The sequence below is a fragment of the Acidimicrobiia bacterium genome (assembly GCA_041394025.1).
Taxonomy (GTDB): Bacteria; Actinomycetota; Acidimicrobiia; order IMCC26256; family JAOSJL01; genus JAOSJL01.
This window is the reverse complement of the sequence record JAWKJA010000002.1, coordinates 863,014-1,324,386: the sequence shown is the minus strand read 5'-3', so window position 1 is coordinate 1,324,386 and position 461,373 is coordinate 863,014. Positions and strand designations below refer to the sequence as shown.

Annotated in this window: 415 protein-coding genes, 9 tRNA genes and 3 pseudogenes (2 of these 427 cut by a window edge); 290 read left to right on the top strand and 137 right to left on the bottom strand. The window is 69.2% G+C overall.

What is annotated here, in order from left to right; translation table 11 throughout:
* Together R3A49_06125 and R3A49_06120 are read right to left on the bottom strand one after the other, a co-directional pair.
* Positions 1–292: the start of a carboxyl transferase domain-containing protein gene (locus tag R3A49_06125; GenBank protein ID MEZ5170306.1), read on the bottom strand. The gene continues 1,307 nt to the left of window position 1, outside the view; only the first 292 of its 1,599 coding nucleotides appear in the window; it begins with the start codon at positions 290–292; the stop codon falls past the left edge of the window.
* Entirely contained in the window at positions 289–1,011 is a 723-nt protein-coding gene (locus R3A49_06120; GenBank protein ID MEZ5170305.1) for a TetR/AcrR family transcriptional regulator, read from the bottom strand. Before R3A49_06120 ends, R3A49_06125 begins: the two co-directional genes overlap by 4 nt.
* Positions 1,012–1,094: 83 nt before the next feature.
* On the opposite strand from R3A49_06120, the gene R3A49_06115 reads away from it, so the two are divergent.
* The 10 genes from R3A49_06115 to R3A49_06070 all read left to right on the top strand — a co-directional run bounded on the left by R3A49_06115 (position 1,095) and on the right by R3A49_06070 (position 10,745).
* Positions 1,095–2,270: an acyl-CoA dehydrogenase family protein gene (locus R3A49_06115; GenBank protein ID MEZ5170304.1), complete on the top strand. Its 1,176-nt coding sequence runs from the start codon at positions 1,095–1,097 to the stop codon at positions 2,268–2,270.
* Positions 2,271–2,450: 180 nt separating this feature from the next.
* Positions 2,451–2,648, top strand: coding sequence for a hypothetical protein (locus R3A49_06110; GenBank protein MEZ5170303.1), 198 nt, complete (start codon positions 2,451–2,453; stop codon positions 2,646–2,648).
* Positions 2,649–2,707: 59 nt separating this feature from the next.
* The gene (locus R3A49_06105) at positions 2,708–4,894 is read left to right on the top strand and encodes a beta-ketoacyl synthase N-terminal-like domain-containing protein (protein MEZ5170302.1); all 2,187 of its coding nucleotides are present in this window, start codon (positions 2,708–2,710) and stop codon (positions 4,892–4,894) included.
* Between the two features lie 58 nt (positions 4,895–4,952).
* A complete protein-coding gene (locus R3A49_06100; protein MEZ5170301.1) occupies positions 4,953–5,174 on the top strand; it encodes a phosphopantetheine-binding protein in 222 nt (73 codons plus the stop codon).
* A 77-nt stretch (positions 5,175–5,251) separates the two neighbouring features.
* Positions 5,252–5,746: a hypothetical protein gene (locus R3A49_06095; GenBank protein MEZ5170300.1), complete on the top strand. Its 495-nt coding sequence runs from the start codon at positions 5,252–5,254 to the stop codon at positions 5,744–5,746.
* A complete protein-coding gene (locus R3A49_06090; GenBank protein ID MEZ5170299.1) occupies positions 5,743–6,249 on the top strand; it encodes a GNAT family N-acetyltransferase in 507 nt (168 codons plus the stop codon). Before R3A49_06095 ends, R3A49_06090 begins: the two co-directional genes overlap by 4 nt.
* A 56-nt stretch (positions 6,250–6,305) precedes the next feature.
* Positions 6,306–7,427, top strand: coding sequence for an ABC transporter ATP-binding protein (locus tag R3A49_06085; protein MEZ5170298.1), 1,122 nt, complete (start codon positions 6,306–6,308; stop codon positions 7,425–7,427).
* Positions 7,424–8,380, top strand: a complete 957-nt coding sequence (locus tag R3A49_06080) for a sugar ABC transporter permease (GenBank protein ID MEZ5170297.1) — start codon at positions 7,424–7,426, stop codon at positions 8,378–8,380. Before R3A49_06085 ends, R3A49_06080 begins: the two co-directional genes overlap by 4 nt.
* Positions 8,370–9,272, top strand: a complete 903-nt coding sequence (locus R3A49_06075; GenBank protein MEZ5170296.1) for a carbohydrate ABC transporter permease — start codon at positions 8,370–8,372, stop codon at positions 9,270–9,272. The genes R3A49_06080 and R3A49_06075 overlap by 11 nt, the downstream gene beginning before the upstream one ends.
* Before the next feature lie 75 nt (positions 9,273–9,347).
* Positions 9,348–10,745 carry an ABC transporter substrate-binding protein gene (locus R3A49_06070; protein MEZ5170295.1) on the top strand — a complete coding sequence of 466 codons (1,398 nt, stop codon included), beginning with the start codon at positions 9,348–9,350 and terminating at the stop codon, positions 10,743–10,745.
* A 125-nt stretch (positions 10,746–10,870) separates the two neighbouring features.
* On the opposite strand, the gene R3A49_06065 is transcribed toward R3A49_06070, so the two are convergent.
* Complete coding sequence (locus R3A49_06065; GenBank protein MEZ5170294.1) at positions 10,871–12,064, bottom strand: family 1 glycosylhydrolase; 1,194 nt, start codon at positions 12,062–12,064, stop codon at positions 10,871–10,873.
* Positions 12,065–12,134: 70 nt separating this feature from the next.
* On the opposite strand from R3A49_06065, the gene R3A49_06060 reads away from it, so the two are divergent.
* A complete protein-coding gene (locus tag R3A49_06060) occupies positions 12,135–13,529 on the top strand; it encodes an alpha-glucosidase/alpha-galactosidase (protein MEZ5170293.1) in 1,395 nt (464 codons plus the stop codon).
* Positions 13,530–13,553: 24 nt separating this feature from the next.
* Here the strand turns inward: R3A49_06060 and R3A49_06055 are convergent, their stop codons facing one another.
* From R3A49_06055 to trkA, 6 genes are all read right to left on the bottom strand, one after another.
* Complete coding sequence (locus R3A49_06055; protein ID MEZ5170292.1) at positions 13,554–14,402, bottom strand: ERCC4 domain-containing protein; 849 nt, start codon at positions 14,400–14,402, stop codon at positions 13,554–13,556.
* A gap of 113 nt (positions 14,403–14,515) precedes the next feature.
* Positions 14,516–16,165: an N-6 DNA methylase gene (locus R3A49_06050; protein MEZ5170291.1), complete on the bottom strand. Its 1,650-nt coding sequence runs from the start codon at positions 16,163–16,165 to the stop codon at positions 14,516–14,518.
* Positions 16,107–16,763 (bottom strand): restriction endonuclease, encoded by a 657-nt coding sequence (locus tag R3A49_06045; GenBank protein MEZ5170290.1) that lies wholly within the window; start codon positions 16,761–16,763, stop codon positions 16,107–16,109. Before R3A49_06045 ends, R3A49_06050 begins: the two co-directional genes overlap by 59 nt.
* Positions 16,764–16,952: 189 nt before the next feature.
* Positions 16,953–17,026, bottom strand: a tRNA-Lys gene (locus tag R3A49_06040).
* A gap of 62 nt (positions 17,027–17,088) precedes the next feature.
* On the bottom strand, positions 17,089–18,612 hold the full coding sequence (locus R3A49_06035) for a TrkH family potassium uptake protein (GenBank protein MEZ5170289.1): 1,524 nt from the start codon (positions 18,610–18,612) through the stop codon (positions 17,089–17,091).
* 4 nt (positions 18,613–18,616) lie between these two features.
* Entirely contained in the window at positions 18,617–20,035 is a 1,419-nt protein-coding gene (gene trkA / locus R3A49_06030; protein ID MEZ5170288.1) for a Trk system potassium transporter TrkA, read from the bottom strand.
* A gap of 45 nt (positions 20,036–20,080) precedes the next feature.
* On the opposite strand from trkA, the gene R3A49_06025 reads away from it, so the two are divergent.
* Entirely contained in the window at positions 20,081–21,007 is a 927-nt protein-coding gene (locus R3A49_06025; GenBank protein ID MEZ5170287.1) for a TIGR01777 family oxidoreductase, read from the top strand.
* Between the two features lie 93 nt (positions 21,008–21,100).
* Here the strand turns inward: R3A49_06025 and R3A49_06020 are convergent.
* Together R3A49_06020 and R3A49_06015 are read right to left on the bottom strand one after the other, a co-directional pair.
* A tRNA-His gene (locus R3A49_06020) sits at positions 21,101–21,174 on the bottom strand.
* 92 nt (positions 21,175–21,266) lie between these two features.
* Positions 21,267–21,339, bottom strand: a tRNA-Arg gene (locus R3A49_06015).
* Between the two features lie 167 nt (positions 21,340–21,506).
* On the opposite strand from R3A49_06015, the gene R3A49_06010 reads away from it, so the two are divergent.
* Positions 21,507–22,502 carry an NADP-dependent oxidoreductase gene (locus R3A49_06010; GenBank protein MEZ5170286.1) on the top strand — a complete coding sequence of 332 codons (996 nt, stop codon included), beginning with the start codon at positions 21,507–21,509 and terminating at the stop codon, positions 22,500–22,502.
* 13 nt (positions 22,503–22,515) lie between these two features.
* On the opposite strand, the gene R3A49_06005 is transcribed toward R3A49_06010, so the two are convergent.
* The 3 genes from R3A49_06005 to R3A49_05995 all read right to left on the bottom strand — a co-directional run bounded on the left by R3A49_06005 (position 22,516) and on the right by R3A49_05995 (position 23,298).
* Positions 22,516–23,034, bottom strand: coding sequence for an O-acetyl-ADP-ribose deacetylase (locus R3A49_06005; protein MEZ5170285.1), 519 nt, complete (start codon positions 23,032–23,034; stop codon positions 22,516–22,518).
* Between the two features lie 73 nt (positions 23,035–23,107).
* Positions 23,108–23,178 (bottom strand) — tRNA-Gly (locus R3A49_06000).
* A 43-nt stretch (positions 23,179–23,221) separates the two neighbouring features.
* Positions 23,222–23,298 (bottom strand) — tRNA-Pro (locus R3A49_05995).
* Between the two features lie 126 nt (positions 23,299–23,424).
* On the opposite strand from R3A49_05995, the gene tig reads away from it, so the two are divergent.
* The 23 genes from tig (at position 23,425) to R3A49_05880 (ending at position 49,928) form a co-directional block, all read left to right on the top strand.
* Positions 23,425–24,834 (top strand): trigger factor, encoded by a 1,410-nt coding sequence (gene tig, locus R3A49_05990; GenBank protein ID MEZ5170284.1) that lies wholly within the window; start codon positions 23,425–23,427, stop codon positions 24,832–24,834.
* On the top strand, positions 24,831–25,460 hold the full coding sequence (gene clpP, locus R3A49_05985; GenBank protein MEZ5170283.1) for an ATP-dependent Clp endopeptidase proteolytic subunit ClpP: 630 nt from the start codon (positions 24,831–24,833) through the stop codon (positions 25,458–25,460). The genes tig and clpP overlap by 4 nt, the downstream gene beginning before the upstream one ends.
* Positions 25,461–25,499: 39 nt before the next feature.
* Positions 25,500–26,750: an ATP-dependent Clp protease ATP-binding subunit ClpX gene (gene clpX, locus R3A49_05980; protein MEZ5170282.1), complete on the top strand. Its 1,251-nt coding sequence runs from the start codon at positions 25,500–25,502 to the stop codon at positions 26,748–26,750.
* 51 nt (positions 26,751–26,801) lie between these two features.
* The gene (locus R3A49_05975; GenBank protein MEZ5170281.1) at positions 26,802–27,266 is read left to right on the top strand and encodes a VOC family protein; all 465 of its coding nucleotides are present in this window, start codon (positions 26,802–26,804) and stop codon (positions 27,264–27,266) included.
* Entirely contained in the window at positions 27,263–27,679 is a 417-nt protein-coding gene (locus R3A49_05970) for a cupin domain-containing protein (GenBank protein MEZ5170280.1), read from the top strand. The genes R3A49_05975 and R3A49_05970 overlap by 4 nt, the downstream gene beginning before the upstream one ends.
* Positions 27,680–27,747: 68 nt before the next feature.
* A complete protein-coding gene (locus tag R3A49_05965; protein ID MEZ5170279.1) occupies positions 27,748–30,453 on the top strand; it encodes a valine--tRNA ligase in 2,706 nt (901 codons plus the stop codon).
* A 4-nt stretch (positions 30,454–30,457) separates the two neighbouring features.
* Positions 30,458–31,756 (top strand): folylpolyglutamate synthase/dihydrofolate synthase family protein, encoded by a 1,299-nt coding sequence (locus R3A49_05960; protein ID MEZ5170278.1) that lies wholly within the window; start codon positions 30,458–30,460, stop codon positions 31,754–31,756.
* 90 nt (positions 31,757–31,846) lie between these two features.
* Positions 31,847–32,284, top strand: a complete 438-nt coding sequence (ndk, locus tag R3A49_05955) for a nucleoside-diphosphate kinase (protein ID MEZ5170277.1) — start codon at positions 31,847–31,849, stop codon at positions 32,282–32,284.
* A gap of 204 nt (positions 32,285–32,488) precedes the next feature.
* Complete coding sequence (locus R3A49_05950; protein MEZ5170276.1) at positions 32,489–33,526, top strand: rod shape-determining protein; 1,038 nt, start codon at positions 32,489–32,491, stop codon at positions 33,524–33,526.
* A gap of 24 nt (positions 33,527–33,550) precedes the next feature.
* Positions 33,551–34,378 (top strand): rod shape-determining protein MreC, encoded by an 828-nt coding sequence (mreC, locus tag R3A49_05945; GenBank protein ID MEZ5170275.1) that lies wholly within the window; start codon positions 33,551–33,553, stop codon positions 34,376–34,378.
* A 13-nt stretch (positions 34,379–34,391) separates the two neighbouring features.
* Positions 34,392–34,901, top strand: a complete 510-nt coding sequence (gene mreD, locus R3A49_05940; GenBank protein MEZ5170274.1) for a rod shape-determining protein MreD — start codon at positions 34,392–34,394, stop codon at positions 34,899–34,901.
* A gap of 108 nt (positions 34,902–35,009) precedes the next feature.
* Positions 35,010–37,007, top strand: a complete 1,998-nt coding sequence (gene mrdA, locus R3A49_05935; protein ID MEZ5170273.1) for a penicillin-binding protein 2 — start codon at positions 35,010–35,012, stop codon at positions 37,005–37,007.
* A complete protein-coding gene (rodA, locus tag R3A49_05930) occupies positions 37,004–38,161 on the top strand; it encodes a rod shape-determining protein RodA (GenBank protein MEZ5170272.1) in 1,158 nt (385 codons plus the stop codon). The genes mrdA and rodA overlap by 4 nt, the downstream gene beginning before the upstream one ends.
* Before the next feature lie 84 nt (positions 38,162–38,245).
* Positions 38,246–40,243 (top strand): TIGR03960 family B12-binding radical SAM protein, encoded by a 1,998-nt coding sequence (locus R3A49_05925; protein MEZ5170271.1) that lies wholly within the window; start codon positions 38,246–38,248, stop codon positions 40,241–40,243.
* Positions 40,240–40,959, top strand: coding sequence for a TIGR03936 family radical SAM-associated protein (locus R3A49_05920; protein ID MEZ5170270.1), 720 nt, complete (start codon positions 40,240–40,242; stop codon positions 40,957–40,959). Before R3A49_05925 ends, R3A49_05920 begins: the two co-directional genes overlap by 4 nt.
* 12 nt (positions 40,960–40,971) lie before the next feature.
* Positions 40,972–42,807: an Rne/Rng family ribonuclease gene (locus tag R3A49_05915; GenBank protein MEZ5170269.1), complete on the top strand. Its 1,836-nt coding sequence runs from the start codon at positions 40,972–40,974 to the stop codon at positions 42,805–42,807.
* Between the two features lie 113 nt (positions 42,808–42,920).
* The gene (gene rplU / locus R3A49_05910) at positions 42,921–43,424 is read left to right on the top strand and encodes a 50S ribosomal protein L21 (GenBank protein ID MEZ5170268.1); all 504 of its coding nucleotides are present in this window, start codon (positions 42,921–42,923) and stop codon (positions 43,422–43,424) included.
* Positions 43,424–43,684: a 50S ribosomal protein L27 gene (gene rpmA / locus R3A49_05905; GenBank protein MEZ5170267.1), complete on the top strand. Its 261-nt coding sequence runs from the start codon at positions 43,424–43,426 to the stop codon at positions 43,682–43,684. The genes rplU and rpmA overlap by 1 nt, the downstream gene beginning before the upstream one ends.
* Positions 43,685–43,768: 84 nt before the next feature.
* Positions 43,769–45,061: a GTPase ObgE gene (obgE, locus tag R3A49_05900; protein MEZ5170266.1), complete on the top strand. Its 1,293-nt coding sequence runs from the start codon at positions 43,769–43,771 to the stop codon at positions 45,059–45,061.
* A complete protein-coding gene (gene proB / locus R3A49_05895) occupies positions 45,058–46,146 on the top strand; it encodes a glutamate 5-kinase (GenBank protein MEZ5170265.1) in 1,089 nt (362 codons plus the stop codon). The genes obgE and proB overlap by 4 nt, the downstream gene beginning before the upstream one ends.
* A gap of 104 nt (positions 46,147–46,250) precedes the next feature.
* Positions 46,251–47,522, top strand: a complete 1,272-nt coding sequence (locus tag R3A49_05890; GenBank protein MEZ5170264.1) for a glutamate-5-semialdehyde dehydrogenase — start codon at positions 46,251–46,253, stop codon at positions 47,520–47,522.
* Positions 47,523–47,550: 28 nt separating this feature from the next.
* Positions 47,551–48,450, top strand: a complete 900-nt coding sequence (locus R3A49_05885; GenBank protein ID MEZ5170263.1) for a MoxR family ATPase — start codon at positions 47,551–47,553, stop codon at positions 48,448–48,450.
* Positions 48,447–49,928 carry a VWA domain-containing protein gene (locus tag R3A49_05880; GenBank protein MEZ5170262.1) on the top strand — a complete coding sequence of 494 codons (1,482 nt, stop codon included), beginning with the start codon at positions 48,447–48,449 and terminating at the stop codon, positions 49,926–49,928. The genes R3A49_05885 and R3A49_05880 overlap by 4 nt, the downstream gene beginning before the upstream one ends.
* A 10-nt stretch (positions 49,929–49,938) precedes the next feature.
* Here R3A49_05880 and R3A49_05875 read toward each other — a convergent pair whose 3' ends face one another.
* Entirely contained in the window at positions 49,939–50,664 is a 726-nt protein-coding gene (locus tag R3A49_05875) for a hypothetical protein (GenBank protein MEZ5170261.1), read from the bottom strand.
* A gap of 71 nt (positions 50,665–50,735) precedes the next feature.
* Here R3A49_05875 and nadD point away from each other — a divergent pair, with 71 nt between their 5' ends.
* Genes nadD through rsfS form a run of 3 tightly spaced genes read left to right on the top strand, consistent with a single transcriptional unit; the run spans position 50,736 to position 53,070 of the window.
* Entirely contained in the window at positions 50,736–51,329 is a 594-nt protein-coding gene (gene nadD / locus R3A49_05870) for a nicotinate-nucleotide adenylyltransferase (protein ID MEZ5170260.1), read from the top strand.
* Complete coding sequence (locus R3A49_05865) at positions 51,322–52,629, top strand: LytR C-terminal domain-containing protein (protein MEZ5170259.1); 1,308 nt, start codon at positions 51,322–51,324, stop codon at positions 52,627–52,629. The genes nadD and R3A49_05865 overlap by 8 nt, the downstream gene beginning before the upstream one ends.
* Positions 52,630–52,659: 30 nt before the next feature.
* Positions 52,660–53,070, top strand: a complete 411-nt coding sequence (gene rsfS, locus R3A49_05860; protein MEZ5170258.1) for a ribosome silencing factor — start codon at positions 52,660–52,662, stop codon at positions 53,068–53,070.
* A 6-nt stretch (positions 53,071–53,076) separates the two neighbouring features.
* Here the strand turns inward: rsfS and R3A49_05855 are convergent, their stop codons facing one another.
* From R3A49_05855 to R3A49_05845, 3 genes are all read right to left on the bottom strand, one after another.
* Positions 53,077–53,574 carry a hypothetical protein gene (locus R3A49_05855; protein ID MEZ5170257.1) on the bottom strand — a complete coding sequence of 166 codons (498 nt, stop codon included), beginning with the start codon at positions 53,572–53,574 and terminating at the stop codon, positions 53,077–53,079.
* On the bottom strand, positions 53,574–54,269 hold the full coding sequence (locus tag R3A49_05850; GenBank protein ID MEZ5170256.1) for a hypothetical protein: 696 nt from the start codon (positions 54,267–54,269) through the stop codon (positions 53,574–53,576). The genes R3A49_05855 and R3A49_05850 overlap by 1 nt, the downstream gene beginning before the upstream one ends.
* A gap of 78 nt (positions 54,270–54,347) precedes the next feature.
* Positions 54,348–54,420: transfer RNA gene (locus tag R3A49_05845), tRNA-Ala, on the bottom strand.
* Between the two features lie 72 nt (positions 54,421–54,492).
* Between R3A49_05845 and R3A49_05840 the strand changes: the two genes are divergently transcribed.
* The 5 genes from R3A49_05840 (at position 54,493) to R3A49_05820 (ending at position 62,058) form a co-directional block, all read left to right on the top strand.
* Complete coding sequence (locus R3A49_05840) at positions 54,493–57,462, top strand: class I tRNA ligase family protein (protein MEZ5170255.1); 2,970 nt, start codon at positions 54,493–54,495, stop codon at positions 57,460–57,462.
* A gap of 246 nt (positions 57,463–57,708) precedes the next feature.
* Positions 57,709–58,515, top strand: a complete 807-nt coding sequence (locus tag R3A49_05835) for a ComEA family DNA-binding protein (GenBank protein MEZ5170254.1) — start codon at positions 57,709–57,711, stop codon at positions 58,513–58,515.
* Positions 58,512–60,098: a ComEC/Rec2 family competence protein gene (locus tag R3A49_05830; protein MEZ5170253.1), complete on the top strand. Its 1,587-nt coding sequence runs from the start codon at positions 58,512–58,514 to the stop codon at positions 60,096–60,098. The genes R3A49_05835 and R3A49_05830 overlap by 4 nt, the downstream gene beginning before the upstream one ends.
* An 11-nt stretch (positions 60,099–60,109) precedes the next feature.
* Entirely contained in the window at positions 60,110–61,006 is an 897-nt protein-coding gene (gene folP / locus R3A49_05825; protein ID MEZ5170252.1) for a dihydropteroate synthase, read from the top strand.
* Positions 61,003–62,058 carry a hypothetical protein gene (locus R3A49_05820; GenBank protein ID MEZ5170251.1) on the top strand — a complete coding sequence of 352 codons (1,056 nt, stop codon included), beginning with the start codon at positions 61,003–61,005 and terminating at the stop codon, positions 62,056–62,058. The genes folP and R3A49_05820 overlap by 4 nt, the downstream gene beginning before the upstream one ends.
* A 23-nt stretch (positions 62,059–62,081) precedes the next feature.
* Here the strand turns inward: R3A49_05820 and rpsT are convergent, their stop codons facing one another.
* Positions 62,082–62,324, bottom strand: a complete 243-nt coding sequence (gene rpsT / locus R3A49_05815; protein ID MEZ5170250.1) for a 30S ribosomal protein S20 — start codon at positions 62,322–62,324, stop codon at positions 62,082–62,084.
* A gap of 157 nt (positions 62,325–62,481) precedes the next feature.
* Here rpsT and lepA point away from each other — a divergent pair, with 157 nt between their 5' ends.
* Positions 62,482–64,266, top strand: coding sequence for a translation elongation factor 4 (lepA, locus tag R3A49_05810; protein MEZ5170249.1), 1,785 nt, complete (start codon positions 62,482–62,484; stop codon positions 64,264–64,266).
* A 36-nt stretch (positions 64,267–64,302) separates the two neighbouring features.
* On the opposite strand, the gene R3A49_05805 is transcribed toward lepA, so the two are convergent.
* Positions 64,303–65,463 carry an acyl-CoA dehydrogenase family protein gene (locus R3A49_05805; protein MEZ5170248.1) on the bottom strand — a complete coding sequence of 387 codons (1,161 nt, stop codon included), beginning with the start codon at positions 65,461–65,463 and terminating at the stop codon, positions 64,303–64,305.
* Between the two features lie 74 nt (positions 65,464–65,537).
* Between R3A49_05805 and hemW the strand changes: the two genes are divergently transcribed.
* The 20 genes from hemW to ppdK all read left to right on the top strand — a co-directional run bounded on the left by hemW (position 65,538) and on the right by ppdK (position 86,861).
* Positions 65,538–66,659 (top strand): radical SAM family heme chaperone HemW, encoded by a 1,122-nt coding sequence (gene hemW, locus R3A49_05800; GenBank protein MEZ5170247.1) that lies wholly within the window; start codon positions 65,538–65,540, stop codon positions 66,657–66,659.
* Between the two features lie 105 nt (positions 66,660–66,764).
* Entirely contained in the window at positions 66,765–67,859 is a 1,095-nt protein-coding gene (gene hrcA, locus R3A49_05795) for a heat-inducible transcriptional repressor HrcA (protein ID MEZ5170246.1), read from the top strand.
* A 7-nt stretch (positions 67,860–67,866) separates the two neighbouring features.
* A complete protein-coding gene (gene dnaJ, locus R3A49_05790) occupies positions 67,867–68,982 on the top strand; it encodes a molecular chaperone DnaJ (GenBank protein ID MEZ5170245.1) in 1,116 nt (371 codons plus the stop codon).
* A 34-nt stretch (positions 68,983–69,016) separates the two neighbouring features.
* Complete coding sequence (locus tag R3A49_05785; GenBank protein MEZ5170244.1) at positions 69,017–69,763, top strand: RsmE family RNA methyltransferase; 747 nt, start codon at positions 69,017–69,019, stop codon at positions 69,761–69,763.
* A 208-nt stretch (positions 69,764–69,971) separates the two neighbouring features.
* Positions 69,972–70,463 carry a transcriptional regulator gene (locus tag R3A49_05780; protein ID MEZ5170243.1) on the top strand — a complete coding sequence of 164 codons (492 nt, stop codon included), beginning with the start codon at positions 69,972–69,974 and terminating at the stop codon, positions 70,461–70,463.
* Between the two features lie 144 nt (positions 70,464–70,607).
* Complete coding sequence (locus tag R3A49_05775) at positions 70,608–71,558, top strand: PhoH family protein (GenBank protein ID MEZ5170242.1); 951 nt, start codon at positions 70,608–70,610, stop codon at positions 71,556–71,558.
* Complete coding sequence (gene ybeY / locus R3A49_05770; GenBank protein MEZ5170241.1) at positions 71,551–72,093, top strand: rRNA maturation RNase YbeY; 543 nt, start codon at positions 71,551–71,553, stop codon at positions 72,091–72,093. Before R3A49_05775 ends, ybeY begins: the two co-directional genes overlap by 8 nt.
* 73 nt (positions 72,094–72,166) lie before the next feature.
* A complete protein-coding gene (locus R3A49_05765) occupies positions 72,167–73,546 on the top strand; it encodes a hemolysin family protein (protein MEZ5170240.1) in 1,380 nt (459 codons plus the stop codon).
* Positions 73,539–74,444, top strand: coding sequence for a GTPase Era (era, locus tag R3A49_05760; GenBank protein ID MEZ5170239.1), 906 nt, complete (start codon positions 73,539–73,541; stop codon positions 74,442–74,444). Before R3A49_05765 ends, era begins: the two co-directional genes overlap by 8 nt.
* Positions 74,445–74,706: 262 nt before the next feature.
* Positions 74,707–75,885, top strand: coding sequence for a cytochrome c oxidase subunit II (gene coxB / locus R3A49_05755; GenBank protein MEZ5170238.1), 1,179 nt, complete (start codon positions 74,707–74,709; stop codon positions 75,883–75,885).
* 49 nt (positions 75,886–75,934) lie between these two features.
* On the top strand, positions 75,935–77,965 hold the full coding sequence (gene ctaD, locus R3A49_05750) for a cytochrome c oxidase subunit I (protein MEZ5170237.1): 2,031 nt from the start codon (positions 75,935–75,937) through the stop codon (positions 77,963–77,965).
* A gap of 2 nt (positions 77,966–77,967) precedes the next feature.
* Complete coding sequence (locus R3A49_05745) at positions 77,968–78,576, top strand: heme-copper oxidase subunit III (protein ID MEZ5170236.1); 609 nt, start codon at positions 77,968–77,970, stop codon at positions 78,574–78,576.
* Positions 78,577–78,590: 14 nt separating this feature from the next.
* Positions 78,591–78,980, top strand: a complete 390-nt coding sequence (locus R3A49_05740) for a cytochrome C oxidase subunit IV family protein (GenBank protein ID MEZ5170235.1) — start codon at positions 78,591–78,593, stop codon at positions 78,978–78,980.
* Positions 78,981–78,996: 16 nt separating this feature from the next.
* Positions 78,997–79,863: a cytochrome c oxidase assembly protein gene (locus R3A49_05735; GenBank protein MEZ5170234.1), complete on the top strand. Its 867-nt coding sequence runs from the start codon at positions 78,997–78,999 to the stop codon at positions 79,861–79,863.
* A gap of 61 nt (positions 79,864–79,924) precedes the next feature.
* Complete coding sequence (locus R3A49_05730) at positions 79,925–80,683, top strand: hypothetical protein (GenBank protein MEZ5170233.1); 759 nt, start codon at positions 79,925–79,927, stop codon at positions 80,681–80,683.
* Between the two features lie 49 nt (positions 80,684–80,732).
* Positions 80,733–81,464, top strand: coding sequence for a polyprenyl diphosphate synthase (gene uppS, locus R3A49_05725; GenBank protein MEZ5170232.1), 732 nt, complete (start codon positions 80,733–80,735; stop codon positions 81,462–81,464).
* A 201-nt stretch (positions 81,465–81,665) separates the two neighbouring features.
* The gene (gene recO / locus R3A49_05720) at positions 81,666–82,391 is read left to right on the top strand and encodes a DNA repair protein RecO (protein ID MEZ5170231.1); all 726 of its coding nucleotides are present in this window, start codon (positions 81,666–81,668) and stop codon (positions 82,389–82,391) included.
* Between the two features lie 57 nt (positions 82,392–82,448).
* Complete coding sequence (locus tag R3A49_05715) at positions 82,449–83,741, top strand: glycine--tRNA ligase (protein MEZ5170230.1); 1,293 nt, start codon at positions 82,449–82,451, stop codon at positions 83,739–83,741.
* 20 nt (positions 83,742–83,761) lie between these two features.
* A complete protein-coding gene (locus R3A49_05710; protein MEZ5170229.1) occupies positions 83,762–84,127 on the top strand; it encodes a tRNA-binding protein in 366 nt (121 codons plus the stop codon).
* A 94-nt stretch (positions 84,128–84,221) separates the two neighbouring features.
* Complete coding sequence (gene ppdK, locus R3A49_05705) at positions 84,222–86,861, top strand: pyruvate, phosphate dikinase (protein MEZ5170228.1); 2,640 nt, start codon at positions 84,222–84,224, stop codon at positions 86,859–86,861.
* A gap of 20 nt (positions 86,862–86,881) precedes the next feature.
* Here the strand turns inward: ppdK and R3A49_05700 are convergent, their stop codons facing one another.
* Positions 86,882–90,250: an AAA family ATPase gene (locus R3A49_05700; GenBank protein ID MEZ5170227.1), complete on the bottom strand. Its 3,369-nt coding sequence runs from the start codon at positions 90,248–90,250 to the stop codon at positions 86,882–86,884.
* A 194-nt stretch (positions 90,251–90,444) separates the two neighbouring features.
* Here R3A49_05700 and R3A49_05695 point away from each other — a divergent pair, with 194 nt between their 5' ends.
* The 5 genes from R3A49_05695 to rpoD all read left to right on the top strand — a co-directional run bounded on the left by R3A49_05695 (position 90,445) and on the right by rpoD (position 100,465).
* Positions 90,445–95,067 (top strand): PKD domain-containing protein, encoded by a 4,623-nt coding sequence (locus R3A49_05695; GenBank protein ID MEZ5170226.1) that lies wholly within the window; start codon positions 90,445–90,447, stop codon positions 95,065–95,067.
* Between the two features lie 106 nt (positions 95,068–95,173).
* The gene (locus R3A49_05690; GenBank protein ID MEZ5170225.1) at positions 95,174–95,722 is read left to right on the top strand and encodes a CAP domain-containing protein; all 549 of its coding nucleotides are present in this window, start codon (positions 95,174–95,176) and stop codon (positions 95,720–95,722) included.
* 61 nt (positions 95,723–95,783) lie between these two features.
* The gene (locus R3A49_05685; protein MEZ5170224.1) at positions 95,784–96,908 is read left to right on the top strand and encodes an HD domain-containing protein; all 1,125 of its coding nucleotides are present in this window, start codon (positions 95,784–95,786) and stop codon (positions 96,906–96,908) included.
* A 52-nt stretch (positions 96,909–96,960) separates the two neighbouring features.
* A complete protein-coding gene (gene dnaG / locus R3A49_05680) occupies positions 96,961–98,979 on the top strand; it encodes a DNA primase (GenBank protein MEZ5170223.1) in 2,019 nt (672 codons plus the stop codon).
* 16 nt (positions 98,980–98,995) lie between these two features.
* Positions 98,996–100,465, top strand: a complete 1,470-nt coding sequence (rpoD, locus tag R3A49_05675) for an RNA polymerase sigma factor RpoD (protein ID MEZ5170222.1) — start codon at positions 98,996–98,998, stop codon at positions 100,463–100,465.
* Here the strand turns inward: rpoD and R3A49_05670 are convergent.
* Positions 100,462–100,701 carry a hypothetical protein gene (locus R3A49_05670; GenBank protein MEZ5170221.1) on the bottom strand — a complete coding sequence of 80 codons (240 nt, stop codon included), beginning with the start codon at positions 100,699–100,701 and terminating at the stop codon, positions 100,462–100,464. The genes rpoD and R3A49_05670 overlap by 4 nt on opposite strands.
* 107 nt (positions 100,702–100,808) lie before the next feature.
* Between R3A49_05670 and R3A49_05665 the strand changes: the two genes are divergently transcribed.
* From R3A49_05665 to R3A49_05650, 4 genes are all read left to right on the top strand, one after another.
* Positions 100,809–100,881, top strand: a tRNA-Asn gene (locus R3A49_05665).
* Positions 100,882–101,007: 126 nt separating this feature from the next.
* Positions 101,008–101,083, top strand: a tRNA-Ile gene (locus R3A49_05660).
* 12 nt (positions 101,084–101,095) lie between these two features.
* Entirely contained in the window at positions 101,096–102,238 is a 1,143-nt protein-coding gene (locus R3A49_05655) for a glutamate--cysteine ligase (protein ID MEZ5170220.1), read from the top strand.
* The gene (locus R3A49_05650; protein MEZ5170219.1) at positions 102,235–103,449 is read left to right on the top strand and encodes an amidohydrolase; all 1,215 of its coding nucleotides are present in this window, start codon (positions 102,235–102,237) and stop codon (positions 103,447–103,449) included. The genes R3A49_05655 and R3A49_05650 overlap by 4 nt, the downstream gene beginning before the upstream one ends.
* Positions 103,450–103,458: 9 nt before the next feature.
* Here the strand turns inward: R3A49_05650 and R3A49_05645 are convergent, their stop codons facing one another.
* Positions 103,459–104,502, bottom strand: a complete 1,044-nt coding sequence (locus R3A49_05645; protein MEZ5170218.1) for a patatin-like phospholipase family protein — start codon at positions 104,500–104,502, stop codon at positions 103,459–103,461.
* 40 nt (positions 104,503–104,542) lie between these two features.
* A complete protein-coding gene (locus tag R3A49_05640; protein MEZ5170217.1) occupies positions 104,543–108,097 on the bottom strand; it encodes an adenylate/guanylate cyclase domain-containing protein in 3,555 nt (1,184 codons plus the stop codon).
* Between the two features lie 87 nt (positions 108,098–108,184).
* Here R3A49_05640 and R3A49_05635 point away from each other — a divergent pair, with 87 nt between their 5' ends.
* From R3A49_05635 to R3A49_05615, 5 genes are read left to right on the top strand one after another with little or no spacing between them, the layout of a single operon-like run.
* Complete coding sequence (locus R3A49_05635) at positions 108,185–108,475, top strand: 4a-hydroxytetrahydrobiopterin dehydratase (protein MEZ5170216.1); 291 nt, start codon at positions 108,185–108,187, stop codon at positions 108,473–108,475.
* Between the two features lies 1 nt (position 108,476).
* The gene (locus R3A49_05630) at positions 108,477–108,941 is read left to right on the top strand and encodes a hypothetical protein (protein MEZ5170215.1); all 465 of its coding nucleotides are present in this window, start codon (positions 108,477–108,479) and stop codon (positions 108,939–108,941) included.
* Complete coding sequence (locus R3A49_05625; protein MEZ5170214.1) at positions 108,860–109,528, top strand: NTP transferase domain-containing protein; 669 nt, start codon at positions 108,860–108,862, stop codon at positions 109,526–109,528. Before R3A49_05630 ends, R3A49_05625 begins: the two co-directional genes overlap by 82 nt.
* Positions 109,529–109,538: 10 nt before the next feature.
* Positions 109,539–110,393, top strand: coding sequence for a formate dehydrogenase accessory sulfurtransferase FdhD (gene fdhD, locus R3A49_05620; protein ID MEZ5170213.1), 855 nt, complete (start codon positions 109,539–109,541; stop codon positions 110,391–110,393).
* Complete coding sequence (locus tag R3A49_05615) at positions 110,386–112,656, top strand: FdhF/YdeP family oxidoreductase (GenBank protein ID MEZ5170212.1); 2,271 nt, start codon at positions 110,386–110,388, stop codon at positions 112,654–112,656. The genes fdhD and R3A49_05615 overlap by 8 nt, the downstream gene beginning before the upstream one ends.
* Here the strand turns inward: R3A49_05615 and R3A49_05610 are convergent.
* The 3 genes from R3A49_05610 to R3A49_05600 are packed head-to-tail and all read right to left on the bottom strand — an operon-like array spanning position 112,632 to position 115,974.
* Positions 112,632–114,245, bottom strand: a complete 1,614-nt coding sequence (locus R3A49_05610; protein MEZ5170211.1) for a methylmalonyl-CoA mutase family protein — start codon at positions 114,243–114,245, stop codon at positions 112,632–112,634. The two genes, R3A49_05615 and R3A49_05610, sit on opposite strands and share 25 nt — an antisense overlap.
* 49 nt (positions 114,246–114,294) lie before the next feature.
* Complete coding sequence (menC, locus tag R3A49_05605) at positions 114,295–115,416, bottom strand: o-succinylbenzoate synthase (GenBank protein MEZ5170210.1); 1,122 nt, start codon at positions 115,414–115,416, stop codon at positions 114,295–114,297.
* A gap of 3 nt (positions 115,417–115,419) precedes the next feature.
* Positions 115,420–115,974: a hypothetical protein gene (locus R3A49_05600; protein ID MEZ5170209.1), complete on the bottom strand. Its 555-nt coding sequence runs from the start codon at positions 115,972–115,974 to the stop codon at positions 115,420–115,422.
* 84 nt (positions 115,975–116,058) lie between these two features.
* On the opposite strand from R3A49_05600, the gene R3A49_05595 reads away from it, so the two are divergent.
* Positions 116,059–116,559 (top strand): thermonuclease family protein, encoded by a 501-nt coding sequence (locus R3A49_05595; protein MEZ5170208.1) that lies wholly within the window; start codon positions 116,059–116,061, stop codon positions 116,557–116,559.
* A 9-nt stretch (positions 116,560–116,568) separates the two neighbouring features.
* On the opposite strand, the gene R3A49_05590 is transcribed toward R3A49_05595, so the two are convergent.
* Both R3A49_05590 and R3A49_05585 read right to left on the bottom strand, forming a co-directional pair.
* Positions 116,569–116,874: a sigma factor-like helix-turn-helix DNA-binding protein gene (locus tag R3A49_05590; protein MEZ5170207.1), complete on the bottom strand. Its 306-nt coding sequence runs from the start codon at positions 116,872–116,874 to the stop codon at positions 116,569–116,571.
* Between the two features lie 55 nt (positions 116,875–116,929).
* Positions 116,930–118,948 carry an ATP-dependent DNA helicase UvrD2 gene (locus tag R3A49_05585; protein ID MEZ5170206.1) on the bottom strand — a complete coding sequence of 673 codons (2,019 nt, stop codon included), beginning with the start codon at positions 118,946–118,948 and terminating at the stop codon, positions 116,930–116,932.
* Positions 118,949–119,419: 471 nt separating this feature from the next.
* On the opposite strand from R3A49_05585, the gene R3A49_05580 reads away from it, so the two are divergent.
* The 3 genes from R3A49_05580 to R3A49_05570 are packed head-to-tail and all read left to right on the top strand — an operon-like array spanning position 119,420 to position 121,150.
* Positions 119,420–119,749, top strand: coding sequence for a metallopeptidase family protein (locus R3A49_05580; GenBank protein MEZ5170205.1), 330 nt, complete (start codon positions 119,420–119,422; stop codon positions 119,747–119,749).
* A gap of 10 nt (positions 119,750–119,759) precedes the next feature.
* Positions 119,760–120,416, top strand: a complete 657-nt coding sequence (locus R3A49_05575) for a PH domain-containing protein (GenBank protein ID MEZ5170204.1) — start codon at positions 119,760–119,762, stop codon at positions 120,414–120,416.
* Between the two features lie 17 nt (positions 120,417–120,433).
* Entirely contained in the window at positions 120,434–121,150 is a 717-nt protein-coding gene (locus R3A49_05570) for a helical backbone metal receptor (GenBank protein ID MEZ5170203.1), read from the top strand.
* A gap of 7 nt (positions 121,151–121,157) precedes the next feature.
* On the opposite strand, the gene galK is transcribed toward R3A49_05570, so the two are convergent.
* Positions 121,158–122,288 carry a galactokinase gene (gene galK / locus R3A49_05565; GenBank protein ID MEZ5170202.1) on the bottom strand — a complete coding sequence of 377 codons (1,131 nt, stop codon included), beginning with the start codon at positions 122,286–122,288 and terminating at the stop codon, positions 121,158–121,160.
* A gap of 97 nt (positions 122,289–122,385) precedes the next feature.
* Here galK and R3A49_05560 point away from each other — a divergent pair, with 97 nt between their 5' ends.
* Genes R3A49_05560 through R3A49_05550 form a run of 3 tightly spaced genes read left to right on the top strand, consistent with a single transcriptional unit; the run spans position 122,386 to position 126,910 of the window.
* Positions 122,386–123,252, top strand: coding sequence for a DUF6159 family protein (locus R3A49_05560; protein ID MEZ5170201.1), 867 nt, complete (start codon positions 122,386–122,388; stop codon positions 123,250–123,252).
* Between the two features lie 12 nt (positions 123,253–123,264).
* Positions 123,265–124,101: a PAC2 family protein gene (locus tag R3A49_05555; GenBank protein ID MEZ5170200.1), complete on the top strand. Its 837-nt coding sequence runs from the start codon at positions 123,265–123,267 to the stop codon at positions 124,099–124,101.
* A 31-nt stretch (positions 124,102–124,132) separates the two neighbouring features.
* A complete protein-coding gene (locus tag R3A49_05550; GenBank protein ID MEZ5170199.1) occupies positions 124,133–126,910 on the top strand; it encodes a PAS domain S-box protein in 2,778 nt (925 codons plus the stop codon).
* Here R3A49_05550 and R3A49_05545 read toward each other — a convergent pair.
* A complete protein-coding gene (locus R3A49_05545) occupies positions 126,907–127,605 on the bottom strand; it encodes a response regulator transcription factor (protein MEZ5170198.1) in 699 nt (232 codons plus the stop codon). The genes R3A49_05550 and R3A49_05545 overlap by 4 nt on opposite strands.
* A 118-nt stretch (positions 127,606–127,723) precedes the next feature.
* Between R3A49_05545 and R3A49_05540 the strand changes: the two genes are divergently transcribed.
* Positions 127,724–128,095: a hypothetical protein gene (locus R3A49_05540; protein MEZ5170197.1), complete on the top strand. Its 372-nt coding sequence runs from the start codon at positions 127,724–127,726 to the stop codon at positions 128,093–128,095.
* Positions 128,092–129,240: a D-alanine--D-alanine ligase family protein gene (locus R3A49_05535; GenBank protein ID MEZ5170196.1), complete on the top strand. Its 1,149-nt coding sequence runs from the start codon at positions 128,092–128,094 to the stop codon at positions 129,238–129,240. Before R3A49_05540 ends, R3A49_05535 begins: the two co-directional genes overlap by 4 nt.
* Positions 129,241–129,250: 10 nt before the next feature.
* On the opposite strand, the gene R3A49_05530 is transcribed toward R3A49_05535, so the two are convergent.
* Together R3A49_05530 and R3A49_05525 are read right to left on the bottom strand one after the other, a co-directional pair.
* The gene (locus R3A49_05530) at positions 129,251–129,487 is read right to left on the bottom strand and encodes an Lrp/AsnC ligand binding domain-containing protein (protein ID MEZ5170195.1); all 237 of its coding nucleotides are present in this window, start codon (positions 129,485–129,487) and stop codon (positions 129,251–129,253) included.
* 17 nt (positions 129,488–129,504) lie between these two features.
* A complete protein-coding gene (locus tag R3A49_05525) occupies positions 129,505–131,325 on the bottom strand; it encodes a phosphoenolpyruvate carboxykinase (GTP) (GenBank protein ID MEZ5170194.1) in 1,821 nt (606 codons plus the stop codon).
* A 251-nt stretch (positions 131,326–131,576) separates the two neighbouring features.
* On the opposite strand from R3A49_05525, the gene R3A49_05520 reads away from it, so the two are divergent.
* Complete coding sequence (locus tag R3A49_05520) at positions 131,577–133,436, top strand: serine hydrolase domain-containing protein (protein ID MEZ5170193.1); 1,860 nt, start codon at positions 131,577–131,579, stop codon at positions 133,434–133,436.
* Here R3A49_05520 and R3A49_05515 read toward each other — a convergent pair.
* The 5 genes from R3A49_05515 to rpmB all read right to left on the bottom strand — a co-directional run bounded on the left by R3A49_05515 (position 133,386) and on the right by rpmB (position 138,094).
* Complete coding sequence (locus R3A49_05515) at positions 133,386–134,771, bottom strand: LPXTG cell wall anchor domain-containing protein (protein MEZ5170192.1); 1,386 nt, start codon at positions 134,769–134,771, stop codon at positions 133,386–133,388. The two genes, R3A49_05520 and R3A49_05515, sit on opposite strands and share 51 nt — an antisense overlap.
* Before the next feature lie 4 nt (positions 134,772–134,775).
* The gene (locus R3A49_05510; GenBank protein ID MEZ5170191.1) at positions 134,776–136,125 is read right to left on the bottom strand and encodes an LPXTG cell wall anchor domain-containing protein; all 1,350 of its coding nucleotides are present in this window, start codon (positions 136,123–136,125) and stop codon (positions 134,776–134,778) included.
* 1 nt (position 136,126) lies between these two features.
* A complete protein-coding gene (locus R3A49_05505; GenBank protein ID MEZ5170190.1) occupies positions 136,127–137,509 on the bottom strand; it encodes an LPXTG cell wall anchor domain-containing protein in 1,383 nt (460 codons plus the stop codon).
* Between the two features lie 159 nt (positions 137,510–137,668).
* Positions 137,669–137,893 carry a cold-shock protein gene (locus tag R3A49_05500; protein MEZ5170189.1) on the bottom strand — a complete coding sequence of 75 codons (225 nt, stop codon included), beginning with the start codon at positions 137,891–137,893 and terminating at the stop codon, positions 137,669–137,671.
* A 12-nt stretch (positions 137,894–137,905) separates the two neighbouring features.
* The gene (gene rpmB, locus R3A49_05495; GenBank protein MEZ5170188.1) at positions 137,906–138,094 is read right to left on the bottom strand and encodes a 50S ribosomal protein L28; all 189 of its coding nucleotides are present in this window, start codon (positions 138,092–138,094) and stop codon (positions 137,906–137,908) included.
* Positions 138,095–138,123: 29 nt separating this feature from the next.
* Between rpmB and R3A49_05490 the strand changes: the two genes are divergently transcribed.
* The 23 genes from R3A49_05490 (at position 138,124) to R3A49_05380 (ending at position 157,215) form a co-directional block, all read left to right on the top strand.
* Positions 138,124–139,767 (top strand): DAK2 domain-containing protein, encoded by a 1,644-nt coding sequence (locus R3A49_05490; protein MEZ5170187.1) that lies wholly within the window; start codon positions 138,124–138,126, stop codon positions 139,765–139,767.
* A gap of 20 nt (positions 139,768–139,787) precedes the next feature.
* Positions 139,788–141,905 (top strand): ATP-dependent DNA helicase RecG, encoded by a 2,118-nt coding sequence (gene recG / locus R3A49_05485; protein ID MEZ5170186.1) that lies wholly within the window; start codon positions 139,788–139,790, stop codon positions 141,903–141,905.
* A gap of 2 nt (positions 141,906–141,907) precedes the next feature.
* Positions 141,908–142,468 carry a 16S rRNA (guanine(966)-N(2))-methyltransferase RsmD gene (rsmD, locus tag R3A49_05480; GenBank protein MEZ5170185.1) on the top strand — a complete coding sequence of 187 codons (561 nt, stop codon included), beginning with the start codon at positions 141,908–141,910 and terminating at the stop codon, positions 142,466–142,468.
* A 29-nt stretch (positions 142,469–142,497) separates the two neighbouring features.
* A complete protein-coding gene (gene coaD, locus R3A49_05475; GenBank protein MEZ5170184.1) occupies positions 142,498–142,983 on the top strand; it encodes a pantetheine-phosphate adenylyltransferase in 486 nt (161 codons plus the stop codon).
* A complete protein-coding gene (locus tag R3A49_05470) occupies positions 142,980–143,519 on the top strand; it encodes a hypothetical protein (protein ID MEZ5170183.1) in 540 nt (179 codons plus the stop codon). Before coaD ends, R3A49_05470 begins: the two co-directional genes overlap by 4 nt.
* Positions 143,520–143,564: 45 nt before the next feature.
* On the top strand, positions 143,565–144,056 hold the full coding sequence (locus R3A49_05465; GenBank protein MEZ5170182.1) for a YceD family protein: 492 nt from the start codon (positions 143,565–143,567) through the stop codon (positions 144,054–144,056).
* 31 nt (positions 144,057–144,087) lie between these two features.
* Entirely contained in the window at positions 144,088–144,267 is a 180-nt protein-coding gene (gene rpmF / locus R3A49_05460; protein ID MEZ5170181.1) for a 50S ribosomal protein L32, read from the top strand.
* Between the two features lie 12 nt (positions 144,268–144,279).
* Positions 144,280–145,284 carry a phosphate acyltransferase PlsX gene (plsX, locus tag R3A49_05455; GenBank protein MEZ5170180.1) on the top strand — a complete coding sequence of 335 codons (1,005 nt, stop codon included), beginning with the start codon at positions 144,280–144,282 and terminating at the stop codon, positions 145,282–145,284.
* Entirely contained in the window at positions 145,274–145,567 is a 294-nt protein-coding gene (locus R3A49_05450; protein ID MEZ5170179.1) for an acyl carrier protein, read from the top strand. The genes plsX and R3A49_05450 overlap by 11 nt, the downstream gene beginning before the upstream one ends.
* Positions 145,564–146,343 (top strand): ribonuclease III, encoded by a 780-nt coding sequence (rnc, locus tag R3A49_05445; GenBank protein MEZ5170178.1) that lies wholly within the window; start codon positions 145,564–145,566, stop codon positions 146,341–146,343. The genes R3A49_05450 and rnc overlap by 4 nt, the downstream gene beginning before the upstream one ends.
* Positions 146,336–147,172, top strand: coding sequence for a bifunctional DNA-formamidopyrimidine glycosylase/DNA-(apurinic or apyrimidinic site) lyase (gene mutM, locus R3A49_05440; protein ID MEZ5170177.1), 837 nt, complete (start codon positions 146,336–146,338; stop codon positions 147,170–147,172). Before rnc ends, mutM begins: the two co-directional genes overlap by 8 nt.
* Positions 147,169–147,450: an acylphosphatase gene (locus R3A49_05435; GenBank protein ID MEZ5170176.1), complete on the top strand. Its 282-nt coding sequence runs from the start codon at positions 147,169–147,171 to the stop codon at positions 147,448–147,450. The genes mutM and R3A49_05435 overlap by 4 nt, the downstream gene beginning before the upstream one ends.
* Before the next feature lie 79 nt (positions 147,451–147,529).
* A complete protein-coding gene (locus tag R3A49_05430; GenBank protein MEZ5170175.1) occupies positions 147,530–150,535 on the top strand; it encodes an AAA family ATPase in 3,006 nt (1,001 codons plus the stop codon).
* A complete protein-coding gene (locus R3A49_05425) occupies positions 150,535–151,569 on the top strand; it encodes a mechanosensitive ion channel family protein (protein MEZ5170174.1) in 1,035 nt (344 codons plus the stop codon). Before R3A49_05430 ends, R3A49_05425 begins: the two co-directional genes overlap by 1 nt.
* 18 nt (positions 151,570–151,587) lie before the next feature.
* The gene (gene ftsY, locus R3A49_05420) at positions 151,588–152,652 is read left to right on the top strand and encodes a signal recognition particle-docking protein FtsY (protein MEZ5170173.1); all 1,065 of its coding nucleotides are present in this window, start codon (positions 151,588–151,590) and stop codon (positions 152,650–152,652) included.
* Positions 152,653–152,662: 10 nt separating this feature from the next.
* Positions 152,663–153,985: a signal recognition particle protein gene (gene ffh, locus R3A49_05415; protein MEZ5170172.1), complete on the top strand. Its 1,323-nt coding sequence runs from the start codon at positions 152,663–152,665 to the stop codon at positions 153,983–153,985.
* A gap of 106 nt (positions 153,986–154,091) precedes the next feature.
* Complete coding sequence (rpsP, locus tag R3A49_05410) at positions 154,092–154,541, top strand: 30S ribosomal protein S16 (GenBank protein MEZ5170171.1); 450 nt, start codon at positions 154,092–154,094, stop codon at positions 154,539–154,541.
* A 7-nt stretch (positions 154,542–154,548) separates the two neighbouring features.
* Positions 154,549–154,869, top strand: coding sequence for a KH domain-containing protein (locus tag R3A49_05405; protein MEZ5170170.1), 321 nt, complete (start codon positions 154,549–154,551; stop codon positions 154,867–154,869).
* Positions 154,870–154,880: 11 nt separating this feature from the next.
* Positions 154,881–155,363, top strand: a complete 483-nt coding sequence (rimM, locus tag R3A49_05400) for a ribosome maturation factor RimM (protein ID MEZ5170169.1) — start codon at positions 154,881–154,883, stop codon at positions 155,361–155,363.
* Complete coding sequence (gene trmD / locus R3A49_05395) at positions 155,363–156,097, top strand: tRNA (guanosine(37)-N1)-methyltransferase TrmD (protein MEZ5170168.1); 735 nt, start codon at positions 155,363–155,365, stop codon at positions 156,095–156,097. Before rimM ends, trmD begins: the two co-directional genes overlap by 1 nt.
* Positions 156,098–156,160: 63 nt before the next feature.
* Positions 156,161–156,505 (top strand): 50S ribosomal protein L19, encoded by a 345-nt coding sequence (gene rplS / locus R3A49_05390; protein MEZ5170167.1) that lies wholly within the window; start codon positions 156,161–156,163, stop codon positions 156,503–156,505.
* 55 nt (positions 156,506–156,560) lie between these two features.
* The gene (locus tag R3A49_05385) at positions 156,561–156,854 is read left to right on the top strand and encodes a DUF2469 domain-containing protein (protein ID MEZ5170166.1); all 294 of its coding nucleotides are present in this window, start codon (positions 156,561–156,563) and stop codon (positions 156,852–156,854) included.
* A gap of 1 nt (position 156,855) precedes the next feature.
* The gene (locus R3A49_05380) at positions 156,856–157,215 is read left to right on the top strand and encodes a YraN family protein (GenBank protein ID MEZ5170165.1); all 360 of its coding nucleotides are present in this window, start codon (positions 156,856–156,858) and stop codon (positions 157,213–157,215) included.
* Between the two features lie 156 nt (positions 157,216–157,371).
* Here the strand turns inward: R3A49_05380 and dprA are convergent, their stop codons facing one another.
* Together dprA and R3A49_05370 are read right to left on the bottom strand one after the other, a co-directional pair.
* Entirely contained in the window at positions 157,372–158,484 is a 1,113-nt protein-coding gene (gene dprA, locus R3A49_05375) for a DNA-processing protein DprA (GenBank protein MEZ5170164.1), read from the bottom strand.
* Positions 158,481–159,998: a YifB family Mg chelatase-like AAA ATPase gene (locus R3A49_05370; GenBank protein ID MEZ5170163.1), complete on the bottom strand. Its 1,518-nt coding sequence runs from the start codon at positions 159,996–159,998 to the stop codon at positions 158,481–158,483. Before R3A49_05370 ends, dprA begins: the two co-directional genes overlap by 4 nt.
* A gap of 125 nt (positions 159,999–160,123) precedes the next feature.
* Here R3A49_05370 and R3A49_05365 point away from each other — a divergent pair, with 125 nt between their 5' ends.
* From R3A49_05365 to R3A49_05295, 15 genes are all read left to right on the top strand, one after another.
* Positions 160,124–161,038 carry a tyrosine-type recombinase/integrase gene (locus R3A49_05365; protein ID MEZ5170162.1) on the top strand — a complete coding sequence of 305 codons (915 nt, stop codon included), beginning with the start codon at positions 160,124–160,126 and terminating at the stop codon, positions 161,036–161,038.
* Positions 161,031–161,831, top strand: coding sequence for an RNA polymerase sigma factor WhiG (whiG, locus tag R3A49_05360; GenBank protein ID MEZ5170161.1), 801 nt, complete (start codon positions 161,031–161,033; stop codon positions 161,829–161,831). The genes R3A49_05365 and whiG overlap by 8 nt, the downstream gene beginning before the upstream one ends.
* A 222-nt stretch (positions 161,832–162,053) precedes the next feature.
* The gene (locus R3A49_05355; protein MEZ5170160.1) at positions 162,054–163,670 is read left to right on the top strand and encodes a peptidoglycan DD-metalloendopeptidase family protein; all 1,617 of its coding nucleotides are present in this window, start codon (positions 162,054–162,056) and stop codon (positions 163,668–163,670) included.
* The gene (locus R3A49_05350; GenBank protein ID MEZ5170159.1) at positions 163,667–164,776 is read left to right on the top strand and encodes a PQQ-binding-like beta-propeller repeat protein; all 1,110 of its coding nucleotides are present in this window, start codon (positions 163,667–163,669) and stop codon (positions 164,774–164,776) included. Before R3A49_05355 ends, R3A49_05350 begins: the two co-directional genes overlap by 4 nt.
* A gap of 110 nt (positions 164,777–164,886) precedes the next feature.
* Positions 164,887–165,813 carry a 30S ribosomal protein S2 gene (rpsB, locus tag R3A49_05345; protein ID MEZ5170158.1) on the top strand — a complete coding sequence of 309 codons (927 nt, stop codon included), beginning with the start codon at positions 164,887–164,889 and terminating at the stop codon, positions 165,811–165,813.
* 2 nt (positions 165,814–165,815) lie between these two features.
* The gene (gene tsf / locus R3A49_05340) at positions 165,816–166,658 is read left to right on the top strand and encodes a translation elongation factor Ts (protein ID MEZ5170157.1); all 843 of its coding nucleotides are present in this window, start codon (positions 165,816–165,818) and stop codon (positions 166,656–166,658) included.
* A complete protein-coding gene (gene pyrH, locus R3A49_05335; protein MEZ5170156.1) occupies positions 166,655–167,410 on the top strand; it encodes a UMP kinase in 756 nt (251 codons plus the stop codon). The genes tsf and pyrH overlap by 4 nt, the downstream gene beginning before the upstream one ends.
* The gene (frr, locus tag R3A49_05330; GenBank protein MEZ5170155.1) at positions 167,407–167,988 is read left to right on the top strand and encodes a ribosome recycling factor; all 582 of its coding nucleotides are present in this window, start codon (positions 167,407–167,409) and stop codon (positions 167,986–167,988) included. The genes pyrH and frr overlap by 4 nt, the downstream gene beginning before the upstream one ends.
* 66 nt (positions 167,989–168,054) lie before the next feature.
* Positions 168,055–169,488, top strand: coding sequence for a phosphatidate cytidylyltransferase (locus R3A49_05325; protein ID MEZ5170154.1), 1,434 nt, complete (start codon positions 168,055–168,057; stop codon positions 169,486–169,488).
* Between the two features lie 6 nt (positions 169,489–169,494).
* Complete coding sequence (gene dxr / locus R3A49_05320; protein ID MEZ5170153.1) at positions 169,495–170,637, top strand: 1-deoxy-D-xylulose-5-phosphate reductoisomerase; 1,143 nt, start codon at positions 169,495–169,497, stop codon at positions 170,635–170,637.
* On the top strand, positions 170,634–171,863 hold the full coding sequence (locus R3A49_05315) for a M50 family metallopeptidase (GenBank protein ID MEZ5170152.1): 1,230 nt from the start codon (positions 170,634–170,636) through the stop codon (positions 171,861–171,863). The genes dxr and R3A49_05315 overlap by 4 nt, the downstream gene beginning before the upstream one ends.
* Complete coding sequence (gene ispG / locus R3A49_05310) at positions 171,863–173,071, top strand: flavodoxin-dependent (E)-4-hydroxy-3-methylbut-2-enyl-diphosphate synthase (protein MEZ5170151.1); 1,209 nt, start codon at positions 171,863–171,865, stop codon at positions 173,069–173,071. The genes R3A49_05315 and ispG overlap by 1 nt, the downstream gene beginning before the upstream one ends.
* A gap of 86 nt (positions 173,072–173,157) precedes the next feature.
* On the top strand, positions 173,158–174,306 hold the full coding sequence (locus R3A49_05305; protein MEZ5170150.1) for a radical SAM protein: 1,149 nt from the start codon (positions 173,158–173,160) through the stop codon (positions 174,304–174,306).
* A gap of 2 nt (positions 174,307–174,308) precedes the next feature.
* The gene (locus R3A49_05300) at positions 174,309–175,334 is read left to right on the top strand and encodes a radical SAM protein (protein MEZ5170149.1); all 1,026 of its coding nucleotides are present in this window, start codon (positions 174,309–174,311) and stop codon (positions 175,332–175,334) included.
* A 188-nt stretch (positions 175,335–175,522) separates the two neighbouring features.
* A complete protein-coding gene (locus R3A49_05295) occupies positions 175,523–175,747 on the top strand; it encodes a hypothetical protein (GenBank protein ID MEZ5170148.1) in 225 nt (74 codons plus the stop codon).
* Between the two features lie 113 nt (positions 175,748–175,860).
* Here the strand turns inward: R3A49_05295 and R3A49_05290 are convergent, their stop codons facing one another.
* Positions 175,861–176,523, bottom strand: a complete 663-nt coding sequence (locus R3A49_05290; protein ID MEZ5170147.1) for a phosphoadenylyl-sulfate reductase — start codon at positions 176,521–176,523, stop codon at positions 175,861–175,863.
* Entirely contained in the window at positions 176,520–178,304 is a 1,785-nt protein-coding gene (locus tag R3A49_05285) for a nitrite/sulfite reductase (GenBank protein MEZ5170146.1), read from the bottom strand. Before R3A49_05285 ends, R3A49_05290 begins: the two co-directional genes overlap by 4 nt.
* Positions 178,305–178,537: 233 nt before the next feature.
* On the opposite strand from R3A49_05285, the gene R3A49_05280 reads away from it, so the two are divergent.
* Both R3A49_05280 and R3A49_05275 read left to right on the top strand, forming a co-directional pair.
* Complete coding sequence (locus tag R3A49_05280; protein MEZ5170145.1) at positions 178,538–180,277, top strand: proline--tRNA ligase; 1,740 nt, start codon at positions 178,538–178,540, stop codon at positions 180,275–180,277.
* Positions 180,278–180,280: 3 nt separating this feature from the next.
* Complete coding sequence (locus tag R3A49_05275; GenBank protein MEZ5170144.1) at positions 180,281–181,351, top strand: ATP-dependent DNA ligase; 1,071 nt, start codon at positions 180,281–180,283, stop codon at positions 181,349–181,351.
* Here R3A49_05275 and ligD read toward each other — a convergent pair.
* A complete protein-coding gene (ligD, locus tag R3A49_05270) occupies positions 181,348–182,367 on the bottom strand; it encodes a non-homologous end-joining DNA ligase (GenBank protein MEZ5170143.1) in 1,020 nt (339 codons plus the stop codon). The two genes, R3A49_05275 and ligD, sit on opposite strands and share 4 nt — an antisense overlap.
* 176 nt (positions 182,368–182,543) lie before the next feature.
* Here ligD and rimP point away from each other — a divergent pair, with 176 nt between their 5' ends.
* The 19 genes from rimP to bioB all read left to right on the top strand — a co-directional run bounded on the left by rimP (position 182,544) and on the right by bioB (position 203,824).
* Positions 182,544–183,050 (top strand): ribosome maturation factor RimP, encoded by a 507-nt coding sequence (gene rimP / locus R3A49_05265; GenBank protein MEZ5170142.1) that lies wholly within the window; start codon positions 182,544–182,546, stop codon positions 183,048–183,050.
* The gene (gene nusA / locus R3A49_05260; GenBank protein ID MEZ5170141.1) at positions 183,047–184,159 is read left to right on the top strand and encodes a transcription termination factor NusA; all 1,113 of its coding nucleotides are present in this window, start codon (positions 183,047–183,049) and stop codon (positions 184,157–184,159) included. Before rimP ends, nusA begins: the two co-directional genes overlap by 4 nt.
* A 5-nt stretch (positions 184,160–184,164) precedes the next feature.
* Positions 184,165–186,822, top strand: a complete 2,658-nt coding sequence (gene infB, locus R3A49_05255; protein MEZ5170140.1) for a translation initiation factor IF-2 — start codon at positions 184,165–184,167, stop codon at positions 186,820–186,822.
* Positions 186,823–186,843: 21 nt separating this feature from the next.
* Entirely contained in the window at positions 186,844–187,209 is a 366-nt protein-coding gene (rbfA, locus tag R3A49_05250; protein MEZ5170139.1) for a 30S ribosome-binding factor RbfA, read from the top strand.
* Positions 187,206–188,192 (top strand): bifunctional oligoribonuclease/PAP phosphatase NrnA, encoded by a 987-nt coding sequence (locus tag R3A49_05245; protein ID MEZ5170138.1) that lies wholly within the window; start codon positions 187,206–187,208, stop codon positions 188,190–188,192. The genes rbfA and R3A49_05245 overlap by 4 nt, the downstream gene beginning before the upstream one ends.
* Positions 188,193–188,201: 9 nt before the next feature.
* Positions 188,202–189,077 (top strand): tRNA pseudouridine(55) synthase TruB, encoded by an 876-nt coding sequence (gene truB, locus R3A49_05240; GenBank protein ID MEZ5170137.1) that lies wholly within the window; start codon positions 188,202–188,204, stop codon positions 189,075–189,077.
* Positions 189,078–189,083: 6 nt separating this feature from the next.
* Positions 189,084–190,085 carry a bifunctional riboflavin kinase/FAD synthetase gene (locus R3A49_05235; protein ID MEZ5170136.1) on the top strand — a complete coding sequence of 334 codons (1,002 nt, stop codon included), beginning with the start codon at positions 189,084–189,086 and terminating at the stop codon, positions 190,083–190,085.
* A 69-nt stretch (positions 190,086–190,154) separates the two neighbouring features.
* Positions 190,155–190,403, top strand: a complete 249-nt coding sequence (gene rpsO / locus R3A49_05230) for a 30S ribosomal protein S15 (protein MEZ5170135.1) — start codon at positions 190,155–190,157, stop codon at positions 190,401–190,403.
* A gap of 146 nt (positions 190,404–190,549) precedes the next feature.
* Complete coding sequence (locus R3A49_05225) at positions 190,550–193,027, top strand: polyribonucleotide nucleotidyltransferase (protein ID MEZ5170134.1); 2,478 nt, start codon at positions 190,550–190,552, stop codon at positions 193,025–193,027.
* Complete coding sequence (locus R3A49_05220; GenBank protein ID MEZ5170133.1) at positions 193,024–194,289, top strand: pitrilysin family protein; 1,266 nt, start codon at positions 193,024–193,026, stop codon at positions 194,287–194,289. Before R3A49_05225 ends, R3A49_05220 begins: the two co-directional genes overlap by 4 nt.
* Before the next feature lie 65 nt (positions 194,290–194,354).
* On the top strand, positions 194,355–195,143 hold the full coding sequence (gene dapB / locus R3A49_05215) for a 4-hydroxy-tetrahydrodipicolinate reductase (GenBank protein ID MEZ5170132.1): 789 nt from the start codon (positions 194,355–194,357) through the stop codon (positions 195,141–195,143).
* Between the two features lie 46 nt (positions 195,144–195,189).
* A complete protein-coding gene (locus R3A49_05210) occupies positions 195,190–195,975 on the top strand; it encodes an ABC transporter ATP-binding protein (GenBank protein MEZ5170131.1) in 786 nt (261 codons plus the stop codon).
* Positions 195,963–196,784, top strand: coding sequence for an ABC transporter ATP-binding protein (locus tag R3A49_05205; protein ID MEZ5170130.1), 822 nt, complete (start codon positions 195,963–195,965; stop codon positions 196,782–196,784). The genes R3A49_05210 and R3A49_05205 overlap by 13 nt, the downstream gene beginning before the upstream one ends.
* 11 nt (positions 196,785–196,795) lie before the next feature.
* The gene (locus tag R3A49_05200; protein MEZ5170129.1) at positions 196,796–198,613 is read left to right on the top strand and encodes an AMP-binding protein; all 1,818 of its coding nucleotides are present in this window, start codon (positions 196,796–196,798) and stop codon (positions 198,611–198,613) included.
* On the top strand, positions 198,610–199,509 hold the full coding sequence (locus R3A49_05195) for a branched-chain amino acid ABC transporter permease (GenBank protein ID MEZ5170128.1): 900 nt from the start codon (positions 198,610–198,612) through the stop codon (positions 199,507–199,509). Before R3A49_05200 ends, R3A49_05195 begins: the two co-directional genes overlap by 4 nt.
* On the top strand, positions 199,506–200,624 hold the full coding sequence (locus R3A49_05190; GenBank protein ID MEZ5170127.1) for a branched-chain amino acid ABC transporter permease: 1,119 nt from the start codon (positions 199,506–199,508) through the stop codon (positions 200,622–200,624). The genes R3A49_05195 and R3A49_05190 overlap by 4 nt, the downstream gene beginning before the upstream one ends.
* Before the next feature lie 91 nt (positions 200,625–200,715).
* Complete coding sequence (locus R3A49_05185) at positions 200,716–202,002, top strand: ABC transporter substrate-binding protein (GenBank protein MEZ5170126.1); 1,287 nt, start codon at positions 200,716–200,718, stop codon at positions 202,000–202,002.
* Positions 202,003–202,135: 133 nt separating this feature from the next.
* Positions 202,136–202,747, top strand: coding sequence for a TetR/AcrR family transcriptional regulator (locus tag R3A49_05180; protein ID MEZ5170125.1), 612 nt, complete (start codon positions 202,136–202,138; stop codon positions 202,745–202,747).
* Between the two features lie 48 nt (positions 202,748–202,795).
* Positions 202,796–203,824 (top strand): biotin synthase BioB, encoded by a 1,029-nt coding sequence (gene bioB, locus R3A49_05175; GenBank protein MEZ5170124.1) that lies wholly within the window; start codon positions 202,796–202,798, stop codon positions 203,822–203,824.
* 162 nt (positions 203,825–203,986) lie between these two features.
* Here the strand turns inward: bioB and R3A49_05170 are convergent, their stop codons facing one another.
* From R3A49_05170 to bioA, 3 genes are read right to left on the bottom strand one after another with little or no spacing between them, the layout of a single operon-like run.
* Positions 203,987–204,643 (bottom strand): dethiobiotin synthase, encoded by a 657-nt coding sequence (locus tag R3A49_05170; protein MEZ5170123.1) that lies wholly within the window; start codon positions 204,641–204,643, stop codon positions 203,987–203,989.
* Positions 204,630–205,757 (bottom strand): 8-amino-7-oxononanoate synthase, encoded by a 1,128-nt coding sequence (locus R3A49_05165; protein MEZ5170122.1) that lies wholly within the window; start codon positions 205,755–205,757, stop codon positions 204,630–204,632. Before R3A49_05165 ends, R3A49_05170 begins: the two co-directional genes overlap by 14 nt.
* Entirely contained in the window at positions 205,754–207,067 is a 1,314-nt protein-coding gene (bioA, locus tag R3A49_05160; protein ID MEZ5170121.1) for an adenosylmethionine--8-amino-7-oxononanoate transaminase, read from the bottom strand. The genes R3A49_05165 and bioA overlap by 4 nt, the downstream gene beginning before the upstream one ends.
* Positions 207,068–207,143: 76 nt before the next feature.
* Here bioA and R3A49_05155 point away from each other — a divergent pair, with 76 nt between their 5' ends.
* From R3A49_05155 to R3A49_05140, 4 genes are all read left to right on the top strand, one after another.
* A complete protein-coding gene (locus tag R3A49_05155) occupies positions 207,144–207,755 on the top strand; it encodes a TetR/AcrR family transcriptional regulator (protein ID MEZ5170120.1) in 612 nt (203 codons plus the stop codon).
* A gap of 11 nt (positions 207,756–207,766) precedes the next feature.
* A complete protein-coding gene (locus tag R3A49_05150; protein MEZ5170119.1) occupies positions 207,767–208,891 on the top strand; it encodes a ferritin-like domain-containing protein in 1,125 nt (374 codons plus the stop codon).
* 57 nt (positions 208,892–208,948) lie between these two features.
* Positions 208,949–210,631: a ribonuclease J gene (locus R3A49_05145; GenBank protein MEZ5170118.1), complete on the top strand. Its 1,683-nt coding sequence runs from the start codon at positions 208,949–208,951 to the stop codon at positions 210,629–210,631.
* Between the two features lie 64 nt (positions 210,632–210,695).
* Positions 210,696–211,415, top strand: coding sequence for an SDR family NAD(P)-dependent oxidoreductase (locus R3A49_05140; protein MEZ5170117.1), 720 nt, complete (start codon positions 210,696–210,698; stop codon positions 211,413–211,415).
* Positions 211,416–211,421: 6 nt separating this feature from the next.
* Here R3A49_05140 and R3A49_05135 read toward each other — a convergent pair whose 3' ends face one another.
* Positions 211,422–212,078 carry a hemolysin III family protein gene (locus tag R3A49_05135; protein MEZ5170116.1) on the bottom strand — a complete coding sequence of 219 codons (657 nt, stop codon included), beginning with the start codon at positions 212,076–212,078 and terminating at the stop codon, positions 211,422–211,424.
* 93 nt (positions 212,079–212,171) lie between these two features.
* On the opposite strand from R3A49_05135, the gene R3A49_05130 reads away from it, so the two are divergent.
* Genes R3A49_05130 through R3A49_05115 form a run of 4 tightly spaced genes read left to right on the top strand, consistent with a single transcriptional unit; the run spans position 212,172 to position 215,620 of the window.
* Positions 212,172–214,493 carry a DNA translocase FtsK gene (locus R3A49_05130; protein ID MEZ5170115.1) on the top strand — a complete coding sequence of 774 codons (2,322 nt, stop codon included), beginning with the start codon at positions 212,172–212,174 and terminating at the stop codon, positions 214,491–214,493.
* 57 nt (positions 214,494–214,550) lie between these two features.
* Positions 214,551–214,814, top strand: a complete 264-nt coding sequence (locus R3A49_05125; protein ID MEZ5170114.1) for a type II toxin-antitoxin system prevent-host-death family antitoxin — start codon at positions 214,551–214,553, stop codon at positions 214,812–214,814.
* A gap of 1 nt (position 214,815) precedes the next feature.
* Entirely contained in the window at positions 214,816–215,208 is a 393-nt protein-coding gene (locus tag R3A49_05120; GenBank protein MEZ5170113.1) for a type II toxin-antitoxin system VapC family toxin, read from the top strand.
* Between the two features lie 10 nt (positions 215,209–215,218).
* Positions 215,219–215,620, top strand: a complete 402-nt coding sequence (locus tag R3A49_05115) for a secondary thiamine-phosphate synthase enzyme YjbQ (protein ID MEZ5170112.1) — start codon at positions 215,219–215,221, stop codon at positions 215,618–215,620.
* A 172-nt stretch (positions 215,621–215,792) separates the two neighbouring features.
* Here R3A49_05115 and R3A49_05110 read toward each other — a convergent pair whose 3' ends face one another.
* Complete coding sequence (locus R3A49_05110; GenBank protein ID MEZ5170111.1) at positions 215,793–216,215, bottom strand: hypothetical protein; 423 nt, start codon at positions 216,213–216,215, stop codon at positions 215,793–215,795.
* Between the two features lie 95 nt (positions 216,216–216,310).
* Between R3A49_05110 and rimO the strand changes: the two genes are divergently transcribed.
* From rimO to thpR, 4 genes are read left to right on the top strand one after another with little or no spacing between them, the layout of a single operon-like run.
* The gene (gene rimO / locus R3A49_05105) at positions 216,311–217,660 is read left to right on the top strand and encodes a 30S ribosomal protein S12 methylthiotransferase RimO (GenBank protein MEZ5170110.1); all 1,350 of its coding nucleotides are present in this window, start codon (positions 216,311–216,313) and stop codon (positions 217,658–217,660) included.
* Positions 217,657–218,226 carry a CDP-alcohol phosphatidyltransferase family protein gene (locus tag R3A49_05100; GenBank protein ID MEZ5170109.1) on the top strand — a complete coding sequence of 190 codons (570 nt, stop codon included), beginning with the start codon at positions 217,657–217,659 and terminating at the stop codon, positions 218,224–218,226. The genes rimO and R3A49_05100 overlap by 4 nt, the downstream gene beginning before the upstream one ends.
* Positions 218,227–218,244: 18 nt before the next feature.
* Positions 218,245–219,477 (top strand): competence/damage-inducible protein A, encoded by a 1,233-nt coding sequence (locus R3A49_05095; GenBank protein MEZ5170108.1) that lies wholly within the window; start codon positions 218,245–218,247, stop codon positions 219,475–219,477.
* A complete protein-coding gene (gene thpR, locus R3A49_05090) occupies positions 219,474–220,031 on the top strand; it encodes an RNA 2',3'-cyclic phosphodiesterase (protein ID MEZ5170107.1) in 558 nt (185 codons plus the stop codon). The genes R3A49_05095 and thpR overlap by 4 nt, the downstream gene beginning before the upstream one ends.
* Before the next feature lie 28 nt (positions 220,032–220,059).
* Here thpR and R3A49_05085 read toward each other — a convergent pair whose 3' ends face one another.
* On the bottom strand, positions 220,060–220,863 hold the full coding sequence (locus tag R3A49_05085; protein MEZ5170106.1) for a L,D-transpeptidase family protein: 804 nt from the start codon (positions 220,861–220,863) through the stop codon (positions 220,060–220,062).
* A 393-nt stretch (positions 220,864–221,256) separates the two neighbouring features.
* Between R3A49_05085 and recA the strand changes: the two are divergent.
* A pseudogene (gene recA, locus R3A49_05080) lies at positions 221,257–223,077 on the top strand (recombinase RecA).
* Positions 223,063–224,706: an LAGLIDADG family homing endonuclease gene (locus R3A49_05075; GenBank protein MEZ5170105.1), complete on the top strand. Its 1,644-nt coding sequence runs from the start codon at positions 223,063–223,065 to the stop codon at positions 224,704–224,706. The pseudogene recA and the gene R3A49_05075 overlap by 15 nt, the downstream one beginning before the upstream one ends.
* Before the next feature lie 3 nt (positions 224,707–224,709).
* Here the strand turns inward: R3A49_05075 and R3A49_05070 are convergent, their stop codons facing one another.
* On the bottom strand, positions 224,710–225,441 hold the full coding sequence (locus tag R3A49_05070; protein MEZ5170104.1) for a sulfite exporter TauE/SafE family protein: 732 nt from the start codon (positions 225,439–225,441) through the stop codon (positions 224,710–224,712).
* A 221-nt stretch (positions 225,442–225,662) separates the two neighbouring features.
* Between R3A49_05070 and R3A49_05065 the strand changes: the two genes are divergently transcribed.
* The 8 genes from R3A49_05065 (at position 225,663) to dapE (ending at position 234,143) form a co-directional block, all read left to right on the top strand.
* Positions 225,663–226,448, top strand: a complete 786-nt coding sequence (locus R3A49_05065) for a hypothetical protein (GenBank protein MEZ5170103.1) — start codon at positions 225,663–225,665, stop codon at positions 226,446–226,448.
* 38 nt (positions 226,449–226,486) lie between these two features.
* A complete protein-coding gene (miaB, locus tag R3A49_05060) occupies positions 226,487–227,872 on the top strand; it encodes a tRNA (N6-isopentenyl adenosine(37)-C2)-methylthiotransferase MiaB (protein ID MEZ5170102.1) in 1,386 nt (461 codons plus the stop codon).
* Positions 227,869–228,795 carry a tRNA (adenosine(37)-N6)-dimethylallyltransferase MiaA gene (miaA, locus tag R3A49_05055; GenBank protein MEZ5170101.1) on the top strand — a complete coding sequence of 309 codons (927 nt, stop codon included), beginning with the start codon at positions 227,869–227,871 and terminating at the stop codon, positions 228,793–228,795. The genes miaB and miaA overlap by 4 nt, the downstream gene beginning before the upstream one ends.
* Positions 228,792–229,643, top strand: coding sequence for a diaminopimelate epimerase (gene dapF / locus R3A49_05050; GenBank protein ID MEZ5170100.1), 852 nt, complete (start codon positions 228,792–228,794; stop codon positions 229,641–229,643). Before miaA ends, dapF begins: the two co-directional genes overlap by 4 nt.
* Positions 229,640–230,947: a GTPase HflX gene (gene hflX / locus R3A49_05045; GenBank protein ID MEZ5170099.1), complete on the top strand. Its 1,308-nt coding sequence runs from the start codon at positions 229,640–229,642 to the stop codon at positions 230,945–230,947. The genes dapF and hflX overlap by 4 nt, the downstream gene beginning before the upstream one ends.
* A 44-nt stretch (positions 230,948–230,991) precedes the next feature.
* Positions 230,992–232,128 (top strand): succinyldiaminopimelate transaminase, encoded by a 1,137-nt coding sequence (dapC, locus tag R3A49_05040; protein MEZ5170098.1) that lies wholly within the window; start codon positions 230,992–230,994, stop codon positions 232,126–232,128.
* A 75-nt stretch (positions 232,129–232,203) separates the two neighbouring features.
* Complete coding sequence (locus R3A49_05035; GenBank protein ID MEZ5170097.1) at positions 232,204–233,031, top strand: 2,3,4,5-tetrahydropyridine-2,6-dicarboxylate N-succinyltransferase; 828 nt, start codon at positions 232,204–232,206, stop codon at positions 233,029–233,031.
* Positions 233,028–234,143, top strand: a complete 1,116-nt coding sequence (gene dapE / locus R3A49_05030; GenBank protein ID MEZ5170096.1) for a succinyl-diaminopimelate desuccinylase — start codon at positions 233,028–233,030, stop codon at positions 234,141–234,143. The genes R3A49_05035 and dapE overlap by 4 nt, the downstream gene beginning before the upstream one ends.
* Positions 234,144–234,152: 9 nt before the next feature.
* On the opposite strand, the gene R3A49_05025 is transcribed toward dapE, so the two are convergent.
* The 3 genes from R3A49_05025 to lexA form a co-directional block, all read right to left on the bottom strand.
* Complete coding sequence (locus R3A49_05025; GenBank protein ID MEZ5170095.1) at positions 234,153–235,175, bottom strand: hypothetical protein; 1,023 nt, start codon at positions 235,173–235,175, stop codon at positions 234,153–234,155.
* Positions 235,172–237,901, bottom strand: coding sequence for an HAD-IC family P-type ATPase (locus R3A49_05020; protein ID MEZ5170094.1), 2,730 nt, complete (start codon positions 237,899–237,901; stop codon positions 235,172–235,174). Before R3A49_05020 ends, R3A49_05025 begins: the two co-directional genes overlap by 4 nt.
* 66 nt (positions 237,902–237,967) lie before the next feature.
* Positions 237,968–238,606, bottom strand: a complete 639-nt coding sequence (gene lexA / locus R3A49_05015; GenBank protein MEZ5170093.1) for a transcriptional repressor LexA — start codon at positions 238,604–238,606, stop codon at positions 237,968–237,970.
* A 313-nt stretch (positions 238,607–238,919) separates the two neighbouring features.
* Between lexA and R3A49_05010 the strand changes: the two genes are divergently transcribed.
* The 5 genes from R3A49_05010 (at position 238,920) to R3A49_04990 (ending at position 247,418) form a co-directional block, all read left to right on the top strand.
* Positions 238,920–239,372 carry a LysM domain-containing protein gene (locus R3A49_05010; protein ID MEZ5170092.1) on the top strand — a complete coding sequence of 151 codons (453 nt, stop codon included), beginning with the start codon at positions 238,920–238,922 and terminating at the stop codon, positions 239,370–239,372.
* 119 nt (positions 239,373–239,491) lie between these two features.
* A complete protein-coding gene (nrdR, locus tag R3A49_05005; protein MEZ5170091.1) occupies positions 239,492–239,968 on the top strand; it encodes a transcriptional regulator NrdR in 477 nt (158 codons plus the stop codon).
* A 5-nt stretch (positions 239,969–239,973) separates the two neighbouring features.
* Positions 239,974–240,303: a hypothetical protein gene (locus R3A49_05000; GenBank protein ID MEZ5170090.1), complete on the top strand. Its 330-nt coding sequence runs from the start codon at positions 239,974–239,976 to the stop codon at positions 240,301–240,303.
* A 191-nt stretch (positions 240,304–240,494) separates the two neighbouring features.
* Positions 240,495–246,992 carry an LAGLIDADG family homing endonuclease gene (locus R3A49_04995; protein MEZ5170089.1) on the top strand — a complete coding sequence of 2,166 codons (6,498 nt, stop codon included), beginning with the start codon at positions 240,495–240,497 and terminating at the stop codon, positions 246,990–246,992.
* The gene (locus tag R3A49_04990) at positions 246,993–247,418 is read left to right on the top strand and encodes a hypothetical protein (GenBank protein ID MEZ5170088.1); all 426 of its coding nucleotides are present in this window, start codon (positions 246,993–246,995) and stop codon (positions 247,416–247,418) included.
* Between the two features lie 21 nt (positions 247,419–247,439).
* Here R3A49_04990 and R3A49_04985 read toward each other — a convergent pair whose 3' ends face one another.
* Complete coding sequence (locus tag R3A49_04985) at positions 247,440–249,875, bottom strand: FtsX-like permease family protein (protein ID MEZ5170087.1); 2,436 nt, start codon at positions 249,873–249,875, stop codon at positions 247,440–247,442.
* 3 nt (positions 249,876–249,878) lie between these two features.
* Positions 249,879–250,622, bottom strand: a complete 744-nt coding sequence (locus R3A49_04980) for an ABC transporter ATP-binding protein (GenBank protein MEZ5170086.1) — start codon at positions 250,620–250,622, stop codon at positions 249,879–249,881.
* A 111-nt stretch (positions 250,623–250,733) separates the two neighbouring features.
* Here R3A49_04980 and R3A49_04975 point away from each other — a divergent pair, with 111 nt between their 5' ends.
* From R3A49_04975 to R3A49_04965, 3 genes are all read left to right on the top strand, one after another.
* The gene (locus R3A49_04975) at positions 250,734–251,519 is read left to right on the top strand and encodes a crotonase/enoyl-CoA hydratase family protein (GenBank protein MEZ5170085.1); all 786 of its coding nucleotides are present in this window, start codon (positions 250,734–250,736) and stop codon (positions 251,517–251,519) included.
* Positions 251,520–251,664: 145 nt separating this feature from the next.
* A complete protein-coding gene (locus R3A49_04970) occupies positions 251,665–252,900 on the top strand; it encodes a DNA recombination protein RmuC (GenBank protein ID MEZ5170084.1) in 1,236 nt (411 codons plus the stop codon).
* A 58-nt stretch (positions 252,901–252,958) separates the two neighbouring features.
* Positions 252,959–253,393, top strand: a complete 435-nt coding sequence (locus tag R3A49_04965; GenBank protein MEZ5170083.1) for a hypothetical protein — start codon at positions 252,959–252,961, stop codon at positions 253,391–253,393.
* A 63-nt stretch (positions 253,394–253,456) separates the two neighbouring features.
* On the opposite strand, the gene msrB is transcribed toward R3A49_04965, so the two are convergent.
* The gene (gene msrB / locus R3A49_04960; protein ID MEZ5170082.1) at positions 253,457–253,864 is read right to left on the bottom strand and encodes a peptide-methionine (R)-S-oxide reductase MsrB; all 408 of its coding nucleotides are present in this window, start codon (positions 253,862–253,864) and stop codon (positions 253,457–253,459) included.
* Between the two features lie 199 nt (positions 253,865–254,063).
* On the opposite strand from msrB, the gene R3A49_04955 reads away from it, so the two are divergent.
* Positions 254,064–255,137 carry a hypothetical protein gene (locus R3A49_04955; GenBank protein MEZ5170081.1) on the top strand — a complete coding sequence of 358 codons (1,074 nt, stop codon included), beginning with the start codon at positions 254,064–254,066 and terminating at the stop codon, positions 255,135–255,137.
* 3 nt (positions 255,138–255,140) lie between these two features.
* Here the strand turns inward: R3A49_04955 and R3A49_04950 are convergent, their stop codons facing one another.
* Together R3A49_04950 and R3A49_04945 are read right to left on the bottom strand one after the other, a co-directional pair.
* Positions 255,141–255,290 carry a hypothetical protein gene (locus R3A49_04950; GenBank protein ID MEZ5170080.1) on the bottom strand — a complete coding sequence of 50 codons (150 nt, stop codon included), beginning with the start codon at positions 255,288–255,290 and terminating at the stop codon, positions 255,141–255,143.
* 27 nt (positions 255,291–255,317) lie between these two features.
* Positions 255,318–255,851, bottom strand: a complete 534-nt coding sequence (locus R3A49_04945; GenBank protein ID MEZ5170079.1) for a hypothetical protein — start codon at positions 255,849–255,851, stop codon at positions 255,318–255,320.
* 30 nt (positions 255,852–255,881) lie between these two features.
* Here R3A49_04945 and R3A49_04940 point away from each other — a divergent pair, with 30 nt between their 5' ends.
* Genes R3A49_04940 through R3A49_04930 form a run of 3 tightly spaced genes read left to right on the top strand, consistent with a single transcriptional unit; the run spans position 255,882 to position 259,851 of the window.
* Positions 255,882–257,720, top strand: a complete 1,839-nt coding sequence (locus tag R3A49_04940; protein MEZ5170078.1) for a M3 family oligoendopeptidase — start codon at positions 255,882–255,884, stop codon at positions 257,718–257,720.
* Positions 257,721–257,722: 2 nt separating this feature from the next.
* Positions 257,723–258,604 carry an alpha/beta hydrolase gene (locus tag R3A49_04935; GenBank protein ID MEZ5170077.1) on the top strand — a complete coding sequence of 294 codons (882 nt, stop codon included), beginning with the start codon at positions 257,723–257,725 and terminating at the stop codon, positions 258,602–258,604.
* 50 nt (positions 258,605–258,654) lie between these two features.
* Positions 258,655–259,851, top strand: a complete 1,197-nt coding sequence (locus R3A49_04930) for a lipase family protein (GenBank protein MEZ5170076.1) — start codon at positions 258,655–258,657, stop codon at positions 259,849–259,851.
* Positions 259,852–259,862: 11 nt separating this feature from the next.
* Here the strand turns inward: R3A49_04930 and R3A49_04925 are convergent, their stop codons facing one another.
* The 6 genes from R3A49_04925 to R3A49_04900 all read right to left on the bottom strand — a co-directional run bounded on the left by R3A49_04925 (position 259,863) and on the right by R3A49_04900 (position 267,227).
* Positions 259,863–260,921, bottom strand: a complete 1,059-nt coding sequence (locus R3A49_04925; GenBank protein MEZ5170075.1) for an ATP-binding cassette domain-containing protein — start codon at positions 260,919–260,921, stop codon at positions 259,863–259,865.
* Positions 260,921–261,985 carry an ABC transporter ATP-binding protein gene (locus R3A49_04920; GenBank protein MEZ5170074.1) on the bottom strand — a complete coding sequence of 355 codons (1,065 nt, stop codon included), beginning with the start codon at positions 261,983–261,985 and terminating at the stop codon, positions 260,921–260,923. Before R3A49_04920 ends, R3A49_04925 begins: the two co-directional genes overlap by 1 nt.
* Positions 261,986–261,987: 2 nt before the next feature.
* On the bottom strand, positions 261,988–262,944 hold the full coding sequence (locus R3A49_04915; GenBank protein ID MEZ5170073.1) for an ABC transporter permease: 957 nt from the start codon (positions 262,942–262,944) through the stop codon (positions 261,988–261,990).
* A gap of 6 nt (positions 262,945–262,950) precedes the next feature.
* On the bottom strand, positions 262,951–263,886 hold the full coding sequence (locus tag R3A49_04910) for an ABC transporter permease (GenBank protein ID MEZ5170072.1): 936 nt from the start codon (positions 263,884–263,886) through the stop codon (positions 262,951–262,953).
* Between the two features lie 37 nt (positions 263,887–263,923).
* Positions 263,924–265,558 (bottom strand): ABC transporter substrate-binding protein, encoded by a 1,635-nt coding sequence (locus tag R3A49_04905; protein ID MEZ5170071.1) that lies wholly within the window; start codon positions 265,556–265,558, stop codon positions 263,924–263,926.
* Positions 265,559–265,673: 115 nt separating this feature from the next.
* Positions 265,674–267,227, bottom strand: coding sequence for an ABC transporter substrate-binding protein (locus R3A49_04900; protein ID MEZ5170070.1), 1,554 nt, complete (start codon positions 267,225–267,227; stop codon positions 265,674–265,676).
* Between the two features lie 157 nt (positions 267,228–267,384).
* Between R3A49_04900 and arfB the strand changes: the two genes are divergently transcribed.
* Positions 267,385–267,798, top strand: coding sequence for an alternative ribosome rescue aminoacyl-tRNA hydrolase ArfB (gene arfB, locus R3A49_04895; GenBank protein MEZ5170069.1), 414 nt, complete (start codon positions 267,385–267,387; stop codon positions 267,796–267,798).
* Here arfB and R3A49_04890 read toward each other — a convergent pair.
* Both R3A49_04890 and R3A49_04885 read right to left on the bottom strand, forming a co-directional pair.
* Entirely contained in the window at positions 267,768–269,051 is a 1,284-nt protein-coding gene (locus R3A49_04890) for an alpha/beta hydrolase (GenBank protein MEZ5170068.1), read from the bottom strand. The two genes, arfB and R3A49_04890, sit on opposite strands and share 31 nt — an antisense overlap.
* Before the next feature lie 24 nt (positions 269,052–269,075).
* Positions 269,076–270,242 carry an alpha/beta hydrolase gene (locus R3A49_04885; GenBank protein ID MEZ5170067.1) on the bottom strand — a complete coding sequence of 389 codons (1,167 nt, stop codon included), beginning with the start codon at positions 270,240–270,242 and terminating at the stop codon, positions 269,076–269,078.
* A 148-nt stretch (positions 270,243–270,390) separates the two neighbouring features.
* Between R3A49_04885 and R3A49_04880 the strand changes: the two genes are divergently transcribed.
* The 5 genes from R3A49_04880 (at position 270,391) to R3A49_04860 (ending at position 276,122) form a co-directional block, all read left to right on the top strand.
* Entirely contained in the window at positions 270,391–271,671 is a 1,281-nt protein-coding gene (locus R3A49_04880) for an ABC transporter substrate-binding protein (GenBank protein MEZ5170066.1), read from the top strand.
* Positions 271,672–271,736: 65 nt separating this feature from the next.
* Positions 271,737–273,722 (top strand): ABC transporter permease, encoded by a 1,986-nt coding sequence (locus R3A49_04875; GenBank protein MEZ5170065.1) that lies wholly within the window; start codon positions 271,737–271,739, stop codon positions 273,720–273,722.
* Positions 273,719–274,477, top strand: a complete 759-nt coding sequence (locus tag R3A49_04870; protein MEZ5170064.1) for an ABC transporter ATP-binding protein — start codon at positions 273,719–273,721, stop codon at positions 274,475–274,477. The genes R3A49_04875 and R3A49_04870 overlap by 4 nt, the downstream gene beginning before the upstream one ends.
* Entirely contained in the window at positions 274,474–275,220 is a 747-nt protein-coding gene (locus R3A49_04865) for an ABC transporter ATP-binding protein (protein ID MEZ5170063.1), read from the top strand. Before R3A49_04870 ends, R3A49_04865 begins: the two co-directional genes overlap by 4 nt.
* A complete protein-coding gene (locus R3A49_04860; GenBank protein MEZ5170062.1) occupies positions 275,217–276,122 on the top strand; it encodes an SDR family NAD(P)-dependent oxidoreductase in 906 nt (301 codons plus the stop codon). Before R3A49_04865 ends, R3A49_04860 begins: the two co-directional genes overlap by 4 nt.
* Positions 276,123–276,151: 29 nt before the next feature.
* Here R3A49_04860 and R3A49_04855 read toward each other — a convergent pair whose 3' ends face one another.
* The 3 genes from R3A49_04855 to R3A49_04845 form a co-directional block, all read right to left on the bottom strand.
* On the bottom strand, positions 276,152–277,765 hold the full coding sequence (locus R3A49_04855) for a class I adenylate-forming enzyme family protein (GenBank protein MEZ5170061.1): 1,614 nt from the start codon (positions 277,763–277,765) through the stop codon (positions 276,152–276,154).
* A 35-nt stretch (positions 277,766–277,800) separates the two neighbouring features.
* Complete coding sequence (locus R3A49_04850; protein MEZ5170060.1) at positions 277,801–279,336, bottom strand: aldehyde dehydrogenase family protein; 1,536 nt, start codon at positions 279,334–279,336, stop codon at positions 277,801–277,803.
* 70 nt (positions 279,337–279,406) lie between these two features.
* Positions 279,407–280,621, bottom strand: coding sequence for an acyl-CoA dehydrogenase family protein (locus R3A49_04845; GenBank protein MEZ5170059.1), 1,215 nt, complete (start codon positions 280,619–280,621; stop codon positions 279,407–279,409).
* Positions 280,622–280,695: 74 nt separating this feature from the next.
* Here R3A49_04845 and R3A49_04840 point away from each other — a divergent pair, with 74 nt between their 5' ends.
* Positions 280,696–281,700, top strand: a complete 1,005-nt coding sequence (locus R3A49_04840) for a TIGR03617 family F420-dependent LLM class oxidoreductase (GenBank protein MEZ5170058.1) — start codon at positions 280,696–280,698, stop codon at positions 281,698–281,700.
* 9 nt (positions 281,701–281,709) lie between these two features.
* On the opposite strand, the gene R3A49_04835 is transcribed toward R3A49_04840, so the two are convergent.
* The 3 genes from R3A49_04835 to R3A49_04825 form a co-directional block, all read right to left on the bottom strand.
* On the bottom strand, positions 281,710–282,303 hold the full coding sequence (locus R3A49_04835) for a MarR family transcriptional regulator (protein MEZ5170057.1): 594 nt from the start codon (positions 282,301–282,303) through the stop codon (positions 281,710–281,712).
* A gap of 100 nt (positions 282,304–282,403) precedes the next feature.
* Positions 282,404–283,174, bottom strand: coding sequence for an ABC transporter ATP-binding protein (locus R3A49_04830; protein MEZ5170056.1), 771 nt, complete (start codon positions 283,172–283,174; stop codon positions 282,404–282,406).
* Positions 283,171–283,965: an ABC transporter ATP-binding protein gene (locus R3A49_04825; protein MEZ5170055.1), complete on the bottom strand. Its 795-nt coding sequence runs from the start codon at positions 283,963–283,965 to the stop codon at positions 283,171–283,173. The genes R3A49_04830 and R3A49_04825 overlap by 4 nt, the downstream gene beginning before the upstream one ends.
* An 86-nt stretch (positions 283,966–284,051) precedes the next feature.
* Here R3A49_04825 and R3A49_04820 point away from each other — a divergent pair, with 86 nt between their 5' ends.
* Together R3A49_04820 and R3A49_04815 are read left to right on the top strand one after the other, a co-directional pair.
* Positions 284,052–285,809 (top strand): nitric oxide reductase activation protein, encoded by a 1,758-nt coding sequence (locus tag R3A49_04820; protein ID MEZ5170054.1) that lies wholly within the window; start codon positions 284,052–284,054, stop codon positions 285,807–285,809.
* The gene (locus tag R3A49_04815; protein MEZ5170053.1) at positions 285,794–288,436 is read left to right on the top strand and encodes a PEP-utilizing enzyme; all 2,643 of its coding nucleotides are present in this window, start codon (positions 285,794–285,796) and stop codon (positions 288,434–288,436) included. Before R3A49_04820 ends, R3A49_04815 begins: the two co-directional genes overlap by 16 nt.
* On the opposite strand, the gene R3A49_04810 is transcribed toward R3A49_04815, so the two are convergent.
* The gene (locus R3A49_04810) at positions 288,418–289,953 is read right to left on the bottom strand and encodes an AMP-binding protein (GenBank protein ID MEZ5170052.1); all 1,536 of its coding nucleotides are present in this window, start codon (positions 289,951–289,953) and stop codon (positions 288,418–288,420) included. The genes R3A49_04815 and R3A49_04810 overlap by 19 nt on opposite strands.
* 79 nt (positions 289,954–290,032) lie before the next feature.
* Here R3A49_04810 and R3A49_04805 point away from each other — a divergent pair, with 79 nt between their 5' ends.
* From R3A49_04805 to R3A49_04795, 3 genes are read left to right on the top strand one after another with little or no spacing between them, the layout of a single operon-like run.
* Positions 290,033–291,169 (top strand): nitronate monooxygenase family protein, encoded by a 1,137-nt coding sequence (locus R3A49_04805; GenBank protein ID MEZ5170051.1) that lies wholly within the window; start codon positions 290,033–290,035, stop codon positions 291,167–291,169.
* A gap of 27 nt (positions 291,170–291,196) precedes the next feature.
* Positions 291,197–293,914 carry an NAD-dependent epimerase/dehydratase family protein gene (locus tag R3A49_04800; GenBank protein ID MEZ5170050.1) on the top strand — a complete coding sequence of 906 codons (2,718 nt, stop codon included), beginning with the start codon at positions 291,197–291,199 and terminating at the stop codon, positions 293,912–293,914.
* Between the two features lies 1 nt (position 293,915).
* Entirely contained in the window at positions 293,916–294,704 is a 789-nt protein-coding gene (locus R3A49_04795; protein MEZ5170049.1) for a CbbQ/NirQ/NorQ/GpvN family protein, read from the top strand.
* 4 nt (positions 294,705–294,708) lie between these two features.
* On the opposite strand, the gene R3A49_04790 is transcribed toward R3A49_04795, so the two are convergent.
* Positions 294,709–295,638 carry a 3-keto-5-aminohexanoate cleavage protein gene (locus R3A49_04790; GenBank protein MEZ5170048.1) on the bottom strand — a complete coding sequence of 310 codons (930 nt, stop codon included), beginning with the start codon at positions 295,636–295,638 and terminating at the stop codon, positions 294,709–294,711.
* A gap of 7 nt (positions 295,639–295,645) precedes the next feature.
* Complete coding sequence (locus tag R3A49_04785; GenBank protein MEZ5170047.1) at positions 295,646–296,890, bottom strand: ABC transporter substrate-binding protein; 1,245 nt, start codon at positions 296,888–296,890, stop codon at positions 295,646–295,648.
* 105 nt (positions 296,891–296,995) lie between these two features.
* Here R3A49_04785 and R3A49_04780 point away from each other — a divergent pair, with 105 nt between their 5' ends.
* Together R3A49_04780 and R3A49_04775 are read left to right on the top strand one after the other, a co-directional pair.
* A complete protein-coding gene (locus R3A49_04780) occupies positions 296,996–298,303 on the top strand; it encodes an FAD-dependent oxidoreductase (GenBank protein ID MEZ5170046.1) in 1,308 nt (435 codons plus the stop codon).
* A 25-nt stretch (positions 298,304–298,328) separates the two neighbouring features.
* The gene (locus R3A49_04775; GenBank protein MEZ5170045.1) at positions 298,329–299,297 is read left to right on the top strand and encodes a hypothetical protein; all 969 of its coding nucleotides are present in this window, start codon (positions 298,329–298,331) and stop codon (positions 299,295–299,297) included.
* Between the two features lie 15 nt (positions 299,298–299,312).
* On the opposite strand, the gene R3A49_04770 is transcribed toward R3A49_04775, so the two are convergent.
* The 4 genes from R3A49_04770 to R3A49_04755 all read right to left on the bottom strand — a co-directional run bounded on the left by R3A49_04770 (position 299,313) and on the right by R3A49_04755 (position 305,225).
* Positions 299,313–300,026, bottom strand: a complete 714-nt coding sequence (locus R3A49_04770) for an ABC transporter ATP-binding protein (GenBank protein MEZ5170044.1) — start codon at positions 300,024–300,026, stop codon at positions 299,313–299,315.
* Positions 300,023–302,719 (bottom strand): branched-chain amino acid ABC transporter permease/ATP-binding protein, encoded by a 2,697-nt coding sequence (locus R3A49_04765; GenBank protein MEZ5170043.1) that lies wholly within the window; start codon positions 302,717–302,719, stop codon positions 300,023–300,025. The genes R3A49_04770 and R3A49_04765 overlap by 4 nt, the downstream gene beginning before the upstream one ends.
* 75 nt (positions 302,720–302,794) lie before the next feature.
* Entirely contained in the window at positions 302,795–304,033 is a 1,239-nt protein-coding gene (locus R3A49_04760) for an ABC transporter substrate-binding protein (GenBank protein MEZ5170042.1), read from the bottom strand.
* Between the two features lie 73 nt (positions 304,034–304,106).
* Positions 304,107–305,225 carry a spirocyclase AveC family protein gene (locus tag R3A49_04755; protein MEZ5170041.1) on the bottom strand — a complete coding sequence of 373 codons (1,119 nt, stop codon included), beginning with the start codon at positions 305,223–305,225 and terminating at the stop codon, positions 304,107–304,109.
* Between the two features lie 112 nt (positions 305,226–305,337).
* Between R3A49_04755 and R3A49_04750 the strand changes: the two genes are divergently transcribed.
* From R3A49_04750 to R3A49_04735, 4 genes are read left to right on the top strand one after another with little or no spacing between them, the layout of a single operon-like run.
* On the top strand, positions 305,338–306,132 hold the full coding sequence (locus tag R3A49_04750) for an SDR family oxidoreductase (GenBank protein MEZ5170040.1): 795 nt from the start codon (positions 305,338–305,340) through the stop codon (positions 306,130–306,132).
* Positions 306,129–307,451, top strand: coding sequence for an FAD-dependent oxidoreductase (locus R3A49_04745; GenBank protein MEZ5170039.1), 1,323 nt, complete (start codon positions 306,129–306,131; stop codon positions 307,449–307,451). The genes R3A49_04750 and R3A49_04745 overlap by 4 nt, the downstream gene beginning before the upstream one ends.
* A gap of 29 nt (positions 307,452–307,480) precedes the next feature.
* Entirely contained in the window at positions 307,481–308,812 is a 1,332-nt protein-coding gene (locus tag R3A49_04740; protein MEZ5170038.1) for an NAD(P)/FAD-dependent oxidoreductase, read from the top strand.
* A gap of 34 nt (positions 308,813–308,846) precedes the next feature.
* Positions 308,847–309,995 carry a hypothetical protein gene (locus R3A49_04735; protein MEZ5170037.1) on the top strand — a complete coding sequence of 383 codons (1,149 nt, stop codon included), beginning with the start codon at positions 308,847–308,849 and terminating at the stop codon, positions 309,993–309,995.
* A 12-nt stretch (positions 309,996–310,007) separates the two neighbouring features.
* Here the strand turns inward: R3A49_04735 and R3A49_04730 are convergent, their stop codons facing one another.
* Positions 310,008–311,189 (bottom strand): cytochrome P450, encoded by a 1,182-nt coding sequence (locus tag R3A49_04730; protein ID MEZ5170036.1) that lies wholly within the window; start codon positions 311,187–311,189, stop codon positions 310,008–310,010.
* Between the two features lie 92 nt (positions 311,190–311,281).
* Here R3A49_04730 and R3A49_04725 point away from each other — a divergent pair, with 92 nt between their 5' ends.
* The 5 genes from R3A49_04725 to R3A49_04705 are packed head-to-tail and all read left to right on the top strand — an operon-like array spanning position 311,282 to position 317,184.
* Complete coding sequence (locus R3A49_04725) at positions 311,282–312,505, top strand: MaoC family dehydratase N-terminal domain-containing protein (protein MEZ5170035.1); 1,224 nt, start codon at positions 311,282–311,284, stop codon at positions 312,503–312,505.
* Positions 312,506–312,520: 15 nt separating this feature from the next.
* Entirely contained in the window at positions 312,521–313,576 is a 1,056-nt protein-coding gene (locus R3A49_04720) for an LLM class F420-dependent oxidoreductase (GenBank protein ID MEZ5170034.1), read from the top strand.
* Positions 313,577–313,589: 13 nt separating this feature from the next.
* Entirely contained in the window at positions 313,590–314,462 is an 873-nt protein-coding gene (locus tag R3A49_04715; protein MEZ5170033.1) for a hypothetical protein, read from the top strand.
* Between the two features lie 8 nt (positions 314,463–314,470).
* Positions 314,471–315,622 (top strand): cytochrome P450, encoded by a 1,152-nt coding sequence (locus R3A49_04710; protein MEZ5170032.1) that lies wholly within the window; start codon positions 314,471–314,473, stop codon positions 315,620–315,622.
* Between the two features lie 20 nt (positions 315,623–315,642).
* Positions 315,643–317,184: a sulfatase-like hydrolase/transferase gene (locus R3A49_04705; protein MEZ5170031.1), complete on the top strand. Its 1,542-nt coding sequence runs from the start codon at positions 315,643–315,645 to the stop codon at positions 317,182–317,184.
* 12 nt (positions 317,185–317,196) lie between these two features.
* Here R3A49_04705 and R3A49_04700 read toward each other — a convergent pair whose 3' ends face one another.
* Complete coding sequence (locus R3A49_04700) at positions 317,197–317,613, bottom strand: hypothetical protein (GenBank protein MEZ5170030.1); 417 nt, start codon at positions 317,611–317,613, stop codon at positions 317,197–317,199.
* A gap of 96 nt (positions 317,614–317,709) precedes the next feature.
* Here R3A49_04700 and R3A49_04695 point away from each other — a divergent pair, with 96 nt between their 5' ends.
* The 9 genes from R3A49_04695 (at position 317,710) to R3A49_04655 (ending at position 327,168) form a co-directional block, all read left to right on the top strand.
* Positions 317,710–318,549, top strand: coding sequence for an amidohydrolase family protein (locus tag R3A49_04695; protein MEZ5170029.1), 840 nt, complete (start codon positions 317,710–317,712; stop codon positions 318,547–318,549).
* Positions 318,546–319,709, top strand: coding sequence for an acyl-CoA dehydrogenase family protein (locus R3A49_04690; protein ID MEZ5170028.1), 1,164 nt, complete (start codon positions 318,546–318,548; stop codon positions 319,707–319,709). Before R3A49_04695 ends, R3A49_04690 begins: the two co-directional genes overlap by 4 nt.
* A 1-nt stretch (position 319,710) precedes the next feature.
* On the top strand, positions 319,711–320,712 hold the full coding sequence (locus R3A49_04685) for an acyl-CoA dehydrogenase family protein (GenBank protein MEZ5170027.1): 1,002 nt from the start codon (positions 319,711–319,713) through the stop codon (positions 320,710–320,712).
* Complete coding sequence (locus R3A49_04680) at positions 320,709–321,905, top strand: CaiB/BaiF CoA-transferase family protein (GenBank protein ID MEZ5170026.1); 1,197 nt, start codon at positions 320,709–320,711, stop codon at positions 321,903–321,905. The genes R3A49_04685 and R3A49_04680 overlap by 4 nt, the downstream gene beginning before the upstream one ends.
* A gap of 84 nt (positions 321,906–321,989) precedes the next feature.
* Positions 321,990–323,180, top strand: a complete 1,191-nt coding sequence (locus R3A49_04675) for a cytochrome P450 (GenBank protein MEZ5170025.1) — start codon at positions 321,990–321,992, stop codon at positions 323,178–323,180.
* The gene (locus R3A49_04670; protein ID MEZ5170024.1) at positions 323,177–324,292 is read left to right on the top strand and encodes an amidohydrolase family protein; all 1,116 of its coding nucleotides are present in this window, start codon (positions 323,177–323,179) and stop codon (positions 324,290–324,292) included. Before R3A49_04675 ends, R3A49_04670 begins: the two co-directional genes overlap by 4 nt.
* The gene (locus R3A49_04665; protein MEZ5170023.1) at positions 324,289–324,963 is read left to right on the top strand and encodes a TetR/AcrR family transcriptional regulator; all 675 of its coding nucleotides are present in this window, start codon (positions 324,289–324,291) and stop codon (positions 324,961–324,963) included. Before R3A49_04670 ends, R3A49_04665 begins: the two co-directional genes overlap by 4 nt.
* Positions 324,956–325,717: a glucose 1-dehydrogenase gene (locus R3A49_04660; GenBank protein MEZ5170022.1), complete on the top strand. Its 762-nt coding sequence runs from the start codon at positions 324,956–324,958 to the stop codon at positions 325,715–325,717. Before R3A49_04665 ends, R3A49_04660 begins: the two co-directional genes overlap by 8 nt.
* Positions 325,714–327,168: an aldehyde dehydrogenase family protein gene (locus R3A49_04655; protein MEZ5170021.1), complete on the top strand. Its 1,455-nt coding sequence runs from the start codon at positions 325,714–325,716 to the stop codon at positions 327,166–327,168. The genes R3A49_04660 and R3A49_04655 overlap by 4 nt, the downstream gene beginning before the upstream one ends.
* 61 nt (positions 327,169–327,229) lie before the next feature.
* On the opposite strand, the gene R3A49_04650 is transcribed toward R3A49_04655, so the two are convergent.
* On the bottom strand, positions 327,230–327,442 hold the full coding sequence (locus R3A49_04650; GenBank protein ID MEZ5170020.1) for a dodecin family protein: 213 nt from the start codon (positions 327,440–327,442) through the stop codon (positions 327,230–327,232).
* Positions 327,443–327,532: 90 nt separating this feature from the next.
* Positions 327,533–328,672, bottom strand: coding sequence for an amidohydrolase family protein (locus R3A49_04645; protein MEZ5170019.1), 1,140 nt, complete (start codon positions 328,670–328,672; stop codon positions 327,533–327,535).
* A 96-nt stretch (positions 328,673–328,768) separates the two neighbouring features.
* On the opposite strand from R3A49_04645, the gene R3A49_04640 reads away from it, so the two are divergent.
* Both R3A49_04640 and R3A49_04635 read left to right on the top strand, forming a co-directional pair.
* Positions 328,769–329,338 (top strand): TetR family transcriptional regulator, encoded by a 570-nt coding sequence (locus tag R3A49_04640; protein ID MEZ5170018.1) that lies wholly within the window; start codon positions 328,769–328,771, stop codon positions 329,336–329,338.
* Positions 329,335–329,805 carry an SRPBCC family protein gene (locus R3A49_04635; protein MEZ5170017.1) on the top strand — a complete coding sequence of 157 codons (471 nt, stop codon included), beginning with the start codon at positions 329,335–329,337 and terminating at the stop codon, positions 329,803–329,805. The genes R3A49_04640 and R3A49_04635 overlap by 4 nt, the downstream gene beginning before the upstream one ends.
* 15 nt (positions 329,806–329,820) lie before the next feature.
* Here the strand turns inward: R3A49_04635 and R3A49_04630 are convergent, their stop codons facing one another.
* Genes R3A49_04630 through R3A49_04620 form a run of 3 tightly spaced genes read right to left on the bottom strand, consistent with a single transcriptional unit; the run spans position 329,821 to position 333,253 of the window.
* Positions 329,821–331,041, bottom strand: a complete 1,221-nt coding sequence (locus R3A49_04630) for an adenosylhomocysteinase (protein ID MEZ5170016.1) — start codon at positions 331,039–331,041, stop codon at positions 329,821–329,823.
* Entirely contained in the window at positions 331,038–332,309 is a 1,272-nt protein-coding gene (locus tag R3A49_04625) for an adenosylhomocysteinase (protein ID MEZ5170015.1), read from the bottom strand. Before R3A49_04625 ends, R3A49_04630 begins: the two co-directional genes overlap by 4 nt.
* Positions 332,306–333,253, bottom strand: a complete 948-nt coding sequence (locus R3A49_04620) for a nucleoside hydrolase (protein MEZ5170014.1) — start codon at positions 333,251–333,253, stop codon at positions 332,306–332,308. The genes R3A49_04625 and R3A49_04620 overlap by 4 nt, the downstream gene beginning before the upstream one ends.
* Before the next feature lie 52 nt (positions 333,254–333,305).
* On the opposite strand from R3A49_04620, the gene R3A49_04615 reads away from it, so the two are divergent.
* On the top strand, positions 333,306–333,836 hold the full coding sequence (locus R3A49_04615) for a nucleoside deaminase (protein ID MEZ5170013.1): 531 nt from the start codon (positions 333,306–333,308) through the stop codon (positions 333,834–333,836).
* Positions 333,837–333,861: 25 nt separating this feature from the next.
* Here the strand turns inward: R3A49_04615 and R3A49_04610 are convergent, their stop codons facing one another.
* Positions 333,862–334,833: a transketolase C-terminal domain-containing protein gene (locus R3A49_04610; GenBank protein ID MEZ5170012.1), complete on the bottom strand. Its 972-nt coding sequence runs from the start codon at positions 334,831–334,833 to the stop codon at positions 333,862–333,864.
* Between the two features lie 2 nt (positions 334,834–334,835).
* Entirely contained in the window at positions 334,836–335,768 is a 933-nt protein-coding gene (locus R3A49_04605) for a thiamine pyrophosphate-dependent dehydrogenase E1 component subunit alpha (GenBank protein MEZ5170011.1), read from the bottom strand.
* A gap of 95 nt (positions 335,769–335,863) precedes the next feature.
* Between R3A49_04605 and R3A49_04600 the strand changes: the two genes are divergently transcribed.
* From R3A49_04600 to R3A49_04565, 8 genes are all read left to right on the top strand, one after another.
* Entirely contained in the window at positions 335,864–336,661 is a 798-nt protein-coding gene (locus R3A49_04600; GenBank protein MEZ5170010.1) for an SDR family oxidoreductase, read from the top strand.
* Positions 336,661–337,566: an alpha/beta hydrolase gene (locus R3A49_04595; protein MEZ5170009.1), complete on the top strand. Its 906-nt coding sequence runs from the start codon at positions 336,661–336,663 to the stop codon at positions 337,564–337,566. The genes R3A49_04600 and R3A49_04595 overlap by 1 nt, the downstream gene beginning before the upstream one ends.
* Positions 337,563–338,042: a nucleoside deaminase gene (locus R3A49_04590; protein MEZ5170008.1), complete on the top strand. Its 480-nt coding sequence runs from the start codon at positions 337,563–337,565 to the stop codon at positions 338,040–338,042. The genes R3A49_04595 and R3A49_04590 overlap by 4 nt, the downstream gene beginning before the upstream one ends.
* 6 nt (positions 338,043–338,048) lie before the next feature.
* Positions 338,049–338,675 (top strand): uracil phosphoribosyltransferase, encoded by a 627-nt coding sequence (upp, locus tag R3A49_04585; protein MEZ5170007.1) that lies wholly within the window; start codon positions 338,049–338,051, stop codon positions 338,673–338,675.
* A 69-nt stretch (positions 338,676–338,744) separates the two neighbouring features.
* On the top strand, positions 338,745–339,521 hold the full coding sequence (locus tag R3A49_04580) for an SDR family oxidoreductase (protein ID MEZ5170006.1): 777 nt from the start codon (positions 338,745–338,747) through the stop codon (positions 339,519–339,521).
* Between the two features lie 61 nt (positions 339,522–339,582).
* Positions 339,583–339,834 (top strand): antitoxin, encoded by a 252-nt coding sequence (locus R3A49_04575; protein MEZ5170005.1) that lies wholly within the window; start codon positions 339,583–339,585, stop codon positions 339,832–339,834.
* Positions 339,821–340,129, top strand: coding sequence for a type II toxin-antitoxin system PemK/MazF family toxin (locus R3A49_04570; GenBank protein ID MEZ5170004.1), 309 nt, complete (start codon positions 339,821–339,823; stop codon positions 340,127–340,129). Before R3A49_04575 ends, R3A49_04570 begins: the two co-directional genes overlap by 14 nt.
* 91 nt (positions 340,130–340,220) lie before the next feature.
* On the top strand, positions 340,221–340,991 hold the full coding sequence (locus R3A49_04565; protein ID MEZ5170003.1) for an SDR family NAD(P)-dependent oxidoreductase: 771 nt from the start codon (positions 340,221–340,223) through the stop codon (positions 340,989–340,991).
* 18 nt (positions 340,992–341,009) lie between these two features.
* On the opposite strand, the gene R3A49_04560 is transcribed toward R3A49_04565, so the two are convergent.
* Both R3A49_04560 and R3A49_04555 read right to left on the bottom strand, forming a co-directional pair.
* Positions 341,010–342,014, bottom strand: coding sequence for a nucleoside hydrolase (locus tag R3A49_04560; protein ID MEZ5170002.1), 1,005 nt, complete (start codon positions 342,012–342,014; stop codon positions 341,010–341,012).
* A 20-nt stretch (positions 342,015–342,034) separates the two neighbouring features.
* The gene (locus R3A49_04555; protein ID MEZ5170001.1) at positions 342,035–343,105 is read right to left on the bottom strand and encodes an acyl-CoA dehydrogenase family protein; all 1,071 of its coding nucleotides are present in this window, start codon (positions 343,103–343,105) and stop codon (positions 342,035–342,037) included.
* A 124-nt stretch (positions 343,106–343,229) separates the two neighbouring features.
* Between R3A49_04555 and R3A49_04550 the strand changes: the two genes are divergently transcribed.
* Together R3A49_04550 and R3A49_04545 are read left to right on the top strand one after the other, a co-directional pair.
* Positions 343,230–344,024 carry an enoyl-CoA hydratase-related protein gene (locus tag R3A49_04550; protein MEZ5170000.1) on the top strand — a complete coding sequence of 265 codons (795 nt, stop codon included), beginning with the start codon at positions 343,230–343,232 and terminating at the stop codon, positions 344,022–344,024.
* A 31-nt stretch (positions 344,025–344,055) separates the two neighbouring features.
* Positions 344,056–344,271, top strand: coding sequence for a ferredoxin (locus tag R3A49_04545; GenBank protein ID MEZ5169999.1), 216 nt, complete (start codon positions 344,056–344,058; stop codon positions 344,269–344,271).
* Between the two features lie 3 nt (positions 344,272–344,274).
* Here R3A49_04545 and R3A49_04540 read toward each other — a convergent pair whose 3' ends face one another.
* A complete protein-coding gene (locus R3A49_04540) occupies positions 344,275–345,474 on the bottom strand; it encodes a cytochrome P450 (protein ID MEZ5169998.1) in 1,200 nt (399 codons plus the stop codon).
* 100 nt (positions 345,475–345,574) lie between these two features.
* Here R3A49_04540 and R3A49_04535 point away from each other — a divergent pair, with 100 nt between their 5' ends.
* Positions 345,575–346,372: an SDR family oxidoreductase gene (locus R3A49_04535; protein ID MEZ5169997.1), complete on the top strand. Its 798-nt coding sequence runs from the start codon at positions 345,575–345,577 to the stop codon at positions 346,370–346,372.
* A gap of 17 nt (positions 346,373–346,389) precedes the next feature.
* Here R3A49_04535 and R3A49_04530 read toward each other — a convergent pair whose 3' ends face one another.
* Together R3A49_04530 and R3A49_04525 are read right to left on the bottom strand one after the other, a co-directional pair.
* Positions 346,390–347,622 carry a hypothetical protein gene (locus R3A49_04530; protein MEZ5169996.1) on the bottom strand — a complete coding sequence of 411 codons (1,233 nt, stop codon included), beginning with the start codon at positions 347,620–347,622 and terminating at the stop codon, positions 346,390–346,392.
* A gap of 42 nt (positions 347,623–347,664) precedes the next feature.
* Positions 347,665–348,435, bottom strand: coding sequence for an enoyl-CoA hydratase/isomerase family protein (locus tag R3A49_04525; GenBank protein MEZ5169995.1), 771 nt, complete (start codon positions 348,433–348,435; stop codon positions 347,665–347,667).
* Positions 348,436–348,511: 76 nt separating this feature from the next.
* On the opposite strand from R3A49_04525, the gene R3A49_04520 reads away from it, so the two are divergent.
* From R3A49_04520 to R3A49_04510, 3 genes are read left to right on the top strand one after another with little or no spacing between them, the layout of a single operon-like run.
* The gene (locus R3A49_04520) at positions 348,512–349,279 is read left to right on the top strand and encodes an SDR family oxidoreductase (protein MEZ5169994.1); all 768 of its coding nucleotides are present in this window, start codon (positions 348,512–348,514) and stop codon (positions 349,277–349,279) included.
* Positions 349,280–349,304: 25 nt separating this feature from the next.
* Positions 349,305–351,935, top strand: a complete 2,631-nt coding sequence (locus tag R3A49_04515) for an NAD-dependent epimerase/dehydratase family protein (protein MEZ5169993.1) — start codon at positions 349,305–349,307, stop codon at positions 351,933–351,935.
* 8 nt (positions 351,936–351,943) lie between these two features.
* Positions 351,944–353,080 (top strand): ABC transporter substrate-binding protein, encoded by a 1,137-nt coding sequence (locus R3A49_04510; GenBank protein ID MEZ5169992.1) that lies wholly within the window; start codon positions 351,944–351,946, stop codon positions 353,078–353,080.
* On the opposite strand, the gene R3A49_04505 is transcribed toward R3A49_04510, so the two are convergent.
* Complete coding sequence (locus R3A49_04505; GenBank protein MEZ5169991.1) at positions 353,068–353,826, bottom strand: enoyl-CoA hydratase/isomerase family protein; 759 nt, start codon at positions 353,824–353,826, stop codon at positions 353,068–353,070. The two genes, R3A49_04510 and R3A49_04505, sit on opposite strands and share 13 nt — an antisense overlap.
* Before the next feature lie 78 nt (positions 353,827–353,904).
* On the opposite strand from R3A49_04505, the gene R3A49_04500 reads away from it, so the two are divergent.
* The gene (locus tag R3A49_04500; GenBank protein MEZ5169990.1) at positions 353,905–354,360 is read left to right on the top strand and encodes a pyridoxamine 5'-phosphate oxidase family protein; all 456 of its coding nucleotides are present in this window, start codon (positions 353,905–353,907) and stop codon (positions 354,358–354,360) included.
* Positions 354,361–354,384: 24 nt separating this feature from the next.
* Here R3A49_04500 and R3A49_04495 read toward each other — a convergent pair whose 3' ends face one another.
* From R3A49_04495 to R3A49_04485, 3 genes are read right to left on the bottom strand one after another with little or no spacing between them, the layout of a single operon-like run.
* Entirely contained in the window at positions 354,385–355,206 is an 822-nt protein-coding gene (locus R3A49_04495) for an enoyl-CoA hydratase-related protein (GenBank protein MEZ5169989.1), read from the bottom strand.
* A gap of 2 nt (positions 355,207–355,208) precedes the next feature.
* Positions 355,209–356,357 (bottom strand): acyl-CoA dehydrogenase family protein, encoded by a 1,149-nt coding sequence (locus R3A49_04490; protein MEZ5169988.1) that lies wholly within the window; start codon positions 356,355–356,357, stop codon positions 355,209–355,211.
* Positions 356,354–357,559, bottom strand: a complete 1,206-nt coding sequence (locus R3A49_04485) for an acyl-CoA dehydrogenase family protein (protein ID MEZ5169987.1) — start codon at positions 357,557–357,559, stop codon at positions 356,354–356,356. Before R3A49_04485 ends, R3A49_04490 begins: the two co-directional genes overlap by 4 nt.
* 131 nt (positions 357,560–357,690) lie before the next feature.
* Here R3A49_04485 and R3A49_04480 point away from each other — a divergent pair, with 131 nt between their 5' ends.
* From R3A49_04480 to R3A49_04470, 3 genes are read left to right on the top strand one after another with little or no spacing between them, the layout of a single operon-like run.
* Complete coding sequence (locus R3A49_04480) at positions 357,691–358,809, top strand: amidohydrolase family protein (protein ID MEZ5169986.1); 1,119 nt, start codon at positions 357,691–357,693, stop codon at positions 358,807–358,809.
* Positions 358,810–358,819: 10 nt separating this feature from the next.
* Complete coding sequence (locus tag R3A49_04475) at positions 358,820–360,172, top strand: FAD-dependent oxidoreductase (GenBank protein MEZ5169985.1); 1,353 nt, start codon at positions 358,820–358,822, stop codon at positions 360,170–360,172.
* The gene (locus R3A49_04470; GenBank protein MEZ5169984.1) at positions 360,172–360,654 is read left to right on the top strand and encodes a DUF2243 domain-containing protein; all 483 of its coding nucleotides are present in this window, start codon (positions 360,172–360,174) and stop codon (positions 360,652–360,654) included. The genes R3A49_04475 and R3A49_04470 overlap by 1 nt, the downstream gene beginning before the upstream one ends.
* A 3-nt stretch (positions 360,655–360,657) precedes the next feature.
* On the opposite strand, the gene ade is transcribed toward R3A49_04470, so the two are convergent.
* Together ade and R3A49_04460 are read right to left on the bottom strand one after the other, a co-directional pair.
* Complete coding sequence (gene ade / locus R3A49_04465) at positions 360,658–362,388, bottom strand: adenine deaminase (protein ID MEZ5169983.1); 1,731 nt, start codon at positions 362,386–362,388, stop codon at positions 360,658–360,660.
* Positions 362,389–362,409: 21 nt separating this feature from the next.
* Complete coding sequence (locus tag R3A49_04460; GenBank protein ID MEZ5169982.1) at positions 362,410–362,841, bottom strand: OB-fold domain-containing protein; 432 nt, start codon at positions 362,839–362,841, stop codon at positions 362,410–362,412.
* Between the two features lie 72 nt (positions 362,842–362,913).
* On the opposite strand from R3A49_04460, the gene R3A49_04455 reads away from it, so the two are divergent.
* Complete coding sequence (locus tag R3A49_04455) at positions 362,914–364,140, top strand: MaoC family dehydratase N-terminal domain-containing protein (GenBank protein MEZ5169981.1); 1,227 nt, start codon at positions 362,914–362,916, stop codon at positions 364,138–364,140.
* A gap of 112 nt (positions 364,141–364,252) precedes the next feature.
* Here the strand turns inward: R3A49_04455 and R3A49_04450 are convergent, their stop codons facing one another.
* Positions 364,253–365,416 carry a thiolase family protein gene (locus tag R3A49_04450; GenBank protein ID MEZ5169980.1) on the bottom strand — a complete coding sequence of 388 codons (1,164 nt, stop codon included), beginning with the start codon at positions 365,414–365,416 and terminating at the stop codon, positions 364,253–364,255.
* An 89-nt stretch (positions 365,417–365,505) separates the two neighbouring features.
* Here R3A49_04450 and R3A49_04445 point away from each other — a divergent pair, with 89 nt between their 5' ends.
* From R3A49_04445 to R3A49_04415, 7 genes are all read left to right on the top strand, one after another.
* A complete protein-coding gene (locus R3A49_04445; protein MEZ5169979.1) occupies positions 365,506–366,492 on the top strand; it encodes an NAD-dependent epimerase/dehydratase family protein in 987 nt (328 codons plus the stop codon).
* A complete protein-coding gene (locus R3A49_04440) occupies positions 366,489–367,658 on the top strand; it encodes a cytochrome P450 (GenBank protein ID MEZ5169978.1) in 1,170 nt (389 codons plus the stop codon). Before R3A49_04445 ends, R3A49_04440 begins: the two co-directional genes overlap by 4 nt.
* The gene (locus R3A49_04435; GenBank protein ID MEZ5169977.1) at positions 367,655–368,938 is read left to right on the top strand and encodes a hypothetical protein; all 1,284 of its coding nucleotides are present in this window, start codon (positions 367,655–367,657) and stop codon (positions 368,936–368,938) included. The genes R3A49_04440 and R3A49_04435 overlap by 4 nt, the downstream gene beginning before the upstream one ends.
* A 112-nt stretch (positions 368,939–369,050) precedes the next feature.
* Positions 369,051–370,178, top strand: coding sequence for an amidohydrolase family protein (locus R3A49_04430; protein ID MEZ5169976.1), 1,128 nt, complete (start codon positions 369,051–369,053; stop codon positions 370,176–370,178).
* A 22-nt stretch (positions 370,179–370,200) separates the two neighbouring features.
* Positions 370,201–372,132: a hypothetical protein gene (locus R3A49_04425; GenBank protein ID MEZ5169975.1), complete on the top strand. Its 1,932-nt coding sequence runs from the start codon at positions 370,201–370,203 to the stop codon at positions 372,130–372,132.
* On the top strand, positions 372,129–374,051 hold the full coding sequence (locus tag R3A49_04420) for a hypothetical protein (protein ID MEZ5169974.1): 1,923 nt from the start codon (positions 372,129–372,131) through the stop codon (positions 374,049–374,051). The genes R3A49_04425 and R3A49_04420 overlap by 4 nt, the downstream gene beginning before the upstream one ends.
* Complete coding sequence (locus tag R3A49_04415; protein ID MEZ5169973.1) at positions 373,978–375,105, top strand: phosphotransferase; 1,128 nt, start codon at positions 373,978–373,980, stop codon at positions 375,103–375,105. The genes R3A49_04420 and R3A49_04415 overlap by 74 nt, the downstream gene beginning before the upstream one ends.
* Here R3A49_04415 and R3A49_04410 read toward each other — a convergent pair.
* Positions 375,102–376,340, bottom strand: coding sequence for an acyl-CoA dehydrogenase family protein (locus R3A49_04410; GenBank protein ID MEZ5169972.1), 1,239 nt, complete (start codon positions 376,338–376,340; stop codon positions 375,102–375,104). The two genes, R3A49_04415 and R3A49_04410, sit on opposite strands and share 4 nt — an antisense overlap.
* Before the next feature lie 98 nt (positions 376,341–376,438).
* Between R3A49_04410 and R3A49_04405 the strand changes: the two genes are divergently transcribed.
* The 8 genes from R3A49_04405 to R3A49_04370 all read left to right on the top strand — a co-directional run bounded on the left by R3A49_04405 (position 376,439) and on the right by R3A49_04370 (position 386,975).
* A complete protein-coding gene (locus tag R3A49_04405) occupies positions 376,439–377,590 on the top strand; it encodes an acyl-CoA dehydrogenase family protein (protein ID MEZ5169971.1) in 1,152 nt (383 codons plus the stop codon).
* 48 nt (positions 377,591–377,638) lie between these two features.
* Positions 377,639–379,078 (top strand): aldehyde dehydrogenase family protein, encoded by a 1,440-nt coding sequence (locus R3A49_04400; GenBank protein ID MEZ5169970.1) that lies wholly within the window; start codon positions 377,639–377,641, stop codon positions 379,076–379,078.
* Positions 379,075–379,824, top strand: coding sequence for a glucose 1-dehydrogenase (locus R3A49_04395; GenBank protein ID MEZ5169969.1), 750 nt, complete (start codon positions 379,075–379,077; stop codon positions 379,822–379,824). Before R3A49_04400 ends, R3A49_04395 begins: the two co-directional genes overlap by 4 nt.
* A gap of 49 nt (positions 379,825–379,873) precedes the next feature.
* Entirely contained in the window at positions 379,874–381,346 is a 1,473-nt protein-coding gene (locus R3A49_04390) for a hypothetical protein (GenBank protein ID MEZ5169968.1), read from the top strand.
* On the top strand, positions 381,343–382,893 hold the full coding sequence (locus tag R3A49_04385; GenBank protein ID MEZ5169967.1) for a hypothetical protein: 1,551 nt from the start codon (positions 381,343–381,345) through the stop codon (positions 382,891–382,893). The genes R3A49_04390 and R3A49_04385 overlap by 4 nt, the downstream gene beginning before the upstream one ends.
* A gap of 81 nt (positions 382,894–382,974) precedes the next feature.
* Entirely contained in the window at positions 382,975–384,237 is a 1,263-nt protein-coding gene (locus R3A49_04380; GenBank protein ID MEZ5169966.1) for an ABC transporter substrate-binding protein, read from the top strand.
* 122 nt (positions 384,238–384,359) lie between these two features.
* Positions 384,360–386,333 carry an ABC transporter permease gene (locus R3A49_04375; GenBank protein MEZ5169965.1) on the top strand — a complete coding sequence of 658 codons (1,974 nt, stop codon included), beginning with the start codon at positions 384,360–384,362 and terminating at the stop codon, positions 386,331–386,333.
* Between the two features lie 18 nt (positions 386,334–386,351).
* Positions 386,352–386,975, top strand: a complete 624-nt coding sequence (locus R3A49_04370) for an HAD family phosphatase (GenBank protein ID MEZ5169964.1) — start codon at positions 386,352–386,354, stop codon at positions 386,973–386,975.
* On the opposite strand, the gene R3A49_04365 is transcribed toward R3A49_04370, so the two are convergent.
* Genes R3A49_04365 through R3A49_04345 form a run of 5 tightly spaced genes read right to left on the bottom strand, consistent with a single transcriptional unit; the run spans position 386,972 to position 391,909 of the window.
* On the bottom strand, positions 386,972–388,180 hold the full coding sequence (locus R3A49_04365) for a thiolase family protein (protein MEZ5169963.1): 1,209 nt from the start codon (positions 388,178–388,180) through the stop codon (positions 386,972–386,974). The genes R3A49_04370 and R3A49_04365 overlap by 4 nt on opposite strands.
* Before the next feature lie 45 nt (positions 388,181–388,225).
* Positions 388,226–388,633 carry an OB-fold domain-containing protein gene (locus R3A49_04360; protein MEZ5169962.1) on the bottom strand — a complete coding sequence of 136 codons (408 nt, stop codon included), beginning with the start codon at positions 388,631–388,633 and terminating at the stop codon, positions 388,226–388,228.
* A 49-nt stretch (positions 388,634–388,682) separates the two neighbouring features.
* Positions 388,683–389,645: a hypothetical protein gene (locus R3A49_04355; protein MEZ5169961.1), complete on the bottom strand. Its 963-nt coding sequence runs from the start codon at positions 389,643–389,645 to the stop codon at positions 388,683–388,685.
* 7 nt (positions 389,646–389,652) lie between these two features.
* The gene (locus R3A49_04350) at positions 389,653–390,408 is read right to left on the bottom strand and encodes a GntR family transcriptional regulator (GenBank protein ID MEZ5169960.1); all 756 of its coding nucleotides are present in this window, start codon (positions 390,406–390,408) and stop codon (positions 389,653–389,655) included.
* Between the two features lie 22 nt (positions 390,409–390,430).
* Entirely contained in the window at positions 390,431–391,909 is a 1,479-nt protein-coding gene (locus R3A49_04345) for an AMP-binding protein (GenBank protein ID MEZ5169959.1), read from the bottom strand.
* A 155-nt stretch (positions 391,910–392,064) separates the two neighbouring features.
* Here R3A49_04345 and R3A49_04340 point away from each other — a divergent pair, with 155 nt between their 5' ends.
* Positions 392,065–392,985, top strand: coding sequence for a spirocyclase AveC family protein (locus tag R3A49_04340; protein MEZ5169958.1), 921 nt, complete (start codon positions 392,065–392,067; stop codon positions 392,983–392,985).
* A 288-nt stretch (positions 392,986–393,273) separates the two neighbouring features.
* Positions 393,274–395,187 (top strand): hypothetical protein, encoded by a 1,914-nt coding sequence (locus R3A49_04335; GenBank protein ID MEZ5169957.1) that lies wholly within the window; start codon positions 393,274–393,276, stop codon positions 395,185–395,187.
* Here R3A49_04335 and R3A49_04330 read toward each other — a convergent pair.
* Genes R3A49_04330 through R3A49_04315 form a run of 4 tightly spaced genes read right to left on the bottom strand, consistent with a single transcriptional unit; the run spans position 395,171 to position 397,263 of the window.
* Complete coding sequence (locus tag R3A49_04330) at positions 395,171–395,785, bottom strand: hypothetical protein (protein MEZ5169956.1); 615 nt, start codon at positions 395,783–395,785, stop codon at positions 395,171–395,173. The two genes, R3A49_04335 and R3A49_04330, sit on opposite strands and share 17 nt — an antisense overlap.
* 16 nt (positions 395,786–395,801) lie before the next feature.
* Entirely contained in the window at positions 395,802–396,173 is a 372-nt protein-coding gene (locus tag R3A49_04325; protein MEZ5169955.1) for a hypothetical protein, read from the bottom strand.
* On the bottom strand, positions 396,170–396,784 hold the full coding sequence (locus tag R3A49_04320; GenBank protein ID MEZ5169954.1) for a methylated-DNA--[protein]-cysteine S-methyltransferase: 615 nt from the start codon (positions 396,782–396,784) through the stop codon (positions 396,170–396,172). Before R3A49_04320 ends, R3A49_04325 begins: the two co-directional genes overlap by 4 nt.
* Complete coding sequence (locus R3A49_04315) at positions 396,781–397,263, bottom strand: sigma-70 family RNA polymerase sigma factor (protein ID MEZ5169953.1); 483 nt, start codon at positions 397,261–397,263, stop codon at positions 396,781–396,783. The genes R3A49_04320 and R3A49_04315 overlap by 4 nt, the downstream gene beginning before the upstream one ends.
* A 607-nt stretch (positions 397,264–397,870) precedes the next feature.
* On the opposite strand from R3A49_04315, the gene R3A49_04310 reads away from it, so the two are divergent.
* Together R3A49_04310 and R3A49_04305 are read left to right on the top strand one after the other, a co-directional pair.
* Positions 397,871–399,187: an AMP-binding protein gene (locus tag R3A49_04310; protein MEZ5169952.1), complete on the top strand. Its 1,317-nt coding sequence runs from the start codon at positions 397,871–397,873 to the stop codon at positions 399,185–399,187.
* A gap of 8 nt (positions 399,188–399,195) precedes the next feature.
* A complete protein-coding gene (locus R3A49_04305) occupies positions 399,196–400,359 on the top strand; it encodes an acyl-CoA dehydrogenase family protein (GenBank protein MEZ5169951.1) in 1,164 nt (387 codons plus the stop codon).
* 31 nt (positions 400,360–400,390) lie between these two features.
* Here R3A49_04305 and R3A49_04300 read toward each other — a convergent pair whose 3' ends face one another.
* From R3A49_04300 to R3A49_04280, 5 genes are all read right to left on the bottom strand, one after another.
* Positions 400,391–401,866, bottom strand: coding sequence for an aldehyde dehydrogenase family protein (locus R3A49_04300; GenBank protein ID MEZ5169950.1), 1,476 nt, complete (start codon positions 401,864–401,866; stop codon positions 400,391–400,393).
* A gap of 152 nt (positions 401,867–402,018) precedes the next feature.
* Positions 402,019–404,085, bottom strand: coding sequence for a hydantoinase/oxoprolinase family protein (locus R3A49_04295; GenBank protein MEZ5169949.1), 2,067 nt, complete (start codon positions 404,083–404,085; stop codon positions 402,019–402,021).
* 22 nt (positions 404,086–404,107) lie between these two features.
* Complete coding sequence (locus R3A49_04290) at positions 404,108–405,955, bottom strand: hydantoinase B/oxoprolinase family protein (protein MEZ5169948.1); 1,848 nt, start codon at positions 405,953–405,955, stop codon at positions 404,108–404,110.
* A gap of 96 nt (positions 405,956–406,051) precedes the next feature.
* Positions 406,052–407,227: a thiolase domain-containing protein gene (locus R3A49_04285; protein ID MEZ5169947.1), complete on the bottom strand. Its 1,176-nt coding sequence runs from the start codon at positions 407,225–407,227 to the stop codon at positions 406,052–406,054.
* 2 nt (positions 407,228–407,229) lie between these two features.
* Positions 407,230–408,675, bottom strand: a complete 1,446-nt coding sequence (locus R3A49_04280) for an OB-fold domain-containing protein (GenBank protein MEZ5169946.1) — start codon at positions 408,673–408,675, stop codon at positions 407,230–407,232.
* A 124-nt stretch (positions 408,676–408,799) separates the two neighbouring features.
* Between R3A49_04280 and R3A49_04275 the strand changes: the two genes are divergently transcribed.
* Complete coding sequence (locus tag R3A49_04275; GenBank protein MEZ5169945.1) at positions 408,800–411,151, top strand: EAL domain-containing protein; 2,352 nt, start codon at positions 408,800–408,802, stop codon at positions 411,149–411,151.
* 57 nt (positions 411,152–411,208) lie between these two features.
* Here R3A49_04275 and R3A49_04270 read toward each other — a convergent pair whose 3' ends face one another.
* From R3A49_04270 to R3A49_04250, 5 genes are read right to left on the bottom strand one after another with little or no spacing between them, the layout of a single operon-like run.
* Entirely contained in the window at positions 411,209–412,414 is a 1,206-nt protein-coding gene (locus R3A49_04270) for a hypothetical protein (GenBank protein ID MEZ5169944.1), read from the bottom strand.
* Between the two features lie 46 nt (positions 412,415–412,460).
* A complete protein-coding gene (locus R3A49_04265; protein MEZ5169943.1) occupies positions 412,461–414,440 on the bottom strand; it encodes a PQQ-binding-like beta-propeller repeat protein in 1,980 nt (659 codons plus the stop codon).
* Between the two features lie 43 nt (positions 414,441–414,483).
* Positions 414,484–415,488: a hypothetical protein gene (locus R3A49_04260; protein MEZ5169942.1), complete on the bottom strand. Its 1,005-nt coding sequence runs from the start codon at positions 415,486–415,488 to the stop codon at positions 414,484–414,486.
* Between the two features lie 4 nt (positions 415,489–415,492).
* A complete protein-coding gene (locus R3A49_04255; GenBank protein ID MEZ5169941.1) occupies positions 415,493–416,317 on the bottom strand; it encodes an ABC transporter permease subunit in 825 nt (274 codons plus the stop codon).
* Positions 416,314–417,255 (bottom strand): ABC transporter ATP-binding protein, encoded by a 942-nt coding sequence (locus tag R3A49_04250; GenBank protein MEZ5169940.1) that lies wholly within the window; start codon positions 417,253–417,255, stop codon positions 416,314–416,316. Before R3A49_04250 ends, R3A49_04255 begins: the two co-directional genes overlap by 4 nt.
* Before the next feature lie 126 nt (positions 417,256–417,381).
* Between R3A49_04250 and R3A49_04245 the strand changes: the two genes are divergently transcribed.
* Positions 417,382–417,456 (top strand) — tRNA-Cys (locus tag R3A49_04245).
* Positions 417,457–417,478: 22 nt separating this feature from the next.
* On the opposite strand, the gene R3A49_04240 is transcribed toward R3A49_04245, so the two are convergent.
* On the bottom strand, positions 417,479–418,480 hold the full coding sequence (locus R3A49_04240) for a magnesium transporter (GenBank protein MEZ5169939.1): 1,002 nt from the start codon (positions 418,478–418,480) through the stop codon (positions 417,479–417,481).
* Between the two features lie 216 nt (positions 418,481–418,696).
* Between R3A49_04240 and R3A49_04235 the strand changes: the two are divergent.
* Positions 418,697–418,876: pseudogene (locus R3A49_04235) on the top strand (ATPase).
* Between the two features lie 151 nt (positions 418,877–419,027).
* Positions 419,028–419,642: a hypothetical protein gene (locus tag R3A49_04230; protein MEZ5169938.1), complete on the top strand. Its 615-nt coding sequence runs from the start codon at positions 419,028–419,030 to the stop codon at positions 419,640–419,642.
* Here the strand turns inward: R3A49_04230 and R3A49_04225 are convergent.
* Positions 419,630–419,896, bottom strand: a complete 267-nt coding sequence (locus R3A49_04225; GenBank protein ID MEZ5169937.1) for a helix-turn-helix domain-containing protein — start codon at positions 419,894–419,896, stop codon at positions 419,630–419,632. The genes R3A49_04230 and R3A49_04225 overlap by 13 nt on opposite strands.
* A 243-nt stretch (positions 419,897–420,139) precedes the next feature.
* Between R3A49_04225 and R3A49_04220 the strand changes: the two genes are divergently transcribed.
* From R3A49_04220 to R3A49_04180, 9 genes are all read left to right on the top strand, one after another.
* On the top strand, positions 420,140–420,745 hold the full coding sequence (locus R3A49_04220) for an RcpC/CpaB family pilus assembly protein (GenBank protein ID MEZ5169936.1): 606 nt from the start codon (positions 420,140–420,142) through the stop codon (positions 420,743–420,745).
* The gene (locus R3A49_04215; GenBank protein MEZ5169935.1) at positions 420,742–421,968 is read left to right on the top strand and encodes a hypothetical protein; all 1,227 of its coding nucleotides are present in this window, start codon (positions 420,742–420,744) and stop codon (positions 421,966–421,968) included. The genes R3A49_04220 and R3A49_04215 overlap by 4 nt, the downstream gene beginning before the upstream one ends.
* Positions 421,965–423,251 (top strand): ATPase, T2SS/T4P/T4SS family, encoded by a 1,287-nt coding sequence (locus R3A49_04210; GenBank protein MEZ5169934.1) that lies wholly within the window; start codon positions 421,965–421,967, stop codon positions 423,249–423,251. Before R3A49_04215 ends, R3A49_04210 begins: the two co-directional genes overlap by 4 nt.
* Positions 423,248–424,141 carry a hypothetical protein gene (locus R3A49_04205; protein ID MEZ5169933.1) on the top strand — a complete coding sequence of 298 codons (894 nt, stop codon included), beginning with the start codon at positions 423,248–423,250 and terminating at the stop codon, positions 424,139–424,141. The genes R3A49_04210 and R3A49_04205 overlap by 4 nt, the downstream gene beginning before the upstream one ends.
* Positions 424,141–425,082 (top strand): type II secretion system F family protein, encoded by a 942-nt coding sequence (locus tag R3A49_04200; GenBank protein MEZ5169932.1) that lies wholly within the window; start codon positions 424,141–424,143, stop codon positions 425,080–425,082. Before R3A49_04205 ends, R3A49_04200 begins: the two co-directional genes overlap by 1 nt.
* An 82-nt stretch (positions 425,083–425,164) precedes the next feature.
* Complete coding sequence (locus tag R3A49_04195; GenBank protein ID MEZ5169931.1) at positions 425,165–425,431, top strand: hypothetical protein; 267 nt, start codon at positions 425,165–425,167, stop codon at positions 425,429–425,431.
* Between the two features lie 8 nt (positions 425,432–425,439).
* Entirely contained in the window at positions 425,440–425,901 is a 462-nt protein-coding gene (locus R3A49_04190; protein ID MEZ5169930.1) for a hypothetical protein, read from the top strand.
* Positions 425,898–426,353, top strand: coding sequence for a hypothetical protein (locus R3A49_04185; GenBank protein ID MEZ5169929.1), 456 nt, complete (start codon positions 425,898–425,900; stop codon positions 426,351–426,353). The genes R3A49_04190 and R3A49_04185 overlap by 4 nt, the downstream gene beginning before the upstream one ends.
* A 1-nt stretch (position 426,354) precedes the next feature.
* Positions 426,355–426,798: a pilus assembly protein TadG-related protein gene (locus tag R3A49_04180; GenBank protein MEZ5169928.1), complete on the top strand. Its 444-nt coding sequence runs from the start codon at positions 426,355–426,357 to the stop codon at positions 426,796–426,798.
* On the opposite strand, the gene R3A49_04175 is transcribed toward R3A49_04180, so the two are convergent.
* The 4 genes from R3A49_04175 to R3A49_04160 all read right to left on the bottom strand — a co-directional run bounded on the left by R3A49_04175 (position 426,795) and on the right by R3A49_04160 (position 430,405).
* On the bottom strand, positions 426,795–427,145 hold the full coding sequence (locus tag R3A49_04175; GenBank protein ID MEZ5169927.1) for an HNH endonuclease signature motif containing protein: 351 nt from the start codon (positions 427,143–427,145) through the stop codon (positions 426,795–426,797). The genes R3A49_04180 and R3A49_04175 overlap by 4 nt on opposite strands.
* Positions 427,146–427,299: 154 nt before the next feature.
* Positions 427,300–428,442: an acyl-CoA dehydrogenase family protein gene (locus R3A49_04170; GenBank protein ID MEZ5169926.1), complete on the bottom strand. Its 1,143-nt coding sequence runs from the start codon at positions 428,440–428,442 to the stop codon at positions 427,300–427,302.
* Positions 428,439–429,584 carry an acetyl-CoA acetyltransferase gene (locus R3A49_04165; GenBank protein ID MEZ5169925.1) on the bottom strand — a complete coding sequence of 382 codons (1,146 nt, stop codon included), beginning with the start codon at positions 429,582–429,584 and terminating at the stop codon, positions 428,439–428,441. The genes R3A49_04170 and R3A49_04165 overlap by 4 nt, the downstream gene beginning before the upstream one ends.
* A complete protein-coding gene (locus R3A49_04160; protein MEZ5169924.1) occupies positions 429,581–430,405 on the bottom strand; it encodes an enoyl-CoA hydratase/isomerase family protein in 825 nt (274 codons plus the stop codon). The genes R3A49_04165 and R3A49_04160 overlap by 4 nt, the downstream gene beginning before the upstream one ends.
* 174 nt (positions 430,406–430,579) lie before the next feature.
* Here R3A49_04160 and R3A49_04155 point away from each other — a divergent pair, with 174 nt between their 5' ends.
* The 4 genes from R3A49_04155 (at position 430,580) to R3A49_04140 (ending at position 433,662) form a co-directional block, all read left to right on the top strand.
* A complete protein-coding gene (locus tag R3A49_04155) occupies positions 430,580–431,083 on the top strand; it encodes a MaoC family dehydratase N-terminal domain-containing protein (GenBank protein ID MEZ5169923.1) in 504 nt (167 codons plus the stop codon).
* A gap of 76 nt (positions 431,084–431,159) precedes the next feature.
* Positions 431,160–432,347, top strand: coding sequence for an acyl-CoA dehydrogenase family protein (locus R3A49_04150; protein MEZ5169922.1), 1,188 nt, complete (start codon positions 431,160–431,162; stop codon positions 432,345–432,347).
* A gap of 34 nt (positions 432,348–432,381) precedes the next feature.
* On the top strand, positions 432,382–433,161 hold the full coding sequence (locus R3A49_04145; protein MEZ5169921.1) for an SDR family oxidoreductase: 780 nt from the start codon (positions 432,382–432,384) through the stop codon (positions 433,159–433,161).
* Positions 433,162–433,245: 84 nt separating this feature from the next.
* Positions 433,246–433,662 carry a universal stress protein gene (locus R3A49_04140; protein MEZ5169920.1) on the top strand — a complete coding sequence of 139 codons (417 nt, stop codon included), beginning with the start codon at positions 433,246–433,248 and terminating at the stop codon, positions 433,660–433,662.
* 44 nt (positions 433,663–433,706) lie between these two features.
* Here R3A49_04140 and R3A49_04135 read toward each other — a convergent pair whose 3' ends face one another.
* Positions 433,707–434,465: an SDR family oxidoreductase gene (locus R3A49_04135; protein ID MEZ5169919.1), complete on the bottom strand. Its 759-nt coding sequence runs from the start codon at positions 434,463–434,465 to the stop codon at positions 433,707–433,709.
* Positions 434,466–434,636: 171 nt separating this feature from the next.
* On the opposite strand from R3A49_04135, the gene R3A49_04130 reads away from it, so the two are divergent.
* Genes R3A49_04130 through R3A49_04085 form a run of 10 tightly spaced genes read left to right on the top strand, consistent with a single transcriptional unit; the run spans position 434,637 to position 443,691 of the window.
* Positions 434,637–435,395: an enoyl-CoA hydratase family protein gene (locus tag R3A49_04130; GenBank protein MEZ5169918.1), complete on the top strand. Its 759-nt coding sequence runs from the start codon at positions 434,637–434,639 to the stop codon at positions 435,393–435,395.
* A 16-nt stretch (positions 435,396–435,411) separates the two neighbouring features.
* Positions 435,412–436,263: a CoA-transferase gene (locus R3A49_04125; GenBank protein MEZ5169917.1), complete on the top strand. Its 852-nt coding sequence runs from the start codon at positions 435,412–435,414 to the stop codon at positions 436,261–436,263.
* Complete coding sequence (locus R3A49_04120; protein ID MEZ5169916.1) at positions 436,256–437,050, top strand: CoA-transferase; 795 nt, start codon at positions 436,256–436,258, stop codon at positions 437,048–437,050. Before R3A49_04125 ends, R3A49_04120 begins: the two co-directional genes overlap by 8 nt.
* Complete coding sequence (locus tag R3A49_04115; protein ID MEZ5169915.1) at positions 437,047–438,108, top strand: nitronate monooxygenase family protein; 1,062 nt, start codon at positions 437,047–437,049, stop codon at positions 438,106–438,108. The genes R3A49_04120 and R3A49_04115 overlap by 4 nt, the downstream gene beginning before the upstream one ends.
* 4 nt (positions 438,109–438,112) lie before the next feature.
* On the top strand, positions 438,113–439,252 hold the full coding sequence (locus R3A49_04110) for an acyl-CoA dehydrogenase family protein (protein ID MEZ5169914.1): 1,140 nt from the start codon (positions 438,113–438,115) through the stop codon (positions 439,250–439,252).
* Between the two features lie 17 nt (positions 439,253–439,269).
* A complete protein-coding gene (locus tag R3A49_04105; GenBank protein MEZ5169913.1) occupies positions 439,270–440,382 on the top strand; it encodes an acyl-CoA dehydrogenase family protein in 1,113 nt (370 codons plus the stop codon).
* On the top strand, positions 440,379–441,566 hold the full coding sequence (locus R3A49_04100; protein MEZ5169912.1) for an acetyl-CoA C-acetyltransferase: 1,188 nt from the start codon (positions 440,379–440,381) through the stop codon (positions 441,564–441,566). Before R3A49_04105 ends, R3A49_04100 begins: the two co-directional genes overlap by 4 nt.
* A 5-nt stretch (positions 441,567–441,571) precedes the next feature.
* Entirely contained in the window at positions 441,572–442,033 is a 462-nt protein-coding gene (locus R3A49_04095) for an OB-fold domain-containing protein (protein ID MEZ5169911.1), read from the top strand.
* On the top strand, positions 442,030–443,253 hold the full coding sequence (locus R3A49_04090) for a lipid-transfer protein (GenBank protein ID MEZ5169910.1): 1,224 nt from the start codon (positions 442,030–442,032) through the stop codon (positions 443,251–443,253). The genes R3A49_04095 and R3A49_04090 overlap by 4 nt, the downstream gene beginning before the upstream one ends.
* A gap of 60 nt (positions 443,254–443,313) precedes the next feature.
* A complete protein-coding gene (locus R3A49_04085) occupies positions 443,314–443,691 on the top strand; it encodes a nuclear transport factor 2 family protein (GenBank protein MEZ5169909.1) in 378 nt (125 codons plus the stop codon).
* Here the strand turns inward: R3A49_04085 and R3A49_04080 are convergent.
* The 5 genes from R3A49_04080 to R3A49_04060 all read right to left on the bottom strand — a co-directional run bounded on the left by R3A49_04080 (position 443,688) and on the right by R3A49_04060 (position 450,167).
* Positions 443,688–444,530 (bottom strand): LLM class F420-dependent oxidoreductase, encoded by an 843-nt coding sequence (locus R3A49_04080; GenBank protein ID MEZ5169908.1) that lies wholly within the window; start codon positions 444,528–444,530, stop codon positions 443,688–443,690. The genes R3A49_04085 and R3A49_04080 overlap by 4 nt on opposite strands.
* 40 nt (positions 444,531–444,570) lie before the next feature.
* Positions 444,571–445,797, bottom strand: coding sequence for a CoA transferase (locus tag R3A49_04075; GenBank protein MEZ5169907.1), 1,227 nt, complete (start codon positions 445,795–445,797; stop codon positions 444,571–444,573).
* On the bottom strand, positions 445,784–446,965 hold the full coding sequence (locus tag R3A49_04070) for a CoA transferase (GenBank protein MEZ5169906.1): 1,182 nt from the start codon (positions 446,963–446,965) through the stop codon (positions 445,784–445,786). The genes R3A49_04075 and R3A49_04070 overlap by 14 nt, the downstream gene beginning before the upstream one ends.
* 28 nt (positions 446,966–446,993) lie before the next feature.
* Positions 446,994–449,354 (bottom strand): CoA transferase, encoded by a 2,361-nt coding sequence (locus tag R3A49_04065; protein MEZ5169905.1) that lies wholly within the window; start codon positions 449,352–449,354, stop codon positions 446,994–446,996.
* A gap of 75 nt (positions 449,355–449,429) precedes the next feature.
* Complete coding sequence (locus tag R3A49_04060) at positions 449,430–450,167, bottom strand: MerR family transcriptional regulator (GenBank protein ID MEZ5169904.1); 738 nt, start codon at positions 450,165–450,167, stop codon at positions 449,430–449,432.
* Positions 450,168–450,401: 234 nt separating this feature from the next.
* Between R3A49_04060 and R3A49_04055 the strand changes: the two genes are divergently transcribed.
* Entirely contained in the window at positions 450,402–450,548 is a 147-nt protein-coding gene (locus R3A49_04055; protein ID MEZ5169903.1) for a hypothetical protein, read from the top strand.
* 247 nt (positions 450,549–450,795) lie between these two features.
* On the opposite strand, the gene R3A49_04050 is transcribed toward R3A49_04055, so the two are convergent.
* The 5 genes and pseudogenes from R3A49_04050 to R3A49_04030 all read right to left on the bottom strand — a co-directional run bounded on the left by R3A49_04050 (position 450,796) and on the right by R3A49_04030 (position 455,855).
* Entirely contained in the window at positions 450,796–451,230 is a 435-nt protein-coding gene (locus R3A49_04050; protein ID MEZ5169902.1) for an OB-fold domain-containing protein, read from the bottom strand.
* A gap of 16 nt (positions 451,231–451,246) precedes the next feature.
* A pseudogene (locus R3A49_04045) lies at positions 451,247–452,406 on the bottom strand (lipid-transfer protein).
* A 32-nt stretch (positions 452,407–452,438) separates the two neighbouring features.
* Positions 452,439–453,266, bottom strand: coding sequence for an enoyl-CoA hydratase-related protein (locus tag R3A49_04040; GenBank protein MEZ5169901.1), 828 nt, complete (start codon positions 453,264–453,266; stop codon positions 452,439–452,441).
* A 55-nt stretch (positions 453,267–453,321) separates the two neighbouring features.
* Entirely contained in the window at positions 453,322–455,526 is a 2,205-nt protein-coding gene (locus R3A49_04035; protein ID MEZ5169900.1) for an acetate--CoA ligase family protein, read from the bottom strand.
* A gap of 23 nt (positions 455,527–455,549) precedes the next feature.
* Positions 455,550–455,855, bottom strand: a complete 306-nt coding sequence (locus R3A49_04030; GenBank protein ID MEZ5169899.1) for a DUF2516 family protein — start codon at positions 455,853–455,855, stop codon at positions 455,550–455,552.
* Positions 455,856–455,962: 107 nt separating this feature from the next.
* Here R3A49_04030 and R3A49_04025 point away from each other — a divergent pair, with 107 nt between their 5' ends.
* The 7 genes from R3A49_04025 to R3A49_03995 form a co-directional block, all read left to right on the top strand.
* Positions 455,963–457,222 carry an FAD-dependent oxidoreductase gene (locus R3A49_04025; GenBank protein MEZ5169898.1) on the top strand — a complete coding sequence of 420 codons (1,260 nt, stop codon included), beginning with the start codon at positions 455,963–455,965 and terminating at the stop codon, positions 457,220–457,222.
* Positions 457,219–457,902 (top strand): enoyl-CoA hydratase/isomerase family protein, encoded by a 684-nt coding sequence (locus R3A49_04020; GenBank protein ID MEZ5169897.1) that lies wholly within the window; start codon positions 457,219–457,221, stop codon positions 457,900–457,902. Before R3A49_04025 ends, R3A49_04020 begins: the two co-directional genes overlap by 4 nt.
* A 31-nt stretch (positions 457,903–457,933) precedes the next feature.
* Positions 457,934–459,073, top strand: coding sequence for a glycosyltransferase family 4 protein (locus R3A49_04015; GenBank protein MEZ5169896.1), 1,140 nt, complete (start codon positions 457,934–457,936; stop codon positions 459,071–459,073).
* A 4-nt stretch (positions 459,074–459,077) separates the two neighbouring features.
* Entirely contained in the window at positions 459,078–459,530 is a 453-nt protein-coding gene (locus tag R3A49_04010) for a hypothetical protein (protein MEZ5169895.1), read from the top strand.
* The gene (locus R3A49_04005) at positions 459,511–459,948 is read left to right on the top strand and encodes an SRPBCC family protein (GenBank protein ID MEZ5169894.1); all 438 of its coding nucleotides are present in this window, start codon (positions 459,511–459,513) and stop codon (positions 459,946–459,948) included. The genes R3A49_04010 and R3A49_04005 overlap by 20 nt, the downstream gene beginning before the upstream one ends.
* A gap of 72 nt (positions 459,949–460,020) precedes the next feature.
* On the top strand, positions 460,021–461,193 hold the full coding sequence (locus tag R3A49_04000) for an ArsA family ATPase (GenBank protein MEZ5169893.1): 1,173 nt from the start codon (positions 460,021–460,023) through the stop codon (positions 461,191–461,193).
* Positions 461,186–461,373, top strand: the 5' portion of a protein-coding gene (locus tag R3A49_03995; protein ID MEZ5169892.1) for a hypothetical protein. The gene runs 286 nt beyond the window's last position; only the first 188 of its 474 coding nucleotides appear in the window; the start codon lies at positions 461,186–461,188; its stop codon lies beyond the right edge, outside the window. The genes R3A49_04000 and R3A49_03995 overlap by 8 nt, the downstream gene beginning before the upstream one ends.

Sequence of the window (461,373 nt, the reverse complement as noted above, 5' to 3'; positions counted from 1 at the left end):
CCGACACCTGGCCGACCCCGGTGACGACGGCTGCGCCCACCGCGAACTCCGTTCCTGCCCCGGCGGTGACCGACAGCTCGAGGAAGGGTGTGTCGCTGTCGAGCAGCAGTTCGATGCGCTCGCGTGCCAGAAGGCGGCCACGGTCGTGATGGCGTTGCACGTACTTCTCGCCGCCACCGGCGACTGCCTCGGCCACCAGCTGTTCGTAGCGGTGGATGTGCTCCAGCATCGCCGCCCGGTTGGCGACGTGGGTGTCGCTGGTGGTGTCGAGGTCGGAGCGCAGGAAGCTCATTCTCCGGCCCCGTCGTCGGTGACGCTCGTTGCGTCGAGGCCGTCGGCGACGGTGGCCAGCCGACGGAGCTCGGCGGCGAGCGAGGGGAGGGCACCGCCGTCGCTGCGTGCCGCGTGGGGGACGACGACCGGTTCGTCGATGCCCCGGCACAACACCGACATCAGCTGCTCGGCGGTCACATCGGGATCGACGACATCGGCCCCCTCCCGGCCGGAGAGCGCCGACCACGTGATGTGCTCGATGCTCCCGTACACGAGGTCGCGTACGAGCTCGGCGGGTAGGTCGCGCCGGAACTCGCCCTGCTCGACTCCGGAACGGAATGCGGTGGTGAGCAGGCTCGTGTAGCGACGGTTGAGATCGGCGACCTCCGAGGTGTGGTAGTCGTCGAATGCGCGGGCCTCGCTGATGATGAGACGGCACATGCGGGTGTCGTGGACCATGGCGCGCAGTTGGTGGCGGATCAGGAAGCGCACCTGCTCGCGTGGCGAGGCGATGTCGGCAACGCCGGCGCGCGCGGAGTCGATGAGCGGCTCGTAGAAGGAGCGGATCACCCGGTTGAGGAGGTCGCGTTTGCCCGGGAAGTGGCGGTACACCGCCCCCTCGACGACGCCCACCTGCTCGGCGATCCCCGCCACCGAGGTGGCGTCGTAGCCCTGCTCGGCGAACAGGTGTCGTGCAGCGTCGAGGATCTGGGACGCCGTGGGGTGAGGAACACTCACGCCGGCATCAGATGAGGCCGACGATCCTGCTACGGTCTGGGACACATCCGTGAGGATACCTCACTCGCCGAAGGAGCCGCATCATGGCCGGCACCAGCCGCTTCGCCCTCACCGACGAGCAGTCCGCCCTCCTCGACGAGGCCGACCGCTTCGCGCGCGCCGAGCTCTACCCGCTCGCCGAGCGCATGGACAACGACGAGTGGTGGCCCACGGGCATCTTCGAGCGGCTCGGGAAGCAGGGCTTCCTGGGGGCCACGATCCCGGAGCGCTACGGCGGAGCGGGGATGGGGATGCTCGAGTCGGGCCTGGTGCTCCAGGCGTTCTCGCGCTGGAACCATGCGTTCGGGCTGAGCTGGGTCGCGCACGACAACCTGTGCGCCAACAACATCGCGGCCAACGCGAGCGAGCAGGTCAAGGAGAAGTACCTTCCCGGCCTGTGCTCCGGCGAGCTCGTCGGCTGTCTCGGCCTGACCGAGCCGGGCGCCGGATCCGATGCCCTGGGCTCGATGCGTACGCGAGCGGTGCGCGACGGCGACACCTTCGTGATCAACGGCTCGAAGCTGTTCATCACGAACGGACCCGTGGCCGACATCTGTCTCCTCTACGCCAAGACGCAACCCGATTCGGGGTCGAAGGGCATCACGGCGTTCGTCGTCGAGGCCGACACCCCGGGCTTCACGGTGGCCCAGAAGCTCGAGAAGATGGGCTTTCGGGGCAGCCAGACCGCGGAGCTCGTGTTCGACGACATGGTCGTCCCGGTGGAGAACGTGGTCGGCACCGTCGACCAGGGGCACCGGGTGGTGATGAGCGGCCTCGATCTGGAGCGCGCCATGATCGCCCCCATCAACGTCGGAATCGCCGAACGTGCCCTCGAGCTGTCGGTGGACTACGCCGGATCGCGCGAGCAGTTCGGCCAGCCCATCGGCAGTTTCCAGATGGTGCAGTCGCGCCTGGCCGACATGTACGTCTGGGTCGAGACCATGAAGACGTTCTGCTGGCAGGTGCTCGCCGAGTGCGACGGCATCGGTCCCACCGACGCAGGCCACGGCGAGATCCACGCCCGCACGGCGGCGTCGGTGATGTACTGCGCCGACATGTGCAACAAGGTGCTCGACAACGCGGTGCAGGTGCACGGTGGCAACGGTTACATCTGGGAGACCGAGGTGAACCGGCTGTTCCGGGCCACGAAGCTGCTCGAGATCGGCGCCGGCACCACCGAGGTGCGCAAGGGGATCATCGCCGGGGAGCTGCTCGCCTGAGGTGGGCCGTGGGACCGTGGCCCGAACCCGTACAGCACGGCCTTTCCGCATAATCCGGACAGAACCTCTCTATGAGCGTCAAAGGGTTGACAGCGCGTGGTGTGGTGTCTAGAGTCCGAATCCGTCCAACACGCAAAGCAGCGTCGGAACCGTACGGTTGACGGCGCGGGGGGTCACGACGTGACACAGGGAACGAAGACCACCGAGGGCAGGTTCTCGACCGGTACCGGCGACGATCAGGCTCTGACCCGGCGTCGACGCTTCAGGAACCGCGCCACGCTCGCCGCCGCCACCGTCGGTATCGCGGTGCTCGCCTCGGGCTGCGAGCTCTACTGCACCGACGAGTTCAACGGCGTGTGGCAGTGCAAGATCCTCTGAGAAGGGAAGTCCCTGATTTCCCCGGAGGCGTCGGCGGCTTCCACGAATAGCGCGCCCTGATGACGCGACGCGTCGCGCCTTTGGCCGTGCTCGGATACGGGGCCGTCACGCCCGTCGGTCCGACGGCCGACGCGTCATGGTCGGCCCTCGCTGAGGGACGCACAGCGGTTTCATGGGATGGCGACCGGCACGTGGCGCGTGTTCCTCCACTCGACGCCGACGCACGGTCCCCCGGCGCCATCGAGTCGCGCGTCGTTGCCATGGCCTGCCGCTCGGTCGGTGAGGCCTTCGTGGACGCCGCAGCGCGTACCCGACCCCGTAGCGGGGCAGCGTCGTGGGTGGACGATTTCCGCCGAGCGGCGGTCGTGGTCGGAACCAGCGCGGGAGTCCGCACCGAGTGGGACCTCACCGGAGGCGACGTCTTCGACCCGCAGCTGTCCATCGAGGGCGTCGACCTGTTCCACGGCATCGCCACCTCGATCGGCGCGGCCTTCGACATCGAGGGGCCGTGTCTCACCGTGAACACTGCGTGCTCGTCGGGAGCCACGGCGACGTCGGTCGCCGCGTCGCTCATCCGGTCGGGTCAGGTCCCGGCCGCCATCGTCTGCGGCGCCGAGGAGTACACGCCCTTTTCGGCGTGGGGATTCGAGATGCTCGGTGCCTACGCGTCGGAGCCCACCGCGCCCTTCGACGCGTCGGACGGTCTCACTCTGGGAGAAGGAGCAGGCGCCCTGATCCTCGCTCCCGTCTCCGCTCTACCCGACCAGGCACGAGGTCGCGGCTTCCTCGTCGGCGACGCCCTCACGAGCGACGCCCACCATCCGACGGCGCCCGAGCCCACAGGTGCCGGTGTCGAACGCGCCATCCGGCAGGCACTGAGTGCATCGGGCGTCTCCGACTCCGACATCGGCTACGTGAACGTCCACGGAACCGGCACGGCGCTGAACGATGCGGCCGAGTTCGACCTGTTGAGCCGAGTGCTCCCGTCGGGAGCTCTCGCATCGGGGATCAAAGGTGCGACAGGCCACGGTCTCGGCGCAGCGGGTGCGCTCGAGCTGATCGTCACCCTGCGCGCACTCGGCGACGGGGTCGCGCCGCCGACAGCCACGGCGCGACCACACGAGCGTCAGCGCGACGACCTGCTCGTCGGTCACGGCCGACTCGTGCTCGACGGGGAGTCGAAGCTGCCTCCTGACCGTGTCGCCGGTGTCACCATCAACCAGGCGTTCGGTGGCCACGACTCAGCGCTGGTGTGTCTGGGTCCCGAGGCGGATGTCGATCGCCGGTCGGCGAGTGCCGAACCCGAGGAGCGCGTCTCGGTCGCGGGTGCGTCAGCATCCGTCAGTGTGGCCCACGACCTTCTCCCCGGCGCTCTCCTCGAAGCGTGGCCCCCGATCGTGGGCGTGGGCGACGTTGACGAGAACCCCCTCGTGCCGCCCCACGAGTGGATCCGGCTCGACCAGTTGAGTCGCCGGGTCCTGACGGCGGTGTCGGGATCCCTGGAGGCGGCGGACGCCCTCGACGGGACCGAGATCTCTCCGGCGGCGACGGGATGGGGTCTGGCGATAGCCACGGAGAAGGGTCCCGTCGATTCCTACGAGAAGCTCCACAGGGCGATCACGCGGGGACGTACACCGAACCCGGCGATCTTCCCGAGGCTCGTCGTCACGGCGGCCGCGGGAACCGCTGCCCAGGCCTGCGGCCTGACGGGCCCGCTGCTCACGTTCACGGCCGGGCGCAACGGTGCGATCGGGGCGCTCGAGTACGCCCGCCACCTCGTGGCCACCGGCGTGGTCGACGGCATGGTCGTTGCCGGAGCCGACATGGATGCCGGGTACCTCCACGACGACCCGGCGAAGCCCGACGCACGACGTTTCCCTGATGTCGGCTTCCACGGCGTCGCTGCGGTCGTTCTCACGAACGATGCCCGCAGCGACGGCCCGCTCCTGAAGCGGATTGCGATGCGCAGCTGTTTCGACCGCGACGGCTGGAAACCCACCTCGGACCCCACGCCCTACGAAGGGATCGCCGGGGCCCTGGAGCCGGCAACGGCCGCCACCGTGTACACACACGAATGGCAGGAGACGGCGTTCGACACCGTCCCGGTTCCGTCCGCGTACGGGGCAATGGCTCCCCTGATTCCCGTCATGGCGAGCTACTCCGCCGGCGGTTCCGAGGACGTCGTGTGCCTCTCGGCCGACGAGCTCGGATCGGTCGCCGGCTACCGACTCGGAAAGCGTGAGTGACACCCGTGGAAGCACCGACACAAAGAGCGGCCCGGTAGGCGAAGACAGGAGCATTCGAATGAGCACACTCGAACAGAGCGTCGGACTTCTGTCGATGCTGACGGGGATCGAAGACCTGAAGCCCGCGACACCCCTGGGCGAGATCGACTCCCTCACCGTCGTGGAGTGGATGTTCGCGATCGAAGACGAACTCGGCCTCGACGTCGACATGGAGAGAGCCGACAGCCTCGGCCCCGACGACACGGTGGAGTCGGCCGTCCGGGCGATCGTGGTGTCGTGACAGAAAGCGAATCCGACCCGGTCGACCTCCGAGGACGTGTCGCCCATCTGCGACCCGCCTGCGAGGATGATCGCGAGTTGGCCCGCACGCTCACATCCGACCCGGTGGTCGCTCGTCAGTGGCGCTACCAGCCACGAACCCCATCGCGTCAGGACGCGTACGACATCATGATCGGTGCGACCGACGCTGCGTTCGTCGTCTGTTCCAACAGAGGTGACCGCGACGTGGGAATCGTCAACTTCCTCGGCCTCAACCTGGCAGACCGTCGGGTGTTCTACGCCGTCGCCCACCTACCCGAGGTCCGCAATGCGGGATGGCCGATGGAGGGAACGGGGCTCGCCATCAACTGGGCCTTTCGAACGTGGCCCGTCAACAAGGTCCAGGGCGTCGTCGAGCGTGCGACGCACGCCGGCAAGGCGGCACGCGGAGCTGGGCGCCTGTTCGAGGTGGAGGCCGAGGTGCCGTCGATGGTCTATTCCGACGGCACCTGGGACGACCTGCTTCTCGTGGCGACCACTCGCGAGCATTGGCAGGCGTGGAAGGACGGCGTTGGGCGACCGGGGGATCCATGACAGCCGACGTGCAGATCGGGCCGGCCGCCGAGCACCACTACGAGGGAATCCACGACATCGTCCTGGAGGACGACGTCTTCCCGTTCTCCTTCTGCCGGCGGCGGGTCCCGAGCGACGCCGAGTTCCTCACGCTCCTCTGGACCGGATGCCTCGCTCTCTACGTCGCGACGCTCGGTGACGACGACATGCCGGTGGGTTTCGGCCGACTCACGTCCTCGTACAACTACGAACTCGTCGGCGAGCCGTTCGTCGCCGTGTCTCAGGCGGAGCGTGGCAAGGGGATCGGTGGGGCGCTGCTCGACGAGCTCACACGGGTCGCCTCGGATCTCCTCGAACTCCGGACGCTCATCGGCAAGGTTCCCGAGGCGCACGCCCCGCGCGACGTGTCGGGAATCTGGAGAAGGCGCGGCCAGCTCAGGAACGAGGTCTACGTCTCGGGGGAACCGACCGACCTCGTGATCTTTTCCGCACACCTGCGAGGGGAGCCGGGCGAGGGAGACTGAGGCACGTACCGCTCGCTCGAACGTATGCTCGCCCCTCCGGAGGAGCAGGGGGACTCGTGGGCAGCGTGGTACTGGAGGAGGTCACCAAGCGTTTCGGTGACACGGTCGCCGTCGACGACCTCAGCCTCGAGATCCACGACCGGGAGTTCCTTGTCCTCGTCGGCCCGTCCGGCTGCGGGAAGTCGACGGCGCTGCGCATGATCGCGGGTCTCGACGACCCGACCGACGGCATCGTGCGCATCGACGACCGAATCGTCAACCACGTCGAGCCCAAGGACCGCGACGTGGCCATGGTGTTCCAGGACTACGCGCTGTACCCGCACATGACCGTGCGGAGGAACATCGAATTCCCGTTGCGAACGAAATCGATGGAACGCGAGGAGCGCCGGCGGGTCGCCGAGGAGGCCGCCGGAACCCTCGGCCTGACCGACCACCTCGATCGCCGGCCCGCACAGCTCTCGGGTGGGCAGCGCCAGCGCGTGGCCCTCGCCCGTGCCATCGTGCGCCGGCCCGAGGCTTTCCTGATGGACGAGCCCCTCTCCAACCTCGACGCCAAGCTCCGTGTCGCGACGCGTACCGAGCTCGTGGATCTCCAGCGCCGGCTCGGCATCACGGTCGTCTACGTCACCCACGACCAGGTCGAGGCGATGACGATGGGGGAGCGGATCGCGATTCTCAACGACGGGGCACTCGAACAGGTCGGGCCTCCCGCCGAGATCTACCGTCGCCCGGCGAGTGTGTTCGTGGCCCGGTTCATCGGCAGTCCGCCGATGAACACGGCGACGGGGTCGGTGCGTGGTGAGCCCGGGGCGCTCCGTGTCGCGCTCGCCGGTGGAGACGTCGCGTTGTCGCCGACCCAATCCCAGATCCTGACCTCCTCCGGTTCATCCGAGATCGTGGTGGGCATCCGCCCGGAGCACGTGACCGTCGTCGAACCGCCGGACCACGATGAGCACGATGAGGGCGCGCGAAGCAGCGTTCAGGGGTCGGTCCTGAGCGTGGAGGTCCTCGGCTACGAGCGGCACGTGATCTGCCGACTCGACGACAGAGGCACGATGATCGCGCGGATCTCGATGGACGGACCGGAGCCCGCGATTCGCTCCACGGTTCGGCTCGGGCTCGACACCGAGAAGCTCCACTTCTTCGACCCGGCGACGGGCGAACGGATCGACCTGTGAGCGGGCGAGCGGAGCCGACATCCGCGACCCCCGCAGAGGTCCGGTCCTGGATGGAGCGGGCCCGACGTCGGCGCCGGATGCGCCAGAGCGGGCTCGCGCTGCTGATGCTCTCCCCGTCACTCCTCATCTTCGCCGTCTTCGTCTTCTACCCGTTCTTCCGGAACTTCCAGCTCGCCTTCTACCGGACTCCACCATTCCCCGGGTTGCCCAAGCAGTGGGCCGGCCTCGACCAGATCACCGACGTCCTCGGATCCGAGGCGTTCCGCAACAGCGTCTGGGTGACCGTGAAGTTCGCCGTCCTCACGGTCCCGACGGGGATCGCCCTCGGTCTCGTCCTGGCCGTTCTCGCCCACCAGAAACTGCGGGGGATCACCGTGTACCGGACGATCTTCTCGTCGACCGTGGCGACGTCGGTCGCCGTGGCATCGGTGGTGTTCCTGACGCTTCTCAACCCGCAGATCGGCCTCGTCAACTACTACCTCGGCCGCGAGGGCGCGCAGAGCCTGCTTCAGGACCCCACCTGGGCGCTTCCGATGGTGGCGCTCGTCACGATCTGGCAGAACCTCGGGTTCACGTTCATCCTCATGAGCGCCGCCCTCCAGGCGATCCCCGACGAGATGCTGGAGGCTGCCGAGGTGGACGGCGCCGGGCCCACACGGCGCTTCTTCCGCGTCACCGTCCCGCTGTTGTCTCCCACGATCTTCTTCGCCTTCGTCGTCGGCACGATCTCCGCGTGGCAGGCCTTCGGCCAGATCGACCTGCTGACCCAGGGCGGTCCCGGCGGGAGCCAGGGAGCGACGAACACGCTCACATACTTCGTCTACACCGAGTTCTTCGAGCGCCAGAACGAAGGCACCGCGGCTGTGCTCTCCATCGCGCTGTTCTTCATCGTGCTGGGGCTCACGTTGCTCCAACTCCGTTACTTCGAACGTCGGGTGCACTATGAGCGCTGACGCCGGCACCTTCCAAGGCGTGGAGCCCGTCCTCGACGAGGACCGCGAACGAAGGATCCGCGCAACTCGCCACCGCTATCGCGCCGGTGTCGTTCTCCGCTACACCCTCCTGACCGCGATCGCGGCGGTCGTGCTGTTCCCGGTCTACATGACCTTCGTCAACTCGCTGCTCCCCGCCGACGTCATCGTGGCCAAGCCACCCACGCTGTGGCCCGAGGTCCGCGAGTGGAACCACTACGCGACCGCCTGGACAGACGGAGACCTCGGCCTGTACCTGCGCACGAGCCTCATCGTCACCGCGGTCATCACGGTCGGGCAGGTCGCCACGTCTGTCTTGGCGGCGTACGCCTTCACCTTCCTCGACTTCCCGTTTCGCCGCACGATCTTCGTCGTCTTCCTGGCGACGCTCATGGTGCCGTTCGAGGTCACGATCATCACGAACTTCAACACGATCTCCGAGCTCGATTGGCTCAACTCGTACCAGGGGCTGGCCGTGCCGTTCCTCGCCACGGGCTTCGGCGCGTTCCTGCTCCGGCAGTCGTTCCTGACACTTCCCCGCAGCCTGGAGGAGGCGGCCCGCCTCGACGGCTACGGCCACTGGCGCTTCCTCGCGCGCGTCGTCGTTCCGCTCAGCCGGCCGGCCATCGGGGCCCTCGCCGTGTTCTCGTTCCTCCTGGCCTGGAACCAGTACCTGTGGCCGCTGCTCGTGGCCGACGACGAGCAGTACCGCACGGTCCAGGTGGGCCTCAAGCAGCTCTCGCAGTCCAACCTGGCGGAGTTCCCGATCACGTTCGCCGGCACGATCCTGGCCGCACTTCCGCTCCTGATCCTGCTCCTCGTGTTCTCCAAGCAGCTCGTGCGTGGCCTCACGGCGGGGGCTGTCAAGGGCTGAGCTCCGCGCCGTCCAGGGTCCCGGCATCAGGCGTCGTAGAGTCCGCAGGGCATCGACAACCCCGGAGGTTTGGTCATGATCCGTCGAGTCGTTCTCCTCGGCCTCGTCGCCGTCCTGGGCGCAGCAGCGTGCTCGGGCGGGAGCGACTCGGGCACCGGCGACAGCGCCGGTGGTCCCGACCCCTCCGAGTGCGGTCTCGAGGCGTTCGAGTCGGCCGACAAGCCTGTCGGCATCACCTTCTGGCACAACTTCACCGACTCCAACGAGGAGGCGCTGGAGGCGATGACCGACGAGTTCAACACGTCGCAGGGCGACGTCACCGTCGATCTCGTGGCGTTCCCCGGGTACGAGGACATCTTCACGAAGTGGCGGGCCGGTATCGGGGGAGGCGACCTGCCGACGATGGCGGTCATGGAGGAGACGACGCTCCAGTCGATGATCGACAGCCGGAGCGCCGTGCCGGTCCAGGCGTGTGTCGACGCCGACGACTACTCACTCGACGACTTTCTGCCGCAGGCCGTCGGGTACTACACCGTCGACGACGTCCTCTACTCCATGCCCTGGCCCGTGTCGAACCCCGTGCTCTTCTACAACAAGACGCTGTTCGAGGACGCCGGCCTCGATCCCGAGGTCCCGCCGGCCACGCTCGAGGAGGTGCGCGAGGTCTCAAAGCAGATCGTCGACTCGGGTGTCGCACCGCACGGCATCACGATTCCCACGAGGGACTTCATCAACGAGTTCTGGTACGCCAAGGGCGGCCAGGAGTACGTGAACAACGGAAACGGCCGGGAAGGCCGGGCGACGGCTGCCCAGCTCGACAACGAGTTCGGCCTCGAGCTCTGGACCTGGTGGAACGACATGGTCGAGTCGGAGCTGGCCCTCCCGACACCCGCACAGGGCGAGAACATCGACCACCTGCTCGCCGTCGGCAACCGCGAAGCCGGCATGACGATCGACGGGTCCGCGGCACTCGGGCCCGCCCTCGACGTCCTCAGCTCGGGGGAGTTCGGGGGTGTCGAGCTGGCGGCGGCCGTGCTTCCGGGGGTCGAGGAGGGCGGCGGCGTCCCCGTCGGTGACGGTTCGATCTGGGTCTCCCAGGCGGCAACGCCCGAACAACGGGGCGCGGCGTGGCAGTTCGTGAAGTACCTGTCCGAGCCGGCGCAGCAGGTGACATTGCACCTCGCCGGCGGATACGTGCCGACACGGCTCTCCGCCATCGACGATCCCGCGGTCCAGGCCCGGTGGGAGGAGGAGCCGGCGTTCCGCTTCGCCGTGGAGCAGCTCGTCGACAGCGAGACCACCCTGGCGACCGTCGGCTCGGTGATCGGCGACTACCAGGGTGTGCGCAACGCCGTCACGAAGGCGCTGGAGGGCATGCTGACCGGCGACCTCACGCCCGAGGAGGCGCTCGCCCAGGCCCAGGAGGAGGCCGACACCGCCATCCAGGAGTACAACACCCGCATCGGCGAATAGCCCCACCCTCGCTCAGGCGGGGACCCGAGACGAGGACAAGCAGTGCGGGTATCCCGCGCTGCCCGAGTCGAGGTAGTGGAACCAGGGCCCGGCGCCGAAGGCGCCAAGAGCGGGAGAAGACTGACTCACGTGGGGAGCTCGCTCGAGCTTGCGATCGATCCCAGCCAGCGTGCACTCGGTTTGGGCGTGCGCTCCTGCGTCGACCGGTCGACCCCGACCAGCCCGAACTTCGGGCCGTAGCCGTAGGCCCACTCGAAGTTGTCGAGAAGGCTCCAGTACGTGTAGCCGCCGACGTCGATGCCGTCGTCGAGGCAGGACAGGACGCCCTCCAGCGCGCGCGTGACGTAGTCGATGCGCCGCTCGTCGTTCTCGTGAGCGATCCCGTTCTCGGTGACGAGCAACGGAACCTGCCCGGCGGCGTCCCAGGCGCGCCGGATCGTCGCCTCGAGTGCCTCGGGCCAGAACTCGTAGCCCATGTGCTCGATCACCTCGACGCCGTCCTCGGGCCCGAGCAGACCGTGGGGCCCGAATCGGGCGCGGCTGTACGTCTGCACGCCGAGGAAGTCGTCGTCGCGCACGGCGTCGAGGTAGGGATCCTCCATCTGCCGTCGGGCCTCCTCGCACTGTGCGATGGCGCTGTCGTCGTCACCCGGTACGGCCTGGTAGTCGGACATGGACAGTGTGAGGCCCACGGGGAAGTCACCGGGGCCGGCCTTGATGGCGTCGCCGGCGAGGCGGTGGGCGCGCCGGAAGACCTCGCCGACGCGTTCCGACTCGGCGACGTCGGTGTGGCCCGGTGGGAACACGCCCAGCGCGTAGCCGACGAACGCCACGATGTTGGGCTCGTTGATCGTGCACGCCCGGCCGATCAGGTCACCGAGCGACGCCGTGGCACGCTCGCAGAACCGCGCGAACGCGTCGGCTGTCGTGGGCTCGGCCCAGCCGCCCCTGGCTGACAGCCAGAGCGGGTTGGTGAAGTGGTGGAAGGTGACGACGGGCTCGACCCCCCGTTCGAGGCAGGCAGCGCACACCCGTCGGTAGTGGTCGAGCGCGACCGCCGAGAACTCCCCCTCGGCGGGCTCGATCCTGCTCCACTCGATCGAGAAGCGGTAGGAGTCGAATCCGAGGTCCGCGAGGAGGGCGATGTCGTCGTCGAAGCGGTTCCACTGGTCGCAGGCGTCGCCGCTCGGCTCGACGCACGGCGAGCCGGCGGCGTGCTCCCACTCCCACCAGTCGTTGTTCGTGTTGCCACCCTCGACCTGGTGCGCGGCCGTGGCCGTACCCCACCGGAAGCCCTCGGGGAACCGTCGCTTCGCCATGGTGCGCCGCAGCGTACAGGCGAACCGCCGCGCCGGACGGCCTCGTCGGGTGTCCGGATAGCCTGCGATCGTGACCGACACGGACCTGCGCCCGATGCCCCGGCCCGTCGTCGTCACGTTCCTGGGCGCCGGGTCCATGTTCTGTCCCGAGCTGTGTCGCGACGTCATGCGGATCCCCGGGAACGTCGGCGGCGAGTTCCGCCTCGTCGACATCGACCCCGTGCGGCTCGAGCTCATGCACCACCTCATCGAGAAGCTGGCCGCGGAGCTCGGGGCGGCGGGGTGGACCGTGTCGAGCACCGTCGACCGACGGGAGGTCCTCGTCGGCACCGACTACGCCGTTTGCTGCGTCGAGGTGTCGGGCCTCGACTGCGTCGGCTACGACAACGACATCCCCTCGGAGTACGGCGTCGACCAGTGCATCGGCGACACCATCGGCCCCGGCGGTCTCTTCAAGGGATTGCGCACCATCCCGGTCTTCCTCGACATCCTGCGCGACACGGCCGAGCTGTGCCCGCAGGCGATCATGCTCAACTACACCAACCCGATGAGCATGATGTGCCTCGCCGCGGCCCGGGCCGTTCCCGAGGTGCCGGTCGTGGGGCTGTGCCATTCCGTGCAGGCCACCCAGGCGATCCTCTCCGCCCGCCTCGGTGTCGCCCACACGGAACTCGCCTGGGCGTGCGCCGGGGTGAACCACCTCGCCTGGTTCACGGATCTCCGCCTCGACGGCGTCGACCAGTACCCGCGTCTGAAGGCCCAGGCTCGCGCCGAGCTCTACGGCGACCCGGCCGGGTCCGACAACGCCTGGCCCGACGACGTCGGGACCGACCGTGTGCGCAAGGACATGATGCTCCACTACGGAGCGTTCATCACCGAGAGCTCCGGGCACCTCTCGGAGTACGTGCCCCACTACCGCCACAGCGACGAGGGCCGGGCCTATCTCGGCGACGGCTACGACGGGGAGTCCCGGTTCTACGCCACCAACTGGCCGGTGTGGCGGGCCGAGGCCGACGAGAAGCGGCGCAGCCTGCTCGACGACGAGGACGAGTTCGACCGCTCCCGGGGCTGGGAGTACGCGTCGTGGATCATCGAGGCCCGCGAGAAGGACGAGCCGTTCCGGATCCACGGCAACGTCCCGAACGCCGCCCCCGACGGCTCGGGCCGGCTCATCACGAACCTGCCGGCCGATGCCTGTGTCGAGGTCGCCTGCATGGTCGACCGCCAAGGGGTCCGCCCGACGCGCTTCGGTGCGCTACCGCCGCAGATGGCACATGTGTGCGCATCGACCATCGGTGTCCACGACCTGGGTGCCACCGCAGCCATCGAGCGCTCCAAGGAAGCCGCGCTGCACGCGTTGCTCCTCGACCCTCTGTGCCGCTCGGTCCTCACGCCCCACGAGACGGAGCAGATGGCCGACGACCTCTTCGCCGCCGAGGCCGACTATCTCCCCGGCTTCAGTTGAGCTGGGTGCCCCACGGCCCCGGACCTACGTTTCGCGCCAGATCCGGGGGGCAGTCGGACCCTCGGGCTCATCGAGGTGGTGGGCGAGGGCGGCTCCCAGGAAGCGGAACGTCCACTCCTCGGCGAGCGGGCGGGTCTCGCAGAAGACGATCGGCACGGTGGGGTAGCGGACCTGGAGCTGCGCGAGGAGATCGGCGAGCCAGCCGCCTCTGACGTGTTCGTTCTTGAACAGGCTGGAGTAGCGTTCCTCGACCACGACGGCCGCTCGCGAATGGGTCGCCAGATCGGCCAGCTGATACGCGAACCCGCCGTCGGTGAGTCCTTTCGAGATGTCCGCCATGCTCTTGCGCTCGACCAGCGCGACGACCTCATCGTCGTGGAGGACGCCGTAGTCACCGACCGGGAGCTTGCCCCGCTCCGCGGCAACCCGTTGCTTGGCGAACTTGTACGGATACCGCTCCCGGGTGTCGACGATGATGGTGAAGTTCGGCAGGTTCGAGGCACGCCGACCCGGAACCCTCACCGACGGGCGGGCCTTCCGGGTGGTCTTCGCACTCTGCCAGAAGATGGCCTCCCGGCCACCCTTCAACCGGGTGAACACGAGCTGGCTCCGGTGTTCCTTGCCACGGTCGAGCACCAGGTCGATGGCGACGCCCTTGCGCACGCATGATCGCACACCGACGTCTTCGAGGATCTCGAGGCTGTCGTGCCACTCGCCCTCTGCCGCCCGGTGGCAGTAGACCTTCGACGTCCGCGGCCACGTCTCCCGGGCCTTCAGCACCAACCCGTGCGGGCCGATCGGGAGCCGGACCAGGAACGGCAACGACGAGTCGAGATCCGGGTTCTTGGCGACGAGAAAGCGGCGTTCCGGCACACCGACAGTATCGACGATCGCGGCAGGCCAGAGTGGCCGGTCGCCGAGGCCCCCAAACGAGATGCCCTCCCGCCGCTGATCCCCTCTGGATCAGGTCGCGTTCATGACGGAGGTCAGATGGTCGTGGTGGTGTCGCGTGCGGTGAAGTCGGTGTCGTCGAAAAGTGACGGCGTCGCCTCGGCCCCGTCCCACTGCTGCAGGAGCTGGCGGACTGTCTGAGCGACTGTCGTGGCATCGCCGTTTGTACCGACCGTCTTGAGCGTGGCCTGTGCGTCCACTTCGATGTCGGCACGGTCGTGGCGTAGAACGGCAGCGAGGTCGATTCGCTGTAGCAGCTTCTTCGTGACGGGTCGCTTGGCATCGACGAAGAGCAACGACGTGAGCAGGAGAGTTGCGGACTCGGACCTCAGCGCGCTGAGAAGAACGGCCGCCTCGGCCGCCGAGTCGCACGGAAGGAAGTACGAGGTGTCGTCGAGTAAGACAGGCCGACTGTCACAGGGACCCACGAGTTGGAACCTCGGGACCTTGTGGAGGCCCGACACTGCGACCTTCCAAGGTGCGAAGGTGTAGGGGCCGATACCGAAGAGGGAGAACATTGCGCGGTTCCGGTAGATCGATGACCTGCGGCCAGCGAAACGTGCGGTGTGGCGCTGCAGGTATGCCCAGAGCCTCGGCGCTGCATAGCGGAGGCCTTTCGTGTCATCGGCCAATGTTCGTTGGGTCACGATGACCCGGCGTGCTGGGCTGCGACCAGCGTTGACGTCCGAACCCTTGAGGAGTGGATACACCCAGTCGTCTTCGACCTCGACTGTCTCGCCGAGTGCGTTGTGGAGCTTGCCCCCGTCGGCGGGGTGGAGTTCCATGACAGCGGCCACGTCGTGCTTGACACCTTGCCGCCACTCGACAGGCGAGGACCCGTCGAATTGCCGCGACGCCGTGTGAGCATCGACGTCGGCAACGAGAGCGCCGTTCACCAAGCCCATTGTGACCACTGGAGAGTTCGCAGCGAGTGAGTCAAAAACCTGGCACCGGTAATTGTGGCTCCTTCCGTCGAGCCGAACCGCGAAGAAACATGCGTCGACCGCCACGCCAAAGTGCTTTCTTGCGTCGATACGCCACAGGAACGACTCAGCCAGGTGCAGCTCCAGGTGAGCTACCAGCGTGAGGACTCGACGCGCGACGGAGGTCTTACACAAGAGTGCGACAGTCGGCTCCGCTCCACGCAACTCTGTCAGTAGTCGCATCCAGATATACTCGGCGACATCGAAGTTCGACTCTCCGGTGAGTGCATCGATACCCCGTACCGAGCGCACGTTCGTACGTTCGGGTATCTGGTTCGAGTCCATGGCGCCGAGGTCTGACAACGTGACCCACGGCGGATTCCCCAGGACGAGCAGTGGACCGTCCGTCTCCCACTGGAGCGTGTTCAGATCGTGGCGGAAGATATCGCCGACCTCGACTCGCCACGTCGTTCCCGTGAGGTCGAACCCTCCGAGGAGGCGGCGGGCAATATCGGCACGCGTGGGCTGTATCTCGACTCCGAGCATCTCCAAGGGCGCCTCGAGGACGGAGGCCGCAGCGAGCAGGAAGGACCCTTCACCGCACGTTGGTTCCAGCACTCGGCGTGTTCCAGGCTGAATCCCCGCCACTACCCGAGTGCACTCGACTGCGAGTTCCCGAGGCGTCTGAAAGTCGCCGAGCTCCTTACGAGACAAGGTCCTCGACACCGTTGTCCTCTCCTGCGTTCGTGATCGCGTGGCCATACTGGAGCCGCCACTGAAGCGCGTTGCTGATCGTGAGGTAACCCTGTGTCGGGGGGTCGTTGAGAACTCGTTCGGCCAGTACGGTCCGACCGGTCTCGTCAACCGGCAGATTCCGGTCCTCCATGAATGCGAGGAGGTCGTCGAGGTTCCCGTCGCGGTCAAGGATCTCGAGGATTCCTCTGGTCGTCTGATAGTCGCCGGTCCTCGATCGATCGATGAACAGTGCGTGGCGCACATCGATCGCCGCGGATTGGGTTTCGTGCGTGTCCGTCTTCTCGTACACGAAAACGAGGAGGTCGTAGCCCAGGCCGAAGATCTTCTGTGCCGCGTCGCGAAACGGACACGACGACTGCGGCTGTTTGATGAATGTCGCCTTCAGATCGACTTCGAGCTCTGGGAAGTCGATTCCACGAGCTGGGTTCCCCGGCTCGTACGCGTACCGCTCTGCGAGGAATTCATTGAAGCTCGCCTCGACCCAGGTCCCCAAGGCTTTGCCGTCCGTCGTTCCATAGAGCTCCGGGATCGGCCTGGAACGAAGTGACTCGGCGAATTCGGTGGCAGCGTTCTTCAAGCGGTTCACATCGAGCGTGCTCGCCATGCCTCCACCGTAACGCCGCGGTGCGACAGCCAACATGGATTCCCAAGGTGTAGCGAACCTGTCTTGGTGGCGAAGGCCCTGGTGGCGCCTCGACGAAACACGTCGAGTCCGACGGTCGCAAGGGGTTCAGGCCTGCAACAACGGTCGGCAGGTGGGCAGGATCGTGGGCCCGAACGGGGTAGATCCGAGTACGCCCCCGGGGACTCGAACCCCGAACCTGCGGATTAAGAGTCCGTTGCTCTGGCCAATTGAGCTAGGGGCGCAGGTGCGGCGCTCGCGCGCCGCCGGGTGATCGTAGCCGTCGCCATCCGTACCGTCCCGATCGTCAGCGCCGCGCGGACCGTCGGACTCGGTTCTGTGCGTCCCACCGCGCCCTCCAGCGCGGGAACGCGGCGACAGCCAGCAGGACCGGATAGATCTCCAGGCGTCCGAGGAGCATCGTGGCAGCTGCCGCCATGTCCGCGCCGGTGTCGACGTTCGTGTAGTTGCCCGACCCGAGCTCGCCCAGGGCGGGCCCGACGTTCCCGATCGAGCTGACGGCGGCCGAGAGCGCGGTGACGAGATCGACCTCGAAAGCCGCGATGGTGACCGTGGCGACGAGGATCGTTCCCAGGAACATCACGAAGAAGCCCATGATCCGGTTGACGACCCGCTCCTCGAGGATGCTCCGGCCGACGCGCACGGGCCGGACGAGCTCGGGATGCAGTGCCCGCAGGAGCTCGCGGCGGGCGAAGCGCATGATTCCGAGGACGCGGATGACCTTGAAGCCTCCGGCGGTGGAGCCGGCCATCGCGCCCATGGCCATCATGATCAACAGGAGCGTCTGGGGTGCCACCGCCCACTGGGTGAAGTCGATGAGCCCGTAGCCCGTCGTACTCGAGATCGAGACGACGGTGAAGAGCGTCTCGCGTACGGCGCCGTGGCCGACACCGACCTCGACGCGGTTCACGATCAGGATGATGGCCGTGCCGACGAGGACGATTCCCAGGTACGTCCCTGCCTCCATCGACCGGAACAGCCGGATCGACCGACCACGCAGGACCCGGTAGTACATCGGGAAGCTGGCACCGGCCGCGAACATGCTGACGACGGCTGCCCACTCCAGGTACGTCGATCCGAAATGGGCGAACGAGTCGTCATAGGTCGAGAAGCCACCGGTGGAGATCGTCGTGAACGCGTGGTTGACGGCGTCGAAGACGCTCATCCCCCCGATCACGTACGCCCCGATGATCGCGAGCGTGAACCCCACGTAGATCGCCCAGAGGCGTTGAGCCGTGAACCGCACACGGGGGGTGAGGCGCTCGTCGGACGGGCCCGGAGCCTCCGCCGCGAGGAGATCCATGCCACCGACCCCCAGAACGGGCAGGACGGCGACCACGAGGACGATGACACCCATGCCGCCGAGCCACTGAGTCGTCGACCGCCAGAAGAGCACGCCGTGGGCGGTTCCCTCGATCGGATCGAGGACCGTGGCTCCCGTGGTGGTGAAGCCCGAGACCGACTCGAACACACCGTCGGCGAAGGAGTCGAAGGTCCCCGTCACGACGTAGAGGACGGCCGACACCAGCGTGAGCGCCACCCAGCTGAAGGCGACGGCGGCGAACACGCTGCTCGTGTCGATCCGCTCGGGAACCACCGAGACCCGGTTGAAGAGGAAACCGATCGCGAGACTCCCGACACCGCACGCCAGGATCTCGAGCGCCTGCGTGGCGCTGTCGGAGATGTCGATGGCGGCGCTCACGACCATGCCGAGACCACCGATGATCAACGCGAGGCCGACGATGTGAAGAACCACCGACTCGACGCGGCCCGAGCGCGTGACCGGCTGGTTCTGTGAGGTCCCGGCCATCGGCTCAGCCGAACATCGGCGCGACGTCTTGGATCTTGTCGGGCATCCCGAAGATGATCACGTGGTCCCGGCTACGGAGGGCTGTGCGCCCGCGAGCGATCTGCCCCTTGCCGTCGCGCACGACACCCCCGATGACGACGCCTTCCTTGGGCAGCCGCAGTTCGGCGATGAGGGCTCCGTCGACGGTACTTCCCTCCTGCACCTCGAGCTCCACGACCTCGGCGTCACCCTCGAGTGCGGTCGAGACGGCGACGCCGCCACGTACGAAGCGCATCACGGCGTTCGCACTCGCTGTTCGAGGTGAGAGGGCAACGTCGATGCCGACCTGCTTGAGAAGCGGGAGGAGTTCGAGGCGGTGCGCGACCGCGATCGTCTCGACGGCTCCCGCCGACTTGGCGAAGATGCACGCGAGCACGTTGGCGTCGTCTTCGCCGGTGAGGGCGATAACGGCGTCGGCAGACGCGACACCCTCCTGGTGGAGAAGCTCGTCGTCTGTGATCTCCCCGCGCACAACGAGCGCCCGGGGTACGTCGCGGGCGAGTTGCTCGACACGGTCGGCATCGCGATCGACGATCACGACCCTGGCGTTGCGCTTCGTGACGTGCTCCGCCACGGCCTGGCCTATACGACCGCCGCCCAGCACCATGATGCGTTTGGGGGTGGCGCGGTCGAGCCCGAGCTCACCGAGGATCTCGCGCCGCGCCTTCGTTCGGCAGACGATGCGCACGTAGTCGTCGGCCTCGATCCGGTGGTCACCCCGCGGGATGATGGTCGTGTCTCCGCGCACGATGGCGCCGAAGAGGAAGTCCCAGTTCGGTTCGTGCTCCGCGGCGATCTCCGCCAGCGACTTGCCGACGAGAGGAGCATGGTCGGGAATCCGGGCGCCGATCACGACGAGGTCGCCGCCGGCCATCTTGGCCACCTCGGCGGTCCCGGGGAATTCCAGGAGATCGAAGATCTGCTCGGCGGTCTCTGCGTCGGGGTCGACCACGAGGTCGATGCCCATGTCCTCGCGCACCTGCTTGCTGGTCGCGGCGCGCAGCTCCGCGTTCTCGATCCGGGCCACGGCTGTCTCGACGCCGAGCAGCTTGCCGAGCTTGCAGGCGAGCATGTTGGTCTCGTCGATGTTCGTGACGGCCACGATCAGGTCGCACCGGTCGATCCGTGCGTCCTTCAGGACCGAGGGGCTCGCACCCCCGCCGCGCACCCCGAGGACGTCGACACGGCGTGTGAGCTGCTCGAGACGGTCGGCATCCTGTTCCACCATGGCCACGTCGTGGCCCTCGCGGCTCAGTCGCTCGGCCAGGTACGATCCGACCTCGCCGGCGCCGATGACAACGATGTGCACCGCGCCATTCTGGTCGCACGACAGGTGTGACACGCTCATCCCGTCGGCTTCGCTCGTCGTCGGGGTCTGCCGCACCGTGGTGTGGCCCGTCACGCCGTCAGAGACGTGAAGGAGGAGCACATGGAGGTCGCTGTCACCGGGTCCACCGGGCTGATCGGCTCGGCTCTCGTGTCATCGCTCCTCGAGGCGGGGCACCGGGTGCTTCGCGTGGTACGTCCCGACACGGGCCACTCCGCCGACCGTGACACCGACACCGTGCCGTGGGACGTCGAGTCGGGTGTCATCGACGCGGGAGCGCTCGAAGGGCTCGACGCCGTGGTGCACCTCGTGGGAGCACCGATCGGCGACAAGCGGTGGACACCGAAACGCAAGGCGTTGCTCCTCCGGAGCCGGACGGAGAGCACCCGGCTGCTGGCACGCGCGCTCGCATCGCTCGGCGACCCGCCCGCCACGCTGATCTCCGGATCGGCCATCGGGGTCTACGGAGCCCACAGGGGCGACGACGAGCTCACCGAGGAGTCCGACACCCGCGACGACGACTTCCTGGCAGCGCTCTGCGCGCGATGGGAGGAGTCGGCGGAGCCCGCGCGCGAGGCGGGGATCCGGGTCGCTCACCTGCGGACGGGCCTCGTCATGGCCCGACACGGGGGAGTCCTGGCGCGCCAGCTCCTGCCGTTCAAACTCGGAGTGGGCGGTCGGGTCGGTCCGGGCGACCAGTGGCTGTCGTGGATCTCGTTGCCCGACCAGGTGGCGGCGATCCGCCACATCCTCGTGTCCGACGGGATCTCGGGGGCTGTCAACGCAACAGCACCCCGGCCCGTGCGCCAGAAGGACTTCGCCGCGACACTCGGGGCGGTGCTGAGGCGTCCGACGTTCCTGCCGACGCCGCTGTGGCCCCTCCGCCTCGTTCTCACGTCCGAGATGGTCGACTCGACCCTGCTGGCCGGCCAGCGTGTGGTTCCGGCGCGACTCGAGGACGCGGGCTTCTCGTTCACCCACCCGGACCTGGAGTCGGCGCTGCGCGCGGTCCTCGACCGCCCGGCGTAGCCAACCCCGCCGGATGGTGCGTTCCTCGTCATACGGCGACGACAACTGCACCAACCCGGGAGGACGTCAGGAGGGCGTCAGAGCATTTCTCGGGGTGACCGAGGGGATTCGAACCCCCGACCTCCTGGATCACAACCAGGCGCTCTAACCAACTGAGCTACGGCCACCATGTTTTCTTGGGCGCTGTCTGTGTGGGCTGTCTTGTGTGCGCTGTCGCATCGGTGACGTCATGGCGCAGACATCACGGCACCGACACGGGCGCGCCCGGGAGGATTCGAACCCCCGACCATCGGATTAGAAGTCCGACGCTCTGTCCCCTGAGCTACGGGCGCTCGTAACCATCCAGGGCGCCCGAGCAGTGTACCGGGCCGGGTGCGGCTGCCTCGCCGCGTCGTACCGCGGCATCCACCGCCGCTTGCGCCCGGCGGCGGCGACTGTTGACATGGCAGCGGCGCCGACCACCGGCCGCCGTGACGGACGCACGACCGATGGAGACCCGATGACCGAGAGGAACCGTCGCATCGTTCTCCGTCAGCGACCGCACGGCCCGGTCACCCGTGAGTGCTTCGACACCGAGGAGTTGCCTGTTCCCGAGCCGGGTGAGGGTGAGGCGCTCGTGAAGGTCGAGTTGCTGTCGGTGGATCCCACGATCCGCGGGTGGATGGCCATGGACACCTATCTGCCCGCCATCGCGATCGGCGACGTCATCCGAAGCAGCGGCCTCGGTGAGGTCGTCGCCTCGAACAACGACAGGTACCCGGTCGGTTCCACCGTGGCGGGCCTCACCGGGTGGCAGGAGTACGCCGTGCTCGCCGACGACCTGACCCAGGTCATCCCCGACGAGATCGATGCCGAGGCGGCCATGAGCGTCTACGGCATCACCGGCGTCACGGCATACTTCGGCCTGCTCGACGTCGGGCGTCCCGAGCCGGGGGAGACCGTCCTGGTCTCGGGCGCGGCCGGCGCCACCGGCTCGGTGGCGGGCCAGATCGCCCGCATCAAGGGCTGCCGGGTCGTCGGGATCGCCGGGAGCGACGAGAAGTGCGCCTGGCTCACCGGCGAGTTGGGCTTCGACGCTGCGGTCAACTACAGGACGGACGACGTCGCGGCCCGCATCGGTGAGACCTGCCCCGACGGGGTCGACGTCTTCTTCGACAACGTCGGGGGCGAGATACTCGACGCTGCCCTGGGACACCTGGCGATGCACGGCCGGGTCGTGATGTGTGGATCGATCTCCACCTACAACGACGAGGAGCCGCCGCCGGGGCCCCGCAACCTGCCGGTTCTCATCTCGAGGCGGGGGCGGATGGAGGGCTTCATCGTGCTCGACTACCTCGACCGCTACGTCCACGCCGCGATCGAGCTCGGGGGGTGGGTCGAGGCGGGCGAGCTGCGCTACGCCGTCGACGTGCTCGATGGCCTCGACAGCGCCCCCGACGGGCTCGAGCGCCTGTTCACGGGCGCCAACACCGGCAAGGTCCTCGTGCGGCTGTAGAGCAGCGTCGACGTCAAGCCTCGGAGTTCTCGAGGGCCGTTCGGTAGGCCTGCACCGTGAGATCGTCGAAGCACACGAAGCGGATGTGACGGACCGAGGTGTCGCTCGAGCGCACGGTCCCGACAGCCACGGAGGCGGCGGCGGGCACCGGGTAGCCGTACACGCCGGTGGAGATCGCCGGGAAGGCGAGCGTCGTGGCGCCCACCTCCTCGGCGCGGGCGAGCGACGCCCGGTAGCAGGACGCCAGCAGGTCGGGCTCTCCCCGGTCGCCGCCGTGCCACACCGGCCCGACGGTGTGGATGATCCAGCGGGCCGTCAGCCCGAAGCCGGGCGTGACGACGGCGTGGCCCGTCGCACAGCCTCCGAGGGTCCGGCAGTGCTCGATGAGCTCGGGCCCGGCCGCGCGGTGGATGGCTCCGTCGACGCCGCCGCCTCCCAGCAACGACGAGTTGGCGGCGTTGACCACGGCATCGACGCGCTCGGCGACGATGTCACCCCGGACGACATCGAGATCAGGAGCTCGGATGCGCATGCCGTTGCCTCAGAGCCGGGACGATCCACGTCGGGGAGCACTGTGTCGACGACCCGGTGTGGAGTGCCTGTCGAGCGGGTGACGGGGATCGAACCCGCGTCATCAGATTGGAAGTCTGAGGCTCTGCCATTGAGCTACACCCGCGAGGTCGCCACGGTAGCCGCAGCCGGGAGGGCCATTGCCGTGCTGGTCGGGGAGGGGGGATTTGAACCCCCGACCTCCTGCTCCCAAAGCAGGCGCGCTGCCAACCTGCGCCACTCCCCGTACCCGGGACGAGGGTAAGTGGCGCAGGTACCCTGCGCCACCCGAGACGAGGCAGGGACGAGCCCGCGCCGACCGTGGCAGCGTTCCCGGAAGCGCGGCAGGCCGTCGGTAGACTCACCCGTTCACATGCACACCTCCGTCGAGCCGTTCGAAGAGAACAAGGTCAAGCTCAGCGTCACCGTCCCCGCTGACGACTTCGAGACGGCGGTCGACGCGGCGTTCCGGAAGCTGGCCCGCGAGGTGAAGATCCCCGGGTTCCGCCCGGGCAGGGCCCCCCGCAAGCTCCTCGAGGCGCAGTTCGGCCCCGACGCCGCCCGTGAGCAGGCGCTGCGCGACGCCATCCCCGGGTACTACGCCGATGCCGTCACCTCCGAGGACATCGACGTGATCGCCCAGCCCGAGATCGAGATCACGGCCGGCGAGGACGACGGCGACGTGGAGTTCTCGGCGGTCGTCGAGGTGCGCCCCACCGTCACGGTGTCGGGCTACGACGAGCTCCGCGTCGAGATGGAGTCGCCCGAGCCCGACGACGAGGCCGTCGACGCCCAGGTCGATCAGCTACGTGAACGTTTCGCCGGCCTCGAGGAGTCGACGACCCCCCTCATCGACGGCGACTTCGCCAGTGTCGACATCCAGGGGTCGCTCGACGGCGAGCCGATCGACGACCTCTCCGCCACCGACTACCTCTACGAGGTCGGCTCCGGTCGTGTCGTCCCCGAGCTCGACGACGAGCTGCGCGGTGAGAAGCCGGGCTCGGTTCTCGAGTTCACCGCCGAGCTTCCCGAAACGGCCGCCGAGCACGCAGGGGAGACCGTGAGCTTCCGGGTGCTCGTGAAGGAGACGCAGCGCAAGAACCTCCCGGCCGCCGACGACGAGTTCGCCTCCGAGGCCGGCGAGTTCGACACGATCGAGGAGCTGCGCGACGACATCCGTGAGCGCATCGGTGTCTACGCCGTCATGCAGGCGCAGATGGCACTGCGCGACAAGGTGCTCGAGGCGCTGGCCGAGCTCGTCGACATCGAGCCGCCCGAGGCGCTCGTCGACGAGGAGGTGCAGCGACGTCTGCACGATCTCGCCCACCGTCTCGAGCCGCAGGGCGTGTCCCTCGAGCAGTACCTCGCTGTGACGGGACAGGAGCCGAAGGAGTTCCTCGAGGGCGCGCGTGAGGGCGCGGGGCGGGCGGTGCTCGCCGACCTGGGCCTCCGGTCCGTGGTGGAACAGGAGCAGATCGAACCGACGGACGAGGAGATCGACGCCGAGATCGAGCGCCTGGCGAACCAGATGGACGAGAAGCCCGAAGCCCTGCGGAAGGATCTCGACAAGAGGGGGGTACTGGGGGCGGTACGCTCTGAGGTGGCACGGGGCAAGGCCCTGCAGTTCCTGGTCGAGAACACCGAGGTGGTGGATCCCGACGGGAACCCGCTCGACCTCACCGTTCCCGAGCCCGACGAATCCGCAGACGACGAATCCGTAGACGACGAATCCGAAGACGACACCAGTTCCGGCGGGAACGGCCAGGAGGACACGACAGCGTGAACGAGCCCACCCTCAACTACCTCGTGCCGACCGTGGTGGAGCAGACCAGCCGCGGCGAGCGTGCTTTCGACATCTACTCCCGGCTCCTGAAGGAACGGATCATCTTCCTCGGTACGCCGATCGACGACGCCGTCGCCAACCTCATGATCGCCCAGCTCCTCCACCTCGAGAGCGAGGACCCCGACAAGGACATTTCGATCTACGTCAACTCGCCCGGCGGCGAGATCACGGGCCTGTTCGCCATCTACGACACGATGCAGTACATCAAGCCCAAGGTGCAGACGATCTGCGTCGGACAGGCCGCCTCCGCTGCGGCGGTGCTCCTCGGCGCCGGCGAGAAGGGCAAGCGGTTCTGCCTGCCCCACGCCCGGGTCCTCATCCACCAGCCCCACGGCGGGACCCAGGGCCAGGTGGCCGACATCGAGATCCAGGCCAAGGAGATGATCCGGATGCGCAAGAGTCTCGACGAGCTCCTGGCCTCCCACACGGGCCAGTCCATCGAGAAGATCTCCACCGACACGGACCGCGACTACATCATGAGCGCGGAAGAGGCCAGGGAATACGGCATCATTGACGAGGTGATCAGTGCCCGCGAGCTCTCCGCCGTCACGGCGGCGGCGAACTAGAGCCCGCAACAGGACCGACGACACGGCGAGGAGGGGACCGTGGCGAAGTTCGGTGACGGCGGCGACCTGCTGAAGTGCTCTTTCTGCGGGAAGAGCCAGAAGCAGGTCAAGAAGCTGATCGCGGGCCCGGGTGTCTACATCTGCGACGAGTGCATCGACCTCTGCAACGAGATCATCGAAGAGGAGCTGAGCCAGACCGACGAGGTCAGCTTCGACGAGCTCCCCAAGCCGAGTGAGATCTACGACTATCTCAACGGCTACGTCATCGGACAGGAGACGGCAAAGAAGATCCTCTCGGTCGCCGTCTACAACCACTACAAGCGTGTGCAGGTCGGCGCGTACGGCGACCCCGACGTCGAGCTCCAGAAGTCGAACATCCTCCTCATCGGCCCCACGGGTTGCGGCAAGACGCTCCTGGCCCAGACCCTCGCCCGGATGCTCAAGGTGCCGTTCGCCATCGCCGACGCCACGGCGCTCACCGAGGCCGGCTACGTCGGTGAGGACGTCGAGAACATCCTCCTCAAGCTGATCCAGGCCGCCGACTACGACGTCAAGAAGGCCGAGACGGGGATCATCTACATCGACGAGATCGACAAGATCGCCCGCAAGGCCGAAAACCCGTCGATCACCCGCGACGTGTCGGGCGAGGGCGTCCAGCAGGCACTCCTCAAGATCCTCGAGGGCACCACGGCCTCGGTCCCACCACAGGGCGGCCGTAAGCACCCGCACCAGGAGTTCATCCAGATCGACACGACCAACGTGTTGTTCATCTGCGGCGGAGCGTTCGCCGGGCTCGACAAGATCATCGAGAGCCGAATCGGGAACCAGGGCGTCGGGTTCGGCGCCGACCTCCGGCGAAACGACGACCGCGAGATCGGCCACGTCCTCAACGATGCGCTCCCCGAGGACCTGCTGAAGTTCGGCCTCATCCCCGAGTTCGTCGGGCGTCTTCCCGTCATGAGCTCGGTCGACAATCTCGACCAGGAGGCACTCGTTCGCATCCTGCGCGAGCCCAAGAACGCGCTCTCCAAGCAGTACGAGAAGTTCTTCCACTTCGACGATGTCGAGCTCGAGTTCACCGACGGTGCCATGGAGGCGGTGGCCGACCTCGCGCTCGAGCGGGGTACCGGTGCCCGGGGCCTGCGGGCCATCCTCGAAGGTGTGCTGCTCGAGGTCATGTACGACCTGCCGAGCCGTTCCGACGTGAGCCGGTGTGTCGTCGACGAGGATGTCGTGCGCGGCAACGTGGCCCCGACGCTCGAAGAGGGTGAGCGGCGACAGAGCGCCTGATCTCCCCAACGCACCGCGCGATACTTCGGGTCCCGAGCCCGGAGGTTGACCATGTCGGACGTCCCCACGCCGGCCCGACTCACGTCCGTCACGCCCTACCTGGCGGTCGACGGTGCGCAGAAGGCGATCGAGTGGTACCGCGACGTGTTCGGTGCCACCGTCGAGTACGAGCCCTTCGTGATGCCCACCGGTCAGGTCGGCCACGCGGAGCTCCGCTTCGGCGATGCCATCGTGATGATCGCCGACGAGTTCGCCGAGATGGACGTGCTCGGACCATCGAGCCTCGGCGGAACATCCGTTCAGCTCGTCCTCTACGTCGACGACGTCGACGCGGTGTTCGCCGACGCCGTGGCCAAGGGCGCCACGTCTGAACGCGAGCCGGAGAACCAGTTCCACGGGTCCCGCCAGGGCACACTGCTGGACCCCTTCGGCCACCGGTGGTCGGTGTCGACACTCATCGAGGATCTCACCGGTGAGGAGATGCACGATCGGATGCCATCGGAGATGCACGAGTGAGCCGCCCGCAACCAGGCGACGACGCCTTCGACCTGGCGTCGACGTTCGTTCACCTGGGTACGGGCTCCCTCGCGACGCCTGTTCCCGACTTCGAGTGGACTCCCGAGTTCCTCGCGTCGTACGCCGACCGGTTCGCCGGCGACGGACCCGAGGGACGGCTCGTGTGCATCACACCGCAGGGCTCCACCTGGGACAGCTGGGAACGTCACCCGGCCGGGGAGGAGGTCGTCGTGCAGCTCACGGGCAGATCCACTCTCATCCAGGAGGTGGACGGCGAGGTGCACACCGTCGACCTCGAGCCGGGACACGCCATGGTCAATCCGACAGGTGTGTGGCACACGGCCGACGTCCACGAACCGGGGCTCGCCCTGTTCATCACTCCCGGCCTCGGAACCGAGCACCGTCCCCGCTGACCGACGTCGCCGACGCGGACGGAATCCGGCTGAAGGCACCCGGACCCGTCCCCGTACACTGAGCGGCCATGCCGGAACCCGCCGACGCTCCCGAGACACCTGCCGCGCTCGGCGCCACGGGTCCCGAGGTCGACTTCCCCAAGGCCTACCGGCCCGACAGGGCCCAGGAACGCTGGTACGACGTGTGGGAGGCCGCGGGAGCCTTCGCCCCCGAGGTCAACCCCGACGGTGACCCGTTCTGCATCGTCATCCCGCCGCCGAACGTCACCGGGTCGCTCCACATGGGCCACGCGTTCGAGCACTCCCTCATCGACGCCACGATCCGCCGAAAGCGCATGCAGGGGTTCGCCGCCCTGTGGGTGCCGGGTACGGACCACGCCGGGATCGCCACCCAGAACGTCGTCGAGCGTGAGCTGGTCGCGGAGGGCACCGACCGTCACGAGCTCGGTCGCGAGGCGTTCGAGCAGCGGGTGTGGGACTGGAAGGCCCGTTCGGGCGGGCGCATCACCGAGCAGATGCGCACGATGGGTCTCTCGTGCGACTGGGCCCGCGAGCGGTTCACGCTCGACGACGGCCTGTCCCGGGCCGTCCGGGTCGTGTTCGTGCGCCTCTACGAGGAGGGTCTCGTCTACCGGGCCAACCGCATCATCAACTGGTGCCCGCGGTGCCACACGGCGCTGTCCGACATCGAGGTCGAGCACCGCGACGTCGCCGGGGAGCTCGTCACGATCTCCTACCCCTTCACCGACGGCAGCGGGTCCGTTCAGGTCGCCACCACACGGGCGGAGACGATGCTCGGCGACACGGCCGTCGCCGTGAACCCCGACGACGACCGCTACACCGACGCCGTCGGGCGAACCCTCATGCTCCCCCTCGTCGGGCGGGAGATCCCCGTCGTGGCCGACGACGCCGTCGACCCGAGCTTCGGAACGGGTGCCGTGAAGGTCACGCCGGCCCACGATCCCAACGACTTCGAGATCGCACAGCGGCACGATCTTCCGGCCGTGACCATCTTCACCCGCGAGGCCGTCGTCAACAGCGACGGCGGTGACTTCGAGGGCCAGGACCGCTTCGAGGCGCGCTCGGCCGTCAAGGAGGCGCTGCGCGATGCCGGCGAACTGATCAGCGTCGAGGAGTACGACCACTCCGTGGGTCACTGCTACCGCTGCCACAACGTCGTGGAACCGCGTCTGTCGCTCCAGTGGTTCGTGAAGGTCGGGCCGCTCGCCGCACCCGCGCTCGACGCGGTACGCGACCACCGCACGCAGTTCATCCCGACGCGTTGGGAGAAGCTCTACGTCGACTGGATGGAGAATCTCCGCGACTGGTGTGTATCCCGCCAGATCTGGTGGGGCCACCGGATCCCCGCGTGGTACTGCAACGACTGCTCCGAGGTCATCGTCACCACGGAGGACCCGGCCTCGTGCCCGTCGTGTGCGGGGCGCGACCTCCACCAGGACGACGACGTGCTCGACACGTGGTTCTCCTCGGCCCTCTGGCCCTTCACGACACTCGGCTGGCCGGAGCAGACCGACGACCTCGAACGCTTCTACCCGAACGCCATGCTCCACACGGGCTTCGACATCATCTACTTCTGGGTGGCACGGATGATGCAGATGGGCCTGCACTTCGCGGGCGACGTCCCGTTCCGGCACGTGGCCATCCACGGGCTCGTGCGCGACGCCGAGGGTCGCAAGATGTCCAAGTCGACGGGAAACGCCGTGGACCCCCTCGAATTGGCCGACCGCTTCGGTGTCGACGCGCTCCGGTTCGCCCTCGTACGCGCCGGCAGCCCCGGCCAGGACGTCCCGCTCGCAGAGGAGTGGGTCGAAGGTGCGCGCAACTTCGTGAACAAGCTCTGGAACGCCTCGCGTTTCCTGTCGATGAACCTCGACGGTCGTCCCCTCGCCGAACTCGCAACCGACGACGCGTCGGAACTCCTCGACGGAGCGTCGGTCCCCGAGCGCTGGATCATCTCGCGGCTCGAGCAGACGGTTGCCCGCGTCAACGAGAGCTTCGAGCGCTACGACTTCGCCGACGGCGTGCGCGAGCTCCAGCACTTCACCCGCGACGAGTTCTGCGACTGGTTCATCGAGCTGTCGAAGGTGCCTCTCGCCGACGCGCAACAGCGCGAGCGCACACAGAGAATCCTGGGCACCGGCCTGAGTGCCGTCCTCCGTCTGCTGCATCCCGTGGTTCCCTTCGTCACCGAGGAGCTCTGGCACCGGCTCGGAGGAGACGGCACTGTGATCACGGCATCGTTTCCCGCCGAGGGGATCGGCGTGGTCGACCCCGACGCCGACACGGCCATGGGAGTCGTCATCGAAGTCGTCTCGGCGGTGCGGCGCTTCCGCTCGGAGCACAACGTGTCGCCGGCGAAGCGCTTCACGGCGTTCGTCCACCCCGCCGGTCCCGCCGAGGCCGGCGCGATCCGGGCCCTGAAGCCCGCGGTGGAGGCCCTGGGCGGCCTCGGGGAACTCGTGATCGACGTCGAGGAACGTCCCGCCCGCACGGGGGAGCAGCGCATCGTCGCCGACGGTGCCGACGTCGTCATCCCCTTCGAGGGGCTCATCGACCTCGAGGCAGCACGGTCCCAGCTCGACCGGCAGATGGAAAAGCTCGACAAGGAGAAGAGCCAGGTCGAGAAGAAGCTGGCCAACGAGTCGTTCGTCGAGCGTGCACCGGCCGATGTCGTGGCCGCGCAGCGGGCGCGCCTCGTCGAGGTCACGGAGTCGCTCGACGCACTTCGTGCACAGCGGGCCTCTCTGGGTTGACGCGATGAACCCGTCCGAGGCGCGGGCGTGGCTCGACGACCATGTCGACCTCGAGCGCGGAGCCGGCGACCCACCGCCACCGCCGACTCTCGACCGAATGCGCGCGGTCACGGAACTTCTCGGCAGCCCGCAGGTCGAGTATCCGAGCGTGCACGTCACCGGTACGAACGGGAAGACCTCCACGGCGCGGATGATCTCGTCGCTCCTCAACGGGCTCGACGTGTCGACGGGTACCTACACCAGTCCGCATCTCGAGCGCCTCAACGAGCGGATCTCGCACAACGGTGAACCGATCTCCGACCACGACCTGGCCGACACCCTGAGCCGCGTCGCGCTGGTGGAGGAGTTCGTCGAGGAGCGGCCGACGTTCTTCGAGATCATCACCGCGGGCGCTCTGAGTTGGTTTGCGGACGTCGCCGTGGAGTCAGCGGTCGTCGAGGTCGGCCTGGGTGGGACGTGGGACGCCACCAACGTCGTCGACGGAACGGTGGCTGTCGTGACCAACATCAGCGTCGACCACGTCGAGTACCTCGGGAGCAGCCGCGAAGGAATCGCCGACGACAAGGCGGGGATCATCGCTCCGGGTTCCACCCTCGTGCTGGGTGAGACCGATCCCGACCTCGTGGGCCGGTTCCTCGACCGCGGTGCCGCCCGGGTGCTGCGGCGGGGGGTGGACTTCGGCGTGACGTCCAACTCCCTGGCCCACGGTGGACGCCTGCTGTCATTGTCGACACCCGAAGACGCATACACAGACATCCTGTTACCGCTCCACGGTGCCCATCAGGCCGACAACGCCGCTCTGGCCCTGGCGGCCACCGAGGCGTTCACGGGCGCCCCGCTACCGGCGGACGTGGTCGAGAACGCGTTCGCTGCGACGTCGGCGCCGGGCAGGCTGGAGGTGGTCGGTCACCAACCGCTCGTCGTGCTCGACGGAGCTCACAACGTCGCGGGGGCGCGCGCGATGCTCGCCGCCATCTCCGAGGAGTTCGCGCCGGGGCCACGCACGCTTCTCGTAGGGTTGCTGCGCGAGAAGGACGCGCGAGAGATGCTCGACGCGCTCGACGCCGGCTCGGCCGAGCAGATCGTATGTGCACGCCCACCCAGCCCACGTGCGATGGAACCATCCGAGCTCGCGGATGCCGCGCTCTCACTCGGCGTCGACGCCGACCGCATGGCCATCGTCGACGCGCCCCGTGAGGCACTCGAGGTCGCTCGCGGGGCAACCGTGCCCGGTGGTCAGCTGCTCGTCACGGGGTCGCTGTACCTCGTCGGTGCCGTCCGCTCCTCGTTGCCACTGCTTTGATGCGTCCGTGGAGCGCGCTATACGAGCCTCAGGGACGCCTCTCGACGACGGTGTGCCGCGGTCGCCGCCCTCCCGGTACGCTGCCGCGCCATGCCTGAGAACCAGACACCCGCCGGTGGACGCACGCTCGTCCTCTGCAAGCCCGACGCCGTCGAACGCGGCCTGGCCGGAACGATCATCGCCCGCCTGGAGGCGCGGGGTCTGGCGATCGCCGCCATGGAGCTGCGCCGCATCGACGCAGAGCTCGCGGGACGCCACTACGCCGAGCACGAGGGGAAGCCGTTCTTCGGTGAGCTCGTCGGGTTCATCACGCGGTCGCCCCTCGTGGCGATGGTGGTGGAGGGCGGGCCCGACACCTGGCAGACGGTCCGTACGATGATGGGCGCGACCAACCCGCGCGAGGCCGCGCCCGGCACGATTCGCGGCGACTTCGCGCTCGAGACGGGCGAGAATCTCGTGCACGGCTCCGACTCCGCGGAATCGGCAGAGCGTGAGATCGCTCTGTTCTTCCCTGCCCTGGCGGGCTGAGGCGACCGACGACACAACGGGGGGTGGGTTCGGCTGGACCCCATCGGGCACACCCCGTAGCCTCTGGAGCTTGTGAGCGCATCCCTTCGGGGTGGACCGACGCGCGAGCTGCCGTAGAACCCGTTCCCACCCGTTTCCGAGGACTCCGGCCCTCCCGAGCGAAACCGTCCGACTCCCCCGCCGACAGACCCGAGGAACCGACCTGTGAGCGAGCCCTGGTACTCCACGATCGTCGGCCGTGACATGGCCGTCGACCTCGGAACCGCCAACACCCTCGTCTACGTCCGCGGCCGCGGCATCGTCCTGAACGAGCCATCGGTCGTGGCCGTCGACGCGCGTGACGGTCGGGCGCTCGCCGTCGGATCCGAGGCCAAGCAGATGATCGGGCGCACACCGGGCCACATCACCGCCACGAGGCCCCTGCGCGACGGCGTCATTGCCGACTTCGACATCTGCGAGAAGATGCTCCGCTACTTCATCGAGCGCGTGCACAACCGGCGGTGGGCGAAACCGCGGATGGTCATCTGTGTCCCGTCGGGGATCACCGGTGTCGAGCAGCGCGCGGTGCAGGAGGCGGCGGAGTACGCAGGAGCGCGCAAGCCGGCGTTCATCATCGAGGAGCCGATGGCCGCGGCCATCGGCGCCGGGCTCCCCGTCCACGAGCCGGCCGGGAACATGATCGTCGACATCGGGGGCGGCACGACAGAGGTCGCCGTCATCTCACTCGGCGGGATCGTCGCGAGCGAGTCGATCCGTATCGGGGGCGACGAGCTCGACGAGGCGATCATCTCGTTCGTCAAGCGCGAGTACTCCCTGGCGCTCGGCGAGCGGACGGCCGAGGAGATCAAGGTCGAGATGGGGAGCGCCTACCCGCTCGAGAAGGAGCTCTACGCCGAGATCCGTGGGCGCGACCTCGTCACCGGGCTCCCGAAGACCATCGTGGTGTCGACCGCAGAGATCCGGGAGGCGGTCGAGGAGCCCGTCGCCCAGATCGTCGACGCCGTCAAGGTCACGCTCGACAAGACCCCTCCCGAGCTCGCCGCCGACATCATGGAGAAGGGCATCGTCATCACGGGCGGAGGAAGCCTGCTGCTCGGCCTCGACGCCCGGCTCGCCTCGGAGACGGGCATGTCGATCATCCTGGCCCACTCGCCGCTCGACTCGGTCGTGATCGGGTCGGGGCAGTGCCTCGAGGAGTTCGACGCTCTCAAGCAGGTCCTGATCTCGTCGCAGTCGGCGTAACCGTCCCGGGAAGGCGCCGGGCACGTGGCCGTTGCTCAGGGAGGACCGGGGAGTCGACGCTACCTCCTGGCCCTCGTGGTCCTGAGCGCCGTCACCCTCATCACGCTCGACCAGCGCGGCCAGGGCTCGGGCGTCTTCGACTCGGCGCGGCGCCTCGCTCTCGACCTGGCCTCCCCGGTCCAGTCCGCGGTCGACGACGTGGCGAGCCCCGTGAGCGACTGGGCGGAGGGTGTCTTCGATTCGGGTGACATCACCCGCGAGCGTGACCAGCTGCGCGCCGAGGTGGAGGAGCTCGAAGCACTCCTGGCGCGAGCGGAGGGAGCTCTCAACGAGAACCAGGAGCTGCGCCGTCAGCTCGAGCTTCCGTTCGCGGGCGACCTCGACGGGGTCACAGCGGAGGTGATCGCGCGAGCACCCAACAGCTTCGAGCAGACGATCACGCTCAACAAGGGGACCTCGGCGGGAATCGCCGAGGGCATGCCCGTCGTGGCGGGAGAGGGTCTCGTGGGCCGCGTCGTCCTGGCGTCGCGCAACTCCAGCAAGGTTCTGCTCATCACCGACGAGTCGTCGGGGGTGAGCGTCCGGATCGGCGAACAGACCGGGTCGGCCACGGGTCAGACCGGTCGCGGGACGCTGCGTGTCGACTTCGTCGATCCCGAGGCCGATGTGGGGGAGGGCGAGATCGCCGTCACACTCGGCGAGATGAGCCGCTTTCCACCGGGTATCCCCGTCGGGTCCGTGTCGGAGGCGGCGCAACAGCCCGGGGAGGTCCAACAGAACATCCGGCTCGAGCCGATCGTCGACCTGGCCGAGGTCGAGGTGGCCACGGTCCTGATCTGGCCGGCGCCGTGAGGCGCGGACGCTGATGGCCCGCCAACTCCGACTCGTCGTACTCCTCGTGGTGACGGTCCTTCTCCAGGTGGCGGTCTTCCCGCGCTTCGCCGTCGTGGACGCCGCACCCTGGGTGGCGCTCGTCGCGACCGCCGCCCTCGGCTACCGGTCGGGCCCCGAGAGCGGCCTCCTCTTCGGCTTCGCGGCCGGCCTGGCGGTCGACCTGTTCCTGGAGACACCGCTCGGCCTGTCGGCGCTGGCCTACTCGATCACCGGCTACGTGGTCGGCCTCGTCGAGTCGGGCCTCATCCGGGCGTCGGTGTGGATCACACCCCTCATCGGCGGGATGGCCGGTCTCCTCGGTGGTGCCATCTACGTGACGGTCGGCATACTGGCCGGCCAGGACCAGCTGATGACCGCACGGTCACTCACGATCGTGTTCGTGTCGGCGCTCTACGACGCCGTCCTCTCACCGCTCGTGTTCCCGTTCGCCACGTGGGCCGACTCCGATCCGACCCACGCCGGCACCTGGAGGGCCCGGTGATCTGCCCTCGGCCGGGAACTCCCGGCGTGGCGCCGACGCTCTCCCTGTGTCGGCCCCAGCCCCGACCCCGACCTCCGCGGGCATCACTGCGACCATGGTTCGACGCGCATGAGTGAAGGCAACAGGTTCCGCCTGTCCCTGATCGGGATCCTCGTCGTCGCCCTCTTCAGCGCGCTCTTCGTGCGGCTGTGGTTCCTCCAGGTCGGCTCGGGGGAGGAGGCGGCCACCGTCGCGGAGACGAACCGGACGGAGGTCGTCCAGACCGAGGCCCCCCGAGGGCGGATCCTCGACCGGAACGGCACGCCGCTCGTCACGAACCGTGAGGCGTCGGCCATCGTGATGGACCCCGGCATCTCCGCCGCGGACCGGGAGCTCAGCATCTCCCGTCTGGCGGAGCTCCTCCGCGTGGAGCGGGAGTCGATCGAGGAACGCTTCGACGACGAGCGCAACTCCCCGCTCCAGCCCATCGCGGTTGCCATCGACGTGCCGGCGGGAACGGTGGACAAGGACGCCCTCCTGTACATCCGCGAGCACAGTGAGGACTTCCCCGGCGTCGACGCCGTGCAACTCCCGATCCGTGAGTACCCCGAAGGCTACGCCGCCGCACACGTCCTCGGTTACGTCGGTGAGATCAACGAGGACGAGCTCGAGCTGCGAGCCGGCTCGGGCGACGAGTACGAGCTCGGCGAAAACATCGGCAAGGCCGGCGTGGAGCTCACCTTCGAGCCTGATCTGCGCGGCACGCCGCGACGCGAGACCCTGGAGGTCGACGCCGACCGCAACGTGGTCGACACACTCGACCTTCGTGAGGGTGAGCCGGGCAAGGACGTCGAGCTCACGATCGACCTCGACATCCAGCGTGCGGCCGAGGCGGCGCTCTCACAGGGCCTCGACGCCGCCGCCGAGCGCCAGGACACCAACGAGGTACTCAGCTTCCAGACCTTCAACGCCGAGGCCGGATCCGTGGTGGTCCTCGACGCACGCGACGGTTCCGTCGTGGCGATGGCGTCGTACCCGTCGTACAACCCGGCCGAGTTCGTGGGTGGCATCGACCCGGAGCGCTTCGAGTTCTACAACGCGGAGGAGAGCGCGTTCCCGCTCACGAACCGGGCCATCCAGGGCCAGTACGCGACGGGCTCGACGTTCAAGCTGATCTCGGGCCTGGCCGCCCTGGAAACCGGTGTCCGGACCCCCGAGACGACGATCGCCGACGGCGGTGTCTACGTGATCGGTGACCGGTCGTTCCGCAACGCCGGCGGTCGGGAGGGCGCCGAGAACGCATACGGGGCTGTGAACCTCACGCGCGCGTTCACCGTGTCGAGCGACGTGTACTTCTACCAGATCGGCGGGGAGCTCCGGAGCAGGCCCGAGCCCGAGAACACGGCCATCCAGACCGAGGCACGACGCTTCGGGTTCGAGGAGGCTTCCGGCATCGCGCTCCCCGACGAGCAGGTCGGACGCGTTCCCGACCCGGAGTGGAAGAGGCAGTTCGCCGAGGAGACCGGTGTCGAGGACTGTGACGAGCCCAAGGACCAGGAGGAGCAGGACCGCTGCACATGGTTCCCGGGTGACAACGTCAACCTGTCGGTCGGCCAGGGCGACTTCCTCGCCACACCGCTCCAACTGGCCAACGCGTACGCCACCTTCGTGAACGGGGGAACCCTCTACCAGCCGAAGCTCGTCTCCGAGATCCTGGAGCCCGACGGCAGCGTCAGCCGCGTGAGCGAGAGCACCGTGATCCGCACCAACGAGATCATGCCGGCCTGGAAGGAAGCCATCGTCTCGGGGATGATCGGCGTGGTCAACAGCGGCGAGGGAACGGCGAACGGCGTCTTCGACGGGTTCCCCGACAAGGAGAACGTCGGCGGGAAGACGGGAACCGCCGAGGTCGCCGGCAAGCAGGACACGTCGCTGTTCGTCGGTGTCTGGCCGGCCGTGGCGCCCGAGGGGCAGCCGCAGTACGTGGTGGCCGCCGTGATCGAGGAGGCCGGCTTCGGCTCCGACGTGGCGGCCCCGATCGTGCGCTCGGTCATGGACGCCCTGGCCGGGGTCGCGCCCGACGAGGACGGGCCGGCCGTCGGTGCTCAGCCGGGTGCCGTCGAATGACGGCGACCGCCACTCCGACACCGGCTCTGCAATCGCGCCGTCGCGACCGACTCGAGGCCTCGCCGCTGCGTCATCTCGATCTCGTTTTCGTGGGAGCCACGATCGCGATCGCAGCTCTCGGACTGCTCATGGTCTACAGCGCCACGCGCAACTCACTCGAGGTCGAGGGAGGGGACCCGTACCACTTCCTGAAGCGTCAGGCCCTTTTCGTCGGCCTCGGGTGCGGGGCGATGGCCACCGTGCTGGCGGTCGACTACCGCAGGATGCGCGACTACGCGCCGTTGTTCTATGGGGTGGCTGTCGGGGGCCTCCTCGCCGTACTGTCGCCGTTGGGCTCCAACTCGCGTGGGTCCCAGGCCTGGATTCAGCTCGGCTCGTTCCAGCTCCAGCCGGCGGAGTTCGCCAAGTTCTTCCTGATCGTCGCTCTCGCCGCGTACCTGCACCAGCACCGGGGTGATCTCGACGCGTGGCGCCTCGCCGTGGCGGTCGGCCTGGCGGCCGTCCCGATCGGTCTCGTTCTGCTCCAACCGGACATCGGAACGGCGATGGTCCTCGGGGTCATCGTCCTCGGGATGCTCACGGCCGCGGGGGTGAAGGCGCGCCACCTCTTCGTCCTGCTCGCGCTCGGAGCCACGCTGGTGTTCATCGCCTCGCGGGCGGGTGTCATCCAGGACTACCAGGTCGACCGTCTCACCGGTTTCCTCAACCAGGGCGATGCCACGGAGAACACCTACAACGTCGACCAGTCGAAGACGGCGATCGGGGCCGGCGGGATCGCCGGTCAAGGACTCTTCGAGGGGACGCAGACCAAGCTCGACTTCGTACCCGAGCAGCACACCGACTTCATCTTCACGGTCGTCGCCGAGGAACTCGGCTTCGTCGGTGGTGCGACCCTCCTGGCCCTGTTCGCGGTACTCGTGTGGCGGATGTGGCGCGCCGCCCAGCTCTCGCGCGACCTCTTCGGCCAGTTGTGTTGTATCGGTGTCCTTTCGATGTTCGCGTTCCAGATCTTCCAGAGCGTCGGGATGACCATGGGAATCATGCCGGTCACGGGTATCCCGCTGCCCTTCATGAGCCACGGCGGGTCGTCGACCATCGTGGCGTTCGCCCTCGTCGGGCTCGTGGCCAACGTGCACATGCGCCGTTTCTCCTGACCCGTCCCGCCGTCTCTGCCGTCCGATACGGCATCGCCACGGTCTTTCGCGGGTGTCGGGTGGCGGGCGGTAGGCTGAGGACACATGGAGAACCTCTGGCCGCGGATCGAACCGCTCCTGGCCAGGGTCCAGAAGCCCGCTCGCTACATCGGAATGGAGCAGGGCAGCCTCACCCCGGCGCACCGCCCGCTCGACGTTTCCTGGCTGCTCGTCTATCCCGACACCTACGAAGTGGGCCTGCCCAACCAGGGGCTCCAGATCCTCTACGAGATCCTGAACGAACGCGACGACGCCTCCGCCGAGCGCTCCTACGCGCCGTGGACCGACATGGCGGCCCTGATGCGGGCCGAGGGCGTGCCGTTCTTCTCGGTCGACCAGCACATCGCCGCCGTCGGCTTCGACATCGTCGCCTTCAACGTGTCGGCGGAGCTCGTCTACACGAACCTCCTCGAGTGCCTCGACCTGTCCGGCATACCCGTGCGGGCGTCGCAGCGCCGTCCCGAGGACCCGCTCGTCATGGCCGGCGGCCACTGCACGTTCAATCCCGAGCCGTTGGCCGACTTCGTCGATGTGTTCGTGATCGGCGACGGCGAGGAGGCGGTGGGGGAGGTCACCGAGGTCGTGGGAGCGTGGAAGCGCGGCGGTCGGGCGGACCGCGGGGCTGTGCTGCGCGATCTCGCCACGATTCCGGGCGTCTACGCGCCGTCGATGTACGACGTCGAGTACGACGGTGCGGCGATCGCAGGCGTGAGCCCCCGCTTTCCCGAGATCCCCGAGCTCGTCGAGAAGCGCACGATCGCCGACCTCGCCGACTGGCCGTACCCACGCAACCAGTTGGTGCCGCTCATCGAGGTGGTGCACGACCGCCTCAACGTCGAGGTCTTCCGCGGGTGCACCCGAGGGTGCCGCTTCTGCCAGGCCGGGATGATCACGCGACCCGTGCGGGAACGCCCGGCCGACCAGGTGCGCACGATGGTGGAGGACGGCCTGCGCCGCACGGGCTACGACGAGGTGGCGCTCACCTCGCTCTCCAGTGCCGACTTCTCCGGCATCGACGGGCTCGTCGCCGACCTCGTCGACAACCAGGAGGGGTGCGGGAACGTCGGGCTGTCGCTGCCGTCACTGCGGGTCGACGCCTTCACCGTCGGGATCGCGAGCCAGATCCAGAAGGTCCGTCGTACCGGGCTCACCTTCGCCCCCGAGGGGGGGAGTTGGCGGATCCGCCAGGTCATCAACAAGCTCGTCTCGGACGACGATCTCTACGCAGCGGTCGACGGGGCCTACTCGCAGGGGTGGCGACGCGTGAAGCTGTACTTCCTCACGGGGCTGCCCACCGAGATGGACGACGACACACTCGGGATCGCCGAGCTTGCGCGCAACGTCGTCGAGACCGGTCGTACACACACGAAGCAGGCGTCCTGCACCGTGTCACTCGGCGGGTTCGTCCCGAAAGCCCAGACGCCGTTCCAGTGGTTCGGCCAGAACGGTGTCGACGAGCTTCGCCGCAAGATCGACCTCGTGCGCGGCGAGTTGCGGGGCACGAACGCCAAGGTCCGGTGGCACGACCCGGAGGCGAGTTTCGCCGAGGGTCTCGCGTCGCGGGGCGACCGGCGTCTCGGCCCCGTGATCGAGCGAGTGTGGCGCTCCGGGGGGACGTTCCAGGAGTGGAGCGAGCACTTCTCGCTCGGCCCGTGGCTCGACGCCATGGCAGCGGAAGGGCTCGACCCCGACTGGTATGTCACCCGACACCGTGGCGAGGACGAGATCCAGCCGTGGGACCACATCCACGCAGGGCTGCACCGCGACTTCCTCTGGCAGGACTGGCAGGCGGCACTGGCCGCCCACGGGGCGCCCGACTGCCGGTGGACCCCGTGCTACGACTGCGGTGCCTGCACCGAGTACGGGCTGGAGCACGTCGTGGCGTCACCCGTCCCGCCGGCGGGTGGCAGTCAGGGGACCGGACAGGACCTCGATGGCGTTCCGGTCGCGTTCGGCCCGACGATCGCAGCGGCGGTGCAGGTCCCCGCGGCGGAGCTCGTGGCGGCCGACGTCGGGGCGGCAGAGGTCGGGGCAACGTCGTGAGGGGCGGCGTCGGGCAGCCCGTACGCTTCCGCTTCACCAAGCGCGGAAAGGTGCGCTTCATCTCCCATCGCGACGTGGCACGGGCGTTCGACCGGGCGGTACGCGTCGGGCGGCTTCCTGTGGCGTTCACCGAGGGTTTCTCGCCGCGGCCGAAGATGAGCTTCGGCCTGGCACTGCCGGTCGGTGCCGAGAGCGACGCGGAGTACCTCGACGTGGCATTTGCCGAGACCGTCGAGCCGGGAGAGGTCGGAGAGTCCCTGTCGGCGGCCTTGCCCGAGGGCATGGAGATCACGGGGGCGGAGACCCTGGTCGAACACGCGCCGGCGCTCCAGGAGAGCATCACGCGTGTCGACTATGCGCTCGAGGTCGTCGACGCCGACTGGAGCAGCGTGACGCCCGCAGAGCTCAGGAATGCGGCGGAGCGCTTCCTGGCGCGCGACTTCGTGTCCGTCGTACGCGTTCGAAAGGGTAAGGAACGTGAGGCCGACCTGCGGGCAGGGGTGCTGGACCTCGACGTTGCCGGCAATGTCCTCGCCATGGCACTGGCCACCGGGAGCTCCGGGCCCCGACCCGGCGAGGTCACCGACGAGCTCGGCCCCGGCTGGCAGGCTGGTCGGGTGCGAAGAACGAGACAGTGGATCGAGCGTGACGGCTCGCGGCTGGAGCCGCTGGAGGCCGACACGCGCCCGCACGCCGAGGCGGCGTGCGCATCATGAGAGAAGGATCGAATGTCCGACGACACAACGAGCGGGGGCCGCGCGGCTCCCGACACCGCCGATCAGGCCGACGCACGTCGGTCCGACGACAGTGAGACAACGCGCGACTGGAGTGACCCGGCCGCCGACCGCGGGCTGACCGCCGACGACGTCACGGCACAGGCGGCCGACGACGCGGGGCTGTCGATCAAGCCCAAGATCGGTGACACGCGGCCGGCCCCGCCACCTCCTCCCGGCCCACGCCGGCCGAAGGGTGGCGACAGCAGCGGAGACGGCAAGGACTCCGGTCGGGCCGCCGACGGCGGTGGCGACAACCGCAGCGGCAGCGGAGGCGGCAACGATGGTGGCTCGTCGCGCAGCCGGCGCCGGCGACGGGGCGGTCGCGGCCGTGGGCGTGGGGGCCAGAAGGGCCAGAGCCAGGAGAAGCAGAACGGTGGTGGCCGCGGCCCGGCGAAGGACTCGGCGCGAGGCGGTGGGCGGGTCGTCACCGCAGATCTGGGTGTCGACCACGACAGCGACCTCGACGACCTCGAGGATCTCGACGACGCGGTCCTGAGGCGGCGAAAGGGGCGTACCCGCAAGGGCCGTCCGGCGGGACGCTACTTCCTCTGCGTGCACGTCGGCGACGACGGCACGACCCACATCGCCGTGCAGGAGGGCCGCAACCTCGTCGAGCACTACGTGTCCCGCCCCGAGGACGCCGCCATGTCCATCGACGGCAACATCTACCTCGGCCGCGTGCAGAACGTCCTGCCGGGCATGGAGGCGGCCTTCGTCGACTTCGGCACGCCCAAGAACGGCGTCATCTACCGCTCCGACGTCGACGATCAGGGGAAGGGCCGGAACACCAAGATCGAGAAGCTCCTCAAGAACGGCCAGACGGTTCTCGTCCAGGCCGTCAAGAACCCGATCGGTCACAAGGGAGCGCGGCTCACCCAGGACGTCAGCCTCGCCGGCCGCTTCGTCGTGATGGTCCCCGGCCAACGCGACACCTACGGCATCTCCAAGCGTCTGCCCGACGAGGAACGCAAGCGGCTTCGACGCGTGCTCGACAAGGTCCGACCCGATGACGCCGGGCTGATCGTACGAACCGCGGCCGAAGGTGCCAGTCCCGACGAGCTGCGTCGCGACGTGGAGCGGCTCCGGGCCCAGTGGGCCGAGATCCAGAAGCTCGCCAAGGGGGCCAAGCCGCCCCGGTTGGTCTACCAGGAGCCGTCGCTGGCGCTACGGATCATCCGTGAGGAGTTCACCCGCGAATACCGGGGTGTCGTGATCGACGACCGCGAGCTCTACGAGCAGGTGCGCGACTACGTGGCCGCCATCACGCCCGAGCTGGCCGACCGTGTCGAGTACTACGACGACGAGAGCCTTCCGGTGTTCGAACGGCACCACGTGCACGAACAGCTCCACAAGGCACTCGACCGCAAGGTCTGGCTGCCGTCGGGGGGCTCGCTGATCATCGAACGGACCGAGGCCCTCACGGTCATCGACGTCAACACCGGCAAGAACGTCGGGAAGAAGAACCTCGAGCAGACGGTGTTCGAGAACAACCTCGAGGCGGCCGATGAGGTCGCGCGCCAGCTCCGCCTTCGCGACATCGGCGGGATCATCGTGATCGACTTCATCGACATGGAGAGCACGTCGAACCGTCAGAAGGTGCAGGAGCGCCTCGACGAGGCCCTGGCGCGCGACAAGACCCGGACCCAGGCCTTCCCGATCAGCGACCTGGGCCTCGTCGAGATGACCCGGAAGCGCATCTCCGAGGGCCTGGTCGAGTCGTTCTCCCACACCTGCGAGGTGTGTGAGGGCCGGGGCTTCATCGTCGACGACGAGGTGCTCGACGGCTGACCCGGTGGGACGGCCGGGGAACGAGTCGGGGAAGGAAAGCCCCGGCTGGGGCCACCGACGAGCGGCGGGGTAACCTGTCGGGTCCCATTGGTTCCACTCGAGGTCCCACGCGCGTGTACGCAGTCATCCGAACCGGCGGAAAGCAGTTCCGGGTCGAGAAGGGCCAGACGCTGGAGGTCGAGCGCGTCGTGGGCGACGAGCTCGAGCTCACACCGCTGATGGTCGTCGACGGCGACTCCGTGCGGGCGAAGCCCGCTGACCTCGAGGGCACCACGGTGAGAGCGCGGGTGGTCGGCGACACGCGCGGCCCGAAGATCACGGGCTTCACCTACAAGAACAAGAGCAACCAGCGGAGGCGGTGGGGCCACCGCCAGGATCTCTCCGTGATCGAGATCACCTCGATCGACGTGCCCGGTGGAGCGACGTCCCCGGCGAAGAAGCCCGCAGCGAAGAAGTCCCCGGCGAAGAAGCCCGCAGCGAAGAAGTCCCCGGCGAAGAAGCCCGCAGCGAAGAAGCCCGCAGCGAAGAAGCCCGCAGTGAAGAAGTCGCCGGTGAAGAAGTCCCCGGCCAAGAAGGCGACAGCGAAGAAGGCCCCGGACACGAAGGAGAACGACTGATGTCGAAGAAGAAGGGTGCCTCGTCGTCCCGCAACGGTCGCGACTCCGCAGCCCAGCGGCTGGGTGTGAAGGTCTTCAGCGGAACGCAGGTCCGGGCGGGAGCGATCCTCGTGCGCCAGCGCGGTACGAAGTTCCACCCCGGCGAGAACGTCGGCAAGGGCAGGGACGACACCCTCTTCGCCACGAGCGACGGCACCGTGTCGTTCGGCTCACGTCGCGGGCGCCAGCTCATCGACGTGGTGGAGACGCCGGGGTCCTGACCCGTCCTGCCCGCCCGGCTCCACGCGGCCCGGCGGTGAGATTCAGGACGGTCGGCTGCCGGGTGCTTTCGTATCCTTGACCCCGTGGGACGCTCCGACAGAGATCGCAGTCGGGTAGGCCGCGGGCAGTTCGTCGACCGCGCGCAGCTCAACGTGCGCGCCGGCGATGGTGGCGCCGGGTCGGTGTCCTTCCGCCGTGAGGCGCACACCCCCCGTGGGGGCCCCGACGGGGGCGACGGTGGCCGCGGCGGGGACGTCGTGCTCGTGGCCGACCGCAACGTGGCATCGCTGCTCGCCTTTCGCGATCACCCCCACCGGCGTGCGGCCTCGGGGAGCCACGGGGGCGGCACGAAGCGTCGGGGTGCTTCGGGTGACGACCTCGAGGTTCGGGTGCCTCCGGGAACCACGGTGCGCGACCGTAACGGTGCGCTGCTCGCCGACCTCGTGGGCCACGGTGACCGCTACGTCGCCGCCCGTGGGGGACAGGGAGGAGCCGGCAACGCGCGCTTTCTCACGAACGCCCGACGGGCCCCCGGTTTCGCCGAACAGGGGGAGTACGGCGAGGAGATCTGGCTCGAGCTGGAGCTGCGCCTTCTGGCCGACGCGGCCCTGGTCGGCTTTCCCAACGCCGGCAAGTCCACGCTGATCTCGCGTGTGAGTGCCGCGCGGCCCCGGATCGCCGACTACCCGTTCACGACGCTCGAGCCGCACCTCGGGGTCGTCCGGTTCCACGAGCACGAATTCGTCCTGGCCGACATCCCCGGGATCGTCGAGGGGGCCGCCGAGGGACGGGGCCTCGGTCACGAATTCCTCCGCCACACCGAGCGGGCCCGTGTCCTCGTCCTCGTCCTCGACCTCGCCGAGGTGGGGGGTGTCGACCCGGAGCACCAGGAGACGGTCCTGCTCGACGAGTTGCGCCGCTACCGCCCCGAGCTCCTGGAACGTCCCCGGATCGTCGTCGGCAACAAGAGCGACGTCGCGGCGTTCGGTCTCGAGGAGGGTCCCGACCGGTTCCGTGTCTCGGCGGTCACCGGTGAGGGCCTCGACCCGTTTCTCGGAGCCCTGGCCGAGGCCGTCGAGGCCGCGCGCCTCCTCGAGCCCGAACGTGCGGCGTTCGTGGTGCACCGGCCCACCGAGGAGGGGTTCTCCGTGGTCCGTGACGACGACGGTACGTTGCGGGTCACCGGACGGCAGGCAGAACGGGTGGTCGCCATGGCTGATCTCACGAACGCCGAGGCGATCGACTACGTGCAGGGCCGTTTCCGCCGCATGGGTGTCGAGCGCGCCCTGGAACGTGCCGGAGTGTCGGAGGGTGACACGGTGCGCGTCGGCGACATCGAGCTCGAGTACAGCACCGCGCCCGGAGGGCCCGTATGAGCACGGTCGTCGTGAAGGTCGGGACGTCGTCGATCACCGACGAACGCGGGGAGCTCGATGCTGCCGCGATGGTCAAGCTGTGCGCCGACCTCGCGGCCGCACGGCGCGATGGTCACCGGGTGGTTCTCGTCACCTCGGGGGCGATCGCGGCGGGGCTTCCCGCTCTCGGGATGGCCGAGCGGCCCACCGACGTGGCGGCACTCCAGGCCGTCGCCGCGGTCGGCCAGCCGCGGCTGATGGAGCGGGTGAGTGCACTGCTCGGGTCCTCGGGGGTGGTCGCGGGCCAGGTGCTGCTCACCCCGTTCGACTTCGGGCACCGAACGCAGTACCTGCACGCCCGGTCGACGCTCGCCCGGCTTCTCGACCTCGGGGTCCTCCCGGTCGTCAACGAGAACGACACCGTGGCCGTCGACGAGATCCGCTACGGCGACAACGACCGCCTGGCGGCCCTCGTGGCCCACCTCGTGGATGCCGATGCCCTGATCCTGCTCACCGACACGCCGGGGCTGTTCACCGCCGACCCCCGCATCGACGCGGAAGCCTCGCTCATCGAGGAGATCGTGGAGGTCGACGACGCCCTGGAGGCGGCGGCGGGGGGGGCCGGCACCGACCGCGGGAGTGGGGGGATGGCGAGCAAGTTGGCAGCCGCGAAGATCGCGTCGTGGTCCGGCGTCCAGGTCGTGATCACCGCGGCGCACGCCGACGACGCTGTCAGCGGTGTTCTCGACGGCCGTCCGTCGGGCACCGTCGTGCGACCGCACGACCGGAAGCTCCCGAGCCGGAAGTTGTGGATCGCCTTCGCCCGTGGCGCCGAGGGCCGGATCACCGTCGACGACGGCGCTCGCTCCGCCCTCGTGAACGACGGTCGTTCGCTCCTCCCTGCCGGTGTTCTGTCCGTGGAGGGCACGTTCGGCAACGGCGACGCCGTGGAGATCGTCGGTTCCGACGGTCAGGTCTTTGCCAAGGGTCTCGTGCGCTATCCGGTCCGCGAGTTGGAACGCATTGCCGGGCGACGAACCGACGACCTCGACGAGGGGGACCCGCAGGAGGTCGTGCACCGCGACGACCTCGTCGTTCTCCCCTGACGACTTCTCCTGATGGTTCTCCTGGCGGCCGGTGTGCGTGCGACGGGACGGCCGACGGCCCGATACCGGGGGGCCCTGCACACGGGGCGAAGTAGGCTTGTGTGATGCCCGTGCGCTCCGCCACCCTTCCCGATGCCGTCGTCGATCTCGGCCGTCGTGCACGCGAGGCCTCACGGGCTCTGGCCGTCGCCTCGACCGACACGAAGAACAACGCCCTCCTCGTCGCCGCGGAGCTCCTGGGCGAGCGGGCACCCGAGATCCTCGAGGCCAACGCCGGAGACCTCGACACTGCCCGGTCCGAGGGTGTGGGCGGCACGCCGCTCGACCGGCTCCGGCTCGACGAAGAGCGCCTCGAGTCGATGGCGGCGGGGCTCCGCACCGTCGCGGGTCTCGAAGACCCTGTCGGGGAGATCGTCGGCGGGACCCGGCGGGCCAACGGCGTCGTCATCGAGAAGGTGCGGGTTCCCCTCGGGGTCCTCGCCATCATCTATGAGAACCGGCCCAATGTCACGAGCGACGCCGCCGGCCTGTGCCTCAAGTCGGGCAACGCTTCCCTGCTGCGGGGTTCGTCCACGGCCCTGCGGTCCAACACGGCCGTGGCGGCCGTGTTGCGCGCCGCGGCCCGAAAGGCCGGGCTGCCGGAGGACTCCGTGCTCCTCGTCGAGGACACCTCGCACGAGACGGCGGCGGCGGTCATGCAGCTCGAGGGCTACGTCGACTGCCTGATCCCCCGTGGCGGGCCGGCGCTCCTCGCCAGCATCGCGGAGCACGCCACCGTGCCCGTGATCGTCGACGGCGACGGCAACTGCCAGGTCTACGTCGACAAGGACGCCGATCTCGACACGGCCACTCGGATCGTGGTGAACGCGAAGACCCAGCGCCCGAGTGTGTGCAACGCCGCCGAGTCCCTCATCGTTCACGCCGACATCGCGGGTGAGTTCCTTCCCCGGGTCGCATCCGCGCTCGTCGATGAAGGTGTCACGCTCGTCGGTGACGACGCAGCGCGCGCCATCGTGTCCGGGATGGGCTCGGCCACCGATGCCGACTTCAGCAGGGAGTTCCTCGCTCTCGAGATGTCCGTCGGTGTCGTCGCATCACTCGACGCAGCCATCGACCACGTCAATCGCCACAGCTCCGGGCACACCGAAGCCATCGTCACGACCGAGCTCGCCGCGGCCCGACAGTTCGCCGAGCGCGTCGACGCCGCGGCGATCGTGGTCAACGCGTCCACCCGGTTCACCGACGGTGAGTTCTTCGGTTTCGGAGCGGAGATCGGGATCTCGACCCAGAAGCTCCACGCCCGCGGCCCGATGGGCCTCCGCGAGCTCACCACCACCAAGTACCTGCTCTGGGGTGACGGACAGGTCCGGGAGTGACGGAACAGGCGACCATGAGCGAGCAGCGATGACGGCCTTCGAGTCCGTCGACGACGTCGTGGAACGCCTGCGCGACGCCGACTACCTCGCCGAGTCGGGCATCGCCGGCGTCGTCTTTCTCGCCGAGAAGCTCGGAAAGCCGGTGCTCGTCGAGGGTCCCGCCGGCGTCGGCAAGACCGAGCTCGCCAAGGCCGTGGCCACGGTGTCGGGATCGCGGCTCATCCGCCTCCAGTGCTACGAGGGCCTCGACGAGTCGAAGGCGCTCTACGAGTGGAACTACAAGAAGCAGCTCCTGCGGATTCAGGCCGACCGCGAGCACGAGGCGAGTTGGGCCGAGGTCGAGTCCGACATCTTCTCGGAGCAGTTCCTCCTCACCCGCCCACTTCTCGAGGCGATCCGCTCCGAGGAGCCCGTGGTTCTGCTGATCGACGAGGTCGACCGCGTCGAGGTGGAGACCGAGGCGCTTCTCCTCGAGGTGCTCTCCGATTTCCAGGTCTCGATCCCCGAACTCGGCACGATCAAGGGCACCCAGCGCCCGGCGGTGTTCCTCACCTCCAACAACACCCGGGAGCTGTCCGAGGCCCTGAAGCGCCGGTGTCTCTACCTGCACGTCGACTACCCCGACCTCGACCGGGAACGCGAGATCGTACGCGTACGCGTCCCCGAGATCGACGAAGACCTCGCGCGGCAGGTGGCCGCTGTCGTGCGGTCGGTGCGCGCGCTCGACCTCAAGAAGGCGCCGTCGATCTCCGAGACGATCGACTGGGCCCGCACGCTCCTGTTCCTGGGTCGCCACGAGATCGACGCCGGCGTGCTCGAGGAGACGCTGCACGTGCTGCTCAAGTACCAGTCCGACATCGCCAAGGCGCGCAGCGAGCTCGGGGCCGACGCCAAGAACCCACTGGGCGCGGGCGGAACGGTCGGTTGAGCCTGCGCTCGTACCGTTTCCCGGGCCTGAACGCGTCGGGCGCGACGCTGCACGACGACGCCGCCATGCTCGACGTCCTCCAGGGCTTCGTGCACGAGCTCCGCGCGGCGGGTCTCCCCGTCTCGATGACGGAGAACCTCGATGCGATGGAGGCGGTGCGCCACATCGGCCTCGAAGACCGCGAGGCGCTTCGCGCCGTCCTGGCCGCAACGCTCATCAAGCACCACAGGCACCGGCCGGCCTTCGACACCGTGTTCGACGTCTACTTCTCGCTGCTGGGCTCGTCGCCCGCCGAGGCTGACGACGACGGTGAGCGGTCAGCCGCCGGTGGCGCACCGGGTGGCGGGGGAGCGGGCGACCAGCTCTCCGACGACGAGCTACGCGATCTGATCGTGGCGGCGCTCGGCGGGATGGACCGCGACGAGCTGCGTGCCCTCGCCGCCGACGCCGTGGGGCGGTTCGCCGGTATGGAGCCCGGTCGTCCCGTCGGCGGCACCTACTACCTGTACCGAACGCTGCGGCAGCTCGACGTCGACGATCTGCTCGAGCGTCTCGTGTCGGCCGAGCAGGACGACGCCGACGTCGAGGACGCCGACCCACTGGCCGAGCGTCTGGCCCGCGAGGAGTCGGAGCGTCGCGTCGGGGTTCTTCGTGAGCTGGTGGAGGAGGAGATCCGTCGCCGCCTCGTCGCCGACCGCGGTCCGGAGGCGATGGCGCGAACGCTGCGCAAGCCACTTCCCGAGGACGCCGAGTTCATGCACGCCTCGCGCGTGGAGATGCTGGCCCTGCAGCGGGCCATCTACCCGTTGACCCGCGCTCTGGCCGCGCGGCTGGCGCAGCGGCGGAAGCGGCGTAACCGGGGTCACCTCGACTTCCGCTCCACCGTTCGTCACTCACTGTCGTACGGCGGCGTACCGGCCGAGCCGAAGTTCCGGAATCCCCGCCCGTCGAAGCCCGAGATCATGGTGGTGGCCGACATCTCGGGCTCGGTGGCCAGCTTCGCCCGCTTCACGCTCCAGTTCGTGCACGCCATGGCGAGTCAGTTCTCGCGTGTTCGCTCCTGGGTGTTCATCGACGGGATCGACGAGGTCACCCGCTTCTTCGAGGAGTCCGACGACGTCGCCGACGCCGTCCAGAGGGTCAACACCGAGGCCGATGTCGTGTGGGTCGACGGTCACTCCGACTACGGGCACGCCCTCGAGGTCTTCCACGAGCGCCACGCCCGCGAGGTCACCCCGAAGACCTCCGTACTCGTGCTCGGCGACGCGCGCAACAACTACCACGCCACACAGGCCTGGGTCCTCGAGGATCTCCGCAAGCGCGGACGTCACGTCTACTGGCTCAATCCCGAGCCCCGCGGCTACTGGGACAGCGGAGACTCCGTCGTCGGGGAGTACGCGCCGCACTGCGACGGGGTCTACGAGTGCCGCAACCTGCGCCAGCTCGAACGGTTCGTCACCGCCGTGATCGACACGTGACGTGCCCGACCTACCGAGAGTCGTGGTGACCCCACACGGCGTCGGCCATCCGGCTCATGATCCGGACCATGGCGCACTCGCGGGGGTAGAAAGGGTGGTCGGGTCGCCCGACGAGGACCTCGGCGCCGTGCTCGGGCAACAGCCCCCGGGCGATGGTGCCCCCGGCGAGGGTCCCGTCACCGTGGTCGACGCCGGGGTCGCCCGTGCTCTCGCCGTCGGCGGCGTCGCTGCCGTCCGCTTCGCCACCTTCGTTGCCGGTTGCAGGGCGCGCGCCGGGGATGCCCGACAGCGCCGGTGCCGGGCCCGAGGTCGCCACCACGGCATCGGCGGTCACGACCATCGCCCACTCGGCCACGAAGCGCCGCCGGATGCCGTGGGCGAGGCTGCGCTGGAGCTCGGAGACGTTGTGGGCCTCGAGCAGTGCCGAGATCGTGCGGAGTGTCTCCGCTCCGGGATCCCGGGGATCGGCAACGAGCCGGGCCGCCTCCACGGTGACCCCGTCGACCTCCTCGACCTCGCGCACGACCATCCGGAGGTGGTCGGCCGACCCCAAGCGCACCGTGAGCTGGTCGACCGCAGACGCCGAGCGGTGATCGAGAACCGTCACGTCGACGATGTCGCCGCGCAGGGCACCGATGCGCGAGGCCACGAGCCCGAGGCCACCCGGGCGGTCGGGAAGCCGAACCTGGAGGAGCACGTACACGGACTCGTCGGAGCCCGACGACTCGATGGGCACGTCGTGATGGTAGAGGACCGTCGCGGGCCCCACCGGTGTATCGAGGCTATGGCGGGGGTGGAGATGGTGACGTGACCCGACTCGGTGTCTTCGGGGGAACCTTCGACCCCGTCCACAACGGCCACATCGCCGCGGCACTCGACGCCGGCCACGCGCTCGAACTCGACTCCGTCGTCATGATTCCGGCGGGTGAGCCCTGGCAGAAGGCCGGGACGGTGGAAGCGCCCGCTGCGGAACGCCTGGCGATGGTCGAAACGGCCGTGGCGGGCATCGACGGCCTCGAGGTCAGCGACGTCGAGATACGACGCTCCGGGCCGAGCTACACCGTCGAGACACTCGAGCTGCTCTCGGCGCCCGACCGTGAGCTCTTTCTGCTCCTCGGAACCGACGCTCTCCGCACCCTCCACACGTGGCACCGTGCGGAGTCCCTCTGGGACCTGGCGACGGTCGTGGCGTTCGAGAGGAGCACCGACGCCGACGTCGGCACCGGCGTCCCCCAGAACCTGGCCGGACGCGTGGAAACCGTCGACGTCGCCCGCCTCGACATCAGCTCCCACGGTATCCGCGAGCGCCTGGCCGCAGGCCGGCCCGTGGGCGGGCTCCTTCCGCCGGCTGTGGTACGCCAGATCGCGCAGCGACACCTCTACACTGCGCGCGATGGTTGAGGGCTCGGGAACCACGCTCACGGAGCGGCCGATCACACCTCCTCTGCCACGCGTGGGCGACGACGATCCGGTCATCGTCGATGTCGATCCCCTCTACGACGGCCCGGAACCCGCCGCCGCTCCCCTTCCGCGACGAAGCAGGCGGCAACTCCGGCGTCGCCGGCGCCGTGTCCGGGTCGCGCTGCTCGTACTCCTCGTCGTGGTGCTGCTCGCCGCCACGACGGTGGCCGTGAGCCGCCTCACGGACCGGTCCGGCACGCCGCCGGACGCACCGGCTGCTTCCGAGCCCGCGGCGGTCGAGGAGACCACGACGCATCTCATCGGCTCCGTGGATCCCGACGGGACAGCGTCGCTGCTGGTCCTCGTGGGTGAGAACGCCGACGGGGGCCCGTCGCTGCTGCTCGTCCCCGTCGGAACGCAGGTGGAGGTCCCCTCGCTCGGGCCGCGGCCGCTGCGGGAGGTGCCGGTCGAGGTCGGTGAGCCGGGCGGTCTCCTCCCCCTGAGTGTGTCGAACGCCCTGGGCGTCCGCAGCGGTGACGCCACCATGGTGCCGACTCTCGACCTGTCGGCCACCCTCGCGGCCGTTCCGGCGGTCGACGTCCGGCTGCGCGAGCCCGTGACGATCGACACCGACGACGGCCGCGTGTCGTTCCCCGCCGGCAACCAGACGATCAGCGGCCAGGACGCCGGTCGACTGCTCCTCCTCCCCGGCGAAGGCAGCGAACTGGACGATCTCGTCACCGCCCAGGCCGTCCTCGAGGGACTCCTCGCCGCGATGTCCGCCGACACCGGCGTGGCCGATGGCGTCCTGGCGGGTGCACCGGGCCTCGAGCCCCTCGTAGAGGCGGCAGCGGGCGGCGTGCACGTCGAGACACTCCCGGTGGAGCCCGTCGGAAGCGGCGACGACGAGCGCTTCCGCCTGCGCGACGACGACATCCCCGCCACCCTCGACAGCCTGTTCCCCGGCGCCGTCATGGCTCCCGACGGGTCCCGCCCCCGCGTCGAGCTCCGCAATGGCGCCGGCCTCGTGGGAGTCACCGCCGGTGTCGCCGAGGCGCTCATGCCCCTGGGCGTCGAGGTCACGCTGACGGGCAACATCCCGGGTTTCGGGATCGAGAAGACGAGCGTCGCGTACCATCGCGACGAGAACCGCGAGGCCGCGCAGGAGATCGCCGGGATTCTCGGGGGAGCGCCCGTCGGGAAGGCCGACCCCGAGCTCGGCTCGGTCGACGTCACAGTTGTGATCGGTGCCGACATCGCACCCACCGACCCTGGCGCCGCACCGGCGCCCGCGACCTGAGGAGGCGACCTGGCGACCCACGACGATGACGTGCTCCGGCGGGTCGCAGGTGTCGTCGGCGCGGCCGGCGACAAGGGTGGTGTCGACACCGTCGCCCTCGACGTGGGCGACATCCTGGGGATCGCCGAGTACTTCGTGATTACGACGGGCACCAACAGCCGCCAGATCCGCACGATCGTCGACGCCGTCGAGGAGAACATGTCGAGCACCCGGCCCGATGCCACGCCACGGGTGGAGGGTCTCGAGGAGTCCGAGTGGGTCCTCGTCGATTTCGGCGACATCGTCGTCCACGTGTTCGATCCCGGGTCGCGCGACCTCTACGACCTCGAGAGGCTCTGGGCCGACGCCCCCGTCGTGGACACGGGCGCGGGTGCAGGCGGGGTGGGGGAAGACGGGGTCGAGGAAGACGCGGATGTCGCCGCCACCCGAGCGCGGCTATGAGGGCGGCTACTCCGCCGCCGTCGTCTCCGTGGTGCCCGCCTCGCTCTCACCGGATGCCGGCGGTGGTGAGCCGCACGTACCCTGCGTGGGGCTCGTGCCCTCGCTGTCGGGGACGCAGATCGGCCCGGTCTCACCCGCTGGGAGTTGCGTCGCGGTGCCTGGCGTGAGGTCGAAGTCACCCGAATCGCGGGCGGCATCGACGGCCGCCGACTCGTCGTTGTAGCGCCCGGGGTTCGACCCTGCGGAGCGGCCGGCGACGAGGCCCGCCACGGCGGCCACGACCACGATGACCGTGGCGATCGTGATGCGCTGGGCCTGCGAGGTGCCCTTCGCCACGTCGAAGACCGAGCGTGGCTGCTTGGAGTCGGGCTTCGTGCCTTTTCGGGTCTTCGGGCCGGAGGTCCCGGCCTTCTGACTCTGCTTCGCCTGCGCCTTCGTGGCGGCCCCGGGCTTCCCCGTGGGACCGCCGGCGGAGCGACGCTTCCTCGACTTCTTCTTCGCCATCAGGAGCCGTTCCCGGTCGTGGTCGATGTCGTCGTGTCGCCCGAGGTCGTGGTCGTCGTGGTCGTGTCGGGGTAAGCCGACTCTGTCGGGCACGGCCCGGAGGTGACCCACGAGATCTCGGCACCGTCGGCCACCTCGCTGCTCGGCCCGTCCTTGTCGAGGAGCGTCAGGTCGATGCAGGCACTCGTGAAGCCGATCTCCACCTGCACGAAGCCGTTATCGTCGACCTCGTCGCCCGGCTCGTCCTCGGACTTCGTGGGGACTCCGGTGTCGTCCTTGATCTCGTGGACCTGCACCGCCAGGTCGGCGCCGTCGGTGAAGTCGTCGGACGCCTCCATCAGGACGTCGTCGTAGCCGATGTTGTCCTCGGCGAGGGCGAGCTCCTCCTTCTCGGTGTCGTCGGCGTCGTCGCCCTTGTCCTCGCGTTCCTTGATGAAGTCGTCACGGGTCTGGAGGAGAAAGTCGCCGAACTCGACGGCCTGGGCCACGACAGCGGCCTCCAGGACCTGCTGGTCCTCGGCCGAGCGGGTCTCGGTGGACGCCGTCGTGCGGCCGAGGAGGTAGGTGCCCACGACGACCACCACGACGATGATCGCCGTGATGCCGACCAGGTGCCGTCCCCGGATCCTCCTCGGCTCGACGATGGCGCCGCTGCCGGGCGTCTCCTCGTGCGCGGTCGTGTCGTTGGTGCTCATGGTGGGAAACCGTCGTGACCGCCCGGTTTCGGTGGCGGCTCGTGGGGGGTGTGTGGGGCGTTGTCGTCGGGAGGGCAGTGGAGCTGATGGGACTTGAACCCACGACCTCCTGCATGCCATGCAGGCGCTCTTCCGGCTGAGCTACAGCCCCGGGGCGCACAACGATAGCAGCGCCCCGATTTCATTCCCGGCCCGGGGCCGTATGGCGCGTACGCTCCCCGGCGTGACGTCAACGCCCGGCGAACCGGCTCCGCCCACGCCGTCCCACCGCTACGACGCAGCCCTCGCCGGTGCCATCGAGAAGCGGTGGCAGCACCGCTGGGACGAGGAGCACACCTTCCACGCCCCCAACCCGTCCGGGCCGCTGTCCGACGGCTTCGACGCGCTGGCCGGTGTCGACAAGCTGTACGTCCTCGACATGTTCCCCTACCCGAGTGGCGCCGGCCTCCACGTCGGCCACCCCCTCGGCTACATCGGAACCGACGTCTACGCCCGGTTCCAGCGCATGCGGGGCCGCAACGTCCTCCACGCCATGGGCTACGACGCCTTCGGGCTACCCGCCGAGCAGTACGCCGTGCAGACGGGCCGCCATCCGCGCGTCACCACCGAGGAGAACATCGCCACGATGCGCCGGCAGCTGCGGCGCCTCGGCCTCGGTCACGATGAACGACGCAGCGTCGCCACAACGGACCCCGACTACTACCGCTGGACCCAGTGGATCTTCTGCCGGATCTTCGACTCCTACTACGACCGCGACGCCGAGCGGGCGCGGCCGATCACCGAGCTCGTGGAGGACCTCGAGTCGGGGGAGCGCCGGCCGGACCCTGACGCGTACCCCGAGGGGGTCGACCCGAGCACGCCCTGGAACGAGCTCGACGACACCACCCGTCGAGCGGTGATCGACGCCCACCGGCTGGCCTACCTCGACGAGCAACCCGTCAACTGGTGCCCGGCGCTCGGGACCGTCCTCGCCAACGAGGAGGTCACGCCCGAGGGCCGCTCCGAGCGCGGCGACCACCCCGTGCACCGTCGGCCGCTGCGCCAGTGGATGCTGCGCATCACGGCGTACGCCGAGCGGCTGTTGGCCGACCTCGATCTCCTCGACTGGGCCGACTCCGTGAAGCTGATGCAGCGGAACTGGATCGGCCGCAGCACCGGCGCCGAGGTCCGTTTCGGGATCGAGGGCCACACCGACGTCGATCTCACGGTCTTCACGACACGCCCCGACACTCTCTTCGGCGCGACGTACATGGTCGTGGCGCCGGAGCACCCGGTTCTCGACCACATCGTCCCGGGTGAGTGGCCCGGGGGCGACGAGTGGGCCGCACCGGTCCCGGTGGCGTGGCGTGGCCTCTTCGGCACCGACGTCGAGCCCACTGAGGCCGTGCGGCGCTACCGCGACTTCGCCGGGTCCAAGTCCGAGCTCGAGCGCCAGAGTGAGGGCCGTGAGAAGACGGGCGTGTTCACCGGCGCCTTCGCCGTGAACCCGGTGAACGGCCAACACATCCCGGTGTTCGTCGCCGACTACGTGCTCATGGGCTACGGCACCGGAGCCATCATGGCCGTCCCGGCCCACGACGAGCGCGACTTCGAGTTCGCCGACGCCTTCGAGCTCCCCAAGGCCTGCGTCATCGGGCCCCCCGACTCCTGGTTCGAGGAACGCGGGCTCCCACCCGGCGCCGACATCTCGGAGTGGCCCGAGGCCTACACGGGCGACGGTGTCGGCGTGAACTCCGCCAACGACGACGTCTCTCTCGACGGGCTCGGCGTGGAGGCCGCCAAGGAGGCCATCACGACGTGGCTCGTCGCGCAGGGATCCGGGAGGTCGGCGGTCACCTACAAGCTGCGCGACTGGTTGTTCAGCCGGCAGCGCTACTGGGGTGAGCCGTTCCCGATCGTCTACGACGCCGACGGCGCACCCCACACGGTGCCCGAGACCATGCTGCCCGTCGAACTGCCCGAGATCCACGACTTCGAGCCGCGCATCGTGGCCGACGACGAGGACACGCTTCCCGAGCCACCGCTCGCGCGTGCCGAGGAGTGGGCGGCCGTGGAGCTCGATCTCGGTGACGGGAGGCAGAGCTACCGGCGGGAGCTCAACACGATGCCGCAGTGGGCGGGGTCGTGCTGGTACTACCTGCGCTACCTCGATCCCACCGACTCCGAGGCGGCCGTCGCGCCCGACATCGAGGCGTACTGGATGCAGGGCGACCGTGCCTCGGGTGGCGTCGACCTCTACGTCGGCGGCGTCGAGCACGCCGTCCTGCATCTCCTCTACGCGCGGTTCTGGCACAAGGTGCTGTACGACCTCGGGCACGTCTCGACACCGGAACCGTTCGCCCGGCTGTTCAACCAGGGCTACATCCTGGCCGCCGCCTATCGCGACGAACGTGGCGTCTACGTCGACGCGGCCGACGTCGAGGTGCACGGCGACGGCACCGACGGCGAGACCTACAGCTACGAGGGCCGTCCGGTCACGCGTGAGTTCGGGAAGATGGGCAAGAGTCTGCGCAACGCCGTGGCTCCCGACGACATCTACGCCGAGTACGGCGCCGACACGCTCCGCCTCTACGAGATGTCGACGGGACCTCTCGACGCCAGCCGCCCCTGGCAGACCTCCGACATCATCGGCGTCCACCGGTTCCTCCAGCGGCTGTGGCGAAACGTCGTCGACGAGGACACCGGGGAGACGATCGTCACCGACGAGCCGGCGGATCCCGATCTCCGCGCCGTGCTGCACCGGACCATCGACGCCGTGACGACCGACATGGAGAACCTCGAGTTCAACACGGCCATCGCGCGCCTCTTCGAGCTCAACAACGCGCTGGCACGGGTCGTCGGCACCACCGGCTCCTCGCCGTCTGAGGTCGTGAGCCCGCTGGTGCTCATGGTCGCGCCGCTGGCACCCCACATCGCCGAGGAGCTGTGGGAGCGCACCGGGCGCGCCGGGTCGCTGGCCCGCGAGCCGTTTCCGGAGGCCGATCCGGCACTCCTGGTCGTGGAGAAGATCGAGGTGCCGGTGCAGGTGAACGGCAAGGTCAGGGCGAAGCTGTTCGTGCCGGCCGGGATCGACGACGACGAGCTCGAAGCCGCCGCGCGCGCCGACGAACGAATCGGCGCACACCTCGCCGATGTGACGGTCCGGCGCGTCGTCGTCGTGCCCGGCAGGCTCGTGAACTTCGTCGTCGGTTGAGCGGTCGCGGGTGAGCCCCCGTCTGAGTCCCGTCGAGCGCGCCCTCCACGCCCACGTCCCCGGCGCCGACGCGGCCTGGGGCACCACGAGGCCTACCGGCAGATCCACCTCGAGGTCGAGGCCCGGCAGCTCTCCGGTCGCTGAGGCCCCGCGGCCCTTCCCGCAGGTCCCGTGCGCTGGTAGCGTGCGCGGCGTACGGGTACTTCCCTCCGTCTTCCTCCCGCCCACCGCGCGCAGGAGGAGACCATGCCCGAGAGCAATGACCACGACGATCCGTCGCGGCGACATCCGGCCCCGCCGACCGACGGATTCGGACCGTCGGCGTTCGTTCCCACGATCGGCGACAGGCTGCGCGACCTCGGGGCCGATCCCCGTGCCGCCATTGCCGTACTCGTCGCCGCCGCGCTCGTGGCCGGCTTCCTCTGGTACCGCTCGGGAACCGGCGGGCCCGACGAGACGGCACTCGGCGTCGGGCAACCGTCGTCGACCGGAGCCGCCGGGGCGGTCGGCACGGCCGAACCCGCGTCGACGACCGACGACACCGGCGGCGACGGTCGTGACGGCGCGGTACCGGTCGATCCGGACGCCGACATCGTGGTTCATGTCGCCGGTGCCGTCGCCAGCCCCGGGGTGGTCCGGGTCCCCCCGGGTTCGCGGGTCGGTGACGCCGTCGACTCCGCGGGCGGCGGTCTGGCCGACGCCGATCTCGATCGGCTCAACCTGGCAGCCGTCCTGGAGGACGGTCAGCGGATCCTGGTGGCGCGCCGTGGCGACCCTCCCGACCCGGTGGCGGCATCCGGAGTCAGTGGCGGGGTGGGCGACACGCCGGGTGCCGGCGGTGACGGTGACGCGGACCCCGACGCACCGGTCAACCTGAACGAGGCGGATGCCGACGACCTCGAGGAGCTGCCGGGAATCGGGCCGGTGCTGGCCGAGGCGATCATCGACGAGCGGGAGTCCCGTGGGGGCTTCCGCTCGGTCAACGAGCTGCGGGATGTACGCGGGATCGGCGAGAAGCGTTTCGAGGACCTCCGCGACCGCGTCACGGTGTGAGCACCGCACCCGGAGATGAAGCGGAGGCGGCGCACGGTCGGGTCGGCAACAGCTCACTCGCCGGTACCGGGTCGGACCACCAAGGCTTCGAGCTCTATCCGGTTCTCCTGGCCGTGGGGGTGGCGGGCGGCGCCTACGTCGGTGACCGGCTCGGGGCCGGGTCCGGTGGATACGCCCTCGTGGGTGCCGGAGTGGTGGGAGTGGCCGCGCTGGTCGCTCGCGGAGACGCCGCGACCCGGGTGCGCGCCGCAGCGATCCTGCTCGTCGCGTTTCTCCTCGGTGGTGCCGCCATGCAGCGTGCCCTCGACGGCATGGAGCGCTCCCCCCTGACCGAATCGGTCGATCAGCGTGCGGACGTCGTCGTGACGGGCACGGTGGTGGGCGATCCCGACGTCGGTCGGTTCTCGACGCGCGTCCAGGTCCGGGCGACGCGATTCGCGCTCCTCGGCGACTCGTCCGACATCGCATGGCGCACCGCCGGGGGGAGACATCTCCTGGTCGAGGCAGGCGCCCCGACCGCCGGCCGTATCGGGCAACTCGAGGCCGGCGACGCGGTGGTGCTGCGCGGGTGGCTGTCGCCGCTGACGGGCTACGACCGGCGCTACGCCCGCCAACACGTCGTGGGCCGGATGGGTGCGCTCGACCTCGTCGACTTCGCGGATCCGTCGTCGCCGGTGCTCGCGGTCGCCAACCCGATCCGCCGCGCCGTGCTGGCCGGCATCGACCCGTTGCCCGACCCGGAGCGGGGGCTCGTCGCCGGGTTCCTCCTCGGCGACCGTCGGGCGATTCCCGACGACATGCTCGACGACTTCCGCGACGCCGGGCTCACGCACCTGCTGGCGGTGTCGGGGTCGAACGTTGCGTTCGTGCTGGCGCTGGCGGCGCCGCTCCTGCTCCGGCTCGGCCCGCTCGGCCGGATCCCCGCCTCGCTCCTCGTGCTGGTCGTCTTCGCTGCCATGACCCGTTTCGAACCGTCGGTCCTCCGGGCATCCACGATGGCGGCGGCCTCACTCGCCGGTGTGCTGGTCGGGCGTCCCGTGTCGGGCTCACGGGCGCTGGGCCTGGCCGTGGCCGTCCTGGTGCTCCTCGACCCGTTCCTGGTGTTCTCGGTGGCCTTCCTGCTGTCCGTGGGGGCGAGCGCGGGCATCGTCGCCCTGGCCGTGCCGATCGCCCACCGCCTGCGGGGACCGTCGTTCGTGAGGCTCCCCCTCGCCGTCACGGTCGCCGCCCAGATCGGGGTCACACCGGTCCTGCTGACGGTCTTCGGCTCGGTCCCGCTGGTGTCGGTCCCCGCGAACCTCCTGGCCGTACCGGTGGCCGGGCCGATCACGACCCTGGGCTTCGCCGCCGGCATCAGCGACGCCGTGCTCGGATGGTGGCTTCCGGCGCTACCCGCCCTCTTCCGCATCCCCACGTTCCTGGCAGCCCGATGGGTCGAGACCGTCGCCGAGGTGGCCGCGCGTCTCCCCGTCGATGTCGGGCGCCGGGGTGGCGTCGCGCTTCTCGTCGCCGTGGCCGCAATGCTCGCCGTCCGGCGGCTGGTGGTTCACCACGCAGGGGGTGGCGACACGGGCCGAAGGTAGGCTCGCCGCCGATGCCGGCGCTTCCCGTGACCCGATCCACGTCTCCCGTCGCGTCGGCCGACGCTGCGCGGCAGCTCGTTCTCGGTGAGCGCGCCTACGACATCACGGCCCGCACTCTGGTCATGGGCATTCTCAACCGCACGCCCGACTCCTTCTACGACAAGGGTGAGACGTTCGCGCTCGACCGCCTCGTCGAGCGTGCGGCCGTGCTCGTCGACGAGGGGGCCGACATCCTCGACGTGGGGGGCGTGAAGGCCGGGCCGGGCCCCGACGTGGGGGAGGCGGAGGAGCTCGACCGCGTGATACCCGCACTCGCGGCGCTGCGCGAGCGCTTCGACATCCCGTTGTCGGTCGACACGTGGAGAGCCTCGGTATTGGCCGAGGCGTGCGCGGTGGGAGCCGTCGTCGGCAACGACATCAGCGGGTTCGGCGACCCCGACTACCTGACGGTGGCGGCGGCCCACGGTGCGTCGGTGGTGGCCACACACATCAGGTTGAAACCGCGCGTCGCCGATCCGGACCCACACTACGACGACCTCGTCGGTGATGTCGCGGCGTTCCTCGTGGCGCGTGCGGACGCGGCACGCGACGCCGGAATCGCTCGTGAGCGGATCATGCTCGACGCAGGGCTCGATCTCGGGAAGACGCCGGCCCAGAGCGCTGTTCTCCTGCGCGAGCACGCGCGCCTCGCGGAACTCGGCTTCCCGCTGTTCCTCTCGGCGTCCAACAAGCGCTTCCTCGGCGCGGTGCTCGACCTCGAACTGACCGACCGCCGCGAGGTCTCGCTGGCGAGCGTCGCCTACGGCATCGAGCGTGGATGCCGGATCGTGCGGGTCCACGACGTCGGCGGCTCGGTTCGCGTCGCGCGGATGACCCAGGCGCTTCTCGAGGCGAGGTGGCGGGCGTGACGGTCCACCTGGTCACCGGCGACGGTCGCGGCCGCGACGACGCGGTGGCCGGCCTCGTCAACGAGATGGTCGGTACCGACGACCGCAGCCTCGCTGTCGAAGAGCTCACGCTCCCCGACAAGGAAGCCACGAGCGAAGACCGTCGGCAGGCTGCCGCCGCGGCCGCGAGCGCGGCATCGAGCCCACCGTTCGGAACCCGTGCCCGGATCGTGGTCGTGCGCGACGTCGGCGTGCTCTCGGCCGACGAGGCAGTACCGCTCGTCGCCTATCTCGACGATCCCCTCCCGACCACCGAGCTCGTGCTGGTCGGTGGTGGTGGGACCCCACCCACGTCGCTCACCAAGGCTGTGAAGGCGGCCGGCGGCGAGAAGGTCAGCGTGCGGGCCGGCCGAGCCGCGGATCACCTGGAGCAGCAGAGCACTGCTGTCGGGGTTGCGCTCACGAGAGCGGCGCGCGACCGGATCAGCGCCCATCTCGGCGACGATGCGGAACGGGTCCCGGAGCTGATGCAGATCCTTCGCGCGGTGTCGGGCGAGGATGCGCCCCTCGATGTCGACGACGTCGAGCCCTATCTGGGGGAGGCGGGCGCCCGCCCTGCCTGGGAGCTCAACAACGCACTCGACGCAGGCGACGTGCCCGGCGCGGTGGAGAGGGTCCGCGGGCTTCTCGTCTCAGCGGGTGCCCGGACCGGTGGGCCGATGCACCCGTTGCAGGTCATGGCGATGCTGCACAACCACTATCGGAGGCTCCTGGCGCTCGACGACCCGGCGATCACGAACGAAGAGCAGGCCGCGGAGGTCCTTCACGAGCTCACAGGCCGGAAGGTCAAGGCGTATCCGGCCAAGTTGGCGTTGTCGCAGGCACGGGCGCTCGGATCCGACCGGCTCCGCCGTGCCGTGGATCTCCTCGCCGCCGCCGATGTCGACCTCCGGGGTGGAACCGGGCTCGACGGCGAGTTGGTGATGGAGCTGCTCGTGGCCCGTCTGGCCGGCCTGTCGCGTGGGTCGGGACGGCGTGGCTCGGGGCGGGGCAGCCCGGCTCGCCAGGGCTGACACGACCCGCCGGGTCGTCCGGGTCAGCTCCGCCCGGCGGCGCGCTTCATGAGCCGCGACGTGCGGCGGGCGGCCTGCTTCTTGTGGATGCGGCCCTTCGACGCCGCCGAGTCGAGCGCGCTCTGCGCCGTGCGGATGTCGTCGTCCGCTCCGCTGTCCTCGGCCTTCTTCGTCGCCGTCTTGATCCCGGAGCGGACCGCGACGTTGCGCTCCCGGTTCCGCTCGTTCTGGCGGTTCCGCTTGATCTGACTCTTGATGTTCGCCATGGGCGTCGTGGCTCCGGAATGCGTGGGCGGCTGTTCGTGGTGTGGCGGGTCGGTCGGGGGGCAGTGCCCTGACCCGATCGAGGCCCCGGTAGGGTAACAGTGCCGCCGACAACCGGCCCAACGGGCCGTCCCCGGCTCCCGAACGCCCCGGAGCAGCGTGATCCCTCTCGAGCGCCTGCGCGCCTTTTCCATCATCAGCCACGTCGATCACGGCAAGAGCACCCTGGCCGACCGGATGCTGGAGATCTGCGGTGCCGTCGACGAGCGGCAGATGCGGGCGCAGTACCTCGACTCCATGGACCTGGAGCGCGAGCGCGGCATCACGATCAAGGCGCAGAACGTGCGCCTGGGGTTCGGCGAGCACGTGCTCCAGCTCATCGACACACCCGGGCACGTGGACTTCGGCTACGAGGTCTCGCGCAGCCTCGCCGCCTGCGAGGGTGCGCTTCTGCTCGTCGACGCCTCGCAGGGCATCGAGGCCCAGACCCTGGCCAACACCTACCTGGCCATCGAGCACGACCTGGTGGTCGTGGCGGCGGTGAACAAGATCGACCTGCCCGCTGCCGATCCCGACCGTGTGTCGGGGGAGGTCGAGCGGATTCTCGGGATCGGCGCCGACGAGGTGCTGCGTATCTCGGCCAAGACGGGCGAGGGCGTCCCCGAACTGCTCGACGCCATCGTCGAGCGTGTACCGCCTCCGACCGGCGATCCCGAGGATCCGCTGCGCGCGCTCATCTTCGACTCGTTCTACGACTCGTACCGCGGTGTCGTCAGCGCGGTCCGGGTGGTGGACGGGGTGCTGACGTCGGGTGAGCCCCTGCGCTTCGTGCAGTCCGGGAAGGACCACGTCGCCGAGGAGATCGGCGTACGTGACCCCGACAACACGCCCGTCGCCGAGCTCGGACCCGGTGAGGTCGGCTACCTCATCGCCGGTATCAAGGATGTCGGCGAGGCCAGGGTGGGTGAGACGCTGACCGACCCGAAGCGCCCCGCCGAGCCTCTCGAGGGCTACCGGGACCCGCTGCCGATGGTGTTCTGCGGCCTCTACCCGGTCGAGGGCGACGCCTTCGCCGACCTGCGCGACGCGCTGGAGAAGCTCCAGCTCAACGACTCGTCCTTCACCTACGAGCCCGAGACGTCGGGTGCGCTCGGATTCGGCTTCCGCTGCGGGTTCCTCGGGCTGCTCCACATGGAGATCGTGCGCGAGCGCCTCGAGCGTGAGTACGGCCTCGAGCTCGTCACCACCGCGCCCAACGTCGAGTACCGGGCGAACATCCGGGGCGGGGGCGTGGAGATCGTCGACAACCCGTCGGCGCTCCCCGCGGGTGGCGACATCGAGTCGGTCGAGGAGCCGTTCGTTCGGGTCACCATCGTGTCTCCGAGCGACTACGTGGGCCCTCTCATGGAGCTGTGCCAGGGGCGACGCGGTGAGATGACCCAGATGGAGTACCTCTCGGCGGACCGCGTGGAGCTCGTCTACCTGATGCCGCTGGGTGAGATCGTGCTCGACTTCTTCGACCGTATGAAGTCGAGCACCCGCGGTTACGCGTCCCTCGACTACGAGCCGTCGGGCTACCGGCCGTCCGACCTCACGAAGGTCGACATCCTCCTCAACGGCACGCCCGTCGACGCCTTCTCGGCGATCATCCACCGCGACCGGTCCTACGAGTACGGGCGTCGCATGACCGAGAAGCTGCGCGAGTTGATTCCCCGGCAGTTGTTCGACGTCCCGATACAGGCGGCGATCGGCGGGCGGATCATCGCCCGGGAGACGGTGAAGGCGAAGCGCAAGGACGTGATCGCCAAGTGCTACGGCGGTGACGTCACGCGCAAGCGAAAGCTCCTCGAACGCCAGAAGGAGGGTAAGCGGCGCATGAAGCAGGTGGGCAGTGTCGAGGTGCCCCAGGAGGCGTTCGTGGCGGCGCTCCGTCTCGAGGAGTAGCGGACCACGACGAATCCGTCCCCGACTCCGGTGTGGTCAGGTCGCAGGTTCGCGGGGGAGACCGAGGACGCGCTCGCCGATGATGTTGCGCTGCACCTCGGCGGTGCCGCCACCGATGGTGAGGGCCGGGGAGAACAGGAAGCCCGACGTCCACGTCGTGTCGGGGTCCCCGAACGGACCGGCGTCGAGACGAACCCCGTCGGTGCCGGCCAGCCTCAGCGCGGCGTCGAAGACCTTCTGGCCGTGCTCGTCGGAGATCGCCTTGCGGACCGACGCCTCCGGGCCCGGTTCGAGCCCGCGTATCTGCGCCGAGGCCGTGCGGAGCCGGATCAGGCGCAGGATCTCCGCCTCGGTGTAGAGATCCGCCAACTGCTGGCGCAGCGTCGGGTCGTCGACGCCCCCGTGGCGGCGGACCAGGTCCATCAGGTCGTGGGCCGTCGGACCGATTCCCCAGAGCGCTCCCTCACCCGACAGCGAGACACGCTCGTTGCCGAGCGTGACCTTGGCGAGTCGCCATCCGTCGTGCTCCCGGCCGACCAGGTTCTCCGCGGGGATCCGCAGGTCGGTGAAGAAGACCTCGTTGAAGTCCGCTGCACCCGTCATCTGCCGGATCGGCCGGATCTCGATTCCGTCGCTCTCCATGTCGACGACGAAGTAGGAGATGCCGTCATGCTTGGTCGCGTCCGGGTCGGTGCGGGCGAGGAGTATCCCGAAGCGCGCCCCGTCGGCGAAGGTCGTCCAGATCTTCTGGCCGTTGACGAGGTACGAGTCGCCGTCGCGCTCGGCCCGTGTCGCGAGCGACGCCAGGTCGCTCCCGGCCCCCGGCTCACTGAAGAGCTGGCACCAGAACTCGGAGCCGTCGAGGATCCCCGGGAGCCACTTCTCCTGCTGGGCGCCGCTTCCCGCGACGAGAAGCGTGGGCCCGGCCCACCCGAGGCCGATGGGGTTGAACGGACGCGTGATCGGCTCGTCGCGCAGCACCGCGTCGATGGCCACCTGTTCGGCCGGTGAGGCGTTGCGGCCCCACGGCTCGGGCCAGTGCGGCGCGGCGTAGCCCGCGCGTGCGAGCCGGGCGAAGGCGTCGGCCGGATACGCGTCAGGCTCCGAGGCTTCGGTGGTCGCCCCACGGATCGAGGCCAGGAACGTCCGGAGCCCGTCGCCCGCCGCCACGGCCTCCGGGGGGAGGTCGAGGTCCACGATTTGCAGGGTAGCGCCGAACCACGGCGGGACGCGAGTGCAGTGCGCGAGCGGATCGGCGCGACCATCGGGGAGTGGCGTTCGGTGTCTACGTTCACATTCCGTTCTGTTCCACCCGGTGCGACTACTGCGACTTCGCCACCTGGACGGACCGTTCCCACCTGGTCGACGACTACGTCGCGGCCTGTGTCGCCGATCTCGGACGACGGCGGGCGACCGGCGGCGTTCCACCGGCCACCAGCCTGTTCTTCGGGGGTGGGACGCCGTCCCTGCTGGACCCGGGGCAGTTGAGGCGCATCACCGAGGCTGTGGACCTGGCGCCCGGCGCCGAGGTGACCGTGGAGTGCAACCCCGACTCCGTCGACGTGGCCATGCTCACGGGCTACCGCGACGCGGGAGTCAACCGGATCTCGCTCGGGGTCCAGTCGACGGTGCCGCATGTGCTGGAGGCGCTGGGCCGGACACATGATCGGGCCAACGTCGAACGCGCGCGCGACGCGGTCCACGATGCCGGCATCACCTCGCTCAACATCGACGTGATCTTCGGCGCTCCCGGTGAGTCCGCCGACGACTGGCACACGACCCTGACCGACGTGCTCGCGCTGCGGCCCCAGCACGTGAGTGCGTACGGCCTGACCATCGAAGCCGGGACGCCGATGGCCGAACGTGTGAGGACCGGGTCGGTGACGACGCCCGACGACGACGACCAGGCCGACAGGTACTGCGCGGCCGACCAGGTCCTCGGTGACGCCGGCCTGTCCTGGTACGAGGTCTCGAACTTCGCGGTGCCGGGTCACGAGTCACGGCACAACAGTCTCTACTGGTCGGGTGACGACTACCTGGCGATCGGATGTGCCGGTCACGGCTACACGGCGCCGCGACGGTGGTGGAACGTCCGCCGGCCCGAGGACTACATCGAGCGCGTCAGCAGGGGTCGTAGCCCCGAGCGGGGGAGCGAAACACTGCCCGCTCCGAAGAAGGTCGCCGAGAACCTGATGTTGGCCCTCCGCACGAGTCGCGGGGTCCCGGCCGGTTCGGTGCCGTCGGGTCGTGCCACCGCGCTGGTCGACGCGGGGCTTCTGACCCCCGCCGGCGACCGCCTCGTGCTCACGCTCGACGGTCGCCTCGTTGCGTCGGAGGTCACGAACCGCCTCGTGGACCTCCCCGGCACACCGGGCGCGAACAGTCGCCGGTAGACTCGGGTGTGCACGAGGGGTGCACAGTCGCCACCTGTGGTGTCGCGAGCCCTGTGGTGTCGCGGAGCGTCGTGGCGCCGGGCGCGGAGGAGAACGGGAGTCGGAGTGACAGCCTCAGCCTCAGCCCGTCACGAGGGCGCCACACCCGGTGCAGCGCTCGATGCCCGGAAGGCGGCGATTCTCGAAGCCGTCATCGAGCACTACGTCGTCCACGCGCAGCCCGTCGGGTCGCGCACGATCGCGGAGTCCGGGCGGCTCGGGGTTTCGAGTGCCACCGTGCGCAACGAGTTGGCCATCCTCGAGGACTGGGGGATGATCGAGCAGCCCCACACGTCGGCCGGTCGCGTCCCCACCGAGCGCGGCTACCGCTGGTTCGTCGACCACCTCCGCGGTGACCGGTCGCTCAGCTCGACCCAGCGTCGGGCGATCAGCTACTTCTTCGCCTCGCCGCACACGTCGCTGCGCTCCCTCTTCTCCGAGACGAGTCAGTTGCTGGCCCACCTCACCGATCACGCCGGTGTTGTCGTCGCACCGATCACCGAGGCCGCCCGCGTGTGCAGCCTGCATCTCACACGTCTCGACGCGTCCACCGTCGTCGCCGTCGCCGTCCTGTCCGACGGAAGCGTCGAGCGGGAGAGCCTCGCGATCGACGAGACCACCTCCGACGACCACATCTTGGCGGCGGAACGGATTCTGGCGGACGCCTGCACGGACCACACGCTGCCGGGGCACGCAACACCGGCACGCAGCGGCGACGCCGCCACCGACCTTGTCGTCGTCGCCGGCCTGGACGCGATCGCCCGGCACGTTCGAGAGGCGTCGGAGCCGTGCTACGTGGGTGGAGCCGGTCGCATCGCCGCGGAGCAGGATGCCTTCGGCTCCTCCGACGTCGCCGAGCTCCTCGACGTCCTCGAGCGACCGTCCCTTCTGGCGACGCTCACCCGTGACGCGCTCGACAGGGGGATGACCGTCCAGATCGGCTCCGAGAACGACCTCGCCGAACTGCGCGGGTGCTCGATCGTTCTCGCTCCCTACCCGGCGGGCAGCTCGGCGTCGGGCACCGTCGGTGTGCTCGGGCCGACGCGTATGGACTACGCGACGGCCCTCGGTGCCGTGTCGGTCGTGTCCCGCCAGCTCGCCGACGCCGTGGCCGGCCTGGATCCCACGGGTGACGTCGCACACGACACACCCGACGACTGAGGACGCCGTGCAGGGAGACCTCTACGCGGTCCTCGGGATCCACCACGACGCCGACGACGCCGAGATCAAGCGCGCCTACCGCAAGCTCGCGCGTGAGCACCACCCCGACGCGCGCCCCGACGATCCCGACGCGGAGGCGCGTTTCAAGGAGATCTCCACGGCCTACGCCGTGCTCGGTGACCCCGAGAAGCGCCGCCGCTACGACACGTTCGGCCCCGACGCCTTCCGCGGTGGCGGGGGATCCGGTGCGCCCGGCGCCGGCGACCCGTTCGGGTTCGGCGACATCTTCGAGGCGTTCTTCGGCGGCGACGGTTTCACGGCGGGCCGGGGCACCCGGCGCGGGGCCGAGGACGTCGCCACGGAGATCCTGATATCGCTCGACGAGGCCGTGAGTGGTGTCACCCGCACTCTCGAGGCGCGGATGCCGGTGGAGTGCACCGACTGCGACGGCACCGGGTGCAGTCCCGGCACGGAGGCCACTCTCTGCGGGGAGTGCCACGGGAACGGCCAGGTGCGCCAGGTGCGCCGCTCGGTCCTGGGCCAGATGGTCACGACGGGCGTGTGCCCGCGCTGTGGCGGAGCGGGCATGGAGATCCCGCACCCCTGTGCGCGCTGTCGCGGCGACGGCCGGGTCACCGACATCGTCGGGATCGACGTCGAGATCCCCGCGGGGATCGAGGACGGCCAGCGCATGCGCCTCCAAGGTAAGGGCCCGGTGGGTCTGCGTGGAGGTGAGCGCGGCGATCTCTACGTCGATGTACGGGTCGCCGCGCACGACCGTTTCACCCGCGACGGTGACGATCTCCACGTGGCACTCGAGGTCCCGGTCACGGCGATGGTCCTCGGAGCCGCACGGGAGGTGGAGACCTTCGACGGGCCCGTCGAGGTGGAGATCGCACCCGGCACACAACCGGGTCATGTCGTGCGCGTGAAGGGGCACGGCGTCCCCCATCTGCGCGGTCGACGCCGGGGTGATCTCTACGTCCACCTGAACGCCGAGATCCCGGTGTCGATCGACGAGGAGCAGGCCGACCTGTTCCGACGGCTGGCGGAACTCCGCGGCGAGGAGGTCGCACCACCCGACGCCGGCTTCGTGTCGAGGATCAAGTCGGCGTTCCAGTGACGCTCCCCGTCTGGGCGGGTTCCCTCGCGTGACGATGCCGCGGGGCTTCGCCGCCGACGCGGATGCGAAGGCCCACACGTTCGTCGATCGCCTCGACCCGACCCTCACGATCACCGGGGACGACGGTCATCACCTCACCCGGGTCCGCCGGCTCCGGGCGGGGGACGCACTGACGGCTGCCGACGGGTCGGGGGTGTGGCGCCGGTACGTCGTACGCGACGCACTCGACGGATCACTGACCGCGACAGCGGAGCCGGGCGACGAACCTGTCGAGGAGCCGTTGGCCAGCCCACCGCTCGCGGTGGCGTTCGCCCTCACGAAGGGACAGAAGCCTGCGGGCGTCGTGCGCGCGCTCACCGAGCTCGGCGTCGACCGGGTCCTTCCCGTGTCGTCCGCCCGGTCGGTGGTACGTCGTGACGCCCGCCGGTCGGCCGAGGCGACGTCGCGGCTGCGCGTGGTTGCGCGCGAAGCCGCGTGCCAGTGCCGACGCGCCCGTCTTCCCGAGATCGTCGGCGAGGCCCCGCTCGACCGACTCCAGCCGGCTTCCGGGACTGTCGTGCTCGCCGCGCAACGCGACGCCCGATCGGCACCCGTCCCGCCGGCGGGGCGCCCGGGGTGGTTGCTCGTCGTCGGGCCCGAGGGAGGCCTCGAGCCCTCCGAGCTGGCGGCCCTGGGCCCCGACGGCGTCGTGGGCGTGGGGCCCCACGTGCTGCGGGCCCCCACGGCCGCCGTGGCCGCAACTGCCGTCCTCGTCCGGGAGCGATGGCGCCGACGCTCCTGATTCCTGACCGAAATGTACGCTTTGGTGGTGCGAAGGTGCTACCCTCTGGGCCAGGAAACCCGCCGGGGTCCTACCCGGTAACACCGAGTTTGTGGCATGCTCACGGAGCGTGGGGTCAGCACCGCCGTCACGCGGCGCGATCCCGCACCGCGGGCACACCGCGAGCACACCGCGTCAACAGAGCCCCGTCGAGTGAGAGGGTCGCACAGTGGAGACACCAGGAAGCCAGGTGGGCGAGCGCCTACGGGCGATCCGCCGCCAGAAGGGCCTGTCACTGCACGACGTCGAGGCTCGATCCGAGCTCGAGTTCAAGGCGTCGGTGCTCGGTGCCTACGAGCGAGGTGAGCGCGCCATCTCCGTGCCGCGGCTGCTCCGCCTCGCGGAGCTCTACGAGGTCCCCGCCGATCAGCTCCTGCCGCGCACGGCGGAGGTCGAGATCAACCTCACCGACCCGACGACGCCCGACACGCCGCCCGACGGGTTCACCATCGATCTCACGCGCCTCGGGCAGATCGACGACCCCGACGCGGCCACGATCAACCGTTACGCCACGACCATCCAGCTCCAGCGCCAGGACTTCAACGGCCGGATGCTCACGATCCGCCGCGACGACCTGCGCGTCCTCGCGGCTGCGCTCGGCCGGAGTGCCGACGAGCTCGGGGCACATCTCGACCGGCTCGGTCTGCGCGCCGGCGCCTGAGCCCACGCGCCGTCGATCGCCCCGTCCCGGGGGCGGGCCGCCTGCATCCCCGCGCCCCTCCAGGCGCGCCGGCGCTAGCCTGTGGGCAGAGTGACGCCTCCGGCTCCCACCCAGGTCAAGGTTCTCGTACCCGGCAACCACCTCATGGTCGGCCTGCTGGGTCAACGCGACGAACTTCTGCGCCTCGTCGAAGACGCCTTCCCCGTCGACATCCATGTTCGGGGCAACGAGATCACGATCAGCGGTGGCGAAAGCGATGCCGAGCGTGTCGCTCGCCTGTTCGAGGAACTCGTCGTCCTGATCGAGTCCGGCCAGACCCTCGACTCCGACGGTGTCACGCGGACCATCCACATGATCGAGCACGACCAGCGGCCGAGCGAGGTGATGTCGGCCGAGGTCGTGATCGGCCGAAAGGCGGTCCGGCCGAAGACGCTCGGGCAGCGGCGCTACGTCGACGCCGTTCGCGACCACACGATCACGTTCGCCGTCGGGCCGGCGGGGACGGGAAAGAGCTACCTGGCCGTGGCCATGGCCGTAGAGGCGCTCCGCGACGGGATCGCCCACCGCATCATCCTCACGCGGCCCGCGGTCGAGGCGGGGGAGCGGCTCGGCTACCTGCCCGGCGACATGCTCGCCAAGGTCGACCCGTACCTCCGCCCCCTCTACGACGCCCTCTACGACCTCCTCGACGGCGAGGCCGTGCAGCGGCTGATGGAGCGCGGCACCATCGAGGTGGCTCCACTCGCCTACATGCGCGGTCGCACTCTCAACGACTCCTTCATCATCCTCGACGAGGCGCAGAACACCACACCCGAGCAGATGAAGATGTTCCTCACGCGCCTCGGCTTCGGCTCGAAGGTGGTCGTGACGGGGGACGTCACCCAGATCGACCTCCGGGAGGGCCGGGGACGGTCGGGCCTGCTCCACGTCGGGGAGGTCCTGCGCGACGTCGACGGCCTCGCGCACGTCGAACTGGGGAGTCGCGACGTCGTACGCCACCGCCTGGTGCAGGACATCGTCGACGCCTACGGCAGGGCCGAGGACCCGGTGGCTGACGACTCGACAGCCGAGGACGTGCGGCGCTCCGATGGCTGAGCCCGGCGAGCATCCCGAGGTCTTCGGTGCCGATGAGCAGCAGGACGTCGACGTCGACGTCCTGCGCTGGAGCGGCCTCGCGCGTCACACACTCATCGCCGAGCGGGCGCCGGCCGGCGGCGAGCTGTCCCTGATCTTCGTCGACGAGTCGGCGATCGCGGATCTCAACGAGAGGTTCCTGGCGGGCACCGGCCCCACCGACGTCCTGGCCTTCCCCCTCGACGACGATCCACCCCCTCGCGGACGCCAGCCCGACCAGGGAGGCCGCGGCCCGGGCTCACCGTCGGAGCCGTCCGATCCTCCCGTCGTGATCGGTGACGTCGTGGTGTGCCCCGCCGTGGTGGAGCGCAACGCGACCTCCGACGGCCGACCCTTCGATGCGGAGCTGGCGCGTGTGGTCGTCCATGGCGTGCTGCACCTGTTGAACTACGACCACGGCGACGACCACGAGGCATCCAGCATGCGCTCGCGCGAAGACGAACTGCTCGCCTCGTGGCGCGCCACCGGAGAGAAGCCCGGCGGGGGAGAGCCATGAGGCGTGCCGAGAGGCTGCATGGAGCGGAGTCGGCTGAATCGGTGTCACGCCTCACCCCCGGAGGGATGGACTAGTGGAGGTGTCCGACTGGATCCTTCTCGCGGTGGCGGTCGTGCTCTTCCTGGTCTCGATCGTGCTGGCGGTGGCGGAGACCGCCTTCGTGCGCATGAGCCGTATCCGCGCGATGGCCCTCGAGGAGGAGGGCCGCAAGGGGGCGTCACGCCTCGTCCGGATGCTCGAGCACCCCGAGAAGACACTCAACGTGGTTCTCCTCGTGGTCCTGATCACGCAGCTCACCACCGCCACGTTGATCGGTGTACTGCTGGAGCGGACCTTCGGCGCACTCGGAGTCGTGGTCGGGATCGTGGTCCAGATCAGTGCCTTCTTCGTTCTCGGGGAGGTCGCGCCCAAGACCTACGCCGTCCAGCACACCGACCGCGCGGCTCTGCGGGTCTCGGGCCTCCTGTGGGCGCTCACGCGCTTCCCACCACTTCGCTTCGGTTCGTCGGCGTTCATCGGGCTCGCCAATCTCGTTCTTCCCGGCAAGGGTCTCCGGGAGGGGCCCTTCACCTCGGAGGAGGAGATCCGCACCATGGCTGATGTGGCGGCGGAGGAGCGTGTGATCGAGCGGGAGGAGCGCCGGCTCATCCACTCGATCTTCGAGTTCGGAGACACGCTCGTGCGCGAGGTGATGGTCCCGCGCACCGACATGGTGGCCGTTGAGGCCGACGGCACCATCGAGGAGGCGCTCGAGACGGCGATCACACACGGTTTCTCCCGCCTCCCTGTCTTCTCGGAGACGCGCGACGACATCATCGGTCTCGTGTACCTGAAGGACATGGTGGCGGCACGAGCGGGCGACGACGCCGGCAACGTGCGATCCGTGGTGCGCCGCGCCGTGTTCGTCCCCGAGCAGAAGCGCGTCGCTGAGCTGTTGCGCGAGATGCAGACCGATCAGTTCCACATGGCGGTCGTGCTCGACGAGTACGGCGGGACGTCGGGGATCGTGACCCTCGAAGATCTTCTCGAGGAGATCGTCGGTGAGATCGCCGACGAGTACGACGTGGAGGAGCCGAAGATCGAGCGTCTCGGCGACGACACGGTCCGCGTGGCCGGCGTCACCCCCACCGACGAGGTCGCCGAGGAGCTCGGTGTGGAGCTGCCGGACGACGAATGGGACAGCGTCGGCGGCCTCGTTCTCACGCTGCTCGGCCATGTCCCGGTCGCCGGCGAGTCGGTCGCGCTTCCCGGGCTCGAGTTTCACGTCGAGCGGGTCCAGCGTCGGCGCATCGTGCGCGTTCTCATCCGTCGCACGGAGCCGATCCCGACGAGCGAGGTCGCGCTCGAGGAGGCCGACGCCGCGGGTGGCGGCCGACCCGATGGCGACGGCGACCCACGAGATGCCGAGGACCCCCGGGTGAGCCCTGAGGCGGACAGCCACCGGAGTGAGTGATCCCGCACCACCGGCTTCCGGGTTCCGTTCGGGCTTCGTCACGATCGTGGGGCGCCCGAACGTCGGCAAGTCGACGCTCTGCAACCGCCTCGTCGGTCGTAAGGTCGCCATCACGTCGTCGCGTCCGCAGACCACGCGCAACCGGATCCACGGGGTTCGCACGACGCCGAAGTCCCAGATCGTTCTCGTCGACACGCCGGGGGTCCACCGGCCACGGACCACCCTCGGTGAGCGCTGCAACGACGCCACGATGGCGGCCATGCGCGAGGTCGACGCCGTGTGCTGGGTGCTCGACGGTTCGGCGGGTGTCGGTCCCGGCGACCGCTTCGTGGCCGAGGCCGTCGTGGGAGCCGGTCGGCCCGCCGTGGTGGTCGTGAACAAGTGCGACCGCGCCGGCCCCGGTCGTATTGCCCGCGCCCTCGACACGGCGGCCGGGATCCTTTCCGACGCGTTGGCCTTCGTTCCCGTGTCGGCGCGCACGGGTGAAGGTCTCGACGCGCTGGCCGGTGAGTTGGAGCTTCTGCTCCCGGAAGGGCCCAAGTACTACCCCGACGGGATGGTCACCGATCAGCCGGAGCAGTTCCTGGCCGCCGAACTGGTCCGGGAGAAACTTCTGGAGCGCACCCGCGACGAGCTCCCGCACTCCATCACGGTCACGATCGAGGAGTTCGACGCCGACCACGACGTCGTCCACGTCCGAGCGGTCATCCACGTGGAGCGCGAGTCGCAGAAGGGGATCGTCATCGGTGCGGGGGGTGCCAACCTCAAGGCCGCCGGGACAGCGGCACGCCGGGAGATGGAGGGCCTGTTCGGCACGAAGGTCTTTCTCGAGACCGTCGTGCGCGTCGAGCGGGACTGGCAGCGCCGGGACGACTCCCTGGACAGGCTGGGATTCTGAGAGGCGTGGGACTCACCGTACGCGCCGCTCGGTCCGACGGCTCCGGAGTCCGGCGCGATCCGGCGAAACCGGCAGCGTTTGTGCGGTTGTTCCACCGGCACGGTTTGCCGCGGCGCCGAGATTCGGGGATAGAGTCGCCCGACACGGGCACGCCGCTGTACGGCTGTCAGGCCGTCCGGCGGGCGCGCGACGAACAGAGCACGCACAGGGCACGCACAGGGCACGCACAGGGCACGGACGAGGCACGAACGGACATGACGCGATGACCCAGCGCAGCAGACGCCGTCGCGCCGCCGGTGGTGCTGTCGTCACGGTCGCGCTCCTCGCGTTGGCCGCCGGGTGCAGCAACGACAACGGCCAGAACTCCCTCCAGCCCAACGGCGAGAGTGCCCAGAAGATCATGAACCTGTTCACGCCGATCTTCTGGATCGGCGTGGTGATCGGTATCGGGGTGTTCGCCGGGCTCATCACCGTCCTCATCCGCTACCGCGAGCGCACCGGCAACGAGTCGCCCAAGCAGGTGCACGGGAGCACCGCTCTCGAGATCGGCTGGACGATCGCCCCGGCCGTGATCCTCGCCGCGATCGCCGTGCCCACGATCCTGCTCATCTTCGATCTCGACGAGCGACCGCAGGGCGACGACGTCCTGAAGGTGAACGTCACGGGCAAGCAGTGGTGGTGGCAATACGAGTACCCCGAGCAGGCGCAGGTGTCCGGCCAGCCGGTCTTCACCGCCAACGAACTGCACATCCCGGTCGACACCGAGGTCGACCTGGCGCTCAGCGCCTGCGACGAAGGATTCTCCGAGGGTGAGTGCAACGTCATCCACTCGTTCTGGGTGCCCGAGCTGGCCGGCAAGGAGGACGTGATACCGGGGCGTTCCAACCACCTGACGATCAGCGCCGACCGCACGGGCACGTTCCTCGGACAGTGCGCGGAGTACTGCGGCCTGTCGCACGCCAACATGAGGCTGCGCGTGGTCGTGCACGAGAAGGCGGAGTTCGACGCGTGGATCGCCGATCAGCAGACCTCGGGCCCCGAGCTCAGCACCGTCGAGGTCAACGACGAGGGCGAGGAGGAAACAGTCACGGTCGGCGGCCCCGACGACGCGCCGGCACTGATCACCACCACCTTCGGGTGCACCAACTGCCACTCCTTCACCGACTCGAGCACGGGCGGGTTCGGCCCGAACCTGGCGCATCTCGCCACACGCGACTGGTTCGCCGGCGCCACGTACGAGCTCACGAGGGAAAACCTCATCAACTGGGTGATGGACGCTCCGGGTATGAAGCCGATGGAGTCGCGAGCGGGGTGCCCCGACCCGGAGAAGAAATGCGTCGGGATGCCGTCGTTCTCGACCGATCTGCCCGACGGGCAGGCCCCGATGACCGAGGAGCAGGCGGCCACGATCGCCGACTTCCTCCTCGAGGAGACCCGGTGACCGTCGCCGACCGCGGTGTCCTGCCGATTCGAGACCCAGGAGAGAGCCGATGACCACCGTCGCCGAGCCCCCTGCACCGGTCGAGGAGTCCGGGGTACCCGCCGCGACCTCCACGCCCGATGCGGGAGCGCTCGAGCGGATGCTCCAGCGCCCGACGCGCACCTCGGGATTCTGGAGCTGGTTCACCACCATCGACCACAAGAAGATCGGGATCCTCTACGGCGTCACCGCCGTCGTGTTCTTCATCGTGGGGGGGATCGAGGCGTTGCTGATCCGCCTCCAGCTCTTCTCCCCCGACGGCACCGTGCTCACCGCCGGTCAGTACAACTCGCTGTTCACGATGCACGGCACGACGATGGTGTTCCTGTTCGCCATGCCGATGGCCGTGGCATTCGGCAACTACCTCATCCCCCTGATGATCGGGGCCCGTGACGTCGCCTTTCCGCGTCTCAACATGTTCGGGTACTGGGCGTTCCTCTTCGGCGGCCTCTTCCTCACGTCGAGCTTCTTCCTCGGCGGTGCCCCCGACGGCGGTTGGTTCGGCTACACCCCTCTCACGTCGACGCCGCTCGCCGACGGCTTCCTGCCGGGGCGGGGAACCGACTTCTGGGTGGTCGGTGTGGCGCTCCTCGGCTTCGGGACCGTCACCTCGTCACTCAACTTCATCGTGACGATCCTCAACCTGCGGGCGCCCGGCATGACGCTCATGCGCATGCCGCCGTTCGTGTGGATGATGCTGGTCACGGCGTTCCTCGGTGTGTTCGCCATGCCGATCGTCACCGGGGCGCTCATCCAGGTGTTCCTCGACCGGAACTTCGCCGCAAACTTCTTCGTGGTCGGCAACGGCGGTGACCCGCTGCTGTACCAGCACCTCTTCTGGCTGTTCGGCCACCCGGAGGTCTACATCCTCATCCTGCCGAGCATGGGGATCGTCTCGGAGATCCTGCCCGTCTACTCGCGCAAGCCCCTCTTCGGCTACGCCGTCGTCGTCTTCTCGGGCATCGCCATCGGCTTCATGGGCTTCGGTGTGTGGGCCCACCACATGTTCGCCACCGGCATCGGCCCCGTGGCGCTGTCGGCCTTCGCGTTGTCCACCATGTTCATCGCCGTGCCGACGGGCGTGAAGATCTTCAACTGGCTGGGCACGATGGTGGGCGGGGCTCTGCGGATGACGACGGCGATGTGGTTCGCCGTGGGGTTCATCGCCATGTTCACGATCGGTGGGCTCTCGGGCGTCATGCACGCCATCGTGCCGGCCGACACCCAGCAGACCGACACGTACTTCATCATCGCCCACTTCCACTACGTGCTCTTTGGTGGGATGACCTTCGCGTTCTTCGGTGGCTGGTACCACTGGTTCCCGAAGATCTTCGGCCGCTTCATGAACGAGACGCTCGGCAAGTGGAACTTCTGGACGATGCTCGTCGGGTTCAACCTCACGTTCTTCCCGATGCACATCGTCGGCCTCCAGGGACAGCCCCGACGCACCTACCAGTACGCCGACGGCCTCGGCTGGGAATTCCTCAACAGGATGGAGACGGTGGGCGCGTTCATCATCGCGTTGTCCACGACCATCTTCCTGGTCAACGCGTTCGTGTCCTGGAAGCGGGGCCCGAAGGCCGGCAGCGACCCGTGGGACGCCCGAACATTGGAGTGGACCACGAGCTCGCCGCCGCCGGAGTACAACTTCCTCGAGATCCCCGAGGTGCACAGCCGTGACGACTTCTGGCACCAGAAGTACACCGAGGACGACGAAGGGCGCATGGTGGCACTACCCCGTGGTGGATCCGGCGCTGATTCGGGTGATTCGGGCGAACCGAGCTCCGGTGGAACGATGGTGGCCACCGACCACGACGTGGACGACCCCGAGGGGTCGGGGGCGCCCGAGGAGGGTGACGACGGCTCCGCCGGGCACACCGTCCACATGCCGTCGCCGTCCTACTACCCGATCGTGGTCGCAGCCGGTATGCCGATCTTCGGCTACGGCTTCGTGTTCCACATGTACTGGCTGGTGATCGTCGGTCTGCTCATCACCGTCGGGGGAATCGCCGCGTGGGTCCTCGAACCGGGGTCGGAGTGACCATGGCCCTGGACCGCGCGGCCCTCGAGCCCCCGCACGAGCAGGCCCACACGAGCACGGGTGTCAGCAACGTCAAGCTGGCCATGTGGGTGTTCCTGTCGACGGAGTGCCTGTTCTTCGGCGCCTTCATCTCCACGTACCTGCTCTACCGCGGCCGCGCGACCGAAGGCCTCACGCCCGGCGACGTCTACGACATCCCGTTCACATCCGCCACGTCGTTCATCCTGCTGATGAGCAGTCTCACGATGGTGCTGGCCCTGGCGGCCATCGAGCGCAACGACATCCGACGGACGCGGGTGTGGCTGCTGGCAACGGGCTGCTTCGGGCTGCTCTTCCTCTCGGGGCAGATCTTCGAGTTCACGGAGTTCGTGCGGGAGGGTGTGGCGATCTACTCCAACGCACCGTCGTCGGCGTTCTTCGTGCTCACGGGGATCCACGGTCTCCACGTCGCGATCGGAATCATCTGGCTGCTCATCCTCTTCGCCTTCACGCTCCAGAACCGCCTCACACACGAGCATTCCGAGACTGTCGAGGTCGCGGGCCTCTACTGGCACTTCGTCGACATCGTCTGGATCGTCATCTTCGTCGTCGTCTACCTCATTCCGGAGTAGGGCGGAGGACCCAAGTGGCCGACACACAGACAGCCGGACAGGACGACGCACCCGTCGAACTGGAGCCGGCGCCGAGCGATGTGCCGGTTCCCGTCACGCCCGACGAGGACATCGGTGAGGTCCGCGGCTATCCGTCGCCCGTCGAGTACGTCAAGGTCGCCGCGATCCTGTTCGTCCTCACCGCTCTCGAGGTGTGGATGTACTACCTCGAGGGAGATGTGCCCAACGGGGTCATCACCGCACTCCTCCTGATCTTCTCGGCTCTCAAGTTCATCCTCGTCGTGAGCTTCTACATGCACCTGAAGGAGGACAAGCCGCTCTTCCGGCGCCTGTTCGTCCTGGGATTGGGCGCCGCCCTGCTTCTCTACGGCGCCGTGCTCGCGACGTTCCAGCTGGTCTTCTGAGACCGGGCGCGGGCTCGTGACCGCTCTCGCTGCCGAGTTCCCGGCCTGGGAGGCCAACCCCGACGTCTGGCTCGTCGTCGGACTCCTGACGGCTGCCTACGTGATCGCCGTGGTCCGTCTCGGGCCGACGCACGCACCCGATCCGCAGCGCCCCGTCACCGGGGCACAGATGGCGAGCTTCGGGCTCGGGGTCTTCGCCACCTGGCTGGCAGCCGACTGGCCTCTTCACGAACTGGCGGAGAACTCGCTCTACTCGGTGCACATGGTGCAGCACCTCACGTTCACGCTCGTGGCGACGCCGCTGATCCTCATGGGCACGCCGGCGTGGATGCTCAGGGCCCTCGTGGGAGGGGGTCGGCTCCTGCACATCGTCCGCTGGTGCGCCCGCTTCCTCCCGGCGCTGCTGATCTACAACGTCGTGCTCGTGCTGCTCCACTGGCCGGCCGTCGTCGACCTCACACTGCGCAACGGGTTCGCCCACTTCGTGGCCCACGTCGTGGTCTTCGTGTCAGCTCTCGTCGTGTGGCTCCCGGTCCTGAGCCCGCTCCCCGAGATCCCGCGTCTCGCACCGCCGATGCGCATGCTCTACCTGTTCCTCCAGTCGGTCGTTCCCACGATCCCGGCGTCGTTCCTCACATTCGGCGACACGCCGCTGTACGGCTACTACAAGGGCGTCGACCAGCTCTTCGGGCTGAGTACCGTCGAAGACCAGAGGATCGCCGGGCTGATCATGAAGGTCGGGGCCGGCTTCCTGCTCTGGACGATCATCGCTGTCCTGTTCTTCCGCTGGTATTCCGATGAGGAGGCATCGTCGCAGCACGAACGGCGGCTCCGGGCCACGCGCGACCGCCCGGTGCCACAGGTCGGAGCGACGCACTCATGACGCTGCAGGAGACCCCCCGGAATCAGACCGGCGGCGCCCGCTCGCCTATTCTGGCGGCATCATGAGCGACACGGAGCAGGGCAGCACCGGGCACGAGAGCAACGACGGCGTCCTGAGTGAGGGCAGCAACGTCCGGGAACGTCTGGTCGTCCCGATTGTGGTGCCTGCGATCGTCGTCGTCGTCGTCGCCTTCTTCGCCATCAACCTCAGCCGCGTCTTCCTCGCCACCGCCGGGGCTGTGGCGGTGGGTGTCGCCGTCGCGCTCATGGTCGGGATCATGGTCGCGGCCGCCTACGTCTCGGCGAACGAGCGCTTGCGCTCGTCGACCCTGTCGGTCATGGGGGCGGCCGCCCTCGTCGTCGTGCTGTCCGCCGGACTCACGACCCTCGGGGCCTCCGAGGACCACGAGGAGGAGGGTGAGGACATCAGCGCGCTACCGGCCGATTCCACGATGCTCATCGAGGCCGGGAACTTCTTCCTGACGCCCATTCCCGACATCGGCCCGCCCGGCGTCATCGAGTTCACGTACCTGAACACCGAAGCCGGGACCCACACCCTTCTCATCGAGGAGGACCCGAGTTTCACGACACTCCAGATCGACGGGCCCGACGCCACCGACGTCGGAAACGCTCAACTCGAGGCGGGCACCTACACGCTGTTCTGTGACATTCCCGGGCACCGGCAGCAGGGCATGGAGACCACGATCACGATCGAGGAGGGCGCACCGAGCGTCGGTGCCGACGAATCCGAGGGCACGGGGGCCGCGCCTGACGGCACCCCCGAGGACGCCCCCGCCGGAGACACCCAACCGGCGGAGTGAGCCCGACCCGGGTTCCGAGACCTCCTCGACGGAGAACTCGGCGGTCCCCATGAGCAGTGTTCCGGGAGGCCTCGACCTCTCGCGTGTCCCGTCGCACGTGGCCATCGTGATGGACGGCAACGGACGGTGGGCCAAACAGCGCGGCATGGCACGCACCGAGGGACACGCGGCGGGGGAGGAGGCCCTGTTCGACACGGTCGAGGGGGCTCTCGACATCGGCCTCGAGTGGATGACGGTGTACGCCTTCTCGACCGAGAACTGGAAGCGCCCCCTCGACGAGGTGCGCTTCCTGATGCGCTTCAACGAGCAACTGCTCCTGAAGCGACGCGACGATCTCGACGAGCGCGGCGTGCGCGTGCGCTTCATCGGCCGGCGCGGTGGTCGCGTCCCCAAACGGGTGCTGCGCCACATCGAGGACACCGAGGCCCTCACGGCGGGGAACCGGCGGATGACGCTCACGTTCGCCTTCAACTACGGGGGGCGGGCCGAGATCGTCGACGCCGTCCGCCGGATCGCCGACGAGGTGAAGGCCGGCACGCTGAAGCCCGGAAAGATCGACGAGAAGAAGATCGCCCGGCGCATGTACGCACCCGACATGCCCGACCCCGACCTTCTCGTGCGCACCTCCGGCGAGCACCGGATCTCGAACTACCTGCTGTGGGAGCTCGCCTACGCCGAGCTCTACTTCACAGACACGCTCTGGCCCGACTTCCGCCGGGAGCACCTCTTCGAAGCCGTCGCGGCCTTCCAGGAACGAGGGCGCCGTTTCGGCGCCCTCTGATCCCTCCCGCTCTTTGCGCCCTTCGGGCGCCAGGCCGCTATTTCCTGATACCTCGACTCGGGCAGCGCGGGATACCCGCACTGCCCGTCCTCGTCTCGGGTCCCCGCCTCGGGCGGTGCAGGGTACCTGTACCGCTGATCCTCGGCTTTGGTTCTTCGTGCACGATCACTTGAACTACACGCGTGTCATTACACTGCTGTGATGGCTCTGTACAGGGACCAGGGGGTGGTGCTGCGCACGGTCAAGCTCGGGGAGACCGACCGGATCGTGACGCTGTTCACGCAGGCCCACGGCAAGGTCCGGGCGGTGGCCAAGGGCGTCCGACGCCCGGGCAGCCGCTTCGGAGCCGCTCTCGAGCCGTTGAGCCACGTGGCCGTCCAGTGCTACGAGGGCCGCAACCTCGACGTCGTCACCCAGGCCGAGACCGTCGAGGTCTACCGGGGCCTGTGGGACGGTTACCGCGCCTTCACCCGGGCCGTCCCCATGCTGGAGGCTGTCGACCACCTCACCCAGGAGCGCGAGCCCGACATCCCGCTCTACCGGATGCTCACGGGTGCGCTGCGCACCCTGGCCGACTCCGGCTCACCCGTGGTGGCCCCGGCGTTCTTCTGGAAGCTGCTGGCCCTCGAGGGCTTCCACCCGATGCTCGACGCCTGCGTGCACTGCGGCGCCGAGGACGGTCCGTTCCCGCGTTTCGACCTCGCCGACGGCGGCGTGTGTTGCGAGGGGTGCGGGTCACCGGCGGGCACCCGCCTGTCGCCCGACACCCTCCATCTGATGCGCCGGATCCTCGGGGGCGACCTTCGTGGCGCGCTCGGCGAGCCCGACAGCCCTGCCCTCGACGAGGTGAAGCGCCTCGGCGTCGCCAACCTCGAGCACCACCTCGAACGGCGCATGCGCAGCGCCCCCTTCCTGCGCGCGGGCTGACAACTCCACCCTCTCTCTCCGATACCCTCATCCGCCATGCCGACCGACAGGAACACCATGGACCGGGTCGTCAACCTGGCCAAGCGGCGGGGCCTGGTGTTCCCCAGCAGCGAGATCTACGGCGGCTTCCGCAGCACCTGGGACTACGGCCCCCTGGGGGTGCTCCTCAAGCGCAACGTCAAGGATGCGTGGTGGCGGTCCATGGTGCAGTTGCGTGACGACGTCGTGGGTCTCGACTCCTCCATCCTCATGTCCCCACGCGTGTGGGAGGCCAGCGGGCACCTCGCCACCTTCACCGACCCGCTCGTCGACTGCCGTGAGTGCAAGGAACGGTTCCGCGAGGACGATCTCCCCGCCAGTGGCGCCTGCCCGAACTGCGGGGCAAAGGACGCCTTCACCGAGGCGCGCCAGTTCAACCTGATGTTCAAGACCTTCGTGGGCCCGGTCGAGGACGACAGCCACGCCGCCTACCTCCGGCCCGAGACCGCCCAGGGGATCTTCGTCAACTTCAAGAACGTCCAGACCACCACGCGCAGGAAGCCGCCGTTCGGGATCGCGCAGATCGGCAAGTCATTCCGCAACGAGATCACGCCGGGCAACTTCATCTTCCGTACGCGCGAGTTCGAGCAGATGGAGATGGAGTACTTCGTCCCACCCGACGAGAGCGAGAAGTGGTTCGAGTACTGGTGCACCGAGAGATACCGCTGGTACACCGACCTCGGCATCCCCGACGACGCGCTTCGCCTCCGTGCCCACGAGGCCGACGAGCTGTCGCACTACTCGGTCGGCACCGCCGACGTGGAGTACGAGTACCCGTGGGGGTGGGGCGAGTTGGAGGGCATCGCCCAGCGCACCGACTTCGACCTCACCCAGCACAGCGAGTTCTCGGGTGAGGACCTGAGCTACTTCGACCAGGACGACGACCGCCGCTACGTCCCCCACGTCGTGGAGCCCGCCGCCGGCGCTGACCGCGCGACGCTGGCATTCCTCCTGGCTGCCTACACCGAGGAGGAGGTTCGCGGTGAGCAGCGCACCGTGCTGAAGCTGCACCGCGACCTCGCACCCACCACGGTGGCCGTCCTTCCGTTGTCGAAGAAGGACGAGCTGCGACCGACCGCCCGCGAGGTGGCCGACCTCGTGCGTCCCCACTTCCAGATCGACTACGACGAGGCCGGCTCGATCGGCAAGCGCTACCGACGCCAGGACGAGGTCGGGACGCCCCTGTGCGTCACGATCGACTTCGACACGATCGACGACCGGGCCGTCACCGTGCGCGACCGCGACACCATGGATCAGGACCGCATCCCGGTCGACTCACTGCTCGCGTACCTGCGCGACAGGCTCGACTGACCGGGTCGGGGTCGATCCCGGTGGACGCATCTCCCGAGCCCGGGGGGCCCAGGCCCACGGTCGACCCTGCATCGTTCTTCGATCTCGACATCCGGGTGGGCACCGTCGTCGCTGTCGACGAGTTCCCCGAGGCCCGGCACCCGGCGTGGAAGCTCACGGTCGACTTCGGCGCTGCCCTCGGCCACCGGCGGACGAGCGCCCGGATCACGAACTACACGGCGGAGGAGCTGCTGGGCCGCCGGGTCGTGGGCGTGTGCAACATCGGAAGCCGCCGTGTCGCGGGCTTCGAGAGCGAGTTCCTGGTGCTCGGTGCGGTGCGACACGACGGCGAGGTACGGCTCCTGGCGCCCGACGAGGACGTCGAGCCCGGCACACCGGTCGCCTGAGCGCACCAAACGGTGCTGTGGGCCGCAGAGACGGCCGGTAGTCTCGACAGCCCACACCGGACTCCATCACCCCGTTCCCCGGAGGGCCCGCTCCATGACCCCGACCACGTTCGTGCACGCCTTCGAAGAGGGCGGCAAGGAGCAGAAGTACCTGCTCGGCGGCAAGGGCGCCAACCTCGCCGAGATGACCAAACTCGGGCTGCCCGTGCCCCCCGGGTTCACGATCACCACCGAGGCGTGCACCGCCTACATGGCGGCCGACAACACGGTGCCCGACGGCCTCATGGACGAAGTCGTCGCCGCGCTCACGGCCCTCGAAGCGAAGATGGGCAAGTCGCTCGGCGACCCGGACGACCCCCTGCTGGTGTCGGTCCGCTCGGGTGCCCCGTTCTCGATGCCCGGCATGATGGACACCGTCCTCAACCTCGGGCTCAACGACGTGTCGGTACAGGGCCTCGCCGCGCAGACCGGCAACGAGCGGTTCGCCCAGGACTCCTATCGCCGTTTCGTCCAGATGTACGCCAAGATCGTGCTCGACGTCGACGGTGAGCTCTTCGAGGACGAGCTCCACGACCTCGTCGAGAGCCGGGGCGTCACGAACGACTCCGACCTGTCGTCCGACGATCTCCGCGGGCTGGTCGAGACCTTCAAGGGTGTCGTGCGCGACGAGGCGGGCATGGAGTTCCCCCAGGAGCCCGCCGAGCAGCTCCGCCACGCCATCGAGGCGGTGTTCCGCTCGTGGAACTCGAAGCGGGCGTTCGACTACAGGAAGATGGAGGGGATCGCCGACGACCTGGGCACAGCGGTCAACGTTCAGGCGATGGTCTTCGGCAACAAGGGCGACGACTCGGGAACGGGCGTGGCGTTCACCCGCGACCCCGCCACCGGCGAGGCGCGCAGCTACGGCGACTTCCTCACCAACGCGCAGGGAGAAGACGTCGTCGCTGGCATCCGCATCACCGAGAACCTCGACGATCTCGGTCGGCACTTCCCCGAGGCGCACGACCAGCTCATCGAGATGATGGCCACGCTCGAGAACCACTACCGCGACATGTGCGACATCGAGTTCACGATCGAGCAGGGGCGCCTCTTCCTCCTCCAGACGCGCGTGGGGAAGCGTACGGCGGCGGCGGCGCTCCGGATGGCCGTCGAGATGGTCGGTGAGGGGCTCATCACCGAACGCGAGGGCGTGATGAGGATCAGGCCCGCACAGCTCGACCAGCTCCTCCACCCGCAGTTCGACCCAGGTGCCGACTTCGAGACGCTCGCGACGGGCCTCAACGCCTCGCCGGGGGCGGCCGTCGGGAAGGTGTACTTCACCGCCGACGACGCGGAGTCACACGCGGCGGCGGGCGAACCGACGATCCTGGTCCGTCCCGAGACGTCGCCCGACGACCTGCACGGCATGATCGCCGCCGAGGGGATCCTGACCTCCCGCGGTGGGCTCGTGAGCCACGCCGCCGTGGTCGCGCGTGGCATGGGAAAGCCCGCTATCTGCGGTGCCGACGCGGTGAAGATCGACACCAAGGCAGGTGAGTTCCGGGTCGGCGACACGACCGTGCACGAGGGCGACGTCATCTCGATCAACGGTGGCACCGGCGAGGTCGTCGTCGGATCGGTCCCCGTCATCACCCCGGAGCCGACGGGTCCGTTCGGCACGCTGCTGGGCTGGGCCGACCGGTACCGTCGCCTGAGGGTCCGCACGAACGCCGACCTCCCCGACGACGCGGCGCGGGGTCGTGAGTTCGGCGCCGAGGGCATCGGGCTGTGTCGGACCGAGCACATGTTCCTCGGCGACCGGCTACCCCTGGTGCAGCGCTTCGTGCTGACCGAGAACCCGGCCGCGGAGCAGGCGGCCCTCGACGAGCTCGCGGTGCTCCAGCGTGCCGACTTCGAGGGAATCCTCGAGGCGATGGACGGCCTACCCGTCACGGTGCGGCTCCTCGACCCGCCCCTGCACGAGTTCCTGCCCGACCTCGAGGAGCTCATCGTCGCCGAGGCCACCGACTCACTCGACGATCAGGGTGCCGCGCTTCTCCAGGCGGCACGGAGCTGGCACGAGGCGAACCCGATGCTCGGCACCCGAGGGGTCCGGCTCGGGATCATCAAGCCGGGTCTCTACAGGATGCAGACGCGAGCGCTCCTCGAGGCGGCCGTGGCCCGCTCGAAGGCCGGAGGAAACCCGATCGTCGAGATCATGATCCCGCTCTCGGTCAACAGGGCGGAGCTCGCGCTCATGCGGTCCTGGATCGAGGAGGAGGCGGCGAAGGTCTTCGCCGACGAAGGTACGTCGGTCGACTACATGATCGGCACGATGGTCGAGACCCCCCGCGCCGCGGTGGTCGCCGACGACATCGCCGAGGAGGCCGAGTTCTTCTCCTTCGGCACCAACGACCTCACGCAGATGGCCTTCGGGTTCTCGCGCGATGACGTCGAGGGCCGCGTCATGCCTGCCTATCTCGAGAGCAAGCTCCTGTCCGTGAGCCCGTTCGAGTCGATCGACCCCCAGGGTGTGGGCGGCCTCGTGGCGCTCGCCGTGGAGAAGGGCCGCGCGACGCGCCCCGACCTGAAGCTGGGGATCTGTGGCGAGCACGGTGGCGACCCGTCGTCGGTGCACTTCTTCCACGACGTCGGGCTCGACTACGTGTCGGCCTCGCCGTTTCGCGTGCCGCTCGCCCGCCTCGCCGCGGCGCAGGCCGCCATCGAGGAGGAGGACGACGCCCCGCGCACGTGAGGCGGCCGGAGTCGTTCGGATCAGTCGCCCGGGAGTTGCGCGAGGGCGGCTGTCGCCTCGGCCTCGAAGAGGGGTGCGCCGAGGGCCTGCGCCATCTCACCGGCCTTCCCGAGGTGTCGGCGCGCGGCCGCCGTGTCTCCCGCCGTGGCGGCACACTCGCCGACGACCTGGTCCAGCGGCCCGTAGGTGCCGGTTCCGAACCAGCTCATCAGGCCGGAATGGGGTTCGAGTGCGCGGAGGACGACCCGGGCACGGACGGGGTCGCCGACGCCGGCAACGGCCTTTCCGAGTGCATACATGCCGGCGGTCCAGGTGAAGTCACGCGGCAGCATCGCGAAGTCGTCGGCGGCGAGGAGGTCGAACTCCCGGATGGCGGTCGCTGTGTCGCCGTTCGCGGCGGCGATCCAGGCGAGCGCCGCGTGCCAGGCGGGAAGCCCGGGTTGCTCGTCGACGAGATCCGACACGGTGTCGGCCAGCTCACCCAGCCGCTGCTGCTGGGCACGGAGTCCGAGGAGCTCGGCGCCGTAGGTCGCGAGCACGCGCGAAGGTGCGACGGGCCCGGCGAACTCGAGGCTCTCCGTGATGAGCGTCTCGGCGCGGTCGAGCTCACCGCGGACGTGCGCCACCACCGCTCCGAGGTACGACTCGGCCCACATGCGCGTCGGCTCACGCACGACATCGGTGAGCGCGGCGAGCTTCCCGTAGGAGTCGCTGAACGCCGGATCGCCACGTACGAGCTGGACGGAGAAGGCAAGCTGGTGGCCCTCCCACTCTGTTGGGAGATGCCGACGCCGGGTACCGAGACGAAGCACCTCCTGGGCGATCTCGCTCCTGCGATCGAGGTCCCCGGGCTCGGCGAGCGCCAGGTAGGCGTAAGGGAGGACGGCGCCGAGTACCTCGGGGTCTCCCGTCGAGCGGGCCTCTCGTTCGGCCCGCTCGAACAGCTCACGGCAACGCTCGGGTCGACCGGAGAGACTCAGGACGAGGCTCGCGGCACCGGCCACCTCGGCACGCAGGTGGGGTGAGGTTGCGATCTCGAGAGCACGCTCGGCGACGTGTGCCGCCCGCTGATGCGTGTCGCCGGCCTCGGTCGTGGCACCCAGCTGACACAGACCAAGCGCCGCTCGGGTGAGGAGATCAGCATCGCCGAGTGACTCGGCACACTCGGCCGCATCGGTGAGGAGGTCGACGTTGGCCGGGTCGCCCGCTCGCCGGAGAGCGTCGCCGCGCAGGATCGTGAGCTCACAACGCGTCTTGTCGGCCTCGGCGTCAGCCGCGCGACCGGCCTCCGAGTCGGCGGTCGCGCGTGCGCCTTCGTAGAACCTCGCGGCCTCGTCGAAGGCATAGAGCTCCATCGCGGCATCGCCGGCCCTCCTGGCAGCGGTCACCGCAGCGAGGGGGTCGATGGGCGCGGCGGCGAGCCGGTGCCAGGCGATCTCCGCGACCTTCGCCGCGTCGTCGGGATGCTCATCGGACTCTGCGGCCTGCGCGGCGAGATCGTGGAGCTCGATCCGCGCCCCCTCGGACAGCGTGTCGTAGAGCGCACGACGGAGGAGGTCGTGGGTGAACTCCACCTCGTCGCCCGACCGTCCGGCTCTCAGGATGCCGGCACGCGTGGCCTCGGCGATCTGGCGCGAGGGGCTCGCGTCGACGAGCGCCTTGAGGTCGCGGGGTCGGAACCGTGTGCCGAGCACGGACGCCGCCCGGAGGAACGCCACCGTGTCGGCCGCCAGGCCGCGCACGCGGTCGAGGAGCACCTCGCGCAGGGCGTCGGGAACCCCCTCGGGTGGCTGGAAGCTCGACGGGGTCCGATCGCGGTCGAAGGCGCCACGTTCGAGGAGCATGGCGGTGAGCTCGCGGACGAACAGGGGGTTCCCGCCGGTCTGCCAGTGGACCCAGTGCGCGACGTCGGTCACGTCCTGGTCGTTCCCCACGGTCGAACGGAGCCACCCGATGACGGCGCTCTCGGGGAGTCCGCCGAGTGTGACGACCTCGGCGCGCAGGTCGTGGTCGGTGGCATCGGCGAACGTGAGAGAGCCCGGGGTGGCACGCCAGGTCGCGAGCAGCAGGAGCGGTGCCCGCGACTCCAGGCAGCGACTCACGAGGCGGCGTGTCGTGGGAGGTGTCAGGTGGAAGTCGTCGAGTATGACGACCAGTGGCTGTTGAGCCGCCGCGGCGACGAGCGCGTCCGCCACAGCGTCGAAGAGGCGGTAGCGCCCGGCATCGCCGATGTCGTCGGGCCGTGCATCGAGGCGCTCGGCGAGGCGGGGGACGATGGCCGCCAGAGGTGCGGGATCGTCCGAGAGCCACGCCGGGAGATCACTGCTGTGGGCCTCGATGAGCTCGTCGAGCGCGCGGCCGAAGGGCTGGAGCGGGGTCGTCGGAGCCGCGTCGCACGGGCCCCACACGACGCGGGCCCGGTCGCCCACACGCGCGCCGAACTCGTGGGCGAGCGTCGTCTTCCCGATCCCCGACTCACCCTCCAGCACCGCGAAGCGTGGTGAACCCCGGAGGACCTCCTCGAAGAGCGACGTGAGCCGCTCCATCTCGGCGTCGCGTCCCACGAACTGCTCGGAGTGCTGGGCGGCGTCGACTCCGATGCCGGGACCGGTGTGGAGGATCGCCGGCGTCATGAGGGCCGGGTCGTCGGTGGCGATGAGCCGCTCGAGGCGGCGCAGGTCGTCACCGGGCTCGATCCCCGCTCCGGTGACGAGCTTTTCGCGTGCCGCGGCGAAGGTCGCGAGGGCGTCGCGTCGACGGCCCGCGCGGTACTGGGCGAGCATCAGCAGCCACCAGCGTCGTTCGCGGTAGGGCTGATCCTCGGTGAGGTCGGTGAGCAGCTCGATGGCCTCGTGGTGCAGGTCCTGGCCGACGAGCGCGTCGGCGAGCCCTTCCTCGGCGTCGGCCCGGAGATCACCGAGGCGGCGGCGCGCGGTGGCGGTCTCGGGGCTCTCGGGGAGGTCCGTGAACGGCTCACCGCCGAAGCACTCGAGCGCCGCCTCGAGGTGCCGGCGCCGCAGCGCCCGGTCGTGCTGGCGCTGGGCCGTGGCCGCCTCACCGACAGAGGAGGTGAGCGCATCGGTGTCGAGCCCGACGTGCGGGCCGAGCGTGTAGGCGCCGTCGACGGTGTCGAGACACCCGTCCCCCGCGGCGCGTCGGATGCGCAGCACGTGGTTCTGCACGGCCTTGCGGGCGGTGGCGGGCGGCGCGTCGGGCCAGATCAGGTCGACGATCCGGTCGGTGGTCGACGGCCGGGGGTGGTGGAGCCCGATCGCCGCCAGGACGGCCCGTTCCTTGGGGCGCAGCGGCACGCGCTCGGTCGTGCCGTCCGGGCCCGCCCGTTCGAGGTTGACCGGTCCGAGCACGGAGAGGGAGAAATCCTGCGCCACGGGGCCTCCTGTGACCGAGCTGTTACCACTCAGGGTACATACTCACGAAGACACCGTCACGCACCGTGCGCCGGGATTCGCCCGGCCTCCGCGGGCCGTAGCGACGGAGGTGGGCGATGGGCGGAGAACGGCGCTCTCGGGCGGCGGGCAGAACGGGAGAAATTCCGCGTTGCGGACGCCGGGCGCGTCGGACGGTGACGTCGCTCGGCCTGTGCGTGACGCTGCTCGCCAGCGTGCTCACGATCGCAGAGTCGACCTCGACAACTCGACCGGCCGGCGCCGAGCAACCCACCCTCGAGGCGGCCGACCTCCCACCACCTCCGCCGGCGTGCCCACCGGGCACGGGCCAGCAGGAGGAGGAGCCGTTCGAGGAGGCCGTCGGCTGCGTGCTCACTGAGGCCGGGTTCACGGCCAGCGTCGACCCCGCGGTGGCGCGGGTCGGCGACGTGATCGTGATCACCGCAGACGAGCCGCCGATGCAGTCCTGCTGGAAGACCAACGCCCAGGGTGTCCTGCAACAGAAGACGGCCGCCGAGCTGGGCGGGAACCCGTGTTGGTGGGACGCAGGACGCGTCGACTTCCGCTACGTCGACGAGACGGGCGACGATCGGCCCTTCGCGGCCACGGATGGCACCGGTGCACCCAACTGCCCCGACATCCCGGGGCCGATCACGCTGCCGGAGCTGTTGCGCTCGTGCATCGAGATCAACGATCGCCCCCCGCCGCTCCAGAATCACCGCAGCCAGTGGATCGCGGCGCGCGTGGAGTTCGAATACAGCCCGTTGCCCTACGTGGCCCCCAAGCAGTCGGTCTGGAGCGAGACGCTGTTCGAGATCGTCTGGGACGACGGACCATCTGCGGTCTGCGAGGTGCTGCCGTCGCCCACCGTGCCGGGATACGTCGAGTTCGACGGCTCGAGCTCAACCGATCCGGTCGGCAACGGGCTGGTCTACGAGTGGGACTTCGGCGACGGGACGACGCAGCCGCCGCCCGCGCCGCAGTTCACCAACCACACCTACACCCGGCCGGGCAGCTTCACCGCTACGTTGACGGTGACCGACGGCAACTTCACCAGCGATTCGGTGGAGTGCGATTCGTACGACGCCGAAGCACCACAACTCGGTGTGGGTCTTGCGTTCCCTGGCATCGATTTGCCGTTGTTCTCTCCGGGGGACACGGTGCCGGTGCGCGTGTCGTTGAGTGCGACCGAGGGCGTCGGTGACCTCTCGAACGTCGTCTTCATCGGCGACCCGCTCGCCGTGGCGCCGGATGCGGCGTTGACGATGGTGTCGGGACCGGATCCGGACGACCTGCCGGGTCCCGACGGGCTCACGCTCGCGCCAGGGGAGGAGGTGAGCTTCGACTACGAGTTCGAGGCCGCTCAGCCGGGTGACTTCACGGTCAGCTCGACGGCGTTCGGCAACGACGCGCGGGGCTTCGCGGTCGGCCCGGTCGTGGGGGAGCGCAACGGACGTATCGGCGCGCTGGAGGTGACGGTGACAGCCGATCCCGACACGGTCGACCTCGAGGAGAGGGAGGACGAGTCGGGTCCCGAGCCCCAGGACGTGAACGTGACGGTGGAGGTCACCAACCCCTTCGACACGCCGGTCGACGACGTGACGCTGCGGGTGGAGAAGCCGCAGCTGGTCACCGACGTGGTGCCGCCGCTCGGCTACGAGGCGTTCACCTATCTCGTGCCCTCCGATCCGCCGGAGCCCGACGACCCCAAGCCGGGTGATCCGGGCGACATCGAGCTCGACGACCCGATCCCGCCGGGTGGGACGATCACCCACGAGCTCCCGGGCCGGGCGCTGAACGCCGGCACCGTGGACCTGGGTGTGGTCGTGACCGGTTCGGTCGCCCAGGACGAGGGCCCTGCACTCAACGTCACCGGGGGCGGCACGGGCCGGCTCGAGATCGGTGCCGACGTGAAGCTGTTCTTCGACGCCGAGGTCGACGAGGACAGTGTGGGTCCCGGCCCCGGCGGGGCCGGGGGCCAGTGGGTGGTCGGCGGCCAGGAGTGGCGGATCGTCGGCACGATGGAGAACCGCACCCACGACGAGACGATCGAGATCGGGGTGTTGCCGTTGCTCACGGGCAACGCCCACTACGCGGTACCGATCCCGCATCTCGAGACACCGCCCGACGAGGAGTGCGGCATCGGCGTCATCCGCCAACTCGGCCCGGGTGAGGAGATCGAGTTCGCGGCGCCGGTCCGCACGGTCCTCGACGGCGGCACTCGGGGCACGGTCGGGTACCAGCCGACCGGGGCGGTCGTCGAGGACGACGGCACCAAGACTCCGCTGACCGAGGAGGAGATCCTCGTCGCTGCGGGTGCCGACGAGCACGAGGTGTCGGTCGATACCCGTGACCGGGTGCCCGAGTCGTCGGTCGGCCAGGTCGTGTGGACCTACGGCGAGGCGACCGTGAACACGTTCGCCGACCTGGCGGGCGGCATGGGCCTGATGGCCATCCAGGCCACCGCGTTCCTGCTGCAACCCTGGGAGTGGCTGCCGGCGTTCCGGACGGCGAGCGACAAGACGGCCGAGTACGTCTACGAGGTGCACGAGAACCTGAGCCCGACCGACCGGGAGGCGTGGCTGAACAGCTGGGCGTCGGCTCTGGCGCTGTCGACGGGGATGGCGCTGACGGACGCGCGTGATGCCGTGGACGCCCACGCGCTGGCGTCGTTCACGGAGTTGTCGACCGCCTGGGAGACCGGTGACTCGGCGGCCGTGGCGCAGTGGTGGGGCCGTCAGACCGGCGCGGCGCCCGACGTCGCGTTGCAGGCGCTCAGCGAAGCCTACGGCGTGTGCAAGCTGATCGCCCGGAGCACACCGTGGGCGCGTAGCGCTCTTGCGGCCAAGGAGGCACGGGTCGTCTCGGAGCTCGAGGCGCTCGGCCCCGCGCCCCGCGCTGCCGACATCCCCACCGGCGCGCCGCTCGTCTACGAGACCCACGGCCGCAACACGTTCGGCATCGACCGGGTCATGAACGGCAAGGTCCAGGACTTCGTCGACGAGTTCGGCATCGCGATCGGCGCGCGCCGGCGCGGGCCCGGTTCGATCGCCAAGATCGAGGCGGGAACCCACGGGCCGAAGCCGTTCCACCTCAAGGCGAAGAACACCTCGCAGGCCGACGTCGATTTCCTGGGGTTCCTCGACGACATCGACACGGTCGCGATCAAGGAACCGCCGCTGCGTGGTGAGGTGATCGCACAGCTCGACGCGCTCGACGCGAGCCCGGACCTGCGCGCGCAGGTGATCGCCCAGCACAAGGTGCGCATGGAGGAGTGGTACGGCAAGGGCGTCGACATGTTCACCGGCACCGGCGGGGACTTCGCAACGAGCCACCGGGCGAAGTGGGTGGAGTTCGGACGCAAGGGCATTCCGATGCCGAGCGAGGGAGCACCGCTCAACTACACGACCAATGTCTCGGCGGGTCGGTCGCTCCCGCCCGACACGTCGCTCTACGAGACCCGTGTGCCGTTCGACTACGACACCGTTGTGGGCGCCGACGGCCGCGCCCAGTGGATCGCCAAGATCGACCGGGGCGACGGCCTCAAACCGCAGACCGGTGACATGGACATGATGTTCGTGGCCCAGGAAGACCTCGCGCTGCTGTCGGAGGCGCGACGCATCGAGTTCTACGAGCGAGCCCACGAGCTCGGCTTCGAGCACGTCGAGCCGGCCTCGTGGAACGACCCGGCCGGGCGCAACGGCTACATGATCGCGCATTCGGTGAACACGCCGGGCTCGGAGGCGATGTACACCTGGATGCCGAACGCCGCGCCTCGTGCGACGCGCTTCGATCCCCAGCACAGCTGGTTCGACCTCTCCGACCAGACCAAGTCCGTCGGGCGGCTCTACATGCGCGGGGCGAACGTGAAGCTCGTCTCGGAGGAACCGGGGGAGTTCCCGCCGATCCCGGAGACCGACGCCGCCTCGGGTGGCTACATCAACCCCAAGACGATCTACCTCATCGACCCGAACTGCCCCGGAGGTGGCGGCGACGCCCCTTCCGGAGGTTCGTCGGTGGTGCTGCGCGCGGCGCAGGAGGAGAATCTCTGCCGGGTGGTCTTCGACCGGGACCCCGACGCGGTGATCCTGCGCCAGAACGACGCCGGTGATCTCGAGATCTGGACCGAGGAGGACGGCTGGCAGCCCTACCCGCCCGGCGCCGTGGGCGGCTCGGCCGTCCTGCCCACGCTTTCACCGTCGGTCGCCGGCGTCTTCGACGACGGGGCGCTGCATCTCCTTCCCCAGAGTGTGAGCACAGAAGGGGCGGCGGCCGGCGAGGACCGCGTCGAGATCGCCGGCTTCGACGACCTCGACCTCGAGGACGGCGTCGACGAGTGGTTCGCCGAAGGTGACCGCGTCGTGATCGACCCCGGTGCCGACAACGAGGAGTACGCCACGATTGCCGGCTTCGGCTCATTGGTCTTCGAGGCGCCGTTGCAGTACGACCACGCCCCCGGCGAGATCATCGCCGTCGTCGAGCTCGCCGACACCGGCGGCCCGGGCGGCCCGGGCGGCCCCGGAGGTCCGGGTGGGCCCGGGAGCGGCGGCGGAGGAGCCGGTGGAGGGTCGGCCGGTGGAGGCTCGGCCGGGACCGCCGGAGAAGGCGGCCCGGGAGCGGCTGGAGTCCGCGGGGCGACCGACGCTGCTGCTGCGACGTCCGGAGAGGACGCCGCATCGGGTTCCCTGCCCTTCACCGGTGCCGGGCTGGTCCGCTTCCTCGTGTTCGTGGGTCTCGGCCTTCTGCTGCTCGGCACCGTCCTGGCGCCACGCAACCGGAGGGGCACCCACTCTCTGTGAGGTGAGTGCGCCGGTGCCCACATTTTTTCGCGGACCCTGCCGGTGACCTGCGACAACGCGGAGGGTGGTTCACCAGATCCGGAGACCATCTCGTTACGGTTCGCGGATGGAACCTTCCACGATTTCCCCCTCTCTTTCATCGCGCCCCCGCACCGGGCCGGCCCGTCGCCTTCGGCGCCGCAGGGTCGGCTTCCTGGCTGTGGTGGTCGTCCTCCTCCTGGTCGCGACGGCGTGCAGCTCGTTCCCGAAGCCGTCTGCGACGTCGGGTCCGATCCACCACCGGATGTCGCGCCAGATCTTCGACGAGATCAACTACCAGCGCTACCTCGAGGGCGTCGGCCCTCTCGGGTGGGACGCCAACCTGGGCGGCCTCGCCCTCGACTGGAGTGCCTACATCTCGAGCCGCGGTATGCAGCACCGCCAGCTCGGCGGCCTCCTCGGTGTCGAGCCGTTCGCCTCCACGTTCCGTGGTCTCGGCGAGATCATCGTCGAGGCCCACGCCGGCACATCGGCGCGAGGGGTCGTGGCGATCTGGATGAGCTCACCGAGCCACCGTGCGAAGATCCTCAACCCGGCCTACGACAAGGCGGGTGTGGGCGTCGATCCCTACGGCGGCGACGTCCATGCCGTCGTGAACTTCGGCGACAGCCGCTGAGCGTCCCTCGGCTCCCGCAGCGGTCGTCGTAGGTGTCGCAGCCGCCGGGTACGGTCGTTCCATGACCGACACCAGGCCACTCGCATCCGCACAGGCGACCGACGGGATCGCCACTGCGCACGAGGGTGCCGACGGTTTCGTCGGGGCGTCACCCGTCCGCCGGGAGGAGCGCGAGGCCGTTCTCGACGACGCGCTCGCTCCCGGCGCCACCCGACCCCACGGCGCCGGCCACAGGGCCCGTGCCGAGGAGCCCGACCCCTACCGCACCTGCTTCGAGCGCGACCTCGACAGGGTGAAGCACTCGCGTCCCTGGCGGCGACTGGCGGGCAAGTGCCAGGTGTTCGTGGCCCCCGAGGACGACCATCTCCGCACCCGGATGACACACGCCATCGAGGTGGCCCAGATCGCCGTCGGGATCGCCCGGCCCATCGGCCTCAACGTGCAGCTCACAGAGGCGATCGCCCTCGCCCACGACTGCGGTCACGGCCCCGGCGGGCACGCCAGCGAGGAGGCGTTCTCGCCGTATCTCCCCGACGGTGGCTACGACCACGCCGTCTACGGCGCCGACGTCACCCTGGCGCCGCTCAACCTCTGTCGCGAGACGCTCGACGGCGTGCGCAACCACTCGTGGCGGCGCCCGGCGCCGTCCACGCCCGAGGGGGAGGTGGTGGCGTGGGCCGACCGGATCGCCTACGTGTGCCACGACTTCGAGGATGCGGTGCGCGCCGGGATCCTCGGGCCCGGCGACCTTCCCGCCGCCGTGGCCGACGTCGTGGGCCGGCGGCGCTCCGAGCAGCTCAACGCCTTCGTGCTGGGCGTCCTCGACGCCGTGTCGGCCTCCGCTCACGTCCGCATGACCGCACCGCCGGCCGCGGCGCTGCAGGCGTTTCGCGACTTCAACTTCCAGGCGATCTACCTGCGGCCGGCCGCGCGGCGACAGGCCGACCGGGTGATCGCGCTGCTGCGCGGCCTCGTCGAGCATTTCGCCGACGCCCCGCAGCGGGTCCCCGAGCTCTCGGGAGCGTCGGTAGCTCGGTCCGGCCCGGGCGAAGCGCCCACCGCCGGATCGCAGGCGGCCACCGAACGGGCGGTCCACTACGTGAGCGGGATGACCGACCGTTACGCCCTCGGCCTCGGCGTCGAGCTCCTCGGCTGGCGTCCCGAGGATCTGCCGCGGGGCGTGTAGCGCCGGGCGGGCAGCACCCCCGCTGTCGCAGCTGCCGCGTAGTCTTCGATTCGTGGGGATCCTCGACGAGGACGTGGCGCGGGTCAAGGAGCAGACCGACCTCGTCGCGCTCATCGGCGAGCACGTCGCTCTGAAGCGCAGCGGGCAGCGCTTCTCGGGCCTGTGCCCCTTCCACGCCGAGAAGACCCCGTCGTTCTCGGTCAACCCCGAGCTCGGGTTCTATTTCTGTTTCGGCTGCCAGGTGAGTGGTGACGCCATCACGTTCGTGCGGGAGGTGGAGCACCTCGACTTCGCAGAAGCCGTGGAGCGCCTCGCCGCGCGCGCCGGCATCACGCTGCGCTACGACGACAAGCGGGTGTCGGAGGACCGCAAGCGCAAGAGCCGCCTCGTGGAGTGTGTCGAGGAAGCCGTGGCGTTCTGCCACGAGCTGCTGTTGACCGACCCGTCGGCGGGAGCGGCCCGCAAGGTGCTCCGAAGCCGCGGGTTCGACGGCGACGTGGCGCGCCGTTTCCGGCTCGGCTACGCCCCCGACGGCTGGGACACGCTCGCCCGGCACCTCGGCGGGAAGGGCTTCTCGCGACGCGACATCACCGACGCCGGTCTCGCCTTCGTCAACAGGGCGAACCGGCTCCAGGACCACCTCCGCGGACGTTTGCTCTTCCCGATCTTCGACCGCGAGGGTCACGCTGTCGGTTTCGGGGGCCGTGCCCTCGGCGACGACGGCCCCAAGTACAAGAACACGGGCGAGACGCCCATCTACCACAAGAGCAGCCTTCTCTACGGCCTCAACTGGGCGAAGGCCGACATCGTGAGCCGCGACCAGGTCGTGCTCTGCGAGGGCTACACCGACGTGATCGCCTTCCACCTCTCGGGAGTCACCCAGGCCGTCGCCACGTGCGGTACGGCACTCACCGACGACCACTTCAGGATCCTGAAGAACCTGTCGCGCACCATCGTGCTGGCCTACGACGCCGACGCCGCCGGCCAGGCCGCCGCGGAGAAGTGCTACCGCTGGGAGCAGGAGTTCGAGATGCAGTTCTCGGTGGCGTCGCTCCCAGCGGGGCGCGACCCGGCGGACGTCTGGCAGGACGACAGCGACGCGTTGCCCGCGGTTCTCGACGACGCAGTTCCGCTCCTCCAGTTCCGTCTCGACCGTCGGCTCGGCGAGGCCGACACGTCGTCGCTCGAAGGCCGTGCACGATCTGCCGAGCACGTGGCCGAGCTCATCGCCGAACACCCGAGCGACCTCGTGCGCGACCAGTACGCCGTGAAGCTGTCGGAACGACTCGACATCGACGCCGACAGGCTCCGCGCCACCGTCGAGGAGGCCCGCCGCCGGCCGCGGCGGACCGACCGTGGCGACCGACGCGCACATCGATCGCCGGCACGTGGGGCACAGCACGACCCCGGCGGCGAGGAGCCACCCCCCGACGAGCACGACGCCGGGCCTCCCGGAGACGACAGGCCACCACGCGCCCCGGGCCCCGACCGTGTGGAGCCTGACCGTGTGGAGATGGAGGCCCTCCGGTGGGCCGTGCACGATCCGGCGACGGTGGCCGACCTCCTGAGCGCAGAGGTCTTCCGTACCGGGGCGGCCCGCGACGTCCTCGCTGCGCTGGCGTCGGCCACCACGTTCGATGAAGCCGTCGCGGGGGCCGAGGCACCCACCGCCGCACTGCTCAGGAGACTGGCGGTCGAAGAACCGTGGATGCCCGACGTCGTCGAGGAGGACAGCGACGTCGACCGGTCCAGAGACGAGCCGGCCGACGCTACCTCACCCATCGCCGAGCTCCGGGCCGTGGCCCGTCGCCACGCCCCCGACCTCGTCGACGTCTCGAGCTCACCGCGGTCGCTCGCCGTCGAGGTCGTCTCGCAGCTCGTCGAGGATCGTTCGGTCAGGCTCCTGACGATCCTCGCACGCGACGATCCCGACCGCGCGATGCAACTCCGCGGCGTGGTCGAGGATCTTCGGGAGGCGCGACGCCGCGACGACAGCGACGGGCGCGAGACCGCGACGCTTCGGTTGGTAGCCTGGGTGCGCGAGGGTGCATCCATGATGGGGGACTCGTGAGCGGGAGGCTCGGCGCGTGACGAAGGCGGCGCGCAGTAGCGACGCGTCCGCACCCGATCTCAGGGCGGTGCCGTCGCCCGACGTTGACGCTGAGCCGGACCCCGACGCGCCCGTCGACGTCGAGTCGCTCATTGCCCGCGTGAAGGACCGGGGGTTCGTCACCACGGGCGAGATCTTCGCCGCCCTGCCGGATCTGGAGCCCGAGACCGCCGAGCTCAGCGCCATCTTCGCGGTCATCAAGTCACGCGGCATCGAGGTCGTCGACGAGATCGCCGAGGATCTCCAGCGCGAGGACGAAAAGCGCGGGTCGCGGCCGACGCCCGACGAATCGGGTGTGGACGACGCGACCGGTGGCGCGACGAAGGCCGAGGCGGCCCGCAGTCGTCGGTCTCCCGCGACCCGCTCGCGCCGGGCGCCGACGAAGACGACGAAGACGACGAAGAAGTCGACGAGATCGTCGTCGAGGTCCCCCTCGAAGAAGGCGAAGGAGACATCGGCCGACCCCGGCGACAGCGGCGCGGTGTCGACATCGGCGTCGAAGTCCTCCACCACGAAGGCGGGGGCGACGGGGAGCAGCGATCCCGTCCGGATGTACCTCAAGGAGATCGGCAAGGTACCGCTGCTCACCGCGGAGCAGGAGGTGTCGCTCGCCAAGCGCATCGAGGCGGGGGTCGAGGCCGAGGAGGATCTGGACCAGGCGGGCGACGACCTCGACCCGCAGGAGCGGGCCGGGATCGAGGCGGTCGTCGCCGACGGCTTCCTCGCAAAGAAACAGCTCACCGAGGCCAACCTCCGCCTCGTCGTGTCGATCGCCAAGCGTTACGTCGGTCGGGGCATGGCTCTTCTCGACCTCATCCAGGAGGGCAACCTCGGTCTCATCCGTGCGGTCGAGAAGTTCGACTACACGAAGGGTTTCAAGTTCTCCACCTACGCGACGTGGTGGATACGCCAGGCGATCACCCGCGCCATCGCCGACCAGGCACGCACGATCCGGATCCCGGTGCACATGGTCGAGACGATGAACAAGGTGCTGCGAACCCAGCGGTCGATGCTCCAGGAGCTCGGCCGGGAGCCCACCGTCGCCGAGGTGGCCGCCAAGGTCGAGCTCACACCCGACAAGGTGCGTGAGATCCAGCGCATCTCACAGGAGCCCGTGTCACTCGAGACTCCTGTGGGGGAGGAGGACGACAGCTCCCTCGGCGACTTCGTGGAGGACCCCACGGCCATTGCCCCCGCGACCGCAGCGGCACGCGCTCTGCTCACGCAGGCCATCGAGGAGGCGCTCGAGGAGCTCAACGACCGCGAACGCCAGGTCGTGCGGCTGCGCTTCGGTCTCGACGACGGTCAGGTGCGCACGCTCGAAGAGGTCGGCAAGGAGTTCGGCGTCACCCGGGAGCGGATCCGCCAGATCGAATCGAAGACCCTGGCGAAGCTACGTCACCCGACGCGTTCGCAGCGCCTGCGCGACTACCTCGAGGAGTCCTAGAGCGGCCCGGCGACGGGCACCGCCGTGGTGCCCGGTGTCTGCACGGTGTACTCGGTCCCACTCCCGAGGACGCGGTCGATGCACAGCTCCAGCGCCGCCTGGGCGCTTTCCAACGGTTCGCTGTCGGCGAACTCGCCGAGGAGCTCGCGGATCTGCTCGTAGCGCTCACGGCCGGCCCGGGCACCGAAGTAGTAACCCACGGCGAACCCTATGACGACACCAGTCTTGAGTCCCATGCCCCCATGGATAGTCGATGACGGCCGTCGACGGTCGGACCCGGTTCCGGGATCACCGCGGTCCGGCTCCGTGTGTCGGTGGCCCGCTGGTAGCCTGACACGTTCCGTCCGGGGTAGCTCAGTTGGCAGAGCAAGCGGCTGTTAACCGCTGGGTCGAGAGTTCGAGTCTCTCCCCCGGAGCTCCCGACAAGGAGTTCCCGCCGTGATCGTGCGTACCTCGACAACATAGCGGGAACCGACCGGGAGACCGTTCCCATTGCTCCACGAGTAGTCCGGCGTGTGCGACCCGATGGGCCATCATGGTGCGGGCCTATAGCTCAGTGGTGAGAGCAGCGGACTCATAATCCGTCGGTCGCAGGTTCGATCCCTGCTGGGCCCACCACCGGAGGGCGACGTGCAGATCGACTTCAACCAGTCCGAGCGGGCGAGTCTCGGTGTCGAGATGGAGCTGACCCTCGTGGACCGCACGACCCGCGCACTCGTCAGTGCGGCCTCCGACATCCTGGGGGAGCTCGGGGAGGGGCATCCCGGCAGCGATCACCCGAAGGCGAAGCACGAGCTCTTCGAGTGCACGATCGAGATCATCACGGGGATCTGCCAGACGGTTGCCGATGCCCGAGCCGATCTCGAGGAGACACTCGGCGAGGTCCGTCTCGCCGCGGGCAAACGCGGGCTCGACGTGATCTGCTCGGGAAGCCATCCGTTCTCGAGCTGGCGCAACCAGACCATCAGCCCCCCGCCGCGGTACCACGAGCTGGTCGAGGACATGCAGTGGACGGCGAGCCGGCTCCAGATCTTCGGGATCCACTACCACGTCGGGGTGCGCTCCGCAGAGAAGTCGATCTCGATCGCCAACGAGCTCACGGCGTGGCTCCCGCACTTCCTGGCTCTCTCGGCATCGAGCCCCTACTGGGAACGCCACGACACGGGGCTGGCGTCCTCCCGGGTGAAGGTCTTCGAGGCCCTGCCGACCGCGGGGCTGCCTCCCCAGATCCACAGCTGGGAGGAGTTCGAGGAGTACGTCGACACGCTCGTGGCCGCCCACGCCATCAAGACCATCCGTGAGGTGTGGTGGGACGTGCGCCCCCACCCCAACTTCGGCACCGTGGAGCTGCGGATCTGCGACGCCACGCCCACGATGCACGAGTGCGCCACGCTCGGCGCGCTCGCGCAGTGCATGGTGGCCTGGCTCGACCGGCTCATCGACCGCGGGGAGCTGCCGCCGGTTCCCCGGGAATGGGTCGTTCGCGAGAACAAGTGGCTGGCGGCACGCTACGGCCTCGATGCCGAGATCATCGTCGACGACCAGGGAACCCGCCGGTCGATCCGTGGGGAGATCGAGGAGCTCGTCGAGTTGTTGACCTCCGTCGCCGCTGAGTTGGGGTGTGGCGAGGAGCTCGCCGGGGTCCGACAGATCGTCGACGAGGGCCCCAGCTACGAACGCCAGCGCCGTCTCGTCGCTGCCGGAGCGACACTCGAGGACGTGGTCGACCGCATGGTCGACGAGCTCGCGACCGACACGGTGGCCGTGCCATGACGGCCCGCGAGCGCACGGGGTGGCTCGACGACTTCCTCGGCGCGCACACCGAGGAACTGGTGACGTTCCGTCGGCAGCTCCACGCGCACCCGGAGCTGAGCGGCCAGGAGGTCGAGACGAGTGCGGCGGTCGCGGCCCGACTCGAGGTCGCCGGCCTGGAACCACGTCTGATCACCAACGGTGTCGGCGTGTTGTGCGACATCGGGTCACCCGGCCCGGGCACACCGGTCGTCGCTCTGCGCGCCGATCTCGATGCGCTCGCGATGGACGACGAGAAGGATGTGCACTACGCGTCGCAGGTCCCGGGAGTCGCCCACGCGTGCGGGCACGATGTCCACACAACGGTAGTTCTCGGTGCGGGGCTGGCTCTCGCCCGCTACATGGGGGAGCACGGTGTCGTCGGCGGTGTCCGGCTCGTCTTCGAGTCTGCCGAGGAGACCGTTCCCGGCGGCGCCCTCGACGCCATCGATGCCGGGGCTCTCGAGGGGGTGTCGGCGGTCTACGGCCTCCACTGCGACCCCAAGCTCGACACCGGTCGCCTCGGTACTCGGGTGGGCCCGATCTCGTCGGCGGCCGACATGGTGCGTGTGGAGCTCTCCGGACCGGGTGGCCACACGGCGCGTCCCCATGAGACCGTCGACCTGGTCACGGTGGCGTCCCGCCTCGCCCTCGAGCTCCCCGAGGAGGTCCGGGACCGCGCGGCCAGGCTGGGGACGGTGTCTCTCGTGTTCGGGGCACTGCGCACCGGTGCGGCGGCCAACGTCATCCCTACGCATGCCGAGTTGCTCGGGTCGATCCGCACGCCCGAGCGACAGGCGTGGAACGCTCTGCCGGAGATCCTGAAGGACGCGCTGGCTGCGGTCGAGGCCGATCTCGGTGTGCGCGTCACGGTCGACTACACGCGTGGTGTGCCACCGGTCGTGAATGACGAGGAGGCGACCCGACGCCTCGAGCGCTCCGCACGTACGGCCCTGGGGTCCGGTGCTCTTGTCGACGCACCCCAGAGCGCCGGTGGCGACGACTTCTCGTGGTATCTCGAACAGGTACCGGGCTCCTACGCCCGCCTGGGTGTGAACGACCCAGGAGACGGCCGGGATGCGCTCGACCTCCACGCCGGGAACTTCGATGTCGACGAGGGTGCCATCGGTGTCGGGATCCGCGTCCTCACGGCGGTCGCTCTCGACACCTTGGCGGATGCTGCGCAGACGTAGCGACGTGTGTCAGGCGGTGCCCATGGCCTCGTCGACTCTGGTCGTCCGGGAGATGTCGGCCCCGGTCCGGTAGGTCGCGACGTAGGCGTCGAAGTCCCAGCGTTCCAGGAACCGCTCGGCGGCCGTACGGCCCGATCGGAGGAGAGCGACCGCGCGGTCTTCGGACAACCCGAAGTCGGTCGTGGAGACGCCGAGGGTGGGCAGCGGGATCGTGCGGGCGAACGAGTGCTCCTCGAGGTAGCGACGGTCCTGGGCCTCGACCATCGTCGACACGAGTGCCTTGAGGTACTCCACGATGCCGGCGTCGGCGAGTGACTTCTCCGGGACCGGGAGCCGCTCTCCCACCGACCGCTCGGGCTCGGCCTCGACGAGGTCCAACCCGAACGTCGGCCAGCGCGGGGCTCCCGGAACGTCGAAGAGCCAGACCGGGAAGTTCGAGAGCATCCCGCCGTCGACGAGAACGTGGGTCGCGCCCGTGTCGGGGTTGTCGAACTCCACCGGCTCGAAGTAGAGCGGGATCGCCATCGACATCCGCACAGCGGTGGCGACCTCCAGGTCGGAGGGCTCGATACCCAGCTTCCTCGCGTCGGCCGGGAGTACCAGGAGGCGGCGCTCGGTGAGATCCGACACGATGATCTGGAGCCGGTGCGCCGTGAGGGGAGTGGCGTCGCCCGCTTCGTCGGTACGGAGGTCGTCGAAGGTCACCACGCCACGGTCGGCCAGGAGACCGGCGAGCCACTCCCGGAACGCCGTGCCCTCGTAGATCCCCTTGTCCTTCAGGATGCTGATCGCCGAACCGGCCAGCGGGATCCGGTCCTCCCAGCCCCTGTCGCGGAAGGCCGCGAAGTCGATCGCCGGGACGAGCTCACTCAACTCGGCTCCCGTGTAGCCGGCGGCGTGGAGAGCCGCCACGATCGCACCGGCCGAGGCACCCGCGCGCCGCTGAACGACGTAGCCCTGCTCCTCGATGACCGCCAGGGCGCCGGCGAGGGCTATTCCCTTGACCCCACCACCCTCGAACACGAGGTCGACCGCGTGGTCCTCATCGGGCATGACGCCAGTGTCGCGCAACGAATGACGCGATCGAATGCGCTCAGTCGACCTGCCGACCCACGGCCGACGAGTACACCCGGTCCCACGGGTCCGGCTCGACACCCATGTCGGCGAGGCGCTTGCGGGCATCGAGCGCGTCGGCCTCGCCGGGGGCACCGCCCACCGCCGAGCGCACACGCGCCACGGCGAGATCGACGAGCGCCTGGTCGACAACAGCGTCGGTGTCCGCCGCGATCTCCCGTGCCCGGTCGCACGCGGCGGACGCCGCCGCCGGATCACCGCGCGCGACCGCCTCGCAGGCGGCGGCGATCGCGAGGTCGATACGGTCGCGATAGGTGCCGCCTCGGCCGTCGCCCGAGTTGCCGACAGCGTCCCGCGCGTCGTCGGCCCGTCGGTCCGCGAGGAGAGCCAGAACGGCGAGGGCGTCCAGGGACGGGTGACGCCGGCCCCCCTGGCGGCCGGCGCCGGCACGCCGCAGGACGGCGACGGCCTCGCCCGTCTCACCGACCTGGAGCAGGGCCAGCGACCGTCCCTGGTGTCTCTCGGGGCCACCCAGCCTCTCGTGCTCCTCGACGTCGTCCGTCGCCGCACGCCGGTAACCCTCGAGCGCCTCGTCGGGACGCCCGGCGAGGGCCAGCATGAGGACGGTGAAGTCGTCGGTGAAGCCGTCGTCGCCGCCAGTGGCTCCGCGGGCCCGGTCGAGCAGCGCGACGTGGCGGAGATCCTCGAAGGCGCCGTCCACATCACCCGTGGCGAGACGTGCCCGCGCGCCCACGCGCAGGGCCGTGGCCTCTCCCCAGGCATCGCCGATGTCGCGGAACTCCTCGGTGGCGGTCGTGGCCAGGTCGAGGCACCTCGTGGCGTCACCCCTCCACAGAGCGATCGAGGCGCGCAGGGTCCTGTTCATGGCACCGCCGAAGCGGTCGCCGATCTGCGAGGCCGGTGCATTGGCCGACGAGGACATCCGCTCCGCGCCGTCGAGATCGCCCTGAGCGAAGAGGATCCACCCGCGCAGCCCACGTGACCAGGCCAACCCGCCCCAGTCGTCGAGATCCTCGAAGACGGCGGATGCCTGGGTGAGGTGGGCGTCGGCCGCCGTGATGTCACCACCCAGGAAGGCGAACATCGCCAGATTCTGGAGCGCCCACGCCTCCCCGCCCCGGTCGCCCGCTGCCCGGAAGCACTCGAGCGCCTCGCTTGCCCGGTCGGCCGCGGCGCCCAGGTCGCCCCGGTAGAAGTCGACGTGGCCGCGCAGGCGGAGTGCATGACCGGCGTTCCCCACGTCACCGAGGGCGTGCCATTCGGCGATGGCGGCGTCCAGCGTCTCGGCGGCGGCCCCGGCGGCGCCCTCCTTGGTCTGGATGTCACCGAGGCGGGTGTGGGCGGCCGCGAGTGCGGCCGGCTCCGTGGCGTTCTGCAGGACGAACTCGACGTCCTCCCGGGCGAGTGCCGTGCGCCGGCGGTTCGCACGTGCCTCGGCCCGCTGGAGCCGCAGCGCTATCTGATCTGATGTCTCCTCGGTGAGGCGCAGCGCCCGGTCGACGGTGTGTTCGAGCGTGATCCACAGCTCCGCGGCGGCAGCCTGGTCGGCAGCCGCGCGCAGTCGGTCGAGCGCCCGGGTCGCGACGTCCTCGAGACCCGATGTCGGACCGAGCTCACGTGCGAGCTCGGCGGCGATCCCGAGGTGGTGTGCCGCGGCGACACGGACATCTCCGGGACGCGTCGCCTCGTGTGCCACGCCCTCGAGCCAGTCGGCGTGCCAGGCGTGGCGCCGGGCTCTCTCGGTCTTGGTGAGGCGACCGTAGGCGACCTCGCGCACCACGTCGGACCGGAAGGTGAAATCGCCGTCGCTCATCGTCACGAGATCAGTGGCCCGGAGCAGCTCGCCGACGTCCGTTGTCCGCCCACCGGTCCGGGTCGCAGCCAACGCCGCGACTCCCGCCACGGGACCCGTGGTGCCGACGACGGCTGCATCCTCCACGACGGCGTGGGCCCCGTCACCGAGCGCATCGAGACGTGTCGCCACGATGCCGTGGAGCGTGGACGGGAGGGATCCGGGCAGGACAGCGTCGAGCGACCCGACCGGATCCTTCCTGTCCCCCGCACCCCGGGAGTCGCGCAGGAGGGATGCCAGCTCCTCGATGAAGAACGGGTTGCCACCGGTGCGCTCGTGCAGTGCCGCCGCCGTCTCCTCGTCGGCGTCGGAACCCAGCACGGCGGTCGCCAACTCGCGGGTTCCCTCCCGGTCGAGGGGCTCCACCTCCAGGTCGAGACGGACGTGGCGACCCGGTGCGGGCTGCCACCGCTCACGGAGCTCGGGTCTCCCGGTGACGAGGAACATGCACGGGCTGGTCTGGAGCTCGGAGATGAGGCGGTTGCAAAAATCGAGCGCCGCATCGTCGGCCCAGTGCATCCCCGAGAGTGTGAGCACGACGGGATGGAGGCGCGACAGGCTCTCCAGGACGGCAACCGTCGTGGCGAGCGCACTGTCCCGTACGCGCTCGCCGTCGGCACCGGCGGGAGGATCCGAGAGACCGGTCATGGTCAGCACACCGGCGAGGAGCTGCTCGCGCCCTCCCGAGCTCTCCAGGTCGGGGTCGTGGCTCACCAGCATGTCGATCGCCTCAGTCACCGTGTGGCGCGCGGTCGCGGCGTCGTCGCCGGCGTCGACACCACAGAGTTCGAGGAGGGCGTCGGTGACCGGTGCCGTGGGGCTGAGCTCGCCGTAGGCGGAGCTACGCCCGTGGCCGATGATGGCTCCGTGAGCCACCGACGCCCGCGTGGAGACCTCATGGGCGAGGCGGCTCTTGCCGACCCCCGCCTCCCCGGTGAGCACGAGGAGAGCGGGACGGCGCCGGCGCAGTGCCACGTCGAGCGACCGGCCGATCAGCTCCAGCTCCGACGTGCGCCCGACCAGGGCGATCGACGGCCGCTCGCGCCGGTCGCCCGGACGGGTCAGCGGCGCCGTGGCGACCCAGGCCTCCACGGGGGCCTCCCGCCCCTTGACACTCAGCTCCCCGACGGGCTCGTAGGCGATGGCGTGCTCAGTCGCCTCGTGCGTGAGAGGGCCCACGAGCACCGTCCCGGGCCGGGCGCTGCCCTCGAGACGGCTGGCGACGTTCACGGCGTCACCCATCGCCGTGTAGTCGCCTCCGGACCGGAAGGCGCCGGCGAGGACCTCCCCGGTGTTGACGCCGATGCGCATCTCGACCGACCCGGCGAGGCCGGCACGGAGCTCCGCCAGCGTCGACTGCATCTGAAGTGCAGCGCGCACGGCGCGCTCGGGATCGTCCTCGTGGGCCACGGGTGCTCCGAAGAGGGCGACCAGTGCGTCGCCGATGATCTTGTCGATCCTTCCCCCGAAGGCCTCGATGTCGGCCACGAGGTGCTCGAAACACGAGTCGACGAGGTTCTTGACCTGCTCGGGGTCGGCAGCCTCCGAGAGGGAGGTGAAGCCCACGAGGTCCGCGAACAGGACAGTCGCAATCCGGCGCTCCTCGTGAGCCCCGCGGTCGGGGGTGTCGAGTGCGTGGCCGCACCTGGGACAGAACCGGGCGCCCGGGGGAACCGTGGCTGCACACGACGGACAGTCCATGCCGACCAGACTACGGGCGACGGGCAGAACGGGGCCGTCCGGTGCGCCCGCATTGCGACGTGGGGTCAGGCGACGGACAATGGAGCCATGGCACCCCTTCCCGACGACGTCGTGGCCGAGCGTCTCCGCGACCTCCCCGGATGGGAGCGCGAGGGCGACCAGATCGTACGGACGTTCCGACTTCCCGGCTTCCCCGAAGCGGTCGGCTTCGTCGACCGCGTGGCTGTTCTCGCCGAGGCGGCCGACCATCATCCCGACATCGACATCCGCTGGCGCGACGTCCGCCTGGTGCTCTCGACACACAGCGACGGAGGGATCACCGACAAGGACTTCTCGCTCGCAGCCGAGATCGACGACACGGCCGCGCCCGGGGGCTGACGTGCCGTTCGTCATCGCTCTCGTGCTGCTCGGCCTCATCCTGGTTGCTCTCGTGGTCATGGTCGCACGAGAGCCCGGGCCGACACCCGAGGAGACCGCCGTCGCCTACGAGGCGGCCTGGGACCGCCTCGACTTCACGTCCGTGTGGGAGATGTCCGCCACCGAGATGCGCGACGGTCGCTCGCGGGACGAGTTCGTCACGGCGAAACGCGCGGTGTTCGCGGACCGTCCACCGCTGCACGGCCTCGTCGGGCGTGTCTCCGTACGCGACGTGATGTCGGAGGGCCGGCGCGTCAACGTCTGCACGTCGCTGGCGCTCCCCGGCGACGACGGGCAGCCGCTGGAGGCCGGTAGCAACGTGACGATGGAGCGCCGCGACGGACGGTGGCAGGTCGTCGCGTACACCTTCGACGGTGGCCGGACGGAGCGTGCGATCACCGGCCCCGACGCCGAGCGGTGGGGCTGACGACCGGCGGGGCGCTGCTCACAGGCGGCAGGTCCTCGCGGATGGGAAGCGACAAGGCACGACTCGTCGTCGACGGCGAGAGACTCGTCGACAGGGCCGCGCGGACTCTGGGCGCTGTGTGCGATCAGGTCGTCGAAGTGGGCCCCGGTCACTCCACGCTGCGCGCTGTGCGCGAGGACCCGCCCGGTGCGGGCCCGTCGGCGGCGCTGGTGGCCGCAGCCGACGCCCTCGGAACCGACAGAGTGCTCCTGCTGGCTGTCGACATGCCACGCGTCTCCGTGCCGCTCCTCGAGCTGCTCCGCGACGATCCCTCGGCCGGCAGCGTCGTCCCCGAGGCCCGGGGACGGCTCCAGGTCGCGTGCTGCAGGTACAGCGCCGAGGCGATTGCGTTCGCCCGGGAGGAGTGTGCGAGCCGGGCGGAAACGCCGGATCCTCACGACACGCCGGGACTGCACGAGGTGGTCCGGAGTGCGCCCTACAGGGTGCTGGGGCCGGAGGACTGGGGGCCCGTGGCGGAGGCGTCGTCGTTCAGCGACCTCGACACACCGTCCGACCTTCGGCGCCACGGCCTGGGTGGCCGCCACTAGGGTCGACCCCGTGAAGGACGTGCGGCGCGCCGCGGCGGCCCCCACACGGGTGCTCGCCGTCGACAACGGCCGTGTCCTCGAACGCCCGGATCGTGTCGCGACCGAGGAGCCGTTGCAGATCCGTGTCGCCACCGCCGGGCAGCCGGCGGAGCCGCTCGTGGCAACACTCCGCACACCCGGCGCCGACTTCGAGCTCGCGGCGGGATTCCTCCTGTCGGCCGGGATCGTCTCGTCTCCCGAGGACATCACCCGTATCGCCTACTGTCTCGACGGAGCCGGTGAGCAGCATTACAACGTGGTCACCGTCACCGTGCGCCGCCGGGTCGATCTGGACGCTCACGAGCGGGCGTTTCCGGCCACCGCGGCATGTGGCCTCTGCGGGCAGGTGGCCATCGACGACCTCGAGGGTGCCTCCCGGCCGGTGGGGGAGGGCCCGGTCGTCGCGTTCGGCACGCTTCGCCACCTTCCCGGCCGGCTGCTCGACGCCCAGGGCGTGTTCGCCAGCACCGGGGGTCTCCACGCCGCCGCCCGCTTTGGCATCGACGGGACCCTCCGGGACCTCCGGGAGGACGTCGGACGCCACAACGCGCTCGACAAGCTCTTCGGCCACGCGTTCCTCGGCGGCCATCTGCCACTCGATGACGAGATCATCATGCTGTCGGGCCGGATCGGCTTCGAGCTCGTCCAGAAGGCCGCTGTCGCGGGTGCGACCGTGCTCGCGGCCGTGTCGGCGCCGTCGAGCCTGGCCCTCGACGCGGCGGAGCGCCTCGGGATGACCGTCGTCGGCTTCCTGCGCCACGACCGCTTCAACGTCTACACCGGCGCACACCGGATCGACACGACGGCGGCAGCCCTCGATGGGTAGTCGGCGCTGGCGGGGCCGTGTCAAGGCCCCACGGGGAACACGGCGTGACCTGTGGGCGGGCTTCAGCCCCAACGGTGCGGGGGAGACCAAGCCCCACCACTACCGCGAGATCGCCCGCACGGTCTGGGAGAACCGACGGTCGTTGCCGTACGCCTGGCGCATCCTCAACCGGGGCGTGTGCGACGGCTGCGCCCTCGGGGCGGCCGGGCTGCACGACTGGACCATCAACGGCGTCCACCTGTGCACCACACGTCTCAACCTCCTGAAGCTCAACACGGCCGGCCCGCTGGATCCCGATGTCCTCGGCGACGTTCCGACGCTTCGTCGCATGAACGGCCGTGAGCTGCGCGATCTCGGGCGGCTCCCGTACCCGATGCAGCGACGCCGGGGAGACAGCGGTTTCGAGCGGATCACGTGGGACACGGCCCTCGACACCGTCGCCGCACGTGTACGTTCCACCGCGCCCGAGCGGATCGCCTTCTACCTCACCGCGCGCGGCATCACCAACGAGGTGTACTACGTCGCACAGAAGGTGGCGCGGTTCCTCGGAACCCCGAACATCGACAACGCAGCCCGCATCTGCCACGCGCCGTCCACCGGAGTCCTGAAACGGGCTCTCGGGGTGGGCGCTACGACGGTCTCCTACACCGATGTCATCAACTCCGATCTGATCGTGCTCTTCGGGGCCGACGTGGCGAACGCCCAGCCGGTCTTCATGAAGTACCTCTACCTCGCCCGCAAGAGGGGGACGAAGGTCGCCGTCGTGAACCCCGTCCGTGAGCCCGGCCTCGAGCGTTACTGGGTGCCGTCGAACGCCGAGAGCGCCGTGTTCGGTACCCGGATGACCGACGAGTTCTTCGGGGTGCACACGGGTGGCGATGTGGCCTTCGTCAACGGCGTCATCAAGGTGATGCTCTCCCGGGGTGCGCTCGACCAGAACTTCATCAACGACCACACGCACGGCTTCGACGAGCTCCTCGCGGAGCTGGAATCGGAGTCCTTCGACGATCTCGAAGAGGCGTCGGGCGCGACGCGCGGCGACATGGAGCGCTTCGCCGATCTCTACGGGCAGGCTCGCTCCTGCGTTCTCGTGTGGTCGATGGGTATCACCCAGCACGAGCACGGCTCCGACCAGGTGACCTCGATCGTCGATCTCGCCCTCACCCGCGGCAACGTCGGGCGCCCGGGGGCGGGGCTCATGCCGATCCGCGGGCACTCGGGGGTGCAGGGCGGTGCCGAGATGGGCGCCTACGCCACCGCACTCCCGGGCGCCGTACCGGTCGACGAGGCGTCGGCGGCCGCGCTCAGCCGCCAGTACGGCTTCGAGGTCCCGGCACGGGAGGGACTCGACGCCGAACAGATGGTCGAGGGCGCCGCGCGTGGCGACCTCGACGTCCTCTACTCCAGCGGCGGCAACTTCCTCGAGGCGCTCCCCGCTCCCGAGGTCGTCGAGAGCGCCCTGTCGCGTGTGCCGCTCCGTGTCCACCAGGACATCGTCGTGTCGAGTCAGATGCTCGTCGACCCCGGCGAGGAGGTCATCCTGCTCCCGGCGGCCACGCGCTACGAGCAGCGTGGTGGTGGAACGCAGACGACGACGGAGCGCCGTGTTGTCTTCAGCCCCGAGATCCGTGGGCCCCGGATCGCCGAGGCCCGATCCGAGTGGGAGATCTACCTCGATCTGGCCGCACGCGTCGACCCTGACCGCGCCCACCTCGTGTCCTTCGACTCGGCCGACGCCGTCCGCGACGAGATCGCCCGGGTCGTCCCCTCCTACGACGGCGTGCAGAACACCTCCCGGACCGGCGACGCCGTCCAGTGGGGCGGTGAGCGCCTCTGCGACGGTGGGGACTTCCCGACACCCGACGGCCGTGCCCGCTTCGTCGCGGTGTCACCCCCGCCGTCACGCAACGACGGGCGCTTCCGTCTCTCGACGCGCCGCGGCAAGCAGTTCAACACGATGGTCGAGGCCGAGCGCGACCCCCTCACCGGGGCCTCACGCGATGCGGTTCTCATCGCCGAATCCGACGCCGAGGAGCTCGGTGTCGGCCACGGCGACCCGGTCACCCTGACGTCGGACATCGGAGCGATGGACGCCACCGTGCACGTGGCCGAGATCCGTCCCCGCAACGTCCAGGTGTTCTTCCCCGAGGGCAATGCCCTCATCCCGGCCGGCCGACGCGACGGGTCCGGGGTCCCCGACTACAACACGCTCGTGGAGATCACGCCGGCACGTGGCCGTCAGAAGGCGGGACGCTCGACATAGCGGCCGAACTCACCGACGAGTGCCTCCACGATCTCGCCCTCGGTGGCGTAGGCGGTGACGGCATCGAGCAGCGCGGGCACGAGGTTCGTGGTCGGTTCCGCGGCGTCGGCCGCGACGCGCTCCAGGGCCGTCCGCACGGCGTCGTCGTTACGGTCGGTGCGTACGGCCTGCACGCGTTTCGTCTGCGCCGCCTCCACCTCGGAGCCGATGGACAGCAGCTCGAGATCGTCCTCCTCGTTTCCCTCGGTGAAACTGTTGACGGCGACGATCACACGTTCGCCCGAGTTGACGCTGCGCTCGAAGCGGTACGCGGCCTCGGCGATCTCGCCCTGGAACCAGCCGTCGTCGATGCCCGCCAGCACGCCGTCGAGGATCGAGCCGTTCCCCAGGTCGTCGAGGTGCTCGAACACGTCGTCGGCACGCCGCTCCATCTCGTCGGTGAGCTCCTCCACGAACCAGGAGCCGCCCAGGGGGTCGGCCACGTTGGCGACACCGGTCTCGTGGGCGATGACCTGCTGGGTGCGCATGGCGAGGCGGGCGGCCTTCCTCGTCGGCAGGGCCAACGCCTCGTCCATGGAGTTGGTGTGCAGGCTCTGGGTGCCCCCGAGCACTCCCGAGAGGGCCTCGAGGGCTGTGCGCACGAGGTTCACCTCGGGCTGCTGTGCGGTGAGCGACACACCGGCCGTCTGGGTGTGGAACCGGAGGCGCAGCGAGCGGGGGTCCGTCGCCCCGTAGCGCTCCTTCATCGTACGGGCCCAGATGCGCCGTGCCGCGCGGTACTTGGCGATCTCCTCGAAGAAGTCGATGTGCGCGTTGAAGAAGAACGACAGGCGGGGAGCGAACGCGTCGACCTCCAGCCCGGCCTGGCGCGCAGCTTCGACGTAGGCGAATCCGTTGGCGAGCGTGAACGCCAGTTCCTGCACCGCTGTCGATCCGGCCTCCCGGATGTGGTACCCCGAGATCGAGACGGGGTGCCAGCGGGGCATCTCGGCGGTGCAGAACCGCACGGTGTCGCTGACGAGACGCATCGACGGTCGCGGGGGGAAGATGAATTCCTTTTGCGCCTGGTACTCCTTGAGGATGTCGTTCTGGAGCGTGCCGCTGAGGCGGTCGCGTGGGGTCCCCGCCTTTTCGGCGGCCGCGACGTACATCGCGAGGAGGATCGCAGCGGGCGCGTTGATCGTCATCGAGGTGCTGACGTCGCCGAGGTCGATCCCGGCGTAGAGGTCCTCGACGTCGGCGAGCGTGTCGACAGCCACCCCGCAGCGGCCCACCTCGCCGAGGGCCAGCGGGTCGTCGGAGTCGCGGCCCATGAGCGTGGGGAGGTCGAAGGCCGTCGAGAGGCCGTCGCCGCCCGAGGCGAGGATCTCGTGGAAGCGGGTGTTCGTCTCCTCGGCGGTACCGAAGCCGGCGAAGAGCCGCATGGTCCAGAGCTTGGAGCGGTACATCGTGGCGTAGGGCCCGCGCGTGAAGGGGTACTCGCCCGGGGCAGCGTCGGCCCCGGGTGGTTCGGGTCCGTAGGACTGCTCGAGGGGGATGCCCGAGATCGTCTCGAAGGGGACATCGCGCAGTCCGTCGTCGCTGCTCATCCCCACCAGCCTAGTGAGCGGACATTCTGGGGCGGCAGCCACCGGCGCGTCACGGGCGGCGCAGGGACTCCGTGGTGACGGCGAGGGACCGGAGTGCGCCCGGTCGGGGGTGCCGGCCGAGGCCGGGGGCGTTCGGAACCGTGAGCTCACCGTCGACGAGTTCGAACGGCTCGGTGACGTCGGCGACGAAATAGCGATCGGAGGCCGACAGATCGCCGGGTGCCCGGAATCCGGGCAGCGAGGCCAGCGCCACCGCGGCTGCCCGGCCGATGCCCGACTCGAGAAAGCCACCCGCCACCACACCGATGCCGCGTTCGACGCAGAGATCGTGGGTCCGTCGCGCCTCGAGCACACCGCCGATGCGCGGGGCCTTCACGCTGACCGCATCGCCGGCACCCGCGTCGAGAGCCGCTGTCGTCTCCGCCAGGGTCGGGGCGGACTCGTCGAGCAGGATCGGCGTCTCGAGCGAGCGCGTGAGCTCGACCAGGCCGGCCAGGTCGTCGGACGCCACCGGCTGCTCCAGGTACGTGAGGCCCATCGAGTCGATCTCCGTCAAGGTCGCGCGGTGCGCGGGGTTACCGCTGTTGTAGGCGCCGTTGGCGTCGGCGCTCAGCGCCACGTCCGGCCCGACGGCCCGGCGAACGGCCGTGAGCAGGTTCACGTCGTGACCCGGCCCGATCTTGCACTTCACGGCCCCGTAGCCGCGCCGGGCGAGGTCGGATGCCTCGGCAGCGGTGTCGGGCTCGTCGGCGAACCCGAGCACGGCACCTGCGGGAACCCTGCCGCGGCTGCCCCCGAGAAAGGCCGCCAGTGAGGTGTCGACGCGTCGGAGGGCGCAGTCGAGGAGGGCGCACTCGACAGCGGCGCGCGCCGTGGGCGGCCCGCTGCGGGGAAGAGCTCCCGGGTCCACGGTCCCGGCGTGCAGGAGGTGGGGCCCCAGGTCGTCGAGCAGGTAACGGTGGGCGCTGTCGAGGTCCCCACCCGGGTAGTCGGATGTCGGAAGCGCCGAGCACTCGCCCCATCCGTCGCCGTCATTCCCGGCGACACGGACGAGAACGATCTCCCGCTCGTCGAGTGCCATGTGGGCCGTGCGGAACGGCGTCGAGAGGCGCAGCGCCACCCGGTGCACCTCGACGATGTCGACGGGAACCGCCGCGAGCGCCGGTGGCACGGCTCAGGTCGTGCGGATCGACGGCTCGAAGTCGTCGCGGCCCTTGAAGCCGAAGACACCGCTCAACGGCTTCTTGAGCGCCGATGACCGTTCGCTCTCGTAGTGGTCGACGGCGTCGGAGTACGCGCTCACGAGGTCGGGGTCGGGGGCGTTCTCGGTGTAGGCGGCCATCGTGAAGGCGAGTGCCTCGTCGGCCTCGAAGCGCGCGTTTCCGGTGCGCACGGCGGCGAGCCGCGCTCCCAGACCCTCGAGGGTGTTGGCGGTCACCACGCCGACGGCGGCGTCGCCCCCGTCGTCGGAGCGCGACCAGTCGTCCAGCGCGGCGCGCAGCTCGCCGATCAGTGCATCGTCGAGGCCGGCGTCGGACGCCGCACCCGTCGCGGAGTCGAGGGTGTCGTAGCGGTCGACGAGCTCGGCGCGCAGGGCCTCCCAGCGGGTGTCGACGGAATCGCGGGCGTCGTCGAGCTGGGGCCTGGCGCGCAGCACGAACAGCACCGGCGCAGCCACCAGCGCAGCGATCAGCCCGTAGAGAAGAAGTCGTCGCATCCGACGTCCCATGGCGGCTTCCACCCTAACGACGCCTCCCCCCGGCACCCCGGATTTCCCCTGTCGGGCGACGGCTCCCGCCGGTACCCTGCGCGCGTGGCTCGATCCCGGGCCGCGGTGCTCGTGGTCCTGGTGACCGCCGCCCTGCTCGGGGGGTCGCACGTCCCGCTCGCGAGCCGCGGCCGTACCACCTGGACGGTCTCGGAGGTCGTCGACGGCGACACGGTCGTCCTCACGCGTGGCAGTCGCGCCGAGACGGTGCGCCTCCTGGGTGTCGACACGCCCGAGACGAAGCACCCCGACCGGCCTGTCGGGTGCTACGGGCCCGAGGCGGCCGACTTCACGGAAGTGCAGCTCCTCGGCCGTCAGGTCGCCGTGGAGCGTGATGTCGAGGCCCGCGACGTCTACGGCCGGATGCTGGCGTACCTCGAACTCGACGGCAGGCGCTTCAACGACGTCCTGCTCCGGGAGGGCTACGCCACCCTGCTCGTCATCCCGCCGAACGACCGTCACGGGCGTGAGATGCTGCGGGCGGAGCTCGATGCTCGCAGCGCCGGGCGGGGACTGTGGGGTGTGTGCAGTGGGTCGGTCGACTGACGGCGACGCTCAGGGCGTGGTGATGCGATCGCGCAGTTTCTCGAGCCCGTTGCCCAGGAGCTCCCGGATCTCTGCGTGCGTGCGATCCATGGCGTGCGCGAGCTCCTTCATCGAGCGCGGCTCGGTGCCGTCGAGCCCGAAGCGCTCGCGCACGACGCGCGTCTCCTCGTCGGTGAGGGCGTCGAAGGCGTGGGGGTCGGCACGCAGCTCGAGAACGTCGAGGTCGACCTCCTCGGTGTCGGCCCGGTCGTCGGTGCCGTCGGGGTACGGCCATCCGTCGTCGTCGCCGAACAGGGGTGCGGACCTCCGGCTCATCGGGAAACCTCCGCGTCGGATGCTGGGACCATCCTGAAGGCTGAGCGGGCGACCGTCAACCGGTTCGCTGTCGTGGGCCGGCTCGGACGTGGCGAGCCACGATGTCGAGGACGTCGGGCCCGAAACGCTCCGCCTTGACAGGACCGATTCCCGACACGCCGAGGAGCTCCTCCCGGTTCGAGGGACGGTGGAGCACGAGCTCGGCGAGAGTGGTGTCGGCGAAGACCACGTAGGCGGGGACCCCGGCGGCTCGGGAGCGGGCGTGCCGCCAGTCCTTGAGCTCCCGTGCCAGGGCGTCGTCGCCGGCGTCACCGCTGGGGACCCCGCGTCGAAGCGTCGCGCGCAGCTCCCGGATGCGGCCCGTGGCGTCGGTCGGAGACCCTCCCGTCGTGACGGGAGGGTCTCCCGCGGTGGGGCAAAGGCCCATGTCGGCCAGGAGCGGGCTCGGGGTCCGTCGTGCGTCGCGCGTGCCGAACGAGCGCTGCTCCGCCCAGGTGAGGTGGAGGGTGTGGCGGGAACGGGTACAGGCGACGTAGAGGAGCCGACGCTCCTCGGCCTTCTCGGGAGCGGACCGTGCGTGGCTGATCGGGACGAAGCCGGCCTCGACGCCGGTGACGATGACCGTGTGCCACTCGAGGCCCTTCGAGCGGTGGAAGGTGACCAGGTCGACGGCGTCGGCCGTGGCGCCGCCGTCGGAGTCCCCGCGCAGGGCGGTGGCCAGGAAGGCCAGGAAGCCGGGGAGCGAGCCGTCGCCGCCCTCCGCGCGGAGGTACTCGTGCCCGAGTGCGACGAGGGCCTCGGTGTGCTCGGCGCGCTCGGTGTCGGTGACACCGGGCCCGGCGCCGTCTCTCACATGTGGGGCCGGTGCCGACAGACCTGCGAGGCGTGCGCGCAGGTCACCCGACGACGACCGGAGGCGGGCGAGGTCGGCCCGGACCTCGGGTCGGTCGAGGAACCGGCGTGCGCCGCGGAGCCGCACCGGGATGTCGCGTCGGGCCAGCTCCTCTTCGAACAGGGCCGACTGGGCGTTGGTGCGGTAGAGCACGGCCAGGTCCGCCCACCGGCGTCCGGCGGCGTGGGCCTCGACGAGGGCGTCGGCGACCCCCCGGGCCTCGGCGGCGGCATCGGAGTAACCCGTGAGGTGCGGCTCCGGCCCCGGGTCGACCGCCGACGACAGCGCACGCCCCGGCGCGCGTCCCTCGAGCAGCCGTCGGGCGGGCCGGAGGACCTGTGGCGGGCAGCGGTGGCTCGAGGTGAGCTCGACCACGGTGGCCCCCGGGAAGTGCTCCGCGAAACGCGTGAGGTACGCGGGATCGGCTCCCGTGAAGCTGAAGATCGCCTGATCCGGGTCCCCGACCACGAAGAGGTCGGTGCGGTCGCCGAGCCAGGCGCGCAGCAGGCGGAACTGTGAGGGGCTGACGTCCTGGAACTCGTCGACGAAGAAGTGGCGGAAACGCCACCTCGTGGCCGACGCGAAGTCGTCGTCGTCCTCGAGGCGGAGGGCACACCGCAGGATCAGATCGTCGAAGTCCATGAGGTTGGCGCGACGCTTCCGTTTCTCGTAGCGCTCGTAGAGCGCCGCCAGTTCGGCAGGTGCACGCGGCGTGTCCCGCCCGGCGGCCTCGACCGCCGCCACGTAGCCGTCGGGACCGACGCCGCGCGCCTTGGCCCACTCGATCTCGGCGGCGACGGGCGTGACCGCCGCCGCCGCCTCGGTTCCACCGCCGAGAAGTGGTGCCAGGATCGGTGCCTTGCGCTCGAGAAGGGCGGGGACCTCACGGCCCCGGTCGTCGTACCAGCGCCGGAGCAGCCCCAGGCAGAGGGCGTGGAAGGTTCCTGCTGTGACGTGCCCGGCGCCGTGGGAAGAGTGGAGGCGGTCGTTGAGCTCCCCGGCGGCCTTCCGGGTGAAGGTCACCGCCAGCACCCGTTCGGCCTCGACGGAGCCGGTGGCGACCTGATGGGCGATCCGCTGCGAGAGGACACGCGTCTTGCCGGACCCGGGGCCTGCGAGGACGGCCAACGGGAGGGTGGGCTCCTCCACGGCACGGCGCTGGGAGTCGTCGAGCTGGGCCACGTCGTGACGCTACCGGGCGCCTGTGACGCCAACGGCGATGCTGTTGGTCCGCGCCCGGAGGGGGAAGGCCCTCACGCGGGAGGGCCCCGAGTAGTCTTCGCCGCTCTCGCAGCTCCGATCTCCTCGGGGCCTACTTCCCGTGGCTCGGCGCCTCTGCCGCCCGACGTCGTGGCCTCTCGACCACCGTGGCCTCTCGACCAGCCCGTCCGTCGGCTCACCGCCGCTCCGACACCGGACGGCGGGGTTTCCGCCCTCCGTCGCCACCTGTCTCCACGTCGTCGGAACCCGGATTGGCCGGCGGCTCGGCGCTCGGCCCGTCCTCGATCCCGGGTCGGTGAGGACCGGTCTCTGCAACATACGGATCGCCGGCACCGGCGTCAAGGAGAATTTCGCGAGCCCGCGGGCGGCGGTCCCGGGCGGGCTCGGCGCTAGGTTGAGGCCGTGCTCGTGAGCCGACGACGCTTCGAGGAGATGGTCGCCGACGCGCTCGACGAGATCCCGCCCGAGTTCGCCGCGGAGATGGACAACGTGGCGGTCGTCGTGGAGGACGTTCCCACCTCCGACCAGCTCGAGGGCCACGACGGAACCCTGCTGGGGCTCTTCGAGGGGGTCTCGCTGGCGCACCGCTCGCCCCTGGCCACGTCTCTTCCCGACCGCATCTCCATCTTCCGTCGCCCTCTGTGCGAGACGGCATACGACGAGGAGGATCTCAGTCGCCAGGTCCGCGTGACGGTGCTGCACGAGGTCGGCCACTACTTCGGGATGTCGGAGGAGCAGCTCAGGGAACTGGGCTGGGCCTAGGCTGGGGCCCATGGGCTACCCGAAGCACCTCATCAACGAGAACGAGAACGTCATCCTCGACCTGAAGCCGCACTGGTGGTACTTCTCACGCCACATCCTCACGGGGATCCCACTCGCGATCCTCTTCGTCCTGATGGTCAAGCTCGGAAACGACATCGCCTGGTACGTGTTCGCGGCGCTCGCCGTGGCGTGGGCCGTCTGGCTGGGCTTCAAGTACGTCGAGTGGACCTTCACGCACTTCGTCGTCACCGACCGGCGCGTCATCTGGCGCACGGGCGTGCTCGCCAAGCACGGCACGGAGATCCCGCTCGAGCGCATCACGAACATCAACTTCTCGCAGCCGATCGTCGACCGGATCATCGGTGCGGGTGATCTCGACATCGAGTCGGCGGGGACGCAGGGACAGTCACACTTCGAGAACGTCCGGCATCCCGACGCGGTCCAGCAGGAGATCTACCGCCAGATCGAGGTCGACGCCAAGCGCCGGGCCGCATGGTCGAGCCGGCCCGGCGGTGAGCCGCCCGGCGGTGCCGCCACACAGTTCCCGGCAGCGCCCGACGTGTCCGTGCCCGAGCAGATCGAGAAGCTCGCCGAGTTGCGCGACGCCGGCCACATCTCCACCGAGGAGTACGAGGCCAAGAAGGCCGAGCTCCTCGGCCGGATGTAGGCACCCACGCAGCGCCGGTGCGGGTCGTCTCGCTCGTTCCCTCGGTCACGGAGAGCATCGTCGCCCTGGGTGTCGCGCCGGTGGCGTGCACGCGGTTCTGTGAGCAGCCGGGCCTGCCGACAGTTGGCGGCACGAAGAACCCCGACATCCAGGCCATCACGGACCTCCGGCCGGATCTGGTGATCGTCAACGACGAGGAGAACCGCCGCGAGGACGCCGACGCCCTCTCGGAGGCCGGCATTCGGCTCCTCGAGCTCTCGCCGCGTCATGTCGCCGACGTTGGTGGTGTCGTCCGTGGTCTCGGGCACGCTCTCGACGTGGCCGTCCCCGGCCGTTTCGCAGCTGACGCGTGGGAGGAGTGGCTGGCCGACCAACGCCCGGCATGGCCACCTCGCCCCGCGTTCGTTCCCGTCTGGCGTCGACCGTGGATGACGCTCGCTGCCGACACCTACGGAGCATCCCTGCTCGCCCTCTGCGGCTTCACACCGGTCGGGGGCGCCGCCGGCGGCCGCTACCCCGAAACCACGCTGGCCGACGTCGCAGACGAGGATCCCCTGATCGCGGTGCTGCCCACCGAGCCGTACGAGTTCACCGAACGCCACGTCACCGAGGTGGCCGAGGAGCTCGGCGTTTCCGCGGTCCTGGTCGACGGCCAGGACCTGTTCTGGTGGGGAGTCCGGACTCCCGACGCTCTCGAACGCCTCCGGGCCACTCTGGCCGACGCCGACATCTGAGCCGGGATCAGTCCTGGTCGGGGTCGAAGAGCCCGGCGCCGTCGACGAGTGCGCAGACCATGGGCGACGGGTCCCGCCCACTCTCGGACCGGTAGCGAGCGCAGGCCACGTCGGCGACGCGGTAGGCGCGTTCGCTGTCGGCCAGGGCCACGACCGACCCGCCGAAACCCGCCCCGGTCAGTCGCGCACCGATCGCCCCGGCATCCAGGAGGCACCGCACCAGGAGGTCCAGCTCGGGTGTCGAGACCTCGAAGTCGTCCCGGAGGCTGGCGTGGCTGGCGGCGAATGCCGACGACAGCGCCAGCCGGTCGCCGGAGCGCAGTGCACGCGCGACGGCCTCGACCCGTGCGTTCTCGCTGACCACGTGGCGGGCCCGTGGGATGTCGGCCACGTCGTCGGGCCCGGCCTGGCGGAGGCTCTCGAGGCCGAGCTGCCGGACGATCTCCTCGCACTCGGCGCGTCGCTCGGCGTACGACCCGTCGGCGAGTGTGCGTGCGACCCCGGAGTGGACCGCCAGCACCGCGAGGTCACGTGGGACCCGGATCCGTTCCACCTCGAGGGTCCGGCAGTCGAGGAGCAGGGCGTGACCCGCTGTCCCGTCCGCCGAGGCCCACGGGTCCATCACCCCGCACGGCACGCCGCTGCCCGCCGTCTCGGCCTCCTGGCACGCCAGCGCCGTCGCCCGCACCGAGAGGAGATCACCCGCGCTGACACCGAGCGCCGTGGCGATCCCGACCAGAACGGCTGCCGACGACGACAGCCCGGAGCCGATGGGCACGCCCGAGCTGATCACGAGATCCGTGCCGACCGGAGCACGCCCGCGCAGCGACACCGTCCGAACGAGGGCCGCCACGGCCCGACCCCAGTCCGGGGTGGGCAGGTCGGGGTCCGGCGCGCCGTCGGCCCTGACGACGACGGCGCCCTCGATGTCGAGCGACCGGACGCACACGTGGGCGTCGGCGGTGCGCCGGAAGGCGACGACGACCTCGCGGTCGATGGCCGCGGGCAGCACGAGGCCGTCGTTGTAGTCGGTGTGGTCGCCCATGAGGTTGACCCGTCCGGGTGCACGGACAAAACGGACGGCGGCGCCGTCGCCCAGGACCTCGGCGGCGGCGTGGGCGCGGTCGTCCCGTGACATCGACGCGACGCTAATGCTGCGGGTCGGCTCTCCGATGTATCCACGACGTGCCGTCGAGTGCGTTCGTGCACACCGCCGGATGTGAAAGGATCAACCCATGGGAACCTTCAGCAACTCCATCGGCCTCGTCAAGGCGTCGTGGCGCGTTCTGCGCGACGAGCCGGGCATGGCGTGGCTTCCGGTGATCGCCGCACTCGCCTCGATCGTCGTGGCCGCCACGTTCGCCCTGCCGGTGATCGGTGCTGACGCGGTCTTCGGCGACGGTGATGCCTCGTTCGGCGGTGTTCTCGACTGGGTGCTGATCGTCCTCTTCTACTTCGTCGGAGCATTCATCACGATCTTCTTCAACGCGGCCGTCGTGTTCGCCGCCAACGAACGACTCGAGGGCCGCGACACCAACGTGTCGGCGGCGATCGCGGGTGCCGCCAAGCGGTGGCGTCTCGTTCTCGAGTGGTCGATCGTCACCACGACCGTCAACATCGTCCTCCGTGCCATCGCCGAGCGCTTCGGCTTCGTCGGGACCATCGTCGCCGGCCTCCTCGGCCTCGCCTGGTCCCTCGTCACGTTCCTGGCTCTCCCGATCCTCGTGATCGAGGGCATCGGCGTCCGTGACGCCCTGAAGAAGTCCGGAGCGCTCTTCAAGAAGACGTGGGGCGAGAACGTCGTGGGCAACGGCGGGATCGGCCTGATCGGCTTCCTGGTCTCGCTTCCCGCGGCAGCGCTGCTCGCCGGCGGCATCGCGCTGACGGCGAACGACTCCTCCCTGGCTCTCGGAGTCCTGCTCGTCGTGCTGGGAGCCGTCGCCTTCGCCGTCATCATCCCCCTCATGACGGCGCTCAGCGGGATCTTCCAGACGGCGCTCTACCGTTTCGCCAACGACGGGCAACTCCCCAAGGGCTTCGAGCAGACGAACCTGGCCCACGCGTTCCGCCCCAAGACGGGCGGACGGGCCGGCGGCATCTGAGGCCTCCGCCCCGTGCTCGAGGTGCAGCGGTGGCCCGAGCTGCGGGACACGCTGCTCGTCGTCGCCCTGTCGGGCTGGGTCGACGCCGGGACAGCCGGCGCAGCATCGGCCGCCTTCACGATCGAGCAGCTCGACGGAGCGCGGTCGTTCGCCCGCATGCCACTCGCCGACCACGTGGATCTCCAGCAGACCCGGCCGACGATCCATCTCGACGACGGGGTCACGCGGTCCATCAGGTGGCCCGAGCTGGAGATGGTCGCCGGGCGCGCCGACCGCGACGTCGTGGTGCTGCGCGGACCGGAGCCCTCCCTGAGGTGGCCGGCCATCCTGTCCGAGCTCGTCGAGGCCGGCGCGCGTCTCGACGTACGGGAGGTGGTCACGCTCGGAGGAATGCCCGCGGCCGTGTCCCACCGGCAGGTCACGGCTGTGCTCGCCACCGCCTCGACCCGGGAGCTCGCCGACGAGATCGGAGCGTTGCGGGCCGACTACGAGGGCCCGACAGGCGCCCAGACCGCGCTGGCGGTTGCGTTCGCCGACCAGGGAGTCCCCGCGGTGGGGCTCTGGGCCCAGGTACCCCACTACCTGGCCGGAGCCACGGCGCCCACGGCTGTCCGGGCACTCGCGGACCGTCTCGGCCGGCTGGGGGACATCCGTCTCGACGCGGGTGCGCTCGACGACCAGTGCGACGCCTGGCTCGGGAAGGTGGAGGAGAGCCTGGCCGAACGGCCCGAGGTGGCCGAGCTGGTCGAGCAGATCGAGGCGGCCCACGCCGAGCTCCCGCCGGGCGACCTCCCCACGGGTGAGGAGCTGGTCGGGGAAATCGAGCGTTTCCTCCGTGAGGAACCGTAAGGGTCGGGCCTCGGCGGCCGATAGAGGGTCCATGGCGGTGGATCGGGTCGAACGCGCCGTCGAGGCGCTCTCCGACGGCCTGCTCGTACGCGACGCCGAGGGCCGGCTCGTGCTCGTGAACGCGGCCGCGCGCCGGATGCTCGGTGTGGACACGGGCGCGGCGGTGGGCGACCTCGACCTGTCGTCGGCCGACATCGCGGTCTCGTACGAGGAGGCCGAGGCCCAGGCGGGGGACCCCACCGCCCCGCCGGCCGTCGACCGCCTCCTGGGCACGGCCGACGCCTCTCCCGACACGGTGGTGTGCCTGGAGCGCACCGGGGAGTCGGGTCGATGGCTCTCCGTGTCGACCCGGCCGCTCCTCGGTGGCGACGGGCAACCCGACGGCTGGGTCACCCGCATGACCGACATCTCGGAGCGCTACGCGTTCGCGCGCGCTGCGCTCAGGAGCATCCCGGAGCGTTTCGACGCGGTGTGGCGCAACGCCCCCGTCGGGATGCTGCTCATCAGCGTCGAGGCCGGGAGCACCGGGGAGATCGTGTCCGCCAACCTCGAGGCGCAACATCTGTTGGGCCGCGGCAACGACGATCTCGTCGGTCGGCCGCACAGGTCGCTCGTTCTTCCCGACGAACGGACGGCATCCGGGATGTTCGCCGATCTGGCGGCCGGCCGCGAGCGAGCGAGCCGACGCGAGCACCGGTTCGTCCGCGGTGACGGTTCGACGGTCTGGGTTCTCGAGGCGGCTGTCGGTGTCCCCGACGCACACGGTCGACCGCTCTTCGCCGCGGCGCTGCTCCTCGACACCAGCGCCCAGCACGACGCCCTCGAGAATCGTGAACGCAGCGACGAGAGGCTGCGCACGCTCATGGAGAACTCCGACGAACTGATCCTCTCCTACGAGGACGAGGGTGAGGTCACATGGGTGAGCCCGAACATCGAGCGGGTCCTGGGCCGCGACCGTGACGAGGTGATCGGTTCCGACATCCTCGAGCAGTTCCACCCCGACGACCGCGCGTTCGCGTCAGCGAGCGCGGAGAGGCTCCGTCGGGACCCGACGTCGGCCGCGCGGGGGCAGCTCCGGGTCCGTCGCGGCGACGGAAGCTGGGCGACGCTCGAAGGGACGTCCCTCGTTGTCGGCCAGGAGGACCCGGCCGACAAGGGTCTTGTCATGATCGGCCGCGACATCACGGATCGGCTCCGCGCCGAGGCAGCGGCGCGCCAGAGCAGGGCGGAGCTCGAGAACCAGGTCTCGGCGTTCGGTGATCTCCACTTCCTGCTCGACGCAACCGGGCGCTACGTCGACTTCGTCGGCAAGGAGGCCTTCGTGCCTCGGGAGGACTTCATCGGTCGGCGCTCGAGCGACGTGCTCCCCGCACCCGTGGGTGAGCAGCTCGACGAGTTGGTGGTGCGCACCTGGCACACGGGTGAGGCCGGGCGCCTCGAGTACGAGCTCCCGTTCGACGACGGACCCCGGCACTACGAGGCCCGTACGGCCCGCGTCCTCGACGACCGGGTGGCGTGCAACGTCCGGGATGTCACGGAGCGGAAGCGTTCCGCCGCGCAGATCATCGAACGCGAGCGCCGGCTGGCGCGCGTCGAGGCTCAGCGCGCCAAGGAGCGCCTCGAAGCGCAGCTTCAACACGCACAGCGCCTCGAGAGCCTCGGCCGGCTCGCGGGCGGTGTGGCCCACGACTTCAACAACCTCCTGGGTGTCATCGTCAACTACTCGGAGTTCGTCGCGGAGGCCGTGGCGGGTGACGAGCAGGCCAGTGGCGACGTCGCGCAGATCAAGAGCGCGGCGGAGCGGGGTGCCGCCCTCGTGAGGAACCTCATCCTGTTCGGCCGCAACGAGTCGGTGACGCCGGAGGTCTTCGACCTCAACGATGCCGTCACCGACATCTCCGACACGCTCGGGCGGTCCGTGGGCCCGTCGCACCACCTCGTCGTGGACGGCAGCGACCGGCTCCTCCCGGTGAACGCCGACAGGGCGCAGTTCGAGCAGGTCATCGTGAACCTGGTCCTCAACGCCTGCCACGCCACTCCCGACGGCGGGGAGATCGAGCTACGTCTCCGGGCGGTCCTCATGGCCGGCGGCGACGAGACGCGCCTGGAGCTACCGCGCGGCGAGTACGCCGCGGTCACGGTGCGGGACCACGGTGTCGGCATGCCGGCCGAGGTCGTCGAACAGGCCTTCGACCCCTTCTTCACGACCAAGACCTGGGGAGAGGGCTCGGGCCTCGGCCTGGCATCGGCGCACGGCATCGTCGACGCGGCCGGCGGGCGGATCACGATCGACTCGGCGGTCGGGGAGGGCACGACGGTCGCCGTGTACCTCCCGATCGCCGCGGTACCGGGCATCGATGGGCCGGGATCACACGCGTCGCCGAGCCCCGGGGTCGCCGCACAGACGGCCGCCGACACGCCCGACACGGCCGCTGCCACCCGGGAGCGCATCCTCGTCGTCGACGACGAAGCCGGGATCGTGGAGTCGACTCGCCGGATCCTGCGGTCGGCGGGCTACGACGTCGAGACGGCACCCGACGCGATCACGGCGTTGTCGGCCATACGGTCGGCACCGCGACCCCCCGACCTGGTGCTGTCCGATGTCCGGATGCCGACGATGACAGGCGGTGAGCTCGCCCTGCGGATTCGCGCCACCGAGCCCGACGTACGCGTTGTTCTGATGTCGGGCTTCGCGGAGGACCTCCGGGCACTCGAGGGCGACGACATACGCCTGCTCCCGAAGCCCGTGACGCCTGCTGTCCTGCTCCCCGTCCTCGAGGAGGAACTGGCCGCCCGTACGGTGCCCTAGGTTCCCGGACGCGGCTGCGGGCGCGGGATCATCCCGCGCTGGGCCGCCACCGAGGCGGCTTCGAGCTTGCTGCTCACTCCCAGCTTCCGGTTCACGCTCTGCACGTGGTTGCGCACCGTGTTCACGCTGATGAACATCTCGTCGGCGATCGCCTGGTTCGACAGGCCCTGCGAGATCAGAACGAGCACCTCCCGCTCTCGGTCGGTGAGCTCCGAGGCGGGGCCGTCCCGGCCCTCGGTCGGTGATCCGCCCAGGAGGGTGCTCGTCGTGTCGGGCAGGTTCGACTCCCCGGCGTGCGCCGTCCGGACCGCCGCGACGACCTCGTCGGCGGCACGGTCCTTGGACAGGAAGCCCGCACACCCGGCCTCCCGGGCGGCGTTGATGCTCGCCCGGTCGGCGAACCCGCTGAGGACCACGATCCGGGCGGACGGTGCGGCCGCCAGGATCTCCCGGGCCGCCGACGCACCGTCGAGGTCGGTGAGCTGGAAGTCGAGCAGCACGACGTCGGGCCGCCCGGAGCGTACGGCCTCGACCGCCTCGGCGGCGGTGTGTACAGCACCGTGCACGGCGATGTCGTCCTCGTCACCCAGGAGCCGCACGAGGCTGTCGGCGAACATCCGGTGGTCGTCGACCACGAGGACGCTGATCTGCGGGTCTCCGGGCTGCGCGCCGGCACCCGGCGCGCGTTTCGTCATCACGGCTCTCGCACCCCCGAACTCCGGCAGATCGTAGCCAGCAACGATCACCCTTCCGGATTCCCCGGGCCCGTCGGTTCTGTGCGACGGCGTGGGGTGCGGGAGACTTCGGCCCGCCATGAGCGCCCTGCGCAGCTTCCACGAGACCTGGGGGTACGTGTCGATCGTCGCCAACGCGGTGGCGGGGGTCGTGGCCCTCGTGGCGTGGCGGGTCCGGGCCGTGCGGGGCCGCTGGGTGTGGGGAGCCACCATCGCCGCCGAGTCGGCCATCATGCTCCAGGTCCTCACGGGCGTGATCCTCGTGTCGAGCGGCGACTACCCGGGCCTCGAACGGTTCCACATGTTCTACGGGTTCGTGGCCTTCATCACCGTCGGTCTCGCGTACTCCTATCGTTACGCCATGCGCGGGCGCCTCGAGCTCCTCTACGGCCTCGTCGGCCTGTTCCTCATGGGCGTCGGGATCCGTGCGGTCCTCCAGGTGGCGGCGTGACGGGCCCGACGCGCACGCTCGGGCGGCGACTCCGCGTCGTCCTCCTCTTCGGGGGGCGCTCCGCCGAGCACGATGTGTCCCGTGTCACGGCGGCGAGCGTCGCCGGTGCGCTCGATCCCGACCGCTACGAGGTGGTGCCCGTGGGGATCACGCCCGCGGGCCGGTGGCTGCTCGCCCGCGATGCCGCCCGCGCGGTGGCGTCGGGTGAGGACGTGAGCACCTTCGACGTGTCGGGGGACCCGGTGGCGCTTCTCGCCGACCCTGCGACGCCTCACCTCGTGGAGGTCGACAGCACCGTCGACGCCGCGGCCGGTCTGCGTGCCGATGTCGTGTTCCCCGTGCTCCACGGGCCCTACGGCGAGGACGGCACCGTCCAGGGGCTGCTCGAGATGGCCGGTGTGGCCTACGTGGGCTGCGGCGTGCTCGGGTCGGCGGTGGCCATGGACAAGATCATGGCGAAGCGCGTGTTCCGTGCCGCCGGGCTCACGACCGCTGCCTGCGTCGTGTACCGCGACGGAGCGGACCGCAACGCCCTCCGACGGCGCGTCGCCGACGAGCTCGGCTACCCGGTCTTCGTGAAACCCTCCAACATGGGCTCCTCGGTCGGGATCTCGAAGGTCGCCGCCCCGTCCGAGCTCGACATCGCCCTCGACCGGGCGGCCACGTACGACGAGTGGGTGCTGGTCGAGGAGAGCGTCGAGGGCGCCGAGATCGAGGTGGCCGTCCTCGGTGATGATCCGCCGCAGGCCTCGCCCCCCGGCCAGATCACGCCGGGCGCCGAGTTCTACACCTACGACGACAAGTACGGCGACGGCGCGGAGCTCACGGTGCCCGCCGACCTCATGCCGGAGGCTGCCGACACCGTTCGCTCATTGGCCGTGCGGGCCTTCGAGGCCTGCCGCTGCGAGGCGATGGCCCGGGTCGACTTCTTCCACGAGACCTCACGCGCCGACGGGTCGCCGGGCCGGGGCTTCGTCGTCAACGAGGTGAACACGATTCCCGGGTTCACGCCGATCTCGATGTACCCGAAGCTCTGGGAGGCGGCCGGACTGGCCTATCCCGAGCTCCTCGACCGCCTCGTCGACCTGGCACTCGACAGAGCGCAGCGCCGGAAGCGGCGGGCGGGAGAGCGGCGCGAGGCGTAGCCGAGCGAGCTCAGAGGTTGACCACGGGGCACGTGAGCGTGCGCGTGATCCCCTCGACGAGCTGGATCTTCGACACGACCATCTTCCCGAGATCGTCGACGTTGTCGGCCTCGGTGACGACGATCACGTCGTAGGGGCCGGTCACGTCCTCGGCCGAGACCACACCGGGAATCGAACGTGAGGAATCAGCAACGCTGGAGGCCTTGCCGACCTCGGTCTGGATGAGTACGTACGCCTTGACCGCCATGACCCTCTCCTTCGCCGTCAGTCGCCGAGGCGCTGCTTCAGGGCGTCGAGCTCGTCGCGCAGCGCGGGCGGCAGCTTCTCACCGAACGTCGCGAAGTGCTCCTCGATGCGTGGGAGCTCCGCGACCCACTCCTCGGCCGACACGTCGAGCGCGGCCTCCAGCTCGTCGTCGGACAGGTCGAGGCCGTCGACGGGGAGATCGGACGCCTGGGGGACGGTACCGATGGGGGTCTCCCGGCCGCCGACCTTCCCGTCGAGCCGGTCGATGATCCAGGCGAGGACGCGGGAGTTGTCGCCGAAGCCGGGCCAGATGAAGTTGCCGTCGGCGTCCTTGCGGAACCAGTTGACGCTGTAGATGCGGGGCAGCTTCGACTCGTCGGTGTGGTCGGTCATCGAGAGCCAGTGACCGAAGTAGTCGGCCATGTGGTAGCCGCAGAAGGGCAACATGGCGAACGGGTCGCGACGGAGCTCGCCGAGGCCACCGACGGCCGCCGCGGTCTTCTCCGAACCGACCGTGGCGCCGGTGAACACACCGTGCTGCCAGTTGCGTGACTCGCACACGAGCGGGACCGTGTCGGCACGCCGACCACCGAAGAGCATCGCCGAGATCGGGACGCCCTTGGGGTCCTCCCACTCGTCGGCGATCACCGGGCACTGGCCGGCGGGGGCGCAGAACCGCGAGTTGGGGTGTGCGGCGGGCGTGTCGGAGTCGGGTGTCCAGCTCTCGTGTCGCCAGCTGGTGACGTGCTCCGGCGCTTCGTCGGTCATCCCTTCCCACCAGACGTCTCCGTCGTCGGTGAGGGCGGTGTTGGTGAAGATCGTGTTGCGGGTGAGCGTGAGCATGGCGTTGGGATTCGTGTCCATGCCGGTGCCGGGGGCGACCCCGAAGATCCCCGCCTCCGGGTTGATGGCGTAGAGCCGGCCGTTGTCGCCGAACTTCATCCAGGCGATGTCGTCGCCGATCATCTCCGCCTTCCATCCCAGAAGTGTCGGGATGAGCATGGCGAGATTGGTCTTCCCGCAGGCCGACGGGAAGGCCGCCGCGATGTAGTGGACGCGCCCGTCGGGGGCCGTGAGCTTCAGGATGAGCATGTGCTCGGCGAGCCAGCCCTCGTCGCGCGCGATCACGGAGGCGATGCGCAGGGCGAAGCACTTCTTGCCGAGCAGGGCGTTCCCGCCGTAGCCGGACCCGTACGACCAGATCTCGCGGGTCTCGGGGAAGTGGACGATGTACTTCGTGTCGTTGCACGGCCAGGCCACGTCGGTGTCTCCGTCGCCGAGCGGAGCGCCCACCGAGTGCATGCAGGGGACGAAGTCGCCGTCGTCGCCGAGCACCTCGAGAGCCCTGGTGCCCATGCGTGTCATCGTCCGCATGCTCGCAGCGACGTACGCGGAGTCGGTGATCTCCACCCCGATGTAGCTGAGCGGTGAGCCGAGCGGCCCCATGCTGAAGGGCACGACGTACATCGTGCGGCCCTTCATGCACCCCCGGAAGAGGCCGTCGAGGGTCGAGCGCATCTCGGCGGGATCGGTCCAGTTGTTCGTGGGCCCCGCGTCGTCGCGATCGGCCGAGCAGATGAACGTCCGGTCCTCGACGCGGGCGACGTCGGACGGGTCGGAGGCCGCCCAGTAGGAGCCGGGGCGCTTGTCGTCGTCGAGGCGCGTGAGGGTCCCGGCGGCGACGAGCCGCTCACAGAGCGTGTCGAACTCGTCGTCGGAGCCGTCGCACCAGTGGACGGCGTCGGGTTGACACAGCTCGACCTGCGCGCGGACCCACTCGACCAGCCCGTTGTGGCGGGTCGGGGGGTTCTCGAAGGCTGTGTCGATGGGATTCACCACGGGGAGACTCCTCGTAGAGGAAGGGAATGCCCGAGTCTACCGACGCCCTTCGGAACCGTCTCAATCAGCCGGTCGCGCGCGTCGTGCGACTGCCGTAGTGTGAACAATCGTTCACGAAAAAGGCGACGCCGTCGCGGGGTACCCGACGGAAGGACCCGATGCGCTGGGGTACACGGAACGGGACCTCCGACGCGGGCGCTCAGCGCCGACTGCGGCCTTGGTCCGTCGTGATGCTCGCAGGTTGTGGCGGCGTGCTCGCGGGTTCGGTCGGATTCCGTACGTGGCTCGTCGTGCCCGGCGGTGCGCTGCTCGCCGCGGCGGTCTGGTGGTCACGGCCGCGCGCTGCGGCGTTCGGAGGCTGGCTCGCCACCTTCGTCGCTGCGGTGGGTGCAGCCACCGCGCCCGACGGCCGCTGGATCAGGCTCCTGGTCTTCGCCGGCTACGCACTGCTCGCGGCACTCGTGGCCTGGCTGGCCGCGAGCGCGCCCGAGCGGCCCCAGCGGGGGCTGCTGACCGGTGCCGTTGTCGTCGTTCTCGTCGTAGGGGTGTTCCTCCCGGGGCCCGACGTCCCGGTGTCGGGTACGACCGACGAGCAGGCCGAGGCCGCCGGTCTCGGCCCCGAGCAGGTGTCGGCCCTCGACGGCTACCTGCGCGCCCAGATGGATGCGCTGCGCGTCCCGGGGCTGGCGATCGCCGTCGTGCGCGGAGACACGCCCGTCTTCGTGCGCGGCTACGGCGTCGGCGGGACCGACCGGCAGCCGGTGACCCCGTCGACGCCCTTCGTCATGGCCTCCGTCTCGAAGGGGTTCACCGCGCTCGCGGTCATGCAGCTCGTCGAGGCGGGTGACATCGACCTCGACGCACCCGTCCGGGAGTACCTGCCGTGGTTCACCGTCGCCGACGGGGAGGAGGCGGCCGCCATCACCGTGCGGGATCTGCTGAACCAGACGAGCGGTTTCACGACGCCGCAGGGGTGGAACCTCATCGAGCGCGAACGCCGGCACTCGATCGAGGAGGACGTGCGCGCGGTGGCGGGCTACGAGCTCCACGATCCGCCCGGGACCTCGTGGCAGTACTCCAACGTGAACTTCCAGGTCGCAGCCGCCGTCATCGAGGCTGTCACGGGCCGGACGTACGAGGACTACATGGAATCGGAGGTCTTCGCCCCCCTGGAGATGGAGAACACGTCGGCGGGCAACGACGACGCCCACGCGTCGGGCCTCGTCCACGGGTACCGCGACTGGTGGGGTGTCCCGATGCCGTCGGGAACCGAGATCATCGACGGTGCTGTCCCGATGGGGGGGATCTCGTCGTCGGCCGCCGACATGGCCAACTACCTCGTCGCCCAGATGAACGAGGGCAGCTTCGCCGACACGCGCGTGGCGTCGGCCGCCAGCATCAGCGCGTTGCACGAGGACGTCGTACCGACGGACGCCGACGACGACGATCCGACCGACTTCTACGGTCTCGGCTGGTTCCGGTCGGTCGACGAGCACGATGGCACCGTCACGCTGGGCCACAGCGGAGTCGCGCCGGGCTTCTCGACGGGGATGGGTATCCGGCCCGCCGAATCGTCGACGCCCGGTGCCGACGAGCTGTGGGGTGTCATCGTGCTCGTCAACCGGGTCGGCATCGCACAGCCGGGGCCGGCGATCGCCGACGGGGCTCTCGACATCGTCACGGGAGAGGATTCCGATCCCGTCGTCGGGGGCGCCGCGGCACGCGCTCTCGTCCTCTTGGCGCTCCTCGCTGTCACGCTCGTGTCGTTGGCCGTGCGCGCGGTGACGAATCTCGGGCGCTGGCGGTGCCGCATCCGACGGGATCGCGGAGCCGGCCGGACGGCCCGGGTGGTGTTGTGGTCGCTCGTCGCCAACGTCGCGGTCCCGGTGGCCCTGCTGCTCCTGCCGAGGCTCGCCGACGTCAACTGGTCGCTCGTGTGGGCCTACGAACCCGGTCTCGTGGTGCTGTTCTGGGGGGTCGCGCTCACCCTGCTCACGGTCGGGGCCGCCAAGGTCGTCGCCTGGGTCGTCGACCGACGCGCCCCATTGGGCGCCGCCGTCTCAGCGCCGGGCGTGACGCAGGCGCCGGGTGGAGAGCCGGGCGGTGAATGAGAGGCCCGTGCCCACCACCAGAACCCCGAGAGCCACGGCGAGCAGCGCCGGTGTGCCCACGCCGGTGGCCGGGAGCGTCGGCACGCTGCCGGTGCCCGCACCGGTACCGGTGCCTCCGGCCCCGGTGTCGCCGCCCCCGGGTGGGGGTGGCAGCGGCGGGCCGAACGGCGGGTCGGGAGGGTCGGGAGGTGGGCCCGGCGGCGGCGCGGCAGCGCACACTCCGGGTCCCGTCGTCTCGCCCGTCAGGGTGAGCGCGGGGATCTCGTAGCCGTCGATGACCGTCGGTGCGTCGGCGCGGGCGATGGGGTCGCCGTTCTCGTCGGTCCACGCGTCGTACCAGCCGGCAGCGCACGTGTAGGTCTCGCCGAGCGTGTTGGGCGGTGCCCACATGTCGGCGACGAAGGCGTCGCACGTGATGGGGGGTGGATCGGGGGCCGTGACCGTCTCGTAGAGCGCGTCGAAGCCGGGGCAGTCGGCACTGAACGGGTTCATCGGGTCCAGCATCCCGAGGAACGTGTCCTCGACAAAGAGCGTGGCCTTCTCCCCGAACACGTCGACGAGCACGCCGTGGACGGACGGGATCCCGGCGGGGCCCGTGCTCGGGAGGCCGGGGACGGGGGCGTGGCCGGTCTGGATCCAGGCCGGGGCGTCGTCGCCGTCGATCGCCCACCAGTGGGCTCCCGAGCCGCTGAAGTCCGGACTGGTGTCGTAGTCGGCACCGTCGAAAACGAACGGCGAGGCCGATCCGTCGTAGTAGGTGGCCAGGGTGTAGCGGATCTCGGGAGGATCCACGTTGCCCGCTGCCACCGTCGGGTCGCCACCGAGCGGGTTGTCCGAGGCGTCGACGAATCCGCCGAGCCCGGTGAAGTTGTAGTCGCGGTTGTCGCCGTTGGAGTAGAAGACATCGGGCTTGAAGGCGACGCACGCCGGGCCGCCGCCGAAGTAGAGGGTGTCCAGGTTGGCGCAGTTGGGCGTGAACGGGCCCCCCGGCGCGTCGTCGAACGCGGCCGCGGTGAGGTAGATCGTCTGGTTCATGCCACCGCTGCTCACCAGCGCCACGTGGACGTTCTCGGTGCCGTCGACGATGTCGAGCTCCGCGTAGTCGTCGCCGACCATGGCGATGGCGTCGTTCGTCCCGTCGTAGTAGAGGGCCCCGTCGCCGGACCCGGTGTCGACGTAGTCGGTCCCTCCATAGGCGAGCGGCGAGCGCGAGCCCTCGTAGGCCCCGGCGGCGCCGGCGGGCGACGCCGAGACCACGACGGCTCCCACCGCGGCCACCAGGACCGCGGTGACCGCGGCGCCGAGGCGCCGGACAGGCGAGACGAGAGCAGTCATCGGGCTATCCCTTCGTCGGTGTGGTCACCCGTCGACGGGTGGCGAGCGTGAAGCCGGCACCCGCGGCGAGTAGGGCCAGAGCGGCCAGGGCCAGCGCAGATGTGCCCACGCCCGTGGCCGGGAGCGTCGGCACGCCGCCGGTCCCGGTGCCCGTTCCTGTTCCCGTGCCGGCGCCGGTGCCGGGTCCGTCAGGGCCGTCGGGGCCCGGTGGCGCCGGAGGTGCGGGAGGCGTGGGCGGTTCCGGCGGGACGTAGGCGGGGCACACACCGGGGCCGGCGTCGACCCCGACCGGGGTGAGAGCGGGCGGCGAGAACCCGTCGACGACCGTCGGGATCGCGCCCAGGGGGTCGCCGTTCTCGTCGGTCCAGCCGTCGTACCAGTCGGTGGCGCAGGTGTACTGCTCCCCGAGCGTGTCAGGCGGTGCCCAGGTGTCGGCGCGAAAAGCGATGCACTCGATTCCCGGCTGGCTCACAGCGGCCATGAACGCCTCGAAGCCGGGACACGACGCGGGGAAGGGGTTCATCGGGTCGAGGAGGTAGAGCAGGGCGCCGTCGAAATAGCCGGTCGCAGGTTGGCCGTTCACCTCGATCAGCGTCGAGTGGGCCGGGTAGATCGTTCCACCGCCATTCCTCGGGAAATTGGGGAGTCTGTCGTCGCCGCCGGTGATGAAGACCCCCGGGCTGCCCCCTCCGGCCCAGGTGCTGCCCGTACCGGGTGTTCCGTCGGTGCTGGCGGTGTAGTCGGTACCGTCGAGCGAGAGCGGCGACGCTGTTCCCTGATAGTCGGCCCACACGACGTCCGGCGGGACGGCGGCCGCGAGCGAGGGGTCGGATGTGGGGTTGTCGGCGGAGTCCACGAATCCGGAGAGCCCCGTGAACGTGAAGTCGCTCCCGGCGCCGTTGGCCGTGAGGATGTCGGCCTTGAAGGCCTGGCAGGCCGGGTCGCCGCCGAACAGGGCGTCGTTCGCGCCTGCACACGTCGCCGGGTACGGGCCTTCGTTCTGGAGGAACAGGTCGGACACGTAGATGGTGAGGTCCTGGGGTCCGCTGCCGAAGTCGTAGGTGGCGAGAACCGCGTGAAGGTTCGACGTGCCGGCGATGCCGACGAGGCTCTGGTAGACGGGCGCGTCGACCCACGTCCGGTCGTCGTCGCCCGAGAGGTAGACGACACCGGTGCCCGACTCGCCGGGGGGAGGGTCGTCGAAGGTGGTGCCGTTCCATTCGAGTGGTGCGTTGGTGCCCGAGTAGCCCGGCGTCGCTGCACCGGCCGGGGGCGCGTTGAGCGCGACGACGCCGGTGACGGCGAGCGCCAGTGCGAAAAAGGGTGCCGCGAGGCCTCGGAGGGTCGTGTTCACGTCAGCCTCTTGCTGTTGCGCGTGCGGGGCGGGTGCGTCGGCGCGACGCCAGAGCGAAGCCTGTTCCTGCGGCCAACAGAGCGAGTGCGCTGACGAGCAGAGCGGAGGTCGTCGCGCCTGTCGCGGGCAGCGTCGGCACGCCGCCGGTTCCCGCACCGGTGCCGTCGGCGGACCCGCTGCCGCTGCCACCGTTCCCGGGGCCGTCAGGGCTGTCGGGTCCCGGGGGTGTCGGGGGACCGGGTGGTGTCGGCGGTGGTGCGGCCACGCACACGCCCGGACCGGTGTCGGTGCCGATGGGTGTCAGCGCGGGGTCGTCGTAGCCGTCGATGACGGTCGGCGAGTTCGCCGGGTCGATGGGGGCGTCGTTCTCGTCGGTCCAGCCGGTCTGCCAGTCGGAGACGCACGCGTAGGTTTCGCCCAGCGTGTCGGGCGGTGTCCACACGTCGGTGCGGAAGGCGATGCAGTCGATTCCCGGCTGGCTCACCGCGGCGAGGAAGGCCTCGAGGCCCGAGCAGTTCGCCGGGAACGGGTTCATGGGGTCGAGCAGGAAGAACAGCGCGCCGTCGATCGCCATCGTCACGGTCTGACCCATGGCGTCGAGCAGGGCGATGTGGGTGGGCGCAATCTCGCCGCCCGGCCCCACGGCGGGATAGAGCGGCAGCGGGACCGGTTGGTCGGTGGCGAACCACGGTTCCGAGCCGGCGGGCAGCCACGCCGACCCGTTCCCGGGTCCGCCGAAGGCGTTGACGTCGTAGTCGGTGCCGTTGTAGGTGAACGGGGAGGCCGAACCCTGGTAGTGGGGCCAGACGATCCCCGGTGCGATCTCGCCGGTCTCGTTGACGGTGGTCGGGTTGTCGGAGGCGTCGAGGGCGCCGCCGGTGCCGTTGTAGGTGTAGTCGGTGGCGGCGCCGTTGGCGGTGAGGATGTTCGGCACGATGGCGTCACACGCGCTGCTACCGCCGAAGAGGGCGGCGTCGATGCCCGCGCAGGTGGCTGCGTACGGACCACCGGATGCGTCCTGGAGGACCTGGTCGGACACGAAGACCGTCACGTTCTGGGTGCCGCTTCCGAAGTCGTAGGCGGCGAGGGCGGCGTGCACGTTGGTGGTGCCGCTGAAGCCCGACAGCGGCTCACCCGGGTCGACGTCGACCCAGGTGTCGGTGCCGTCGTCGCCGATGTAGGTCACGCCGTTGCCGGTCTCGGTGAACGGCGGACCGTCGTAGGTCGTGCCGCTCCACTCGAGCGGCGCCCGGCTTCCGTAGAAGCCGGGGTCGGCAGCGGCGGCAGGTCGCGCCGAATACGCCACGAGGCCGGTGGCGGCGAGGAGGAGCGCCGCGACGAGGGCGACGGGTCGACGGGTCGGGGCGGCGGCGGTGGCCGGCATGGGAGATCCTCCGGTGAGATGTGTGCACCGGTTGATTCGGCACCGCGCGGGCCCGGGTGAACGGGCCCGTGGAAATGGTCCGAATGCACTACCGCCATTCGCGCGACGAGCGCGCACAATCGGCCACTCAAAGTGACTTCAGGGGGCCCCGACGGTTACTCAGCGCTGCGGGGGAAGGCCCATGTCGGGCTCGGCGCCCGTGCGCAACGCGGTGGCGCGACCGTCGGCGTCGAGATCGAAGACCACGCGCTGGCCCTGGCGCAGCATCCGGAACAGCGACCCGTCGAGGGCCCGCGGCGCCAGAACGACCTCGTCGCCGCCGGTGTCGGGCACCACGACACCCTCACCCGTGCCGGGGTCGTAGCTGCGGATCACGCCCTGCACAGTGCCGGTGCCCTAGGGCTTCTGGACCTTGCCGGCCTTGAGGCACGACGTGCAGACGTGGACGCGCCGCGTCGTGCCGTCGACGACGGCGCGCACCTTCTGCACGTTCGGGTTCCAGCGCCGGCTCGATCGCCGGTGCGAGTGGCTGAGCTGCTTGCCGAAGCGGGGCTTCCGGCCACAGATGTCACAGACGGATGCCATGGGCGCGCACGCTACTAGAGTCCTGCGCCGTGGCCACCACCGGGCAACTCGACACGATCGACGCCGAGGCGCTTCGACGCTGTGTCCACACGTACCGCGACGCTCTTCGCGCCCACCAGGAGGAGCTGAACAGGCTCAACGTGTACCCGGTGCCCGACGGGGACACGGGCACGAACATGGCGCTCACCCTCGAGTCGGTCTGCTCGGAGCTCGACGGGGCCCGGGGGATGGACGAGGTGTGCACCGCCGTCTCGCACGGGTCGCTCATGGGGGCGCGGGGCAACTCCGGGGTGATCCTCTCCCAGATCCTGCGCGGGCTCGCCGGTGCCTTCGCAACCTCCGAGGCGGCCGACGCCGCCTGCCTCGTGGCCGGCCTCCGGGAGTCGGCCGACGCGGCCTACCAGGCCGTGATGCGGCCCGTGGAGGGCACGATCCTGACGGTGGTGCGGGAGACCGCCGAGTCGGCCGAGGCGTGGACGGCCGACGGCGGAGGCCCGCTCACCTCCCTCCTCGAGGCGTGCTCGGAGTCGGCCCACGCCGCCGTCGCCGCCACCCCCGACCTCCTCCCCGTGCTGAAGGAGGCCGGTGTGGTCGACGCGGGCGGCCACGGCTTCACCCTGCTGCTCGACGCGATGCTCCACGTCGTCGACGGGCGGCCCGTGCCCGAGCCCCGCACCGTCACGGCACCTCCCGCCGTCGAGGCGCACCTGTGTGGCGAGGACGACGTCTCCTCGTTGCGCTACGAGGTGATGTACCTCCTCGAGGCCGACGACCAGACGGTGCCCGGCATGAAGGAGTCGTGGGCGTCGATCGGCGACTCGATCGTGGTCGTCGGCGGCGACGGCATGTGGAACTGCCACGTGCACACCAACGACATCGGCGCGGCGATCGAGGCGGGGGTGGAGGCCGGGCGACCCCGTGACATCCGCGTCACCGACCTCCTCGAACAGGCCGAGGAGAAGCAGTGGGTGCGTGACGTCGGCGTCGTCCCCGAGACCACCCCCGAGCACGAGCCCGTCACCACGGGAGTCGTGGCGATAGCCGTCGGCGACGGTGTCCGCCGGCTGTTCTCCGGCCTGGGGGTCCAGAGCATCGTCGCGGGTGGCCAGTCGATGAACCCCTCGACGGCCCAGATCCTCGATGCGGTGCACGCCACGAAGGCCGACGGTGTCATCGTCCTGCCCGACAACAAGAACATCATTCCGGTGGCCGAACAGGTCGCCGACCTCGCCGACCGGCCCGTCGCGGTCGTCCCGACGCGTTCGGTGGTGGAGGGCCTGTCCAGCCTCGTGTCGTACGACCCGCACGCCACCCTCGACGTCAACGCCGCCGCCATGGCCGAGGTTGCCGGGAACGTGCGCGTCGGGGAGGTCACGCACGCGGTGCGCGACGCCGACACGCCGATCGGCCGGGTGGGGGCGGGCGACTGGATCGGGCTCGACGCCGGTGGGATCTGCGCCTCGGCCGTCGACGCCGCGACGACGGCCGCCGACCTCGTCGACCGGCTCGTCGACGGGGACTCCGAGCTCGTCACGGTCGTGGTCGGCGAGGGCGTGAGCACCGACGACCGCAGGTCGCTCGAACAGCAGGTGGCGCTGCGGCATCCCGAGCTCGAAACCGAGTTCCACGAGGGGGGCCAGCCCCTCTACCCCTTCCTGGTCGGGGTCGAGTAGCCACGCCTGCGGAACCGCCCCTGACGCTGCGCGACCTGGCGGAGAAGCCGGTCGACGAGCTCAAGGGCGTGGGCGCCCGGATCGCGCCGCGTCTTGCAGAGATGGGGATCACGCGGGTCGTGGACGTGCTCGAGCACTACCCGCGTCGCTACATCGACCGCACGGCCCGGGCGATGATCGGCGACGTGGCGCTCGGCGAGGAGGTCACGGTCTTCGCCGAGGTCTCACGCATCGGCGCGCGGCGGACACGACGTGGCCGGGCGCTGGTGGAGGCCGTCATCACCGACGGCACCTCCGATCTCTCGGTCGTCTTCTTCAACCAGGCCTGGCGTGCACGCCAGCTCCGCGAAGGGACGGAGGCGGCGTTCTTCGGGAAGGTCGACGAGTACCGGGGCCGCCGGCAGATGACCAACCCGGCGGTCGATGTCGTCGGACAGCTCGGGGAACGCACCGGCGCCATCATCCCCGTGTACCCGCAGTCCGGGAAGGCGGAGGTGTCGTCGGCGCTGCTCAGCAGGCTCGTCGGGGAGGTGCTGCGCCGCTCGGCGAGCCGCGGGTTCGCAGACCCGCTGGACCCACCGATCCGGGACCGTCTCGGGCTCTGCGACCGCGGTGTCGCCTACACGCGCATTCACCGCCCCGAGACGATGCAGGACCATCGTGTGGCGGCGCGGCGCCTCGTGTTCGACGAGTTCCTCCGGATGCAGGTCGGCCTCGTCGCCCGCAAACGCGCGCTGGCGGCCGAGCACCGCGGGATCAGCCACGACGTCGCCGGTGTGATGGAGGAGACGTTCGTCGACGGTCTTCCCTTCGAACTGACCGAGGGACAGCGGGACGCCATGACGGCGATCGCCGCCGACATGACCGCGGACGCCCCGATGCACCGGTTGCTCCAGGGCGACGTCGGCTCGGGCAAGACGGTCGTGGCGGTTGCCGCGGCCCTGCGGGCCGTCGAGGCCGGGTCCCAGGCGGCGGTGATGGCGCCCACCGAGGTGCTCGCCGAGCAGCACCACCTGTCGATCTCGGCGATGCTCGACGGGATGACCGTTCCGAGCAGCGGGACCCTCACGGGCGACCGGCCCCTGCGCGTGGAGCTGCTGACCGGGCGGACCCCGGCGGCCCGTCGACGGACGCTCCGGGACGACCTCGGCGCGGGCGACATCGACCTCGTCGTGGGTACCCATGCGCTGCTCGAGGAGGGCGCCCGCTTCGGGCGACTCGGTCTCGTCGTGATCGACGAGCAGCACCGCTTCGGAGTCGAGCAACGCTCGGTTCTGCGGGGCAAGGGCGACGAGCCCGACGTCCTCGTCATGACCGCCACGCCGATCCCCCGTACCGCGGCGATGCTCGTGTACGGCGATCTCGACCTCACGGAGTTGCGCCAGATGCCCGTCGGGCGGGCTCCCGTCACGACCGCCGTCGTCGACGCGTCGCCGCTCGGTCGTGTCGAGGCCTACACCCGGCTCCGCGCCGAGATCGACGCCGGACATCAGGGCTACGTCGTGTGCCCTCTCGTCGACGGGTCCGACACGGTGCAGGCCAAGGCCGCCACCGAGGAGTTCGAGCGTCTCGCGGCCGACGAGCTCGCGGGGCTCCGCATCGGGCTCCTCCACGGCCAGCTCCGTGCCGACGACAAGGAATCGGTCATGGCGCAGTTCCGCGACGGCGAGATCGACGTCCTCGTCGCGACCACGGTGATCGAGGTGGGTGTCGACGTCCCGAACGCCACGGTGATCGTGATCGAGGACGCCGACCACTTCGGCCTGTCACAGCTCCACCAGCTCCGTGGCCGCGTGGGGCGCGGTGGCGGTGCGTCGTGGTGCTACCTCGTCTCGGATCCTCCCACGCCCGAGGCCGAGCAGAGGCTCGCGGCGATGGTCGAGTCGACCGACGGCTTCCTCCTGGCCGAGCGGGACCTCGAGATCCGGGGTGCGGGCGAGGTGTTCGGGGAGCGCCAGGCCGGCTTCACCGATCTCAAGCTCGGGCGCCTTCCCCGCGACACCGACGTGGTCCTCGACGCCCGTGCCGTGGCCGAGGAGATCCTCGATGACGATCCCGCGCTCACCTCGAACGTCGCGCTGCGCGAGGAGGTCGGCGATCTCCTCGGTGATGCCGTCGACTTCCTCTTCAAGAGCTGATCGTGGGTTCGTCGGGTGTGCGCGTCATCGCCGGATCGGCGAAGGGGAGGCGCCTCACGGTGCCCGAGGACGTACGGCCGAGCACGGGTCGCGTCCGCGAAGCGGTGTTCTCCATGCTCGGCGACGTCTCGGGATGTGTGGTCCTCGACGTGTGCGCCGGCAGCGGGGCACTCGCGGTCGAGGCACTGTCGCGCGGCGCGGCGTCGGCCGTGCTGATCGATGCCGATCGCGGGGCCTGCGCCACCCTCCGGAGGAATCTCGAGGGCATCGGCTTCGACGACCGCGCCACGGTCGTGCGTGGCGATGCCGCCCGCGTCGTGGCCACGCCCGGCGAGAGTGGGCCACCGGCCGACCTCGTGCTCTGCGACCCGCCCTACGAGTGGGACCCGACGCAGGTTTCCGGGCTCCTCTCGGCCCTGGCCGACTCGCCACGCGTGGCCCCGTCCGCACGCATCGTCGTCGAGCTCCCCGCACGGGCCGGGGCACCCGTTCTGCCGGCGGGATGGCGGTCATCCCGGGAGCGCACCTACGGCGATACGCTCGTGCTCGTCGTCGACACCTGAGCGACACCGACCACCGAAGGGGGACGCGCGTGGCCACGGCTCTCTGCCCCGGATCGTTCGACCCGGTCACCAACGGCCACGTCGACATCGTCGAACGCAGCGCGCGCCACTTCGACGACGTGATCGTCGCCGTGATCCGCAACCCCCAGAAGTCCGAGCCGCTCTTCACCCTCGACGAGCGCCAGGAGATGCTCCACGAGGTGCTCGCACATCTCGACAACGTCCGGGTCGATGTCTTCAAGGGGCTCCTCGTCGACTACGCCCGCGACGAGGGAGCCGAGGCGATCGTGAAGGGCCTGCGTGCCATCTCCGACTTCGACTACGAGCTCCAGATGGGCCAGATGAACCACCGCCTGTCGGGAATCGACACCTTCTTCATCACGACGAACCCGGAGTACTCGTTCCTGTCGTCGAGTCTCGTGCGCGAGGTCGCCCGCTTCGGTGGCGACGTGTCGGGCATGGTCCCCCCGTCGGTGGCCAAGCGCCTCGACGAGCGTTTCGGAGCAGGCCGGTGAGCGACCAGGCCGACTTCGACACCGAGGCCCTGCTCCTCAGGATGAGGGAGCTCGTGGAGACGGCCCGCCCGATGCCCCTGTCGGCGTCGGTGCTGATCAGCCGCGACGAGTTCGCCGACCTGCTCGACGAGGCCCTCGAGGGGCTGCCCGAGGAGCTGCGGCGTGCCCGGTGGTTGCTCAAGGAGCGTGAGGAGTTCCTCTCCGAGGCGCGGCGCGACGCCGACGACCTCGTCGAGGCCGCCCGCACCCGGGCCGAGCACATGGTGGAGCGCACCGAGGTGGTCCGCGAGGCCAACAGGGTCGCCCAGAGCCGGGTGAACGACGCCGAGGCGCAGGCGCGTGCCCTGCGCCACGAGGCCGAGGACTACATCGACCAGAAGCTGGCCGGCTTCGAGGTGGTGCTCGAGCGCACGATGCAGGCGGTCCAGAAGGGCCGGGAGCGGCTGTCGGTGCACATCGAGCCCGACGACGACCTGCCGTCCGACGAGGGGGACGAGGAGGCCGGGTCGGGGTTCTTCGACCAGGACGAGATGTAGTCCTGGAAGAAGTTGGAAAATCTCATCGTCTGATAGGGTCACCCGGTGCCCGGATTGCGCACCGACGTCTCCGATCTCCTCGCCCGCCCGGGCGCCCGCGTCACCCGTCGCGAGCGCGTCGGCCTCGTCGTCCCCGCGCCGTCCGTGAGCCCCGTCGACGACGCTGTCGACCTCGACCTGGTCCTCGAGCACGTCACCGACGGCATCGTGATCCACGGCTCGGCCTCGGGGACGTGGACGGGTGCCTGCAGCCGGTGCCTCGCACAGGTCACCGGTCCCTTCGAGGTCGCCGTGCGCGAGCTCTTCGAGAGGGAGCCGGTGGAGGGCGAGACGTATCCCATCGTCGACGACGAGATCGACCTCGAGCTCCCGCTGCGCGACGCCGTGGTGCTCGAGCTCCCCGCCGTTCCCCTCTGCCGCGGCGACTGCGCCGGGCTGTGCCCGATGTGCGGGGTCGACCGCAACCAGACCGGCTGCGACTGCACCGTGGAGGCCGGCGATCCCCGATGGGCCGCGCTCGACGAGCTGCACCTCTGAGACCACCCACCCGACCAGGAGCACGACCACCATGGCCGTTCCCAAGCGCAAGACCAGCAGAAGCCGCACCCACTCCCGGCGTTCGGCGAACCGGACCGTGACCTCCGCGGCACGGTCGGTGTGCCCCCACTGCGGTGTCGGCAAGCGTCCGCACGTCGTCTGCCCGCACTGCGGGTGGTACCGCGACCGGCAGGTTCTCGACGTCGAGTAGCGCGTGCCGCCGATGACCCCCCGGAGGCCCGTCGTCGCCGTCGACGCCGTCGGAGGCGACAACGCGCCCGCCGCGGCCGTGGCCGGTGCCCTGCGCGCCGTCGACGAGCTCGACGTGTCGGTGCTCCTGGTGGGTCCCGAGGACGTCGTGAAGGCCGAACTACCCGACGGCGCCGTCCCCGACGGAGTGGAGATCCTCCATGCCTCGGAGATCGTGGCGATGGACGACGAGCCTGCGTCGGCGGTCCGCACCAAGAAGGACTCGTCGCTCGTACGCGCCGCCGAGGCCGTGCGTGACGGTGACGCCGACGCCATGGTGAGTGCGGGCAACACCGGGGCGACGATGGCGGCGGCACTGCTGCGGATGGGTCGCGTGAGCGGTGTGGCCCGCCCTGCTGTGGCCGTCCCGATACCCGTGCCCGGTGGCGGCCACCAGATGCTGGTCGATGCCGGAGCGACCGTCGACTGCTCACCGGAGTGGTTGGCCCAGTTCGCCGTCATGGGGCGCACGTACTCGCGGGTGCGCTTCGGTGTGGACGAGCCGCGCGTCGGGCTCCTGTCGAACGGTGAGGAGGCGGGCAAGGGCGACACCCTGCGCAAGGAGGCGACGGCTCTGCTCGCGGGAACTCCCGGTTTCGTCGGCAACGTCGAGGGTCGTCAGTTCATGACCTCCGACCCCGATGTCGTGGTGACCGACGGTTTCACGGGCAACGTCGCACTGAAGACCATCGAGGGTGTCATCACCGTGGTGGCCGGTCTCGTCTATGGCGTGCTGTCCGCAACCGACGAGGCCCGCGAGGCCGGCCGGGTGATCGAGCCACTGCTCCTCGAGGCCGCCGAGACACTCGATCCCGAACACACCGGTGGGGCAACACTGCTGGGGGTCGACGGCGTGTGCATCATCTCCCACGGCTCGTCGACCGATCGCGCGATCGCCGGGGCCGTCGGCGTCGCCCTCGACGCCGTGGCGGCCGATGTCCCGACGCGAATCGGAGAGGCGATCGCCGGTGCCCGCTGAGACCCACGTGACGGGCGCCGTTCCCGACGCCGACGAGATCCTGTCGCTGATCCGCGAGCGGCTGGCCGACATCCTCGAGATCGACGTCGGCGCCATCACCGCCGACTCCCGGTTCTCCGACGACCTCGACGCCGACTCGCTCGCCCTCATCGAGCTCGTGGAGCACCTCGAACAGGAGATCGGCGAGCGCTCCGTGGGCTTCACGGTCGACGACGCGGACCTGGCGGACCTGACGTCGGTGCGTGACGCTGTGGACTACGTCGTGAGTCGTTTCCAGCCATGACACCGCGTCGTGATCCCGACGATGCCGGCACCACCGCCGACCTCGCCGACCTCGAGCGCGCCCTGGGCCACGAGTTCGCCGACCGCGGTCTTCTGAGCACCGCTCTCGTCCACCGGTCGTACCGCACCCGCCGTCCGGGTGCGCAGTCGAACGAGCGCCTCGAGTTCCTCGGCGACGCGGTCCTCGGGCTCAGTGTCACGACCGAGATCTACGGCCGCTACCCCGACTCCCCCGAAGGCGAGCTGGCGCCGATCCGCGCCGCCGTGGTCAACGAGGTCACGCTGGCCGACCTGGCCCGCGAGATCGACCTGGGCCGTTTCCTGTTCCTCGACAAGGGCGAGGACGCCACGGGAGGCCGCGACAAGGCGTCGATCCTCGCCGATGCGATGGAGGCCGTTCTCGGCGCCGTCTACCTCGACGGCGGGTGGGACGTGGCCGACGCCCTCGTGCGGCGGCTGCTCGACGGGCGGATCGCCGACGCGTGGCGGGAGCCGGCGCTGCAGGAATCGAAGAACAGGCTCCAGGAGATGGTCGTCCACCGCTTCTCCGACCGGCCCCGCTACGAGGTCAGCTCCGAGGGCCCCGATCACGACCGGCGCTTCCGCGCGGTCGTGCACATCGAGGGAGCCGTGCGGGGCGAGGGCGAGGGAAGTACGAGCACGAAGGCCCAACTGGCTGCGGCAGCCGCAGCGATCGAGTGGCTCGACGCCACCGATTCCACGACACGCGCGCCCGAGCGGCGTGTCCGAGCACAGCAAGGATCCCGTGATGCCTGAGCTCCCCGAGGTGGAGGTACTCCGCCGCGATCTCGACAAGGACGTGACCGGTCGCAAGATCAAGTCCGTCGAGGTCGTGTCCATGAAGGCGATCAAGCGACACTCGAAGCGCAAGCAGTTCATCGAGCCGCTCGAGGGCTCCAAGATCACGGCGGTCGAACGTCGGGGCAAATATCTCGTGCTGGCACTCGACAACGACCACTCCGTGGTCATCCACCTCGGGATGTCGGGCCGGCTGCTCCGTGCGAAGTCCGCCAAGGTGGCCAAGCCGAAGCACACCCACGTGGTGATCGGCTTCACGCAGGGGGGGCAGCTGCGCTTCATCGACCCCCGCACGTTCGGGGAGATGTTCGTCACCGAGACCGACGCGGTCGACGACGAGCTGCCCGAGCTCGCGCACCTGGGCTTCGACCCCCTCGAGACGGGGATCTCGGTCGACCGGTTCGCGGCGTTGCTGCGCCAGCGCAGCGTGAAGCTCAAGTCGCTGCTGATGGACCAGAAGTTCATCGCCGGCATCGGCAACATCTACAGCGACGAGATCCTGTTCCACGCCGGCCTGCGTTTCGACCGGACGAGCGACTCGCTCTCGCCCCAGGAGGTCCGCCGGCTGTTCCGGGCCGTCATCGAGGTGCTCCAGGAGGCCGTGAAGTACCGCGGCTCCACCCTGCCCGACGGCGGGTTCGTCGACCTCCAGGGCAATCCGGGGGAGTACCAGGAGCACCACCAGGTCTACGGCCGCGAAGGCGAGCCGTGCCCCCGCACGAAGAAGCCGATCATGCGCCAGCGCTACGGCAACCGGTCCACCTTCTACTCGGAGAGCCAGGTCTGAGCGGGCGCCCGGTCGTGCGCCGTCACGTGCTCGTGTCGGGCCGGGTCCAGGGCGTCTGGTTCCGGCAGAGCGCGGCCGAGTGTGCCCGGGCGCTCCGGGTCCACGGCCGGGTCCGCAACCTCGCCGACGGGCGCGTGGAGCTCGAGGCCGAAGGTGCACCCGACGACGTCGACGGCCTCGTGGTGTGGTGCCACGGGGGGCCGCCCCGTGCACGCGTCGACGCCGTCGTGGTCACCGACATCGAGCCCACGGGGGAGAAGGGGTTCCGCGTCTCGTGAGCGCCCAGTCGATACGCTCCGCCGTGCGGAGAGGGGTCCTGTCACACATGGTGTCCGAACAGTTCGCAGGCGGTCCGAGATGTTCCTGAAGTCACTCGAGCTGAAGGGCTTCAAGAGCTTCGCGGACCGCACCACCCTGGAGTTCGAGCCCGGCGTGTCCGTCGTCGTCGGCCCGAACGGCTCGGGCAAGAGCAACCTGGTCGACGCCGTGGCATGGGTGCTCGGTGCGCAAGGCCCGCGCACGGTGCGGGGCGGGAAGATGGACGACGTCATCTTCGCGGGCACACCGCAACGCGCGCCCCTGGGTCGCGCCGAGGTCTCTCTCACGATCGACAACTCGGCAGGGCTCCTCCCCATCGAGTTCGAGGAGGTCACCCTCACGCGACTCCTCTTCCGCTCCGGCGACTCCGAGTACCAGATCAACGGCGCGCCCTGCCGGCTCCTCGACATCCAGGAGCTGCTGTCCGACACCGGTATCGGCCGCCAGCAGCACGTCATCGTCGGTCAGGGCCAGCTCGACGCCGTTCTCACGTCGCGTCCCGAAGACCGCCGGGCGGTCATCGAGGAGGCTGCCGGGGTCCTGAAGTTCCGCAAGCGCCGTGAGCGCGCCGAGCGACGCCTCGAGTCCACGGAAGGCAACCTCCTTCGTCTCCAGGACCTCATCCGCGAGGTTCGCCGGCAGCTCACGCCGCTCGAACGGCAGGCCGACGCCGCTCGGCGCCACGGTGGGGTCGCGGCCGAGCTCCGTGCGATCAGGCTCCACCTCGCCGGCCACCACATCGCCGGGCTGTCGGCCAAGCTGGAGCGACTCACCACCGAGAAAGCCACGCACGTGCAGCGCGAAGCCGAGCTGACAGCGACGCTCGGGACCCTCGACGAGTCGGTGATCACGGCGGAGCAGGCCCTCACGGGGATCGGTGACGACGACGTCGCCGACGCACTGGCGCGAGCGGAGGCCGTTCGGGAACGTGCCCGCGGCCTCGTGGCACTCGTGGAGGAGAAGCGCCGTGGTGTCGAGAGCGCACTCCTCGCCGCGGCCGACGAGGGCGTCGTGGCGACGCTCGTGGCCGATGCCGACGATGCGCGGCGCGAGCTCGACGGGATCGGCGCCGCCGAGGGCGACTCGGAGGGTGACGCGTCCGTGTCGGAGCTCGAGTCCGCCACCGCCGCGCAGGTCGTCGCGCAGGAAGAGCTCGATGCCGCCGATGCCGACCTTCGCACCGCCGAGACCGAGCTCCAGCGCTGGCGCGCCCGGGCCGACGCACTGGAGTCGGCACTCGACGAGGCACACGTGCAGGCGGGGGCACAACGACTCGCCGGGCTCGACGGGGTCGTCGGCCCGCTCGTCGACCACATCGAGATCGAGACCGGTGCCGAGTCGGCCGTGGCATCCGCGCTCGGCGACGCGATGCACGCCGTCGTCGTGGAGCACGGGACGGCCGCGCGCCAGGCCCTGCGGCACCTCAAGGAGAGCGACACCGATGCCCTGCTCGTGGTGCTGGGCGACCAGCAACGTGCGTCCACCCTCTGGGGCCAGATCCCCGGGGCACGTCCACTCGGCGAGTGCGTGACGGCGCAGCGCCCCGGTCTGGCCGACGCCATCTCGCGCCTCCTCGCCGACTACGTGCTCGTCGACGGAGGCTGGTCGTGCGCGCTCGACCTCGCGCTCGAGCACCCGGGTCTCGTGACGGTCACGTCGGCGGGCGACCGGTTCGGGAGCACTGCGGCGTGGCGGGTGGGTGGCGGCCGTGCCGCCGCGACACGCTCCGCCCTCGAGGAGGCGCGCACGCAGGTCGCAGCAGCGGAGAGCGCGCTCGCCGAGGCGTCCGCAGCGGTCACCGAAGGTGTCGCCGTTCTGGAGGGCGCCGAGGAGAGGGCCCGCAGTGCTTCCGAGGCCGCACGCGAGGCCGAGATGGCCCGGGCGACCCGGGCGGAGCGGCGCGAGCTTCTCACGACACGCCTGGCCGCCCTCGAGAAGCGCCTCGCGCGCGACCCCGAGGCCCAGGCCGAGGCCGAGCGGCAGCGACGGGCACTCGCTGCCCGGGCCGACGGCCTCCGTGAGGTCGCCGGGCGACTGGCCGCGGCGCTGGCGCGGGCGGACTCCGTCCACGACCGTCTCCGCGAGCAGCGTCGGCGCCAGTCCGAGGCTGCGCGGGCCGCCACCGGTGCGCTCCAGGCACTGCGCACCGAGCGCGGTGAGGCCGAGCGCGAACTGCGCGAGGTGCGCGAGCGCGCACAGCGCACCGAGATCGACGAGGCCGAGACCAACCTGCGGCACGAGACCGCCGTGGAGGCCCTACGCAGTGACTTCGACTGCGAGCCCGATGCTGCGGTCGACGCTCCCCGCCCGGAGGTCCCGGAAGGGACGACCCTGTCCGGTCGCGCGCGGGACCTCGAACGCGAGCTGCGCCTCATGGGGCCGATCAACCCCCTCGCGCTCGAGGAGTACGAGTCGCTCCAGGAGCGACACGAGTTCCTCTCGAGCCAACTCGACGACGTCCGCGAGGCGCGACGCGAGCTGAAGCGTGTGATCCGCGCCGTCGACAAGGAGATCGTCACCGTCTTCACCACGGCCTACGAGGACGTGGCGGAGAACTTCGAGGCCCTGTTCTCGACGCTGTTCCCCGGCGGCACCGGCAGGCTGTCGCTGACCGCACCCGACGACCCGCTCACGACAGGCATCGAGATCGAGGCGCGGCCCTCCGGCAAGAACGTCCGCCGGCTCTCCCTCCTGTCGGGTGGTGAACGCAGCCTCACGGCGCTCGCGTTCCTCTTCGCCGTGTTCCGCGCCCGTCCGTCGCCCTTCTACCTCCTCGACGAGGTCGAGGCGGCACTCGACGACGTCAACCTGCACCGCTTCCTCGACCTCGTCCACGAGTTCCGCGACGAAGCGCAGCTCGTCGTCGTGTCGCACCAGAAGCGCACGATGGAGGCGGCCGACTGCCTGCACGGCGTCTCGATGCCGCCGGGCGGGTCGAGCGTCGTCGTGAGCGAGCGCATCGACGACGACGGGCACGGTGAGCTGATCGAGCGCGTCACCGCCGAACCCGAGGACCTCCGTCAGCCGGAGCACCTCGGTAGCTGATGCTCGGCGCCTCCTGGGTCGCCCAGGCGAGCGGGCCGAAGGTCGACGCGTGCGGGCTGCCCGGCGAGCAGTCGAGCCTGTGCAGCTGGGTCTACGACGCAACCCACAACGTGACGGCTGCCGAGTTCACGGATGCCATCTCGGGCCCGGCGACGGTCGTCCTGATCCTTGTCGGCGCGTACATCCTCAACCGGATCGTGCGCTTCTTCATCCGGCGCTTCGTGCGCCGGGTGGAACGCGACGATTCCGGCTCGACGATGCGGCGGGTGAAGCGCAGGACGGGTATCGCTCTCCTCGACCCCTCCTCCGACGAGCCGCTCCGACGGGTGCAGCGCTCGCAGGCGATCGGGTCGGTGCTGCGCGGTGTCAGTTCCTTCCTCATCTGGACGACCGCCATCGCGTGGTCGCTCGTGGTCCTCGGCGTCGACCTCGCCCCGATCCTCGCGAGCGCGGGCATCGCCGGTGTGGCGCTCGGGTTCGGCGCCCAGACGATGGTGAAGGATTTCCTGGCCGGGATGTTCATCCTGGCCGAGGACCAGATCGGCGTCGGCGACATCGTCGACCTCGGTCCGGCGACCGGGACCGTCGAGAGCCTCAGCCTTCGCGTCACGAGGATCCGCGACGTCGAAGGCGTCGTCTGGTTCGTGCCCAACGGAGAGATCCAGCGGGTCGGCAACCTCTCGCAGCAGTGGTCACGTGCCCTGCTCGACATCGACGTGGCGTACGACACCGACATCGCCGAGGCGTCCGAGGTCATCCGCTCCGTGGCCGCCGACATCGCCGCCGAGGAGGAGTGGTCGGCGAAGATCCTCGAAGAGCCCGAGGTGTGGGGTGTCGAGCAGTTCGGCCCCGACGCCATCTCCATCCGCCTCGTCATCAAGACCAGGCCCCTCGAGCAGTTCGCGGTCCAGCGTGAGCTGCGGCGCCGCCTCAAGGAGGCGTTCGACGAGCACGGGATCGAGATTCCGTTCCCGCAGCGGACGGTGTGGAACCGTTACGAGGAGCCTCCCGAGGCCGGCAACTCCGACTCCTGACCCCCGAAGGACCGCCGAATGCTGTTCATGCTCCTGGCCGTTGCCGTCGTGCTCATCGTCGTGGCGACCACGCTGCTCCTGCGGCGTGGTCGCGGTGGCGCACCTCCGGTGCGACCGCCGGCCGAGCCGAAGACCCCGGATACCCCGGTCGCCACGGAGCCCGTCGTCGAGATGCCGGCGCCCGAGCGTGCCGGCCTGCGCGACCGGCTGGGAAAGACCCGTGCCGCACTGGCGGGTTACGTCCGTGACCTGCGCGGCCGCTCACGCCTCGACGACGAGACCTGGGACGACCTCGAGGAGCTGCTGATCCTCGCCGATGTGGGGATGACGGCCGCGACCGAGCTCGTCGAGCGGGTCCGAGAGCGCACCGTCGAGGAGAAGACGACAGAGCCGGCCCGGGCCCTCGAGATGCTGCGTGAGGAACTGGTGAGGCGTCTCGGCGCAGGTGACCGCCGGCTCGCGACCCGCGAGGACGGCCCCACCGTGTGGTTGTTCGTCGGTGTGAACGGGGTGGGCAAGACCACGACCATCGCCAAGCTCGCCCAGCGCGAGATCGCCGAGGGCCACACCGTCCTGATGGCCGCGGCCGACACGTTCCGCGCCGCGGCAGGCGACCAGCTCGCCACCTGGGCGGAGCGGACGGGTGCGGGCATCGTGCGCAGCCAGGAGGGCGCGGACCCCGGATCGGTCGTCTACGACGCCATGAGCTCGGCGGCCAACAAGGGGACCGACCGCGTCCTCGTCGACACGGCCGGCCGGCTGCACACGAAGGTCAACCTCATGGAGGAGCTCAAGAAGCTCCGGCGGATCATCGACAAGACACCTGGCGCGCTCCGGGAGGTGCTGCTGGTCATCGACGCGACGACCGGCCAGAACGGGCTGACCCAGGCGCGCGTGTTCGCGGACGCCGTCGACGTGACCGGTGTGGTGCTCACCAAGCTCGACGGCACCGCGAAGGGTGGGATCGTCGTGGCGATCCAGGGCGAGCTCGGGCTGCCGGTGAAGCTCGTCGGCGTCGGTGAGTCGGCCGCGGACCTCATCCCGTTCGACCCCGACGAGTTCGCGGACGCGCTCCTCACCTAACCTGATTCCCTTGTTCGACGCACTGTCAGAGCGATTCGACGGCATCTTCGGGAAGCTCCGCTCGCGGGGGCGCCTCAGCGACAAGGACGTCAACGAGGTTGCGCGCGAGATCCGCCTGGCGCTGCTCGAAGCCGACGTCAACGTCGCCGTCGTCAAGTCGTTCATCGCCCGGCTCAAGGAACGGGCCGCCGGCGCCGACCTCTCGCAGAGCCTGAGCCCGGCCCAGCAGGTCATCAAGATCGTCAATGAGGAGCTGGTCGAGACCCTCGGCTCCGAGACCCGCAAGCTCACCACCGCCTCGAAACCGCCCACGGTCGTGATGCTGGCGGGCCTCCAGGGCTCGGGGAAGACCACCGCGGCCGGCAAGCTGGCCCGGTTGCTCGCCAAGCAGGGCCTCCGCCCGATGCTCGTGGCCGCCGACCTCCAACGGCCCGCAGCCATCCAGCAGCTCCAGGTGCTCGGCGAGCGCATCGACGTCCCGGTGTTCGCTCCCGACGGCGGGGGAGGTGACCCCGTTGCCGTGGTGTCGGGCGCGCGTGACGAAGCGGCACGCCTGGGGTGCAACCTCATCATCGTCGACACCGCCGGTCGGCTCCACGTCGACGACGACCTGATGGACGAGCTGCGCCGGGTCCACGACGCCGTCGAGCCGCACCACACGCTGCTCGTCGTCGACGCCATGACCGGTCAGGAGGCCGTGAACGTCTCGGAGACGTTCGACGCGGCCGTGGACCTCGACGGTCTCGTCCTCACGAAGGTGGACGGCGACGCCCGTGGGGGAGCCGCCCTGTCGGCGAAGGAGGTCACGGGAAAACCGATCCTCTTCGTCGGAACGGGTGAGAAGCTCTCCGACTTCGATGTCTTCCATCCCGACCGGATGGCGAGCCGCATCCTCGGCATGGGCGACATGCTCACGCTCATCGAGAAGGCCGAGGAGACTTTCGACAAGGAGCAGGCGGCTGTCGCCGAGGAGAAACTCCGCAAGGGCCAGTTCACCCTCGAGGACTTCCTCGACCAGATGCGCCAGGTCCGCAAGATGGGCCCACTCCAGTCGATCGTGGGGATGATGCCGGGAGTTCCCAAGGAGCTGAAGGACGCCGAGGTCGACGAGGGCGAGCTGGCCAGGGTCGAGGCGATCATCTGCTCGATGACGGTGGAGGAACGCCGGAATCCGGCACTCGTGAAAGGATCACGACGCCTCCGGATCGCCGCCGGCAGCGGGACGACCCCTGCCGATGTCAACGCCCTCCTCAAGCAGTTCAAGCAGGTGCAGCAGATGATGAAGTCGGTGGCGTCGGGCAAGCAGCCGAACCTCCCGGTTCCGGGCTTCTGACCCCGGGCCCACGACTCGCTAGTCTGTGTCCTCCCGACGGGCCGTCGACACCCGGGTCACACCCGTTCCTCCGTCATGACCGCCCGGTAGTCACGAAAGGTTCTCCGTGTCCGTCAAGATCCGTCTCATGAGGGTCGGCAAGCGCAAGCAGCCCTCGTACCGCGTCGTCGTCGCCGACGGCCGCAAGCCCCGCGACGGGCGCTTCATCGAGATCATCGGGCACTACGGCCCACGGTCGGAGCCGTCGGTGTCCGAGATCGACGAGGAAAAGGCGCTGGAGTGGCTCCGGAAGGGCGCGCAGCCGAGCGAAGCCGTCCAGAAGCTATTCGCCAAGAACGGCGTGTGGGAGCAGTTCGTCGCCGAGAAGGGCGACGACCCCGCCGCCCGCTACGAGCCCGCGCGGGCGGTTCGCCGCCAGCGCCACATCGAGAAGGCCGCTGCCGGCGCTGCCGATGAAGCGCCGGCCGGCGACGAGCCGGCCGCCGACTCCCCGCCGGAGTCCGACGACGAATCCAGCGACGACGAAACCGACGACGAATCCACCGACGAGAGCTGAGCCTGCCGTGAGTGACGAGTACGACGACGAGTACGACGACGACGACGACTTCGACGACGACTACGACGACGATCCCAACCGCATCGTCGGTGCGCGCGCACGCGCCGTCGTCGAGCACTGCGCCGGGAACATCGTCGACGAGATCGACGAGCTCGACGTGGAGTCCGAGGAGTCGGGCGGCGAGCTGACGCTTCTCATCCATGCCGGCTCCTCCGACATGGGCCGTCTCATCGGTCGGCGCGGGCGTGTGATCCAGGCGATGCGACAGCTCGTGCGCGCGGCGGGCGCCTCCGAGGACATCACGGCGACGGTCGACGTCGTCGAGTAGCCCGTGGTTCCGTGACCGCCGACCGCCTGGTACGGGTCGGGCGCGTCGGGCGGCCACACGGCATCCGCGGTGAGGTCACGCTGCTCCCCGACCTCGACGACGACCGCCTGTTCACGGTGGGTTCCGTCTTCTCGGTCGACGGCCGCCAGGACTCCTTGGAGGTCGCGACGGCGCGTCGGCACCGCCAGGGGTGGCTGCTCGGGTTCATCGGTGTCGATGACCGCACCGCCGCCGAGGAGCTCCGCGGAACCGTGCTCAACGTTGCGGCCGACGACTCCGTGCCCGCCGGTCACTCAGACCTGATCGGTCGGCAGGTCCGCGACGTCGACGGTGCGGTCCTCGGTGCCGTCGTCGCGGTCGAGCCGAACCCCGCCCACGACATCCTCGTGCTCGAGGGGGACGTCCTGGTGCCGGCGCCCTTCGTGCGCTCGGTCGACGACGACCACGTCACGGTCGAGGTCCCCGAGGGGCTCCTCGAGATCAACGACCCGTGATGAGGATCGACATCTTCACGATCTTCCCGGGTTACTTCGACTCCGCGTTCGCCACGTCGGTGCTCGGGCGCGCACGCGACGCCGAGCTCGTCGACCTGCACCGGCACGATCTCCGTGACTGGGCGTCGGACCGACACCGCAGTGTCGACGACACCCCGTTCGGCGGGGGTGCGGGGATGGTGCTGTCTCCCGGGCCCGTCGCCGCTGCCGTTGACGACGTCGATCCACCGCGCCCCCTCCTGTTGCTCTCGCCGGCGGGGAAGGTGTTCGACCAGTCCGTCGCCCGCCGGTTGGCCGCCAGTGACGGGTTCTCACTTCTCTGCGGTCGCTACGAAGGGGTCGACCAGCGGATCGTCGACCGGTGCTGTGACGGAGAGCTGTCGATCGGCGACTACGTGCTCGGTGGTGGCGAGGCAGCGGCGGCGGTGGTGATCGAGGCGGTGGCCCGTCTGATCCCGGGGGTGCTCGGGAACGACGCCTCGGCAGGCGAGGAATCGTTCCACGACGGGCTCCTCGAGTACCCGCACTACACCCGCCCCGCCGACTTCGCGGGACGGCGGGTGCCCGGGGTTCTGCTCTCGGGTGACCACGGCCGTATCGCCCGGTGGCGCCGGGCGGCGTCGCTGCGGCGCACGCTCGCCCGCCGCCCCGATCTGCTGACAGGGGACGACGTCTCCGACGCCGACCGGGCGGTTCTCGAGGAGTTTCCCGACGCCGGTGCCCCCGAGGCCTGAGCCGGGCGGGGCGACGCTGTACGATAGTGCTCCCCAGCGACGTATCCCCGAGGATCCCGCGCCATGCAATCCACCGATCTGGTCGACCGCGCCGGCCTGCGTGACGACATTCCCGACTTCGCGCCCGGCGACACCGTCAAGGTCAACGTCCGCGTCGTCGAAGGCGGGCGCGAGCGCGTCCAGTTGTTCCAGGGCGTCGTCATCGCCCGCAAGGGCTCGGGGATCCGTGAGACCTTCACCGTGCGCAAGATCAGCTTCGGTGTCGGTGTGGAACGCACCTTCCCCGTCCACTCGCCCGTGATCGCCGACATCGAGGTCGCCAGCCGCGGCGACGTCCGGCGGGCCAAGCTCTACTACCTGCGTGACCGCGTCGGGAAGGCCGCCAAGATCCGCGAGAAGCGGACCTGACCCACCCCGCCGCGGCCCTACACTGGTGCCGACCGGGCACATCGGAGGTGGGTCGGTGAGCGCAGAGGATCTCGAACGGTACGAGACCGAGATCGAACTGGCGCTCTACAAGGAGTACCGCGATGTCCTTCCGATGTTCTCCTACGTCGTGGAGACGGAGCGGCGTTTCTACCTCACCAACGAGGTCGACGTCTCGACCCACGACGACCACGGCCGTGTTCACTACGAGCTCGAGCTCCACGACGCCTGGGTCTGGGACATGTACCGGCCCGCGCGGTTCGTGAAGCACGTGCGGGTGTTCACCTTCAAGGACGTGAACGTCGAGGAGCTCGCCGCCCCCGAGCTCTGACGTGGGCGACCGCCGGCAGGCGCTGGGCGCCGCAGGGGAGCAGGTGGTGGCCGACTGGTACCGCCGGAACGGCTTCGACATCGTCGACCGCAACTGGCGGTGCCGCGACGGTGAGCTGGATCTCGTGGCGGCGTGCGGACGAACGCTCGTGTTCTGCGAGGTGAAGACCCGGCGTTCCACGCGTTTCGGCGCTCCGGTGGAGGCCGTGACGCGCGAGAAGCAGCGGCGAATCCGCCACCTGGCCACCCGGTGGCTCGACGAGCACCCGGCTCGCGGCACCGACCTGCGTTTCGACGTCGCGTCGGTGCTCTGGCCGAGGGACGGCGACCCGACCGTGACCGTGGTGGAGGCGGCCTTCTGAGACGCGACGTGTGACGACGAGCGTCAGGCGAGGACGGCCCAGGCGACGAGCGCGGCGGCCACCACGAACGCGACGACGACCATCGCGATGTCGGCGCCGCTGGTCCTGTTCTTCCCGAACGGGTTGAAGCCCATGGCGTCACCGTAGCCATCGCGACTACACCGGCCACCAGCGGCCGTGCGCCCGACGAACGTGGCCGGCCACCTCCACCTCGGCCAGCGCCACGGCGAGCGCGTTGGGCGACCAGTCGAGGCGCGACCGGAGATCGTCGTTCGTCGCCGGCTCACCCCCCAGCGCCCCGAGAAGTTGCTTCGCGGCGACCGATCGCGGGGGTGGGGCCGTCGCCCACCGGAGCCGGGTCGCCCCCTCGCACAGGCCGAGTGCCTCGAGGATGTCGCCCGGTCTCAGGAGTGGCTGGGCGCCGTCGGCCAGGAGCTCGTTGCACCCCTCTGCGGCGGGGTTGCGTCGCGAGCCGGGAACGGCCAGAACGGAGCGCCCGTATGAGAGGGCGTGGTCGGCGGTGATCCGGGCGCCACCACGCGCGGTCGCCTCGACCACGACGACGACATCGGCCAGCCCGGCGATGATCCTGTTGCGGACCGGGAAGCGCTCGCGAGTCGGCCCGACGCCGTAGCCGACCTCGCTCACCAGGACGCCCGCCTCCCGGACCCTGCGGTGGAGGTAGCGGTGACGGCGCGGGTAGGCGACGTCGAGACCCGTTGCCACCACCCCCACGGCCGCCCCACCCGCCGCGATCGCGCCCTCGTGGGCGGCACCGTCGACACCGAGGGCGAGCCCGCTGACGACGGTGACCCCGGCCTCGGCCAGCGTCTCCCCGATGGCGCGGGCGTCGGCGCACCCGTGCACGGAAGCCGAGCGCGTCCCCACCACGGCCACCCGCTTCCGGCGCAGGACGTCGGGACGCGAGCCCTCACCGAGGAGCACGGCGGGAGGTGTCGGCGACACGGAGGGGGGAACGTCGATCGGGAACCCATCGTCGCCGGACAGCCACACGTGGGGGGAACGGCCGTCGAGGAGCTGGTCGAGCTCGCCCGAGGTGCACGCAGTAGACCATCTCCGCGCCAACCACGGGGAGATCGCCGTGCGGGTTCCTCGGGCGCCGTGGGCCTCACGTGCCCGACCCTCGGTGACCGCCCCGAGGGCGGCGTCGTGCGCGCCGAACGTCCAGAGCAGCGCCCACAGGCGCGCCGGGGTCATGTCGGGCAGGCACACGAGTCGGAGCGCCGCGCGTCGGTCCGGCACGCTCATGCCCACGGCTCCCGCATGTCGGCCGCGCGCAGCATGTGGGCCGGGCCCACGGTGCGCTCACCGTCGAGGTCGGCCAGGGTGCGGGCGACCCGGCGAATGGCCGCCGCGCCGCGTCCGTTGAGGCGCCGCCTCTCGCACAGCGACCGCCAGGTGGTCAGCACCTCTCCGCTGAGGGGCACGGTCTCGTCGAGAGCGCCGGCCGGTACATCGCCGTTGCGGGCCCACGGCACGTCGCCGTACCGACGCTCCTGGAGCGCGACGGCAGCCGCAACACGTTGCGCCGTGACCGCCGTCGAATCGCCCGCATTGTCGGCCCCGTGGACCGCCCCGTCGGGTGGCTCCACCCGGAGCCGGAGGTCGAAGCGGTCGAGCAGCGGTGCCGACAGGCGCCGCTCGTAGCGGAGGCGCGCGCTCCCCGAGCAGTGGCAGTGCCGGGCGTCACGCCCGCACGGGCAGGGGTTGGAACACGCCACGAGGAGGAAGCGCGCCGGGAACGTGACGGTTCCGCTCTGGCGCGCGATCCGGATCGTGCCCTCCTCGAGGGGTTGTCGCAGGGCGTCGAGAGTGACCGGGGCGAACTCACCGAGCTCGTCACAGAACAGGACCCCCCGGTGCGCCAGCGTCACCTCACCGGGCCGGGCACGGCGGGCACCACCGCCGACGATCGCGGCCGTGGACGCGGTGTGGTGGGGTGCGCGGAACGGTGCCGCCGTGCTCAGCACGCCCTGGGTGTGGAGGCCCGCCGCCGAGCGGATCCGGGTGACCTCGAGCGCGGCCGACCGGTCGAGGGGCGGCAGGATGCCGCGGATCCGCTGCGCGAGCATCGTCTTGCCGACACCGGGCGGTCCCACCATGAACAGGTGGTGGTTCCCGGCGGCGGCGGCCGACAGCGCCGAGCGTGCCTCGCGGAGGCCGCGGACGTCGGCCAGGTCGAGGGCGTCGCCGTCGGGTGCGTGGTCGGGACGGTCACCCGCGAGGGGCTCCGGCACGGTGGGCCAGGCCTCCTCGCCCTTCAGGCAGGCCCGCAGTTGGAGGATCGACCGGGCGGGGCGCACGGCCACCCCCGGCACCAGGGCGGCCTCTGCCGCGCAGTCGAGCGGGACCACGACGCTGTCGACACCGGAACGGGCGAGTGCATCGACGAGCGCGAGGACCCCGGGGACGGCCCGGATGGTGCCGTCGAGGCCCAGTTCGCCGACGACCCCCACGCCGTCGAGCGAGCCGGCCGGGAGCTTCGCCTCGGCGAGGAGCAGCCCGAGCGCCACCGCCACCTCGAAGCCGGAGCCCGACTTTGGCACGTCGCCGGGGGCGAGGTTCACGGTGATCCGCTGCAACGGCCACGACAGCTCGGAGCTGAGAAGCGCGGCTCGCACGCGCTCGCGGGACTCGCGTACGGCGGTGTCGGGGAGGCCGACCACCTGGTAGCCGGGAAGGCCTCGGGAGACATGGACCTCGACGGTGACGACCTGCCCGTCGACTCCGACGAGGGTGGCGCTTCTGACCGATGCGAGCACTGCGGACCTCCTGATCCAGGCGCGAGCCATGGGTGAACCTGCAGGAGGGCCGTGCCGCGGCCGCTCGACGGTACGGAACAAGGGTAGTGGAGGGGTGTGACAGCCAACCGGGGTAGCGTGAACGCATGACCTGGGATGTCGAGGGCTTCGTCACGTCGCTCACGGCCGCCCGCCCCAACACCCGTGCCGCCTATGAGCTGGATGTCCGTCAGTTCGTCGACTGGGCCGAACGCGGCGGATGCCCCGACCCCTCCGAGTGCGACCACCGGGTCGTGCGCCGCTACCTCGCCGGCCTGCAGACCCGCGGCTACGCGCCCCGTACGGTGTCGCGCAAGGCCGCCTCGCTGCGCGCGTTCCTGCGCTTCCTCCGCCGTCGGGGTGCGATCAGCACCGACGCCGGGCGTCACCTCCGGGCGCCCCGGGGGCCCGCCCGGCTCCCGAGAGTCCCACGCGCCGAGGAGGCGGTGTCGCTGCTCGACGACGCCCACGACCGGGTCTCAAACATGGCGGAGGCCGATCCCGCCGGCCGGGCGGCGGCCCTCGCCCGACGCGACCTCGTCGTGCTCGAGCTGCTCTACGGCACGGGCATGCGCATCAGTGAATGCTGCGACCTCGCTCCCGCCGATGTGCACACCGACAGGGCGTTCGTCGACGTCACGGGGAAGGGTGGGAAGTCCCGGCGCCTGCCGCTCGGTGAGCCGGCCCTTGACGCCCTCCACGACTACCTCCGCCGTGCGCGCGACCTGCTGGTCACCGACGACACCCCCGCCGACGCCCTGCTCCTCAACACCCGCGGACGGCGCCTCGGGCCCCGCGACGCCCGCCGGATCCTCGACCGGCACCCGCTCCCCGACGGCCGGTCGCTACCGCCCCACACGTTCCGGCACGCCTACGCCACGCATCTGCTCGAAGGCGGCGCCGACCTGCGCGCCGTCCAGGAGCTCCTCGGCCACGCCGACCTCGCCACCACCCAGGTCTACACGCACCTCACCCGCGAACGCCTCCGGTCGGTCTACGAGGAGACGCATCCCCGTGCCTGACCCCGCCGGTACCGACACCGACCAGGTCGTCGGCGCGCTCTGGGAGTCCTACAAGGGCACGCGCGACGAGTCGGCGCGTGAGCGGCTCATCCTCCACTACTCGCCGATCGTGAAGTTCGTGGCGGGCCGCGTCGCTGCCGGGCTCCCGCAGAGTGTCGACCAGTCCGACCTCGTCAGCTACGGGGTCTTCGGTCTGATCGACGCCATCGACAAGTTCGAGCCCGAGCGGGGCTTCAAGTTCGAGACGTACGCCATCTCGCGGATCAAGGGTGCGATCATCGACGAGCTGCGGTCGTTCGACTGGGTGCCGCGCTCGGTGCGTGCCAAGTCGCGGGCGATCGAGCGTGCCTACTCCAAACTCGAGAACGAGCTGCACCGAACGCCTGATGAGGCGGAGGTGGCCGCCGAGCTCGAGATGACGACCGACGAGCTCGCCAATGTCCTGTCCCAGGTGTCGTTCGTGGGCCTCGTCGCTCTCGAGGAGCTCGTGTCGGGTCAGGACAGCGAGACCGGCAGCACGGTCGGCGACACGATCTCGGTGAAGGACCCGGCGCACGACCCCGTCCAGGCCTTCGAGATCGACGAGATGAAGCACGTTCTCGCCGATGCCATCCAGCGGATGCCCGACCGTGAGCGCCTCGTCCTCACTCTCTACTACTACGAGGGTCTCACCCTCGCCGAGATCGGCGAGGTGCTCAGCGTCACCGAGAGCCGGGTGTGCCAGATCCACACCAAGGCCATCCTCCAGATGCGCGCGCGTCTCTCGGAGCCCGACCACAACCCCGTTTCCTAGATTCCCCCTTTCGGCGCGTGCGCGCGGCCGCTACTGTGCGGCGCGCACTCCCCGTCGCTTCCCCCGTGACGTGTCGTTCCGACCGCCGGGGGTGCGATGTCCTGCCTTGCGAGATCTCTGCGACGCCTCGTCGCGCTCGCTGCGTCCTGTGCGCTTCTCCTCGTCGTCCTACCCACCGGACCGGCGGCCGGCGCCACTCCGGAGCCCCGGTGGACGCGGCCCGTGCCCGGCGAGCTCCTGCGGGCGTTCGCCGCCCCTCCGTCGCCGTACGGTCCCGGACACCGGGGTGCCGACCTCGCCGCTGCAGTCGGGACGCCCGTTCTCGCCGCCGGCGCGGGACGCGTGGAATTCGCCGGGCACGTGGCCGCAGCGCGCCATGTCACCATCCGACACGACGGGGGCCTGCGGACCTCGTACTCGTTCCTCGCCCGGATCGACGTGCAGCGGGGCGACACGGTCGGCGCGGGCGATGTCCTCGGAGTCTCGGGTGGCGACGGCCACGCCGGTGTGCCCGTCCTCCACCTGGGGCTCCGCTCGGGCGACGACTACCTCGACCCGATGCAGCTCTTCGCGCGCCCCGACCCCGCCGATGTCGTCCGGCTGATCCCCACGGGCACGGCGACCGGGTCACACCGACCCGAGCCCCCGGAGCTCCCCGACCCACCCGTGCTCCCGGGCCCGCCGCGCCTTCCCGACCCTCCGGAGCTTCCCGATCCACCCGAGCTCCCGTCGGTCAACCCCGACGCACTGCCCGTGTGGCTGATCGAGGACCGCCTCGACGGCCCGTCCTACATCTCGCTCGCAGGCGATCTCGGTGCTGCGGGCGTCGACCTGGCATGGCGGGCCACCGGGCAGGTCGACGACCTGGTCCTCGCCGGGGCCTCGGCCGCCGTCGAGGCACCGCTTCCGCCCGGGATGGACCTGGGTCGCGACCTGGCGGTGGGGACGGCGCGCGGTCTGTGGGAATTCGGCACGGGTGAGTGCACGTCCGACGCGCCGCCGGCCGACGGCACCGGTGGATCCGGCAACGACGTGGTGGTCGTCGCCGGTCTCGACAGCAGCCTCGAAGAGGGCGGGCGCTCCGTCGGGATCCCCGTCGACCTCCTCGGCTACGAGAACGACGAGGTCGGCTACTTCTCCTACTCCGGGACCGACTCCTACGTCGTCGAAGACACGTGGGTTGATCCACTCGACGCCGCCCGGCGGCTCGGGGAGCAGCTCATCGAGAGAGCGGCCGAGCGGCCCGATGACCCCGTCGACCTCCTGGCGCACTCCCTGGGGGGTGTGGTGGTCCGCACGTTCCTCGCCCTTGTCTACGACCCCGACGACGATCGCTATCCACCGCTCGGACACGTCGTCACGTTGTCGTCGCCGCTCGAAGGAGCGCCGCTGGCCTCGGCCGCACGGAGCATCGACGCCGGGCCCCTCGGCCCGCTGGCGTCGGGAGCCGTCGGCGACGCCCTGCCGTTCCCGCCCCTCGACGCACCCGTCCTCGAGCAGATCGCCGAGGGGTCCGAGCTGATGAAGCGCCTCGACGACGCCACGCTGCCCGAGGGCATCGACATCACGACCATCGGTGCCGTCGACGACGTCATCGTGCCCGCCGACCGTGTCTCGGCACCGGGAGCAACCGAGGTCGTGGTCAACCCGCCGGGATTCCACGACCACACGGCCATCGTGTCCGACCCCGGGGCGCTTCGTGAGGTCCGACTGGCGCTCGAGGGTCGGCCGCCGGCGTGCCGGTCGGTGCTCTCACACCTGCGCGGCGAACTGGAACCGCGGGTGATCAGCGGGGTGGAGCGCGGCGTGGGATCGCTCGCAGGTGGAGGTGCACCATGAAGATCCGTCCGTGGCTGAGGAACACGGTGGTGGCGGCCGCCGTCGCCGCCACGGTGCTCGGGACCCGTGCCGCGTGGCGCGCGGCCGTGGCGCCGGGTGGGGGCGCGTCGCAGCCCGCAGCGGCCGAGCAGGGGCCGACCGGGTCCGGGTGGCGTCTCGAGGTCCCGGGATGGGTGGGAGCGCTCGGCGGTGACGACTCGTTGGCCGTCGCCGTGTCGGCCAACTCCGTGGTGACGGCACTCGACCCCGCCACCGGATCGCCGGTCTGGGCACACGAGATCCGCCGTCTCGGTCCCGACGCTCCCGCTGTGTCGTCGACCCACGTCGTCGTGCGCGCCGACGACCGCGTCGTCGTGCTCGACCGCTCCGACGGCGCGCGGGTGTGGGACACGCCGGTCGACGGTCCCGGTCCCGTGGCCACCGTCGGTCACTCGGTCGTGCTGATCGGCTCCGACGACGGGACGCTGGCGGCGCACTCCGCCACCGACGGGGAACTCCTCTGGGAGGTAGTGCAGGCCGGCGCGGTGAAGGCGACGCCTGTCGATGCCGGCCCCCGAAGCGTGGTGGCCGTGTGGCACGCCGACGACCGGGCTGTGATCGCCGCCCTCGACGTCGACGACGGGCACGTCCTCTGGACGCGGGACGTGGGGCCCGCCGCGTCGGGGACCGCCACCGACGGCCGATCCGCCTACGTGGGCGACGGCGCCGGCAACGTGGTCGCCCTCGATCTCTCCGACGGCGCGCAGCGGTGGTCGACGGGCGTGGATGCAGGATTCGGCGCCCACGTCGCACCGGCGGTCGACGGCGGGAGCGTCGTGATCGCCGACCGCCTCGGTGTCGTGCACGCGCTCGCAGCGACGGACGGCTCTCCGCAATGGGGTGTCGACCTCGGCGTGCCCGTCCTCCGGGGTGCGCCGACGGTCGCCGCCGACTCGGTGACCGTCACGACGGTCGAGGGCCGGGCGGTCGTGCTCACCGGAACCGGCGAAGTCCTGGAAATCAGTGACGACAGCGCCTTCGTGTCCGGTACCGTTGCCGGTGGCGGGCACCTGCTGCTCGGTCTGCGGCTCACGGAGCCCGGACGGGTGGAGGGCCTCGCCCTCTGACTACACTTCTGCGCCGGCGGGCCGACAGGCCCGTACTCCACACGCCTGCCACCTTTGGTCACCCACACGGGTGCGGCGGGCGGACGCTCAACCAAGGGAAGGAACCAGACGTGGCCGTCGTCACGATGAAGCAGTTGCTCGAGGCCGGCGTGCATTTCGGGCACCAGACCCGACGCTGGAACCCGAAGATGCGTCGCTACATCTTCGGGGAGCGCAACGGGATCTACATCCTGAACCTTCAGGAGACCCTCGAGTCGATCGACGCCGCATACCGCTTCGTGCGCTCCTCGGTGGAGGGCGGCGGGACGATCCTGTTCGTGGGTACGAAGAAGCAGGCCCAGGAGGCGATCGAGAGCGAAGCCCGACGCTCGAACATGCCGTACGTGAACTTCCGGTGGCTGGGCGGCATGCTCACCAACTTCTCCACCGTGCACTCCCGCGTGTCCAAGCTCCGCGAGTTGGAGCAGCAGGTCGTATCGGGCGAGACCGAGCAGATGCCGAAGAAGGAGGCACTGCGCATCACGCGTGAGCTCACGAAGCTCAAGCGCAACCTCGGCGGTATCGAGAACCTCCAGAAGCTCCCCGACGCGGTGTTCATCATCGACACGCAAAAGGAGCACATCGCCGTCACCGAGGCCCAGCGTCTCGGGATCCCGATCGTGGCAGTCGTCGACACCAACTGCGACCCCGACATCGTCGACTACGTCATCCCCGGCAACGACGACGCGATCCGCGCCGCGCAGTTGCTCACCCGGGTGATCGCCGATGCCGCCGTGGAGGGCCGCCAGCTGGCGCAGGCCACGGGCGCGGTGGAGGAGGCCACGGAGGAGGCCGACACGCCGAAGGCCCCGGTTCCGGCGCCACCGAAGCTCTCGGCCGAGGAGCAGAAGAAGCGCGACGAGCAGCAGGCCAAGGCCCGCAACGAGGCGGCCACGGCGCAAAAGGCCCGTGAGGATCGGCTGCTGGCCGCCAAGGAAGCGTCGACGAACGACGCGCCGTCGGAGACCCCGGCCGCCGACGAGACGGAGAACGGATAGACATGGGGATCTCTGCCAAGGAAGTGGCGGCGCTCCGCAAGGACACGGGCGCCGGGATGATGGACGCCAAGAAGGCGCTCGAGGAGAACGACGGCGACGTCGACGGTGCCAGGACCTGGCTCCGCGAGCACGGCCTGACGCAGGCGGGCAAGCGCGCCGGGCGCGCGGCAGACGACGGGGCGGTCGACGTCATGGTTGACGGCGGCGTCGGTGCGCTGGCCGAGCTCACGTGCGAGACCGACTTCGTCGCCAAGGGATCCGAGTTCGCCGAGATGCTCGATGAGATCGTTCACGCCGTGGCCGAGCACGGCGACGACGGCATCGACGGCCGCCCGCTGCGTGACTCCACGGTGGGCGAGGTGGTCAAGGAGGCGGCCGGTCGCCTCGGCGAGAACATCGGCCTCGGCCGGGTCGCCCGCTTCACGAGCGATGACGGCCTCATCGACTCCTACAAGCACATCCAGAACGAGCGGGGCACGATCGGTGTCCTCGTCGAACTCGGGGGAGTCGACCCGTCGAGTGGCGAGGCGCGCGACGTCGCCCACGACATCGCGCTGCACATCGCCTCAGCGGCGCCCGGCTACGTCCGCCGGGACGACGTTCCGACCGAGATCGTGGAGGCCGAGCGGGAGGTCCTCGAGAACCTCAGCCGCAACGAGGGGAAGCCCGAGCAGGCCCTGCCGAAGATCGTCGACGGCCGGATGAACGGCTGGTACAAGGAGCGGGTTCTTCTCGACCAGGCGTTCGTGAAAGAGCCGAAGCGCTCGGTGGGCTCCCTGCTCGAGGAGCTCGGTGGCGACGCCACGGTCCGGCGGTTCGTCCGCGTGAAGATCGGCGAGGAATGACCGAAGGGAGCGCGAGCGCCAGCCGGTTTCCCCGGGTCGTTCTCAAGCTCTCGGGTGAAGCGTTCGCCGACACCGACACCGGCTACGGCATCGACTCGTCGATCGTGTCGCGGATCGCCGCCGAGGTCACCCACGTCCGCGGGCACCTCGATGTCGAGATCGCCGTCGTGGTGGGCGGCGGGAACATCTTCCGTGGGCTCGGCGCCTCCACGCAGGGCATGGACCGTGCCCGGGCCGACTACATGGGAATGCTCGCCACCGTGATCAACGCCCTGGCGCTCCAGGACGCCCTCGAGAACGAGGGGCAGGTCACCCGCGTCCAGACCGCCATCTCCATGGACAAGGTCGCCGAGCCCTACATCCCGCTGCGCGCCATCCGTCACCTGGAGAAGGGCCGGATCGTGATCTTCGCCGCCGGCACCGGCAACCCGTACTTCACGACCGACACGACGGCAGCCCTGAGGGCGGCCGAGATCCACGCCGGTGCGATCCTCAAGGGAACGCACTCCGGTGTCGACGGCGTCTACAGCGCCGACCCGCGCCTCGACCCGGCGGCCGAGAAGCTCGTCGAGATCAGTCATCACGAGGTCCTCACCCGTGACCTCAAGGTCATGGACTCGACGGCGATCACCTTCTGCCGTGACAACGAACTGCCGATCGTCGTGTTCGACGTCACGAAACCCGGCAACATCGAACGTGCGCTGCTCGGCGAGCCGATCGGCACCGTCGTGAGCTCGCAGGAGGCGTCATGAGCGTTTCCGAATCCGAGGAGCTCGTCGCGCTGGTGCTCGACGAGACGCGCACAGCGATGCGCAGGTCCGTCGAGCACCTTCAACAGGAGTTCGCCGCCATCCGAACCGGACGTGCCACACCGGCCCTGGTCGAGAAGCTGAAGGTCGAGTACTACGGGTCGGACGTCCCGCTGCAGCAGCTCGCGGGCTGCTCGGTGCCCGAGCCCCGGCTGCTCGTCATCACGCCCTACGACCAGAGCTCGATTGCGGCCATCGAGAAGGCCGTGCAGGGGAGCGACCTCGGGATCAACCCGTCGAACGACGGCAAGGTGATCCGTCTCGCCTTCCCGCAGCTCACCGAGGAGCGGCGCAAGGAGATGGTCAAGGTCGTCAAGCAGCGCGCAGAAGAGGCGCGGGTGTCGGTACGCAACGCCCGCCGCCAGGCTCGCCACGACGTGGAGGCGCTCGAGAAGGACGGCGAGATCTCGCGTGACGAGCTCGACCGTGTGGAGAAGACGCTGGAGAAGAGAACGCACGAGGTGGTCGACGAGATCGACACGCTGGCGGCCCACAAGGAGCAGGAGCTCCTCGAGGTCTGAGCATCGGGGGTCATCGCCGGTCTAGCCTGATCTGTGACGGCGCCGTGACGAGAGGGGGGAGGTGTGGTGGACGACGGACGTGACGACCAACCATTCGACGAGGGCTTCGACGACGAGCCCGTCGAGGAGCCCCGGCGTCCCCGCCGCGCGCCGAGCGAGGGTGTGAGGATCCTCGGGGCCGAGGAGGCCCAGGCCGCTCTCGAGCACGGAGCGGAGGGCCACGACGCTCCCGGCACCGGGCGGGAGTTGCGCGCCGGCGACGTCGAGCCGTCCGCCAGCTTCCCGCGTCCCTCCGGCGCCGGCCCTCTCGAGTCGCAGGGAGCCACGTGGTCGGCATCGGGCGACCAGGACCGTCCGGAGCCGAGCGAGCCCGTCGACCTCCCCCACTGGACCGAGCCTCCGACGGGTCAGTCTCCCCAGGTACTCCCCGACAGGGGTCCCGTCGGCGAGGACGACGACGATGCGTGGCGGCACGTGTCGGGGAGCACGCCGCGTTTTCGCGAACAGCCCGGCGACTGGGACGAGGTCGACTTCGCCGAGGAGCTCACCGATCAGACGGCGGCCGTCGGTCCCATCGGGGACAACGCTCGCGTCGACGAGGACGCCGTGTTCGCCCACGAGGTCGCGAAGCGTCGCCGCCCCACCGCGCGGCCCGGCCGGCGTCGCCCCCAGGGGTCCCGACCGGCGCCGTCCGACACGGAGGGCCGTGATCTGCCCACAGCCCTGGCAACAGCCGGTGTCATCGCCGTCGTCGCGATCATCTGCCTGCTCATCGGCCGCGGTGCCGTGGCGTGGTTCGCCACCGCCATCGTCGCCGTCGCCAGCGCCGAGCTGTTCGGGGCGTTCCGCAGGAACGGGTACCAGCCTGCTGTGATCCTGGGCATCATCGGGTCGGCGGCGATGCCGGTTGTCGCCTACGAGCGCGGCGACGCCGCGTTCCCGCTGGTGATCGCCCTCGTGGTCGGGTTCACGTTCTTCTGGTATCTCGCCGAGGTCGTCCGCGGTGAGCCCACCGTCAACATGTCGGTCACGGTGTTCGGGTTCGCCTACGTCGGGCTGCTGGGTGGTTTCGCCGGTCTGATCCTCACCCATCCCGACGGCATCGGCCTGATCTGGGGACTGGCGCTGTGCGCCATCGCCTACGACGTCGCCGCCTTCTTCGTCGGCGGGGCCGTCGGCAAGACCCCGCTGCTCGAACGGATCTCGCCCAACAAGACGATCGAGGGTCTCGCCGCCGGTATGGCGGCGTCGATCCTCGTCGGAATCATCATCGCAGGGCGGATCTCCCCGTGGGACACCGGGTCGGGTCTGGCCCTGGGCGTGGCCATCGCGATCGCCGCGCCGCTGGGAGACCTCTGTGAGTCCCTGCTCAAGCGCGATCTCGATGTGAAGGACCTCGGCTCCCTCCTGCCGGGTCACGGCGGTGTCATCGACCGTTTCGACGCCATTCTCTTCTGTCTCCCGGTCGTGTACTACCTGGCACTCGGCCTCGACCTCTGAGGCGTCATGCCTCCCGACCCGTCACCGACGGGAGCGCGGCGACGCCGCGTCGTGATTCTCGGCTCGACAGGCTCTGTCGGAACGCAGGCCCTGGCGCTCATCGGTGAGCTTCCCGACGCGTACGAGGTGATCGCTCTCGCCACTGGGTCGAACGGGGAGCTCCTGGCCGAACAGGCCCGGGCGTTCGGTGTGCCGACCGACGCTGCGAGGGTCTGCGGCGACGACCCCGACGCGCTGGCCGAGCTGGCGGCACACCCCGATGCCGACGTCGTCCTCAACGCCGTGGTCGGCTTCGCGGGCCTGCCGGCCACGCTCGCCGCACTCGGGGCGGGCACGCGCCTCGCGCTTGCCAACAAGGAGAGCCTCATCGCGGGCGGCCCCGTGGTCGCGGCCGTTCGGGAGCGCAGCGGTGCCGAGCTCGTGCCGGTCGATTCGGAGCACTCAGCTCTTTACCAGGTGCTCCGCTCCGGCTCGGCCGACGAGGTCGACTCTCTGGTCCTCACCGCCAGCGGGGGCCCGTTCCGGGGGCGGACACGAGCCGAGCTCACCCGCGTGTCCGTGGAGGACGCGCTGGCCCACCCCACGTGGGACATGGGCGCGAAGATCACCGTCGACTCATCCACGCTCATGAACAAGGGCCTCGAGGTGATCGAGGCCCACGAGATCTTCGGTGTCGACTACGACCACATCGACGTCGTCGTACATCCGCAGTCGGTCATCCACAGCATGGTGACCTTCAGCGACGGAGCGACGATCGCCCAGCTCTCACAGCCCGACATGCGGCTTCCCATCGGCCTCGCCCTCGACGCTCCCCACCGGCACCCGCGGCCGTACGGCGCCATCGACTGGCGGACGGTCGGCGATCTCACGTTCGAGGAGCCCGACCGCGACGCTTTCCGCTGCCTGGCGCTCTGTGAGGCGGCCGGCCGGGCCGGGGGCGGGGCCCCGGCGGCGCTCAGCGCTGCCAACGAGGTCGCCGTGGCGGCGTTTCTCGACCGGGCCATCCCGTGGATGGGCATCCCCGAGATCGTCGACGAGGCGCTACAGGAAGGTGTCGGGAACGTCGAGACCGTTGAGGACGTTCTCCATGTCGACCGGACCGCGCGCGAGCGGGCCGCTCGGAGCGTTCGTCGGAGGAGCGCCGCGTGAAGGACCCACTCGAGAGATCCACCATCAGCGGGCGCAAAGTCCTGTTCGTCACGACCGTGGTCGCGCTGCTCGTCACGGTGTGGGCGATCATCCAACCTCAGCTCGTGGGCACCATCGTGCTGATCCTGTCGTTGCCCACGATCATCATGCTGCACGAGGCCGGGCACTACGTGATGGCCAAGCGCGGCGGCATGAAGGTCACCGAGTTCTTCGTCGGTTTCGGACCACGGATCTGGTCGGTGAAGCGCGGGGAGACCGAGTACGGCGTGAAGGCGATCCTCCTGGGTGGCTACGTCCGGATCATCGGCATGAACAATCTCGATCACGTCGAGCCCGAGGACGAACCCCGCGCCTACCGCAACCGGCCGTTCCGAAACCGCATCGAGGTCGCCGTCGCGGGGTCGGCCGTCCACTTCCTCCTCGCGCTCATCCTGATCTTCGTCCTGCTCGTTTCGATCGGAACGCTCAGCGACACCACCTCGGTCGGAGCGGTCAGTGACGGCTCTCCCGCAGAAGCCGCAGGGCTCCAGGACGATGACGTCATCGTCGCCATCGACGACGTTCCGGTCACCGAGTTCGAGGACCTGCGCGACTACGTGCGCCCCCGCCCCGAGCAGGAGATGGTCCTGACCGTCGAGCGCGACGGTGAGGAGCTCCATGTCCCCGTCACACCCGAACTCAAGACCGACAACGGTGAGGAGGTCGGGCTGATCGGTGTCGCTCCGGGTTTCGAGACCACGCGCGTCGCCGCGTTGCCCGCCGTGAAGGAGACGTTCGTCGTTTTCGGTCGAACGGCGCGCATGTCGACCGAGGCGTTGGGTCGGATCTTCTCACCGTCGGGGATCGCCAACTACGTCGACACCGTCTTCAGTGGTGGCGAGGGCGACGAGGGTGAGCAGAGCCAGGAGCGTTTCGTGTCGCCGCTCGGCTTCGGCCGGCTCGCCAACCAGGCCGTCGACGACGGCTGGCTGGCCGTGCTGGGACTCCTGGTGTCGATCAACGTGTTCGTGGGGATCTTCAACCTGATTCCGCTCCTGCCGTTCGACGGTGGACATGTGGCGATCGCGTGCTACGAGCAGATCGCCTCGAAGATCAAGGGGCGGCGGGTGCAGGCCGACGTGGCGAAACTGCTACCGATCACGAGCGCCGTGATGGTCCTCCTCGGCTTCATCTTCATCTCGTCGCTGTTCCTCGATGCGAGCAATCCGCTCCAGAACCCCTTCTGATGGCCTACGAGCGTCGGAAGACCCGGGGGATCTCGGTCGGTTCCGTCGGCGTGGGCGGCGACGCGCCGGTCTCGGTCCAGTCGATGACGACGACCCGCACGTCCGACGTCGACGGCACACTCGCCCAGATCTACACACTGGCCGGCGCGGGGGCCGACATCGTGCGTTGCACCTGCAACGAGGAGGAGGCTGCCGAGGGTCTCGCCCAGATCGTGCCCCGCTCGCCGGTTCCGATCGTGGCCGACATCCATTTCCAGTATCGCTTGGCACTGGCCGCGATGGAGGCGGGCGTCGACGCCCTGCGCCTCAATCCGGGCAACATCCGTAAGCCCGAGCACATCAAGACCGTCGCCGCAGAGGCCAAGGACCGTGGTCTTCCGATCCGCATCGGGGTGAATGCCGGAAGCCTGGATCCCGACATCGCCGATGAGCACGGCGGCCCGACGCCCGAAGCGCTCGTCGCGTCGGCCGAACGCGAGATGGCGTACTTCGACGAGGTCGGCTTCGAGGACGTCAAGATCTCCGTCAAGTCGTCGAGCGTCCCCACGATGATCGACGCCTACCGCCTGCTCTCGGAGCGAACCGACCGCCCGCTGCACCTGGGTGTCACCGAGGCCGGTCCCGTCCCGGCGGGTCTCGTGAAGTCGACGGCCGGGATCGGCACACTGCTCGCCGAGGGGATCGGGGACACGATCCGGTTCTCGCTCACCGCGGATCCTGTGGAGGAGGCCAAGGCGGGCAGAACGCTTCTCGAGTCGCTCGATCTGCGCGAGCGCACAGGCCTCGACCTCATTGCCTGCCCGTCGTGTGGGCGCGCCGAGGTCGACGTGATCCACGTGGCGAACGAGGCGCAGGCGGCGCTCGAGGAGCGGGAGATTCCTCTTCAGGTCGCGGTCATGGGCTGTGTCGTCAACGGCCCGGGTGAGGCGCGTGGCGCCGATCTCGGCATAGCGGCCGGCCGCGGCCGCGGGCACCTCTTCGTGCGCGGCCAGGTCGTGCGTGTCGTCCCCGAGGACGAGATGGTCGATGCGCTGGTGGCGGAGGCGGAGCGCATCATGGAGGAGGGTGTCGAGGCCCGGTTGGCCGCCGCCGACGAGTCGGCCGAAGCCGAAGCCGTCGCCGAGCGCGAACAGCTCATCCAGATCCAGGGCACCGACGTCAATCACACAGCGGAGCACATCGAGAAGATCCGCGAGATCACCGACTGATTCGGCGCGGTGCGAGTACGGAGGCGACCGCGGGTAAGTTTCTGGAGTCCGGCGAGCTCGTCGCCGGCGCACCTGCAGGGTGTCGCATGCTCAACGTCTCGTCGCTGATCGGCTCGGCCCGCTCGGATTCGGACGCGCTCCGATACGGCTGGGACCGCGTCGGTGAGACGACGCCCACGACATCCACGGCTCGCCGACCCGTCGTCGTGTGGAACAGCACCCGGGGCTGCAACCTCTCGTGTTCCCACTGCTACGCCTCGGCCACCCGGCGACCCGCCGAGGACGAACTCGGCACCGGAGAGGGTCTCGCCCTGGTCGAAGACCTCGCGAACTACGGCGTTCCGGCGCTCCTGCTCTCGGGGGGCGAGCCACTGTCGCGTCCCGATCTCGTTGAGCTCGCCGGCGAGGCGCACAGGCGGGGAGTGCGGGTCACTCTGTCGAGCAACGGAACCCTGATCAGCACCGCCGTCGCGGCGCAGCTGCGTGAGGCGGGTGTCTCCTACGTGGGGATCAGCATCGACGGCGACGAGGAGACGCACGACGGGCTGCGGTGCCGCGACGGTGCCCGTGCGGAGGCCGTCGCCGGCCTCCGGCGCCTCGGCGAGGCCGGTGTACGCCGAGGTGTGCGCTTCACGCTGACACCGGGGACCCACGACCAGCTCGGAGCTGTCCTGGACCTCGTGGAGCGTGAAGGCGTGGAGCGCCTCTGCGTCTACCACCTCGTTCCCGCCGGGCGCGGTGGACGGCTCGACGACGTCTCGCCCCGGGAGCGGCGCTCCGCGTTGGAACGAGTATTCACCTTCGCTTCGGAGCATCGCGGCGTCGAGGTGCTCACGGTCGACAACCCGTCCGACGGTCCGCTCCTCGTCGAATGGCTCCGCACGCGCGACCCCGGCCGCGCGGACGCTGCACGACGCGCGTTGCGCTGGAACAGGGGAGCGATGGCCGGCCCCGGAATCGCGCTGGCGTGCATCGACGAACGTGGCGACGTCCACCCCGACCAGTTCGCGCGTCACCGCAGCTTCGGGAACGTCCGTCGTACCCCGTTCTCGCAGATCTGGAGCCACGCCACCGATCCGTATCTCCGCGGCCTGCGCTCGGGGCGGTGGATCCCCGAGGAGTGTGTTTCCTGCGACCATTTCGACTTGTGCGGCGGCGGCTTCCGGTCCCGGGGCGAACTCCTCACCGGTGAACCGTCGGGTTTCGACCCGAGCTGCAATCTGGTCGCGTCGTGAACGTGGCGAGTCGTTTTCTGGGCGAGGGCGTACGACCCGATTTCGACCGCGCGCCGCTCACGGTCGCGTGGGAGATCACCCGATCGTGTCCGCTGCGTTGCGTTCACTGCCGCGCCGTGGCCCAGGTACGACGCGACCCGGACGAGTTGAGCACCGACGAGGGGTCGGCTCTCGTCGCCGATGCAGCGGAGATGGGCACGAAGGTGTTCGTTCTCACCGGAGGTGACCCGCTCGCGCGGCCCGACGTGTTCGAGCTGATCGCTGCCGTCGCCGCCTCCGGGATGCACTGCGGCTTCTCGCCCAGTACGACGCCACGGCTCACCGCCGACGCACTGGGGCGTGCCGTGGAGGCAGGAGCCGGGACGATCCACCTGAGCCTCGACGGGGCGAGTGCAGGTGTCCACGACGCCTTCAGGGGTGTGCGGGGATCCTTCGAGCGTGCGCTGAGCGCCGTGGAGAACGCCGCAGAGCTCGACGCCCGACTCCAGGTCGGCACCACGGTCTGTCGCCGTACCGTCGACGACCTCGAGGCGATCGTTCCTCTCCTCGACGGGCGCGTCGACCTGTGGAGCCTCTTCTTCCTGGTTCCGACCGGACGCGGTCGTGGTGAGGACGTGCTAGACGCTAAAGGCCACGAGCAGGTCCTTCGGTGGCTCGCCACCGCGGATCTCCCGTTCCCGGTCCGCACCGTGGCCGCCCCCACCTTCCGTCGGGTCCTCGCCGAGACGGGGCGCCCGCCAGCGCCCGGTGTGAACGACGGAAACGGCTTCGCGTTCGTCTCGCATCGAGGCGAGGTGTGTCCTTCGGGTTTCCTCCAGCTCCCGGTCGGCAGTGTGCGGGAGCAACCGCTCAGTCACTGGTACCGCAACGATCCGTTGTTCCGGTCGCTGCGCGATCCATCCCTCCTCGAGGGGATATGTGGATCGTGCGAGTGGAAGGAGATCTGCGGTGGGAGCCGGGCGCGTGCGTGGGCAACCACCGGAAACCCACTGGCGTCGGATCCCTCGTGCGTACGGGTGGCCGCCTGATTCAGGGCTGCTGTCGTCGACGCCGTGCCTGGTCGAGGATGGGGAAGTAGCCGGCGGCGGTGAGGTCGAGGTCCATTCTGGTGCCGTCGCGGGCGGTGGCGGTTCGGGGTCCGGGGTTCGGGTGTGATGCTGTTCTGTCGGTTGTGGTGGATGGGCCGGTGGGGGTCGGACGGTTCGGTGGGACCGGTGTGGGCGAGTGGGATGCCGTCGGGTCGGGTGACCTCGATGTGGTGGCCGTCGACGAGTCGGAGGGTGAAGCCGTCCTCGTGGACGCTTCGGTGGTGGCGTCGGAGGACAACGAGGTTGTCGAGGCTGGTGTCGCCGCCGTTTGCCCAGTGGACGATGTGGTGGGCGTCGACGTAGCGGCGGTTGTCGCAGCCCGGGAAGCGGCATCGGCCGTCGCGTATCTGTAGCGCGCGTCGTATCCGGTCCGGGATCTTGCGGCTGCGTCGTCCGACCGACAGGGGTGTTCGGTGGTGGTCGGTGGCGACCTACCGTGAGGGTCCCGCGGGACCGTCGGTGGGCCTCAGAGATGGAGGCCGCACTCCGTCCTGTCGGTGCCGGCCCAGCGCCCGGAGCGGGCGTCGGCGCCGTCGGCGACCCGCTGGGTGCACGGCCAGCAGCCGATGGAGGGGTAGCCGGCGGCGACCAGTGGGTGCTCGGGCAGGTCACGCTCGGCGGCGTACGCCGCCACGTCGGCGTCGGTCCACGCGGCGATCGGGTTCACCTTCACGAGCCCGCGTGCGGCGTCCCACTCCACGACCGGTGTGTCGGCGCGGCCGAGGGAGTCGCAGCGGCGCAGCCCGGTCATCCACGCTGTACGACCTTCGAGGGCGCGCCGCAAGGTTTCGACCTTACGGAGCCTGCAGCAGGCCTCCGTGTCGGTGCGCCAGAGGTCGTCGGGCGCCACGTCCGGCGATATCACCCTCAGGTTGAGGTCGTAGCGCTCACGGACCGTCTCGACGTACTCGAGCGTCTCGGGGAAGTGGTACTGCGTGTCGAGGAACACGACCTCGACCGTGGGGTCGAGGTTGACGGCGAGGTCGATGAGGACGCAGTCCTGGAAGGACGCCGCGAGAACGAGGTCGTCGCCGTAGGTGTCACGGGCCCAGCGAATGGCGGCCGAGGCGGGCCCGCCCTCGAGATTCGCCGAGGTGTCGGCCAGGTCGGGGGTGAGAATGGACGTCACGTGGCGCACTCGGAGTCGCCGGTTTCGGCGACGTAGGGGCCGGTCTCGTGGAAGTCGGTGTAGAAGTCGGGGTTCTCCCCGGGGTCGGGGAACTCCGTGAGGTCGCTCAGGGTCTCTCCGACCCCGCCCGGACCTCCCGAACGTTGCAACCAGGAAGGGAACGCCTCGCCGGGCTCCCGCTCCTCGTTGTAGCGCCCGACGATCCGCACGACCGCCTGCGACGCACTCTTCGCCGGGAGCTTTGCCGCGCGCTTTCCGAACTCCACCTCGGTGTCGCCCAGATGGCCGCCGAGCAGCATCTGGTAGCCGGGGGCTGACCGCCCGTGGGCGCGCTTTTCGAGACCGAAGAACCCGATGTCGGAGATGTGGTGCTGTCCGCAGCTGTTGGTGCAGCCCGAGATGTTGATCCGCACGCCACCGACGTCGGCGAGGCCGGCGTCGTCGAGGGCGGTGCCGATGTCGTCTGCGAGCCCGCGCGACTGCGTGACGGCGAGGTTGCACGTGTCGGCGCCGGGGCACGACACGACGTCGCGCGCCAGTTCGGCGCCCGGCTCGGCCATCTCCATGTCCACGAGGCGCTGGTGCAGTACGGGGAGGTCGTCCTCGGCGAGGTCGCGCAGCGCGAAGTTCTGGCGGTTGGTGATCCGGATGTCGAGACCCAGGTCGCGCTGGAGATCGGCGAGCTGGTCGAACTGCTCCGTGGTGATGTCGCCGAGGCGGGCGTACGCGTACGCGCTCACCGTCCCGTTCGCGCGGCCGCGCACCACGTTGGCCTGCTCCCATCGACGGTACGGGTCGCTGGACGAGATCGTGACCGGGGTCATGCCCGGGACGTTCTCGAGATCGCCTCCCGTCCCGGCGGGCTCGTCGCCGTTGGCGACCACCCGCGCGGGGACACCCCCCGGCCACGTGGCCGACGCCTTGAGGAACCTGCGCTCCTTGCGGATGCGCTCGCGGAGCTCGTCCATACCCATCGTGTCGACGAGCCACTTCATACGGGCACGCAGCTTGTTGTCGCGGTTGCCGTGGTGGTCCTGCACCCGCAGCGCCGCCTCGATCGTGGGCATCAGGTCCTCGCGGCTCGTGAAGTCCTCGAGCGCCTGTGCAGGATGGGGATTGGCGCCCAGGCCACCGGCGACGAATATCCGGAAGCCCGCCTCGGTGGTGCCGTCGTCGCGCGGGCGGCTGACCGCGACCACACCGACGTCGTTGAACATGGCTTGCCCGCAGTCGACGGCGCAGCCCGAGAAGTTGATCTTGAACTTGCGGGGGAGCCGCTGCGAGAGCGGGTTGCGCAGGAAGTGGTCGGTGGTGGCCTGCGCCCAGGCGGAGATGTCGAGCACCTCGTTGGGGCACGCGCCGGCGAGGTGGCACCCCATCACGTTGCGCACCGTGTCGCCGCAGGCCTCCCGGGTCGTGAGCCCGACCGACGCGAGCAGCCGCATCACCTCGGGGGTGTCCTCCAGGCGCACGAAGTGCATCTGCGCGTTCTGACGCGTCGTGAGGTGCGCCCATCCGCGCGAGTAGCGGGTGGCGAGGTGGCCGATCATCTCGAGTTGCTCCGGCGTGACCCGACCCGCGGGCACCTTGATGCGGACCATCTGGTTGTGGCCGCCCTGGCGCTGGCCGTAGATGCCGTTCGTGAGCCGGATGACGCGGAAGACGTCGTCGTCGAGGTCGCCCCGGAGGTACTCCTCGAGGTGCCCTTCGTAGGTGTCGATCTCACGCTCGATCGCGGGATCGAGCTGTCGGGCCCTCAGGTCGGCGACGTCGATGGCCATCGTGGCCTCAGCGTGCGGTGTGGCCGCGGCCGGCGGTCCACACCCGGGTCTCGCCCGCGGCAAGGGTGTCGGTCAGTATCGAGAGGAGTCGCCGGGTGGCCCGTGCGAGGCGGGGGGTGTGCATGGCGGGAAACCTTACCCAAGGGTCGGAAATAAATCCAGATGGAAGGGTCAGATTTATGAACCCCACGAAACACAAGGGTTCCCGGGGTCCGGCCGGTAGGGTGGCGTCGATGAGGATGTCCCGGCTCTTCGCCCCGACGCTGCGCGACGACCCCGCCGACGCCGAGGTCGACAGCCACCGGCTGCTCGTGCGCGGGGGGTTCCTCCGCAAGGTGGCCGCCGGCCTCTACTCGTGGCTGCCGCTGGGTCACCGGGTGCTGCGCTCGGTCGAGGAGATCGTGCGTGAGGAGATGGATGCCGCCGGCGCCCAGGAGCTCCTCCTGACCGTCGTGCAACCCCTCGACCTCTGGGAGCGCAGCGGGCGCAGCGCCGACTACGGACCGCTGATGTTCCGGCTCCGGGACCGCAAGGACTCCCCGTTCGCCCTGGCACCGACCGCCGAGGAGGTCATCACCTCGACCGTCGCCGCCGACGCCTCGAGCTACCGCGACCTGCCGGTCAACCTCTACCAGATCGGCTGGAAGTACCGAGACGAGCTCCGGCCACGTTTCGGTCTGCTGCGAACCCGCGAGTTCCTCATGAAGGACGCCTACAGCTTCGATGCCGACGTCGACGGCCTGCGCACCACCTACCAGCAGATGTACGACGCCTACCATCGCGTCTTCGAGCGCTGCGGGCTCACCTTCCGGCCGGTCGAGGCGCAGGCGGGGGAGATCGGCGGCGATGTGAACCACGAGTTCATGGCGGTCGCCGCCGTGGGCGAGGACGACTTCGTCTGGTGCCGCGCCTGCGACTACGCCGCCAACGTCGAGGCGGCGCGGCGCAATGCCGATGGTGCCGATGCGGCCGACACCACCGGCGTTGCGGGCCCCGAGAAGGTGCACACGCCCGACATGCCCGGCATCGATGCCGTTGCCTCGCACCTCGGCGTCACCCCGGACGAACTCCTCAAGACGATGGCCTTCACCGTCACCGACGACGACGGCCGTTCAGAGGTGGGGCTGGCGCTCGTCCCGGGCGACCGGGACCTCAACGAGTTCGCCCTGGCCGGGGCACTGGCGCCGCGCACCGTGCACCTGTTCACCGACGGCGACTTCGAGGCCCACCCGGGCTTGACCGTCGGCTACCTGGGCCCGCATGCCGACGAGACCGATCTCGTCGTGGCCGATCCCTCGGTCCGGGCGCGAGCGGAGTGGATCAGCGGGGCCAACGAGGTCGACCACCACGTCCGCCACCTGGCCCCCGGGCGCGACTTCACGGTCGACGCATGGGCCGAGATCGCGTCGGTGGCCACCGGCGACGCCTGTCCACGGTGCGGCGAGGCGTTGTCGGTCGACCGGGGGATCGAGGTCGGGCACACGTTCCAGCTCGGCACAAAGTACTCCGAGGCTCTCGACGCCAGGTATCTCGACGACGACGGCACGGCGCACCCCATGGTCATGGGCTGCTACGGCATCGGCATCTCGCGCATCGTGGCGGCCGTGGTCGAGGAGCACCACGACGACGACGGCATGGTCTGGCCGCGGGCGCTGGCGCCCTTCGAGGTCCACCTCGTGTCGCTCGCCGGGAAGGGTGACACCGCCGCCGTGGTCGTCGACGCGGCCGACCGGCTCTACGAGGCACTCACCGGAGCCGGCCTGTCGGTCCTCTACGACGACCGCGATGCCCGACCGGGTGTGAAGTTCGCCGATGCCGACCTCCTGGGGATGCCGGTCCAGCTGACACTCGGCGCGAAAGGCCTCGACCGGGGGATCGTCGAGAGGAAGGTCCGCGCCGGTGGGGCACGTGACGAGTTGGCTCTCGACCGCGTCCTGTCGGGAGCGGCCGACGTGCTGGAAGGCACCGGCTGACCCGTGGGGCTGCCCGTCCGCCCGCCCGTCGACCCGATGCTCGCCAAGCCGGCACGGTCGATGCCCGACGGCGACGGGTGGCTCTTCGAGCCCAAGTGGGACGGTTTCCGCTGCCTCGTGTTCCGTGACGGCGACGGCCTCGAGCTCCAGAGCCGCAACGGGCGGTCGCTCGTTCGTTACTTCCCGGAGATGGTCGCTCCACTGTGCGAGCAGCTCCCCACGCGGTGTGTTCTCGACGGGGAGCTCGTGATCGCCGTCGATGGCGCCCTCGACTTCGACCGGCTGTCGTTGCGGATCCATCCGGCAGGCTCTCGGGTGGAAATTCTGTCGCAGGCGATGCCGGCCTCCTACGTGGCGTTCGACCTCCTGGCGCTCGATGACACCGACCTCATGGGCGAGCCGTTCGAGCGGCGCCGCGCCCGCCTCCACGAGGTCCTCGCGTCACGGCGCCCACCGCTCTTCCTCACTCCCGCCACCACGGAGACAGCCGTTGCGGGCGACTGGTTCACCCGCTTCGAGGGAGCAGGGCTCGACGGTGTCGTCGCCAAGCGCCTCGACGGCCCCTACCTCCCCGGTACGCGCGACATGCTGAAGCTCAAGCACGAGCGAACAGCCGACTGCGTGGTCGGTGGCTACCGCCTCCACAAGGACGGCAAGGGCGTCGGATCGTTGCTTCTCGGCCTGTTCGACGACGACGGCGCGCTCCATCACGTGGGAGTCGCCTCATCGATGAAGGCGACGCTGCGCGCGTCGCTGCTCGACGACCTGCGCCCGTTCGAACCCGACGCCCTCGCCGACCATCCGTGGAGCGACTGGGCGACAGGGGAAGGCACCGGGACCCGGATGCCCGGTGCTCCCAGCCGGTGGAACGCGTCCAAGGACCTCTCGTGGAACCCTGTGCGACCCGAGCGTGTCGCCGAGGTGGCCTATGAGCACCTCCAGGGCGACCGCTTCCGGCACAATGCGCGCTTCCGGCGCTGGCGCGACGACCGCGACCCGGGAAGTTGCACGTACGCCCAGTTGGAGGTCGCACCGCCCGTGGAGCTGAGCGAGATCTTCTCTCCCCCCGGCTAACCCGATTCCGGTGCCCGTCGGGCCCGGCTCGGCTGCACACGGGTCGGCTCACCGGGCATCTTCGGGAAGTTGGGCGGCCACGGCTCGTCACCGAGGCCGTCACGTTCGTCCCGGGCGGCGAGCTCCAGGAGCTCGGTCAGGGAGTAGGCGGCGTCGTCAATGCCGGCGGTCAGGTCGCCGAGGCGCCGGTAGCGACCGGGCACCGTCGCCATCGTCAGCTCCTCCGGCTCGACGTCGGCGACCTCGTCCCAGGTGAGCGGCGCCGAGACACGGCCGTCGGGCGTGTCCCGCACCGAGTAGGCCGACGCGACCGTGCGGTCGCGGGCGTTCTGGTTGTAGTCGAAGAAGACACGCTCGCCGCGCTCCTCCTTCCACCAGTGCGTGGTCGCCTCCTCGGGCATGCGACGACCGACCTCGCGGCCGAGTGCCAGCGCAGCGCGACGTACCGCGAGGAAGTCCCATCGCGGCGAGATCCGTACGTTGACGTGAACACCACGGGAGCCCGACGTCTTGGGATAGCCGACGATGCCGTGCTCGCCGAGCACCTCGTGCACGCACAGGGCCACACGGCGGACCGTGTCGAAGGTGACACCGGGCTGAGGGTCGAGGTCGACGCGGAGCTCGTCGGGTCGGTCAACGTCCGAGGCCCGGACCGCCCACGGATTGAGGTCGAGGCAGCCCAGGTTCACGGCCCAGACGATGTGGGCCACGTCGGCGGGGCACAGCTCGTCGGCGGTGCGCCCCGACGGGAACGCCACCCGCACCGTCCGTAGCCAGTCGGGGCGGTTGGCGGGCACGCGCTTCTGGAAGAACGGCTTCGTCCCGGCGCCGTCGGGGTAGCGCTTGAGCACCGTGGGCCGGTCGAGCACCCCACGCAGCGCCCCTTCGCCGACGGTGAGGTAGTAGCGGGCGAGGTCGAGCTTGGTGGCCCCCGTGGCGGGGAAGAAGACCTTGTCGGGGTTGGAGAGCCGCACCCGGCGCCCCGACGCCTCCACGACGGTTGCGTTGCCGGCCACGGTGCAAGGGTAACGAGCGGCGGGGACGGGTCCTCGCGCTCTATACTCCCGGGTTCAGTCCGACCGACGGATCGGACCGGTGCCGCAGGCGCGGACCCGGTTGCGGCCACATGGACGTGGGCTCCGGGGCCCACGTTTTTTGTTGCCAGGACGAGGTGGCCGGGAAGAGGTGGGAGGTGACGGCAGCGATGGCGGACCAGGCACACAGGATCAGCGGTCTCGTGGCCGACGTCCTGGCCGGCGCCGACCCGGCGCTGTCCCTCTACGACACGGAGATCACGGGTACGGGCGGAACCGCCACGCTGCGGGTCCTCGTCGACCGTGAGGGGGGCGTCGACCTGGATGCCCTCACGGACGCAACGAGGGCCCTGGAGGCGGCCTTCGCGGAGGACGTCGACCTGCGGAGCCGCTACGCGCTCGAGGTGAGCAGCCCCGGTCTCGAACGACCGCTCCGGACCCCCGGGCACTTCAGGGCGGCCGTCGGCTCCGCGGTCAGCGTCAAGACCTTCGCTCCCCTCGACGGCACCCGACGCTTCGACGGCACCCTCGCGGGAGCCGACGACGACGGCTGCACGCTCGAGACCGAGGGCACGACCCGGCACCTGGCGTACGACGCCATCGCCAAGGCGCAGACCACCTTCGAGTGGGAGAGCGGCGACAAGCAGAAGGCGGCGCGATCGTGAACACGGAAATGATGGAGGCGCTCCACAACATCGAGCGCGAGCGGGGGATCAGCGTCGAGGTGCTCCTCGAAGGGCTCGCCAACGCGCTCGTCACCGCCTACAAGCGGATGCCCGATGCCGCCGAGGAGGCGCTCGTCGAGATCGACGTCGAGACGGGCGAGATCGGTGTCGTCGCACAGGAGCTCGACGAGGACGGCAACGTCGTGCGCGAGTGGGACGACACGCCCGACGACTTCGGACGGATCGCCGCCCAGACAGCCAAGCAGGTGATCCTCCAGACCATCCGCGAGGCCGAGCGCGAGATGAAGTTCGAGGAGTACTCGGGCCGGGAAGGCGACATCGTCACCGGGATCATCCAGCAGACCGACCAGCGCTACACCCTGCTCGACCTCGGCCGCGTCGAGGCCCTGCTCCCGCAGGCCGAACAGGTCCAGAACGAGCGCTACGACCACGGCAGCAGGCTCAAGGCCTACATCGTGGAGGTCCGCAAGACCGCCAAGGGCCCCCAGATCGTCGTGTCGCGCACGCACCCCGGGCTGATCAAGCGGCTGTTCGAGCTGGAGGTTCCCGAGATCGTCGACGGTGTCGTCGACATCAAGGCCATCGCCCGCGAGCCGGGTCACCGCACGAAGATCTCCGTGGCGTCCAACGACCCGAACGTCGACCCGGTCGGGGCGTGCGTGGGCGCCCGGGGCTCACGGGTTCGGATGGTCGTGAACGAGGTCCGTGGCGAGAAGGTCGACATCGTCCCGTTCAGCGACGACCCGCAGGACTTCGTGATGAAGGCCCTCCAGCCCGCCAAGGTCCGCGAGGTGCGCGTCGACGAGGCAACCGGGAACGCAACTGTCATCGTGCCCGACTTCCAGCTGTCGCTGGCGATCGGCAAGGAGGGCCAGAACGTCCGGTTGGCGGGTCGGCTCACGGGTTGGCGCGTCGACATCAAGAGCGAGACCCAGCTGGCCGAGGAGGAGGCCGGCGTCAGTGAGTACGCCGAGGGGGAGTGGGTCAAGGGCCCCGCCGGCGAGGACCTCTGGCAGCCTGCCGACGGCAGCGATCCGATCCCGGCCGAGCAGCTCGGCTTCGAGCCGTCGGGTGAAGAAAAGGAGTAGGCGCGTTGGCGACGAAGAAGATCCGCGTCTACGAGCTGGCACGCGAGCTCGGCGTCGAGAACAAGGTGGTTCTCGAGCTCTCCGAGGAGCTCCGCATCGGCGTGAAGAGCCACTCGTCGAGCATCGAAGAGCCCCAGGCCGACCGCGTGCGCCGACTCGCCGACTCGAAGGGGCTCCGCCGCGAGCCCGAGGAGGAGCCGACGCCGAAGAAAGCGCCGGCCAAGAAGAAGGTCACGTCGAAGAAGAAGGCTCCCGCCACGAAGAAGGCCCCGGCCAAGAAGGCTCCGGCGGTGAAGAAGCCCGAGCCGGAGCTCGAGGCTGCGCCGACGGAGACGGGTCGCAAGGTCCGTTCCACACCCGACGCAGGCGACAAGGTGGCCGCAGCCCGCGGCGAGGTCACGCCGGAGACTCGACGTACCGCCGAGCGCAGCACCGAGAGCGCGCGTCCCGCAGCACGTGCCGGCGATACACCGCCGAGCGTTCCCGACGTGGGCGACAAGCCCGAGGAGCCTGCCCGGCCCCTCAGCCCCTCGGGCAAGCCGATCCCCCCACCGCCCGGCCAGCGCCGTTCTGCGCCCCCCTCCGGGCGGCGTGCCACACCTCCCCCGAGTGGCGGCGGGCGTGGCGGCGGAGCAGGCCCCCGTACCGGCGGCGCCGGTCGCCCCGGTGCTGGTGGTCGGGGCCCCGGCGGCGGGCCCGGAGGCCCCGGTGGCGGCCCCGGTGGTGGTCGGGGCGGTCCCGGAGGAGGCCGTGGGCGCCCGGGGCAGAACTTTCGCCCGCGCAAGAAGAAGCGCAAGCGCCGCCGCGTCGCCGAAGAGGAGCTCCAACCCGAACAGCACGCGTTCACACCGACCGACGTCCCGGTTCCCGAGGGGGAGATCGTCGTGGAGCGCGGCACGACGATCCAGGAGCTCGCCCCGCGTCTCAACCGAACCGCCGCCGACCTCGTGCGGCTGCTCTTCGACGCGGGCGAGATGGTCACCGGGACGCAGTCGCTCGCTGATGAGATGGTGGAGCTCATCGCCGACGAGCTCGGTGCCACGGTCCTGCTCGTCGAGCCCGGCGCCGAGGAGGAGCTCGAGCTTGCGGCGATGTTCGGCGACGCCGAGGACGACGACGAGCCCGACGAATCCGCCCTGGAGGTGCGCCCGCCGATCATCACGGTGCTCGGCCACGTCGACCACGGGAAGACCACTCTGCTCGACAAGATCCGCGAGGCGGACGTCGTCTCGGGCGAGGCAGGAGGGATCACCCAGCACATCGGTGCCTACCAGGTGGAACGCGACGGCCGGCCCATCACCTTCATCGACACCCCGGGCCACGAGGCCTTCACGGCGATGCGCGCGCGGGGTGCCGAGGTCACCGACATCGTCGTCCTCGTCGTGGCCGCCGATGACGGCGTGATGCCCCAGACCGTCGAGGCGATCAATCACGCCAAGGCTGCCGAGGTGCCGATCGTCGTGGCGGTCACCAAGGCGGACCGCGACGACGCCGATCCGCAGCGGGTGCGCCAGCAGCTCGCCGAGCACGAGTTGGTCCCCGAGGAGTGGGGCGGCGACACGATCGTGAACGACGTCTCGGGCGTCACCGGCGACGGTATCGACCAGCTGCTCGACTCCCTGCTCCTCGTGGCCGAGGTCGAGGACCTCAAGGCCGACCCCACGGTGCCCGCCCGCGCCGTCGTTCTCGAATCGCACCTCGACCAGGGCCGTGGTCCCGTTGCCACGGCCGTCGTCGGACGCGGCACGTTGCGGCGTGGCGATCAGATCGTTGCGGGTCCCGCCTGGGGCAAGGTCCGGGCGCTGTTCGACGACCACTCCGAGCGTCTCGACGAGGCAGGACCGTCGGTCCCCGTCGAGGTCCTGGGACTCGACGACACACCGCTCGCCGGCGATGAGCTGCGCGTCGCACCCGACGACAAGACAGCACGCACCGTCGCGGAGGCACGTGGCCGACGCCGCCGCGCCGAGGACCTGCGGCACCCCGCGATCCTCTCGGGAGGCGCGCGCCTCGAAGACATCTTCGCGATGGTGCAGCGTGGCGAGGTCGCCACGCTCAACCTGCTCCTCAAGGCCGACATGCAGGGCTCCCTCGAGGCACTCACCGACTCACTCCGGAAGCTCGACAAGGATCACGAGGAGGTGCGCCTGTCCTTCGTGCACCGCGGCGTCGGCGGGATCACCGAGTCCGACATCAACCTGGCGGCGGTCTCCACCGCCACCGTGATCGGCTTCAACGTCCGACCCGACCGCAGTGCGCGCGACCTGGCCGAGCACGAAGGCGTTGACATCCGGACCTACGAGGTCATCTACAAGGTCCTCGAAGAGGTCGAGCAGGCGCTCGTCGGCATGCTCGCACCCGAGTTCGAGGAGGTCGTCACCGGTGAGGCCGAGGTCCGGGAGATCTTCGGCATCCCCAGGGTGGGAAAGGTGGCCGGCTGCATGGTCACCAACGGTGTGATCACCCGCGGATCCGGAGTCCGGTTCCTGCGTGACGGCACGATCATCTGGAAGGGCAAGGTCGCCTCCCTCAAGCGGTTCAAGGACGACGTGCGTGAGGTGCAGGCGGGCTTCGAGTGCGGTATCGGGCTCGAGAACTTCCAGGACCTCGAGCCCGGTGACGTCATCGAGACCTACGAGGAACGCGAGGTAGCGCGTACCTGACCGGGCGCGAGAATGGAAAACGTGAGCACACGTCGCTACCCGCGTACCGCGCGGGTCAACGAAGTCGTGCGCGAGGCGCTGGCCGACGCGCTCGAGCGGATGTCCGACCCCCGCCTCGAGCTGGTCACCGTCACGGGCGTCGAGGTGAGCCCCGACCTGCGTGAGGCCAAGGTCTTCTACTCGGCGCTGGGTCATTCCGATGATGCCGAAGGCACGCTCGAGGCGCTGCGCTCGGCCGCCCCGGCTCTACGGTCGTCCCTCGGACGCGACGTCCAAATGAAGTACCTGCCCCGGCTCGACTTCCTCGAGGACCCGGCCATCGAGGCCGGCCAGAGGATCGAGGACATCATCCGGAGCCTCCACGAGGACGAGGCGGGGCCGCGATGAAGTCCGACGCCCCCGGCCCGGCGACGATCGATGCGGCCCTCTGGCAGGTCGCCCGCCTGATGTCCGACGCGCCATCGGTGGCCTTGGCGTGTCATGTGAGCCCCGACGGCGACGCCCTCGGCTCGATGCTCGGCCTCTTCCATGCGCTGCGCGAGGCCGGGCGCACGACCGTGGCTTCGTTCTCGGAACCGTTCGTGACGGCCCCCCACTACCGCGAGCTGCCGGGGCTCGATCTCCTCACCCCGCCCGGCGACTTCCCTGACGAGCCGGAGCTCATGATCACCTTCGACACGGGATCCTTCTCCCGCCTCGGTGGGCTCGAGTCCAACGCCCGCAACGCCGAGAAGCTCGTGGTGATGGACCACCACATCTCGAACGAGCGCTACGGGACCCTCAACGTCATCGACCCCGACGCCGCCGCCACGGGGATGCTCGTTCACCGGCTGATCCGGCTCACGGGGCTGCCCCTGAACAACGACGCCGCCGTGTGCCTCTACGCGGCACTCGTGTGCGACACCGGCCGCTTCCAGTACGAGGCCACGACGGCCGAGACGTTCGAGGTCGCCCGCGACCTCATGGGCTTCGACATCCCGGTGTCGCGTCTGAGCCGAACCCTGTTCGAAGAGCACCGCATGGCGTACCTGAAGCTCCTCGGCGAAGCCCTGGGACGTGCCGAGCTGGTCGGCGACAAGGACTTCGTGTGGACCAGCGTGAGCCGCGCCGACCGCGAGCGGTTCGGCGTCGAGTTCGACGAGATCGAGGGCCTGATCGACATACTTCGCCGGACCGCCGAGGCTCGGATCACGTGCGTGGTCAAGGAGGGTGACGACGGTGTCCAGCGTGTCAGCCTCCGGGCGATCGGTGATGCCGACGTCCACCGCCTCGCTGTCGCGGAGGGTGGGGGCGGCCACCGCTACGCGGCGGGGTTCTCCACAACCGACGATCCCGAGACGGTCGTCGCCCGGATCCTCCGGGAGCTCTGAAACGGCGCGGTGCTCGACGGACTCCTGGTTGTCGACAAGCCGGCCGGGTTCACGTCACACGACGTCGTGGCCAGGATCCGTCGGATCGTCGCCCAGAAGAAGGTGGGGCACGCCGGGACCCTCGATCCCGACGCCACGGGCGTGCTCCTCGTCGGGTTGGGGCGGGTCACGCGACTGCTCCGGTTCCTGCAGGCCGAGTCGAAGGAGTACCGCGGGACGGTCGTGTTCGGGACCGCCACCGACACCCTCGACGCCTCGGGACGTGTCGTCGCCCGCCGGGAGATGACGATCGACCGCGAAGAGATCGGGCGTGCAGTGGAGGCGCTCACCGGCGACATCGAACAGGTTCCACCCATGGTGTCGGCCGTCCAGGTCGGCGGCCGACGTCTCCACGCGATCGCCCGGGAGGGTCGTGAGGTCGATCGGCCCGCCCGGCCCGTCACGGTCCACCGCTTCGACATCGTGGATCTCGATCCCGGTCCTCCTCCGGTCGCCGACATCGAGGTCGAGTGCGGGAGCGGGACCTACGTCCGGTCCCTGGCCGCCGATCTCGGCGCGGCGCTCGGAGGCCCTGCCCACCTCGGCTCACTGCGGCGAACGCGCGTCGGCGAGTTCACGCTCGACGACGCCGTCACCCTCGACACCATCGCAGCCGACCCGCGGGCGTCGCTCCGACCGCCGGTGGACGCGCTCCGCCACCTTCCCCGTGTCGTGGTCGATGCAGACGGTGCCGCCCACGTCGCCGTCGGGCGTCCACTCGCCGTGGGTGAGTGGCAGGGCACTCCGGGCGACGGTCCGGTGGCGGTGCTCGATGATTGCGGGTTGCTCATCGCCGTCTACGACGTCGAGGGTGACACACTGCGACCGAGCGTCGTCCTGAAGTAGGAGATCATGGACATCACCCACGGGAGCCCCATCGACGGCGATCGGGGCTCGGCTGTCACCATCGGAGCCTACGACGGTGTGCACAGGGGCCACCGCGCCCTGTTGCGGCTCCTCCGGGAGCTCGCCGACGCCCGGGGGCTGAACGCGGCGCTGGTGACCTTCGACAAGCATCCGGCGCAGGTCGTGCGTCCCGAGTCGGCACCCAAACTCCTCACGTCGCTACCCCAGAAGCTGGAACTGCTCGACGCCACGGGACTGCTCGACGTGTGTCGTCTCCTGCGCTTCGACGAGCAGCGGCGGCACGAATCGGCGGAGGATTTCGTGCGCGAGGTCCTCGTGGGTGAGCTTCGCGCGCGCCTCGTCGTCGTGGGTGCGGACTTCCACTTCGGGCACCGCCGGGCAGGCAATGTGGCGCTGCTCGAGCGCATGGGTGCCGACCTCGGATTCGAGGTCGTCGGGCTCGGCCTCGTGTCTCCCGCCACCGACGGGAGTGCTGCGTCGGAGTGGGATGCATCGGACCATGAGGCGTACTCGTCCACGAGGATCCGCGGACTTCTCGCCGACGGCGACGTTGCGGGGGCCGCCCGCCTCCTCGGTCGGCCCCACGAGGTGCGGGGAACGGTGGAGACCGGCGACCGGCGCGGTCGCGATCTGGGATTCCCGACGGCCAACATCGCGGTCCCCGACGAGATCGCCATGCCCGCCGACGGGATCTACGCCGGAACCCTCGTCAGCGCAGGCGACGAGCGTCCCGCCGCGCTGAGCCTCGGGCACCGCCCGACCTTCCACGACGACCAGCGGCACTCCCTGCTCGAGGCCCACGTCCTCGACTTCGACGGCGACCTCTACGGCCGGTCGGTGGCGGTGTGCTTCGTCGAGCGGATCCGGGGTGAGGAGAAGTTCGACACCGTCGACGACCTCGTCGTGCGCATCCGCCGCGATGTCGCCGAAACCCGCCGGATTCTCGGGGAGGCCCGGGAGTCGGGGAGCCCCGATTCCCCGTGGTAGCCTGCCCGGGCCGCGGGGACATCCCGTGGCCCCCGCGATCCAAGGAAAAACGGAGTCACCGAGTCGCGCATGTCCGACACCATCGCTCAGCATCGACTGCACGAGACCGACACGGGGTCCCCCGAGGTCCAGATCGCGCTCCTCACGGAGCGGATCGACCACCTCACCGGGCACCTCAAGGTCCACCCGAAGGACCATCACTCGCGCCGCGGGCTGTTGATGCTGGTGGGGCGCCGCCGTCGTCTCCTCAACTACCTGAGGGACACCGACATCGAGCGCTACCGGTCACTGATCGCGAAGCTGGGTCTCCGCCACTAGCGGGAAACGGGGGGAAGCGAGGGTCGCGTCCCCCCTTCATGTCCGGGAGTGCCGCTGGTTGTCAGTGGTCATCAGCCGGGGCGCGTCGCCCCGGACGCTGACCACTGGGAATCACGGCGCTCCTCACCAACGAGAGGAGACGTCCCATGGCGGACGCAATCCGTGTATCGGGCCCGATCAACGACGACGGCCTCACGATGACCCTGGAGACCGGCAAGCTCGCCGCTCTCGCCGACGGCGCGGTCTACGTGCAGGTCGGTGACACGACGCTGCTGTCGACGGTCGCCACCAGCAAGCCCCGCGAGGGGATCGATTTCTTCCCCCTCACCGTCGACGTGGAGGAGCGGATGTACGCCGCGGGGAAGATCCCCGGCTCCTTCTTTCGACGGGAGGGCCGACCGGGCGAGCAGGCGATCCTCACCTGCCGGCTCACCGACAGGCCGCTACGGCCGTCGTTCCCCAAGGAGTTCCGCAACGAGACCCAGGTCATCGCCACGATCCTCGGTGCCGACCAGGAGAACCCCCACGACGTGGCCTCCATCAACGGTGCCTCGGCGGCCCTCACGGTCTCGGGAATCCCCTTCGACGGCCCGATCGGAGCCGTTCGCATGGCGCACCTCGACGGGGAGTGGATCGCCCACCCCACCTACCAGCAGGGCGACGAGTCGACCTTCGAGATCGTCGTGGCCGGCCGGCGCACCGACGCCGGTGAGATCGCCATCATGATGGTGGAGGCCGGCGGGACGGAGGCCTCCTGGAAGCTCTACGAGGAAGGCGCCCCGAAGGTCACCGAAGAGGTGATCGCCGACGGTCTCGAGGAGTCCAAGCAGTGGATCGAGGCCTCCATCGACCTCCAGGCCGAGCTGCGCGAGCGGGTCATCGCCGAGCGCGGCCCCATCCCCGAGGTCGCCTGGGAGAAGTTCACCGACTACGACGATGAGGTCTTCGACGCCGTGCGCGACGAGGCCGAGAACGACACCCGTACGGCCATGGCGATCGCCGACAAGGCCGAACGCGAGGGCCGCGTCGACGAGATCAAGGACGGTCTCGTGGAGCGCCTCGCGGGCGAGGGAGCACCGTTCGACGGTCGGGCCAAGGAGGTGAAGGCGGCGTTCCGCACACTCCAGAAGAACGTGGTGCGCTCGCGCATCGTCGCCGAGGGCGTGCGCATCGACGGCCGCGGGACAACCGACATCCGGCCGCTGTCGGCCGAGGTGGGAGTGATCCCGACGGCGCACGGTACGGGCCTCTTCCAACGCGGAGAGACCCAGGTCCTCACCGTCACGACACTGGGCATGCCCCGCATGGAGCAGATGGTCGACAGCATCGGTATCGACGACCGCAAGCGCTACATGCACCACTACAACTTCCCGCCGTTCTCCACAGGTGAGACCGGCCGCGTGGGCTCGCCCAAGCGTCGGGAGATCGGGCACGGCGCGCTCGCCGAGCGTGCTCTCGTGCCCGTGGTCCCACCGGTCGACGAGTGGCCGTATGCGCTTCGTCTCGTCTCCGACGTCCTGTCGTCCAACGGATCCACGTCGATGGCGTCGGTGTGCGGCTCGTCGCTGTCGATGATGGACGCCGGGGTACCTCTCAAGGCCCCTGTCGCCGGTATCGCCATGGGTCTCGTGCACGCCGACGGCGAGTACACGACGCTCACCGACATCCTCGGTGCGGAGGACGCGTTCGGTGACATGGACTTCAAGGTGGCCGGCACGAGCGAGTTCGTGACGGCGCTCCAGCTCGACACGAAGATCGACGGGCTTCCCACGGACGTTCTCATCGGGGCGTTGCGTCAGGCCAAGGAAGCGCGTCTTCGGATCCTCGACGTCATGAACGATGCGATCCCGACCCACCGGGACGACGTGCGCACGACCGCTCCGAAGATCATCAGCTTCGAGATCCCGATGGACAAGATCGGTGAGGTGATCGGGCCCAAGGGCAAGGTGATCAACACGATCCAGCAGGAGACGGGAGCCGATGTCGCGGTCGACGACGACGGCATGGTCGGCACCGTGTCGATCGGCTCGAACGACAACGAGGCCGTCGACGAGGCCCGCCGGCGGATCGAGCTGATCCTCGACCCGCCGACGGCCGAGCTCGGCGGTGAGTACGACGGCAAGGTCGTCAACATCACCAAGTTCGGCGCTTTCGTGAACATCCTCCCGGGCCGCGACGGCCTGCTGCACATCTCCAAGATCGGTGGCGGCCGTCGCATCGACCGCGTGGAGGATGTCCTCGATCTGGGCGACGACGTCAAGGTCGTCGTCGACGACATCGACAACCAGGGCAAGATCTCCCTGTCCATCGCCGGTGAGGACGGCGGCGGCGGTGGTGACGAGGACCGCGACCGTGACCGTGACAGGGACCGGGACCGTGGCCGTGACAGGGGTCGCGACCGCGACCGCGACCGTGACCGGGACCGCGACAGGGACCGTGACAGGGACCGTGGCCGGGACCGTGACGAGGATGCCGGGCGCGGCGGGGACGGTGGCACCGAGAGCGTCTCCTTCAGCGACGCGTGGGAGAAGGAGGCCTCCGAGGAGTTCGGCGACCTCGGCCCCACCGACCCGGGCCGCTCGGGTGGCGGTGGGCGACGGGGCGGTCGGCGGCGTCGCCGGTGATCGAGCGCAGCACGCTCGAATCGGGCGTCCGCGTCGTCACCGAGAGAATCCCGACGCTTCGCTCGGTCGCTCTCGGGGTCTGGGTCGGCACCGGCTCGCGCGACGAGCCCGACGATCTGGCGGGCGCCAGTCACTTCCTCGAGCACATGCTGTTCAAGGGCACGGCGCGCTGGAGTGCCCGCGGCATCGCCGAGGCGGTCGAGGCGGTCGGTGGCGACATGAACGCCTTCACGACCCACGAGTACACGGCGTTCTACATCCGCGTCCCCGACGAGGCGGCGGATCTGGCGGCCGACATCCTGGCCGACATCATCCGTGAGCCCTCCTTCCGCCCCGACGAGGTGGAGTCGGAGCGCCAGGTGATACTCGAGGAGATCCGGATGCGCGACGACGCGCCCGACGATGTCGTCCACGAGACGTTCGGCGCCACGATCTTCCCGCAGCATCCCATCGGACGCGAGATCATCGGCAGCCACGGGACGGTCGGTGACATGACCCGCGATGCCATCGCCGACTACCACCGGTCGCACTACCGGGCCCACAACCTCGTGGTGGCGGCCGCCGGGAACCTCGATCACGCCCGGATCATCGAGCGCCTCGGTGAGGCGCTCGTCGACGGCGCCGACGGAGGTTCGGGGGAGCGCCCCGCGCGGCCGCGTCCGGAGTTGGCCCCACCGCGGCCGCTCGCCGTCGAGGAGCGACCCACGGAGCAGGCCCACCTGGTCCTCGGGGTCCGGTCGCTTCCCCGCGACGACCCGGGTCGCTGGGCACTCGGGGTCCTCAACCAGGTCCTCGGGGGCGGCATGGCCTCGCGTCTGTTCCAGGAGGTACGCGAGGAGCGCGGCCTCGCCTACTCCGTCTACTCCTACCGTGCGGCCTTCGAGGAGGTCGGGGCGCTGGGGATCTACGTCGGCACAGGCCCCGAGCGCATGAACGAGGCTCTCGACGTGGTCGACGCCCAGATCGCGCGCCTGCGCGCCGAGGGTGGTGTCAGCGACGAGGAGCTGACCGCCGCCAAGGGGCACCTGATCGGGTCCACCGCGCTGTCGCTCGAGACGGCGGCGAGCCGCATGCACCGGATCGGCACCGCCGAGCTCACGCTGCGCGAGGTCCTGAGTGTCGACGAGGTGGTGGCGAAGATGAGGGCCGTAGCCGCCGACGACGTCGCCTCGGTCGTCGACCGGCTCTTCGCCGACCTCCACACGGTGCTGGCCGCCGTGGGCCCGTTCGACGAGTCGGCCCTCGTGGAGCGGGTCGCCTAGCGGGTTCTCCCTCAGCGCGTGCCCGCAACCCCCGGTAGTCTGTGGCCTTCCGAGGGGAGCGCGTGATGCGGGTGGGCGTGTTCGGCGCCGGTGGGCGCATGGGGACGACGGTGTGTCGCGCCGTGATCGAGGCGCCCGACATGGACCTGGCGGCTGTCGTCGATCCCCACCACGCCGGTATCGACCTCCGTCAACTCGGTGTGCCGGGAACGGGGCTCCAGATGGGCGCCGGCCCCGACGCCATGGCCGAGGCCGATGTCGACGTGTGCGTCGACTTCACGGTGCTCGACGCCGCCCGCAGAAACCTCGACTGGTGCGCGCGAAACGGTGTCCACGCCGTCGTCGGCACGACGGGCTTCACGACCTCGGAGCTCGAGACGCTCTCCGAGGCGTTCGACGCGTCGAGCGCCAACGCCGTCGTGGCCCCGAACTTCGCCATCGGTGCCGTCCTCATGATGCACTTCGCCGAGATCGCGGCGCCCTACTTCGAGACCGCCGAGGTGATCGAGCTCCACCACGACACCAAGGTCGACGCCCCCTCGGGAACAGCGATGCTCACGGCAGAGAGGATCGCCCAGGCCTCCAAGGACTGGAACGACGACCCCACAGAGGAACTGGTCGTCGACGGCGCCCGCGGCGCCGAGGGTCCCGGCGGGATCCGCGTCCACTCGGTCCGCCTCCAGGGGCTCGTGGCGCACCAGGAGGTCCTTCTCGGGACCACCGGCCAGACCCTGAGCCTGCGCCACGACACGACCGACCGCACCTCGTTCATGCCCGGTGTCGTCCTGGCGCTGCACGCCGTTGCCGACCGTCCGGGCCTCACGGTCGGCCTCGACACGCTGCTCGGACTCTGACGCCCTGTTACATTCCGGGTCCTTGAGCACCGACGGCGGGGCACCGATTCTGGCGGTCGACGACCTGCGCGTCGTCTACAACGACGTCATCTCCGTGCTGCGAGGCGTCACGCTCACTGTCCCGCAGGGCGAGATCGTGGCGCTCCTCGGCGCCAACGGAGCGGGCAAGACGACGACGCTGCGCGCCATCAGCGGCCTCCTCGACCACCACGGCGGCAAGATCTCGGGTGGCGACGTCCTCTTTCGCGGTGAGTCGGTGCAGCGGCGGAACCCGGCGGCCATCGTACGGTCGGGGATGGCCCAGGTCATGGAAGGCCGCCGGATCTTCTCGGAGCTCACCGTCGACGAGAACCTGAGAGCCGGCGGGTTCACGCGCCGGGGCTCTGCGGTCACCGAGACCCACACGCGGATCATGGACCTGTTTCCGGTGCTGTCGGAGCGCCGGAAGTCGGTGGCCGGCTACCTCTCGGGTGGTGAGCAGCAGATGCTGGCGATGGGCCGTGGCCTCATGGCAGACCCGGAGCTGCTCCTGCTCGACGAGCCGTCGCTCGGCCTCGCCCCGCTGATCGTGCAGCAGATCCGTGACCTGGTCGTGGAGATCAACAGGTCGGGCACGAGCGTTCTGCTCGTGGAGCAGAACGCGACGATGGCGCTGTCGATCGCCCACCACGGCTACATCCTCGAGAACGGCGGGATCGTGCGTGACGGGCCCGGGCCCGAGCTCCTGGAGGACGAGAGCATCCGCGAGTTCTACCTGGGGGTGGGCGACACCGGGCGCCGGTCCTTCCGCGACGTGAAGAGCTACCGACGGCGGAAGCAGTGGAGCGCATGACCGCCACGCACGACGCACGGGGGAGCCTCGAGATCGACGCGAGCAGCCCGAGGCTGTGCGTCGGTGGCGTGACCCTGCGCTTCGGTGGCCTGACCGCGCTCGACAACGTGAGTTTCGATGTCTACGCGGGCGAGCTCTTCGCCATCATCGGCCCCAACGGCGCCGGCAAGACATCGATCTTCAACTGTCTCAACCAGGTCTACCGGCCCCAGGAGGGCGACATCCGTCTCGACGGTGAGCAGCTCATGGGACTGAAGCCCACCCGCACCGCCGAGCTCGGCATGGCGCGCACGTTCCAGAACCTCGGCTTGTTCGTGAACCTCAACGTCGTCGAGAACCTCATGCTCGGACGTCATCACCTGATGAGCACAGGATTCATCGCCGGGATGCTGTGGGTGGGCAAGGCCAAGCGTGAGGAGGTCGAGAACCGCCGGCGGGTGGAGGAGATCATCGACCTGCTCGAGCTCCAGCAGTACCGGTACCAGCCCGTCGGGATGCTGCCGTACGGCATCCAGAAGCGGATCGAGCTCGGGCGGGCGCTGGCCATGGAGCCGAGGGTCCTCCTTCTCGACGAGCCGGTGGCGGGCATGAACCTCGAGGAGACCGAGGACATGGCGCGCTACATCCTCGAGATCCGCAACGAGCTCGGCGTCACGCAGATCATGGTGGAGCACGACATGCACCTGGTCATGGACATCGCGGATCGCGTCATGGCGATCGACTTCGGGCAGGTGATCGCCACCGGCCTCCCCGAGGAGATCCAGAGCAACGAGGCGGTCATCGAGGCGTATCTGGGGCAGGGGTCGTGAGCAGCCCGAGCGTGGCGCCCGCTCCCCCCGCTGCCGGTGCCGGCGAGGTCACGCTGCCCGGGCTCCTGCTCCAGCGCGTGGACGCGTCGCCCACGGGTGTGGCGATGCGCCAGAAGGAGCTCGGCATCTGGCGGGAGATCTCCTGGTCCGAATACGCCGACCGCGCGGCCGACATCGGGCTCGGGCTCGTCGAGCTGGGCGTGCGCGCGGGTGAGCGGGTCGCCATCCAGTCGTCGAACCGCTACGAGTGGTTGCTGACTGACGCCGCCGTGCAGGGAATCGGAGCCGTGTCCGTCGGGCTCTACCCGTCGAGCCCATCGGCGCAGGTCGAGGCACTCCTGCGTCACTCCGAGTCGATGGTCCTGATCGCCGAGAACGAGGAGCAGCTCGACAAGGTGCTCGAGGCCCGGGGCAGTCTGGCCAACCTGGAGAAGGTCGTCGTCATCGACACGCGCGGCATTCGCCAGCTCACCGATCCGATGGTGGTGAGCCTTCACGAGTTGGAGGCCACAGGTCGCCAGCGTGGCCGCCAGGAGTGGGCTGAACGTGTCCGGGCTCTCGATCCGGACGACACCGCCGCGATCGTCTACACGACCGGGGCCACCGGTGTGCCCAAGGGAGCGATGTTGACGCACCGCAACCTGAGTACTGCGGGGGCGACGACCGCTGAGGCATTCGGGGCCCATCCGAGCGATGACCTCTACTCGTATCTGCCGATGTCCCACGCGGTGGAGCGGGTCTGCTCGTCGGCGGCGGGGCTCCAGGCCGGCTGCACCGTCAACTTCGGCGAGGGTGCGCAGTCGTTCGCGATCGACATCGCCGAGGTGCAGCCCACGATCTTCCTCGGAGTTCCCGGTGTGTGGGAGCAGATGGCAACCGGCGTCGAGGCCCGGATGGCCGAGAGTGGCAGGATCCAGAGATGGGCCTACAACGTCTGGACGAAGAGCGGTGCCAGGTCGGCGCCGCGTCGTCAGAAGGGTGGCGGTCCCGGCCTGAAGGGACGGCTCGGGAGCCTCGAGATCAACCGGAGCCTCCGCAAGAAGCTGGGGCTGCAACGCGCCCGTGTCGCCGTGTCGACGGCTGCTCCCGTCGCCCCGGAGGCCGTCGAGTTCTTCTGGTCGATCGGCGTTCCGGTGCGCGAGGGCTACGGCATCACCGAGTTCACGGGTCTTGCTACCCTCAACCCTGCCGACGACGTGCGCGTGGGCACGGTCGGGGTGCCGTTGCGCGGCGTCGAAGCCGACATTCGCTCCGACGGTGAGATCGCACTCCGCGGACCGACGGTCTTCAAGGGCTACTTCCGCGACCGCGGAACTACTCCGGTCGTCGATTCCGACGGGTGGCTGCTCACCGGCGACCTCGGTGAGGTCGACGACGGCTACCTGGCCATCACGGGTCGCAAGAAGTCGCTGATCCTCACAGCGGGCGGGTCGAACGTGTCGCCGGCCGCCCTGGAGCGACGACTCGTGGCGTCACCCTTCATCGCCCGGGCGCTCGTCGTCGACTGCGACGATCGCCTCGGCGCTCTCATCCAGGTGGAGCCCGCCACGGTCGCTCCCTGGGCCCGGGAGCGCGACCTCGTCGTGAAGGGCTTCGCCGACCTGATCGCTCTCCCCGAGGTGCGGGAGATGATCGACGAGGTCGTGGCCGATGTCAATGGCGAGGTGTCCGACGTCGAGCAGCTTGCCCGCTTCGAGCTCCTCACCCGGCAACTCGACGAGGCCGACGGTCATCTCACGGCCATCGGCGAGATCCGCCGCGACGTCGTGACCGAGGCGTTCGCCGACGAGATCGCCGCCCTACGGAGCGGAAGTGGGGAGAGCCCATGACCAAGTTCCTGCAACTGTTGGTCGGCGGAGTGGCCCTGGGGTCGATCTACGCACTGATCACCCTGGGCTTCGTCGTCATCTACCGGGCGAGCGGGCTCATCAACTTCGCCCAGGGGAGCTTCGCGATCCTCGGCGGGTACTTCGTGTTCAACCTCCACGTCACCTGGGGGCTCGACTTCTGGCTCTCGTTCGTCCTGGCCATCATCGGTGTCGCCCTCGTGGGGGCTGTCATCGAGCGGGTGATCCTGCGCTACATGATCGGCAAGCCGGTCTACGCGCTCATCATGATCACGATCGGCCTGTTCATCATGATCCAGCAGATCGTGGCCACCGTCTGGCCCGACCAGACCAATCCGATCGACTCGCCGTGGGGACAGGACACGTGGCAGATCGGCGACGTCACGATCCTCGTGCGTGAGGTCTGGACCATCGGGTTCGCCCTCGTGGCCTTCGTGGCGTTCTTCCTGTTCTTCCGCTACACCAAGTACGGCGTCGGCATGCGCGCTGTCGCCCTCGACCAGGAGGCGGCGTCCGCCCAGGGCATCAGCGTGAGCCGGATCCTGGCGTTGTCGTGGGTGATCTCGGCGGCTGTCGCCGCGGTGGCGGGAATCATGCTGGCGGCGAGCCCGAACGGCGCCAACCAGACGATCAGCCTCGTGGCGCTCACGGCCTTTCCCGCGCTGATCCTCGGCGGCCTCGAATCTCCCGGCGGAGCCGTGATCGGCGGTCTCACGATCGGGATCGCACAGGTGATGACCGCCGGCTACCTGACACCCGACAGCTTCCCCGTCCTCGGTCAGGGCTTCGACCAGGTCATGCCGTACATCGTCATGGTCGTCGTGCTCATGGTGCGGCCCTACGGGCTCTTCGGCACCAAGCAGGTGCAGCGCGTATGAGTCTGCTTCGGCGCGGTCGGCCCGCCTCCATGAAGACGAGCTACGCCGACGACCTCCGCCTCTTCCCCACGGCCTGGAAGCGCGTCGGGCTCGTTCTGCTCCTCGCGGTGGTCGTGCTCGTCCCGCTCTACATGAAGGACCAGTTCTGGCTCAACCTGTTCGTGCTCGCCGGGATCTTCGCCACCGCCGCGATCGGCCTCAACCTCCTCACGGGCTACGCCGGCCAGGTGTCACTCGGCACCGCCTTCTTCATCGGGCTCGGTAGCTACACGGTCGTGTGGTTCGCCGACCCCACCCGCTGGGGCTGGCCGTTGTGGGCGTGGCTCCCCATGGCGGCATTCATCGGTGCCGGCGTCGGGGCCCTCGTCGGCCCGTTCGCGTTGCGCCTGCGGGGCCAGTACCTCGTTGTCGTCACGCTCGGTCTCGTCATCGTCGGTCAGTACCTGTTCAGGAATGCCGAGTTCATCACGGGCGGCAACAACGCCACGGTGACCGAGACCGACAAGATCGTGGCGATCGGCCCGGTCAACTTCGCCGATCTGGAGATCTTCGGCTTCGTGTTCAAGCGCGAAGCCGGATTCGTGTACCTGGTCTGGATTGTTGCCCTCATCGCCGCGCTGATCGCCAAGAACCTCGTCCGGACCCGTCCCGGCCGCGCCATGCAGGCGATCCGCGACCGCGACATCGCCGCCGAGGTCGTCGGCGTCAGTCTTGCCCGCTACAAGATCGGGGCGTTCGCCGTGTCGGGGGCGATGGCGGCGGTGGCCGGCGGTCTCCTGGCGTCGTACAACCGCTTCGTCGATCCCAACACCTTCGACATCTTCCTGTCGATCCAGTTCCTCGCCATCATCATCATCGGCGGGGTCGGCACGATCTACGGCGCCGTGCTGGGAGCGGTGGCGCTCCAGGCGATCCCCGAGCTGATCACGCGCTTCGCCGACTCGATCCCGTTCGTCACGAACAGCTCCACGGAGTCGGGGATCACGACCTCCGCCCTCTCGTCGGCCATCTACGGCGTGCTCATCATCGTGTTCCTCATGCTGTTCCCGAGGGGGCTGGCGGGCCTGTGGCAGAAGGTCAAGGCGTACTTCCAGCGCTGGCCCTACCGGTCCTGACGCCGCCGGGCCCCGCGTCGGGTCTACGGTGGCGCCGCCAACTAGTGTTCCGCCCGTACACGATCGTGTGGGGAAGCTCAGGGGGAGCGACATGACGACCAGAAGACCTGTCCGGTGGATCGCGGTGCTGTGCACGCTGATGCTGGTGCTGGTGGCCTGCGCCTCGAGCGAGGACTCGGGCGACGACGGCGACGACGGCGGGAGCGACGAGAAGCCCGCCACGCTCCAGAGCGACGTCGGGTTCTCGGGCGACGAGAACGGCGGGACCATCACCCTGGGGATCCTGACCCCCCAGACCACGGCCTTCGCCGCGCTGGGTGAGCAGGTCACGAACGGCAACAAGCTCTACTGGGACGCTCTCAACGCCGAAGGCGGGATCGCGGGCAAGTACCAGGTCGAGCTCGTCGAGGCCGACACCGAGTACGCCGGCGAGAAGGCCCGTAGCGAGTACCAGCGCATCAAGGGTGACGTCGCGATGTTCGGCCAGGTTCTCGGCACCGAGGTCACGAACAACCTCCTGCCCCTGATGGAGGACGACGAGTACGCGGGTGCCCCCGCCACGCTCGATGCCGAGTGGGTCACCATGCCCAACCTGGCTCCGGTGCTGGCCCCGTACCAGATCGAGATCATCAACGGTGCGGCCTACTACGGCGACACCGAGGGCTTCGACGGCAAGAACGCCTGCGTCATCAAGCAGGACGACTCCTACGGCGACGCCGGTCAGGAGGGCGCCGACTTCGCCGCCACCGAGCTCGGGTTCGACATCAAGACCAGTGCCTCGTTTGCCACGGGCGACGACATGACCGCGCAGATCCAGCAGCTCCAGGACAACGAGTGCGACGTCGTGTTCCAGGCGTCCACGCTCATCGACTCGCCGTCGATCTGGGGCCGTGCCGAGGCCGTGGGCTTCACGCCGCGGTGGATCGGGCTCGGGCCTGCATGGTCGTCGTCGTTCGCCGAAGGCGACCTGGCGAGCTACATCAAGGACAACGTCTGGATCGTCGCCGAGGACGGCGCCAGCCTCGATGAGAGCATCCCGGGTGTGAAGCAGATGCTCGACCAGCGCGACCAGTTCGCGCCCGATACGGCGATCAACCTGTTCAGCCTCTTCGGCTACGTGTCGGCGTGGGGGACGGCGCAGATCCTCGAGAAGGCGTTCGACAACAACGACGTCACGCCTGCCGGGATCGTGAAGGCGATCAACGAGGAGCAGACGCTCACGTTCGACGGCGCGGCCGGCGACTACGAGTACGGCCCCGACCGCAGCCCACCCCGGGTGAACGCGATCTTCACAGCGGCTGACAGCTCCGAGGACACGGGCCTCGCTGTCGTGGAGCTGACGGTGGAGTCGGACGCGGCGAAGAACTACAGCTTCTAGCTGCTCGAACCGCCTTCGGCGGTAGGCCGCTGATCCTCGCCTTCGGCTGACCGCTCGAACCGCCTTCGGCGGTAGGCCGAGAAGTGACGAGGCCCCCTTCGGGGGGTCTCGCCGCGTCGGTACGCTTCCGGCCGTGGGGTCGAACCGGGATGTACGCGAGCGGGTGCTCGAGGGCACGTTCACGACGGTGGCGCGCCTCGGTATGGCCAAGACCACGGTGGAGGCCGTGGCCACGACGTCGGGGGTCTCGCGGGCCACGGTCTACCGTCATTTCCCCGGGGGCCGGGAGCAGCTCCTCTCCGAGACCGTGTCGTGGGAGATGGGCCGGTTCTTCCTCCGGCTCATGGAGGCCGTCGAGGGCGCCGCCGACTTCGTGACCCTCGTCGAGGACGGGGTCGTGTTCGCCCACCGGTCGATCACCGGGCACGAGGTGCTCCAGAAGATGCTGATCACCGAGCCGGAGCGGCTCCTCCCGCTCCTCACGACGCAGAGTCACCAGACGCTCGAGTGGATCCGCGGCTATCTCCGATCCTTCGTGCAGGCCGAGGACGACGCCGGCCACCTGCGGCCCGGTGTCGACGTCGACGGGGCCGTCGACTACGTCGCCCGGATGATCCTGAGCCTCATCGTCTCGCCCGGCCGGTGGAACCTCGACGACCGTGGTGATGTGGAGCTCCTCGTGCGCAGCGAGCTGCTGGGAGGCGTGATGCGGGAGGAGTGCCTCCCCGCCCGCCCGACCGGGTAGCACACCCTCGGCTTCGGCTGCGGTCACGACGTCCACTACGGTGAAGCGATGTCCACGCTCTCACCGCCCGAGATGTCGAGCACACCGAGCCTCGTCGACGCCGCTCGCCGGGCACTGCTCCAGGAGCGCCGTCCGCTCTCCGGCGAGGAGCTCCGCCGGCTCAGCCGGGTCCCGGCCTCTGCCGTTCCGACACTCGCCGCCCTGGCGCACGAGGTCCGGCTCGAGTTCTGTGGCGACACCGTCGAGGTGGAGGGGATCGTCTCCGCGCGCACCGGCGGGTGCCCCGAGGACTGCAACTTCTGCTCGCAGTCGGCGCTCTTCGGCAGTCCCGTGAAGGCCACCCCCTTCCTCGACACCGACGAGGTACTCGCCGCCGCAGCCGAGACTGCCGAGATCGGAGGGTCCAACTTCTGCATCGTTCTCGCCGTCCGCGGTCCCGATGAGCGCACGGTGGATCGCATTCTCGAGCTCGTTTCACTGATCCAGGACAAGACAGGGCTCAACGTCTCGGTGAGTGCCGGCATCCTGACCCGCGACCAGGCACAGCGTCTCGCCGAGGGCGGCGTTCACCGCTACAACCACAACCTCGAGACCGCGCGGTCGTTCTTTCCCGAGGTCGTGAGCACGCACAGCTGGGAGGAGCGCGCCGACACCTGCCGTCTCGTGCGCGAGTTCGGCATGGACCTGTGCTGCGGTGTTCTCCTCGGTATGGGCGAAACCGACGAGCAGCGCATCGAGATGCTCATGGAGTTGCGCGAGGTCGACCCGGTGGAGGTGCCGATCAACTTCCTCAACCCGCGCCCGGGTACACCGTTGTCCGAGAGACCCCTCATCGACCCGCTCGAAGCGATCCGTTGGATCGCGCTCACCCGCCTGGCACTCCCCGGGGTGATCCTGCGCTACGCGGGTGGCCGCGAGGTGACGCTTCGCGAGCTCCAGGCCCTCGGGCTCACGGCCGGTGTCAACGCCCTCATCGTCGGCAACTACCTCACCACGCTCGGGCGCTCTCCCGACGAGGACCTCACGATGCTCGACGACCTGCACATGCCCCTCGGGGAGCTCGGCAAGGCCCTGTGAAGAGAGGGAGGCACTGCACCGGATGCGGGCGTCCGGTCGCCGAGTGCCCCGGCTGTTCCCGGCTGCTCGACCCACCGCGCTTCTGTCCCGAGTGCGGGCGCAAGCTCCGCGTCGTCGTGACCCCGGCCCGGGCGCTCGCGGAGTGCCGCGACCACGGCGTCGTCAGGTCGCCGACGTGATGCGTCGCACAAGCGACGGGATCTCCGTCTCCACGTCGTAGCCGTCCCACTCGGTCAGCCATGTCAGGTTTCCTGCCGCCACGGCGTCGGCCGGGTCGAAGCGGTTGAGCAACACCACCACGGCGTGGGGCTCGAGTGCCTCGGTGCACAGTCGGACGGCGTTGATCGTGCCGAGCCCCGCGTCGGCCACCAGCACCACGACGTCAGGGCGGAGATCGTCCGCCAGGTCGAGGGTGTCGCCGTTGGCGGCCAGGGGCGAGCGTACGCCGCCGACAGCCTCCACGAGGCCGAGGTCCACACTGCCCGGCCACGCCAGCGCGGCGACCAGGCGGTCGGTGGTGGGAATCTCGCGCCCGAGGTGCGACGCGGCCATCGGTGGCGCCATGGCGAGAGGGAAGTGGTTGGCCGGTGGGCACACGTCGTCGGGGCTCTCACCCGACGCACGGGCGAGGACCTCGGCGTCGGTCGGTGACCCGTCGGACGGGTCGAACGACTGGAGTGGCTTGCGGACCGACACGGTGAGCCCGGCGTCTCGCGCTTCGGTGAGGATGCGCGCGCTCACCCACGTCTTGCCCACGTCGGTGGCGGTCCCCGCCACGAGCACCACGCGCCCCGGCCGTGGTGCGTCAGCGTGCGGCATGGGTCTCGGGAAGGGCGTCGAGGGCACTCGCGAGCTGCGCCACCTGCTCGGCGGAATGCGCGGCCGACAGCGCCACACGAAGGCGTGACGTGCCGGGTGGGACCGTGGGTGGCCGGATGGCCGGAACGAGCAGGCCCTCGTCGAGCAGCGCTGCCGAGGCATCGAGGGCGGCCTGCTCCGATCCGAGGATCACCGGCACGATGGGGGACGGGTGACCCGGTGCGATGTGCTCGACGTGGCTGCGCAGCCGCGCCCGGAGCTCATCACCCTCGGAGGAGCGAACGACGTCGAGTGCGGCAGAGGCCGCTGCCGTGTCGGCCGGTGTGGGCGCGGTCGTGAAGATGAAGGGCCGGGCACGGTTGACGAGCAGGTGGACGATGTCGCCGGTGGCTGCGGCGAACCCACCGAGCGCGCCGAGGGTCTTGGAGAGCGTCCCCACGCGCACGACGTGATCCGGCGTCGCGCCTCCGTCGAGGTCGGGCCCGAGCACGGCGTGCGCCTCGTCGAGGACGAGGAGTGCGTCGTGGCGCGAGCACAGCTCCTCGAGCGCGGAGACCGACGCCTCGTCGCCGTCCATCGAGAAGACGGTGTCGCTGACGACCACGGCCGAAGGAGCGTCGCGCAACAGGCCGGAGAGCGCGGCCATGTCGCCGTGGGGGTAGACCGCTACGTCGGCCCGGGCCAGACGCGCACCGTCGATGATGGAGGCGTGGTTCCATGCGTCGGAGAGGATTCGCACGCCGGGGCCACCGAGCGTCGTCAGCACCCCCAGGTTGGCGGCGAAGCCGGTGGGGAACAGAAGAGCCGCCGACGTGGCCTTCCAGTCGGCGATGCTCTCTTCGAGATGGCGGTGCTCGGGACGCGCCCCCACGACGAGACGCGATGCCCCCGCCCCGGCACCGGAGCGCTCGAGCGCCTCGTGCGCGGCCCCGATCACAGACGGGTGCCGCGTGAGACCGAGGTAGTCGTTCGAGGCGAAGGCGACGACGTGTCGTCCGTCATCGACGAGGGTGCCTTCGACGGGGGAGTCGAGCCGGAGGTCGCGCACCGACCGGGTGAGCCCGGCCGCGTCGATCTCGTCGAGCTGGTCGCGGATTCGCTGCTGCCAGGTCATTTCGATGTCGCCGCCACCGCGGCGGCCAGGACGTCGACGATCCGGTCGATCTCGGCGGCGGTGACCGTGAGGGGAGGCATGACGACCACGACATCGTCCAGGGGCCGCAACAGGACACCACGCGCGACGGCCGCCGCACACACCCGTCGACCCCACCGGAGGCCGTCAGACGGTGGCGCCAGCTCCACGCCGCACATGAGCCCGCACCGGCGAACCTCGCGGACCCCGGGAAGCGGTTCGACGGATTCGGTGAGTCGTTCTCCGAGCTGGGTCGCGCGCTCGGCCACGTTGGCGAGCACGTCCCATTCGTCGAGGAGCCGGAGGTGGCGCAGGGCGACGGCCGCACCGAGCGCATTCCCCGAGAAGGAGTGGCCGTGGTAGAAGGTCACCGCGCCGAGGTCCTCACCGAGGAACGCCTCGTACACGTGGTCGGCGGCCACCGTGGCCGACATGGGGAGGTACCCGGCAGCGAGCCCCTTGCCGATCGCCAGCAGGTCCGGTCTCAGTCCGCACTGTTCCGACGCGAAGAGGGTTCCCGTCCTCCCGAAACCCGTGGCGACCTCATCGGCGATGAGCAGCACACCCTCGTCCCGCACGCCGGCGGCGAACCGCCCGACGTCGGCAGGGTCGGCGACCTGGATTCCGGCCGCACCCTGTACGAGGGGCTCGATCACCACGGCGGCCAATGTGTCGGCGGAGGCGTCGAGGATCGCGAGTGCCGCGTCGCACCATCCCGGATCGTCGTAGCCCGGGGCGCGCAGGGCGTCGAAGCGCAGCGGGTCGAAGACGTCGGTGCCGAACCCGCCGGCCCCGAGCGAGATCCCACCCACGGTGTCTCCGTGGTAGGCCCCACCGAGTGCCAGGTACCGCGTGCGGTGAGTCGAGCCCCGGTTGGTGTGGAACTGGAACGCGATCTTCAGGGCCTGCTCGACCGCCGCGGCACCGTCGGAGGCGTAGAGCACGTGCGGTTCGTCGACCGGGACCCGCGTTGCAAGGGCTTCGGACAGCTCGATGACCGCTACGTTGCCGTTCCCGAGAAGTGTGGAGTGCGCGACCTTGTCCATCTGCTCGACCAGCGCCGCGTCGAGCTCCGGGACCCGGTGGCCCAGGGTGTTGACCCACAGCGACGAGATGGCGTCGAGGTAGCGGCGGCCGTCGACGTCGATCAGGTCGCGGCCCTCGGCACGCTCCACGACGATCGGGGCGTTGTCGGCGTAGGTCGCCATCTGGGTGAAGCCGTGCCAGACCACGGCCTGGTCGCGCTCGACCCACGCGTCGGCGCTCGGCGGTGGGGGATCGGTGCTGTTCACGGGCTGCCGAGGCTAGCGGTGCCACCCTCTGGCCGGTTCCCTTGACGTGAGACAGATCGAGCCTTAGTGTCTCATTGTGATCCCGGCCGCGCGCGTCTCCGTTCCCGTCTCGGGGAGGGAGCCCGCCGAAACCGATGCGGCCGCGCGGATCCTCGACGCCCTGGCCGTGTGCATCGCCCGGCACGGCGTCGGAAAGACCACCGTCGACGACGTCGCCACCGAGGCAGGGTGCTCCCGCGCGACGCTGTACCGCCACCACCGGTCGAAGAGCGCGATGCTCGAGGCCCTCGTCGCCCGCGAGTGGCGCCGACTCACCACCGAGCTGGCCGCGCTCGTCGACGGGGCCGACTCGCTCGATGCGGCTCTCGTGGCGGTCCTCCGGCACTCCTCAGAATCGTTGCGCGCCAACGCGGCGTTGTCGCGCGTCCTCGAGCTCGAACCCGAGCTCGTGCTGCCCTATCTCACCTTCGACGGCCTCGACGCCACCTTCACCGCCGTGAGCGATGCGCTCGAGGCTCCTCTCCAGGCCTTCGTGAGCGGCCCGCACGCACGGCGCGTCGCGGAGTGGCTCACCCGCATCGTCCTCTCCTACACCGTCGAGCCCGGCGACACACCCGCGCTCACGGATCCCGACTCTGTCCGTAGACTCGTGTGCGACTACGTCGTGCCCGGGTTGGCGAAATCCTGAGGAGCCCCACTGTGAGCGAGAAGGTCATTCCCATCGGACCCGACAACGTCGACGATCTCGAGCGGATCCTGTCGATCAGCAACACCGACGTCAACGAGGTGCAGCACGTCGTGCGCTCCGAGGCCGACGCGTTGTTCACGTGGGACTACAACCGGAGCCGGCCCGCGCTCTCGAAGCTCTACGAGAAGGCCAAGAACTCCCAGTGGAACGGCGACACCGACCTGCCATGGGACACGCCGGTCGATCAGGAGACCGTTGTCGTCAACAACATGGCCAACCGCCCGACGCTGCCCGAGGACGCGGACTTCCGGGGCACACCGTTCGAGACGTGGGGCGACGACGACTGGGTCCGGCTCGGTATCGAGTCGCAGAACTGGCTGCTGTCGCAGTTCATGCACGGCGAGCAGGGCGCGCTCATCTGCACCGCCCAGATCGTGGAGACCGTTCCGTGGATCGACGCCAAGTACTACGCCGCCACCCAGGTCATGGACGAGGCGCGACACGTCGAGGTGTTCGCCCGGTATCTCGACGAGAAACTGTCGGGTCACTACCCGATCGGTGCGCACCTGCGGGCGCTGCTCGACGACATCGTGTCCGACAGCCGCTGGGACATGACCTATCTGGGCATGCAGATCATGGTCGAGGGCCTCGCCCTGGCGGCGTTCGGTTTCATGCACCAGATGACCACCGAGCCGCTACTCAAGAAGCTGCTGCGCTACGTCATGAGTGACGAGGCACGCCACGTGGCCTTCGGCGTCATCTCCCTCAAGGAATTCTACGACCAGCTGTCGGCGGCCGAGATGCGTGAGCGCCAGGAGTTCGCCTACGAGGCCGCGGTGCGCATGCGCGACCGGTTCCTCCAACAGGAGGTGTGGGAGCGGCTGGGAATCGAGCCGAAGGACGCCATGGCGCTGGCGCTCGTCGACGAGGCCCGCCCGATGTTCCAGCAGATGCTGTTCTCCAAGATCGTCCCGAACTGCAAGAAGCTCGGTCTGCTCGACGCGAGCGACCAGTGGCTGCGGCGACGCTTCGAGGAGCTCCAGGTCATACAGTTCGAGGACTTCGCCGACACGGGCGAGGAGTACACGCTCCTCGACGAAGTGCAGAAGGACCGCGATCTGGCGGCGGCCTCCTGACTGTCTGTCCTTCCGAGGCGCGCCGGGGTCGCGATGACCCGGTGGTAGCTTCGGGCGATGCCTGACGGGAGCGCCGACGTCCGCGTCGTCTTCCTCGGGGGGCTCGGGGAGATCGGCCGTAACTGCGCGTGCATCGAGGTCGAGGGCCGGATTCTCGTCATCGACGTGGGCCTGATGTTCCCCCGTGACGACATGCCCGGAATCGACCTGGTACTCCCCGACCTGTCGTACCTGATCGACAACGCATCGCGTCTCGATGGGGTCGTCCTCACCCACGGCCACGAGGACCACGTCGGGGGCCTGGCGTTCCTGCTGCGCGAGATCGACCGCGCGCTCCCGGTCTACGGCTCGCCGCTCACGCTCGGCCTGGCACGCGGCCGCATCGAGGAGGCCGGTGTCGCCGGTAAGGCGGACATGATCCCCGTGGACGACGGCGAGAGGGTCCGGATCGGTGTCTTCGACTGCCAGTTCGTCCCGGTCACACACTCCGTCCCGCACGGTTTCGCGACCGTGGTGCGAACTCCTGCGGGCACGGTCGTGCACTCCGGCGACTTCAAGCTCGATCTCACGCCTGTCGACGGACGCGTCACCGACCTCGCGGCGCTCGGCGAGGTGGCCCGGGAGGACGACGGCGTGAGGCTCCTGCTCGCCGACTCCACGAACGCGGAAACGGCCGGAAGCACACCGTCGGAGTCGACAGCGGGTCGGTGGTTGCGGCGCCTGTTCGCAGAGCACGCCGACCAGCGTCTCATCGTGGCGAGCTTCGCCTCACACCTCCACCGGGTCGAGCAGGTGGCGCTCGCTGCCGTGTCGGCGGGGCGGCGCGTGGCGTTCCTCGGGCGCTCGATGGTGCAGAACGTCGCACTCGCCCGGGAGATGGGGCTGTTCGCACTCGCCGACGCCGAGATCGTCGACATCGAGGACGTGCAGCACCTCCCTCCCGAGGAGGTCTGCATCATCTGCACCGGCTCACAGGGGGAGCCGATGAGCGCGCTGTCTCTCATGGCGGCCCACGACCACAAGTGGGTCAAGATCGGGCCCGACGACGCCGTCATCATCTCCGCCCATGCCATTCCCGGCAACGAATCGAACGTCACGCGCGTGATCGACGGCCTCCACCGCGCGGGTGCCGCCGTCTTCCACGAGGGCAACGCCGACGTGCACGTGTCGGGGCATGCGTCCGCCGACGAGCTCCGGACCCTGCTGCGCCTGCTCTCACCGGAGTGGTTCGTGCCGGTGCACGGCGAGTACCGCCACCTCGTTCGTCACGCAGCTCTCGCTGTGGAATGCGGCGTCGCCGACGACCATGCGATGGTCTGTGAGGACGGAGACGCCGTGACACTCACCGACAGCGGCGCCACCGTCGACCGCCGCGTCGTTCCGTCGGGCTACCTCTACGTCGACGGAATCGTCGGCGACATCGGTCACGGGGTGCTGCGCGACCGCAGGGCGTTGGCCGAGGAGGGCATCGTCGTGGTGTTCGTGACCGTCGACGCCGCGACGGGCGAGATCGTCACTGGTCCCGAGATCGAGACCAAGGGGTGGGTCCACGCGCCCGAGGCCGAGGAGCTCCTCGACGAGGCGCGCGACGTCGTTGCCGGCGCGGTGGAGGTGGCGGCCGCCGAGGGTGCCACCGACGTCGAGTCGATGCAGCGTCACACGCGCCGTGCGCTGGCACGGTTCATCGCTGATCGCACACGTCGCCGCCCGACGGTCGTGCCCGTCGTGCTCGAGGTCTGATGGCGACATCGGAGAACACCCCGCTCGACGGGCGCACGGCGACCGTGACCGGCGCCGGCGGGGAGTGGGCCACGAGATCGCCGCAGCACTGGCGGCGGCAGGGGCGCACGTGTGGATCAACGATCTCGACGAGGGGCGTGCGACGGACGCGGCCTCATGGATCACCGAGAAGCGCGCTCAGGGCTCCGGGGGTGCGAGCCCGGTCGTGGCCGATGTCACCGACGACGACGCCGTCGTGGCAATGGCCGAGGCCACGGGACCCGTCGACATCGTGGTCAACAACGCCGGCCTTCCGCTCCGGCGGTTCGACCTGAAGCGCTTCGCCGAGACCGAGCCCGAGAGCTGGCACGAGTGGATCGCCATCAACCTCTTCGGGGTCATGCAGGTCACGCACGTCTATCTCCCCGGGATGCTCGACGCGGGCTGGGGTCGTGTGCTCACGATCGTGTCCGACGCAGGCCGTGTCGGCGAACGCGGCCAGGTCGTCTACGGCGCGGCGAAGGCCGGGGCGATGGGTTTCATGCGCGGCCTCGCCATGGAGGTCGGGCGCCACGGCGTGACCGCCAACTGCATCGCGTTGGGTTCGATCCGCCACGGCATCCTCGCCGAGACCTACGACGAGAACCCGGAGGTGGAGGCCAAGATGGTGCGGAACTACCCGGTCGGTCGCCTCGGCACACCCGACGACATCGCTCCCTTGGCGCTGTTGCTGTGCAGCGAGTCGGGGAGCTGGATCACCGGGCAGGTCTACCCCGTGAACGGCGGCTACTCCTCCAGCCTCTGACAGCCTTCAGGTGACGACGACGAGCACGACCACGAACTGCGCGCCGGCGGCGGCGACCGTGAAGGTGTGCCACAGCTCGTGGTAGCCGAACCAGCGCGGTGACAACTTCGGGCGTTGCATCGCGAGGAGCACCGCACCGACGGTGTAGAGAACACCGCCGAGAAGGAGCAGTCCGCACCAGGCAAACCCCCACGTGCGCACCAGCTGCGGCATCACGAACACCGCCACCCAGCCGAGTCCGATGTACATCACGTACTGGAGCCATCCGGGGAGTAGTCGCCACGAGAGGTTGAGGGTGACGCCGGCGACGGCGACACCCCACACGACCGTGAGCATGATCGCCGAGCCGAGCGGGCCGAAGGTGAGCAGGACGATGGGCGTGTACGTGCCGGCGATGGCGAGGTAGATGCCCGAGTGGTCGGCGCGGCGCATCCACGCCTTGCCCGTCGGCGACCAGTTGCCGCGGTGGTAGAGCGCGCTCACGCCGAACATCGTCGTGAGGCCGAGGCAGTAGACGAGTGCGGCGACGCGCGCCTCGGCGCCGGAGGCGACGAGGAACAGCGCCAGGCCCGCACCGAGCCAGACGAGTGCCGCGTACTGGTGCAGAACGCCGCGTAGGCGGGGAATGAGGGTCTCGGGGGCGTCTCGCGTCTCGTCCGCCATGGCCCGACAGCCTACCTACCGGTCGGTAATCAACCAAGGCACCGTGTGCAGAGGTCCTCATGGGCCTGATGTTGCTGGTGTTACTGTTGGGATATGACCGCCACGAAGCGCTCCGGGCGGGCAACCGGCGGCGGTACAGGGTCCCGCGGCCGGGTGTCGCAGACCCTGGCCGACCAGCTCGGCAACCACGCCGCCGACGCCGCCGCCATCGCTCTGATCGTCCTCGGCGTCCTCTGCGGGCTCGGGGTCTTCTCTGACACGGCCGGTCCCGTGGGCAGCGCTCTCGACAGCGGGGCCACGGCACTGGTGGGGGCGGCGGCCGTCGCACTGCCGTTCCTCCTGGGCGCCGCCGGCGTTCTGATCCTGTTCCGCCCGAAGGTAGAGGCGCCGCTGCGCCTCGCCACCGGAGCGCTTCTCTCGGCGGTTGCCTCGGTGTGCCTGCTGCATCTCGCGAAGGGCGCGCCGGAACTGAACGGTGGTGTCGACGGACTGCGTGACGCGGGTGGGCTCGTGGGCGCGGTGATCGCCGTGCCCCTGAGCAGCGCAACCGGCACGGCGGGCGCCGTGGTGGTGCTCGTCAGCGTCGGGCTGCTCGGTCTGCTCCTCATGACGGGGCTCCCGATGCGCGACGTTCTGGCGACGATCGGTCGGGGTGTCAGGGCGCTGTGGCGCCAGATCGAGAAGCTATTCCGTCTCGGGAGCGAGAACGAGGCCGGCGACGACGGTGATGACGACGAGGCCCTGTGGATCTCCGACGAGCCACTCGAAGAGGACCTCCCCGTCGACGACGAGCCGACGGTGATCGATCTCGACGATCCGGAGTCCGCCTTCGCCGATGAGAGCTTCGTCGACGACCAGGAAACCGGGGACGAAGACGACGCCTTCGATGGGGGTGCCACCGAGGAGGGTATCGACGTCGTCCCGATGGCCGATGTGGCGACCACCGGCGGGTCCGACACGTGGCACCTCCCTCCGCTCGACCTCCTCGAGGAGGGACGGGCCAGGGTCACCGACGCGCGGTTCGCCGAGGAGGCCGGTCAGGTCCTCGAGCGCACCCTCGCCGACTTCGGTGTCGATGCGACGCTCATCGGCATGACGGTCGGGCCGACCGTCACGCGCTACGAGCTCGAGCTGGCCTCCGGCGTCAAGGTCAACAAGATCCGCAACCTCAACCACGACATCGCCTACGCCATGGCGAGCCCCGACGTGCGCATCCTGGCGCCGATACCCGGCCGCTCCGCCATTGGCGTGGAGGTGCCGAACCGGCAGCGCCAGGTCGTGACACTCGGGGAGATCCTGGGCTCCGACGAGGCGGCCGCCGCCACACACCCGCTCCAGGTCGGCCTCGGGCGCGACATCGCCGGGCGGGCCGTCATGGCCAACCTGGCCGAGATGCCCCACGTGCTCATCGCCGGAGCCACGGGTGCGGGGAAGTCGAGCTGCATCAACTCGATCGTCACGTCGATCCTGGCGCGCTGCACGCCCGAGGAGGTGCGCCTCATCCTCGTCGACCCCAAGCGGGTCGAACTCGGCGCCTACAACGACCTCCCGCACCTGCTCACGTCTGTCGTCACGGACCCGAAGAAGGCGGCCAACGCGCTCGACTGGGCCGTGCGCGAGATGGACATGCGCTACGAGATGCTCGCCACGGCCGGGTACCGCGACATCGCCGGCTACAACGCGGCCGTCGACTCCGGTGAGCTCACCGACGACGAGATCTCGGGAACGACGTTCGAGCGGCTGCCGTTCATCGTGGTGATCGTCGACGAGCTGAACGACCTGATGATGGTCGCCGCGCGCGACGTCGAGGCGAGCATCTGTCGGATTGCACAGATGGCGCGCGCTGTCGGCATCCACCTCGTGATCGCCACCCAACGTCCGTCGGTCGACGTGATCACCGGTGTCATCAAGGCGAACGTCCCCAGCCGGTTCGCCTTCTCGGTCACGAGCAGCGCCGACTCGCGTGTGATCCTCGACCAGATGGGTGCCGAGAAGCTCGTCGGTCAGGGCGACATGCTCGTGATGACCGCCTCGGAGAGCAGGGCGCAGCGCGTGCAGGGCTCGTGGGTCACCGAGTCCGAGGTCCGCAAGGTCGTCGCCCACTGGAAGCGTCAGGCCGACGGCACCGACTACGTGGCGGGCATCGCGGAGGACAAGCCCGGCGAGGCCGGCCCCGGTGGTGACGACGACGTCGAGGGCGACGAGCTCTTCGACGAGGCGCTCGATCTCGTCGTGCGCTCCGGGCTCGGCTCCACGAGCATGCTCCAGCGGAAGCTACGTGTGGGTTTCGCCCGAGCGGGGCGCCTCATGGATCTGCTCGAACGGCGGGGGATCGTCGGGCCGAGCGAGGGCTCCAAGGCCCGTGCGGTCCTCATGACCGTCGACGAGCTCGACGAGATGCGCGAGAGGGTCTAGCCGAGGCGAGGCAAGCGGGTTCTGACCGGCCGACCCCGATGTGCTACAATGAAGCACATGTCGGATGTCGGGATTCGTGCACTCAAACAGAACGCCTCGGCCGTGGTGGCCGAAGCTGCCTCCGGCGAGACCGTCACGATCACCGATCGTGGGCGCCCGGTAGCGCAGATGACGGCTATCCCGACTTCGCGTCTTCGCTCGCTTGTCGGTGCGGGCCGAGCCCGACCGGCCCACCGCCGGGTCGTCGATCTGCCGCCTCCCGAGCCCGGACCGGACCTGTCGGCGGCGCTGGCGGAATTGCGAGACTCCGAAGAGTCCTGACGTGGCCGTCTACGTCGACACGTCGGCACTCGTGAAGTTGGTTGTTGCCGAACCGGAGACCGATGTTCTCCTGGATTGGCTCTCGGATCACGGCCGCGATCCCGTGGCATGTGACCTGGCGCGCACGGAGCTGATGCGGGTCGTACGGCGCGCCGCGCCCGACCGAGTCGTGCGAGCGCGGGCGGTCCTCGAGTCCGTCACGCTCGTGGAGGTCACGAGCTCCATCTTCGAACAGGCCGGCCGGCTCGACCCGGCATCGCTGAGATCGCTGGACGCAATCCACATCGCGGCAGCCCTCGACCTCGGCGACGAACTCGAGCAGATGGTGACCTACGACGATCGACTCGCGGCTGCCGCGGAGGCGAACGCCATCGCGGTGGCGGCTCCGACGTGAGAGGGTGACCATGGATTCCCGTACCTTCGAGATCTCGACGCGTGACGAGCGGATCGTCGACGTCACGCACCACGTCACCGAATTCTGCAGCGGCCGTGGTGACGGGCTGTGTCAGGTGTTCGTGCCGCATGCGACCGCCGGTGTCGCGATCATGGAGACAGGAGCGTACTCCGAGCCCGACCTGCTCGACGCGCTGGAACGGCTGTTGCCACGCGACGACCGCTACCGCCACGCACACGGCTCACCGGGTCACGGAGCCGACCACCTGCTGCCGGCGATTGTGTGCCCGTCGGTGACGGTGCCCGTCCTCGACGGGAAGCCGGCGCTCGGGACGTGGCAGAGCGTCGTGCTCGTCGACACCAACGTCGACAACCCCGACCGCCGGCTCCGCCTGAGCTTTCTCGCCGGGTGATGTCTCCCCTCGACGAGGCTCTCATTGGCGTCATGGAGCGCTACGGAAACCTGGGCGTGTAGTCGGCTACACCTCCCTCGTGATGTTCGATCCCGACACCGAGTCGACTGTGGTGATTGCGATCACCGCTGCGTCAATGAAGTGTGAGATCCGGACCTCCGGACAGGAAACTCTAGGATCGCCGCTCGGCGTCGAGGCGGGCACGGAGCTCCTCGAGCAGAGCGCCCGCTGAGGCCAGATTGTCCTCGAGGGCGTCGACGGCGTCCTCGAGGCCTACGGTCGACGTGTCGCCGCCGTCGAGCTCGCGGATCACGGCGTCGGCGAAGTCGGCCTGCTCGTCGCTCACGAAGATCGTCCCGGTCCCCGGACCGAGGTCGAGGAACACCGAGACGCCGGCCGTTTCGAGATGGCGCCGGATCAGCACGGCGTTGACGCGGGGCCACGTACCCATCTCGATGAGAAGGGGAGCGTCGTCACCGACCTCGGGAGGGGTCGCGCCCGGTGGGAGCAGCGCCACCCGGCAGTCGGCGCACTGCGTCGTGCCGAACCGGTACTCGGCGCCGCACGATGGGCACACGACGGTCGAATCGCTCACGGCGGTCTCCAGATGTCGTCACGAGGTCCCGCGAACCCTAACGGCCCCGGTCCGGACATGGGTCCGTCCACCATCCGGGGCGTAGAATCAGGTCTGTGAGCCCCGGTGAACGCCCCGACGCCCCGGCGCGCTTCTACCTCGAGACGCTCGGATGCCCGAAGAACGCCGTCGACTCCGACAAGGTGGTCGGGACGCTGCTCGACGACGGGCTGCGACCGGCGGAATCGGCCGCCGTGGCCGACCTCGTGGTCGTCAACACCTGCGCCTTCGTGGAGGAGGCCCGCCAGGAGTCGATCGACGTGACCCTCGCCCTCGACGAGGTGCGCAAGCCCGGGTCCCGACTGGTCGTGACCGGATGCCTGGCCGAGCGTGCCGGCGACGAGTTGGCCGACGCCCTGCCCGAGGTCGACGCCGTCGTGGGCTTCGCCGGCGAAGGGTCGCTGGCCCCGGTGGAGTTCGTGAGCCGACCTCGAGGGGTGCGCGACCTGCTGGAGCTGCCACGTCCGGCGCACCCGGCTCCATGGGCGTACCTCAAGGTGGCCGAGGGGTGCGACCGCCAGTGCGCCTTCTGCGCCATCCCGAGCTTCCGCGGCACGCAGAGGTCACGTGCCCCCGAGGCGATCGAGGCCGAGGCGCGTTCTCTCGTGGAGAGCGGGGTGCGCGAGATCGTGCTCGTCGCCCAGGACATCGCCTGGTACGGGCGCGACGTGGGCGAGCCGAACTCCCTGGAGCCTCTGCTGCGCCGCCTCGACAGGTTGAGAGCCCACGGCCTCGAGCGCCTCCGGCTCCTCTACCTCTACCCGTCGGAGGTCCGCGACCCGCTCGTGTCCACGATGCTCGAGCTCGACACGACGGTTCCGTACTTCGACCTGTCGCTCCAGCACGCCAGTGCTCCGCTGCTCCGGCGGATGAAGCGCTGGGGGAGCGGCGATCGGTTCCTCGAGCTGGTCGAGGGGATCCGCACCGACGAGCCCGACGCCTCGTTCCGGTCGTCGTTCATCGTCGGCCACCCCGGCGAGACCGAGACCGACCACGACACACTGCTGGCCTTCCTGTCGGAAGCACGCCTCGACTGGGCCGGGTTCTTCCCCTACTCCGAGGAGGAGGGCACCGCATCGGCCGACCAGGGCGGCGTCGTCGAGGAGTCGCTCGTGCACCGCCGGCTCCGGGAGCTCACCGGTCTCCAGGACCCCCTCACCGCAGCCGCGCGTGAGGCGCTCGTCGGCCGGGAGGTCCGGGTCCTCGTCGACCGCGTCGGCAACGACCATTCCGGGGGTGCCGCCGTGGCGCGCACGCACCGTGAGGCACCAGAAATCGACGGCGTCATCACGCTGCACGACGCGGCACTCAGCGCCGGCGATCTCGCCGACGTCCGGGTCACCGGTGCCGTCGGCTCCGACCTCGAGGCGGAAGCCCTCGTGGCGGCGGGAGCAGGGGTCGCGTGAATACGGCGCCGGTGAAGGAGCCCCGCTTCGGCCCGGGCGCTCTGGCCACACGTGCCAACGCGCTCACCCTCTCGCGGATGCTCTTCGCGATCCCGCTCTTCTGGCTCATCATCACCGAGGACGAGGCGAGCTGGCCGGCGGTCACCGGATGGTTCGTCCTGAGCATCACCGACGGCCTCGACGGCTACATCGCCCGTCGGGAGGGCACCACCCGCTCGGGCGCCTACCTCGACCCGATCGCCGACAAGTTCCTGGCTGTCGGCGGGTTCCTCGCACTCGCGATCCGAGGTGACTTCGCCTGGCTCCCGGTCGGCCTCGTCGTGGGTCGCGAGGTGTTCATCTCCGTCTACCGGAGCCTCGCCGGGCGCCGCGGGATCTCGTTGCCCGCACGCCGCCTGGGCAAGTACAAGACGAACGTTCAGCTGCTGGCCGTGGGCGTCGTGCTGTTCCCGCCTCTCGAGAGCGCCGTCGGGTTCCAGACCGTGATGCTCTGGCTGGCTGTCGCCTTCACGCTCGTGTCGGGCGCCGACATCGTCCGTCGGGGCTGGCGCCGGAGCATCGCGTAGCGACCGGGCCGTCGCCCCATGCGCTGCGAGGTCCTGGCGGTCGGCACCGAGCTGCTCCTGGGCCAGATCGTCGACACGAACAGCGCCTGGATCGGTGAGCAGCTCGCGGCGGTGGGCATCGACAGCTACGAGCACCGCCAGGTCGGTGACAACCACGACCGGCTCGTGGCTGCCCTGCGCGACCTGCTGACCGACGCCGATGCGGTCATCGTCTGCGGTGGGCTCGGTCCGACTCCCGATGACCTCACGCGCGACGCCATCGCCACGGTGATGGGCGTCGAGCTCGTCCGCCGCCACGACCTGGTCGACCACATCGCCGCGCTCTTCAGCTCGCGTGGTCGCGACATGCCGCAGAACAACCTCCGTCAGGCCGACGTTCCCGACGGCGCCACCGTGCTCCCGAACCCGCTGGGAACGGCCCCGGGCCTCGCCGCGCCCGTCGCCGGGAAGGTCGTCTATGCGGTGCCCGGCGTCCCGTACGAGATGAGGGCGATGGTCAGCGACGAGGTGATGCCCGACCTCCTCGAGCGCTGCGGTGAGCGCTCGGCGCTGGTGTCACGCACGTTGAAGACGTGGGGCACGTCCGAGTCGGGACTCGCGGAGACGATCGCGCAACGCGTCGAGGCCCAGTCCAACCCGACGATCGCCTTCCTCGCCCGTGGCATCGAGGGACTGTGCGTGCGCATCACGGGCAAGGCGACGAGCCGATCGGACGCCGAGGCTCTCGTCGCCGTCGAGGAACGGGAGCTGCGACGGATTCTCGGGGAGCTGGTCTTCGGGGCAGACGACGAGACGATGGAGTCCGCCGTGCTCGACCGCCTGAAGGCCCGTGGCTGGACGGTCGGCGTGGCGGAGTCGCTCACCGGCGGTCTCGTGGGTGCGCGACTCGCGAACGTCCCCGGCGCCAGCGCGGCTTACCGGGGGGCCGTCGTGGCCTACTCCTCCGACGTGAAGCGCGACGTGCTCGGCGTCACCACCGACCGCGTCGTGAGCCGCGACGCTGCCGTGCAGATGGCCGAGGGAGCACGCCGTGTCCTGGGCTCCGACGTGGGGATCTCGGTCACCGGTGTGGCCGGCCCCGACGAGCAGGACGACCGGCCCGTCGGCACGGTGTGGTTCGGTGTCAGCCTCCCCGGCAGGCCGACCGAGGCCGTCGAGGCGCGGCTCCCCGGAGACAGGGAGCGGATCCGGCAGTTCTCGGCCATTTCGCTGCTCGACATGCTGCGGCGCCACCTCGACATGCTGCCGTGAGCTCGCTCGCGCGGGCGTTCGTGGCGATCCGCCCACCCGGCCGCGTGCTCGACGAGCTGGAGACGGCGGCGAACGACCTGCACGCACGGTTCGCCGGTGCCCGGTGGCTGCCGCGCGACACCTGGCACCTGACACTGCGCTTCCTCGGGCGCGTCGACGACGCCGAGGCACTGGCCGAGCGGCTCACCGCTCTCCGGGGTCATCCCACCGTGACGCTGCGCCTCGGAGGCGTCGGTGCGTTCCCGACGTCCTCCCGGGCGCGGGTGCTCTGGGTCGGCTGCTCGGAGGGCTCGGCGGGCTTCACGCGTCTGGCCGACCTCGTGGAGCGGGCCGTGGCGCCACTCGGGTTCGGCCCTCCCGACCATCCGGCCAGGCCGCACGTGAGCATCGCCCGGTTCGGGCCCCCGCAGGATCTCCGAAGGGCGTTGGACGACGTCGAGCTCGGCACGGTGGGGGAGTCGTGGACGGCGGGCTCGGTCGGTCTGTACCGGTCGACGACCCGCGCCGAGGGAGCGGTGCACACCGAGGTCGCGTCGTTCCGGTTGGGTCGTTGAGGCCGGGAGCCGCACCGGCGGGCCGGGCTCAGGCGTTGAGGACGTGCACCGGTGTGCCGGGCGTCACGACCGACGGGAGCCACTCGGCGGTGGCGATCGGGATGCGCACACAGCCGTGGGAGGCCGGGTAGCCCGGGACGCTCTCCGCACCGTGGATGGCGATCCCGAGGTTGAAGTAGAGCGGGTTGTAGAGCCGGCCCAGGTCGGACTTCTCCCACCCCGTGTAGCGCCGCCCCACCGTGTAGTCGCCGCCGGGGGTCACGGCCCGCCGGCACGAGCCGTTGTCGCAGAAGACCTCACCGCTCCCGCTGGAGGCGGAGATGATCTTGGCGAGTTCACCGCCCTTGTAGAGGAAGATCACCTGGCGGTCGAGGTCGACCTCGATGCGGTCCGGGGCGCCGAAGGGGACCATCGGCTCGGGGAGGCCCGACGCGGCCGCGAGGGCGTCGTTCGTCTCGGGGCCGGCGTGGCCGTCGCGGCTGAGCCCGTGCACCTTCTGGAACGCCATCACGGCGTGGTACGTGGAGGAGTCGTAGACGCCGTCGACACCCTGGATGTCGTAGCGCAGATCGGAGAGGCGCTGCTCGATGATGCGCACCTCCGGGCCGGAGTCGCCGGTGCGGTACACGGGCGGCGGCGGTGGAGGGGGCGGCGGCGGTGGAGGGGGCGGCTCGAGGTCGGGGAGCGCTCCGACGAGCTCGATGGGTGGCGCTCCCGCCGTGTCGGAGGCCGCGGTCGCGCTGGCCTCGGGGTCGCCGGTCGCACGGTCGGCAGTGGCGGCGGTGCCTCCGGCGGCCACGAGCAGGGCGGTGACCAGGAGCCCGGCGGCCACGGCCCCCACCCGGCGCCTGCGTCGGGCACGGCGCGGTGCGTGCCGGGTGCGGCGGTCGCGACGTGACGGGAGGGGAGGGGAAGCCGGCTGCAAGGCGCACCAGGGTAGCGGCGCGGCCGGCGGCTCCGACAGCCGCCCCCTCGGCCGTTCGAGGGTCCTTGCCCCGAACAGGTGTTCGTCCTAGGGTGTGCCCGTGGAATTACAGGCGTGTCGTTCCCCGCTAGCGTGCGGGGAACAGGGGCCCGACGGGCGGTGCGGCGGCTGCGACGGCGGAAGCGTGCGGCGGTGCGCACGACGTAGCTGTCACACCCGCTGCCTAGGTTGCGCCCACGTGGTGCTTCCCCCGACCGACGACACCGGCGATGCGAGCCGGCAGTGAGGAGCGGAAACGACATGGAGCGTGACAAGGCACTCGACATGGCGCTCGGCCAGATCGAGAAGCAGTTCGGCAAGGGCTCGATCATGCGGCTGGGCGAGCGGGGCCACGTGGGGGTCGAGTCGATCCCCACCGGCGCCCTCTCCCTCGACATGGCACTCGGTGTGGGAGGCCTCCCGAGGGGGCGCGTGGTGGAGATCTTCGGGCCCGAGTCGTCGGGGAAGTCCACCCTCGCCACCCACGTCGTGGCCGAGGCGCAGCGCAACGGAGGCGTCTGCGCGTACGTCGACGCCGAGCACGCCCTCGACCCGGTCTACGCCGAGGCCATCGGGGTCGACATCGACGACCTGCTCATCTCCCAGCCCGACACGGGCGAGCAGGCTCTCGAGATCGTCGACATGCTCGTGCGCTCCGGTGCGCTCGACGTGATCGTCATCGACTCGGTGGCGGCGCTCGTCCCCCGTGCCGAGATCGAGGGCGAGATGGGCGACGCCCACGTCGGGCTCCAGGCGCGCCTCATGAGCCAGGCTCTGCGCAAGCTCACGGCCAACCTCAACAAGTCCCGCACCGTGGCGATCTTCATCAACCAACTGCGCGAGAAGATCGGAGTGATGTTCGGGTGCTTCTCCTACAACACGCGGGTCACGCTGGCTGACGGCACCCAGGAGAAGATCGGCAAGATCGTCAACCAGCGGATGCCCGTCGAGGTGTTGTCCTACGACCCCGACCAGGATGCCGTCGTCCCGAAGAAGGTCGTCGACTTCTTCGACAACGGTCCCACCGATGAGTTCCTCCAGGTCACCGTGGCCAAGCCGGGTGGCAACGGCCGTTCGCAGTTCGCGGCAACGCCCAACCATCTCGTCCGCACGCCGGTCGGCTGGCGTGAGGCGCAGGAGCTGACGGTGGGCGATCGGGTCCTCCAGGCGGTTCCGCACCGCCTGTCCGACTTCCAGTGGGAGGTGATCCTCGGTGGTCTGATGGGCGACGGAGCACTCTCGCCCACACGGTCGGGCCACGGCGCCCGTTTCCGGATCGGCCACGGGGCGAAGCAGGCCGAGTACTGCGACTGGAAGGCCTCGTTGTTCGACAACATCGGCACGAGTCGCACCACCAATGGGCAGGGAGCCGTCTTCCACGACATGGCGCCGTTGGCCGAGTTGGCGGAGTTGCGTCGGGCGGTCTATGTCGGCGGGAAGAAGGTCCTGAGCGACGACTATCTCAAGCGGTTGACACCTCTGTCGATCGCCCTCTGGTACATGGACGACGGTACCTTCGCCGTGCGTGCGAAGGGCCTCCAGGAGAGGACACGGGCCGGGAGCGGTCGCTCGGATATCTGCGTTCAAGCCATGGAGCCGTCCACCCGGCAGCGCCTGGTCGACCACCTGCGCGACACGTGGGGAATCGCACCGAAGCTCGTCGACCGGGGCGGCAAGGCGGTCCTGGTGTTTTCCAAGGACGAGACCGCCAAGCTCCACGCCCTCGTGGCGCCGTTCGTGCACCCGTCGATGGAGTACAAGCTCCTGGAGCGTTTCCGCGGCCGGTTCGATGTCGAACCGGTCACGGTGCCCGAGCGTATGGAGCTCATGCCGCTACCGGTCGTCGACGTGCACCGGCGGCCGCCGAACCGCAGCACACACCGGTTCGACCTCGAGGTCGAGGGCACGCACAACTACTTCGTCGACGGAACGATGGTGCACAACTCACCCGAGACCACCCCGGGTGGTCGCGCCCTGAAGTTCTACTCCTCGGTACGCCTCGACATCCGCCGGATCGAGAGCCTCAAGGACGGCACAGAGGTCATCGGCAACCGGGCCCGCGTCAAGGTGGTGAAGAACAAGTGCGTCGCTGCCGGCACACGGGTCTTCGACCCCGCTACAGGCCTCACGCACCGCGTCGAGGAGTTGATGAACGACGATGTCGGCACCGCAGTGGCGGCGACCGACAAGACCGGGCGGATGCACCACCGGCCGATCGTCCGCCGGATGAACCAGGGTGTGCAGGCCACGATCGGCCTGCGTCTCCGCGACGGGACGGTTCTGAGGCTCACCCCCGACCACCGTGTGCTGACAGCCCGCGGCTGGCAGAAGGCCGGTGAGCTCACGACCGACGACCGCGTGGCGCGACCGCGGCGGATCGGAACCTTCGGGGAGTCCCGTCCGGTGCCGCCCGAGCACGCACGCCTGCTCGGATACCTCATCGGAGACGGCTATGTCGGCGGGAAGACGCCGATCTCCTTCATCAACATCCAGGAGTCGTTGCACGACGATGTCCGTTCGATTGCCAACGACCTGGGGTGCTCGGTACGCCGTCGCGGCATCGAGGCCTCGATCTCCCACCGGCCCGGTGAGCGCAACGGCGTACTCGAGCTGGCCCGCTGGGCAGGCATCTGGGGCCACCTGGCCCCCGAGAAGAAGGCGCCGGCGGCCTTCTTCGCTCCCGACATCGCCGAAGACGTCGTAGCGAACCTCCTCTTCGGCCTCTGGGAGAGTGACGGATATGTGTCGCGCGAGCAGACCGGCGGCGTCCGGTGTGGCTACACGACCACCTCGGAGCAGCTCGCGCACCAGGTCCACTGGTTGCTGCTCCGATTCGGGATCTGGAGTTCCGTGCGGTCGTACGATCCGACTGCCCAGCGGCCGAGCATCATCGAAGGTCGGAGGGTTCAGAGCACACGCCCGGCGTGGGAGGTCCGGGTCAGCGGGATCGACAACGTCACGCGCCTTGCCGAGGTGCTGCCCCTGTGGGGGCCGCGTGGCCGCGTCCTCGGAGCTTCGCTCGCTGATCCCAGCCTGGCCGTGCACCGGGGGTCGCAGACCAACTATCTGGCGCCTGCCCAGACCGAACCCGTCATCGCCTATCTCAAGGGCGCCGGGGTCACTCCGTCGCTGGCGGCACAACTCGTGGGCGACAGTGCGGGAGATCCCCGGGGTGGGTTCCCTCAGGTTCTGGGTGTGAGCCGTCTGCGCCGTGACAGGATCGTGCGGCTGGCCGATGCGCTCGACAGCCAGTTCCTGCGCGACGTCGTCTCCGAGGAGCTCTGGTACGACCGCATCCACGAGATCGAGCCGGCCGAGCAGCGGCCGACCTACGACCTGGAGGTGGAGGAGTTCCACAACTTCGTGGCTGACGGTGTCGTGGTCCACAACTGCGCGGCGCCGTTCCGCCAAGCGGAGTTCGACATCATGTACGGCAAGGGAATCAGCCGTGAGGGAGCGCTTCTCGACATCGCGGTCGACCTCGACATCGTCAAGAAGTCAGGCGCCTGGTTCACCTACGAGGGCGAGCAGCTCGGCCAGGGACGCGAGAAGGTCAAGGCGTTCCTCGCCGAGAACCTCGACCTCATGGTGGAGATCACCGAAAAGGTCCGGCAGGCCTCGGGTATCGACGACGAGCAGGCCGGCGATGTCGACCTCGACGCCGAAGCGGACGGCGAGAGCGCCACGGCCGACGCGGAGGTCTCCGAGTAGGGCTCACCCGCCCAGGCCGAGCCCCCGTACCACCGCGGCGGCGCCGGCGACCGCGGCGAACGCCAGGACGGCCGGTCGGAACCACCGCAGGTGCAGGCGCGCGATCAGGGCGGTGCTGATCGCGAAGCCGACGAGCATCGGCCCGACGAGAAGCACAGCGAGGCGGGCCTTCCAGAGCGTCACTTCGCCTGCCAGAGCGAGGCCCGCCAGGCTGAGCACGGTGCCGGCCAGGTACGACAGCGCGAGGGTGGAGCGCACGACCGCCGGGTCCTGGCCCTGGTAGACGAGCGCCAGCGGCGGTCCGCCGACCCCGGCGGCGGTTCCCATCATTCCCGAGGCCGCTCCACCGGCGAAGGTGAGCCCGGCGGTCGGATGGGGAACGGTGTGCTTCGTGCTGAGGCCGACCGCCACGAGGATCACCGTGCCCGACATCACCGTGATGGCGTTTCCCGACAGCACCGCCAGGAGGAGGATCCCCGCCACCGTGCCGGGGACCCGGCCGAGGAGCATGAACGAGAAGCCCCGCATGTCGATGTGGGCACGCTCGCGAACCGACATGAGAACCGTGAGTGGCATCGCCAGGAGGATGATGACCGTGGGCACGGCGGTGGGCTCGATGATGGCGAGAACCGGTGACATGAGAATTCCCACGCCTATGCCGATGGTGCCCTGGGCCAGCCCACCGGCCAGTGCCACGACGATCAGGAGGCCGATCTCGGTGGCAGTGAGGTTCACGGGTTCAGCGTGCCTGGATGTCGGGGGTCACGCCTCCACGGACGCAGTCGGCGAGCCTAACGGACCGGACGGATGCACCGATTGCTCGTGCTTGCGAGGAGAGGATGTATCGTGTAGTAATACCCGAAATTGCTCGCAGTGGGCGATCGCCACAAACAGACGGTAAGCGCGTTCAGGGGCTGCGCCAGCCGATTGCCCCGAAATCGACGGAACGGGACCCCATGCACCGAAGCACCATCAATCCACGCCGCAGCCTCGTCGCACTCGTGGCCGCTGTCCTGGTCGTTGCTGCGGCGTGCGTTCCGCAGTACCCGGGGCCGACCCCGCCGACCCCCGACGGCGACGGTTTCAAGCGGATGAGCACAAGCCGCGAGATTCTCAACTCCTCGGGCTACAGCTTCGCCATCGAGTATGCGCCGGAATCAGATCTGCGGATGACGCTCCTCCGCCAGAAGCTCGACCCGCTGCTCAACAACGCCGCTACCCAGCTCAATGTCCACACGGGGCTGCCCTTTCCCGGCGTCACGTCACTCTGGCACGGCACCTTCGGCGATGCGGCTCCAACAGGAAAGATCACGGTGACCATCGTGACCGGCGCCGAGATGGCAGCGATCGGTTGCCCGGGAGCGAACGTTGTTGGCTGCGGAGGTGTGTCCACGGCGTCGGGTAAACGTGTGCTCTCCGGGCACATCGCGATCCTCGACCAGCACATCATCGACGCATCCGATCTCGCCTTGTCCACGACCGTGCTGCACGAGCTGGGTCACGCGCTGAACCTCGCCCACTACAACGGCCGGTACGACAACAGAAACGGTGGTACCGAGTACCAGACGATGTGTTGCGATGCCGGGACGGGGCATTATCACGCAGCGACGGGCGACTACCGCGCCGGCGACAAGAACGGACTGAAGTACATGGCCGCCGGCAGCCTCGAAGCCAAGGCCGGGGCCCGGAGTTCGGCGTCCACCGAGGGTGAGATCGAGATCGTCGACGACGTGATGCCGTGAGGGTGGCCAACGCGCCGGTTTCGTAGACTGGACGGCCCATGCGCCGTTTCCACGTCGAGACGTTCGGCTGCCAGATGAACGAGCACGACTCGGAGCGGATCGCGGGTCTGCTCGCCGAGTCGGGTATGGAGTACACCGAGTCGACCGACGATGCCGACGTGGTCGTGCTCAACACCTGCTGCATCCGGGAGAACGCCGACAACAGGCTCTACGGGCGTCTCGGGCGGCTCAAGGCCCTCAAGGAGCAGCGACCGGACCTCCAGATCGCCGTCGGTGGGTGTCTGGCTCAGAAGGACCGCGAGACGATCCTCGAGCGCGCGGGTCACGTCGACGTCGTCTTCGGGACACACAACCTCGCCCACGCTCCCGCCCTCCTGGAGCGGGCCCGCCACGACGGAGCGGTCGTGGAGATCTTGGAGGAGCACGAGGCGTATCCCTCAGCCCTCCCGGCGCGACGCGACGTCGGCCACTCCGCCTGGATCACGATCCAGATCGGCTGCGACAACAACTGCGCGTTCTGCATCGTGCCCGCGGTGCGCGGGCGTGAGGTCAGTCGCCGGATGGGTGACATCCTCCAGGAGGTCGAGGCGCTGGCTACCGACGGTGTGAGCGAGGTCACGCTCCTCGGCCAGAACGTCAATTCGTACGGCCGCGATCTCGGCGCAGGTCGGTACTCACCGCGCTTCGCCGACCTGCTGCGCGCCGTCGACGCCGTCGAGGGCATCCGTCGCATCCGCTACACGTCGCCGCACCCCAAGGACCTCCGCCCCGACACGATCGCGGCCATGGCCGAGTGCGACGCCGTGTGTGAGCACCTCCACCTGCCGCTCCAGGCAGGCAGCGACCGGGTCCTCGCCCGGATGCACCGCGGCTACACGGCACAGCGGTACCTGGCGAAGCTGGACGCCGCCCGGGCCGGTGTACCCGACCTGGCCGTCACGACCGACATCATCGTGGGATTCCCCGGAGAGACCGAGGGCGACTTCCAGGCGACGCTCGACGTCGTCGAGGAGGCCCGCTTCGACGCCGCGTACACGTTCGTCTTCTCACCGCGGCCCGGCACGGAGGCCGCCGACATCACCGACGGCATCGTCTCCCCGGAGACCGCGGCCGAGCGCATGCACAGGCTCACGGCGGCTCTCGAACGCCATGGTGCCCACCTGCATGCGGCCCGTATCGGTCGAACCGAGGAGGTCCTCGTGGAGGGTCCGTCCAAGAAGGACCCGGCCATGTGGAGCGGGCGGACACGTCAGAACAAGCTCGTGCACTTCCCACACGCCGGTATGCCCGCTGCGGTAGGTGGCGACTACGTCGACGTGACCATCGAGTCGGCGGCCTCGCACTGGCTGCGCGGGTCGGCGGTACCCACCACGCATCAGCCGCCCGATGCGGGTCGACGTCTCATCCCCGTCGTCGCCGGGTGACCGCACACCTGGCCCTCGTGGGGCCCACCGCGTCGGGAAAGTCCATGCTGGCGCTGGCGGTCGCCGAGGGACTCGGCGATGTCGAGATCGTCTCGATGGACTCCATGCAGGTCTACCGGGGCATGGACATCGGAACGGCCAAACCGACCACCGTCGACCGGTCGCGCATTCCACACCACATGATCGACCTCGCCGGACCTGCCGAGTCGTGGTCGGTCGTGCGGTTCCGTGACGCCGCGCGTGAGGTTGTCGCCGCCATCGAGGAGCGCGGCCGTCGCGCACTCCTGGCGGGAGGCACCGGTCTCTACGTCCAGGCCGTCATCGACGATCTCCGGTTCCCCGGCGACGATCCTGCGCTCCGGGCCGACCTCGAGGAGGAGACCCGGACGTCGAGCGGGTTGGCGCGTGCCTACGCGCGCCTCGGCGAGCTCGATCCTGTCGCGGCCTGGAGGATCGACGGGCACAACAGGCGGCGGATCGTCCGCGCCCTCGAGGTGACGCTGTCGACCGGGCAACTCTTCTCGTCGTTCGGGCCGGGGGTCGGCACCTTCGGACCGAGCGTGTTCCCGGTCAGCATGGCGGGGGTCTGGCTCCCACGGCGCGTCGTGGCCGCACGTATCGAGGCGAGGGTCGCGGCGATGCGCGACCGGGGCCTGGTCGAGGAGGTTCGCGAGCTCCTCGACGCTCCGGGGGGCCTCGGTCGCACCGCGTCCCAGGCCATCGGCTACGCCGACATCGCCCACGCGCTCGAGAACAGCGCAACCGTGGGAGACGACGTGTTCGCCGCCATCGCGCGCCGCACACGTTCCTTCGCCCGACGCCAGCGGATGTGGTTCCGCCGTGATCCACGCGTCACCTGGTACGGGACGGCGGGAAACCCCGACGCACTCACCCCCGCGCTCCTGGCAGGCTGGAAGCGATGATGCCCGTCACGCTCTCGAAACTCCAGGCCACCGGGAACGACTTCCTGGTCCAGGTCGCGCTCGACGACGCCTGGCGCCCCGACGCGGCCACCGTCGCCCGCCTCTGCGACCGGCACCGTGGCATCGGCGCCGACGGCTACATCGCGCTCCTCGACGGCGACGACGGCGCCGACGCGGCGATGGTCCTGCGCAACGCCGACGGCGGTGTGGCCGAGATGAGCGGCAACGGTATGCGGACCCTGGCGTGGGTCGCCGACAGGGAGGGCCTGACACGTGGCGACCGCCTCGTCGTCGACACCGGGAGTGGCCGCCGAACCGTCGATCTCGAACGCGACGGCCGGGGCGGTGTGGTCGCCGCCGCGGTCGACATGGGCCCGGTCACCTTCGATCCTGCGGCCATCCCGGTCGACGCCGAGTCACCGTTCGGGCTCACGGCCTCTGTCCACGGCACCGAATATGGAGGCGACGCGGCCGGGATGGGGAATCCCCACTGGGTCCTTCTCGTCGACGATCCCGACACCGCACACGTCGAAACCCACGGCCCCCGTCTCAGCACCGACGAGCGGTTTCCGGCCGGCGCCAACGTGGAGTTCGTACACGTCACGTCGCGTTCCGCTTTGCGAATGCGCGTCTGTGAACGTGGCATCGGCGAGACCCTGTCGTGCGGAACGGGTGCCTGCGCCGCCGCCGCCGTCACACACCGTCGGGGCCTCACCGACACCGAGGTCGATGTGATCGTGCCCGGGGGGACACTCCGGGTGTCGCTCGGTGAGACGGTCCGTCTCGGCGGTCCCGTGCGCCACGTCTTCGACGTCGAGGTCGACCCCGACACGATCGAGGCCGCGTGACGCGCTCCCACCAGAACCGCGGTCGCCGGCGGCTCACCGCCACCGAGACCGACCTGGCCGTCGTCGAGCAGCGGGCGCTGCTCGTGGCCGTCGCCGCCGACGCGGAGATCGAGACTGCCGAGCGGTCACTCGAAGAGCTGGAGCTCCTCGTCGACACCGCGGGCGCCCGCCCGGTCGACATCGTGCTGCAGCGTCGGGACGCCCCCGACACGGCCGGCTACGTGGGCTCGGGCAAGATGGCCGAGCTGGCCGACCGGTGCGCCGCCGACGACATCGACGTCGTGATCGTCGACGACGAGCTGACGCCGGCCCAGCAGGCCAACCTCGAACAGGCCTGCCGGGTCGACGTCGTCGACCGGGTCGCCCTGATCCTCGACATCTTCGCCCAGCACGCCTCCAGCCAGGAGGGGATGGTGCAGGTCGAGCTCGCACAGCTCCGCTACCGGCTTCCACGCCTCCGCGGTCGGGGGGTCGAGCTCAGCCGCCTCGGCGCCGGCATCGGAACACGCGGGCCCGGTGAGACGAAGCTCGAGACCGACCGCCGCCGGATCCTGCGCCGTGTGTCACATCTCGAGCGCGATCTCGAGCGCCTCCGTCGCACGCGGGCGACACAGCGCCGGGCCCGCCGCCGACACGCCGTCCCCGCCGTGGCGCTCGTCGGCTACACCAACGCGGGCAAGTCGACGCTGCTCAACCGTCTCACGGGCGCCGAGCTCCTCGTGGCCGACCAGCTGTTCTCCACCCTCGACCCCTCGACCCGACGTCTCGAGCTCCCCGGCGGTGAGACGGTCGTGCTCTCCGACACCGTCGGGTTCGTGCAGAAGCTCCCGCACCAGCTCGTGGAGGCTTTCCGTTCCACGCTCGAGGAGGTCACTCACGCCGATCTCCTCGTCCACGTGGTCGACGGGTCTGCTCCCGATCCGTCGGGTCAGATCGCAGCTGTGCGCGCCGTTCTGTCGGAGATCGGCGCCGACGGTGTGCCGGAGCTGGTTGCCGTCAACAAGACCGACAGAGCCGATCCCCATGTCGTGGCCGGCCTCCTGAGAGACGAGGAGGCCTGCGCTGTGTCGGCCGCCACGGGTGACGGCGTCGAGGAGCTCCGTGATCGGATCGGCTCGCGACTGCGCGCCCGTCATGCCGTTCTCGAGCTGCGTGTTCCCTTCGAGCGGGGCGACGTCATGGCGGCGCTGCACCGGTCGGGGCAGGTCCTCGAGGCGACACACGACGACGACGCGACGACCGTCCGGGCGCGCCTCGCTCCCGAAGACCACGGGCGATTCGCCGAGTTCGCCGTGAGTGAGTGAAGGCCCGGTCGGGGGCTCCCGTGGTGGCAGGTAGGCTCGCCGCGATGGCCACCGGCACCGGCTTCGAGCCGCCTCCCTACCCCCACGACCAGCTCGGGGCGCTCCGGCGGCTCGCCGACGTCGCACCCGGGGGGATCCTCGACTGCTCGGTGGGCTCGCCCACCGATCCCGTACCCGACGTGGTCGTCCAGGCTCTTCGTGAGGGCGCCGAGCCGGGGTACCCACCCTCGGTCGGGACAACCGACTTCCGCACGGCGGCCTCGGCGTGGATGGAGCGACGCCTGGGCGTGTCGGTGGAGGCGGATCACGTCGTGGCGTCGGTCGGCACCAAGGAGCTGGTGGCGTCACTACCGAGGGTGCTCAGCCTGCGGGCTCCGGGGCGTGACAAGGTCCTGTACCCCGCCGTCTCGTACCCGACCTACGCCATGGGCGCCCGGCTCGCAGGGTTGAACCCCGTGGCGGTGCAGCTCACCGACGACTGGCACCTCGACCTCGACAGCATCGACCCTGCCGATGCCGAGGGCGCCCTCGTGCTCTGGGTGAACGAGCCCGCCAATCCCACCGGCTCCACCGGTGACGCAGAGCGCTTCACACGCATCGTCGACTGGGCCCGCGAGCGGCGCGTCGTCGTGGCGAGCGACGAGTGCTACGTGGAGTTCACGGGGATGGACGGCTCCGACCCGGCCCCCGCGACGGTGTTGAGCGCCGGCTCCGACGGCGTCCTCGCTGTGCACTCGCTCTCCAAGCGCTCCAACATGGCCGGGCTCCGTGCCGGTTTCGTGGCGGGCGACCCCGAGCTCGTGGAGTATCTGGGCCTCGTCCGCAAGCACGCGGGGCTGATGGTGCCCGCTCCGGTTCAGGCCGCCGCCACCGCAGCACTCCAGGACGACGCGCACGTCGAGGAGCAGCGCCGGCGCTACATCGAGCGGCGTTCCGAGGCTCTCGCAACCCTGGAGCCGTTCGGAATCGTGCACGACGGTGGCCCGGCCACCTTCTACCTGTGGCTCCGCTCAGCCGACGGAACCGACGACGGCTGGGAGCTCGCCGGGCGACTGGCGGAAGCCGGAACGCTCGTCGCTCCCGGTGATCTCTACGGGCCCGCGGGCGCCGACCACGTGCGACTGGCCCTCGTGCATCCGGCGGAGACCCTCGCGGCGGCTCTCGGGCGGCTCGGGCAGTAGAGCATCCGCCATCGCGCAATACGCTGGGCCGGGAGCCGCAGAGCTGTTCGTCACCCACCGAGTGGAGAGTGAACCGTGGCCGATCTGAGAGAGACCATCGACGCGCTCTACGAGGCGCGCGACGACGTCACAGCTGTGATGCCACGCGACGAGGCCCGCGCCGCCGTCGAGGAGGCAATCGGCCGACTCGACACGGGCGAGGCCCGTGTGGCGGAGGTGGTCGACGGCGATGTCGTCGTCCACGACTGGGCCAAGCGGGCCGTCCTCCTCCTGTTCCGCCTGTCCGACATGGCGACGACGGAGCTGGGTCCCTTCGAGTACGCCGACAAGCTGCCCCTCAAGTCCGGTTACGCGGCCGCCGGGGTGCGGGTCGTGCCCGGCGCCTCGGCCCGCCGGGGAGCGTTCCTCGACCGTGGTGTCACGATGATGCCGTCGTACGTGAACATCGGCGCCTACGTCGGTGCGGACACGCTGGTCGACACCTGGGCCACCGTCGGCAGCTGCGCGCAGATCGGTGAACGTGTCCACCTGTCCGGCGGTGTCGGGATCGGGGGAGTCCTCGAGCCGCCGCAGGCCGCACCCGTGGTCGTGGAGGACGACGCGTTCCTCGGCTCGCGCTCGATCGTCGTGGAGGGAGCACGGGTCCGGCGCGGGGCCAAGCTCGGTGCCGGCGTGATCCTCACGTCGTCGACGCCGGTGATCGACTCCGAGACGGGGGACACCGTCTCGAAGGGCGACATCCCCGAGCGCGCGATCGCCATCTCGGCCATCCGGCCCCGGGAGTTCCCCGGCGGCACCTTCGGGCTGCCGTCCGTCCTGATCCTCCGCTACCTCGACGAGGGCGAGGAGCACGACAAGCTCAAGCTCGAGGCGGTGCTGCGGGAGCACGGGGTGGCGCCGTGACAACACCCGCCTCGGCAATCGCCGCCGTTCGGGACGTTCCCGCCGACGACCTGATGATGCTCACCGAGGCACTCGTGGCCGTTCCGTCGGTGAGTCACCGGGAAACGGATCTCGCCGACGCAATCGAGGCACGTCTCGGCTCGTTGGGCGGCATGATGGCGGTCGAACGGGTCGGCGACAACGTCGTGGCGCGCACCGCCCTGGGAGCCGACGAACGGATCCTCATCGGCGGGCATCTCGACACGGTCCCCGAGAACGGGAACCTTCCCGGGAAGCGCGACGGTGACGTGCTCCGGGGTCTCGGAGCCTCCGACATGAAAGGCGGGCTGGCTGTCATGCTGCGGCTCGCCGAGGAGGCCGCCGCCTCGCGCCACGATCTCACACTGGTCTTCTACGTGGGCGAGGAGGTCGCCGAGGAGCACAACGGGCTCCGGGATCTCTTCGAGCACCGACCCGACCTCGTCGAGGCCGACATGGCGGTCCTCATGGAGCCCACCGACGGATGGGTCGAAGCGGGGTGCCAGGGAACGATCCACCTGCGGGCCGACTTCGAAGGCGCACGGGCACACACGGCACGCCCGTGGAAAGGGGAGAACGCCCTCCATCGCGCCGGGCACATGCTGGCGCGCCTCGACGGGCACGAGGCCCCGACGGTGACCGTCGAAGGCCTGGAGTTCCGTGAGTCGCTGCAGGCCGTGCACGTGGAGGGTGGTGTCGCCCGCAACGTCGTGCCCGACCGGTGTTCGGTGGTGGTGAACCGTCGCTATGCCCCCGGGCCGACACCGGAGGAGGCCGTGGCCCGGACCGAGGCGCTGCTGCCGGAAGCCGACAGCCTCGAGGTGGTCGCGGTCTCACCGGCCGCTCCGCCGGGCCTGTCCGACCCACTCGTCGCCGAGTTCGTGGGCACGCTCGACCTCCGTGTCCGACCCAAGCTGGGGTGGACCGACGTGGCGCGATTCACCGCGCACGGAGTTCCGGCGCTGAACTTCGGGCCCGGCGACCCCGAGGTCGCGCACACGGCGGGTGAGTGGGTCGACCGCGCGTCGCTCGAGGGCGCTCACCGGGTGTTGGCGTGGTTCCTCGGGATCGACCGCTCCGATCCGACCCCCTGACCCGGCCGTCTATCCCGCGCGTGCGACGGCGGCGAGGAGGAGCACGTAGGCGACGAGCAGGACGAGCGCGTCGGGCTCCAGGCGCCAGATCCGTGTCTCGGAGCCGTGCACGATCGCAGCGACCGCCAGCGCCATCATGACGATCGCTCCGACCCCGGCCACGGCGAGTGAGGAGCTTCCGGCGCCGAGGACGGATTGCGATCCGTGGGCCAGGTCGACGAAGACGAGGAGAGCGACGTTCGCGGCGTTGCTGCCGAACAGGTTTGCGACGGCGAGGTCGAAGGCGCCCAGCCTCAGAGCTCCGAGTGATGTGATCAGCTCGGGAAGAGACGTCGTGACAGCGAGGAGGGCGACACCGGCGAAGGTCTCCGAAATGCCCGTGCGGTTCGCCATCTCCTGTGTCGACGAGGCCACGAGAGGCGCCGACATCACGATGACGAGGGCCGCGAGGCAGAACCTCAGGCCGAAGCCGCGAACGGACCGTCCGTTGGGGAGGACCTCCGCGCGCTCCGAGTCGTCAGGCCGGAGCGGGGATTTCACGGTGCGCAGCGACTCGGGCGAACGCCGGAACCACGCCAACGCGGCGATGTAGACACCGGTGATCACCACCGGGAGGATTCCGAGCGGTCCGATTCGCACGCCCGAGGGGTCGAGGATGCCCACGACCGCGAGACCTGTGAGCACGGTGGCCAGCGAGGCGACGCGCGCGTGGTCGAGGCCGACCGTCGGCCACACTCGTCCCCGGTAGGCGAGGTCGAGGACAGCGAGGATGGCCATGTTGGCCATGCTGCTCCCGAACAGGTCACCGACAGCGAGATCGGGCGAGCCCTCGAGGGTCGCGGCAACGGCGGTCACCGCCTCGGGCAACGACGTCGCGATGGCCATGAAAATGGCACCGACGAACACGGCGGTCAGCCGGGTCCGCGCCACGATCTGGTCGGCACTGCGGGCGAGGTCGAAACCCGATCCGACGAGGACGGCGGCCGAGATGACAAAGACGCCCGTCAGTTGCCAACCGGCAAGCGTGCTCACCGGCCGTCGGCGACCCGGGCACGCGCTCGGCGAAGGAGTTTCTCCGTGCCGACGACAGCGAACACTCCCACCGCGACCGCCGCGATGCGCGCCCATGCACCGACGTTGATCGGCGCAGTGTGGAAGAGCGTGTTCATCGCCGGCACATAGGTGAAGAGCACCTGGAGGACGATCATCGCGAGAGAGCCCGCGATCACCCACCGGTTGCTGAAGACGCCGACGCTGACGATCGACCGTTCGAGTGAGCGGCAGTTGAACAGATACGTGAGCTCGATCATCACGAAGACGTTGACGGCCACCGTCCGTGCGGCCGCATCGGAGGCTCCGTTGGCCAACTCCAGGTGAAACAGCCCGAAGGCGCCCAGGACCATGAGGAACGAGACGAGTGCGATCCTCCACACGAGTGTCGGGGTGAGCAGCGGCATCGACGGATCCCTCGGAGGTCGGAGCATCACGTCACTCTCCCGGGGCTCGAAGGCCAACGCGATCCCGAGTGCCACGGCGGTGGTCATGTTCACCCAGAGCACCTGAACGGGCAGGATCGGCAACGTCGAGCCGGCGATGATGGCAACGAGAATGACGAGGCCCTCACCCATGCTCGTGGGCAGGGCCCAGACGATGAACTTGGTCAGGTTGTCGAACACGCCTCGGCCCTCTTCGGCCGCGGCCTCGATCGTGGCGAAGTTGTCGTCGGTGAGAACCATGTCGCTCGCCTCTTTGGCGACCTCGGTTCCGCTGCGGCCCATCGCGATGCCGATGTCGGCCTGTCGCAGGGCCGGCGCGTCGTTGACGCCGTCTCCGGTCATGGCGACGACGTGCCCACGACTCTGGAGAGCACGAACGAGTCGCAGCTTCTGCTCCGGCGAGACTCGCGCGAACACGCTCGCCCTCTCGGCAGCGTCCGGGAGGTCGTCGTCGCCGCAGGCGGCGAGATCGTTGCCGTCCATGACGGCTCCCGCCGTCTGGCCGTCGCCGGCGGACTCGACCAGGCCGAACTCGTCGGCAATCGCCCGCGCCGTTGCGACGTGGTCCCCGGTGACCATCTTCACGCCGATTCCGGCGGACCGGCAGGCCGCGACAGCGCTGACCGCCTCGGAGCGAGGCGGATCCGCCATGGCCTGGAGCCCGAGGAAGACCACGTGCGCCTCACGGAGATGGTCGTGACCGAGACCTGCCTCCTTGGGGAGCTCCGCCCGGGCGAAGGCGAGGACGCGCAGCGCCCTGCCGGCCAACGCGTTGGCTTCGGCCAGGATCCGCCCGGCGTCGAGATCGATCTGGGCCCCGTCGGCGTCGAGTTGCGCGTCGGCGAGGCCCACGATCATCTCCGTCGCACCCTTGATGTAGACGACAGGCGGGCCCGAACCGTCGGGCTCGTGCAGCGTCGCCATGTAGCGGGTCTCGGACTCGAAGGGAAGACTGTCGAGCCGGGGGAGTGCCTCGGCCACGGACTCGCGGTCCACATCCGCATGGGCACCCGACACGAGGAGTGCCGCCTCCGTCGGATCACCCACGACCTCGACACCCCCGTCACGGTCGTCGATGCGGGTGTCGTTGCACGCGACGCCGGCGACGAGACAATCTCGGACCGCTGGAACCGTCGCGACGTCGACGCGGCGGCCATCACGTTCCAGTCGCCCGCCCGGTGAGTATCCGTCACCCGTCACCTGGAACGCCTCACCGCCCGCCCACAACTCCCGCACAGTCATCTCGTTTCGCGTGAGCGTGCCCGTCTTGTCGGTGCAGATCACGGTCGTTCCGCCGAGAGTTTCGACGGCGGGGAGTTTCCGGACGATCGCGTGGCGCCGCGCCATCCTGCTGACGCCGATGGCCAACGTGATCGTCACGACGGGTGGCAGTCCTTCGGGGATCGCCCCCACGGCGAGCGCGACGGCGGCGGTGAGCATCTCCCCCGCCGGTTCACCGCGTGCGAAGCCGATCGCGAAGGTGACCGCAGCGAGAGCGAGAATCGCCACGGTCAACAGCTTGCTGAACTGGGCGATCTTGCGTGTCAGTGGAGTCTCGACGTCGGTGGCGGTTCCGACGAGGCGGTGGATCGTCCCGATCTCGGTCTGCGCGCCCGTGGCGACCGCGACGCCGCGCCCACGGCCGCGGCTCACGAGCGTGCTCGAGTAGGCCATGTTGGCGCGGTCACCGAGCACGGTCCCGGTCGGAAGGACGGTCTGCTCCTTACGAGCCGCCACCGACTCGCCGGTCAGGGCGGACTCGTCGACTTCCAGGTCCTCCACCTCGATGAGCCGGAGATCTGCCGGAACCTTGTCGCCCGCTTCGAGCATCACGAGGTCGCCCGGCACGACATCGTCCGACGAGATACGACGCGTTGTGCCGTCGCGCACAACTGTCGCCGCGGTTCGCGTCATCGCCACCAGCGCGTCGAGCGCTGCCTCGGCACGGGACTCCTGGACGTATCCGATCACGGCGTTGATCAGCACGACGCCGAGGATCACGCCGGCGTCGACGGTCTCGCCCAGAGCGAGGGTGGCTGCGGCGGCGACCAGGAGGATGTAGATGAGCGGATTGTGGAATTGGAGCAGGAAACGAAGGAGGGGCCCGCGCCGGTGGACCGGGGGGAGAACGTTGTGGCCGAAGCGACGGAGCCGGTCTCGGGCCTCCCCGGCATCCAGCCCGACGTGCGCGTCGGTCTCGACGAGAACGAGGACCTCGTGCGCGGGGAGCTCGTGGTGGTTCCGGTCCGTCTCGATACCCACCCGCGAACCTTCCCCGTCGGGAGGTGGCCGAGTCCAGCCGTCGGAGCGGTCGGCCCGGCGCTCGCGCTACAGGCGGCGCAGAACGGTGACGACGCGGCCGTAGACAGTGACGTCGTCGGGGTCGAAGACCATCTCGTCGAGGTCGTCGTTCTCGGGACGCAGCACGATCCGGTCGCGGCGCCGGAGGAACGTCTTGACGGTCGCCTCGCCGCCGGGGATGCCGGCGGCCACCACGTCGCCGTTGTCGGCGGTCTCCTGGCTGCGCACCACGACGAGGTCGCCGTCGTGGATGCCGGCTCGGATCATCGAGTCGCCGCGCACCCGAAGCATGAAGAGGTCGCCGCCACCGGTGAGGTCCTCGGCGATCGGGAGGGTCTCCTCGACGTTCTCGGCGGCCAGGACGCCGGTGCCCGCGGCGATGTCGCCCACCAGGGGGACGTGGCGGACCGGGCGTCGCTCGACGGCGGCGCCCGAGCTGGGGTCGAGTGACACCTCGATGGCCCGGGGCTTCGTGGGGTCGCGCCGCAGGTAGCCCTTGTCCTGGAGGGCGGCGAGATGGGCGTGGACGGTGGAACTCGACGAGAGGCCCACGGCCTCTCCGATCTCCCGCACGCTCGGCGGGTAGCCGCGTGTTCGGACCTCGCTGTCGACGAACTCGAGGACCTGGCGCTGCCGGTCTGTGAGCTCCGGTGCGTTTCCTGCCATGTGGGCACGGTAACACGATCAGGTGTTCGGGGCAAACATTTGTTCGCAGTGGGCTTGACAGGGAACAGGTGTTCGGTGTTGTATACGAACACGCGTTCGAGCACCCGGATCCGTCGCCTCCCCCGAGATCGGCGGGATCCCGGGCCACCGGGGTAGCTGTCACACCCGGATGGTGTGCTCGTGGGCGTCACGCCGGTGGCAGGCCGAGGGGCGGTACGGGGCTCGGCCCGGCACCGGCGGGGCCCGACAGCCAGCAAGCAGAACGAACAGCCGGGCCGGTGCGGACCGGCACGACGCCGCAAGGAGCGACACCATGGCCGCCATCACGTTCGAGGCCCGAGGCGGGACCCCCGTCCCCGCCGGAGCCGGGCGAAGCCCACGACCGACTCTCCGCCTTGTTCACGATGATCCCGGGACCGGCCGGGTACGTGAGGGCCGGGCGCCCTCCGCAGCGGTGTTCCGACGCCGGCGGATCGTGGCGGCGCTTGTCGCCGTTCCCGTGGCGATGCTCCTGGCGGTCGGTGTCTCGCTCGGCACCGAGCGTGCCTTCGAGGCGCTCGGTGCCGCGGCCGGTGCGGCGGCGCCGGCCGCCGACGACGACGTGGCGGCCACGAGCTACGTCGTGGAGCCGGGCGACACGCTCTGGGACGTTGCGCAACGTGTCGCGCCGGGCACCGACCCCCGCCCCGTCGTCGACTCCCTCGCCGAGGCGCGTGGCACGAGTGCCGTGTCGCCGGGCGAGACGATCACCTGGGTCGGCCGGTAGTCCCCCTCCGGCCGATCCGTCGGGGAGCGCATCGACGCCCGCCGGTCCCGTCCCCCGGGCCGGCGGGTGTCGAGCGGTCCGGCCCCGGCCCGGGCCCACGACTGGCTAGCGTGGGGGAGATGCGGTGCCCGTACTGCAGCGGCCTCGAGGACAAGGTCGTCGACTCCCGCCTCGCCGAGGACGGCGGGGCCATCCGTCGCCGTCGTGAGTGCACGACCTGCTCGCGCCGCTACACCACCTACGAACGCCTCGAGGAGCAGCCACTGCGCGTCGTGAAGCGCTCCGGCGACACGGAGCCGTTCGAGCGCCAGAAGCTCGTGGGCGGCATCCGTCAGGCCACGACGGGGCGGCCCGTGGAGGACGCCACCGTGGAGGCGATGGGGCTCGAGATCGAGGAGGTGCTGCGCGGCGTGGGCCCCGAGGTCACCTCCGACGACATCGGCCTCGCGGTCCTGGAACGCCTGAAGGCGCTCGATCCGGTCTCGTACCTGCGCTTCGCGTCGGTCTACAAGGAGTTCGACGACGTCGAGGACTTCGAGCGCGAGGTCACGATGCTCCAGAAGACGACGGCGCCCAAGACCCGGCAGCGGCGCTGAGCGCCGTGTCGTCGGATCGCCGACGCCGTGTCGCGGCGCGTGTTCGACGCTGGTCACCGGGAACCGTCGTCGCCCTCGTCGTCGCCGTCGTCGTTCTCGTCTGGTCGATCGCGTACGCCGCCAGGGAGCCCTCGCGGCTGCGTATCACCGATGCCGCCGACACCACCGTCGAGCTCCCCGACGGGGAGACCGTCGAGGGCTTCGCCGGTGTGGCACTGCCCGACGGCGCCGAGGTCGTCACCGGCGCGGACGGGTTCGCCCTCGTCGGCGACACCCGGCTCGGCCCCGACTCGACCGCCGCGGTCGTCGACGGCGAACTGGTGCCCGACCCGTGAAGCCCCGACCGGCCGGCCCGGCATGTGCGCCGCCTCACGAGTGCGAACCTTCGCGAACGCCCACTGACCTGCGGTTCTGACGGTGGTCCTCCATTGACAGCGGGTGAATCGCAGTGCTGTAATTCACCACTACCTTGTGTTGACCGATCATACGACCACAAGATGTTGTGGTCTGAGGGGGGAGAGCCGGAATGGCAATAGCGCCGGAGCAGACGGGGATCGGGATCAGGCGGCACTACACCACGGCCGGGGCCCATCCCTACGACGAGCTCGAGTGGGAACGGCGCGACGCGCGCATCCAGAACCACACCGACGGCACCGACGCCTTCTTCCAGCCCGGCGTCGAGTTCCCCACGGGGTGGTCGCAGAACGCCGCCAACATCGTCGCCCAGAAGTACTTCCGGGGCACGCTCGGCACGGCGGAGAGGGAGTGGTCGCTGCGCCAGGTCGTCGACCGCGTCGTCGACACCATCACCGCCTGGGGTGAGCGCGACGGCTACTTCACGTCCACCGAGGAGACGGAGGCCTTCCGCGACGAGCTGAAGCACATCCTCGTCAACCAGCACGCCGCCTTCAACTCACCCGTGTGGTTCAACATCGGCGTCGAGGGTGTACCGCAGCAGGCCTCGGCGTGCCAGCCGTACGAGGCGCCCGTCGTGACGCCGATGGGGCTCGTGCCGATCGGCGAGCTCGTCGAACGGGAGGCCGTCGGGGAAAAGGTCTACGACGCGCACGGACTCACGAGGATCGTTGCTGTCAAGCACAACGGTCGCAAAGAAGTTCACCGTGTCCACACGAAGGCCGGCGTGACGCTCGACGTCACAGCCGACCACCTCGTGTGGCGTTCCTCGGGAGAGAGGTCAGGTCGATTCGTTCCCGCTGGTGACCTCGTCGCGGGCGACACCCTCGAGTGGCACCGTTCGGAATCGTGGGGTGACGGTGAGATCCTCACCAAGGAGATCGCCGAGGCGGCTCTGGCGGGCTGGTTGCAGTCGGACGGTTTCGTCGGCCAGTACGCGGGCACCAACCGTTCACTGACGATCGAGGCGATGACCGTCACCTCGGAAGAACACGAGTGGGTGAACCGCGCGATCGATGTCGTCCTCGGAGGGGTACACCGTCACGAGGTGTCGGTCGCCACCGACGACCCGACGCTGGATTGTCGCCGGATCCGGCTGTACGGCGAGGTCCTCCGTCCGTTCGTCGAAAAGTGGGATCTCCTCGCCCGCGGCACCGACATGTGCATTCCCGACCGCCTCCTCACCGCTCCACAGCCCGTGGTCGCGGCCTACCTGAGAAGCCTGTTTCAGGCTGAGGGGTACGTTTCGGTCCGGGCGGCCACGTGCAAGGTCGGACTCGACATGATCTCCGAAGATGTGGTTCGCGGCGCGCAGCGCCTGCTGTCGCGTTTCGGGATCTTCTCGCGTGTGCGCCGCAAGCGGGATCGCCGCGAGAACCGGCACGACCTGTGGTCATTGTCGGTGCAGGTCGCGGGCGATCGCCGCCGATTTGCCGACAGCATTGGTTTCGTCGACGAGCGCAAGCGCGGCAAGCTCGATTGCGGTCTCGAGATCCCAGGCCGCGCCGCGCTACCGGTCAAGCGGCTCGAGATCGAACGGGTCGAGTCGATCGGCGAGACCGACGTCTACGACATCCAGACCGAGAGCGGCGAGTACTTGAGCGGCAACATCCGCGTGCACAACTGCTTCATCCTCGCCGTCGACGACACGATGGACGGCATCCTCAACTGGTACCGCGAGGAGGGGATCATCTTCAAGGGTGGCTCTGGCGCGGGCATCAACCTCTCCAACATCCGTTCGTCGGTGGAGGGCCTCAAGGGTGGAGGAACCGCCAGCGGCCCTGTGAGCTTCATGCGCGGTGCCGACGCGTCCGCGGGAACGATCAAGTGCCTGCACGAGGACACACCGATCGCGACCGATCACGGTGTGGTGCCGATCCGTGACGTCCGGCCCGGCTGGCAGGTCGACACGAGGTTCGGACTGCAGGACGTCGAGGCGGTGCACGACAACGGGATCCGCCCGCTCGTGCGCGTCCGCACCGAGCTCGGCGACGAGATCGTGTGCACTCCCGAGCACCGGTTCCGCGTTCGCTGCGCCGACGGGGAGCAGTGGCGCCGGGCCGGAGAGCTCGAGGCTGACGACCGGATCCTCATCGATCTTTCCGGGGCCGATCACGGACGACCTCAGGCGCTCGAACCGGTGGAGCCCGGCCACCACCGGGAGATCGACCACGATCTCCCCGAGACGATCGACGAGGCCTTCGCGCTCTGGCTCGGCTGGATCTGGGGCGATGGATCCATCACGAAGAATCAGAACGCCGAGTTCGTGACGGTCCAACTCGGAGACGAGGATGCCGAGCTGGCATCACGGTTTCGCGCTCTCACGCGTACGGTCTTCGGATCGCGCGTCCACTTCTACGAGAACCGGCACGATGATCGCCCGGACGCATCGTGTTCACTTCGTTTTTCGTCCGGTCAGATCATTCGCTTCTTGGAGCGCAACGGCCTTCGGAAGCCGAAGTCGAAGGACCTCAGCGTCCCCGCCTCTGTGAAATCCTCACCGGCCTCTGTGCGCGCGGCGTTCCTGGCCGGTTTGTTCGAGGCCGACGGTCATGTCGGCAACGGATACCCACAACTCTCCACGGTGAGTGAGCAACTCGCCGTGGACGTCCACCGGCTCCTCACGTCGATCGGTGTGCTGTCGACGATCGGGCGGATCGACGACCGGCGTACTGCGTTCGGTGACCGACCGGTGTCGGTGGTGCGCGCTGTCTCGGGTGAAGCCGTCCGGAGGTTCGCGAAGTTGGTGGGCTTCGTCTCCGAACGCAAGTCCGCAGCGCTGGATGCTGCCGTCGAACGCAAGAACGCGAGCCCGTTCGAGACGAAGTGGGTGCTCCCCCATGTCGTAGGCGAGCTCTGCCGGGTCTGGGAACGGTCATCGGACCAGCGCCTCCGACGCGCGATCGCTCCGTACTGCCGGTATCGGCAGCCACGCTCGATCAGTCTGCTCCGTGTCCGCGCACTGCTCGAGCGTTTCCCGGAGGAGTTGGGCAACACCTCGCTCGTTCGCTTCGCCGAGGGCCGCGATTGCTACGTCGCCGTGTCGGTGGAAAACGCCGGGGAGGGGCCGGTGCGCGATCTGACCGTCGCCAACGCCCACGAATACTCCGTGAATGGTACAGTTGTGCACAATTCAGGCGGAAAGACCCGTCGGGCGGCCAAGATGGTGATCCTCAACGCCGACCACCCCGACATCGAGGAGTTCATCTGGTGCAAGGCGCGTGAGGAGCAGAAGGCCCGCGCGCTCGGCGAGGCGGGCTTCGACATGGACCTCGACGGAGCCGACTCCCATTCGATCCAGTACCAGAACGCCAACAACTCGGTGCGCGTCACCGACGAGTTCATGCAGGCCGTGGTCGACGACGCCGACTGGGAGCTGCGCGCGGTGCTCGACGGCGAGCCCGTCAAGACGGTGAAGGCCCGCGAGCTCATGCGTCAGGTCTCCGAGGCGTCGTGGCAGTGTGCCGACCCGGGCATGCAGTTCGACACGACCATCAACCGCTGGCACACCGCCTCGAACACCGGCCCCATCAACGGCTCCAACCCGTGTAGCGAGTACATGCACATCGACAACTCGGCGTGCAACCTGGCGAGCATCAACCTCCTCAAGTACCTGCGCGACGACGGCACGTTCGACGTGGAGGCCTACGAGCACACGGTCGAGGTCGTGTTCACCGCTCAGGAGATCCTCGTCGGCAACGCCGACTACCCGACCGACAAGATCGCCGATAACAGCCGGGCGTTCCGTCAGCTCGGTTTGGGCTACGCCAACCTCGGCGCGCTCCTCATGGCACAGGGCCTGCCCTACGACTCGCACGAGGGGCGCACATGGGCGGCGGCGCTCACGTCACTCATGACGGGTCACGCCTACGCCACCAGCGCACGCACAGCGGCGCGCATGGGGCCCTACGCCGGCTATGCGGAGAACACCGAGCCCACGCTGAATGTGCTGCGGATGCATCGCGAGGAGACGGCGAAGATCGACGAGGAGGCCGTTCCGCCCGAGATCCTCTCGGCGGCGCAGCGCTCGTGGGACGACGCCGTGGCGCTCGGCGAGGCGCACGGCGTGCGTAACTCCCAGGCCTCGGTTCTGGCGCCCACAGGCACCATAGGTTTGATGATGGACTGTGACACCACCGGCATCGAGCCCGACCTGGCACTCACGAAGGCGAAGAAGCTCGTCGGCGGGGGAACGATGTTCATCGTCAACAAGACGATCCCGCGCGCGCTCGAGCGTCTCGGCTACCCGCCCGAGCAGATCGACGAGATCGTGCGCTACATCGACGACAACAAGACCATCATCGGGGCGCCCGGCTTCAACGCCGAGCACCTGCCGGTCTTCGCCTGCTCGATGGGTGACAACCCGATCCACTACAGCGGCCACATCACGATGATGGGAGCGGTGCAGCCGTTCATCTCGGGAGCCATCTCCAAGTGCGTCACCGGCGACACGCTGCTGGCCACTGCCGACGGCCTCGTGCGGATCGGAGAGCTGCACGACGGCGAAGCACCCGACAGCTTCCGGGACGCGACGATCGAGGTCGCGTCGCTGTACGGAACGCACAAGACCGACGCCTTCTACTACGGCGGTGAGCGACCGGTACGCGAGGTGGTGCTGCGCTCCGGACAGCGCGTGACGGGTACTCCGAACCACCGGCTCCTCGTGGCCGGTGAAGAGGGACTCGACTGGAAACGGCTCGACGAACTCGAGCGCGGTGACTGGGTCGCGACCCGCTACGGAACAGAGCTGTGGTCCGAGCTGCCCGCACGCTTCGACGACTTCACCGCGTCGGCGAAGTACGGGTCGCAGAAGCAGGTGCGGGTCCCCGACGAGATGTCCGAGGAGCTCGCATTCCTGCTCGGGGCGTACGCGTCCGAAGGTCACACGATCCGCTCGACGTGGACGATCGTCGTGACGAACTCGGTCGATGCCGTGCTCGATCGAGTGGCGCGAGCGTGGCCGAATCTCTTCGGTGTCCAGGCGAAGATCGATCGACGTGCCGGGCGCTGTCCACAGGTCGTGGTGTCCTCGAAGGAGATCGTCGAGTTCCTCGAACATCTCGGCTGTGGTGCACGCGCAGCGGCGAAGCGGATCCCCGACGCCGTCCTGCGATCGCCCCGTTCGATGGTGTTGGCGTTCCTCCAGGGACTCGCGCTCGACGCGTACGTGTCCGTCTCCTCCATGCCGAAGTGGGCGATCTGCCTCGACAGCCCGGCGCTGCTCGACGACCTCCAGGCGGTGCTCGCGAACCTCGGTGTCGTCCATGGGCGGATCGGCAAGCGCAATGACCGCTACGGCAAGACCTACGACGAGGTGTACGCAACCGGGCTGCAGGCGGCGCACCTCGTCGAGCTCGTTCCGTTCCTCGAGCCCGACAAGGCCGCTCGCGCCGAGCGGCTCTGCGAGAAGGCCCACGACTCCCGGCACAACACGTCGGATGTCCTTCCCGGGATCGATTCGCGCGCGCTCTACGAGCTCCTACCGCGAGGGCGATCAGGGCGATCGGGTAAGGGGACAGGGGTCCGCGCCCAGTTCGCGTTCCTCTGCGACCCACGAACGTCGCGCGTGACCCGTGAGACTCTCGGTCGTGTTGCTGCCGTACCGGGTGTGGCGCTTCCCGAGTGGTTGGTGCGGGTCCTCGACGACGACCTGCACTTCAGCCCGGTGGAGTCGGTCGGAGACGCCGGGTCCCGGGAGGTCTTCGACGTGTCCGTTCCGGTCACGCACGCCTTCGTCGGGAACGGGATCGTGAACCACAACACGGTCAACGTCCCCGAGGAGGTCACGGTCGAGGACGTCGAGCAGCTGCACATCGACGCCTGGAGGCTCGGCCTCAAGGCGGTGGCGATCTACCGCGACAACTGCAAGGTGGCGCAGCCGCTCGCCACACAGAAGAAGGCGGGTGCAACGGCGGACGGACCTGTCGCCGAGACGCCGGCAGAGACCGTCGAGCGGATCGTCGAGACGGTGATCGTGCAGGAGCCCGTCCGCCAGAAGCTCCCCAAACAGCGTGACTCCAAGACCTTCTCGTTCCGTGTGGCCGACTGCCACGGATACGTCACCGTCGGTCAGTTCGAGGACGGGCGACCCGGCGAGATCTTCCTGAAGGTCGCCAAGCAGGGTTCCACGCTGGCGGGGATCATGGACGCCTTCGCCATCTCGGTGAGCCACGGTCTCCAGTACGGCGTGCCGCTGGAGGCGTTCGTGCGGATGTACACCAACATGCGCTTCGAGCCCGCGGGCATGACCGACGACCCCGACATCCGGTTCGCCACGAGCCTCGTCGACTACATCTTCCGCCGTCTGGCGGTCGAGTACCTCGAGTACGACAAGCGCGAGGCGCTCGGCGTGCTCACGATCGACGAACGCAAGCAGCCCACGCTGCCGGGTGTGGAGGAGGCCGCCATCGGGCAGTCGTCGTCGCTGGATCTTCCGCTCGACGACCAGCCGCCCGCCGCCGAGGCCGACACGCCGGCTCCGCCCAGCCCGCCTGTGCCGCGTGCCCGCCAGGCCGAGACGGTGATCTGCCACGTGTGCGGCGACATCATGCAACCCGCCGGGTCGTGCCACGCCTGCCCGTCGTGTGGGGCGACCAGCGGCTGCTCGTAGGTGGCCCGTCCGGCCGTACTGGTCGTCGTCGCACTCACCGCCGTACTGGTCGTCGCCGGCTGCGGCGGCGGCACGGGTAGCGGCGCCACCGGGATCGCCCCGGGCGCGCTCGCCGATCTCCCGCGGCTCGACGGCAGTCGGGAGCTGCCCGAAGCGGGTGACACGGTCGGCCGCGGCTTCGTGCGGGAGGCGGCGACACCTCTCGATGTGCTGCGCTTCTACCGCTTCGAGCTCCCCCGGACAGGCTGGGAGCAGATCGGCACGGTCGACGCGGTGGGAGCCGGTGCTCTCCGTGGAAGGTGGTGGCGGGGCGACCTGCTCCTGGAGGTCAGTGCCGGCTACCCACCCACGACCGACACCGAGGTCGCGACCGAAGGGCCGGCCGTCGAGTACAGCCTGGTCCTCCGGCCGGTCGACGCTCCCTGAATCCCGCCGGTGCGCCGGTGGTCATTCGACGATTCGCAGCGTCGAGGGGATGTCCATGCGTCGGAGACGTCGGAGTGTGAGCAGCGGCGCCACCGCCACGGCCACGACGCCGAGCAGGACGGCGGTCAGGACCGTGCTCCCCGCGAGGGACGGGACGATCCCGATGTCGGGGAGCGTGTCGGGGACCAGGACGCGGATGAGCCATTCGAGCACGAGCCGCCCCGCCAGGACGCCGAGCAGTGTGCCGAACACCCCGACGATGAGGCTCTCGATGATCGCGACGCGCATCACCGACCGGACCGGGAGCCCGTAGGCGAACATCGTGGCGTGCTCGCGAGCACGCTCGTCCATGTTGATGGCGGTGGAGTTGAATGCGATCAGCAGAGCGAGGACCAGTACGGCGGCCTCGATGATGGTGAATATCCCGAGGGCCTCCTCGATCTGGTCGCGGATCGAGTCGGCCGCGGCCGCAACGGGCTCCACCGACGCGACGCCGGGTCGGCCGAACAGCTCGACCTGGACGTCCTCGATCGCGAATCCGTCGGCGGGCGCGACCCGCAGCTGGTTGACGATGCCCTCGAGGTTCATGAGGCCACGGTGATCGAGGTCGATGTAGGTCACGAACCGGTAGGGATTCGGATGGATGGCCCGAACGGGGACCTCCGAGTCGACGAGGGTCACGTTGGCGCCGTCGAGTGACGGGTGGCGCACGACCACCGTGTCGCCCACCTCGAGGCCGAGGTCGTCGGCCGCCTTCTCGGCGAGGACCAGACCCGGCCCTTCGCCGACCAGCCTGCCGTCGAGGGTCGTGGGAGTCCACAGATCGCTCTCGAGGTCGACGGCGCTGAGGAGGATCTCGATCTCACCGTCGGTTTCGGGTGCGAGGACCCCGCCGACCTGGAGAGCCGGTTCGGCAGCGCGGAGGCTCCCGGAACTCTGGAGGTCGGTGACCACGGCGTCGTCCTCGGCGTAGAAGGAGTCGAGATCGACGGTGAGGCGGTCCGGTGCGCTACCGAGGATCTCGTCGTCACCGGCGTCGATCGTGGCGAGGAACGAGTCGATCATCCCGAGAACCCCGATCAGGGTGGTGATCGCGGCTGCGATGCCGAGAGCGGTGAGCAGGGTCCGGCGCGGTTCGCGCAGGACGTTTCGGAATGGCATCTCGCCGACCGAGGAGCCGGGAAGCGGGAGGCGACGCACGAGTGGTGCCAACCCCCCTCCTCGCGCCCGATGTGTCGTGCTGATCGCCTCGACCGGTGTCACCCTGACGGCGCGCCACACCGGCAGCAGCGTTGCGACGAGTGGGAGAGCGAAGCCGAGCAGTGCCCCCGCGACGAAGGCGCCGGGCTGGAAGTCGGTGATCCAGGTGGGAAGGGGCTGGAAGTCGCGCAGCAACGACGACATGCCTGCTCCGATGAGCAGCCCGACGCCGATACCGAACAGCACACCGAGTAGGGCGACCTGGGCGCCGACCAGAAGGGTGCGGATGGCGATCGTCGGCCGCGGGACGCCGAGCGCCATTGCGATCCCGATCTCCCGACGTTGCGACTCGACGATCCGCACCGTCAGGTTGAACGCGGCGAACGCCGCGCCGGCGAGGATCATGACGGCGAAGATGTCGTAGAAGCGCTGGTCGCCCTCGATGTCGTCGTAGAGGATCCGCAGGACACGGTCTTCCTCGCGCGGTGTGATCGTGAAACCGATGTCGGGAAAGGCCTCCTCGAGGCCCGTTCGGAGGTCGGCCTCCACCTCGTCGACGTCGGCACCACCAGCGACACGCACGACCAGGTCGTTCGATCCGTTCGGATGGTCCGTCAGCTCCTGAACGGTCGCCAACGGGGCGTAGATCACGGCGAAGTCGGCGAAGATGCTGCCGCCGTCGCCGATGACGTAGAAGTTCTCGGGTGACAGCCCGCGTCCGACGACGTCCACCTCCTGTCCGCCGGTGAGCTCGATCGACGTCGGCGGTTCGAGCTCGTGGTCCTCGGCGAAGTTCTCGTCGAGCACGACGGAGAGCTCCGCGCGATCGCCGCTGCCCAGCGGGTGGCCCGCTGTGATGTCGATGCCGTTGACGTCGAGCTCCCCGTCGGTGACGTCGACGCCGACGAGTCGTCCCGGTACCAGCACGATCTCGTCCTCGGATGAGGCGTCGACTTGTGTCGGTTCGACGAGGCGCTGTTCCCATGCGTCGATGTCGCCACCCGTCGACGAGCGCGCCGCGTCGACGAGCTCGTCGGCATCGATGTAGTTGCCTTCGGCGAGCGTGATGCGCAGGTCGTACATGTCGAGCTCGTCGTAGCTCTCGTCGTAGGACGTCCGACGCCACTCGGACACCGACGTGAGACCCGAGTACGTGCCTGAGCCGATTCCTATGATCAGCGCGATGGCCGCCACCTGCAGCCACCGGGTGCGCAGGTCACGCCATGACCATCGGAGCCGCAGGCCGAGTCGCGGCACCGGTCACCAGCGCAGTGTCGCGATGTCGGCGCGACCTCCCGTCGGGGGGCCGTCGGAGACCACCGCACCGCCGCTCAGCTCGACGACTCGTGACGCGGAGCGGCTGATCTCACGGTTGTGGGTTACGACGACGACCGTCGCGCCCGTGGTGGTCTGCTGCTCGAGGAGCTCGAGGATCTGCACCCCGGTGCGGAAGTCCAGTTCCCCCGTCGGCTCGTCGGCCAGGACCACGGGGTTGGAGGTCGCCAGCGCGCGGGCGATCGCGACCCTCTGCTGCTCGCCGCCCGACATCTGACTCGGGAAGTGGTCGAGCCGGTCTTCGAGGCCGACCTGCCCGAGCACCTCGGCGGCCGTCGGCCCGCCCGCGTCACCACGGGTGACGTCGATGGCGAACTGGACGTTTTCTGCGGCCGTGAGAGCCGGGAAGAGGTTGAACGTCTGGAACACGAAACTCACCGTCTGACGCCGGAAGCGGAACAGCTCCTTGCGGCCGGCGTCGGTGATGCGCTGCCCGGCGACGTACACCTCGCCTGCAGACGGCGTGTCGAGCGCACCGATCATGTTGAGGAGCGTGGTCTTGCCGCAGCCCGAGGGGCCGAGGACGACGACGAACTCGCCCTCGTCGACCGTGACGTCCACGTCGCGAAGTGCCGTGACGCTCGTCTCGCCGACCTTGTAGGTGCGGGCAACTCCCCGGAGCTCGATGACGGCGATGGTCGCACCTCCGGTTCGCTTGCGACCGGCCACGCTACGGTATGCACCGACGTGGCCGGGCATCGACGCCGGGGCGACGGCGGACGTGGCGCACAGCCACAGCGTTCGGCGAGTGGCCCGACGGGCACGACGGGAGGAGCTCGGGTGACGACGCGGATAGCGTCGGTGCGACCCGACGGAGGAGAGCCGATGGCACCCGCCGACCCGACTGACGCGATCCCCGAGGGCCGACCGGCCCCCGTCGTGGTCACCGTCAGCGACGGTATCCACATCGCCCGGATCGACGACGGGAAGGCCAACGCCCTCACGCCCGCCGTCTTCGAGGCGCTCACGGCGGCCCTCGACGACGTGGAGAGCGGCGACGAGGCCGGGGCGCTGGTCCTCACCGGCCGTCCCGGGATGTTCTCGGGTGGGTTCGACCTGACCATCATGAAGAGAGGTGACCGCTCGACGCTGGACCTCGTCACCGACGGCGGTGAGTTCGTCCGGCGCTGCTACGCCTCGCCGGTCCCCGTCGTGGCGGCCTGCAGCGGGCACGCCGTGGCGGCCGGGTGCTTCCTGCTGCTGGGGAGCCACCACCGGGTCGGGGCGGCGGGCGATGTCCGGTTCCAGCTCATCGAGACCCAGATCGGCATGCCGCTGCCCGCCTGGGCCGTGGAGATCTGTCGGGAGCGTCTGGTGGTGACACAGCTCCAACGGGCCACCGTCGAGTCCCGCACCTACGACCCCGAGGGCGCCCGCGAGGCCGGGTTCCTCGACAGGGTCGTGCCCGCCGGTTCGGTGCTCGACGAGGCGCTGGTGGAGGCCCGCCGCCTCGCCGACCTCCCGGCCCCCGCCTACGGCACGAACTCCCGGCACCTGCGCCTCCCGGGCGCCGCCCGTATGGAAGCGGCCCTCGACCACGACCGGGAGGCCGCCGCGGGGCTGTAGCCCGCCGGGTGCAGCTGCCGCCCGGCGCCGTGGAACCCCTGGAAATCCAGGGGTATCGCCGTAGTTGTCACACCCGCCCCGTACCGTGGGCTCTGAGGTCGGGAAGCGGTCCCGGCCGTGAACGAGACCGGAACGGGAGACGGCGATGGGCGCGATTCTGATGGCACTCGTGGCGGTGGTGGCGCTGGTGGCGGTGGCTGTAGCCGTCACCGTGGCCGTGCGTGCCACGCGCTCGCGCGACGACCTCGAGCGTCTCACCGAGGAGGCCCGACTCGCCGCCATGGCACAGCACGAGGAGCTCGTGGCGTCGCGCGACGCCGCGGTCGACCGGGCTCTCGAGCACGCCGTGGCCCAGCTCGCCGAAACGAACCGTGCGCAGTTCGAGGCCCAGTCGGCGGCGCAGCTGTCGTCGGGTACGGCGGCCCTGGAGCAGCGCAAGACCCTCATCGACCGGGAGCTCGCCACCATGAAGGGCGAGCTGGAGAAGGTCGGCGAGCTGATGCACTCCCTGGAGCGCGACCGCGAGAAGAAGTTCGGCGAGATCGGTCAGCTCCTGGAGGCGCAGAGCAAGGGCCTGTCGGATCTGAACGCCACCACCGAGAGTCTGGGGCGAACCTTGTCGGGCCCGAAGAGCCGCGGTCAGTGGGGTGAGCGCATGGCCGAGGACGTCCTCGCCCACGCGGGGCTCCTGGAGAACGTGAACTTCCACAAGCAGCGCCGGATCCCGAGCGGGGAGGTCCCCGACTTCACCTTCCTGCTGCCCAACGACCTGCTGCTCCACATGGATGTGAAGTTCCCCTTCGACAACCTCCGCAAGGCCTCCGAGACCGATTCGGAGATCGAGGCCCGGAAGTGCCGCGACGCCTTCCGCCGCGACGTGCGGGACCGTGTCAAGGAGCTCGCCGGTCGTGGCTACGTCGACACGTCCACCACTGTCGACTGCGTGCTGCTGTTCATCCCCAGCGACGAGCTCTACGCCTTCATCCAGCAGGACGACCCCGACCTGGTCGACGAGGCCCTGAAGCGCCGTGTCGTGCTGTGCTCACCGCTCACCCTGTTCCCGGTCCTGGCCATCGTGCGCCAGTCCGTCGACAACTTCCGCCTCGAGCGCACATCCCACGAGATCCTCCAGCGGCTCACGGGCTTCCAGGCCCAGTGGGAGAAGTTCAGCGGGCAGGTGGAGAAGGTGGGCGACAGGATCACCGCCGCCGGCAAGGCCTTCGACGAGCTCAACGGCGTACGCCGCCGCGGGATGGAGAAGGAGCTCGCCAGGATCGAGGAGCTGCGCACACAGGTGGAGCCGCCCGACGGAGAGTCCCGGGAGGGCCTCACGCGACCCGACTCCGGGCCCGACGAGCCCCCGCTGGCCCTGCGGGCCTGACCAGCCTCTTTGGTGCCGGGCTTGCCCGGTGCCCGCCACGGGGGTAGCAACGCGCCCCGTGGACACACGATTCGACTTCGACTTCGAGGCCCGGTTCCGGCCCCTGTTGCTCATGCTCGGCGTGGCTCCGCGCACGAGCCTCGTGAGGCTCGACGACACGGAGCTCGATGTCCGCTTCGGGCCGTGGGCGTTCTCGACGCCGGTGTCCAACATCTCGGGCGTTCACATGACCGGTCCCTACCGGTGGTACACGGCCATCGGTGCACGCGGGTCCTTCGCCGACCGCGGTCTCACCTTCGGCACCACCACGCGAGGCGGTGTGTGCCTCGTGTTCCACCACCCGGTGCCGGGCCTGGAGCCGACAGGGCGGATGCTGCACCCGGGTCTCACACTCACCGTGGCAGAGCCACGACGCTTCGCCGACGCGGTGCTGGCGCGCATGGCCGGCGACGGTGCGGCTCACGACTCTTTCGGGAGCAGGACCCGCGTCTGAGGTCGTCCCGGGGACGATCCTGCGGGTGAGATCGCCTGCGGGTGAGATCGGTCCGGCGCTGCCTCAGCCCTCGAGTCGTAGCGAGGCCGAGTTCATGCAGTAACGCCGGCCAGTGGGCTCCGGTCCGTCGGGGAACACGTGACCGAGGTGGGCGTCGCAGATCCGGCAGCGCACCTCGGTGCGGACCGTCCCGTGGGACGTGTCGGTCTCGAGAAGGAGCTTCTCCTCGTCGATCGGCTGGAAGAAGCTCGGCCAGCCCGTGCCGGAGTCGAACTTCGTGTCGGAGTGGAAGAGCTCCTCGTCGCAGCAGATGCAGCGGTAGACGCCGTCGTCCTTGGTGTTCCAGTACTCACCGGTGAATGCGGGCTCGGTGCCGCCCTGTCGGGTGACGGCGAACTGCTCGGGTGTGAGCTGGTGGCGCCATTCGTCGTCCGACTTGGAGATCGAGGGGGACTTCCGGTGCTCGCTCACAGTGACTCCCGTGGTGGATGATCGGACAACGAGGTGAACGGCTGCCGAACCGTGATTGTTCCCGGCTTCGCACAACGTGATGTGGACCCGGTGTGGACGCGATGTGGAATCCTACGCACGACCACATAGCCTCGGTGGCACCGATTTCAGCGGCGTCGACCCACCCCGAGGGAACGGAGCCGACGCTCGAAAGGCGCAGGTGTTCCCGACAGTCCACGCCGAACAGGTAGGCCGGCACCCCCACCCCCTGTTCGCCGTCCTCATCGGCCTGCTCGCCGTCGCCATGGGGGGAGCAGCGTGCTCGGCCGACTCGACAACGGGTGGCTCCGAGTCGTCCGAGCCCCCCGACGCCATCGTTCCGCTCATCCAGCTCCTCGAGTTCGGTTCCGACCAGAGCTACCAGGCTGCGTACGAGGTCGAGCGTCCCGATCCGGAGGAGCCGAGCGCGAGCGCACCGGTCGAGGAAGTGAGTCTCGACATGGAGGCTCTGGGGATCGAAGCCGACAACGCCAATGTCGTCGTTTCCCACAGCCCCGAAGCTGTCCGTATCGACTTCGTCCGCCTCGACGAGGCGGTCGCGCTCTTCGACATCGACGACGTCACGTACCGGTGCACGTCGGGCCCGGTCTCGCAGACGTGTGACGAGATCTCCGGACGGGACTACGCCGACAAGATCCGACCCGTCGGAGGCTTCGTTCCGATCGTCCTCGCGGGGATCCTCCGTGAGGTCCAGGACTGGAAGGGTGCCGAGGTGGAGGTCGACACGACGCCGGTCGAGATCGACGAGCTTCCCTCCACGTGCGCCACCATTCGGGGCGTCGAACCCGCGCTCCTCGGCGGGGCGAGCGACATCGACGAGTGGGAGCTGTGCGTCACCGACGACGGTGTTCTCGCCCGCTACGACGCCGGCGACGTTCACGCGGAGCTGGTCGATTTCCGCGCGGGCGTGCCCGAGGACCTCCTCGCGACACCCGACGAGACGGACGGGCAGCCCGACGACCCGGTCCTCGCCGTGGCGCTGGAGGTCGACGCGCGCCTCCGTGCCCTCGCAAGCCTCGAAGGAGAGGCGCAGAACCCGCGCAAGGACCGGTTCCTGGAGCAGGTGGAAGGGGAGAACCTGGCGGTTCGACTGGTCCCGAGCGACGACTTCGAGGCGAACGGACGCCTCACGGTCCTCACGGGTCGTGGTGCGGCCTGCCTCGTCGTGCCCGCGTCACCCGACGGCGAAGGAGAGGCCGAACGCGACGTGTGCGCCGGTTTCACGGCTCCCTGAGCCTCACGACGGGAGCTGAATCTCGATCGTCGATCCGCCCCGCGCGTTGGCCAGATCCCGTCCCTCGACGGTGACGGTGCCGACGCCCGAGCCCTCCGTGTCCTCCGAGGTGCAGGCGGTGGTCGCCGGCATCGCGACGACGATGATGTCCACGGCGGCGGAGCGTGAACGCGGCGGAAGCTAGAAGAGCGTCGCGTGTCCGACGAGTCGTGGGGCGAGCTGCTCGATCAGCGAGGCGATGTCCTTCCCGCACGCCCGGTACACGTCGATGTCGTGGCCGGCCGGGTCGTCGACGTCCTCCCACTCCTCGAGAGCAACCGTGTTCAGCGCCAGTCGCTCGACGCGGACCGCCAACGGGTCTGTGCCCGGGAGGAGGTCACGGCACAGGCGCCGCAACGTGGCAGTTCTCACCGCATGCGCCGAATGGTGCCTTCGCACATAGCGGACGTGCTCGGTCGCGAGTGCAACGACGACGTCCACCTCGGCGAGGTCGGTGTGCTCCAGCGACGACGAGCGGTGGGAGAAGCCACCCACACCGTGTTCCCGGAGCACGGTCCGCACGTCGCGTCCCGGTGGCATTCCGGGAACGGCGTGCGTACCCGCAGAAGCCACAGAGACCGTCGGAGTGAGGCGATCCAGAAACGCGGCTGCCAGGACCGAGCGCGCGGCGTTACCGGTGCACAGGAACAGGACGGAGGGTCGTCGCGTCGCCACGGGACCCAGCGTCGCACGTAGGATCCCGGGATGGCCAGCACCACGAACACGGAGTCCGTGCCCGCGAACGCCGACCGTCCCGACGACAGCGATCTCTCGGCCGCCGACGTGGCATGGGATCTCGAGCCCCTCGTCGACGGGCGTGGGACGTCGGGGGTCGACGGTCTTCTCGACGTTGCGCAACGCGCCGCGGAGGAGCTCGAAGGATTCCGGGGCCGGATCGCCGAGCTCGACGCGGAGGAGCTCGCCGAGCTGATGGCAGCGCTCGGGTCACTCGAGGAGCTCGTCGGACGGGCCGGTTCGTACGCCAGCCTCGCCTACAGCGTCGACACAGCGGACCCGGAAGCGGGTGCGCTGATGCAACGCTTCGAGGAACGTGCCACGGCCATCCAGACGACGCTCGTCTTCATCGAGCTCGAATGGGCGGCGGTCGACGACGAGCGCGCCTCGACCCTCCTGGCCGACGACCGGCTCGCCTTCTGCCGGCACCACCTGGAGTCGACCCGGAGGTATCGCCCACACCTGTTGTCCGAGCCCGAGGAGATCCTGCTGTCGGAGAAGGCCGTCACAGGCCGCAGCGCGTGGACCCGCCTCTTCGACGAGCTCACCTCCGCTGTCGAGGTCGATCTCGAGGGCTCCCCGGTGTCACTGGAGGAGGGGCTTTCGCGTCTGGCTTCCCCCGTGCGTTCGGATCGCCGCCAGGCAGCCGACGCCGTGTCGGCAGCACTCGAGCCGGGTCTTCGCACGCGCGTCTTCGTGTACAACACACTGCTGGCCGACAAGGCCACCGACGACAGACTGCGCAGGTATCCGAACTGGATCTCGTCGCGGAACCTGTCGAACGAGGCCTCGGACGAGTCGGTCGCGGCGCTGATCGACGCCGTCACGAACCGTTATGACATCCCGCAACGCTGGTACTCGCTGAAGGCCGAGCTCCTGGGGCTCAACCGGCTCGCCGACTACGACAGGATGGCGTCGGTCGTCGACGAGGACGCACGCTTCGGGTGGGCCGAGGCGAGCTCCATCGTCCTCGACGCCTACACCTCCTTCTCCGAGGAGATGGCGGGAGTGGCGCAGCGCTTCTTCCACGAGAACTGGATCGACGCACCGGTGCGCGCGGGGAAGAGGCCAGGGGCCTTCTGCGCCTACACCGTCCCGTCCCGGCATCCCTACGTGCTCCTGAACTGGACGGGACGCCGTCGCGACGTGCTCACCCTCGCCCATGAGCTCGGCCACGGTATCCATGCGTACCTGGCACGGCCGCAAGGTGTCTTCCACCAGTCGACACCGCTCACCCTGGCCGAGACGGCCTCGGTGTTCGGCGAGACCGTCACGTTCGGCCGGCTCCTGGCCGAGACCACCGACCCGCGCGACCGTCTCGCTCTCCTGGCGGAGAGCCTCGAGGGCCAGATCGCCACCGTGTTCCGCCAGATCGCCATGAACCGATTCGAGGACGCCGCCCACACCGCACGTCGCGAGGAGGGGGAGCTCTCACCGGAACGGTTCGCGCAGCTGTGGACCTCGACTCAGACCGACATGCTCGGCGACACCGTCGAGATCACCGAGGGCTACCGCAACTGGTGGTCGTACGTCCCGCACTTCATGGGGACCCCCGGCTACGTCTACGCGTACGCCTACGGCCAGCTCCTGGCCCTCTCGGTGTACCGGCGCTACGAGGAGCAGGGAGACGGGTTCGTCCCCGACTACGTGCGGCTCCTGGCGGCCGGTGGGTCGATGGCGCCCGAGGACCTCGGCCGCATCGTCGGCGTCGATCTGGCGGACCCGACCTTCTGGGAGGGCGGCCTGGCGATCGTGGAGCGACAACTCGCCGCCGCCGAGGAGGCCGCTCGGGTCGTGATGGAGAGCTGAGGGTGCCCTCGGCGGCGGTGGCGGAGTGGGAGCGGGCCGGGAGCCGTCGGCGCCTGCTCGGCCACGACATCTTCGTTCTCGACCGGGCCGCGCGGAATGCGGAATCGGGGCCTCCCGTGCTCGTGCTCCACGGATACCCGACGTGCTCGTTCGACTGGCGACACGTACTCGGAGCCCTCTGCGCCCACCGCCGGGTCGTGCTTCTCGACTTCCTCGGTTTCGGGCTTTCCGACAAGCCCGACGTGCCCTACTCGCTTTTCCATCAGGCAGACATCGTGGAGGCGTTGGTCGCCGAGCTCGGGCTCACGGAGATCGCTCTCGTCACCCACGACATGGGTGATTCAGTGGGTGGGGAGGTGCTGGCGCGCCAGATCGACGGCGACAGCGCGCTGCGCGTCGCGGAGCGCATCGTCACGAACGGGTCGATCTACATCGACGACGCACAGCTCACCGTCGGCCAGCAATTGCTGCTGGAACTCCCCGACGAGCCCATCGACCCCGAGGTGGGCCCCACCGAGGAGATGTTCTGCTCCGGTCTGGCGTCGACGTTCTCGCCCGACTTCCCTCCCGACGCGGAGGAGCTCGGCGCACAGTGGGAGCTGGTGTCGCGCGGCGACGGTCACCGGCTCCTGGCCCGCATCATCCGCTACATCCCCGAGAGGCGTACCCACGAGCACCGGTGGACCGGTGCCATCGAGCATCACGACTCGCCGCTTCGGATCGTGTGGGGCGATGCCGACCCCGTCGCCGTGTACGACATGGCACAGAGGTTGTCGGCGGCCGTCCCCACAGCGGAGCTCGTCACCCTGGAGGGTGTGGGGCACTACCCGATGATCGAGACCCCGGGACGCTTCGCGGACGCCGTCGTCGCAGGCCTGCGTTGACGACGTATCACCGACTCGCCACCGACGGGCACGTCTGGGAGACTCCCGTGATGGTCCGGCGACTCGTCTCCCTCCTCGTCGCGCTCGCTCTCGTGGCGGTGGCCTGTGATTCAGGTGGTACCGCGTCCGACGACGACGTCGGGGCCGCCTCAGGCGACCCCGCGGTGCCCGAGGGTGATCTCTACCTGCCGCCGGAGCCGCTGCCCGACGGGGCGCCCGGTGAGCTCATCTGGGCGGAGGAGGTCGACGCGCCACCCGATGCACAGGCGTGGAGGGTGCTCTACCACTCGGAGTCGATCGAGGGCGACGACGTCGCGGTGTCCGGAGTCGTCGTGGCTCCCGACGGTGCGGCTCCCGACGGTGGGCGACCCGTTGTCACGTGGGCACACGGGACCGTGGGCCTCGCCGACGGGTGTGCGCCGAGCAAAGAAGCATCCGTGTCGGAGACGATTCCCGGCCTCCAGGAGATGCTCGATGCGGGCTACGTGGCGGTGGCCACAGACTACGAAGGGCTCGGCACTCCGGGCGTGCACCCGTTCCTCGTGGGCGAGAGCGAGGGTCGGGGTGTCCTCGACATCGCACGTGCGGCGCAGCACATCGATGACGCGGGCGCCGGCGACGAGGTGGCGATCTGGGGGATGTCCCAGGGTGGCCACGCCGCGCTCTTCGCCGGCCAGATCGCGCCCGGGTACGCCCCGGATCTCGACGTTGTGGGTGTGGCCGCCGGAGCACCGGTGGGCAACCTGCCGCTCCTGCTCGACGTCGCCTCGTCGGTTCCCGACTTCGTCGGCTTCGTCGTGATGGGCGGTATGGGTTTCGCCGCCGCCTACCCCGAGGCCGACGTCGACGCCGTTCTCACGCCGCAGGGACGTGAGGACGCCGTCGTCGTGGAGGAGCAGTGTGCGGCCGAGGTTCTCGAGGCCTTCGCCGGGCCCGTCGAGGAGACCATCGCACAGAATCCCATGGATGTTCCTCCGTGGCCCGCGCTGCTGGAGGAGAACACACCCGGTGCCGTCGCCACCGACGCGCCGATCCACGTGTTCCAGGGCAGTGAGGACGCCCTGGTCCCCGAGTTCGTGACCGACGAGTACGTCGGCCGGGTGTGTGAGCTCGGCAGCGTCGTGGAGCTCGTCATCTACCCGGGTGCCGACCACTCGGGTGTCTTCGAGCCCGCATTGGGCGAGAATCTCACCTGGATCGCCGAGCGCTTCGCCGGAGGCGACGCCGCCGACACCTGCCCGTCCTGAGTCACCGGCGATCAGCGCGGGCGATCTCCGGTGCCGGATCGACCGGGCGGGGTGTTGGCGAGCCTGTCCATCTCGCCGGGCTCGAGCGGGAAGTGGCACGCCACGTAGTGGTCATCCCCCGCGTGGTGGATCTCGGGCTCCTCGCGTGCGCAGCGTTCCTGCGCCTTCGGACAACGTGTCCTGAAACGGCACCCGCTGGGGGGCGTGACCGGTGACGGGATCTCCGAGCCGAACGCCTCCACGGCGTCCTGGCGTACGTCGGGATCGGGGACGGGGATGGCCGACATCAGGGCGGCGGTGTAGGGGTGCAGCGGCTCGGCGTAGAGATCGTCGGACGCGGCGATCTCACACAGCTTCCCGAGGTACATCACGGCGACCCTGTCGCTGACGTTCTTCACGACGGCGAGGTCGTGCGCGATGAACACGAGCGTCAGCCCGTAGCGCTGCTTCATGTCCTCGAGAAGGTTCAGGATCTGCGCCTGAACCGACACGTCGAGCGCCGAGACAGGTTCGTCGCAGATGATCAGCTTGGGGTCCATCACGAGAGCGCGGGCGATGGAGATTCGCTGGCACTGGCCCCCGGAGAACTCGTGGGGTCGGCGCCGTATGGCTTCCTCGGGGTCGAGGCCGACAGTCTCGAGTGTCGCGGCGACACGACGAGAGCGCTCGTCGGTCGACATGTCGGTCCAGATCTTCAGTGGCTCCCCGACGATGTCACCGACGCGGCGACGGGGATTCAGCGACGAGATCGGGTCCTGGAAGATCATCTGGAGACGCGGACGGAATCGGCGCAGCGCCTCGCCCGACAGTTCCGTGAGCTCGGTTCCCTCGAAACGGACGCTTCCCGATGTCGGCGCCGGGAGCTGGAGCATTGCCCGCCCCGTGGTCGACTTCCCGCAGCCCGACTCGCCGACGAGGCCGAGCGTCTCGCCCTCGGCCACGTCGATGCTGACATCGGACACGGCATGGACGACGAGACCCGAACGCCCCACGGGGAACTCCACCGTGAGGTGCTCGGCCACGAGGAAAGCGTCGTCAGAGCGGAGATGTGCGGTCCCACTGCCCGCCATCAGGCCACCTCGCCGGCCGACCCTGCGCCCGCCCTGTTGCGGGCCAGCGCTTCGGTGCCCTCGGGCGTCCCGACCGGGAACCAGCACCGGAACTCGTGCCCGGCCGTCTCGGCGGGGCGAAGTGGGGGCTCCTCCTCGCGGCAGCGGTCCTGGGCGTACGCGCAACGCGGAGCGAAGCGGCAGCCCGCCGGCGGGCTGACCAGGTCGGGGGGACGTCCGCCGATCACGGGGAGTCGCGTGTGGCTGTGGTTGGCCAGTCGGGGGATGGAACGTACGAGGGCCTCGGTGTAGGGCATCCGTATCTCCGAGAAGAGGATCCGCGTGGGTGCCTTCTCGACGATCCGGCCCGCGTACATCACAGCGATGTCGTCGGCGCGGCCCGCCACCACGCCCAGATCGTGAGTGACGAGGATCACCGCCATGTACCTCTCGCGCTGCTGCTCGTCGAGGAGGTCGAGAATCTGGGCCTGGACGGTCACGTCGAGCGCCGTGGTGGGTTCGTCGGCGAAGAGGAGCTTCGGCCCGCACGCGAGTGCCACGGCGATCGTCACGCGCTGGCGCATTCCACCGGAGAGCTGGTGGGGGTACTCGCTCATCCGCCGTTCGGGCTCGGGGATCCCGACGGAGCGAAGGAGATTGACGGCGGTTTCGTCGGCGTAGGACCGCGAGACGTCCAGGTGGGTCCGCAGGGACTCGGTGATCTGCTTGCCGATCTTCATCACCGGGTTGAGCGAGGTCATCGGGTCCTGGAAGACCATGGCCATCTGCGGGCCCCAGAAGGCGCGCAGCTCCTTCGAGTTCAAGGAGGCGATCTCGCTTCCCTCGAAGCGGACCGAGCCGCTCCGCACAACGTTGTGGCGCGGGAGAAGTCCCATGATGGACCGCGACAGGACCGTCTTGCCCGACCCCGACTCGCCGACAACGCCGAGGGTCCTACCGCGCTCGAGACTGAACGTGACACCGTCGACGGCCCGCACCGTTCCGCGCTCGGTCCGGAAGGCGGTCCGCAGGTCATCGACCTCGAGGAGGGGATCCCCCTCGTACGGGGGCACAGCGTCCGCCATGTTCACAGTCCTCCCTCGCGCACGTCGAAGTAGGCGCGCAGGCTGTCACCCGCGAGATTCAGTGACAACACCGTCAGGAACAGGGCGGCACAGGGCACGAACACGACATGGGGGTCGTCCTTGATGACCTGCGAGCCGTCGACGATCATCTGGCCCCACGTGAACCGGTCGACACTGATACCGATGACCGAGAGCGACGCCTCGGCCACTATCACGATCGCCACGACGATCAACGAGAACGACAGCATGGCCGGCATCACGTTGGGCAGGACGTCGCGTCGCAGGATACGCCCGCGTTTGGCGCCGAGAGCATGGGCGGCCAGGACGAACTCCCGCTGCCCGTGGATGAGCGTGTTGGCGCGCGCGATCCGGATCACCGGTGGGATGGAGATGAGGCCCAGGATCAGGGCCATCTGCCAGACGTCGTTGCCCCAGAAGAACACGAGCGTCATGGCCAGCACGATCGGCGGGAAGGCAAGCGCCACGTCGGTCGCCCACATGATGCCGGTCTCGGTCTTCCCGCGGTAGTAGCCGGCGATGAGCCCTCCGAGCCCTCCGATCACCAGGCCGAAGAAGGCGGCACTGAAGCCGATGATGATCGGGACCTGACCGCCGTGGATCACGCGTGAGAGGAGGTCGCGCCCGTTCTGGTCGGTCCCGAGCCAGTGGGCCGTGCTCGGCCCGGCGTTCGGGGCCTGCACGTCGGGTGTGTCGGGGTCCTGGAGCGGTAGCCAGTCGGCGAGGAACACGACGAGCACGATCACGGTGAATATGACGACCGAGACCCAGAACATGGCTCCGAGGCGCTTCCTGACGGCTTCGTCGGGGACGAGCGCGGCATCAACACCCGCCACGGCGTCGACGGCGTCGGCGTAGGCCTCGGCCGGCGCCTCCGCAAAGAGCTCCCGGGGGTCGTGCTGTTCGGTGAACGAGGCGCTCTCGCGGGGTTTCCTACCCATCAGGACTCACGAGAGAGCGCGCGCGTGACGGATGCGCGGGTCGAGGTACGCGTAGAGGAGGTCGATCACGAGGTTGAAGAGCACGTAGGCAACGGCGACGACCAGGACAACGCCCTGTACGACGAGGTAGTCGCGCTTGAGCACGCTCGTGATGGCGAGGCGCCCGATCCCGTTGATGGCGAAGATGTTCTCGATCACGAAGGCGCCGCCGATGAGCCGGGCCATGTTCAACCCGGCGAGGGTCACGAGCGTGAACGTCGACGGTCGGAAGGCGTGGCGGAGCAGAATGCGCGATCGCGACAGGCCTTTGGCCTTCGCCATCGTGATGTAGTCCTCCTGCAACGTGGCCACCATGTCGGAACGGAGAATCCGCAGGTAGACCGCCGCCTCGGCCGCAGCGAGACTCAGCGCAGGCAGGAACAGCGACGTCAGGCGCGCGTCCGCATCGAACAAGGTCGGGAACCACCCGAGCTTGTACGCGAAGAGGTAGCTGAGAACGTACGCCAGGACGAACGACGGTACGGCCAGGAACACGAACGCCGTACTCGACGCCGCCGTGTCGAGCAGTCCACCCGGTCTCTGGGCCGCGAGTATCCCGAGCGGGATCCCGATGGCGAGAGCGATGAGCTGCGCGTAGATCAGGAGGTAGAGGGTGTTGCCGATCCGCTCGTTGATGGTCGTGGAGACCTCTTCGTCCGTGATGTAGGACTGGCCGAAGTCGCCGATGACGGCGTCGCCGAGCCAGTCGACATAGCGCACCGGAAGCGGACGGTCGAGGTTCAGGTCCTCCCGGACCTGCTCCCGGTTTTCCTCGGAGGCGTTGGCACCCAGGATCGCGACCTCGGGACCGCCCGGTAGCAGGTTGACGAGTAGGAACGTGAGGAACGAGACGGCGAGCAGGACCGGGATGACGTACAGCACCTTGCGGACGGCGTAGCGCATCCCGCCTACTCCTCGACTCCTCCCGCGTCAGCTTCTGTCAGGACACCCAGATCTGGGCGGTCTGGTACCGGCCCCGCACGATCGGCAGGCCTGGCTCGCCGTCGGGGAGCTCCCACTCGGTGACGCTCTCCACCTGGTCGCGCCACGCCACGGCCCACACCGTGTGGTAGAGCCGCACGTAGACCGCAGCGTCGTTCTGGCGCTGGGCGACCTCCCAGTAGAGCTCCCGCCGGGTGTCGAGGTCGGTCGTGGCGCGCGCCTCCAGGAGCAGGCGGTCGATCTCCGGGTCGCGGTTGCGCACGAAGTTGAGTGGTACCGGGGTGTCGGCGTTCTCGGAGAACCACCAGACGGCGTCGACGTCGGGGTCGGGGTCGCCGAACTGGCGCACCAGGGCGATGTCGTAGGTTCCGTTGATGAGCTGACTGATGAACTCCGACTGCTCGATCTTCAGCGGCTCGCCGGTCGAGATCCCCACCTCTTCGAGGTTCTCCTTCACGAAGTCGATGGACGCGCCGTTGTCAGGGTTCGGGGTGGTCATCAGGGTGAGCTCGATCTCCTCGCCGGTGTCGGATTCGTACTCGTCGACCAGCTCCCTGGCCTTCTCGGGGTCGTAGCCGATGTGGGTGACCTCGTCGCCGGGGTAGAACTTCGACTCCGGCCCCCACGCACTGTTCGCCACCTCGGTGATGCCCGATCCGAGCAGCTCGTTGTGGCCCTCACGGTCGACGGCGTAGGAGACCGCCATGCGGACCCGTTCGTCGGCGAGTTGTCCGTTGGGGTTGTCCTGGTTGAGGTAGAGGTTTTCCTCCTCGTCGTCCTCGGCGAGGAACACGTCGATGTTCGGGTTGCTCTCGAACCCGGCGACCTCCTCGTCGCGGTCGGTCTGCGTGAGATCGATGTCGCCGGCAGCGAGTGCCGTGGAGCGCTGCTGCTCGTCGGGAACGATGCGGAACGTGATCTTGTCGAGGTGGGGCAGTCCCTCGCGCCAGTAGTTCTCGTTCTTGACGAACACGGTCTGTGAGTCGACGGTGCGCGACTCGAGCTTGAACGGACCCGAGCCGATCGGGCTCTGGTCCCCGCCGTCGTCGGAGTCGAGCATCGAGGGTGCGGCGATGTAGCCGGTCTGGTTGACGAACAGTGCCGGCAGTGTCGCCCACGGGAAATCGGTCGTGAGCGACAGTGTCAGGTCGTCGACGATCTCGGGGCTCTGGAGCCCTGTGAACACCGACGACGTGAGGATCGAGTCGAGGTGGCCGTCGATGTTGCGCTTGACCGCTGCCGCGTCGACGGGTGTGCCGTCGTGGAAGGTGATACCCGGGCGGATCTTCAGGGTCCACTGTGTGAAGTCGGTGCCCTCCACCGGCTCGAACGACTCGGCGAGGTATGGGCGCACTTCTCCGTCCTCGTCGTAGGCCATGAGAGGGTCGTAGACCGCGGCCGCCATCTGGAGGCCGGCGACGGCCCACCGGTTCGTCGTGGGGTTCAGACCGTCGGTCTCGGCCTCCAGGCCGGCGACGACCTCCCCACCGTCGACCGGGTCACCGGCGGGCTCGTCACTGCCCGAGTCGTCACTGCCACTGCCGCAGGCGGCGGCGACGAGAGCCACCATCAGTGCTGCAATGACGATGACGATGTAGCGGCTTCGCCTGCGGATTCCTACCGGTGTCGCCACGTGTGTCCCCCCAGATGCCCTGCCGGTTCCACGGGCGTGACGTGTGTCACATCCCGGATGTACCGGCGCAACCTACTACCTGTCGCTCACGACCGGAAGACGCCGATGGCTCGCGTCAGGGCGCCAGCCAGATGGGGTACACCTGCACCTGGCTGTTGAACACGGGAGCGCCCGGCGTCCCATCGGGGAACTCCCACACACCGACGCTCTCGAGGTCCTTCTGGAACCCCACGACCCAGGTCGTGTGCTGGAGCCACAGGTAGGGGAGGTCCTCGTTGAGGTACTCGGCGACCTTGCGGTACTCGTCCCTGCGGACCTCGACGTCGTCGGTGGCCCGTCCGGCCCGGAGTGCCTCGTCGATCCGCGGGTCCTTGTTGCGCGCGAAGTTGGTCGACACGGCACCTTCGGCGTTCTTCGAGAACCACCAGTGAGACTCTCCGTCGGGGTCCGGGGAGTTGAACTGCCGCCAGACGAGTGCCTGGTAGTCGCCACCGAGGACATCACTGATCAGCGTGGCCTGCTCGGAGTTGTAGGGGTCCACCTCCACGCCGATGTCGCGCCACTGCTCCGCAAGGATGTCCTGGGTCCGCTCCGCTTCGGGGGCGTCGGTCGTCCCGAAGCGGAACGACAACGGTTCGCCGGTCTCCTCCTCGTACCGGCCCACGAGCTCACGGGCACGGTCGGGGTCGTAGTCGGGGAACTCGACTCCCTCGGGGTGCCACGGTGACTCCTCGGGCCACGGGCTGTCTGCGAGGCGCGTGATGCCGGTGGGGTTCGTGACCGAGTTCCAGCTGTCGCGGTCCATTCCGAGCGCCAGGGCCTCCCGTGCGACCGGGTTGTCGAAGGGCGGCTGGGACACGTTGAGCATCACGAAGCTCTCGTCGGTCGAGAACTGTGTGAGTGACTCGAGATTCGGGTTCTCCTCGATGGCCACGACGTCCTCGTCGTTCTGCGAGATGGTGAGATCCAGTTCACCGGTCTCGAGGGCCTGAACGCGCTGAATCGTGTCGGGCACGATGCGGAACGTGACCCTGTCGAGGTACGGGTACGGGTCGCGCCAGTAGCCGTCGTTGCGCACCACGACGGTCTGCGCGTCGAGCGTGCGTTCCTCGAGGACGAACGGCCCGCTGCCGACGGGCGCCTGGGGATCGGAGTCGGGGGCACCGAGCCACTCGGGGTCACCGATGTAGCCGGGTTGGCCGGCGAGGTAGAGCGGCAGTGAGGACCAGGGTTCGTCTGTCGTGAGCTTCAGTGTGAGGTCGTCCACGACTTCGGGCTCGTTGAGCCCTGTCAGAACGGGTCCGACCAGGATCGAGTTGATGACGTTGTCGAGGTTGAACTTGACAGCCTCGGCGTCGACGGGGTTACCGCTGGAGAACGTGATGCCCGGCCGCAGCCTGATCGTCCACTCGGTGAAATCGTCGTTGGGCGTGATCGACTCCGCCAGGTAGGGGTGCCACATCCCGTCCTCGTCGATGCTCGTGAGGGGGTCCATCAGCGCCAGTGCCATCTGGACGGTGGCGGGTCCCCACTGGCTCGTGGCGGGGTTGAAGCCGTCACCCTCGGCGTCGAGGCCGATCACGATCTCACCGCCGGGTTGTGGTGGTCCGGCGCTGGCCCCCGACTCGCCGCCGGAGTCGTTCCCGCTGTTGCACGCAGACGCGATCATGGTGGCAGCGAGAAATGCTGCGGCACACCGCCCGGCGGCCCGGCGGGTGTGCGATCGGCTGGTGGCCGGCTGTGGGGCGTTTCGGGACCGTGGCAAACCTTCTCTCCCCGATGAGGTGGTCGAGCGTGCGACGAACCGTATCCCGTAGCGTCAAGGCGTGGAAGCAGGCCTGCAGATAGGTCGCACACTCAGCATTCCCGAGGCTGAGTTGACCTGGCGCACCACGCGCTCGGGTGGCCCCGGTGGACAGCACGCCAACACGTCCGACACGAGGGTCGAGGTCAGCTTCGACGTGGCCGCGTCGGCGACGCTCAGCCGTCTCCAGAGGGAGCGCCTTCTCGAGCGCCTGGGCCCGACGGTTCGTGCGTCCTCGTCGGACACCCGGTCGCAGGCGGAAAACCGCCGCCGGGCAGGTGAGCGTCTCGCAGTGAAGATCGAGGAGGCGTTGCGTCCCGACAAAGCTCGGAACCCGACGCGTCCGACGAAGGCCAGTCGTCGGCGCCGGGTCGAGGAGAAGAGGCGTCGGTCCGATCTGAAACGTCAGCGCCGCCGCCCGACCTCCGACGACTGACGCTGGCGAACGTCGATCCGGTCGAGGTAGCGGGAGTACTCGTACATGAGGAAGCGGCTGATGGCTGCCACGGTGTGGCTCGTGCGTACCGACCAGAAGATGTCGAAGGCGTGCTGCCCGCCGGGCAGCTCGGCGTAGGGGACCGGGTTCTCCACGATGTCCCGTACCACCGCCACAAAACGGCGCGTCTCGCTCACCGGCAGGAGCACGTCCTTGTCACCGTGGATGATGAACATCGGGGGAGAGTCCGGCCTGAGCCACGCAGCCGGCGACGCCTGCGTGTAGAGGTCGGGGTTCTCGCCGCGATCGGCTTTCATGACGATGCGGTCGAAGAACCTCACGAAGCCCTCGCCCCACTTCTTCTCCTCGAAGTCGCGGACGTCGTAGAGCCCGTACATGGGAACACCGGCCTGAACATCGGTGTCGGCGTCCTCGAAGCCGGGTTGGAAGACCGCCTCGTTGCCGGTGAGCGTCATGAGTGCCGACAGGTGGCCGCCGGCCGATCCACCGGTGGCGGCCACGAAACCGGGATCGCCTCCGAACTCCGTGATGTTCTCCCGTATCCAGACCAGCGCCCGCTTGGCGTCGACCAGGTGGTCGGGAAAAGCCACTCTCGGGCTCAACCGGTAGTTGATCGCCACACACACCCAGCCCTGTGCGGCGAGGTAATGCATCAACGGCTGGGCCTGCTGCTGCTTGTTGCCGATCGTCCACCCGCCACCGTGGATCTGCAGCAGCACGGGCGCGTTCTCGACGCCTCCCCTGGGTCGGTAGATGTCGAGCCGGTTGCGCCGCCCGGCGGGGCCGTACGCGACGTTGCGGATGCGCTCGACATCACGTTCTCCGAACAGCAGCGGGAAGATCAGGTGCCGCCACCGGAGATCGTCGGTGAGACGCTCCGAGAGCTCAGGTCGGATTCTCGAGCGGTAGTCGTCGCCGAGGGCGTCGGTCAGCGCGCGCTCCATGACCGTGTGGGTGTGCATCGACTGACGGACGATGAGCACGAGGCCGGTCCACGACACCAGAGTGATCGCCAGCCCGAGCCAGCCGGGCCACATCTCGAAGGCGCCGAGGTATGCGAACACGACCGTGGCCACGGCCTGCCAGGCGATGTGGAAGCCCGCCATCTCGATGGTGATCCAGCTCGCGAAGAAGCTCGGAACGACCGCCGGCAGGAGGTGTCGGGACGGTATGTAGGCGTTCAGTGTGAACAACGCCCCCACGATCGTGACGGCGAGGAAGACCCACGGCATGGGCCCATTCTGCCAGCCGTCGAATCAGTTCTCCTCGTCGAGGGTGAGCGTGACGCCCTCGAAGGCGCTCTCGATACCCTTCTCGAACCCCGTCCCGGGCTCCTCGAGGCCGAAGACCTCCCGGAGCTGTGCCACCAGGAAGTGGTTCGTGACATCCCATCCGAGCTCCGAGTCCAGTGCCTCGGGCTGGCACCCGTCCTCGCCCAGCACGAGGAGGCTCTCGGGAACGGGGAGTCCGAGGTCGCGGGCGATGGCGACGACGCCGCCTCCCTCGGTTCCGATCTCGCAGATCTCGGTGAACGCGTTCAGGTGGCCGACGTCGTCGATGACGACGAGGCGCTTCGGCCCGGGGGCGCGGTCATAGGTCGCGCGGGTCCACGCGGGCTCGATGACCATGTCGATGGCGCCGGCCAGGTAGAGCGACGGCTTGTCAGGGGTGTCGAGGCCCGGGAACTCATCGTCGCCTTCCCCCGAGGCCGCCATCGGCACGTAGGTCACGACGTCGTCCTCTGCGGCGAACGCGATGGCGGCGCCACCTCCGGCTGAATGACCCGTCACGGCGATCTCGTCGGTCGACACGATGCCTTCGAGGACGCTGTCGGAGCGCTCGTTCTCCGCGCTCACGAGGTCGACGACCTCGCGGAGCACTTCGGTGTCGCTCTTGTCGCTGCCGACGTCGACGCCGAACTGTGACTCCAGGCCACGCTCGAGGTGGTCGGTGGATGCCACCACGAAGCCCCAGGAGGCGAGGTGGTCGGTGATCGCCGTGGAGGTCGTGCTGAAACCCCCGAAGCCGTGGCTGAAGAGCACGAGCGGGAACGGCCCGTCGTCACTGGCGGGGACGTCGCGGTACGCCTCGCTCACGTACGGCGGGTTGATGTCCTCGGGGATGATCGTCTGGATGGCTTCAGGGATGCTGTCGCGGATGTAGTAGACGGCCTCGTCGACCCCCTGGGTGCCGGCGGGGTACCAGACCTCGACCTCACGGTCGGGGAGGTCGAGCGTCGTGACCCCGGCGGCGTACGGGCCCCGCTCGGAGAAGAGGGTCACGCCCTCGACGGCACCCGTGTCGTCGGACTGTGTACTCCCGTCCGATGATGTGCCGCCGCTGTCGCACGCACCGGCGGCGAGTGCCAGGGCGAGGAACGCGGCGACGGCCCCGGTGATGGTCCGACCCGATCGTGCGCGCACCGGGCGGGATCCTAGATGGCGGGGACGGTCGCAGCACGGCGGCGGGGTGGGCGACGTACCAGGCGGCCTGACGCTAGAGTCAGGTCCGGTCTTTCGGACATCACGGCCCGCAGGGCCCAACACGGACGACGCGTGGCGGGGGGAACCAATGCGCAGAGGACTGGTCGTCTCACTGATGGTGGTCGCACTCACCGCCGCCGCATGTGGGAACTCGGATTCGGGAAGCGGAGGCGGCGACAACCCGCCCGACGACGACGGGATGCAGACCGCTGTCGATCAGCCCGGCGTGAGCGACTCGCAGATCTCGGTCGGGGTCGTGGCGTCGACCACCAACCCGCTGGGCGGCAACTACGGCACGATCGCCGACGGCGTCCGTGCCTACTTCGAGAAGGTCAACTCCGAGGGGGGCGTCTTTGAGCGTGACATGGTCGTCGGCTCCGAACGCGACGACCAGCTCGGCAACAACCAGGCCGAGGTCCAGGCGATGCTCACCCAGGACGACGTCTTCGCCATCTTCGTGGCCACGCTCTCGTTCTCGGGTGCGGAGCTCCTCGCCGACACGTCGACGCCGGTCTTCGGCTGGAACATCAACCCCGAGTTCGCCGGCCCCGAGAACTTCTTCGGCGAGCGGGGCTCCGAGCTCTGCTTCGGGTGCCCGCAACCGGTGCTGCCGTACATCGCCCAGGAGCTCGGCGTCGACAAGGTCGGTACACTGGCCTACAACGTGCCCCAGTCGGCGGCCTGCTCGGAAGGGGTCGAGGCGTCGTTCGAGGAGTTCCCGACCGCCGAGGTCGCGTTCGTCGACACGACCCTCCAGTACGGCACCACCGACTACAGCGCCGACGTCACGAGAATGAAGGACGAAGGCGTCGAGCTCGTGGAGCCCTGCATGGACTTCAACGGGGTCAACGCGCTCCTCCAGGAGATGCGCCGACAGGACTACGACCCGACCATGTTCCTGCCCAACTCGTACAACCACGAGTTCATTGCCGAGTTCGCCGATCTGTACGAAGGTCAGATCGTTCTCACGGCCTTCGCTCCCTTCGAGACCGAGGACCCACCCCCGGGCCTCGACGACTTCCTCACGTGGATGGACGAGATCGGTGCCGCTCCGACCGAGCCCGCCGTCGCCGGCTGGGTCGGCGCCCAGGAGCTCGTGGAGGCGATCCTCGAGACGGGGCCCGACTTCACGCAGCAGAAGGTCATCGACGCGATCAACGGCTTCGACGAGTTCACGGCCGACGGTCTCCTGCCCGGCCTGATCTGGCCCGAGCAGCACACGGAACTGAACCCGGAGCAGGACTGCTCGGCGCTCAGCGAGGTCACCGACGGCGGCTTCCGGCCGCACCCCGACTTCACCGAGCCCGGGAAGCCCTTCGTGTGCTTCCCGCGTGACATGACCGAGCTCGAGGACCCGACGTTCCAGTAGCAGCGGACCGGAACCGACACGGCGATGAGCTCTGAGACGATGCCGGGCCCGCCCGGTCCGCTCTCGTGACCGAGTTCGTCGACTTCGCGATCGGGGGCGTCCCGGTCGGGTGCGTCTTCGCCCTCATGGCCGTCGGCGTCGTGCTGGTCTACAAGACCGCCGGTGTCCTCAACCTGGCCTTCGCCGCGCAGGCCTTTGCATCGGCCGCGCTCTACTTCCAGTTGCGCAAGGAGTGGGACTGGCCCAACATCCCGGCCTTCCTGCTGGCGGTCGTCGTGGTGGCACCGGCGATCGGCTTCGTCCTCGACCGGTTCCTCTTCCGGCACCTCCGCACCGCCCCACCGGCGGCGCGGCTCGTGACGTCCCTCGGGCTCCTCGTGGCCATCCCCGAGATCGTCAAGATCGTCTTCTTCTCGAAGGACGCCTACATCGCGGGGGGAACCCGCTTCAACAACTTCGGGCCACCGACGATCGCCCCCGACCCCGCCCGCGTCTACACCTTCAGGATTCCCGGGCTCGGCGACCACTCCCTCGACGGCAACCAGGTCACGACGATCGTCATCACGGTCGTCGTCGTGGTCGGCCTCACCCTGCTGTTCCGCTACTCGCAGATCGGCCTGCGGATGCGCGCGGTCGTCGAGAGCCCACGCCTGACGCAGCTCCACGGCATCAACGCCGACCGCATCGGATCGGTGGCGTGGATGCTGTCGAGCTTCGTGGCAGGTCTGGCGGGGGTCCTGCTCGCCCCTCTGTTCGCCCAGGTGACGGCGGAGAGCTATCTGACCCTTCTCGTGGCAGCGCTGGCGGCGGCCGTGTTCGCCGGTCTCACCAGCATCCCGCTCGCCCTCCTCGGCGGGATCCTGCTCGGGGTCACGCAGTCGGTCCTGTCGGGCTACCTGCCGACCAGCAGCGTCCTGGCGACAGGGCTCCGCCCGGCCCTACCGTTCTACGCGCTGTTCCTGCTCCTCGTGTTCTGGCCACTCCTGCGCCGCGGACGCGAGGCGTCGGATCCCCTGGCCGGTGTCGACCCGCCGCCCCCCGGGCTGGCATCGGGCACGCGCAGCCACACGATGAGCGTGGTGACCTACGCCTTCTGGATTCCTGTCATCGCGGGCTTCGTGCTGGTCGCCCTGTTCGTGCTCGACAGCTACTGGCTGCTGATCATGACGCAGGCGCTGATCTTCTCCACGATCTTCCTGTCGATCACGGTCGTGACGGGAATGGGTGGGCAGGTCTCCCTGTGCCAGGCGACCTTCGCCGCCGTGGGCGCTTTCACGACCGGGCAACTCGTGGTGCGCTACGACTCGAGCGTTCTGCTGACCATGGCCATCGGCGCCGTGCTGGCCGCCCTGGTGGGCGCTCTCCTGGCGCTACCGGCCCTGCGACTGGGAGGTGTCTACCTGGCGCTGGCGACACTGGCGTTCGCTCTCGCGTTCGAGAGCGTCCTGGTCCCCCTGGACTGGGTCGGTGGTGGGACGTCACTGCTCCGGGTCCCACGCCCCGTCATCGGGTCGATCGACTTCGCCGACGAGCGCGCCTGGTTCCTCCTGTGCCTGGTTGCCCTGGGAGTCGTGTCCACGTTCGTGGTGTTCATCCGGCGCGGCACGACCGGTCAGTTCCTCGACGCCATCCGCGGCAGCGAGCCCGCAGCCGCGTCGATCGGCATCAACCCCTTCCGAAGCAAGGTCATCGCCTTCGCCATCTCGGCCGGGATCGCCGGACTCGGGGGATCGCTCCTCGCCATGCACAAGGGCCAGGCCAACCCGTTCGACTTCGTGCCCTTCATCGGGCTCTTCTGGGTGGTGATCGTCTCCACGCTGGGTACGCGCACGGTCCAGGGGGCGGTGATGGCCGGCTTCTCACTCATGCTGGTACCCGAGGTCCTGAACGGCCTCGGACTTCCCGGAGCGTTCGCCTTCGTCCTCTTCGGTCTCGGAGCGCTCACCTACGCCCGCCACCCCGAGGGAGTCGTCGAGTTCCAGACCCGACGCGTCGTGGGATGGATCGACCGGCGTTTCAGCCTCGATCACCGTGAGGAGCTGCGCTCATGACACTGCTTCGTGCAGAGTCGATCGTCATGCGTTTCGCGGGCATCCTGGCGCTCGACGACGTGTCACTCTCCGTGGAGGCCGGGGAGATCGTGGGGTTGATCGGCCCGAACGGAGCGGGGAAGACGACGTTCTTCAACTGCGTCAGCGGGATGGTCCGCCCGACGGACGGCCGTGTCCTCCTCGACGGGCGTGATGTGACACGTACCTCCGTTCACCGGCGGTCCCACCTCGGAATGGCGCGGACCTTCCAGCGCATGGAGCTGTTCGGGGGTATGACCGTGAGCGAGCACATGCTCGTGGCCGAACGTGCCCGGAACGCGAGCGGCAGTCTGGGGCGCGACGTGCTCGGTCGGGGACGTCCGACGGCGGACGAGCAGGCACGGTGTAAGACGGTGCTCTCACTGCTGGGCCTGGAGGCCGATGCGGACCGCCCGATCGAGGCCTTGAGTCTCGGCCGGGGACGGCTGGTCGAGCTCGGGCGCGCCCTCATGACAGAGCCGACGTTGCTGCTGCTCGATGAGCCCTCATCGGGCCTCGACGTGACCGAGACCGAGGAGATGGGCGAGGTCCTGCTCCGGATCCGCGACGAGCGTGACACCGCCATCCTGCTCGTGGAGCACGACGTCGAGATGGTCCGCCGCTTCACCGAGCGTCTCTACGTCCTCGACTTCGGCACGCTCATTGCGGAGGGCCGCACGGCGTCCGTCATGCAGGATCCCGCTGTCCAGAAGGCCTACTTCGGAGACCTCGTATGAGCGACCCCGGCGCCGCGCTGCTCGAACTGCGAGACGTGGACGCGGGCTACGGACCGTTCCGCGCGCTGTTCGGTCTGTCCCTGGAAGTACGTGAGGGACGGGCGCTGGCGCTCCTCGGGGCCAACGGCGCCGGGAAGACGACCGTGGCGCGTGTGTGCTCCGGCCTGGTTCGCCCCACGTCCGGGCAGGTCCTGGTCGACGGGATCGATGTCACCGGGACAGCACCGTTCGAGCTCGCCCGTCGCGGCGTGATCCAGGCACCCGAGGGACGCTCCGTGTTCGCCACGCTCACCGTGGAGGAGAACCTCGTCCTGGCGTTTCGGCGCTTCGAGGGCCGCGCCGCAACGGCGGCGTCCGTCGAGAAGGCCTTCGACGTCTTCCCACGCCTTGCGGAACGACGCCGACAGAGGGCGGGCACCCTGTCGGGCGGCGAACAGAGGATGCTGTCGCTGGCCCGCGTGCTCGTGCAGCCACCACGTCTGCTCATCGCCGACGAGCTCTCGCTCGGCCTTGCTCCGATCGTCGTCGACGACGTCTATGCCACTCTGGAAACGATCCGCTCTCACGGGACCACGCTGCTCATCATCGAGCAGCATGTGCACCAGGCGTTGAACGCCGCCGACGACGTGGCCGTCCTCGTGAAGGGACGCGTCACCTACGAGGGTGCCGTAGCGGGCCTCGGTGACGTCACCGACGAGTTGCTGCCCGGCGACGACGCCGAGGGAGGAGCCGGGGAGCCATGACGGAACAGGGACTGCTGGTCGGTCGTGTCGCACTGGTGACGGGTGCCGGACGTGGGATCGGACGCGACATCGCACTGTGCCTGGCGGGCCAGGGTGCACGGGTGGTCGTCAACGACATCGGTGCATCGCTCGACGGGCGCGAGGGCGCCGAGGATCCCGCGGCCGACGTCTGCGGTGAGATCTCCTCCGCCGGCGGTGAGGCAACCGCCGACCACGAGTCGGTCACGGACTTCGAGGGCGCCGGTCGGATGGTCGACCGTGCTCGTGAGACGTTCGGCCGCCTCGACATCGTCGTCAACAACGCGGGAATCGTGCGTGACCGCACACTCGTGAAGATGACCGAAGAGGACTTCGATGCTGTGGTCGGCGTTCACATGAAGGGCACCTTCAACGTCGCCCGTCACGCTGCTCCCGTGATGCGAGAACAGGAGTACGGACGGATCGTGAACATCACGTCCTCGGCGGGCCTGCGCGGGAACTTCGGGCAGACCAACTACGGCGCGGCCAAGGCGGGGATCATGGGCATGACCTTTGTGTGGGCCCTCGAGCTCGCGCGCTACGGCATCACCGTCAACGCCGTGGCGCCGGCGGGCGCGACGCGGATGACCGCAGCATTGTTCGAGCGCTCGGGAACGGAGCCACCGCCGGAACAGGACCCGGCTCTCAACGCACCGTTGATCGCGTTCCTGGCCTCGGAGTCAGCCGGCCACGTGAACGGCCAGATCCTCGGTCGGAGTGACTACGCCTACACGCTCTTCCAGACGCCCCGCCCCATCGCCTGGATGGAGCGCGAGGGGGGATGGACGCCCGGGGCGGTCGCCGACTCCTTCGACAGGACGCTCGGGCTGAACCTCCAGCAGGTCGGGATGGTCATGCCGACAGGGATGGGCCGCGACGACTGATTCCTCGCACGGGTCAGTGGATCTATCGGCTACAGGAGGGCGCGCAGCGGTTCCAGGCGGATCTTGCCCATCGGGGTCCGCTCGAAGCTTTCCACGAGTATGAACTCGTCGGGGACCTTGTATCGAGCGAGGTTCCTGTGGCAGTGGGTGGTGAGCTTCGCAGCGATCCCGAAGTCGGCGTCATCGGTGGCGCCGGGCTCGGGCTCCACGAACGCAACGACGCACTCGCCCAGACGCTCGTCGGGTCGGCCCAACACGGCGCAGGCCGCCACGGCAGGGTGGTCATGCAGGACCCGCTCCACCTCGGCTGGGTACACGTTCGCCCCGCCACGGATGATCATCTCGCCCCGTCGGCCGGACAGGTGGAGACCACCGTCGTCGTTCATCACTCCGACGTCACCGGTGTGCAGCACACCACCGGCGAGTGTCCGCTCGGTGTCGTCGGGTCGGCCCCAGTACCCGAGCATCGGCGTGTAGACGCCCTTCCATTGACCCGTCGTGGCCGGGCCCACGCACACCTCCCCTTCCTCGCCCGTTGGTAGCACCGCGTCGTGCCCGTCGCGCACGCTGATCTCGACGTGGGGGAGCGCCACGAAGGTCTCGCCGCCCTCCACGGTTTTCGTTGTGTCGGTGAGAGCAACCGCCGAGGGTGCCTCGGTCATCCCGTAGCCGTTCAGAAGGATCCCACCGAAGCGCTCCTCGTAGAGGCGTCGGAAGGCTCCCGGGAGCTCGGCTCCACCGACGCCCGGTCGCGTCAGCGAGCGAAGCCACTCGTCGGGGATCTCGTCGTGGGTGAGGAGGTCGTGCAGTTGGGCGGGAACCGACGAGAAGCTGTTGATCCGCTCGTCGCGGATCAACTCGGCCATTCCGACGGCGTCGGTCCGGTCCATCGTGACGCAGACGGCGTCGTTCTGGAAGGAGACGAGTGGGTGCATGATCATCAGGTTGAGGATCGTGAGCGGGAGGCACACTCCCTGCCGCGAGCCGGGTTCCACCATTCCAGCGGCGCGCTGCATCGTTCCGGGGAGCAGGAGGTTGTGCTGCGAGTGGACCGCTCCCTTCGGGAAACCCGTCGTCCCCCCGGTGAACGCGATCGCGGCCGGGGCGAAGGGATCGACATCGATGTCGGGGCGATCCGGTTCCGCCTCGGTGAGGAGCGCGGACCACTCGCCGGCCCCTGTCTCGTCGACCGTCACCACCTCGTCGAGCGACGCGGGAAGGCCGACGCTCGAGTGCATCCCCTCGAGCATCGCCGTGTCGGTGAGCAGTATGGAGGTACCCGTGTCCTCCATCATGTACGCCTTCTCGGGCGGGGCCAGGGCGACGTTGATGCCGACCCAGACGGCACCGATCCTCATGGCTCCGAGGAAGGCGATCACGATGTCGGGATGGTTCCCGAGACACGCAGCGACACGCGTTCCGGGAGAGGTGCCGAGGTCGATCAGCGCTCCCGCGGCCCTGTCGACAGCCGCATCCAGTTCGGCATAGGTGTAGCGCCGGTGGCGACCGACGAGTGCCTCCGCGCGGGGCCGCTCGGCGACGGGGCGCGCCAGCACGTCCGCAACCGTCTGCGGGCCGCCACCGGGGATCCGCGGTCGTCGTCCCGACGGCCGGAGACCGGCGTCGGCACCGTCGCTGCGCATCGACCGATTGTGCCGTCTTCGGTTCCGGCGCCCGCTCAGGACCGGCGCCCGACGAGTGCAGCGACCTTCGCGCGTATCCCCACGCTGTAGACGGCACCAAGACCCCGGTGAACCACGTTGGGATCAGGGCGGTTCCCGGTGAACATGCCGGCGGCCAGACCGGGCAGGCGGGGGAAGCGCGACTCGACAACGGACCGGGCGTGGGAGAACTCCCGAAGTCCCTCCTCTCCCTGGAGGCGCCCAAAGCCGGAGTTCTTGACGCCGCCGAAAGGGAGTGCGGGAATGCCCGAACCCACCAACGCATCATCGACGTTGACGCTTCCGCTCATCAACCGCGAGGCGATGGTCCGCGCCTCCGACGCGTCGTCCGCGAACACGCTGCTGCTGAGCCCGTAGTCGCAGTCGTTGGCGAGCCGAACCGCTTCCTCCACGCTCCTGACCTTCACGATCGGAAGGACCGGCCCGAACGTCTCCTCCGCCATCAGGTCCATCGAGGGATCGACATCGACGAGCACCGTTGGCTCGAAGAACTCCTCGCCCAGGTCGCTTCGACGCTTCCCGCCTGTGAGGACGCGCGCTCCCTGCTCCTCGGCGCGCCGGACGATCTTCTCGATCCGCGCGGCGGCTCCGGGTTGGGTGAGGGAGCCGACGTGGTCGGATGGTGCCGTACCCTGACGGAGCTCAGCGGTGGCTGCCAGGGCAGCGTCGACGAACGGTCCGTACGCCCCGGGTGTCGTGAAGACCCGTTCGATGGCCATGCAGGTCTGACCGGAGTTGCTGAAGGTCCCGCCGACGGCGGATCGTGCTGCCCGCGCCACATCGGCACCGTCGGTCACGATCATCGGGTCCTTCCCTCCGAGTTCGAGCACGACCGGGGTGAGGTTGTCAGCGGCGGTACGCAGGATGTGACGGCCGGTCGCGGCACTCCCCGTGAAGGCGATCTTGCCGACGTCGGAACGCACGAGCGCCTCCCCCGTGACGGCTTCACCTGTGACGGCACGCACCAGCTCATGACCACTCGCCGCGAAGACCTCCGCCACGATCTGACCGGTGACCGGCGTGAGCTCTGACGGCTTCATCACGACGGTGTTTCCGGCCGCCGTGGCGAACGGCAGGATCTGGAACGGGATCCCCACGGGGTAGTTCCACGGCGTGATAGCGGCCACGACGCCGTAGGGGGAGTATTCGACCCAGGCCCTCTTCACGAGCACGGGCGACGTGGGCACGCGACGCCGTCGGAGCGCCCGGTTCGCATGTCGGAGGGCGTAGGTGAGGTGGGTGCACGCTGCGACGACCTCGAAGACGGCATCCGCGTGAGGCTTCCCGGTCTCGGCCGAGATCGTCTCGGCGAGCTCTCTGCTGCGGTCGACCAGTGCCTGGCGGACCCGGAGCAGCGCCGCCGCGCGCTCACGGGCGTCGAGTGCACCCCACTCCGCTGCTGTGTGGTGGGCCTCCGCAACCACGGCGTCGACCTCAGCCGCGCTCATCACGGGCACCTCGCCGACGACGTCGCCCGTAATCGGATTCAGGGAGCGGATCGTGGCGTTGTCGACGGCGGCCAGTGCGCTCATCGGCTGCTCCTCTCGGTGACCGGCGGACGAACCCGGCCGGTGGTGCCGCGGGTGCGGGTGTCCGGGTGTCTCAGGCGTCGACGCGGGGCTCCTTCGGGAGCCCGAGCACGCGCTCACCCACGATATTGCGCATCACCTCGTCGGTGCCGCCGGCGACGCGCATACCCGGAACACCGTTGACGAGCTCCGACCAGGAGTAGGACCCCCACTCACCCGTGTCGGCGCTGAGGCGTGGGCCGAGGATCTCGGTCATGGTGGCGACCAACCGCTGGAAGTTCATCGTCAATGCCAACTTCGCGATCGACATCTCCGGCCCGGGGAGCTCCCCTGCTTCGATCCTCGAGAGAGCCCGCTGGTTGGTCAGCCGCGACACCTCGCTGTGGATCCACGTGTCGACCAGTCTCTGCCGCACGACGGGGTCGTCGACGTCGGTGTAGTGACGGGCCGTCTCGATAACTCGCGTCATGTCGAGGGAGCCGCCCCCTCCCTTCGCTCCGATCGAGGCCCGTTCGTTCATCAGCGTGGTCAGAGCCACGCCCCACCCCTCATCGACATCGCCCAGACGGTGCGAGTCGGGGATTCGCACCTCCTCGAAGAACACCTCGTTGAACGACGAGCCCCCCGTCATCTGGCGAAGCGGCCGGATGTCGACACCCGGCGCGTTCATGTCGACGAGGAACATCGTCAAACCCTTGTGCTTGGGCTTGTCGGGCGACGTCCTCGTGATGATCTCGCCGATCTCGCTCACATGCGCACTCGAGGTCCAGACCTTCTGACCCGTCACGACCCACTCGTCGCCGTCGCGGATCGCCCGTGTCTGGATCCCCGCCAGGTCGGACCCCGCAACGGGCTCGGAGAAGAGCTGGCAGCCGACGATGTCGCCGCGATGGAGGGCGCGGAGATACTTCTCCTTCGCCTCGGCGGTCCCGTGAGCCAGGATCGTGGGGGCGACCATCCCGAGCCCGACGGCCAGAAGCGCCTGGCTCGGAACGTCGTATTCGCCTTCGAGGGCGCGGAAGGCACGCTCGTGCTCGTCGGTGAGCCCGCGGCCGCCGTACTCGGGTGGACCGGTGATCCACCCCAGTCCCGCGTCGAAGAGTGCCGCGCGCCAGTTCTTCACCCTTTCCAGCTCGCGCGCCTCCTGCTCCGGGGTCTTCTCCTCGAGGATGCCGGCGTTGTCGGATCCCCGGCCCCACACGAACTCGTCGGCGGTGCTGCGTTGCGCGTTGGCGTCGAGGAACGCGCGGGCCTCGTCGGTGAACTCGTCGATCGTGGGAACGGTCATGGGCGTCCTTGGTGGGAGGGAGACTCCTAAGATACAAAAGATCTAACTGTTTGGCGACAGGAGCAGCTGTGAGAGTGGATGCCGGGCTGGCCGCGGACCTGGAACGCGTCCCCACCGATGTGCAGGATCTGGAAGGCCGGGGATACGACGGAGTCCTCACCGCCGAGGTCGCGAGCGACCCGTTCCTGCCCCTCACTCTGGCGGCCGAGCACTCGAACCGTGTAGAGCTTCGAACGAGCATTGCGGTGGCGTTCGCGCGAAACCCGATGCTCCTGGCCTCTGTGGCCCACGACCTTCATCGTTACTCGCACGGCCGCTTCACGTTGGGCCTCGGTTCGCAGATCAAGCCCCACATCGAGCGGCGCTTCTCGATGCCCTGGTCGAAACCGGCCGCCCGGATGCGGGAGATGGTGCTCGCCCTGCACGCCATCTGGGACTGCTGGAACGAGGGAGCGGCTCTCGACTTCGAGGGCGAGTTCTACCGACACACGCTCATGACCCCCTTCTTCAGTCCCGAGCCCACGGGGTTCGGGGCCCCCAAGGTCGCGGTGGCGGCGGTCGGCCCCCTCATGACGGAGGTCGCGGGGGAGGTGGCCGACGGCCTCCTGGTGCACGGCTTCGCGACCGAGAGGTCCCTGCGGGACATCACGATGCCTGCACTGGAGAAGGGCCTCCGTTCATCGGGTCGGTCACGGGCCGACGTGGAGGTCGTGGGCCCGATGTTCACCGTGACCGGCCGTTCCGAGGAGGAGCTCGCCCGGGTGGCAGCCGCGACACGGGAGCAGATCGCGTTCTACGCCTCGACACCCGCCTACCGGCGGGTCCTCGAACTCCACGGATGGGGCGAGCTGCAGACGGAGCTGCGCTCCCTCACGAAACAGGACCGGTGGGCGGAGATGGGTGACCTCATCGATGACGACATCCTCCACGCATTCGCCGTGGTCGCCGAACCCGACGACGTGGCCCGGGAGCTCCTCGGCAGGTACGGTGACCTGCTCGACCGGATCAGCTTCTACACCCCGGGATTCGACCACCGCGACCTTCCCGCCGGGACCGTGGCAGCACTCCAGGCGGGCTGAGACACGCCGTCACGACGCCGCTTCGGCCTCTTCGTCGCGCCCGACCCCGACGGCTGCGAGGAGGTCCTCGTGGAACTGCATCCACACCGTGTGGTACGAGTCGCAACGCGGGGACGCGAACCACTCGTTCTCACCGTCCTGCACCCGCCGAAGGGCATCCCTGAGCCGGGACCGGTAGTCGCCGAAACGGCTGACCTTTCTCCCGAGGCGCCGGACGAGCGGGCCGGCTCTCTCGTCGAGTGCAGCGAGACGGTCGATGACGGCCCAGTCGTAGGCCTTGTCGCTGTGGTCGTTGGGAGCGCCACCGCTCGTCACCTGCCAGTCGTGGCAGACCTGGAGCAGCTCCCGGTTCATCGGGAGGAAGTTCTCGTACGTTCGGCGCGCAGCGTTGCGCTCCTCGGAGTCGTCGGGGAGCAGGGCCCACGCGGCATGTGCTTCGCGACCCGCCGGCGTGAGCACGAGGAAGGAGGCTTTGCGAGCGATCAGCCCTGATGATTCGAGGTCGTCGGCGCGGGATTGGCCGTCGGCGTCGAGCATCCCGCGGAGGCGTATCTCGTGGAGCAGACGCCAGGCGTCGTCGGTGAGGTCGGGATCGCTCGGCACGGTCGACACTGTAATGCCCCGGCCAAAATCAGCTCAATAATCTGTATGATTGCTGTTGCCGGGGAACGATCCGACCGTCCGGGGGGAGGACCCACCCACCTCAGAAGCCGCTACGACCGAGGTAGCTGGCCTCGAGCCGGTCGGTGGCGGTCGACAGCTCCATGGCTGTTCCCTCGATCTCGATACCGCCCTTGTTCATGACGTAGGCGCGGTCGGCCACCTCGAGGGCGACGTGGACGTGTTGCTCCACGACCAGGACGCCGGTGCCGGTCTTCTCGGCGACGTCGCGCAACACCGGGACGAGATGTTCCACGATGATGGGAGCAAGCCCCAGACTCATCTCGTCCACCATGAGGAGCTTGGGGCGTCCCACGAGCGCACGCGCGAGTGCCAGCATCTGCTGCTCGCCTCCCGACAGCAACCCCGCTCGCTTGCGGAGATGAGGCTCGAGCGCCGGAAAGAACTCGAGGGCATCATCGATGTCGACCCGGGATCCCCGCGTGCCGAGACGCAGGTTCTCACGGCCACTCAGCCCGAAGAAGAGCGAGCGGTCCTCCGGGACGTGGGCGACACCCCGACGTGCCGTCACGTAGGGCCGACGTGTCGACGCCGGCCCACCGACAACCGTGATCGTGCCGCCCATCGGGGCGATCAGGCCCGAGATCGACAGGAGCGTCGTTGTCTTGCCGGCACCGTTGGGGCCCAGGAGAGCGACGACCTCGCCCGCACCGACGTGAAGCGAAACGTCGCGGACGACGGGGACACCGTCGTAGCCGGCTGTCAGGCCGTCGACATGCAGGACGCGCCCGTCGAGTCCTTCGTGTTGTGGGCGGGAGGGCCCCGGACCAGGCGGTGTGCCGGTGTGGCTCACGCCGGGGTCGTCCCCGTGGTGGGGGCAGGGTCGTCGGCGGGGGACCCGCCCTGCTCACCGAGGTACGCGGCAACGACAGCCGGGTCGCGCTGGATGGCGTTCGGCGGGCCACATCCGATGACCTTCCCGAAGTCGAGGACCCAGATCGGGTCGCACACCCCGAGAACGAGGGCCATGTCGTGGTCGACCATGAGGATCGTGATGCCGTGCTCCGTGAGGGTCTTCAGGCGCTCACCCAGCTCGATGCTCTCCTCCGAGTCGAGGCCGGCGGCAGGCTCGTCGAGGACCAGGAGCCTGGGATCGCCTGCGAGCGCACGCCCGACGCCGACCAACTTACGGACACCGTGCGGAAGCTCCGTGGGCATGCGATCGGCCACATCGGTGAGGTCGAGCAACTCGAGGGCCCCGTTCACGTCCGGGTCCGACAGGCCCGACCGGGGCCGCACAGCGTCGACGAACATCGACCACCACATCGGCTTCTCGTGACTGACGAGCAGGTTCTCGCGCACGGTGAGGTCGTCGAAGAGCTCGAGGGACTGAAAGGTGCGCACGAGCCCGGCGGCGGCTCGCCGGTGAGGGCGCGCCCGGACGAGGGCCCGCTCGGCGAAGCGGACCTCACCCCGGTACGGAACGAAGCCGGTGATGGCGTCGACGAAGGTCGTCTTGCCGGCGCCGTTGGGGCCGATGAGGCCGACGAAGGAGCCCTCCTCGACGGTGAGCGAGACGTCGTCGAGGGCGTGGAGCCCGCCGAAGGTCACCGAGAGATCGCTGGTTTCGAGCAGTGGTGCCATGCGCCCCCCGGGAGGCCCGGCCGGGCACTCCAATCATCTGACGGAATATACGATATCGGTCCCGTACCCGCGCCACCGGAGATCGTGTGCCCGTATCCGACGACACCGACGATATCCCCGAGCGAGCGCGGCCCGGGGTCGAGAGCGAGCGCTACCGGCTCCTGGCGTCGGCGCTCGCCGGCCGCCCGGTCGAGGTCGCGCCCCATCGGGAGGGGGAGGCACCCTTCACCGACGGAGCGACGATCTTCGTGTCGCCCGACCCTGCCGCCGGGTGGCCGGGCACCCGCGCGGAGGTCGCGGCACAGGCGGCACTGCTGGGAGGTCACTCCCTGGACCGCCCGATCCTGAAACGCCTGTCGGGGCACCCCCGGGTCACGAGCCGCTACCTGGCGCTCGAGTCGTGCCGCTTGGCGGCCGGGGGCGGACTCCCTCCCGGTGTGCGAATCCCGACGCCCGAGGGCATCCCCGTCACACGGAGCCCCGAGGAGTCACTCGAGACCGCGCTGGGCGACCCGACGGTGCCCGACCCACCACCGGAGTGGGGGACCATTCGCCCGCGCCGTGTGCTGCGTCGCGACCGCGGCGACGACGGTGGGGTCCCGACCCGCCAAGATCTCCGGAGGAGTCCACGCGACGACGACCTGCCCGATCTCGACGAGAGCGAGGAGACTCAGGACCCGGGAAGGGTGGCCGAGAAGTTCAGCGCGCCGGTCGGTGGCCGGGGGCCGGTGGCGAGGCTTCTCCACAAGGTGCTGGGGCTCGGACGCGAGGAGGGCTCCGGCCCGGCGGGTGCCGAACTGCCCACGGGCAGGGGCCGCGCGGTCGCGCGGCGGGGCAAGCACGCCGTGGTGTCGCTCGTCCCCGTCGATCCCACGGTGGCCGAGCAGCCGCTCGTCCCGGGGCACGCCGTGTACCCCGAGTGGAACGCTCACAAGAGGCGCTACAGGCCAGGCTGGTGCACCGTCGTGGAGGTGGAGCCGCCGCACGACCGGCCTCCCCGCGACCTCGGATCGGCGTCCGACGATGTGCTGCGCAGGCGCCTGGCGCGCCTGGGCGTCGGCTTGCAGCGAAACCGGCGTCGACCGCAGGGCGACGATCTGGATCTCGACGCGGTCGTCGACCGGCAGGTGGAGTTGGCCGTCGGTCACGCTGCGGCCCGTGACGTCGACGTGCCCCAGGAGATCGACGAGGACGTGTACCTCGAGAACCTGCGGACCCGGCGCGACCTGTCGGTCCTGGTACTCCTCGACATCTCGGGGTCGGGAGCGGAGCGCAGCCCCGCCGGCCGCTCGGTCCACGACCACCAGCGTGCCGCCGCGGCCAGGTTGCTCGACGCACTGGCGAGTCTGGGAGACCGCGTGGCGGCCTACGGCTTCCGGTCCCGGGGTCGTTCCGCCGTCCACATGGTGCGGGTCAAGACCTTCGACGACCACTACGGTGCCGAGACGCTCCGCCGTCTCGCTGTTCTCGAGCCGGGTTCGTACACGCGTCTCGGTGCCGCCGTGCGCCATGGATCCCACCTCCTCGAGACACACGGTGGGACGGAGCAACGCCTCCTCGTCGTCCTCTCGGACGGCTTCGCCTACGACGACGGGTACGAGGGAACCTACGGGGAGGCGGATGCCCGTCGCGCGCTCGCCGAGGCGCGACGCAACGGAATCGGCTGCCTGTGCCTGTCGATCGGAGGTCGGACCGATGCCGCCGCGCTGCAACGCGTCTTCGGCACGTCGGCGCACGCCCGTGCGCCCGATGTCGACATGATACGCGGCGACCTCGGCCGTCTCTTCCGGCAGGCGATACGGTCGGCCGACCAACGACGGGAGAAGAGATGCGGGTCCTGGTAACGGGTGGAACGGGGGCGTTCGGTCGCGCCGTTGCCCGTCGGCTCACCCGGCTGGGTGCCGATCCGGTCGCTCTGGCACGCCACGAGCCGGTGTCCCTCCCGCCGGGAGTCGGCTTCATCGCCGGGGACGTTGCCGACGCCGCCAGTGTGGCGTCAGCGCTCCTGGGATGCGACGCCGTTGTGCACCTGGCCTGGATGATGAGTGCCGCCGGCGAGACCGCCGACACCCGTGACATCAATGTCGGTGGGAGCGCGAACGTCCTGGCCGCCATGGAGAGCACCGGTTGCCGGCGTCTGGTGTTCGCCTCTTCGGTCACCGTCTACGGGAGTGCGCGTCACCATCCCGCGCCCTTCCGGGAAGACGACCAACCGCGACCTGATCCCGCCTTCGAGTACGCGCACCACAAGATGGAGGTAGAGGATCTCATCGCTGCCGCAGACGTCGACGCCGTCGTGGCGAGGGTGGCGGCGACACTGGGGCGCGGAATCGACAACGCGGTCACACAGCAGTTTGCAGGACCCGTGTTCCCTGCGGTGCGGGGTGACACGAACCGTTGGCAGCTCGTCCACCAGGAGGACGTCGGCCGCTTTCTCGCCGAGGCTGCCATCTCCCCCCGGACCGGCACGGTCAACCTGGCCGCCGATGACGTCCTGAGCCCCGAGGAGCTCGGCGAACTTGTCGAGCGGCCGACGCCGCGGCTCCCCGAATGTGTCGCCACCGGGATGGTCGGGGTGATGGCGGCGTTGGGTGTCACCGAGATGGATCCGGCTGCCTACGACGGGCTCCGGTACATGCCCGTCGTCGACACCACGCGTCTGCGCGAAGAATGGGGCTTCCGGTGCGCGTGGACCAGCGCCGAGACCGCCCGTGACGCCGCACGTTCCCTCACGCGCAGCACCTACGTGGGTCGTTACCGAGTTCCACGGCGGCGGCGTCTGCCGTGGGTGGAGCCACCACCGGGCAACTGGCCGCGTCTCGACGGCGGTGACCTCCTTCCCGCGGCTCCCGAGGGGGTGGCGGGGGAGTTCGACGACGCGGTTCACCCCGACTTCGACGTCTTCACCGCCACGAATCTGTCGGAGGCGTTTCCCGGGCCGCTCACACCGATGTCGGTGACCGTGTCGATCAGCGCGCTACGGGCGGGTCAGACCTATCTCGTCGACTTCCTGGGAATGTCGGGCGAGGTTCGTCACGAGGCGACGGTCCGCATGGTGTCCGTGTTCGGGCACCACATATACCTCAACGTGTCGCTCGCCCGTGAGACGACCGAGGGGCTCCCGGGGATCACGCCCGAGGACATGGACAGCCAGTACCTCGGAATTCCCGTGCCGGAGGACTTCGAGCGGCCCGCGATGACTCCCCGCGAGGTGCTCACGGCGCTTCGTATCGTCGGGCGCACGGCACCGCCCGTGATCGGGCTCCGCGGTGAGGGACGGCGGTTGGCGGGGCGGGTCGACACGTTGGTCGTGGGCACAGATGTGCTCGAAGAGCTCAGCGATGCCGGACTGGAGGCGCGTGTCGGCGTGCTGCGCGACGAGCTCGCCCAGTGCTGGGCCGCCGTCATCATCGCCAACCCTGTCGCCGGTGCCGCCGTGTCCGCTGTCGAGCGACTCCGCGGCCCCGAGGCCGTGGGTGCGCTGCATGTCGGCGACGACGGTCTGGCCAGTGCCAACGCGATCGCAGGCGTGGAAGTGCTGGCCGACCATCTCCGCGCAGCGCCCGCGTTGAAAGGCTGGTTGGACGACACCCCACCAGAGGAGCGCGTGAAGCGTCTCGACGACCGGGATCCCGGGTTCGCCCGGGAGTTCGCCGAGTTGCGGCGGCAAGTGGGTCACCGTGGACCGGGTGAGCTCGAACTGGCCAACGATGTCTTCGACGACACCCCCGACCGACTTCTCGACGTGATCGTGAAGACGGCGGACACTCCATCGAGCGGGACCCTGTCGCCCGGTCGTCGGGGAGCGGTTGAACGTCTGGCAACCTCGCTCCTGTCGATGCGTGAGGACATTCGGGACACCACAGTGCGCCTCACACACGAGTTGCGCAAGGCCCTGCGTGAGCAGGGGCGTCGCCTGGCAGCCGGTGGGACGCTCCCCGAGCCCGACGACATCTGGTACCTGGCGGTCGACGAGGCGTTCACCCCGCCCTCCGATGCAGCTGACCGTGTCGTACGTCGCCGCGCCGAGCGGGAACGGTTGCGTGACTATTCGATGCCGTCGATGTTCACCCGCTCATGGTCCGAGGCGGCGCTCGGAGGGTCGGCGACACCCGAGCCCGACGAGTCAACCGAGTGCGGTGAGGTGCGCGGGATCGCAGCCGCGCCGGGGCGGGCCCAGGGACCGGCGCGGATCGTCGACTCCGGCGATCAACTCGAGCCCGGAGACGTCCTCGTCACCCACGTGACGGACACCGGTTGGACTCCGTTCTTCGCGATGGCATCTGCCGTCGTCACGGATGTGGGCGGGCTGATGTCGCACCCGGCGATCGTCGCCCGTGAGTACGGGATTCCCTGCGTCGTCGGTGCCGCCGACGCGACGCGACGGCTCACCGACGGCCAGATCGTCGAGGTCGACGGCGATGCGGGGATCGTGCGGGTGGTGGACGACGGTCAGTCCCCACCGGGGTAGCCGCCGCCGCCGAACTGCGCGTCGAGGGCGTCGTAGTCGGTCTCGTTCCCCCGCTTCGGCAGTGCGTCGACGAACTCCACCGTGCGCGGCTTCTTGTACGACGCGATCGTCGAGCGACAGTGTTCGATGAGGTCCTCGGCGGTGACCGACCTGCCATCCTCCAGAACGATGATGGCCTTCACACTCTGCTCCCACTTCTCATCGGGCACACCGATGATCGCTGCGTCGGCCACGGCGTCGTGGCGCTTCAGGGCCGCCTCGACCTCGGCGGGGTAGATGTTCTCCGCCGCCGACTTGACGATCCGGGTCATGGGTCCGACGAAGCGGATCGTCCCGTCGGCCTCGCGGACACCGAGGTCGTTCGTGTGGTGCCACCCACCGCGCTGCCGGCGGTCGTTGAGCTCGGGCCGGCGGTCGTAACCGACCATGACGGTGAGGCCGCGCACGACGATCTCACCGGTCTCCCCGGTGGCGACCTCGTTTCCCTCGGGATCCACGATCCTGACCTGAGCGAAGGGTGAGGGACGTCCGGCGTTGCCGGTCCCGGGACCGAGCGCCCCGAACGTGATGAGCCCCATGACCTCGGTCTGGCCGTAGCCACCACGGTGGCGGGCGCGCGGTGATGTGTCGAGGGTGACCATCTCGTTCCAGGCGTCCGGACCGGGATTGGCCCGCAGCGACGAGAGGTCGTAGCGTCGATCGGCGTTGACCTCCACGATCTGGGCGATCGTCGGCGGGCGCAGGAAGGCCCCGGTGCACCGCTCGGAGTCGATGAGACGGCAGAGCTCCTCCGCGTCGACACGCGGGGTGAAGACGTTCACACCACCCATCTGGAAGGTGGCGAGGGTGAGCATGAGCGTACCGACGTGGAACATCGGCCCGCAGTTGAGATACCGGTACTCGTGGTCGACGCCCTGGAGCATCGCCATGAGCACACTCTGGGTCACGATGGCCGTGTGGTCGAGCAGGGCGCCGTTGGGCCGTCCCTCGAACGCCGCTGTGTAGACGTCGAGAACGGGGGTGGCTGGGTCGACGTCGAGGTCCGGGTCAGTCGGAGACGCGTCGCCCAGGAGAGCCTCGTACTCGTCTGAGTTCGGATCGGTGGCAGAGTCCAGCTGTACCCAGCGTGACGATGACGACGCGCGCTCACGACCCACACGCACGGAGTCGCCGATCTCTGCCTCCTGCCACAGGACCGTGTGAGCCTCTACGTCGTCGATCACGAAGGTCAGCTCCTCGGGGGACTGGCGCCAGTTGACCGGACAGCAGATCCCGCCGAGCTTCGCGGTAGCGAGGAGCGCTTCGAGAAGACGCGACGAGTTCTGCGCCAGCCACAGGATCCGGTCTCCCGCAGCGAAGCCGTCGGCGTTCAGGGCGTTGGCGAGCCGGTTGACGCGGTCGTCGAGCTCGGGCCATGTGTGCCGCACATCCCCGTCGACGGTGGCTGTCTTCCCTGGGCGGCTCCGACGGTGCTCGCGCAGGACGTCGCCGAGGGTGAGGCTGCGGGGGTCGGTCATGGGGTCGCGGCTCCGTTTCGTGCCTGAGATGGAAGCAGCATAATCATTTAGACTTATCGCGATTCCCCCGGGAGGCACCGTGAACACGACAGTCCGCGACATGCTGGGTATCGAGTTCCCGATCCTGGCGTTCAGCCACTGCCGTGACGTGGTGGCGGCGGTCACCAACGCCGGTGGCATGGGCGTTCTCGGTGCCACCGCTCTCACTCCCGAGGAGCTGGAGGTGGAGCTCGACTGGATCGAGGGTGAGGTCGGGGGCCGACCGTTCGGCGTCGACCTGCTCTTCCCCGCCAGCTACGTGGGCGACGAATCCGACCTCGACCCGACGGCCCTCGCGGAGCTGATTCCCGATGAGCACCGGGCGTTTCTCGGCGATCTCCTCGAGCGCTACGAGGTGCCGGAGATACCCGAGGGTGTCGTCGAGCAGAGCTTCGCGAAGATGACTGTCGCCCACGAGCGGGTGGGACAACTGGCCGACATCGCCTTCGCACACCCGATCCGTCTGATCGCCAACGCCCTCGGCCCACCGCCACCGATGATGATCGAGGAGGCGCACGCACGCGACATCCCGGTCGCCGCACTTGCCGGGACCCGGGCGCATGCCGCGCGCAACGCCCAGGTCGGTGCCGACATCATCGTCGCCCAGGGATACGAGGCCGGTGGGCACACGGGAACGATCTCGACGATGGTCCTCGTTCCCGAGGTCGTCGACGAGGTGGCCCCCGTCCCGGTGCTCGCGGCCGGTGGCATCGGCGACGGCCGGCAGGTTGCTGCGGCCCTGGCACTGGGTGCCGAGGGAGTGTGGACCGGCTCGGTCTGGCTGACCACCGAGGAGGCCGAGACCCACCCGGTCGTCAAGGACAAGTTCCTCGCAGCCGGGAGTGGTGACACCGTGCGTTCGCGGTCCATCACCGGCAAGCCGGCCCGGCAGCTGCGCACCGCGTGGACCGACGAGTGGGAGTCTGATGAGTCGCCCGGCCCTCTACCGATGCCGCTCCAGCCGATGCTGGTCGACGATGCACGCGCTCGCATCGCCCGTGCCTCGACGACACCGGGTTCGGGCGCCGAGAAGCTCGCCAACTACTTCGTGGGTCAGGTCGTGGGCAGTATGAATTCCGTGAAGCCCGCCCGGCGAGTGATGCTGGAACTCATCGAGGGGTTCGCCGACACGGTCGAACGCCTCGAGGCACTGGCCGACACGGCAGGAGAGAAGTAGCCACGTGGACACCGGACCGATCCGTCCATGAGGGTCCTCGTCACGGGTGCCAGCGGCGTCTTCGGCCGTGACATCTGCACGCGTCTCGTCCGGGAAGGCGTGGACGTCGTGGCCATGGCGCGACGCGATGTCACCGTCCCCGGAGTGGAGTTCGTCAGCGCCGACATCCGTGACACCGAGGCCGTCGAGAAGGCAATGGTCGGCGCCGATGTGGTCGTGCACCTGGCATGGGCTGTCACGCCGCTTCGCACCGAGGAGGAGACCCGCGACGTCAACATCGGTGGGAGCACCAACGTGCTGCGGGCCATGGAGGCAACAGGCTGCCCCCGCATCGTGTTCTCGTCGTCGGCCACGGTCTACGGATCCCATCCCGACAACCCGCCCGTGTTCACCGAGTCGGATCCGCTTCGCCCGGCACCTGACATCTACTACGCGGCGCACAAGGCCGAGGTGGAGGGACTCATCGCCGACGCAGGTGTCCCGTCCGTCGTGACCCGCAGCTCACCGGCCGCAGGTCGACATCTCGACAACTACGAGTTCCGCATGTTCGCCACTCCCGTTCTGATGTCGGCGAAAGGAGAAACGCCGGTCTGGCAGTTCATGCACGACGAGGACATCGGCCGGTTCCACGCCGAGGCGATCTTGAGCGACCGCACCGGGGTCGTGAACGTGGCGCCGCCCGACGGCGGGATGACCATTCCCGAGATAGCAGGGATTCTGGGCAAGAAGGTCGTTGAGATTCCGCTGTCCGCGATGCAGCGGGTGGTCGAAATCGGTTGGAAGTACAACCTGATCGAGATGGACCCTCCGTCACTCGCCGGGTACCGGTGGATGCCCGTGCTCGACGACAAGCGGCTGCGGGAGGAGTGGGATTTCCAGTGCGCGTGGACCGGGCGCGAGGCTCTCGAAGACCTGGCCCGGGTGCTCTCGCGTACCGTCTACATCGGTCCTCACCGCATCGACCTCCCCTGGCGCCTTGCGTACGTCGATACGAACCCTCCACGCGATCTTCCTCCGTATGACGGTCCGGATGGATCGGATGCGTCGACCGACGCCGGGCTGGCCGACGCGGCACCCGCAGAGCTCAGAGGTGAGTTCGACAGCCCGATCGACCCGACGTATCCCACCTACTCGGCCACCAACCTTTCCGAGGCGTTTCCGGGCCCGATGACACCGCTGTCGCTGTCGGTTTCTCTCGACGCCATGCTCGCCGCGAGCGACGGCATGGTCGACTTCCTCGACCTGAGAGACGAGATCGCGCATGCCCAGCGCGGTCGGGGCGCCGGAAGCTTCGGTCACAGGATCTACGCCAACGTCTCGGTCGTTCGCGAGATGGCCGCCGCGATGCCGGGTATGTCGCCCGAGGACATCGACGAGCAGTTCCTGGGTATCCACCACGCGAACCGGGAGGCGTCGTCGATGTCTCTGTCGGAGGCACTCGACTCGTTGCGTCTGTTGGCGCACACGGGCCCGAAGCTGCTGGGGTTCCGAGGGGAGATCGGACGTTCCGAACGCGAGGCCGCGACGCTTCCCGCATCGCCCGACGAGTTGGGCGCCAAAGAGGATGCCGAGCTCCTCGCCCACATCGAGCTCCTGCACGACGAGCTGTGCCAGGCCTGGAACGTGGCGTGCATCTCCAACATGATCGCCGCCGGCGCACAGTCGGCGGCGGAGAAGATCTCGGGTGTCGAGGCGTTCGACCTCGAGCGCGGCGGGGTCGACGACCTCCAGAGTGCCGGTGCCCTGGTCGGTGTGAGGCGACTCGCAGACCTGGCAGCCCGGTGTCGGCAGCTCGGCTCGTTCCTCACGACACGCTCACCGGAGGAGGTGCTGGCAGCCATCCGACCCGGAGACCGCCCGACGGGTGGTGCAGGAGACGACGGCGAACCCGTCGACGGCCTCAGCGAGTTCGCTACGTGGTTCGAGGACCTGGTCGAACGCTACGGACACCGTGGACCCGGCGAGACCGAGCTCGAGAACGAAATGTTCTCGGATCGGCCGGTTCTCCTCCTCGATTCGGTCATCAAGGCTGTCAAAGCGCCGACCCCTGCCTCCACGCCGCCCGCGACTCGGCGCGCACTACGGGAACGGATCGCCGCACGGATGATGAACAACGCCATGCGTCAGCGCGAGCAGGCCCGTGACCCGATCGTCCGACTCACCCATGGATTGCGACGTGCTGTTCGGGAGCGCGCCCGGAGGCTGGTGGCTCTCGGCGCCCTCGTCGACCCATCGGACGTCTTCTACCTGTCGTACCGGGAGCTGCTCGCGTCCACGGCGGTCGGCGCCGACACCATCGCCCGCCGACGCGAGGAGCGGAAGCGGCTCGCCGCGCTGAGGATGCCCAATCACTTCACCGGCATCTGGGACACCGACGCGGCCGGGGTCGACGAATCCGACGATCCCGACACGGCTGAGGGCTCCGCCGTGAGCGGAATACCGGCGTCACCGGGAACGGTGCGAGGTCGGGTCCGCATTCTCACCGACGTCAGTGACGATCTCGACCCGGGCGACGTCCTCGTCGCCCACATCACCGACACCGGCTGGACCCCGCTCTTCGCCTTCGCGGGGGCCGTCGTGACTGACGTGGGGGGCGTTCTGTCGCATCCGGCCGTCGTGGCCCGGGAGTTCGGCGTGCCGTGCGTTGTCGGCACCGAGAACGCCACGCGCGTGTTGCACGACGGCCAGACTGTGGAGGTCGACGGCGACACCGGCACGATCCGTGTCGTCGAGAAAGGCGCCTGACGTGCCCGGACGCCCCTACTACGAGCCCGTGGGAAACGAGGAGCGCATCTTCGTGGCCGCCCACGAACAGGGTTTGACCATCCTGCTCAAGGGTCCCACCGGATGCGGCAAGACGCGGTTCATCGAAGCGATGGCGCATGATGTGGGTCGCCCGTTGATCACGGTCGCCTGCCACGAGGATCTCACGGCCGCCGACCTGGTCGGTCGTTTCCTGCTCAAGGGTGGGGACACCGAGTGGGTCGACGGCCCACTCACGACCGCCGTCCGGTCGGGGTCGATCTGCTACCTCGACGAGATCGTCGAGGCCCGCCAGGACACCACCGTCGTGCTGCATCCCCTCGCAGACCACCGTCGGGAGCTGCCGCTCGAGCGACGGGGGGAGACGCTGCGTGCGGCCGACGGCTTCGGGCTCGTGGTCAGCTACAACCCCGGCTACCAGAGCGTCCTGAAGGATCTCAAGGACTCGACACGCCAGCGCATGATCTCCATCGAGCTGGGCTTCCCGCCGCCCGAGGTGGAGGAGAAGGTCGTCGCGCACGAGACGGGCCTCGACGGCACCCGGCCGGCCGAGCTCGTGGCACTGGCGCAGGCCATCCGGAAGCTCGAGAGCAGCGGTCTACGGGAGGTGGCTTCCACCCGGGTGCTCATCGCGGCGGGTCGGCTGATCGCGGCCGGTGTACCGCCACGCGAGGCGGCTACCGCCGCCGTCACCGGGCCCCTGACCGACGATCCCGGTCTGGAGACCGGACTCCTCGAGATGGTCGACGCCTACGTGACCGACGTTCACTGACGCATCAAACCCGGAGGCCGAGGCGGTTCCTGACGTCGTCGGCCGTCGCCGGTCTCAGGCCGTAACCGGCGATGAGCTCCACGGCGCGTTCCACGAGCTCGGTGTTCGTGGATGTGGCAAAGGCCTCCGGGTTGTCGCCGATACCGACGCGGATGTTCTGACCGCGCTCGAGGCCGTGCCTCCACAGGGTTTCGACGTCGTCGGCTTTCGACATCGCGTAGGGCACCACGAGCCCCTCGTGATCCACGCCGTCGGGAACCTGGGAAAGGTAGGCGTCGAGTCCCGCGGGGGTGGGGAACGTGCCGCCGACCCACCGTTCCGACAGGAACCACTTGAGGAGCAGAGGAGGTTTCAGCAGGCCCGCCCAGAGCGCGTGGATCGAGTACCGAAGATACGTCATGTCGAAGACGCCCAGCGTGGGATGCAGTCCACGCTCGGCGGCCCGGGCGATGACCCACTCGATCTCGTCGGGAGGGTTGAGCGCCACCTGGCTCTCGGCCGGCAGGATCCCGAGGGGCGCGAACCGCTGCTTGTCTGGCTCCCACAACGACACGTTGCGCGAGCCGATGTCGATCGGCGCCAGCTCCAGCGGGGCCGTCGAGGGCTCGTCGGCCAGCGCCCACAGGTGGCGGTACCGCTCCTCCCGGTCGACGCGGGGCGGATAGGTGGGGTAGGTGACGAGGTCCGCCTCCTCGGCGATGAGCTCCATCGCCCGCCGGTAGACACCGTCGTCGGTCCACGCCTGCGTACCGTCGCCGTGGCGGGCGTGGAAGTGGATCACGGATGCGCCGGCCTGCGCGCACGCGATCGCGTCCGCCGCCACTTCGTCGGGGCCGTACGGGATGTTGGCGTTGCGATCCTTCGACGCAACCTCGTTGAGACCGACCTCGACGTAGACCTTTCCCGCGTCCCGCAGGCTGGGCGCCGACGTCACCCCGTGATCAACCGGAAGGCGGCGTGGTGGGGTTGACCCAGTCGCCCGTGATGGGTGTGATCTCGCCGTCCTCCACGCGCATGTACATGACGTCGGGGTTGAAGATCCGCGTGATCACGCCGGGGAACAGTGTGTTGTCGGGTTCCTGGTAGGAGAACGGTGCCACGAGGCCGAGATCGACCTCGCCCGTGCCGTTCAACGCCCCGAAGAGGGACGCCGCGGTGACGGGGCCGGTGATGCCCTCGGCCACCTGGGCGACGAGCTTCACCGAGGCATAGGAGTTCATCGACACGTCGTTCTTGGCGACGTTCTCGTCGATGGCGTCCATGTCATGGTTGAAGTCCTGCACTGCCGGGTCGTCCGATGTGGACGGGAGGTACGTGCCGGCGAAGTACAGGCCGTTCGACGCATCTCCGAGCTGCTCGATGTCGTCCTGGGTCAGTGAGGCGCCGTTGATCCCGAGGGCCGTGTCGGAGCCTCCGAGGAAGGACCCCTCGATGTAGCGGGAGGCGTCGCCCTGAGCGAGGGCGATGACGATCCCGTCGGGGTCGTTCGACTCCGCCGCGGCCACGATGGGTGCCGGGTCGGTCGTGCCGGGAGGCCAGGGGATCCTGTTGTCGACAGCGAGGCCACGCGGCTCCAGGGCGGCGTCGGCGAAGTCCACGGCGATCTCACCGGCTTCGATCTCGAGGAACACGGCATCGATCTTCTCGGCGCCCGCTTCGTCGGCCAGGATCGCCGCCTGTCCTGCGATGCCGGAGGGAGCGCCACCGGTGATCGGGAAGGAGTACTCGTTGGCGAAGTCCTCGAAGCCGATGGCGAAGTTACCGACCGACGGGATGCCCGCCTCGGCGAGTACAGGCATGTAGTTCACGTCGAAGGTCGTGAAGGCACCCACCACCGCCACGGCACCCTCGTCGGCCGCCATGCGGGCGCATGCCGCCGTCTCGTTCGGGTCCTGCTTCTCGTCGCAGCCGATGACCTCGATCGGGCTTCCGTTCACGCCGCCGGCGTCGTTGATGGCCTTCGCCGCGGCCTGGGCGCCCACCTCGGCCTCGGGGCTCCCACCGGTCGAACCGGCCGGTGGCTCGTAGGTGGCGATCTGGACGACCGTGATGGGATCGCCGGTGAGCTCGGGAGGTGGCTCATTGCTGGACGTCTCCGAGGAGTCACCGTCACTGTCGCACGCCGCAGCCGCAAGCGTGAGGACCACGGCAACTCCCAACCACCGCAACAACGTGGACCGTCGCATCGGGTCATCTCCCCGGGTCTCGATTCGCCGCGTGTCACCTGCACGCGACCGCCGTGAGACGATAGCGTACAATCAGTCGTATTCGCTAGAGGTTTGAGGGGCCCCATGGCACGGGTGGTGGTCATCGGGGGCGGGATCGCCGGTCTGGGGGCGGCGTGGGCGCTCCGGAATCAGGGCATCGACGTCGTGGTTCTGGAGAAAGAGGAGGAAGCGGGCGGCCGGATGCGCTCCTTCAAGTGGGGTGACACCTGGATCGACCGGGGTGCCGGTGAGACGACGGGCGACTCCGTGGAGATGCGTGCGGCCGCGCGGGAGCTCGGCGTGAAGGAGATCCCCCATCACGGCAACGAGCACATGACCACGCGCGTCTACAAGGGGGGCGAGATCTACGAGGTCGACTCGATGGACCCCACCTCCTACCTGAAGTTCGGCGCCATCTCCTGGATGGGCCGGGCCCGCATGGCGGCGATCATCCCCGCGCTCCTCAAGCAGACCCGCATCAACCCCGACCACAAGCGTGAGCCCTGGCTGGCAGCGTGGGCCGACACGGAGTCGATCGACACGTGGTTGGGGCGTATCGCTCCCGAGTTCCTCGAGTTCGCCGCGGAGCCGATGCTCGCCGGACAGGCCAGCTGGGATCCGTCACAGCTCGGGAAGGGATTCTTTCTCCACCTCTTCACGAGTCACAAGCAGGTCGAGCTGCTCACTTTCGAAGAGGGGATGGGCCAGGTCACGCGTGCTCTGGCAGCAACCCTGGACGTCCGGACGGGCGCATCGGCGACGCGACTGGATGTCGGCGATCCACCGATGACCGTGAACTACGAGCAGGGTGGGGAGTCGAAGACCATCGACGCCGACCATGTGATCGTGGCCGTGCCCGGTACCCGGGTCCTCGACTTCGTGAACGGTCTCGACGAGCCGCGGCGTCGGTTCTTCCGGAGGGTCACCTACGTGCCTGCCGACTGGCTCACGCTGAAGATGCCCGAGCCCCCCGCGGGCCTCGAGGGAATGGTGTACTTCCCGCGCAAGGAAGACCGCGACATCGCCCGCGCCGGTTGGCACGAGTACCCGACGAACCCCGACGACTGGATGTTCACGATCCTCTGCAAGTACCAGTTCGCCCGTCAGATGCTCGACTGGAGCGGCGACGCCAAGTACCGCGCCAAGATCGACGCTCTGGAACGCTACTGGCCGAACATCGAATCGACGACGACCGAGTGGAAGCAGGTGGGATTTCGGGAGGGCATTCCCGCGTTCCCCACCGGCTACTGCAGGGATCTCGGCGAGTTCGTCCACCTGAAGCCGCTGTCCGGTATCAGCTTCGCCGGCGACTACCTGGCCGGCCCGGCGACGGAATACGCCTTCGAGACCGGACAGACCGCAGCGCGCGACGCGCTCGCGCGGATGGGATGACACTCACGAGCCACCCGGTTCACTGATGCGTTCGTACCGCGACGAACTGGCAACCCTCTCCGAGGCATACGCCGTGGCTCTCGCGGCCGATGTCGACGACCGTGTGCTCCGTCCGGCGCCGTGGCCCCTGCTGGCCGTCGGCTCCGGGGGCTCGGGCACCGTCGCCCGCTACATCGCGGACATCCATCGGCTGGCGTCGGGCGCCGTCACGGCGCCTCTCTCGCCCCTCGGAGTCGTCCGGAGCCCGCCGCCACCGCGCGGGACCCGCGTGGTCCTCGTCAGTGCCGCGGGATCCAACACCGACATCCTCGCGGCCTGGGAGCGAGTCGCGACGTGGGTCGGCACGGAAGTCGTCGTCCTGTGCGGCGAGCCCGACAGCGAGCTCGCGCACGCCGTACGCTCCGCCGGCGAGTCGCTGATCCTCCTCGACCGATACGGGGAGGAGAGCTTCGTTGCGTGTGCATCGCAACTCGTGCCGTCGGTCATCACGGCCAAGGCCGTCGGTGCCGACCTGCCCCGGCGCTACGAAGACCTGATAGGACCCGTACGGGGCGACATCGCGTCGCTGGGGGAGTTGTGGGGCAGGGAGGTCCTCGTCGCTCTCCACGGCGCCGAAGGTTCCGCTGCAGCGTCGGGCCTCGAGTCGAATTTCACTGAAGCGGCACTCGGAACGGTGTCACGCTGCGACTTCCGCGATCTCGCCCACGGTCGCTACCTCTGGCTCGAGAGGCAGGGAGCGCGAACCGGGATGGTGACGCTCGAGTCCGAGATCGACAGGTCGTTGGCTGACCGGACCGTCGACCTCGTGCCGGACCGGATTCCACGGGGGCGGGTGCGCCTCACCGGCCAGGGGCCCGTGGCCGGGCTCCAGGCGTTGGCGGCGGTGCTCGAGATGACCGCTGACGCGGGAGAGGAACGTGGGATCGATCCCGCGCAACCCGGGAAGGACCTGTTCGGGCCGGCGCTCTACGACCTCGAGCTACCCGGCCCCTAGACGCACCGCCTCGCGTCAGCGCTTCGAGCCGGTGTCGTCGACCTCGGGGCCGGCGAGGTACGACTGCTCGATGTCGCCGATCTGCTCCGCGAGCTCGTGCGCCGATCCCTGGAGCTCGATCCGTCCTCGCCGCATGACGCACGCGCGGTCGGCAACTTCGAGAGCCTGCCGGGCATGCTGCTCCACGAGGAGCACCCCCACGCCGTGGTCGGCCGCGGCCCGGACCTCCGCCATGAGGCGTCGCACCACGAGCGGTGCCAGACCGAGGGAGAGCTCGTCGGCCAGGAGGATACGGGGTTCGGACGCGAGGGCACGGGCGAGTGTCAGGATCTGCTGCTCACCTCCCGACAGGAGGCCCGCCTTGCGCCGCAACAGGGGCTCGAGCTCGGGAAACAGGTCGAGGGCGTCGGCGACCGCACCCCGGCCGAGTCGGAGGTTTCCGCCGGCCGACAACTGCATGAACACGGACCGCTCTTCGGGGACGAGCGCCAGCCCCCGGCGGGCCCGGTGGTGCAGCGGCTTCCGGGTCGCCTCGCCGTACAGTTCGACCGTGCCCGACAGGGGCTGCTGCACACCGGCGAGCGTCATGATCGTCGTCGTCTTGCCGGCGCCGTTGGGACCGAGCAGGGCCACCACCTCGCCCTCGTCGACGTGGAGGTCGAGGTCGCGTACGGCGGCGAGACTCCCGTAGCCGGCCGACATCTTCCGCGCCGCGATCAGTGTGCTCATGGAGCGTTCGCCGTGTCGGTGTCGAAGTCTCCGAGGTAGGCAATGACGACGGCGTCGTCGCTGCGGATCTCGTCGGGTGTTCCCTCCGCTATCTTCTCGCCGAAGTCGAGTGCGACGACGCGGTCACAGGTGCGCATGACCATCCCGACGTCGTGCTCGATGAGGAGCACGGCGAGGCCCCAGTCGTCGGCGAGACGCCGGATGAGGTCGCTCAGTTCATCGGTCTCGTTCTCGTCGAGGCCGGCGGCGGGCTCGTCGAGCAGGAGCACCGACGGCGCTGTCGCGACAGTGCGCGCGATGCCGACCAGCCGCCGCCGTCCGTAGGGCAGTTCGCCGGGCTTGCGCTCCAGATCGTCCTCCAGTCCGAACTCGCGTACCGCCGCCACCGCCGTCGGGCTGAGGGCCGGGTCCCCGGGCCAGACGAGGTCGGTCAGGTACGCCCACGGGTCCTTGCGGTCGGAACCCGTGCGGAGATTGTCGCGAACCGTCATGTCCTCGAAGAGCTCGAGCGATTGGAAGGAGCGACCGATGCCGGCGCGGGAGCGCTTGCGCGCGGTCCAGCGTGCGATCGACTCCCCGTCGAGGGTCACCCTTCCGTCGGCAGGTTTCACGAATCCGGTGGCGGCGTCGACGAGTGTCGTCTTTCCGGCCCCGTTGGGGCCGATGAGCCCCACGACCTCACCCGGCCGAACGGCCAGGGACACGGCGTCGAGGGCCACGACCCCGCCGAAACGGACGGTCAGGTCGCGCACCTCGAGCGTTCGGGGGGTGACCGGGTCGCGCCCGGTGGTCGGCAGCGGCCGTGCGTCGGGCACTCGGGGTGGTCCGATGATCCTGAGCCGCCTCAGGAGGGAACCCATCTGACGCTTGTTGAGAGGCACCAGCCCGTTGGGCTCCTGGAGCAGGATGGATATGAGCAGAGCGCCGGCGAAGAGCTGGAAGATCGTCTCCACGTCCTCGCCCAGAAAGGCGAAGACCTGCTCGCCGATCCCCCCGGGCGAGAGCGTGGAGCCCAGCAGCGGCCCGAGGATGAAGCCGATTCCCCCGATGACCGTGAAGACGACCGCATCGATGGATGCGAAGACCGTGAACGGCGTGAAGACGACCGTCGGATTCCGGAACGCGATGAGGATGCCGCCGACGGCGGCGATGGCTGCGGCGATGGCGAAGGCCACGAGCTTGGCGCCGAACACGCTGATTCCCAGTGCTGCCGCGGCACGTTCGTTCGTGCGCACGGCGATCAGTCGACGTCCGGCGCGGCCGCGGCGCAGGTTGGCGACGAGGAGCGCTGCCACCAGGAAGAAGAGCATGACGACGACGGCGTAGCGCTCCGGATGCCGAACGGAGCTGACGTCGATTCCGAGCAGCGTCACATCGCCGATCTGGGTGCCCTCGAACTTCCCGGTGAGCTCGGGATTCAGGAGGATCAGCCGCTCGATCACCAGCGCCAGTCCGAGGGTCGCCACGGCGAGGTTGACGCCGCGCGTGCGAAGGGCGGGTAGCGCCACAGCCAGGCCGACGGGGACGCAGAGAGCGATCCCGGCCAGGATTGCCAGTTCGAAGGAGATCCCGTAGTTGTCGATCAGCCGACCCGAGAACCAGGCCCCCATCCCGGCGAGGGCCATCTGTGCCAACGAGAGCTGTCCGGCATAGCCGGTGACGACCACGAGCGACAGGGCGACGATCGCGAAGATGCCGCTCGTCGTGAACGCCGAGATCCAGTCGTCGTCGAAGACGAACATCACGAGAGCGAGGCCCACGACCACGGCGCCGCTCACGAACCACGGGTTGACGCGCCCGTCACCGAGAAGAGGTGGTTTCTCTGCCCGCTCGCTGCGCAGGGGGAGGCCGCGCCCGCGGATCACGAGCACGGCGATGATCACGAGGAACGGAACCGACTTCGACCACCCGGGCGTGTCGATGTAGCGCGCCATCTCCGACTCGGCGATTCCGATGGCGAAGCCGGCGACGGCGGTGAGCGAGAAGGACGTGAAGCCGCCGACCAGCGCGGCCGCCAGGGCTGGGATCACGAGCAGCGTGAACAGGCCGGGATTGAGGCCGATGAGCGGCGCGAAGAGGATCGCCGCGACCCCGGCGAGAACTCCGGCGGCCGTCCAGTTCACGGCAGCGATGAGATTGGGGGAGCGCCCCAGGGCCGCCGTCGCGACCTGGTTCTCCGCCACCGCGGACGTGGCGAGCCCGAACCGCGTGTACCGGTAGATGAGGAACAGTGCGATCGACACGACGATGGCGACGGTGGCAAGGATCAGCCGGTCCCGAGAGATCGTGGTCCCGAAGATCTCGACCGTGTCGGTGGGCAGGATGCCGGACACGAGGCGGTTCTCGGCGCCGAAGTACCGCACCACGAAAGCCTGGAGGAGTACCAGGAGCCCCAGAGTGGCGATGAGGCGGGAGATGGCCGAGGCCCGCCGCAGGTTGTGCATGACGAGGAACTGGATGGCGGCCCCGATCGCGGCGCATGCCAGAACGGACACGAGGAACGCGAGCTTCCATTCCCATCCACGTTCGTCGCGGAGCTCGAAGAACAGGAAAGCGCCGACCATCCCGATGGCGCCCTGGGCGAAGTTGAGGATCCCCGACCCGCGGTAGACGAGGACGATGCCCTGTGCGGCCAGTGTGTACACGGCACCCGCGCCGAGGCCCAGCAACGCGAATCTGAGGGGCTCTTCCACGCGTGCCTACCTCTGTTCCTGTCGTGTGGTCATGGAAGGGCGTGGGGCTCGTGGGTCGGGAGGCCCCGTCCGGCCCTACGGGGCCACGAACGGGTTGATGAACTCGGGCTCGTCGGTCGTGAGGACGATCTCCCCACCTTCGATCACGGCGTACAGGACGTCGGGGTTGAACAGCCTCGAGATGGCGCCGCCGAAGATCGGTTCGGGAGGTGTGGCGAAGTCGAGCGGCGGCGTGATGCCGGTCTCCACGTTCGTCGCCGTACCGAGCGCCGAGATGAGCGTTGCGGGGTCGGAGACGTCACCCGTGGCGTCAGCGAGGACATCGGCGATGACGTGGACGCCGGCCCAGCCGTTCATCGAGCCGTCGTCGATCACGAGATCGGAGTCGTACTCGTCGACCTCGGCGAGGAAGTTCTCCACGCCGGGGTCATCGCTCTCGGTGATCGGGATGAAGTTCGACGTCACCAGCACACCTTCAGCCGAGGCACCGAGCGTCGATGCCGCATCCGGGGTGATCGCCGCCGAGGTCGACGCGATCGTCTGGTCGACACCCTGTTCGCTCGCCTGTTGGATCCAGCGCGGAGCGTCGTCCTCGCTCAGGACGAGGGCCACCGAGTCGGATCCGTCGGTCGCATCGGCGATGACCGACGACAGGTCGGGTGTCTCCACGGGCACGGGGGTCTCGGAGAAGATCTCGAGGCCCCGGGGCGTCAGCCCCTCCTGGAGGAGTACTCCCGCCTGAGCGCCCTCGGCGATGTCGAGGAAGCTCACGTTGATCCTCTCGGCGTCGCCGTCGGCGAGTTGCGCGCCCATCCCGGCCGTGGTGGCAGGGGCGCCGCCGATGATCGGGTACGAGAACTCGCTGCTGAACTCGCTGAAGCTGATGGCGAAGGGGGCGACCGTCGGGATTCCCGCCTCCTCGAGTGGCGGGACATAGGCGTCACCCGACGTCGTGAACGCCCCGACGACCGCCGTGGCTCCGTCGTCGACGGCATCCCGCGCGCACCCGGCCGCGGCGTTGGGGTCGAAACCGGCCTCGCACAACGTGATCTCGACGGGACTGTCCTGGACGCCTCCATCGGCGTTCACGGCGTCTGCAGCCACCTGGGCGGCATCGCCCACACGGCTGAGTTCGAGGCCCGTGTCGCCGCCGCCGTCGACGATGACGTGCAGCTTGACGGGCGCGCCCGTGAGGTCGGCGGTGTCGACCGAATCGCCACCGTTGCCGCTGTCCGACGACGAGCCGTTCTCGCATGCCGCGGCGGCGAGTGCGAGGCCGACGACAACAACCAACAATCGAATCGAACGGTGCATGTCGTCTCCCCCCGAGGCCGCGGGCTCCGGTCGCGAATCGTGTGACTGTACTAACTGATTGAGCGTCGGTCTATCACGACGGCGGAACGAGCCCACCGTCGGGGTCCACGTTGCCCGACCCGGGGAGCGGGATCGGGATCTCCGGCGCGGTGCAGGCGTAGTCGGTGCCCTCGCCGCACATCTCGTTCGTGAGGTAGCTCGGATAGCCCTCGGGCGTACGGCCGGCGTGCATCCCCGAGTACCAGATCGGCACCGTGTAGATGATCATCGCCAGGTTGGCGAATCCGATGATGGCGAGGAGCCGCAGGCCGGTCGTGTTCCTCCTACTCGCCCTCACACGATCGAGGCCGCGGTCGAGGAAGGTCCGGCCCCGATCGTCCCGGAAGAAGCGGATCGCTCCCATGGCCGTCCAGACCATCGGCCAGAAGAACGCCTCGTACACGGGGAACTGGTACCTCTCCCCGCCGAAGATCGACAGGCCGTGAATGGCTCCGTTGTAGGCGTAGAGCTCGGTCCGGATGAAGATGACCTCGCACAGGATGTCCCAGAAGAACAGGACGGCCCAGGCCGAGACCAGGAGCGCGAAAACCGACGTCTCGGGTCTGCGACGCTTGACGGCCCTCATGATCCCGAATGCCATCAACGCCGAGAGCGGACCCAACCAGAGGTAGATGACCCCGACGAACAGCACCGGCTCGGGGAGCTGGGACGCCTGTGGGCTGATCCATCCAGGGATCTGCTCGGTCCACGAGCCGAAGTTGATCATGCCGGAGTTGTAGAAGAACTGCTGACGGAAGTAGTTGAGCAGCGGGTCCTGCCAGTAGAGCGACATCCATGCGATCACGAGCATGGCGTCGAAGCTGAGACGGCGTTCCCGCAGGCTCTGCCGCACGACCCACACGACGAACACCAGCGCGAGGACGACCGAGAGAACCTGGAAGCCGACCACCCACACCTGTGTGGCCGTCGGCAGCGGGTCGGGACCCGTGTCGGTACGGGTGAAGTCGCTCGACGCGATCCACCGTGTGTAGATGTAGAACTGGAGGCAGACGAAGAAGGTGCCGAGTGCCGCCCAGAACAGGACCGGCCGGGCCTTCTTGCCTTCGAGCGCGCGAGCGGCGGCCGGGGTGCGCGATGGCCCGGACGGCCGCGTCGGTGTGTCGTCGGATGCGGGCTCCGCCGTCGTAGCCATCGGATTCCCCCCCGGGTGGCGTGATCACGCGCGGCCCGGTCGCCGGGCGTAGGGAGTGATGATATAACTTCGCTACCTGATTCGCATCCGACCGATGGAGACGCAGCCGACCGTGGATCTGGGACTCGATGGCAGGTTGGCTCTCGTGACCGGTGCCGGCGTCGGGATCGGCAGGGCGGCGGCGCTCGTGATGGCCGGCGAGGGGGCGAACCTCGCTCTGGTTTCGCGCAGCACCGGCAACCTCGACGAGACGGCGGACCGCGCCCGGGCGCTGGGTGTGGATGCCGAGACCTGGACCGCCGACCTCGCAGCAGAGGGTGAGGGTGAGCGCGTCGTCGAGGCCGCCCACGAGCGCTTCGGGCGTCTCGACGCCCTCGTCAACACGGTGGGCCCGACGGAGCGCTCCGAGGGCATCCTCGACCAGGACGATGAGCTGTGGGCGCGCACCTACGACGCGCTGCTCATGTCGGCGGTGCGTACCTGTCGGGCGGCGGTGCCGATCATGAAGGAGGCCGGGGTTGGGGCGATCGTGAACACGTCGGCGATGTCGATCCGCCACTGGATTCCGCTCCTCGCTCACTACTCGTCGGCAAAGGCCGCCCTGGCACACTTCACGAAGAACCTGGCCCGGGAGTTCGCCCACGACGGCATCCGTGCCAATGCGGTGATGCCCGGCATGACGGCGTCGGAGCCGATCCGGGAGAGGATGGCCAAGGCGCTGGAGGAGAAGGGGATGACCGAGGCCGAGTACGTGGAGGACGCCAACCGGCGCTACGGCCACGTCACCTGGGCGGACCGGTTCGGTGAACCGGAGGAGGTCGGGAACGTCATCGCATTCCTGTGTTCCGACAAGGCGTCCTATGTGAACGGCGCCTGGTGGAACGTCGACGGCGGAACATCGTTTTGAGCGCACCGCGCGTTCTCGTCGTCGGTGCCGGAATCGCGGGACTCGGCGCGGCGTACGAGCTCCAGAAGCGCGGCTACGACGTGTCGGTCCTCGAACGCTCGAACCACGTGGGTGGTCGCATGAGCTCGACGGAGTGGAAGGGCACCTGGATCGATCTCGGAGCGGAGTTCGTCGCGACGCCCGGCATCCCCGACGACCTCCTGGCAGAGCTCGGGATCCTGGCGCAGCGGCGTCCCTATCCGGGAGGCAAGGTGGCGCCACGGATACTGCGCGACGGTGTTTCCCACGAGTTCGACTACTCGTCGCCGACCGGCGTTCTCCGCTACCGGGGGATGAGCGTGGCGTCGCGTGCGCGGCTCGCGAAGATGCTGCCGGCGTTCGCCAAGCAGGCACGGATCACGGGCCGCAACCACTTCGAGATCTGGCGGGGCGCGTGGGCCGACGACGAGTCGGTCCAGACGTGGTTGGGCCGGACCAACCCCGAGTTCCTCGAGTACGCCATCGAGCCGTTCTTCGAGCTCTACTGCGGGTGGGAGCCCCACAACCTCTCCAAGGGCGCGTTCCTCCCGATGATGCTGATCCCACGCCTTCCCGAGATCCACACGTGGCCCGAGGGTCTCGGGACCGTCACGCGGGCGCTGGCATCGAGGCTCGACGTCACCACCGGTACCGACGTGACGAGAGTCGACCTGTCCGCCGATCCCGTCACCGTGACCCATACCGTCGGTTCGGACGAGAAGACCGAGGAGGCCGACCTCGTCCTCATGGCGACGCCCGGCAGCCGGGTCGGAGAGATCGTCGACGGTCTCGGCGAGCAGCGGCGCCTCTTCTTCGACCGTGTCGAGTACGTACCTCACGAGTTGGCGTTCTTCACGGTGTCCCGCCCGCCAGAGGGCGTACCGACCCCGGGGGTGTTCATCCCCCGCAAGGAGGATCCGGAGGTGGCCGCCGTCGGCTACGACCGCTCCACGACGAGTGACGATGTCTCGTTCCTGCGCATCAGCATGAAGACCCACGTGATCCGTCGGAACCTCGACACCCCCACGGACCTGTGGGTCGAGAGAATGATCGAGTCGGCGTCGCGGCTCTATCCCGACATCGCCGACACCGTGACCGACAGCAAGGTCATCCGCTGGCGCGATGCGCTGCCCGCCTTCCCGCCGGGCTCGATCCGGCGCTTGGCCGACTTCGTGGGCCTGCCGCCGCAGCGCGGCGTGGCGTTCTGCGGCGACTACCTGGTGACGGGCGCCACGAGCGCCGCCTACCAGTCGGGGTTGCGGGCGGCCGAGGAGATCGACGTGCGACTCGGCTCGGCCTAGCAGCAGTCTCCACGCAGAGGGGCGAACCGATGGCGAGTGTGATCGTGGTGGGCGCAGGAATCTCGGGGCTGGGGGCCGCCTGGGAGCTCCAGAAGGCCGGCGTCGACGTGTCGGTCCTCGAGGCGGGCGACGTCGTGGGTGGCCGCATGCAGTCCACACGGTTCCACGGCGCGTGGATCGACCGGGGCGCCGAGTTCATCACGAGCGTCGACGACAACTTCGACGTCCTTGCCCGCGAGCTCGGGATGGGCGATGACAAGGTGCCGTACCCCACGCCGTCGGGAAAGGTCGAGTTCCACATATGGCGCAACGGTCGCGCGCATCACCTCTCGTACACGGAGCCGGCCAGCTTCCTCACGTTCGGTGGAATGGGCATCCTCGGAAAACTTCGGCTTCCGAAGCTGGTCCCGACGCTGGCGAAGCAGATGAGGCGCAACGGCGACGAACCGTTCGAACCGTGGCGTGCAGCGTGGTGTGACGACGAGTCGGTCGAGACGTGGTTGAGTCGGCTCGATCCCGAGCTGCTGGAGTACGTCGTCGAGCCGTGTTTCGAGCTGTTCTGCGGCTACGAGCCGCACGACTTCGGAAAGGGCGCCTTCGTCTATCTCACGACGATGTTCCAGGAGACGGAGATCTTCACCTTCACCGAGGGCCTCGGACAACTCACCCGTACGTTGGCCTCGAAGCTCGACGTCACGACAGGGGCGCGAGTCGGGAGGATCGACCCCTGCGGCGGTACGGACGGCCGCGTGGTGGTCGACGTCGAGGTCGACGGGCAGTCGGAGCGTCGCGAGGCCGACCACGTCGTCGTGGCGACGCAGGGCACGAAGGTCCTCGGAATGCTCGAGGGCCTCGACGACACGCGCCGCCACTTCTTCGAAAGGGTGCGCTACACCCCACACGAGCTCTGCTTCTTCAAGCTCTCGTCACCACCACCCGGCGATGTGCCGACGGACGTGTTCTTCCCACGCAGGGAGGACCCGGAGCTCCTGGCACTCGGCTACGACCGGGCAGGCACAACACCCGACGTCAGCTTCTTCCGTGTGAGCATGCGCACCGCAGCGATACGCCGGAATCTCGAGACCAGTGACGACGACTGGGCAGACGAGATGCTGCGACAGGTCGGTCTGCGATACCCGCAGATCCCACCGCTCGTCACCGACCGGAAGCTGACCCGGTGGGAGGACGCACTGCCGATCTTCTGGCCCGGGTACTGCCGTGCGCTCGACACGTTCGTCCACCACACGCCGATGGACAACGTGTCATTCGCGGGCGACTACCTGGCTGCGTCGTCGACGGGCGCTTCGTACCGAACGGGCCAGCGCGCCGCGGCTGACACACTGAGTCGAATCCGATGTTGACGCAACTGAAGGACGAACGACCGGGGAGAGGCGAATGACCGACGACGTCGGTAAGCGGATGGAGGAACTCTCGGCCGAAGCCGTCGTGGACGGCCTGCCCGAAGACGGGATGATGGACATCGAGGCGGCACCGGTCGGACCGCAGATCGCGCTCGACATCCTCGCCCGCCGGCTTCCCAAGGCGTCGCTCCACCTCCATTTCTCGGGCTCCATCCGTCCGTCCACGTTGCGGCTGATGGCGCATGAGCGCGGCGTCGACTTCGGCCATGGAGCCGCCGGGCCCGATGCGCTCTACGACTACCGGGGCTTCGTCAAGTTCATCCAGGACATGCGGCGCTCGGCATCCCTCATGCGGGATACCGAGTCGACCCGGCGTCTGGCTCTCGACGTTCTGGGAGCAGAGGTCGACGGTGGGGCCCGCCACGTGGAGATGATGGTGACGCTCGGCTACTACCTCGACCACGGTGCTGAGGCCCACGAGTTCCTCGGGGCGATCGACTCGGCCTTCGAGACAGCAGCGGAGGCCTGGGATCTCACGGGTGGGGTCATCGTGGAGTTCGACCGCGGATCCGGGGGCGACAGGGCCCGCGAGATCGCCGAGATCGCCGGCGAGGCGAGGAGCCGCGGCATGCGGGTGGTCGGCGTCGGCAACGACGGCGATCCCCTCGCTGTTCCCTTCGCCGCGCTTGCTCCCGGATACGACGTCGCCCGCGACGCGGGTCTGAAGCTGTGCGGCCACGTCGACCTGCCCGACGACGTGGCTCCGGCGCTCGACATGGGCCTCGACCGCCTCGACCACGGCTACGCCGTGCTGTACGACCCGGCACTGCTCGAGCGGGTCGTTGCTTCGCAGGTGCCCTTCACGATCTGTCCGACGAGCAACATCCTCCAGATGCCCGGCTTGACGCCCGACTTCGACAGCCACGCTCTGGGTGGTCTTGTGGAGGCGGGCGTCAATGTCACGATCCACGGCGACGACCCCCCGATGTTCTTCACCGACCTCGCACAGGAGTACCGAGCCGCGACCCGCACGGTGGGTTGGGGGCCCGAGGAGCTGGCGGCGACAGCGCGGCGTTCACTCGACGCCGCGTGGCTCGATGACGACGATCGCCGAGAACGCTGGAACGCCGAGATGGACGCTCTCCTCGCCGACCCTCGCTGGCGCCTGGGCAGCGACGACTGACGTCGTCGTCCGTCAGTTCTCGGGCGTGAACACCACGGGGAGATCGGCGCAGCCGCGCATCATCATCGGCCCTCGGGGCGCGAACTCGTAGCTATCGGCGATCCGCAGGTCGCTGAAGCGGTCCAGCGTCATCTCGAGGGCGATCCGGGCTTCGAGGCGGGCCAACGGAGCGCCGACACAGAAGTGGACCCCGTGACCGAACGTGAAGTGGAGCAGCTCCTCGTCAGGGCGGTCGACGTCGAACGTTTCCGGGTGGCTGATCTCCGAGCGGTCGTGGTTGGCATGGCCCACGCAGGCGGCCACCACGCCGCCCTCGGGGATCGCGACGCCGTCGAACTCCGTGTCGATGGCGGCGACGCGAGGGACCCAGTTGAGCGGCGGATCGATACGCAGCGATTCCTCGACGACCCGGGGAAGAAGGTCTCTGTCGCCCCGAATTCTCTCTGCCAGGCCGGGCTCGCGCAGCACCTGGTGGAACATCGTGGCCATGAGGTTCGCTGTGGTCTCGGTTCCCGCGATGATGAGGATCCGCACCATGGCGACGAGCTCCGGGTCGCTGAGCGAGTCCTGGTCGACCTCGGTGTGGACGAGACTACTGATCAGTCCTGGACCCTGTCGTGCCCGGTACTCCGAGATGCGGGACAGGATGTACTCGCGGAATTCGGCATCGGTGGTGGCACCGCCTTCCTTGTCGTTGTTGGCGATGGCGTCGTCGGCCCATTCGAGGTACTGCTCACGGTCCTCGGGAGGGATTCCGAGGATCTCGGAGAAGACGATGGCGGGCATCGGGGCAGTGAGCTCGGCGACCAGGTCAGCAGAACCGCGCCCCGCGAAGCCGTCCAGCAGCTCGCCCGTGATCTCCCTGATCCGGGGCTCGCTGTCGACGACCGACTTCTCGGTGAACGCCTGGCTGATCAGTCGGCGGATCCGGACGTGCTCGGCGCCGTCCAGATGGACGATGTGCTGGACCTCGTCCTCGGGCACCGGGCGTATGGGCCGGGAGCTGAAGGTCGTGTCGTCGCGAAAGACGCGACGGACCCGGTCGCGTGTCGTCACGAGGACCAGCCCCGAGGGCATGTGCGCCACCGGGCATTCCTCGGCGATCTCGGCCAAGGCCGGCCACGGGTCCGCGGGTGGCGCCAGTGGGTCGTAGTCCGCGTCGGGAGGGGGGGTCGGGCCCGCCGTATCGGTCATGTCCGTCGCGTCCGTTCTCCGGCTCTCGTGGTCTGGAGAGAAAGTAGCTAAATTGTCTAACGGATGGTACCCGGGCGGAGGCAGAGGCGTCGATGACGGATCGGGCTGAGACCGACGAGCAACGAGAGAAGCGTGTCGGGGCGCGTATCGACGACGAGCAGCTCGACAAGCTCCGCGCCAAGGTCGGCTACGCACTGGGCTACACGTACCAGTGGAACGAGGTGGCCACACAGGACGCCATCCGCCATTTCGCCCACGGCTGCGGCGACGACAACCCGATGTGGTGCGACCCCGGGTACGGCGCCACGACGCGGTGGGGCACGACCCTGGCGCCGCCGCTCTTCTACATGACGATGGGGGAGGATCAGTCACCTCCTCTTCCCCCGGAAGTGAAGGAGGCGAGCCGTGGGGCGCTGTCGGGCGTGCACCTGTTCCACGCGGGGACCGAGATCGAGTGGGGCGACCACATCCGTCCCGACGACACCCTCGACTTCCACGCCGTCCTTGCCGACGTGGAGGTCAAGGAGTCGGAGTTCGCCGGCCAGACCGTGATCACCCACCACGAGCTCGACTGGACCAATCAGCACGGGCGCCCCGTCGTGTTCCAGCACGAGTGGTTCGTGCGCGCCGAGCGCCGCAAGGCGGCCCAGACGGGGAAGTTCGACGACTACGAGGAGGCGCACTACACCGACGACGACCTCACCGAGATCGACGCCCAGTACGCGAGGGAGGAACCGCGGGGCGACAAGCCGCGGTGGTGGGAGGACGTGAAACCGGGGGACGAGATCGACCAACGGGTCAAGGGCCCTCTCACGACCACCGACATCATCGCCATGCACTCCGGGTGGGGCTGGGGCGGCTACAACTTCGGACCGCTGCGCCTCGGCTACAAGCACCGCCAGAAGATGCCCAACTTCTGGACGAAGAACCGGCACGGCGCCTGGGACGTCGTGCAACGCCTGCACTGGGAGGACGACTGGGCAGCCGAGGTGGGTGCGCCGTTCCGCTATGACTACGGCTTCATGCGCACCGCGTGGATGATCCAGGCCGTCACCGACTGGATGGGTGACGACGCCTTTCTCTGGCGCTTCTGGAACCGCCTCGACCGCTTCAACTTCATCGGTGACACGACCTGGGTGCGCGGACGAGTGAAGGACGTGCGGGAGGAGAGCGGCCACCGCGTGGCCGACGTGGCGCTGAGCTGTGTCGACCAGCGCGACGAGACGACAGCGCACGGCGACGCCACGGTCATCCTCCCGTCACGTGATGCGGGGCCCGTCGAGATCCCGAACCTGACGCGCGATCGTCGGCACTGAACCGTGGGTCACGAGCTGAAACTCGGTCTGCACCTCACGTACTGGGGGTCCGGCCCACCCGACGACACGTTCACGCTCGTGCGCAGGGCCTGCGACCTCGGGTACGAGTCGGTCTGGCTGGGAGAGGTGTACGGCTCCGACGCCTTGACGCCCCTGGCCGCGCTCACCACGGTCGTGCCGGGGATGCGCCTGGGGACCGGGATCGCGCAGATGGCGGCCCGCCCGCCGACGTCAGCGGCGATGGCTGCGATGACCATGGACCACCTGAGCGACGGTCGGTTCGTGCTCGGACTGGGCGTGTCGGGACCGCAGGTCGTCGAAGGATGGTACGGACGGCCGTTCGAACCACCCCTCGGGCGCACCCGGGAATACGTCGAGATCGTCCGGCGGATCGTCGCGCGTGAGGAGCCCGTGTGCTTCGACGGGAAGCACTACCCGTTGCCGTACCCCGGCGGCACGGGCCTCGCGAAGGCCTTGAAGTCGACGATCCACCCGCGGCGCACCGACCTGCCGATCCTTCTCGGCGCCGAGGGCCCGAAGAACGTGGCGCTTGCCGGTGAGATCGCCGACGGCTGGTTCGCCATGTTCCTCTCGACCCGCCTCGACGGGTGGTACCGCGAGCGCCTCGCCGAGGGCTTCGCCCGACCCGGCGCCCGCCGGACCCAGGACGACTTCGAGGTGGTCTTGGGCATCCCCACGGCCATCGGCGACGATGTGGAGGCGCAGGTCGACTCGTTGCGCCCACTCCTCGCGCTGTACATCGGCGGGATGGGGGCTCGCGAGCGGAACTTCCACTTCGAGCTTGCATGCCGCATGGGCTACGAAGCCGAGGCCGAAAAGATCCGCGAGCACTATCTGGCCGGAGAGCACGATGAGGCATTCGCCGTGGTGCCCGCTGAGATGGTCGAGGACGTGGCACTGGTCGGCCCGGCCGAGAAGATCCGCGACGACCTCGAGCGCTGGCGCGAGACGTGCGTCACGACCTTGCTGATCCCGACGGGCCCCGACAAGCTCGCGATCCATGCCGACGAGAACGACCTCGCCACCATGGCCGAGCTCGTTCTCGGGTGAGCCGAGGAGCGCCGTGGCCTACGACGTGACATTCGACAGCGACATCAAGGGAGGCCTGTCGCGTGGCGACTACGACATCGTGGAGATCACCGCTGCGCGCGAGTCGTGGCACGTGGAGCCGACTCCGACAGCGCCGTCCCGGATCCACCACGACGGGTCACGCCTCGTCCTGCCTCTCGGTCCGGAGCACACGTCCGACGACCGGTACAGCACGACCGAGGTGGCGTCGAGTCCCCGCTTCGACCAGGCGAATCTCGACCGGATGCTCGCCGAGGGCTCCGATCGCGTCGTGGTTCCGGGGCGCGAGGCGGCGTTCCGGGGCTTCCTTGCCTCACCCCACTTCGTCGACGGCCGTGCCGCCGACGAGACCGTCACCGCCGGCGCGACGTTCCAGTCCTGGCGCGGGCTCGAGAGCCGCGAGAATCGACCTGCTTTCATGGGCGTGTCGATCGTCTACCTGGGCGGCAGCGGTTTCGTGCCGGCTCTGTTCAACCGCTCGTGGAAACAGCGGCGCTTCGTGGCGTCGGTCATCGACTTCAACACCGGCCTGAACTTCAACGCAGTTCTCCCCGACGTGGACTTCTCGGAGCCGCACGACCTTCGCTTCCGGTGGTTCCCGAACCGCGACGTCGAGTTCCTCGTCGACGACCGCCGTGTCGCGTACTACGAGGACGGTCCTCTTCAGGTGACGCCACTTACGTTCTACAAGCGCTTCCGCCGCGGCGTCGACTTCATCGGCCACCGGCGCCTCACAGCCGACCCGTGTCACATCGACGCGTGGGTCAACTGTTCGGCCACCGGCAACTCACCCGACGTCTTCACCGGGAAGCAGTTCACCGAGGACCTCTCGGTCGCGCTCGCCGGTTTCGGGATCCATCCGCTCTAGGAGGCGCCATGCTGTACGACCCGTACGACCACACTGTCCAGGACAACCCGTTTCCGATCTACGAGGTCATGCGGAACGAGTACCCCTGTTACCGGGACCCCGAGGGACGGTTCTTCGCCATCTCACGTGATGCCGACGTGCGTGAGGCGCTGCGGGACCACGCGACCTTTTCGAACGCGGGCGGCATCATCCTCGGTGGGAACGTCGACGACGCTCCACCCACGATGGTGACGTCCGACCCGCCGGAGCACACGCGCCTGCGGAGCCTCGTGAGCCGCGCGTTCACGCCGCGGCGTGTCGCCGCCCTGGAAGATCGCCTGCGCGACAGCGTCGTCGAGTTCATCGGCGACTTCGCGGGGGAGTCCCGAGTCGATCTCGTGCCGGCGTTCGCCGATGTCGTGCCGGTCCGTGCGATCTCCGACATCGTCGGAGTCCCCGCCGAGGAACGTGAGCAGTTCCGCGCCTGGGCCGACGACATGCTCGGCAAGCCCGGGACCCAGGAAGCGGTCGATGCCCTGATGGCCTGCTATTCGTACTTCGGCGAGGCGCTCGAGGAGCGTCGCGCAGATCCACGTGACGACATGCTCACGGCCATGGTCGAGGCCGAGATCGACGGCGAGACGCTGGCGACGGAGGAGCAGATCGGCATGATCCTGCTGCTGTTCTTCGCCGGTATCGAAACAACCGTCTTCCACATGAGCAACATCGCCTACTACCTCGGCACCCGCCCTGATCTCCAGCAACAGCTCCGCGACGATCCCGCGTTGATTCCCGACGCCATGGAAGAGCTTCTCCGATTCGACGCGCCGGTGCAGGGTGATATCCGGACACTGCGCCGCGAGGTAGAGCTCCACGGAGAGACGATGAGGGAGGGCGATGTCGTGCTCGTCCTCCTCGGGTCTGCCAACCGCGATCCCGATGCCGTCTCGGCGCCCGATGAGTTCGACATCACCCGCAGCCCGAATCCCCATCTCACGTTTGCCGCGGGGCCGCACTTCTGCCTCGGAGCACCGCTCGTGCGCCTGGAGCACAGGGTGGCGGTGGAGGAGCTCCTCGCCCGGGTCCCCCCGTTCACCGTCGACCCGCGGAGCGCCCGCCGGCGCCATATGCACGGCCCCGTGATGCGCGGTTTCGAGTCGGTTCCCGTCGAGTTCTCCTGATCCGCCCGACCGGAACCAACGTGCGGCGCAACATCCTGCTCATCACCACTGATCAGCAGCGCTTCGACTCCCTCGGTGTGAACGGGGGCGCGGTCGCACGCACCCCCGTTGCCGACGGTCTCGCCGAGCGCGGACTGAACTACACACGAGCCCACTGCCAGAACACGGTGTGCTCGCCGGCGCGCTCCACGATCCTGACGGGGCAGTACCCGCGAACGCACGGCGTCATCCAGAACGGCATCGCCCTACCTCCCGACGCCCCCACCGTCGCCGGGTATCTCCGAGCCCGGGCGGACTACCGCACGGCACTGATCGGTAAGGCGCACTTCGAGCCCAACATCGACAAGGCGCTGCTGGCACCCGATTTCGACGGGAGCTACGCGTGGCCGGAGAACCGGATGGCCGGCGAGGGCTCCACCGGTCCGTACCGGGGATTTGACCACTTCGAAACCGCATGCCACGGCTACTGGAAGGGCCAGTTCCACTACGACCACTGGCTCGACCAGAACCATCCCGGAGCAAGCGAGGGCTTCTACGCCTTTGACATCGACGACCGCAACGCCACCTTCGGTGACACGGGCGCGCCCGACACCCGGTACAACCCGATGCCCGTGGAGGCCTACCACACCGATTGGGTGGCGCAACGGACGATCGATGTGCTCCAGGGCTTCGCCGTCGACGACAACTGGTTCGTGTGGATGAGCTTCCCCGACCCGCACAGCCCGTGGGACCCACCCGAGTCCGCGGCCCGGGAGATCCCGTGGCAGGAACTCGAGCTACCGGTGGGACATCCGGGTTCCATCGAGGCCACCGAGGCGATTCTGGCGAACCGCCCCCGCCAGTGGATGGAGGCCTTTGATGCCGCTGTCGGCAACCAGTTCGGGCCGCCCTACGAGCCCCGACAGCTCAGCCACGACATGGTGCGCGAGATCAATGCGCTCGTCCACGCCGAGAACGAACTGATCGACCGGGCCTGCGGTCGGGTCCTCGACGAGATCGACGCGCGCGGGTGGTGCGACCGCACCGACGTCTTCTTCACGACAGACCACGGGGAGATGCAGGGCGACTTCGGCCTCATCTTCAAGGGACCGTTCCACGTCGATGCGCTCATGCGGCTTCCCTTCATCTGGCAACCGGCACCGGTCGCCGCCGTGACCCCGGCCGAGGTCCCCGAACCGGTCGGTCAGGTGGACTTGGCGCCCACGTTCTGCGAGATCGCCGGCCTCCCCGTACCCGACTGGATGCAGGGAAATCCCCTCCCAGCGGTCCCCGGATCGAGCCGCGAGCGCGTGCTCACCGAGTGGGACTGGACCCTCCCGGGCTACGACTACCCGATGCGGTCGATCTTTCGCGACGGTCTGCTGTGCACGGTCTACGAACCAAGTGAGTTCTGCGACGGCACCGAGGGTGAGCTCTACGACGTGTCCGAGGATCCGCTCCAGCGGATCAACCTCTGGGACGACCCCGCGCGGGCGGCGTTGCGTAGCGACCTCGTGGCGGACCTGCGCGACAGCCTCGTGGAACCTCGGGCGGAGGAGCTCCCGGTCGAATCGATCTTCTGAGGCAGTCCGTCGTCAGCTCCCGAAGCGGACCAGCTCGAAGTCGAGGCCGCCCACGTGTGCGACCGCACCCGCCATCCCGAGCTCCTCGGTCTCGATGAGATCCGAGGTCGCGATGCCGCGTTCAGCGCACGCCGCGAGCTGTTCCTCGATGTTCCTGCTGGCGAAGCTTGCCAGTGCGATTCCCGGCTCGACGTTGTCGGCGATCGCCTCGGGGATCTGGATCACCTCGACGATCCCACCCGGGCCCTCTCCGAGCATCGTCCCGTCAGCGCCGGGGTTGTCGTCGGGCCACCCGAGAATCGCGGTGCACGACTCCGGCGGGGCATGGAGTTCCATCTGCCGCTCCAGGCCGACGACCTCTGTCAGGAACTCGATCACCTTCTCGCGGTCGTGGGTGATGCAGGCGACGTGGTGGCTGCGACGGGTCATGATGGCGTCCTCGAGTCGGCGGATGGGCCCAGGTTTGACCGGGCCCCGAATCAGGGAGATTATTGAAACGATGACACACGACGCACCCTCTCTGGCGTGACGCGCTCGTTCGGCCACCCCGTCATCGACGCCTGGGTCCAGCCCTGGACGCCGGAGATCGTGCGCGGCATGCCTGAGCGGAACTTCGCTCTTCTCGACAGATACGGGGGCAGCAGCGCCATCCGCAGTGGCCTGCCGCTCGAGGCGATCGTGGAGGGGATGGACGCCGCCGGCGTGGACCGGGCCCTCTGTTCGGCGGGACCCCTGATTCCCGTCGAGGCCGTGGACGAGGCTGTTCGCCGCTGGCCCGACCGGCTCGTCGGCATCGGGACCGCCAACCCCTACACACCCGACGGCGTGATGGCCGCGGTGGAGGAGCTGCGCCGCCAGGTGGAGGTGCTGGGCTTTCGCGGGCTCAAGATGGAGCCGTTCCTGCTCGACAGGGAGCCCACCGAGGCGCAGTGGTACCCGCTGTATGCGGCCTGCGTCGATCTGGGCGTCGCCGTGCAGTTCCAGGTCGGCAACACCGGACCACCCACCTACAGCTCCCACACCGGGCGCCCGCTCCTCATCGACCGCATCGCCGTCGATTTTCCCGAACTCCACATCGTGGCCGGCCACATCGGTTGGCCGTGGACCGAGGAGATGCTCGCCATCGCCTGGAAGCACCCCAACGTGTGGATCGACACGAGCGCCCACCTGCCCAAGCACTTCCCCGACAGCTTCGTGCACTTCCTGAAGACGTTCGGATCCGACACGTGCATCTGGGCCTCCGACTGGCCGATCCTCGACTTCGAGCGGTGTCTGACCCAGGTCGGAGCGCTCGGGCTCTCCGACGATGTGACCCGGAAGTTCCTGTGCGACAACGCGCTGGCCGCGTTCGGGCTCGACGCGTGAATTTCGGCTTCGACGACGACGAGCGCGCGTGGCGCGACGAGATCCGCTCGTTCGTCGACACGCTCGGTGCCGCAGACATACTCGCCTACCGCGAGGAGATGGCCGAGCTCGAGGTCGAGCGCCACGCGCCGTCGTTCTACGAGGAGCTCTGCGCTCGCGGCTGGATCGGGCTCGGATGGCCCGAACCCGACGGCCGTCCCGCCACCGAGACGCAACGACTGCTGCTGCACGAGGAGCTCGACACCGCCGGGCTGCCGATGTACGGAGTCGAGATCAACGAGGCGATCGGATGGATGCTCGTTCGGCACGGCTCCCCGGAACTCCGGGCGCTGCACCTCCCACAGATCGTGTCGGGATCGCGGATGTACGCCGGTGGCTACAGCGAACCCGAAGCCGGCAGCGACCTCCTGGCACTGCGGACGCGCGCTGAGCGTGACGGCGACGTGTGGCGCGTCAACGGCTCCAAGCTCTGGACGTCGGCTGCGCACATCGCCGACACGATCTTCGCCGTCGTCCGCACCGACCCCGACTCGACGCGCCACCACGGGCTCTCGATCCTGCTGATCGACACCGACCTCCCCGGCGTCACGATCGAGCCTGTCCGCGTCATGGGCGGGTGGCGGGTCAACCTCTGCACCTTCGAGGACGTCGCGACGCCGGCCGGCAACGTCGTCGGCGACGTCGGCGCCGGCTGGGACGTTCTGTCGCAGGCGCTCGACCTGGAGCGCTCGATGAGCTTCGGCGGTCGCGAGGGACGGTTGTGGCTGACGCGTTTCATCCATCGCCTCGCGGGGAGTGAGGGCACGCTGTCGGGTGTGCAGCTCGGGGAGCTGGGTCGTTTCGTCGCCGAGCTCGAGGTCGAACGCCTGCTCGGCATGAAGGTGGCCGCCATGGGCGAGCGCGGGGAGGCGGCAACGGCCGCCGCCTCCGCTGCCAAGGTCTACGGCTCCGAGCTCGCGCAACGTCTCGCGCAGTGGCTCGCCGACCTCTTGGGATCCGACGCGCTCTTCCCGCGTTCGGATGCGACACCTCCGGATCCGTTCGCCGCCGACATGGAGGAGATGCTGCGGGTGACGACCGCATACACCGTCATCGGCGGCACGAGCGAGATCCAACGCAACATGCTTGCCACTCACGGCCTCGGACTGCCGAGGGGCTGACGTGCTCGACGAGCGCTGGGACGCCGACGACGCAGACCTCGCAGCCGGGCTGCGTGCGATCCTCGACGCCGAGTGCACGTCGGAGGTCGTGCGTGCTGCCGAGCGGGCGCCCGACGGCCGTGCCCCGGAACTCGAAGCGCGTCTGCACGACTTCGGCCTCGACGACCTGCCCCTCGAGCCGGCCACCTTGACCGCTGCGGCGTGGGAACTGGGCCGGGCCCTGGCCCCCGTGGCGTTCGTCGAGACGGCGGCGACCGCCGCCGTCGCCGGTCGGCGTGGTGTCGCCGATGGGTGCGACGGACTCGTTCCGGCGATGGTCGGGTCGGCGTTGGTGTCGGACGCCGCGGGAGCGGGCCACGTCGTCGACGTCACGGCGCCTGCCCGCCGCACAACGGCCGGCGACCTCCTGTGTGAGGCGCCGGAGCCACCGCGCGGAGACGCCGAGATCCCGGCCGACGACGTCGATCGGATCCGTCGCCTCGGCGCCCTGCTCGATGCCGCCCGGATGGTGGGAGCTTCCGAGGGTCTCCTCTCCATCGGGGTGGACTACGTGGGGGAGCGGCGTCAGTTCGGACAGCCCGTCGGTTCCTTCCAGGCCGTTGCCCACCGCCTCGCCGACACCTTCGTCGCCGTCGACGGCGCGGGCCTGCTCGTCCGCAAGGCCGCGTGGGTCGCCCGAGCAGAACAGGGGGGCGACGGCGCACCCGACGCCCTCTTCGCGTCGATCGCTCGCGAGCGGGCCGTCCACGGTGCCCGGAAGGTCGCTACCGACGTCCATCAGGTGATGGGCGGCTACGGCTTCGCAGAGGAGTACGACTGCCAGCTGTACAGCCGACGTCTCCGGAGCTGGGCGATGAGGCGTGGCGATGCGGGAGCGGCGCTGGCCGAGGTCGGACGATCCGTTGTCGATCCGGGGCGTCGTGGGGCCGTGACCCATCTGTGGAACAACGACCGCGGGCTCGCGCTGCCGCGGTGGGCTGCCGAGATGGACGGCGCGCCGTGAGTGCCGCGCCTCAGAGCGGACTCATGGCGGGTGTGCGTGTCCTCGACCTGTCGAAGCTCATCCCGGGGGCCGCCACGGCGGGTGCGCTCGCGGCGATGGGGGCCGACGTCGTGAAGGTCGAGCAGCCCGAGGGCGACTACCTCCGGCGAGTTCCACCCCTGGTGAGCGGCCACGGCATCCTCGGTGCCACGCTCGACGCCGGCAAGCGAAGCGTCGCGGTCGACCGCACCGCTGCCGGATCGGTCGACGTGCTGCGACGCCTCGTCACCTCGTTCGACGTGGTCGTGGAGTCGGGCCGCCCGGGCGTGATGGAGCGGGATGGTCTCGATGGTTCGGAGCTGGCGGCTTCGGGAATCGTCGTCGCCCACGTGTCGGGCTTCGGGCGAGACGGACCTCTCTCCTCACTGCCGGCCCACGGCTTGAACCTCGATGCGGCCGCCGGCCTGGCCTTCTCGAATCCGAACGGCACGGTCGCCGACGGCTGGATGCCCATCAGTGTTCTCGCCGGGCCGGTGTTCGCCGCCGGTGGTATCGCGGCGGCGCTGTTCCGACGTGAGCGCTCCGGTACAGGAACGGAGCTCGACGTCTCGTGTTCCGATGCCGGTGTCTTCTGGCAGCAGATGCTGGGCGCTCCGTACTGGAACGACGACGTGAGCGACGCTCTTCCTCTGCATGGAGGTGACCCCAAGGCGCGTTATTCGATGTACGACACGGCCGACGGCCACCGCGTCGCGTTCTGTGCCATCGAGCCGCGTTTCTTCGAGGCCTTCTGCCGCGACATCGGGCGGGAAGATCTCCTTGCCGAGCCGCCGAAGGGCTCCGAGTTCGATTTCGGTGTCGAGGATGCGAAGTTGCGCGCGGCGTTGGAGACCGTCTTCGCGTCGCGGACACGCGACGAGTGGACCGAGGTGTTCGTGCGCGCCGACGTGGCGGCGTCACCCATCTACAGCCCCGAAGAGATCCCCGACACGGCGCAAGCGCAGGCGCGTGACGTCGTGCGGACGGTCACCGCACCCGACGGCGCATCACTGCGAGTCCCCGCCTGGCCCGTCCGGGAGGTCGGGATCGACCGCCCGGCGTGCGACCGCCTCCCGGAGGTCGGTGAGCACACCGGGGCCGTCCTCACCGAGGCGGGCTTCAGCGACGACGAGCGCGCCTCGCTGGCCGACGCCGGGATCACCGGGGAGCCGTGACGATGCGTCCATGGGGGGTCATGTCCGGACTCCGGTGACGCACCGGGGTTGACGGGAGCCGCTGAGTTTGGAATATTTATTCCGATGTCGGACTCCGAGGCCTACGACCCCCGCACGCCTCCCGACGACCCCTGGAACGCGTTGGCGGCTCTGCGGCGGGAGGCGGCGGTCGCCCATTTCGATCCTCTCGGCGCCGACGACCCCGGCATCGACGTGGTCCTGCGCCACGAGGCGTGTCGCCAGGCCTTCCTCGACACCGATTCACTGTCGAGCCGCTACAACGTCAAGCCCGACGGCGATTACTCGATCGTGTCGAGCGATCCCCCGGAGCACACGCGACAGCGCAAGATCCTCAACCGCACGTTTCCCCCCGAGCGTGTCGAGGCCCTGCACCCGCGCATCACCGAGGTCGTCGACGAGCTGATCGATGCGTTCCCCGAGAGCGGCCCGGTGGAGTTCATGTCGGCTTTCGGGTTCCACCTGCCCGTGATCGTCCTGGCGGAACTGCTCGGCGTGCCCGAGCTGGACCGGCAGAGGTTCAAGGAGTGGTCCGACGAACAGCTCAGCCAGAGCCTCGGGGGTGGGACCTCCGAACAGGCACGTGAGTTCAAGCAGTGGGCGCTCGAGCAGGTGCGGGCGCGACGCAACGTGGCCGCGCCCGCCGACGATCTCATCAGCGCCCTGGCACTGGCCGAAGATGAGGATGGCCTGCTCGACGAGTGGGAGGCGGCGTCCACGCTCGTGCTCCTCGTCGTGGCCGGACACGAGACGACCACCAACGCGCTCGGCAACACGGCGCGTCACCTGTTCGGCGACTGTGCGGCCCGCGAGCGCGTCGTGCAGGCTCCGAGCGTCATCCCGTCGGTCGTGGAGGAGGCGCTGCGCTTCGACCCGCCCGTGACGGCGCTGCCACGACGCGCCACATGCCCCGTGCACCTGGACGACAGCGAGATCGACGAAGGCCGAATCGCCCTTCTCCACATGGGGGCCGCCAACCGCGACCCTGCCGTGTTCGACAACCCCGACGGATTCCAGGTCGATCGCTACATGCCCGACCGGCCTCGGCGTGGGCACTTCGCATTCGGCTACGGCCCGCACCTCTGCATCGGGGCGCCGCTCGCACGCGCCGAGATCCGCATCGCCCTCGAACGACTCGTGGCGCGGCTCACCGACCTCCACGTCGTCGAAGACCAGACGATCGAGCAGATCCCCGCCTACGTGTTCCGAGGCCCGCAGCAGCTCCTCCTCGACTACGAACGAAAGGACCGGCCATGACCTTCGATCTCATCAGCGTCGACGACCACATCCTCGAGCCACCCAATGTGTGGCGCGACCGCCTTCCGGAGAAGTTCCGGGACGTGGGGCCCCACGTGGAGACCAACGACGACGGTACCGAGCAGTGGGTGTACGAGGGCCGTCGCCTGGCCACGGTCGGGTTGTTCGCCACTGCGGGCAAGAAGGCCGAAGACTTCAGCATGGACCCCATCACCTACGCCGACATGCGGGAGGGCTGCTACGACCCGGCGGCGCGCGCGGCCGACATGGACGCCGACGGCATCCGCGCCAGCCTCTGCTTCCCGACGTTCCCCCGTACGTGTGGCCAGACGTTCCTCGAAGCCGACGACCGGGAGCTCGCTGAGCTGTGTGTGCGTGCCTGGAACGACTTCGTGCTCGATGAGTGGTGTGCGGCGGCGCCGGGTCGCTTCATCCCCCAGGTCATCGGAATGCTGTGGGATCCCGATGACTTCGCTGCCGAGCTCCGTCGGTGCGCGGAGAAGGGCGCCAAGGCCGTGTCGTTCTCGGAGAACCCCGCCAAGCTGGGTCTACCGTCGTTCCACTCGCCCCACTGGGACCCTGTCTGGAAGGCGTGTGAGGACACCGGCATCGTCGTCTGCCTGCACATCGGCTCCTCCAGCGTGATCCCGAAGACGGCCGACGACGCGCCTTTCTCGGTGACCGTGGCGCTGTCGCCGATGAACGCGCAGTCGGCCTGCACGGACCTCATCCTCAGTCGTGTCCCGCAAGAGTTCCCCGGCATCCGCATCGCGCTCTCGGAAGGTGGCATTGGCTGGGTGCCCTTCGCGCTGGAGCACTCGGACTACGTGTGGGAGAAGCACAAGTTCCACACGAAGACCGCTGATGCCATCCGGCCGTCGGAGGCGTTCGCCCGCAACTTCTGGGTCTGCTTCATCGACGAGGACTTCGGGCTGCGGAACCGCCACGACGTCGGCGTCGAGCGCATCATGTGGGAGTGCGACTACCCGCACTCCGACACCTCGTGGCCGAACAGCCAGGAGCGCCTGTCGAAGACGCTGGCCGGTGTACCCGATGACGAGATCGCGATGATCACGCACGGCAACGCCGAGGCGTTGTTCGGCCTCGCATGAGCGCCACGAGTCCCCCACAACGCGTGGAGCGCCGGGCCCGGCGACCACGCGACGAGTGGGAGGCGGAGATCCTCGTCAGCGCCCGGAGGACCTTCGCCGAGGAGGGCTACGACGTCTCGATCAACGAGATCATCGAGCGCTCGGGCGCTCCGGTCGGGACCTTCTACCGGCTGTTCTCCGACAAGGACGTGCTCTTCGCCCGCGTGATGCAGGACCTCGGACCGCGCTACATCGACGAGATCGAGCGTGGTGTGGAACAGGCCTGCGACGACGCAGCGATCGACGACGGAGATCCGTGGCGTCGCTTCCGGGCGACTGTCGAGACGATGATCACGGTCGGCGCCGGGGAGTTCTCCGACGTCGCCCGCCTCTACTTCAGCGACGTTCGCGGGCTCGGACCGTCGCGGTCGGTCGCTCGGTCGGTGGAGTCTGCCGAGCGGGCGCTCCTGGTCGAAGCGATCGCCGACGCTCTTCAGGCCGAAGACGCCACCTGCGAGTCCCCCGAGTTCACAGCGGTCGCGGTGCTCGGCGCTGTGCGCCGCGTGACCGAGGAGTACGTCACGGGTCGCGACGATCCGCCCGTCGAGATCGCGGCGGGCCGCATGGCCGACCTCCTGATCTCGGGGGTCCGCGGCGATGTCCCTCAGGAACCCGAGTGCTCCCGTGGCTGATATCAACGGCAGGGTCGCGATCGTCACCGGTGCCGCTCGCGGGATCGGGCGCGAGTACGCCCAGGCGCTCGCGGCTGCGGGAGCGTGCGTCGTCGTCGCCGACCGGGAGCTCGACGGAGCCGCCGAGACCGTGCGCCTGATCGGCGAAGCCGGCGGTGTGGCCCACCCGTTCGCCGTCGACGTCACCGATGAAGACGCCGTCACCGCTCTCGCGGAGTTCACGGTCTCGGAGTGCGGTGGCATCGACGTCCTCGTCAACAACGCCGCGATCTGGGCCGGCCTGCGTCCCGCCACCATGACCGATGTCACGCTCGAGGAGTGGACGGCGGTGATGAACGTCAACGTGACCGGCGTGTGGCTCGCGAGTCGAGCCGTCGTGCCCCACATGACCGAGCGAGGTGGGGGAGCCATCGTGAACCAGTCGTCGGTCGGCGCCTACCTCGGGGGACCGAACGTCACGCACTACGCCACGTCGAAGGGAGCGGTGAACGCTCTGACGCGGGCCATGGCCCGCGACCTCGGTCCGTCGGGCATCCGGGTCAACGCCATCGCTCCCGGTCAGATCGCCAACGAGGCGACGCTCAGCGTCGTGTCGGGTGACCGGCTCGAGGCCATGACCCGTCAGCAGTGCCTGCCCCGCGCCGGCGGCGCCGACGACCTCACGGGCCCGCTCATGTTCCTGTGCTCCGACGACGCGAAGTTCATGACCGGCCAGGTGCTGGTCGTCGACGGGGGACTGGTGTTCGTGGGATGAGCAACAACGACGAGGGATTCCCCTCCGGTTCACTGCTCATCGGTGCCGAACGTCCCACCGGTATCGACAGCATGGACCACGTGAACGCCACTACCGGACGAGTCCAGGCGTCGTTCGCGATGGCTGGACCCGACGACGTCTCCCGCGCCGTTGCCACAGCCCGTGACGCTGCACCCGGCTGGGCCACGTGGGATCCGGTGGAGCGTCGCAACGTCCTGCTCGGGCTCGCCGATCTCATCGATGCGGCGCGCCCGGAACTGACGCGGTTGGCCGCCTTGGAGAGCGGCTCGCCCGTCGGCACGGGGTCCGGCGGTCGTCGCGCCGCCGAGTATCTGCGCTACTACGCCGGATGGATCGACAAGTTCCACGGCGAGACCCTTCCTGTCCCGGGCCAGGAGGGTCTCGACTACACACTCCGGGAGCCCGTGGGTGTCGTGGCGGTGCTGATCCCCTGGAACGGACCGATCACGTCGATCGGCCAGAAGGTCGCTCCCGCCCTGGCGGCGGGGAACGCCGTCGTGTTGAAGCCCTCCGAGCTGGCGCCCTTTGCCGCGCTGCGTTTCGGGGTGCTCTGCCTCGAAGCGGGCATCCCGGCGGGTGTCGTGAACGTCATCCCGGGAGCGGCCGACACGGGTCGGGTGCTCGTGGCCCACCCCGGTGTCGATACCGTCAGCTTCACCGGCAGTCCCGCGACGGGACGTGCCGTGATGGCCGCGGCGGCCGAGAGCCTCACGCCGGTCGTCCTGGAGCTGGGTGGGAAGTCGGCTCTCGTGGCGTTCGCGGACGCCGACGTCGACACGGTCGTCGCCACTGCTGTGCGCGTCGGTCTCATCACGGCCGCCGGGCAGGGGTGCGTCCTGCCGACCCGTCTGATGGTGGAGGCCCCGATCTACGACGAGGTCCTGTCGAAGGTCGTCGACGTCGCCACCGGCATCGCGCTCGGTGACCCCCTGGATCCCGAGACGGTGATGGGCCCGGTCGTGTCGGCGCAGCACCGAGACCGGATCATCGGCGTGATCGAGCGGGCCGTCGACGAGAACGCCGGGCACCTCGTGCTCGGCGGGGGCCGCCCAGGCGGTGATCTGGCCGACGGCGCCTTCGTGGAGCCGACCGTGTTTGCCGACGTCGATCCCGCCAGCCACCTGGCGCAGAACGAGGTGTTCGGCCCCGTGCAGTCCGTGTTGCGCTTCGACGGCGAGGAGGAGGCGCTACGGATGGCCAACAGCACCCGCTACGGCCTCGGAGCGTTCGTCTACACGAACGACCTCGGGCGGGCGCACCGCGTCGCCGCAGGCTTCGAGGCGGGCTACGTGGGCGTCAACGCCTTCCCGAACCTCCCTCCCACGGCGCCCTTCGGCGGTGTGAAGGACAGCGGCTTCGGGCGCGAAGGCGGCCGGGCCGGCCTCGACCCGTTCCTCCGCATCAAGAACGTCTTCGTCGGCACCACCTGATCGGCCCGAGCCGGTGCTGACCAGGCCGAGATGCGCGCCGGTGCCGACTCGCGCAAGGTGGCTACTCGCCGCCCTCGTACTTGAAGGACACGCGGAGCTTCGTGCGGTACGTGACGGAGTCGTCGCTCAGATCGATGTCCTGCTCGACGACCTCGGCCACGCGCATGTCGCGCAGGCTCTTGCGGGCGAGACTGATCGCGCTGGATGCAGCGTCCTCCCAGGAGTCGCCGCTGGTCCCGACCAACTCGATGACCTTGTAGACACTCATGACCAACCACCTCTCCGGGAACCCGCTGCGGGCTCCCGCCGGTCAGTCTGGCGCGTCGCGGCGCCCGTGTCTCGCGGGGCGGCGCGACGGGCCTCGTCAGTGGGTCGGAAGGCTCGCCCTGTCGAGACCGTAGAACGTCACCGACGAGTCGCACAGCATCGCCGACTTCTGGTCATTGGTGAGGTCATCACGGCTGGTCAACTCATCGACGGGCTTCCAGCTCGCCTCGAAGTGCGGGAAGTCGGTGGCCCAGAGGCACCGGTCGGCCCCGAGGAGCGCGGCAACCCCTGCGAGCCCGGGCTCGTCGGTCTCACCCGACACCCAGCATCGTTCCCGCAGCGTCTCGAGTGCGGTGCGGGGCGGCTCGTCGTACAGCGAGCCGAGGTGCTCGTAGCTCTCGTGGATCTTGTGCGCCCAGTAGGGGATCCACCCGACGTTCCCCTCGAGGATCGCGACGCGGAGGGTTGGATACCGGTCCAGCATCCCGCTGGTGAGGACGTATGTGAGGCCGTGCATCATGTCGATCGGCCCCGCCGCGATGTCCCACATCAGACGGTTCGGGAGCAGTCGACGCATGTCGAAGGTGGAGTTCCAACCGTCGGTGACGTGGAGTGCGAGGGGGAGGTCGTGTGCGACCAGGGCATCGAGGATCGGGTCCTCGGCGGGATCGCCGACGAGGCGCCCCGAACCCGGCGCCGGCGCCGCGCTGAAGAACGCACCGACCGCCCCTCGGTCGGCGGCGTTCTCGACGTGGGTGACGGCCTCGTCGACCGACACGCGGGGAACCGGCGTCACCCATCGGAGGCGGACGGGATCCGCCGCGCAGAAGTCGGCCATCCAGCGCTGGTAGGCGTCGACGATCGTGGCGCGGGTCGAATCGTCGAACATCTGGGCCATGAGCAGCAACGACGGGTAGAGGACCGACACGTCGATCCCCATGTCGTCCATGAGGTCGAGTCTCGCGGGCGCCTCGAAGGCCCCGGCGTGGATGTCCTCGAATCCACGGCCGGTGGCGTTTCCGGCGAGCAGCCCGTCGGGTGTGCACCCGTCGCCGATGGCGATGTCCATCGTGACGGTGTGGCCGGCCAACCTCATGCGTTCGATGCCGTCGTCGAATTCGGAACCCGGCAGGAGCTCGAAGGCCGTGGCCGCCAGGTCGGCGGGCAGGTACTCGACGAAGAAGCCGGGTCCCTCCAGGATGTGGCCGTCGGCGTCGATCACGGGGTGCTCGGTCATGGCTCCTCCGGGGTTCTGTGAACTAGCGTTACGTAACGCTGCTTAACAGACGGTGCACCGGTCGGTCAAGACCGGTGTGGAACGGAGGTCCGGGTCATGGCGCGACCGGCCACACACCACGAGGCGACGCGGGACCGGCTCCTCTCGCTCGCCACCGCCGCGGTGATCGAGCGGGGTGCGAGCAGCCTCCAGGTGGCCGACGTCGCGGCGGCAGCGGGGATGACCGCGCCCGCCGTCTACCGCTACTTCCGCGACCGCGACGATCTTCTGCGCGCGACCCTCCGGCGCCAGGTCGAGGTGTTCGCCCGGGAGGTGGCCGACGCTTCGCGCCGTGCTCCCACGGGAGCGGAGCGGACCGCGACGTTCCTGGCGGACCAGGCTGCATACCTGGAGCGCACGGAGGTGGGTGCAGTACGCGCGGTGCTCGAAGGGGTCCTGGCCGCGGGCGCCGACCCCGAGCTCGTCACCGAGGTCGCTCCCGCGGTGGAGGCGTTGCAGAGTCTCGCCACCGACGATGGCGAGGGCAGCATCGACGCGCTCTCGGCTCAGCTCCTGGCGGCGGCATGCGCCGGGATCCAGTTCCTGCACGCCGCAGGGTTGCTCGAGGAGCCACCCCGGATGCTGTTCGACCGACTGCTCGAGTTGCTCGCGGATCCTTCGCGGTGAAGCTGACCGACGAGGTGAGCGTCGTCGTCCCCGCCCCACCCGCGCGGGTGTGGGCGCTGCTCGCGGACCTGCCCCGGATGGGGGAGTGGAGCCCGGAGTGCACGGGCTGCACATGGGACGATCCCGGCGCCCCGTTCGGCCCGGGGCGCACCTTTGTCGGCCACAACCGCTGGGGGCTACTGCGCTGGACGACCCGCGGCGAGCTCGAGGTCTGCGAGGTCGACCGCGAGCTCGTCTACGTAACGGGTCGAGGCGGTCGACCTCTGACGCGCTGGAGCTACCGGCTCGAGCCCGTCGAGGGCGGCACACGCGTCACCGAGTCGTACGAGTCGCTGGAGACGCCCACGGTGATGCTCGCGGTCGAGCGCCTGCTGGGTCGTCCGGCACGACTGCGGCGTGGGATGGGTGAGACGCTCGATCGCCTGAGTGTGGCCGCGGCCCGCGGCCAGGGACGCCAGGAGTCGTGACCTGGGAGCCGTTCGTCACGTCTCGCGCTGCCGTCCCCGCCCGTCGATGGAGATTCCGAGCGCAGCCAGCTTGTCGCGGGCGATCTGGTCGTCGATCGACGTGGGGAGCGCGTGCAGACCCGGCGTCATCTCGCCGCCGTGGCGCGCCAGGTGGGCAGCGGCCAGGCCCTGCACCGCGAAGCTGAGATCCATGATCTCCACGGGGTGACCCTCACCGGCTGACAGGTTCACGCAGTGCCCGCCGCCGACGACGAAGACCGACCGGCCGTCGGGCATCTCGTACTCGTCGACCTCGGGTCGCACCCTGCGCTGCGTCGACGCGCGGGCGGCGAGATCGGGAACCGAGAACTCATCGTCGATGCCGGCCGCGTTGGCGAGCACGACTCCGTCCGGGCAGCGGTCGATCGCCTCGGGGCTCAGCGCCCCGTGCACCCCGGAGCAGGTGATCACGAACTCGGCGGAGCCACATGCGTCGAGCACGGTCGCCACCTCGAAGCCGTCGTGGTGTGCCTCGAGGGCGGCAACCGGGTCGACCTCCGTGACCGTGACCCTCGCTCCCATCCCGGCGGCCACCCGGGCGACACCTCGACCCACCCAGCCGTAGCCGACGACCACGACGTTGGCGCCCGCCATGAGGAGGTTCGTGCGGTCGAGGACGGCTGCGATCACCGACTGGCCGGATCCGTAGCGGTTGTCGAAGAGATGCTTGCAACGAGCGTCGTTGCCGGCGATCACGGGAACGCGGAGAGTTCCCTCGGCGTCGAGTCGGGTCAGGACCTCGATACCAGAGGTCGTCTGCTCGGTCGCTCCGATCAAATCGTCGAGCGCCTCGGTGCGGGAAGTGTGCGCCAGCGTGATGAGGTCGGCCCGGTCGTCGACGATCACCTCGGGACGTCGGTCGAGCAGCATCCCGTGGTAGCGCTGTTCGTCGTCGGTGCTCATGTTTCGTCGGGCGAGCACCTCGACGCCCCCGGCCGAGAGCGCGGCGGCCACGTCGTCGTGCACCATGCTCGGCGGGGACGTGATCGACACCTCGGCGCCGGATTCAGCCAGGATCCGTGCCAGGAGAGCGGTCTTGGGCTCGATGGGGAGAACGACGGCGATCCGGCGCCCCTCGACATCGCCTGTGGTCCGGAGCCGATCCCGCATGGTGGCCATCACGGGTGCCCGGTCGGCTGCCCACGCGATCTTCGTCTCGCCCGTCGGCGCCAGCGACGGGTCGGCGATCTCGCTCATGTGTGCTCCCCACTCGCCCACTCGCCGCGGATGGCGTCGAGCGCCGAAGCCGACTCGTCGAGGGTGATTCCCAGAGTGGCGAGCTTCGTACGTGCGATGGCTCGGTCGAGATCGTCCGGAAACCGGTGGATTCCCGGAGCGAGCGATGTCGAGGCGATGTAGTGGGCCGAGAGCGCCTGCACGGCGAAACTCAGGTCCATGATCTCGATCGGGTGGCCGTCGCCACCGGCGATGTTGACGAGTCCCGCTCCGACGAGCAGGTGGACCTCCCGGTCCCCTGGGAGCCGGAGCCGTTCCACGCCGGCGCGGGGCTCGTCGACGGACTCTGCGGCCTCACGGAGCGTGCCGACGTCGATCTCGCGGTCGTCGTGGCCGGCGTTGGCGAGGATCACGCCGTCGCGGAGCAGGGGCACCGCATCGGCGGGGATCGCGTCCACGCCACCGGTTGCGGTCACGACGACTCGGGAGTCGGGTAGCACCTCGGAGAGGGATCCGACGCGGTAGCCCTCCATGTGCGCCTCGAGCGCCTTGACAGGGTCGACCTCGACAACCGTGACTCGCGCGCCCAGTCCACGGGCGTACTGCGCCACACCGCGCCCGACCCAGCCGTAGCCGACAACGGTGACCGCCGTTCCCCACAACGTCGAATTGGTCAGGGCGAGAACAGCCTGGACCGTCGTCTGGCCCGTTCCGTAGCGGTTGTCGAAGAGGTGTTTGCAGGCGGCGTCGTTGGCGGCGACGGCTGGAAACGTGAGTCGGCCGGCCGCGTCCATCGCACGGAGACGGGCCACGCCTGTCGTGGTTTCTTCCGTGACACCCCGCAGACCGCCGAGGAGGTCACCGCGGTGCTGGGCCATCCGGGTCGTGAGCTCGGCGCCGTCGTCCACGACGATCTCGGGTGCCGTGTCGGCGACGGCCAGGAGGTCGGCGTCGAACTCGCCCGGCCCGGCGCCGTGCACCGCGTGGACCTCGACTCCTCGGCGCACGAGTGCGGCGCAGACGGCGTCGTTCGTCGAGCGGGGATTGCTCCCCGCGGCGACGACGTGGGCTCCGGCCTCGGCGAGGAGCAGCGCCAGGTACGCCGTCTTGGCCTCGAGGTGAACGACGACGGCGACGCGTCGGCCGGTGAGCGCTCCATCGGACAGTCGTTCGCGTGCCAGGGCGTTGAGAACGGGAGAGTGGCGCTCCACCCATGCGATCCGCTCGTCACCGACATGGGCGAGAGCCGCGTCGGCGATCCGCGAGCGGGCATTCACGTCGTGTGTCACGACACCCGTTCCCTTCCCCCCGACGTCAGCGTGTCGAGGAACATCTCGCGGAAACGCCGGGAATCGAACGCCGTGCAGAGGGTGATGTTCGGGTCCAGGCCCGTATTGCCGAGGTGGTCGACCACGAGCGCACCCCGGGTGAGCTCCCCGCTGCACTCGACGTCTGCGTGGACGTCGACCCAGTCAGCCGACTCGGGCTCGATGGCTGCGGCAACCGCCACAGGATCCGGGAGATCCATCGTGTCCACGGGCTCGCGGCGTGACGTGAACTCGAACAGTGTGCTCGTCGCCGCATGGAGAAAGGCTCCCAGGTCGTCGCTCGATGAGAGAAGAGCATCCCGGTCGGCCCCGGAGATCAGAGCGTCGCGCCGGGACACGTCCCATCCGACGACCCTGATGCGCATTCCCGAGCGGAGCACGATGCGGGCCGCCTCGGGATCGGCCCAGAAGTTGAACTCGGCCGCGGGAGTGACATTGCCGACGCCGTCACCCGTTCCTCCCATGACGACGAGTTCGGAGGCCGCGCGACAGGTGTCCGGATCCTCGAGTACGGCCGAGGCGATGTTCGTGAGAGGACCCAGGGCCACCCAGGTGATCTGCGGGCCTCGCTCGCGCAGCAGGGCGATCGTGGCGTCGACGGCCGGAGTCTCGTGGGGCGCTCCGACAGCGGCGAATCCCTGATCCCCGAGTCCGTCTTCACCGTGGATGTGGCCTGCCGCCGCCGGTTCGGCTTCGAGCGGACGGTCGGCGCCGGGATGCACCGGGATGTCGTCGTGGCCGGCCCGGTCCAGGACGATCAGAGCGTTCCGTGTCGACGCGTCGAGTCCGGTGTTCCCGGCCACGGTGGTGAGGGCGGCCACCTCTACATCGGGGGTGCGCAACGCCATGGCGATGGCGACAGCGTCGTCGGCTCCCGGGTCGGTGTCGATCAGCAGCGTCGTCACGCCGCGGAGCGTAGGCTGATCCCACCTCAATCATCCAACGAAGTGAGCGGTTGTGGAGAGTTCAACTGCAGACACACCCGGGTGGGCGGAGGCGAGCCGTGAAGCGCGGGCGAGCCTGGCGGAGAACGGCGCGCCGTTCGGCGCTGCGCTCGTGCGGACCGCCGACGGTGTTGTGCTGTCGACGGGCCGGAACCGCCACTACCAGGACGGTGACGTCACCGCCCACGCCGAGATCACGTGCCTACGCGCGGCGGGAACGGTCCCGCTGGCCGAGTTGGCGCAGACGACGCTCGTCACCAACGCCATCCCGTGCTTCCTCTGCGCAGGCGCCATCGTACAACTGGGAATCCCCCGAGTCGTGGCGGGCCTGGCATCGGTGGACGGCGTCCGCACGCCCAGCCACGACTTCCTCGAGGCGGCCGGCGTCGAGGTGATCGATCTGGGAGAGCCGGAGGTCATCGAGCTCACGACGCAGTTCATCGCTGCCCATCCCGACGACTGGATGGAGGACCTCGGCGCGGCCGTGGAGGGCGTGGATCTCTCGGTGGTCACGGAGACAACCGACGACCCAGCCGACGCCTGACACGAAAGGCGTTGGCTGCGAGCTGTCAGGCGAGCGTCGCCCGAACGGCGTCGGCGACGCCCTGCGCGCTCGGGAGGAGCTGGAGTTCAGGGGGACCGTCGGGCAACGGGGCATTCCCCGTGGCGACGCGCCGGGGCGAGCTTGACAACGTCGACGGTCCGGCAGCCTCCCGGACCTGCATGCAGATCTCTGCGGCGGCCCCACTGCGCGCATGGTCCTCGTCGACGACGACCAACCGACCCGTCTCCTCGACGGAGCCCATGACGGTGTCGAGGTCGAAGGGCTCGAGGGTGCGGGGGTCGATGATCGTCACGTCGACGCCTTCAGCCGCCAGGATGTCGGCGGCCTGAGAGGCGATCGTGGTCATGTATCCGAGCGCCACGATGGTGGCGTCGCCACCTTCTCGGCGAACGGCGGCCCGACCGAACGGAACGGGCTTCCTCTCCACCTGGCCGGCCTCGAACGCGTAGAGCTTGTGCGTGCAGAACATCACGACGTCGTCGTCGCGGATGGCGCTGCGCATGAGCCCGTACGCGTCCGACGGTGTCGTGGGAAACGCGATCTTCAGACCGGGTGTGTGCCACCAGAATCCGGTGGGGACCTGCGAGTGGTTGGCACCCACGCCCATGTAACCGCCGACGAGCGTCTTGACGACGATCGGCATCCGCATGTCGCCGGCTCCACCATGCGTGTGTCGCCACCGCGGCGCTCGCACGATCTCTTCCATGGCCACGAACGAGAAGTCGGCGATCTGGATGTCGACGACCGGACGCAGTCCACCCATGGCCGCGCCCATGGCGGCTCCGACGATCGCGGTCTCGGCCAACGGGGAGTCCTTCACGCGGTCGCCGAACCGCGTCGACAGCCCTGCGTACTGCTGGAGCAGACCGCCGTAGGGGTCTTCGACGTTCTCACCCCACAGCATCACGGTGGGGTCCTGGTCCATCTCGTCGGCGATCGCCTCGGTGACGGCCTGGAAGAAGCCCATCTCGGTCATCGTCAGGTCGCCTCTGTCGCGTAGAGGTACTCGTAGGGGTTGGCGGTCGGATCCAGATCGGGCTCCGCCAGGACATCTGCTGTCGCTGCATCGATCTCGGCTCGGGTGCCTGCCTCGAGCTCGTCGATCTCCTCGGGTGAGGCTCCTTCGTCGATGAGCAGGCCACGGGCCACGGCCAAAGGGTCGCGTTCCCTCCACCGTTCAACCTCCTCGGGATCCTGGTACGGAGCCTCCTCGATCTCGGTGTGGGATCGGACCCGGAAGGTCTGCGCCTCGAGGAAGGCCGGAGGTCCGCCGCTTCGCACCGCTTCGGTGAGCTCGTCCATGGCGCCTGACACAGCGAACACGTCGTTGCCGTCGACTGTCAGGCACGGCATCGCGTAGCCACCCGCCAGATCGGCGATGGCGCCGGGGAAGATCCGATCCGCGCGCGTGGAGATCATGTATCCGTTGTTCTCGCACACCCAGACGACAGGGAGATCCCACGAGCACGCCATGAGAAACGCTTCGTGGAGTGTGCCGCGCTGCGCCGAGCCGTCGCCGAACATCGCAACGGCGACATCGCCCTCGCCGCGCCGCTGGGCTGCGAGTGCCAGTCCGGCGGCCCGTCCGAACTCGCTGCCCGATGTGCCCTGATGGCCGTAGAGCCCCCGGTCGGTGTCGACGGTGTGCCAACTCCGTGCACGTGTGGGCGACGTCGCTTTCAGCAGGAAGCTGCGGAGGATGTCGTGGGCCGTCATCCCCTTGGCGAGCGGCGCTGCGACGCCGCGGTAGTGGGTGACGAGCGGGTCGGTCGGCCGGAGGCCCGAGGCCACGCCGACGCCCACGGCCTCCATGCCGAAGCCGGAGTGGTAGTACGCCGCGTGCTCGCTCACCGACTCCTCGAGCGCGCGGGCCGCCACGAGCGTTGAGTAGAGATCCAACCGATCGGTCATGCCGAGTTCCCCGCGAGGCCGTCACTTGACGTTCCGACGATGAATCCGTCAGCCTATCTAACGGATTCGACGGGCGGCCAGGACAGGAGGAACACATGAGGCTCGCCGGCAGGTCGGCGTTGGTGACCGGTGCGGGATCGGGAATCGGCGCGGCCACCGCCCGACGCTTCGCCGAGGAGGGTGCGTCGGTGACGGTGGCGGACGTCGACGGTGAGGCGGCATTCGCAACGGTCGACGAGATCGTGTCGGGCGGCGGTGCAGCCGTTGCGTGTACAGGCGACGTATCGGTGGCCGACGACGCTGTGGTGATGGTGGACGCGGCCGTCGAGGCACACGGCGGTCTCCACGTCCTCGTGAACAACGCCGGAGTGGAGCGAACGGGCAGCGTGGTGGCCATGCCCGAGGAGGACTGGGACCTCGTCTTCGACGTGAACGTGAAGGGTGGCTTCCTCTGCTCGAAGGCGGCGATTCCCGCCATCCGCGAGTCGGGAGGGGGATCGATCCTCTTCACGGCGTCGGTCGGCGGCCTGTGGGGCTGCACCGGCCAGGCCGCCTACAGCGCCGCCAAGGCCGCCGTCGTCAACATGACGCAGTCCCTCGCCCTGGATCACTCCGGTCACGGGATTCGCGTCAACTGCGTCTGCCCCGGCGGAACCCGCACGCCCATGGCGACGGCCACCATCGAGATGCTCGGTCCCGAGGTCGTCGAGATGTTCGAGGAGAAGATCAAGGCGATCGTTCCGTTCGAGGGCCGACTGGCCGAGCCCCGCGAGATTGCCGATGCCTTCGTGTACCTCGCGTCCGACGAGGCCAGCTTCATCACGGGCCACGCGCTCGTCGTCGACGGCGGTCAGCACGCGGGCATGTACATCCCCGAGATCCAGGAGCCGTAGTGCCCCCTCACCCCGAGGGTGCGCTCGCCGGTCGCGCGACCTGGAGACTGGGCAGGCTCGCCTACGGTGTCGCGGGGGACGGGCCGCCCGTCATCCTGCTCCATGGCTGGCCCGAGACTCGGCGCGCGTGGCGGCATGTCGTTCCGGGCCTGGTGGATGCCGGCCACCGCGTGATCGTTCCCGATCTGCGCGGGGTGGGTGGCTCCGACCGTTCGCCCGGCGCCGACTACTCGTGGAAGGGATACGCGGACGACCTCGATGCGGTGCTCGCCGCCGAGCAGGTCGACGGGACGGCGATCGTCGGCCACGACATGGGTGGTGTCGTCATGTTCGAGTGGGCGCTGCGGAATCCAGACCGGGTGGACCGGTTGGCTGCGCTCTCGACGAGCTTCCACCGCTACGACATGGTGTCGTCGTACTACCTGTCGATACTCCAGGCGCCGCTCCTCGGGAGGTCGTTCATGAAGGCCATGCTGGGGAACCGCTCCGGGTTGGCCCGCGCTCTACGCGGAAACAGCGTCGACCCGGAGACCTTTGAAGAGGCGGACATCGATGCGTACCTCGAGGGATGTGGCTCGCCGGAGTCCCGCCGGGCGATTCTCGCCGGCTATCGGCTCCTGTCGCACAACCGGCGACGACGAGAACGCGAGGTGGGCGACGTGCGCCTCGACATGCCGGCCCTGGTGGTGTGGGGAACACGCGACTGGGCACTGGGCGACGAGGGATGGAAGCGCATCACGGCGGATCTACACCAGGCTGACGTCGAGATCCTCGAGGCGGGTCACTTTCTGATGGAAGAGCAGCCCGCGAGGGTCACCGAGCTCCTCGTCGACTTCTTGAGTCCCCGCGTCCCAGGCGGACGGCCGTTCCGTCGCGGCGCCGCTGCCGTGGGTGCAGGCGCATGAATGACGAATTGACGGCGGAGGACCGGGAGCATCTGGAGGTGGCGATCGCCCAGGCGCGCCTCAGCCGCGACGAGGGTGGTGTGCCCATCGGCGCGGCACTCGTGGCGGACGGCGAGGTGCTGGGGTCCGGACGCAACCGCCGCGTCCAGATGGGCAGCGCCATCCGCCACGGCGAAACCGACGCTCTCGAAGACGCCGGCCGACGGCCCGCTACGGTCTACCGGCGGTCCACGATGTACACGACGCTCTCGCCGTGCCACATGTGTACGGGCGCCATCCTCCTGTACGGGATCGGACGAGTCGTGATCGGTGAGCGCGAGACCTTCGCGGGGCCTGAGCACCTCCTGGCCGCGGCCGGCGTCGAGATCGTCCACGCCGGGGACGATGAATGTGTGGCGCTGATGACGGACTTCGTCACCGAGCACCCCGAGTTGTGGAACGAGGACATCGGAGTCGACCACATGTGGGAGGACTGAGAAGCTGTGCCGCTGACCGTCGTCGAGCATCCCCTGGTCGCCCACAAGCTCGCGCTCCTGCGTGATCGGAGGACGACGACCAAGGAGTTCCGCCACCTCGTCGCCGAACTGGCAGCGCTCCTCACGTACGAGGCGACCCGTGACCTCGGGACCGAGCCCATCGAGGTCGAGACGCCGCTGGCGCGCACCACCCAACGGAAGGTCAGCGGCAAGAAGCTGGCCGTGGTGCCGGTGTTCCGTGCCGGCCTCGGCATGCTCGACGCCGTCCTCGATCTGATCCCTGTCGCACGGGTCGGGTTCGTGGGCCTGTACCGCGACGAGGAGACCCTCGAACCGGTCGAGTACTACGCCAAGTTCCCCGCCGACCTCGAGCAACGTCGAGTGCTGCTCATCGACCCGATGTTGGCGACGGGAGGTTCCACCTCCGCGGCATGCGGGCTCCTCAAGGAAGGCGGCGCCGGGCGGATCACCGTGATCTGTCTCGTTGCGGCACCCGAAGGCGTGGAACGCGTCGCTGCCGATCATCGCGACGTCCACGTCGTCGCCGCCGCGCTGGATCGGCAGCTCAACGAGGACGGCTACATCGTGCCCGGACTCGGCGACGCCGGTGATCGTCTCTACGGGACGCGCTGAGCGGTGCCGGGGTCACGGCCGGCGAGAACCCCCGAAGGACCGCAGAACCGAGGAACGGAGTGAGCTGAGATGGCATTCACAGGACGGGTTGCCCTGGTCACAGGAGCGGCCAGCGGCATGGGGCGTCTCGCCGCGCAACGACTGTCCGGTCCGGGTCGCTCGATCGCGGCGGTCGACGTCGATGCCGAGGGTCTGGCGAGCCTGGCGGCCGAGGAACCGTCGGTCACGCCGTACGAGTGTGACATCACCGACGCCGGCGCCGTTGCCGATGTCGTCGAGAACGTGGAATCCGAACACGGTCCGGTCGGTCGTCTCTGCAACATCGCCGGGATCGGCTCCGGCGGCCCGATCCTCGATACTCCGCTCGAGACGTTCCACAAGGTCATGGACGTCAACTACTTCGGCATGGTGCACGTGTGTGCGGCCGTGGCGCCGCTGATGGTCGAGCGCGGAGGCGGTGAGATCGTGAACCTGGCCTCCCTCGCCGGGTGGCTTCCCGCGCCCGGGATGGCCTCCTACAACGCCTCGAAGTTCGCTGCGGTCGCGTACACCGAGGTGCTGGCTCGCGAGATGAAGCCGCACGGGATCCGCGTGCTCTGCGTCTGCCCGCCCCAGGTCGACACCCCCATGCTCGACGTGTTCATCGAGGAAGGCGCCGTACCCCCGAAGACGCGCGAGATGAAGACGACCCTCCAGCCCTCCGACGTGATCGACGGCATCGAGCCTGCTCTCGAGGCCGGCAAGCTCTTCTTCTTCCCGGGCCGGGGGTCGACAGCCATGTACCGGGCGCGTCGCTACGCTCCCAACCTCACCTGGAAGGCCATCCGCAGGGCGTACGACCTCTGAGCCCCGACCACCGAGCCCCGAATGCTCGGGTGGCGATCGTCATACGAGATACCATTTCTGTATGACAATGCTCAGCTTCCGGGTCGACGACGAGGAAGCGGCCGAGATGCGCTGGTGGGCCGACCATCTGGGGATCGACCGCTCCGAGCTCCTGCGCGACGCGTTGCATCGGCGTCTCGTGGAACTGAAGTCGGTGTCCGACGCTCGTCGCTACGGCGAGTCCCCTGTCACCGACGATGAACGGGCGTTGAGCGAGGTCGCCGGCTGGGGTCCGGCAGACGACTGGTCGGACTGGGCCGATGCGGAGGGGTGAGGTGTGGTTCGCCTCGACACCCGGAGGTGACCGACCGGTCTTCGTGCTCACACGAGATCCCGTGGCCGAGTCGATCGGATTCGTCGTGGTCGCGGCGCTCACCCGCACACGCCGCAACCTGGTGTCCGAGCTCGTCCTCACGGCGTCGGACGACGGTGTCCCGACCGACTGCGTCGTCAACTTCGACAACATCCACACACTTCCGCGGAGCGCCTTTCGCCGGCGCGTCTCTGTCCTCGGTCCGGCACGAATCGAGGAGAGCTGCCTGCGCCTCAGGGACTCGACCGGCTGCTGATCGGATTCGCTCAGGCCGTCGACACGGTCAGATGCGGTGTCCATGCGTATCATCCACACTCCGCGTCGTGGATGGAGGACCAATGCCGCGCATGGATCTGACAGGTAGCTCCGCCGTCATCACCGGCGGGGCGTCGGGTATCGGGGAGGCGAGCGCACGCCAGCTCACCGACGCCGGATCACGCGTCGTCATCGCCGATCTCGACGACGACAAGGGCTCGGCGGTGGCGTCAGAGCTGGGAGGGCTCTTCGTCCGCTGTGACGTGTCGTCCACCGAGGACGCCCAGGCGGCGGTCGACGCCGCCTCCGAGATGGGCCCGCTGCGGGCGCTCGTGAACTCGGCCGGAATCGGATCCGCGGGCCGCACGATCGACCGTAACAACCAACCGCTGGACCTCGACGAGTTCTCGCGGGTCGTGCGCATCAACCTCATCGGCTCCTTCAACATGCTGAGCCGCGCCGCCGCCGCCATGGCTGCCACCGAGCCTGTCGACGCCGACGGAACCCGGGGGGCTGTCGTGAACATGGCGTCCGCTGCCGCCTTCGATGGACAGATCGGACAGGCCGCGTACTCCGCCTCCAAAGGCGGAGTCGTCGGCATGACGCTGCCGATCGCGCGGGACCTCAGTGCCGTGGGTGTCCGCGTGAACACGATCGCCCCCGGCCTGATCGACACGCCGATCTACGGGGAAGGCGAGGCTTCCGAGGCGTTCAAGGCGCACCTCGGCGAGTCGGTCCCGTTCCCGAAGCGCCTCGGCACGGCCGAGGAGCTGGCGTTCGCGGTGATGGAGTGCCTCACCAACCCCTATCTCAACGCCGAGACCATCCGCCTCGACGGCGGCATCAGGATGCCGCCGAAGTAGGACCGTCAGCCTCCGGTGTCAGCCCCCGGAGTAGAAGCGCCGGATCGAGGCCCGGAACTGTTCCACGTCGACATCGAGGGCGATGCGCCACTTCGCCTTCCCTCCGTAGAACTGCTCGATCGCCATGTCCCTGAACTCCTCGGGAACGAGCCCCTTGTCCAGCCACTCGGCGCGGAAGTCGACCACCGTCATGCCGAACGCCGCATCGCCGCCCGTGTCGACCACGAGCGGCAGTTCGGTCGCCGAGACGACGTCGGGTTGCTCGACGGCCATCATCGTCAGCGTGTCGTGGGACGGACAGGTCCCGTCGCCGGTTTCGATCGCGCTCAGTTGGCGGTAGAGAACGAACGGGTCGGCCATGAACCGAGCCTGGGGAGTCGCCCGCTCGTTCATGGCGTCGAACTCGGCGTCGCCCATGGTGGCCGACATCGTGACGTCGAGACCGACCATCAGCGGGGGGCTCTGCCATCCGGCGAGAACCATCTGGTTGGAGGCGACGGGGTCGAACACGACGTTGAACTCGCCCAGCGGAGTGGCGTTGCCGGGTGGCCTCGCGGCGCCGCCCATGATCACCAGGTCGCCCAGGAGGTCGGGGAGCGATGGCTCGAGTCGAAGCGCCAGGGCGACGTTGGTGAACGGGCCGACCGCCACCAGGGTCAACTCGCCGGGGCGCTCCTTGGCCAGCCGCACGATCAGCTCGGCGCCTGTCTCCTCGGTCGGAGCGAGGTCGACGTCGGGCGGTCCGGCGTTGCCGAGACCGTCCTCGCCGTGCATGAGCGCCGCCTCGGGGAACCCTGGTCGGGGACCGATCGGCTCTTCGGCGCCCACGGCGTACGGGATGTCGGTGCGGTCCGCTGCGACGAGGACCTTTGCGACGTTGGCCGCGGCCTGCTGGGCCGACACGACACCGTGCACCGACGTGACGCCGACGATGTCGATCTCACTCGACACGAGCCCGTACCAGAGCGCGGAGCAGTCGTCGACGCCACCGTCGGTGTCGTAGACGACAGGGACAGGGCTCATGGGTCTGCTGGGTCCGGAGGTCAGCCGAGGAGCTCGGCTGCCACGTTCTCGAGGTGCAGGGACGGCTCGCCGAAGGCGATCTCACACGACTTCACCCGCCGGAGCAGGAGATGCAGGTCGTGCTCCCAGGTGATGGCGATACCACCGTGGACCTGGATCGCGGATCCGACGACGTGAACGGCCCGCTCGGTGGCGGCCGCCTTGGCGACGGCCGCGGCGACATCGGCGTCGGGGGCGTCCCCGGCCACGGCCCACGCCCCGAACATCGTCGCGGACCGGGCATTCTCGAGGTCGACGAGCATGTCGGCGACACGGTGCTTCACGGCCTGGAACGTGCCGATGACCGTGCCGAACTGCTCACGCTCCTTGGCGTAGTCAACTGACATCTCGAGGGCGCGGCCGGCGCTGCCGGTGGCGTCGGCGGCCAGCGACACGAGAGCGCGGCGTCGAGCGCCCTGCAGCGCCCGCTCGACGTTGCCGGAATCGAGGCGCTCACCGGCGGCGCCGTCGAGCACGATCGTGGCGGCACGCCGTGTTCGGTCGAGCGTCGGCTCGTCGGTGACGATCACCCCGTCGGAATCGATTCGTACGGCGAACACGGCTCCGTCGCACGGGACGAGGAGCAGTCCGCAAGAGGCGCCGTCAGGAACGAGCGACAGCGTCCCCGTGAGCTTCCCGCCGACGTGTGTGACGACGTCGTGCCTGTTGCCCGTTCCCTCGCCCGTGAGCACTGTGGAGAGGGTCAGCGATCCCGACGAGGCGGCCGGGAGAACGCCGGCCAGCTGGTCATCCGTGGCGAGCGCGGCCACGAGCGGCAGGGAGACGACCGTCGAGGAGGTGAACGGGAGTGCGGCGGCGGCGCGGCCGATCTCCTCGACCACGATCAGCTGGTCGAGGAGCGTTCCACCGCTTCCTCCCCAGTCCTCGTCGACGCCGAGGCCGCAGAGGCCGAGCTCCGCGAGCGCCGACCAGGTGGTCGCGTCGAGCGCCGGACCGCCGTCGTAGCTCTCGCGCGGTCGCCCACGGTCCTCGAGCAGGGAGCGGACGATGCTGCGCAGCTCCTCCTGCTCGGCCGTGAACTGGTATTCCATGGATGGGGCGTCCCCGCGGTGGTCGGTGGTGGTCGGGGTAGTGTACCGATGAGGTTGCGGGATTGTGAAAGCCTTGCGCGCGTTCGCAGGATCGAGCGCGTACCGAGGGTCGAGAGGGTGACAGGTGCCGGATTGGGAGACGTTCACCGAGGAGCGGGACGGCCCGGTCACGATCGTCACGATCAACCGACCCGAGCGGATGAATGCCATCAACAGCACGATGATGGCCGAGTTCGAGCGGTTCTGGCCCGCCTTCGACGCCGATCCGCACCAGCGGGTCGCGGTGGTCACAGCGACCGGCGACCGGGCGTTCTGCGTGGGAGCCGACGTGAAGGCTCTTGCCGAAGCCGGTGAGCTCGCCGAAGCGCAGCAGCATCCCGATGTCACCAGGTCCAACCGCCTGACACCGCTGCAGAACCGGATCTCGAAGCCCACGATCTGCGCCGTCAACGGTGTGTGCGCCGGAGGGGGGCTCCATTTCGTCCTCGACTGCGACGTGGCGATCGCCGCAGAGGAGGCGACCTTCCTCGACCCGCACGTCAGCGTCGGCCAGGTGAGTGCTCTCGAGTCGGTCATGCTCGCGCGTCGGATACCTCTCGGCGCTGCGCTGAGAATGGTGCTCGCGGGCCGCCACGAGCGCATCGACGCCGCCCGCGCGTACGAACTCGGACTGGTCACCGAGGTCGTCCCGCGTCGTCGACTGCGAGATGCTGCGATCGAGCTGGCGAAGAAGTTCGCCGCGGGCTCACCGGCGGCCATCGCCGCCAGCCGCCGGGCCCTGTGGGACTCGTACGAGCGCCCGCTCGACGACGCGCTCCAACACGGCTGGGACCTCCTCCGCGCACATTGGGGCCATCCCGACTTCCAGGAGGGTCCACGCGCCTTCGCCGAGAAGCGCGACCCCGAGTGGACACCCTGACCGCGTACCCGAACCTCCCGAGGAGGACACAGTGGCTCTGGAAGTGACGATCGACGAAGCAGCCTGCATGAGCGCGCGCGAGTGCTCGTTCTACGCCCCGGGCGTCTTTTCGAACGACGAGGACAACAACGGCATCGCCTACGTCACCGACGTGAACGGTGAGCCCGAGGACAAGATCCTCGAGGCGGCGCGTCGGTGCCCCAACTTCGCCATCAGTGTCGTGAAGGACGGCGAGAAGATCGCCTGACATTCAGCTCGGCGTGAAGGTCACCGGAAGGTGCTGTGGCGCCCGGAATCCGAAGAACCGGACCTTCTCGTAGACGAAGTCGTCGGCGATCCGGGGGTCCGCGACGCGGTCGAGCAGTGCCTCGAGAGCGATCGTCACCTGGAGGCGTGCGAGTGGCGCCCCGATGCAGAGATGCGCACCCAACCCGAATGCCAGGTGGTTCTTCACGAGCCCACGGTCGAGGTTGAACTGGTCGGCATCGGGCCCGAACACGTCGGTGTCACGGTTCGCCGAGCCCATACTGAGGATGACGCGCTCCTTCTCGGAGATCGGACACCCGGCGAGCTCCGTGTCTCCGGTGGCTGTCCGCATCATCAGCTGAACGGGGGAGTCGTGGCGTAGTGACTCCTCGATGGCGATGGGGATCAGATCGCGATCGTTGCGGACGCGCTCGTAGCGCTCCGGCTCGCGGATCAGCTCGTAGAGGAGATTGGCCGTCAGGTTGGTGGTCGTCTCGTTGCCGGCCATCAACGCGAACCGGACCTGTGTGACGATCTCCTGGTCCGTCAGGTACGTCCCGTTCGACAGTTCCTCGGTCATCATCGTCGAGATGATGTCCTCGGGTGGTTCGTCCATCGCCCGTCGCTGGTCGATCTGATCCTGGATGTACGCGTCGAAGGCCTCCTCGACTTCGGCACGCTGACGTCGCCCACCCTCCGAGGTCGCCTTGTCCTCGACCATGTCGGCCGTCCAGGCGTGGAACTGCTCCCGGTCGGACTCCGGTACACCCAGCATGTGCGTGATGACGGTGGAGGGGAGAGGGACTGCCAGGTCCTCCACGAGGTCGGCGTGCCCGGTGCCCGCGAAGGCGTCGACGGTCTTCGCCGCCAGATCTCGGATGTAGGGCTCCGCGCTGCGGATCCGGGCCGGGGCGAGGGACGTCAGCATGATGCGGCGGATCGGGCCGTGGCGGGGTGGATCGATCTCGTTCAGAGTCTGCTTCTCCGGGGGCTTGTCGCCACTGAGCCGCAGCCCGCCCGCGTTGGAGTAGGTCTCCCAGTCGCGGAACACGTGCGCGACATCCTCGAAGCGGGTGACGAACTTCACGCCCGGAAGCGGTTCGCTCACGGGGCACGTCCTGCGCAGCTCCTCGAGCTCGTCGTATGGATCCTCTGCGTCGATCGGATCCGTGGGGTTGAAGGTGTGTGGGTTCTCGGGGGTCATGGGCGCATCTTGCGCAGCTTGACAATCATTGTCAAGCTCAGAAAAATGGCGGGCTTCCCGGTGCGCGACCGCGCTCCGGTCGTTGTCGGAAGGTGTCTCGGTGGATCTCGGACTCCAGGACAGAGTGGTGCTCGTGTGCGGCGCCAGCGAGGGTATGGGCCGCGGTTCCGCCGAGGTTCTCGGTGCCGAGGGTGCGCGCCTGGCCCTCGTCGCCCGCACAGCCGAGACTCTGGAGAAGACGGGGGCGAGTATCGCAGGGACCGGTGCCGACGTGGCGACGTTCCCCGCCGACTTCCTCGACCCCGACGAGGTCGTTCGCGCCGTCGCCGAGGTCCACGGTCACTTCGGCCGGATCGACGCCCTCGTCAACGTGATCGGGGCCTGCGAGGTCGTCCCCGAGTTCGAGGACCGCACCGATGCCGTGTGGCATCTGGCCATCGACTCCGTGCTCATGGCGGCCGTGCGCGCGTGCCGGGAGGTTGTACCCCTGATGAAGGCCCAGGGAGGCGGCGCCATCGTCAACATCTCCGCCATGTCGGTGCGCCACTACATCCCGCGCATCGCCCATTACTCGGCTGCCAAGGCGGCGCTGGCGCACTTCACGAAGAACATGGCTCAGGAGTTCGCGCACGACGGCATCCGCACGAACGCCGTGATGCCGGGGTGGATCGCCTCCGAGAGCGTGCTGGCGAACCTCGAGGGGAGGCTCGAGACCTACGGGCTCGACACCGTCGAGGAGTACTTCCCGATCGGTAACGAGCGTATGGGCCATCTCACCTGGGCCGACCGCTGGGGCATGCCCGAGGAGATCGGCAACGTCGTGGCCTTCCTCCTCTCGGAACGGGCGAGCTACGTGAACGGCGCGCTCGTGAACGTCGACGGTGGCTCGGGCTTCTGAGAGGGAGTAGCCGTCGGTCAGATCTCGTCGAGGACCCTCACGGACTTGTAGGACGCTCGGGGGAAGGTCCCCTCAGGAACACTCTCGACGTTCGCCGGGACGCCGATCGACGCTTCGAGGCGCTCCGCGAGGTCGCGCGCCACGTCGCCTTCCACTCGTACGGTGAGCACGTCGGCAGGGCTCGGCGGGCGGATGAGCATGTATTCGGCGTCGGCGGGGAGTTCCTTCCACACGTCGACGGGGAGCACCCACTGGCCGGCCACTTCGACGATGTCCTTGGCGCGTCCCTCCCAGAACGCCCGACGCGACGTCTCGCCGCAGTCGCAGAGCTCCGACTCGATCCGGACGACGTCCTCCATGTCGTAGCGGATCATCGGGTTGTCGCGACCCAGCGAGGTCACGACGAAGTAGCCGCGCTCGCCGTCGGGGACGGCGTCGCCGGTGTCGGGGTCGAGGGCCTCCACAACGGCGTAGTCCTCGGCGAGGTGTGACCCCTTGCCCGGTGAGCAGGCGCTGCCGAGGAAGCCGACGCAGTCCTGCCCCGCGCTGATGCGGTCGTACTGATACGTGGGACCGATCGACTCGGGCTCCGGGAGTTCGCCCGTGTAACCGAGCTTCTCTGCAGCCTCACGGAATCGGTGCAGCGCGGCGGGGAACAGGCCCCAGTGGTCCACCGGGATGTGTTCGATCGCCCGGAGCGACTTCTCGGCGGCCTCCACGGAGTCGGGCGGTCCGAGCGACACCGACAGACATCCCATCGACTCGTAGAGGGCTGACACGAACGCCTGCCCGCCGTTCAGGTACCCGGGGTGGGCGTTGACGACGACCATGCCGGGACGGATTCCGGCACGCCACTGCTGGCGGGCACCCAGTTCGCACTCGAGCGCCAGGTCGTTGGTTGTCCACAGCGTGAAGGTCGGACGACCGGTGGTTCCGGTCGACATGGCGAGTCGGATGGCGCCCCGAAAGCCCGTGACGCGGTAGTCACCGATGGGCGGGTGCTCCGCCTCGTTCTCCCGCAGAGCCTGTTTGCGGAAGGGCGGTATCTGCTCCAGGTCCCCGGCCGACGTGATCGCGGTGGGATCGATCCCGGCGTCGGCGAAACGGCGGGCGAAGAACGGCGCTTCGGCGGCACGGGCTACCGCCTCGGCGATTCGCTCGTCCTGAACAGCGCGCAGCTGCTCGCGCGGCATCGTCTGTACCTCTTCGTTCCAGAACTTCCTGTCGAGGTCCTCGGTCGACGTCGGCATACGAGTTCGGGTCCTTTGTGTCGGGCGGTCGGTCGGAGGAGGTCAGTCGGACGTGGGACGCCACGAGGGCGGGCGCTTCTCGGTGAAGCTGCGCATCCCCTCGACTGCCTCGGGCGAGCGCATCTGGTCGAAGAACTCCTCGTAGCGGAACGGGGGCTGTGCCTCGGTGAGCAGCCGCTTGTAGCGGGCACGGGCCTCAGGCCCGGTGCGGCGCACCGCCGCAACAGCGTCGTCGACGGCGGCACCGAGATCGTCGTGCGGGACAACCTTCCCGACGAGACCGAAGCGTTCGGCGTCGACGGCGCTCATTTCCTCGCCCGTATACATCATCCACCGCGCCTTCGCGAGTCCGACGTGGGAGGGGAGGCGGGCCGGCACGAACGGCTCGACGAGGCCGCGGAGGGCCTCGGGAACCTTGAAACTCGCGTTCTCCGAGGCCACCACGAGGTCGCTCACGAGTACGATCACGATGCCGGCCGCCTGGCACATTCCGTTCACACCTGTGATGACGATCTTGGAGATCCGCTCGAACGTGGGGTAGGGGAAGTCGCCCTCCACGTGGGCGAGACGCCCGGAAACGTCTCTCTCCCAGTCGTCGGCTCCCGACGAGAGGTCGCCGCCCGGGACGAAGTACTCGTCGCCGGTGGCGGTGATCGTGATGACGTCGGCCGAGTCGTCGAGCTCGGCCTCCCAGAGACTGCAGTTCAGGGCTTCGTACATCTCCATCGTCAGGGCATTGGCCCTTTCGGGCCGGTCGATGACGATGGACGCCACGCCCGCGTCGACGCTGTAGCGGAGCCCGGGCACGTCCACACCCGTATCCTCGTACCGTCGAGCGGTTATTGTCAAACCTCGTTAGATGATTCCGAGCGGGGAGCACAATGGCGCGGTGGACGTCGTGAGCAGCCTGGAAGGTCACACGGCCGTGGTTGTGGGCGCGTCCTCGGGGATGGGGTGCGGCGTGGTCCGGTACCTGGCCACCGAGGGGGCGAACGTCCTGGCCGCCGCGCGACGCGCCGACCGCCTCGACGAACTGGTCGGCTCGCTGGCCGGCGTAGCCGGTTCGGTGACTGCAATTCCGGCCGACGTGACTCTTCGACGCGACGTCGATTCGCTCTTCGAGCGGGCGGAGGCTGCCGATCCCCCGTTCGACATCGTGGTGAACACGGCCGGAGCCGTCGCGTACTCCGATTTCGTCGAGCAGTCCGAAGACGACTGGGAGATGTTGATTGCAACGAATCTCACGGGTTCCTTGCGCGTGTCGCAGGCGGCGCTTCGTCACCTACTCCCGCGCGACACCGGGCGGATCGTCCACGTCACGTCGGTTGCCGCCACGACGCCTGTCCCGGGAATGGCCGTCTACTGCGCCACGAAGGCAGCCGTTTCGCAGTTCCTGTCAGCGCTGCGCGGCGAGATCGGCACGACGGGCGTGCGCGTCACGGAGTTCGAGGTCGGAGCAACCGAGGGAACCGAGATGGGTCGTGGAATCCACGATCGTTCCGAGACGATGATGGAGCGCATGGTGCGTTTTGCCGGCGCCGAGCACCGAATGACCGTCGAGGACGTTGCCGCCACCGTTGTTGCGGTTCTCGAGGCGCCGCGAGGCTCGCGAGTCGACCACATCCGCCTCCGGGAACCGTCCGACATTCCGACCTGACCGATCACACGACACGGGTGAGACCATGAGGATTCTCGTGACAGGCGCCGCCGGCGTCTTCGGCCGCCACATCGCGGGGCGACTACACCGGCAGGGGGCAACCGTCGTGGGATACGCGCGCCACCGCCCTACGGGCCTTCCCGATGTTGAGTACGTGGAAGGTGATATCCGCGATCGGACGTCGCTCACGGCGGCCATGGAGGGGTGTGATGCCGTCGCCCATGTGGCCTGGGCGGTGACACCACTCCGCAGCCGCACGGAGACCCGCGACGTCAACGTCGGCGGTACGGCCAACGTTCTGGAGGCCATGGACCGTACGGGGTGCCCTCGACTCGTCTTCTCGTCGTCGGTTCTGGCCTACGGCCCTCGCCCCGACCATCCCGCCGCCCTGAAGGAGACGGACGAGCGCCGGCCGCTGACCCACGAGCTCTATGCGGCGCACAAGGCCGAGGCCGAGGATCTCATCGAGAATTCGGGTGTCGACGCCGTCGTGACGAGGACGGCTCCGGTCGTCGGCCGGTCTGTCGACAACTACGGCGCCGAGATCTTCGGCTCACCTGTTCTCGTGGCAGTCACCGGCGACACCACACGGTTCCAGTTCATCCACGAGGAGGACGCCACACGCTTCCACGCCGAGGCCTGTCTCGGTGAGCGTACCGGCATCGTGAATCTGGGAACCGACAACGTGCTCGGGATCGACGACGTGGGTCGCATTCTCGGCCGACGCGTCCTACGGGTTTCCGAGGGATTCCTCCGTAGGCTCGTGTCGAGTGGTTGGGAGCGTGGGCTGCTCCCGGTAGACCCCGACAGCCTCGACGGTCTCCGCTGGATGCCCGTGGTGGACACGACCCGCCTACGCGACGAGTGGGGATTCCGGTGCGCGTGGACCGGAACCGAGGCGCTCGAGGACCTGGCTCGGGTGTCGACACGCTTCTGGTTCCTCGGAAACCGCAAGGTCGACGTGCCGTGGCGTCTCCGATGGGCACCGGTCGACGTGGTGCCCGACATGGCTCCGGCGGACGGTGGCCCACTGGAGCCGGCAGGAGCGGACAGCGACGTCGGGTCGCTCGACACGCTCGTGGACCCACGCTTCCCGATCTACACAGCGGCGAACCTGGGAGAGGCCTTTCCGGGCCCGATGACGCCGTTGTCTCTCGACCTCAACATGACGACGATGCGCGGGTGCGCCGACCACACAGCGCGCATGCTCGGTTTGGTCGACCCGGCGGCCACCGAGTTGCGGGCGCGTCCGGTCGGATCGTTCGCTCACCGGATGTACGGCAACGTGAGTGTGCTGCGTGAGATGGCGAAGTCGCTCCCGGGCTCGAGCCCTGAGGAGTTCGACCGCCAGTACCTGGGGATCGACAGGCCGTCACCTCCGAAGACGTCGCCGACCGCTGCGGAGTTGCTCCACGCGGCACGCCTCATGGCGCGCGTCCTGCCGGTGCAGTGGGGCTTCGAGAGGGAGGTGAGCCGACTGGTGGCCCAGGCCCACAACCAGCAGACGACCGATCACGAGGTGGCGTCCCTTGCCGACGAGCGACTCGTGGCACGTATCGGGCTGCTCCACGACCTCGTGGTGCAGGCGTGGAACACCGCCACGACCGGGAACCTGCTTGCGAGCGGGTTCCTGGCCGTCCTCGAGCGGGTCGGCGGCGAGCATGCCGTGTCCGGCCTGCGCGGGGACGCGAGTGAACTCGAGAGCGCCGAGGCGGTGCGCGGTGTGCGACGTCTCGCCGACGAACTCCTCGCCGACACCTCACTCCACGCGGAGCTGAAGGGAAAGGAGCCCGACGAGGCGCTACGGGTCCTTCACACATCGGGAGGAGGCCTCGCCGCCCGCTTCGACGCACTCGTCGACCAGGTCGGTCACCGCGGGCCCGGCGAGACCGAGCTCGCGAACAGCGTGTTCGCCGATCGTCCCGAGATCCTCCTGGACTCCGTCCTCAAGGCGGCCGACGCGCCCCAGCGTTTCGATGCTTCCCCCGTGGAGGTCTCGCTCCCTCTCCGCGCGATCACGCAGGGAGCTCTCGGGGCTGTTCGTCGCCGCGAGCGCGCACGCGACGCAGCGATGCGGTTCCAACACAGCCTCCGTACGGCGGTTCGCGAGCATGGCCGACGCCTCGCTTCTGCCGGAGAGATCGACGACCCCGACGGTGTCTTCTACCTGCTGTTCAACGAGCTCGAGCACCCGCCGAAAGACGCAGCGCACCTCGTTGCCGAGCGACGCAGCGAACAGGATCGGTTGGCAGCGCTCGCACTTCCTGCACAGTTCGAGGGCAGCTGGGTCAGCGAGGGAACGGCCTCCGACGAACTGGACGTGGGCTCGGCGCTCACGGGAATCGCCGCGGCGCCGGGATCGGCCCGAGGGCGCGTGCGAGTCGTCGACGACGCCACGTCCTTCGATCTCGAACCGGGAGAGGTGCTCGTCGCTCGAGTCACCGACACCGGCTGGACCCCTCTGTTCGCCTTCGCAGCAGCCGTGGTCACCGACATCGGCGGGCTGGCGTCCCATCCTGCCATCGTTGCCCGCGAGTACGGGATCCCCGCCGTCGTGAACACGGGCACGGCGAGCACGCAGCTGCGTGACGGTCAGCAGGTGGAGGTCGACGGCACCGCCGGCACGGTGACGGTGGTGACCCTGGATGAGGAATAGGAGTGACTATGGCGAACGACACGATTCCCGACGTGAGGCCCTACCGGATCGGTGTCGTGGACGATCTGCCCACGTTGCGCGCGGCATTCGGCGACGACTTCATGCACGGGGTCGAGCTCGCAGTCGCGGACGCCTTCGAGTCGGGGCTGGTCGACCGCCCCGTGGAGCTCGTCCGGCGCGAGGCGATCGCCCAACCGTGGAACGACGCCCGTCCCGTCATCGACGCAGTGGTCGATCTCGCCGAAAACGAACACGTGCTCGGAATCGCGGGTCCGATGACCTCCGACAACTCTCTGGCGGTGCTGCCGGAGGTGGAGCGCACGGGTGTGCCGACCATGTCGATCTGCGGCTCGCAGGGATTCCTCGGTGACTTCGCCTTCTCCCTCCCCAACGGCGGGCTCGCGGAGGAGCCCTGGTTGATGGCGTCGTGGCTGCGAAACGAGGGGCACCGGCGAGTCGTCGTCATGAAGGACGCACCCTCGCAGATCGGTGAGGAGTACGACCGGAACTTCCAGTTCGCCGCGGCCGACAAGGGGCTCACGATCGTCGGCACCGCGCCGGTCGCTCCAGCCGCCGACCTCGACCAGATTCGGCCCGCACTGGCCGCACTCCATGATCTCGCGCCCGATGCTCTCGTCTACTTCGGTCTCGGTCAGCTCACGCGGAAGTCCGCGCCGGCGTTCGAGGAATTGGCGTGGGACCCGCCGCGCATCATGACCACGGCATTCGTGGGCGCCGACATGAACCCCGACAAGGCCCGCCGCCTCAACGGGTGGGTGGGTGTGGACCAGTACCACGAGGGCAACGAGGTGTTCCAGAAGGTCGAGGGGCGTTGGCAGAAGCGTTTCGGCGAGCGCCCGCGAGGCTGCGCCGCGACGGTCGGCTACGACGTGGGGAACGTCCTCGCTCGCGGCCTGGGTCGTATGCGGATCGCCACACCGAAAGGCCTACGTGACGCCCTCGAGACGATCAACAGCCTCCCGTCGTGCACGGGCGGTCCCGGAACGGTCATCTCCTTCGGGCCACGCGACCATCGCGGCTACAAGGGCGCCGACTACCTGCTCCTGCGCAGGGCCGAGAACGGCGAGACGTCGTTGGTGGGAACGGTGCCGGTCACCGGCGATCCTTCGGGCTATTCCGACTGATCGTGCAGCCCGGCGCGAATCTCGCGGTGTTCCGCACCGGCGAAGAGATCGACCTGCGCACGGAGCTGCCGGCGAAGTCCGGCCTGTACCGCCGCGTCGGTGATGGCATTGATCATCCTCTTGGCCCGCTGCACGGCCTGTGGGGGAGCGGAGGCGAGTCGGGACGCGATCTCGAGCACGCGCCCGTCGAGATCGGCGGGCTCGACGACCTCGTCGACGGCGCCCCAGCCCAGAGCTGTGGTGGCGTCGATCACCTCACCGGTCATCACGAGCCGCTTCGTCCTCGACGGCCCCACCAGGTGGTGCAGCGCGTCGACACCCCCGATGTCGGGAACGAGGCCGAGCTTGATCTCGGGAAGGCTCATCTCTGCGTTCGCGGCCGCGATCCGTACGTCGGCGTGCAACGCCAGCTCGAACGCTCCACCGATCACGTGCCCGTGGAGCGCCACCACGACGGGTTGCGGAGCTTCGCGTAGGGCGAATGCCTCGCGCTGCTCATCCAGGATGAAGGCGAAGTCACTCTGGCCGGCGTCCCGCGCGCCGAGCTGTTCGAGGTCGCGACCGGAGCAGAACGAGGGCCCCTCTCCGCGCAGGACGATGCAGCGCACCGACCGCTCCCGGAACGTCTCGGCCAGCACGCTCCGCCAACTAGCCAGGAGCTCGTCACTCAGAGCGTTGTGGCGGTCGGGTCGGTTGAACGAGATCACCCGCACGGCGCCCTCGTCGCGCACGAGCACGTCGCTCACCATCCCTGACCTCCGGGTTCTCGACGACAATCAGTACAATAAGTAAGACCATGCTAGACGCCGGCAGGGAGTAGGCCCGTGGGCATCCGACTGACGGTTGACGAAGCCTGGGACTTCGTGGAGTCCGCCCACACCGGCGTGTTCACCACTCTGCGGACCGACGGCGTGCCTGTGTCACTTCCGGTGTGGTTCGTCGTGGACGACCGCCGCATCTGGATGCAGACGCCCGAAGGGTCGAAGAAGGTCGGCCGTGTCACGCGTGACGGACGGTCGTCGTTCGTCGTCGAATCGGGTGAGCGCTGGACCGAGCTGAAGGCCGTGTCGCTCACCGGCGCCGCCGAGGTCGTGTCCGACGAGAGCACAGCAGAGCGCGCTGTGTCGCTGCTCACGGCGAAGTACGCCGAGTTCGGGATTCCGTCGGCATCCGTTCCCGACGCCGCGAAGAAGCACTACGCCAGGCCGGCCGTCATCTGCTTCACACCTGACGACCGCCTGCTCACCTGGGACAACGCCAAGCTACGCCTCACCAGCTGAGAAGCGTGGCTCACGGCGCCTTCGTCAGCGTCCCTCGAACTCCGGATCACGCCTGTCCATGAAGGCGGCCAGTCCCTCCTTGAAGTCGGCGCTGCGGATCGGGAGTTCCTCGGTGCGGGCTTCGTCGGCCAGGGCCTGTTCGAAGGTGTGCTCGAGCGAGCTGTGCACGAGGTCCTTGGCGAGACCCACCGCGACCGTCGGCATCGCTGCACAACGCTGCACGAGCTCCTCTGAGGCCGCGTCGAGTTCGTCGTCGGGCACGAGCCGGTGGACCAACCCCCACTCGGCGGCTTGCGTCCCGTCGATCACCTCGCCGAGAAGCAACATCGTCTTCGCCCGAGCCAGGCCCACGAGTCGTGGGAGCAGGAACGTGCCGCCAGAGTCGGGGGAGAGGCCGCGCTGGACGAACGGCTCGGAGAAACGCGCTGTCGGCGACACCAACACGAAGTCGCAGGCCAGCGCGAGCTGACAGCCCAGCCCGGCGGCGTGCCCCTGCACCGCCGCCACGACCGGAAGGCGGGAACGCCAGAGGTTTCGCACCAGACGGTGTGCACCGACGTCGATACCCCGCTCCACGTGACCGGTGCGCGGACGCCGTTCGCCCTTCGTGTTCACCGACGGGAGGTCGATGCCGGCGCAGAAGTGCCCACCTTCGCCGGTGAGAGCGATGACGCGCGTGGTGTCATCGTTGATCGTCGCCTGGACCTCGTCGGCCATCATCTCGAGAGACGCCTGGTCCAACGCATTGCGGACCCGTGGCCGGTCGATGCGCAGGCGAAGGACCTCGCCATCGCGATCGACGTGGACCGTTCCCGTTGAATCGTGGTCGGATGATCTGTCGGCCATGGTCAGCCTCTCGGATCGAGGAGCGCTGCGAGGCGCTCGCGGTGGTAGCGGGTGTCGCCGAACATGGAGCGCCCCAGGAGTGCTCTCTTGAGGAAGAGGTGGCAGTCGAACTCCCAGGTGAATCCCACACCACCGTGGACCTGAACGGCGTCGCCCGCGACCGCGACGTACGACTCGAGAGCGTGGCTCTTGGCTGTCGACGAAGCTTCGGGGACGGCGGTGGAATCGCGCTCGACTGCTTCGACGGCACGGCTCGATGCCGCCGCTGCGCCTTCCACGGCGATCAGCATGTTGGCGCAGATGTGCTTCACGGCCTGGAACGATCCGATCCGGCGGCCGAACTGCTCGCGTTCGCCTGCGTAGGCGACGGTCTGTTCCAGTGTGTGGCGGGCGCCGCCGGCTGCGTCGAGCGCCAGGCCGACCGCCGCCAGGTCCAGGAGGCGGCCGCAAAGCGCCGACGCAACGCGCCCGGACGCCAGGATCTCGGCGTCGCGGACCTCGACATCGGCGAAGGTCAGGGTGGCGAGGCGACGGGTGGCATCGACGGTCGGCACGGGCGTCATGTCGATTCCACCGCGGCTCGTCGGCAACGCGCACACGACACCGTCACCGCTGTCGTCAGGCGACAGTGCACCGACGATGAGAAGATCGGCGGCAGCCGCGTCGATGACATAGCCCGCGGTTCCGCTCAGGCGTCCGCCGCCGAGACGGAGGTCGACCGTGTCGGCGCCGACCGCGCCATCGGATCCCGTGAGCACGGCCGCTCCGATGGCGCTGCCCTCACACAACCGGGGGACCCACTCCCGGGTTGCCGGTGTGTCGCCCGCTTCGAGGAGCGCCGACGTGGCCAGAACTGCGGAGCCGAGGAACGGTGAGGGCGTGAGATGGCGTCCGAGCTCCTCGGCGACGACCGCCAGTTCGCCGAAACCCGCCCCGGATCCCCCGAGCGACTCGGGAGCGTGGAGCCCCAGCCATCCGAGATCCGCCATCGTCGCCCACAGCGCGGGATCGTGACCGACGGGGTCGTCCAGCAAACCTCGCACGCGCTCGGAGGCGGACTCGCGCCCGAGGACTACGCGCGCTGTTTCGCGGAGGCTCTCGAGGAGATCCCTACGCTCGGCGGAGGCTGTGGTCGTCGCCGCGAGGCTCATGACATCGACGGCTCACGCGGGAGTCCGAGGACGCGCTCGGCGATGACATTGCGTTGGATCTCGTTGGTCCCTCCGGCGATCGTCCACGTCCAGGAGCCGATGTAGTCGAGGAGCCAGTCGCCCGACGTCCACGCCGCGGCGAAGCCGCGACCGACGTCGCGCTGTCCGGGAAGTCCGCTCAGGCGCTCACCGAGCCCGGTCAGCCGTTGGAGGAGTTCGCTGTAGACAACCTTGATCGTCGACGAAGCGGGCCCGGGCTCACCGTGGCGCACGATGTCGTCCACCATGTCGCCGCACAGGCGACCGAGAACCTCGACCTCGGCGTGGAGAGCCCCCAGCTCCTGGCGGACATCGGCGTCGTCGAGTGCCGACGTCCCCGCGCCGATGCCCAGCGAAGTGCTGGCGAGCTCCGCCAGGTCATCGAGCGCCGAACGGAGTCGCAGCTGGAGGTCGACGACCGCCGGGCCACGCTCGCTCGCCAGCGTGAGCTGGGCCATGCGCCAGCCGTCGCCCTCCTCGCCGAAGCGGTTCTCGACCGGGATCTCCACGTCGGTGAGGAACATCTCGCAGAACTCCGCGTCACCGGTGATCTGGCGGATCGGTCGTAGCTCGACGCCGGGGGAGTGGACGTCGAGCATGAAGTAGGAGATCCCCCTGCGTTTCGGTGCGTCGGGATCGGTGCGGGCCAGGAGCAGCGCCCAGTCGGCGAACTGCGCCATCGACGACCACACCTTCTGGCCGTTGACGACGTAGACGTCGCCGTGTCGTTCAGCACGCGTTTCCAACGCGGCCAGATCGGAGCCGGCGTTCGGCTCGGAGAACCCCTGACACCAGATCTCGCCCTCGAGAATGGCGGCGAGGTGCTGCTGCTGTTCGGGTGTGCCGAAGTGCATCAGCGTGGCGCCTGCATGGTTGAGCGAGATCATGTGGACCCGGAGCTCCGGCGCGTCGGCCCGTGCCATCTCCTGGTTCAGCACGACCTGCTGCTCGAGGGAGAGCTCCGGACCACCGAACTCGCGGGGCCAGTGCGGAGCCAGATAGCCACCACGGTGCAGGGTACGCACCCACTCGTGGTGGAAAGCCACGAACTCCTCGGGGCTGGCCCCCGCCAACGTGCTCCGCCAGTCGCGCGGGACGTTGTCGGCCAGCCAGGCGCGCACGTCGCTTCGAAAGCGTGCCAGCTCGGCGCTCTCCTCGGTCACGTGCGCAGTCTCCCTGATGGGTGCGGGGGACGCTGGCGGCGGTGGCCAGATCACCCGGGGATCAGTATCATATGACTTGGTAAGCGGATTCCGCTCTGCTGCACCCGAGAACCCTTGAGGAAGCGTGCGCCATGGCCTACGACCTGATCAGTGTCGACGACCACATCATCGAGCCGGCCAACGTCTGGACCGACCGGCTCCCCGAGCGGCTTCGTGATGCAGGACCCCACGTCGAGTCCGACGGCGACCGCGAATTCTGGGTTTTCGAGGGTGAACGAACGGAGACGATGGGGCTGAACGCCGTGGCCGGTCGGGACAAGGAGGACTTCTCAACGGATCCGGTCCGGTTCTCCGACATGATCCCGGGCTGCTACGACCCGCTGGAGCGGGTCAAGGACATGGACCGCGACGGCGTGCGGGCCTCCCTCGGGTTCCCGACCTTCCCGCGTTTCGCCGGTGTCCGATTCGCCGATGCGAAGGACAAGAACCTCGCGGACCTCTGCGTGAGTGCCTGGAACGACTTCGCTCTCGACGAGTGGTGCCCGACGGCTCCCGATCGTTTCATTCCGATGGTGATCGGACAGCTGTGGAACCCGGAGGCGATGGGCGAGGAGATTCGCCGATGCGCCGGCAAGGGAGCTCGTGCGTTGTCGTTCTGCGAGAACCCGGCAGTCCTCGGGCTTCCCTCGCTGCACAGCGACTACTGGGACCCTGTGTGGCGCGCCGCCACCGAGACCGACACGGTGCTGTGCATGCACATCGGGACCTCGGGCAAGATGCCCCACACCGCCGACGACGCGCCGATGAGCGTCGGAATCGCGCTGGCGCCCACGAACGCCCAGTCCGCATGCACCGACATCCTGATGAGTCGGATTCCGATCGAATTCCCGACCATCAAGTTCGTGATGTCCGAGGGGGGAATCGGCTGGGTTCCGTTCGCCCTGGAGCGGGCCGACTACACGTGGGACCGCCACAGGCACTGGGCGCACCTCGACGCCGACATCCGGCCGTCGGAGGTCTTCGATCGCAATGTCTGGGTCGCGTTCATCGACGACGTGATCGGCATGCAGCTCCGCCACGAGATCGGTGTCCACAAGATCATGTGGGAGTGCGACTATCCACACTCCGACAGCTCGTGGCCCCACAGCCAGAAGCGCGTCGCCGAGCTCCTCGAGGGCGTTCCTGCCGACGAAGCCGACCTGATGACACACGGCAACGCCGAGAAGCTCTTCCGCTTCCCCTCCGCATAGGGACGCGTTCGTGACGCGCCGGGCTGTCAACGGCCCCTCCGGCGCCGACACCGATGTCATCGTCGTGGGTTCCGGGATCGCCGGACTCGGTGCTGCCCGACACCTCGCCGAACGCGGACTCGACGTCGTCGTTCTCGAGAAGGAGCGTGAGCCCGGGGGACGGATGCGTTCGGTGGAGGCATGGGACGGGCTGTGGGTCGACCTGGGTGCGGAGATCCTCCCCGACGACGACCAGCTCGGTGTCCTCGCCTCGACGCTGGGCCTCGACAGCGGACGGCTTCCGTACGGTCCCGACGACGGCTCCGTCACGTTCGACATCGAACGCGACGGGCAGTGCCACCGTCTGAACCTGACCGATCCGCGGTCGCTCTTCCGGTTCGGCGCCATGTCGCGCATGGGTCGGCTCCGGGTGGCCACCCTGATTCCCGCTCTCGTGGCTCAGCGGGTCCGTAATCGCGGGACGCACTACGAAGCCTGGCGCGGGGCGCCCGTCGATCGCGACTCGGCTGAGGAGTGGCTGTCGAAGCGTGCGCCCGAGCTCCTCGAGTACGTGATGGAGCCGTCGTGGAACCTCCTGTGCGGCTGGGAACCCGCCGACGTGAGCCGAGGCGCGCTGTTGTACTTCATGACCGCCTATGGCGACACGACGGGCAGCACCTTCCACGGTGGCGTCGGTGCGCTGTCTCGAACGCTGGCTGCAACGCTCGACGTGCGGACCGGACACGACGTGACGTCGGTCGACGTCGACCGGGCCTGTGTCACCTACTGCGAAGACGACGGGCGATCGACGACGTTGGCCGCCCGTGCCGTGGTCGTGGCTGTGACGGGTGATCGCGTTTCGGAGATGACGGCTGGGCTCGATCCCGCCCGGGAGGAGTTCTTCCGGCAGGTTCGCTACGTCCCCCACTCGCACGCCTTCTTCGAGCTCCTCGGCCGCCCGGTACCCGGCGTGCCGTACGTGCTCTATCCCCGCGCCGAAGACACCGAGGTGGCGGCGGCCGGTTGCGTGTCCGCTCCCACAGACCCCTCCGTCGACGTGTTCCGGATCGGGGGCAAGGCCGCCTTCGACCGCCGCCACGCCGAGAGCTCCGATGATGAGATCATCGACGCCTACCGGGCTCTCGCCATCGAGCGGTTCCCCCGGATCGACGATCTCCTCGGGGAGTCGGTTCTCTGTCGCTGGAAGAGCGCGCTGCCGACCTTCCATGTCGGTTACCTCCGTGCACTGGCCGCGCTCCACGAACTGCCGCCGCTTCCCCGAGCGGCATTCGCCGGCGACTACCTGGCTTTCTCGGCGACGTCCGGTGCCTACGAGTCCGGTGTTCGCGCCGCGCGTCAGATCCTCGAAGGTCTCGGCACCTGATGGCTGTCACCGACGAAGGGTCGTCGGTTCCGTCCTCGGGGATCGCCTGGGACGGGATCGCCGGGCTGCTGGTCGGCGCAGGGTTGGGCGGCTTGGCCTACCGGATCGTTCTCGACCGCCTTCTCGACGCCGACAGGGTCGTGATCGAGGACACGATGACCCTGGACGGCCTCCGTGGCGCCGCGCTCGATGTCGGGTCGTGGGTGCTTCTCGTCGTCGGACTCGTTCTGGTCGTGCGGATCTGGCGGACCCCGTCGCTCGTCACCGAGTGGTCCACGTGGTTGGGCGCCGGATTGCTCGGACTGGGTGGAGCCTTCTTCGCGTGGAGCGTGCTCGACATGCACGGCCTCGGTCGCTACGACTGGAGCGGTTCGGGGTCCGAGATCGTGGCCGATCTCCTCTACCACGGCCTACCGGCCCTGGTCGCCGCCGTCGGCTACGGCCTGCTGGCCGGCGCGCCGCGCCGGTCGGATCCGGGCTGAGCCTCAGGGCGCAGCGGCATCGAGGCTCGTCAGCTCGAATCGGGTGACGTCGACGAGCCCACGGTCCGTGATGCGCAGTTCCGGGATGACCGAGAGGCCGAGGAAGCTCAACTGCATGAACGGTGCGGTGAGCGTGACGCCGAGATGCTCGGCCGCTGTGGCGACGAGCGAGTCGAGGTCGGCCGCCACCTCGAGATGCGGTCGTGTGCTCATGAGCCCACCGACGTCGAGGCGGACCTCGCCCAGCACCTCGCCGCCGAGGACGGCCACCTGGCCGCCACCGATCTCGGCCACGCGGGCGACCGCCGCCGCCATGTCGGACGGACCCGCGTCGTCGGCGCTGCCCACGACCATGCAGTTGTGGGCGTCGTGGGCAACCGTCGACGCGATGGCCCCACGCTCGAGGCCGAATCCCGACACGTAGCCCAGCCCGACCCTCCCGGTCTCGCGGTGGCGTTCGATCACGGCGATGCGTGCGAGGTCGGACGACGGCCGGGTGATGTCCATCTCGAGGGCGTCGGTCGAGATGCTTCCGGGGATCACGCCGATGACCTTCGCCCGACCCGATGCCGGTGGTGTGAGGGTGAGATCAGCCGCCGACGGGATGTGGGGGAGGTGTACCGAGTGACGCATCCAGTCGGGAGCGGGGTGGGAGGGGATTGCCTCGGGGAGGACGTGCCCGTCCTCGGCGACTCTCAGACCGGCGTGCCACACGGTCGCCGGCTCCACCGAGGCGAGGTCGTCGAAGGCGAGGATGTCGGCTTGGTGGCCGGGGCCGAGCGAACCGAGGTGGTGCAGGCCGTGGTATTCGGCGGCGTTGGCCGTGGCCATGGTGAGCGCGTCCTCGAGCGACGCGCCGTTCTCGACCGCCAGCCGGACGCAGTCGTTCATGTGCCCGAGATCTCGGATCATGTCGGGCTCGCGGTCGTCGCTGCACAGGGCAACGCGGTCGATCCCGTGGCGCAGGACGGTCGGCAGCAGATCCACGAGGTTTCTGCTGGCCGAGCCCTGGCGGATGAAGACCCACATCCCCTTGCGTCGCTTCTCCTCGATCTCGTCGAGAGCGAAGCACTCGTGGTCCGACTCGACACCGGCGGCGAGGTACGCATCGAGGTCATGCCCTCTCAACCCCGGCGCGTGACCGTCGACGCGCCGACCACGCGCTGCCTGGATCTTCTGTCGAAACTCGGGGTCGCCGGCGATGACGGCCGGGTAGTTCATCACCTCGGCGACTGCCATGGCACCGACGTCGTCGAGGAGCCGGCGAAGTTCGGGCACTCCCACCTCGGCGCCGGGGCTCTCGAAGGGGGAGGCGGGCACGCACGACGACGCACAGATACCGAATGTGAACGGAAGGTCACGGGCCGCGTCGGCCAGCGCGGCGACGCCATCGACGCCGAAGACGTTCGCGATCTCGTGAGGATCGGCGGCGACCGCCGTCGTGCCACGCGGAAGTACCGCCCGGACGAACTCGTCGACCCACAGCTTGGTCGACTCGAGGTGCATGTGCGCGTCGATGAGTCCCGGCGTGAGAGCCGCGCCGTCGACGTCGAGTGTCTCGTGGCTGTCACGCGGTCCCCAGCCGGCGACGAACCCGTCGGCCACGGCCAACTCGGTGTCGATCCACTCGCGCGTGAAGGGGGAGAACACGCGACCCCCGGTGATCAGGAGATCGGCGGGCTCGTCACCGCGGGCTACCGCCAGTGTTCGCAGAGAGGCCGGTTGTCGGGACACGGCAGTCGGGCCCTTCGTGTGTCAGCGGGCACTCATGGTGGGGAGGTGCCGGAACTGACCCAGAGAGTACGCCTCGTGGTCGCCGCCGGCCGGGTGGTCGACGTAGGTGAGCTCGACACGGTCGCCGATCGAGGGGTCGCCCTCACCGTCGGCGATCGTCGCCGCGACCCTGAGGCCGACTTGTACGTCGAGCTCCACGAGGACCAGGCGGATCGGGAGGTCGTCGGCATACTCCGGCGCCGGTGCACGCTGGGTCGTGGTGTGTGAGACGACCGTTCCGGTGCCGGGCACGACGGTGGGGGAGACGGCGGCGGAGTGGCAGGCCGGGCACCGCGCGAACGGGTAGTGGATGAGGTGACCGCAGTCGTCGCACCCGACGAGGACGAGCTCGTGGCGCTTCGCCCCTTCCCAGTAGGGGGTGGAGGATTCGTCGATCAGGGGTGGCACCGGCACGCCCGAGAGCCTATCGTCTAACGAAGTGAACTAAAGGCCCTGATCGAGGGAAGTGACTTCGGACGTGACGACGTGAGCGCGACGACAACGGATCCGGCCGAGAAGGCCACCAAGGCACGGATCACCGACGAGGGCATCGAGCGGTTCAAGGCGCGCCTCCACGTCCCGGTCCCTGAGCCGCCACCGTTCAACCGCGAGGCGCATTCCGACACGATGCGCCACTTCGCCAACGCCCACGGCGACGACAATCCCCTCTACTGCGAGCCCGACCACGGGTCCACGTCGCGCTTCGGCGAGCAAGTCGGCGCTCCCTTCTTCCTCATGACGATGGGCGAGCCCGTCGTGGACTCGATCCCCGACGAGGTGCGACAGGCGTCGAAGGGCGCCCTGGTCGGAGTGCACATGTTCCATGCCGGGAGCGAGTGGTACTTCTACGAGCCGGTCCGCAGCGGCGACGGCGTGCGCTCCAGTCGGTATCTCACCGAGGTCGAGGACAAGACGTCCGAGTTCGGTGGCGGGCGCAGCGTCATCTCGCACATCAACATCGACTACGTGCGCAAGGTCGACGGTCGGCCCATGGCGGATCACCGCTTCTGGTTCGTCCACACCGAACGGGAGAAGGCGAAGAAGGCCGGCAAGGAGAAGAAGATCGAGCGCGCGTCCTGGACACCCGAGGAGATCGAGGAGATCGACGCCGCCGTGCTCGCCGAGGAGCCCCGTGGCGCCGAACCGCGCTACTGGGAAGACGTCGAGGTGGGCGACGACCTGGGTGTGCTCCACAAGGGCCCGCTCACCGTCACCGACAACGTCGGGATGCACCTCGGACTCGGGCCGGGGGAGTACGGATGGGGCCCGCTTCGGCTGGCGGTGAAGCGTCGCAAGCAGGCGCGTGGCCTGTACACGCGCGACCAGAGCGGTGCGTGGGACGTCGTACAGCGCCTCCACTGGGACTCCGAGTGGGCGCGCACGATCGGCGCCGCCCGAACCTACGACTACGGCATGATGCGCATGATGTGGCTGGGGCAACTCGCCACCGACTGGATGGGTGACGACGCCTGGCTGGCGCGCCTGCGCTGCGAGTTCCGCAAGTTCAACTATGTCGGCGATCTCCAGCGCATCACCGGTGAGGTCACCGAGAAGAACGACGACGGATCGGTCGAGGTGGCGTTGGCGGCCACCAACCAGCGCGGGGAGGTCACCGCGCCGGGTGATGCCACGGTGCTGCTCCCGACACGGGAGGGCGGCCCGCCGAAGCTCCCCGAGCCGAGGGAGAAGATCCGGCCGGGTTTCCAGGACTGATCGCGTGCACGGTCGCGGGTGCTTCCAGTGCCCCCACACCGAACCGCACTCGTGGGCTTCGGCCGACGGACTGCGGTGGGGAGCCCCGTGACCGTGCCGCTTCGTCCCCGGGCTAGGACTGGAGGAGGAGGCATCCGGCTATGGGCCCGCCGCCGCCGCTGACGACGGCGACCTCCGCGCCCTCGACCTGCCGGTCGCCGCAGCGGCCCTGCAGCTGACGCACGGCTTCGGCGATCTGGCCCATGCCGTGTGTGCGTCCTTCCGACAGGTTTCCGCCGTGCGTGTTCATCGGGAGCTCGCCTCCGGCCGCGGTCGCTCCACTCGCCACGAAGGGGCCACCCTCGCCGAGCTCACAGAAGCCGAGCGCCTCCAACCAGGACAGCGCCAGGAACGTGAAGCCGTCGTAGAGCTCCACGACGTCGACATCGGCCGGCGAGATGTCACCGGCGTGTGCCCACATGTCGCGAGCGGCGTAGGCGGCTGACATCTCCACGAGGCTCGGAGCCTGGTCCCAGTCGGGACGTGGACCGGGGGCAACCGACAACGAGCGTATGGCGACTGGTCGATGTGGCATGTCGGCGGCGCGCTCGGGTGTCGTGAGGACCACGGCCACGGCTGCGTCCACCGGGTAGTCGCAGTCCAGAAGCCGGAAGGGGTCCGAGACGATGGGGGAGGAGAGGTAGTCATCGATCGTGATGGGCTCGCGCATGATCGCCCGGTGGTTCCTCGACGCGAAGTCGCGCGTGTTCACGGCGATGGTGCCCAGGTGCTCTGGTGTCGTGCCGAACTCGTGCATGTGAGCCTGCGCGTACATGGCGACCCACTGGCTCGCCATCGCCCCGCCGTACGGCACCTTGAAGGCGATGTCCGGCGGAAGCGTGATCGACGGGGGAGCAGCGCCGGCGCCGTGGGCCTTCGGGCGCGTGTAGGAACGAAAGGCCACCGCCACGTCACACGCCCCGGCCGCCACGGCGAGTGCCGCCTCCACGACGGCGGTACTGGCGGCCGGCCCGTTCCCGTCGGCGTCGCAGTACCACCGGACCTTCGTCATCCCGAGGCCCATGAGCACGTGGGTGGACGACACCGAGCTCACCATCCCGCCCGGATACGTGGCGATGCCGTCGACGTCGTCGGGTTCCAGACCGGCGTCACGGATCGCCAGGAGACAGGCCTCGAGGGCCAGGTCGCCCTCGTCGCGGCCCGAGTCCTTCGTCACCGGTGTCCATGCCGATCCGACGAGCGCCACCCCGCCCCCGGTTCTCCCGTTGCCCAGCATCAGCGCCGATCATATAGTTAGTTCTTCTAGATGATGAGAGCAGGGGTCGCGACGAGCGACCGTCGACCCTCCGAGAAGGACCGAGCCGCGTGACCGACAACTCCCGACGCATCCTCGTGACGGGAGCATCCGGCGGATTCGGATCGGCGCTGTTGCAGCGTCTCGCCCGCCGCCCGGATGCGGAGGTCGTGGCGCTGGACGTCGTCGAACCGACGACGGTGCCGGCCGGTGTCGAGTTCCACGCCGGCGACGTGCGCGACGTCGAGGCCATGGCGCGTGCCATGAAGGACTGCGACGTCACGGTGCACCTGGCCTGGGTGGTGCGCCCCATCAAGGACATCGCGCGGGCCCGCTCCATCGACATCGGTGGGACGTCGGCTGTTCTCGACGCCATGGAGCGCACGGGCTGCGAGCGACTCGTCTTCGCCGCGTCCGTGACCGCCTACGGGATCCACGACGACCATCCGGAGCGCTGGACGGAGGACGAGCCCATCGACCCCGGTCAGGCGTTCACCTACGGCGCTCACAAGGCCCAGGCCGAAGTACTCATCGCCCGGTCGGGTGTCGACGCCCTGTTGCCGCGTGCGGCGGTGGTCGTGGGTCGCCACACCGACAACGCCGTGCGCTCGGTCTACAGCACGCCGCTCCTGGCCACGTCCCGGACTGGCGAGTCGCTCCTGCAGGCTGTGCACCACGACGACGTCGGGCGTTTCTACGAGGAGGCCTGCTTCTCCGATCGCACCGGCCCCGTCAATCTGGCTGCTCCCGACGTGTTGTCCATGGACGAAGCGGGTGAGCTCCTCGGCAAGCGTGTCGTGCGGGCCTCCGAAAGCGCGCTGCGCCGGGTGACGGGTGCCCTGTGGTCCGTCGGATTGGGGACGGTCGATCCCGCCGGCGCCGATCTGATCCGGTATCTGCCCTTGGCGGACACGACGAAGCTGCGCGACGAGTGGGGCTTCACCCCGGAGTACTCGACCGCCGACGCGCTCCTCGACTTTCGCGACGCGATCCGCGGTCGGGTGGCCCTCGGGAAGCTGGAGTTCGCATGGCGGAGCCGACGCGGGGCCCGGGCATGACCGACCCAGACCTGTCTTTCGATCCGTCCGACGGCGCGCTGATGGACGACCCCTACGAGCGGTACGCAGAGCTGCGCGCGACCTGCCCGGTGGCACCGAGTCTGGAGCCGTTCGAGTTCGTGTCGCGACACGCCGACGTTGCCGAGGCGCTGCGTGACCACAAGACGTTCTCCGTGGCTCTCGGGATGCGCATCCACGGCCAGGAGCTGGCCGACGAGGAGCAGTCGATCAACGAGGTCGACCCGCCGCGCCACAGCCGTCTCCGCCGACTGATGATCTCGGTCTTCTCGCCCGCAGCCGTCACCGAGGTGGAGCCGTTCGTCGCGTCCCTGGCAGAGCGACTGCTCGACGACATGGTGCCCGCGGGGTCGGGCGACCTCGTCTCCGGCTTCAACGTCCCTCTTCCGACGCGGGTCATCGCGCACATGCTCGCCATTCCGGACGACGACCTTCCCGACTTCAAGCGGTGGAGCGACGACATCGTCGTGTACGGGCCACAGGGCCGCGAAGCCATTCCCTCGTTGCCGGAGTTCAATGCCTACGTCGACGACCTGGTGGCACGACGGCGTGCAGCAGACCCACCCGGCGACGACCTCGTGAGTCGGATGATCCACATCGAGACCGACGGGGAACGGCTGACGCCGATCGAGGTACGTTCCCAGATCCGGTTCCTGCTCCTGGCGGGCAACGAGACGACCACGAACCTGCTCGGCAACGTGATCCACGAGTTGCTCCGCAGTGGCCTGTGGTCTCGGCTCCTACGGGATCGCTCGTTGGTCCCGAGTGCGGTGGAGGAGGGGCTCCGCCACGGATCGCCGGCACAGTTCGTTCCGCGCAACTGCCAGGCCGACGCGCAGCTCAGCGGCATCGACGTTCCGGCGGGTCAGCGGGTCTTCCTCGGTCTTGGATCAGCGAACCGGGACGAAAGCGTCTGGGCCGATCCCGAGGAGTTCTCGCTCGATCGCGACGGCGACAACCCCCACCTCTCATTCGGGCTCGGAATCCACATGTGCATCGGCGCTGCCCTCGCACGGATGGAGGCGCGGGTTGCTCTCGACGCTTTGCTCGACCGCATGCCCGACCTCGCACTGGCCGACGGGTTCGAGTACCGGCGGGTAGCGCCCATGATGATGCGCGGCCCACGCACGCTCGAGGTGACCTGGTGACCGACGACCGACAGCCCAACCGCGACCTGTGGAACCCCCAGGTCCAGGGGCGCTCGGCCGACGACCTGACATCCGATGCCGAGGCGGCACTCCGACGTGAGTGGCAACGGGCGTGGGAGATCCCGCTTCCCTTCTATCGGGATCGCTACGAAGCCGCCGGGTTCACCCGCGACGACATGCCTCCGCTGGAACAGATTCCCCGAGCGACCAAACCCGACCACCGAGCCGATGAAGCGGCGAACCCGCGTTGGGGAACACACCGCGCCGTGGGGCTGGACACGGCCGCGCGTCTCGGCGTGTCCACCGGTACAACGGGGAAGCCAACCTACATCTTCTACGGCCGCAACGACGTCGACGCCATGGTCGAGTCCAGCGCCCGACAGGCATGGCGGGTCGGCATGCGCCCGGGAACGCGTTTCACCCACGCCTGGCCCCTCGGTATCTACCCGACCGGGGTACAGGGCGGGCGCTCCTATCTCGAGATCGGCGCTCTCGAGATCGCCGTCGGTCCGCCCTTCTCGAAGGAGGCCGCACTCGAGCACCTCCAGATCTGGGAAGAGCTCGAACCCGACGCGTTCCAGGTGACGGCGTCGCAGTTCGCTACCTACGAGTCGGTGGCGGCTGCGAACGGCATCGACTTCCCGGCGCTCCTCGACGGCTCGATTCTCGTGTACCTCGAGGCGAGTTGCCAGTACGACGGCCCGCGAACGCGCATCGAGGACGCCTACGGCGTGCGGCTCCACAACCTGTCCGGGGCATCCGAGGTTCCGGCCTTCTCGGTGAGTGACTGCCGCTTCCACAACGGCTTCCGTGTGCCCGGCGACCACTTCGTCGTCGAAGTCGTCGACCCCGAGACCGGAATCCCTGTTCCCGACGGAGAGCGCGGCTCGCTGGTGGTGAGCGCGTTCGGGCTCGACGCCTTCTATCTGCGCTACGACATCGAGGACATCGTCGTGCGCGAAAGGGGGGAGTGTCCCTGTGGCGAAACCGGTCCGCGCTACCGCTTCATCGGGCGCGGTGCCGACGGCGCTGTTGTCGGAGACACGACCATCATGCCGCTCGACGTGCAGCTCGCGCTCGACGCCCACGGCGCGCCGGAGTTCCAGTTCGACGCGGGCGACACGTCGGGTGCGCTGAGGATCCGTGTCGAGGGCGCAGGCAACGGCGCCGAGGTCGAGGGGCTACTCGCCGATGCGCTGGCGGTCTCCGTCGACGCCGAGGTGGTGGAGCCCGGTTCGCTGCCCCGCTCGGCCTTCAAGCCCCGGCGGGTCGCGTCATGAGGCCCGTCGTGCCCACCGGAGCAGGCTGGTTGCGGCGCTCCGAAAGGCTTATTCTGGGGCGCAAGATGCTCGCTTCCCCGTCCTTCATCCACCGAGTGAAACGGACCCCCTGATGGACATCCCGAAGATCTTCAGTGTCGACGACCACGTCCTCGAGCCACCGCACGTGTGGCAGGAGCGGCTGCCCAGGCACCTGCGCGACCGCGGCCCGCAGCTCATCTCGAACAAGGACGAGGAGTACTGGGTCTTCGACGGTGAGCGCGTCAAGCCGCAGGGCGCCGAGGCGTGCGCGGGCAGGGACCCCAAGGACTTCACGATGGGGACGGTGCGTCGCGACGAGATGCGCCCCGGCTTCTACGACCCCGTGGCGCGTCTGGAAGACATGGACACCGACGGCGTATGGGCACAGGTGCTCTTTCCGTCGGGAGTTCCGCGTATCTGCGGCAAGCGGTTCATCGACGCCCCTGACCACGACTTCGGACTGGCGTGCATCCAGGTGTGGAACGACTGGATCGTGGAGGAGTGGTGCGACGCTGCGCCCGACCGGTACGTGCCCCTGGCGATCGTCCCGATGTGGGACGCGCAGCTCTGTGCCGAGGAAGTCCGCCGGATGGCGGCCAAGGGAACGAGGGGGATCACCTTCAGCGAAGGACCACACCTCCTGGGATTCCCGTCGATCCACGACGAGTACTGGGATCCGCTCTGGGAGGCGCTGAGCGAGACCGGACTCGTGGCATGTCTGCACATCGGCTCGTCGGGTCAGTCGCTCGAGCCGCAGCCGGGCGGCCCGGTCGCACCGAGCATCGTGATGCTGCCGATGTACGCCGGCGTCGCAGCCAGCGAACTGATGTTCTCGCCCATTTTTGCCAAGTGGCCGAAGCTCCACTTCGTGATGAGCGAGGGCGGAATCGGGTGGGTTCCCTATGTGCTCGAGCGGGCTGAGTACACGTGGGAGCGTCACCGCTTCTGGACCGGTGCTGAGGACGCACCCCACCCGCTCGACATATTCCGCAAGCACATCTCGGTGTGCTTCATCGAGGATTCGTCGGGCATCGAGCAGCGGGATCGAATCGGCGTCGACAACATCATGGTGGAGATCGACTATCCGCACACCGACTCGTCGTGGCCGCACAGCCGCGAGAAGTTGTCACTGCATCTCAAGGACTGCACCCAGGACGAGATCGACCGCATCGTCTACGAGAACGCGGCCCGTGTGTTCAACTTCCCCGTGGAGTTCTGACGGCAGCGGCCGAGGGGGGTCCATGACGACGACTGACGAACGGACGGGACCCTCCGCGGCGCACGGCATCCTGCTCGTTCCCGATCGACGCGGCGTCCAGGGCCCGACGACCCGCCGCCATTTCTACCGGGCCGCGTTCGTCTACTGGACCGTCGCAGTCCTCGGAATGCTCCCGACATGGCTGGGCTGGCGCGCGTCGTGGCGGGCCTTCGGGTTGGGGATGCTCTGGCCGGGAGCCGGTTTCCTCTACACGTCCGACGTGCTCCTTCTGGTCCTCACGATCGCCGTTCTCGGTCTCACGCTCAAGAACTTCTGGCTCCAGGGCAACTTCGTGTTCCCCGCGGCCGCGTGGGTCGTTGCGGCCGCCGGCGCCGCCGTGCGAGCGCCGTCCGGTGCGTGGGTGTGGGCCGCGTGGGCGGTACCGCTCGTCCCGGTGACCGTGGGCGCAGCCTTGTTCGTCCGGAAGAGGATCCAGATCCTGCGGCAGCGCCGCGTCGGTGAGTCGCGCAACGAGTGGCTGGCCCACACCGAGTACCGCGTTCCGGGTCGGGGCAACACGCCGGACGTGGGGGAGCACTCCGCCGACGACCTGGCGTGGCAGCGGTACATCCTCGATCTGTCCCTCCAACCCGTCGACCGCTTCGTCGGCTGGACCGCGCGCAATCAGGTGGACATGGGCGCGTGGCGCTACACGTGCAACTGGTTCCAGTGGGCGCTGGCTCTCGCGCAGTCGACCCGCACGCCGGCGTTTCACGGCTACCTGTCGCTGGCGCAACGGAACCTCATCGAGAAGATGTGTGACCGCCGTGTCTGGGAGTACTGGCGCCACGAGAACCTCTGGGGAAACCTCAACCCGAGTCCGGACCCCGTGGTGGTCGACAACGTCATGTTCTCGGGCTACTGGTCCCTCATGCTGGAGACGTACCGGTCCAACACCGGTGACGACCGCTACGAGACGCCGGGCTCCCTACCCATGAGATGGGACAACTCGCGGGTCTTCGAGTACGACGCACCGGCTGTGGCTACCGCCCTGGAGGACAACCTCGACCGCAGCAGCTACGGCGGCTTTGCCTGTGAGCCCGGAATCATCTTCACGTCGTGCAACGCCTTCGCGTTGAGCGGCCTGCGTGCACGCGCGCGCCTGGCGGGCGGTGACCTCGATCCCGGGCGGCTCGCCGAGTACCGCGACACGGTCGACCAGGAACTGACGAGCCCGTCGGGCTCACTGCTCACGGCGGTATTCGATCGTTACGGCGTAGCCAACACAATCGTGACGTCTCCCGGTGTCGACGCCGGACAGGCGCTCTTCGTGCGGCCGTTGCTCCCGGATGTGTCGGCTCGCACGTGGGAGATCCTCAGGCACGACCACATCATCGAGACCGATGACGGTGTCGACGTGGCGTCGGGGGGTCTGAGCCGTCAGATCGGCAACGTCGACCCGGGCAACGGGGACAGGTCCCGTGTGTTCATGCTCGCAACCATGGCGGCGCTCGCCCGGGAGATGGGCGACGAAGCCATCGCCGGGAAGCTGATGATCACCGCGCAGTCGGAGGCCGACGTGGAGGACGTCCAGGGAGGACGCCGCTTTGCGACAGCGTCGAACTTCGCGAACGGCACAGCGGCTCTCGCCCGCTTCAACCGGGCCGACGGCTGGTACGACCTGATCGTGACGGGTCCTCCGTCCCATTGGCTGACAGGTCCGGTGCTGGCCGAGGCGCCGTACCCGGAGGTGCTCGTTGCCCGGGCCGTCACCGACGGGTCCGGCCTGGCGCTGGTGCTGCGGCCGGGTGAGGGGAGCGGTCGCCGCACGCTGCGCCTCGGTCGTCTCCGCCCGGGGGTGTCCTACACGCCCCGCGGCGCGATCGAGGCGGTGGTGACGGCTGATGCCGGTGGTGGCGCCGACGTCACGGTGGACCTCGACGGCCGCCTCGAGGTGGACGTGGTCCCACGATGACGCATGTCACCGCGGTAGCGGGCCCGACTCCGTTGACCATCCCGCCCTACCGGGGGGTGCAGGGGCCGCGGATGCGGGTGCGCTGGTACCGCACCATGGCGATCTACGCAGCGATAGTCGTCATCGGGCTCCTCCCTGCGTGGCTGGGGTGGGGCCCGTCCTGGCGGGCGTTCGGTCTGGGGCTGATCTGGCCCGGCGCCGGGTTCCTCTACACCTCGGACGTCGTGCTCCTGGCGCTGACGCTGCTAGCGATGCTTGCTCTCCAACGCAAGGCCATGTTCCAGGGAGCGATCACGTGGCTGGCGGGTGCGTGGCTGCTCGCGGCACTCGTAGCAGCGATCCGCGCCCCGTCGGGAGTGTGGCCGTGGGCCGCGTGGGTGGTCCCCCTGGTACCCGTCGTGCTCGGCACTGCCCTGTTCGTGCGAACACGCCTCCACCGAGGCCGCCAACGTCGCGTGGGCGCCGGGCGCAACGAGTGGCTGGCCCGCACCGAGTATCGCGTCCCGGGCTCGTCGGGTGACGTCGTCGGAGAGCTCGACGAAGAGCAGCTCAGGTGGCAGCGCCATGGGCTCGACCTGGCTCTCCAGCCCGTCGACTCGTTCGATGGCTTCGTGACCCGCAGCCAGGTCGACGACAGTGCCTACCGGTACCAGTTCGCGTTCCTGCAGTACGCGCTCGCGCTCTCGCAGCGTGTCAACACGCCCGCATTCGACGGCTACATCTCGCAGGCTCAGCGCAACCTCATCGAGAAGATGTGTGACAGGAGGGTGTGGTCGTACTGGCGGCACGAGAACCTCTGGGGGAACCTCGACGCCAATCCCGATCCTGTGCGACGTGACAACGTCATGTACTCGGGCTACTGGAGCCTGATGCTGGAGACCTACCGGTCCAACACGGGCGACGACCGCTACGAACGGCCGAACTCACTGCCCCTCCACTGGAAGGATGGCCGGGTCTTCGAGTACGACGCCGGACGTGTGGCCGAGGCGATCGGCGTCAATCTCGATTCGCGCGGCGGCTGGGGGATGTTCCCCTGCGAGCCCGGCAATGTGTTCGCCGCGTGCAACTCCTTCCCCCAGGCCGCGCGCCTGGCCCGGATCCGCAACGAGGGATCCGCGCCCGGCACTGCCGGCGCCGACGCGTACCGTCATCTACTCGAGGAGGAGATGACTGCACCCGACGGCACACTCCTGCTCGTACTGCACCCACGTCTGGGCATCACGAACACTGTCCTCCGCAGCGCTTTCGCCGATGCTGCCGTGGCGTACTTCCTCCGGCCCGTTGCGCCCGAAGCGTCGGCCCGCACGTGGGAGATACTCCGTCACGACGTGGTGTCGGTGACCGACGACGGCGTCGACATCGTGTCCGGTGGTCTCGACAAGTGGGTCGGTGGCGTTGATCCCGGGAACGGCGACAGGAGCGGTGCCTACGGCAAGATCCTGTTCGCCCTCCTTGCCGTCGAGATGGGTGACGTCGAGGTGGCACGCGGTCTGCTCCGGCTGGCCGAGGAAGCCGATCCACCCGTCGACGACACCGGTCGAACGTGCCATCCCCACGCCTCGAACATCGCGAACGCGAAGGCCCTGACGTGTCGCGTGTCGCGCCAGGACGGCTGGTTCCACCTGGTCGCCACGGGAATCCCGGGGGAGTGGCGGAGTGGCCCGCTGCTCGCCGAGGCCCCGTACCCGGACGTTCTCGTGGCCCGTGCCGTCACCGATGGCGCCGCGTTGTCGATGGTGCTGCGTCCGGGAGGCGAGAGCGGGCGCCACCGGGTCCGCCTGACGCGTCTGCGCCCCGGCGCGACGTACGACGTCAGTGGCGCCGTCGAGAGCCGCATCACGGCCGATGACCACGGGACAGCCGTGGTCGACGTGGATCTTTCCGATCGACTCGACATCGAGGTTCACCCTGCCAACTGAGTTGTTCCCCCTTCCTCGTTCCATCGATGAGATCACACCTGGGTGGCTGTCCGCCGCCCTGGCGGACCGCCACACCGGTGTCCGCGTCGCCTCCGTGGAGCCGAACGACGTGATGGCGGGCAGCGCGACCAAGATCCGCCTGTCCGTCAACTACGAGGAGCACGGCCTCGACGAGTGGCCTCCGCGCTCGCTCGTGGTCAAGTCGTGTTTCGACGACGAGGTCCGGGCGCTGGGCGAAACACCCAACGCCACGGAGGTCCTGTTCTATTCGAGCGTCGCTCCTCTGCTGCGAGGCGTCGACATCCCCACGTGCCTCGGAGCTGCCACGGACGACACCGGACAGTCGGTTCTTCTCCTCGAAGACCTCGACACCTGCGAGGCGAGCTTCGGTCGTGCGACGGACCCGCTCGGCGTCGATACCGTGGCCGAGGCCCTGGAGCAGCTGGCGCGGCTCCACGCTCGCTGGTGGAACGATCCTGCGGGTGAACCGGCCGGTCTCGAGATCGGTGCGATCGGCCTCCGGGCGGTCATGGAGCTCATCCTCGGGCCCGAGAGCTGGGAGCACGCCCTCACGCTCCCTCGTGCCCAGTACGTGCCGGCACATCTCCTGGACCGCGAGCGGATCCAGGCCGCGGTCATGGCGCTCTGGGAACACGACGCCGTGCCACCGCACTGCCTGATCCACGGCGACACGCACCTGGGGAACTACTTCTTCGTCGACGGCCGACCGGGCCTCCTCGACTGGCAGACGGCGCAGAGAGGGCACTGGGCCCACGACGTGGCGTATTTCGTGACGGGTGCGCTCACTGTCGAGGACCGCCGAGCTCACGACCGCCGGCTTCTCGGCCACTACCTCGATGTTCTCTCGTCGGAGGGCGCCGACCCGCCCGGCGCCGACGACGCCTGGGGTGATTTCCGACGGCACCTGCTGCACGGATTCACGTGGTTGGTGTGTCCGACGTCGATGCAGCCCGAGGACGTGTGCAGTACCAACACGCAGCGTTTCGCCGCCGCCGTCGACGACCTGGAGGCGCTGCCTCTCCTGGAGGGCTAGTCCGAGTCGGCCCAGGGGTCGCGCGGCAGGCCGAGGACGCGCTCGGCGATGATGTTGCGTTGGATCTCGCTCGTTCCGCCGCCGATGGTCGAGGCGCGGGTCCGGAGATACCCGAGGATCCATTTCCCCCGGTCGGGCGCGTCGGTGGCGTGTCGGTCGAGCACGCCGGCGGGCCCCGCGGTGTCGAGAGCCAGCTCGTAGAGCTCCTGCTCCGACTCCTGGCCGAAGAGTTTGGCGATCGAGCCCTCGGGACCGATGTCGCCGCCGGCCATCACGCGTCCGAGATTGCGCGCGCCGTTCACGCGGATCAGCTGGGCGTTCACCCAGGTGCGTGCGATGCGTTGGCGGAGCCGGGGATCGCGAGCCCGAGGACGACCGGATTCGTCCGTCGTCTTCTTCGCCAGTGCGATCACCTGGTCGAGGGTTGCTGCGAATCTGAGCTGGGAGGCCATGAAGAGGGTCGACCGCTCGTGGGAGAGCGTCGTGCGCGCTACCTGCCATCCGTGGTCGAGATCGCCGACGACGTTGGACAGCGGTATCCGTACGTTGTCGAGGAAGACCTCCGCGAACTCCGAGTCGCCGCCGAGCTGGCGGATGGGACGCACGTCGAGACCCTCGGCGTCCATGGGAACGAGCACGAACGAGATCCCGTGGCGCTTGGGAGCACCCGGATTCGTCCGCACGAGGGCGAACATCCAGTCGGCGATCTGGGCGCCCGACGTCCAGATCTTCTGGCCGTTGATCACGAGCTCGTCACCGTCGATCACACCTCTCGTCCGCAACCCGGCCAGGTCGGATCCCGCGTTGGGCTCCGAGAAGCCCTCGCACCAGAGGTGCTCCCCGGTGAGCATCGGGTGAAGGAATCGCTCGCGCTGCTCGTCCGTGCCGTGGACGATGATCGTGGGCCCGCAGATCGACAGGCCGGTGTTGCCGATCACCATCGGGGCTTTCCGAGTGGCGATCTCGGTGTGGTACACGACCTGTTCGAGGAGCGTGGCATCGCGCCCGCCGAACTCCTCCGGCCAGTGGATCCCCACCCACCGCCCGCTCGCGAGCGTCGCCTGCCAGTCGCGAAACCACGCGATGCGCTCGGCGGGGTCGCGGGGGAGTCGGAAATCAGGCGTTCCCCATCCGTTGGGGAGGTTGTCGTCGAGCCAGCCGCGCAGTTCGTCGCGGAAGCGCACCTCGTCCGCCGAGAGGGCGGGCCCGTCGCCGGTGTCGGTGTCGACCGTCATCCCCTGCATTGTGACGGCAAACCCGGATCCAGTAAAATCATTGAGATGATTCGGCCGGGTGACCCGTCCACGGCGACCGGTGCCGGGGAGGAGACCGCGTGGATTTCGACCTGACCGACGAGCAGAAGCTCCTGCGCGAGGCCGCCCGGGACTTCGTCGCCCGTGAGTGCCCCTCCGAGCTGGTCAGGCGGCACGCGGCGGCCGGATCCTACGAGCCCGCTCTCTGGAAGAAGTTCGCCGAGACCGGGTGGCTCGGGATCGGCATCGATCCCGAATACGGCGGCTCGGGTGGCGACATCCTCGACATGGCGGTCGTTCTCGAGGCGACGGCAACAGGAATCGAGGCCATCGGCCCGACCTTCGCCACGATGTGCTTCGGCGGCCAGGCCCTCATGCACATGGGCAACGATGAGCAGAAGAAGGAGTTCCTCCCCAGGATCGTGGAGGGCGACGCGCGGTTCGCTCTCTCCATCACCGAGCCCGGCGGTGGGACCGACGTCCTCGGTGCCATGCAGACAACGGCCACGAAGGTCACCGGCGGTTGGGAGATCAACGGCTCCAAGATGTTCACGTCGGCCTCCACCGACGCCGACCACCTCGTGGTGGTGGCCCGTACGTCGCCACCCGGCGCCAAGCAGGCTCATGGCGTCAGCGTCTTCCTGCTCGATGCAAACACCGACGGAGTCGAGCTCCAGCCGATCAGGGCGATGAACAACGAGGACACGAACGCCGTTTTCTACGACGGAGCGTTCGTTCCCGAGCACCGGCTTCTCGGGGAACTCGATCGAGGCTTCTACAGCCTGCTCGGAATGCTCAACAACGAGCGGCTCGGTATCGGCGCGCTGTGCCTCGGCTGGGGTGCCGCAGGTTTCGACGAGGTACGCCAGTACGCGCTCGAGCGGGAGGCGTTCGGTGGCGTGATCGGCAGGTTCCAGGCGGTCCAGCACCACCTCGCCCGGATGCACCTCCTGATCGAGCAGTCGCGCCTGATGGTGTACAAGGCGGCGTGGCTCCAGTCGCAGGGCCGACCGTGCGGCCTGGAGGCCACCTCCGCCAAGTCGGTGGCCGCGGAGAACGTCTTCCAGGCTCTCGACCTGGGAATGCAGGTTCTCGGCGGACGTGGGTACACCGAGGACTCCGACCTCAACCGCTACTGGCGCCGCGTACGCCTCTTCCGGCTGGCACCCGTCTCCAACGAGATGGCCCTGAACCACATCGCCGAGTGGCACGGCATGCCCCGGAGCTTCTGAACGCCCCGGCGGCCGGCGACACCCACGACACGACACGGAGACCACGCGATGACCGACCAGCTGATCGTCGACGGGGAACTGAGGCCGGCTGCCGCGGGCGCCGTTCTGGCCGTGGAGAACCCCTCGACCGCCGAGACCGTGCGCCGAGTCGCTCTCGGTGGCCTCACCGATGCCGACGCCGCCATAGCGAGTGCTCGTCGCGAGGCCGACACCGGTCAGTGGCCGACGATGCCGCCCGCCGAGCGCGCCGACGTGATGAGGCGCCTCGGTCGACTGCTCGAGCAGAACGAGGACCTCTTCGCCGACCTCCTCGTCGAGGAACTCGGGGCCCTGCGCACACAGGTGAAGGCAATTCACGTCGTGCGTCCGATGGCGAACTACTGGGATCAGGTCGAACGGGGGAGCAGGTCCCTGGACGAGCCACTCCCCCCGATCGAGGGCCCCGTCCCGACCGCCCAGATGATCGTCCGGGAGCCCCGGGGGGTGGTGTCGGCCATCGTCCCGTGGAACTTCCCACATTTCCTGGACCTGTGGAAGGTGGGCCCGGCCCTGGTCACCGGCAACACGGTCGTCCTGAAGCCGGCGCTCGAGACGCCGTCGGTTGCGCTCGAACTCGGTCGTCTCGCTCTGGAGGCCGGGGTTCCACCGGGTGTCCTCAACGTCGTGACAGGCGGATCCGATGTCGGCGAGATGCTCACGACCGATCCCCGCGTCGACATGGTCTCCTTCACCGGATCGACGACCGTCGGCCGGGCCATCGCCTCGGCCGGCGGCCGAACGATGAAGCGGATGGTGCTGGAGCTCGGCGGCAAGTCGGCTCTCGTGGCACTCGACGACGCCGACCCGACTCGAGTCGCGCAGGCGGCCATGCGCTTCGTCCTCAACTGTGGGCAGGGGTGCGCGCTCATGACGCGGCTCGTACTCCACGAGAGCATTCACGACGAGGTCGTGGAGCAGCTCGTGGCAATCGTCCGCTCGCTGGAGGTCGGTCCCGCTGACGATGAAACGAGTCAGGTCGGGCCGCTCATCTCGGCCACCCATCGGGACCGCGTGGAGGGCTACATGGCATCCGGGCGCGAGCAGGGCGCGACGGTCGCTGTCGGAGGAGGGCGCCCGGATGTCGAGGCAGCCGGCTACTACGTCGAGCCGACGGTCTTCATCGACGTCGACAACGGAATGCGGATCGCCCGGGAGGAGATCTTCGGACCGGTCCTTTGTGTCATGCGCTACGCGGGAAGCGACGACGAGGCCGTGGCCATCGCCAACGACTCCGAGTACGGGTTGGCCGGCTCGGTGTGGAGTGCGGATGTCGCGCGGGGGATCGCCGTCGCACGGCGGATCCGAGCCGGGAAGATGTCGGTCAACGAGTACACCTCGTCGGTGGACGGCCCGTTCGGCGGCTACAAGCAGTCCGGCGTCGGGCGCGAGCTCGGTCAACTGGGCATCGAGGAATTCACCGAAGTCAAACACCTGGCCTGGGGGTCATGATGGGACGTCTGGACGGAAAGGTCGCGATCGTCACCGGTGCCGCACAGGGCATCGGCGTGGAGTACTGCAGGGCTCTCGCCGTCGAGGGTGCGAAGGTCGTGGCGGCCGACATCAACGAGGAGGGAGCCGGCGCGACAGCCGATGCAGTCGACGGCGAGGCCATGTCGGTCGGCGTCGATGTCGTCGATGTCGAGTCGACCGAGGGTATGGCCGGCGCAGTCCTGGAGAGGTTCGGGCGGATCGACGCACTCGTCAACAACGCGGCTCTCTACTCGGGACTCACACCTGGAGATCCGTTCGAGATCGATCCCGACGAGTGGGACCGCGTGATGGCGGTCAACGTTCGCGGCCCCTGGCTGTGTGCGCGCGCTGTCGCCCCGGCGATGAGGAAGCAACAGAGCGGCCGCATCGTCAACCAGGCATCCGTCGCGGCGTGGGGTGGCTCGTCCCTGATGCACTACTCCGTGTCGAAGGCGGCCGTGATCGGGCTCACGCGGGGGATGGCGAAGCTCCTGGGCGGCGACGGCGTCACCGTCAACACGGTGGCACCGGGACAGATGGACACGGAGTCGACGCTGGCGATCCTCTCCGAGGAACGGATGCAGCAGATGAGCCAGGCCCAGGCGGTCCACCGAGTCGGTACCCCGCGTGATCTCGTGGGGGCCGTCGTCTACCTCTGCTCGGACGAGTCGTCGTTCATGACGGCCCAGACCCTGATCATCGACGGCGGCCTCGTCATCGTGTGACCCGATCGGACACACCGGACACCCACGGATCAAGAGACCAAGGAGCGCCATGAGCATTCACCGCCCGTTCCAGGACCCCACACCCGAGTCGGTTCGCGACTTCATCGACGCCGTTCCGCTGTACGCCGCGGACGTCGACGACCCGACCTTCTTCACCGACGACCGGCTCGTGGCCCGCCGGAACGAGCTCCTGCGGAGGCAGCTGGGGTGGCTCGCCGAGGCGAGCCCGTACTACAGGAAGGTGTTCGCCACCGAGGGCGTCGAGGTCGGAGACATCGGGAGTACCGACGACCTCGTGGGCCTGCCGGTCACGACCAAGCAGGACCTCATGGGGGACCCCGAGTCCTTCCGCCTCGCCTTCGAACAGCCCGGCCTCTACGACCTCACCTACCAGACCGTCTACACCACGGGAACGACGACAGGGCTGCCCACGAAGTACGAGTACACGACCCACGACTTCTTCGGTGTGCTCCAGGCCGGGCGCCGCCAGAACAAGCTGGCGTACCAGGTCCCCGGCGACAGGTTCTTCACGGCGTTTCCCCTGAGCCCCCTCCCACACGTCTCGGGCTTCGCCGGCCTGATCGAGAACGCGGCGGGGCTGGGCTTCTTCCACGGGTTCGGCGGCATGAGCTACGACGAGTTCCCGATCCACAACCCGTCGGACTACATCGCCGACCAGATCGAGCTGGTCCAACCCCAGGTCGTCGCCGGGATCGGCAGCTTCCTGCGCCGGATGTTCGCTGACATGGCCAGAGACGGGCGAGATCTCTCGTCCATCGTCGGGGTCAACGCCAGTGGCGAGGTGCTCACAGAGCGGATGCTCGACCACATGCGGGAGAACCTGGCTGCGTGCGGCGCGAGCCCGGTCTTCGTCTCTGCGCCCTACGGCTTCACCGAAGGAGGGTTGAGCTTCGGGCAATGCCGGGAGGCAGGACCTCTTCACGGCACGGCGCCCGACCAGATCTTCATGGAGGTGCTCGACCCCGACAGTGGGGAGCGACTTCCCGACGGCGAGCGGGGTCTCGTCACGATCACACACCTGAATCGTCGCGGGATGCCGCTGCTGCGCTACCAACTCGGAGACCAGGGTGTCATTCGGAACAGCCGTTGCGAGGCGTGTGGTCGCGGTGGTCAGTCGATGATCGTGTCGTCGGGAAGCGCGCACATCACGCGTACCAAGGAGATCCTGAAGATCAAGGGGACTCTGGTGAATCCCCAGGTCATCCACGAGGTCGTCATGAACACGCCGGGGGTCCTGGAGTACCGGATGATCGTGTCCCACAGGGACCCCGGCGATCCGCTGTCACCGGACCGGCTGTTGATCCGGATCGGGATCGACGAGGGTGACGACGTTTCATCATGGAACGAGGGCGGGAGCTCCACGAAGCAGCTGGAGGTCGCTGTGAAGCAGGCGACCGAGGTCACGCCCGATGTGGAGCTGGTCGAGGACCTCTCCGAGATCTACGACCCCACGACGGAGTTCAAGGCACAGCGGATTCTCGACGAACGGACGTTCGAGTGAGCCCTGGAGACGATCCGACCCCGGTGATCATCGGGGTCGGCGAGGTCACCGAAGGTGAGGTCGCCACGCCGCGCGAGCCCGCCGATCTGATCGTGGAGGCTCTGTCTCGCGCTGTCGACGACACCGGGGCGACGGGGGACGTGCGCGCGGCGATTCGACGTCTCGATGTCATCTCCGTTGCGTCCTGGCCGTACGACGATCTCCCGGGGTTGGTGAGCGAGCGTGCCGGCGTCGACCCGGGGGAGCGCGTGCACACCGACTGGGGTGGCAATCAGCCGACGCTTCGAATGGCACGCGCCGCCGCAGAGTTCGCGCAGGGTTCACGTGGCGTCGCGGCGATCTGTGGTGGTGAGGCGTTTCGCTCACTGGAGGTCTCGCTGAGGGAGGGCGGGTTCCCACCCTGGACGCACCCGGTTCGAGCCGAGCCGATGGATCCCGCCGACATCAATGCCGAGCCCGTCGTCACCCACGGCCTGTCGATGCCACCCGAGGCGTATCCGCTCTTCGAGAACGCAGGTCGAGTCGCCCGCGGCGAGTCGCTCGACGAGGCACAACGGTGGTCGGCCGACGTGTGGGCGGGGTTCTCCGAGATCGCGGTGCGCAACAGGCACGCCTGGTTCAAGCAGACGCGCACCGCCGACGAGATCCGGACCGTCGGGACGGCGAACCGGATGATCGCCTTCCCGTATCCCAAGCTCATGAACGCCCTGATGTCCGTCAACATGGGCTCCGCCGTCCTCGTGGCCGACCTGGCCACGGCCCGCGAGCTCGGTGTCGACGAAGACCGGCTGGTCTTCCCGTGGGCAGCGGCGGGGGTACGCGACACCTCCGAGCCGCGCGACGGCCCGGTGGGCGCGCACGACGCCGTCGGTCTCCTGGTCCGTCCGCGCTACGACCGGTCCGCCGCCATGGAGACGAGCCTCGACGGTGCTCTCGCAGCGGCCGGGAGTGGCATCGACGACATCGATCTGATCGAGCTGTACAGCTGCTTTCCGTGTGTCACGAGGATGGCGGCACGGCACCTCGGGATCGAGGGTCGCCGTCCGCTCAGCGTCACGGGAGGACTCACCTTCTTCGGGGGCGCCGCGAACGCCTACATGGTCAACGCCACGTCGGCCATGGTGCGGGCGCTACGCAACGACGACGGCCGCACGGGGCTCCTCTACGGCCAGGGCGGGGTCGTCACGAAGCACCACGTCCTCCTCGTCGGGCGCCGACCCCGCCCGGGAGGCTTCGATCGGGGCTACGTGCGGGCCGACGAGTGCCGACAGGAGCGACTGGAGGCGGACCACCCGCTCGTTCCCTTCGACGTCTCGCCCGACGGTGAGGCGGTCGTCGAGACCTCCAGTGTGAAGTTCGGCCGGGACGGTGAGCCCCTCTTCGGGTACGTCATGGCTCGGCTCGCCTCGAGCGGTGCACGGTGCGTCGCACACGTCACGGACCCCGACGACATGGCCCGGCTCCAGGCCGACGACTCGGGGATCGGCCTGACCGGTACCGTGACCGCGGGCTCCGAGGGCGCCAACTCGCTCACACTCGTCGATTGACTCGCACGCGAGGCAAATAGATAATAGAGTTAGACGTATCTCGTCAGGGCGCTCAGCGCCGGCCGATTCCGGGGGGAACCAATGTCGATCAGGTCCTGGTGGCGCTTCGTCGCACTGTTCGCAGTCCTGGCGCTCGTCGTCGCAGCGTGCGACAGCGACAGCTCCGACGACAGCAATGACAACGCGTCCGACGACATGGACATCCCGCAGGGCCCGCCAGTGAGCGGTGACCCCTTCAAGATCGGTGTCGTGTACGCGAGCGGAGTGGGCGGAGTCGATCTTCCCGATCTCGCGAACGGCGCTCAGGCCGCGGCCCAGTACGTGAACGACGAGAAGGGTGGTATCGACGGACGACCCGTCGAGGTCGTGGAGTGCAACGCCATGGCCGACCCGGCGGCGGCGGCCGACTGTGGGCAGAACTTCGTCGACGAGGGCGTGATCGCGGTCACGGGCCTGGAGCCCACCTGGGGCGACAACGGCCTCCCGGTCACGGACGCGGCCGGTATTCCCTTCATCGGGCTCCCCATTTCGTTTGCCGAGTTCACGACACCGACGAGCCACCCGTTCGGTGGCGGCTCGTTGACGGCGTTTCCGGCTCTGGCGAAGTTCGCCGCCGAGGATGTCGGTGTCGAGAACGCCGCGATCATCCACACCGACATCGAGGCCGGCAAGCTCGCTGCGGAGACCCTGCTGCGCGACCCGCTCGAGGAGGCCGGTGTCGACGTGACCCTTGTCTCGGAGTCGAGCGGCGCGGCCGACTTCACGCCCGCCGTTGCCGAGGCACTGTCGGGCGACCCCGATTCGGTGTTCATCCTCTTCGACGCCTCAGACTGCGGCCGGATCCTCGCAGCGCTCGAACAGGCCGGTTACCAGGGAGACCTCTTCGGCACGGGAGCATGTGCGAACGACGAAGCGCTCGAGGTCGCCGGGGAATCGGCTGTCGAGGGCTTCTACCTCAACTCCGATACGCACTACCGGGCCGTCGAGGGAGAGCCCGAGTTCGAAGATGCGCAGATCATGATCGACCGACTCGACCGGTACGCCGACCAGGAGGTCACGAGCTTCGCGGCGGCGACCTTCTCCGAGGTCGTGACCGCTGTGAACATCGCCAACGACATCGCTGACGAGCAGGGTGTCGATGCCGTGAGCGCCGAGACGATGCTGGCGCAGATCGAGTCGCTTGTCGACTACCCGATCTTCGACGGCGATGTCATCGACTCAACGGCACCGGTGGAGATCGCCGGTGTCGCGACCGGTGTCTACGTTCCGACGCAGCGGATCTACCAGTACACGGATGGCGAGTTCGTCGACGTCGGTGGCGGCTGGGTCAACGGGTTCGAGTAGCGACAGTGAGGGGTGAGGTGGCGGGCGACCGACTGCTGCTTCCGCCGCCGGCCCCTCCTGCTGTTCGCTCTCGTCGGACGGTGACGCCACCGTCGCCCCGCCTGATCGGAACCGGCTGAAACATGCAGGACTTCTTCCTCTTCGCCATGCTGGGCCTCGGCTCGGGCGCCGTCTACGCGATCCTCGGACTCGGGCTCGTGCTCGTCTACCGGGGCTCGGGTGTCGTCAACTTTGCCTACGGGGCGATGGCGATGATCGCGACGTTCCAGTACGTCGACATGGTCGAGGGCGGAATGCGTGAGACCACGGCGCTCGCTCTCACCCTCGCGATGTCGGCGATCGGTGGCGTCCTCCTCTACCTCCTGATCTTCCGACCACTGCGCGACGCGCCGGCCCTCGCCAAAATCGTGGCCTCACTCGGCCTGCTCCTGGCACTCCAGCAACTCGCCGTCATCCAGTACGGGACCCAGACCCGCGTCGTGCAGAGCATCCTGCCCGACGAGGTCGTGACGCTCTTCGACGTCAGCTTCGGTCGGAACCGCCTCTGGCTCTTCGTCGTGACCGTGGTCATCGCGACCTTCCTCTGGGCGCTCTACAAGTTCTCACTGTTCGGGATCGCCACGCAGGCCGCCGCCGAGAACGAGAAGGGCGCCGTGCTCCTCGGCTACTCGCCGACCCTGATCGGAGCCGCCAACTGGGCGCTGGCGGCGGTGCTGGCCGCCCTCGCCGGCATCCTCATCGCCCCGATCACGTCACTGACGTCGACAGGCTTCACGCTCCTCATCATCCCGGCGCTCGCCGCGGCGCTTCTCGGGCGGTTCACATCCTTCGCCATCACGGCTGCCGCCGGGATCGCCATCGGCATCGGCCAGTCCGAGATCACGCGGTATTGGGATCAGCCCGGAGCCAAGGACGCGCTGCCGTTCGTCGTCATCATCCTGGCCATGGTGGCGACGGGGAAGCTCGTTCCCAGCCGTGGCTCGCTCAGTGCAGGACGCTCCCCACTCGCACCCGTCGCCCGGCTGACGGGCTCGCGTGTCGCACTGGCTTCGGTCGGTGTCCTCGCCGCGGTCGCGGGCCTCTACCTGTTCGACCGATCGCTCCAGTCGGCGTTGCTCACGACGCTCATGATCGCGATCGTTGCACTCTCCCTCGTGGTCATCACGGGTTTCGTGGGGCAGATATCACTGGCCCAGATGACCTTCGCCGGACTCGGAGCGCTCTTCGTGTCCAAACTCGCCGACGGTTCCGGTGTGCCGTTCCCACTCTCGATACTGCTCGCCGCCGTCATCACGGTCCCGGCGGGAATCGTGCTGGGCCTGCCGGCACTGCGTGTGCGCGGCGTCAACCTGGCTGTTGTCACCATCGGGGCGGCGGTCGCCGTGCAGTCGATGGTGTTCGACAACGGCGACATCACGGGTGGCCTCGACGGCAGCCCTGTACCGGACCCGACACTCTTCGGCGTCGATCTCGCACCGATCGAGCATCCCGAACGCTACGGCGTCTTCGTCCTCGTCGTGCTGGTTCTCCTCGCCGTGGCTGTGAGCAACCTGCGGCGCGGGTCGGTCGGTCGACGATGGCTGGCCGTCCGTCACAACGAACGTGCCGCGGCAGCGTCGGGCATCAACGTGGCGGCGGTCAAGCTCCAGGCCTTCGCCCTCTCGGCCTTCGTCGCTGCGCTGGCCGGCGGGATGCTGGCCTACATGACGAACCGCGTCGCGTTCGGGCAGTTCAGCCCCCTCCAGTCGATCTTCGTCGTGGCCATCGGCTACATCGGTGGAATCGCCAGCGTCGGCGGCGCGCTCATCGCGGGGATGATGGCGAGCGGCGGCTTCTTCTACTCCTTCCTCGGGGAGTTCTTCGACAGCGGACGCTACGACGCCGTCTTCTCGGGTGTTCTGCTCATCCTCATCGCGATCTTCTACCCCGACGGGGTGTCGGTGGCGATCGGGCGCAGCTGGGCCTGGGCCCGTCGCCGCCTCGGGCTCGCCGGACCGGGCACCGAATCGGGTGGCGAGGAACCCGACGGTACCGACGGTTCTGAGGCAGGCGAGGGCGACGCGTCCCTCCCGGTCGGCGCCCCGAGCCCCGGATAGCACCTCAGTGAGGACGATGTGACGATCTCGGCTGTGGTCTTCGATCTGGGTGGCGTCCTCACCGTTCCACCCTTCGTCGGCATCAACGCCTACGAAGACGAAATCGGCCTGCCGCGCGACAGTCTGATTCCCTACTTTCGCGGCGATCCCGTCATGTCACGTGTGGAGCGGGGCGAGATCCCCGTTCGCGACTTCTGGAAGTACCTCGGTACGACCGTCCAGGAGCGGCACGGAGTCCGCATCGACCTCCGTCGCTTCGCCGAGGTGGCCGAGACCGCCGGATCCCTGGAGCCACAGATGATCGACCTGGTGCGTGAGCTCCACGGCCGGTACCGGCTCGGCCTGCTCACGAACAACGTGAAGGAGGCGAGCAAGTGGCGTCGGGAGCTTCCCCACGACCTCTTCGACGTTCAGATCGACTCCTCGGACGTGGGACTGCGCAAGCCCGATCCGCTGATCTACGAGCTCATGGTCGAGAAGATCGGTCACCCGGCGTCGAAGATCGCCTACGTCGACGACTTCGAGGAGAATCTCCCACCCGCGCGTGACCTCGGGCTCAACGTCGTCCACTTCACCGATCCCGGGCAGTGCCGCGCCGCCCTCGAAGCGTTCGGGATCGACATCTCGAACGGAGAGGGTTAGGCCGCGGACCTCTCGAGGATGTGCACGCCACAGGCGGAGCCGAGGCCGATCACGTGGGCCAGACCGACACTGGCACCCTCGATCTGACGGTCGCCGGCCTCGTCGCGGAGGTGATGGCAGACCTCCCAGATGTTGGCGATGCCGGTGGCGGAGATCGGATGGCCCTTCGACTGGAGGCCACCCGAGACGTTCACCGGCATGTCGCCGTCGCGCCAGGTGGCACCCGACTCGAAGAAGTCGACGGCGCCGCCCTCCTCGCACAGCTTCAGGTTGTCGTAGTGCACCAACTCCGCGGTGGCGAAGCAGTCGTGGAGCTCCACGAGGTCGAGGTCGTCGGGGCCGACCCCTGCCTGCTCATACGCCTGCTCCGCGGCGCTTCGGGTGAGGGTGTTCACGTCGGGCAGTACCTGGCATCCCTCGACATAGGGATCTGACGTGAGAACCGACGCCGACACCTTCACGGCGCGCCGCTGCTGATCGAGGGACAGAGACTTCAGCTTCTCGCCCGACACGACGACGGCGGCGGCGCCGCCGTCGCAGTTCGCCGAGCACATCGGTCGGGTGTTCGGGTAGGCGATCATGATGTCTCCCATGATCTCCTCGAGTGTCATCTTCTTGCTGTAGGCCGCCAGTGGGTTGAGCGTGGAGTGCGCGTGGTTCTTCTCGCTGATCCGGGCGAACATCTCGAACGCCGCGCCGTCGTACGGGTGCTCGTGGAGGTACTCCATGCCCACCTGGGCGAAGGTGCCCGGCATCGTGTCGGTGCCGATGCGCCCGTCGACGGGGGCGACGGCGCCGTAGCGGCCCTTCGGCTCCCACGTCTGCTTGTCGGGCGCGACCGCGCCGCCGGCGAGGAGCCCGGCACCGGCCAGGTTCTCGACGCCGACCGCGAGGCCCATGTCGCACTCGCCCGCCTTGACCGCCATGATGGCCGCCCGGAGAGCGGTCGCGCCGGTGGCGCACGCGTTGGCGACGTTGAACACCGGGATACCCGTCTGACCGATCTGCTTCTGGAGTTGCTGGCCGAACCCCGCCGAGGCGTTCATCAGGTTGCCCGCAGCGAGCACTCCGACGTCGGCCATCGTGACGCCGCCGTCGGCGAGCGCCGCCATCGCGGCCTCGGCGCCGAGGTCGACGGCATCCTTGTCAGGGTGTTTGCCGAACTTCGTCATCGTTATGCCGAGGATGAAGATGTCGTCGCTCATGGAGGTCTCCTTGCAGGTGGTGGAAGTCGGGATCGGGCAGGTCGGTCAGGAAGAAGGCTCGAAGCCGAAGCCCACAGCCTCGACACCGTCGTCGTCGGTGCCGATCGGGGTGGTCGTGAGGCGGACGCGCATCCCGAGCTTCACATGCTCGGGATCGGGGTCGGTGTTGACGACGTTGCCGCGCACGCTCGTGCCGTCGAGGTCGATGACCCCGGCGACGAACGGGACCGGCACGCCCGGGGCTGCGAACGACACGATCGTGAACGATGTGAGGGTCCCCTCGGTCGGGAGGTCGACCGACCGGAAATCGATGCCGAAGCACGAGGCACAGGCGTTGCGCCGGTCGAAGAACCGCGCGCCGCAATGGGTGCACTCGTGGGCAACGAGGTGCGGAGGGTCGTCGAGAACGAGGTAGTCGACGAGCGGGATCTGGGCGGGCGCCTCGGTACTCACATGGCCTCCTGATCGTGTGCCGGGTGGTCGGCGGCCACCAGTCTGGCGCTCAGGTCTGGATGAACTCGAAGCGCTCGATCGTGAACCGCTGGTCGTCGGTCGGGTTTCCGGGGTAGCCCGACACGTTGGTGCCGCCGTCGTTGTTGTCCTGCCAGCAGCAGGCGTGGGCACCGGATCGGTTGAAGTCCACGCGACCCCTGGTCGTGGTACCGAGAGGGAGCGCCGGCCTGCCCTGTTGGATGCGCGTCACGTGCCGCCGATCGGCGAACAACTCGAGGGCCCGGCCGTCGGTGGTCCAGTGTGTCGTGAACTCATGGGGCTCGGACGGGTCGAGCCAGATGGTCCCGGCGACCACCCAGCCCTTGAGCTTGGCGTACATCACCAACACGGGTGCGGCGCCGGGGATGGGAGTCTGGAACGGCCACGAACGACGGAGCTTCCCCATTCGGAATGCCGTGGCGCCCAGCTTCGAGCTGGGTGGGAGCCACAGGAAGCCGCCGCCGATGTAGCGCTCCCTGTCGGAGCCGTGCTCCTCCATCGTGGCGAAGTCGAGTCCGAGCCAGTCCTGCGTGATGCACCCGCCGGTGCCGAGGAGCTCGCTACCGAGAGCGAGGCACTCCATGCGCACGTTGTGGTAGCGCAGCGTGCGACCGGGCATGAGCAGGTTCGGATGGCGTGACGTGTCGTGTTCCCATTCGGCGAAGTGGGGTGTGTAGTCGACGCCGTGGGGGGCGCTGGCCATGTCGCGTGTCGTGTAGCCCTCGTCGGTCGCCTGACCGGCCGGCATGGTGAGATCGAAACCCCGCTCCGGGTCGTTGCCGATCATCCCTGGGTTGTTGCCGACCAGGCCGTCCCACTTGAGGGGCTCACCCTTGGTGTAGGGACCCTGGTAGTTGGCGTGCAGCGACTCGCGGTAGGTGAGCCGGTGCGGGCGTTCCCCGCGCCCGTCGACCTCCCAGATCGTGTCGCCGCGTGTGATCTGTTCGTAGAGAGTGTCTTCGCGGAGTTCCACGTGGTCTTCAGCCGAACAGGTCGACGAGTGTGCGCGCCCCACTCGCGCCGACCCCGAAGTGCTCGCGGTTGGCCTCCATGTGTGCCCGCCAGTGGGCCTCGGCCTCATCGGCCCTGCCGGCATCGATGAGATCGAGCAGCTTGCTGTGGGAGCGTACAGCCGCCTCGCGCTGCTTGACGCTGGCGGGGCGGTCACTGCTCTCCCTGACGACAGTCGCCTGATGCAGCTCGATGATGTCGGTGAGCATCCCTGCGAAGACTGCCAGGGTTTCGTTTCCTGCGTTCTCGAGGAGGCGTTCGTGGAACACGGCCGAAGCATGTGCGAAGGCCTCGGGGTCGTCGACGAGCCCTGCCTCCTCCTCGACGATCTTTCGGAGCTCCGCCTTCGCTCTCTTGGTGCCGTGCTCTGCGACGAGTCCCGCCGCCGGTGGCTCGATGATGAGGCGGGCGGCGTAGACGTCGCCCACGCTGGCGCCGCGGAACTGGAGGAGGAGTCCGGCGTGGCGGGCCGCCACCTCCGTGCTGGGCGTGTGGACCCGCGCGCCGCCACGGGAGCCACGCCGAATGCTGATCAGCGATTCCGACTCGAGCACCCGGAAGGCCTCCCGCAGCGTCGGGCGGGAAACCCCGAACTCCTCCATGAGCTCGGCTTCGGGGGGAAGGGCGTCCCCCTCGCTCAGTTCCCCGAGGACGATCTGGCGTCGAAGCTGGGATGCGACCAGTTCGGCGGTCTTGGGAACCCGGACTCTCTCAGTGGAGACCATCACACCGGACCTTTCATCTCGATCATTGAGAAAGGTTAGTGGTTGCCAGCTCCGTCACCGAGGGTCGGTGGACCTTGTCGATTTCGTTGCGTGGCAGGGCGTCGACGGTGACGAAGCGCCGAGGAACCTGGTAGTGCTCGAGGTGGTCCCGGCACCAACCACGGATCTCCTCGAGGTCGGCGGCGACACCGTCGTCGGTGGCGAGGACGGCGACCGGGATCTGTCCCAGGCGTTCGTCGGGGATCCCGACCACGGCCGCTTCCTTCACGGCCGGGTGCTGTTCGAGCGTGCGCTCCACGTGGAGTGGCGCAATGTTGAAACCGCCGCAGATGATGAGATCGTCCGCGCGGCCTTCGATCCACACGAAGCCGTCGGCATCGACGCGGCCGACGTCACCCAGGCGGTGCCAACCCTCGATCCCCCGGATCCCTCGCGCCCACAGCTCTCCTGAGGACCCGACAGGAAGGATGCCGGCGTCGGGATTCGATGCACCGGCGACGACCGCTATCTCGATACCCGGGTGTGGCCGGCCCACGGAGCCTCTCTTGACGGCTCCGAACTCCGCGTGATCGGTGGGTCTCCACCCGACGATCTCCCCGCCGGTCTCGGTCTGACCATACGCCTGGAGTACAGCGGTCCCGAATCTCTCCTCGAAACGCTCGGCCACCTCGGGGGACAGCGGCGCCGACCCTGCGCGCGCGAAACGCAACGAGGCGAGATCGGACGGATCGATGTCCGCGTCGAGCAGCATCGACAGCGCCGTGGGGTTGAGAGCGACCGAGCTGATCCGGTGCTCGCGGACCAGGCGTGCGGCCTCCAGGGGCTCGAACTTGGCCATGAGAGCCGTTCGACGACCGGTCATGAGTGTGATGAGAAGGGGTAGGAGCCCGGCGAGGTGAAGGAGCGGGAAGCAGACGAGGTTGACCGACGTCTTGAGCGCCGGACCACGAGAGGAACTGTCGTTGCGTGCCGCCAACGCGCGCACGCCCGCAAGGCTGGCATCGATCGATTCGTAGGTGACCTCGAGGCGCTTCGGCTCGCCGGTCGTGCCCGAGGTGCCCATGAGGACCGCCACGCCCGGGAACTGCTGCACGCGGCTGTCGGCTCCCTTCTCCACCGTGATGGCGCACTCCAGGTCGTCGGGAGCTCCCGGGTGGGCGGTCACGAGGGCCATCGTGGCGGGCGCGGCCGAAGCCTCGGCACCGGCGCGCCGTGGTGAGAGCGTCAGGGCCGTGGCGCCCAGGCGGAATACAGCCAGGAGCCCGACGACACCGGCGGGGGAGTTGGGCAGGACGAGCGCAACGGGCGAACCGGCACCCACACCGAGCTCGTCGAGGCGGTCGACCAGGTCGCCGACGGCGACCGACAACTCGCCGTAGCTGTACCAGCGGTCACCGTGACCGAGCGCGGGCGCGTCGGGATCCAGGGAGAAGATCTCGGCGATCGCCTCCATGAAGCCGGGAGTCACCGCGCCAGGCCCACCGTCTGTCTCGGACAGCATCACCTGCCGGCTCCCCTGTAGCCCTGGTTCTCCGACCCCATTCGCAGTATCATCATACTTGGTTAGCGGATTCAACGCCTTGTCGCCGTTTCCGCGTCCCGGTCGGAGACGACCCGGCCGGCCTCGCCTTCCATCTCGCCACGACCGGGGTTCCCGTGCGGTTCTGGATCTGGTTCAACGTCACGGTGACGCTGGCTCTCTTCACCGCGACGCTGGTGTTCCTCGTCCGGCGGGCGTTGCGCGAGGGTCGGCTGACGGCGGAGTTGGCGCTCTTCCTGGCCACGCTGACGCTCGGGTGGATGGAGGCCGTCATCGACTGGGGCGGCTTCGTCTACTACTCGCCCGACTGGCCGCACTTTCCCGAGTCGTGGCCCGTCGTTCGGCTCATTCCCGTCCTGCCCCTCCACATCCCGCTCTGTTACACCTGGTTCTTCTGGGGCGGGTCCGTCATGGGCCGTGGCCTCGCCCGCTGGGTCCTCGTCCGCCGTCCGGGTCTTCCGATCGGTGCCACGCTGCTGGCCGCCGGGCTCTTCGTGGGCTTCGCGTTCGACGCCGTCGTCGAGAACTTCTTCATCGTCGTCGGGGGGGCCTGGAACTACACCCAGGTCTGGGGGCCGTTGGCGCTGCGAGGAGGAACGGACACCCAGTGGCCTGTCTACATGGGATTCGCCATGGGGCTCACGATCTCTCCGTTGACGTATCTGCTCGGCAAGCGCAACGACCGGGGCGAGGATCTCCTGGCAGCATGGCTCGGTCGTGCCCGGGAGCGTTCACGCAGTTCCGGCAGCGGAACGGCCGGGGCAGCCACCCGCCGGCAGGTCGGGTGGGCCCGCTACCTCGTCGCATGGATCATCGTCGTCCACGTCATCTACGGCGCAGTGTCGCTGGGATACGCCGTCCTGCGGTGGAGTGGTGTCCAGACGACCGTCGGGACGGTACAGCCGTACCCCAACGGGCCGGCCTGGTACGACGACGACGTCACCGAGCCGGGCGACCCTTCGGTCAACACGGAACCGACGCAGAAATCGGTGGACGACGGTGTTCCCGACGAGAACGTACCCCCGAAGGTGGGTTGATGGCCCGGGACGCGTCCTCGGGCCACCCGTGTGTCAGCGGGAGCCGACCAGGTGGCGGTCGGCTGCCCCCGCCCGATTCGTTTCCGATGCGGTCGCGGGCCCACCGGGGCTCACGTCGATACGGGGGGTCGGCGGAGGTACAGAAGCCAGGGTCGGGTCTGGACGTCGCAGGATCCTCCGGAAGAAGCGTGCGAAGAGCCCGAACACGAACGCCGCCGCGATGCAGCAGACCATGTAACAAGCCTACCGTGGAGCAGGGACCCGGGGAGGGGCGGAATGGCGCTTGACGTGAGTACCGTCGGAGGATCCGCTGCACGGAATGGGGGTGCCTACCTCATCCCGCTCCGGCGACGCGTCACCGGCCCGGTCGTCACGTCGCGGCTTCGCCGCACGATGCTCGGTTTCGCCGTTGTGTGGGCTCTCGCGGCACTTCCGCTGCTGCTCGACGCCCGACCCGGCTGGAAAGCCTTCGGCCTCGGCCTCTTCGTTCCCGGCGGTGGATTCCTGTACACGTCGGACATCCTCCTCCTCGTCGTCACGCTCGTCGTGTTCGCGCTCGCGTGCTTCGCCTGGTTCGGAAGCGGGATGATCGTCGCCCCTCCCGCCGTCTGGGTGGGCGCAGCAGGGCTGGCAGTGGCTCGGGTGCACTCAGGCCTCTGGGACTGGGCGGAGTGGCTGGTTCCCACCCTCACACTCGCCGGCGTGGCCGTCGGCCTCCTCGTCCGGCGGTCGGCATTCCGCTCGGCCGCCCGACGTGCGGAGGAGCGCAACCGGTATCTCGCTGATCTCGTGACCCGACCCGCTTCCGCGCCACCCGAGCGCATCCCCGAGAGCAGCGCGGAGGACCTCCGGGCGGCGCGGTTCCTTCTCGACCGTGCTCTCCAGCCGCTCGGCTCCTTCGACGGCTACGACTGGATCGACCAGTTCCAGACCGCTGCGGTGCGCTACCAACTCAACTTCTCCCAGTACGCGCTGGGGCTCATGCAGCAGGAGCGCACCCCGGCCTTCTCCGGCTACCTCTCCCTTGCGCAGCGGAACCTCATCGAGAAGATGCTCGACCGACGTATCTGGGGCTTCTGGCGGTGGGAGAACCTCTGGGGAAACTTCGATGCCAATCCCGACCCCATCCGGAAGGACAACATCATGGTGTCGGGCTACCTCGGGGTGATGGTCGGGGTCTACGAGTCGAACACAGGCGACGCGAGGTTCAGTGAACCGGGCGCACTCACCTTCCGGTGGAACGACCGGCGTGCGTTCCCCTACTCGTTCGGGACGGTCTCCGAGGCCGTGCACCGCAACTTCATGGCGACACCCCTCGGGATGTTCCCGTGCGAGCCCAACTGGGTGTACTCCGCGTGCAACACGTTCGGTATGAACTCGCTACTGCTCCACGATCGGCTGCACGGTACGACCTTCGCCGATGACGTCCTGCCGAACTTTGCACGCTCGATGACCGACGAGTTCATCACCGCCGACGGGCGGATCACGGCGATTCGCTCCAGTCGCCTCGGCCTCACGATTCCGTCGCTGACCTCGACGATGGCCGACGCCGGCAGCTCCCTGTTCCTCAATGCCAGCCTGCCCGATACTGCTCGACGCACGTGGGAGATGATCCGCCACGATTTCGTGGACATGTCCGGTGACGGTGTGGAGATCGAACTCCGTGGCTGGGACAAGCTCGACGTCGGGAACTACAGGCGCTCCGATGTCACCGCCCATGCGATGGTCATGTGTGCAGCACGTGAGCACGGTGACGACGAGGTCTACGACGCTGTCAAGTCGGCTGCCGACGCCAGGTTCGAACCGCAGGACGTCGACGGTGTCGGCGGGTACGCCAAGGCGTCCACCAACGTCAACGCCATGTTCACGATCGCCCGGTTCGGGCGTACGGGTGCCTTCCGCGACCTGGTCACGAGCGGTCCCGACGAGGCGACCACCACCGGCCCCGTTCTCGACGCAGCCCCGTATCCCGACGTCCTGGTGGCCCGGGCGGTCACCGACGGCACGGGTCTCGACCTCGTCCTGCGGTCGGGCAACGGCGGTGGGCGCCACCCACTCGAGATCGCCCGCCTGCAACCGGGTGCCACGTACAGCGTGAGAGGTGCGGTGAGCAACGTCGCCACGGCCGACGGCGAGGGGCGCGCCCGCATCGAGGCAGACGTCGCCGACCGGGTCGAGGTGGCGATCACCCCGAGGGTCTGAATCCGGTCTCGGGTCCCGCCGACGACGAGGCCCGGTCCGGTTTACGGCGAAGGTCTGCCAGCCGTTCCCGGGCCTGTGCGAGAGCCTCCTCGAGCCGAGCGATCTCGCCGAGAAGTGCGGTCTCCTTGTCGTCGGGCGCCAGTTCGATCCGGGTCGGATGGCTGCGCGTCCCGACACGGTCGACGCGTGCCCGCCCCGAGTCGACCAGTTGACCGAGCGCGCGGCTCACGCTCGGTGCGCCGACATCGAGGTCGCGGGCAACCTCGACGAGCGGTTGTTCGACCACCCCGCCCTCGGAAAGACCGTGGAGGTGCTCGAGCAGGCGTTCTGCGAGCGGAGCTACCGCATCGTCGGCCGGCTCAACGGGCGTGGTGTCGATGATGTCGATCCGGGTCGGATGACGGCCGTGACCGCGTTGCGCGACCTCGACGCGACCGGCATCGACGAGGATGCGGAGAGCCCGCGAGACGCGTGTCGGCGAGAAGTCGAGCTCCGATCCGATCTCGTGCATGAACCCGACGAACGCGCCACCCTCGGCGGCGTCGGTCAGACAGGTCAGGAGTGCATTGGCGCTTTCGAGCGACGGACGCGGTGCCATCGTCAGGTGGTCCCGTTCACTCCGACACCAGACCCCACCGTTCCAGGACGGTCGTGAGCAGCGATACACCGTCGCCACCCGGGTGGTCGGGCGGCCGGGCGCGCTTCACCGTGAATTCCTGCAGGAAGGACGGCGCACCGTAGCGGAGCTCGCGGAACTCCGCGCCCGCCGAGAACTCGTCGAGCTGACGACGGGTTCCCTCCAGGACGATCAGCGCCGCCTCGCGTGACAGGTCACCGTCCTCGAAGCCGTACCAGCGAAACGCCGAGAGCGCCCCCTCCCCGATGGCTCCATCGACATGGCTGAGGAACGTGTTGACGAGCTCCAGCGCCTCCGTCTCGCGTCCGTATGCGGGATGGCCGAGCGTCAGGAGAATGGCACCACTCATGGGGAGACAGGATACGACTCGAGGTCGAGGAGGAACTTCTTGACGTCGAGACCGCCGCCGTAGCCGCCGAGCGCCCCACCGGCACGGAGAACGCGGTGGCAGGGGATCACGATCGGAATCGGGTTGGCGCCGAGCGCGCTCCCGGCCGCACGCGCCGCCCGACGGTTCCCCGCCTCTGCCGCGATCTCGCCGTAGCTCGACACCTGTCCGTAGGGGATCTGCTGCGTTGCGCGCAGGACCGCCTTGCCAAAGCCGTGGATCAACTGCCTGTCGAGTGAGAGATCGAAGCGCGTTCGCCGGTGGTCGAAGTACTCGTCGAGCTGTCGGGCGACGTCGTCGAGCCGGGCCGGAACCTCCAGGATGCACGGCGAGATGGATGCCGCCAGCTCCTCGAGGACGTCGTCGGTGCGCTCCCGCACATACGCCAGACGGACCAGTCCCCGGCGCGTCGATGCCGCCGTCATCGAGCCGAGGGGAGTGTCGATCGTCGTGTAGGCGACCGTTGCCTGCTCACCCGACTCCTCGGTGAACGTCTGAGCAGCACGCGTGGCCGCCCCGCGCACGTCCTGCGTCCGAATACCCCGCAGCCGCTGCTCGGTCGTGTCGTTCACGGCGCCAGCTCCTTTCGCAGCTTCTTCACACCTTCGTGGCAGTTGCGACGCGCGGCCACCTCCGTGCATCCCGTGAGCTCGCCGATGCGTCGGTACGTGAGATCGTTGACGTAGCGGTGCACGACGGCATCTCGCTGCTTCGGTGGCAGGGCCCCGACCGTCTCCCACAGCTCGTCGTCGTGGTCGGACGCGTCATCGTCGGCCGCGCCACGGTTCGAAGGCATGGCGGCCAGGAGTTGTCGCCGTCCGTGCCGCCGTGCCGACGAACGGTGATGGTCGAGGGCCTTGCGGTGCGCCACGGTGAGGATCCAGCCGCGGAGGTTCTCGTCGTTGCGCAGCCGGGGGTAGGCACGCATCGCGGAGAGAAACGTCTCCTGGAAGCAGTCGTCGGCGTCATGCGGCCCGACGGAGGCCACCAGGAACCGGTAGACGGCCTCGCTGTGCTGGTCCAGCAGGCGCTGGAACGGTGGAAGGCTCACGGATGTACAACGACCGGGCGCCGCGATTCGTGACACGCGATCTTCGGCATCTTCTCCGCCATAGCGGCGAGTCTACGGACGTGCTGGAGTAGCGTCGTCGGGGTGGGAGTACCGTCGTCGACCACCCGGGGCCGTCGGGACGTGCCGGCTCCGGGTGAGGCACCGATGCCGGCCTCCGACGCCGCGGCGCTGGTACGGAGCAACGGGACCGATCTCGGCACGCGAGACCGTCCCGCGGTGCTCTTCGGGAAGCGGACCTGGACCCACGCCGAGTTCCTCGCCGAGTCGATCCGTTTCTGCAACCTGTTCTGCCGGCACCGTCGCCCGGGTGCGCCCTTCCACATCGCGGTCCTTCTCGACAACACCCCCGACTACCTGTTCGCTCTCGGTGGCGCTGCGCTGTCCGGAGCCACGATCGTGGGCGCCAACCACACCCGGCGGGGCGGCCACCTCGCTCGCGACCTCCGCTCCACGCACTGCGGGATGTTGATCACGGAGCCCCGCCACGTCCCGTTGATCGCCCCGGTTGTCGACGACCTGGGAATCGACACGAGGAACCGCTTCGTCTCGCGTCGCTTCGAGGAACCGAATTCCGGGGAAGGCGAATGTGCCGGGGAAGGGAAGCGGCGACCGGGACGTGGGGTCGGACTTCGGTGGCGACCTCACCGCTGCGCTCGCCACCTCCGACACCACCGATCCCGGGATCGAGCCCGGGCCCGACACGCAGTGGGCGCTCATCTTCACGTCGGGGACCTCCGACGCGCCCAAAGCCGTCATCTGCTCCCAGCGTCGGCTCATGGTGACCGGGACGCGCATGGGGATGATCATGGGGCTCACGGCCGACGACGTGGGCTACGTCTCCATGCCGTTGTTCCACTCCAACGCCCTCATGGTCGGATGGGCACCGGCCTTCGTGCTGGGCGCAGCGGTCGGTATGGCCCGGAGATTCTCCGCCTCCGGGTTCCTGCCCGACGTACGTCGCTACGGCTCGACCTACTTCAACTACACGGGGAAGCCGCTCGCCTACATCAACGCCACACCCGAGCGTGACGACGACGCTGACAACACTCTGCGGGTGGCGTTCGGTAACGAGGGGTCCCCCGGGATCGTGGACGTTTTCTCCCGACGTTTCGGCGTGGAGGTCATCGATTCCTACGGGGCGACCGAGGGTGGCGTGGCCGTCGACCGTGCTGTGGAAACGCGGGACGGCGCTCTGGGTGTCGCCGGACCGGCCGTACGGGTCGTCGACCATGACGGCACCGAGTGCCCGCCGGCGGTCTTCGACGCCGACGGTCGTCTCACCAACGCCGCCGAGTGCGTGGGTGAGATCGTGAACACCGCAGGAGTCGGTCCGTTCGAGGGCTACTACAACAACGACGAGGCCAACGAGGCCACGACGCGGTTCGGGTGGTACTGGTCCGGTGATCTCGGTTACCTCGACACCGATCGCTACCTGTACTTCGCGGGCCGCAATGCAGACTGGATCCGCGTGGACGGTGAGAACTTCCTCGCCCGCCCCATCGAGGAGGCGGTGACGCGGCATCCCGACGTCGTGCAGGCGGTGGCTTTCGGTGTGCCCGACGCGCAGGCGGGCGACCAGGTCATGGTGGCGCTCGTCCTTGCCGAGGGTGCGTCGTTCGACCCCGAGGCATTCACCACCTGGCTGGAGGCACAGGAGGACATCGGGCCCAAGTGGCGCCCCCGCTACGTTCGTGTGCTGTCGGATCCCCCGACCACCGGAACGAACAAGATCGTGAAACGCACGTTGGTCCACGAGAAGTTCCGGTCGGACCGCACCGGTGGAGACCCGTGCTACGTCCGCGTGCGGGGCGATGCCCTGTACCGGGCATTCTCCTCCATCGACGAGGAGGCACTGGCCGCGGAGTTCGGGCGTTTCGGGCGTACACGGTTCTGGGATCTGTGACCGGCGGCATGGATCTCTCCCTCACCGACGCCGAGCAGCAGTTCTCTGCCGAGATCCGACGATGGCTCGACGAGAACCTCGAGGAGCTCCCGGCGTTCGACTCCCTCGACGACGAAATCGCCTGGGGCCGGGAGTGGCAGGCCCGCCTGGCGGCCGATCGCTGGATCGGGATCCACTGGCCGACCTCCTACGGGGGCAGGGGAGCGACGCCGGTCGAGGTCGCCCTCTACAACATGGAGTACGCGCGCAGCCGCGCCCCACAGCCGGTGAACCGCGTGGGCATCAACCTCGCCGGCCCCACGTTGCTGGCACACGGCACAGACGACCAGAAGAGCCGGTGGCTCCCGGCGATCCTCTCCGCCGAGCACATCTGGTGCCAGCTGTTCAGCGAGCCTGGTGCCGGCTCCGACCTCGCGTCGCTCGCGACCCGGGCCACACCCGTCGACGGGGGATGGCTGCTGAGCGGCCAGAAGGTGTGGACGAGCTACGCGGGTCATGCCCGGTGGGGGATCTGCCTGGCGCGCACCGACGCCGATGCCCCCCGCCACCGGGGGATCAGCTACCTCGTCGTCGACATGACCGCACCCGGCATCGACCTACGACCGCTCGTGCAGATCACGGGTGAGGCGGAGTTCAACGAGGTCTTCCTCGACGAGGTGTTCGTCGCCCGTGACCAGTTGATCGGTGAGCTCAACGACGGCTGGTCGGTGGCGAACACCACCCTCGCCCACGAGCGTGGTACGTCCTTCCCGTTCAAGGAGCAGGTGGTGCACGAGGTGTACCTCGACGCGCTCCTGGCCCGTGCACACCGGGACCACCGTCTCGACGATCCTGAGGTCTCCGACGCACTCGCCCAGGCGTTCGTGGACCTTCGCGTCCTGCGCCTCCACAACTGGCGCACGTTGTCCCGGCTCGCCCGGGGGATCGAGCCGGGGCCCGAGTCGAGTTGGGTGAAGCTCGCCTGGAGCGACATGACGCAGCACCTCTCGGACACGGCCCTCGACGTCGTCGGGGAGGCCGCACCCCTGTGGGCGGGGGCCGACAGGGTCCCCGACGATGGGGCATGGCAACGCCAGTGGTTGTGGAGCAGGGCCGCGTCGATCGCGGGCGGCACCTCTGAGGTGCAGCGCACGATCATCGGCGAGCGGATCCTCGGTCTGCCCCGCGCGTAGCGGGAGCCGGTCCGAGCCCGGTGGTGTGCCCCTACCGCAGGAGCGTGCGGACGATCTTCTGCTTCGTGGCCGTGTAGGGCGGGTACATGATGGGCGGGTCGATCAGGGTCGGCCTGTCCATCACGCTCTTGAAGTGGGTGAAGGTGTCGAAGCTCGCCTTTCCGTGGTAGGCACCCATGCCACTCTCCCCCACACCGCCGAAGGGCAAGTTCGCCGAGGCGACGTGCATCACCGTCGCGTTGATGCAGGCACCACCGGAACTCGTCTGGCGCAGAACCTGCTCGACACGGCCGTCGTTCTTGGAGAAGACGTACAGAGCCAGGGGCTTGTCGCGTTCGTTGACGAACTCGATGGCCTCGTGGGTGTCGTTGACGGTGAGAACGGGGAGGATCGGCCCGAAGATCTCCTCGTCCATGAGGGCGGAGTCGGCGTCGACGTCGCGCACGATGGTCGGAGCGATGTAGCGGGTGGAGCGATCGGATTCTCCGCCGACGACCACCTTCGAGTCGTCCTCCTTCTCGATCAGGCCCGTGAGACGGTCGAAGTGGCGTTCGTCGATGATGCGCGCGAAATCCGGGCTCTGGCTCGGGTCGGGACCGTAGAACTCGTCGATGACGTCCCGCATCGCGTCGAGGAGCCCGCTCTCGACCGACCGGTCTGCGAGCACGTAGTCGGGTGCGATGCACGTCTGGCCGGCGTTCATGAACTTGCCCCACACGATGCGCCGTGCCGCCACGTCGAGATCGACGTCGCTGTCGACGATCACAGGGCTCTTGCCGCCGAGTTCCAGCGTGACCGGCGTGAGGTTCTTCGCCGCGGCTGCCATGACGATCCGGCCGACCGTTCCGTTGCCGGTGTAGAAGATGTGGTCGAAGCGCTGCTCGAGCAGCGTCGTGGTCTCGGGAACACCACCTTCCACGACCGCGACGGCGTCGGGGTCGAGGTAGTGGGGGACGGCCTCGGCCAGTGTGGTCGACGTGGCCGACGAGACCTCGGAGGGCTTCAGGACGGCCGTGTTGCCGGCTGCCAGCGCCCCGGTGAGGACCTGGAGCAGGAGCTGTACCGGGTAGTTCCATGGGCCGATGATGCACACGACGCCGAGGGGGTCGGGGTAGATCTTCGAGGTGGCGGGCTGCGACGACAGCGGGGTGCTGACACGCTTCGGCTTCATCCAGCTCTTCAGGTTCTTGAGGGCGTACTTCGCATCGGCCGACGGGATGCCGAGATCGGCCATCCACGCCTCGTGGACGGGCTTGCCGAGGTCTGTGGCGAGCGCCTCGACCAGCTGCGTCTCCCGCTCCGACAGGAGCGCGATGAGGCCCTCGAGCTGGCGGCGTCGCCACTCGTAGGGGCGCGTGACCCCCGTGTCGAACGTCGTGCGAAGCCTTTCGACGACGCCGGGGATGTCGGTCGTGGCACGGGTGGGCGAACTGTTCGAGCCCGTCGACGAGCTGCCGGGTGCGTGAGCGTTCCTGTCGGTGTCAGTGGATGTCGTGGTGACGGCCATGGGTGTGCCCCTCTCGTGTCTTCCCCACAGGATGCCGCGCGAGGCACGCTGGGTCGAGGCGGGGGCGACGGCACACTTGTGTGCCGCCCCGGCCGGCTCCCTCGCTCGGGTTCGGTCGCCGGTCGTCGCGGCGGCTCAGGCAGGCGAACCGGCTACCGGAGCGGTGTGACCACGTAGTTGCCGTGGTCGTCGGTCGTGGCGCCGGCCCCGGGCGGGACGACCACGACCGTGAACGGCTCCTCGATGAGGGCGGGGCCGTCGATCGACACACCTGCTCCGAGCAGTGGCCCGTCGTACACCGGTGTCTCCACGAAACCGTCACCGAAGTGGGCGCTGCGGGTTCCCGTGCGTGCGGCGTCGGCATCGCCGACGTCGCCCATGTCGGTGAGGCGGCCGGGCTTGGGCGTTGTGCCCCGTGCGGTGAGCCGCACACCCCGCACGACGGGTTGCTGGTTGCGGAAGGCGAAGCCGCGGTCGCTCTCGTGGAGATCGTGAAAGCGCTTGGCGAGATCGAGGAGCCCCGTCTCGTCGAGCCGCTCGGCCTCTGGCGCCGGAACGCTCATGTCGAAGTTCTGCCCCGGATACGCCATCTGCACGAACACGTCGACGGCGAGCTCGTCGTCGTCGAGCCCGGCCGGGCCCATCTCCTTTCGCGCCTCCGCGTCGAGCTCGCGCATGAGGGACGTCAGCGTCGACGGGTCGACCTGGGACAGGGGGACGACGTGGGACCGCAGCACGTCGACGACGTAGTCGGCCACGAGGACACCCAGCGCCGAGAAGGCCGGTGCGGCCTTGGGCACGAGGATCGTGCGCGTTCCCAGCTGCTCGGCGATGGCCCAGGCGTGCACGGCGCCGTTGCCGCCGTAGGCGATGAGAGCGAGGTCACGAGGATCCCCACCGTGACCCGCGAGCACCCGGCGGGTCGCGTTGGCCATGTTGGCGTTGACGATCCGCTCGATGCCCCAGGCGGCGTCGACGACGTCGAGCCCGAGTGGCTCCGCCACCGACCCGTGGATCGCCGAGCGCGCGGCATCGACGTCGAGGGTCATCGACCCGCCGGCGAACCTGTCGGTGGGCAGGTAACCGAGCACGAGGTCGGCGTCGGTGACGGTGGATTCGGTGCCGCCCCGTCCGTAGCAGGCGGGCCCCGGTGTGGATCCGGCACTCTCGGGCCCGACGAGCAGGGCGCCCTGGCGAACCCGGGCGATCGACCCACCGCCGGCACCGACGCTCTGGACGTCGACCATCGGCATACCGATGTAGTAGCGGTACCGCCAGTTCCAGTCGGTCTTGATCTCGGGCTGCGCATCGCGCACGAGGCACAGATCGAAGCTGGTCCCCCCCATGTCCATGGCCACGAAGTCGGTGATGCCCACGCGCTGTGCGTCGACCGTGGCTCCCATCACACCGCCGGTCGGCCCCGACGCGAGGACGGACACGGCGCGTCGAGCAACGTACTCGGGGGTCATGACGCCACCGGTCGACTGCATGATGAGCAGCGGTCCGTCGTAGCCGGCTGTGCGCAACTTGTCCGTGAGGCGCGACACGTAGCCCTCGATCCGGGGGGCCACGTAGGCGTTGACGAGCGTCGTCGAGGTCCGCTCGAACTCCGGGCCGCGGGGCATCACCTCGTGCGACAGGGACACGTGCTCGACGTCGGGGTACTCCTCCCGGATGATCTCCGCGGCGCGGTTCTCGTGGTCGGGGTTGACGAAGCTGAAGAGGAACATGACGGCGATCGACCGGACCCCCAGGGACTTCAGGCGCCGGACACCGGCCCGGACGGCGTCCTCGTCGAGGACCTGGATCTCGCGACCCGTGTGGTCGAGACGTCCCGGAACCGGGATGCGGGCGCGTCGTCGGGCGATCGGTGGGGGAGCGGGGTGGCTCGGGTCCCAGATCTCCTCCTTGTGGACCCGTCGCATCTCGATCTCGTCGCGGTGCCCCTCTGTCACGAGAAGACCCGTCGGTGCCCCGTCCATCTCGATCATCGTGTTGTCGGCCGTCGTCGTGCCGTGCACGACGATGTCGAGTTCGGCGCAGAACTCCGGGAGAGGGAGCCCGAAGCGCGTTGCCAGGTCCTCGAGGCCGTTCATGACGCCGGTGGACTGGTCGTCGAGCGTCGACGGTGTCTTGTCGAGAACGATGGAGCCGTCGGGGGTGACACAGATGAGGTCGGTGAAGGTTCCCCCGACGTCGACGCCCACGCGATAGCCCATCAGCGCCGTTCCCGGATCGTGGTCAGCCGGCCGAGTGCCCGGACCGGATCTCGGACCGCCGCGCCTTCGTGGCGTCCTCGTCGACGGCCAGCGTGAGGTCGTCGAGCGATCCAGTGAGGACGACGCCGTAGTCGCGGGTGGCCCCCTCGACGCTCACGTACTCGTCGAGCACGTCGTCGAGCACGGCCTGTGGGTCGCGCTCGAGCGGATCGCCCCAACCGCCGCCACCGCCGTAGTCGTACATCACGCGCTCACCGGCACTGATGGGAACCCAGTCGGCGGTGTGCTGCACCTCGAAGGGGTCGTCGGAGCCGTAGCGGATCACCATCCGGTTGGGCTCACCGGCCTTTCCACCGCAGATCCCCGGCATCGGGTACTTCATCCCGACGACGTAGGTGTAGACGGAGGCGTCGACGAGGACCTCCTTCTCGTAGTGGCTGCCGCACAGGCCGCGCCACTGCCCGGCGCCGCCGGAGTCGGTGCGGTAGTCACGGCTCCACTGGATGTGGGGAAAGAGACTCTCGTTGATCTCGGCGGTCGCCTTCCAGAGGTTTCCGAAGGAGGCGTTCTGTGCGCCCCAGGCGTCCATGCCCCGTGCCGCGTTGCACCAACCGGCGTAGACCTCGGCGGAATGGTCGGTGAACTTCGCACCCGTGTCGGGGTGATCGCCCACGATGACGGTGGGTATCCCCGTCTTGTAGGACTGCGGAACGGCCTTGTCGGGCAGGACGTCCTGCATTGCCACGGCGATGACCTCACCCACGTCCGCACCGGGATGGTGGGTGCCGGCACTCACGGGCTTGTCGGGATGCGGGTTGAGAACGCAACCCTGAGGGACGACGAGGTCGATCTGGTCGAAGAAGCCCTCGTTCTTCGGGATCTCGGGATCCATCATCGCGGCCACCTGGGCGACCGTGTAGCCCCGCGTGTTGCCGAACGTCGACCACGCCTGGATCTCCTGGCGCATGTCGGAGCCGGTGAAGTCGATGGTGAGGTCGTCGCCCGACACGTCGATCGTGACATGGAGATGTATGTCCTCGTGGCCGAGGGGATCGTGGTCGACGTAGGCGTCGCCCTCGTAGGTGCCGTCGGGCCAGGCCGCCACCTCCTCGCGGAACCGTCGGGCGGCGTAGTCGATCATGAAGTCGACGCTGCGCTCCACGGTGTCGGCACCGTGGAGGTCGATGATCTCGCCGAGGCGACGACAGGCGATCTGGGCAGCCCCGATCTGGGCACGGAGGTCGCCCACGTAGTCGGGAATCCGGTTGTTCGCCTGCATGGCGTAGAGGAGGTCGTGCCGTTCCTCGCCGCGGTCGACGACCTTCACGGCGGGCCAGCGGACGCCCTCCCCCCAGATGTCGGCGGCGGTGACGTTGTAGCCCCCCGGGACGGCGCCGCCGGTGTCGCCGTGGTGGCACTGGATGCTGGCGATGAGGACCATGCGCCGCTCGCCGGTGCCGTCGTCGGCGAAGACCGGGGCGAAGACGTTGTAGTCGGGGAGGTGCCCACCCCCGTGGTAGGGATCGTTGGCTGCGAAGACGTCGCCCTCGTGGAACTCGTCGGCTCCGAAGAACTCGAGCGCGAAGCGCACCGGCAGCGTGGAGGTGAGCATGAACTGCGGGATACCGACCGACAGGGCGGCGAGACGGCCGCGGGCGTCGATGATCGTGGCGTTTCGCTCGTTCGACTGGTTGAGGATCGGCGTGGTGGCCGTGCGCGACACGTAGGTCGCCATCTCGAAACAGACCGTTTCGAGGGTGTTGCGCACCACCTCGGCGGTGACGGGGTCGACGGCGGTGTCGTGCGTGCCGCCGGCCGGTGCGAGTCGTCCGCGGTGACCAGCGAGCTGGATCAGGTCGACGTTGCTCACCCGAGCCTCCCCTCGCAGCCTGCGGGCTCGCGCACCGGATCCGGCACGCGTGCCAGAAGCCTACCGCCGCCGGGTCGACGCCGGAAGCGGAGGTGGCTACGGGTTCGTCGTGAGGATGTTCACGACGGACACACCCGAGCCGCGACCGCCCACGTTGTGTTGGAGGGCATGACCGTTCGTCATCTCGACCTGACGGTCACCGGCCTCACAGCGTAGCTGCCACCAGCACTCGGTGAGCTGTGCAACACCGGTGGCGCCGATGGGGTGTCCCTTCGCGAGAAGCCCTCCCGACGTGTTGACCGGGATCCGGCCGTCGAGGGCCGTGTCGCCGTCGAGCGAGGCCTTCCCCCCCTCACCTTTCTCGACGAAGCCGAGATCCTCGATGTCGAGGATCTCCGTGATCGTGAAGCAGTCGTGGACCTCGGCCATGTCGATGTCGGACGGCCCGACGCCGGCCATCTCGTAGGCGCGTCGTGCCGCCGTTCTCGTGGCCTCCAGGGCAGTGAAGCTCGACTTCTCGTGGAGGTACGGGTGGTCGGTGGCCACGCCGAACCCGGCCACGTACACCGGTGTGTCGGTGAACTCGCCGGCGCGCTCGGCGCTGACGAGGAGAGTGGCGGCCGCGCCGTCGGTCTGCGGGCAGCAGTCGAGCAGTCGCAGCGGCTCGCAGACCAGCGGGGAGTCGAGGACCTGCTCGGTGGTGACCTCGTTCCGGAAGTGGGCGTAGGGGTCGAGGGTGCCGTTGTGGTGGTTCTTGACGGCGACCGACGCCAGCATCTCCGGGGTGGTTCCGAACTCGTGCATGTGGCGCGTGGCGAACGGGGCGAAGAGGACGGGTGCGGTCTCGCCGCGCGTGTAGACCGGATGGCCGGCGGCCGCCCGCGACAGCAGACCCTCCTCGGTCGACTTGTCGCGCATCTTCTCGACGCCGATCACCAACACGACGTCGTGGACGCCGCTGGCCACCGCCATGGCTCCGACGCGGAAGGCGTCGCTGCCCGAGGGGCACGCGTTCTCGATCCGGGTGCAGGGAACGCCGGCCAACCCGATGGCCGACGGCACCGTGTTGCCACCGATTCCCTCCTGGCCCCACAACGTCCCGCGTTGCGTGGCGACGAAGGCGGCCTCGACCTGGGCCGGCTCGAACGCCTTGTCGACGCTCGCCAGCGCGGCGTCGAACGCCTCCGCGGCGAGTTGCTCGTAGCTCGTGTCGAAGCGCTCGCCGAAGTCGACCATGCCGGCACCCACGACGGCGACTCGGTTCCATCCCATGATCAGGTGCCTCCCCCCTGCGTGTTCGGTGGCGGGGCCACGAGGCGTGCCTTGTAGCCGTACACCGGGACGCCCCGCTCGTACGCGTAACGCCGCAGCACGAGTTCGACACGCGAGTCGACGGCGAGGCCGTCGGGATCGCCGGTGACCTGGAGCATGATGCGGGCACCGTCGTCGAGGTCGACGACCGCCAGCGGGAGCGGGGCCACGAACGGAGCGGGCATCGTTCGGTTGACGACGTAGGTGTGGACGGTCCCGGTCTCGGCGAGATCGACCTCGTCGAACTTGGAGCCACCGCAGCCGACACAGTGTGGATGGATGGAGGGCGGCGTGTTGACCGTCCCGCAGTCGACGCAGCGCGCGCCGAGCGGTCCGAGCATCTCGGGTGCTCCCCGCGTGAACATGGCACTGCCGGGCGGCACGCCCATCTCGACCGTCTCCCCGTGGGGTGTGAGCTGACCGCGGGAGCGGAGCACCTCGGCGTAGGAGGCCTCGACGCCTCGCTCGAGGGTGATCGGGACCGATGCCGCACCCGGGACCGGAGCGTCGGCCTCGAGGAGAATTCCCGTGATGCGGCCGCCGCCGTAGCCGACGGCGGCCACGACGCCCGAGGCGTCCAAGGCTGTGGCCGCTCCGAGAAGGGCTGCGGCCGCGCCCGTGTCGCCGAGCGTGGAAAACACAGCGTCGGAGACCAGCGTCCCGGTGAGGCCGCGGGCGACGGACCGCGAGGTACGTCCGTCGGGGTCGGGCAGTGACCAGGCCGTGGGCTCGAACACGGCGAGGTGATCGACGATCTCGCGCACTGCGGGGAGGATGATCTCGTCGCGTTCGAGGCGTGGGTCGTACGTGTCGCGCGTGACGGCCTCGCGTGCGCCGCGGTAGCGGTCGAGGGCTGGTCGGGTGCGCGTCACGCGAGCACCGATACCGGCGGGGCCATCCCGCTCGAGGAGCAGCGCGACGGCCGCAGCGCCGGCGCGGCGCTCCAGTGCCGTACCGGTTCCGGGCACGATGGCGTCCGACGCGATGACGAGCGCGCGCGCCGCCGTTCCCGCGTGGATCGCATCGGCTGCACCGAGGAGTGCCTCGACCCCGGCATGGGAGGAGCCTGCGTGCAACGCTCCCGTGGACGCTGCGGAGAGGCCCAGAGCAGCGGCCAGAACGGCGTGGCTCGGGCCGTCGGCGAACGGCGGCTCCGACGTGCCCCACCACAGCCCGTCGATCTCGGTGCGCGTGAGGGAACCGGGTTGGTCTCCGGGCCCCGCCTGGACCGCCCGGCGTGCGGCGGTGGCGGCGTCCCACGCGAGCGTCAGGGTGTCCTCGTCGGGCGCGGCCACGGCCGTGCGACCCCGCGGGGATCCGGTGCCCCACGCCTCGGCGGCATCGGCGGCGCGGAGCCGGAGTGACCCGCATGCGGCACCCACGGCGGCCAGGCGGGCCGGTTCACTCATGGCGGCTGATGATAGCGGCGGGCCTGACGCGTGCCGTCGGTGTTCGGGCGGTCGCCGGTCGTGGGCACGGTGCGGGCACGGAGAAGAGGCTCAGGAACTGCCCCGTGATGCCGATAGGGACGCGATGGCCCAGGAGAGAGCGCCCGCCCCGCCGGACGCCGCTTCGGAGGCGCGCGCCGAGCGCGCGGCGCAGAGCGCCGTCGCCGCTCCCGCGCGTCGGTCGACCCGGAGCGGGTACCGGTCCGAGATCGCCTACGCCGTCCTGCGCCCCGAGCTTCCGGTCGTCATCGTCGCCTATCTCGGCATGTACTGGGCGGGATGGGTCGCCGACATCCCGGTGTGGATCTTCCCGGTTCTCATCGCGGTGGCGCTGTTCACCTCCGCGATCACGACAACGGCGTTCGCCCACGCGGGCAGCGGCGGCCTGGTGTGGATCCGCGCCGGTCTCGTGACGGCCGCGTTGACCCCGCCGATCTACGCCACCGGCTGGGGGCCGATGCTCTCGATCGGCTACGTCGCGATCGCCGGCGACATGATCAACGACAGTGGGTCACGGGTCGCCCGGCCAATTCTCGCGAGCTCACTCGTCTGCATCTTCTTCGGGCAGCTCGCGATCCAGGTCGGGGCCGCTCCGAGCTTCGTCGACCCCCCGGCCGTTCACGGACTCGCCCTCCTGTCCGCGTTGGGTGTCGTCATCGCGATCCTGATGATCGGTGCTGCGACACAGACGGCGGAGGAGGCCGAGGCGGAAGTTCGCCGCAGCGGCGAGCGGTTCGAGGCGCTCGTCGCGAACACGACCGACATGATCATGGTGCTCGACCGGGTGGGAACGATCGCCTACATCTCGCCGGCGGCCGAGCCCGAGCTGGGACGGTCGGTCGAGGAGCTCACGGGCGAGAACGTTCTCGACCTGCTGCACCCCGATGACCGAGAGGCCCTCGGACCCTTCAACGAGCGGGTCCTGAACTCGGAGGACCGCGCCGAACGCGGCGAGCTACGGCTGCGCGCGGCGTCGGGCGACTGGGACTGGTTCGAGGTGTCGGCCGTCAACCGCCTCCACGACCCGAGTGTCGAAGGGTTCGTCGCCATCATGCACAACATCACCGAGCGCCGGCAGTTCCAGGAGGAGCTGACCCACCAGGCGTATCACGACTCGCTGACCGGCCTGCCGAACCGCTCCGGCTTCCTGGACGAGCTGGAGCGAACGCTGTCCGAGCTCGGCGACGAGGAATGCGTCGGCATCCTGTTCCTCGACGTCGACCGCTTCAAGCTGGTGAACGACAGCCTGGGGCATGAAATCGGGGACCGTCTGCTCTGTGAGTTCGCACGGCGTCTGGTCGGCGCCATCCGCCCCGGTGACGTCGTCGCTCGCTTCGGAGGCGACGAGTTCACCGTCCTCGTCCGCAGGGTCGTCGAGGCTTCCGACGCCGTTCACGTGGCCGAGCGGATCATCTCCGCGTTGCGGGAGCCGATCTGGCTCAGTGACCGCGAGATCGTCACGACAGGAAGTGTCGGCGTCGCTGTCTCACAGCCCGGCGTGCAGGCCGACGAGCTGATGCGCGATGCCGACCTCGCGATGTACATGGCCAAGGAGAACGGACGGTCCCGACTCGAGGTCTTCGACGCCGAGGCCGCTCCGCGGCTCGTCGGGCGCCTCGAGCTCGAGGCCGATCTGTGGCGTGCCGTCGACGAGGGAGGTCTGGAGGTCCACTTCCAGCCCGAGATCGACCTCTCCGACGGGAATGTCGTGGCGCTCGAGGCACTGGTGCGGTGGCAGCACCCGACGCGGGGGATGCTCCTCCCCGGCGCCTTCGTGCCGTTCGCCGAGGAGTCGAGCCTCATCCTCGCGGTCGACCGCTTCGTGATGCGTGAGGCCTGCCGACTCGGCCATGAGTGGATGGAACGGTGCCGGACCGACATCCGGGTGAGCGTGAACCTGTCTCCGCGGTTCATCCGTCAGGACGACGCCGTGTCCGACGTCGCGCAGGCCCTCGAGCACAGCGGGTTCCCGGCCTCGTCGTTACAGGTGGAGATCACCGAGCGGACAGCCCTCTCGGAGGACGAGGTGACGCGTCGGAACCTCGAGAAGCTGCGGGCGTTCGGTGTTCAGGTCGCGATCGACGACTTCGGGACCGGCTACTCCTCGCTCGGGTACCTCCGTGACCTTCCGGTCGACGTCCTCAAGCTCGACAAGACCTTCGTCGACGGCGTCGCCGTACGGGACGCCGACGAGGCGATCGCACAGGCCGTGATCTCCATGGGTCATGCGCTCGGGATGCGCATCACCGCCGAGGGCGTCGAGGACCGCAACCAGGCCGCCCAGCTGAAGGCTCTCGGGTGCGACACCGCCCAGGGATGGCACTACTTCCACGCCCAGCCCCCGCGTCTCGTCGAGGAGCTGCTCCGGGAAGGGCACGCGACGTGGGCCGACGGGACCGTCGTACCCATCAACCTGCGTGAGGGCGATTCCGCCTGAGGCGCGTCAGGGCGTGCCGCCCTGTCGGCCGGCGGCCCTCGGCCGGGACTCCGGTCCTCAGGGAGTCGGGAACCAGATACCGATACCGTCGGGGAACGCCAGGTCGAACGCCAGGACCTCGGGCGGCTGTGGCTCGCCGTTGTCGAAACGGATGGTCTGGAGCGAACCGGACTCCCCGGGTCCGATCGAGTCCGCCGTGATCACGACACCGATGTCGGCGAAGTAGAGGTTCCCCGTGGAGTCGACACCCAGGCCCAGCGGCGTTCCCGTCGAGAAGGTCTGGTCGGACAGGACCTCACCCTCCGGTGGCTCGAGGATCGTGCGCACGTACCCGCCGCCGGCGTCGTACTCGGCGATCACCCCGTTGAAGACGCTCGACACGTAGTACCCGCCGTCGGGCGCCGCCACGATCCCGCTGGTCGTGGGGATGAGGTCGTCCGCGGGAATGAACACGTCCTTGGTGACGGTGTCGGCCATCGGAGAACCGACGGGATCCGTTCCGCCGCAGCCACCGGATGCGTCGTCCGAGGTGGGGAAAGGCCCACGGTAGCGGAGGATCCCGTGGTCTCCGGGACCGCGTGCGGACGCCACGAGGATCGTGTCGTCGTCCTCCACGAGGACCTGCTGGGCCGTCGGGATGGCGACGTCGAGCTTGCAGAAGGCCACGTCGTCGCGGTCGAAGGGCGGGAACCACATGATGAGCTGCCCGTCGCCGTCGCCCTGCGCCTGGTTGCCCACGTCGGTCGTCACGAGCCGGCCGTCGGGCAGGAAGCCGCAGCCGTACATCTCCGGGTTGTCGGAACTCTCCTGATACGTGGGGGCGAGCTTCCCCTTCTGGGTGGCGCCGAGATCCCCGAGTTCGGCGCCCTCCAGCTGGAAGTAGCCCCAGCCGGCGGGCACCTCCGGCTGGCCCGTGTCCTCACCTGCGATGAACTTCCCGGGGGCGTCGGGGTCGAAGCAGATCTGCCCGTTGATGTCGCGCCCGTCGGGATCCTCGTCGGCGTTCGTGATCACCCGTTGGGAATCCCCGGTCGCAGGGTCGTAGGCATTGAGGTTGTTCCCCTCGCCGTTGAAGACGAGTTCCACGCTCGGAAGGGAAACGTCCTCGTCGACCGTCGGCGACTCGCCGGTCGTCGAACTGCCCGTTCCGTCGTCATCGTCGCCGCCGTTCGAGTCACAGGCGACCGCGACGAGGGCGACGATGCACACCAGTGCGACGAACGCGGGGAGGCGGCCCGAACGGGGGAGCGGCATCACGGTCACTGGGGCCTCCTGGGCTCGGTGGTCGGGAGCCCGTGCGCTGACGGGCTCATTCCGGGATCGGTACCGGTATGAGTGGCGGGTCGAACGACTGGCTACGAACGAGGCGGTCGACGCCGTCGGCGACCGTCGGGACGGTTGTGGGGTCGTCCATCGCGAGGATCGAGATCCTCGTGTACTGATCCTGCAGCACCGGGACGGTCTCGGTCGAGCACCCACTCTCACCCGCGTTGAAGGTGCACAGGACCCCGCCACTCTGCGGGTCGTCGTCGGACTCGGAGATCACCACGCCGAACACGGTTGCACCCACCTCGGCGGCGGCGCTACCGGGCCGCAGCCACCCGGCGGGATCGCCGACGTCAGTCGCGGTCACGCTCACCCGGAAGGGGTCGCTCTCCACGAGCAGCTCGAACACCGGGCTCGTGCCCGGGGGCGGGTCGTTGATCCCGAATGTCACGACGCACGGCGTCCCCACGCACTCCTGGGGGCCGTTCTCGAGCACGATCCCGACGCTCGAATCAGACGCGGCGGGCGCGCTCGTTGTGGTGGTGGTCGGCTCGTCGAGGCTGAACATCGTGACACCGCTCGTCTCCGAGGTGGCGTCGAGACCCGGCTCGCGGATACCCGCCACCGCCACGACCCGGTCGTCGGCGACCGCCACGCCGCCGGCCACGACGCCGCTCATCTCCTCGCTCCACAGGATCTCGCCGGAGGCGGCGTCGAAGGCCCGCAGCGTGAAGTCGGTTCCGCCGAGGAACATGACGCCACCCACCTCGGCCGCGGAGGCGTACGTCGACGCCGGCGTATCGCTCTGCCACACGATCTCACCTGTGGCCGCGTCGAGGGCGTGCGCGCACGGGCAGGGGCCGACGGCCGTCCCGCCGAGAACGAGGCCGTCGGCCACCGCCGTGCCGCCGATGAAGCCGCCGGTGGAGTAGTTGGAGCCCGGCGACTCGATGCCCGGCTCGGTGACGGCCGTGCTCCACAACGGCGTCCCGTCGCGCTCGAGTGCGTAGTACGCGGCGTCCTTGTTGCCGAGGCCCACGACGTCGGTGTCGTCGACGCTGTAGAGGTTGGGCGCCCCCGCGAAGTCGAGGTCGTCGTTGTTGGGCTCGTGCGGTTGGAAGCTCCACTGCGCCTCGCCGCTGGCGACGTCGAGGGCGTACACGGCCTCGGTGTACTCGCCCCACCCGTCGGGCGACGTGCGGCAGTTGGCGCTGCCCACGAACAGGAGACCCCGCTCGGGGTCGAGGCTCGGCGACCCCCACACGCCCGTGCAGCCGGACGGCTCGTTGCCGAGATCGGGGTCGAAGTCCCACACCATGTCGCCCGTGTCGGCATCGAGGGCCCGGATACCGGCGCGCACGCCGGGGGTGTCGTGCGAGTCGAACCCGACGACTACGAGGTCGCGTCCGTCGATGTCGGGCGCCACGAGCGGGGACGACTGGATCTCTGTCGGGTCGTCGTCCCCGCCGTCGGGGTTCATGTCGACGGCCCAGCGTTCCGACCCGTCGGCCGTGTCGAGCGCGTACACGGTGCGGCCCCCGGCGAAGAACACCACCTGCGACCCGTCGTCGAGATCGTGCACGGCGGCCGAGGAGACGATCTGACCCGAGTAGACCGTGGGGTGTACGGGGGCGTCGTAGCTCCAGAGCTCGTCACCGGTGTCGAGGTCGAGGGCGTAGAAGCGGCCCGACCAGTCGCCGACGTAGACGCGCTCACCCACGACGGCGGGTGTTGCCGTGGTGACGTCGCGGGTGTTGAAGAACCACTGACGTGCGAGCCCGTCGACCGTGTCGGGGGACAGCTCCGATTCACACGGGTACGAGAACGTCCGCGCGATGTTCTGGCCCCACATCGGCCAGTCGCACCCGCTCACCGGCTCCGGGTCGTCGGACCCGGGCGCGGCGTCGTTGCCCGAGCCGCTCCCGCTGCACGCTGCTGTCGACAGGACCACGACCACGGCGAGGACACCGAGAGCGTGGGTGCGGCGAGCGGCACCCCGGTCTCGTCCCCCCGCACCCGACATCGCGACCGACTCTAGACAACCCTGCTGCGGAGGGGGCGGCGGCTCAGGTGTGGGCCTCGACCGTGGAGACGCCCGGGACGTCACCGTCGTCGACGATGCGGTCGACGGCATCGGGATCGTCGCCGAGGAACCCTGTGAGGAAGTCGAGTGTCGTGGCGGCCACAACATCAGCAGCGGCGATGTCACCGCCCCGGAACGCCTCTGTGTGCTCGGCGCCGAGAAGGGTGACGAGGAACGCGGGCGCCGGGATGTCGGCGAAGTTCGTGGCCGTGAGGGCGTAGGGAACCGAGCCGTCGGCGTCTCCGTGCTCGAGGAGGACGGGCTTGTCGTAGGTGACACCGCCCTCGAAGCCGGTGGGTGCCGCGAACTGGATCGCCACGTCGACACGGTCGTCGCGGTACCTGTTGCTCAGGGCGAACCCCGACGTGGTGATGGCGCCGAGCGAATGCCCGGCCGCACCGATCCGTTCGGCGTCGATCGTCGGACCCACGCCGTCGAGCTCCAGGACACGGTCCGTGACGAACGAGGCGTCGACCGCCTGCTGCGCGGCGTCGCTGACGACCGGCGAGGCGCCGGGTGCGTCGGAGCTCCCCAGCGGATAGTCGGGTGCCGCCACGACGAAGCCCGCCTCGACCCACTGCGTGAGCAGGGCCTCGTAGTCGCTGCCGAGCGAGTTCACGCCGTGGCTGAACAGCACGAATGGGAAGGGCCCGGCAGCGGGCTGCGCGTTCTCGACGGGGGCCGCGCCGGGCTCACCCTCGGCGGCGGGGTAGTAGATGGTCGTGGGCAGGGTCCGCTCGGGCGCCCCGTCGAATCCCGGCGTGGAGTCGGTGGGACGGGTGTCGTCGACGAAGGTCTCGGTGCGTACGCCGACGGCGAACGGAGCACCCGCTTTCGTGCCCGGGGCGTCGTTGGCGGGGTCGGCGTTCTGCTCGTCTCCCGGGTTCGAGGCGGCACCGGTCTCCGATGTGTCGGCGTCGGTGCACCCGACGGCCACCAGCGCCACGCTGAGACCCACCGCCACGAACAACGACCGTCGAGCGCGCACGCGTCTATCCCCCCAGGCCGAGCAACCGCTCCCGGGTGAGGCTACGGGACCCACGCACGAGTGCCGCAATCGCGACAATCCACGCACCTGCCCCGATGACGGCGGCGAACGTCACCGCCCGGGAGATCGAGGAGGCGGCGAGCCCGTAGGCGAGGAGGATCAACGGGAGCGTGATGAGCGACGAGAGCTGCTGGGCAGCCGCCGCGCTGGAAACCCGCGAGGAGACCATGAGGATCATCGCCACGGCCAGTGCGATGAAGGGTGGGATCAGGCCGAACACCAGAACCCACCAGTTCCCGGTCGGGAAGAACCAGCCGCCGAGTTTGGGGCCGGCGATGATGTTCACGATGAGCGAGTAGGCGCCGAAGCCGAAGACGGCGGCCACGTACCCGGGCAGGAGGCTCGCCCACATCTTTCCGACGTATATCTCGCGTGCGCTGGCGGGGGAGTGGGCGAGGAACTCGCCGGTGCCGCGCTCACGCTCACCGATGATGGAGTGCGCCCCCACGGCCGACGAGACCGTGAGGGGAACGAGGATGGCGAGTGGAGCGAACAGGTAGACGGCGAGAACGTACGACGCCTGCGCGTTCGGATCGTCACTCTGGTCGACGGCGGCGTCGCGGATGCCCGACGGTAGGGTGTCGATGACATCGCCGAGTCGTGTCGTGAGCTCCGGGCCGTGCACGTTGGAAACCACGAACAGCAAGATTGCCGGTAGCACCACGAAGAACAGCACGGCGACGATGCCGATGGGCAGGATGAAATCGCGGCTCTGGCGGAACTGCCGCAGCTCCGTACGGGTGATCACCCACGCGCGGCCCCAGTTCATGTGAGGACCTCGTCGCGGTGACCCCGGGCGATCTCCCGACGGATCGTGAAGTAGAGCTGTTCGAGTGTGGGTGTGGTGGGCTCCACGCGGACGAGCCGGATCCCCGCCCGGACCAACTCAGCCACGAGGGGTGCCAGGCGCTCGCGCGACTCGATCTGTATGTTGGCCATGCCGTTGCGCTCGTAGGAGACCACACCGTCGAAGTCGGCCACGCGGTCGAGCTCCGCGCGGTCTTCGGCGTCGAGAGTGACGGTGGTGGCGGGGTAGAAGCGCCGGGTCAGCTCGTCGGGGGAGCCGGCGACGAGTGAGCGGCCCTCGTCGGCGACGATCACCTGGTCGGCCAGCCCTTCGGCCTCGAGGAGGAGGTGCGTGCACATCAGCACGGTCTTGCCGGAGGCTCCCATCTCGTCGATGAGGTTGAGCACGGCACGCGCCGACTCGGGGTCGAGCCCGGCGGTGGGCTCGTCGAGGAGCAGCAGATCGGGGTCGTGCAGGACGGCGCGGGCCAGGGCGAGACGGGCGCGCATGCCCGTGGAGTAGCCACCGACCTTGAGAGGCAGCGCGTCGACGATCCCGAAGCGGGCAGCAGCGTCGCGGATCGGCGCGTCGTCACCGATCTCGTAGAGTTCGGCGGCGTAGCGGAGGTTGTCGTGGCCGGTGAGCCGTTCGTAGAGCGCAGGGCGCGCCGGAACGACACCGCAGCGGCTGCGCACCTCCTCGCCGTCGACCGTCGGGTCGAGCCCGAAGGCGCGAACGGTGCCGCTCTGGGGCCGCATGGCGCCGGTGGCCACCCGCACCGCTGTGGTCTTCCCCGCGCCGTTCGGCCCGAGAAGCACGGCGACCGAGCCCGTGTCGACGCGCAGGCTCATGCCCGCCAGCGCCCTGACGGGGCCGAAGTGCTTGGAGACCTCGGTGAACTCGAGTGCGGGAAGGCTCATGGCACCCGAAACGTTAGGGGAGATTCGCGGGGTGCCCGGACGGCACCGTGCACGGTCGGTGTGCCGTCCTGCGGTGCGGTCAGACGGCGGTGTGCGCAGGCCCTCCGGCTAGTCTCGACCCTCCGCGGCGGCGTGGCCGAGTGGCTCAGGCAAGGGTCTGCAAAACCCTCTACGGGGGTTCGATTCCCCCCGCCGCCTCCAGGACTCGTGAGCAGGGGAAGGATCAAACGAGCACCACCGCGAGTCCCAGGTAGACGACGATCGTGAGCAGATCCTGCACGATGGTCACGAGCGGGCCGCTCCCGAACGCCGGATCCTGACCGATCGCCACCAGGACCCGAGGAAGGGCGATCCCGGTCACGGTGGCTGTCCCGCATGACGCGAACACGGCCAAGACGACGGTCCAGGCCACGGACCCCTCGCCCGCGATGGCCAACGCGAACGGGAACGTGACGACCGTTAGAACGAGGGCTACGCACGTCCCGGTGACGAGCTCGCTGCGGATGATGCTGCGCACCGACACGCCGACCGACAAGCCACGCACCACGAGTGTTTCCGTCTGCGTGCCCACAGCGCCGGCGACGTAGACGATTCCCGGGATGAAGAACGCAAGCGACACTCGATCGGTGAGACGGGACTCGAAACCTCGCAGCAGCACGGCCGAGATCAGCGCGCCGGCAAGGCCGACCACGAGCCACGGCAGTCGATGTGCCAAACGGCGGCCAAAGGGCTCGTTGGAGGCGAGTCTCGCCTTGGCGGTGTCGTGGAGGAACCCGCCCAGCCGGCGGAGGTCCTCCTCGTGCTCGCGCAACAACACCTCGAGCATCGCGGCCGGTGGGACCAGCCCGACGAAGCGACCGTGTTCGTCGACCACGGCCAGGCTGCTCTCGCCCCGATGTACCAGTTCCCAGGCTGCCACTTCCTGATCCACACCCGGCCCCACGCAGGGAGGCTCCGGATCCATCACGTCGGCCACCGACGCTCCCTCGTCGGCAGCGAGGAGATCCTCGATCGTCACCAGGCCGGTGAGATGGCCCTCGACGCACACGGCCACGTCGCGTGCACTGGTGAAGCGCCGTCCCAGAAGCGATACGCGAACCTCACCGACCGGTGCCCCGGGTTCGACGACTGGAACGTCGGTGGTGACATGGTCCGCTGCCGTCTCCCTCTGCGGAACGTCTGACCCGGCTGCTGTCATGGGTGCCACCTCGCGCTCGGCGCTCATCTCACCGCATCCTCTTCGTACTCGACCTCTTCATCCTCTTCGTACTCGACTCGCCGTAGTCGGTCACGTTGCCGCGATGTGTGTATCACTCCGAGACAGCAATCGCCGCGGCATCGAGGAAGCTCTCGCGGCGGCGGAGGGGATCACCGCCGTTGCCCTCGACGATGACGGCACGCTCGTCGAGTTCGCACCGGACCGCTCCTCCACGACTGCCCCTTCGTGAACGCTGATGTGATCGCCGCCCAGCGGTGGCCCGACGATCCGGCCGGACATGCGTACGAGGCCGCACAGACCGCGGCGCAGACCCGCTCGCGTCTCGTCGAGCTCGAGCGTCCTCCGATCACCGAGACGGTGTGCTCGCACCGCTCGAAGCTCGACTTCCTCCAGAGGGCCCAGAACCTGCGCTGTTCACCGACGGGGTGCCCGTCGGCAGTCCGTCCTGGGACATGGGGTCCGACACGGCGTTGATCGAAATTTGGCCGCCACAGTGCTGAGCTCCGGTGGCACCGGTTGTGCTGCTCGCGGTGGGTCCGTAGCGTTCTCAGCCGTGGCGGACAGTGGCGACGAGGAGCGTGGTGGGCCGGGCGTCGGGGAGACCGACCGACCTGACCCTCCCGTCGAGTTGGCATCCTTCGCCGCGGAGCTGAGAGAAGGCTGGCGCAGCGAGCATGAGGGTTTCGCCGCCGAGGCGGAGGTGGCCTGGCGTCACCGCCTGAGCCTGAACGACGTCCTGGCTGCGCATCGCCGTCGCGGTGACGTTCTGGCCGTGGAGGTGCTGGAGCGCACCTTCACCGGGCATGTGGTGGCCGTGGGTGCGGATCTCCTTGCGCTGCACACAACCGACGGCCGCGTCGACATCCGGACGGCCTTCCGACACGACGAGTCGGAAGCCACACGAGCGCCGCTGGTCGTGCGCCTCGTTCAGCGCGGAACGCGCGGCGACGGGCGTACACCGACCGAGGACGACCTCGGGTTCCGCTCGCGCCTGCTGGAACTCGAAGCTCGTCGGGAGCCTGTTGTCGTCGGCGCGCTGGGACTGAGCGAGGAGCCGGTGGGACCCGTCGCCATCGGCGCCGACCACCTGAAGGTCGGAGGGGACAGCCACGTGCTGCTCCCGCTCGTCTCGGTCGCCTACGTGCGGCTCGTGGATCAGCCCTTCTGAGATTTCGCCGCCGAGGGAGCGCGATTGGCGCCCTCCTGGGCGGCGAGCCACTCGAGGAGCTCGTCGCGCAGGAATCGCATCTCCCGGCCGTTCGGGAACCGGTGGCACGGCACCGAACCCTCGCGCACCATCTTGCGGAGGTACTCGACGTGCACCTGCAGGAGTTCGGCCGCCCCGGCAGTCGTGAGCACAGGCGGGAACTCGACGGCGCCGCGTGCGACCTCGTCGGAGGGCTCGGGTGACACAGGAGACACGCCGTCACCGTACCGCCCCGGGGTGCGGGCAGAACACGTTCAATGATTCCCCCTTGCACCATTTCGGGCATCGCGCCACAATGCGTGAGTTCGCGCGCAGGGTGGGGGTGCGGCGCAGTGAGATCGACGACTGTGGAGTCGGGTGCGGCGGGGTCCGAGCCGTCCCCGAACGGTGGACGGACGCCGGCGGTCGCGGACGACCGGTCGACAGGAGCGCGTCGAGGCACACGGCCCTGGGAGCGGGTGTCGGTCGGGCACCTCGTGATGGTGGCGGCCGGTCTGGTCGGAGTCGTGGCCACACTCGCGGCCCTCCGGTCCTCGAACGACGCCACCCCGGTCGCTGTCGCGGCCCACGAGATCCTGCCCGGCGATGTGGTGATGGCCGACGACGTCACCTTCGTCGACGTCGACGCAAACGACGACGTCCTCGACACGCTCGTCCCCGACGGTGACATGTCCGGTGTCGAGGGGAGTATCGCCGTACACCGGATAGGCAAGGGCGAGCTGATGTCCGTCGAGGACCTGGCGGAGGAAGCCGCGCCGGGAGGCCTGCGCGCGATGAGCGTTCCCGTCGACGAGAGCCGGGCGGTGGCGGGCGAACTCGAGCCGGGAGACCGAGTCGACGTGCTGACCGTCGTCGACGGAGAAGCGATCTACGCCGTGCAGGGTGCCGAGGTCCTCTCGGTCGATCGACCGGCGACGGGAGCACTCGGCGGTGGGATCGAGGAGTTCTCGGTCACGGTCGCCGTCGACGATCGACAGGCACTCGCTGTGGTGGCAGGGATCGAGAGCGGGTCGATCGTGCTCGCGCGCTCCACGGGCGCCTCTCAGGACGGTGAGGGCGAATGACGCCGCGCGAGCCGGAGATCGCGCTCGTCTTCTCGCCCGAGCCGTGGGTGGAGGAGTTGCACCGGCACTTCACCGATCACGGTGGAGTGAGGGTCCGCCAGCTCGTTGTGGACCCGGCTCTGGCACTCGACGAGATCTACGACACACTCGTCGCCGCCAGTAGCTGGCCGGCGCTCACTCACGGGCTCGTCGACGCTCTGCACGAACGTCGCCATCGGGTCCTCGGTGTCTTCGAACGCGACGACCCGGGAGCGAGGGAGCACCTCGAGTCGATCGGTGTCGACCGATGCATCGAATCGGATGCCGGACCGGCCGCCTTCGAGGCGGTGCTCGTCGCGCTCGCACCTCGCGACGTGCCCGCCGAAGCGGTCCCCGACACACCGGTACGAGCGTCCTCCGACGGCTCCCGTTCCGATCGGGTCGTGGTTGGAGGACCGGGTGGAACCGGCGCCACCGAGATGGCGATACACCTCGCAGCCGGACTCGCCGGTGGGTCGTCGGATGGTTCGCAGGACGTCGCTCTCCTCGACGCCGACGACGTCATGCCGTCGATCGGCCAGCGGCTCGCGCTCCCGATCGAGCCAAACCTGCGCACTGCCGTCGATGCGGTACAGCACGGGATGGGCGACCTCGACGCCTGTCTCGTCCCGGTCGGCGGGTCATCTGTGCGCGTGTGCGCGGGGCTGCCGAACGCCGCTGCATGGTCTCAGCTCCGCCCTCATGAGGTTCTCGATGTGCTCGAGCGACTCGAGCGTTCCGGCCATCGAGTCGTGACCGACGTCGGCCACATGCTCGAAGACCTCGGGTCCGGCGGGCGAACGCGCTACTCCCTGGCCCGGGCTGTCGTCGCGGAGGCGGATCGGCTCGTGGGCGTGGCATCGGGAACGCCCGTGGGTGTCGCGCGGATTCTCGGCTGGGTTGCCGACGTGCGACATCTGAACCCACACGCGCCCGTGCATCTCGTGGTCAACCGCGCGCCACGCGAGCCCTTCAAGCGGTCTGAGATCGAGCGTGAGATCGTGCGCACCCATCGTCCGGCCGGTCTCACGTTCCTTCCTGCCGACCGAAGAGTCGAAGCCGCAGCGTGGTCCGGCGCCATCGTGGAGCGCGGACCGTTCAGTCGTGCCGTGGGCAGGCTCGTGCGGGAACTGCCGGCGTCCGACAGGTCGGATGTTGCGACCGTGGAGACCGGTGACCTCGTTGGACCGGGCGCGTACCGATGACAACGCGGACAGACGCGTACGACGTCATCCGCCGCGACGTCATCGCACGTGTCGAACGGCGCCGTCTACGGGCTGAGACAGATCTCGAACAGGTGCGCAGCGAAGTCGGACAGGCGGTCGACGACTATCAGCGGAGTGCGCACCTCGGGGAGGTCGTTCCGCTCGGTGACCCCCAGACAATGGTGGAGCGGGTACTGCGCTCTGTCGCCGACCTCGGTGCCTTGACAGAACTCATCGCACGTCGTGACGTCGAGGAGATCTTCATCGAGGGACCACGTGTGTCCTACCTCGACGCGTCGGGGATCGTCCGCGGACTTTCGACGCCCACGAGCGAACACGAGAACCGACAGATCATCGAGCGCCTGCTGGCGTCGACGGATCGCCAGTTGAACGCCAAGAATCCGATCGTTCAAGCGCGTGTACTCGACGGCTCCGCTCGTCTCACCGCGTCGATACCGCCGATCTCCGATGAGTTGTCGGCGACGTTGCGCCGCTACACAGTCCGCAACGTGGCGCTCGGGGACCTGGTGGAGCGCGGCTCGATCACGTCGGAGGCAGCGGGCTTCCTGTGGGCCGTGATGCAGATTCGCAGCCGGGTCGTCGTGTCGGGGGAGCCTGGCGCGGGGAAGACGACCCTGTCCGCCGCTTTGCTCGCCGCGGCACCTCCTCGGCACTGCACTCGCTGTTGCGAGGAGATCCGGGAGCTCGCTGTCCCGCTCACTCACGGTGCCTACTACGAGGTTCGGCCACCCTCGCTCGACGGAAGTGGTGAGATCAGCCTTCGGGACCTCGTCAAGTTCGTCCTGGCGATGCGCCCGGACAGGATCGTCGTCGGTGAGGTGCGCGGCGCCGAGGCGTTCGAGCTCAGCCGCGCGGTGAACGCAGGGTGCGGTTTTCTCTGCACCGTCCACAGCAACAGCGCGGGAGAGGCGCTCAATGCCCTCCTCAACGCAGCGCTGATGGCCGGTGAGAACATCACCGAGCACATCGTCCGCAAGGTGTTCGCGGAATCACTCGACGTCGTCGTTCACCTCGACCGTGACGACCACCCGGGTGACGCCGACAGCGGCGTCGCGCGCCGGGTCATGGAGATCGCCGTCGTCGTCCCGAGTCTCGGATCGGATTTCACGATGGAGCCGGTCTTCCGACGGGAGCACCTCTCGGAGCCCTTGCAGTGGACGGGAGCGCTGCCGGAGCACCTGGCCCAGCGCGTCGACCGAGGTCTGCCTCGCGACCTCTCCCTTCGCCGCATTGTCGAACGATCTGTGACGGCGCCGACATGATCGTTTTGGCCGCACTCTCGTTCGGGACGTTCCTGTTTCTCCTCGTGGGCCACCTCACGGGGAACCCGGTCTCCCTGTCGCGCCGCTCTGCCCGCCCGCGTGCGGAGGTCTCGCGTCGACAACTCTGGCTGCAGCAGGCGGGTCTGGCCGTCACGGTCCAACAGTTCGTCGCAGGCTCTGTCACCGTCGGTCTTGCTGCGTTCCTCGTCGTTGTCACCGTTACAGGCACGTGGACCGTCGCCGTGGCACCGGCCGTCGCGGTTGCTCTCCTCCCGCGTGCCTACTTCGCTCGCCGGCGGGTCCAGCGCCTCGCCGAGGTCCGGGAGGCGTGGCCCGATGGGCTTCGCGACATCCTGGCGTCGATCTCGTCGGGCCGGTCGCTCACCCAGGCGCTGTGCGCCATGGCGGTCTCCGGCCCCGAGTCGTTGCAGCGGGCCCTCGCCAGGTTCCCGACTCTGTCGAGGATGCTCGGAACCGTGCCGGCGCTGGAGGTCGTCAAGGAGGAATTGGCGGATCCCACGAGCGACCGGGTCATCGAGGTCCTGATCCTGGCCCACGAGCGGGGTGGCCAGATCGTGCGGCGCATCCTCGAGGACCTCGTCGCGTCGACAACACGTGACCTGAAGGTGGCGGAGGAGATCCGCAGCGAGGGTCTCGAGATGAAGATCAACGCGCGTTCCGTCGTCGTCCTCCCCTGGCTGGTGCTCGTCATGCTGACCCTTCGTCCCGGGGCGTTTCGCGACTTCTACGCGTCACCGGCAGGAATGCTCGTCGTGCTCGTCGGCGCCGTCATGAGCCTCCTGGGTGCATGGATCATCGGTCGACTCGGACGCGAGCGGCTTGAGAGACGTGTCTTCGGCGCCGCGGCACTCGAGGGGGTGGAGATCTGATGAGTGGACCCACGCTCATCGCCGCGGCCGCGATCGGAATCTGCTTCGCGACCGGTGCCACGTTCCTGGTTCCGCCGACACGCCGGTTGGCGCCTCGACTCCGCCCCTATCTCGTTGTCACCCGGGCTCGGCTCGGGCGGAGTGCAGATCTCATCGAGGCGGGCCACGGCGCCCCGGGTTCGTCAGGCGGTGTGCTGGCACGGCTGTTCGGCCCGCCGACGCTGGCCGCCGTCCGCACACTCGGTCGGTTGGTCCGATCCCAGAGCGACGACGCTCTGGCACTGCGTCTCCGCCAGGCCGGATTCCTCGACGACACACCCGAGGCGTTCCGACTCCGGCAGGTCTCCGCCGCGCTCGCCACGGGTGTCGCAGGGGTCGTGATCGGTGCCGTTCTCGCCCGGTCGGTCGCTGTGGCTCTGGTGCTCGGCACCTGTGGCGTGGTTATCGGAACGGCCAGACCCCGTTCACACCTCGATCGCGTCATCGCCGAGCGCACGGAGCGCATCCGTCTCGAGCTCTACACCGTCAATCAGCTGCTCGCGATGCATCTGCGTACCGGTGCTGGTCCGATTCAGGCGGTGCAGAGAGTCGTCGACCGCGGTCAGGGCGTGGTCGTCGAGGAGCTCACGATGGTCCTGCGAGCTGTGAGGGCAGGAACGTCCGAGACGGAGGCGTTCAGCCGGGCCGCCGCGTTGACGCCGGAGCCCTCGGCGGCTCGAACGTTCAACCTGTTCGCAACGGGAGCCCAGCGTGGAGCGGATCTCGGTGTCGCGCTACTCGAGCTGAGCGAGGACATCCGCGACGCGGGTCGTGAGGAGCTGCGACGAGAAGCGACCCGTCGTCGGGCCACGATGCTCGTACCGACGATCGCGGTACTGGCCCCGGTCATGCTGCTCTTCATCGCAGCGCCTATTCCGTTTGTCGTGTTCGGCGCGCGCTGATGGCGCGTGCATCGTCATCGAAGGTGTCGGCCCGTGTGTGGCCGGAGAGACCGGCAGGTGGCCGGGGAGAGAGGAGAAACGCATGGATGTGGAGGGAAACGATGTGGAGGGAAAAACCGATGGGATCTCCGGGATCGGTGCTGATCTGACGGGCACCGGGACCGGGAGCGATGGGAGCGGGAGCGACCGGACGCGAGGCGGTGTGCAGGGATCCGAATCGGGCATGACCACGGCGGAACTCCTGGGGAACGCCGCCCTGGGTATCGCCGCCCTCGTGGCGATCTGGGCGCTCCTGCAGGCTCTCGGTGTGAACGTCATCAACTGGATCGAGGGACAGCTCGGGATTTGACGAACGCCGTGACATCGAGCGGTGCCGATCCGACCCCCGAGCGCGTCGGGAGCCCGGATACGGGCGGGCCCCACCGCTCGCGCGACGGTGGCTTCGCCACGATCCAGTTCGTACTCGCAACAGGCCTCGCCCTGCTGTTCCTGGTACTCGTCGCCAACATCATCGTCTTCCAGTACGGACGAGGCGTCGTTCGGGCAGCGACGGACGAGGCGGCGCGCGCAGGCTCTCTCGCGGCGGGATCCGACGCCGAACGCGTCGAGGCGTGCGGACATCGGGCCGACGATGTGCTCGACGATCTACTGAGCGGGCCTCTCGGTGACGGTGTGGCGGTGTCGTGCAGCGTCGAGTACTCGGGCCCGGTGCCGGTGGTCACGGCACGGGCCGACGTCACGTTCAGGAGCTGGATCGATCCCGTGCCGGACTGGAGCTTCACGGCGACGGCCGTTGCCGTGTCCGAGGAGGAACCGTGAAGCTCCGACGTGCCGGTAGTGCACCGGGCCGCCGACGGAGCCATGAGCGTGCAGAGGAGGGCTTCGCCGCACTCGAGCTCGCGCTGGGTATCGGTCTTCTACTCCTACCGATCTCGTTGATGGTCCTGACGTTCCCGACGTGGTCGGAACGTCAGGCCACGGCGACGGTTGCAGCCGCAGAAGCGGCGCGTGTCGCCGCACTGTCGGCGGACTCGGCGGAATCACGCAGCGAGGCAGAATCGACCGCAGCCCTGATCTTCGCCAGCCACGGGCTCGCCGACACCGATGTCACGATCCGGTGGGAGAGACAGGGCCCGAGCCGCGGCGGATCGGTGACGGCTCGTGTGACCGTGCGGATGCCGGCGATGTCTGTTCCCGGCATCGGGGACGTCGGTGCCTGGCGGTGGACGGCCACCCACACCGAGATCCGCGACACGTACCGGAGCATGTGAGGTGGAGCCGCGGCGTCGAGGCCAGGGGTGGTGTGCCGGCGACGAGCGGGGAGCGGTCACTCTCTGGATCCTCGGGCTCTGCGTCACGGTCCTGTTCCTCGGTGGACTGAGCCTCGACCTGTGGCGGTCCTTCTCGACGCGTCGGGCTCTGGCGGAGGCCGCGGATGCAGCCGCCGTGGCAGGGGCGAACGGGATCGACGAGGGGGCGTTGCGCAACGGTGAACTCGTTCTCGACCCGCGTGAGGCCGAACAGCTCGCGTGGGAGAGCCTCGCCTCCCAGGGGCTTCCGGACGACGTCACGGGCGCGGACGTCCTCGTGGAGCCCGACGGCGTGGTGGTGTCGCTCGCCGGGAACGTCGACCTGACCCTGCTGAAGATCTTCCTCGGGGACCGCGACCTCGACGTGGCCGTGACCGCTCGGGCCGACCCCCGGCGTTCTCCCTAGGGTGGTTTCACCTCGAGTCGCCCGTCGGTGGTGAGTTTCACGCTCCAGCGGTGTTCGTGGACTCGGCTGTGATGTGTTCGACCCAACAGGACGCAGTTTTCGGTTGAGGTGGTGCCGCCGTGGGCCCAGTGGACAATGTGGTGGGCGTTGAGGTTGCCCTGGAGTGGCGGACGGTCGCATCCGGGCCAGGCGCATCCGCTGTCTCTCACGACCAGTGCCCGTCGGATGTGGGTAGGCCGGCACGGCCCTGTTCCGGGCCCTCGTCGTCGGGTCCATCTCCGATACCCATCTCCACCCCCTTTCCGGTTCCGGGCCGCGCGCAGCCAAGGGCACGCGGCCGTAGCCATCGGGGGAAGAGACCGGCCCGGAGACCTGCCTCCGAATCGACGAGATCAGACTAGAACCCGGGTGTGACATCGAAGGGTCCATCTGGGTCCGAGCCGAAACAGCGTCATTCCTGATTCCTGCAGGGGACTTCGGCCATGCCGGCCCCGCCTCTGCTCAGCCGGATCCGGGTTCGTCCGCTGCGAGGGCGGCCACTCTCGTGCGGTGGTCGGCGGGTGTGCCGAAGAGTGCGTCGCCCGATTTCAGCCGGCGCACGAGCAGGTGCATGTCGTGCTCCCACGTGTAGCCGATCCCCCCGAGGACCTGGATGCCCTCCTTGGCGATCCGTTTCTGCGCGTCGCCGGCGGCCACCTTGGCCATCGAGGCCGTGACGCCACGGCGCTCGTCGTCATCGGCGATCGTCGCTGTCGCGAGGTAGGCGACGGAGCGCGCCCGCTCCAGGAGCACGTACATGTCGGCGAACTTGTGCTTGATGGCCTGGAAGGACCCGATGGGGACGCCGAACTGGTGGCGGTCCTTCGCGTAGGCGAGCACCGTGTCGAAGATCGTCTGGGCGGTGCCGACCATCTCGAGCGACAGTGCCACCGTGGCCTCCTCGACGGCTCTCCGGACCGGCACGGCGTCGCCACCGGGCTCCCCGAGCACGGCGCCGGCACCGAGGTGCACGCCGTCGAAGGTGGCCGTGACGACCGAGCGAGTTGCGTCGAACGTCTCCAGTGGAGAGATCTCGGCGACGGCCGTGTCGACGATCACGGAGGTGACGCCCTCGTCCCCCCGGGTTCCGGGGAGCCGTGCGATCACGGCGAGCGTGTCGACGTGGTCGCCCTCGACGATCCAGTGCTTCGTGCCGCTGAGCGCCCACCCGTCGCCGTCGGGGGCGACCTCGGCCGTGACGTCGGCGACGTCGAAGCTGCCGGTCTCCTCGGCGAGGGCGAGGGTGCCGGTACGCTCACCGGCGGCAACCTCGGCGAGGAGGTCGTGGCGCTGCTCGGGGGAGCCGGTCTCGCGCACGACGGGCACGAACTGGGTGACCGTCGGGAGCCACGGCCCGGGCGCGACGACCCGGCCCAGTTCCTCAGCGACCACGGCGCACTCGACGAACCCGAGCCCGAGGCCCCCGGCCGATTCGGGAACGGTCAGGGCGGGCCAGCCGAGGTCGACCATCTGGCGCCACAGCGAGTCGAGCGGGCGACCCGTCTCGGCGAGTGCCCGCACGCTCTCCATCGTGCACTCGGCCCCGAGGACACCGCGTACGCCGGAGCGCAGCTCCTCCTGGTCGTCGGTGAAGTCGAGTCTCACGCCGCACCCAGGATCGCCGTCGCCGCCGACGAGAACCAGCCGCCGGTGCCGTTCACGCACGCAACGGTGGCGCCGTCGACCTGACGGTCGCCCGCCTCGCCGCGCAGTTGCCGGACCGCTTCGACGAGTAGGAACATGCCGCGCATGCCAGGGTGGCACGCCGACAGGCCTCCGCCGTCGGTGTTCGTCGGGAGCTCCCCGTCGACGCGCAACCGCCCACCCTCCACGAACGAGCCACCCTCACCACGACCGCAGAAGCCGAGCGCCTCGAGTGTGAGCAGCACCATGGGTGTGAACGCGTCGTAGACCTCGCAGATGTCGACGTCGGCGGGCGTCATCCCGGCCCGTTCGAACGCAAGGGCACCCGAGCGCACGGCCGGCGACTCGGTGAAGTCCTCCCACTCGCTCATCGTCGTGTGCGAGGTGGCCTCACCCGTGCCGAGGATCCGTACGGGAGTCGAGGGGAGGCCGTCGGCCCGCTCGTTCGACGTCACGACGACGGCACCGCCGCCGTCGGAACGGATGCAGCAGTGCAGCTTGGTCAGCGGCTCCGCGATCATCCGGGACGAGGCGACGTCGTCGACGGTGATGAGATCCCGGTAGTACGCCTCGGGGTTGAGCGACGCGTTGTAGCGCTGCGCGACGGAGATCTCGGCCAACTGGTCGATGGTCGTGCCGAACTCGTGCATGTGCCGCTGGGCCGCCATGGCGTACTTGGCCACGAGCGTGAGCCCGTAGGGGGCGTCGAACTGGACCGGGCCACGCCCGCCGAACGAGACGTTCGACTTCCGCCGCCGGGCCTTCAGGTCGGCACGTGTCGTCGACCCGTAGACGATGAGAACGACGTCGGCGTGACCGGCGGTCACAGCTGCCACCGCGTGTTCCAGCATGAACTCCCAGGCGCTGCCCCCGACGCCGGTGCCGTCGGCCCACGTGGGGCGCAACCCCAGATACTCGGCTATCTCGACGGGCGCGAGCAGCCCCATTCCCGTGGACGCGAAACCGTCGACGTCGTCGCGGGTGAGGCCGGCATCGGCGAGCGCGCGGCTCGCGGCCTGGAAGTGGAGCTCGTAGGGCGTCGATGTGTCGACCCGCCCGATGTCGGAGAGTGCGGCGCCCACGATCGAGGCGCCCGTTGTCACCGCAGTCTCCAGTCGATGCGCTGCCCCGACTCGAAGGCCTGCTGGCCCTGGCGCATCGTCTCCTCGTCGTTGCCGTGGGCGATGATCGCCGGGCCCATGTGGAGCGCCTCCTTGCGGTGCATCTCGTAGGCGGCCCAGATCGCGCGCATCGTCGTCTGGACGGCCAGAGGGGGCTGGGCGGCAACGGCCTCAGCGGCCCACGTTGTGGCGTCGTCGAGGTCGTCGGCGGCCACGACCTGCGACACCAGGCCGATCTGCTCGGCACGGGCCGCCGACATGCGCTCGTAGTTGCCCATGAGCGACAACCGCATGATCTCGCCGAGTGGCATCCGTGTGGCCATGAGGATCGGCTCGAACACCGCGGCGTGGCCGTAGGTGACGTGCGGGTCGAAGAACGTGGCGTGCTCGGCGGCGATGATGAACTCCACCTCGCCGAGCATGTAGAACGCCCCGCCGCAGGCCATACCGTTCACCGCGGCGATCACGGGCTTCCAGAAGTCGTTGCTCTTCGGCCCGAGCATCTGGCCCGGGTCGTCGAACTGGAAGGGGTTGCCGACGGAGCCGATCGGCAGGGCGTCGGCGGGCTTGTCGTCGGCCATCGACTCCATTCGGTCGATGCCCGTGCAGAACGCCTTGTCACCCGCGCCGGTGAGGACGACGGCGTTGACGTCGTCCTGGCCCCGCAGGAACCGCCACACGTCGCTCATCTCCCGCTGCATCTGGTAATTGAACGCGTTGTGCACGTCGGGGCGGTTGAGCGTTATCCACGCGACGTTGTTGCGCTCCTCGTAGAGGATCGTGTCGTATTCGCGGGTCTTCATGGCCGGGGAGCCTCACTTCCGGTCGGCTGTCTGCACTTGCGCCCGCTGCCCGGTGAGAGAACACTGACGCAGGCGTCACGGTAGCGCGGTGGTTTCCGGCGCTCCCGCAAGCGTCAGGACACCCGGCAGTGGGTCCGAGGGTGAGTGGGTCCGAGGGAGAGTGAGGGGGAGAAGGTGGCGGTCGACGAGAGTGTGATCGGAACGAAGACGGGGGCGTACCACGTCGTGATCGAGCGGGGGCCGGTCGACGTGTTCGCCGACGCCGTCACCGACAGGAATCCGATCTACCACTCCGAGGAGGCTGCACAGGCCGCCGGGTTCGACAACATCCCGGCACCACCCACCTACTCCTTCGTGATGCAGCACTACGGGAAGTTCGACGATCTGCAGCCCGACGATCCCACAGGTGGGAAGAACCCGGTCGCCGACATCATGGGCCCGCTGATGGCCGGTGGCGGCGTGATCCTCCACGGTGAGGAGTCGTTCGAGTACCACCGACCCATCGTCGTCGGCGACGTCCTCGACGGCGACGCCACGGTCGTCGACTTCTACGACAAGGAGAGCAAGGGCTCCACGATGACGTTTCTCGTCATCGAGACGGAGTGGACCGACAGCAGGACCGGTCAGCCGGTCGTCACCGAGCGCTTCAACGTCATCCACCGCTCCCCGAAGAAGTAGTCGCCGTCGGCGCTCTCCACGTGTCGGCGTCCGGATAGCGCCCCGGCTTGCGCGCGCTCCGTAGACTGCCCGGCGCATGGACCTGCGATTCTCCGACGAGGACGAGGCGTTCCGCGCAGAGGTGCGCGGGTGGCTCGACGCCAACCTGACCGGCGAGTTCGAGAAGCTTCGCGGGCGGGGTGGCCCCGGCGACGAGCATGAGTTCGTCGAGGAGCGGATCGCCTGGGAGCGGCACCTGGGAGCCGCCGGCTGGTGCTGTATCGGGTTCCCCGAGGCCGACGGGGGCCGCGGCGCAACACTTCATCAGCAGGTGATCTTCTACGAGGAGTACGCACGGGCAGGTGCGCCCGGCCGTGTCGGTATCGTCAACGAGGGCCTCATCGGGCCCACCCTCGTGGCGTTCGGGACCCCCGAGCAGAAGAAGCGCTTCCTCCCGGGGATCACCGGAGGAACCGAGATCTGGTGTCAGGGCTACTCCGAGCCCGATGCCGGCTCCGACCTGGCGAACGTCCAGACCCGTGCGGCACTCGACGGCGATCAGTGGGTCATCAGCGGTCAGAAGGTCTGGACGTCATTGGCGCACTTCGCCGACTGGTGTTTCGTGCTGTGCCGCACCGACACGCAGGCGCCCAAGCACCGCGGGATCTCGTACCTGCTGGTCCCGATGGCCCAGGACGGCGTCTCCATCCAGCCGATCCGGCAGATCACCGGCACGTCGGAGTTCAACGAGGTGTTCTTCGACGACGCACGCACCGACGCCGACAACGTCGTCGGTGAGATCAACGGCGGCTGGAAGGTGGCCATGGGAACCCTGGCCTTCGAGCGGGGAGCCTCCACGCTCGGTCAGCAGTTGGCGTTCGAGAACGAGCTGAACGCCATCACGAACGCGGCGCGCCACAACGGGCGCCTCGATGACCCGATCTTCCGGCAGCGGATCACCGATGCATGGATCGGCCTGCGCATCATGCGTGTGAACGCGCTGCGCACGTTGTCGGGCATGGAGGGCGACGAGCTCACACGCGAGGGGATGATCACGAAGCTCTACTGGGCCTCGTGGCACCGGCGCCTCGGTGAGCTGGCGGTCGACATTCTCGGCCCGGAGGGTCTCGTGGCCGACGGCGCTCCGTACGACCTGAGCGCGGCCCAGCGGCTGTTCCTCTTCACGCGCTCCGACACGATCTACGGCGGCTCGAACCAGATCCAGCGCACCATCATCGGTGAGCGCGCCCTGGGCCTTCCCGCCGAGCCGAAGGTGGCATCGTGAGGGACGAGCGGGACGAGACCGTGAGGAGCTCTCCATGAAGGTCGCCCCGCCGTACCCCGGGGGCCACGACCTCCTCGCCGGCCGCACCGTCCTCGTCACGGCAGCAGCGGGAACCGGAATCGGCTTCGCCGCGGCCAAACGCTGCGCCGAGGAGGGCGCGGAGGTGATGATCTCCGACGCCCACGAGGGACGCCTCGACGAGGCGGCCGAGCACCTCGCCGATGTCCTCGGCCATCCCGCACCGTCCATACCGTGCGACGTCACCGACGACGCCGCCGTGCGCACGATGTTCGACACCGCCGTCGACACGCTCGGCCACGTCGACGTTCTCATCAACAACGCGGGCCTCGGCGGAAACGCGGCCATCGTCGAGATGACCGACGAGCAGTGGGACACGGTCATCGACGTGACTCTCAACGGGACGTTCCGCTGCACCCGGGCGGCGCTGCGCCACATGCTCGAGCGCGAATCGGGGGTCATCGTGAACAACGCCTCGGTCCTGGGCTGGCGCGCCCAGGAGCGCCAGGCCCACTACGCGGCCGCCAAGGCCGGTGTGATGGCCCTCACCCGCGCCGCTGCGATGGAGGCGGCGCCCGCGGGCGTGCGCGTCAACGCCGTGGCGCCCAGCCTGGCCATGCACCCGTTTCTCAGCAAGGTGATGCCCGACGACGAGCTCGCCGAGCTCACGCAACAGGAGGCCTTCGGGCGCGCCGCGGAGGTGTGGGAGGTCGCCAACGTGATGGTGTTCCTCGCCAGCGATCTCTCGTCGTACATGACAGGCGAGGTCGTGGCGGTCTCGTCCCAGCACGCCTGAGCACGAATCGCAACATTCCGACCCTCGGAGGCGCTACCGTGCGAGGCGGCGCCGCACCGGCGGTGAACACGGGGGAGGCACCGGATGTACAAGACGATCGTGGCGGGAACCGACGGTTCCGAGACAGCGGGCGAGGCCGTGCGCCAGGCCCTCGAGCTGGCCAAGGCTGTCGGAGCGACCCTCCATCTGGTGACGGGCGGGGAGCCCCGCTTCGACGACCCCCTACCGGTCGGCGACACGGCCGCTCAGGAGACCGCCGCCCAGAAGATCGTGCGTGAGGCCGCCGAGAGCCTCGACGCCTCGGGCGTCACCATCGAGACGCACGCGCAGGTGGGCGAGGGAGCCACGGCGATCACCGACGTGGCCGAACAGGTCGGCGCCGACCTGATCGTCGTCGGAAACCGGGGGATCAGCAGCCCGAAGCGGTTCCTCCTCGGGAGCGTCCCGACCAAGGTGGCGCACTACGCCCCCTGCTCGGTGTTGATCGTCCGCACGACCTGACGTCGGGGTTCCCACGCCTTCGAGCGGAGCGTCTGGCCGGACTCTCAGCGGCCGGCGTTCGAGGCCTCCAGGAAGGCGGGGTTCTCACCGCCGCCGTGCACGGTGAGGTTGGCGCCGCTCACATAGGCAGCAAGGGGCGACGCCAGGTAGAGACAGGCGTCCGCCACGTCGGCCGGTTCGCCCATCCGCCCGAGGGGAACGGTGGCAGCCACAGCGGCCACGCCCTCCGCGTCGCCGTAGTGGAGCTCCGCCTGCTCGGTGCGGATCAGGCCGGCGGTCACAGCGTTCACCCGCACCCTCGGAGCCCACTCCACCGCCAGCGACATCGTCAGGTTGATGAGACCGGCCTTGGCGGCGCCGTAGGCCGCTGTGCCCGGAGAGGGCCGTGTGCCACTCACGCTCGCGATGTTGACGATGACCCCTCCACTCTCCTGGCCCTGCATGACCGTGTTCGCCTCCTGCGCAACGAGGAGCGGAGCGATCAGGTTCAGCCGGATGATCGCCTCGGAGAACCCGGGGGATGCGTCGGCCGCGGCAACATGCGGCGAGCCACCCGCGTTGTTGACGACGGTGTCGAGCCGTCCGAAGTGCGACACCGCCTCGGCCACGACCCGCGCCACGTCGTCGGCCTCACGAACGTCGGCTGGCACGAAGTGCGCGGAGCGCCCACCGCCCGTCGGAGGCGTGTCGGGCTCGTTGCGGCAACAGACCACGACCTCGGCGCCCGCGTCGAGGAAGCGGGTGGCGATCCCGTGGCCGACACCGCGGCAGCCGCCAGTGACCAGGACCACCCGGTCGGTCATGTCGAGTTCGCCGGACACGTCTTCGCCGGACACATCATCCCCTTCGAGGAACTTTCGCCCGGTGCTCCGGGCCTCGCCTACTGTGCCAGATGCCCGCTCCCGGTGAGCGCACGCCGGGGGCCGGCCGGGTACGCCGAACACGCCGACTCGTGCGCCACCTTCGGGGATGTCATGGGAATCAGCAGCTCGGTCGCCGACGGCGTCGCCGAGATCGTCGTCGACAACCCGCCGGTCAACGCTCTCGAGGTGGCCGGGTGGTTCGAACTGGCCGACACCGTCACGGCAGCAGGGCGGGACCCCGACGTGCGGGCCGTGATCCTCGCGGCAGAGGGCAAGGGCTTCAACGCCGGTGTCGACATCAAGGAGATGCAGGCCACCGAGGGCTTCGGGGCCCTCATCGGGGCGAACAAGGGCTGCTTCGCCGCGTTCGCAGCGGTCTACGAGTGCGAGGTTCCCGTCATCGCCGCCGTCAACGGCTACTGCCTCGGGGGCGGCATCGGCCTCGTGGGCAACGCCGACGTGGTCATCGCCTCGGACGACGCGACCTTCGGGCTCCCCGAGGTCGACCGTGGCGCGCTCGGCGCCGCCACACACCTCGCCCGCCTCGTGCCGCAGCACAGGATGCGCGCCATGGTCTACACGGCGAAGCCCGCCACCGCCCAGGAGCTGCACGCCTACGGGTCGGTCCTCGAGGTGGTACCCCGCGACGAGCTTCGCGCAGCCGCTCGGGCGGTCGCCGCCGACATCGCGGCCAAGAGCGGGACGGTCATCCGTGCCGCCAAGCAGTCGCTCAACGGCATCGACCCCGTCGACGTGAAGCGCAGCTACCGCTATGAGCAGGGTTTCACGTTCGAGCTCAACCTGAGCGGTGTCGCCGACGAGGCCCGCGACGCCTTCGTCGACAAGCGCGACGCCGACTTCGACGGCTGACGGAGGACCCGACCCGGTGCCCGACAAGCGCATGACCCCTGCCGAGGTGGTGTCGGAGCTGCGCGACGGCATGACGATCGGTGTCGGCGGATGGGGGTCACGGCGAAAGCCCATGGCCATCATCCGGGAGATCCTCCGCAGCGACCTCACGGACCTCACGGTCGTGTCGTACGGCGGCCCCGACGTCGGGTTGCTGTGCGCGGCGGGTCGCGTCAAGCGGGTCGTGTTCGCCTTCGTGTCACTCGACACCATCCCGCTCGAGCCGCACTTCCGGGCCGCACGGCAGGCGGGGAGCATCGAGGTCACCGAGTACGACGAGGGGATGTTCCTCCTCGGTCTCCAGGCCGCCGCGTGGAGGGTCCCGTTCCTCCCGACGCGGTGTGGGCTCGGCACAGACATCATGGCGCTCAACCCCGACCTGCAGACGGTCACCTCGCCGTACGCCGACGGTGAGGATCTCGTGGCGATGCCCGCCCTCGAGCTCGACGCCGCGCTGGTGCACATGCACCGGGGCGACGCCGGGGGAAACGGCCAGTACCTGGGTGTCGATCCGTACTTCGACGACCTGTTCTGCGGTGCGGCAAAGAAGCGCTACCTCTCGGTGGAGCGACTCGTCGACACCGAGGACCTCCTCTCTTCCGGGCCACCCCAGACGCTGCGGATCAACCGGCTCCTCACCGACGGCGTCGTGGAAACCCCCGGCGGCGCCCATTTCACCGAGTGTGTACCCGACTACCCCCGCGACGAGGCGTTCCAGAAGACCTACGCCGCCTCGGCGGAGAGTCCCGAGTCGTGGGACGAGTTCAGGGCCCGGTACCTCGACGTGACAGAGGACGAGTACCTGGAAGCGGTGGGGTTCGATGGCTGAGCGACCGGAACCCGAGCTCCACCCGACCGGCCCCGCCACGCGCGCCGAGATCTGTGTTCTCGCGTGTGCCGACGCCTTCCGGGGCGACGGTGAGATCCTCGCCAACCCCATCGGCACGATCCCGGTGATCGGCGGACATCTCGCCCGCGCCACGTTCGAGCCCGACCTCGTCATGACCGACGGCACAGCTCTTCTCATCTCGAACGCTCTCTCCCTCGGGGTCGCAGACCCCGACAAGACGGTCGAGGGCTGGAACCCGTACCGCTCGATGTTCGACGTGGTGTGGTCGGGGCGCCGCCACGTGATGATGGGCGCGACGCAGATCGACGCCCACGGCAACCAGAACATCGCGGCGATCGGTGATCCCCGGAGACCCAAGACGCAGCTCCTCGGGTTCCGCGGCGCACCGGGCAACACCATCAACCACGCCACGAGCTACTGGGTGCCCAACCACTCGACACGCGTCTTCGTGGACCGGGTCGACGTCGTCACGGGTGTCGGCTACGACCGCGCCGCCGCGCTCGGGCCGGCGTCGTCGCGCTTCCACGAGATCCCCCGTGTCGTCACGAACCTGTGCGTTCTCGACTTCGAGACACCCGACCACGCGCTCCGGCTCCGGTCGCTCCATCCGGGTGTCACCGCAGATGAGGTCGTGGAGGCCACGGGGTGCGATCTCGTCGTGCCCGACGACATCCCGGTCACGCCGGTGCCGTCCGGCGACGACCTGACATTGATCCGCGACACGCTCGACCCGACCGGGCTGCGTGAGCGCGAGGTGCCCGCGTGAGCAACAAGCCCGTGTTGCACACCGCGGCGTGTGAACTGTTCGGCGTGGAGTACCCGGTCGTCCAGACGGGCATGGGGTGGGTGTCGGGATCATCGCTCACCGCGGCCACCGCCAAGGCCGGTGGCCTCGGGATCCTGGCCTCGGCGACGATGACCTTCGACGAGCTCGCCCGCGCCATCGGTGAGGTGCGCGACGCCACCGACAGGCCCTTCGGCGTGAACCTCCGCGCCGATCAGCCCGACGTCGACGCCCGCATCGGGCTGATCGTGTCGCAGGGTGTGCGCGTGGCGAGCTTCGCCCAGGCGCCCGGTGAGCGTCTGGTCAAGACGTTGAAGGACGCGGGGGTCGTCACGATGCCGACCGTCGGGGCCCGCCGCCACGCCGAGAAGGTGGCGGAGTGGGGAGTCGACGCCGTCATCACACAGGGAGCCGAGGGGGGTGGCCACACCGGGACGGTGCCGACGTCGCTGCTCGTCCCGCAGGTGGTTGACACCGTCGACATCCCCGTGATCGCGGCGGGGGGCTTCCACGACGGACGGGGCCTCGTCGCGGCGCTGGCCTGGGGAGCGGCCGGGATCGCCATGGGCACCCGGTTCCTCCTCACGGCGGAGTCCACGGTGCCCGACAACGTGAAGCAGCGCTACCTCCAGGCGTCGGTGTTCGACACTGTCGTCACGACAGCCGTCGACGGCTACCCCCAGCGCGTGATCCGCACCGAGATGATCGACACGCTCACCGGTGCCGGGAGGCTGACGGCACTCCCGCGGGCGCTGCGGAACGCTCTGGCATTCCGCAAGCTCACCGGCACGCCGCTCCGCGAGCTCGCGCAGGAGGGACTGGCGATGAAGCGCAACCAGGACCTCACCTGGAGCCAGGTCGTCATGGCCGCCAACGCCCCGATGCTCACCCGGGCCTCGATGGTGGAGGGCCGCACCGAGGTGGGGATCCTCCCGACGGGACAGGGTGTCGGTGTGATCGACGAACTGCCGAGCGTCGCCGACCTGATGTCCTCGATCGTGACAGAAGCCGAAGCGACACTCGGGCGCCTGGGTGCCTGAGGCGATGGATCTCACCTTCAGCGCCGACGAGCAGGTCTTCCGGGCCGAGGCACGGGCCTGGCTGGAGGCCAACGTCCCCGCCGATCCGCTGCCGTCGGGCGACACGGCCGAGGGCTTCGCGGCGCACCTCGACTGGGAGCGGCGTCTGTACGACGAGCGCTGGGTGGCCGTGTCGTGGCCCGAGGAGTACGGCGGGCGCGGCGCCACGCTCTGGGAGTGGCTCATCTTCGAGGAGGAGTACTGGCGCGCCGGAGCGCCCAACCGTGTCAACCAGAACGGGCTGTTCCTCCTGGCGCCCTCGATCTTCGCCTTCGGCACCGACGAGCAGAAGGCGCGCTTCCTCCCCGGTATCGCGTCCTCGGAGTACCTGTTCTGCCAGGGCTGGTCCGAGCCGAACGCGGGAAGCGATCTGGCGGGCATCACGAGCCGCGCCGTGCGCGACGACACCGCAGCGGGCTGGCGCCTGACGGGTCAGAAGACCTGGACCACCCGCGGGGCGTTCTGCAACTGGCTCTTCGGTCTCTTCCGCTCCGACCCCGAGGCCGAGCGGCACCGTGGGCTCACCTACTTCCTGGTCCCCCTCGACGCCGACGGGGTGACGGTGCGACCCGTGGGGCGCCTCGACGGCGACGACGGCTTCGCCGAGGTCTTCCTCGAGGACGTCCTCGTTACCGACGATCTCGTGCTCGGTGAGGTCGACGGCGGATGGAAGGTCGCCATGTCGACCACGAGCTCCGAGCGGGGGCTGAGCCTGCGCAGCCCGGGTCGCTTCCTCGCCGCGGCCGGGAGTCTCGCCGACCTGTACCGCGATCGACGCTCAGAGGCCGACCCGGGACTACGCGACGCCGTGGTGCGCGCCTGGATGGACGCCGACGCCTACCGGCTCCACACCTTCCGGACCGTCACCCGCATGACCGACGGTGACGCACTCGGCGCCGAGGCGAGCTTCATGAAGCTGTTCTGGTCGGAGCTCGACGTGTCGCTGCACGAAGCCGCCCTCGGGTTGCTCGGTGTCGACGCCGAGCTCGACATCGACGGCTGGATGAAGGGATACCAGTTCTCCCTCGCGGGGCCGATCTACGCCGGCACGAACGAGATCCAACGCAACGTGGTGGCCGAGCGCGTGCTCGGTCTCCCGCGCTGAGGGTCGGGGAGCCCATTGTGCATTTCTCCCCGACCGACGACCAGGTCGCACTGTCCGGCGCCGTTGCCGACCTGCTCGCGCGTGAGTGCACACCGGAGGCGGTGCGCGCAGCTTGGGACACCACCGACGGTCGGGTCCCCGGCCTGTGGGACCACCTCGTCGAGATGGGAGTGATCGGGACCTGCGCCACCGAGGAGCACGGGGGAATGGGCCTGTCGATGCTCGACCTCGCCGGTGTTCTCGTCGAGGTCGGTCGTGCGGCCGCACCGGAACCCGTCGTCGACGCGGCGGCGGTAGCCGTTCCGGTGCTCGAGAGTGCCGGTGGGAGCATCGCCGACGAGTGGGTCCCTGCACTCGTGGGAGGTGAGGCCTCGGTGGCTGTCGGCGTGTCGGCGGCGATACCGACCGCCGGCGGGTCGCGACCCGTGGAGAACGCCGCAACGGCCGACGTGCTCCTCCTCTCGGACGGTGACGTCGTGCACCTGGTCGGTGCCGAGGCCGTGACCGCATCGCCACGGACCTCGGTCGACGGTTCGCGCCGCGTCGCCGACGTCACGTGGGATCCGACGCCGTCCACGAGGATCGGAGGTGGGGAGACGCTCCAGTCAGCGCGGAACCTCGGGGTCACCGCCACGGCCGCCGTGCTCGTCGGACTCGGTGCCGCCATGCTGGAGCGCACCGTGGAGTACGCCAAGGAGCGCCACCAGTTCGGCAGGCCCATCGGGAGCTTCCAGGCCGTCAAGCACCATCTGGCCACCGCCGCACTCCACCTCGAGTACGCGCGACCGCTCGTGCAGCGCGCGGCGTACACGCTGACCCGCACGTCGCCGGACCCGGGTTCCGGCACCGACCCCGACCCCGAGGGCGGCGCCGCCGTCGACAGCGCACGCGATGCCTCCATGGCGCTGGCCTACGCGGCGGAGGCCTCCCACATTGCCGGCCGCACCGCCCTCCAGGTGCACGGTGCCATCGGCTACACGGTGGAGTACGACCTCCATCTGTGGCTGAAGCGTGCCTGGGCCCTGGAATCGGTGTGGGGCTCGGCGGCGTTCCACCGTGAGGAGGTCGCCCGCCGGGTTCTCGACGGCCCCACCGACGCACCAGACTGGACCGACAGGGAGCACGCATGACACAGGAGAGTCGCAACGTGGGAGCCGACGCGTACATCGTCGATGCCGTCCGCACGCCGGTCGGCAAGCGGGGGGGCGGGCTGAGCGGGGTTCACCCGGCCGACCTGGGAGCGGCTTCGCTGACGGCGCTCATGGACCGGACGGGTGTCGACCCTGCGGCCGTGGACGACGTCGTGTTCGGCAACGTCGACAGCATCGGGCCCCAGGCCGGCGACATCGCACGAACCTGCTGGCTCGCTGCCGGCCTGCCCGACGAGGTGCCGGGAACGACCGTCGACCGCCAGTGCGGCTCGTCCCAGCAGGCCGTGCACTTCGCCGCACAGGCCGTCATGAGCGGCACCAGCGACCTCGTCGTGGCCGGTGGTGTCCAGAACATGAGCCAGATCCCGATCTCGTCGGCCATGACCGTGGCCGAGCAGTTCGGGTTCACGGACCCCTTCTCGGGATCGAAGGGCTGGCAGGCGCGCTACGGCGACCAGGAAGTCTCCCAGTTCCGCTCGGCGGAGATGATCGCCGAGAAGTGGGACATCAGTCGCGAGGAGATGGAGCGCTTCGCCCTCGAGAGCCACGAGCGTGCGCTACGGGCCATCGACGAGGGTCGCTTCGAACCCGAGATCGTGCCGGTGGAGGGCGTGACGACCGACGAGGGGCCACGCCGCGGCACCTCGCTCGAGAAGATGGCCGGCCTCGACCCGCTCGTACCCGGCGGGCGCATCACCGCCGCCGTGTCGTCGCAGATCTCGGATGCGTCGGCGGCAATCCTCGTCGCCTCGGAGCAGGCGGTCTCCGAGCACGACCTCGAGCCCCGTGCGCGCATCCATCACCTGAGCGTGCGCGGCGCCGACCCGGTGTGGATGCTGACCGCACCGATCCCGGCGACGGCCCACGCCTTCGAGAAGTCGGGCATGAGCCTCGACGACATCGACCTCGTGGAGATCAACGAGGCGTTCGCATCCGTCGTCCTCGCATGGCAGCGGGAGACCGGTGCCGACATGGAGACGGTCAACGTCAACGGTGGGGCGATCGCCCTGGGCCATCCCCTGGGAGCGACCGGTGCGCGCCTCATGACGACCCTGCTCGGCGAGCTGGAGCGCACGGGGGGTCGCTACGGCCTCCAGACGATGTGCGAAGGTGGCGGGCAGGCCAACGTCACGATCATCGAGAGCCTCCGCACGAGGGGCTGAGAAGCATGGGAGCAGGTATGGGAGAGCGCGTTCCGGCCGTCGAGGGCTGGTTCACGACGGACCCCGAGAGCCCGGCACTGCTCGGGACCCGCTGCACCACGTGCGGCAGCTACTTCTTCCCCGCGGAACGGCGGTTCTGCCGCAACCCGCGTTGCGTGGGGGAGACCTTCGACGACGTCGAGTTGTCGCGGCGGGGGACGGTGTGGTCCTACACGGAGAACCAGTACGAACCGCCGGCTCCCTACGTCGCACCCGATCCGTTCGTGCCCTACACCGTGGCGGCGGTCGAACTCGCCCACGAGGGCATCGTCGTGCTGGGCCAGGTCGCCGGGGACACCACGGACCTCGCCGTGGGTGCTCCGGTGGAGCTCGTTGTCGACACGCTCTTCGAGGACGACGACGGTGAGCACGTCGTGTGGAAGTGGAAGGTCGTCGGCGAGGTCGACACGGAAGTGGGTGCAGCGTGACGCGCGAGAACGACATCGCCGTCCTCGGTGTGGGAATGCACCCGTGGGGCAAGTGGGGACGCAACTTCGTCGACTACGGCCTCGTCGCCGCGCGGGAGGCGCTCGCGGATGCCGGGCTCGAGTGGACCGACATCCAGTTCGTGTCGGGGGCCGACACGATGCGCAACGGCTATCCGGGCTACGTCTCGGGTGCCACGTTCGCACAGGCCCTCGGCTGGTCGGGGGCGCGCGTGGCGAGCTCGTACGCGGCGTGTGCTTCGGGCGCCACCGCGTTGTCGGTGGCCCGCGCCCAGATCCTCGCGGGGCTCTGCGACGTGGCACTCGTCATCGGGGCGGACACGACGCCGAAGGGCTTCCTGGCCCCCAACGCGGGCGAGCGCGGCGACGATCCCGACTGGCTGCGCTTCCGCCTGCTCGGCGCCACGAACCCCACCTACTTCGCCCTCTACGCCCGGCGACGGATGGCCCTCTACGGCGCCACCGACGCCGACTTCGCAACGGTCAAGGAGAAGAACAGCCGTCACGGGCTCACGAACCCCAAGGCCCGCTACCGGAAGGCCTTCAGCCGGGAGGAGGTCCTCAACTCGCCGATCGTGGCCGACCCGCTGCGACTGCTCGAGATCTGTGCCACGAGCGACGGTGCGGCCGCCGTCGTCGTGGCGAGCACCGACTTCGCCGCCCGGCACCGATCCGGACCGGCCGGCGACGGCGCCGATGCGGGCGCCGATGTGAAGGTGGCGGCGATCTCGACCGTCACACCCGAGTACCCCAACACGGTGATCGAGATGCCGAACTTCTCGACCGACTCGTCGGCCGGTGCGCCGGCCCCCGAGTTCGGGTTCCGCGACTCGATCGCGCGTGGCGCCTACGAAGAGGCGGGGCTCGGGCCCGCTGACCTCGACCTGGCCGAGGTCTACGACCTGTCGACGGCGTTGGAGCTCGACTGGTACGAGAACATCGGGCTGTGCGAGGAGGGGGAAGCCGAGAAGCTCCTCAACAACGGCGACACCACCATCGGCGGCCGGATCCCGGTGAACCCCAGCGGCGGTCTCGGCTGCTTCGGGGAGGCCGTCCCCGCCCAGGCGCTGGCGCAGGTGTGCGAGGTCACGTGGCAGCTCCGCGGTCAGGCGGGTGACCGTCAGGTCGAGGGTGCCAGGGTCGGCCTCACCATCAACCAGGGCCTGTTCGGCCACGGATCGTCGGTGATCCTCACACGCTGACGATGTGTCAATGAGGGGTCATGTGCGGACCTCATCGACACATCGTGGAAAGGCAGGAACATGCATCCGTTCCGACGGGGTGTCGAGAATCGCGACGTTGCGGCGGTCCTCGAGACCTTCTCCCCCGACATCGTGGTCCACTCACCGGTCCTCTTCCGTCCCTTCGAGGGCATCGAGGTCGTCAGCAAGCTCTTCGAGATCCTCGTCGAGGTCTTCGAGGACGTCCGCTACACCGACGAGCTCACCGACGCCGACGGTACGACGGCTCTCGTGTTCCGAGCCCATGTGGGCGACCGCGACGTGCAGGGCATCGACCTCCTGCACCACGACGGTGACGGGCTGGTCAACGACCTCACGGTCTTCGTGCGGCCCCAGTCGGGCCTGATGGCAGTGAGCGAGGAGATGGGCCGTCGCGTGGGGGACCTCCGCCCCTCCTAGAAGGACCCGACGAGGCGCGCGTAGTCGTCGAGGACCGGGAGCACCTGATCGGCGGGCGCCGACGGGAGCCGCACGACGACCTCGGTCACACCGATGTCGCGGTAGTGCTCCAGCTTTCCCGCGTCGGGGATCGTGCCGACGGGGACGATGTGGAGGGCGTCGGGGTCGCGTCCCGCGCCGGCCACGACCTCCCGGAGCCTCGGTATCGACTCCGTCAGGCCCGAGCCGCCGATCGGCATCCAGCCGTCGCCGTAGTCGGCGATGGCGTCGAACAGCTTCGGGCCACCGGCACCTCCGATCAGTACCGGCGGATGCGGCCGCTGCACGGGCTTCGGCCACGACCACGTCTCCTCGAACGAGACGTACTCGCCGGTGTAGGTGGCCCGGTCCTCGGTCCACAGTTCCTTCATGGCAAGGACACGCTCGCGGGTGACCGCCCGTCGTTCCATGAAGTCCACACCGTGGTCCGCCATCTCCTCGACGTTCCAGCCGAAGCCGATCCCGAAGACGAAGCGGCCACCTGTGAGGTGGTCGAGGGTGGCGACCTCCTTGGCGGTGACGATCGGGTCGCGTTCGGCGGGAAGGCAGATTCCCGTACCGACGCGGAGCCGGTCGGTGACGGCACCGGCGGCCGACAGCGCCACGAACGGGTCGAGGGTCCGGCTGTACTCCTCGGGAAGTTCTGCCTCGCCGGTGGGTGGAGGAGTCGTGCGGGCCGTGGGGATGTGCGTGTGCTCAGGGACGTAGAGCGACGCGAAGCCACGCTCCTCCACGGCGCGCGCGAGCGACGCCGGGTGCATCGACCTGTCTGTCGTGAACATTGTCACGCCGAGGTCCATCAGTCGGCTCCTCCCACGGTGCCGGCGTCACGCGAGGCCGTCACACGAGGAAGCGGTCGCGGTAGCTGCCGTCGAGGGCGTAGACGACGTCGTCGGCCGCCAACGCGTCGACCTCGGTGTCGTCGTGGCCGAGCTCGGCGAGGATCTCCCGGGTGTGCTCACCCGCCAGCGGTGGAGGGCCCTGTACGACTCCCGGTGTGTCGGAGAGGTCGATCAGCGAGCCGTACTGGCGCATCACGCCGCGCACCGCGTGCTCGTACTCGGCCACGAGGCCCAGCCGCACGTTGTCCTCGTCGTAGAGGGCGTGCTCGCCGCCGTTCGTGTCGACGGCGATCTCATTGGGCACGCCGGCGGCGTCGAGCGTCCATGTCCAGTGCAGGGCGGACCGCGTCCGGAACACGGGCTCCAACTCGGCCTCGAGCGCCTCCCGGTTTGCTGCACGTGCGCTGTCGTCGACGAAGCGAGGATCGTCGGCCAGGTCGTCGCGTCCCAGGGCGCCGAAAAGGGCCGACCAGTGCTCCTCGCGCACGGCCACGACCTGGATCCAGCCCTCCTGGGTCTCGTAGAGGCGGTATCCGGCCCCGAACCCGGTCTGGTTCCCGTCGAGCGCCGGTCGCGGCGCGGGCTTTCCGCCGACGAGCATCGCGTCCGAGGTGAACAGCGCGCCGCCGTTCAGCAGCGACGTCCACACGTCCATGCCCTCACCGGTGCGGCGCCGGTGGTAGAGGGCGAGGAGAACGCCCACCACCGAGAGCAGAGCGTTCGACGCGTCGCACATCCCGAAGCGGTAGTAGAGGGGCGGGTTGCCGGCGTCGACGGGCCCGGCCTCGTGCTCGAGGCCCGCAGCCGCCTGGTAGAGGGGGTCGAGACCCCCGAACCTGGAGAGGGGGCCCTCCTTCCCGTAGGCCCACGTGTTGCAGTAGATGAGGTCGGGTCTGATCTCCCTCAGCGTCGGGTAGTCGAGCCGGAGGCGCTTCGCCACACCCTGGGTCATGTTGTGGTGGACGATGTCGGCGGTGGCGACGAGCTCGTGGGCCAGTGCCAGACCGCGCTCGGTGCGCACGTCGAGCGCCACGCTGCGCTTGCCGCGCTGGCAGCCGAAGAACGGAGCGGGGGCCCCGCGCATGGCGTCACCCGTGACGGGCTCCACCTTGATGACATCGGCACCGAGGTCGGCGAGGATCATCGGGCCGAACGGGCCGGCCAGGTACTGACCGAAGTCGAGGACGCGGACTCCCTCGAGGGCGTGCATCTCAGGCCTCCGCACCGGTCGACGTCGTGGCCGTGTCAACGAGGGCGTCGACGAGCCCGGGGTCGAGGCCGGCGTCGGTGAGCACCTCACGGGTGTGGGCGCCCGCGGGCGGCTGGGGGCCCTGGATCGCCCCGGGGGCGTCCTCGAGGGTGAACGGGACGCCGATCTGCGTCGTCTCGCCCAGGCCGGGGTCGTCGACGGTCGCCACCATCCCGTTGGCGATGAGTTGCTCGTGGTCGAACATCTCGGTCGGCCGCACGATCGCCTCGGCGCCGAGGTTGTTGGCGTGGAACTCCTCCACGAGTGCGTCGCGGTCTCGGGACCGGTAGGCGGCGGCGCGGGCATCCTCGATCTTCTTCTTCTCCTCGGGCGGTAGCGCCATGAAGGTCCACATGTCACCGACGTCGGGCAGGCCGAGCAACTCGTCCTCGGTCTTGACCGGCTTCAGGCCGTTCATGGCGGCGGCGTGGATCCACTCGTCGGCGGCACACTCGAAGATCGACGCCTGATGGACACCCGGCGGTGAGGTCTTCGCCATCATCGTGTAGTGCGCCACGGCGCCGTGCTCGACCTCCTGCCAGATCTGTGTCGTGTAGAGGAAGGCCCCCTGGAGCAACGACGTGCGGACGTGCTGGCCACGGCCGGTCTCCTCGCGGGCCGCCAGGGCCGCGGCGATCCCGATGCTCACGAGGAACAGCGCCCCCATGCTCGGCACCGGCATCGGCATGAAGATCGGACCCGGGCGCCAACCCCACTGCTCCCACTGCTGACCCGAGGCTGCCTGTACGAGGGCGTCGTAGCCCGGCCGGTGGGCATTGCGGTGGCCGTCGGGGTAGGCAGGGCACGAGCAGTAGACGAGGCGCGGGTGGTCGTCGGCGAGGTCGGAGTAGCCGATACCGAGACGCTCGGCGACCCCGGGCCGGTAGCTCTCGACGACCACGTCGGACGTGTCGACGAGCGCCCCGAACGCCGCACGCCCGTCGTCGGACTTCAGGTCGAGGATGACGCTGCGCCGGCTGCGGTTCCACACGTGGTAGCCGGAGTAGGAGCGGAAGGGGTCTCCGCCGGGTGGCTCGACCTTGACGACGTCGGCTCCCTGCTCGGCGAGGAGCAGGACGCCCAGCGGCCCGGCGGCACCCCACGTGAGATCGAGGATGCGGACCCCGTCGAGAACTCCCGTCATCTCGTCACACGCTCCTCGGCATCGTGTTCTACCGGAAGACACCGGCGGCCGTCAGGCGCTGCCGCTCGGCGTCGTCGATACCGAGCACGTCGTCGAGCACCCAGTCGTTGTCCTGGCCGAGTGTCGGGCTCGGGCGCGCGTAGCCGGAGGTGGCGTCGGAAAGGCGGAAGCCGTTGCGCTCGTAGGTACCGGGGCCGAGGAACGGATGGGTCAGCGCCACGAAGTGTGAGCGCGCCGCGACCTGGGGGTCCTCGTGCACGTCCCCGAAGTCGGCGACCGGGACGGCCTCGATGCCGAGGTCCTGCAGTGTCGACGCCGCATCGTCGGCGCTGCGCGCAGATGTCCATGCCGTGATCGCCGCATCGATGGTTCCGCCCGCCGCCTGCCGCGTCGGAAGGGTGGGGGTGTCCTCGGGGTCGACACCGATGATGTCGGCGAGCTGTTTCCACTCGTCGTCGTCCCACACAGCGATCGCCACCCAGCGGTCGTCGCCGGCGCACGCATAGGCGCCGTGGGGCGCCGCGCGCTCGGACCGGTTCCCGTTGCGCTCCTCGACGTGCCCGTTGACCGAGTAGTCGAGCAGCCACGGCGACAGCGTGAAGAGGGCGGCCTCCACCTGGGAGACGTCGAGGTGGACACCCCGCCCCGTCCGGCGGCGGTAGAGGAGCCCTGCGGCCAGCACCGTGGCCACGAAGCGGGGAGCGAGCGAGTCGGTGATCGTGCCGTGCGGGCCGCACGGAGGGCTCTCGGGGGTTCCGGTGAGGTACGTGTAGCCCGACAGCGCCGACCCCTGCGAGCCGAACCCCGGATAGTCCTTGTGGGGCCCGGTGTTGCCGTTGAGGCAGGCGCTCACCATCACGAGGTCGTGTCGGACCTCGGCGAGCGTGTCGTAGTCGAGCCCGAAGGCGGGCATCGCCCGGGGCGCGAAGTTCTCCGACACGGCGTCGGCCCACTCGGTGGCGAGGCGCTGCGCGATCTCGCGGGCGGCGGGCTCCTTCAGGTTCAGGGTGACACTGCGCTTGCCGACGTTGAGCGCATCGAAGAGCTCGGATCCCTCGAGGCCGTGGGGATTGTCGGGGCCCAGGGCGTAGACCCGCAGGAAATCGGGGCGCGTGCTCGACTCGACCCGGAGGACGGTGGCGCCGTGCTCGGCGAAGTAGCGGGTGGCGATGGGCCCTGCGGCCCCCGACCCGAACTCGAGGAGGCGGAGCCCGTCCCAGGCTGGTGTGCCCCGGGGAGCAGGGTCCGGCGGTGCGGGGTCCGGCGGTGCGGTGTCGGGCAGCGGGGTCCAGGACTCGGCGGGCGCGTGTTCGCTCGGCCGTGTCGGGGCGGCCTCGCCGTCGCGCGAGCGCACGGCCACGAACGACCGCGGGAAGCCGTCGACACCGCCGACCGAGCAGAAGAAGTCACGCTCGGCGAGCTGTGCGGAGGCGTGGATCTCGGCGGGGGAGTTGATGGGCGCCCACATGAGGTTGTCGGCCACCGCCATCGCGTGGAGCTCTCCCATCGTGTGGCGGGTGAAGAAGGCACCCACCGACGCCTCGATCGAGCGGAGCTCCGCGTCGCTCGCCTCGCCGGGACGGAAGGTTGACCAGTCACGCCTCACCATCTCCGGCGCGTCGATGCCGTCGTCGGTGACGAGTCGTGTGATCGCCTCCAGCGTCGGGATGCGGGCCTTGCCCCCGCGGAGCCCGAAGGACACCCACCCGTCGGCGGTGGGCCAGATCTCGCGGGTCCGGCCGATGTTCGCCCCGCGCCGGGCACCACGGTGACCCGTGCGGGAGAACGCCGAGACGCCGCTCATGTTCGCCACGTAGACGACCTCGGTCGCCGAAACGTCGATGCGCTGAGGGCGCCCCGACGCCAGACCGGTGAGGGCGGCGAAGGCGGCCTCGGGGCCGACGTGCGCGTACGACGCCGGCTCCGTGCACCTCACGGGTGGGCCCTCGGGCTCGCCCGTGGCGTACATGTTGCCGCTCGCCGCCATGACCCCGAGGTCGGAGGCGCGCCACCGCGACCGGGGACCGTCGGCGCCGAAAGGTGTGACGCGGACCCACACGGCGCCCGGTGCGTGGGCTTCCCAGTCGAGGGTGGCGCCGTCGGGAGCGCCCGGGGTGTCGATCACGACGTGTGCCGCGGCCAGCAGGGTGACCAACTCAGCGTCACCGTGCTCGGCGGTCACGATGCGCTTTCCGGCGTTCCAGGCCGCCGCGCGCAATGAGCGGGAGCCGTCACCGGTGAAGGGAGGAAGGCCCTCGAGCGGGTCACCGGCCGGGGGGACGACGCGCACGACATCGGCACCCAGATCGGCGAGGATCCGGCCCGTCATCGCCGCGGGCTCACCGGCGAGGTCGAGTACCCGTGTCCCCTCGAGCAGGCCGGTCGCCACCCGCGCTCCCTCCGATGTACGTGCGTGTCCCGTGTGCCGACGGTGGCGTCAGGGTACCGCCGGAGTAGCAGCCGGTCAGTCGCTGTCCTCGCGCTCCCGCGCCGCGGCGACGGCGTCGAGGGCGAGGCGCTGGACTGTGCGGTGATGGACGAAACCGATGAGCTGGTCTGCCGCCGACGTCAGCTGCGGAGTGGCCTCGGCCAACTCGCTCTGGAAGGCGGAGAGGTCGTCTCCTTCGAGGTGCAGCACACCTCGGCCCGAGAACAGAGCGAAGGTCTCGTTCTGCATGGCGTCGAAGTGGCGGACGAAGATCCGGATCAGCTCGAGGATCGCCTCGCGAGGCAGTCCGGCGCGATCCATCGTCGCGACGGCACGAAGCGCGCGCAGGTCGTCGCCGTCGTAGGCCTCCCTCTCGAGCTCGGCGGGGTCGCGCACCAGCCCCGCCTGGCCGGCGTCGGCGGCCAGGGTCGGGTCGACCCCGGCGCGTTCGATCAGCTCGTCCCAGGTGTAGGCCTGGGTGGCTCCCCGGCCGAAGATCCCCGCCAGCACGTCGGCGCGGTCGCTGTCGAGCAGCTCCCGGATCCCGGCGAGCGAAAAGCCGCGGTCCTGGAGGGCTCTGATCTGCTCGAGGCCCTCGAGGTGCTCGGCGCCGTAGAGCTTGTGGCGCCCGGACCGCTCGGCGCGGGGCAGGAGCCCCTCCCGCTGGTAGTACCGGATGGTGTCGACCGTCACGTCGGCCCGCTGCGCCAGGTCGTCGATCCGCCACCGTGGGCCGTCGTGCTCGTCGGTCTCGGCGTCGGGCGCTGCGCTCACGGGGCACTCACCTCCGGGCACCTGACGGCCGTCATCTGCGGGATCTCTCCCATCGCGTATTCAGATATCTGAGCAGACGTGTCATCGGTCACAATGCTTGACAGCGGTTACATTGAGAGTAGATACTTATAGTGTTGTCACACCGAGAGAACCTCTCGGGCGTGAGTATAGGACCCCTCCGGAGAGGTGCGTTCCGGCAACGGGAGCCCGTCGACCCGGAGATCGAGGAGAGACATGGTGCACGACACAGCCACACCGCTGCGGAACCCCCGCCGGAGCGCCCTGGTCTGGCTGGCACGTCAGCTGGCCTGGGAGCGGACGCTGGAGGACCTGCGCCGCCGCGCCGCCGGCGTGACCTCCGGCGTGAAGGCCGCCGCGTAGCGCTCCTCCGACAGGGTGCGGGCCACGGCCCGCACCCTCACAACCGACATGTTCCCGATGACGAGCGTCGTCCCCCCGGCGCTCGTCGTCGCGTCCGCCCCCGGGATGTTCACCGGGTTGGTGCGTTTTCCGGGCCATGGACCGGGTTTACGCACCATCTCGGCCGAAGAGCTCGCCGGGTTGGTGCGTTTTCCGGGCCATGGACCCGGTTTTCGCACCATCTCGGCCGGCAAGCCGGCAAGGTGGGTCAGACGCGGACCCAGCGGGGGAGCGTGACGCCGTCGAACTCGGCGAAGACGACCTCGACGTGCTCGCCGATGCGTACCGACGCCGGGTCGATGCTGTCGAGTCGGGCCGTGGGGCTCTCCACGATGTTTCCCACGAAGCGGATCGACGGGTCGTCGTCGAGGGCGACCACCACGACGTTGTAGGGCGCCATCTCGGCGTAGGCGGGGAGCAACGGTGGGTGGGTGACGACGAAGGACCACACGGTCGCGCGTCCTGACATCCGCTCCCAGGCGACCTCGGTCGAGCGGCACGCCGGGCACATCGGTCGCGGCGGCATCCGGCGGCGCCCGCAGCTGCCACAGGCCTGCACGAGCAGTTCACCGCGAGCGCACCCCTGCCAGAACTCGGCGCTGTCGGGGTCGTCGACGTCGGGGAGGAGCATGCCCGACTCCATCACCTCGCCCCCGGGCTCATGCGGGGGACCCCGTGAACACGACGGCGCTGGTGGGAACACCCTCGCCCGACGTCACGAGGCTGACGGAGGCTCCGTCGACCTGACTCGTGGAGGTTCCCCGGATCTGGCGGACCCCCTCGAGCACCAGGTTGAAGCCGTGCACGTAGGCCTCCGACATCCCCCCACCCGACGTGTTGGTGGGGAGCCGCCCGTCGGGCCACTCGAGTGCCCCGTCGTCGGTGAACGCCGCCCCCTCGCCGCGCTCACAGAAGCCGTAGCCCTCGAGCGAGAGCGGGATCAGCGGGCTGAAGGCGTCGTAGAGCTGGGCGACGTCGACATCGTCGGGGCCGACGTCGGCGAGGCCCCACAGCCGCTCGGCGCACGCGTACGACGGCCCACGCAGCGGGTCGTCGGTGAAGTAGTTGGTCATCACCTGGTGCTGGGCCGGGATCGACTGCGCGTAGGCGTGGACGTACGCCGGCGGGTGTGGGAGATCCCGGGCGCGTTCGGCTGATGTGATCACGACGGCGAGCGCGCCGTCGGTCTCGAGGCAGTTGTCGAAGAGGCACAGCGGTTCCGAGATCCAGCGCGCCTCCATGTACTCCTCTCGCGTGAGGGTCCGTTCGTGCATCGTGGCGTCGGGGTTGCGGTTGGCGTGCTTTCGGAAGGCCAGAGCGACGTTGGCGAGGTGGTCACGCGTGGCGCCGTACTCGTGCATGTAGCGGCGCGTGAGCATGGCGATCTCATCGACGGGCCGGAGCAGGCCGAAGGGACGGCTCCACGTCCAGTGCCCGGTGACGCCGCGGCGGACCTGGCCCACGGCGCGACGTCTTGGCTGCCCGCTTGCGGGCCGCGCCAGGCCACGGCGACCTCGCACTGTCCGGTCGCCACGGCCGTGGCGGCGTGCCCGACGACGCCACAGCCCGCTCCACCGCCGTAGCCGACCTGACCGAAGAAGGTGATGTCGCCGAGCCCCACGTTGCGGGCGATCTCGACCTCGCGTCCGTCCTCCATCGAGAACATCACGAGGCCGTCGACGTCGGACGGCGCCAGGCCTGCGTCGTCGACGGCCGCCGAGACCGCCTGGCACGCCAGCGACAGCTCCGTGTCCTCCAGTCCCTTGCCGAAGGCCGTCTGACCGATGCCGACCACCGCCGTACGGTCGCGGATCGGCATCGACGACGAGGTGGAGGTCGACACCGCGGCGCTCACCAGCCCTTGAACTCGGTTTCGCGTCGCTCCACGAAGGCGGCGACGCCCTCCTGGGAGTCCTCGGTCGTCATGTTGACCTCGACGCCCCAGGCCTCCTCGTCGAAGGCGGTGCGGCGGTCGACGTCGAGAGATCGGTTCACCATCCACTTGGTCAACGCAAGGGCGCGTGTCGGTCCTTCGGCGAGGCGCTCCGCCCACTCGCGTGCGGTGGCCTCCAGGTCGGAGCGGGGGACGACCTTGTTGACGAGGCCCAGCTCGGCCGCACGCGCCGCGGGGATGTCGTCGCCGAAGAACATGAGCTCCTTGGCCTTTTGGATCCCGACGAGTCGGGGGAGCAGCCAGGCGCCGCCGGCGTCGGGTATCAGCCCCCGGCGCACGAAGACCTCGATGAACTTCGACTCCTCGGCGGCGATCACGAGGTCGGAGGCGAAGGCGAGATGCGCTCCGAGACCCGCAGCGGTCCCGTTGACGGCGGCGATCACCGGTCTCTCGCAGTCGAGAACGGCCGAGATGAGCGCCTGGGCTCCCGTGCGGATCGTCCGCGCCGTGGTCCCGGTGGGGATGTCGGGAGCGCCGTCGGGCTGCTCTCTCGGGGCCGGCCGAGGCGCGCGCAGGTCGGCGCCGGGGCAGAACATCTTGTCGCCGGCTGCCGTGAGGACGACAGCCCGCACGGCGAGGTCGGCACTGGCGTCGGCGAAGACGTCGATGAGGAGGTCGCGCTGGTCGGGCGTCACGGCGTTGCCGGAATCAGGCCGGTTGAGCGTGATCCAGAGCACGCCGTTCTCGACCTTGGTCAGGACGGTGTCCTCCACGGCGTCACTCACGACCACTCCTCTCGCTCGTCGATCACGCCCGGGCGTTCGCCGGACCTGCGGGGCATCATGCGTCGCCGGGCGCACGCACGGCCAGTGCGTCCAGCGCCACGGCACCCTGCTTGCGGACCATCACGGGGTTCAGGTCGAGTTCGCCCAGATCGCCGTCGAGCTCGAGCGCCATCGTCTGGACCGCCATGACCACGTCGACCAGTGCGTCGGCGTCCACCGGGTCCGTCCCGCGGACGCCGCCGAACAGTGCCGCACCCTGGAGCTCGTCGAGCATCGACACGGCCTCATCGCGGGAGAAGGGTGGCACGCGGTGTGCGACGTCGCCCAGGACCTCGACGAGCACACCGCCGAGACCCACCGTCACGACCGGGCCGAAGAGTGGATCCCGGGAGATGCCGACGAGCGCCTCGACGCCGTCGGAGACCATCTTCGACACCAGCACGCCGTCGATCCCGGCCGTGCGGTCGGCGCGACGTGCCCGGTCGAGCAACTCGCGGTACGTGGCGCGGACGCCCGTGGCCGTGTCGATGCCGACCTCGACGAGACCCGCGTCGCTCTTGTGGGGGAGGTCGGCCGACACCACCTTCATGACCACCGGGTAGCCGATCCTCTTCGCTGCGTCGACGGCCGCGCTCGCCGACGTGCAGAGCGTGTCGCGTGACCGCTTGATCCCGTAGTAGCCGCACAGCCGCTTCGAGGCGTGCTCCGACAGCGCGCGACCGGGCTCGACACTCCTCAGCAGCCTCCGCGCCTTCGCGGCGACGGGGGATTCCGTGGTCGGGATCTCGTTGAAGGGCGACCGGTAGGCGCGGGCGAAGCGCCAGTAGTCGAGATACGACCGCACGGCGGTCACGCAGTTCTGGAACGTGCGGAACACGGGGAGCTTCGAGCCGAGCAGGATCTCGGTGTACGCGCGCTCGGTGCCGACGGGGGATCCCCACACGACGAAGATCGGCACGTCGGTCGTGTCGGCCACCGCCACGAGGTCGCGCACCATCGGCTCGCTCATCGATGCCAGAGCACCGGTGATGGGGACGATCAGCACGTCGCAGTTCGGGTCGTCGACGATCAGTTCCAGGATGCGCCGCCCCGCCGGCGTCATCACAGGGGGTCCGCCGCAGTCGACGGGGTTCGACACACGCAGGTACCCGGGAATGAGACCGTCGTGAAGGGCGCGCTGGGTCTCGATCGTGAGTTCCGGGAGCTCGAGTCCCGCCGCAGCGGCCATGTCGGCCATGTGCGCGCCGGTACCGCCCGAGATGGCGTAGACGACGACGTTCTCGCCTCGCGGTCGTTTGGTGCGCGCGAACGCGGCGGACACGTCGAGCAGCTCGTCGAGGCCGTCGACGCGGGTCACGCCGAACTGGTCGAACACGGCCGAGATCACGTCGTCGCTGCCCGTGAGGTGGCCCGTGTGGGCCATCGCCATGTCGGCGCCCTCGTCGGTGCGCCCGACCTTGACGACGACCAGCGGCTTTCCGAGGCGCGCGCAGTGGTCGGCCGCCAGCATGAGCGACCGGCCGTCCTTGAAACCCTCGATGTAGGCCGCCACGACGCCCACCTCGGGCTGATCGGCGAAGTAGGCGGCGAAGTCGGCGAACTCCAGGTCGACCTCGTTGCCGGTGGGGGCCCAGTGCGAGAGGCGAATGCCGATCTCCTGACCCTGGAAGACCGGCCGCCCCTGGTGACCGCTCTGGGTCACGAGGGCGATGCTTCGGCCCGCGAGGTCGTCGTCGAACTCGGAGAACGCGTTGAGGTTCGTGTTGGGCCCGAGAAGACGGGTCGGACCCTCGCGTACGAGCTCCGCCAGTCGCGCCTCGAGTGCCGCACCCTCCTCGCCGGTCTCCGAGAAACCCGCCGCGAAGATGACGGCGAACGCGGCGCCCTTCTCGCGAGCCTCCTCGAAGCTGTCGACGGCCCTCCCGGTGAGGATCACGGCCAGGTCGATCTCATCGGGAACGTCGGCGATGGTGCGGTAGCAATGCTCGCCGACCACGGTGTCGTAGCTGGGATGGACCGGGTACAGCCGTGCGCCGTGCGCGTCGGCCCACTGCTTGAGTCGTCGCGTCATGACGGTGTTGGGCTTGCGGGAGCTCTCGGAGGCACCGATCACGGCAACCGTCCGAGGATGCAGGAAGCGGTCGAGATCGACATCGCGCAGGGCGACGGGGCGCCCGCTCACATCGAGCGGGGGAGCGGCACCGACGCCGGGAGCCACCGTGTCAGGGGCGCGGGAGGCCGGTGGTCCGGAGGCCGACATGGCGCCCCAGTATGCCGACTACCTCAGGAGACCGTCGACTCCCGGCGGGCGGTGGAGGCGCGGTTGAGCTGCGGGCGAACCGCAGCCAGGTAGACGATCGAGATGACGAGGCCGATCAGGGCGACCGGGAAGAGGAAGGGGAGGGTCGGGAGGAGGAAGTTCGTCGCCAGAATCCCCACGACCCATGCAACCCGGCTTCCGGACACGGCACCCCATGCAGCGTCGGTTGTGCGCGAGGCGTGGACGATCGCCCAGATCCCGAGGGCCCAACCTGCCCAGAAGAAGAAGACGACCGCCAACGAGGCGGGATCGAGTATTCCGAGAGTCATGGGTCGTATCTTAGAATCCGGAAGCGAATAGGGCAAACATGGCATTCCGTCTTTCCGGGGTGAATCCTGACATGCCCCTCGCGTGCGCCGCCGTTAGCCTGCCGTGAGTGCCGAAGGAACCACCGCCCGGGTCGGTCGTCATCGTCGGTGCGTCGCTGGCGGGCCTGCGCTGTGCCGAGACACTGCGTTCCCTGGGCCACGAGGGGTCCATCACCGTGGTCGGCGACGAGACCGGCGCCCCCTACGACCGCCCACCCCTCTCCAAGCAGGTCCTGGCGGGCGAATGGGAACCCGCCAGGGTGCTGCTCCGCGACGAGGAGGAACTCGAGGCACTCGACGTCACGTGGCACCGTGGCACGCCGGCGGTGGTTCTCGACGTCGGGTCCCGTTCGGTGACTCTCGGCAGCGGCGAGATGGTCACGGGCGACGCCGTCGTCATCGCGACCGGTGCGCGGCCGCGCGGGCTGCCCGGTGTCGCGGTCCCCGACGGGGTCTTCACACTGCGGACGCTGGACGACGCGCTCGCCATCCGGGACCGTCTCGACAACGCTTCCCGGGTGGTCGTGGTGGGCGCCGGCTTCATCGGATCCGAGGTCGCGGCGACGTGCCGCTCGCTCGGGCTCGGGGTCACCGTCCTGGAGGCGCTCCCGGTACCCATGGAACGGGCGCTCGGCCCCGAGATGGGCGCGGCGCTCGGGCGGCTGCACGAGGCGCACGGCGTCGATGTGCGCTGCGGAACGGGTGTCGAGGGTTTCGAGGGCGACGACGGGGTCACGGGCGTACGCACCAGCGACGGAAGCGTTGTTCCGGCCGATCTCGTCGTCGTCGGGATCGGCGTCGTGCCCAACACCGAATGGCTCGCCGGGTCCGGTCTGCCGCTCGACGACGGCGTCGTGTGCGACGAGTGCTGCACCGCGGCGCCGGGGATCTACGCGGCCGGCGACGTCGCCCGATGGGAGAATCCGCGCTTCGGCGACGTCATGCGGGTGGAGCACTGGACGAACGCCGCCGAGATGGGGATGTACGTGGCGCGCCGGCTCCTCGATGCCGCTGCGGGGATGGACACCGAGCCATTCGCCCCGGTTCCGTTCTTCTGGTCCGACCAGTACGACCTCCCGATCCAGTTCGCCGGGCACACCCGGCCGGGTGACACAGTGGAGATCGTCCACGGCGACGGGACGGATCACCGCTTCGTCGCGCTGTTCGCCCACGGTGAGGACCTGACCGGCGTCCTCGGCGTGTCGATGCCGCGGGAGGTGATGGGCTTCCGGCGGATGATCAGCCGGGGAGCCACCATCCACGAGGCCCGCGACTCGGTGGCCGACGACACGGTGGGAAGTGAGACGGTTCGAGGAGGCGCGACATGAAGTCCGGAGGTGTGCGACTCGCCGGCCCCCACGACGGTGTGGCCACGATCACGCTCGACATCCCCGAGACCAAGAACGCACTGTCCATCGCGGTTCGTGACGACGTGACCGAGTGCCTGGAGCACCTCGCCGACAACGAGCACGTGAAGACGGTGGTGGTCACGGGTGCCGGGTCGACGTTCTGTTCGGGTTTCGACCTCCGGGAGTTCGGGCACATCGACGAGGACCCCGACCTGGCCGAGCGTGTGTGGGCGTCGGGTGACCGCTTCCACCGGGCCTGCCTGGCATTCCCGCTCCCGATGGTGGCAGCCGTCAACGGCCCCGCCATCGCCGGAGGCTTCGACCTGGCGGTGATGTGCGATCTCCGGGTGGCGGTCCGGTCGGCCCGCTTCGAGCATCCCGAGCGTGAGTTCTCCGAGGTGGTGTACGGGCCGCTCGAGGATCTCGTGGGGGCGTCGGTGGCACGCGATCTCGCTCTCACCGGCCGGCCGGTGACAGCTGAGGAGGCATTCGATCTCCACCTCGTCAACCGTCTCGTGGACGACGAGGCCGGGCTCGACGTTGCTGTTCACGAGATCACGAACCAGATCACCCACGCGCCGCGCGAGATCCTCGTGCGCATGATGAAGAAGATCGTCGCGCGAGCGGGCGTCGTGCGCGACCGGACTCTCGACCTCTGATCCACAGCACTCCCGGGCCGACGACGACACCGTGACGAGTCTTCTGGTCACCAACGACTTTCCCCCGAAGCTCGGGGGGATCCAGTCGTACCTCCACGAGTTGTGGCGCCGTCTGCCACCCGACGACACGCACGTTCTCGCCACTCCTCACGACGGGGCCGACCGTTTCGACACGGAGCAGGAGTTCCACGTCGAGCGGGTTCGCGACCCCGTGTTGCTCCCACGGCCGGGCATGGCGTCGCGGATCGACCGGATGGCCGGTGACGTCGGCGCCGACGTGGTCTTCCTCGACCCGACCCTGCCGCTCGGGCTCGTCGGACGACGCCTCTCGGCCGCCCCGCACGTCGTCGTCGTCCACGGTGCCGAGGTCACCGTCCCGGGCCGGCTCCCCGTCACGCACTCGCTGGCGGGCCGCGTCCTGCGTGGTGCGTCGGGCATCGTGGCGGCGGGGAACTACCCGGCGGCCGAGGCCGCCCATGCCGCCGGTCGACCTGTGGACGGTGTCGTCGTGCCACCGGGGGTCGACGCCTCGCGCTTCCGACCGCTCGAGACGGCCGAGGAACGGGCACGGGTCCGCAGGATGCTCGGCCTCGACCCCGACCGTCCCCTGGTTCTCGGGCTCTCCCGCCTCGTGCCACGGAAGGGCTTCGACGTCCTCCTGCGGGCGGTCGCACGGATCCCCGGCGTGCAGGTCGCGATCGGCGGGACCGGTCGCGACCGCAGACGGCTGGAGAGGATCGCCGCCGAGGTCGGGCTCGGAGAACGCGCTGCCTTTCTCGGACGCATCGCCGACGACGACCTGTCGGACGTCTACGCCTGCGCCGACGTGTTCGCGATGCTGTGCCGCGAGCGGTGGCGGGGCCTGGAAGCCGAAGGCTTCGGCATCGTCTTCCTCGAGGCTGCGGCGTGTGGTGTGCCGGTCATCGCGGGGCGCAGCGGCGGGTCGCACGAAGCCGTCGTCGATGGTGAGACGGGGTACGTCGTGGACCCCGAAGACGTCGACGGTACGCGTGAGCTCGTCGAGCGCCTGCTCGGTGACGACGCGCAACGGGAGCGGATGGGAAAGCGAGCGCGGCAGTTGGCCGAGACGGACTGGTCGTACGACGAGCGGGTCAAGGATCTCGTGCCTGTGGCCAACGGTGACCTCGATGTTCTGAAGCCGCTCGGGTGAGCGCATGAGAGGCCGCTGGATCATCCTGACGTCGTGGATCACGGGAATCGTCTTCCTCGTCACGGCGGCTCCCGCTGCGCTGGGTGTCGAGTCGTTCGATGCGGTGGCTGTCGTTACGACGCTCGTGCTCTTCTTCGCCTCGTTCGCCGTGTGGTGCGCCGCGTTCGGCATGGCGCTGGTCCGCAACGCCCGAGGGGCCGAGATCGCGGTGTCGACCCTGTTCCTCGTCGAGGGAGGTGCTCCGACGGCCGTGCGGCTGCACCTCTACGGCGCCCTGACCCTCAGCCTCGCCGTCGCCACGGGCACCGCCGTCGCCAACCCGTTCGGCGTTATGGTTCCCATGGTGCAGCTCGGGCTTCTCGGGCTGTGGGGAGCCGTGTACGGGCAGTTCCCGGAGCGGCCGGAATCCCACCCATCGACAGACGGAAGGAAACCCGGTGGCCGACGAGGCAGTTGACCGCATCAGCATCAACCGTCCACCCGACGAGTGCTGGGCCGTGGCGACCGACTACGAGAACTACCCGAAGTGGGCCAAGAGCGTGAAGGAGGTGACGGTCCTCGACACCGACGACGAGGGCCGGGGCTCCACGGTCGAGCTCCGTGTCGCCGCGATGGGCAAGAGCCTGCGCTCGGTCTACGACTACGACTACTCCGATGCACCGAGCTCGTTCTCCTGGGCGCTGGCGGAGGGTGACATGCTGCGCGACCTGCACGGCCGCTACACCTTCGAGCCCGACGGTGAGGGCACACGCGTCGTCTACGAGCTGTCCGTGGAGATCGCCGCTCCGATGCCGGGGTTCATGAAGAAGAAGGCGGCACGCCTCATCATGGGGGACGCCCTCAAAGAGCTGAAGAAGTACGTCGAGGCCCTCTAGCACCGGCCCGCCCACGGTGGGCGTCCACGGAGATGGGATCACGGAGACGCCGCCCCGGTAGCCTTCCGGGAGATGCGCGTCCTGCTCTTCACCGGAAAGGGCGGCGTCGGTAAGACCACGATCGCCGCAGCCACCGCTCTCCGGGCGGCCGAGTCGGGCACGCGGACGCTCGTGTGCTCCACCGACCCGGCCCACTCGCTCGGCGACGCGCTCGACGTGGAGCTCGGCGACACCGTCGTTCCCGTCACGGGCTGGCTCGACGGCCAGGAGCTCGATGCGCGCGATCGGCTCGAGGAGTCGTGGGGGTCGATCCGCTCCTACCTCGTGTCGCTGTTCCAGTGGGCCGGGGCGGAGGGCCTCGACGCAGAGGAGTTGGCCGTGATCCCGGGTCTCGACGAGGTCTTCGCACTGGCGGAGTTGCGCAGCCAGGCCGAGTCGGGTGAGTACGACCTCATCGTCGTCGACTGCGCACCCACCGCCGAGACGCTCCGGTTGCTGTCTCTTCCCGATGTCCTCGGTTGGTACATGGACAGGATCTTCCCTGCACAGCGTGCCGTCACGCGTGCCGTGCGCCCGATCATGAACCGCATGGTCAGGATGCCGACCCCCGACGACGGCGTCTTCGACAACGTCCGCCACTTCTACGACCGCCTCGACGGGGTCCGCGACCTGCTCACCGACGGAAGCGTCTCGAGTGCCCGGCTCGTTGTGACCCCCGAGCGGATGGTGGTGGCCGAAGCGCGGCGGACCTTCACGTACCTGTCACTCTTCGGCTACCACGTCGACGCCGTGATCGCGAACCGTGTGCTGCCCGATGCCGTCTCGGATCCCTGGTTCAAGGGCTGGCGCGATGCGCAGGCCGAGCACATGGACACGATCCGGACCGACTTCGAGCCGGTGCCCGTTCTCACCGCCGACCTGGCCGAGCACGAGCTCGTGGGAATCCAGCGCCTCGGCGACTTCGGTGCGACGCTGTACGACGAATCGCCCGCCCGGCGCCTGAGCACCGTCGAGCCGATGCGCCTCGATGTCGACGGCGACACGCCCGTGCTCTCACTGTGGCTGCCCTTCACCGACAAGGACGACCTCGACCTGGGCCGCTCCGGCGACGAGCTCTATATCGGTGTCGACTCGTACCGCCGTGCGGTCATGCTGCCCGACAGCCTCCGTCGTCGCTCCGTGACGCGTGCACACATCGAGAACGGGAGGCTGAACGTCGAGTTCGGGGAGGGTCTGCATGCGTGATCCCGACCGCCCGAGGGGCAACCCCCTGTTCGACGACCTCGATGCCGGGCTCGGCAATCGTGGTGCCGATCTCGCGGACGATCCCACCGACGCTGCCTCCGACGGTGCCTCGGGCGCCCGGAACGCGGCGTCGGGTGAGACGTCCGGCGCCAACGACCACACGTTCGGTGGCACGCGCCA

Bases quoted from the DNA above. Each gene is read 5' to 3' on its own strand.
- R3A49_06115 (MEZ5170304.1), top strand. From the start codon at position 1,095: ATGGCCGGCACCAGCCGCTTCGCCCTCACCGACGAGCAGTCCGCCCTC.
- R3A49_06105 (MEZ5170302.1), top strand. From the start codon at position 2,708: ATGACGCGACGCGTCGCGCCTTTGGCCGTGCTCGGATACGGGGCCGTC.
- R3A49_06100 (MEZ5170301.1), top strand. From the start codon at position 4,953: ATGAGCACACTCGAACAGAGCGTCGGACTTCTGTCGATGCTGACGGGG.
- R3A49_06090 (MEZ5170299.1), top strand. From the start codon at position 5,743: ATGACAGCCGACGTGCAGATCGGGCCGGCCGCCGAGCACCACTACGAG.
- R3A49_06075 (MEZ5170296.1), top strand. From the start codon at position 8,370: ATGAGCGCTGACGCCGGCACCTTCCAAGGCGTGGAGCCCGTCCTCGAC.
- R3A49_06070 (MEZ5170295.1), top strand. From the start codon at position 9,348: ATGATCCGTCGAGTCGTTCTCCTCGGCCTCGTCGCCGTCCTGGGCGCA.
- R3A49_06065 (MEZ5170294.1), bottom strand. From the start codon at position 12,064: ATGGCGAAGCGACGGTTCCCCGAGGGCTTCCGGTGGGGTACGGCCACG.
- R3A49_06050 (MEZ5170291.1), bottom strand. From the start codon at position 16,165: ATGGCCACGCGATCACGAACGCAGGAGAGGACAACGGTGTCGAGGACC.
- R3A49_06045 (MEZ5170290.1), bottom strand. From the start codon at position 16,763: ATGGCGAGCACGCTCGATGTGAACCGCTTGAAGAACGCTGCCACCGAA.
- R3A49_06035 (MEZ5170289.1), bottom strand. From the start codon at position 18,612: ATGGCCGGGACCTCACAGAACCAGCCGGTCACGCGCTCGGGCCGCGTC.
- R3A49_06025 (MEZ5170287.1), top strand. From the start codon at position 20,081: ATGGAGGTCGCTGTCACCGGGTCCACCGGGCTGATCGGCTCGGCTCTC.
- R3A49_06010 (MEZ5170286.1), top strand. From the start codon at position 21,507: ATGACCGAGAGGAACCGTCGCATCGTTCTCCGTCAGCGACCGCACGGC.
- R3A49_06005 (MEZ5170285.1), bottom strand. From the start codon at position 23,034: ATGCGCATCCGAGCTCCTGATCTCGATGTCGTCCGGGGTGACATCGTC.
- tig (MEZ5170284.1), top strand. From the start codon at position 23,425: ATGCACACCTCCGTCGAGCCGTTCGAAGAGAACAAGGTCAAGCTCAGC.
- R3A49_05975 (MEZ5170281.1), top strand. From the start codon at position 26,802: ATGTCGGACGTCCCCACGCCGGCCCGACTCACGTCCGTCACGCCCTAC.
- R3A49_05965 (MEZ5170279.1), top strand. From the start codon at position 27,748: ATGCCGGAACCCGCCGACGCTCCCGAGACACCTGCCGCGCTCGGCGCC.
- R3A49_05960 (MEZ5170278.1), top strand. From the start codon at position 30,458: ATGAACCCGTCCGAGGCGCGGGCGTGGCTCGACGACCATGTCGACCTC.
- ndk (MEZ5170277.1), top strand. From the start codon at position 31,847: ATGCCTGAGAACCAGACACCCGCCGGTGGACGCACGCTCGTCCTCTGC.
- mreD (MEZ5170274.1), top strand. From the start codon at position 34,392: ATGGCCCGCCAACTCCGACTCGTCGTACTCCTCGTGGTGACGGTCCTT.
- mrdA (MEZ5170273.1), top strand. From the start codon at position 35,010: ATGAGTGAAGGCAACAGGTTCCGCCTGTCCCTGATCGGGATCCTCGTC.
- rodA (MEZ5170272.1), top strand. From the start codon at position 37,004: ATGACGGCGACCGCCACTCCGACACCGGCTCTGCAATCGCGCCGTCGC.
- R3A49_05925 (MEZ5170271.1), top strand. From the start codon at position 38,246: ATGGAGAACCTCTGGCCGCGGATCGAACCGCTCCTGGCCAGGGTCCAG.
- R3A49_05915 (MEZ5170269.1), top strand. From the start codon at position 40,972: ATGTCCGACGACACAACGAGCGGGGGCCGCGCGGCTCCCGACACCGCC.
- rpmA (MEZ5170267.1), top strand. From the start codon at position 43,424: ATGTCGAAGAAGAAGGGTGCCTCGTCGTCCCGCAACGGTCGCGACTCC.
- proB (MEZ5170265.1), top strand. From the start codon at position 45,058: ATGAGCACGGTCGTCGTGAAGGTCGGGACGTCGTCGATCACCGACGAA.
- R3A49_05890 (MEZ5170264.1), top strand. From the start codon at position 46,251: ATGCCCGTGCGCTCCGCCACCCTTCCCGATGCCGTCGTCGATCTCGGC.
- R3A49_05885 (MEZ5170263.1), top strand. From the start codon at position 47,551: ATGACGGCCTTCGAGTCCGTCGACGACGTCGTGGAACGCCTGCGCGAC.
- R3A49_05865 (MEZ5170259.1), top strand. From the start codon at position 51,322: ATGGTTGAGGGCTCGGGAACCACGCTCACGGAGCGGCCGATCACACCT.
- R3A49_05855 (MEZ5170257.1), bottom strand. From the start codon at position 53,574: ATGGCGAAGAAGAAGTCGAGGAAGCGTCGCTCCGCCGGCGGTCCCACG.
- R3A49_05850 (MEZ5170256.1), bottom strand. From the start codon at position 54,269: ATGAGCACCAACGACACGACCGCGCACGAGGAGACGCCCGGCAGCGGC.
- R3A49_05835 (MEZ5170254.1), top strand. From the start codon at position 57,709: ATGCCCGAGAGCAATGACCACGACGATCCGTCGCGGCGACATCCGGCC.
- folP (MEZ5170252.1), top strand. From the start codon at position 60,110: ATGCCGGCGCTTCCCGTGACCCGATCCACGTCTCCCGTCGCGTCGGCC.
- rpsT (MEZ5170250.1), bottom strand. From the start codon at position 62,324: ATGGCGAACATCAAGAGTCAGATCAAGCGGAACCGCCAGAACGAGCGG.
- R3A49_05785 (MEZ5170244.1), top strand. From the start codon at position 69,017: ATGCCGCGGGGCTTCGCCGCCGACGCGGATGCGAAGGCCCACACGTTC.
- R3A49_05775 (MEZ5170242.1), top strand. From the start codon at position 70,608: ATGGTCGGCCTGCTGGGTCAACGCGACGAACTTCTGCGCCTCGTCGAA.
- ybeY (MEZ5170241.1), top strand. From the start codon at position 71,551: ATGGCTGAGCCCGGCGAGCATCCCGAGGTCTTCGGTGCCGATGAGCAG.
- coxB (MEZ5170238.1), top strand. From the start codon at position 74,707: ATGACCCAGCGCAGCAGACGCCGTCGCGCCGCCGGTGGTGCTGTCGTC.
- ctaD (MEZ5170237.1), top strand. From the start codon at position 75,935: ATGACCACCGTCGCCGAGCCCCCTGCACCGGTCGAGGAGTCCGGGGTA.
- R3A49_05745 (MEZ5170236.1), top strand. From the start codon at position 77,968: ATGGCCCTGGACCGCGCGGCCCTCGAGCCCCCGCACGAGCAGGCCCAC.
- R3A49_05730 (MEZ5170233.1), top strand. From the start codon at position 79,925: ATGAGCGACACGGAGCAGGGCAGCACCGGGCACGAGAGCAACGACGGC.
- uppS (MEZ5170232.1), top strand. From the start codon at position 80,733: ATGAGCAGTGTTCCGGGAGGCCTCGACCTCTCGCGTGTCCCGTCGCAC.
- recO (MEZ5170231.1), top strand. From the start codon at position 81,666: ATGGCTCTGTACAGGGACCAGGGGGTGGTGCTGCGCACGGTCAAGCTC.
- R3A49_05715 (MEZ5170230.1), top strand. From the start codon at position 82,449: ATGGACCGGGTCGTCAACCTGGCCAAGCGGCGGGGCCTGGTGTTCCCC.
- ppdK (MEZ5170228.1), top strand. From the start codon at position 84,222: ATGACCCCGACCACGTTCGTGCACGCCTTCGAAGAGGGCGGCAAGGAG.
- R3A49_05690 (MEZ5170225.1), top strand. From the start codon at position 95,174: ATGGAACCTTCCACGATTTCCCCCTCTCTTTCATCGCGCCCCCGCACC.
- R3A49_05685 (MEZ5170224.1), top strand. From the start codon at position 95,784: ATGACCGACACCAGGCCACTCGCATCCGCACAGGCGACCGACGGGATC.
- R3A49_05670 (MEZ5170221.1), bottom strand. From the start codon at position 100,701: ATGGGACTCAAGACTGGTGTCGTCATAGGGTTCGCCGTGGGTTACTAC.
- R3A49_05650 (MEZ5170219.1), top strand. From the start codon at position 102,235: ATGACGGCCCGCGAGCGCACGGGGTGGCTCGACGACTTCCTCGGCGCG.
- R3A49_05645 (MEZ5170218.1), bottom strand. From the start codon at position 104,502: ATGCCCGATGAGGACCACGCGGTCGACCTCGTGTTCGAGGGTGGTGGG.
- R3A49_05640 (MEZ5170217.1), bottom strand. From the start codon at position 108,097: ATGGACTGTCCGTCGTGTGCAGCCACGGTTCCCCCGGGCGCCCGGTTC.
- R3A49_05635 (MEZ5170216.1), top strand. From the start codon at position 108,185: ATGGCACCCCTTCCCGACGACGTCGTGGCCGAGCGTCTCCGCGACCTC.
- R3A49_05615 (MEZ5170212.1), top strand. From the start codon at position 110,386: ATGGGTAGTCGGCGCTGGCGGGGCCGTGTCAAGGCCCCACGGGGAACA.
- R3A49_05610 (MEZ5170211.1), bottom strand. From the start codon at position 114,245: ATGAGCAGCGACGACGGACTGCGCGATGTCCCCTTCGAGACGATCTCG.
- R3A49_05600 (MEZ5170209.1), bottom strand. From the start codon at position 115,974: ATGGGACGTCGGATGCGACGACTTCTTCTCTACGGGCTGATCGCTGCG.
- R3A49_05590 (MEZ5170207.1), bottom strand. From the start codon at position 116,874: ATGAGCCGGAGGTCCGCACCCCTGTTCGGCGACGACGACGGATGGCCG.
- R3A49_05580 (MEZ5170205.1), top strand. From the start codon at position 119,420: ATGGTCGCCGACGCGCTCGACGAGATCCCGCCCGAGTTCGCCGCGGAG.
- R3A49_05575 (MEZ5170204.1), top strand. From the start codon at position 119,760: ATGGGCTACCCGAAGCACCTCATCAACGAGAACGAGAACGTCATCCTC.
- galK (MEZ5170202.1), bottom strand. From the start codon at position 122,288: ATGTCACGGGACGACCGCGCCCACGCCGCCGCCGAGGTCCTGGGCGAC.
- R3A49_05560 (MEZ5170201.1), top strand. From the start codon at position 122,386: ATGGGAACCTTCAGCAACTCCATCGGCCTCGTCAAGGCGTCGTGGCGC.
- R3A49_05550 (MEZ5170199.1), top strand. From the start codon at position 124,133: ATGGCGGTGGATCGGGTCGAACGCGCCGTCGAGGCGCTCTCCGACGGC.
- R3A49_05545 (MEZ5170198.1), bottom strand. From the start codon at position 127,605: ATGACGAAACGCGCGCCGGGTGCCGGCGCGCAGCCCGGAGACCCGCAG.
- R3A49_05540 (MEZ5170197.1), top strand. From the start codon at position 127,724: ATGAGCGCCCTGCGCAGCTTCCACGAGACCTGGGGGTACGTGTCGATC.
- R3A49_05530 (MEZ5170195.1), bottom strand. From the start codon at position 129,487: ATGGCGGTCAAGGCGTACGTACTCATCCAGACCGAGGTCGGCAAGGCC.
- R3A49_05515 (MEZ5170192.1), bottom strand. From the start codon at position 134,771: ATGACTGCTCTCGTCTCGCCTGTCCGGCGCCTCGGCGCCGCGGTCACC.
- R3A49_05505 (MEZ5170190.1), bottom strand. From the start codon at position 137,509: ATGCCGGCCACCGCCGCCGCCCCGACCCGTCGACCCGTCGCCCTCGTC.
- rpmB (MEZ5170188.1), bottom strand. From the start codon at position 138,094: ATGGCATCCGTCTGTGACATCTGTGGCCGGAAGCCCCGCTTCGGCAAG.
- rpmF (MEZ5170181.1), top strand. From the start codon at position 144,088: ATGGCCGTTCCCAAGCGCAAGACCAGCAGAAGCCGCACCCACTCCCGG.
- plsX (MEZ5170180.1), top strand. From the start codon at position 144,280: ATGACCCCCCGGAGGCCCGTCGTCGCCGTCGACGCCGTCGGAGGCGAC.
- rnc (MEZ5170178.1), top strand. From the start codon at position 145,564: ATGACACCGCGTCGTGATCCCGACGATGCCGGCACCACCGCCGACCTC.
- mutM (MEZ5170177.1), top strand. From the start codon at position 146,336: ATGCCTGAGCTCCCCGAGGTGGAGGTACTCCGCCGCGATCTCGACAAG.
- R3A49_05430 (MEZ5170175.1), top strand. From the start codon at position 147,530: ATGTTCCTGAAGTCACTCGAGCTGAAGGGCTTCAAGAGCTTCGCGGAC.
- R3A49_05425 (MEZ5170174.1), top strand. From the start codon at position 150,535: ATGCTCGGCGCCTCCTGGGTCGCCCAGGCGAGCGGGCCGAAGGTCGAC.
- ftsY (MEZ5170173.1), top strand. From the start codon at position 151,588: ATGCTGTTCATGCTCCTGGCCGTTGCCGTCGTGCTCATCGTCGTGGCG.
- trmD (MEZ5170168.1), top strand. From the start codon at position 155,363: ATGAGGATCGACATCTTCACGATCTTCCCGGGTTACTTCGACTCCGCG.
- rplS (MEZ5170167.1), top strand. From the start codon at position 156,161: ATGCAATCCACCGATCTGGTCGACCGCGCCGGCCTGCGTGACGACATT.
- dprA (MEZ5170164.1), bottom strand. From the start codon at position 158,484: ATGAGCGTGCCGGACCGACGCGCGGCGCTCCGACTCGTGTGCCTGCCC.
- R3A49_05365 (MEZ5170162.1), top strand. From the start codon at position 160,124: ATGACCTGGGATGTCGAGGGCTTCGTCACGTCGCTCACGGCCGCCCGC.
- R3A49_05350 (MEZ5170159.1), top strand. From the start codon at position 163,667: ATGAAGATCCGTCCGTGGCTGAGGAACACGGTGGTGGCGGCCGCCGTC.
- tsf (MEZ5170157.1), top strand. From the start codon at position 165,816: ATGGGGATCTCTGCCAAGGAAGTGGCGGCGCTCCGCAAGGACACGGGC.
- pyrH (MEZ5170156.1), top strand. From the start codon at position 166,655: ATGACCGAAGGGAGCGCGAGCGCCAGCCGGTTTCCCCGGGTCGTTCTC.
- frr (MEZ5170155.1), top strand. From the start codon at position 167,407: ATGAGCGTTTCCGAATCCGAGGAGCTCGTCGCGCTGGTGCTCGACGAG.
- dxr (MEZ5170153.1), top strand. From the start codon at position 169,495: ATGCCTCCCGACCCGTCACCGACGGGAGCGCGGCGACGCCGCGTCGTG.
- ispG (MEZ5170151.1), top strand. From the start codon at position 171,863: ATGGCCTACGAGCGTCGGAAGACCCGGGGGATCTCGGTCGGTTCCGTC.
- R3A49_05305 (MEZ5170150.1), top strand. From the start codon at position 173,158: ATGCTCAACGTCTCGTCGCTGATCGGCTCGGCCCGCTCGGATTCGGAC.
- R3A49_05285 (MEZ5170146.1), bottom strand. From the start codon at position 178,304: ATGGCCATCGACGTCGCCGACCTGAGGGCCCGACAGCTCGATCCCGCG.
- R3A49_05280 (MEZ5170145.1), top strand. From the start codon at position 178,538: ATGAGGATGTCCCGGCTCTTCGCCCCGACGCTGCGCGACGACCCCGCC.
- R3A49_05245 (MEZ5170138.1), top strand. From the start codon at position 187,206: ATGAAGTCCGACGCCCCCGGCCCGGCGACGATCGATGCGGCCCTCTGG.
- R3A49_05235 (MEZ5170136.1), top strand. From the start codon at position 189,084: ATGGACATCACCCACGGGAGCCCCATCGACGGCGATCGGGGCTCGGCT.
- rpsO (MEZ5170135.1), top strand. From the start codon at position 190,155: ATGTCCGACACCATCGCTCAGCATCGACTGCACGAGACCGACACGGGG.
- R3A49_05225 (MEZ5170134.1), top strand. From the start codon at position 190,550: ATGGCGGACGCAATCCGTGTATCGGGCCCGATCAACGACGACGGCCTC.
- dapB (MEZ5170132.1), top strand. From the start codon at position 194,355: ATGCGGGTGGGCGTGTTCGGCGCCGGTGGGCGCATGGGGACGACGGTG.
- R3A49_05195 (MEZ5170128.1), top strand. From the start codon at position 198,610: ATGACCAAGTTCCTGCAACTGTTGGTCGGCGGAGTGGCCCTGGGGTCG.
- R3A49_05190 (MEZ5170127.1), top strand. From the start codon at position 199,506: ATGAGTCTGCTTCGGCGCGGTCGGCCCGCCTCCATGAAGACGAGCTAC.
- R3A49_05185 (MEZ5170126.1), top strand. From the start codon at position 200,716: ATGACGACCAGAAGACCTGTCCGGTGGATCGCGGTGCTGTGCACGCTG.
- bioB (MEZ5170124.1), top strand. From the start codon at position 202,796: ATGTCCACGCTCTCACCGCCCGAGATGTCGAGCACACCGAGCCTCGTC.
- R3A49_05170 (MEZ5170123.1), bottom strand. From the start codon at position 204,643: ATGCCGCACGCTGACGCACCACGGCCGGGGCGCGTGGTGCTCGTGGCG.
- R3A49_05165 (MEZ5170122.1), bottom strand. From the start codon at position 205,757: ATGACCTGGCAGCAGCGAATCCGCGACCAGCTCGACGAGATCGACGCG.
- R3A49_05145 (MEZ5170118.1), top strand. From the start codon at position 208,949: ATGCCTGACGGGAGCGCCGACGTCCGCGTCGTCTTCCTCGGGGGGCTC.
- R3A49_05135 (MEZ5170116.1), bottom strand. From the start codon at position 212,078: ATGGCGGACGAGACGCGAGACGCCCCCGAGACCCTCATTCCCCGCCTA.
- R3A49_05130 (MEZ5170115.1), top strand. From the start codon at position 212,172: ATGACCGCCACGAAGCGCTCCGGGCGGGCAACCGGCGGCGGTACAGGG.
- R3A49_05125 (MEZ5170114.1), top strand. From the start codon at position 214,551: ATGTCGGATGTCGGGATTCGTGCACTCAAACAGAACGCCTCGGCCGTG.
- R3A49_05115 (MEZ5170112.1), top strand. From the start codon at position 215,219: ATGGATTCCCGTACCTTCGAGATCTCGACGCGTGACGAGCGGATCGTC.
- R3A49_05095 (MEZ5170108.1), top strand. From the start codon at position 218,245: ATGCGCTGCGAGGTCCTGGCGGTCGGCACCGAGCTGCTCCTGGGCCAG.
- R3A49_05065 (MEZ5170103.1), top strand. From the start codon at position 225,663: ATGCACCGAAGCACCATCAATCCACGCCGCAGCCTCGTCGCACTCGTG.
- miaB (MEZ5170102.1), top strand. From the start codon at position 226,487: ATGCGCCGTTTCCACGTCGAGACGTTCGGCTGCCAGATGAACGAGCAC.
- dapF (MEZ5170100.1), top strand. From the start codon at position 228,792: ATGATGCCCGTCACGCTCTCGAAACTCCAGGCCACCGGGAACGACTTC.
- dapC (MEZ5170098.1), top strand. From the start codon at position 230,992: ATGGCCACCGGCACCGGCTTCGAGCCGCCTCCCTACCCCCACGACCAG.
- lexA (MEZ5170093.1), bottom strand. From the start codon at position 238,606: ATGGCAGGAAACGCACCGGAGCTCACAGACCGGCAGCGCCAGGTCCTC.
- R3A49_05010 (MEZ5170092.1), top strand. From the start codon at position 238,920: ATGGCCGCCATCACGTTCGAGGCCCGAGGCGGGACCCCCGTCCCCGCC.
- nrdR (MEZ5170091.1), top strand. From the start codon at position 239,492: ATGCGGTGCCCGTACTGCAGCGGCCTCGAGGACAAGGTCGTCGACTCC.
- R3A49_04995 (MEZ5170089.1), top strand. From the start codon at position 240,495: ATGGCAATAGCGCCGGAGCAGACGGGGATCGGGATCAGGCGGCACTAC.
- R3A49_04970 (MEZ5170084.1), top strand. From the start codon at position 251,665: ATGGGCGCGATTCTGATGGCACTCGTGGCGGTGGTGGCGCTGGTGGCG.
- R3A49_04940 (MEZ5170078.1), top strand. From the start codon at position 255,882: ATGGCCAGCACCACGAACACGGAGTCCGTGCCCGCGAACGCCGACCGT.
- R3A49_04930 (MEZ5170076.1), top strand. From the start codon at position 258,655: ATGGTCCGGCGACTCGTCTCCCTCCTCGTCGCGCTCGCTCTCGTGGCG.
- R3A49_04925 (MEZ5170075.1), bottom strand. From the start codon at position 260,921: ATGGCGGGCAGTGGGACCGCACATCTCCGCTCTGACGACGCTTTCCTC.
- R3A49_04920 (MEZ5170074.1), bottom strand. From the start codon at position 261,985: ATGGCGGACGCTGTGCCCCCGTACGAGGGGGATCCCCTCCTCGAGGTC.
- R3A49_04915 (MEZ5170073.1), bottom strand. From the start codon at position 262,944: ATGGGTAGGAAACCCCGCGAGAGCGCCTCGTTCACCGAACAGCACGAC.
- R3A49_04910 (MEZ5170072.1), bottom strand. From the start codon at position 263,886: ATGCGCTACGCCGTCCGCAAGGTGCTGTACGTCATCCCGGTCCTGCTC.
- R3A49_04900 (MEZ5170070.1), bottom strand. From the start codon at position 267,227: ATGATCGCGTCTGCGTGCAACAGCGGGAACGACTCCGGCGGCGAGTCG.
- R3A49_04890 (MEZ5170068.1), bottom strand. From the start codon at position 269,051: ATGCCGTGGGTCTTCCTCGCCGTCACGATCGTGGGGGCGTTGTTCACA.
- R3A49_04880 (MEZ5170066.1), top strand. From the start codon at position 270,391: ATGCGCAGAGGACTGGTCGTCTCACTGATGGTGGTCGCACTCACCGCC.
- R3A49_04870 (MEZ5170064.1), top strand. From the start codon at position 273,719: ATGACACTGCTTCGTGCAGAGTCGATCGTCATGCGTTTCGCGGGCATC.
- R3A49_04865 (MEZ5170063.1), top strand. From the start codon at position 274,474: ATGAGCGACCCCGGCGCCGCGCTGCTCGAACTGCGAGACGTGGACGCG.
- R3A49_04860 (MEZ5170062.1), top strand. From the start codon at position 275,217: ATGACGGAACAGGGACTGCTGGTCGGTCGTGTCGCACTGGTGACGGGT.
- R3A49_04855 (MEZ5170061.1), bottom strand. From the start codon at position 277,765: ATGCGCAGCGACGGTGCCGACGCCGGTCTCCGGCCGTCGGGACGACGA.
- R3A49_04850 (MEZ5170060.1), bottom strand. From the start codon at position 279,336: ATGAGCGCACTGGCCGCCGTCGACAACGCCACGATCCGCTCCCTGAAT.
- R3A49_04845 (MEZ5170059.1), bottom strand. From the start codon at position 280,621: ATGACCGTTCCCACGATCGACGAGTTCACCGACGAGGCCCGCGCGTTC.
- R3A49_04825 (MEZ5170055.1), bottom strand. From the start codon at position 283,965: ATGGCACCACTGCTCGAAACCAGCGATCTCTCGGTGACCTTCGGCGGG.
- R3A49_04815 (MEZ5170053.1), top strand. From the start codon at position 285,794: ATGCGGGTCCTGGTAACGGGTGGAACGGGGGCGTTCGGTCGCGCCGTT.
- R3A49_04810 (MEZ5170052.1), bottom strand. From the start codon at position 289,953: ATGACCGACCCCCGCAGCCTCACCCTCGGCGACGTCCTGCGCGAGCAC.
- R3A49_04800 (MEZ5170050.1), top strand. From the start codon at position 291,197: ATGAGGGTCCTCGTCACGGGTGCCAGCGGCGTCTTCGGCCGTGACATC.
- R3A49_04785 (MEZ5170047.1), bottom strand. From the start codon at position 296,890: ATGCGACGGTCCACGTTGTTGCGGTGGTTGGGAGTTGCCGTGGTCCTC.
- R3A49_04780 (MEZ5170046.1), top strand. From the start codon at position 296,996: ATGGCACGGGTGGTGGTCATCGGGGGCGGGATCGCCGGTCTGGGGGCG.
- R3A49_04775 (MEZ5170045.1), top strand. From the start codon at position 298,329: ATGCGTTCGTACCGCGACGAACTGGCAACCCTCTCCGAGGCATACGCC.
- R3A49_04770 (MEZ5170044.1), bottom strand. From the start codon at position 300,026: ATGAGCACACTGATCGCGGCGCGGAAGATGTCGGCCGGCTACGGGAGT.
- R3A49_04760 (MEZ5170042.1), bottom strand. From the start codon at position 304,033: ATGCACCGTTCGATTCGATTGTTGGTTGTTGTCGTCGGCCTCGCACTC.
- R3A49_04755 (MEZ5170041.1), bottom strand. From the start codon at position 305,225: ATGGCTACGACGGCGGAGCCCGCATCCGACGACACACCGACGCGGCCG.
- R3A49_04740 (MEZ5170038.1), top strand. From the start codon at position 307,481: ATGGCGAGTGTGATCGTGGTGGGCGCAGGAATCTCGGGGCTGGGGGCC.
- R3A49_04735 (MEZ5170037.1), top strand. From the start codon at position 308,847: ATGACCGACGACGTCGGTAAGCGGATGGAGGAACTCTCGGCCGAAGCC.
- R3A49_04730 (MEZ5170036.1), bottom strand. From the start codon at position 311,189: ATGACCGATACGGCGGGCCCGACCCCCCCTCCCGACGCGGACTACGAC.
- R3A49_04725 (MEZ5170035.1), top strand. From the start codon at position 311,282: ATGACGGATCGGGCTGAGACCGACGAGCAACGAGAGAAGCGTGTCGGG.
- R3A49_04710 (MEZ5170032.1), top strand. From the start codon at position 314,471: ATGCTGTACGACCCGTACGACCACACTGTCCAGGACAACCCGTTTCCG.
- R3A49_04700 (MEZ5170030.1), bottom strand. From the start codon at position 317,613: ATGACCCGTCGCAGCCACCACGTCGCCTGCATCACCCACGACCGCGAG.
- R3A49_04675 (MEZ5170025.1), top strand. From the start codon at position 321,990: ATGTCGGACTCCGAGGCCTACGACCCCCGCACGCCTCCCGACGACCCC.
- R3A49_04670 (MEZ5170024.1), top strand. From the start codon at position 323,177: ATGACCTTCGATCTCATCAGCGTCGACGACCACATCCTCGAGCCACCC.
- R3A49_04665 (MEZ5170023.1), top strand. From the start codon at position 324,289: ATGAGCGCCACGAGTCCCCCACAACGCGTGGAGCGCCGGGCCCGGCGA.
- R3A49_04655 (MEZ5170021.1), top strand. From the start codon at position 325,714: ATGAGCAACAACGACGAGGGATTCCCCTCCGGTTCACTGCTCATCGGT.
- R3A49_04645 (MEZ5170019.1), bottom strand. From the start codon at position 328,672: ATGACCGAGCACCCCGTGATCGACGCCGACGGCCACATCCTGGAGGGA.
- R3A49_04640 (MEZ5170018.1), top strand. From the start codon at position 328,769: ATGGCGCGACCGGCCACACACCACGAGGCGACGCGGGACCGGCTCCTC.
- R3A49_04630 (MEZ5170016.1), bottom strand. From the start codon at position 331,041: ATGAGCGAGATCGCCGACCCGTCGCTGGCGCCGACGGGCGAGACGAAG.
- R3A49_04610 (MEZ5170012.1), bottom strand. From the start codon at position 334,833: ATGACCGAGATGGGCTTCTTCCAGGCCGTCACCGAGGCGATCGCCGAC.
- R3A49_04605 (MEZ5170011.1), bottom strand. From the start codon at position 335,768: ATGACCGATCGGTTGGATCTCTACTCAACGCTCGTGGCGGCCCGCGCG.
- R3A49_04600 (MEZ5170010.1), top strand. From the start codon at position 335,864: ATGAGGCTCGCCGGCAGGTCGGCGTTGGTGACCGGTGCGGGATCGGGA.
- R3A49_04590 (MEZ5170008.1), top strand. From the start codon at position 337,563: ATGAATGACGAATTGACGGCGGAGGACCGGGAGCATCTGGAGGTGGCG.
- R3A49_04580 (MEZ5170006.1), top strand. From the start codon at position 338,745: ATGGCATTCACAGGACGGGTTGCCCTGGTCACAGGAGCGGCCAGCGGC.
- R3A49_04575 (MEZ5170005.1), top strand. From the start codon at position 339,583: ATGACAATGCTCAGCTTCCGGGTCGACGACGAGGAAGCGGCCGAGATG.
- R3A49_04570 (MEZ5170004.1), top strand. From the start codon at position 339,821: ATGCGGAGGGGTGAGGTGTGGTTCGCCTCGACACCCGGAGGTGACCGA.
- R3A49_04565 (MEZ5170003.1), top strand. From the start codon at position 340,221: ATGGATCTGACAGGTAGCTCCGCCGTCATCACCGGCGGGGCGTCGGGT.
- R3A49_04560 (MEZ5170002.1), bottom strand. From the start codon at position 342,014: ATGAGCCCTGTCCCTGTCGTCTACGACACCGACGGTGGCGTCGACGAC.
- R3A49_04555 (MEZ5170001.1), bottom strand. From the start codon at position 343,105: ATGGAATACCAGTTCACGGCCGAGCAGGAGGAGCTGCGCAGCATCGTC.
- R3A49_04540 (MEZ5169998.1), bottom strand. From the start codon at position 345,474: ATGACCCCCGAGAACCCACACACCTTCAACCCCACGGATCCGATCGAC.
- R3A49_04530 (MEZ5169996.1), bottom strand. From the start codon at position 347,622: ATGCCGACGTCGACCGAGGACCTCGACAGGAAGTTCTGGAACGAAGAG.
- R3A49_04515 (MEZ5169993.1), top strand. From the start codon at position 349,305: ATGAGGATTCTCGTGACAGGCGCCGCCGGCGTCTTCGGCCGCCACATC.
- R3A49_04510 (MEZ5169992.1), top strand. From the start codon at position 351,944: ATGGCGAACGACACGATTCCCGACGTGAGGCCCTACCGGATCGGTGTC.
- R3A49_04495 (MEZ5169989.1), bottom strand. From the start codon at position 355,206: ATGGCCGACAGATCATCCGACCACGATTCAACGGGAACGGTCCACGTC.
- R3A49_04490 (MEZ5169988.1), bottom strand. From the start codon at position 356,357: ATGAGCCTCGCGGCGACGACCACAGCCTCCGCCGAGCGTAGGGATCTC.
- R3A49_04480 (MEZ5169986.1), top strand. From the start codon at position 357,691: ATGGCCTACGACCTGATCAGTGTCGACGACCACATCATCGAGCCGGCC.
- R3A49_04470 (MEZ5169984.1), top strand. From the start codon at position 360,172: ATGGCTGTCACCGACGAAGGGTCGTCGGTTCCGTCCTCGGGGATCGCC.
- R3A49_04450 (MEZ5169980.1), bottom strand. From the start codon at position 365,416: ATGCTGGGCAACGGGAGAACCGGGGGCGGGGTGGCGCTCGTCGGATCG.
- R3A49_04440 (MEZ5169978.1), top strand. From the start codon at position 366,489: ATGACCGACCCAGACCTGTCTTTCGATCCGTCCGACGGCGCGCTGATG.
- R3A49_04430 (MEZ5169976.1), top strand. From the start codon at position 369,051: ATGGACATCCCGAAGATCTTCAGTGTCGACGACCACGTCCTCGAGCCA.
- R3A49_04425 (MEZ5169975.1), top strand. From the start codon at position 370,201: ATGACGACGACTGACGAACGGACGGGACCCTCCGCGGCGCACGGCATC.
- R3A49_04420 (MEZ5169974.1), top strand. From the start codon at position 372,129: ATGACGCATGTCACCGCGGTAGCGGGCCCGACTCCGTTGACCATCCCG.
- R3A49_04415 (MEZ5169973.1), top strand. From the start codon at position 373,978: ATGACCACGGGACAGCCGTGGTCGACGTGGATCTTTCCGATCGACTCG.
- R3A49_04410 (MEZ5169972.1), bottom strand. From the start codon at position 376,340: ATGACGGTCGACACCGACACCGGCGACGGGCCCGCCCTCTCGGCGGAC.
- R3A49_04400 (MEZ5169970.1), top strand. From the start codon at position 377,639: ATGACCGACCAGCTGATCGTCGACGGGGAACTGAGGCCGGCTGCCGCG.
- R3A49_04395 (MEZ5169969.1), top strand. From the start codon at position 379,075: ATGATGGGACGTCTGGACGGAAAGGTCGCGATCGTCACCGGTGCCGCA.
- R3A49_04390 (MEZ5169968.1), top strand. From the start codon at position 379,874: ATGAGCATTCACCGCCCGTTCCAGGACCCCACACCCGAGTCGGTTCGC.
- R3A49_04380 (MEZ5169966.1), top strand. From the start codon at position 382,975: ATGTCGATCAGGTCCTGGTGGCGCTTCGTCGCACTGTTCGCAGTCCTG.
- R3A49_04375 (MEZ5169965.1), top strand. From the start codon at position 384,360: ATGCAGGACTTCTTCCTCTTCGCCATGCTGGGCCTCGGCTCGGGCGCC.
- R3A49_04365 (MEZ5169963.1), bottom strand. From the start codon at position 388,180: ATGAGCGACGACATCTTCATCCTCGGCATAACGATGACGAAGTTCGGC.
- R3A49_04350 (MEZ5169960.1), bottom strand. From the start codon at position 390,408: ATGGTCTCCACTGAGAGAGTCCGGGTTCCCAAGACCGCCGAACTGGTC.
- R3A49_04345 (MEZ5169959.1), bottom strand. From the start codon at position 391,909: ATGCTGTCCGAGACAGACGGTGGGCCTGGCGCGGTGACTCCCGGCTTC.
- R3A49_04330 (MEZ5169956.1), bottom strand. From the start codon at position 395,785: ATGGCACCGCGTCCGTCGCTCGAAAGCGCCAATGCACTCCTGACCTGT.
- R3A49_04325 (MEZ5169955.1), bottom strand. From the start codon at position 396,173: ATGAGTGGTGCCATTCTCCTGACGCTCGGCCATCCCGCATACGGACGC.
- R3A49_04305 (MEZ5169951.1), top strand. From the start codon at position 399,196: ATGGATCTCTCCCTCACCGACGCCGAGCAGCAGTTCTCTGCCGAGATC.
- R3A49_04300 (MEZ5169950.1), bottom strand. From the start codon at position 401,866: ATGGCCGTCACCACGACATCCACTGACACCGACAGGAACGCTCACGCA.
- R3A49_04295 (MEZ5169949.1), bottom strand. From the start codon at position 404,085: ATGGGCTATCGCGTGGGCGTCGACGTCGGGGGAACCTTCACCGACCTC.
- R3A49_04285 (MEZ5169947.1), bottom strand. From the start codon at position 407,227: ATGGGATGGAACCGAGTCGCCGTCGTGGGTGCCGGCATGGTCGACTTC.
- R3A49_04280 (MEZ5169946.1), bottom strand. From the start codon at position 408,675: ATGAGTGAACCGGCCCGCCTGGCCGCCGTGGGTGCCGCATGCGGGTCA.
- R3A49_04275 (MEZ5169945.1), top strand. From the start codon at position 408,800: ATGGCCCAGGAGAGAGCGCCCGCCCCGCCGGACGCCGCTTCGGAGGCG.
- R3A49_04265 (MEZ5169943.1), bottom strand. From the start codon at position 414,440: ATGTCGGGTGCGGGGGGACGAGACCGGGGTGCCGCTCGCCGCACCCAC.
- R3A49_04255 (MEZ5169941.1), bottom strand. From the start codon at position 416,317: ATGAACTGGGGCCGCGCGTGGGTGATCACCCGTACGGAGCTGCGGCAG.
- R3A49_04250 (MEZ5169940.1), bottom strand. From the start codon at position 417,255: ATGAGCCTTCCCGCACTCGAGTTCACCGAGGTCTCCAAGCACTTCGGC.
- R3A49_04240 (MEZ5169939.1), bottom strand. From the start codon at position 418,480: ATGAGCGCCGAGCGCGAGGTGGCACCCATGACAGCAGCCGGGTCAGAC.
- R3A49_04215 (MEZ5169935.1), top strand. From the start codon at position 420,742: ATGACGCCGCGCGAGCCGGAGATCGCGCTCGTCTTCTCGCCCGAGCCG.
- R3A49_04210 (MEZ5169934.1), top strand. From the start codon at position 421,965: ATGACAACGCGGACAGACGCGTACGACGTCATCCGCCGCGACGTCATC.
- R3A49_04205 (MEZ5169933.1), top strand. From the start codon at position 423,248: ATGATCGTTTTGGCCGCACTCTCGTTCGGGACGTTCCTGTTTCTCCTC.
- R3A49_04200 (MEZ5169932.1), top strand. From the start codon at position 424,141: ATGAGTGGACCCACGCTCATCGCCGCGGCCGCGATCGGAATCTGCTTC.
- R3A49_04195 (MEZ5169931.1), top strand. From the start codon at position 425,165: ATGGATGTGGAGGGAAACGATGTGGAGGGAAAAACCGATGGGATCTCC.
- R3A49_04175 (MEZ5169927.1), bottom strand. From the start codon at position 427,145: ATGGCTACGGCCGCGTGCCCTTGGCTGCGCGCGGCCCGGAACCGGAAA.
- R3A49_04160 (MEZ5169924.1), bottom strand. From the start codon at position 430,405: ATGAAGACCCGCGAATACGACACGATCCTCTACGAGGAGCGCAACAAC.
- R3A49_04150 (MEZ5169922.1), top strand. From the start codon at position 431,160: ATGGACCTGCGATTCTCCGACGAGGACGAGGCGTTCCGCGCAGAGGTG.
- R3A49_04145 (MEZ5169921.1), top strand. From the start codon at position 432,382: ATGAAGGTCGCCCCGCCGTACCCCGGGGGCCACGACCTCCTCGCCGGC.
- R3A49_04140 (MEZ5169920.1), top strand. From the start codon at position 433,246: ATGTACAAGACGATCGTGGCGGGAACCGACGGTTCCGAGACAGCGGGC.
- R3A49_04135 (MEZ5169919.1), bottom strand. From the start codon at position 434,465: ATGACCGACCGGGTGGTCCTGGTCACTGGCGGCTGCCGCGGTGTCGGC.
- R3A49_04130 (MEZ5169918.1), top strand. From the start codon at position 434,637: ATGGGAATCAGCAGCTCGGTCGCCGACGGCGTCGCCGAGATCGTCGTC.
- R3A49_04120 (MEZ5169916.1), top strand. From the start codon at position 436,256: ATGGCTGAGCGACCGGAACCCGAGCTCCACCCGACCGGCCCCGCCACG.
- R3A49_04110 (MEZ5169914.1), top strand. From the start codon at position 438,113: ATGGATCTCACCTTCAGCGCCGACGAGCAGGTCTTCCGGGCCGAGGCA.
- R3A49_04100 (MEZ5169912.1), top strand. From the start codon at position 440,379: ATGACACAGGAGAGTCGCAACGTGGGAGCCGACGCGTACATCGTCGAT.
- R3A49_04095 (MEZ5169911.1), top strand. From the start codon at position 441,572: ATGGGAGCAGGTATGGGAGAGCGCGTTCCGGCCGTCGAGGGCTGGTTC.
- R3A49_04085 (MEZ5169909.1), top strand. From the start codon at position 443,314: ATGCATCCGTTCCGACGGGGTGTCGAGAATCGCGACGTTGCGGCGGTC.
- R3A49_04080 (MEZ5169908.1), bottom strand. From the start codon at position 444,530: ATGGACCTCGGCGTGACAATGTTCACGACAGACAGGTCGATGCACCCG.
- R3A49_04070 (MEZ5169906.1), bottom strand. From the start codon at position 446,965: ATGACGGGAGTTCTCGACGGGGTCCGCATCCTCGATCTCACGTGGGGT.
- R3A49_04055 (MEZ5169903.1), top strand. From the start codon at position 450,402: ATGGTGCACGACACAGCCACACCGCTGCGGAACCCCCGCCGGAGCGCC.
- R3A49_04050 (MEZ5169902.1), bottom strand. From the start codon at position 451,230: ATGGAGTCGGGCATGCTCCTCCCCGACGTCGACGACCCCGACAGCGCC.
- R3A49_04035 (MEZ5169900.1), bottom strand. From the start codon at position 455,526: ATGTCGGCCTCCGGACCACCGGCCTCCCGCGCCCCTGACACGGTGGCT.
- R3A49_04030 (MEZ5169899.1), bottom strand. From the start codon at position 455,855: ATGACTCTCGGAATACTCGATCCCGCCTCGTTGGCGGTCGTCTTCTTC.
- R3A49_04020 (MEZ5169897.1), top strand. From the start codon at position 457,219: ATGAAGTCCGGAGGTGTGCGACTCGCCGGCCCCCACGACGGTGTGGCC.
- R3A49_04010 (MEZ5169895.1), top strand. From the start codon at position 459,078: ATGAGAGGCCGCTGGATCATCCTGACGTCGTGGATCACGGGAATCGTC.
- R3A49_04000 (MEZ5169893.1), top strand. From the start codon at position 460,021: ATGCGCGTCCTGCTCTTCACCGGAAAGGGCGGCGTCGGTAAGACCACG.